The 461373-nt window shown below is 44.3% G+C and carries 382 protein-coding genes, 1 pseudogene and 2 riboswitches (2 of these 385 cut by a window edge); of the genes and pseudogenes, 186 read left to right on the top strand and 197 right to left on the bottom strand.

The window, feature by feature from the left end:
- Window positions 1-834, top strand: the 3' portion of a protein-coding gene (purB, locus tag SIO70_RS20900; protein ID WP_320573981.1) for an adenylosuccinate lyase. 504 nt of this gene lie to the left of the window's left edge; 834 of the gene's 1338 nt are visible here — the last part of the coding sequence; its start codon lies beyond the left edge, outside the window; the stop codon is at window positions 832-834.
- An 82-nt stretch (window positions 835-916) separates the two neighbouring features.
- Here purB and SIO70_RS20895 read toward each other — a convergent pair whose 3' ends face one another.
- Window positions 917-1273 (bottom strand): YraN family protein, encoded by a 357-nt coding sequence (locus SIO70_RS20895; RefSeq protein ID WP_320573978.1) that lies wholly within the window; start codon window positions 1271-1273, stop codon window positions 917-919.
- 85 nt (window positions 1274-1358) lie between these two features.
- On the opposite strand from SIO70_RS20895, the gene manA reads away from it, so the two are divergent.
- Both manA and SIO70_RS20885 read left to right on the top strand, forming a co-directional pair.
- Window positions 1359-2576, top strand: a complete 1218-nt coding sequence (gene manA / locus SIO70_RS20890; protein WP_320573977.1) for a mannose-6-phosphate isomerase, class I — start codon at window positions 1359-1361, stop codon at window positions 2574-2576.
- Window positions 2577-2676: 100 nt separating this feature from the next.
- Window positions 2677-3273, top strand: a complete 597-nt coding sequence (locus tag SIO70_RS20885; RefSeq protein WP_320573975.1) for a SoxR reducing system RseC family protein — start codon at window positions 2677-2679, stop codon at window positions 3271-3273.
- Window positions 3274-3485: 212 nt separating this feature from the next.
- Here SIO70_RS20885 and lepA read toward each other — a convergent pair whose 3' ends face one another.
- Window positions 3486-5276: a translation elongation factor 4 gene (gene lepA / locus SIO70_RS20880; RefSeq protein ID WP_320573973.1), complete on the bottom strand. Its 1791-nt coding sequence runs from the start codon at window positions 5274-5276 to the stop codon at window positions 3486-3488.
- 132 nt (window positions 5277-5408) lie between these two features.
- Between lepA and SIO70_RS20875 the strand changes: the two genes are divergently transcribed.
- From SIO70_RS20875 to SIO70_RS20865, 3 genes are all read left to right on the top strand, one after another.
- Complete coding sequence (locus tag SIO70_RS20875) at window positions 5409-5666, top strand: acyl-CoA-binding protein (protein WP_320573971.1); 258 nt, start codon at window positions 5409-5411, stop codon at window positions 5664-5666.
- A gap of 140 nt (window positions 5667-5806) precedes the next feature.
- Entirely contained in the window at window positions 5807-7039 is a 1233-nt protein-coding gene (gene rocD / locus SIO70_RS20870) for an ornithine--oxo-acid transaminase (RefSeq protein ID WP_320573969.1), read from the top strand.
- A 349-nt stretch (window positions 7040-7388) separates the two neighbouring features.
- Window positions 7389-8033, top strand: a complete 645-nt coding sequence (locus SIO70_RS20865) for a VIT1/CCC1 transporter family protein (protein ID WP_320573967.1) — start codon at window positions 7389-7391, stop codon at window positions 8031-8033.
- A 333-nt stretch (window positions 8034-8366) separates the two neighbouring features.
- On the opposite strand, the gene SIO70_RS20860 is transcribed toward SIO70_RS20865, so the two are convergent.
- Together SIO70_RS20860 and SIO70_RS20855 are read right to left on the bottom strand one after the other, a co-directional pair.
- Complete coding sequence (locus SIO70_RS20860) at window positions 8367-8783, bottom strand: hypothetical protein (RefSeq protein WP_320573965.1); 417 nt, start codon at window positions 8781-8783, stop codon at window positions 8367-8369.
- An 8-nt stretch (window positions 8784-8791) separates the two neighbouring features.
- Complete coding sequence (locus SIO70_RS20855) at window positions 8792-10972, bottom strand: S9 family peptidase (protein WP_320573963.1); 2181 nt, start codon at window positions 10970-10972, stop codon at window positions 8792-8794.
- Between the two features lie 416 nt (window positions 10973-11388).
- Here SIO70_RS20855 and SIO70_RS20850 point away from each other — a divergent pair, with 416 nt between their 5' ends.
- A complete protein-coding gene (locus SIO70_RS20850; RefSeq protein ID WP_320573961.1) occupies window positions 11389-11634 on the top strand; it encodes a hypothetical protein in 246 nt (81 codons plus the stop codon).
- A 103-nt stretch (window positions 11635-11737) separates the two neighbouring features.
- Here SIO70_RS20850 and SIO70_RS20845 read toward each other — a convergent pair whose 3' ends face one another.
- From SIO70_RS20845 to SIO70_RS20835, 3 genes are all read right to left on the bottom strand, one after another.
- Complete coding sequence (locus SIO70_RS20845) at window positions 11738-12631, bottom strand: YihY/virulence factor BrkB family protein (protein WP_320573959.1); 894 nt, start codon at window positions 12629-12631, stop codon at window positions 11738-11740.
- A gap of 312 nt (window positions 12632-12943) precedes the next feature.
- Window positions 12944-13378: a hypothetical protein gene (locus tag SIO70_RS20840; protein ID WP_320573957.1), complete on the bottom strand. Its 435-nt coding sequence runs from the start codon at window positions 13376-13378 to the stop codon at window positions 12944-12946.
- Between the two features lie 66 nt (window positions 13379-13444).
- Window positions 13445-15892: an AsmA family protein gene (locus tag SIO70_RS20835; RefSeq protein WP_320573956.1), complete on the bottom strand. Its 2448-nt coding sequence runs from the start codon at window positions 15890-15892 to the stop codon at window positions 13445-13447.
- 247 nt (window positions 15893-16139) lie between these two features.
- On the opposite strand from SIO70_RS20835, the gene SIO70_RS20830 reads away from it, so the two are divergent.
- The gene (locus tag SIO70_RS20830; RefSeq protein WP_320573954.1) at window positions 16140-17921 is read left to right on the top strand and encodes a glycoside hydrolase family 15 protein; all 1782 of its coding nucleotides are present in this window, start codon (window positions 16140-16142) and stop codon (window positions 17919-17921) included.
- A gap of 486 nt (window positions 17922-18407) precedes the next feature.
- Here the strand turns inward: SIO70_RS20830 and SIO70_RS20825 are convergent, their stop codons facing one another.
- From SIO70_RS20825 to SIO70_RS20815, 3 genes are all read right to left on the bottom strand, one after another.
- Window positions 18408-20582 (bottom strand): bifunctional alpha,alpha-trehalose-phosphate synthase (UDP-forming)/trehalose-phosphatase, encoded by a 2175-nt coding sequence (locus SIO70_RS20825; RefSeq protein ID WP_320573950.1) that lies wholly within the window; start codon window positions 20580-20582, stop codon window positions 18408-18410.
- A 427-nt stretch (window positions 20583-21009) separates the two neighbouring features.
- A complete protein-coding gene (locus tag SIO70_RS20820) occupies window positions 21010-21957 on the bottom strand; it encodes an NADP-dependent oxidoreductase (RefSeq protein WP_320573949.1) in 948 nt (315 codons plus the stop codon).
- A gap of 331 nt (window positions 21958-22288) precedes the next feature.
- A complete protein-coding gene (locus SIO70_RS20815; RefSeq protein WP_320573947.1) occupies window positions 22289-23551 on the bottom strand; it encodes a voltage-gated chloride channel family protein in 1263 nt (420 codons plus the stop codon).
- Window positions 23552-23604: 53 nt separating this feature from the next.
- Window positions 23605-23678, bottom strand: a riboswitch (Fluoride riboswitch).
- Window positions 23679-23842: 164 nt separating this feature from the next.
- Here SIO70_RS20815 and SIO70_RS20810 point away from each other — a divergent pair.
- Window positions 23843-24664, top strand: a complete 822-nt coding sequence (locus SIO70_RS20810) for a phosphatase PAP2 family protein (protein ID WP_320573945.1) — start codon at window positions 23843-23845, stop codon at window positions 24662-24664.
- A 139-nt stretch (window positions 24665-24803) separates the two neighbouring features.
- Here SIO70_RS20810 and SIO70_RS20805 read toward each other — a convergent pair whose 3' ends face one another.
- From SIO70_RS20805 to SIO70_RS20760, 10 genes are all read right to left on the bottom strand, one after another.
- Window positions 24804-24995 (bottom strand): hypothetical protein, encoded by a 192-nt coding sequence (locus SIO70_RS20805; protein WP_320573944.1) that lies wholly within the window; start codon window positions 24993-24995, stop codon window positions 24804-24806.
- Window positions 24996-25098: 103 nt separating this feature from the next.
- Window positions 25099-25299 (bottom strand): hypothetical protein, encoded by a 201-nt coding sequence (locus tag SIO70_RS20800; protein ID WP_320573943.1) that lies wholly within the window; start codon window positions 25297-25299, stop codon window positions 25099-25101.
- Window positions 25296-25622 carry a hypothetical protein gene (locus tag SIO70_RS20795; RefSeq protein WP_320573942.1) on the bottom strand — a complete coding sequence of 109 codons (327 nt, stop codon included), beginning with the start codon at window positions 25620-25622 and terminating at the stop codon, window positions 25296-25298. Before SIO70_RS20795 ends, SIO70_RS20800 begins: the two co-directional genes overlap by 4 nt.
- Complete coding sequence (locus SIO70_RS20790; RefSeq protein WP_320573941.1) at window positions 25601-25921, bottom strand: hypothetical protein; 321 nt, start codon at window positions 25919-25921, stop codon at window positions 25601-25603. Before SIO70_RS20790 ends, SIO70_RS20795 begins: the two co-directional genes overlap by 22 nt.
- Window positions 25918-26064 (bottom strand): hypothetical protein, encoded by a 147-nt coding sequence (locus SIO70_RS20785; RefSeq protein ID WP_320573940.1) that lies wholly within the window; start codon window positions 26062-26064, stop codon window positions 25918-25920. Before SIO70_RS20785 ends, SIO70_RS20790 begins: the two co-directional genes overlap by 4 nt.
- Window positions 26065-26091: 27 nt before the next feature.
- Window positions 26092-26388: a hypothetical protein gene (locus SIO70_RS20780; protein ID WP_320573939.1), complete on the bottom strand. Its 297-nt coding sequence runs from the start codon at window positions 26386-26388 to the stop codon at window positions 26092-26094.
- Between the two features lie 91 nt (window positions 26389-26479).
- The gene (locus SIO70_RS20775) at window positions 26480-27568 is read right to left on the bottom strand and encodes an efflux RND transporter periplasmic adaptor subunit (RefSeq protein ID WP_320573938.1); all 1089 of its coding nucleotides are present in this window, start codon (window positions 27566-27568) and stop codon (window positions 26480-26482) included.
- A gap of 170 nt (window positions 27569-27738) precedes the next feature.
- Window positions 27739-30942, bottom strand: coding sequence for an efflux RND transporter permease subunit (locus tag SIO70_RS20770; protein WP_320573937.1), 3204 nt, complete (start codon window positions 30940-30942; stop codon window positions 27739-27741).
- A gap of 201 nt (window positions 30943-31143) precedes the next feature.
- The gene (locus SIO70_RS20765) at window positions 31144-32550 is read right to left on the bottom strand and encodes a TolC family protein (RefSeq protein WP_320573936.1); all 1407 of its coding nucleotides are present in this window, start codon (window positions 32548-32550) and stop codon (window positions 31144-31146) included.
- A 71-nt stretch (window positions 32551-32621) separates the two neighbouring features.
- The gene (locus SIO70_RS20760; RefSeq protein ID WP_320573935.1) at window positions 32622-32978 is read right to left on the bottom strand and encodes a hypothetical protein; all 357 of its coding nucleotides are present in this window, start codon (window positions 32976-32978) and stop codon (window positions 32622-32624) included.
- 119 nt (window positions 32979-33097) lie between these two features.
- Between SIO70_RS20760 and SIO70_RS20755 the strand changes: the two genes are divergently transcribed.
- From SIO70_RS20755 to SIO70_RS20745, 3 genes are all read left to right on the top strand, one after another.
- Window positions 33098-33793 carry a LytTR family DNA-binding domain-containing protein gene (locus tag SIO70_RS20755; protein WP_320573934.1) on the top strand — a complete coding sequence of 232 codons (696 nt, stop codon included), beginning with the start codon at window positions 33098-33100 and terminating at the stop codon, window positions 33791-33793.
- Between the two features lie 135 nt (window positions 33794-33928).
- The gene (locus SIO70_RS20750; RefSeq protein ID WP_320573933.1) at window positions 33929-34141 is read left to right on the top strand and encodes a hypothetical protein; all 213 of its coding nucleotides are present in this window, start codon (window positions 33929-33931) and stop codon (window positions 34139-34141) included.
- A gap of 95 nt (window positions 34142-34236) precedes the next feature.
- Entirely contained in the window at window positions 34237-36432 is a 2196-nt protein-coding gene (locus SIO70_RS20745; protein WP_320573932.1) for an ATP-binding protein, read from the top strand.
- Window positions 36433-36618: 186 nt separating this feature from the next.
- On the opposite strand, the gene SIO70_RS20740 is transcribed toward SIO70_RS20745, so the two are convergent.
- Window positions 36619-37080 carry an ABC transporter permease gene (locus SIO70_RS20740; RefSeq protein WP_320573931.1) on the bottom strand — a complete coding sequence of 154 codons (462 nt, stop codon included), beginning with the start codon at window positions 37078-37080 and terminating at the stop codon, window positions 36619-36621.
- Window positions 37081-37347: 267 nt separating this feature from the next.
- On the opposite strand from SIO70_RS20740, the gene SIO70_RS20735 reads away from it, so the two are divergent.
- Window positions 37348-37539, top strand: coding sequence for a hypothetical protein (locus SIO70_RS20735; protein ID WP_320573930.1), 192 nt, complete (start codon window positions 37348-37350; stop codon window positions 37537-37539).
- A 117-nt stretch (window positions 37540-37656) separates the two neighbouring features.
- Here the strand turns inward: SIO70_RS20735 and SIO70_RS20730 are convergent, their stop codons facing one another.
- From SIO70_RS20730 to SIO70_RS20715, 4 genes are all read right to left on the bottom strand, one after another.
- Window positions 37657-38136 carry a nucleoside deaminase gene (locus tag SIO70_RS20730; protein WP_083723065.1) on the bottom strand — a complete coding sequence of 160 codons (480 nt, stop codon included), beginning with the start codon at window positions 38134-38136 and terminating at the stop codon, window positions 37657-37659.
- 320 nt (window positions 38137-38456) lie between these two features.
- The gene (gene clpB / locus SIO70_RS20725) at window positions 38457-41069 is read right to left on the bottom strand and encodes an ATP-dependent chaperone ClpB (RefSeq protein ID WP_320573929.1); all 2613 of its coding nucleotides are present in this window, start codon (window positions 41067-41069) and stop codon (window positions 38457-38459) included.
- A gap of 162 nt (window positions 41070-41231) precedes the next feature.
- The gene (locus SIO70_RS20720; protein WP_320573928.1) at window positions 41232-43139 is read right to left on the bottom strand and encodes a DUF3857 and transglutaminase domain-containing protein; all 1908 of its coding nucleotides are present in this window, start codon (window positions 43137-43139) and stop codon (window positions 41232-41234) included.
- A 3-nt stretch (window positions 43140-43142) separates the two neighbouring features.
- A complete protein-coding gene (locus SIO70_RS20715) occupies window positions 43143-45176 on the bottom strand; it encodes a DUF3858 domain-containing protein (protein WP_320573927.1) in 2034 nt (677 codons plus the stop codon).
- A gap of 102 nt (window positions 45177-45278) precedes the next feature.
- Here SIO70_RS20715 and queG point away from each other — a divergent pair, with 102 nt between their 5' ends.
- Together queG and SIO70_RS20705 are read left to right on the top strand one after the other, a co-directional pair.
- The gene (gene queG / locus SIO70_RS20710) at window positions 45279-46205 is read left to right on the top strand and encodes a tRNA epoxyqueuosine(34) reductase QueG (RefSeq protein ID WP_320573926.1); all 927 of its coding nucleotides are present in this window, start codon (window positions 45279-45281) and stop codon (window positions 46203-46205) included.
- A gap of 130 nt (window positions 46206-46335) precedes the next feature.
- Complete coding sequence (locus tag SIO70_RS20705; protein ID WP_320573925.1) at window positions 46336-46881, top strand: alpha/beta hydrolase; 546 nt, start codon at window positions 46336-46338, stop codon at window positions 46879-46881.
- Window positions 46882-47165: 284 nt separating this feature from the next.
- Here SIO70_RS20705 and araA read toward each other — a convergent pair whose 3' ends face one another.
- The 8 genes from araA to SIO70_RS20665 all read right to left on the bottom strand — a co-directional run bounded on the left by araA (window position 47166) and on the right by SIO70_RS20665 (window position 60581).
- Window positions 47166-48671, bottom strand: coding sequence for an L-arabinose isomerase (araA, locus tag SIO70_RS20700; protein ID WP_320573924.1), 1506 nt, complete (start codon window positions 48669-48671; stop codon window positions 47166-47168).
- Window positions 48672-49269: 598 nt separating this feature from the next.
- Window positions 49270-49974 (bottom strand): L-ribulose-5-phosphate 4-epimerase AraD, encoded by a 705-nt coding sequence (araD, locus tag SIO70_RS20695; protein WP_083723058.1) that lies wholly within the window; start codon window positions 49972-49974, stop codon window positions 49270-49272.
- On the bottom strand, window positions 49971-51614 hold the full coding sequence (locus tag SIO70_RS20690) for a ribulokinase (RefSeq protein WP_320573923.1): 1644 nt from the start codon (window positions 51612-51614) through the stop codon (window positions 49971-49973). Before SIO70_RS20690 ends, araD begins: the two co-directional genes overlap by 4 nt.
- Before the next feature lie 144 nt (window positions 51615-51758).
- Window positions 51759-52463, bottom strand: coding sequence for an NUDIX hydrolase (locus tag SIO70_RS20685; RefSeq protein WP_320573922.1), 705 nt, complete (start codon window positions 52461-52463; stop codon window positions 51759-51761).
- Between the two features lie 593 nt (window positions 52464-53056).
- Window positions 53057-53707, bottom strand: a complete 651-nt coding sequence (locus SIO70_RS20680) for an HAD family phosphatase (RefSeq protein ID WP_320573921.1) — start codon at window positions 53705-53707, stop codon at window positions 53057-53059.
- Window positions 53708-53866: 159 nt separating this feature from the next.
- Entirely contained in the window at window positions 53867-55447 is a 1581-nt protein-coding gene (locus SIO70_RS20675) for a DUF5123 domain-containing protein (RefSeq protein WP_320573920.1), read from the bottom strand.
- Window positions 55448-55513: 66 nt separating this feature from the next.
- Window positions 55514-57337, bottom strand: coding sequence for a RagB/SusD family nutrient uptake outer membrane protein (locus SIO70_RS20670; RefSeq protein WP_320573918.1), 1824 nt, complete (start codon window positions 57335-57337; stop codon window positions 55514-55516).
- Between the two features lie 19 nt (window positions 57338-57356).
- Window positions 57357-60581, bottom strand: a complete 3225-nt coding sequence (locus SIO70_RS20665; RefSeq protein ID WP_320573917.1) for a TonB-dependent receptor — start codon at window positions 60579-60581, stop codon at window positions 57357-57359.
- 454 nt (window positions 60582-61035) lie between these two features.
- On the opposite strand from SIO70_RS20665, the gene SIO70_RS20660 reads away from it, so the two are divergent.
- Window positions 61036-61575, top strand: coding sequence for a hypothetical protein (locus SIO70_RS20660; protein ID WP_320573915.1), 540 nt, complete (start codon window positions 61036-61038; stop codon window positions 61573-61575).
- 145 nt (window positions 61576-61720) lie between these two features.
- Here SIO70_RS20660 and SIO70_RS20655 read toward each other — a convergent pair whose 3' ends face one another.
- The gene (locus SIO70_RS20655; RefSeq protein ID WP_320573914.1) at window positions 61721-63418 is read right to left on the bottom strand and encodes a sodium:solute symporter family transporter; all 1698 of its coding nucleotides are present in this window, start codon (window positions 63416-63418) and stop codon (window positions 61721-61723) included.
- A gap of 176 nt (window positions 63419-63594) precedes the next feature.
- Between SIO70_RS20655 and SIO70_RS20650 the strand changes: the two genes are divergently transcribed.
- On the top strand, window positions 63595-64851 hold the full coding sequence (locus tag SIO70_RS20650) for a dicarboxylate/amino acid:cation symporter (protein WP_320573912.1): 1257 nt from the start codon (window positions 63595-63597) through the stop codon (window positions 64849-64851).
- A 412-nt stretch (window positions 64852-65263) separates the two neighbouring features.
- Here SIO70_RS20650 and SIO70_RS20645 read toward each other — a convergent pair whose 3' ends face one another.
- From SIO70_RS20645 to SIO70_RS20635, 3 genes are read right to left on the bottom strand one after another with little or no spacing between them, the layout of a single operon-like run.
- Window positions 65264-66541, bottom strand: coding sequence for a YdcF family protein (locus tag SIO70_RS20645; RefSeq protein WP_320573910.1), 1278 nt, complete (start codon window positions 66539-66541; stop codon window positions 65264-65266).
- A complete protein-coding gene (locus SIO70_RS20640) occupies window positions 66538-67839 on the bottom strand; it encodes an amidohydrolase family protein (RefSeq protein WP_320573908.1) in 1302 nt (433 codons plus the stop codon). The genes SIO70_RS20645 and SIO70_RS20640 overlap by 4 nt, the downstream gene beginning before the upstream one ends.
- A gap of 35 nt (window positions 67840-67874) precedes the next feature.
- A complete protein-coding gene (locus tag SIO70_RS20635; protein ID WP_320573906.1) occupies window positions 67875-69044 on the bottom strand; it encodes a PLP-dependent aspartate aminotransferase family protein in 1170 nt (389 codons plus the stop codon).
- A 140-nt stretch (window positions 69045-69184) separates the two neighbouring features.
- A riboswitch (SAM riboswitch) is annotated at window positions 69185-69298 on the bottom strand.
- A gap of 212 nt (window positions 69299-69510) precedes the next feature.
- Between SIO70_RS20635 and SIO70_RS20630 the strand changes: the two genes are divergently transcribed.
- From SIO70_RS20630 to SIO70_RS20590, 9 genes are all read left to right on the top strand, one after another.
- The gene (locus SIO70_RS20630) at window positions 69511-70119 is read left to right on the top strand and encodes a TetR/AcrR family transcriptional regulator (protein WP_320573905.1); all 609 of its coding nucleotides are present in this window, start codon (window positions 69511-69513) and stop codon (window positions 70117-70119) included.
- A 103-nt stretch (window positions 70120-70222) separates the two neighbouring features.
- Window positions 70223-71584, top strand: coding sequence for a TolC family protein (locus SIO70_RS20625; RefSeq protein ID WP_320573903.1), 1362 nt, complete (start codon window positions 70223-70225; stop codon window positions 71582-71584).
- 22 nt (window positions 71585-71606) lie between these two features.
- Window positions 71607-73001 (top strand): efflux RND transporter periplasmic adaptor subunit, encoded by a 1395-nt coding sequence (locus SIO70_RS20620; RefSeq protein WP_320573902.1) that lies wholly within the window; start codon window positions 71607-71609, stop codon window positions 72999-73001.
- Window positions 73002-73026: 25 nt separating this feature from the next.
- A complete protein-coding gene (locus SIO70_RS20615; protein WP_320573900.1) occupies window positions 73027-76053 on the top strand; it encodes an efflux RND transporter permease subunit in 3027 nt (1008 codons plus the stop codon).
- 206 nt (window positions 76054-76259) lie between these two features.
- Window positions 76260-77414 carry a porin gene (locus SIO70_RS20610; RefSeq protein WP_320573898.1) on the top strand — a complete coding sequence of 385 codons (1155 nt, stop codon included), beginning with the start codon at window positions 76260-76262 and terminating at the stop codon, window positions 77412-77414.
- Between the two features lie 44 nt (window positions 77415-77458).
- Entirely contained in the window at window positions 77459-78889 is a 1431-nt protein-coding gene (locus SIO70_RS20605; RefSeq protein ID WP_320573896.1) for an anion permease, read from the top strand.
- 38 nt (window positions 78890-78927) lie between these two features.
- Window positions 78928-79578 (top strand): succinate dehydrogenase cytochrome b subunit, encoded by a 651-nt coding sequence (locus SIO70_RS20600; RefSeq protein WP_320573894.1) that lies wholly within the window; start codon window positions 78928-78930, stop codon window positions 79576-79578.
- 12 nt (window positions 79579-79590) lie between these two features.
- Complete coding sequence (locus SIO70_RS20595; RefSeq protein ID WP_320573893.1) at window positions 79591-81507, top strand: fumarate reductase/succinate dehydrogenase flavoprotein subunit; 1917 nt, start codon at window positions 79591-79593, stop codon at window positions 81505-81507.
- A gap of 6 nt (window positions 81508-81513) precedes the next feature.
- Window positions 81514-82260, top strand: coding sequence for a succinate dehydrogenase/fumarate reductase iron-sulfur subunit (locus SIO70_RS20590; protein ID WP_320573892.1), 747 nt, complete (start codon window positions 81514-81516; stop codon window positions 82258-82260).
- A 102-nt stretch (window positions 82261-82362) separates the two neighbouring features.
- Here SIO70_RS20590 and SIO70_RS20585 read toward each other — a convergent pair whose 3' ends face one another.
- Window positions 82363-83130: an SGNH/GDSL hydrolase family protein gene (locus tag SIO70_RS20585; RefSeq protein WP_320573891.1), complete on the bottom strand. Its 768-nt coding sequence runs from the start codon at window positions 83128-83130 to the stop codon at window positions 82363-82365.
- Window positions 83131-83262: 132 nt separating this feature from the next.
- Between SIO70_RS20585 and SIO70_RS20580 the strand changes: the two genes are divergently transcribed.
- Window positions 83263-83394 carry a hypothetical protein gene (locus SIO70_RS20580; protein WP_320573889.1) on the top strand — a complete coding sequence of 44 codons (132 nt, stop codon included), beginning with the start codon at window positions 83263-83265 and terminating at the stop codon, window positions 83392-83394.
- Window positions 83395-84406: 1012 nt separating this feature from the next.
- Entirely contained in the window at window positions 84407-85072 is a 666-nt protein-coding gene (locus tag SIO70_RS20575) for a response regulator transcription factor (protein ID WP_320573888.1), read from the top strand.
- Between the two features lie 39 nt (window positions 85073-85111).
- Here SIO70_RS20575 and SIO70_RS20570 read toward each other — a convergent pair whose 3' ends face one another.
- Both SIO70_RS20570 and SIO70_RS20565 read right to left on the bottom strand, forming a co-directional pair.
- Window positions 85112-86281 carry a FecR family protein gene (locus SIO70_RS20570; protein ID WP_320573886.1) on the bottom strand — a complete coding sequence of 390 codons (1170 nt, stop codon included), beginning with the start codon at window positions 86279-86281 and terminating at the stop codon, window positions 85112-85114.
- A 318-nt stretch (window positions 86282-86599) separates the two neighbouring features.
- Window positions 86600-88870, bottom strand: coding sequence for a GH92 family glycosyl hydrolase (locus SIO70_RS20565; RefSeq protein ID WP_320573884.1), 2271 nt, complete (start codon window positions 88868-88870; stop codon window positions 86600-86602).
- 386 nt (window positions 88871-89256) lie between these two features.
- Here SIO70_RS20565 and SIO70_RS20560 point away from each other — a divergent pair, with 386 nt between their 5' ends.
- Genes SIO70_RS20560 through SIO70_RS20550 form a run of 3 tightly spaced genes read left to right on the top strand, consistent with a single transcriptional unit; the run spans window position 89257 to window position 93135 of the window.
- Window positions 89257-92097 carry an OmpA family protein gene (locus SIO70_RS20560; RefSeq protein ID WP_320573882.1) on the top strand — a complete coding sequence of 947 codons (2841 nt, stop codon included), beginning with the start codon at window positions 89257-89259 and terminating at the stop codon, window positions 92095-92097.
- Window position 92098: 1 nt separating this feature from the next.
- On the top strand, window positions 92099-92656 hold the full coding sequence (locus SIO70_RS20555; protein WP_320573880.1) for a T9SS type A sorting domain-containing protein: 558 nt from the start codon (window positions 92099-92101) through the stop codon (window positions 92654-92656).
- Window positions 92657-92679: 23 nt separating this feature from the next.
- Window positions 92680-93135, top strand: coding sequence for a VOC family protein (locus SIO70_RS20550; protein ID WP_320573878.1), 456 nt, complete (start codon window positions 92680-92682; stop codon window positions 93133-93135).
- Window positions 93136-93527: 392 nt separating this feature from the next.
- Here SIO70_RS20550 and SIO70_RS20545 read toward each other — a convergent pair whose 3' ends face one another.
- Window positions 93528-94664, bottom strand: coding sequence for a mechanosensitive ion channel family protein (locus SIO70_RS20545; protein WP_320573876.1), 1137 nt, complete (start codon window positions 94662-94664; stop codon window positions 93528-93530).
- Window positions 94665-94813: 149 nt separating this feature from the next.
- Between SIO70_RS20545 and SIO70_RS20540 the strand changes: the two genes are divergently transcribed.
- The 5 genes from SIO70_RS20540 (at window position 94814) to SIO70_RS20520 (ending at window position 101419) form a co-directional block, all read left to right on the top strand.
- Window positions 94814-96046: a DEAD/DEAH box helicase gene (locus tag SIO70_RS20540; protein WP_320573874.1), complete on the top strand. Its 1233-nt coding sequence runs from the start codon at window positions 94814-94816 to the stop codon at window positions 96044-96046.
- Between the two features lie 195 nt (window positions 96047-96241).
- Window positions 96242-96727, top strand: a complete 486-nt coding sequence (locus SIO70_RS20535) for a response regulator (protein ID WP_320573872.1) — start codon at window positions 96242-96244, stop codon at window positions 96725-96727.
- Between the two features lie 95 nt (window positions 96728-96822).
- A complete protein-coding gene (locus tag SIO70_RS20530) occupies window positions 96823-97995 on the top strand; it encodes a glycosyltransferase family 4 protein (protein WP_320573870.1) in 1173 nt (390 codons plus the stop codon).
- Window positions 97996-99688: 1693 nt separating this feature from the next.
- Entirely contained in the window at window positions 99689-101047 is a 1359-nt protein-coding gene (locus SIO70_RS20525; RefSeq protein ID WP_320573868.1) for a sigma-54 dependent transcriptional regulator, read from the top strand.
- Window positions 101048-101068: 21 nt separating this feature from the next.
- Window positions 101069-101419: an Hpt domain-containing protein gene (locus SIO70_RS20520; protein WP_320573867.1), complete on the top strand. Its 351-nt coding sequence runs from the start codon at window positions 101069-101071 to the stop codon at window positions 101417-101419.
- 67 nt (window positions 101420-101486) lie between these two features.
- Here the strand turns inward: SIO70_RS20520 and SIO70_RS20515 are convergent, their stop codons facing one another.
- The 5 genes from SIO70_RS20515 to SIO70_RS20495 all read right to left on the bottom strand — a co-directional run bounded on the left by SIO70_RS20515 (window position 101487) and on the right by SIO70_RS20495 (window position 104593).
- A complete protein-coding gene (locus SIO70_RS20515; RefSeq protein WP_320573865.1) occupies window positions 101487-101942 on the bottom strand; it encodes a PA2169 family four-helix-bundle protein in 456 nt (151 codons plus the stop codon).
- Window positions 101943-102281: 339 nt separating this feature from the next.
- Entirely contained in the window at window positions 102282-102728 is a 447-nt protein-coding gene (locus SIO70_RS20510; protein WP_320573863.1) for a nuclear transport factor 2 family protein, read from the bottom strand.
- A 32-nt stretch (window positions 102729-102760) separates the two neighbouring features.
- Window positions 102761-103606: an SAM-dependent methyltransferase gene (locus SIO70_RS20505; protein WP_320573861.1), complete on the bottom strand. Its 846-nt coding sequence runs from the start codon at window positions 103604-103606 to the stop codon at window positions 102761-102763.
- Between the two features lie 145 nt (window positions 103607-103751).
- Window positions 103752-104015, bottom strand: coding sequence for a hypothetical protein (locus tag SIO70_RS20500; protein ID WP_320573860.1), 264 nt, complete (start codon window positions 104013-104015; stop codon window positions 103752-103754).
- An 83-nt stretch (window positions 104016-104098) separates the two neighbouring features.
- On the bottom strand, window positions 104099-104593 hold the full coding sequence (locus SIO70_RS20495) for a DUF4251 domain-containing protein (protein WP_320573856.1): 495 nt from the start codon (window positions 104591-104593) through the stop codon (window positions 104099-104101).
- A gap of 162 nt (window positions 104594-104755) precedes the next feature.
- On the opposite strand from SIO70_RS20495, the gene SIO70_RS20490 reads away from it, so the two are divergent.
- Window positions 104756-106099 carry a HAMP domain-containing sensor histidine kinase gene (locus tag SIO70_RS20490; protein WP_320573855.1) on the top strand — a complete coding sequence of 448 codons (1344 nt, stop codon included), beginning with the start codon at window positions 104756-104758 and terminating at the stop codon, window positions 106097-106099.
- 140 nt (window positions 106100-106239) lie between these two features.
- On the opposite strand, the gene SIO70_RS20485 is transcribed toward SIO70_RS20490, so the two are convergent.
- The 4 genes from SIO70_RS20485 to SIO70_RS20470 all read right to left on the bottom strand — a co-directional run bounded on the left by SIO70_RS20485 (window position 106240) and on the right by SIO70_RS20470 (window position 114636).
- A complete protein-coding gene (locus tag SIO70_RS20485) occupies window positions 106240-107619 on the bottom strand; it encodes a SusD/RagB family nutrient-binding outer membrane lipoprotein (protein ID WP_320573854.1) in 1380 nt (459 codons plus the stop codon).
- Between the two features lie 4 nt (window positions 107620-107623).
- Window positions 107624-110764: a SusC/RagA family TonB-linked outer membrane protein gene (locus tag SIO70_RS20480; protein ID WP_320573853.1), complete on the bottom strand. Its 3141-nt coding sequence runs from the start codon at window positions 110762-110764 to the stop codon at window positions 107624-107626.
- Window positions 110765-111007: 243 nt separating this feature from the next.
- Window positions 111008-112486: an OmpA family protein gene (locus SIO70_RS20475; protein WP_320573852.1), complete on the bottom strand. Its 1479-nt coding sequence runs from the start codon at window positions 112484-112486 to the stop codon at window positions 111008-111010.
- Window positions 112483-114636, bottom strand: a complete 2154-nt coding sequence (locus SIO70_RS20470; RefSeq protein ID WP_320573850.1) for an alpha-galactosidase — start codon at window positions 114634-114636, stop codon at window positions 112483-112485. Before SIO70_RS20470 ends, SIO70_RS20475 begins: the two co-directional genes overlap by 4 nt.
- A 418-nt stretch (window positions 114637-115054) precedes the next feature.
- Here SIO70_RS20470 and SIO70_RS20465 point away from each other — a divergent pair, with 418 nt between their 5' ends.
- The 4 genes from SIO70_RS20465 (at window position 115055) to sprA (ending at window position 126808) form a co-directional block, all read left to right on the top strand.
- On the top strand, window positions 115055-115414 hold the full coding sequence (locus SIO70_RS20465) for a helix-turn-helix domain-containing protein (RefSeq protein ID WP_320573848.1): 360 nt from the start codon (window positions 115055-115057) through the stop codon (window positions 115412-115414).
- Between the two features lie 18 nt (window positions 115415-115432).
- The gene (locus SIO70_RS20460; RefSeq protein WP_320573846.1) at window positions 115433-116758 is read left to right on the top strand and encodes a hemolysin family protein; all 1326 of its coding nucleotides are present in this window, start codon (window positions 115433-115435) and stop codon (window positions 116756-116758) included.
- Window positions 116759-116779: 21 nt separating this feature from the next.
- Window positions 116780-119257, top strand: coding sequence for a YfhO family protein (locus SIO70_RS20455; protein WP_320573844.1), 2478 nt, complete (start codon window positions 116780-116782; stop codon window positions 119255-119257).
- A gap of 312 nt (window positions 119258-119569) precedes the next feature.
- Window positions 119570-126808, top strand: coding sequence for a cell surface protein SprA (gene sprA, locus SIO70_RS20450; protein WP_320573843.1), 7239 nt, complete (start codon window positions 119570-119572; stop codon window positions 126806-126808).
- Window positions 126809-127000: 192 nt separating this feature from the next.
- Here sprA and SIO70_RS20445 read toward each other — a convergent pair whose 3' ends face one another.
- Together SIO70_RS20445 and SIO70_RS20440 are read right to left on the bottom strand one after the other, a co-directional pair.
- A complete protein-coding gene (locus SIO70_RS20445; RefSeq protein WP_320573841.1) occupies window positions 127001-128053 on the bottom strand; it encodes a phosphatidylinositol-specific phospholipase C1-like protein in 1053 nt (350 codons plus the stop codon).
- 130 nt (window positions 128054-128183) lie between these two features.
- Window positions 128184-129158: a sugar phosphate isomerase/epimerase gene (locus SIO70_RS20440; protein ID WP_320573839.1), complete on the bottom strand. Its 975-nt coding sequence runs from the start codon at window positions 129156-129158 to the stop codon at window positions 128184-128186.
- A gap of 531 nt (window positions 129159-129689) precedes the next feature.
- Here SIO70_RS20440 and SIO70_RS20435 point away from each other — a divergent pair.
- The gene (locus SIO70_RS20435) at window positions 129690-130316 is read left to right on the top strand and encodes a response regulator transcription factor (RefSeq protein WP_320573837.1); all 627 of its coding nucleotides are present in this window, start codon (window positions 129690-129692) and stop codon (window positions 130314-130316) included.
- 70 nt (window positions 130317-130386) lie between these two features.
- Here SIO70_RS20435 and SIO70_RS20430 read toward each other — a convergent pair whose 3' ends face one another.
- Complete coding sequence (locus SIO70_RS20430; protein WP_320573835.1) at window positions 130387-131157, bottom strand: rhamnogalacturonan acetylesterase; 771 nt, start codon at window positions 131155-131157, stop codon at window positions 130387-130389.
- A 21-nt stretch (window positions 131158-131178) separates the two neighbouring features.
- The gene (locus tag SIO70_RS20425; protein ID WP_320573832.1) at window positions 131179-131934 is read right to left on the bottom strand and encodes a hypothetical protein; all 756 of its coding nucleotides are present in this window, start codon (window positions 131932-131934) and stop codon (window positions 131179-131181) included.
- Window positions 131935-132237: 303 nt separating this feature from the next.
- Here SIO70_RS20425 and cysC point away from each other — a divergent pair, with 303 nt between their 5' ends.
- The 3 genes from cysC to SIO70_RS20410 are packed head-to-tail and all read left to right on the top strand — an operon-like array spanning window position 132238 to window position 134920.
- On the top strand, window positions 132238-132795 hold the full coding sequence (gene cysC / locus SIO70_RS20420; protein ID WP_320573830.1) for an adenylyl-sulfate kinase: 558 nt from the start codon (window positions 132238-132240) through the stop codon (window positions 132793-132795).
- A 6-nt stretch (window positions 132796-132801) separates the two neighbouring features.
- Window positions 132802-133632: a hypothetical protein gene (locus SIO70_RS20415; RefSeq protein ID WP_320573829.1), complete on the top strand. Its 831-nt coding sequence runs from the start codon at window positions 132802-132804 to the stop codon at window positions 133630-133632.
- 28 nt (window positions 133633-133660) lie between these two features.
- The gene (locus tag SIO70_RS20410) at window positions 133661-134920 is read left to right on the top strand and encodes a Na+/H+ antiporter (RefSeq protein ID WP_320573826.1); all 1260 of its coding nucleotides are present in this window, start codon (window positions 133661-133663) and stop codon (window positions 134918-134920) included.
- A 205-nt stretch (window positions 134921-135125) separates the two neighbouring features.
- On the opposite strand, the gene SIO70_RS20405 is transcribed toward SIO70_RS20410, so the two are convergent.
- The 7 genes from SIO70_RS20405 to SIO70_RS20375 all read right to left on the bottom strand — a co-directional run bounded on the left by SIO70_RS20405 (window position 135126) and on the right by SIO70_RS20375 (window position 140691).
- Complete coding sequence (locus SIO70_RS20405) at window positions 135126-135968, bottom strand: glycoside hydrolase (protein WP_320573824.1); 843 nt, start codon at window positions 135966-135968, stop codon at window positions 135126-135128.
- A gap of 289 nt (window positions 135969-136257) precedes the next feature.
- Window positions 136258-137268: an MBL fold metallo-hydrolase gene (locus SIO70_RS20400; RefSeq protein WP_320573822.1), complete on the bottom strand. Its 1011-nt coding sequence runs from the start codon at window positions 137266-137268 to the stop codon at window positions 136258-136260.
- A 28-nt stretch (window positions 137269-137296) separates the two neighbouring features.
- The gene (locus SIO70_RS20395) at window positions 137297-138559 is read right to left on the bottom strand and encodes an RNA polymerase sigma factor (RefSeq protein ID WP_320573820.1); all 1263 of its coding nucleotides are present in this window, start codon (window positions 138557-138559) and stop codon (window positions 137297-137299) included.
- A gap of 149 nt (window positions 138560-138708) precedes the next feature.
- Window positions 138709-139161 carry a hypothetical protein gene (locus SIO70_RS20390; RefSeq protein WP_320573818.1) on the bottom strand — a complete coding sequence of 151 codons (453 nt, stop codon included), beginning with the start codon at window positions 139159-139161 and terminating at the stop codon, window positions 138709-138711.
- A 20-nt stretch (window positions 139162-139181) separates the two neighbouring features.
- Window positions 139182-139538, bottom strand: a complete 357-nt coding sequence (locus SIO70_RS20385) for a YciI family protein (protein ID WP_320573817.1) — start codon at window positions 139536-139538, stop codon at window positions 139182-139184.
- Window positions 139493-139981 carry a hypothetical protein gene (locus tag SIO70_RS20380; RefSeq protein ID WP_320573815.1) on the bottom strand — a complete coding sequence of 163 codons (489 nt, stop codon included), beginning with the start codon at window positions 139979-139981 and terminating at the stop codon, window positions 139493-139495. Before SIO70_RS20380 ends, SIO70_RS20385 begins: the two co-directional genes overlap by 46 nt.
- Complete coding sequence (locus SIO70_RS20375) at window positions 139978-140691, bottom strand: thioredoxin family protein (RefSeq protein WP_320573814.1); 714 nt, start codon at window positions 140689-140691, stop codon at window positions 139978-139980. The genes SIO70_RS20380 and SIO70_RS20375 overlap by 4 nt, the downstream gene beginning before the upstream one ends.
- 71 nt (window positions 140692-140762) lie before the next feature.
- Here SIO70_RS20375 and SIO70_RS20370 point away from each other — a divergent pair, with 71 nt between their 5' ends.
- Window positions 140763-140978 carry a YwbE family protein gene (locus SIO70_RS20370; RefSeq protein WP_072357996.1) on the top strand — a complete coding sequence of 72 codons (216 nt, stop codon included), beginning with the start codon at window positions 140763-140765 and terminating at the stop codon, window positions 140976-140978.
- A gap of 65 nt (window positions 140979-141043) precedes the next feature.
- On the opposite strand, the gene SIO70_RS20365 is transcribed toward SIO70_RS20370, so the two are convergent.
- The 8 genes from SIO70_RS20365 to SIO70_RS20330 form a co-directional block, all read right to left on the bottom strand.
- Window positions 141044-142564: an alpha-L-arabinofuranosidase C-terminal domain-containing protein gene (locus SIO70_RS20365; RefSeq protein WP_320573809.1), complete on the bottom strand. Its 1521-nt coding sequence runs from the start codon at window positions 142562-142564 to the stop codon at window positions 141044-141046.
- Window positions 142565-142596: 32 nt separating this feature from the next.
- Complete coding sequence (locus tag SIO70_RS20360; RefSeq protein ID WP_320573807.1) at window positions 142597-143427, bottom strand: universal stress protein; 831 nt, start codon at window positions 143425-143427, stop codon at window positions 142597-142599.
- Window position 143428: 1 nt separating this feature from the next.
- Window positions 143429-145189, bottom strand: coding sequence for a DNA polymerase III (locus tag SIO70_RS20355; RefSeq protein ID WP_320573805.1), 1761 nt, complete (start codon window positions 145187-145189; stop codon window positions 143429-143431).
- 81 nt (window positions 145190-145270) lie between these two features.
- On the bottom strand, window positions 145271-147184 hold the full coding sequence (locus tag SIO70_RS20350; RefSeq protein WP_320573803.1) for an amylo-alpha-1,6-glucosidase: 1914 nt from the start codon (window positions 147182-147184) through the stop codon (window positions 145271-145273).
- A gap of 153 nt (window positions 147185-147337) precedes the next feature.
- Window positions 147338-148384: a class I fructose-bisphosphate aldolase gene (locus tag SIO70_RS20345; protein WP_320573802.1), complete on the bottom strand. Its 1047-nt coding sequence runs from the start codon at window positions 148382-148384 to the stop codon at window positions 147338-147340.
- Between the two features lie 178 nt (window positions 148385-148562).
- A complete protein-coding gene (locus SIO70_RS20340; RefSeq protein WP_320573800.1) occupies window positions 148563-149840 on the bottom strand; it encodes a TlpA disulfide reductase family protein in 1278 nt (425 codons plus the stop codon).
- A gap of 536 nt (window positions 149841-150376) precedes the next feature.
- Window positions 150377-150850 (bottom strand): molybdopterin-dependent oxidoreductase, encoded by a 474-nt coding sequence (locus tag SIO70_RS20335; RefSeq protein WP_320573798.1) that lies wholly within the window; start codon window positions 150848-150850, stop codon window positions 150377-150379.
- A gap of 79 nt (window positions 150851-150929) precedes the next feature.
- A complete protein-coding gene (locus SIO70_RS20330) occupies window positions 150930-151520 on the bottom strand; it encodes a nucleotidyltransferase family protein (protein ID WP_320573796.1) in 591 nt (196 codons plus the stop codon).
- A gap of 930 nt (window positions 151521-152450) precedes the next feature.
- Between SIO70_RS20330 and SIO70_RS20325 the strand changes: the two genes are divergently transcribed.
- The 3 genes from SIO70_RS20325 to SIO70_RS20315 all read left to right on the top strand — a co-directional run bounded on the left by SIO70_RS20325 (window position 152451) and on the right by SIO70_RS20315 (window position 154044).
- Window positions 152451-152615 carry a hypothetical protein gene (locus SIO70_RS20325; RefSeq protein ID WP_320573794.1) on the top strand — a complete coding sequence of 55 codons (165 nt, stop codon included), beginning with the start codon at window positions 152451-152453 and terminating at the stop codon, window positions 152613-152615.
- 74 nt (window positions 152616-152689) lie between these two features.
- Window positions 152690-153628, top strand: coding sequence for a hypothetical protein (locus tag SIO70_RS20320; RefSeq protein ID WP_320573791.1), 939 nt, complete (start codon window positions 152690-152692; stop codon window positions 153626-153628).
- Complete coding sequence (locus SIO70_RS20315) at window positions 153625-154044, top strand: MauE/DoxX family redox-associated membrane protein (RefSeq protein WP_320573789.1); 420 nt, start codon at window positions 153625-153627, stop codon at window positions 154042-154044. Before SIO70_RS20320 ends, SIO70_RS20315 begins: the two co-directional genes overlap by 4 nt.
- A gap of 2 nt (window positions 154045-154046) precedes the next feature.
- Here SIO70_RS20315 and SIO70_RS20310 read toward each other — a convergent pair whose 3' ends face one another.
- Together SIO70_RS20310 and SIO70_RS20305 are read right to left on the bottom strand one after the other, a co-directional pair.
- Entirely contained in the window at window positions 154047-154403 is a 357-nt protein-coding gene (locus SIO70_RS20310) for a DUF779 domain-containing protein (protein ID WP_320573787.1), read from the bottom strand.
- Window positions 154404-154473: 70 nt separating this feature from the next.
- Entirely contained in the window at window positions 154474-156006 is a 1533-nt protein-coding gene (locus SIO70_RS20305; RefSeq protein WP_320573785.1) for an aldehyde dehydrogenase family protein, read from the bottom strand.
- A 230-nt stretch (window positions 156007-156236) separates the two neighbouring features.
- Here SIO70_RS20305 and SIO70_RS20300 point away from each other — a divergent pair, with 230 nt between their 5' ends.
- A complete protein-coding gene (locus tag SIO70_RS20300; RefSeq protein WP_320573783.1) occupies window positions 156237-157157 on the top strand; it encodes an AraC family transcriptional regulator in 921 nt (306 codons plus the stop codon).
- 27 nt (window positions 157158-157184) lie between these two features.
- Here the strand turns inward: SIO70_RS20300 and SIO70_RS20295 are convergent, their stop codons facing one another.
- Window positions 157185-157946, bottom strand: coding sequence for a hypothetical protein (locus SIO70_RS20295; RefSeq protein WP_320573781.1), 762 nt, complete (start codon window positions 157944-157946; stop codon window positions 157185-157187).
- Between the two features lie 22 nt (window positions 157947-157968).
- Entirely contained in the window at window positions 157969-158262 is a 294-nt protein-coding gene (locus SIO70_RS20290; RefSeq protein ID WP_320573780.1) for a hypothetical protein, read from the bottom strand.
- A 102-nt stretch (window positions 158263-158364) separates the two neighbouring features.
- Between SIO70_RS20290 and bla the strand changes: the two genes are divergently transcribed.
- Window positions 158365-159090 (top strand): subclass B1 metallo-beta-lactamase, encoded by a 726-nt coding sequence (gene bla, locus SIO70_RS20285; RefSeq protein ID WP_320573778.1) that lies wholly within the window; start codon window positions 158365-158367, stop codon window positions 159088-159090.
- Between the two features lie 62 nt (window positions 159091-159152).
- Here bla and SIO70_RS20280 read toward each other — a convergent pair whose 3' ends face one another.
- Entirely contained in the window at window positions 159153-159614 is a 462-nt protein-coding gene (locus SIO70_RS20280) for a YhcH/YjgK/YiaL family protein (RefSeq protein ID WP_320573776.1), read from the bottom strand.
- A gap of 155 nt (window positions 159615-159769) precedes the next feature.
- Between SIO70_RS20280 and SIO70_RS20275 the strand changes: the two genes are divergently transcribed.
- Window positions 159770-162181 (top strand): ABC transporter permease, encoded by a 2412-nt coding sequence (locus SIO70_RS20275; protein ID WP_320573774.1) that lies wholly within the window; start codon window positions 159770-159772, stop codon window positions 162179-162181.
- 94 nt (window positions 162182-162275) lie between these two features.
- On the top strand, window positions 162276-162440 hold the full coding sequence (locus SIO70_RS33460) for a cytochrome P460 family protein (protein ID WP_414017934.1): 165 nt from the start codon (window positions 162276-162278) through the stop codon (window positions 162438-162440).
- 20 nt (window positions 162441-162460) lie between these two features.
- On the opposite strand, the gene SIO70_RS20270 is transcribed toward SIO70_RS33460, so the two are convergent.
- From SIO70_RS20270 to SIO70_RS20260, 3 genes are all read right to left on the bottom strand, one after another.
- The gene (locus SIO70_RS20270) at window positions 162461-163585 is read right to left on the bottom strand and encodes a DUF5009 domain-containing protein (RefSeq protein WP_320573772.1); all 1125 of its coding nucleotides are present in this window, start codon (window positions 163583-163585) and stop codon (window positions 162461-162463) included.
- Between the two features lie 200 nt (window positions 163586-163785).
- Complete coding sequence (locus tag SIO70_RS20265) at window positions 163786-164109, bottom strand: hypothetical protein (protein ID WP_320573770.1); 324 nt, start codon at window positions 164107-164109, stop codon at window positions 163786-163788.
- Window positions 164110-164688: 579 nt separating this feature from the next.
- On the bottom strand, window positions 164689-165453 hold the full coding sequence (locus SIO70_RS20260; RefSeq protein WP_320573768.1) for an SDR family NAD(P)-dependent oxidoreductase: 765 nt from the start codon (window positions 165451-165453) through the stop codon (window positions 164689-164691).
- A 125-nt stretch (window positions 165454-165578) separates the two neighbouring features.
- Between SIO70_RS20260 and SIO70_RS20255 the strand changes: the two genes are divergently transcribed.
- Window positions 165579-165899 carry a helix-turn-helix domain-containing protein gene (locus SIO70_RS20255; protein ID WP_320573766.1) on the top strand — a complete coding sequence of 107 codons (321 nt, stop codon included), beginning with the start codon at window positions 165579-165581 and terminating at the stop codon, window positions 165897-165899.
- Between the two features lie 327 nt (window positions 165900-166226).
- On the opposite strand, the gene SIO70_RS20250 is transcribed toward SIO70_RS20255, so the two are convergent.
- The 10 genes from SIO70_RS20250 to SIO70_RS20205 form a co-directional block, all read right to left on the bottom strand.
- Window positions 166227-166619: a hypothetical protein gene (locus SIO70_RS20250; protein ID WP_320573764.1), complete on the bottom strand. Its 393-nt coding sequence runs from the start codon at window positions 166617-166619 to the stop codon at window positions 166227-166229.
- 105 nt (window positions 166620-166724) lie between these two features.
- Window positions 166725-167135 carry a hypothetical protein gene (locus tag SIO70_RS20245; RefSeq protein ID WP_320573763.1) on the bottom strand — a complete coding sequence of 137 codons (411 nt, stop codon included), beginning with the start codon at window positions 167133-167135 and terminating at the stop codon, window positions 166725-166727.
- A gap of 63 nt (window positions 167136-167198) precedes the next feature.
- Window positions 167199-170942 carry a polymorphic toxin-type HINT domain-containing protein gene (locus SIO70_RS20240; protein WP_320573761.1) on the bottom strand — a complete coding sequence of 1248 codons (3744 nt, stop codon included), beginning with the start codon at window positions 170940-170942 and terminating at the stop codon, window positions 167199-167201.
- A gap of 146 nt (window positions 170943-171088) precedes the next feature.
- Entirely contained in the window at window positions 171089-171454 is a 366-nt protein-coding gene (locus SIO70_RS20235; protein ID WP_320573759.1) for a hypothetical protein, read from the bottom strand.
- Window positions 171455-171456: 2 nt separating this feature from the next.
- Complete coding sequence (locus tag SIO70_RS20230) at window positions 171457-172098, bottom strand: hypothetical protein (protein WP_320573757.1); 642 nt, start codon at window positions 172096-172098, stop codon at window positions 171457-171459.
- A complete protein-coding gene (locus SIO70_RS20225; protein WP_320573755.1) occupies window positions 172061-172954 on the bottom strand; it encodes a hypothetical protein in 894 nt (297 codons plus the stop codon). The genes SIO70_RS20230 and SIO70_RS20225 overlap by 38 nt, the downstream gene beginning before the upstream one ends.
- Window positions 172955-173084: 130 nt before the next feature.
- Window positions 173085-174185 carry a hypothetical protein gene (locus SIO70_RS20220; protein WP_320573754.1) on the bottom strand — a complete coding sequence of 367 codons (1101 nt, stop codon included), beginning with the start codon at window positions 174183-174185 and terminating at the stop codon, window positions 173085-173087.
- Window positions 174186-174523: 338 nt separating this feature from the next.
- Window positions 174524-175087: a hypothetical protein gene (locus SIO70_RS20215; protein ID WP_320573752.1), complete on the bottom strand. Its 564-nt coding sequence runs from the start codon at window positions 175085-175087 to the stop codon at window positions 174524-174526.
- 287 nt (window positions 175088-175374) lie between these two features.
- A complete protein-coding gene (locus tag SIO70_RS20210; protein ID WP_320573750.1) occupies window positions 175375-175698 on the bottom strand; it encodes a LytTR family DNA-binding domain-containing protein in 324 nt (107 codons plus the stop codon).
- A 14-nt stretch (window positions 175699-175712) separates the two neighbouring features.
- Window positions 175713-175994 carry a hypothetical protein gene (locus tag SIO70_RS20205; RefSeq protein ID WP_320573748.1) on the bottom strand — a complete coding sequence of 94 codons (282 nt, stop codon included), beginning with the start codon at window positions 175992-175994 and terminating at the stop codon, window positions 175713-175715.
- Window positions 175995-176096: 102 nt separating this feature from the next.
- Between SIO70_RS20205 and SIO70_RS20200 the strand changes: the two genes are divergently transcribed.
- On the top strand, window positions 176097-176750 hold the full coding sequence (locus tag SIO70_RS20200) for a hypothetical protein (protein WP_320573745.1): 654 nt from the start codon (window positions 176097-176099) through the stop codon (window positions 176748-176750).
- A gap of 7 nt (window positions 176751-176757) precedes the next feature.
- On the opposite strand, the gene SIO70_RS20195 is transcribed toward SIO70_RS20200, so the two are convergent.
- Window positions 176758-177297 (bottom strand): hypothetical protein, encoded by a 540-nt coding sequence (locus SIO70_RS20195; RefSeq protein ID WP_320573744.1) that lies wholly within the window; start codon window positions 177295-177297, stop codon window positions 176758-176760.
- A 465-nt stretch (window positions 177298-177762) separates the two neighbouring features.
- Between SIO70_RS20195 and SIO70_RS20190 the strand changes: the two genes are divergently transcribed.
- The 3 genes and pseudogenes from SIO70_RS20190 (at window position 177763) to SIO70_RS33450 (ending at window position 179967) form a co-directional block, all read left to right on the top strand.
- Window positions 177763-178890 (top strand): Fic family protein, encoded by a 1128-nt coding sequence (locus SIO70_RS20190; RefSeq protein ID WP_320573740.1) that lies wholly within the window; start codon window positions 177763-177765, stop codon window positions 178888-178890.
- Window positions 178891-179485: 595 nt separating this feature from the next.
- Window positions 179486-179605, top strand: a pseudogene (locus SIO70_RS33455) (transposase); the annotation flags it as partial.
- 113 nt (window positions 179606-179718) lie between these two features.
- The gene (locus SIO70_RS33450) at window positions 179719-179967 is read left to right on the top strand and encodes a transposase (RefSeq protein WP_414017868.1); all 249 of its coding nucleotides are present in this window, start codon (window positions 179719-179721) and stop codon (window positions 179965-179967) included.
- A 168-nt stretch (window positions 179968-180135) separates the two neighbouring features.
- Here SIO70_RS33450 and SIO70_RS20185 read toward each other — a convergent pair whose 3' ends face one another.
- From SIO70_RS20185 to SIO70_RS20160, 6 genes are all read right to left on the bottom strand, one after another.
- Entirely contained in the window at window positions 180136-181263 is a 1128-nt protein-coding gene (locus tag SIO70_RS20185) for a TlpA disulfide reductase family protein (RefSeq protein WP_320573738.1), read from the bottom strand.
- 380 nt (window positions 181264-181643) lie between these two features.
- Window positions 181644-182759, bottom strand: a complete 1116-nt coding sequence (locus tag SIO70_RS20180; RefSeq protein WP_320573737.1) for a PepSY-associated TM helix domain-containing protein — start codon at window positions 182757-182759, stop codon at window positions 181644-181646.
- A gap of 17 nt (window positions 182760-182776) precedes the next feature.
- Entirely contained in the window at window positions 182777-184927 is a 2151-nt protein-coding gene (locus SIO70_RS20175; RefSeq protein ID WP_320573735.1) for a TonB-dependent siderophore receptor, read from the bottom strand.
- A 117-nt stretch (window positions 184928-185044) separates the two neighbouring features.
- Window positions 185045-186013 (bottom strand): DJ-1/PfpI family protein, encoded by a 969-nt coding sequence (locus SIO70_RS20170; RefSeq protein ID WP_320573733.1) that lies wholly within the window; start codon window positions 186011-186013, stop codon window positions 185045-185047.
- A 29-nt stretch (window positions 186014-186042) separates the two neighbouring features.
- Window positions 186043-188451, bottom strand: coding sequence for a TonB-dependent receptor (locus SIO70_RS20165; protein WP_320573732.1), 2409 nt, complete (start codon window positions 188449-188451; stop codon window positions 186043-186045).
- 143 nt (window positions 188452-188594) lie between these two features.
- On the bottom strand, window positions 188595-188888 hold the full coding sequence (locus SIO70_RS20160) for a hypothetical protein (RefSeq protein WP_320573730.1): 294 nt from the start codon (window positions 188886-188888) through the stop codon (window positions 188595-188597).
- 277 nt (window positions 188889-189165) lie between these two features.
- Between SIO70_RS20160 and SIO70_RS20155 the strand changes: the two genes are divergently transcribed.
- The 10 genes from SIO70_RS20155 to SIO70_RS20110 all read left to right on the top strand — a co-directional run bounded on the left by SIO70_RS20155 (window position 189166) and on the right by SIO70_RS20110 (window position 198412).
- On the top strand, window positions 189166-189495 hold the full coding sequence (locus tag SIO70_RS20155; RefSeq protein ID WP_320573728.1) for a hypothetical protein: 330 nt from the start codon (window positions 189166-189168) through the stop codon (window positions 189493-189495).
- A 75-nt stretch (window positions 189496-189570) separates the two neighbouring features.
- A complete protein-coding gene (locus SIO70_RS20150) occupies window positions 189571-189855 on the top strand; it encodes a hypothetical protein (RefSeq protein ID WP_320573727.1) in 285 nt (94 codons plus the stop codon).
- Between the two features lie 16 nt (window positions 189856-189871).
- Entirely contained in the window at window positions 189872-190753 is an 882-nt protein-coding gene (locus tag SIO70_RS20145; RefSeq protein ID WP_320573725.1) for a DJ-1/PfpI family protein, read from the top strand.
- A 17-nt stretch (window positions 190754-190770) separates the two neighbouring features.
- Window positions 190771-193146 carry a TonB-dependent receptor gene (locus SIO70_RS20140; RefSeq protein ID WP_320573723.1) on the top strand — a complete coding sequence of 792 codons (2376 nt, stop codon included), beginning with the start codon at window positions 190771-190773 and terminating at the stop codon, window positions 193144-193146.
- Window positions 193147-193198: 52 nt separating this feature from the next.
- Window positions 193199-193834 (top strand): SCO family protein, encoded by a 636-nt coding sequence (locus tag SIO70_RS20135; RefSeq protein WP_320573720.1) that lies wholly within the window; start codon window positions 193199-193201, stop codon window positions 193832-193834.
- 7 nt (window positions 193835-193841) lie between these two features.
- Window positions 193842-194207 carry a hypothetical protein gene (locus tag SIO70_RS20130; RefSeq protein ID WP_320573718.1) on the top strand — a complete coding sequence of 122 codons (366 nt, stop codon included), beginning with the start codon at window positions 193842-193844 and terminating at the stop codon, window positions 194205-194207.
- A gap of 50 nt (window positions 194208-194257) precedes the next feature.
- Window positions 194258-195127 (top strand): helix-turn-helix domain-containing protein, encoded by an 870-nt coding sequence (locus SIO70_RS20125; RefSeq protein WP_320573715.1) that lies wholly within the window; start codon window positions 194258-194260, stop codon window positions 195125-195127.
- A gap of 247 nt (window positions 195128-195374) precedes the next feature.
- Window positions 195375-196862 carry a c-type cytochrome gene (locus SIO70_RS20120; protein ID WP_320573713.1) on the top strand — a complete coding sequence of 496 codons (1488 nt, stop codon included), beginning with the start codon at window positions 195375-195377 and terminating at the stop codon, window positions 196860-196862.
- A gap of 35 nt (window positions 196863-196897) precedes the next feature.
- The gene (locus SIO70_RS20115) at window positions 196898-198238 is read left to right on the top strand and encodes a cytochrome c (protein WP_320573711.1); all 1341 of its coding nucleotides are present in this window, start codon (window positions 196898-196900) and stop codon (window positions 198236-198238) included.
- A 6-nt stretch (window positions 198239-198244) separates the two neighbouring features.
- Entirely contained in the window at window positions 198245-198412 is a 168-nt protein-coding gene (locus tag SIO70_RS20110) for a hypothetical protein (protein ID WP_320573710.1), read from the top strand.
- Window positions 198413-198768: 356 nt separating this feature from the next.
- Here the strand turns inward: SIO70_RS20110 and SIO70_RS20105 are convergent, their stop codons facing one another.
- Window positions 198769-198921, bottom strand: a complete 153-nt coding sequence (locus tag SIO70_RS20105; protein WP_320573708.1) for a hypothetical protein — start codon at window positions 198919-198921, stop codon at window positions 198769-198771.
- Window positions 198922-199015: 94 nt separating this feature from the next.
- Between SIO70_RS20105 and SIO70_RS20100 the strand changes: the two genes are divergently transcribed.
- From SIO70_RS20100 to SIO70_RS20090, 3 genes are all read left to right on the top strand, one after another.
- Window positions 199016-200575 (top strand): Fic family protein, encoded by a 1560-nt coding sequence (locus SIO70_RS20100; RefSeq protein WP_320573706.1) that lies wholly within the window; start codon window positions 199016-199018, stop codon window positions 200573-200575.
- A 787-nt stretch (window positions 200576-201362) separates the two neighbouring features.
- Window positions 201363-201731 carry a hypothetical protein gene (locus SIO70_RS20095; protein WP_320573704.1) on the top strand — a complete coding sequence of 123 codons (369 nt, stop codon included), beginning with the start codon at window positions 201363-201365 and terminating at the stop codon, window positions 201729-201731.
- Window positions 201732-201796: 65 nt separating this feature from the next.
- Window positions 201797-202111, top strand: a complete 315-nt coding sequence (locus SIO70_RS20090) for a hypothetical protein (RefSeq protein WP_320573702.1) — start codon at window positions 201797-201799, stop codon at window positions 202109-202111.
- Between the two features lie 108 nt (window positions 202112-202219).
- On the opposite strand, the gene SIO70_RS20085 is transcribed toward SIO70_RS20090, so the two are convergent.
- Genes SIO70_RS20085 through SIO70_RS20055 form a run of 7 tightly spaced genes read right to left on the bottom strand, consistent with a single transcriptional unit; the run spans window position 202220 to window position 207156 of the window.
- The gene (locus tag SIO70_RS20085) at window positions 202220-202972 is read right to left on the bottom strand and encodes a metallophosphoesterase family protein (RefSeq protein WP_320573700.1); all 753 of its coding nucleotides are present in this window, start codon (window positions 202970-202972) and stop codon (window positions 202220-202222) included.
- Window positions 202973-203031: 59 nt separating this feature from the next.
- Window positions 203032-203805 carry a metallophosphoesterase gene (locus SIO70_RS20080; RefSeq protein WP_320573698.1) on the bottom strand — a complete coding sequence of 258 codons (774 nt, stop codon included), beginning with the start codon at window positions 203803-203805 and terminating at the stop codon, window positions 203032-203034.
- Between the two features lie 16 nt (window positions 203806-203821).
- Window positions 203822-204526 (bottom strand): protein-tyrosine-phosphatase, encoded by a 705-nt coding sequence (locus tag SIO70_RS20075; protein WP_320573696.1) that lies wholly within the window; start codon window positions 204524-204526, stop codon window positions 203822-203824.
- Between the two features lie 28 nt (window positions 204527-204554).
- Window positions 204555-205631, bottom strand: coding sequence for an ACR3 family arsenite efflux transporter (gene arsB / locus SIO70_RS20070; RefSeq protein WP_320573694.1), 1077 nt, complete (start codon window positions 205629-205631; stop codon window positions 204555-204557).
- A 49-nt stretch (window positions 205632-205680) separates the two neighbouring features.
- Window positions 205681-205929: a hypothetical protein gene (locus SIO70_RS20065; RefSeq protein ID WP_320573692.1), complete on the bottom strand. Its 249-nt coding sequence runs from the start codon at window positions 205927-205929 to the stop codon at window positions 205681-205683.
- A gap of 3 nt (window positions 205930-205932) precedes the next feature.
- On the bottom strand, window positions 205933-206772 hold the full coding sequence (locus SIO70_RS20060) for an arsenite methyltransferase (protein WP_320573690.1): 840 nt from the start codon (window positions 206770-206772) through the stop codon (window positions 205933-205935).
- A gap of 54 nt (window positions 206773-206826) precedes the next feature.
- Window positions 206827-207156 carry a metalloregulator ArsR/SmtB family transcription factor gene (locus SIO70_RS20055; RefSeq protein WP_320573688.1) on the bottom strand — a complete coding sequence of 110 codons (330 nt, stop codon included), beginning with the start codon at window positions 207154-207156 and terminating at the stop codon, window positions 206827-206829.
- Between the two features lie 411 nt (window positions 207157-207567).
- Between SIO70_RS20055 and SIO70_RS20050 the strand changes: the two genes are divergently transcribed.
- The 11 genes from SIO70_RS20050 to SIO70_RS20005 all read left to right on the top strand — a co-directional run bounded on the left by SIO70_RS20050 (window position 207568) and on the right by SIO70_RS20005 (window position 232144).
- Window positions 207568-208905 (top strand): sigma-54 dependent transcriptional regulator, encoded by a 1338-nt coding sequence (locus tag SIO70_RS20050; protein WP_320573686.1) that lies wholly within the window; start codon window positions 207568-207570, stop codon window positions 208903-208905.
- A gap of 158 nt (window positions 208906-209063) precedes the next feature.
- Window positions 209064-209414 (top strand): hypothetical protein, encoded by a 351-nt coding sequence (locus tag SIO70_RS20045; RefSeq protein WP_320573684.1) that lies wholly within the window; start codon window positions 209064-209066, stop codon window positions 209412-209414.
- A 91-nt stretch (window positions 209415-209505) separates the two neighbouring features.
- Window positions 209506-209586 (top strand): K(+)-transporting ATPase subunit F, encoded by an 81-nt coding sequence (gene kdpF / locus SIO70_RS33445; protein WP_044219073.1) that lies wholly within the window; start codon window positions 209506-209508, stop codon window positions 209584-209586.
- 1 nt (window position 209587) lies between these two features.
- Window positions 209588-211267, top strand: coding sequence for a potassium-transporting ATPase subunit KdpA (kdpA, locus tag SIO70_RS20040; protein WP_320573682.1), 1680 nt, complete (start codon window positions 209588-209590; stop codon window positions 211265-211267).
- Between the two features lie 12 nt (window positions 211268-211279).
- Window positions 211280-213295 carry a potassium-transporting ATPase subunit KdpB gene (gene kdpB / locus SIO70_RS20035; protein WP_320573680.1) on the top strand — a complete coding sequence of 672 codons (2016 nt, stop codon included), beginning with the start codon at window positions 211280-211282 and terminating at the stop codon, window positions 213293-213295.
- Window positions 213296-213306: 11 nt separating this feature from the next.
- On the top strand, window positions 213307-213861 hold the full coding sequence (kdpC, locus tag SIO70_RS20030; protein ID WP_320573678.1) for a potassium-transporting ATPase subunit KdpC: 555 nt from the start codon (window positions 213307-213309) through the stop codon (window positions 213859-213861).
- An 8-nt stretch (window positions 213862-213869) separates the two neighbouring features.
- On the top strand, window positions 213870-214463 hold the full coding sequence (locus SIO70_RS20025) for an N-acetyltransferase (protein ID WP_320573676.1): 594 nt from the start codon (window positions 213870-213872) through the stop codon (window positions 214461-214463).
- Window positions 214464-214503: 40 nt separating this feature from the next.
- A complete protein-coding gene (locus SIO70_RS20020; RefSeq protein ID WP_320573675.1) occupies window positions 214504-215628 on the top strand; it encodes a sensor protein KdpD in 1125 nt (374 codons plus the stop codon).
- 1 nt (window position 215629) lies between these two features.
- Window positions 215630-217324 (top strand): ATP-binding protein, encoded by a 1695-nt coding sequence (locus SIO70_RS20015; protein ID WP_320573673.1) that lies wholly within the window; start codon window positions 215630-215632, stop codon window positions 217322-217324.
- 833 nt (window positions 217325-218157) lie between these two features.
- Window positions 218158-227295 (top strand): hypothetical protein, encoded by a 9138-nt coding sequence (locus tag SIO70_RS20010; RefSeq protein WP_320573671.1) that lies wholly within the window; start codon window positions 218158-218160, stop codon window positions 227293-227295.
- The gene (locus SIO70_RS20005) at window positions 227204-232144 is read left to right on the top strand and encodes a gliding motility-associated C-terminal domain-containing protein (RefSeq protein ID WP_320582069.1); all 4941 of its coding nucleotides are present in this window, start codon (window positions 227204-227206) and stop codon (window positions 232142-232144) included. Before SIO70_RS20010 ends, SIO70_RS20005 begins: the two co-directional genes overlap by 92 nt.
- Before the next feature lie 854 nt (window positions 232145-232998).
- Here SIO70_RS20005 and SIO70_RS20000 read toward each other — a convergent pair.
- Entirely contained in the window at window positions 232999-233289 is a 291-nt protein-coding gene (locus tag SIO70_RS20000; RefSeq protein ID WP_320573669.1) for a hypothetical protein, read from the bottom strand.
- Window positions 233290-233324: 35 nt separating this feature from the next.
- Window positions 233325-233702, bottom strand: a complete 378-nt coding sequence (locus tag SIO70_RS19995; protein WP_320573667.1) for a hypothetical protein — start codon at window positions 233700-233702, stop codon at window positions 233325-233327.
- A gap of 225 nt (window positions 233703-233927) precedes the next feature.
- Here SIO70_RS19995 and SIO70_RS19990 point away from each other — a divergent pair, with 225 nt between their 5' ends.
- On the top strand, window positions 233928-234584 hold the full coding sequence (locus tag SIO70_RS19990; RefSeq protein ID WP_320573665.1) for an NAD-dependent epimerase/dehydratase family protein: 657 nt from the start codon (window positions 233928-233930) through the stop codon (window positions 234582-234584).
- Between the two features lie 135 nt (window positions 234585-234719).
- Here the strand turns inward: SIO70_RS19990 and SIO70_RS19985 are convergent, their stop codons facing one another.
- Together SIO70_RS19985 and SIO70_RS19980 are read right to left on the bottom strand one after the other, a co-directional pair.
- Entirely contained in the window at window positions 234720-235685 is a 966-nt protein-coding gene (locus SIO70_RS19985) for an acyltransferase domain-containing protein (protein ID WP_320573663.1), read from the bottom strand.
- Window positions 235686-235863: 178 nt separating this feature from the next.
- Complete coding sequence (locus tag SIO70_RS19980) at window positions 235864-236565, bottom strand: SMUG2 DNA glycosylase family protein (protein ID WP_320573661.1); 702 nt, start codon at window positions 236563-236565, stop codon at window positions 235864-235866.
- A 233-nt stretch (window positions 236566-236798) separates the two neighbouring features.
- Between SIO70_RS19980 and SIO70_RS19975 the strand changes: the two genes are divergently transcribed.
- From SIO70_RS19975 to SIO70_RS19965, 3 genes are all read left to right on the top strand, one after another.
- A complete protein-coding gene (locus tag SIO70_RS19975; protein ID WP_320573659.1) occupies window positions 236799-238193 on the top strand; it encodes an MDR family MFS transporter in 1395 nt (464 codons plus the stop codon).
- 353 nt (window positions 238194-238546) lie between these two features.
- Complete coding sequence (locus SIO70_RS19970) at window positions 238547-239176, top strand: HAD family hydrolase (RefSeq protein WP_320573658.1); 630 nt, start codon at window positions 238547-238549, stop codon at window positions 239174-239176.
- A 10-nt stretch (window positions 239177-239186) separates the two neighbouring features.
- A complete protein-coding gene (locus SIO70_RS19965; protein ID WP_320573656.1) occupies window positions 239187-239342 on the top strand; it encodes a hypothetical protein in 156 nt (51 codons plus the stop codon).
- 442 nt (window positions 239343-239784) lie between these two features.
- On the opposite strand, the gene SIO70_RS19960 is transcribed toward SIO70_RS19965, so the two are convergent.
- The 13 genes from SIO70_RS19960 to SIO70_RS19900 all read right to left on the bottom strand — a co-directional run bounded on the left by SIO70_RS19960 (window position 239785) and on the right by SIO70_RS19900 (window position 261206).
- Window positions 239785-241209: a glycoside hydrolase family 30 protein gene (locus tag SIO70_RS19960; protein WP_320573654.1), complete on the bottom strand. Its 1425-nt coding sequence runs from the start codon at window positions 241207-241209 to the stop codon at window positions 239785-239787.
- A gap of 188 nt (window positions 241210-241397) precedes the next feature.
- The gene (locus SIO70_RS19955; RefSeq protein ID WP_320573652.1) at window positions 241398-243740 is read right to left on the bottom strand and encodes a glycoside hydrolase family 3 N-terminal domain-containing protein; all 2343 of its coding nucleotides are present in this window, start codon (window positions 243738-243740) and stop codon (window positions 241398-241400) included.
- A gap of 99 nt (window positions 243741-243839) precedes the next feature.
- Complete coding sequence (locus tag SIO70_RS19950; protein ID WP_320573646.1) at window positions 243840-245309, bottom strand: RagB/SusD family nutrient uptake outer membrane protein; 1470 nt, start codon at window positions 245307-245309, stop codon at window positions 243840-243842.
- 19 nt (window positions 245310-245328) lie between these two features.
- The gene (locus SIO70_RS19945) at window positions 245329-248355 is read right to left on the bottom strand and encodes a TonB-dependent receptor (protein ID WP_320573642.1); all 3027 of its coding nucleotides are present in this window, start codon (window positions 248353-248355) and stop codon (window positions 245329-245331) included.
- Between the two features lie 292 nt (window positions 248356-248647).
- A complete protein-coding gene (locus tag SIO70_RS19940) occupies window positions 248648-250480 on the bottom strand; it encodes a 7TM diverse intracellular signaling domain-containing protein (protein ID WP_320573641.1) in 1833 nt (610 codons plus the stop codon).
- 17 nt (window positions 250481-250497) lie between these two features.
- A complete protein-coding gene (locus SIO70_RS19935) occupies window positions 250498-251115 on the bottom strand; it encodes a DUF4412 domain-containing protein (RefSeq protein WP_320573639.1) in 618 nt (205 codons plus the stop codon).
- Complete coding sequence (locus SIO70_RS19930; RefSeq protein ID WP_320573637.1) at window positions 251105-252181, bottom strand: hypothetical protein; 1077 nt, start codon at window positions 252179-252181, stop codon at window positions 251105-251107. The genes SIO70_RS19935 and SIO70_RS19930 overlap by 11 nt, the downstream gene beginning before the upstream one ends.
- Complete coding sequence (locus SIO70_RS19925) at window positions 252178-256110, bottom strand: PAAR-like protein (RefSeq protein WP_320573636.1); 3933 nt, start codon at window positions 256108-256110, stop codon at window positions 252178-252180. Before SIO70_RS19925 ends, SIO70_RS19930 begins: the two co-directional genes overlap by 4 nt.
- Complete coding sequence (locus tag SIO70_RS19920; protein ID WP_320573634.1) at window positions 256107-256778, bottom strand: hypothetical protein; 672 nt, start codon at window positions 256776-256778, stop codon at window positions 256107-256109. Before SIO70_RS19920 ends, SIO70_RS19925 begins: the two co-directional genes overlap by 4 nt.
- Window positions 256778-257251: a hypothetical protein gene (locus SIO70_RS19915; RefSeq protein ID WP_320573632.1), complete on the bottom strand. Its 474-nt coding sequence runs from the start codon at window positions 257249-257251 to the stop codon at window positions 256778-256780. The genes SIO70_RS19920 and SIO70_RS19915 overlap by 1 nt, the downstream gene beginning before the upstream one ends.
- On the bottom strand, window positions 257251-258648 hold the full coding sequence (locus SIO70_RS19910) for a DUF3289 family protein (protein WP_320573630.1): 1398 nt from the start codon (window positions 258646-258648) through the stop codon (window positions 257251-257253). The genes SIO70_RS19915 and SIO70_RS19910 overlap by 1 nt, the downstream gene beginning before the upstream one ends.
- A 27-nt stretch (window positions 258649-258675) precedes the next feature.
- Entirely contained in the window at window positions 258676-260523 is a 1848-nt protein-coding gene (locus SIO70_RS19905; protein WP_320573628.1) for a type VI secretion system Vgr family protein, read from the bottom strand.
- Window positions 260524-260693: 170 nt separating this feature from the next.
- The gene (locus SIO70_RS19900; RefSeq protein WP_320573626.1) at window positions 260694-261206 is read right to left on the bottom strand and encodes a hypothetical protein; all 513 of its coding nucleotides are present in this window, start codon (window positions 261204-261206) and stop codon (window positions 260694-260696) included.
- A 267-nt stretch (window positions 261207-261473) separates the two neighbouring features.
- Here SIO70_RS19900 and SIO70_RS19895 point away from each other — a divergent pair, with 267 nt between their 5' ends.
- On the top strand, window positions 261474-263864 hold the full coding sequence (locus SIO70_RS19895; RefSeq protein ID WP_320573624.1) for an ABC transporter permease: 2391 nt from the start codon (window positions 261474-261476) through the stop codon (window positions 263862-263864).
- Between the two features lie 269 nt (window positions 263865-264133).
- On the opposite strand, the gene SIO70_RS19890 is transcribed toward SIO70_RS19895, so the two are convergent.
- Complete coding sequence (locus SIO70_RS19890) at window positions 264134-264700, bottom strand: transposase (protein ID WP_320573623.1); 567 nt, start codon at window positions 264698-264700, stop codon at window positions 264134-264136.
- Window positions 264701-264722: 22 nt separating this feature from the next.
- Window positions 264723-265361: an IS110 family transposase gene (locus tag SIO70_RS19885; protein WP_320573620.1), complete on the bottom strand. Its 639-nt coding sequence runs from the start codon at window positions 265359-265361 to the stop codon at window positions 264723-264725.
- Between the two features lie 395 nt (window positions 265362-265756).
- Here SIO70_RS19885 and SIO70_RS19880 point away from each other — a divergent pair, with 395 nt between their 5' ends.
- From SIO70_RS19880 to SIO70_RS19860, 5 genes are all read left to right on the top strand, one after another.
- Window positions 265757-266143, top strand: a complete 387-nt coding sequence (locus tag SIO70_RS19880) for a hypothetical protein (RefSeq protein ID WP_320573618.1) — start codon at window positions 265757-265759, stop codon at window positions 266141-266143.
- Complete coding sequence (locus tag SIO70_RS19875; RefSeq protein ID WP_320573616.1) at window positions 266124-266771, top strand: hypothetical protein; 648 nt, start codon at window positions 266124-266126, stop codon at window positions 266769-266771. Before SIO70_RS19880 ends, SIO70_RS19875 begins: the two co-directional genes overlap by 20 nt.
- Window positions 266761-267627 (top strand): HTTM domain-containing protein, encoded by an 867-nt coding sequence (locus tag SIO70_RS19870; protein WP_320573615.1) that lies wholly within the window; start codon window positions 266761-266763, stop codon window positions 267625-267627. Before SIO70_RS19875 ends, SIO70_RS19870 begins: the two co-directional genes overlap by 11 nt.
- Before the next feature lie 176 nt (window positions 267628-267803).
- Window positions 267804-269030, top strand: coding sequence for an alpha-L-fucosidase (locus SIO70_RS19865; protein WP_320573613.1), 1227 nt, complete (start codon window positions 267804-267806; stop codon window positions 269028-269030).
- Window positions 269031-269321: 291 nt separating this feature from the next.
- Window positions 269322-270656, top strand: a complete 1335-nt coding sequence (locus tag SIO70_RS19860) for an NAD(P)/FAD-dependent oxidoreductase (protein WP_320573611.1) — start codon at window positions 269322-269324, stop codon at window positions 270654-270656.
- A gap of 190 nt (window positions 270657-270846) precedes the next feature.
- Here the strand turns inward: SIO70_RS19860 and SIO70_RS19855 are convergent, their stop codons facing one another.
- A complete protein-coding gene (locus SIO70_RS19855) occupies window positions 270847-271575 on the bottom strand; it encodes a DUF4197 domain-containing protein (protein ID WP_320573609.1) in 729 nt (242 codons plus the stop codon).
- A gap of 585 nt (window positions 271576-272160) precedes the next feature.
- Here SIO70_RS19855 and SIO70_RS19850 point away from each other — a divergent pair.
- The 3 genes from SIO70_RS19850 to SIO70_RS19840 all read left to right on the top strand — a co-directional run bounded on the left by SIO70_RS19850 (window position 272161) and on the right by SIO70_RS19840 (window position 275619).
- Entirely contained in the window at window positions 272161-273357 is a 1197-nt protein-coding gene (locus SIO70_RS19850; RefSeq protein WP_320573607.1) for a multiheme c-type cytochrome, read from the top strand.
- Between the two features lie 362 nt (window positions 273358-273719).
- Window positions 273720-274220 (top strand): SRPBCC domain-containing protein, encoded by a 501-nt coding sequence (locus SIO70_RS19845; protein WP_320573605.1) that lies wholly within the window; start codon window positions 273720-273722, stop codon window positions 274218-274220.
- Complete coding sequence (locus tag SIO70_RS19840; RefSeq protein ID WP_320573603.1) at window positions 274135-275619, top strand: alpha/beta hydrolase; 1485 nt, start codon at window positions 274135-274137, stop codon at window positions 275617-275619. The genes SIO70_RS19845 and SIO70_RS19840 overlap by 86 nt, the downstream gene beginning before the upstream one ends.
- 440 nt (window positions 275620-276059) lie before the next feature.
- Here SIO70_RS19840 and SIO70_RS19835 read toward each other — a convergent pair whose 3' ends face one another.
- Both SIO70_RS19835 and SIO70_RS19830 read right to left on the bottom strand, forming a co-directional pair.
- Entirely contained in the window at window positions 276060-276626 is a 567-nt protein-coding gene (locus SIO70_RS19835; RefSeq protein ID WP_320573601.1) for a hypothetical protein, read from the bottom strand.
- Window positions 276627-276697: 71 nt separating this feature from the next.
- Window positions 276698-278254, bottom strand: a complete 1557-nt coding sequence (locus SIO70_RS19830) for an FAD-dependent oxidoreductase (RefSeq protein ID WP_320573599.1) — start codon at window positions 278252-278254, stop codon at window positions 276698-276700.
- Between the two features lie 186 nt (window positions 278255-278440).
- On the opposite strand from SIO70_RS19830, the gene SIO70_RS19825 reads away from it, so the two are divergent.
- From SIO70_RS19825 to SIO70_RS19795, 7 genes are all read left to right on the top strand, one after another.
- Window positions 278441-280765 (top strand): TonB-dependent receptor, encoded by a 2325-nt coding sequence (locus tag SIO70_RS19825; protein ID WP_320573598.1) that lies wholly within the window; start codon window positions 278441-278443, stop codon window positions 280763-280765.
- A gap of 443 nt (window positions 280766-281208) precedes the next feature.
- Window positions 281209-281619 carry a hypothetical protein gene (locus SIO70_RS19820; protein WP_320573596.1) on the top strand — a complete coding sequence of 137 codons (411 nt, stop codon included), beginning with the start codon at window positions 281209-281211 and terminating at the stop codon, window positions 281617-281619.
- 10 nt (window positions 281620-281629) lie between these two features.
- Window positions 281630-282850, top strand: a complete 1221-nt coding sequence (locus tag SIO70_RS19815) for a hypothetical protein (RefSeq protein ID WP_320573594.1) — start codon at window positions 281630-281632, stop codon at window positions 282848-282850.
- 189 nt (window positions 282851-283039) lie between these two features.
- On the top strand, window positions 283040-283255 hold the full coding sequence (locus tag SIO70_RS19810) for a DUF2892 domain-containing protein (protein ID WP_320573592.1): 216 nt from the start codon (window positions 283040-283042) through the stop codon (window positions 283253-283255).
- 110 nt (window positions 283256-283365) lie between these two features.
- Window positions 283366-283653 (top strand): hypothetical protein, encoded by a 288-nt coding sequence (locus SIO70_RS19805; RefSeq protein ID WP_320573590.1) that lies wholly within the window; start codon window positions 283366-283368, stop codon window positions 283651-283653.
- A gap of 153 nt (window positions 283654-283806) precedes the next feature.
- Entirely contained in the window at window positions 283807-284601 is a 795-nt protein-coding gene (locus SIO70_RS19800) for a DUF1266 domain-containing protein (protein ID WP_320573588.1), read from the top strand.
- Between the two features lie 11 nt (window positions 284602-284612).
- Complete coding sequence (locus SIO70_RS19795) at window positions 284613-284963, top strand: DUF6717 family protein (protein ID WP_320573586.1); 351 nt, start codon at window positions 284613-284615, stop codon at window positions 284961-284963.
- Here the strand turns inward: SIO70_RS19795 and SIO70_RS19790 are convergent.
- On the bottom strand, window positions 284920-285213 hold the full coding sequence (locus tag SIO70_RS19790) for an MFS transporter (protein WP_320573584.1): 294 nt from the start codon (window positions 285211-285213) through the stop codon (window positions 284920-284922). The genes SIO70_RS19795 and SIO70_RS19790 overlap by 44 nt on opposite strands.
- 166 nt (window positions 285214-285379) lie before the next feature.
- Here SIO70_RS19790 and SIO70_RS19785 point away from each other — a divergent pair, with 166 nt between their 5' ends.
- Window positions 285380-286432, top strand: coding sequence for a site-2 protease family protein (locus SIO70_RS19785; protein WP_320573583.1), 1053 nt, complete (start codon window positions 285380-285382; stop codon window positions 286430-286432).
- 93 nt (window positions 286433-286525) lie between these two features.
- Here SIO70_RS19785 and SIO70_RS19780 read toward each other — a convergent pair whose 3' ends face one another.
- The 4 genes from SIO70_RS19780 to adhE form a co-directional block, all read right to left on the bottom strand.
- The gene (locus tag SIO70_RS19780; protein ID WP_320573581.1) at window positions 286526-287392 is read right to left on the bottom strand and encodes a sugar phosphate isomerase/epimerase; all 867 of its coding nucleotides are present in this window, start codon (window positions 287390-287392) and stop codon (window positions 286526-286528) included.
- A 206-nt stretch (window positions 287393-287598) separates the two neighbouring features.
- Window positions 287599-288795, bottom strand: coding sequence for an OFA family MFS transporter (locus SIO70_RS19775; RefSeq protein ID WP_320573579.1), 1197 nt, complete (start codon window positions 288793-288795; stop codon window positions 287599-287601).
- Between the two features lie 12 nt (window positions 288796-288807).
- On the bottom strand, window positions 288808-289827 hold the full coding sequence (locus SIO70_RS19770) for a hypothetical protein (RefSeq protein WP_320573577.1): 1020 nt from the start codon (window positions 289825-289827) through the stop codon (window positions 288808-288810).
- A gap of 60 nt (window positions 289828-289887) precedes the next feature.
- Window positions 289888-292518: a bifunctional acetaldehyde-CoA/alcohol dehydrogenase gene (gene adhE, locus SIO70_RS19765; protein ID WP_320573575.1), complete on the bottom strand. Its 2631-nt coding sequence runs from the start codon at window positions 292516-292518 to the stop codon at window positions 289888-289890.
- Between the two features lie 215 nt (window positions 292519-292733).
- Here adhE and SIO70_RS19760 point away from each other — a divergent pair, with 215 nt between their 5' ends.
- A complete protein-coding gene (locus tag SIO70_RS19760) occupies window positions 292734-293495 on the top strand; it encodes a phosphatase PAP2 family protein (RefSeq protein WP_320573573.1) in 762 nt (253 codons plus the stop codon).
- Between the two features lie 143 nt (window positions 293496-293638).
- Here SIO70_RS19760 and SIO70_RS19755 read toward each other — a convergent pair whose 3' ends face one another.
- Window positions 293639-294811, bottom strand: coding sequence for a macrolide family glycosyltransferase (locus tag SIO70_RS19755; protein ID WP_320573571.1), 1173 nt, complete (start codon window positions 294809-294811; stop codon window positions 293639-293641).
- Between the two features lie 246 nt (window positions 294812-295057).
- Here SIO70_RS19755 and SIO70_RS19750 point away from each other — a divergent pair, with 246 nt between their 5' ends.
- The 8 genes from SIO70_RS19750 to SIO70_RS19715 all read left to right on the top strand — a co-directional run bounded on the left by SIO70_RS19750 (window position 295058) and on the right by SIO70_RS19715 (window position 302769).
- A complete protein-coding gene (locus SIO70_RS19750; protein WP_320573569.1) occupies window positions 295058-296059 on the top strand; it encodes a sensor histidine kinase in 1002 nt (333 codons plus the stop codon).
- Window positions 296056-296811, top strand: coding sequence for a LytTR family DNA-binding domain-containing protein (locus tag SIO70_RS19745; RefSeq protein WP_320573567.1), 756 nt, complete (start codon window positions 296056-296058; stop codon window positions 296809-296811). Before SIO70_RS19750 ends, SIO70_RS19745 begins: the two co-directional genes overlap by 4 nt.
- A 120-nt stretch (window positions 296812-296931) precedes the next feature.
- Window positions 296932-297252 (top strand): DUF2147 domain-containing protein, encoded by a 321-nt coding sequence (locus tag SIO70_RS19740; protein ID WP_320573565.1) that lies wholly within the window; start codon window positions 296932-296934, stop codon window positions 297250-297252.
- 10 nt (window positions 297253-297262) lie between these two features.
- Complete coding sequence (locus SIO70_RS19735) at window positions 297263-298564, top strand: TolC family protein (protein WP_320573563.1); 1302 nt, start codon at window positions 297263-297265, stop codon at window positions 298562-298564.
- Between the two features lie 361 nt (window positions 298565-298925).
- Window positions 298926-300026, top strand: coding sequence for an efflux RND transporter periplasmic adaptor subunit (locus tag SIO70_RS19730; RefSeq protein WP_320573562.1), 1101 nt, complete (start codon window positions 298926-298928; stop codon window positions 300024-300026).
- 1 nt (window position 300027) lies between these two features.
- Entirely contained in the window at window positions 300028-301272 is a 1245-nt protein-coding gene (locus tag SIO70_RS19725) for an ABC transporter permease (RefSeq protein WP_320573560.1), read from the top strand.
- Between the two features lie 10 nt (window positions 301273-301282).
- On the top strand, window positions 301283-301981 hold the full coding sequence (locus SIO70_RS19720) for an ABC transporter ATP-binding protein (protein ID WP_320573558.1): 699 nt from the start codon (window positions 301283-301285) through the stop codon (window positions 301979-301981).
- A complete protein-coding gene (locus SIO70_RS19715) occupies window positions 301978-302769 on the top strand; it encodes a DUF6268 family outer membrane beta-barrel protein (RefSeq protein ID WP_320573556.1) in 792 nt (263 codons plus the stop codon). Before SIO70_RS19720 ends, SIO70_RS19715 begins: the two co-directional genes overlap by 4 nt.
- On the opposite strand, the gene SIO70_RS19710 is transcribed toward SIO70_RS19715, so the two are convergent.
- The gene (locus SIO70_RS19710; RefSeq protein ID WP_320573554.1) at window positions 302766-303656 is read right to left on the bottom strand and encodes an AraC family transcriptional regulator; all 891 of its coding nucleotides are present in this window, start codon (window positions 303654-303656) and stop codon (window positions 302766-302768) included. The genes SIO70_RS19715 and SIO70_RS19710 overlap by 4 nt on opposite strands.
- 9 nt (window positions 303657-303665) lie before the next feature.
- Entirely contained in the window at window positions 303666-304484 is an 819-nt protein-coding gene (locus tag SIO70_RS19705) for an SDR family oxidoreductase (protein WP_320573552.1), read from the bottom strand.
- A gap of 97 nt (window positions 304485-304581) precedes the next feature.
- Here SIO70_RS19705 and SIO70_RS19700 point away from each other — a divergent pair, with 97 nt between their 5' ends.
- From SIO70_RS19700 to SIO70_RS19685, 4 genes are all read left to right on the top strand, one after another.
- Window positions 304582-305673, top strand: coding sequence for an alpha/beta hydrolase (locus SIO70_RS19700; RefSeq protein ID WP_320573549.1), 1092 nt, complete (start codon window positions 304582-304584; stop codon window positions 305671-305673).
- A gap of 215 nt (window positions 305674-305888) precedes the next feature.
- Window positions 305889-306602, top strand: a complete 714-nt coding sequence (locus tag SIO70_RS19695) for an SDR family oxidoreductase (protein WP_320573548.1) — start codon at window positions 305889-305891, stop codon at window positions 306600-306602.
- Window positions 306603-306733: 131 nt separating this feature from the next.
- The gene (locus tag SIO70_RS19690) at window positions 306734-307624 is read left to right on the top strand and encodes a helix-turn-helix transcriptional regulator (RefSeq protein WP_320573546.1); all 891 of its coding nucleotides are present in this window, start codon (window positions 306734-306736) and stop codon (window positions 307622-307624) included.
- A gap of 47 nt (window positions 307625-307671) precedes the next feature.
- Complete coding sequence (locus tag SIO70_RS19685) at window positions 307672-309273, top strand: sigma 54-interacting transcriptional regulator (protein WP_320573544.1); 1602 nt, start codon at window positions 307672-307674, stop codon at window positions 309271-309273.
- Here the strand turns inward: SIO70_RS19685 and SIO70_RS19680 are convergent.
- The 3 genes from SIO70_RS19680 to SIO70_RS19670 form a co-directional block, all read right to left on the bottom strand.
- The gene (locus SIO70_RS19680) at window positions 309259-310191 is read right to left on the bottom strand and encodes a ring-cleaving dioxygenase (protein ID WP_320573542.1); all 933 of its coding nucleotides are present in this window, start codon (window positions 310189-310191) and stop codon (window positions 309259-309261) included. The genes SIO70_RS19685 and SIO70_RS19680 overlap by 15 nt on opposite strands.
- A gap of 192 nt (window positions 310192-310383) precedes the next feature.
- Window positions 310384-310632, bottom strand: coding sequence for a hypothetical protein (locus SIO70_RS19675; protein WP_320573540.1), 249 nt, complete (start codon window positions 310630-310632; stop codon window positions 310384-310386).
- 56 nt (window positions 310633-310688) lie between these two features.
- Window positions 310689-312530 carry a glycoside hydrolase family 2 protein gene (locus tag SIO70_RS19670; protein WP_320573538.1) on the bottom strand — a complete coding sequence of 614 codons (1842 nt, stop codon included), beginning with the start codon at window positions 312528-312530 and terminating at the stop codon, window positions 310689-310691.
- Window positions 312531-312683: 153 nt separating this feature from the next.
- Between SIO70_RS19670 and SIO70_RS19665 the strand changes: the two genes are divergently transcribed.
- From SIO70_RS19665 to SIO70_RS19655, 3 genes are all read left to right on the top strand, one after another.
- On the top strand, window positions 312684-313232 hold the full coding sequence (locus SIO70_RS19665; RefSeq protein WP_320573536.1) for a hypothetical protein: 549 nt from the start codon (window positions 312684-312686) through the stop codon (window positions 313230-313232).
- A gap of 127 nt (window positions 313233-313359) precedes the next feature.
- Window positions 313360-314037 (top strand): response regulator transcription factor, encoded by a 678-nt coding sequence (locus SIO70_RS19660; RefSeq protein WP_320573535.1) that lies wholly within the window; start codon window positions 313360-313362, stop codon window positions 314035-314037.
- Window positions 314034-315302, top strand: coding sequence for a sensor histidine kinase (locus tag SIO70_RS19655; RefSeq protein WP_320573533.1), 1269 nt, complete (start codon window positions 314034-314036; stop codon window positions 315300-315302). Before SIO70_RS19660 ends, SIO70_RS19655 begins: the two co-directional genes overlap by 4 nt.
- Here the strand turns inward: SIO70_RS19655 and SIO70_RS19650 are convergent.
- Window positions 315271-315684 carry an EamA family transporter gene (locus tag SIO70_RS19650; RefSeq protein ID WP_320573531.1) on the bottom strand — a complete coding sequence of 138 codons (414 nt, stop codon included), beginning with the start codon at window positions 315682-315684 and terminating at the stop codon, window positions 315271-315273. The genes SIO70_RS19655 and SIO70_RS19650 overlap by 32 nt on opposite strands.
- Before the next feature lie 203 nt (window positions 315685-315887).
- Between SIO70_RS19650 and SIO70_RS19645 the strand changes: the two genes are divergently transcribed.
- The 9 genes from SIO70_RS19645 (at window position 315888) to SIO70_RS19605 (ending at window position 330376) form a co-directional block, all read left to right on the top strand.
- Window positions 315888-316526: a response regulator transcription factor gene (locus tag SIO70_RS19645; RefSeq protein ID WP_320573529.1), complete on the top strand. Its 639-nt coding sequence runs from the start codon at window positions 315888-315890 to the stop codon at window positions 316524-316526.
- A gap of 409 nt (window positions 316527-316935) precedes the next feature.
- Window positions 316936-320010: a TonB-dependent receptor gene (locus tag SIO70_RS19640; RefSeq protein WP_320573527.1), complete on the top strand. Its 3075-nt coding sequence runs from the start codon at window positions 316936-316938 to the stop codon at window positions 320008-320010.
- Window positions 320011-320033: 23 nt separating this feature from the next.
- Window positions 320034-321560 (top strand): RagB/SusD family nutrient uptake outer membrane protein, encoded by a 1527-nt coding sequence (locus SIO70_RS19635; protein ID WP_320573526.1) that lies wholly within the window; start codon window positions 320034-320036, stop codon window positions 321558-321560.
- A gap of 117 nt (window positions 321561-321677) precedes the next feature.
- Window positions 321678-322241 (top strand): lipocalin family protein, encoded by a 564-nt coding sequence (locus SIO70_RS19630; RefSeq protein ID WP_320573524.1) that lies wholly within the window; start codon window positions 321678-321680, stop codon window positions 322239-322241.
- Between the two features lie 203 nt (window positions 322242-322444).
- Entirely contained in the window at window positions 322445-322993 is a 549-nt protein-coding gene (locus SIO70_RS19625) for an RNA polymerase sigma-70 factor (RefSeq protein WP_320573522.1), read from the top strand.
- A 73-nt stretch (window positions 322994-323066) separates the two neighbouring features.
- A complete protein-coding gene (locus SIO70_RS19620; protein ID WP_320573520.1) occupies window positions 323067-324017 on the top strand; it encodes a FecR family protein in 951 nt (316 codons plus the stop codon).
- Window positions 324018-324236: 219 nt separating this feature from the next.
- The gene (locus tag SIO70_RS19615) at window positions 324237-327536 is read left to right on the top strand and encodes a SusC/RagA family TonB-linked outer membrane protein (RefSeq protein WP_320573518.1); all 3300 of its coding nucleotides are present in this window, start codon (window positions 324237-324239) and stop codon (window positions 327534-327536) included.
- Between the two features lie 15 nt (window positions 327537-327551).
- Window positions 327552-328907 (top strand): RagB/SusD family nutrient uptake outer membrane protein, encoded by a 1356-nt coding sequence (locus SIO70_RS19610; RefSeq protein WP_320573516.1) that lies wholly within the window; start codon window positions 327552-327554, stop codon window positions 328905-328907.
- A gap of 23 nt (window positions 328908-328930) precedes the next feature.
- Window positions 328931-330376 (top strand): TlpA disulfide reductase family protein, encoded by a 1446-nt coding sequence (locus tag SIO70_RS19605; RefSeq protein WP_320573514.1) that lies wholly within the window; start codon window positions 328931-328933, stop codon window positions 330374-330376.
- A gap of 61 nt (window positions 330377-330437) precedes the next feature.
- Here SIO70_RS19605 and SIO70_RS19600 read toward each other — a convergent pair whose 3' ends face one another.
- Complete coding sequence (locus tag SIO70_RS19600) at window positions 330438-331565, bottom strand: hypothetical protein (RefSeq protein ID WP_320573512.1); 1128 nt, start codon at window positions 331563-331565, stop codon at window positions 330438-330440.
- A 111-nt stretch (window positions 331566-331676) separates the two neighbouring features.
- Between SIO70_RS19600 and SIO70_RS19595 the strand changes: the two genes are divergently transcribed.
- Together SIO70_RS19595 and SIO70_RS19590 are read left to right on the top strand one after the other, a co-directional pair.
- Window positions 331677-333080, top strand: coding sequence for a TlpA disulfide reductase family protein (locus SIO70_RS19595; protein WP_320573510.1), 1404 nt, complete (start codon window positions 331677-331679; stop codon window positions 333078-333080).
- Window positions 333081-333213: 133 nt separating this feature from the next.
- Entirely contained in the window at window positions 333214-333897 is a 684-nt protein-coding gene (locus SIO70_RS19590; protein ID WP_320573508.1) for an AraC family transcriptional regulator, read from the top strand.
- Here the strand turns inward: SIO70_RS19590 and SIO70_RS19585 are convergent.
- Window positions 333834-334157 carry a hypothetical protein gene (locus tag SIO70_RS19585; RefSeq protein ID WP_320573506.1) on the bottom strand — a complete coding sequence of 108 codons (324 nt, stop codon included), beginning with the start codon at window positions 334155-334157 and terminating at the stop codon, window positions 333834-333836. The two genes, SIO70_RS19590 and SIO70_RS19585, sit on opposite strands and share 64 nt — an antisense overlap.
- Before the next feature lie 292 nt (window positions 334158-334449).
- On the opposite strand from SIO70_RS19585, the gene SIO70_RS19580 reads away from it, so the two are divergent.
- Window positions 334450-337143, top strand: coding sequence for a glycosyl hydrolase 115 family protein (locus tag SIO70_RS19580; RefSeq protein WP_320573504.1), 2694 nt, complete (start codon window positions 334450-334452; stop codon window positions 337141-337143).
- A gap of 243 nt (window positions 337144-337386) precedes the next feature.
- The gene (locus tag SIO70_RS19575; protein WP_320573502.1) at window positions 337387-338433 is read left to right on the top strand and encodes a glycoside hydrolase family 43 protein; all 1047 of its coding nucleotides are present in this window, start codon (window positions 337387-337389) and stop codon (window positions 338431-338433) included.
- Window positions 338434-338756: 323 nt separating this feature from the next.
- Here SIO70_RS19575 and SIO70_RS19570 read toward each other — a convergent pair whose 3' ends face one another.
- From SIO70_RS19570 to SIO70_RS19560, 3 genes are all read right to left on the bottom strand, one after another.
- Window positions 338757-340307: a RagB/SusD family nutrient uptake outer membrane protein gene (locus SIO70_RS19570; RefSeq protein ID WP_320573500.1), complete on the bottom strand. Its 1551-nt coding sequence runs from the start codon at window positions 340305-340307 to the stop codon at window positions 338757-338759.
- Window positions 340308-340498: 191 nt separating this feature from the next.
- Window positions 340499-343636: a TonB-dependent receptor gene (locus SIO70_RS19565; protein WP_320573498.1), complete on the bottom strand. Its 3138-nt coding sequence runs from the start codon at window positions 343634-343636 to the stop codon at window positions 340499-340501.
- Window positions 343637-343846: 210 nt separating this feature from the next.
- A complete protein-coding gene (locus tag SIO70_RS19560; protein WP_320573496.1) occupies window positions 343847-344707 on the bottom strand; it encodes an SDR family oxidoreductase in 861 nt (286 codons plus the stop codon).
- 140 nt (window positions 344708-344847) lie between these two features.
- Here SIO70_RS19560 and SIO70_RS19555 point away from each other — a divergent pair, with 140 nt between their 5' ends.
- Entirely contained in the window at window positions 344848-345213 is a 366-nt protein-coding gene (locus SIO70_RS19555; RefSeq protein WP_320573494.1) for a helix-turn-helix domain-containing protein, read from the top strand.
- On the opposite strand, the gene SIO70_RS19550 is transcribed toward SIO70_RS19555, so the two are convergent.
- The 8 genes from SIO70_RS19550 to SIO70_RS19515 all read right to left on the bottom strand — a co-directional run bounded on the left by SIO70_RS19550 (window position 345214) and on the right by SIO70_RS19515 (window position 355573).
- On the bottom strand, window positions 345214-345378 hold the full coding sequence (locus tag SIO70_RS19550; RefSeq protein ID WP_320573492.1) for a hypothetical protein: 165 nt from the start codon (window positions 345376-345378) through the stop codon (window positions 345214-345216).
- A gap of 210 nt (window positions 345379-345588) precedes the next feature.
- Window positions 345589-346851 carry an adenosylmethionine--8-amino-7-oxononanoate transaminase gene (bioA, locus tag SIO70_RS19545; RefSeq protein WP_320573490.1) on the bottom strand — a complete coding sequence of 421 codons (1263 nt, stop codon included), beginning with the start codon at window positions 346849-346851 and terminating at the stop codon, window positions 345589-345591.
- Window positions 346852-347004: 153 nt separating this feature from the next.
- Window positions 347005-348219: a hypothetical protein gene (locus SIO70_RS19540; protein ID WP_320573488.1), complete on the bottom strand. Its 1215-nt coding sequence runs from the start codon at window positions 348217-348219 to the stop codon at window positions 347005-347007.
- Window positions 348206-351322 (bottom strand): efflux RND transporter permease subunit, encoded by a 3117-nt coding sequence (locus SIO70_RS19535; RefSeq protein WP_320573486.1) that lies wholly within the window; start codon window positions 351320-351322, stop codon window positions 348206-348208. The genes SIO70_RS19540 and SIO70_RS19535 overlap by 14 nt, the downstream gene beginning before the upstream one ends.
- Window positions 351323-351334: 12 nt before the next feature.
- Window positions 351335-352393 (bottom strand): efflux RND transporter periplasmic adaptor subunit, encoded by a 1059-nt coding sequence (locus SIO70_RS19530; RefSeq protein ID WP_320573484.1) that lies wholly within the window; start codon window positions 352391-352393, stop codon window positions 351335-351337.
- An 8-nt stretch (window positions 352394-352401) separates the two neighbouring features.
- Window positions 352402-353742, bottom strand: a complete 1341-nt coding sequence (locus SIO70_RS19525; protein ID WP_320573482.1) for a TolC family protein — start codon at window positions 353740-353742, stop codon at window positions 352402-352404.
- Between the two features lie 108 nt (window positions 353743-353850).
- Window positions 353851-354603: a LytTR family DNA-binding domain-containing protein gene (locus tag SIO70_RS19520; protein ID WP_320573480.1), complete on the bottom strand. Its 753-nt coding sequence runs from the start codon at window positions 354601-354603 to the stop codon at window positions 353851-353853.
- Window positions 354584-355573: a sensor histidine kinase gene (locus tag SIO70_RS19515; protein ID WP_320573479.1), complete on the bottom strand. Its 990-nt coding sequence runs from the start codon at window positions 355571-355573 to the stop codon at window positions 354584-354586. Before SIO70_RS19515 ends, SIO70_RS19520 begins: the two co-directional genes overlap by 20 nt.
- Before the next feature lie 250 nt (window positions 355574-355823).
- Between SIO70_RS19515 and SIO70_RS19510 the strand changes: the two genes are divergently transcribed.
- The 7 genes from SIO70_RS19510 to SIO70_RS19480 are packed head-to-tail and all read left to right on the top strand — an operon-like array spanning window position 355824 to window position 362411.
- Window positions 355824-356417, top strand: coding sequence for a TetR/AcrR family transcriptional regulator (locus tag SIO70_RS19510; RefSeq protein ID WP_320573478.1), 594 nt, complete (start codon window positions 355824-355826; stop codon window positions 356415-356417).
- Between the two features lie 54 nt (window positions 356418-356471).
- Window positions 356472-357707, top strand: coding sequence for a TolC family protein (locus SIO70_RS19505; RefSeq protein WP_320573477.1), 1236 nt, complete (start codon window positions 356472-356474; stop codon window positions 357705-357707).
- Entirely contained in the window at window positions 357704-358585 is an 882-nt protein-coding gene (locus tag SIO70_RS19500; protein WP_320573476.1) for an HlyD family secretion protein, read from the top strand. Before SIO70_RS19505 ends, SIO70_RS19500 begins: the two co-directional genes overlap by 4 nt.
- 3 nt (window positions 358586-358588) lie before the next feature.
- Entirely contained in the window at window positions 358589-359491 is a 903-nt protein-coding gene (locus SIO70_RS19495; protein ID WP_320573475.1) for an ABC transporter ATP-binding protein, read from the top strand.
- Window positions 359475-360203, top strand: a complete 729-nt coding sequence (locus tag SIO70_RS19490) for an ABC transporter ATP-binding protein (RefSeq protein ID WP_320573473.1) — start codon at window positions 359475-359477, stop codon at window positions 360201-360203. The genes SIO70_RS19495 and SIO70_RS19490 overlap by 17 nt, the downstream gene beginning before the upstream one ends.
- Window position 360204: 1 nt before the next feature.
- Entirely contained in the window at window positions 360205-361296 is a 1092-nt protein-coding gene (locus SIO70_RS19485; RefSeq protein ID WP_320573472.1) for an ABC transporter permease, read from the top strand.
- Window positions 361293-362411, top strand: coding sequence for an ABC transporter permease (locus SIO70_RS19480; RefSeq protein ID WP_320573471.1), 1119 nt, complete (start codon window positions 361293-361295; stop codon window positions 362409-362411). Before SIO70_RS19485 ends, SIO70_RS19480 begins: the two co-directional genes overlap by 4 nt.
- 217 nt (window positions 362412-362628) lie before the next feature.
- On the opposite strand, the gene SIO70_RS19475 is transcribed toward SIO70_RS19480, so the two are convergent.
- The 3 genes from SIO70_RS19475 to SIO70_RS19465 are packed head-to-tail and all read right to left on the bottom strand — an operon-like array spanning window position 362629 to window position 364074.
- Entirely contained in the window at window positions 362629-363108 is a 480-nt protein-coding gene (locus SIO70_RS19475) for a hypothetical protein (protein WP_320573470.1), read from the bottom strand.
- A gap of 1 nt (window position 363109) precedes the next feature.
- Window positions 363110-363682 carry a hypothetical protein gene (locus SIO70_RS19470; RefSeq protein ID WP_320573469.1) on the bottom strand — a complete coding sequence of 191 codons (573 nt, stop codon included), beginning with the start codon at window positions 363680-363682 and terminating at the stop codon, window positions 363110-363112.
- Window positions 363679-364074 carry a hypothetical protein gene (locus tag SIO70_RS19465; protein WP_320573468.1) on the bottom strand — a complete coding sequence of 132 codons (396 nt, stop codon included), beginning with the start codon at window positions 364072-364074 and terminating at the stop codon, window positions 363679-363681. Before SIO70_RS19465 ends, SIO70_RS19470 begins: the two co-directional genes overlap by 4 nt.
- A gap of 253 nt (window positions 364075-364327) precedes the next feature.
- Between SIO70_RS19465 and SIO70_RS19460 the strand changes: the two genes are divergently transcribed.
- Window positions 364328-365404, top strand: a complete 1077-nt coding sequence (locus SIO70_RS19460) for a metallophosphoesterase family protein (protein WP_320573467.1) — start codon at window positions 364328-364330, stop codon at window positions 365402-365404.
- Between the two features lie 182 nt (window positions 365405-365586).
- Here SIO70_RS19460 and SIO70_RS19455 read toward each other — a convergent pair whose 3' ends face one another.
- Complete coding sequence (locus tag SIO70_RS19455; protein WP_320573466.1) at window positions 365587-366984, bottom strand: sialate O-acetylesterase; 1398 nt, start codon at window positions 366982-366984, stop codon at window positions 365587-365589.
- A gap of 41 nt (window positions 366985-367025) precedes the next feature.
- Between SIO70_RS19455 and SIO70_RS19450 the strand changes: the two genes are divergently transcribed.
- The 9 genes from SIO70_RS19450 (at window position 367026) to SIO70_RS19410 (ending at window position 376712) form a co-directional block, all read left to right on the top strand.
- Entirely contained in the window at window positions 367026-367607 is a 582-nt protein-coding gene (locus SIO70_RS19450) for a Crp/Fnr family transcriptional regulator (protein ID WP_320573465.1), read from the top strand.
- Between the two features lie 567 nt (window positions 367608-368174).
- Window positions 368175-369047 (top strand): 4,5-DOPA dioxygenase extradiol, encoded by an 873-nt coding sequence (ygiD, locus tag SIO70_RS19445; protein ID WP_320573464.1) that lies wholly within the window; start codon window positions 368175-368177, stop codon window positions 369045-369047.
- Window positions 369048-369105: 58 nt separating this feature from the next.
- A complete protein-coding gene (locus tag SIO70_RS19440; RefSeq protein WP_320573463.1) occupies window positions 369106-369729 on the top strand; it encodes a hypothetical protein in 624 nt (207 codons plus the stop codon).
- A gap of 598 nt (window positions 369730-370327) precedes the next feature.
- On the top strand, window positions 370328-371347 hold the full coding sequence (locus tag SIO70_RS19435) for a sensor histidine kinase (protein WP_320573462.1): 1020 nt from the start codon (window positions 370328-370330) through the stop codon (window positions 371345-371347).
- Window positions 371344-372072: a LytTR family DNA-binding domain-containing protein gene (locus SIO70_RS19430; RefSeq protein WP_320573460.1), complete on the top strand. Its 729-nt coding sequence runs from the start codon at window positions 371344-371346 to the stop codon at window positions 372070-372072. Before SIO70_RS19435 ends, SIO70_RS19430 begins: the two co-directional genes overlap by 4 nt.
- A 93-nt stretch (window positions 372073-372165) precedes the next feature.
- Complete coding sequence (locus tag SIO70_RS19425) at window positions 372166-373407, top strand: TolC family protein (RefSeq protein ID WP_320573458.1); 1242 nt, start codon at window positions 372166-372168, stop codon at window positions 373405-373407.
- 164 nt (window positions 373408-373571) lie between these two features.
- On the top strand, window positions 373572-374654 hold the full coding sequence (locus SIO70_RS19420) for an efflux RND transporter periplasmic adaptor subunit (protein WP_320573456.1): 1083 nt from the start codon (window positions 373572-373574) through the stop codon (window positions 374652-374654).
- The gene (locus SIO70_RS19415) at window positions 374651-375397 is read left to right on the top strand and encodes an ABC transporter ATP-binding protein (RefSeq protein ID WP_320573454.1); all 747 of its coding nucleotides are present in this window, start codon (window positions 374651-374653) and stop codon (window positions 375395-375397) included. The genes SIO70_RS19420 and SIO70_RS19415 overlap by 4 nt, the downstream gene beginning before the upstream one ends.
- 109 nt (window positions 375398-375506) lie before the next feature.
- Window positions 375507-376712, top strand: coding sequence for an ABC transporter permease (locus SIO70_RS19410; RefSeq protein WP_320573452.1), 1206 nt, complete (start codon window positions 375507-375509; stop codon window positions 376710-376712).
- A 246-nt stretch (window positions 376713-376958) separates the two neighbouring features.
- Here the strand turns inward: SIO70_RS19410 and SIO70_RS19405 are convergent, their stop codons facing one another.
- Window positions 376959-378146 (bottom strand): MFS transporter, encoded by a 1188-nt coding sequence (locus SIO70_RS19405; protein ID WP_320573449.1) that lies wholly within the window; start codon window positions 378144-378146, stop codon window positions 376959-376961.
- Between the two features lie 140 nt (window positions 378147-378286).
- Between SIO70_RS19405 and SIO70_RS19400 the strand changes: the two genes are divergently transcribed.
- From SIO70_RS19400 to SIO70_RS19365, 8 genes are all read left to right on the top strand, one after another.
- Complete coding sequence (locus SIO70_RS19400) at window positions 378287-378742, top strand: hypothetical protein (RefSeq protein ID WP_320573447.1); 456 nt, start codon at window positions 378287-378289, stop codon at window positions 378740-378742.
- 420 nt (window positions 378743-379162) lie between these two features.
- A complete protein-coding gene (locus SIO70_RS19395) occupies window positions 379163-379516 on the top strand; it encodes a DUF6515 family protein (protein ID WP_320573446.1) in 354 nt (117 codons plus the stop codon).
- Window positions 379517-380177: 661 nt separating this feature from the next.
- Complete coding sequence (locus SIO70_RS19390; RefSeq protein WP_320573442.1) at window positions 380178-380735, top strand: thioredoxin family protein; 558 nt, start codon at window positions 380178-380180, stop codon at window positions 380733-380735.
- Window positions 380736-380857: 122 nt separating this feature from the next.
- Window positions 380858-381679 (top strand): pyridoxal kinase, encoded by an 822-nt coding sequence (locus SIO70_RS19385; protein WP_320573440.1) that lies wholly within the window; start codon window positions 380858-380860, stop codon window positions 381677-381679.
- 6 nt (window positions 381680-381685) lie between these two features.
- Entirely contained in the window at window positions 381686-382357 is a 672-nt protein-coding gene (locus SIO70_RS19380; RefSeq protein WP_320573438.1) for a glutamine amidotransferase-related protein, read from the top strand.
- Complete coding sequence (locus SIO70_RS19375; protein WP_320573436.1) at window positions 382338-383051, top strand: YggS family pyridoxal phosphate-dependent enzyme; 714 nt, start codon at window positions 382338-382340, stop codon at window positions 383049-383051. The genes SIO70_RS19380 and SIO70_RS19375 overlap by 20 nt, the downstream gene beginning before the upstream one ends.
- Entirely contained in the window at window positions 383048-383764 is a 717-nt protein-coding gene (locus SIO70_RS19370) for an ATP-binding protein (protein WP_320573434.1), read from the top strand. Before SIO70_RS19375 ends, SIO70_RS19370 begins: the two co-directional genes overlap by 4 nt.
- A 22-nt stretch (window positions 383765-383786) precedes the next feature.
- Entirely contained in the window at window positions 383787-385211 is a 1425-nt protein-coding gene (locus tag SIO70_RS19365; protein ID WP_320573431.1) for a PLP-dependent aminotransferase family protein, read from the top strand.
- 19 nt (window positions 385212-385230) lie between these two features.
- Here the strand turns inward: SIO70_RS19365 and SIO70_RS19360 are convergent, their stop codons facing one another.
- Entirely contained in the window at window positions 385231-385854 is a 624-nt protein-coding gene (locus SIO70_RS19360) for a hypothetical protein (protein WP_320573430.1), read from the bottom strand.
- Between the two features lie 252 nt (window positions 385855-386106).
- Window positions 386107-393258: a gliding motility-associated C-terminal domain-containing protein gene (locus SIO70_RS19355; protein WP_320573428.1), complete on the bottom strand. Its 7152-nt coding sequence runs from the start codon at window positions 393256-393258 to the stop codon at window positions 386107-386109.
- A 357-nt stretch (window positions 393259-393615) separates the two neighbouring features.
- On the opposite strand from SIO70_RS19355, the gene SIO70_RS19350 reads away from it, so the two are divergent.
- The 3 genes from SIO70_RS19350 (at window position 393616) to SIO70_RS19340 (ending at window position 395299) form a co-directional block, all read left to right on the top strand.
- Window positions 393616-394383 (top strand): helix-turn-helix domain-containing protein, encoded by a 768-nt coding sequence (locus SIO70_RS19350; RefSeq protein WP_320573426.1) that lies wholly within the window; start codon window positions 393616-393618, stop codon window positions 394381-394383.
- A gap of 269 nt (window positions 394384-394652) precedes the next feature.
- The gene (locus SIO70_RS19345; protein ID WP_320573424.1) at window positions 394653-395111 is read left to right on the top strand and encodes a hypothetical protein; all 459 of its coding nucleotides are present in this window, start codon (window positions 394653-394655) and stop codon (window positions 395109-395111) included.
- Window positions 395108-395299 carry a hypothetical protein gene (locus SIO70_RS19340; RefSeq protein WP_320573422.1) on the top strand — a complete coding sequence of 64 codons (192 nt, stop codon included), beginning with the start codon at window positions 395108-395110 and terminating at the stop codon, window positions 395297-395299. The genes SIO70_RS19345 and SIO70_RS19340 overlap by 4 nt, the downstream gene beginning before the upstream one ends.
- A gap of 209 nt (window positions 395300-395508) precedes the next feature.
- Here SIO70_RS19340 and SIO70_RS19335 read toward each other — a convergent pair whose 3' ends face one another.
- On the bottom strand, window positions 395509-396423 hold the full coding sequence (locus SIO70_RS19335; RefSeq protein WP_320573420.1) for an AEC family transporter: 915 nt from the start codon (window positions 396421-396423) through the stop codon (window positions 395509-395511).
- 90 nt (window positions 396424-396513) lie between these two features.
- Between SIO70_RS19335 and SIO70_RS19330 the strand changes: the two genes are divergently transcribed.
- The gene (locus SIO70_RS19330) at window positions 396514-397350 is read left to right on the top strand and encodes a helix-turn-helix transcriptional regulator (RefSeq protein WP_320573418.1); all 837 of its coding nucleotides are present in this window, start codon (window positions 396514-396516) and stop codon (window positions 397348-397350) included.
- Between the two features lie 218 nt (window positions 397351-397568).
- Here the strand turns inward: SIO70_RS19330 and SIO70_RS19325 are convergent, their stop codons facing one another.
- The gene (locus tag SIO70_RS19325) at window positions 397569-398402 is read right to left on the bottom strand and encodes a DJ-1/PfpI family protein (protein WP_320573416.1); all 834 of its coding nucleotides are present in this window, start codon (window positions 398400-398402) and stop codon (window positions 397569-397571) included.
- Window positions 398403-398741: 339 nt separating this feature from the next.
- Between SIO70_RS19325 and SIO70_RS19320 the strand changes: the two genes are divergently transcribed.
- The gene (locus tag SIO70_RS19320) at window positions 398742-399164 is read left to right on the top strand and encodes a hypothetical protein (RefSeq protein ID WP_320573415.1); all 423 of its coding nucleotides are present in this window, start codon (window positions 398742-398744) and stop codon (window positions 399162-399164) included.
- A 181-nt stretch (window positions 399165-399345) separates the two neighbouring features.
- Here SIO70_RS19320 and SIO70_RS19315 read toward each other — a convergent pair whose 3' ends face one another.
- On the bottom strand, window positions 399346-401124 hold the full coding sequence (locus tag SIO70_RS19315; protein ID WP_320573413.1) for a cation-translocating P-type ATPase: 1779 nt from the start codon (window positions 401122-401124) through the stop codon (window positions 399346-399348).
- Between the two features lie 70 nt (window positions 401125-401194).
- Between SIO70_RS19315 and SIO70_RS19310 the strand changes: the two genes are divergently transcribed.
- Entirely contained in the window at window positions 401195-402082 is an 888-nt protein-coding gene (locus SIO70_RS19310; RefSeq protein ID WP_320573411.1) for an AraC family transcriptional regulator, read from the top strand.
- On the opposite strand, the gene SIO70_RS19305 is transcribed toward SIO70_RS19310, so the two are convergent.
- Window positions 402053-403603, bottom strand: coding sequence for a S41 family peptidase (locus tag SIO70_RS19305; RefSeq protein WP_320573410.1), 1551 nt, complete (start codon window positions 403601-403603; stop codon window positions 402053-402055). The two genes, SIO70_RS19310 and SIO70_RS19305, sit on opposite strands and share 30 nt — an antisense overlap.
- A gap of 39 nt (window positions 403604-403642) precedes the next feature.
- Between SIO70_RS19305 and SIO70_RS19300 the strand changes: the two genes are divergently transcribed.
- Window positions 403643-403837: a hypothetical protein gene (locus SIO70_RS19300; protein ID WP_320573408.1), complete on the top strand. Its 195-nt coding sequence runs from the start codon at window positions 403643-403645 to the stop codon at window positions 403835-403837.
- The gene (locus SIO70_RS19295) at window positions 403815-404387 is read left to right on the top strand and encodes a C40 family peptidase (RefSeq protein ID WP_320573406.1); all 573 of its coding nucleotides are present in this window, start codon (window positions 403815-403817) and stop codon (window positions 404385-404387) included. The genes SIO70_RS19300 and SIO70_RS19295 overlap by 23 nt, the downstream gene beginning before the upstream one ends.
- Window positions 404388-404398: 11 nt before the next feature.
- Here SIO70_RS19295 and SIO70_RS19290 read toward each other — a convergent pair whose 3' ends face one another.
- From SIO70_RS19290 to SIO70_RS19275, 4 genes are all read right to left on the bottom strand, one after another.
- Window positions 404399-407926 carry a cobaltochelatase subunit CobN gene (locus SIO70_RS19290; RefSeq protein ID WP_320573404.1) on the bottom strand — a complete coding sequence of 1176 codons (3528 nt, stop codon included), beginning with the start codon at window positions 407924-407926 and terminating at the stop codon, window positions 404399-404401.
- Window positions 407923-409962, bottom strand: coding sequence for a TonB-dependent receptor (locus tag SIO70_RS19285; RefSeq protein ID WP_320573402.1), 2040 nt, complete (start codon window positions 409960-409962; stop codon window positions 407923-407925). The genes SIO70_RS19290 and SIO70_RS19285 overlap by 4 nt, the downstream gene beginning before the upstream one ends.
- A 62-nt stretch (window positions 409963-410024) precedes the next feature.
- Window positions 410025-410354: a hypothetical protein gene (locus SIO70_RS19280; protein ID WP_320573400.1), complete on the bottom strand. Its 330-nt coding sequence runs from the start codon at window positions 410352-410354 to the stop codon at window positions 410025-410027.
- Window positions 410355-410397: 43 nt separating this feature from the next.
- Window positions 410398-411042, bottom strand: coding sequence for a DUF1349 domain-containing protein (locus tag SIO70_RS19275; protein WP_320573398.1), 645 nt, complete (start codon window positions 411040-411042; stop codon window positions 410398-410400).
- Window positions 411043-411082: 40 nt separating this feature from the next.
- On the opposite strand from SIO70_RS19275, the gene SIO70_RS19270 reads away from it, so the two are divergent.
- Both SIO70_RS19270 and SIO70_RS19265 read left to right on the top strand, forming a co-directional pair.
- Entirely contained in the window at window positions 411083-411853 is a 771-nt protein-coding gene (locus tag SIO70_RS19270; RefSeq protein WP_320573396.1) for a helix-turn-helix transcriptional regulator, read from the top strand.
- A gap of 14 nt (window positions 411854-411867) precedes the next feature.
- Complete coding sequence (locus SIO70_RS19265; RefSeq protein ID WP_320573394.1) at window positions 411868-412704, top strand: DUF2911 domain-containing protein; 837 nt, start codon at window positions 411868-411870, stop codon at window positions 412702-412704.
- A gap of 39 nt (window positions 412705-412743) precedes the next feature.
- Here SIO70_RS19265 and SIO70_RS19260 read toward each other — a convergent pair whose 3' ends face one another.
- From SIO70_RS19260 to SIO70_RS19240, 5 genes are all read right to left on the bottom strand, one after another.
- Window positions 412744-413151, bottom strand: coding sequence for a response regulator (locus SIO70_RS19260; protein ID WP_320573392.1), 408 nt, complete (start codon window positions 413149-413151; stop codon window positions 412744-412746).
- Window positions 413152-413420: 269 nt separating this feature from the next.
- Window positions 413421-413792: a hypothetical protein gene (locus SIO70_RS19255; protein WP_320573391.1), complete on the bottom strand. Its 372-nt coding sequence runs from the start codon at window positions 413790-413792 to the stop codon at window positions 413421-413423.
- Between the two features lie 52 nt (window positions 413793-413844).
- A complete protein-coding gene (locus SIO70_RS19250) occupies window positions 413845-415407 on the bottom strand; it encodes a hypothetical protein (RefSeq protein WP_320573389.1) in 1563 nt (520 codons plus the stop codon).
- Between the two features lie 59 nt (window positions 415408-415466).
- Window positions 415467-416150, bottom strand: coding sequence for a LytTR family DNA-binding domain-containing protein (locus SIO70_RS19245; protein ID WP_320573387.1), 684 nt, complete (start codon window positions 416148-416150; stop codon window positions 415467-415469).
- On the bottom strand, window positions 416147-417106 hold the full coding sequence (locus SIO70_RS19240) for a sensor histidine kinase (protein ID WP_320573385.1): 960 nt from the start codon (window positions 417104-417106) through the stop codon (window positions 416147-416149). The genes SIO70_RS19245 and SIO70_RS19240 overlap by 4 nt, the downstream gene beginning before the upstream one ends.
- Window positions 417107-417564: 458 nt before the next feature.
- Between SIO70_RS19240 and ilvC the strand changes: the two genes are divergently transcribed.
- The 6 genes from ilvC to SIO70_RS19210 all read left to right on the top strand — a co-directional run bounded on the left by ilvC (window position 417565) and on the right by SIO70_RS19210 (window position 424494).
- On the top strand, window positions 417565-419046 hold the full coding sequence (gene ilvC, locus SIO70_RS19235; protein WP_320573383.1) for a ketol-acid reductoisomerase: 1482 nt from the start codon (window positions 417565-417567) through the stop codon (window positions 419044-419046).
- Window positions 419047-419171: 125 nt separating this feature from the next.
- Window positions 419172-420626, top strand: a complete 1455-nt coding sequence (locus SIO70_RS19230; protein WP_320573382.1) for an ATP-binding cassette domain-containing protein — start codon at window positions 419172-419174, stop codon at window positions 420624-420626.
- A 5-nt stretch (window positions 420627-420631) separates the two neighbouring features.
- Window positions 420632-421285 (top strand): FadR/GntR family transcriptional regulator, encoded by a 654-nt coding sequence (locus SIO70_RS19225; protein WP_320573380.1) that lies wholly within the window; start codon window positions 420632-420634, stop codon window positions 421283-421285.
- 30 nt (window positions 421286-421315) lie between these two features.
- Window positions 421316-422635, top strand: coding sequence for a serine hydrolase (locus SIO70_RS19220; protein ID WP_320573378.1), 1320 nt, complete (start codon window positions 421316-421318; stop codon window positions 422633-422635).
- Window positions 422636-422825: 190 nt separating this feature from the next.
- Window positions 422826-424001 (top strand): MFS transporter, encoded by a 1176-nt coding sequence (locus SIO70_RS19215; protein WP_320573376.1) that lies wholly within the window; start codon window positions 422826-422828, stop codon window positions 423999-424001.
- On the top strand, window positions 423976-424494 hold the full coding sequence (locus SIO70_RS19210) for a GNAT family N-acetyltransferase (protein ID WP_320573374.1): 519 nt from the start codon (window positions 423976-423978) through the stop codon (window positions 424492-424494). The genes SIO70_RS19215 and SIO70_RS19210 overlap by 26 nt, the downstream gene beginning before the upstream one ends.
- Here SIO70_RS19210 and SIO70_RS19205 read toward each other — a convergent pair.
- The 3 genes from SIO70_RS19205 to SIO70_RS19195 all read right to left on the bottom strand — a co-directional run bounded on the left by SIO70_RS19205 (window position 424478) and on the right by SIO70_RS19195 (window position 428282).
- Window positions 424478-425356, bottom strand: a complete 879-nt coding sequence (locus tag SIO70_RS19205) for a LysR family transcriptional regulator (protein ID WP_320573372.1) — start codon at window positions 425354-425356, stop codon at window positions 424478-424480. The two genes, SIO70_RS19210 and SIO70_RS19205, sit on opposite strands and share 17 nt — an antisense overlap.
- Before the next feature lie 225 nt (window positions 425357-425581).
- The gene (locus SIO70_RS19200; protein WP_320573370.1) at window positions 425582-427285 is read right to left on the bottom strand and encodes a ribonucleoside-diphosphate reductase subunit alpha; all 1704 of its coding nucleotides are present in this window, start codon (window positions 427283-427285) and stop codon (window positions 425582-425584) included.
- 22 nt (window positions 427286-427307) lie between these two features.
- A complete protein-coding gene (locus SIO70_RS19195) occupies window positions 427308-428282 on the bottom strand; it encodes a ribonucleotide-diphosphate reductase subunit beta (RefSeq protein ID WP_320573368.1) in 975 nt (324 codons plus the stop codon).
- Window positions 428283-428507: 225 nt separating this feature from the next.
- Here SIO70_RS19195 and SIO70_RS19190 point away from each other — a divergent pair, with 225 nt between their 5' ends.
- Window positions 428508-428684, top strand: a complete 177-nt coding sequence (locus SIO70_RS19190) for a hypothetical protein (RefSeq protein ID WP_320573366.1) — start codon at window positions 428508-428510, stop codon at window positions 428682-428684.
- A gap of 108 nt (window positions 428685-428792) precedes the next feature.
- On the opposite strand, the gene SIO70_RS19185 is transcribed toward SIO70_RS19190, so the two are convergent.
- From SIO70_RS19185 to SIO70_RS19165, 5 genes are all read right to left on the bottom strand, one after another.
- Window positions 428793-429572, bottom strand: coding sequence for a universal stress protein (locus SIO70_RS19185; RefSeq protein WP_320573364.1), 780 nt, complete (start codon window positions 429570-429572; stop codon window positions 428793-428795).
- Window positions 429573-429595: 23 nt separating this feature from the next.
- The gene (locus SIO70_RS19180; RefSeq protein WP_320573362.1) at window positions 429596-430405 is read right to left on the bottom strand and encodes a universal stress protein; all 810 of its coding nucleotides are present in this window, start codon (window positions 430403-430405) and stop codon (window positions 429596-429598) included.
- Between the two features lie 82 nt (window positions 430406-430487).
- Window positions 430488-431486: a response regulator gene (locus SIO70_RS19175; RefSeq protein WP_320573361.1), complete on the bottom strand. Its 999-nt coding sequence runs from the start codon at window positions 431484-431486 to the stop codon at window positions 430488-430490.
- 115 nt (window positions 431487-431601) lie between these two features.
- Window positions 431602-432363, bottom strand: coding sequence for a 3'(2'),5'-bisphosphate nucleotidase CysQ (cysQ, locus tag SIO70_RS19170; protein ID WP_320573359.1), 762 nt, complete (start codon window positions 432361-432363; stop codon window positions 431602-431604).
- 186 nt (window positions 432364-432549) lie between these two features.
- Window positions 432550-432696 carry a hypothetical protein gene (locus tag SIO70_RS19165; protein WP_179091245.1) on the bottom strand — a complete coding sequence of 49 codons (147 nt, stop codon included), beginning with the start codon at window positions 432694-432696 and terminating at the stop codon, window positions 432550-432552.
- Between the two features lie 259 nt (window positions 432697-432955).
- On the opposite strand from SIO70_RS19165, the gene SIO70_RS19160 reads away from it, so the two are divergent.
- Together SIO70_RS19160 and SIO70_RS19155 are read left to right on the top strand one after the other, a co-directional pair.
- Entirely contained in the window at window positions 432956-433315 is a 360-nt protein-coding gene (locus tag SIO70_RS19160) for a MerC domain-containing protein (RefSeq protein WP_320573357.1), read from the top strand.
- A gap of 320 nt (window positions 433316-433635) precedes the next feature.
- Window positions 433636-434541 (top strand): EamA family transporter, encoded by a 906-nt coding sequence (locus SIO70_RS19155; protein ID WP_320573356.1) that lies wholly within the window; start codon window positions 433636-433638, stop codon window positions 434539-434541.
- 145 nt (window positions 434542-434686) lie between these two features.
- Here the strand turns inward: SIO70_RS19155 and SIO70_RS19150 are convergent, their stop codons facing one another.
- On the bottom strand, window positions 434687-434848 hold the full coding sequence (locus SIO70_RS19150; RefSeq protein ID WP_320573355.1) for a hypothetical protein: 162 nt from the start codon (window positions 434846-434848) through the stop codon (window positions 434687-434689).
- 107 nt (window positions 434849-434955) lie between these two features.
- Here SIO70_RS19150 and SIO70_RS19145 point away from each other — a divergent pair, with 107 nt between their 5' ends.
- Together SIO70_RS19145 and SIO70_RS19140 are read left to right on the top strand one after the other, a co-directional pair.
- A complete protein-coding gene (locus SIO70_RS19145; RefSeq protein WP_320573353.1) occupies window positions 434956-435642 on the top strand; it encodes a phosphatase PAP2 family protein in 687 nt (228 codons plus the stop codon).
- Window positions 435643-435644: 2 nt separating this feature from the next.
- A complete protein-coding gene (locus tag SIO70_RS19140; RefSeq protein WP_320573351.1) occupies window positions 435645-436235 on the top strand; it encodes a metal-dependent phosphohydrolase in 591 nt (196 codons plus the stop codon).
- A gap of 85 nt (window positions 436236-436320) precedes the next feature.
- Here the strand turns inward: SIO70_RS19140 and SIO70_RS19135 are convergent, their stop codons facing one another.
- The 4 genes from SIO70_RS19135 to SIO70_RS19120 form a co-directional block, all read right to left on the bottom strand.
- The gene (locus SIO70_RS19135) at window positions 436321-436974 is read right to left on the bottom strand and encodes a BON domain-containing protein (RefSeq protein ID WP_320573349.1); all 654 of its coding nucleotides are present in this window, start codon (window positions 436972-436974) and stop codon (window positions 436321-436323) included.
- A gap of 230 nt (window positions 436975-437204) precedes the next feature.
- The gene (locus SIO70_RS19130; RefSeq protein ID WP_320573347.1) at window positions 437205-437858 is read right to left on the bottom strand and encodes a BON domain-containing protein; all 654 of its coding nucleotides are present in this window, start codon (window positions 437856-437858) and stop codon (window positions 437205-437207) included.
- Between the two features lie 33 nt (window positions 437859-437891).
- The gene (locus SIO70_RS19125) at window positions 437892-438053 is read right to left on the bottom strand and encodes a hypothetical protein (protein WP_320573345.1); all 162 of its coding nucleotides are present in this window, start codon (window positions 438051-438053) and stop codon (window positions 437892-437894) included.
- Between the two features lie 133 nt (window positions 438054-438186).
- Window positions 438187-439182 (bottom strand): zinc-dependent alcohol dehydrogenase family protein, encoded by a 996-nt coding sequence (locus SIO70_RS19120; RefSeq protein ID WP_320573343.1) that lies wholly within the window; start codon window positions 439180-439182, stop codon window positions 438187-438189.
- Window positions 439183-439699: 517 nt separating this feature from the next.
- On the opposite strand from SIO70_RS19120, the gene SIO70_RS19115 reads away from it, so the two are divergent.
- Window positions 439700-440260, top strand: a complete 561-nt coding sequence (locus tag SIO70_RS19115; protein ID WP_320573341.1) for an HdeD family acid-resistance protein — start codon at window positions 439700-439702, stop codon at window positions 440258-440260.
- 69 nt (window positions 440261-440329) lie between these two features.
- Here the strand turns inward: SIO70_RS19115 and ppsA are convergent, their stop codons facing one another.
- The 8 genes from ppsA to SIO70_RS19075 form a co-directional block, all read right to left on the bottom strand.
- The gene (gene ppsA / locus SIO70_RS19110; protein ID WP_320573339.1) at window positions 440330-442693 is read right to left on the bottom strand and encodes a phosphoenolpyruvate synthase; all 2364 of its coding nucleotides are present in this window, start codon (window positions 442691-442693) and stop codon (window positions 440330-440332) included.
- Between the two features lie 7 nt (window positions 442694-442700).
- Entirely contained in the window at window positions 442701-443540 is an 840-nt protein-coding gene (locus SIO70_RS19105) for a universal stress protein (protein ID WP_320573337.1), read from the bottom strand.
- A 10-nt stretch (window positions 443541-443550) separates the two neighbouring features.
- Window positions 443551-444381 (bottom strand): universal stress protein, encoded by an 831-nt coding sequence (locus tag SIO70_RS19100; RefSeq protein ID WP_320573335.1) that lies wholly within the window; start codon window positions 444379-444381, stop codon window positions 443551-443553.
- A 59-nt stretch (window positions 444382-444440) separates the two neighbouring features.
- Entirely contained in the window at window positions 444441-444875 is a 435-nt protein-coding gene (locus SIO70_RS19095; protein ID WP_320573333.1) for an Hsp20/alpha crystallin family protein, read from the bottom strand.
- 142 nt (window positions 444876-445017) lie between these two features.
- Window positions 445018-445971 (bottom strand): 1-phosphofructokinase family hexose kinase, encoded by a 954-nt coding sequence (locus tag SIO70_RS19090; protein WP_320573332.1) that lies wholly within the window; start codon window positions 445969-445971, stop codon window positions 445018-445020.
- Window positions 445972-445981: 10 nt separating this feature from the next.
- Complete coding sequence (locus SIO70_RS19085) at window positions 445982-447409, bottom strand: L,D-transpeptidase family protein (protein ID WP_320573330.1); 1428 nt, start codon at window positions 447407-447409, stop codon at window positions 445982-445984.
- Window positions 447410-447412: 3 nt separating this feature from the next.
- On the bottom strand, window positions 447413-448234 hold the full coding sequence (locus SIO70_RS19080) for a universal stress protein (protein WP_320573329.1): 822 nt from the start codon (window positions 448232-448234) through the stop codon (window positions 447413-447415).
- 203 nt (window positions 448235-448437) lie between these two features.
- Entirely contained in the window at window positions 448438-448605 is a 168-nt protein-coding gene (locus SIO70_RS19075) for a hypothetical protein (protein ID WP_320573327.1), read from the bottom strand.
- On the opposite strand from SIO70_RS19075, the gene SIO70_RS19070 reads away from it, so the two are divergent.
- The 5 genes from SIO70_RS19070 (at window position 448604) to SIO70_RS19050 (ending at window position 453651) form a co-directional block, all read left to right on the top strand.
- Window positions 448604-449254, top strand: coding sequence for a BON domain-containing protein (locus tag SIO70_RS19070; protein ID WP_320573326.1), 651 nt, complete (start codon window positions 448604-448606; stop codon window positions 449252-449254). The two genes, SIO70_RS19075 and SIO70_RS19070, sit on opposite strands and share 2 nt — an antisense overlap.
- A 162-nt stretch (window positions 449255-449416) precedes the next feature.
- Window positions 449417-451453 (top strand): site-2 protease family protein, encoded by a 2037-nt coding sequence (locus SIO70_RS19065; RefSeq protein WP_320573324.1) that lies wholly within the window; start codon window positions 449417-449419, stop codon window positions 451451-451453.
- Between the two features lie 23 nt (window positions 451454-451476).
- The gene (locus SIO70_RS19060; protein ID WP_320573322.1) at window positions 451477-452169 is read left to right on the top strand and encodes a polysaccharide deacetylase family protein; all 693 of its coding nucleotides are present in this window, start codon (window positions 451477-451479) and stop codon (window positions 452167-452169) included.
- A gap of 22 nt (window positions 452170-452191) precedes the next feature.
- Window positions 452192-452596, top strand: a complete 405-nt coding sequence (locus SIO70_RS19055) for a response regulator (protein WP_320573320.1) — start codon at window positions 452192-452194, stop codon at window positions 452594-452596.
- A gap of 11 nt (window positions 452597-452607) precedes the next feature.
- Window positions 452608-453651: a zinc-dependent alcohol dehydrogenase family protein gene (locus SIO70_RS19050; protein ID WP_320573318.1), complete on the top strand. Its 1044-nt coding sequence runs from the start codon at window positions 452608-452610 to the stop codon at window positions 453649-453651.
- Window positions 453652-453778: 127 nt separating this feature from the next.
- On the opposite strand, the gene SIO70_RS19045 is transcribed toward SIO70_RS19050, so the two are convergent.
- The 3 genes from SIO70_RS19045 to SIO70_RS19035 all read right to left on the bottom strand — a co-directional run bounded on the left by SIO70_RS19045 (window position 453779) and on the right by SIO70_RS19035 (window position 455854).
- The gene (locus SIO70_RS19045) at window positions 453779-454825 is read right to left on the bottom strand and encodes a response regulator (RefSeq protein ID WP_320573316.1); all 1047 of its coding nucleotides are present in this window, start codon (window positions 454823-454825) and stop codon (window positions 453779-453781) included.
- A 105-nt stretch (window positions 454826-454930) separates the two neighbouring features.
- Window positions 454931-455371: a hypothetical protein gene (locus tag SIO70_RS19040; protein ID WP_320573314.1), complete on the bottom strand. Its 441-nt coding sequence runs from the start codon at window positions 455369-455371 to the stop codon at window positions 454931-454933.
- 21 nt (window positions 455372-455392) lie between these two features.
- Complete coding sequence (locus SIO70_RS19035) at window positions 455393-455854, bottom strand: pyridoxamine 5'-phosphate oxidase family protein (RefSeq protein WP_320573312.1); 462 nt, start codon at window positions 455852-455854, stop codon at window positions 455393-455395.
- Window positions 455855-456115: 261 nt separating this feature from the next.
- Between SIO70_RS19035 and SIO70_RS19030 the strand changes: the two genes are divergently transcribed.
- The gene (locus SIO70_RS19030; RefSeq protein WP_320573310.1) at window positions 456116-457255 is read left to right on the top strand and encodes a PAS domain-containing sensor histidine kinase; all 1140 of its coding nucleotides are present in this window, start codon (window positions 456116-456118) and stop codon (window positions 457253-457255) included.
- 55 nt (window positions 457256-457310) lie between these two features.
- On the opposite strand, the gene SIO70_RS19025 is transcribed toward SIO70_RS19030, so the two are convergent.
- The 4 genes from SIO70_RS19025 to SIO70_RS19010 form a co-directional block, all read right to left on the bottom strand.
- Window positions 457311-457733 (bottom strand): hypothetical protein, encoded by a 423-nt coding sequence (locus SIO70_RS19025; protein ID WP_320573308.1) that lies wholly within the window; start codon window positions 457731-457733, stop codon window positions 457311-457313.
- A gap of 799 nt (window positions 457734-458532) precedes the next feature.
- Window positions 458533-459372, bottom strand: a complete 840-nt coding sequence (locus SIO70_RS19020; RefSeq protein ID WP_320573306.1) for a hypothetical protein — start codon at window positions 459370-459372, stop codon at window positions 458533-458535.
- 134 nt (window positions 459373-459506) lie between these two features.
- Window positions 459507-460331: a universal stress protein gene (locus SIO70_RS19015; protein ID WP_320573304.1), complete on the bottom strand. Its 825-nt coding sequence runs from the start codon at window positions 460329-460331 to the stop codon at window positions 459507-459509.
- Window positions 460332-460520: 189 nt separating this feature from the next.
- A protein-coding gene (locus tag SIO70_RS19010; protein WP_320573303.1) for a response regulator crosses the window boundary here: on the bottom strand, window positions 460521-461373 show its 3' portion. 212 nt of this gene lie beyond the right edge of the window; only the last 853 of its 1065 coding nucleotides appear in the window; its start codon lies off the right edge, out of view; it ends in the stop codon at window positions 460521-460523.

Genomic DNA, 461373 nt, shown 5'->3' with positions numbered 1-461373 from the left:
CCCGCATCTCCGACCATCCTGGGTAAGGAGATCCTGGTATTCGCTGAAAGACTGGAAGGTCAGGTAAAACTGCTGGGTGATATCCCTTTTGCAGCTAAATTCGGCGGTGCTACCGGCAACTTTAATGCACACCACGTTGCATTCCCTAAGATCAACTGGGGAAAGTTCGGTGACAAGTTCGTGAACAATACCCTGGGCTTACAACGTATGAAGTACACGACCCAGATCGAACATTATGATAACATTGCTGCGCAATTCGATACTTTAAAACGTATCAATACCATCCTCATAGATTTTAGCCGCGATATCTGGCAATATATCTCTATGGATTATTTCAAACAGAAGATCAAGGCGAATGAAGTAGGTTCTTCTGCCATGCCGCACAAAGTAAATCCAATCGATTTCGAAAATGCAGAAGGTAACCTGGGGCTGGCAAATGCACTGTTTGAACACCTGAGTGCAAAACTGCCTATTTCCCGTTTACAACGTGACCTCACTGACTCTACTGTATTGAGAAATGTAGGTGTGCCTTTCAGTCACTCTATCCTCGCATTGAAGTCCCTCGCAAAAGGCATGGATAAGCTTATCCTGAACGAAGCGAAACTGCATGACGATCTGGAAAATAACTGGGCCGTAATAGCTGAAGCCATTCAGACAGTACTGCGCAGGGAAAATTATCCTCAGCCTTACGAAGCACTGAAAGCGCTGACCCGTGGTGGTGAACAGATCACACAGAAGACAATGCATAAATTTATTGATGGGCTGAAAATAAGCGCAAGCCTGAAGAAAGAATTAAAGGCTATCACACCTCACAATTACACCGGCATTTGGTAGCCTGCCACAGGCCAGCCGACCGACCACAAATTACTTTTGCCAAAGGCAAATGTAATTTGTGGTCCTTTTTTACAACCTACTCTCAAAAACAATCCTCAAAATGCACCAACTCATGACTCCCATCTTTCCTGAAAGTAATCGCCACTATATCAAACCTGATCCGCTTCGGTAACTCCCTCATCCTATCCATATACCCATTCGCCACTGCCCTTATATGCCTGATCTTCCTCTCCGTCACATTCTTCTCAGGAAAACCCCAGATATCAGTAGCCAACGTCTTCACCTCCACAAAAACCAAACACTCTCCCTTCCTTACAATCAAATCAATCTCCTTTCGCCCCAATTTCCAATTGGCATGCAAAATGATATAATCCTGTGCTAAAAAATGCGCACTCGCTATTTCCTCGCCTTTTTTACCTAAATCAAGGTAGGTTAACATTGGATTTTGAATATTTTTTAACTTCCTTTGGGGAAATTTTTCAGGTTCACTGTTATTGAAAATAAACAATTATAACGCATAACGTATGAGTGAGAAGAAACTATTCAGACTGGAAGGTAAGGTTCAAAATTATGCATGGGGTGGATTCCATTATATTCCATCACTCCTGGGCATCCCCGAAACAAACAATCCCAGCGCGGAATACTGGATGGGTGCACACCAAAGCGCACCCTCAAAAATTGACATAGATGGTCAGACCACTGCACTCGACCAACTGATCAAAGCCAATCCTACCGCTGCATTAGGCCAGAAAGTATGGGACCGCTTCGGTGAACTGCCTTTCCTGTTCAAGATCCTCGACGTAAAAGACATGTTATCGATCCAGGTGCATCCTACCAAAGTAGAAGCCGAAAAAGGTTTTGCCCGTGAAAACGAAGCAGGCATTCCTTTGAACGCATCGCACCGTAATTATAAAGACGCCAATCACAAGCCTGAAATCATGGTAGCCCTCAGCGAATTCTGGCTGCTCCATGGCTTCCTGCCTGAAGATAAACTGAAGAATGTACTGACTACCATTCCTGAATTTGCTACCCTCGCTCCTGTCTTCGAAAAAGAAGGTTATTATGGGCTGTACAAAACAGTGATGGAAATGCCTCAGGAAGAAGTGAACAAATTCCTTCGTCCGCTGGCCGAAAGAGTATTGCCTGCCTACCAGGCTGGTACCCTGCACAAATCAGATCCTGCTTTCTGGACAGGCCGTGCAATCGCAAATGATCCTCAGGGTCTCGACAGACTCGATAGAGGGATCTTCTCTATTTACTTCTTTAATATTATGGAAGTACATGAAGGCGATGCAGTATTCCAGGATGCCGGTATTCCGCACGCTTACCTCGAAGGCCAGAATGTGGAACTGATGGCAAATTCTGACAATGTGCTGCGTGGTGGACTGACACCTAAACATATTGATGTACCTGAATTGCTGAAACATACCCGTTTCGAAGCAGTACATCCTAAGATCCTGAAGGGAGATGCAGTAAAGGGCGGCCTGGAAAGTATTTATGCCAGTCCAGCTCCTGACTTCGTGGTAAGCCGTATCGGGCTGAAAGCGGGTCAGAAATATGAGCAGCACACCACTTCTACAGAAATCCTGCTCGTGCTGCAGGGCAATGCGACCTTCACAGGTGAAGGTGGTGTGAACCTGCCAGTGGTGAAAGGTCAGTCTGTAGTGGCATTGTATGATACCACTTACCAGATTGAATCTAAAGAGGGAGTGGTTATTTATAAGGCGGGAGTCCCTGCTTAATTTTATTTATTAAGATTAATTTATTGAAAAATCGCTTCTGCCAAAGGTGGAAGCGATTTTTTCGCTTGTTTCCCTATCTTTGCACAAATAAACTGATCAAATGAAGAAGGATACCCGTGAAAATATTATGATCGCTGTGCTGATCTTCCTGGCTATCATCAGCCGTGTCATCACCAACCACCTGCAGTTATGGAACTTTAACGCAATCGGCGCCGCCGCCCTTTTTGGGGGTATGATGATCCGCAATAAACGCCTGGCTTATCTGTTACCAGTCCTTACCCTTTTCCTGAGTGATCTTTTCCTCCAGTTCTTTACCAATGTTCAGACCTTCTATGGCGCTTACATTGGCCAACTGTTCTTTGTATATGGTGCATTCCTGTTGATCACCTGGATCGCTACCCGTATCAAAAAGGCTGATGCACTTACCATTCTGATTGCCAGCATCGGCAGCGGTATGGTGTTCTTTATGATCACCAACCTTGGTACTTTCCTCACGACTAACCTGTATCCGCATACACTCAGTGGCCTCATCGCCTGCTATGCAGCTGGCATTCCTTTTTACAAAGAAGGTGACCTGTTCAGCAGCTTTGCCCTGAATGGTATTCTTGGAAACGTATTCTTTAGTGCAGTACTGTTTGGTGCATTGTCCCTGATCAAACAGATCTCCTACCAACCGAAGAAACAGCAATTAGCTTAAAAGATATTCTTATAAAACATTCATGAAAGAGGTAATTTACCAACAGGCATGAAAACTGTTTTCATAAAAAAGCCGGTAGCGACATTCGTTACCGGCTTTTTTTATGCCTTGCAAATACAGCTTTTCGTTATCAAAAAACCAGCAAATTAAATAGGCTGTGTTGCAACAACACAGCCTACCAATTTTTTTAATACCTATTTTAAGAGACTAACTTAATCATCCAGCTTCAACACCGCCAGGAATGCTTCCTGCGGCACCTCTACGTTTCCGATCTGTCTCATTCTCTTCTTACCTTCTTTCTGTTTCTCCAACAACTTACGCTTACGGGAGATATCACCACCATAACACTTCGCAGTCACATCCTTACGCATCGCACTGATAGTTTCACGCGCCAGGATCTTCGCACCGATCGCCGCCTGAATCGCAATCATAAACTGCTGACGTGGCAGCAATTCTCTCAGCTTTTCACACAACTTACGACCAAAATCCTGTGCACGGCCACGGTGAATCAACGCACTCAGCGCATCCACTTTATCCCCATTCAACAGGATATCCATCTTCGCAATATCAGAATCCCTCATTCCGATTGGCGTATAGTCAAATGATGCATAACCACGGGTCTGGCTCTTCAGCTTATCATAAAAGTCAAACACGATCTCTGTCAGTGGCAGTTCAAAGATCAGCTCCACACGGGATGGCGTCAGATAACTCTGGTTGATGAGCATACCTCTCTTACCCAGGCAGAGGGTCATGATATTACCAATATAATCTGGTTTTGTAATGATCTGTGCACGGATAAAAGGCTCTTCAATCCTTTCAATACGGCTAGGATCAGGCATTTCAGAAGGGTTGTTCACCTGGATCACTTCGTTCCTGGTCGTATGTGCAATAAAGCTTACGTTCGGTACGGTAGTGATCACCGTCTGGTTAAACTCTCTTTCCAGTCTTTCCTGGATGATCTCCATGTGCAGCATACCCAGGAATCCGCATCGGAAACCAAAGCCCAGCGCCTGCGATGTTTCCAGTTCGAAAGTCAGGGAAGCATCATTCAGCTGCAATTTCTCCATACAGTCACGCAGCTCTTCGAAGTCTTCCGTGTTTACCGGGAAAATACCGGCAAATACCATTGGCTTTACTTCCTCGAAACCTTTGATACTTTCCAGGGAAGGGTTTGCCATGCTGGTGATGGTATCACCCACTTTTACCTCTTTGGCGTTCTTGATACCGGTGATGATATAACCCACATCACCTGTTTTTACCTCCTTCTGAGGAGAAAGGCCCAGTTTCAGTACACCTACCTCATCGGCAAAGTATTCCTGGCCGGTATTTACGAAACGGATCTTCTCACCTTTTTTGATGGTTCCGTTATAAATTCTGTAATAAGCGATGATACCACGGAAGGAGTTGAACACGCTATCGAAGATCAGCGCCTGTAACGGTGCTTCCGGATCACCTTTCGGAGCTGGAATACGGGTTACGATGGCCTGCAGAATTTCTTCGATACCGATACCGGACTTACCGGAAGCCAGGAGAATATCTTCTTCCTTACAGCCGATCAGCTCGATGATCTGGTCCTTTACTTCGGGGATCATAGCCCCTTCCATATCTATTTTATTAATAACCGGGATGATTTCCAGGTCGTTTTCCAGTGCCAGGTACAGGTTAGAAATAGTCTGTGCCTGAATACCCTGGGCAGCGTCTACGAGCAACAGAGCGCCTTCACAGGCAGCCAGTGCGCGGGATACTTCGTAAGAGAAGTCCACGTGACCGGGGGTATCAATGAGGTTAAATACATATTGCTGTCCATTGGCCGCATAGTTCATCTGGATGGCATGGCTCTTAATAGTAATACCCTTTTCTCTTTCGAGATCCATATCATCCAGGACCTGCGCCTGCATATCCCTTTCGGAAATGGTCTTGGTATGCTCTAATAGCCTGTCGGCCAATGTACTTTTACCGTGGTCAATGTGCGCAATGATGCAAAAATTCCTGATATTCTTCATATATGCTTATAAAACAAGACGTTTCTTCCGCCCCGCGTCAAGCCGCAAAGGTATTTAAATTTTGCTATTCCTGAATATGTCGGGCCCGGGTATTTCATACTATTTTGGCTATATTTAATACAAACATATATTATGGACCTCAAAACACAATTCGAAACCGCCGTTGCCGACAGCAAAACATTGTCTGAGAAGCCCTCCAATGAGGTATTATTAAAATTATATTCACTATATAAACAGGCAACTGAGGGCGATAATACGGCTGAGCCACCAGCGAACCCTTTTGACTTTGTAGCCAAAGCAAAGTATCAGGCATGGGAGGAATTGAGAGGGAAGACTTCAGATGCCGCCATGGAAGAATACATCCAACTGGTAACACAACTCAAAAATTAATACCCGCATTTTTAACCGGCCACTTTATTGGCCTTTTGCCGGCCGCAGGCCAATGCGCACCGCGAAAAAAGTCGCTTCTGCCAAAGGTAGCAGCGACTTTTTTCGTCAACCCTTCTCTATAAACCGTACTTTTGTAATGTATGTTACAATCATTTAAGATAAGTGAAAAGACCCGGCACTACCTGGACCTGGAAGAACAATATGGCGCGCACAATTACCACCCGCTACCTGTGGTACTGGATCGCGGCGAAGGCGTATTCCTCTACGACGTAGACGGAAAAAGATATTATGATTTCCTCTCCGGCTACTCCGCTGTCAACCAGGGTCATTGCCACCCGGTACTTGTACAGGCACTCATTGACCAGGCGCAAAAACTGACCCTGACATCCCGTGCCTTTCACAACGACCTGCTGGGTGAATATGCTGCATTTATCACCAAATACTTCGGCTATGACAAAGTCCTCCCCATGAACACGGGTGTGGAAGCTGTCGAAACAGCCCTCAAGCTGGCCCGCCGCTGGGGATATGTCGTAAAAGGCATCCCTGAAAACAAAGCAAAGATCATCGTATGTGCCAACAATTTCCACGGCCGTACCCTGAATGTCATTTCATTCAGCACTGATCCCGGTTCCCGCACAGACTTTGGTCCCTTCATGCCCGGTTATGAAGTGATTCCATATAATAACCTGCCTGCTCTTGAAAAAGCCCTGCAGGATAAAAACGTGGCTGGATTCTTATTAGAACCTATCCAGGGAGAAGCGGGTGTAGTAGTACCTGACGAAGGTTACCTTTCCAAAGCCCGCCAGTACTGCGAAGATGCCCAGGTGCTCTTCATTGCCGATGAAATCCAGACCGGCCTTGCCCGAACCGGCAAAATGCTGGCTTGTGATCATGAAAATGTACATCCGGATATACTCATTCTTGGCAAGGCGCTTTCCGGGGGTTTATTGCCTGTAGCTGCCGTACTCGCCAATGATGAGATCATGTTGACTATTAAACCAGGAGAGCATGGTAGTACCTATGGCGGTAACCCACTTGCCTGCAAAGTAGCGATCGCTGCCCTTACCGTGCTCAAAACGGAAAAAATGGCGGAGAATGCCGCTGCCATGGGAGAATTGTTAAGAACGGAACTGGCTGCACTGGCCTCCCCACATATCGGAACCATCAGGGGGAAAGGTCTCCTCAATGCCATTGTCATCAATCACCCAAACCCGGAAGCTGCATGGGATCTGTGCCTGGCACTGAAAGAGAATGGCTTGCTGGCAAAACCAACTCATGGAGATAAGATTCGGTTTGCACCGCCTTTGTTGATTACCGCCGGGCAGGTCAGGGAAAGCGTAGAGATCATAGGTAAGAGCCTGGAAATATTATAGGAGCTGAGAGCATGAGGACAGAAAAGGTTTCCTTCCACCAGGAATATAAAATCAGGCATGCGCTGGAATTTCGTAAGGTCAGGCATATTCCTTGATATCTTATTTCATTAAATCATGCTCCTGAATTTCGTAAGGTCAGGCACATTCCTTGATATCTTATTTCATTAAATCATGCTCCTGAATTTCGTAAGGTCAGGCACATTCCTTGATATCTTATTTCATTAAATCATGCTCCTGAATTTCGTAAGGTCAGGCACATTCCTTGATAACTTATTTTTTAAGTCATGCTCCTGAAATAATACCTTCAGGCATGGTCGCAAACGACTCATCTACAATCTCACAAAACTGCATGTCCGAAAATATTAAAACTATCCGCAGCACTGGTTGGAAAACGGATTTCATCATAGGATTTCCGGAAGGCCTGCTATTACTGTTTTTCACCACCTTCCTGTCACACGACCTGAATATTACTATACAGCGATTCTATACCATCAATACCCTGATCTGGCTCGTAGGCAGTGTGCTGGTAATGATCACTGCTTTTTATGCTAACAAAGGCGATACCCAGCATGACGTTGGCACCCTCTCTGCCGAAGAGCGCCAGAAACTGGAAGACCTGGAAATAGGCCATCACATTATCGCAGACATTGCCAGCGAAATGGAAAAAGATGCAAATGACTGGGAAAATACATTACAGGAAGAACAGGTGCAAGTGACCCATTTTAATCTGGGTCGTGCACTGCTGAGTGCAGTGATTACAGGGATCTTTTTCCTGGTGGGAGGCATTCTGCCCCTGCTCCCTTATCTGAAAAATGAGAATTTCTATCGGGCAGCACAGAACAGTGTTACTTTCTGTTTTGTATTGATGATAGTATTTAGTTTTATAAAGTCCAAAATGACCAGCCAGCCGGCTTTGCCAGTTATCTTACGGAATATCGGCTACACAAGTGCGGTGTATTTTGGCGCATGGATCATGGCCATGATCTTCCGCTAGTCTTTGATTTCAATGGTATCGGTAACGGAAATAATCTACTACGATAGTACCGTTACCGATCACAATATGAATCTATCTTTGAATCGGAAATTTCCTGCCACTCATTTCGGGCCTTCACTGAAGCTTTACCTAAGCATCCTTCTTACCATCCTTCCCATCAGTCGTAAACAACACACTGACAAACACTCTCAATTCCACTTCATCGGAAATTCCCCGCCGCTTGTATCAGATCGTAACCGAATCATCCTTCTTACCCGCCTTCCCATCAGTCGTAAACAACACACTGACAAACACTCTCAATTCCACTTCATCGGAAATTCCCCGCCGCTTGTATCAGATCGTAACCGAATCATCCTTCTTATCCGCCTTCCCATCAGTCGTAAACAACACACTGACAAACGCTCCCAATGCCGCTACAAAAGACAGGAACAATGCAATATGCCTGTCCGGACACACCCCCATCTCACACCTGCTAAACAACAACAGGTTCCTAAACGTCCATGCCGCCAGAAACGCCGCCAAAAATAAATTGAACCTTGGAGGCATCTTCCCCTTTAGCATAAACAATACCCCTATCACCCCCGCAAAGAATACATTCACTTTCCCCGGCTCCCCGAAATTGGAACCATAGGTCCGCAACCCGGTAAAAACCAGTTCCTTGCCCTCCAACACTACTGTGATCCATGGCAGGAATGTGCACACAATGACTACAACGACTGATAACAGTCCAAAGATTTTACTTCTTGACATAAATTAAATTACCTGGCGCCCGGCGCACAATGTTCTTTCAAATAATTAGTATACAAAGTAGATAAATGTCTTCTGGTACCTTCCCCTTCACTGATACCATGCGTACGATTTGGATACGCCATGAACTGGAAGATCTTATCGTATTTGATCAGCTCATTCAGCAGCATCTCCGCATTCTGATAATGTACGTTGTCATCACCTGTACCATGTATATACAACAGGTTACCACGCAGGTTTTTCGCATAGGTGATCGGTGATCCCTTTACAAAATCTTCCCTGTTTTCTTCAGGCAATCCCATGTATCGCTCCTGGTAAATATTATCGTAAGTCAGCTGGTTACCAACTGCCGCAATCGCAATACCTGTTTTATAAATTTCAGGATACTGGAACATGAGGTTCAGTGTCATTGAACCACCACCACTCCAACCCCATACGGCAACACGGGAAGTGTCCATATAACGGTGTTCTTTGAACAATTCCTTCGCTCCCATAGCCTGGTCACGGGCATTCAGCACACCAACCTTACGATAGATTGACTTGCGCCAGGTTCTGCCTTTTGGTTGTGGCGTACCCCTGTTGTCCATAGACACATAGATGTAACCATCTGCCGCCATATCGCCATTGTACAGGTGATTGTATCCAGCACCATATGAATCCAGCGTAGTAGCACCAGCCGGTTCACCATATACATAAAATACAACAGGGTATTTTTTCGTAGAGTCAAAGTTGTTAGGCTTCGCCATCCAACCGGTCATCGTCACCCCATCCTCGGTAGTGACATTGAAGAACTCCTGTTTATTGATACGACGGGAGCTGATAATATCTTTATAGATTGTTTCTCCTTCACCGGTATTGTGTGTAGCTAGTTTCACCACTTCTTCCTGGTTACGATAGTAGTGGTTTGAGAAACTATGTAATGCATATTGTGCATCAGGAGAAATTTCATAAGTATGCATCCCTTCTTCTGACAACGGAGAGATCCTTTCAGGCGCGCTTTTACCATCCATCGATACCTTGTACAGGTACTGCTGGGTAGCATTGTCAGGAGATGCGAGGATGTAAGCCACTTTGTGCGCTTCATCTACTTTCAGCAGGTTGATCACATCGTAATTACCCGGAGTGATCAGTTGCTCTTTCCCTTTCAGGTCTACCTTGTAGAGGTGACGCCAACCGTCTTTTTCACTGACCCATACAAAAGATTGTCCGTTGGCCAACCAATCCCAGCCACTGATATCGCGGTCCCAGCTGGATTTTACATCGATCCAGGCAGAGTCTTTTTCTTTATAGAAAGAGGTGGCTTTGCCGGTAGCAGCGTTAGCGAGAAAAAGAATGCTTTCATTCTGCTTACGGTTTAGCTGTTGCAGGATGAGCTCATTTTTGCCGGGCAACCATTCCATACGGGGAATGTAGTGTTGTTGCGCATCGCCGGGCACCTGCAGCCAGGTGGTCTTTGCGGTGGCAATATCTACTACGCCCACACGACAGGCAGAAGGACTTTCGCCTGCCTTTGGATATTCTACCGGAACGGTATATGAATAAATAGAATCTGTATTATCGATCATAAGGAAGTCCCTGATCCTGGTCGCGTCGATCTGCCAGTAGGCGATTGACTTACTATCAGGACTCCAGCGAAAACCATCGCGGCAGCTGAATTCCTCTTCGTATGCCCAGTCGAAAGTACCGTTTATCAGGCGGCGGGTACCGTCGGTAGTGAGGGCTTTGCGCATGCCGGTAGCAAGATCTTCTACATACAGGTTATGACCACTTACATAAGCAACCTGCTTTGCATCTGGAGAAAGCTTGGCAAACATCAATGAAGATTCAGGCAAACCTGTTCCCACTTTCTTCAGACTATTGTTGCTGAGATCCAGTACATAGTAGTCGCCACGGGTATCGTAGCGCCATACACGCCTGGCATTGGTGTAGACAAGGAGTTTCTTTTCATCAGCAGAGAAGTCAAAATCGCGGATCCTGAGTGGGTAACCGCCCTGGGTTAATAATCGGGCAGGAATTTTTTCTGACTGGGAACCGTCCGAGAGTTTTACCGCAACGATAGAACTGGTAGATGGCTCATAGATATATTGCCCGTCACGGCTCCATTTTGTTGATTGCCCGGGCTGCGCCACTGCTGTGACAGCTGTGAGGCAGGTCAGCACCAGGAATAGATTTGTGAAACGAAATTTGCGCATCTGCTATGTTTGAGGCGGCAAGATAACGATATTCAGATTTATATTGATGCCATCCATACCAGAATCAATGTATTCCTACGGATGACCGGGTAAACACATCGCCATAAAAAAGGGATAATTTTGATAGATGCAAAGCTATTTTCGCCCCCCTTCGAGAGCTAATTTTCACTTGTGGATAACAAATTGTGGAAAAGTTTTATAAAAGTGAAATACAACTAGTTATTAATAAAATTTATATATTTACACAGGCATTCAATATGAATTGATTTTTGCCACTCTATTGGGACATATAATTAAATTCATCCAATGAAAACTTTTTATTATCCTTTGTAAACGGGGATAGTTGTGTAACCCAACATTAAGCAGAAAGAATAAGTCATTAATTATTTTATCATCCTTTGAAAATCTTAAACACTATGATCCAGGTTATCTATTCTTACAAAAACCGTGAATTCCATCAATTGGAAGATACTGTCATGAACCAGCTCGCACAAATGGGAGTAAGACAAATGCATGCATTACTGGAGCCCCTTTCCGACACTTTGGTAAACGAAAGTGGAAGGATTAAGATCAATCTGGACCAGCATCCAAAAATTGAAGTAGAAGGATTTAGTAATCCTGTGAAGGAGCATATTGAAATGGTCCTGAGAGGTGAGGCGTAAGTGTTGCAATTGTAACAAATACAAGGCTTCACATGCTGCACTACCGGGAGGTTAATAGTAGATATACAGCGATTGCACTGAAAAAAACTTAAAGAGCATCTTTTCACCCTTCTACATCCGCAAGTTCGTAAAACGTAGCATTACGCAAAGGCTGAATGGGTCGTTGTTTAAACTCACTCCACGCTTTTGTAAATGCTGCCCCATAGTAGAAGATTATAGAACTGTAAAAGATGAACAGCATCAATAATACAGCTGAAGCTGAGGCGCCGTATAATATTCCTATATTTCCTCCGTACAGCAACCTTCTCAATACAAATTTGCCAATTCCGAACAGTATCCCCGTAAGGAACGCTCCGGAAAAAGCTACTTTCCAGTCAGGCCGCGCATCAGGCAGGTAACGGAACAAAACCGCAAACCAGGTAGTAACAATACAGAGCGATACCAGCTGTCCGAATACTTCGTTGAAGATCAGGTCTGCATTGGGAAAAAGGTCATGGATATAACTGCCCACAAAGGCATGCGCACTCTCTGTCAGTACACTGGCAAGGAGCAGAATACCCGCTGCTCCAATCACAATCAGGGAACGTAACCTCCCCATCAATGACATTACAAATCCCTCCCGCTCAGGCAGGCGGATCTGCCACAACTGGTTGAGGGAACTCCGAATCACTTTCAATAAGGTAGTAGCCACAAACAACAGGAATATAAACAGCAATGTCGCCACCGGCCAGGTCTTACCCAGGTTGCGGAACCCCCTTAGTGTTACGATCACCTGTTCCGCACTATCCGTACCCACCAGCTCGCCCAGCCGCTGAAATAACTGCTTGCCCAAATGTTTCCGATCGAATAACAGACCCATCACCTGCAGGAGAATCAATAAAATGGGAGGTAGCGCAAAACTGGCAAAAAACGCGGTCGCGCCTGCCAGTCTCAGTGGGTCGTTACTTTGTAAAGTCCGGAACGCAGTCCGGAATGTGCTAAAAAAGTCTCTTGACATCGGGAATTATATGGTCAGGTAAAAGCCTTAAAAATCATGCCCTTTATCCCCTCCCATCATTCGTTTATTTGCTTTGTATAAAAAATCATATCTGGTATCACAGACCAATCATCCGCCAGTAAAAAGAAATCTTCTATCACTAACCGACCTACTATGCTCACATTACCATTATAAGGTAATCCTCCATAACCACACCACCTACCATCCTCACATTACCATTTCCAGTATAAAGAAATCCTCCATCACCCGCCCACTATCCATCCTCTAAACCCCACACCTCCCATCTTAAACACATCCTCCTCAACCACCATCCTATTTCTTCATAATAAAATAATCCTGCGAAACCAACACCTTATCCGGTATCACATCCCCTTCATAAGACAACGTATTAAACTGGAAAGCAGAATCACTAAGTGAAGTCACCACACACAACGTACTATCCAGCTTGAAATACTCCGCTGTCATATACTCATAACTCAAAGAATCCAGCTGGTTATTCATATACAAAACAGCCTTACCCGTTGTATAATCTGTCAGCTTGATTTCCAGGTAAGCAGTACTATCTGCATACGTGCTGGTTTCATTACGATAGAAAACAGTATCCCCATTAGTATCCGTGTAATACTGCTTACTTACCGTTTGCGTAATGAACCATTTGCCCGTATATTTGATAGACGTCCTGGTATCATCATTTTTCTTACAGGCTACCATCATAGCCAGCAAAGCGATGGGCAGTAGTTTCCTCATGGATGTTTTAAATAATTAAGGCCGCAAAAATAGTTTATTTTCCCTTCCTTCAAACGCCGGCTATCCTTAATTTGTTACATCCTTATCCTCATCTTTCTTCTTACTCGCCAATTTTATCTTCACTTTGCCATTCCCATCGTCTGTTGCGTGTAGATGCACCACGATTCCCCTGGTTCTCCGTTTAAGTTTTAGTGCCTTGTCATCAATGTCCTCGTCTTTTTTAGGATTGCGCAACGGTACATCGATATAAAGGTCCGTGCCGGATGTCATGCCGTATACCCCTGAAACGTCCATGTAAAGTACACTGGAATTAATTTGCATAGGTGGTACGAGCACCTTGTCTCCCTGTATGGTGAAGTTATTTTTTACATTTTCAAAGGTGATATTGCCCATGTCGCGCTTTCTGAAAGCGATATTGCCGATATCTTCCAGCTGGGACACATGCACCAGTGCTCCCTGCTTCAATTCAAAGCCCAGGGTGCCATACAGGGATTTCGGAGCAACTTTACCATTGTCCAATATATTCCCGGAAAGGTTCGCTTTCGCTGTCAGGATCCCTCTCAGGTTTTTCGAATTTAAGGCCTGCATACCGAAATCATCAAAGGCGTAAAACAACTGATCTATGTGTACGCTGTTAATATCTGTATTGACCTTAAAACGGTTATGGTTACCATCCTGGCGAATGTCTCCACTCAGGCGGATGGATCCCCCGGCGTGAGACAGGGAGATCTGGTTGAGTTTAATATCAGTTTGAGTCAATGAAAGGTCCGCTTTTACCTGTTGAGCAATGAAGCGCTGGTAGATTAACTTATCTACCTGTACATTCAGGTTCACATTACAGGCATTCAGCATCACATCCAGCTGACTGGTGATGCGGGTCATCTTTTTCCGCGCAGCCGCCCTGGTTTGTACCACTTTGTTTCGCTGCGCCAGGAAACCCCGGAATTCATTCAGGTCCACGATAGGACTACGTACTTTCCAGTCGAGCTGCAATTTTTCAGGAGCAGTGAAAAAGAGATTGGTAATATTCAGCACACTGCCCTCCATAAAGAATTTGCTTTTGACAGTTTGCACACTGATATTTTTTAAATAAAGGTCCTGACCTGTAAAGTCCAGTCTGGCATTACAATCAGTGAACTGCAGGTTACGCGGAATGTAGGCAAGAGCCCCGTGTAATACTTCTACACTTCCCTTCAGGAAAGGCTTGATAGTATCGCCGGCTGTGATGCCCCCCCTGTAAAAAAGGTTCGCTTTCGCCGTACCGCTGGTAAAATTGAAAACCCCACCGGCATTGAGATCGGTTAGGGGGAAATTAGCCCGGAAATAACCGGTCAGCGCAGGGTGTTGCAGATTCGAAATATGTACAGTATCTGCTGTCACCGGAATGGTGAAACAACGGGTGTTCAGGTCGTATAAACTGATAATAGAATTATCATCTCCATGCCCATTGCCCGGTATCCAATCATTACTATAACTACCACCAAAACTACATTCCGTTAATTCCAGTCCTTTGGTAGTGACATTGTTATCCTTCGTTTTCCAGATCACCTTCAGCAACGGTGTTCCTTTTTCTTCCAACCCTCCTTTGATCACACATTCTGCATCCAGTGGTTTTTCCATATGAATGCTGTCCAATCTTTCTTTGATATTGGGTGTGAGCATAGTGGAGACATGCGCCAGGGAAAGTTCCTCCGCAATGATATGGATCGTAAAAACCTTATCATCGCCAAATGAAAAATTTGCACCTACATTCAGGTCTTGCTTACCATCTATCCGCAGTATTTGCTGGGGAATATCCAATACCTTTTTCTTTGTATTGAAATGTAATTCCAAATCTGTAGAAAGGTCTTTACCTTTTAAGAAACTTCCCCTGTCTGTATTAAAAGCGAAAGCGTTCACCTTCAGATGCATATCCACATTAGCGGTCCAGCCGGAGTCGTTGGTAAGCATGCTCCCCTTCAGACGGGCAATATCGAAGTCAAAAGATTTCCCTTTAAGCTGATTATCCAGCACGAGTCTTACATTCACTAAATTCAGACGGGTAATGTCTGTATTCGTGCTACTCCCTTTAGTGTTCTTTACCGTTTCGTCTTTTTTCTTTAGTACACTGGCATTGGAGTAACCGGTGCTATCAGTATATAAATAAATCGTTCCTTTTCTAAGGCTGATCTGTTTAATATCAAGTTGTTTTCTCAACAGTGCGAGGGTATTTACCTGTACAAAAAGACGGGACACTTTTACCAGTTCATGATTGTGCTGTGCAAAGAGACTATCCTTCACACTTACGTCATTTAACGAAACTGATACATCAGGGAAACTTTGTACGAGTGAAGGTTCCATATCTCCAATGGTCAGCACTCCCCCGTGGAGGCGATCGTTCAGCTGGTCACTGATTTGCTTTAAAATAAACGCCTTATGCGTATAAATATAAGCTGCAACGGCCAGCCAAAGCAATAGCAACAGACCTATGAGGCCACTGAAAACAATGATGGTTATACGAAGCCATTTGCGCATATATTCTTTAATATACGAAAAAAAATGCCAAACAGACAGCTTCATTGAATTCTCTGCCAGTACGATTCAGGTAATATCCCCGTCTGCCGCGCATTTTCACCTCCTCAATTAATCCGGGAATCCATTGTGAGCAATTCCGTTTCCTCCATTCCTCATTTGTGGAACAGCTTTTGTGTAAAGTATGATCAATCAGTCAAGAAAGATGTATTGAATATTATAATACTAAGCCGGAAAAGGAATAATACTTATGGAAAAACACACCTATCAAACAGGTCTGATCGGTAACTGCGCCTTCCTGGCGCACGTAAACATCAACACCAATATCGACTGGCTTTGTTGGCCTCAGATGGATAGTACCTTCGTGTTCGGAGGCATGCTTGACAAGAAAAAAGGAGGGGAATTCTCGATCCTGCCCGATGGTGAATACAATAGCCGTCAGTATTACCTTGAAAACACCAACATCCTGGTCACTGAAATTACCAATGGCAATGGCAAATACAGGATTACTGACTTTGCACCCCGTTTTCACCAGTACGAAAGGTATTTCAAACCACTGATGCTGATCCGTAAGATCACACCACTGGAAGGTAATCCCCGTATCCGGGTCAAATGTGAACCTGTATGCGATTATGGTGGTCGCAAACTCAAAGCACAACGGGGCAGTAACCACATTGAATTCCTTGGATGCGATGAACATATCCGCCTGACCACCAATATTCCGGTGAGCTATCTTTTTGAAGAGGAGTACTTTGTATTAAATGAAGAAAAATACCTGCTCCTCTCCTATGGTCAGCCACTGGAAGCGCCACTCAACAGTACTGCTGAACGTTTCCTTCGTGAAACAACTGTATACTGGCGTACCTGGATTAAACACTCCAATATCGCCAACTTCTACCAGCCGGCGGTGATCCGTTCCGCGCTGGCACTGAAGATTCACCAATATGAAGATACCGGCGCCATTATCGCCGCCAGTACCACCAGTTTGCCGGAATCTCCGGGCAGCGGCCGTAACTGGGATTACCGTTATTGCTGGCTCAGAGACACCTATTATGTCATCACCGCGCTCAACCATATCGGTCACTTCGAAGAGATGGAAAAATATTTCGGCTATGTGGCAGATATTTCTTTCTCCGGCGATTATCGGTACCAGCCTCTTTATGGGATCACAGGCAAAAAGAACCTGATTGAGCAAATACTTCCCCACCTTGAAGGTTACCAGGGCAATCAGCCTGTAAGGATCGGCAACCAGGCGTATGAGCATATACAGAACGATATTTACGGTCAGGTGCTCATTTCCATGTTGCCTTTGTATACTGACCACCGCTTTATCTTCTCAGAAAGAAAAGATTCTGCCTGGTGGATAGAATACCTGCTGAAAAAGATTGAGCGGACTATTGATGAAAAGGATGCAGGGATATGGGAGTTCCGCAACTTCGCAAACATCCATTGTTATAGTAATCTCTTCCAGTGGGCGGGTTGCTCTGCGGCAGAAAAGATGGCGCGCATCATTGGCAGTAATGATCTTGCCGCACAGGCCACGGCATTGAAGAACAGGGCTGCGGCGCATATAGAGAGTTGTTATGATCCGATTCGTAAAGTATATACAAATGCAACAGGTAGTTTGCACCTGGATGCAAGTACCTTACAGCTGATTATGATGAATTACCTGGATCCGGCTTCGGACAGGGCAAAAGATCACCTGGCGGCGTTGGAGAAAGAGTTGAAAACACCGAATGGATTATTTTACCGGTATTTGCATTCAGATGATTTTGGGAAACCAAAGACAACATTCCTCGTATGTGCGTTCTGGTATGTGGAGGCACTCGCGTGTGTAGGAAGGATAGATGATGCGGTACGGGAGTTTGAAAAGCTGATGCAGTATTCGAATCATTTGTTATTGTTCAGTGAAGATGTAGATGAGACGAATGGTAGTCAGTGGGGGAATTTCCCGCAGGCGTATAGTCATGTAGGATTGATGAATGCTGCATACAGGATAGCGATGAAGTTGGATACGCCGATATTTAAATAGTTTATCTTAAGGTTTACAATAAATGAAAAAGGCTACAGAGTTCTCTCAGTAGCCTTCTTTATTTTGGGAGCAATCTGCTGCCTTCTTTATTCGGAGCAATCTGCAGCCTTCTTTATTCGGACCAAATCTGCAGCCTTCTTTATTCGGACCAAATCTGCAGCCTTCTTTATTCGGACCAAATCTGCAGCCTTCTTTATTCGGAGCAATCTGCTGCCTTCTTTATTCGGACCAAATCTGCAGCCTTCTTTATTCGGACCAATCTGCTGCCTTCCTTATTCGGAGCAAATCTGCTGCCTTCTTTATTCGGAGCAATCTGCTGCCTTCTTTATTCGGAGCAATCTGCTGACTTCTTTATCCGGAGCAACCTGCAGCCTTCTTTATTTTGAAAGCGGAAATGAAGGTTTGGCAGCACCAACCCTTCATTTCCGCTCCGCAAATTACATATTTTGGCGGGCTAATGCCCATAAAAAAATAAACCCTAAATATTTAAACTAGAATCAATGATTTCAAAAATGCTCTCACCTCCCGGTGATTTCTTAAATAAAACCTCGCCGACGACACCTGACTACCTACCTTTATCGTCACTGCATCATGTGACAGTGCCTTAAAGATATCTTCATCCGTATGATCATCACCAATAGCCAATGTAAAATCAAAATGCCTGTTCGCCAACCATGACATAGTAGCCTTGCCCTTATTGATCTCTACATTCTTTACTTCAATCACCTTATCTCCCGGCAATAACTGCAACCCTTTATCTGCTGCAAAATACCGCAGGGTATTCATCAACTCATTCGCACGCAATTCACCCAAACCAGCTTCTGCCTTGCGATAATGCCACACCAGCGAAAAGCTTTTCTCTTCAATGAACGAACCGGGTGTACGATCTGTAAACGTCTCCAGTATCGGCGCGATATCCCCCTTCCATTGATCCGTCAATCCCGGTAATTGCTGCCATTCCTCGCCATATTTCTTCTGAAACGCGCCATGTTCTGCAATGAGATCTAATCTCAGGTGTCCCAGCCATTCTTCCAGCGTTTGGTATTTACGCCCACTCACCATCACCACCTGGTTCATTGGATCAGCTGTCAGTTCTGTCAATAACTGAATGAGGTCCTGATCGGGAGAAGCCAGGTCAATATTCGCCTGGAAACCTACCAGTGTACCATCGTAGTCAAGGAAGATCACTCTTTCCTTCGCTCCTTTATAATCTTTCCTTACATGCACCTGCATTTCCAGGCTCATTCTTCTCGCCAGCATAGACTGCTGTAACTGTTTCACTTCCTGTAATCTTGCCATAAATAATTTTACCCAATGTGAAATATTAAACTTAGATACAATCTGCTGCATCTGTTTCATTCTTCTGCGTTGCTCAACTTCCGGCATGTTCAATGCTTCATGAATCGCCCGTGCAATAGCACCGATATTGTTAGGGTTCACAATGAGTGCATCAATGAGCTCTTTACTGGCGCCTGCCATTTCACTCAGGATCAATACCCCATTGCTATCCTTACGGCTCGCAACATATTCTTTGCTTACAAGATTCATACCATCGCGCATCGGAGTCACCAGGCCTACATCTGAAAAGCTGTACAAAGCCGACAGTGTCTCTACCGGGAAGCTGCGATAAAAATAATTGATCGGATGCCAGTTCAGCGTACGGAAGCGGGCGTTGATACCGCCTGCCAGCATATCGATGGCGTCTCTCAGTTCTTTGTATTGTGCCACCGAATCTCTCGACGGCACTACGATCATATACAGTACAACTTTCTCAATATATTCAGGATACAGTTGCAGGAATAATTCAAATGCCTGCAAGCGTTGTAGAATACCTTTGCTGTAATCCAGTCTGTCAATAGAGAGCACCATGTGTGTACTCTGGAAATTCTCGCGCAGGCTTTCTACTTGTTTGAGTACTTCAGGATCCAGGGATAACAATTCAAATTTGTTGTTGTCAATACCCATGGGGAATGTTTCTGCCACTACTGCACGGTCGTTCACCGTCACAATGTTGGCAGTAGCATTCAATGGAAGCAAACGAGTTACTGCATTAAGAAAATGATGACTGTCATCAAAAGTATGGAAGCCTAAAAGGTCAGCGCCGAGCATCCCTTCAAGTAGTTCTACACGCCATGGAATGAGACGGAATAATTCAAAAGAAGGGAAAGGAATATGCTGGAAATATCCAATGGCTACATCCGGCGCAGCGGCGCGGATCATGCCTGGAAGCAGTAATAACTGGTAGTCGTGAATCCAGATAATATCTCCGGGTTCTGCGACTTCTAAAACAGCGTCCCTGAATTTTGTATTAACCTGATAATAATAATCCCAATATACCTGTTCATAGCGTGCATAGACGGACATATAGTGGAAAACCGGCCACAGTACCTCATTCGAAAATCCTTCATAATAGTTGTTGATTTCTTCCTGGGTCAGGTAAACCGGCATAAGGTTCATGGTTCCCAGTTGCTGTTTGATTTGCCCCTGTGCTGATTCGTTTACCTCCACACCGGGCCATCCAATCCATATGTTGTAGCCTTCTCTGTAAATGGACCCCAGCCCTGTAGCCAAACCGCCTTCACTCGGATTCAACCCATATTCGCCATCTTTCTCAGTGATCTTTACCGGTAGCCTGTTTGATACAATAATGGTTTTACTCATAATACAGTTTTAGTCAAAAAATCAATGCCGATTGAAGTATGGAATTCCACACATCAAAAAACGCACCTGAATAGTACGGAAAAATTGAAACCTGTCACAAATGCCAAATAAATGAAAGCCCCGTGGTTGCTAAGTAGAAGCAAGTATAATGTATGTATGGGGATGTGCCTAGGTGAGGCAAAGGTACGAATAATTATTTAATGGGTTGTGCTGAGTTATGCCATAGGTTCGTTGTAAGTTATGCTTTTACGAAAAATCGCTTCTGCTGAAGACAGAAGCGATTTTTCGCATTGGCTTATCAGGATGACCAAAGATCAACATGATAAGCGACTAAAGAATAGCGAATATTCATTATAGTTATAATTCTAATCATAGTTTTAGTAAACTGTAGCATCAGAATTAAAGTTGAATTTATAATACTTTAGATCTATAATACTATAATCGTTTTTCCCTTACTATTCAGCTTTCTTATCGCAGCCAATGCTGCCGGTGTTTCTTCCAATGTAATTTCCTTCTCAATAGGAATTTTCAACGCCCCATTATCCGCCGCATCTGACAATGTGTCTAACAATGCACGATTCCCCTTCAATTCAAAATTCCCACCCCGCAATCCTTTCTTCTTCAAATCCTCCTCATCCGCTACAAATGCCGTAGTCAATGCTACACCACCTTTCTTCACAAGTGATGTCATCTCTTTAAAAGCATCCGGGGAACTGACCAAATCAATCAATCCATCTACACCATCCGGATATTTACGCCTGATTTCATCTGCTACAGATACTTTTTTATAATTGATTGTTTCTTTTGCCCCCAGCTCTTTCACCTTGCTGGCGCCAGTTTCATCACTTGCTGTAGCAATGATATAAATCCCCTGCATGGCTGCTAGCTGAATTAAAAATAATCCAACACCACCGGTAGCACCTACTACAAGTAGGATCTGTTCATGCTTCAGACCAGATTTTTCTACCATCTGCAACGCGGTCATACCTGCAGTTGGTATAGCTGCCGCCTGTTTCAATGGAATGTTCTTAGGCGCTGGTGCCAGCGCTGCTTTTTCAGGTACCACGACATATTCGGCAAAAGTCCCTTCACCTACAGGTGCATGTAAAAACTGACCATAGATGTGATCACCTACTTTGAAGAGGGTCACACCTTCTCCAACTTCTTCCACAATACCCACCGCATCTACGCCAGGTATCATAGGAAAATGATGCGGCATCTGGCCATCCAGTATACCATCAATCATTTTGGTATCAAAAGGATTGATACCCGCTGCTACTATCCGCACAACCATGCTACCGGGTTTTACGACCGGCCTGGGTTGTTCAGTCAATTCAGGTGTTGCTTTAAATTGGGGAATTGTAATGGCCTTCATATGTTGATTTTAGTATGCTGATTTTAGTATGCTGATTTTAGATAGCAATGTGCAACAAAAACTCTGCCGGGCCAATATCTTATTTCCATTTCTTTGAAACTCATAATCGCTGCACACACTGAAACACTGCCAGACCAATATCCTATTCCCATTTCATTGAAACTCCCAATCGCTGCGCACACTGAAACACTGCCAGACCAATATCCTATTCCCACTTCTTTGATACCCCTAATCGCTGCGCACACTGAAACACTGCCAGACCAATATCCTATTCCCACTTCTTTGATACCCCTAATCGCTGCGCACACTGAAACACTGCCAGACCAATATCCTATTCCCACTTCTTTGATACCCCTAATCGCTGCGCACTGTAAATACCTGCATGCCCACTGAAATAATAAGCTGTAAAACATGCCACTGCAAAATACAATGCATTGTTGGTGCCGAATAACTCTACCCCCATGAGGGTACAGGCAATCGGGGTATTGGTAGCACCTGCAAATACAGCAATAAAACCCAATCCTGCAAAGAGATCTACCGGTGCACCGATCAATACCGCTATAGTATGCCCTAAAGCCGCTCCTATAAAGAACAACGGTGTCACCTCTCCCCCTTTAAATCCCATCGCCAGTGTGACAGCTGTAAATAACAACTTCCACAACCACGCCCAGTTAGACATTTCCATATCTTTAAATGCATTGACTATACTCACTCCACCGGGGTCTTTGCTATTTACGCCCAAACCAGTATAATCTTCTGTGCCCAGTATCCAGCACAAAGCAATGATCATAATCCCACCCGCTACTGGTATCAACCAGGCAGGGCGAATAAACTGATTACTGTATTTTTTGATCTGGTGCATAGCGTTGGAAAAAGCAAAACTGGCAAGGCCAAAGGCAATACCCGCCAAAATCACTTTTGCCAGCAACAAATAATCAAACAGCGTTTCTGCCCTGAATAAGATCTGATAATGTGTATGATGAATGCCCCAGGCACTGCAAACCCAGTCTGCAAATACAGCCGCAATCAGGCAGGGCACCAATGCATCGTATCGGATCACGCCTATTGCCAGCACTTCCAGCGCGAAAACAGTACCTGTCAGCGGTGTACCAAATACCGCCCCAAACCCCGCGGCAATCCCTGTCATCAAAAGAATACGCAGGTCTGCCTGTGATAACCGCATCCATTTGCCCAACAAACCAGCCATGCTACCACCTATCTGTACAGCTGTCCCTTCACGGCCAGCAGAGCCGCCAAATAAATGGGTGAGAATTGTAGTGATCAATACAAGTGGCGCCATCCTGGCTGGTACCCCGCCGCCTGGTTCATGGATTTCATCCATAATGAGGTTATTCCCTTTTTCTGAAGTACCACCGAGCTTATTGTACAGGAAATAGATGCCGATACCCGCTATGGGCAATAAATACAATAACCAGGGATGTTCCAAGCGAAAATGTGTAACATAGTCTAATAGCCAGAGAAATAGGGCTACCAGTGAGCCAACTACCAACGCAACAGGAATAATAATAACCGTCCAGCGAATAAGCTGGTAAGCAATTGTAAATTGTTCTAAAGATTTGTTAAATTTCATCATGTTCCTACAAATATATAAACTGAACTGCCCGCTTGTACCGGCAGAATTATACACTATTTGTAGGCGCCATCAGACCCGAAGAAGACGGGACGGTTCTGTGCAGGAAGACACCATTTCCTGGTTGAGCATGCAAATATACAAAAATTATTCAAACGTTTGTTTAGCAAAACCAGCCACGAACGTGTGATCCATGTGATTAAAATATTTTTTACCTTCAGAATCTCTACAGAATGTTTTTTTTGTTTTGTAGTATAAATTCAACATTACGTTACTACCGCTAATCTGTATTGGATGAAAGTGAATTCTTTATGCCTACAACTGTTATTGCCATTCCTAATAATAACCGGGGCTCAGGCCCAACAAATTACAGTCGACTCGGGGGCTACACAAGTTAAAAAGGATACTTCCTTTTTAAAGCTCTTCAGGGGAACAAAAAAATATCAATGCTCCATCGCCAGCGTAGTTGTACCCGCAGCTATGCTTGGCTATGGAATCGCTACTTTTGAATACGGACCGCTCCGCAACCTCGACCATACTACCAAAAACGAAATCAGGGAGGATAATTCTACTTTTCATACCAAAATAGACGATTGGTTGCGATATACACCGGCACTGAGCGTATACGCGCTGAATGCAATGGGCATCCAGGGCGCACATAATTTCCGGGACCGGACTATCATTCTCGGTATTTCCAGTCTCCTGATGATGGGAACCGTAGGTGGGGTGAAAACCTTATCTCACCGGCAGCGTCCGGATGGAAGTACTTTCAACTCCTTCCCTTCCGGCCATACCGCCACTTCATTTATGGGAGCAGAATTTATGAGACAGGAGTACAAAGATGTCAGTCCATGGTATGGGGTGTATGGATATGCTGTAGCCACTGCCACCGGCGTTCTTCGTATGTATAATAACCGCCACTGGCTCAGCGACGTTGTAGCAGGGGCTGGTCTTGGTATTTTAAGTGCAAAGGCTGCTTATTGGGTGTTTCCGAAAATGGAACAGATTTGGGCTAAGAAAGAGGGGAGAAATAGTATGCATCCTATTGCGATGCCTACTTATAGTCCGGATACGAAATCTATTGGAGTGAGTGTAGTGTTCTTTCCCGGTAGTTAAATGCAATTCGAAGCCAGCACCCCATGAGCCAGTAACTAAATTTCTGCCCAATAGCCAGAAATTTACCTGCCTACACCAGACAAACAATTTAGTCATTTCAAATCCGCAAATAATCCAAAAAACAAAAAGGGAGCCACTGTCAGGCCCCCTTTTTTCTTTTCTCATCAGCGATATCTTTCTGATCATACTCACTCTCATTATATCCTTCCAGCAAGTGGTTCTGATCATCATCATAATCCCTTTTTGTGGTTGTCTTTGCTTTTGGCGCTACTTCCACATTTTCTCTCTTCACTTCTTTAATCTTCCGTTTCAGGTTTGTTGATTTTTTCATAATACACCATTTAGGAAGTATATCACAAAAATGCTGCCTACCTGGTATTCATCTCCTGCTTTTCACCTCCAACCTGTTGATCTTTTCCTTCCTGACACCCATCTCACTTTTCATCCCAACCTGTTGATCTTCTCCTTCCTGACATACATCTCCCTTTTCCCTCCAACCTATTGATCCTTTCCTCTCTGTCACACAACTCCCTTTTCATCTTCAACCTGATGATCTTGTCCTCCCTGTCATACATCTCCCTTTCCATCCCCAACCTGTTGATCTTCTCCTCCCTGCCATACATCTCCCTTTTCATCCCAACCTGTTGATCTTCTCCTCCCTGTCATACATCTCCCTTTTCATCTCCAACCTGTTGATCATCTCCTCCCTTTCATACATCTCCCTTTTCAATCCCAACCTGTTGATCTTCTCCTCCCTTTCATACATCTCCCTTTTCAATCCCAACCTGTTGATCTTCTCCTCCCTGCCATACATCTCCCTTTTCACCTCCAACCTGATGATCTTCTCCTCCCTGTCATACATCTCCCTTTTCATCCCCAACCTGTTGATCTTCTCCTTCCTGCCATACATCTCCCTTTTCACCTCCAACCTGTTGATCATCTCCTCTCTGTCACACATGTACCTTTCATCTCCAACCTGTTGATCTTCTCCTCCCTGTCATACATCTCCCTTTCCATCCCCAACCTGTTGATCTTCTCCTCCCTACCATACATCTCCCTTTTCACCTCCAACCTGATGATCTTCTCCTCCCTGTCATACATCTCCCTTTCCATCCCCAACCTGTTGATCTTCTCCTCCCTGACACCCATCTCCCTTTCCATCCCCAACCTGTTGATCTTCTCCTCCCTGTCATACATCTCCCTTTCCATCCCCAACCTGTTGATCTTCTCCTCCCTGCCATACATCTCCCTTTTCATCCCAACCTGTTGATCTTCTCCTCCCTTTCATACATCTCCCTTTTCAATCCCAACCTGTTGATCTTCTCCTCCCTGTCATACATCTCCCTTTCCATCCCCAACCTGTTGATCTTCTCCTCCCTGACACCCATCTCCCTTTTCATCCCAACCTGTTGATCTTCTCCTCCCTGTCATGCATCTCCCTTTTCATCCCAACCTGTTGATCTTCTCCTCCCTGACAAGCATCTCCTCCTATTCATCCCCAACCTGCTGATCTTCTCCTCCCTGTCATACATCTCCCTTTCCATCCCCAACCTGTTGATCTTCTCCTCCCTGTCATACATCTCCCTTTTCATCCCCAACCTGTTGATCCTTTCCTCTCTGTCACACAACTCCCTTTTCATCTTCAACCTGTTGATCTTCTCCTCCCTGTCATACATCTCCCTTTTCATCTTCAAGCTGCTGATCTTCTCCTCCCTGACAAGCATCTCCTCCTATTCATCCCCAACCTGCTGATTTCTTCCTGCCATACATCTCCTCTTATTCACCCCCTCCTTACTAATATCGCCGATGAGCCCCCTACTCAATACTCGTATTCTCCTTTATATCATCCGTAGCAGGCGCAATCACCTTATCCCCCGCCTGCAAAGAACCAAACACTTCCGTAGAATCATTGTGATGATTCCCCTCCTGCACATCTACCCAATGTGTAATCCCACTCCTCACCGCAACCACATACTTCTTCTCCGTAGAAGTTACGATCGCCGTTGCAGGCACGACCATCGCCTGACGACTCCCACTCACCGGAATCGTAATCTCTGCATACATCCCCGGTTTCAATGTATGATTCGGATTATACACATCCACTTCCACCGCCTCTGAACGGAAACGATCATTTAAAGACCCCGCCTGACGACTGATGCTACCTGTAAACTCCTTGCCTGGCAAAGCATTTACACGGAATGTTACTTTCTGCCCATCAGATAGCTGTGCGCTATAAATTTCTGGTACCTGTACGACCAGACGCAAACGATCTTCCTGCTCCAACATCAGCATAGGCCTGCCATCAATACTGGTCGTAGGCCCCACCAGCGCACCCGGGTGTACATTACGCTCTGTGATCACCCCATCAAAAGGAGCTGTCACCTGCAAATAACTCCTCGTTGCTTCCAGTGCCCTGAAATTCGCCAGCTGACTATTCACTATAGCACTATCCGCCATCATTTTTGCCCCTGACACTTCCAGGTCATGTGGAGATATGGTACCCGGTGTAGCACTTACTGCCATCGTACGTTCATAGTTATCTTTCGATGCAGCATAGTCTGCTTTTGCCTGCAACCATTTCGCCTGTGCCGCATAGTATTGCTGTATCACCTCCGGTGCATCCAGCTCCAGCAGCATCTGCCCTTTTTTCACCACAGATCCTCTATCTACCATTACACTCTTCACAAATCCATTTGCACGCGGATAGATGCTCACTTTCTGATAAGCATCCAGTACAGCAGGCAACTGGATACTGGATGATAACGGCTCTTGTACCACCGTTGAAAAGGTATATTGACTACCGTGATGTTTTTCTTCTTTCTTCTTTTTCGACGAGGCCTCCCGGCAAGCTGCCAGCATGGTGACTGCGGTACATATAATAACGATTCTATGTTGATTATTCATGGTCTGTAGTTTAGTGTTTTGTAATTGTAGTTTGCATGATGTGCCGCTGTAGTTTTAGTTTGCGCGGAGTGCGCTGTAGTTTTAGTTTGCGCGAAATGTTCTTCACTTCCCATTTGCGCTGAATCCCGTTCACGCTAAATCCCCTCACTTCCCATTCGCCCTATCTCCCCCTAACTCTCCTCTATCGCCTCCGGCATCAGCGAAACCGCCTCAAAAGTCGTCCTCCGCTGCATACGTGCATACACCAACGGCAATATGAACAACGCCGCTATCGTCGAAGCAATCAATCCCCCAATCACCGCTCTCCCCAATGGCGCTGTCTGATCTCCTGACTCTCCCATACCTGATGCCATCGGTACCATACCCGCAATCATTGCAAGACTCGTCATCAAAATCGGACGCAAACGAATTCCCGCACTCACAATCCCCGCCTTATACGCATCCCTGTAATCAATCCGCAACTTCTCCGCATTCGTTACAATCAGGATCGCATTCGCCACAGATACACCTGTAGACATAATCATCCCCATATAAGACTGCAAATTCAGCGTAGACCCTGTAAGCAACAACATCAGCAATGCCCCTGCTATTACCGCTGGCACCGTTACCAATACCACAAAGCTCAGTCTGAACGACTGATAATTAGCCGCCAGCAAAAGGAATATCACCATGACCGCCAGCATCAACCCATTCTGCAAACCATTCAATGTATCTGTCAGCAAACTTGAACTACCCTGTACATCCGCTATCAAACCACGTGGCGGAGGTCCCATCTCATCGATTTCATGCTGCACCGCTCTAGTAGCAGCCCCCAGGTCAATGTTGGAAATATTCGCACTCACCGTCAGGTAACGACGGGGACCAGAACGATCATATTCCCCCGGCACTTCGCTCGTACTAAAGCTCGCCACATCACCCAATACTGGTCTCGCCTGCCCGCGTACCAGTGGAATTTCCTGCAGGTCACTGATCGCCTGCATACTATATTCCGGGATCTGCACCTGCACCTGGTAAGTGTAAGCACCTTTCTCATCCAGCCACTGGTTCTTTTCAGAGAACCGGCTACTGGATGTAGACGCTGTTACTGACCGGGCTACCTGGTACACATTCAACCCCATCTGCGCCACTTTGAACCTGTCTACATTGATCTTGATCACAGGATAATGCAGGGGTTGTACTATCTGTACATCCCGCAAAAACGAAATATTCTTCAACCTGTTTGTAAGCATTGTCGCATACTTCTGGATCTGCTGCATATCCTTACCCGCCACTCTTACTTCTATCGGTGTTGAAGCTCCCTGCGCCATAATCTTCTCCGTCATATCAATCGGCTCAAAGGATACCCGCAACTGCGGAAACTTCGCTGCGATCCGTTCACGCAGCGTATCTTTCAGCGCTTCTATGTTTACTTTATAATCCTCATTCAGGTTCACCTGCAACACGGCTTCGTGTGTACCTGCATTAAATACATACAGGTTACTGGAACCATAGCTGGAAGGGATCAGCCCTACATAAGCAGAACTGATTTCCACATTACCATCCGTAACCTGATCAATGATGTTCAGCACCTGGTGTACCTTTTCTTCTGTTCTTTCCAGCCGGGTACCATCCGGCTCTTTGATACGAAGCTGAAATTGCCCAACATTAATATGTGGCATCAGGTCTTTACCTATCACCACATAGGCAGTACCCGCTGCGCCAAAGGCAATTATTAAATACAATCCAATCACCAGTGATGAACGTTTTCCAAGCCCTTCCAACACCCGCATAAACCACGCTTTGAATTTCTCAAAGCCAGTCAGCTTTTCAGGATGCAATTGCTGCTCTTGCATATGATCATTCACTTCATCCACCTCTTCCTTATCCAATGCCAGTCCCGCATGTGCATGCTGGTACCTCTCCGCCTTGAGCCACCAGTTGGAAATAACCGGTACCAATGTCTGCGCGACAAAGAACGAAGCTATCATGGCAAAACCAATGGACAACGACAGTGGCAGGAACATGGCCTTCGGCACACCCGACATGATAAAGGAAGGCGCAAACACGGCAAGGATACACAACAGGATCAGCAGCAATGGAAACGCGATCTCTTCACAAGCCTCATATATCGCCTGCTTCTTGGGCTTGCCCATTTCCAGGTGCTGGTGAATGTTCTCAATCGTCACCGTGGCCTGATCCACGAGTACCCCGATGGCCAGCGCCAATCCCGATAAGGTCATCAGGTTAATGGTTTGTCCGCTGAGATATAAACCAAACACCGCGGATAAAATTGCTATAGGTATCGTGATCACCACTACCATACAACTCCTTAAATCACGCAGAAAGAGCAATACCATCAGACCTGTCAGCACCGCACCCAGTATACCCTCTGTCATCAGGCCTTTCACGGCATTGATCACGGCTACTGACTGGTCAAATTCATAGGTGATTTTTGTATCTTCCGGCAAGAGGTTCTGCATCTCGGGCAACTTTGCCTTCAGTTGTTTTACCACTTCCCAGGTAGACGCATCCGGGGTCTTTACAACCGGCATGTATACGGAACGTTTTCCATTCACCAGTGCATAATCCACCGTTACATCCGCACCATCTGATACCGTCGCAATATCCTTTACAAACACAGTGGAGTTACCATTCGTCGTTACAGGAATATCTCCGAAATCAGTCACCTGCTCTTCCAGTGAGTTGATGGTAGTGAGGAACATTTTATTATTAATACGGATATTCCCGGAAGGGCTCATCGCGTTGTTACGCGCAATGGCCTCCACCACCTGGTCTGCACTCAGGTTGTAACTACGCAGCCGGTCAGGGTTTACATTCACCACTACAGAACGGGCATTCGCACCAAATGGTGGCGAAGCAGACAAACCCGGTACAGTGGCAAACATCGGCCTGATACGGGTGGTCGCCATATCATAAATATCTTTCAGCGAACGTGTAGGAGAACTGAATACCAGTTCACCCACAGGTAGTGAAGACGCATCAAAACGAATCACCTGTGGTGGTGCAGCACCCGGGGGAAAGAAGTTCATAGCACGGCTTACCTGCAGCGCTACCTGTGCCGAAGCCTCTCCCATGTCAGTCCCTTCGTAGAAGGTGAGCTTGATCATGCTGAGACCCTGGATATTTTTACTGCTGATATTTTTAATACCATTCACATACAGAAACTGATCCTGTAAGCGGGTGGCAAAGAAACCTTCCATCTGCTGGGCAGACATACCTCCATATGGTTCTATCACATAGATGGTCGGCTGATTCAGCTTCGGAAAAATATCGATGGGAATATTGATAACTGCCAGTATAGAAAAAAGGAACACGCCCAGTGTCAGTACGACAACCGAGATTGGCTTTTTTAAGGCAGTAGAGACTAATGACATATTTTACATTTTAGATGTAGCCCTCTTAATAGGGAATTAAAAAATCTGGCCTTCTCAGGGCGGAAATAAAAGTTTCGCATTCTCAATACTGATCCAGGAGTTGCTTTCTTCTCACAACGGTATTAAAACCTTCCCTTCTCAATTCGAAATCAAAAGTTCCCACGGTATTAAAACCTTCCCTTTCTCAATTCGAAATAAATTTTATTGCCCCCTCGCCGCTTCCAGCTGCTGTACCAGCACTTGTATCGTATTCGTCGCAAACGCCTCCATAAATAGCGACTGCCATGCATCATGCCGCGTCTGTATCAGGTCATTCTCCGCACGGTTCAACACATACAGCGCATTCGTCACATCAATAATATTCGTCAACCCACCCTTATACAACGCCATTTTCTGAGCCGCCGCCGCCCTTGCTGCATTCAGCTGCGCCGGCATTTCATTCAATTTGTCTACAGCCGTATGAATATTCACCCTGGCCTGGTTCAGCTGATTATCCAGCAGCGCATGCGACGATTCGAGCTGATTGGCCGCTGCCCGGGTACGTAAATATTGCTCTCTCATTTTATCCCTTGTATGAAATATGTCCGCCACATTATAAGTAATACCGATCCCTGCCAGGTAGTTGTAACGATTATACCCAAAACCACTGGCTAGATTCTGGTACTCATCATTGCTGTTAATACTGGATCCCCTGGCCCATCCAGCCGCCAGCACCATCACTTTGGGCATAGCCGTTTTACGGATCACCTGTTCATGTTTTTGATTTTGTGTAAGCAGGGCATTGTAATAAACCAGTGCCGGGTGTGTTTGCTCTACAGTTGCCGTATCGGACTGAGCCAGCAATATCTGTGGCAATCCCTTATCATACAGTGTATCCGGAACTATAGCCGTACTGTCCAAACCTGTCAGAATAGCCAGGTGCATGCGCACCTTATTATACCCATTCTGAAAATCTATATAGTTCAGCCTGGCTTTTGACAGCTCTGCTGCTGCTATAGCACTATCTACTCCCGGTTTCAACCCATGCAGTACAATCGAAGTCACCGCCTTCGACACCGATCTTGTACGTTCTATATTGTCCGCCTGAATACGCATCAGGTTATAATATTCCAGCATAGACAGGTAGTCCTGGATCACAGACACGGTCAGATCGTTTGCCGTGATACCGGCATCCGCACCTGCTACCTGTTGTTGTTGCCTGGCTTCGTCCTTCCGTACTTTGTACAGACCGAAGTTGTAGACCTCCCATTGCAATTGTGCCATACCTACATTGCCGGATACCGCCTGCAAACTGTTGGCATCCCGGATACCACCGGATGTAGAAGGAATAATGCTCATGGGAAAATAAGAACCATATACTCCATTGTCAGTACCCACGGTGGCTTCTTCCACCAGTTTCAGGTTAGGCCACCATTCATGCTTTACATCGGTCGTGTGCGCGGCCGCTGCATTGGAGATCGTATTTTTGACCTTCAGTGAAGGATAATGCTGCAGGGTCATATCAATAGCCTGCTTCAATGGTAAGGTTTGTGCAAAGCAATGCGTGCCTATGCCAGCCAACAGGCATAGCAATACCGCACATCGCCTTACAGGAATGTTCACATACATAACTGCGCGAAATGTTAATGCGCTGCAATAGCGCGTCAATAAGTAATTAAAGGAAATGCGTTATATAAAAATTATGCCATTGGAGGCCCTCGCCAGTCGCTGAGCGAAACGGAAACACTGATGATAGCTGCAGCGAATCCTTTGTAATGGGGATGAATATAAACAAACAGCGGCTTGATCCTGATACTGGAAACCGTCAGGAAAAATTCATTAAAATCAATCAACCCACGGTTGCGTAAATTGAATTTATTGACGGTCGCTGTTCTGTAATGCTCATTCCCGCAAAAGGAATGAAGATGACTGGTAGTGGTATAACTGAGTAACTGCGGCTGATCATGCGGAGACGTGTATGCCCCGGATGTTTCCCCGTATACGAACGGAAGAAATACGCATGATAATATAAGGATGAGCCTTTGCAGCTGTTTCAATTGAGACCTCATTTAGAATATGCAAGATATTTATTACATTTTAATTTTAATAATCCCCCATCAAGTTTTAAGCAAATTATAATATAACCTTTACTATTGAAAGCCCTTATATTTGCCCCATGAATTGCCTTATTGTAGACGACAATAAGCTGGCCCGCACTGCAATGAAACAATTGGCCAGCCACGTTGAACAACTGCATGTACTGGGCGAATGTGCCAGTGCTCTCGAAGCCTATAATGTACTGCAAAAAGAAAAAGTGGACCTGCTCCTCCTCGACATCGAAATGCCGGGCATGAGCGGATTGGAACTAACCCGTAACCTGGGTAAGAAAGGTCCGATCATCATCTTTACCACTGTCAAAAAAGATTATGCCGTAGAAGCATTTGAACTGAACGTTGCAGACTACCTCATCAAACCGGTAACTCCTGCCCGTTTCATCCAGGCTATCGACAAGGCGAAAGAGATCTGTGATAGCACGGTACAGGAAGTACAAAATACAGACAATGAATTTGTGTTTATCCGGGACAATGGGGTGCTGAAAAGGATCCGCATAGATGAGATCCTCTACCTGGAAGCTATGGGCGATTATGTAAAACTACATACCGCTCAGAAGTTTCACGCCATCCATACCACCCTCAAAGCGGTAGAAGAGAAACTGCCTGCCGGCAAATTTATGCGTGTGCATCGCTCCTATATAGTGTCGCTGGACAAAATAGAATCGATTGAAGACGGTACCATTATCATACATAAAAACGCTGTACCCGTGGCAGATGCCTACAGATCAGCACTTAACAGCAAATTAAACCTGTTGTAAAAACCTCCACCGACAGTTTTTCCTTTTTGACCGACGGCTAATGCCTGTTAACCCAAATCGAAATGACAGGTGGTCATCCCGGATGTACCTTTAGGTCATCAAACAAATTGATCACAAATAATAAAAACAACTGTCATGAAAAAGATAACAATGCTGATGGCCGCTGCCATGATGCTGGTAGGTACCGCTACTTTCGCAAACAATACTGTTAAAGCTGCAAAAGCTACAAAGACTACACAGCAGGCTGAAAAACCAGCTACTGAAAAGAAGGCGCACAAAGGTCATAAGAAACATCACCACAAGAAAGCCGCAGGTACAGCAGCTAAGCCAGCTCCAGCTACCAAATAGTTTTTTAGTGGACATCTTTACAATACGATCGCTTCTGCCCAAGGTAGAAGCGATCGTTTGTGGAGAAAAATTGTACCTTGTATCATCAACGATATATGCAGCCTAAACATCTGAAATACTATTTACTTGGCGTGTTTATTTCAGGGATGATCCTGTTTATAGTACTCCAGTTCAATTCCTCGCAGAACATCCGCAAGCTGATCTCAGGAAATGAACAGTTGCTCAATGAACTGAACGTAAAGAATGAGCTGCAAAAACTCCAGACCAGTATAGCCAGAACCGACAGTAAAGTAAGAGGTACCGTTATCTCCCAGGACACATTGAATATTACCGGCATAGAAGCCGACGTAGCCCTTATCAAAGCCGACCTCAACGAAATTAATAAGCTCGTCATCAGCGATAGTACAGAGAAACTGCTGACCCAGCTAAACTACCTGGTAGAAGAAAAAAACCGTTTCAACGTCACCGTACTCGATTCTTTTTATACGCACGGCAAATGGTCTGCTGAACGACTCATCAACGCACAGAAAGGAAAACGCCTTGGCGAAGCCATCGGCGTTATTTTGCATCAGCTGGACAGTACCCGGCAGACAGAAGTAAACCGTACCGTACGACTCATCGATACCAGCGGACAGCGCGCGCAAAACTGGGGCTCGGTCATGATGATCTTTGCCTGCATCAGCAGCCTGCTCGCTTTTTTATATATCACCACACGCATTCATAAACAGGAACAACTCATCGAAGCCCTGGACAAATCACAGCAACAGGAAAAGAAACTGGCTGCTATCAAAGAACAGTTCCTCGCTAATATGAGTCATGAGATCCGAACGCCCATGAATGCCGTACTTGGGTTCACACACCTGCTACAACAGCAACCCCTGAATGAAAAAGGAAAGGAATATGTCGCCGCCATCGCAAATGCCGGCGAAAACCTGTTGGAGATCATCAACGACATTCTCGATATTTCTAAAATAGAATCAGGCATGATGCGGCTGGAACCAGTCTCGTTCAGCCTGCGCGGGGTGTTGCACGGCGTGCAGACCATGTTTCGCCTGAAAGCTGAAGAGAAGAAACTGGCCTTTAATGTAACCATCGACGATAATGTACCTGATATCCTGTACGGCGACGTCGTTCGGCTTACACAGGTATTGGTGAACCTCGCTAACAACGCGATCAAGTTCACCAACCAGGGGCATGTAAATATCATGATCAGCCAACTGGGAGAAAATGAACACACCGTACGTGTACTGTTTGCAGTGAGTGATACCGGTATTGGTATTGCCCCCGATAAACTACCCGCTATCTTTGACCGCTTTAACCAGGCAGAAGCCGATACGACCCGTAAATATGGCGGTACCGGCCTGGGACTGACCATCGTAAAACAACTGGTAGAGCTGCAACATGGCGCCCTCACCGTAGAAAGTGAACCCGGCAAAGGAAGCACCTTTATGGTAGAACTACCTTATGCACACGGAGAATTGCTGCCTGAAAACGGGGAATCCAACAATGAGAATTTCCTCTCTTCTCTACATGCAGATGTAAAACTGCTGGTAGCAGAAGACAATAAAATGAACCAGGACCTGCTGAAACACCTGCTAGGCAACCGGCAGCTGCATTACCAACTGGTCACAAACGGACAGGATGTGCTAAATGCCCTGACTAAAGGACATTATGATATGGTACTGATGGATATCCAGATGCCGGAGATGGATGGGTACACTGCGGCCCGCAAAATCAGGCAGGAACTGCATTCTAACATTCCCATCATTGCCATGACTGCACATGCAATGGCGGGAGAAAGGGAGAAATGCCTGCAGGCAGGGATGAATGAATACCTCTCTAAACCAATCCGGGAAGAAGAATTGTTCAGACTAATCCAGATCTTTACGGGTAAGTTCAGCCCTCCTGAGGTACATACTGCCCTTAATGGCCATTCCCAGCCGCATGACGGGCCTTTGGTTCAATTGCAATATCTTAAGACGCTGAGTAAGGGAGATACGGAATTTGAGCATGCTATGCTGCAACAATTCGTTACACAATTACCGGAAGACCTGGGGGCATTAAAAAAAGCCATTCAGGCAGAAGATGTAGCGGCCATCCGTAGTACGGCGCATAACCTGAAGACAACCATTTCGTTTATCGGGCTGGATGGTATATTATATCCTATTTTGGAACCATTGGAATCACTGGACGCTAACTCCTATCAGCCCGCACTGGTAGCAGAAAAATTTGCCACACTGCGCGAACTGAGTCTGAAGGCGATGGAAGAAACCATGGCTATCCTGTTATAGATGATGATGACTAACCTGATTAAACGGGTTCACAACTGCAACCCGGATTGCCTGCGTATCATGTATCAGCACTGCGATCGCCTGTGTATTTTATTATTCACTCCTCACTGAATATATCGGATTCTAACTATTCACTTCCCAATGAATATACACAGCACAAAAACAGCCTCCAAATTACCCCTTCAATTATTCACTCCTCAATGAATGTATCGGATTCGCAATCGCTGCCCGAATAGCCTGTGTCGATACCGTACAAATGGCAATCACAACCGCCATCAATCCTCCCATCCCAAACATCCACCACTGCATATCTATCCGGTACGTAAAATTCTCCAGCCACTTCCCAAACCCCCAATAAGCCAAAGGGCAGGCAATCACAAATGCCACCAATACCCGTTTGACCAGGTCCTTACACAGCAACCTTACCAGCGAAGGCACTGTTGCCCCCATTACCTTCCTTACCCCAATCTCTTTCATACGTTTTTCGGCCGTATAAGTGGCCAGCCCAAACAATCCCAGGCAACCTACCAATATCGCCAACAGGGAAAATGCGGTGAGTATAGAAGCCATCTGCTCATCTGCCAGGTAAAGGCTTTTTAAATGGCTATCCAGGAAGGTATAATCAATGGAATTTGTAATCATGGTCATACGGAAAATAGCGTGTAACAAGCATCACGAACGACGCCAAAATCACAAACAACTGATATACAAAAGATTGAAAACAGCTACTACACAAAAAGTGTTCAACTTCGGACACCTGTTGTAACCATGCGAACAGGTTAACACCCAATTTTCCTTTTTCAACGACACTTCGACCTCATTCACCGAAACTGAAGGGTAAAGGGGGTGTATCAGGCTTAATTTTACGTCAGAAACTACAAACAAACAATTCAAAATTATTTAAAAACAAAGATCATGAACATCAAGAAAAGTCTTATTGTAGCTGCAGTATTTATGAGTGTTAGCGCTATCACTTTTGCACAGACTCCAGCTGCAAAACCAGCTAAGAAAGAAAAAGCAAAAACTGAAAAAACAGCTGCTGACACTACAAAAGCTCACAAAGCACACAAAGCAGCTGCTACTGCAACTCCTAAAAAAGGTGCATAATTCAGCTAAGACACAAAAGTCTTTCGGGGAGCTGGCCTTAGGGCCAGCTTCTTGCATTTTATAACTATCCTAAGGTTAGATGAATTTGCGGGATGCAAAGAGAATGGGGTTATCTGCCTAATACAATGTCTTATCTCCCTTCGCCTGCCAGTCCTGGAATACTTTAATCGCAGCAGCAGAAGGAAATGCAATAAACGGGATACGCTTGTCTTCGTGGGCTATTCCTATTTCATTGTAAATAAAAGAATCATCGAAATCTATAGCAGCTGCATCTTCTTTAGTGTTCGCAAAATACACGCGTTGCGGGCGGGCCCAGTATATAGCGCCCAGACACATGGGGCAAGGTTCGCAGGAAGTATAAATTTCACAGTCATGCAATTGGAAGGTGCCAAGACGCTCGCAGGCATCACGAATCGCACTTACTTCTGCATGAGCAGTGGGGTCGTTGGTACATAGCACCTTGTTCCAGCCACGTCCTACTATTTCATCACCACGTACTACAATTGCACCAAAGGGACCTCCGTCGCCATGCTCCATGCCTTCGCGGGATAAATTGATCGCAATGGACATGAAGTGTTTTTCTCTTTCTCCTATCATAATGTTATTTTCAATTTAACCAAATTTACTGAAAATAAACCAGCAAAAGTTTTTGCAGTCAGCTCACCCTGCCCGCAAAAACTTTTGAGTGTGCATTTGAATGACCAGGCGCAAAAACCCTTAAGTGCGTGCGTATTATCTACAAGGCGCCAAAACTTTTGAGTGTGCATTTGAATGACCATGCGCAAAAACCACCCTGCCATTCAAACACTGGTACCATTCTATACCAATTCCCACCATAAAAAAACCCGGGCAAAGAATTGCCCGGGTATTCGTAACTGTATATCGTCGTATTTGAATAAACTTATAATCTCTTATACTTAAGCCGTAACCGTCGCCTGATTCCTGATCACCACTACCCCATCAAACACATCCACCAACACTGGCTTACTCTTATCAATATCTCCCGCCAGTATCTTCTTACTCAACAAATTGATAATCTCTTTCTGTATCAATCTCTTCAACGGCCTCGCACCAAACGTAGGGTCATAACCCTGCACCGCCAGGTACTCAAGTGCATAATCAGAGAATTCCAATATCATGCCATTCTGCGCTACCATCTCCTTCAACTGCTGCAACTGTATGTTAATTATTCCCTTAATCTCACTTCTCAACAACGGCTGGAACATAATCACTTCATCCACACGGTTTAAGAACTCCGGCCTGATGGTCTGCTTTAACAAATTCATCACTTCCGCCTTTGTAGCTTCTACCACATCCTCCCTGTTCCGCTCATCGATCTTCTCAAAATTCTCCTGGATAATATGACTACCCATATTGCTCGTCATGATGATAATGGTATTCTTAAAGTTCACCATACGGCCCTTATTATCGGTCAACCGGCCATCATCCAGCACCTGCAACAGGATATTGAATACATCCGGGTGCGCTTTCTCTATTTCATCCAGCAATACTACGGAATATGGCTTACGTCTCACCGCTTCGGTCAACTGACCTCCTTCATCATATCCCACATATCCCGGAGGCGCTCCTACCAGTCTGCTCACCGCATGTTTCTCCTGGTATTCACTCATATCTATCCGCGTCATCATGGTATCATCGTCGAACAGGTATTCTGCCAGTGCCTTTGACAGCTCAGTCTTACCTACCCCGGTTGTACCCAGGAAAATAAAGGAACCGATCGGCTTCTTTGGATCCTGCAACCCTGCACGGCTACGACGAATGGCATCGGATACCGCGATAATCGCTTCTTCCTGTCCTACCACCCTTTTGTGCAGCTCATCTTCCAGTTTCAGTAATTTATCCCTTTCACTCTGCATCATCCGGTGTACCGGAATACCCGTCGCTTTCGCCACATTCTCTGCTATATCTTCTGCATCTACCTCTTCCTTCAGCAAGCGCTTGTGGTCTGTAGACATTTCATTCAGTTCTGCGGTATATTTCGCAATCAGCTCTTCCTGCTCTTTCACTTTACCATAGCGGATCTCTGCCACACGACCATATTCTCCGTTTCTTTCCGCCTGCTCTGCTTCCTGCTTCAGGTTTTCAATCGCAGCCTTTGCATTCTGCAGTTTGTCTACAACCTCTTTCTCTTCCTGCCATTTTGCCTTGAATGTACTCCGCTGCTCGCCCAGTCTGGCGATTTCACCATTCAGTTCCCGCAGTTTGTCTTCATCATTCTCTCTCTTGATCGCTTCTCTCTCAATTTCCAGTTGCCGGATCCTTCTTTCCAGTTCATCCAGCTCTTCCGGCATAGAGTTCATTTCCAGCCTTAATTTCGCCGCACTCTCATCAATCAGGTCAATTGCCTTATCAGGCAGGAAACGGTCTGTAATGTACCTGTGAGACAATTCTACGGCTGCAATGATCGCCTCATCCTTAATCAGTACATGGTGATGGCTTTCGTAACGCTCTTTCAAACCACGCAGAATGGAAATCGCATCCTCTACTCCCGGTTCGTTGACCATTACTTTCTGGAAACGACGTTCCAGGGCCTTATCTTTCTCAAAATATTTCTGGTATTCATTCAGGGTGGTGGCACCTATTGCACGCAGTTCACCACGGGCCAAAGCTGGTTTCAGTATGTTCGCTGCGTCCATCGCACCTTCCATCGCACCGGCACCTACCAGGGTATGGATCTCATCGATAAAGAGGATCAGCTGTCCATCACTCTCAGTTACTTCCTTGATCACCGCTTTCAGCCTTTCTTCGAATTCACCCCTGTATTTGGCACCAGCCATCAGGCTACCCATATCCAGTGCATAGATGATCTTTGACTTCAGGTTGTCTGGCACGTCACCATTGATAATACGGTGTGCCAACCCTTCTACGATCGCAGTTTTACCTACCCCCGGTTCACCCACCAGGATCGGGTTGTTTTTAGACCTGCGTGACAGGATGTGCAGGGTACGCCTGATCTCTTCATCACGACCAATCACAGGATCCAGTTTCCCGGCCTGTGCCAGTTCGTTCAGGTTCTTGGCATATTTCTGCAATGAGTTAAACTGGGTATCAGCAGTCTGTGAATTGACAGTACTCCCTTTTCTCAGTTCAGTAATCGCAGCTTTCAATCCTTTCTCTGTCAGCCCTGCATCTTTCAGCGCCTTAGCGGTGTCATCGCTGCCACCCAGCAGTCCGAGCAACAGGTGCTCTACGCTTACAAACTCGTCTTTGAATTCCTTGATGCTGGAGCCCGCTCTCAACATAGCGTTGTTCGCATCGCGGCTCAATACCTGTCCGGCATCGCCGCTTGCTTTCGCGTATTTATTGATCTGGTCGTCTATTTTAGACGCCAGAAAATTAGTATTGACATTGTTTTTCTTCAACAGGTATTCTATCGCACTATCCTCATCATTAAGCAATGCCTTCAGCAAATGCCCTGTTTCGATGGCCTGCTGCTGGTTGTTAAACGCCAACTGCTGTGCCTTTTGCAGTATTTCCTGCGATTTAATGGTGAAGTTGTTCAAATTCATATCGTTATAATTTCTCCTTTTAGTGTTTCCATGTTTTTCACTTGTAAAAAATATACATCAAAACCTGCTCCAAGTCTGCGAATGCGATATTTTGGCATAAAAAAATGCCCGGGACTGCTCTTTTAACAGCTTCCCGGGCATTCGACTGCTATTATTACAGGTTTATTGCTTCACAAGCACGATTTTCGCCCTGTCTGCCTTGTAAACCACATTATTAAACGCAGCAAAGTTTATCCACTCACTGGCAGGGAAAATTCCCGCCTTGTGGCAGTAACTGCGGATATAGATGACCTGGTTGTCCTTTACCTCTATTTTAGCAGTATACTCCCCAAAGTTACTCTTCAGTATCACAGGCTGCGGTACTGACTCTGAGGTATAGCCTGGCGGAATATTGATCACAACAGTATCTACATTTTTATATGGAGAATAGACATTCACAGGTGAAACCCGGGGCGCTGTTGTTTCGAGTTTTGTACCTGCCTTGCTTAGTAAATTAGGCTCCAGGAACATCCGCTTCCCACTCACCGTTGCATAGTTATGCGCATTGATTTCCATCTCTTCGTCCATCGCAGGCACTGGTCCCGCTATTTCTTTCGCCTCGTATTTATTTACATCATAACTGGGCATCAGGTGATCTTTGCGTAACCACTCCATAATTTTGTCATGAGAAAGGGCGTGATTCATGCCATGCGCATAGTCTTGTTGCAGCGCAGTAGAATGCGTATTGATTTTCACCAGCATATCCCCCGTTTCTGAAACTGTTGCTGAAATACGACGGACTTTCACATTCTGGTCCATGGTATATGCCGGGGTACGTACCAGTTTGCTCCCCTGGTCTGCAATCACCAGCACCGGCCTGTTTGCAGTAAAACTACTCAGGTAACCCGCAGGCAGTGTATTGCTTGTACATTCCAGCCAGGTAGTATCACCATTGCCGGGTACACAGGCGATCATGTGGTTAAACTGGGTAGAGGGGAAATCCTCGACCAGTTCTAAATTCGTATTACCTGCCTGCACCAGCACATAATTGGCCGGTACACCCGCTTCCTTCAGCAGGGCTACCATGTAATTGGACAATGCTTTACAATCGCCGTATCCTTTTGCTGCTACAAAATTGGCGTCAAATGTCTGCCAGCCGCCTATACCCAGTACAATCAGGATATAGCGGGTATGCTGCTGTAAATAGCGGTAAAGGATATCTATTTTCTCCTTCTGCGACTTGCCATCTGTCAGGTCATGCACCGTCTTCTTCACAGGATCAGGCAGTACATCGCGACCCTGGTTGAGGGTGTAAATAAAGTGTCCCAGCTCTTCCCAGCTATTCATATTCCCTTTAAAATCCTGCATTTCAAAGTTGGAAGGCGCCAGCATCACCGTGGTCGTTCTGTCATAAGGTTCCGGAATAAAATCTTCTTCCGGCAGTGCCACCATACCTTTTACTTCCCAGGTATATTGCTGGTTTTCCTTCTCTTTTGCAACTACAGGCTCCCCATTATAATGGTAAGACTTATAGCGTAGTTTATAATCGAAAGGCACGCTTACTGACAGTTTCGCCTGCTCCACTGCATAGTTTTCATCTTCCTGTGGCGTCCAGTCAGGCAGGTAAAAGGCGTGGTTATATTTTACCTCTGTCTCTACCTCTATCGTATAAGGATACACGCTATAACCAAATCGATAGATCTTATAACGGTTATCCGACATCAGCGCCTCATCGCCTACCCCGCTCACATCAGAGATATCACTTTGCCTGATTCTGGATAACTCCACCCCTTCTGCACTTAACAGGCGGCCTTTGATAGACCGCACATCTCTTAGCTTATTATAATACTCGTGGATGCTGGCGAATTTATCGCCTTTGGCATCCAATATAGTCAGCACATAATGCCTGGTCACACGTACTTCACCGGGATTTACCAACCGTACCGTTAGTTCTTCCATGCGCTTTACCACATGGGCATGCTCTTTCAGGTTCGCAGGTATAGCGGAAGCTGGGTATTCCGGGTCCTTAGCCTGCGAAGGTAACAGGTATCCCATGAGTAACAGGGCCAGTCCAATTGATTTATTAAACATGGGTTATACTTTCTTTTTCAGAACAATTTGTTCAGATTGTTTTTTCACAATCACATCGAAGAAATCACGCAGGGTGGAATAATCATCCGGCGTAAAGGTCGCTTTGTTCAGTTTAACCCTGCAGCGGAATTGAACGGTATTTTCATTTTGCTGTATCAGGTACTGGAACTGGCCTTCATCTTCATTCAGTTTCACCATGGTTGATTTTGGCAGCTCTTCTATTACATACCCTTCAGGTACGATCAGGTTCAGCGTATACATTTCATCCACCAGGTACGGCATTTCCACAGGGTAACGACGCTCCAGTGATTTAAACGGATTACTTTTATAGGCTTCTGTCAGCATCGGGTTCAGGTACAACATACCCGCATCGTCCGGGGCCATTTCAAAATCATACTTTACCGATAATGGTATTTCGTAATCATCCAAGTCACTGATCTCTCCATTGGATATGGTAGTTTCCATAGAGAAGCTTTTAGCAATCGGCTTAAAGTACGCATCCTTGCCATTCTTCACGATATCCGCTCTCATTTTGCAGGACTCGTAGTAAGTAGGCTTCTGGGTAAAAGAGCCTTTGATCTTACCACTATCGCCCACCAGCATCACAAAAGTGCTCTTGGCTTCCAGCAGGGTATTCGGATCCAGTGAAATCGGGATGACATCAGGAGACATAATTCTTGCATGCCCGTTGTAGCAGGTATAATCCAGATGGCCAAAGCCCAGGTAAGGCTCGGAAGCATCCAGGAAATACCACTCCTCACCGGTATTCAGCGCCGCAATCGTATAATTGAAACGGCCTACCAGTGGGTACATTTCATAAGTAACACCATTGTCGCGGGTGCTCAATATGAGGGGATGCACGTTCAGACCCGCCCTGCGCAACATAGCTACCAGGAGCAGGTTGATGTCGGCATCATTCCCGTTGTGAGAAGAATAAATGGCTTTTAATGATTTGGACAAATACAGGTCGTCGTGACTGGTGCAGGTAAAATTACTTCTTACATAATTATAAATGCGGCGTGCTTTGGCTGTATCATCGGTAATACCTTTGGTCAGCTCATCTACTTTATCACCCAGGAAACCGTTGTTTTTGTCCAGGCCATCGCCAAAGTATTCAGACTTCTTCAGCTCCTCATACAGTTTAACCCAGGTACCCAATACCGGTTTTACAGGTTGATCCGGATACCTGTAGGCAGAAAGCTGGAACTGGATCATAGATACGTGGTTCCAGATACTGGTGGTGTATTCCTCCTCACGCAGCGCCGGCACATTCTCCGCCTCCCACTTATAGATATTGGTATTGGAGTTGATGGTGTAAAACTGGGTATGACCCGTTTTCCCGCCATAAGAGTTCTCTTCATCATAAGCAATGGTAAAGGACTGATGCCCCTGCGATTTATTTTCCTTAATAGGGATATAACCTGATCGCAGGAAGATGTATTCGTAAAACTCCGGCACTGTTACCTCATACCTGTTATAGATCGTAGGGTAATTGGTGCTCTGGAACTGCCAGGGGTGCAGGCGCATCTTATAAGGAGTCACGATGGTGTAAGCATATTCAATGATACAGCCTTCTTTTACAGCAGGCAGCGTGAACTTTTGCACGACATCGCCTTTTTTGTCAATTTTATCTGTGAAAATGCTTTTGCTGTCCATCTTTGTTTCTACCACCTGTGTCCCTTCCAGGTTATAGGTAGTCGCTTTGATGTCTTTAAGCTTGTTTTCGTCTGTTTCTCCTTTGTAATAATGGATTTTTACAGTGGCGGCATCATAACCGTTTTTGTCCAGGATGCGGATACGGGTGTGACGTTTAAATACCAATACCAGGCCATTGACCCTGTCTGATTCGAAAGAAGCTTCGCCGATATCAGAGATAATCACGGCATGGGCGCCGGTATCCTGCTCAAAACCAGTTTTACTGAAATCTTTCGGATCAACTTTCCCAAATTTAATTTTGTCCTGGGAAAACGCATTCAATGACAATACAATGCCCAGAAACAGGGCAATGGGGAGAACTCCGACTTGTTGTGGTCGCATACTTAAAGTAGCTAAGGTAATAGGATTAATTTACATTAATGAAGATATGTAAAAAGTAGGGTTTCCATAAAAATTTTCATTTTTCTTTAACTTGCAGTCCACATGCAATTGGTAGAAACACATACAGCATTTATAAAAGCGCAGGCAGCAGATCTGGGATTTGATCACTGTGGAATAGCCCGTGCCGTACAGCTGGATGACGATGCCCGAAGACTGGAAACGTGGCTGAACAAGGGTATGCATGGAAATATGAAGTACATGGAGAATCATTTTGACAAGCGGATTGACCCCAGGAAACTGGTGGATAACGCCCGGTCGGTGATTACGTTATTATTAAACTACTACCCTTCGGAACAGCAGGTACCCGATGCCCCCCGGATTTCGAAATATGCTTATGGAAAGGATTACCATGAGGTGATCAAAGCGAAACTGAATACCTTGCTGGCCAGGATGCAGGAGAGCATGGGCGAAGTGAGCGGACGGGGGTTTGTCGATTCGGCACCTGTATTGGAAAGGGCCTGGGCGCAAAAGAGTGGGTTGGGATGGCTTGGTAAAAACGGGAATCTCATCCACAAGCAGGCAGGGTCGTTCTTTTTTATCGCTACGCTCATTACGGATGTGCCATTGGTATATGATAACCCTGTAGGAGATTATTGCGGGTCCTGTACCAAATGCCTGGATGCCTGCCCAACGGGCGCGCTGGTAGCACCGGGCGTGGTAGATGGCAGCAGGTGCATCTCCTATTATACGATAGAGCTAAAGGAATTGCTGATTCCTGAAAAGATGCAGGGGCAGTTTGATAACTGGATGTTTGGGTGTGATACCTGCCAGGATGTATGCCCCTGGAACAGGTTTTCAAAGCCGAACCAAACAGTAGAGTTTACCCCGATACCTGAAATACTGAATTTTTCCACGAAGGATTGGGAGGAACTAACGGAGGAGGAGTTTAGAAGGATTTTTAAACATTCGCCCATGAAACGATCGAAATACGCGGGTATCAGAAGGAATCTGAACTTTTTGGAATTGTAAGGGATTCACCCGGCCACAGGCCCATTGCTCATTTATTTTAACGTTATTTTATCTTTTCTTTTCCGTACATTGTATGACTTGCCAACAAACTTACTCTATCGGGGGTTACTAAAAAGAGTCTTATAGTATTATGGAAGAAGTACAGGTTTTAACTGCTCCGGGATTGTACGGATCGGGGCCGCAACACTGGCAGACAATATGGGAAAACCTGCCGGGTGTAAAGCGAATAGAACAGAACAACTGGGATCAACCCGAACTAAACGACTGGATCAACAGCATAGAAGATGCGGTATCCAAAGCCGGTCCTGATGTAGTGATCGCAGCACATTCCCTGGGATGCCTCGCCCTTGCCCACTGGGCACAGCATACAAAATTGAAGATCCGCGGCGCGCTGCTGGTAGCTCCACCAGATGCAGACCGAACGGGATTTCCGACAGTAGCGAAAAGCTTTGCGCCTACGCCGTTACAGCCATTACCTTTTAGGAGCATTGTGGTTTCGAGTACCAATGATGAATATGCGAGCCTGCAGCGGGCAAAGACCTTTGCGAATGCATGGGGAAGCCGGTTTGTGAATGTGGGGGAAGCAGGGCATATTAATGCGGAGAGTAATTTAGGGGAATGGGAGAATGGGCAGACGTTGGTAGAGGAGTTAGTAAGGAATTGGGAAACGTTGTAAAGAGGGAAGGTTTAAAGGAGAATGGGCAGACGTTGGTGGAGGAGTTAATGAGGAATTGGGAAACGTTGTAAAGAGGGAAAGGGTTAAAGGAGAATGGCAATAGGAAAATAATACATCTGAGAAGGTAACTACTTTAAGAAGATTATCACGCTCATTAGGCCAATGTTTAAATGCAGACGAATACAGGCAAATCCCTAAAACATTCAACTTATTTAAAAAAATGAAAGGCTGGAAGATTCCAGCCTTTGTTATTCCACGTCATCTATGGCGTTATGCCAATTCTTTTATCGCTGACCTTTTAACAGGTAAATAGCTTCATTCCATCTCAGCTCATTCCTGAACTGATACAAATCAGTGCCCTTACCAATCTTCACATACTCGATACCCGCCATGTCGGCAAAGTCCTGCATATGTGCACTACCCAGGTTCTGGCTATAAACAGTATGGTGTGCGCCACCTGCCTGGATCCATGCTGCACAACCTGTACGCATATCTGGCAGTGGTTTCCATAACACTCTTGCTACCGGCAGTTTAGGCAGGTCCTGTACAGGTTTCACTGCTTCCACTTCATTTACCAGCAAACGGAAACGGTTGCCCATATCAATCAAAGATGCATTGATAGCAGGTCCCGCGTCTACATTGAATACCAGTCTTACAGGATCGGCTTTGCCACCGATACCCAGCGGATGGATTTCGCAGCTTGGCTTACCGTCTGCAATAGAGGAACAGATTTCGAGCATATGTGCGCCCAGCACCAGCCTGTTAGCCGGATCGAAATGGTAAGTATAGTCTTCCATGAAGGAGTTACCACCAGGCAGACCACTACCCATTACTTTCGCTGCTCTTACCAGTGCAGAAGTTTTCCAGTCCCCTTCACCGCCAAAACCGTAACCATCTGCCATCAGGCGCTGTACAGCGATACCTGGCAGTTGTTCCATGCCATGGAGGTCCTGGAAAGTATCCGTAAATCCTTTGAAGTTTCCATCTTCCAGGAATGCACGCAGTCCCAGTTCAATCTTAGCAGCGGTACGCAGAGAAGCGTGTTGGGCAGCACCTTTTACGAGGGAAGCACTCAATTTATATTCATCTGCATATTCAGCTACCAGTTTGTCGATGCTGGCGTCGGAAACCTGGTTCACGAAATCCACCACATCGCCGATGCCATAACCATTTACGGAATAACCGAACTGTAACTCAGCTTCCACCTTGTCACCTTCCGTAACCGCTACTTCGCGCATGTTATCGCCGATACGGGCAAATTTTGCCCCCTGCCAGTCGAACCAACCTGCGGCAGCTCTGAGCCAGGTATTCAGTTCGCCGATCACATCAGGATCCTGCCAGTGGCCACATACCACTTTGCGCTCGATGCGCATGCGTGACATCATAAAACCAAACTCTCTGTCACCATGGGCTGACTGGTTCAGGTTCATGAAGTCCATATCGATCTCACCCCATGGAATATCCCTGTTGAACTGGGTATGGAGGTGTAATAAAGGACGTTGTAATATTTTCAGCCCCCTGATCCACATTTTGGCAGGAGAGAATGTATGCATCCAGGCAATTACACCGATACAGTTTTTTGCGGCATTGGCTTCCTGGCAAATGGCATAGATCTCTTCGGGGGTTTTTACAGTAGGCTTGAATACGATCTTAACGGGAATGGCTGGATCGGCGTCCAGGGAGGCAGCGATGGTTTGAGCATGCGCAGCCACCTGTTGCAGGGTTTCTTCTCCATAAAGGTGCTGGCTACCGGTCACGAACCAGGCTTCAAGTTGCTTCAACTGTATCATATGCTATTGAATTTTTTTGTGATTAGTATTTATGGTTGTCCGTTTACGGAAATTGGATGACAGGTTTTGGATTACAGTTTTCGAATTCCTGTTTTCTGATGACGAGTATCGGATTACAGCTATTTCTTTATTGTTTAAAGATTATAGCTTTCGAATTACAGTTATCGAATTTCAGTTACCGGTTACCCTCGTCGAATTCCTGTTTTCTGATGACGAGTATCGGATTACAGCTATCTCTTTATTGTTTAAAGATTGCAGCTTTCGAATTACAGTTATCGAATTTCAGTTACCGGTTACCCTCGTCGAATTCCTGTTTTCTGATGACGAGTATCGGATTACAGCTATCCCTTTACTGTTTAAAGATTGCAGCTTTCGAATTACAGTTATTGGATTTCAGTTACCGGTTACCCTCGTCGAATTCCTGTTTTCTGATGACGAGTATCGGATTACAGCTATCCCTTAACTGTTTAAAGATTATAGCTTTCGAATTACAGTTATCGGATTTCAGTTACCGGTTACCCTCGTCGAATTCCTGTTTTCTGATGACGAGTATCGGATTACAGCTATCTCTTTATTGTTTAAAGATTGCAGCTTTCCGTTACTGTTGTCCGTAATAAGAATCCGGACCATGTTTCCGTTCAAAATGTTTTTTAATCAAAGAGTCCTTCAGGCGGGGGCATGAAGGGCGGATGGTTTCCGTGAGATAAGCCATTCTCGCTACTTCTTCCAGCACAGCAGCGTTGTACACTGCTTTATCAGCTGTTTTCCCCCAGGTAAAAGGGGCATGGTTGCCCACCAGGATCATTTCTATCTCTTCGTAACTAAGGTTACGCTCATTCAAACAGTTCATGATCTGAAACCCGGTCTCATGCTCATAGTTACCCTTGATCATATCATCGTGCATGGGCGGGGCGCAGGGCACATCGCTGGTCAGGTGATCTGCATGGGTGGTGCCATAGATCGGGATATCCCTTTGTGCCTGTGCCCAGGCAGTAGCGTAGGTAGAGTGTGTATGCACAATACCGCCGATGTGGGCCCAGTGTTTGTAAAGCACTGCATGGGTTTTCGTATCCGACGATGGCCGTCCGTTGTTCGTAACATTGTTTGCATCGAAATCGACAATCACCATTTTCTCTGGCGAGAGCAGGTTGTAAGGCACACCGCTGGGTTTGATGGCAAATACACCTGCTTTGTGGTCAGCCACGCTGACATTGCCAAAGGTGAAGAGCACCAACCCTAAAGCGGGGAGTTGCATGTTAGCGTGGTAAGCCTGCTCCTGAAGTTCCTTGTATGGATGGCTCATTTGTATAGTTTTTCTGTGAACGCTCCTATTTCTTTAAACTTCTCATACCTGTTGGCATAATAAGGCACATTTTGTTCCCTTGGGAACCATGTCGTTTCAAAACCTGAAGTCATGGCTGCCTGCGCAGCATCAATATCAGGATGAACACCCGCTACCACAGCGGCAAACATGGCCGCACCCAGTGCACAGGCATTTTCGCTGTTTACGATCCGGATAGGTCTGTTCATCACATCGGCCAGTACCTGCATAGCATAACCTGATTTCTTGGCCACCCCACCCAGTGCAATCACTTCCTGGATAGGAATACCTTCCTGAATAAAGCGGTCCGCAATGGCTTTGGCACCAAAGGCCGCTGCCTCTACGAGTGTTTTGAAAAGTTGCACCGCATCGGTACCCAGGTGTAAACCAGTAATAGTGCTCTTAACAGTATGATTAGCATCAGGTGTACGACGCCCGTTGAACCAGTCCATGGCAATCGGGTCGTTGTCACGCAAGGGGAGTTGTTCTGCTTGTTTTGATAGGTAACCAAGCAATTTACCTTCCACTTCTGCCAGTTTATCTTTTTCTTCCGGCATGAGGTCGTATAATGGTCCCATGATCAGTTTGCGGAGCCATGCAAAGATGTCGCCGTAAGCAGACTGGCCGGCTTCCAAACCAAGCATGTCGGGCACCACGGAGCCATCTACCTGGCCGCAGATGCCTTTTACCAGTTTGTGGCTGGTTTCTTCCAGCGGTGCGATGAGGATATCGCAGGTGCTGGTGCCGATCACCTTACAAAGGGAGTATGGACGGATACCGCCACCTACCGCACCCATGTGGGCATCGAAGGCGCCGGTGCCGATCACAACATCCGCAGGCAGTCCTAATTTTTCCGCCCATTCAGCGGTGATCGTACCTGCAGGTACAGTGGCATCCACTGTATCGGTGTACATCTGATCATATTTATCGAGAACAGGGTTCAGTTTGGTGAGGAAGTCATTTGGCGGCAATCCTTTCCAGGAAGCATGCCACATGGCTTTGTGACCTGCGGCACAACGGCTGCGAAGCAGGGTATCGACACTATTATTGCCGGTGAGTACAGCCGGGATCCAGTCGCAATGCTCTACCCAGGCAGCGGCGGCTGCTTCGATGGCAGGATCTTCGGTTACGACATGGAGAATTTTGGCCCAGAACCATTCGCTGCTGTATATGCCACCGCTGTAAGCAGTATAATCTTTACCATTGCTATGAGAGATGTCATTAATCAGGGCTGCTTCCGAGTTGGCAGTATGATCTTTCCAGAGAACGAACATGGCGTTGGGGTTTTCTTCAAAACCGGGCAACAGGGCCAGGGGCGTACCTTGTTCGTTGACAGGGCCGGGGGTGGATCCGGTGGTATCGACGGCGATGCCTTTCACCCTGGCGGCGGTGCCTGCCGGGCATTGTTTCAGCGCGTCTTTAATACTGTTTTCCAGCCCTTCCAGGTAATCTTTCGGGTGCTGGCGGTATTGCTGGATGGCAGGGTCACAAAAGAGCCCTTTTTTCCAGCGAGGGTAAAAATACACGGCACTACCGGCTTCCTGACCGGTCTGCGTATCTACAACAAGGGAGCGGACTGAGTCGGTGCCGAAGTCGACACCTATAACATATGAATGTTCCATAACGATCGGCCCTTTCCAACAACCTGAGGCGGCGGAAAGTTGTTTTAAATTGAAAAATAAATAATGCCTTTATTGTCAGTTTGACATTTATAAAACGTGGTAAAAAAAGACGATATGAGGGAGACCCATATCTATCATTTTTTATTATTTAAGATTACCCGGATCGGAAACGAAGTTGAGGAAGGCGTGGAATTTGGCGCTGTATTTTCTTTTATCCAGCTTGTAATAGAATGCTCCCCTTTTGGAAGTAGCCCTCTCTTTTTCTTTTTGTTTGATGAGTAAACCCGTGGACAATACTTTACGGCTGAAGTTCCTTTTGTCAAAGCCGGATTCGTATACGGCTTCGAAGAGGATTTGCAGCTGTGGGATGGTAAATTTAGCTGGCAACAGTTCGAACAGCAGCGGGTGGATAGCTGCTTTGTAACGTAAGCGGGCCAGCGCTTCAGATACCATCTGTGCATGGTCGAAAATCAGTTTTGGCGCCTCTTTGAGAGGGAACCATTCTGCCTTGTACTCATCGCTCAGCTGTTGTTTGTACTGATTGATGTCGATCAGGGCATAATAGGCTACAGACAAGGTTCGCTCCATCGGATCGCGGTTAGGGCCGCCATAGGCATTGAGCTGCTCCATGAAGACGCCATCCAGTCCTGTTAGTTTGGTCAGTGTTCGGGTGGCTGCCTCTTCGAGGCCTTCATCCGCCTGCACAAAACCGCCCATCAGGCTCCACTTTCCTTTCTCCGGTTCAAATCCACGCTTGATAAGCAAGAGCTTAAGATCCTGTCCGTCAAAACCGAAAATTATACAGTCTACTGCTATCAGCATCCGGGTTTGCCGGGAATAACGTGTCATACTTTCCTGGTGTTTAATTCTGCTAATATAAAACTCCCCGTTGATATTCCCAGCATTTAGTGATATTGATAGCTATAATATGAATGCAATATAAAAAATTAAATGTCATTTTTACAATTATTTATGCCGGCTTTTTTAATATTTCTTTTTTAGCAGCCCGTAGGGGATTGCGCCCAAACAGAACGCTTTTGCCGTTGGCAAAAGCGTTCTGTTTGGGGAGGAGATTTTATGGAAAAAGAAATTCTGTTTATAGATCTGAGGGGGGATAGTTCCAATTACAACTCTGAAGGGGGTAGTTCCCTATAGCAATGAAGAAGATGACCGCCCTTTACAGTTCTGAAGGGGATGGTTTCCTATAGCCATGAAGAAGATAACCACCCTTTACAACTCAGAAGGTGAAAGTTCCTTACAGCCATGAAGAAGATAACCATCCTTTACAATTCCGAAGGGGGTAGTTCCCTATAGCCATGAAGAAGATAACCACCCTTTACAACTCCGAAGGGGATGGTTTCCTATAGCCATGAAGAAGATGACCATCCTTTACAATTCCGAAGGGGAAAGGTCCCTATAGCCATGAAGAAGATAACCACCCTTTACAATTCCGAAGGTGATAGTTCCCTATAGTCGCTAATAAACCTGATAACATTATTATAGGCTGCAAACTCCTCCTCTGTATGCATCGTAGTAATCACTACTGATTTCATACCTGCATTCTGCGCTGCTTCTACACCTTTGGGTGCATCTTCAAATACAATGCAGTCTTCGGGTTTTACCCCCATCTTTTCAGCCGCCTTCAGGAAGGTTTCCGGATGAGGCTTGCTGTCCACCACATCATCAGCAGTTATAATTGTCTTGAAATAGGATCTTAAGTGCAGATTATCAATTGTAAAATCTACATTGAATGGAATGGCCGCGGTGCCGATACCCATTGGTATGCCCAGTTCATGCGCCTTATCCAGAAATTGCTGTAAACCGGCAATCAGGCTGAGGTGAGGGCGGTAAGCTTCCTGGTAACGGCGCTCTTTTTCAAGAGCCAGTTGATCCATTTGTTCGTTTGTGAATTTGCCTTTGCCAAAGATACGGATCAGGACTTCCTGGTTTTTGCCATACATTTCCTTTTTTACAGCTTCCCGGCTAAGGTTTGCACCAAGGTCGTCGTTAAGGATGTTAAACCAGCCATGTACATGATACTCCATATCATCTATCATAGTGCCGTTCATGTCGAAGATAAATGCCCGTTTCATAGTTCTTGTACTTTGGGGCAAAGGTAGAAAAATAAAAGCGGGGATTTGATGATTGTCCAGAGGACAATCATCAAATCCCCGCGGGGCGGAGGGTAAGGCCAGCCCAAGGCTGGCCTTACCCTCCAACACCCGGTATCCCCCCGGAAATTAAACTTCGATCTACCACCACCGCGGGTCTCCCGCGGAACTCTTCCCTGCAAAACCACTATCCTTAATCGTAAAATTCCCATTCGCCGGATCCTTCCACAGATCTGTCACCGTACCTGCATACACCGTCAATCCCACAATCGCATTTCCACTCACCACATAATCCGATGTATTGAAACTACTACTTACATTAATCAACGTGGCAGCATTCGCCCTGATCCCACGTACACTCGTACTCCCTCCGTTATTCCGCCCCGCACCGATAATACAACTCTTCAGACTGATTCCCGCCGCGATATTATTAGTCGCTGACTGACTATAATCCACCAGGTAAGCCGATCCCCCACCCTGCGGCGCCTCATTAATGGTGCAGTTACTCAATACCACTGAATTGGAATTCTGCTTACTGGTCACCACTTTTTCCAGCTTATATAAAGTACTGTTCTGTATTGTGATATTCTGTACCGCACAAGCCACATTATCACAATTCACCACTCCATAATTCGAAATGCTGTCTACCACACAATTATTCACCACAAAGTCGCCCACCTGTGTACCACCGGCCGCAGAAGTTTGCAACCTTACCACACCACGGAATATTTCTACATGACAATCTTCAAACAGGATCTTACCTATGGTCGCTACATTGCTGGCATTGATCACATACCTGCTGGCATAATCATTACTCCGTAAAGTCAATCCCCTGAATACAACCGAGTCTATCACACTCCCCGCCGTCACATTGAAGTTGTTGGTAAAATATATCAATGGCAACTGTGTATTGAAGCTGTTTTCACTCACGAATGATACGGCTTTGCCCAGTTCCATCGCAATATCGATATTATACGTCTCCCCTCTTTTCAGGATGATAATACTCCCCGCTCCCACTTTCGGCAACGTGTCTTTCAGAATACCAGGCACCCCTGTGATGCCTGTCAGGTCTATCACATTCGGTCCGGTCGCCACACCGGCTTTTGTCGTAAAGGTCAGTATCCCCTTACTCACTTCTTCTTTAAAGATTTCAACTGTATAGGTTGTCAGTGGTTGCAGACTATCTACCTGTAATTTGCCCGCAATACTCTGTTCTTCAGATAATCCAATTGTTCTGGAAACACCGCCACTCGTGAAGACCAGCTTCGTCAGCCCCTGCGTGGATGTCCATAACAGAATGACAGATTTATCGATGAGATTACTATCTGCCAATGGTAGCAACAACTGCTCTCCTGTAATGGAGAAACTTTTACTATACACCCAATTGGATGCACTGGCCGTATCTTTCCCATTTGTTCTTACACGGGCATAATACTTTTTACGTACTTCCAGGTATTGATCGGAGATCCTGATACCAGTGGTATCTGTTGCAAAACTATGCGCCGTGGTGGCAAAAGTAGAATCCTGTGACACCTCCACGGTATAAGTCACTACCGTACCGGAAGTGAACAATGCTGCTTTCCATGTGAGTGTAGCCAGGGTATCTGCCGTGCTGATAGAGATATCGCCCGATGGCATAAATTGCCTGGACAGACTGAGTTCATCTTCTTTTTTCTTGCAGGCCAACAGGCTGATGAACAGAAAAAATATTATATAACGCATATGAGTCATTTTAGTAGCCCTGATTTCATACCAGCTTGCTGTTACTATTCAAAGCATTAACAGAAATTAATACCCCTGATTTTGTACCAGCCTGTAATTACTATTCAAAGCATCTGTAGGAATAGGAAACAGCTCTTTTTTATTCGCCTCAAAATAAATCGCATACCCCTTCCTCGCCCCCGTCAGGTAATCTTCATTCACCGCCATCCGCCAACTCTTAGTCGTATACCCCGATGGCGCAGCAGAAACCCCCAATCCCGGTTCAAACAACACCTGCGATACCGGTCCACCATACAAATCCAGCGTCTTCGTTTCATCCACTGAATTCGTAAGATTATACGTCGCCGCTTTTGCATAGAGGTACAATGGCACATTCGCATACCGCCCCTCCCCATTCATAAACTGGCGCAACTTATCCCTTGTCTCTGTCAGCTTTGTAGCCAGCAGGTTCCAACGGATCAGATCATACTTCCGAATCCCTTCACCCCCGAATTCCAGCAACCTTTCATGTACTACCGCTTCAAAGAATCCCTGTTTATCCGTAGGTATTTCCGGCAATCGGTCCAGGTGCCCTGCATAAGCTCTTTTCTGTACCTGCTGCAAAGCATCCTGCGCCTTTGCAGAAGGTGCTTCATTGATTTCATTGTCTGCCTCCGCATACATCAGCAACACATCAGAGAACCGCAGTATCGGCCAGTTGATAGCCAGGTTCTGCGATGTACCGGTAATGCTCGTCCAGGAACGGCGATACTTACCATCTGTCATCACACCTGCTGTTACCGCTATCTTCTGACTATTTGCATCTATTTCAAACAGGTTGATGGTCACATCCCGGCGACAATCACCAATTGAATCAAACTCATAAAAATACGTCGGCAATACATTGATGCCACCACCACCGCCACCAAAACGGGAAGAGGTATTATGCTTCAGACCATTGTAATATCCCAGCTTACTATCTGTACTGGCATTCCCACCATATGCACCAACTTCAAACATCAGTTCATGCGCATCGTCGGTTCGCGTAGACGTATGCAATGACTTGAAGATATTTTCATACACAGGATTCAGCGCATGCTGTTCCGGATGTGCCATAATATCCGCACATTCATCATAAGCTATCTGGTAAAACTTTTTATAATCATCTCTTCTCGCCATCACATGAGGATTGGTACGCAATGAATAGCCGCCTACAGCCAGCGCAATCCTGGCCCTGATCCCCTTCACCGCACCTTTGGTGAGTCGTAAATTCTGATCTGGTGATTCCGTTCTCCAGGGCACTAATTCTTCTGCCACTGCCAGGTCGTCCAGCAATTGCTGGTAGATGGAATCTTTATCAGTCCGGGGCAGGTACATATCCGTCAGATCTGCGGCGGGCACCAGTTGTGCAGGCAGATCGCCCCAGTTGCGCAACGCTTCAAAGTAAAACTGTGCCCGCAGGGTCAGCGCCTCTCCATACATCTTCTTCATCTGTGATTGCTCTGTTGCAGAACCACCATTATACAAAGGAGACAATGGGATATATTTGATACAAATATTCGCCCGCTCTATCCCCTTGAACAACTGGTTAAAAGGGTTCGGCAAATCACTATTCCCCGCACTGGCACCATAAGTACTGATCCCTCTCCTGTCGTCCGCACTATAGTCACCGGATGTTTTAAAATCGTCCGATGATTGTGGAAACAAACACGAAATACGGTTACCGTATCCATTATCGCCGATCAACATAGCGTATACACCCACTACAGCGGCATTCGTATTGGATACACTGGTAAATACAGCATCCTGCGATATCGTAGACGGGTTCTCGATCGTCAGGTATTTTTTGCACGCACTGAATGCTGTGACAAAAATGATAAGTATGATGAATGAACGTATGTTCGCGTACATAATCAAATCGTTTAATCCATTAAAAAGAAACATTGACACCACCCAGTATGAAACGGCTTCTCGGGTAAGCCGCATAATCCACCCCCGGCGTGAGCGGGTTGCTGCGACGGGTATTGGCCTCCGGATCATAGCCCGTATACTTCGTAAACGTGTACAGGTTATTGACCGTGGCATATACCCTGAAACGGGAGAAGACATGGGTTCTCTTCAGCAATGAAGACGGTAGTGAATACCCGATGGTCAGGTTACTGATCCTGATAAAAGAACCATCTTCTATAGCAAAGGAATGCAGGAAGTAGTTGCCCGCCGGTGCTGACCAGTATTTTGTATCCTTATTCAACGCCTGCAGCTGCTCCGGATCAGTTACCAGTGCACCATTGTCGTCATACCATTTCCACGCATCTTTCATCTCCCGGATCAGGTTGTTATCTTTGTATTGATAGGTAGTAGTGAATTCGATCTTATTCGCATTGTATACCTTGTTGCCATAAGAGAAGTTGACAAAAACACTCACGTCAAATCCCCTCCATGTAAACTGCTGGTTGAAACCACCAAAGAACTTCGGCTGGGCATTTCCCAATACCTGCCTGTCGTTCAGTCCAATGATCCTGGAAGTATCTTTTGATAGCTTCTTCAGTTTGAGGTCACCGGGTTGTACTTCACGACTACCAAGGGCTACCGCGCTGTTATTGGGGACATCTGATTTCAGGGTGTAGTGTTGTGTGCCGGCGTCGTAATTGAAATCTTCGATCTTGTAGTAGCCATCGGTGACATAGCCGTAAAATTGTCCGATGGGCTGTCCTACTTCTACCAGGAAATCGTTCAGGCTATTTACCCAACCGGATTGGGCGTAATAAGATTTCAGGGGGGCGCCGGTAGGATCCGTACCCAGACTCACGATTTTGTTTCTGTTCGCCGCGATGTTGAAAGACACATTGTAACTCATTTTTTTCTTATTGATCACCACCGCTGCAATCTGCAGTTCCACTCCCCTATTTTGCGTCTTCCCTACATTCTGGATCTGGCTGCTATACCCCGTAGTTTGAGGAATCTGTGCAGCCAGCAGGAGGTCGCGGGTATTGTTGTAATAATAATCCACGGAACCACTGATCCGGTTATCCAATATTGCGAAGTCCAGCCCGAGGTTGCGGGATACAGTCGTTTCCCATTTCAGGCGAGGATTGGCTAAAGACAGCGGGGCAGTACCCGGTGTCACAGATTCATCAAAGGCATAGGAGCTGGTGCTGGTACCATACATGGTTTTGAACAGGTCTTCCGAGATGCGGTTATTACCCGCAGTACCCAGTGTAGCGCGTAGCTTCAGGTCAGAAAGCCAATGAATATTCCGCATGAAATTTTCCTGTGTCACCCGCCATGCCAGGGCTAAAGAGGGGAAAGAAGCAAAACCATTTTCATAACTGAACCGGGAAGACCCATCATAGCGCAGGGTGAGTGTAGCCAGGTACCTGTTGTTGTATCCATAATTGGCCCTGCCAAAAAATGAGATCAGCCTGTTTTGTGTCACGCTGGTAGTAGGCGGATCCTGTATTTGCCCGGTAGGCGGCGTGGCCTTTTGAATACCGGCAAATGCCTGTTCAGGTGTAAGATCCACTGGCATCCACTTGACAGTAGTGCTCTGAGAATTCCCTTTCAGCATATAAATTTCCTGACCGGCCAGCAGATCGAGCTGGTGTTTATTATTAAAGTTTTTGTTATAACTAAGCGTATTTGAATTGGTGAGGGTCGTCGTTTCTCCTGTAGCAATGGTGACTACCGGCATATCTGCATTAGAACGCGCTACGGATGTAACATACCCGTTGTAAGTATTGGTACGCGTGCCTGTGCTGGTGAAGCCTACCGTACTCCGGAAGGTCAATCCATCCAGGATCGTAAAGTTCATATACCCGTTTAGGTTAGCATCGTTTCGGTAATCATATTTCAGTTCATTGTGTGCAAGCAACACAGGATTCGTAAGGTTCGTAAGATTCGCATATTCAGGATCGAATACGTCCACCACATCTTCATCACCGGGAGCAATAAACGGTTTGTAGCGTACGGCATTGCGCAGGCGGTTAGTGCCCTGTGAACCCGTATTTGAAGTACCTACGCCATCTACCCGTTGACGGCTGTAACGGGTGGTGATGCCCACCTTCAGGCGTTTGCTGGCAGTATGATCAAAACGGAATGCTGCCATGGTACGGCGATAACCGGATTCCAGCATGATACCCTGTTCGGAAGTATTGTTCAGCGTGAGGTTGAAAGACGAGGTTTTATTACCACCTGTCACCGTGACCACATGTGTATTGTTCGTGGCATTGCGGCCAAAAACTTCATCCTGCCAGTCGGTAGACGGTACCTGTTTGTACAATTCAAGATCCTCCCAGCGACCATACTTATCCCTGAAAGCATTTTTGGTATCATCGTCCGTTTGATAGTTGTACAGTTTATACTGATATTTTACATAGTCATACGGCGATAATACGGGTAGTTCGTTCACAATACTACGTACCCCCATATAGCCATCATAACTTACGCGGGTGGGCATATCTTTACCACCTTTGGTCGTGATGATCACCACCCCATTAGCACCTCTGGCACCATAGATGGCGGTAGACGCAGCATCCTTGAGTACATCGATACTTTGTATTTCCTGTGGTGACAATAAAGAGAGTGCATTTTCAACCTGGATACCATCTACAATGTAGAGGGGAGAATTGTCCTGTGTGATAGAGCCACCGCCCCTGACACGGATCAGGATATCTGCACCGGGTCTGCCTTCGGTCGTCGTGACCTGCACACCAGCCAGGCGGCCTGCCAGTGCTTCGGCGGCGGTATTGGCCGGTACGTCTTTCAGTTCTTTCTGCGCATTCAGGGAAGACGCAGCACCGGTAAAGTTGCCTTTGGATACGGTGCCATAGCCAACTACAACCACTTCATTCATGTTGTTGTTAGCTAGTTGTAATTGTGCCTTTACCGTGTTAGATGGTGAAGCGTTCACTGTGAGTGTCTGGTAGCCTACATAGGTCAGTACCAGGGAAACCGTTTGTCCATTGGGAACTTTGAGGTGAAACTGTCCGTCGGCATCACTCTGGGTACCCGTATTCGTGTTTTTAATACGAATGGAGACGCCCGGCAATTTATCGCCGGATTCTTTGCTGGTAACTGTTCCAGAGATCTGATACGACTGGGCAAACACCTTCATACATCCCAGGAGGATGGTCATGAAGAAAATTAATCCTTTCATAAGTGGAATTCAATGTTTAGAATCTTATAACTATTTCATAGACGTGTTCAACTGGTTGATAGAATTGTCGGAGAATATCGGGTTACTGCTACAAAATGTCCCTCCTTATTATTCATGCTCCTTCAACAATTTTAACGGCTAATTTTCTAACGAACAACTTATTACGCGTGTTTATTTACGCAATCGTTCCCGGAACGTAACCGGCGGGAATATCGCATAGGGGGAATTTAGCCTTTATTGGATAGTCCACTAAGGTATAGCGAGGCTTTATGACCAACATTACATTTTAAGTACACTATAAGTACATTATAACTACACTTGTATATCAATTCGATATTGAGGTGCAGATTAAGTGATGTATTAGTACTCATTTAGTGCTGATTTAGTATAAAAGCTTCACCGTAGTTGCAGGCGTTTAGGTATATTCATTCCTATAACTTAAAAATTGTTTGTTATGGCCATTGTTAAAGACAGTATACTCCTCCAACTCGTCAGAGGTACCCTCGGCGATCAACTCACGATCTACGAACGGAATGGCCAGATCATTATGGCCAAGAAACGCGGTCCGTCGAAGAAAAAACCGACAAAAAAGCAGCTGGAAGCCCGGTATAAGATGCAGGTGGCAGCAGCATATGCAAAGATGATTCTACTGGATCCGGAGCTAAAGGCTTACTATAAGTCCAAAGCAGGAGCCGGACAGAATGCTTATAATATGGCGATAAAGGATGCATTTAAATCACCCGAAGTGCAGCATATCCAATTTGAAGAGAACACTGTAATCGTCACAGCAAAAGATGAATTCAGGGTAGCGGAAGTGGAAGTACGGGTACATGATGCGGCGGGTGCGATGCTGGAAAGAGGCAAGGCTGTTTTAGGCAGGAATGGTGTGGACTGGTATTATAACGCAGCCAGTTTGCCGGCTGGAGGAAAGGTAGTAGCGGTAGCGGAAGATCTGGCGGGAAATGGAACCGTGAGAGAAGTGAGATTAGAATAAAATTGATACGCAACCGCTCTATTACTGGCATAAAAAAAAGGTCGAATGAATTCGACCTTCGTATATCATAGTTCACGTTATTGAATAGCTGTAATCTGCAAAAATTACTGAGGGTTCATACAGCTTGTAGAGACTAAATAAATGTTTACCAGAAGCGGATGTACAGCGCACTGAGTATGAGCAGCGTTATTACAATCATAACGATGGTAGACGGTGCCAGTTTGAACATCGCTTTGTCCAGCTGGAAGGCTTTCGGGTTGATGGCCGGACCTGCCAGGCTCAATATCACCATCACCACCAGGGTAAAGAAGAATGCCCAGCCCATACAGATCTGGAATGGAATCTCATATACCCCCTTGCTGTTCAGGAACGCGGTGTATAACCACGTTTCATGTCCAAACCATTCCGCTGCATAGTTATTGAACACCACGGAAAGTAAAAAGCCGGTTACGATACCTGCTACTGCCGCTGCACCAGTGGTACGCTTCCAGAACATACCTAGCAGGAACATGGCGAATACACCGGGACTGATAAAACCTGTATATTTCTGGATAAAGGTAAAACCACCTGCACCACCAATTCCTAACAGGTCATTCCATGTAAAGGCAATGGCCACCAGCATGGCCACAACGATCGTGATGCGACCTGTCCATACCAGCTTTTTCTCATCGGCTTCTTTATTAATATATTTCTTATAAACATCCAGTGTAAAGATCGTCGAAATACTATTTGCCTTACCCGCCAGTGACGCTACGATAGCAGCTGTCAACGCTGCGAGGGACAAACCTTTCAGACCATTTGGCAGGAAGGTCAGTACAGCAGAATAAGCATTGTCCGCATTGAATTGTCCACCAGGAGCCATTTCGCCCTGCAAGCCACCATTCTTGTACAATACATAAGCGGCGATACCAGGCAACATCACGATCACAGGCATCATCAATTTCAGGAGACCAGCGAAGAGAATACCATTACGGGCGGTCTTCAGATCCGCGCCCAGTGCTCTTTGTGTAATGTATTGGTTACACCCCCAGTAGTTCAGGTTGATGATCCACTGGCCTGCAAAGTAAATAGTGATACCAGGCAATAAGAGATAACGGTTGATGTACTCCTGCGAAGCGCCGGGACCAGGTTTTTTGAGGATCATCTCAAAGTGATCGGGAGAATCTTTCATGAGTGCATTAAAACCAGCCAGTGCATCTTTGCCAAGGCCAAAGTGTTCGCTCACCATAGTCAGTGCCAGCCACGTAGTAGCAAGGCCACCAATGATCAGTACGATCACCTGGATCACATCGGTATAACCGATCACTTTCATACCACCTAATGTGATGACCAGTGCAAAGATAGCCAGGGCCACCATGATGATGTGAAAATGTTCAGCACCTACCAGGTTGTTGATGGCCAGTGCACCGAGGAACAGGATGGACGTGAGGTTGACAAACACATACAGGAATAACCAGAATACAGCCATGATGAGCGCCACCGTTTCATTATAACGGGTTTTGAGAAACTGTGGCATGGTGTAGATCTTGTTCTTCAGGTAAACGGGAATAAACCAGACTGCTACGATAATGAGGGCTACAGCTGCGATCCATTCATAGGCAGAAACGGCGATACCGACAGAGAAGCCATTGCCACTCATACCAATGAATTGTTCAGCTGAAATGTTGGAGGCAATGAGGGAAGCGCCTATGGCCCACCATGTGAGTGATCCTTCTGCCAGGAAGAAATCTTTCGTACTCATAGTGGCCTTCTTTTTCCGGAGGTAAATCCAGTAACCATAAGACGCGACTACCAGGAAGTAGATTACAAATATGATGTAATCAATGTTGGCGAGTTTATTCATATTATGTGGAATGTTACGGTGTCTAGTTTCACAACGGGTACTCCTGCATCGAGGGGCAAGATAGTAATAATTGTCAATTTTACATTTAAAGTATAAAAATATTTTTATCTGGTAAAATTTTAACCTTCGAATGTGCGGATTTTGCCTTCGGGAGTTTTTTTCTATATTACATCCTTATGCGTCAATTAATAAAGAACTATAGTAGCATCCTGCTTTTGCTGGGAGGGATCATTACCGGCAGCATTATGGGTCTCACGCTAGGGCCACGGGTATTGATCCTGAAACCCATCGGTGATATTTTCCTTAACCTGATCTTTATTGCCGTGGTACCGCTGGTGTTCTTTGCTATTTCTGCAGCTATTGCCAATATTGATCCGGGGCAGAAACTGGGTAAGATCATGTCTGCCATGGGACTGGTATTCCTTTCTACTATATTGATAGCTGCATTTCTTACGATTGTGGTGATCTGGCTTTTTCCGCTGGAAGCGGTAGTGACGGTTCCGGGGTCATTGCCGGACCTCAAAGATGCGGGTAACTGGGGAGATCAGATGGTGAGATTACTGACCACAGAGGAGTTCTTTTCCCTCTTATCGAGGAAGAATATGCTGCCGTTGTTAATCTTTGCCGCTATTATGGGCTTTGCGGCCCTGAAAGCCGGGGAGGCAGGTGCACCTTTCAGGAAGTTCCTGCTATCGGCCAATGCCGTGATGAAGAGCTTCCTGGACATTATTATGGTGATGGCGCCACTGGGTTTGGGCGTTTATTTCGCCTGCCAGATTGCGGAGCTGGGTCCGCAATTGTTCGTGACCTATGCCAGTTCTATGAAGATCTATTATGGGTTTGGCATTGTTTACTTCTTCGTGGGGTTTTCCTTTTACGCTTTCCTGGCCGGTGGGTGGAAGGGGATCATTACATTTTGGAAATATAATATAGTGCCTTCCCTGACCGCATTAGGGTCTTGCAGCAGCATTGCGACCATTCCTGCCAACCTGGAAGCGGGGAAGAAAATGAAGGTGCCGGAAAGTATTAATAACGTGGTGATACCATTAGGTGCCACGCTGCATAAGGATGGATCCAGTATTTCTTCGATTGTAAAGATCGGGGTGGTATTTGCGCTGTTTGGAAGGGATTTTTCGGGGGTGGATACGATCCTGCTGGCATTGGGGATTACAGTGATCGTGAGTATTGTGGAAGGAGGCGTCCCCAATGGAGGGTACATCGGGGAGCTCCTTGTAATGTCTGTGTATGGATTTCCGGTGGCGGCTTTGCCAGCGGTAATGATAGTTGGTACGCTGGTGGATCCGCTGGCTACTGTATTAAATGCAACAGGTGATACGGTAGCTGCGATGTTGGTGACCAGGGTGCTGAAGGGGAAGAAGTGGATAACCGAAAAAACGGATGGCGAAGATCTTCCAGCCAGCGGTGGTAAATAACCAGCATCCAAAAGGGCCAGCATTCTATCACGGGTCCAGCAAATCATGAAGATCTTCCTGCCAGCTTTAGTCGCTAACCAGCATCCATATGGGCCAGCATTCTATCACGGGTCCAGCACATCACGAAGATCTTCCTGCCAGCTTTAGTCGCTAACCAGCATCCAAAAGGGCCAGCATTCTATTACGGGTCCAGCACATCATGAAGATCTTCCTGCCAGCTTTAGTCGCTAACCAGCATCCATATGGGCCAGCATTCTATCACGGGTCCAGCACATCATGAAGATCTTCCTGCCAGCTTTAGTCGCTAACCAGCATCCAAAAGGGCCAGCATTCTATCACGGGTCCAGCACATCATGAAGATCTTCCTGCCAGCTTTAGTCGCTAACCAGCATCCAAAAGGGCCAGCATTCTATCACGGGTCCAGCGGATCATTAGGATCCTCCTGCCATGCCTTTTCATCCGGCAGGAACCTGTTCGTCGTATCATCCACTCTCTCCATTTCCTTATAAGGTACATAGCCGATTTCTTTTACAAAACGGGGCGCCATCTTCTCAATCATCAGCGACTGCATGGGATCAGTAATTATAAGCCCCGGTTTGGTAGCCGGCATATTAAACAGGTACATCAACCTTTCCGTATTACGGATATTCGTCGTCGTATGTCTTGCATGTGGTTCTATGATGATGGCACTATCCGGAATACCCAATTTTGTCATCAGGTACTTCTTCATTTCCACTGCCTCACAGAAAGGCGTTTTGTACGGATGTACATGTCCACCGGAAACGACGATGTAAGGTGCGAGTTTGTTATTATAAGCTTCCACAGCCAGTCTGCAGCGATACATTCCTACTGAATCCATGCTCTGTCCTTTCTTTCCGGGACCTGCGCCGGGCACGAGGATCACACTGTACTTGTAGGCATTCCAGTAAATCAAACGGGACCTTTTAAAAGCCGCCGCATTACGACCGGCATACAGTGGTTCGTAACGGGTGGCCTCATCCCTGCCATTTACTTCCAGTGCGGTGAGGGCTGCCTGCAATGACTGGCGATAAAAGGAACCTCCCATTTTGTGCTGTAAACCTGTTTTCACAGCAGGTAAATCAGATGGCTGTATAGAAGCGCTATCGATCGCTGCATAGCGGGGACGTTCACCCTGTAAATACACTTCGTAAATGTGGTTCATACCCTTGGCGATATCTCCCCATACTTTGCGGATATAAGCCGTATCATTTTCTTCATCATATACCGGGTAACGGTTCACTACCTTCAGGCGTTGTACCATTTCCGTCATATAATTGTTAGTATTTACTAACTGTACAAACTCATCTCCTGTTCTGCGGATTTCGTCCGGGGTCCATTCCAACGCTTCGCCCAGGCAGGCCGCATTGGTACAGGTACTGAGTGCCGTTTGTAAACGGGTGGCTCTTTCAGTTGCGATGGTGTTAAATACCGCATCTTTTTGTACGATATCATGCGTATCTCCTTTTCTTTCCAACATATAGAGAAAGTAAAAAGACTTCCTGATTTGTACCTGCTGTGTAGCCGTAAACGTGATGCGTGCCGGAACAGTGGCGCGTGGTTTTGCTACCGGCTTGTGATAATGTTTACTCTTGTGTTGCCCAAAGGTCATTGTGGTGGCCAGTAGCCCTGTGCAAAGGCCAATGGCAAAGATCTTTCTGTTCAATTTCATTTTATTTCCTTTCCATTTTTCCAAATTGCGGTAATGCTCCTGGTGGCTTTGATATCCTCTGCCGGATTGCCATCAAGGATCATAAAATCTGCTTTATTTCCTGGTATTAAAGTTCCTGAATGATGTGCGCCGTTTAGCAATTTTGCCCCATTGGCGGTGGCACAGGTAATAACTTTGAGTGGGGTGAGTCCTGCCTCGGCCATCAGTGCTAATTCTAAGTGTTCTGAAAAGCCCTGTGCACGGGTGGGTTGTGCACCAGAGTCGGTACCCATACAAATGGGGATGCCGGCGCTGTCCAGTTTATGTAAGTTTGTTTTTGCGATATTGAAGGCTCTGATTTTTTTCTCACGGTCCTTGTCGTTCTGCTGGGGCATACGTTTTAATTCATCGTATACACCGGGTTCAAGGGAGTGAATAAAAAAGTCATCATTTATCCAATCAGGCAATTGTGTGCCGTATGCAAAATTGTATTTGTCTAAAGAGAGTGTGGGAATATAATAAGTACCTTTTTCTTTCATCAGGGTAATGAAAGCATTATCTACCACCTGATCACGGATGCTATGTGCCAGCAGGTCGATGCCATCGTTCACTAAGTTGCGGGCATCTTCCAGGTAATAGACATGAGCAGCTACTTTAATGCCATGGGCATGGGCAGAAGTAATAATCGCCTGGTAAATATCAGGCGTCACTTTGGGATTTCCATCCACCCATATCTTTACAAAATCAGGATGTAGGGCCGCCAGTTGTTCCATGGCAGCTGTTGCCGCTTCAGGAGTAAGGGCCCGTTGGATATGTTTTCCAAATGCGCCGGGAGGTACGCCACCGTTAGCCCCAAAGCCATAGCCGGCAGTATAAACGGTAGCGCCGGGTATAGCGCCTTTTTGAGAGGAATCGCGGAATGGCCAGATCAGTGGCTGATCCGTACCCATACTCAATACGGCGCCGATGCCGTAGTGTAAATATTGTTCCAGCTGCCGTTTCACATTCGCGTCCGTATAATTATTGGCGGTAGCTGTATTTCCTTTTATCAGTCCCAGGTGCCCGTGGGCATTGATCAGCAGCGGCATGACCGTTTTGCCGTTCATGTTAATGCGTCTGGCGTTTTTAGGCAGGTGTTTAGTATCCGGAAAAGAAACCACCTTATCTGCCTGGATCACCATATTTGCATGCTGGCGCACTGGCGCGCCGCTGCCGTCTATGAGCGTAATATCTTTCAGTACCGTAAGGGGTCCCTGCTGCGCAAAAATTAGGCAGCTTTGAAATATTGCCCCTATGGTCATCAACAGATAATTCTTCATTCAGTATTGTTTGCAGTATTGCAAACTACGAACTATCAGTTAAATATCGCGACCGTTGCGGACTGAATTTGATGAAAGGCATGAGCGAGGTCGGCCAGAAGGTCTTCCGGTTCTTCCAATCCCACGCTTAAACGGATCAGGCTATCCGCTACCCCGGCGGCTCTGCGCGTTTCGTCAGGGATAGATTTATGGGTCATGGCAGCCGGATGGCATAACAAACTTTTAACACCACCAAGGCTTTCAGCAAGCTTAAAGTATTTGGTGCTGGTCACAAATTGCTGTGCCGCAGCTTCCGTATCTGTTTTTAGGGTAAAACTCACAATGCCTCCGAATCCTTTAGACTGCTTTTTCGCAATATCATGGTGAGGGTGTGATGAAAGGCCGGGATAAAATACCTTATCGACCAATGGGTGCTGCTCCAGGAAGCGTGCAATCTCTTTTGCATTGGCACAATGCTGACGCACACGCAGGTGAACGGTTTCGATACCACGAATTAACAGGAAACTGTCGAATGGTGACAATATTGCACCACAGGCATTCTGGTAAAATTTGATTTCAGCTCCCAATGCAGGTTCTTTGGTGACAACCACACCTGCTATCAGGTCACTGTGTCCACCCAGGTATTTGGTAGCGCTATGGATGACGATATCTGCACCTAACAACAGGGGTTGCTGTAATACCGGGGTACCAAAAGTATTGTCTACGGCAAAGAGGATTTTATGGGCTTTGGCTATTTTCGCGATCGCCCCGATATCCGAGATCTTTAAAGTTGGATTAGTGGGTGTTTCCAGCCAGATCAGCTTTGTAGCGGGTGTGATGGCGTCCAGTACATTTTGTACATCGCTGGTATCTACATAAGTGACTTTGATCCCAAACTTTTTGTACACCTTGTCAAAAAGGCGGAAAGCGCCCCCGTAAATATCGTCTACAGCAATGATTTCAGCTCCTGATTGCAGCAGTTTTAATACAGCGTCGATAGCTGCAAGTCCGCTGCTAAAAGCGATGCCGGTACTGCCGCCTTCCAGGCCGGCCACGATTTTCTCTACCGTTTCGCGTGTAGGATTGTTGGTACGGGCATAGTCATAGCCTTTGTTCACGCCGGGTGCTTCCTGAACGAAGGTAGAGGTCTGATAAATCGGAACCGCGATAGCACCTGTTAACGGATCTACCGGAATGGAATGGAGAAGGTGGGTGATGTTGCTCATCGGTTTGTTTTTTAGTTGATGATGAAATTGATTAAACAGGGTTCCGTGAGAGCTTATCAGAAAGGAGTGGGCATAAAAAAACTCACCTGGATAGTCAGGTGAGTTTAAAAGTATATTGAGTAATATCGATCAAATCTACTGACTTATCTTTCCCGGTTTGATCCGGGATGGATGTAGCACCTTTCCTGTTTGGTGGAACAGGATGGTTGCTAAGGCTTCGCAGGGCCATTTCCCTCTGCCTTTCTTGATAAGGTATCTTAAAGAACTGATGCAAAGATAAAGCGGGAAATTCCAAATTTCCAAGAAAATGAAGCAAAAAAATCTTCTTTCGCCTTCGGCAAAAGAAGATTTCCTTAGCGGAGGGACAGAAAGGGAAAGGAATACAAGAGAAATTACCTGCCTCGGAGAGATTTTATTTGGTTTACTAAACACCGTTCAGTAAGTTTGCATTGTAAATTAAATCATTATGGGGATATCTGACAGGAAAGAAAGAGAAAAACAGGAGATGCGGAAGCTGATTATCAGCGCTGCCATGGAGATGTTTATTAAAGATGGATATGAGAAAACCTCGATCCGCAACATTGCAGAAAAGATTGAGTATTCCCCTGCTACCATCTACCTGTACTACAAGGATAAAGACGAATTGTTTTACGAGATCCAGCGCGAAGCGTTTGATCAGCTGCATGAATACTTCCAGGTGCATGTTGTTTCTGCCGATCCCATGCAGCGACTGCGGGAATTGCTGAAAGCATATATCGAATATGGCATTGCCAACCCGGACCTCTACGATCTCATGTTCATACTTCGCTCTCCTATGAAAGCGGTGCAGGAAGATGATTTCTGGGAAAATTGTAACGGCTCCTTTCAGTTCCTGCTGAATACAGTAGAAGCTGCCAAAGACCACCTCCGTTTCTCTGATCCTGTAAAAGCAGGAATGATCTTTTGGAGTTTAGGACATGGCATTATCGCCCTCTCTATCCGTGACAGGATGAAAGTGACCAGGTTGAATGAAGGAGAGCAGGCATCCCTTGTCCAGTCTGCAATACAAGAGTTTATGCAAATTATTCAGAAATAAATTGTTTGTGTCAACCATCAGGTTGACACAAATAATAATCCACCTTTTTTCATTGACACTTAACGTGTCTTTTTTTATACCACTTTACTAAACAGTGTTCATTATGTCAACACGCATTAAAAAAAGACTTTTGTTCATAGTAGCTATCCTGGGCGCATCATTCCGCCTTTCTGCCCAGGATACGCTGCTTGAACACTACATCCGGGAAGCCTTTACCCGCAACCAGGGCCTACAGCAGCGCAATTTCCAGCTGGACAAATCGCTGTATGCCCTGCAGGAAGCCAAATCACTCTTTTACCCCAGCGTGAGCCTGGAAGGTGATTATACCCGTGCAGCCGGTGGTCGTACCATCGACATTCCACTCGGAGACCTGCTGAACAATGTGTACTCGAGCCTCAACCAGCTCACGGGCAGCAACCAGTTTCCACAGCTGAAAAATCAATCCGTGCTCCTCAATCCCGATAATTTCTACGATGCCAAACTGCACACCACCCTCCCGCTCATCAACACAGAGATCTGGTATGCCAACAAAATCCGCAGCGAAAGTATTTCCCTGCAACAGGCAACAGTAAACGTGTATAAGCGTAAACTGGTGAAGGATCTCAAAACTGCTTACTACCAGTACTACCAAAGCTGCCGTGCTGTTGAAATCTACAACGCTGCCATGCTGCTGGTAGATGAAAATATCAGGGTCAATAAAAGTTTTATTGCAAACGGAGTGACCAATACCACTGCCCTGACACGCTCCCAGGCAGAACAACAAAAAATTATCACCAATATCACCAGTGCTGAAAACCAACGCACCCTATCAAAAGCATATTTCAACTTCCTCCTCAACAAACCCCTGAACGATACTATTCTTCTGGACAGCACCACTTTTGCTACCGCTTCCCTCCTGCCGGTAGCCGATACCAGCACGATTACAAAACGGGAAGAACTGCAACAGCTGGAACAGCAAAAAAAGATCGCAGGTCTGCAATACAAACAATACAACTCCTACCTCGTTCCGAAACTCAGCACCTTCCTGGACCTTGGTTCACAGGGCTTCAACTGGAGTGTAGACAATAAAACCCGCTATTTCTTATGGGGTGTACATCTGCAGTGGGACCTCTTCACCTCCGGTCAGCAAAAGCACAAAGCACAACAGGCAGCCATTGAAATAAAAACCGTCGATGCGGCTTACAACGAAATATATAGTTCGCTGCAACTCGCACTCACCACGGCTTACAATAACTACCATACCGCTGTCGCTAATTATCAGAATGCTCAAACACAACTAGCCCTTTCTGAAAAATATTACCGCGATCAGTTCAAAGTATACAAAGCCGGTCAGCTCCTTTACCTGGAACTGCTGGATGCGCAAAACCAATTAACCAACGCACGCCTGCAGGTAGCTGTTGCTTTTGCAGGGGTACAAACTTCTATGGCCGACATTGAATTGCAGGCCGCCGCTTACCAGTTATAATAACAATATTAAACGTTGATATATGAAAACTATTCACGCCATCTTACTACTCTCTTTTCTCGCTGTCTTCGTTGCTTCCTGTGGAGATAACAAAGCCGCTGAAAACAAAAATACGACTGAAGTGATCCCGGTAAAACTGTTGCCACTAAATGGTCAGCACACAGGTACCGCTACCATAGCCGTGTCCGGACAATTTACTACTGACGATGAAACCATGCTTTCTTTTAAAACCGGTGGTATCATTCAAAGCCTTGCTGTGAAAGAAGGCGATGCGATCAAAACCGGTCAGGTACTGGCTACCCTCAATCCTACTGAGATCAATGCACAGGTTACGCAGGCACAACTGGGTTTTGAAAAAGCACAGCGTGACTACAACCGTGTACTACACTTATACCAGGATAGCGTAGCCACACTGGAACAATTGCAGAATACAAAAACGGCGATGAACATAGCAGAGGAACAGTTTAAATCAGCTGAGTTCAATCGCAGTCATTCACAGATCCGTGCCACCTCTAACGGGTATGTATTACGTAAACTCGCTAACGAAGGTCAACTGGTGCAAGCTGGTACTCCCATCTTCGAAACGAATGGTGCAGCTGCCGGCAACTGGCTGCTGCGGGTAGACCTGAGCAATAAACAATGGGCGGAAATCCAGGCACAGGACAAAGCGACGATTGAAATTGAATCAGTACCAGGAAAGACGTTTGAAGGTACAGTAGTACGTAAAACAGAAGGTCTGAATCAGACCAGTGGTACATTCAAAGCTGATATTCGTTTGAATGGTGCAAAGCCTGCAGCTATTGCCTATGGCATGTTTGGCAAGGCGACGATTGAGCCTGCAGGTGGGAAAGTGAAAAATCAGGCGAATGGTGGTGATGGAAAATCTGAGGCTGGAAGGACTACAGGTGATGGTAGATCAGAAGCAGGAAGGGCTGCTGGTGATGGAAAATCTGAGGCTGGAAGGACTACAGGTGATGGTAGATCAGAAGCAGGAAGGGCTGCTGGTGATGGAAAATCTGAGGCTGGAAGGACTACTGGTGATGGTAGATCAGAAGCTGGAAGGACTGCTGGTGATGGAAAATCTGAAGCAGGAAGGGCTGCTGGAGAAGGTAGGTTACAGGCAGGCAGGACTGCTGGTGATGGTAGGTCTGAAGCCGGCAGGGCTACAGGTGATGGCGCAACAGCAACAAACAATGGCCCATGGGCTATCCCTTACGAAGCCCTGATGGAAGGCGATGGCAGTACTGGTTATGTATTCATCACCAACGATAATAAAACGGCAAAGAAGGTCACCGTGACCATCGGTGGTATGGAAAAAGACCAGGTGATCATTACCAAAGGTCTGGAACAGGCAGGTGCACTCATTATTTCCGGCAGTGCTTATCTCACTGATGGCAGTCCGATCAGTGTAAAATAAGTTTAACCGTTTCAACTATCAGCACATGAAAATTTCAACATATGCGGTAAAGAATTACCAGTTTACCCTGGTCATCTTTATCATGATTATTACACTGGGCATCACGACGATCCTTAATATGCCCCGTTCCGAAGACCCGGAAATGCATGCGCCTACTTACTCTGTGGTAGTCGTGTATCCCGGTACCAGTCCGAAAGATATGGAAGACCTCGTGGTAGATCCACTCGAAAAAGAACTCTATGCACAGGAGAATGTAAAAAGGTTGCGTACCTCTATTGGCGATGGTCTGGCCGTGATCAGGGTAGAATATAAATATAGCAGCGATGTAAATGAAAAGTACCAGGAAGTGCTGCGTGTGGTAAATGGTAAACGCGGAGAACTGCCAGAAAATATACGCATTGAAGTGATGCGGTTCCAACCAAGTGATGTAAATATCCTGCAACTGGGCCTTGTATCTGAAAATGCGTCCATGGACAAACTGCAATATTATGCTGAGAAATTGCAGGATGAACTGGAAAGACTGAAGGAACTGAAAAATGTAGAGATTCATGGTGTACCTGGCAGACAGGTGCGGATTGAATTGCAGATGGAGAAGATTGCACAGATGGGAATTTCTGTGAACAGTGTGATCAGTAGTTTGCAGGGAGAAATGGCGAACATCCCAGGTGGTAGCATTGATGCAGGGAATCGCACTTACAATATCAAGAGTAGCGGTAGCTATAAATCACTGGATGAGATCAGGAATACAGTGATCAATGTAAATAGTAATAAGAATATTTTTCTGCGGGATATTGCGAATGTATATTATGGTTTTAATGATGAAACGTATGCTACCCGCCTGAATGCACATCGCTGTATATTCCTGGTGGCTGCGCAAAAAGAAGGTGAGAATATCAGTAAGACAAAGCAGGTGTATGGCCCGGTGATTGAGCAGTTTAAGAAAAAATTGCCGGCTAATATTGACCTGGTAGAAAATTTTGATCAGGCACAAAATGTAAACAGGCGACTGAGTGGGCTGGGCGAAGACTTTATTATTGCGATCCTGCTGGTGGCGGTGACCCTGTTGCCACTAGGTTTCAGGCCAGCGCTGATTGTGATGATCTCTATTCCGCTGTCTTTGTCTATTGGGATCATATTGCTGAATGTATTTGGTTATAACCTGAACCAGCTGAGTATTGTTGGTTTGGTGGTAGCGTTGGGTTTGCTGGTGGATGATAGTATTGTGGTGGTTGAAAATATTGAGCGATGGATGCTGGAAGGGCATAACAGAATGGAGGCGACACTGAAAGCGACCAAGCAGATTGGACTGGCAGTAATCGGGTGTACGGCAGCATTGATCATTGCCTTTATGCCACTGGTATTTATGCCTGAAGGTTCCGGTGATTTTATCAGGGGTTTACCGCTGGCAGTAATCTTTAGTGTACTGGCCTCCATGCTTGTATCATTGACAATCATTCCTTTCCTGAGTAGCAAATTGTTGAAAGCGCATACCGGTCATCCGGATGGTAATATCTTTATGCGTGGGTTGAAACGCCTGATCCATGGCAGTTACAGTAAATTGCTGGATGGAGCACTGAGGCGCCCTCTATTAACTATCGCAGCGACAGTGATCATTTTTGCCGGTTCTATTTACCTGTTCAAAATAATAGGATTTGGGTTATTCCCCGCTTCAGAAAAGCCACAGTTCCTCATCAATATTACAACACCGGCACAGTCTAACCTGCCCTATACACGGCAGATTGCGCTGGAAGTGGAGAAGGTGTTAAAGAATGAAAAGGATATACAATACTTTTCTACGAATATAGGCAGGGGTAATCCACGGGTGTATTATAATATTATACAGGAGCATGAAAGAAGTGACTATGCACAGATCTTTGTACAGTTGAAACCCGAGACCTCTCCTGAAAAGAAACTGGTATTAATTGATAAACTACGGCAGCTGTGGACACCTTATCCGGGTGCGAAAGTAGAAGTGAAAAACTTTGAGCAGGGACCTGCCTTACCGGCACCGGTAGAGATCAGGTTGTTCGGCGATAACCTGGATTCACTGAGAACGTTAGCGGGTCGTGCAGAAGAAATGTTGCGGAAAACACCGGGTACTATTTATGTAGACAATCCTGTGAAGTTGCTGAAGAGCGATATCCGGGTGGTAATCAATAAAGAGAAGGCGCAGCAGCTGGGTATTCCAAGTCTGAATATAGATCGTACGGTGAGACTGGCAGTAGCAGGTTTGAACCTGGGGCACTATGCAGATAGCAATGATAATGACTACGACATTTTGCTGACGAGGAATAAGGAGGGCAGACCAACGATGGATGTGTTCAACAGTCTGTATGTAAATAACAATGATGGAAAGGCGATTCCTTTGAGCCAGGTGGCAGATTTGAAAATGGAGAACTCTCCGATCAGTATCAGTCACCAGGAGAAGCGAAGAGTGGTATCTGTAACGGCTTTTGTAGATAAGGGAGTATTGGTGGATAAGGTGCTGAATGATGTGATAGCGAAGATGGATGCGATGCAGTTGCCAAAGGGGTATTCTTATGAGATGGGCGGTGAGATAGAATCAAGGAAGGATTCATTTGGGGATTTTACCAGTATTATTATCCTGACGGTGTTTATGTTTATAGCGGTGCTGATATTGGAGTTCAGGACATTCAAGAGCACGTTTGTAGTATTGTCAGTCATCCCATTGGGGGTTGTAGGAGCGGCAGTAGCTTTATGGATGACGGGCAATTCCTTGTCTTTTGTGGCAATCATTGGTATGATTGCGCTGGCGGGGATTGAGGTGAAGAATACAATATTGCTGGTAGACTTTACGAACCAGTTGAGAGAGCAGGGTAAGTCGCTGGATGAGGCCATCCGGGAGGCGGGTGAGATCAGGTTCCTGCCGATAGTGCTGACATCATTGACGGCGATAGGCGGGTTGATACCGATCGCGATCAGTACGAATCCTTTGATAGCGCCGTTGGCGATCGTGTTGATCGGCGGGTTGATTAGTTCGACGTTGTTGTCGAGAGTAGTGACGCCGGTGGTGTATAAACTGATGTACTGATAAACGGCAATTAAGGCGGCAGCGGACAATATAAAAACGGGATGTATCATAGTTTTGATGCATCCCGTTTTTTTTTGCTATAAGAGGAGCTTCCAAACATGACTTTCATTCTGTTTAGATATGATGATGGTTCTATTTTCCTGATTCGTCGCGTCTTAGCTTTAATGCTATTTCCAGAGCGCGTTTTTAACCATAAATCTTTTGTTATGAGAACAGTGAAAATGAAAATTCTGGTGCTACTATTTACGGTGGCATGTGTTGTACCAGCTTTTGCACAACAACAGGATACTGTTAAAGTCAGTAAAGAAAAACCTAAAGAGAAATACCCTCAATTCCTGTTCAAAGGCTTATTGCAGGCACGGTATGTAACGTCACTGACAAACCATGTAGACATAGATGGTTTACATCATACTGATGATGAATACACGAGTAACGATTTTGATTTGAAACGGGTACGTTTACAGGTACAGGTAAAATTGACCAAACGCACAGAGGTGGTTGTACTGGCGAACCTGGCCGACTTTAAATCAGACCCGAAAAACAAAGTGCTGGAAAACGCCTACATGAAATACAGCTTTAGTCCCGGGCTTAACCTGGTCTTTGGACAATTCAGGCCATGGTTTGGTATAGAGGAAACCTACCCGGTTGATGTGATCAAATCCATGGACTATTCCAATCAATACTACGAGTTTGCAAAGAATGGCTGGACCAGTTTCCAGGAAGGGGCAGCTATAATGGGAGATATTAAAATAGGTCAATTAGGCACACAGTATTCCATTGCTATCGTCAACGGGAATGGCAGGAACCAGCCAAAGGACAAAGATAACGGGAAACAGCTGATGTCCAGGCTGGTATTTGACCTGTTTTCAAAGAACGGGGTAAAGCTGGGCTTAAACGGCGGATATGGTAAGGTATTCCGGAAAGATGTACATGCCCTGGGTATTGATTTAACAGGAAACATAAAGTTCAACGAAAAGTGGGGGCTTGATATGCAGGCCGAAGCCAAACAGGGAGTCAATCATGTCATGTATTATTCCCTTAAGGAAGCAGACAGGGCAAGCCACTTAGGCGACTATATGATGCGGGCGGTTTATTTTCTGCCCAACCTGCGATATGATATCAATTATAAAAATCTTAGTTCAATCGAGTGTTCCATCCGGTACGAGTATATGGATGTCAATTACAAACTGAACCCTAATCCAAGACATAGTTTCACGCCAATGATCAGTTTGGGTTTCCTGAAGAACTATGATGCCAGAATACAGCTGGGCCTGATAATGGAAAGATATAATAAGGAAACAGATAATACAACAGAACATAATAGCAATACGCTTATACTCCAGTTGCAAAGCAGGTTTTAGTACTGCAGGTTACCATATCAACAATATTATAAAAACAGTGTATCATGAAAGAAATTAATCTAAAGAACGCTATAATAACCCTGGTAATCGGTGTGGTTATCTGGTTTATTCCCGCCCCTCAGGGAGTTAAACCTGAGGCATGGCATCTTTTCGCAATATTCATATCCACCATATTGGGCATTATATTAAAAGCCGCCCCGATGGGTACGATGTGTATGATCGCTCTTGGCATCACCGCCGTTACACAGGTGCTGGCTCCGGGTGAAGCCGGCAAATCCATTACACTGGCCCTGAAGGGGTTTGGTGATAAAGTGATCTGGCTGATCGGGATTTCCTTTTTTATTGCAAGAGGTTTTATCAAAACCGGGTTAGGTAATCGTATTGCATTCCTTTTTATCAAAGTTTTTGGTAAAAGTTCTCTTGGCCTGGCTTACGGACTGGGGTTGGCTGATCTTTGCCTGGCCCCTGCTATTCCCAGCAATACTGCCAGGGGAGGTGGCATTATCTACCCTATCATGAAATCCATGGCCATGAATTTCGGGTCATTGCCTGATAAACCAGAAACACACAGGAAATTGGGTTCATTCCTGACATTGAACAGTTATTACATGAACCTTATCGCTTCTTCCATGTTTCTTACCGGCACTGCCAGTAATCCCATGTGTCAGAAGTTTGCCGCTGATTTAGGTATCAATATTTCCTGGATGTCCTGGGCGGTTGCCGGCTTTGTTCCTGGCATAGTCGCTTTCATCATGGTGCCCCTGGTGCTGTATAAATTATACCCGCCGGAACTGAAAAGAACACAGGATGCACCTGCCATGGCTACTGAGAAGTTGAAGGAGATGGGGCCTGTGACTAAAAATGAATGGCTGATGTTGGTTGCTTTTTTTGTACTGCTGGCTTTGTGGATTACCGGCGACATGTTCAAAATAGATGCAACCACTACGGCCTTTATAGGGCTTTCACTGCTCTTGCTGACATCTGTACTTACCTGGGAAGATATCAAGGGTGAAAAAGGCGCATGGGACACCATTGTCTGGTTTGCAGTTTTAGTAATGATGGCAAGCTCACTGAACGATTTAGGATTTATCGGATGGTTTAGTGAGTTAGTCAAAACACAGATTGGTGGCTTATCATGGGGCATAGCATTCCCTGTGATCATCGCGGTTTATTTTTTTAGTCATTATATTTTCGCCAGCGCTACCGCACATGTGGCGGCAATGTATGCCGCACTGTTAACGGTAGGTGTTTCCGTTGGCATCCCGCCCATGTTGCTGGCAATGATGCTGGGCTTTTTGGGTTCTATATATGGGGTACTCACTCATTATGGACACGGGCCAGCGCCGGTCTTTTTCGGCAGCGGTTATGTGGACCTTAAATCGTGGTGGCTGCTCGGCCTGGAAATCGGGTTGGTTTTACTAGTCATCTATATGGCCGTTGGAGGCGGATGGATGAAGCTGATTGGTTATTATTAATAGCAGTCAGTCCGGATTACGTCATAAATAGACAGATTTTGAATACTGTAACAAGGAAGATCATCATGTGCCTGACCGGGCTATTCCTTTGCTTTTTTCTGGTCATCCACTTTTTGGGGAATTTGCAGCTTTTTTTACCACCTGAAACAGCACAGCATAACTTTAATGCATACTCGCATTTTCTATCGGGCAACATATTCATTAAGATTGTTTCCTACGGGCTTTACAGCTGTATCATTGCACATGCCGTGGATGCATTGTTCATAACGTATCAAAACAGGAAGTCGGGAGGAGCCTACAAAGCTGACAGACGTGGCAGGGCGAGCAAATGGTATAGCCGGAACATGGGGATACTGGGTTTTGTTATCCTGCTTTTCCTGGTACTGCACTTTCAAAACTTCTGGTACCATTACAAGTTTGGTGCACTTCAGCTGGACAAAGACGGTAATAAAGATCTGTACACACTGGTAATAACAGCATTTCAACAATGGTGGATCGTGATAATATATGTCGTATCGATGGTTGCATTGTTTTATCACCTGGCGCACGGGGTGCACAGCGCCGTGCGTACGTTGGGCATCTATCATCCCAGGTATGTAAAATGGTTACAGCGGGCAGGTGTTGCGTATGCAATAGTGATCTGCGGAGGATTCGCACTAATGCCCCTGTACATTTATTTCACTCATTAAATTCACTATGTTATGAGATTGGATGCAAAAATACCGGAAGGTCCGTTGCAGGACAAGTGGTCAGCGTATAAGAGAACAGCCAAACTTGTAAACCCGGCAAACCGGAAGAAACTGGAAGTCATCGTAATTGGTACAGGGCTTGCCGGAAGCTCCGTGGCTGCTTCCCTGGGAGAGATGGGATACCAGGTTTCATCGTTCTGCTTCCAGGATACGCCAAGAAGAGCCCATTCAGTAGCCGCCCAGGGAGGTGTGAATGCTGCAAAGAACTACAAAAATGATGGTGACAGTATATACAGAATGTTTGCAGATACCCTGAAAGGTGGCGATTTCAGATCCAGGGAAGCCAATGTATACCGGATGGCGGAGTGTTCTGTCAACCTTATTGATCAGGCTGTGGCCCAGGGCGTGCCCTTTGGCAGGGAATACGGTGGCTATCTCAATAACCGGTCTTTCGGAGGAGTACAGGTTAGCCGGACATTCTATTCGAGAGGCCAAACGGGACAACAGCTCCTGCTGGGCGCTTATCAGGCACTGATGCGGCAGGTAGGTAAAGGAACCGTGAAACTATTTGCAAGGCATGAAATGCTGGACGTGGTCCTGGTAGATGGGAAAGCCAGGGGTGTCATCGTCCGTAACCTGGATACGGGAGAGATCGGGCGGCACGCTGCCCATGCAGTAGTATTAGCTACGGGAGGTTATGGAAAGATTTATTTCCTTTCCACGCTCGCCATGGGATGCAATGGTTCGGCTATCTGGCGGGCTCACAAAAAAGGATCGCTTATGGCCAGCCCAAGTTGGATACAAATTCATCCTACCTCACTTCCGCAATCAGGCGACTATCAGTCCAAGCTGACATTAATGTCCGAATCTTTACGTAATGACGGACGTATATGGGTACCGCTGAAGGCGAACGATCCACGAAAGCCCAATGACATCCCGGAAGAAGAAAGGGATTATTACCTGGAAAGAAGATATCCTGCTTTTGGCAACCTGGCGCCAAGGGACATCTCCTCACGTGCTGCAAAAGAACGGATAGATGCAGGCTTCGGTATAGGACCTTTGAAAAATGCCGTGTACCTGGATTTTGCCAGGTCCATCCGGGAACAGGGACAGGAAAAGATCCGTGAGAAATACGGTAATCTCTTTGAGATGTACCTCAAAATTACGGGATATGATGCCTATAAAGAACCGATGATGATTTCTCCATCCGCTCATTTTTCTATGGGAGGGCTTTGGGTAGATTATGAGTTGATGACGACCATACCGGGACTTTTTGCCCTGGGGGAAGCAAATTTTGCTGATCATGGGGCCAATCGGTTAGGGGCTAATTCCCTTTTACAGGCTTCGGTTGACGGTTATTTCATTGCACCTTATACGATAGCTAATTACCTGGCAGATGAAGTCAAAACAGGTAAGATCAGTACGCAACACCCAGCCTTCCAGGAGGCGGAAGACCAGGTACGCAATCAAATCCGGCAATTGACCGGCATCAAAGGGAATCGCACAGTGGATGATTATCACAGGACCCTGGGTAAGATATTATATGAATATTGTGGCCTGGTACGTACTGAGCAGGGACTTCAACTGGCCATTGAACAAATTGGTGCATTACGACAGGATTTTTATAAGAACGTCAGCGTGCCGGGTAGCGGGGACCAGATGAACAGCGAGCTGGAAAAAGCGGGTCGTGTGGCAGATTACCTGGAACTGGGTGAACTGATGTGTTATGATGCGCTTACCCGCAACGAATCGTGTGGGGCACATTTCAGGGAAGAATACCAGACAGCAGATGGAGAAGCTATGCGCAATGATGCAGCATTCCAGTTTATCTCAGCCTGGGAATGGAATGGGAAAAATGCTGCCCCCATCCTTCATAAAGAGCCCTTGATTTTTGAAACCATTAAACCAACTGTACGCAGTTACAAATAAACAGAGATGAAACTACATCTTAAGATATGGAGACAAAAAGACACTGATTCCGAAGGGAAATTAGTTGACTATACCGTAGACAATATCAATCCACATATGTCCTTCCTGGAAATGTTGGACCACCTGAATGAAACCCTGATCCTGACAGGCGGAGACCCTGTGGAATTTGATCATGATTGTCGTGAAGGGATCTGCGGACAATGCGGCGTGATGATCAACGGCATTGCGCACGGCCCGGTGAAAAATATCACCACCTGCCAGTTGCATATGCGTGAATTTAAAGACGGGGAAAATATTCTTATCGAACCTTTCCGTACAGCAGCCTTCCCGGTAAGAAAGGACCTGAAAGTAGACAGGAGGGCTTTTGATCGTATTATATCTTCCGGGGGATTTGTTTCGGTGAATACCGGGCAGGCACCGGAGGCTAATACAACACGTGTGACTCATCAGGTAGCTGAAGCTGCCTTTGACGCTGCCACCTGCATTGGTTGCGGTGCCTGTGTAGCCACATGTAAGAACGGAAGCGCCGTTCTTTTTACAGCTGCCAAGATCGCACAGTTATCAATCCTGCCGCAAGGGCAGGAAGAACGTGCTGCACGTGTGGTCAATATGATACAACAGATGGATGAGGAAGGTTTCGGGCATTGTTCGAATACGGAAGCCTGCCAGGTTGAATGTCCGCAAGGTATTTCAGTGCTTCATATTGCACGTATGAATTACGAATACAACAGGGCCAGGTTATTGAAAAAATAGATGGTACGTTTAAAATATAAAAGGCACTGGCTTTCGCAAGTGCCTTTTATATTTAGGTAATTCGGATGGAGATAAGCGATTCACAGAAGTTTTGATACATTCTCATTTAACGGTATTTAACCAGCTACCTGCCATCAGCTCTGCACCTGCCAGGCTGGGGTGCACGCCATCTCCTGTCCAGTAGCTCCCGGGCGCAGATTGCTGTGCCTTATCAAATATATCCTGGTAAGGAATAAAGATGGCATTATACTTCCCTGCTATCTCCTTTGCAGCTGCACGATAATCATTAAAAGCCGGGAACCATTTATCATCTACAGCCTTCACATGGTTCACAGCGAAAGGCTCCCCGATAATCAGCTGTACATCCGGTAATTTTTGTTTAGTACGGTCCAGGAGGGCAGTAAAATCATCCTTATAGGTTTTAATGGTACCGGTATAGTTACCGGTCAGGGTATGCCAATAGTCATTCACCCCAATGAGAATGCTGAGTACATCCGGCTGCAGGTTGAGGCAGTCGTTATCCCAGCGTTCTGCCAGTTGGTATACTTTATTCCCACTGATGCCCCTGTTATAGATTTTCAGGTTCCGGTCAGGGAATTGTTTCAACAAAGCGGCGGCGGCGAGGAAAGCGTACCCGGTGCCGAGTGCACCGCCATGATTTGCTTCATTTTGATCTCTTTTACGGCCGGCGTCGGTGATAGAATCGCCCTGGAACAGGATGACAGCGTCCTTTTTCAGGGTGATTTTTTTGGCGCTTTCACTATGTGCATGGGCGAATGAGATTTCAGGAAGAGCAGCGGCGGCCAGGGTTCCAAGCGATAGGTTGCGAAGAAACTTTCTCCGGGCTGAGTGAGTAGTGGATTGTTCCATGGAATTATTTAAGTTAATAGTATATACATTGCTGTTAGAAGGGTCTGAAGACCTGCGGAATAAAACTAATGAATTATTTAATCAAAAGGAAACGGGTGGTGGGAATGGTAAAATGGAAGTGGGAATGAAAGTATGGCGGAGGGAAGGCAGGAGGCGGTAATGGGGAGGGCAAATGGCGGGAAAGGGATGGCTGGCAGAAGAATATACAGGCAGCGACTAGCGGGAAAGGGATGGCTGGCAGAAGAATATACAGGCAGTGACTAGCGGGAAAGGGATGGCTGGCAAAAGAATATACAGGCAGTGACTAGCGGGAAAGGGATGGCTGGCAAAAGAATATACAGGCAGTGACTGGCGGAAAAGGGATTGTGCGCAGAAGAAAAATACAGGTCATGACTGCCTGAAAAACGAAATGCCGCCCAGGAATAGGCGGCAATTTAGTTATCTATCCTATGAAAACCTGTGTATTAATAAGGTACCTGGCGCTGTTCTATATATTTACCGTGGGGTTACACAGTTCCTATGCAGAGCCTGGTATAGAGGGATACACAGCTTGTAGCCTTGGGTTCCCAAATCTATCGCAATTGCCCTGGTACCCAATACGCATACCAAGGCTTAGCGAGAGTCTGGCTTTATTATGGATATGGCTCTCTATCAATTTTGAGCTATACTCTTCCTGTTTCACTTGTATATCGTTCCAAAAAATTAAATCAATGTAATAAGACATAAATTTTATACCTTATTGATGTTAATTTTTACACTGAATATATCTAGTTTTAAATGCTTTATGCATTTGTTACTGTAAAGATGTAAAATTGTTGTCGTCAAAACTACATTTATTGGCATGCTTTTTTATAAAATGAGTAAGGACACACATATTTCTAGGTACTAACACTTATTTTAAGCATCGACCACAGCTGAAAAGGCAAAAGGGGCGGTTATTTGACGCATATTTACGTGCAGGTCAGCAGTTGGAATCCATACCTATCTTCTTGAAAAACCCCACTAGGAAAAAGACATTATTATTAGACTAAAAAAACATGAGTATGGTCATTAGCACATTACCTGCAACTTTGGAGAAAGGAACCAACTATTATCCATCGCTTTCACCAATCAGAGAGGGAAAATTTATTCAATCTAACAGTGGCATTTATCAGTCCTATTAAACCACGTCAGCAGGAGATATGCGTTCTTGATGAGAACCAGCGAACTAAAAAAGGCCCCTATGCAGCGAAAACAGGCCTAACGAGAACGTATAAACCAGCTCAAATTAAATTGAATGACAGCACCAATCTATAAAATTTTACTCTTGGAGGAAGACACTGCTTTAATCCGGAAAATCCAGCAGCTGCTAACCCTACACAACTACGATCTGATCACCAGTACAACCCCTGAAGAAGGGATGTACATGAGCCGTCAGTTTAAACCGGACCTCATTTTATGTGGCGTAAAACTGAGAGGTGGCAGTGGTTACCACTTCCTTATGGAATTGCGAAACGACCCCACACTACAGCATTTACCCATTATACTGATCAGTGGCAAAGAAAGTAAGGAAGATATGCGGATGGGAATGAATCTCGGTGCAGATGATTTTCTGACCAAGCCTTTTAAGAGCAAAGAACTGCTCATGAGCATTAAATCGAGGATCACAAGGTTTACGGTTTTCAACCTGCAACATCGGGAGAAAAAGCATACCACAATTGTGTCTATGCCTGTAGTTGCCCCGGAGATACACAGCAAACTGAGTAAAACAGAACTACGCATTATGCAGATGATTGCGGAAGGATTGAGCACTAAAGAAATTGCACAGGCACTCAACATTAGTATCAAGACTGTTGAGAACCACAGGCACAACATTTCAAAAAAGCTAAACCTGACAGGGCATAATTCCCTGATCAAGTACGCCATCCGGAATTTGCAGCAGCAGTACCGGATATTAAGTTAGCTTTTATTTTATCGAAATCTATAATTGTCTGAATAACAATTATTTCTTCAATTTCAGGTGCAATATGTCATTGTCGTAGTAGTGATCTACATCTCCAATGATCTGTAGTGTTTCGAGGAAGTAATCAAGGGTCTGAAGTTTTTCCAGTCCACCGGTAAATTTCTTGCCAGCGAGGGAAGGGTCGTCGAACACTACTTTTACGCCATACCACCGCTCTATTACAGTAGCGATGTGTTCCAAAGAGGTGTTGTGGAAGACATAGAGACCACGCATCCAAGCCAGTACTTCGTCAGCGTCAAAGTTGTCCACGCTGTATTTGTTACTGGTATTGTATGCTACCTGCTGGCCGGGTTTCAGGGTTACTTCCTCGTTGCCGGATTTAGTCAGCACCTTACCTGTTACCAGGGAGGTAGTGGTTACGTCTTTGTTGTATGCGTTCACATTGAACGTGGTACCGAGTACGGTAATATCTGTGTGGGCAGTGTGTACAATAAAAGGCTGTCCGTCTTTCTTTGCAACATTGAAGTAGCCCTCGCCTTCCAGGTATACTTCCCTTTTATCGCCGTTGAAAGCGAAGGGGAAGCGGAGTTTGGAGGTGGCATTCAGCCATACTTCTGTACCGTCAGAAAGGGCGAGTTTATAATCCATTTTGGGGGGAACGGTCAGTGTATTGAACCCTTCTCCCATATTTCCACTGGCTGTATATTGTAATTGTTTGGCGCCGGCACTCAGCTGAACGTCACCGGCAGTTATTTGCTGACGGGCCTGGTTGTACGGCAGGGCTACTGTGCTACCGTTGGCAAGTTGTAATTGCAAACCGGGAACGGTGCCTACGGGGTTGTTGGCAGTAGCGAGTGGCAGAGGGGTATCTTTTTGCCAGATACCGGAACGCCAAACGGCGCTGATGGCAAGGGCTACGAGGGCCGTGATGACAGCGGCCATCAGGAGCGTACGGTTCATGTGAACCTTTTTGCCCGGTACGGTGAGCTGGCTTTTTACATTTTTCCAGGCAGCATTTTCATCGATCTGATACCAGAAGGCTTCTTCCCCGGGGGTGATGTAGCTATGTTTCAGGGCACGCCACATAAGGGCGATCTCTTCGTGGCTGTCGATAAGACCTGCGACCCAGGCATCGTCTGCTTCGCTGATGGTACCGTTTCGTTTTTCCAAAAGGAGCTGGTAAATGTGCTCGTGATTCTCGATCATCATAAATAATTCCTTGTTAAATAAGACGGTGGCTTCTGCACGTGAATTTCTATTGCAATCTATTGCATCGAAGTTAGGACCATCTGTTTGATAATTAAGTTAATTACCAGTTAATGATTTGAGATAACAAGTTGTTTTTCTTACGCTTATTATTTTATACGCTATATTATTTTCGCAAATTTGAGTAGTATTTTATCAATTTCATAACCTTCGGCCAGGATTTGAATGCGGGGTCTGATTTTTAGCCGCAGGCAGGCAGCAAAAACAAAAAGCCGCTTTTGCCCGACGGACAAAAGCGGCTTTTTGATCAGTTATAAAAAATCAGAATTTAGAATCCGGGCGATTTTCTGGTGCCTTACCAAAATTATAGTTTGGCTGAGGGCCCATTTTGATTTTCAGCACCCCTCCTTTCACCATATCCGCATGACGGATATAACTGTTCTTATACGGCTTACCATTCAGCGTAGCGCTCTGGATATAGATATTCGTCCCGCTATTGTTCACCGTCTCCACCGTAAAGGTTTTTCCACCGGCTAATTTCAGCACTGCCTTATCAAACAGCGGGCTACCCAGTACATAAATTCCTTTTGCAGGGTTTACAGGGTAGAAACCTAATGAAGACATTACATACCAGGAAGACATGGCACCACAATCCTCGTTACCCGCCAGCCCTTCGGGCGTAGTGGTATAGAATTCATTGACCACCTGTCTTACCTTTTCTGCCGTCTTCCACTGGTTACCGGCATAAGCGTAGAGGTAAGTGACGTGATGGCTTGGTTCGTTGCCATGTGCATACATCCCGATCAGACCAGAGATATCACTACTTGCCTTGTCACCCATATCACCTGAAGCGGTGAACAGGCTATCAAGTTTTTTTGTGAACGGCTCATCGCCACCCAGCAGGGCAATCAGGCCTTCCGGATCCTGTGGTACCAGCCAGGTATACTGCCAGCTATTGCCCTCGGTAAAATCTCCGAATTCATGGATAGAATTAAAAGGGTCAAAAGGCGTTTTCCAGCTACCATCATCCATTCTTGGTCGCACAAAACGTATGGAAGGATCGAAGTAGTTCTTGTAATAAGTTGCCCGTTTAGAGAAATATTCAAAGTCTTCGGTACGACCCAGTTTCTTTGCCATGGCTGCTATACACCAGTCGTCGATTGCGTATTCCATCGCTTTGGACACGGACTCCTTTTCATGTTCGGAAGAGATATAGCCTTTCGCTTTGATATCCTTCATGCCATAATCATCTCTTGTAGCAGAAGCTTTCATGGCTTCAAAAGCTTCGTTTGGATCAAAACCGGTATATCCTTTCAGGTATGCATCAGCAATAAAAGGTACTGCATGGTATCCCAACATACAATCCGTTTCATTGCCCATCAGTGGCCAGATCGGCAGTTTGCCCTGTTGTTTGTAAATAGCCAGCATAGAATTTACAAACCCGCTTACACGCTCAGGTTGCAACAGGGTGTACATCGGCATATCTGAACGGTAAATATCCCAGAGAGAAAATACGGTGTAGTTGTTGAAACCCGGGTTCGCATACTCCTGCTTATCTGTACCACGGTATGCACCATTATGGTCATTGAACAATGACGGTGCGATCATGGTATGATATAAGGAAGTATAGAATATCGTTTTTGCAGAATCATTCCTGGTAGTCAGACTTACTTTTGACAGCTCCTTATTCCATTTTTCATTTGCTGTCTTTGTCACGGCAGCAAAGTCCCATCCCGGAATTTCTGCATCGATATTCTTTAGGGCATTCTCACTGCTAACAGGGGAAATACCCACTTTCAGGAGTACCGTGGCAGGGGCTTTTTGAAAGGAGATCACCCCTTTCACTTCTTTGCCCCTGGCAGTAGTGCCTGATTGCAGCACATCGGCATTATACACAGTAAAGTCCTTCATTGGAACATTACTTTTGATGGCGAACCACAGGCGCTGGTCTACCGCCCATCCTTTAGAATAGCGATACCCCATCAGGGTATATTCATCCTTTTGGGTGATGTAAGTTTCTACGGGAGCATCCCAACCGATCCCTTCTTTCAGGTCTACAATAATATGACCTTCATCGTTCTGCGGGAAGGTATACTTATGAAAGCCTACTCTTTCAGAAGCGGTGAGTTCCACCTTAATTTTGTAATCTTCCAGCGTTACGGCATAATAACCTGGTTTTGCCGTTTCGTGTGCGTGGGTGTAGTGCGAGCCATAGCCGCTGGTTGGATCATCCTGTGTACCACGGTTCGTACGTACCTTGCCGGTATAGGGCATAATCAGTACGTCGCCCAGGTCACCGATACCGGTACCACTCAGGTGTGTCTGCGAAAAACCGATCATGACACTGTCAGAGTAATGATACCCGGAGCACCAGTCCCACCCTTTGGTAATATTGGTAGGCCCTACCTGCACCGCACCAAAAGGCACGTTTGCACCTACAAATACGTGGCCGTGGCCGCCCGATCCGATGTAAGGATCTACATAATCTACTGGTTTGTAAACCTTAGTGCCTGTAACAACTGTCTTTTTAGACTGACCGTTTAATTGAATGCCGGAAGCGAGCAACGCCGCTGCCAGCATTGGGTAATGCATGAGTCCCAATTTCATATCTCGAAATCCTTTAGAACACCCAATATACGGTGCCAGCAGCAAAAAGTAAAGCCTGGTGAAAATGACATTAGTCAGGGGTAATATGTCACAATGAAATGCAGGAAGCATTTGATATTCAGCGTTTTTGTTAGTGCTACTTACTATTCCAATAAATTTAATATTCAGCTCTAATCCTTGACCATCAAACAATACCGTACCTGAATTCGGCCATTTTTGCATATCCTGATGGCAAAAGCATGCAAAAAAGACACTTTCTCCGAAAATTCTAAATTATTAACACTATCTTTACTATATTTAAGTTATTATATAATAATATATTTTAACTTGATATTATTTATATTTATAGCGCAGGCCAAATATCCTATGAGATGAAAGCAATTTTACTCATTTTACTTCTTCCTTTTTTAGTGTGTGTAAGCAGTGTAAGTGCTCAAACTACCAATACAGGCATTACCGGTTTACAAGGTATGAATTATCAGGCGGTTTTGAGAAAGACCAGTACCCAGGGCGTAGCTGCGAACCTGCCGGTGATGGTTAAGTTCTCTTTTTCTGCTGAATATAACAGTGCCCCTGTATATGAAGAAGTAAATTCTTTAGTAAGTTCCCAACAGGGTATTATTTCTGCTGTAATTGGTAAAGGCACCGTGATCACCGGGTCATGGAGTGCCATTCCATGGAGCAGTGGTTATGTATGGCTGCAGGCTTATGCAGATATGACCTCATCCGGTAATTATGAAGCGATTGGCAGCCCTGTACAGATGTTTGCCGTACCCTATGCATTGTATGCGGCCAACGGTGGATCCAGTTCCGGCGGAACCGGCACCGGTACTGGCATTAGCTGGAAAGGTACACTGACCGCGGCACCGCTGACTGCTGTTACCGGCGACGCTTACTATAACAGTGTTGACAGGAAATCTTATATCTACGATAGTACAGGGGTATGGCAGATTATGACCCAGGATGGTACTTCTGTGACCTGGCTGGGCGCTTTCACCACCGAACCTACCGGACCTGTTTCCAACCAGGCCTACTACGATATGACGCTCAAAAAGTCGTTTATCTATGATGGTACTGCTTGGCAGATCATGGCACAGGATGGTGTGGATGGTACGACGCTCGTTTGGCTCGGTACCCTGACTGCTACACCGGCGACTGCTTCGCTCAACCAGGCTTATTACAACTCTACAGATAGAAAATCTTATATCTACGATGGTACAGCGTGGCAGGTGCTTGCCGAAGATGGTGTGCAGGGAATAGGCATTTCCTGGCTGGGATCTTTTGCAACCGCACCCACCTCCCCTACATTGAACCAGGCTTATTATAATACCACTGATCGTGCATCTTATATTTATGATGGCACAACCTGGCAGGTACTGGCAGAAGGTGGTACAGGCTGGACGATGAAAACGCTGGATTATGAAACCACTGGTCTGTTAGGTCTCGCGACAACTGCCAGCACAGATACATTGAAAGCGACTAAAAAGGTTTGGCTCACGACAGGTAATACGGGTACGAATTCGAACACTGATTTTATAGGTACACTGGATACAGCGGCTTTTGCCATCAAAACAAATGGTAATGGTACGCAACAGGAAAGAATACACTTCACCAATACTTCCAGGGTGTTTGTGAATGGTAGTGCGGATACTGCTTCTTCCCAGGGGCAGGCCGTATTCACGGTATTCGGGGGTGGTGCGCCATTGGCACTGAATGCAAGCGAACCTAGTACAGATCACGCGATCAATGGTTATAACTCTAACAGTACTGCGGCGATCTATGGCCGTAACTATAGTAATGGTTATGGTATACAGGGGGTATCCTCTGCAGGCGCCGGTGTATATGGCTGGTCAAACAGTAAGGGTTCTCTTCCTATTAAAGGTGAAAACTATTCCAATACAGGGGGGTATGGGATCTTTGGTTCCACGCGATCTCCCTTTATATATACATCCAGCGGTGCGTATGGTGCAGGTATGATTGGTTGGGCACAGAGTACTAATGGGGTAGGTTTGCTGGGGATAGGTAACAACATTGATTATACGAATACTTCATTATTGCAGGGTCCTACATCCGGTGCAGGTGTACTTGGTAACGGTAATAACTACGGTGTGGTAGGTATTGGTGGTATCTCCAATACTACAGCAGGTGTAGGTGTAGCAGGTGGTGGTAACAATATGTCCGTCATTGCACCATCTTCAGGTGGTACAGGTGTATCCGGGGTGGGTTATATCGGTGTGAGTGGTTATGGCAAGAGTTCCACCAATTCCGGTGGTGATGCCGGTCGCTGGGGTGGGTATTTCGAAAGTCGCTATGGTAGTTCAGTGATCGGGAATATTTATTTAGCTGGTCAGGCCACTGCCGGCACATTTGTAGGGTATGCCACTACAGGTAGTAAATCTACCATTATCAAGGACGAAACCGGAACGCCACGTTTACTGTATTGTACAGAAGCGCCGGAAATTCTGTTCCAGGACTATGGAGCTGGTGAACTGAAAGATGGTAAAGCGCATATTGATCTTGACAAACTGCTTACGCAACATATTCGTGTAGATGAGAAACATCCGCTGAAAGTATTTATCCAGCTGGAAGGTGATTGTAACGGTGTATATGTAACCAATAAAACACCGAATGGTTTTGATGTAAAAGAGTTACAAAACGGGAAATCAAATGTGGCGTTCACCTGGCAGATTGTAGCCAGCAGGGCAGATGAAGTAATTGCGACAGGCGCTACACTGAACTACTCTGATCAGCGTTTTGCAGTAGGTCCGGGTCCGATGTTGTCTACAGAAGAAGTGAGACCTGTGATAGATTCTACAGCAGGTGAAACTAAAAAAGCGACCTTAAAAACAGAAGAAGAAGTTATCGTAAATAAAGCATTTTCAAACCTCCAGTTTGCGAGTGCGAAAGCAGATATTGCTAAAGGTTCATTGTCATCAATGGACAACCTGGCCACCCTGCTGAAAACTCATCCTGAATGGTACGTAACATTGAGCGGCCATACAGATAATGAAGGTACCCCAGCATTTAATCAAACCCTTTCAGAAAAAAGAAGCGAAGCGGTAAAGACCTACCTGACCTCAAAAGGAGTGAGTGGAGATCATATCACGACTATCGGTTACGGACAAACTAAACCCCTTAGCACAGAAAATACCCAGGTTGCCAAAGAAAAGAACCGACGCGTAGAGATCGCAATTTATTCAGAAAGACCTTAAAATGATAAATCTGAGAAAAACCATATTTACAGGACTACTTGTTGCTGCCATGATGATGGTTGCAGGCTTGTCGTATGGGCAGACTGATGCTACAGAAAGTTACACGGCCAAGCAGTATACCATTGGTACTGCCGGAACATACCTTTTGATGGAGGGTATGTTTTATATCGCCTACAATATTGGTGAACCCATCATATTTGCAGATAGCAGTCTGAACCATGTCCTTTGGTTTGGCTTTGAGCAGCCTTTGGGAGATACCATTGCTTATAAGAAAGATGATATGACGGTATACCCCAATCCCGCATATGCCAGTACAGCGACGGTGAAGTATGTGCTGAGTGATGGTAGCGACAGTTCAAGGATCACCCAGATCGATATCAGGATTGTGAACCTGTCGGGGCAGCTGATGTTTACGGATTCGCAGGCGGTTAAAAAGGGTGAAAGTTTATTTCAATACCAGTTTGACGTAGATAAATACAATCCTGGGGTATATGTGATCACGTTGTTTATGAATACTGGTATTAAAGCCAGCCGAAAATTTGTACGGGTGAGAATTTAGAGAATATGCCTTATCTTAAAGGTATGAAAAAGATAATTCCACTATGCCTGCTGGCAATTGTTATGATGACCCGTATACACGCCATTGCCCAACAAAAAAGCCCGATACTGAACCATATCGCCGTATATGTATACGATCTTGAAAAAACCACTGCATTCTATAGGGATGTACTCCGGATAGATACGATTCCAGAACCTTTTCATGATGGCAAACATTCCTGGTTCAGGATAGGCGGGCATAGCCAGCTGCACCTGATCAGGGGGGCGGCAGCTGTGACGACGCATGATAAAAACGGCCATCTTTGTTTTAGTGTGCCTTCTATGGCAGATTTTATTGACAGACTACATGCGAATAAGGTGCCGTTTGAGAGTTGGCAGGGGGTGAAGGATGTGGCGAATAAGAGAGTGGATGGGGTGCAGCAGGTTTATTTTAAAGATCCAGAGGGGAATTGGATTGAGGTGAATGACGATAAGTATTGAGGGATGGAGGTAATATTTTGATAAATGGGGATATAGCATGAGGCATGAACCGGATGGGTTGATGCCCCATGACAGATTATTTAAGACTGTGAAGGAAGGTTAAATGGATTGATTTTCCATGACAGATATTGTTTAAGCCTGTGAAGGAAGGTTAAATGGATTGATTTTCCATGACAGATATTGTTTAAGCCTGTGAAGGAAGGTTGAATGGATTGATTTTCCATGACAGATATTGTTTAAGCCTGTGGAGGCAGGTTGAATGGATTGATTTTCCATGACAGATATTGTTTAAGCCTGTGAAGGCAGGTTGAATGGATTGATTTTCCATGACAGATATTGTTTAAGCCTGTGAAGGAAGGTTGAATGGATTGATTTTCCATGACAGATATTGTTTAAGACCGTGAAGGCAGGTTGAATGGATTGATGCCGGCATCATTTGCCTGGTTTGGATCATTGGTTTTATTTGCACTTTCTTCCAGCACTGCACGTGTCTTCGGCAAACAATAAGGATGATTGTCCCTTAAAAAAACCAGCATCTTTTCCCTGACATCACAACGGAGATCAAAAGCCTTCCCTGAACTGTTAGCACTCACCAGGAAGCGGATTTCCACCACACGTTCTCTAATATCAGTCACCTGTACAGCTTTCACTCTTCTATCCCACAGTGGATGGGTTTTGAGTATGCGGTCCAGTTCCTCGCGCATGGCGTCGAAAGGCGCAGTATGATCCAGGTATAAAAACGCAGTACCCAAAATGGCAGAGCCGGTACGGGTCCAGTTCTGAAACGGCTTTTCAATAAAATAATTGATAGGCAGGATTAATTTACGCAGGTCCCAGATACCGAGTACCACATAGGTAAGGGTGATCTCTTCTACCCTACCCCATTCACCTTCCACGACGAGCACATCGTCTATACGGATAGGTTGGGTAAAGGCGATCTGCATACCGGCGAGAAAATTGGACAGGGACCGCTGCGCTGCAAAACCAATAATAATACCACTGACACCCACACCGGTCAGTAAACCGGCGCCGATCTTGCGGAGGCTATCAAAACTGAGTAGAACGGCACAGAGAGTGAGAACTAGTATGGTACTGATAGCGAACTTACGCACGAACTGTAGCTGGGTCCGCAATTTACGTTCCCGGAGGTTATCTTCCTTGCTCAGGTCGTAGGAGTGGTACATATAGTCTTCAAAAACCTTGACAAGGCCTGCCAGGGCAAAGCCAAAGGAAAGGATAAGGCCGATTTCAGCGGTTTTAGAGAGAAAATTCATAGGCTTCCGGGAAAGTTCCATGAATGGAAGCACTATATTGAAAACCAATAATGGAAGTAGATAATTGACAGCCAGGCCCAGGTGTTTCAATATGGATGTGATCAGGGAATAACTGGTATTATTCTTAGTAGTAAGGCGTAGAATAAATGCTATTAAATATTTGATTATCAACCCAGTAATGAGTGCCGAGGCCCCTAGCAAAATATTCCATAAAAATATCGGCATGTTTAGGTGGTTCTGTAAATCTTCAAGCATGGTCACGTATTTTACAATGAAAAGCCTAATTTCCCGCAAAGAACATACCGGGATGGGCAGTATTTGGTTCTTATTAAGAGTATCGCACCTAAGGTGGCCGTTTTTTGTTATCTTTAGTTAATATTTAATTATTTTAAACAGTACGCGCTTTGTATTTTGATGAATTTGACCTGGATGACAGGGTACTAGACGGGATTGACGCAATGGGTTATACCACAGCAACGCCTGTACAGGAAAAAGTTATCCCCCCCATAATTGCTGGTAAGGATATTCTGGCCTGTGCACAAACAGGCACGGGTAAAACTGCCGCTTTCCTGCTTCCCATTATTCACCGGCTCCTTACCGAGCATCACGATAACCATAAGATCAATTCCCTGATCATTGTACCTACACGTGAACTGGCGGTGCAGATTGCACAGACGCTGGAGGGGATGTCTTACTTTACCAATATCAGCTCTATTGCTGTATATGGAGGTAGTAATGGCGCTTTGTTCTCTGCCGAAAAGAAAGCATTGACCTCAGGGGTGGATATGGTGATCTGCACGCCCGGGCGTATGATTGCGCACCTGAACATGGGGTATGTGAAACTGGACCAGGTAAAATACCTGGTATTAGATGAAGCCGACCGTATGCTGGATATGGGTTTTAATGATGATATCATTAAAATAACATCTTTCCTGCCAAAGGTGAGACAAAACCTGTTGTTTTCTGCGACCATGCCGGAGAAGATCCGGAAACTGGCCATGAAGATCCTGCATCAGCCGGAGGAGATCAATATTGCGATTTCCAAGCCACCGGAGAAGATCGTACAGGAGGCTTTTGTGGTGTATGAAGAACAAAAACCTGCTTTGATAAAGGCTTTGCTGAAGGCAAAGGAATTTGATAATATAATTATCTTCTGTTCCCGCAAGCAGAATGTGAAGCAACTCACTTACGAGTTGCAGAAGGCGAAGTTTACAGTGGAGCAGATACATTCTGACCTTGAGCAGGATAAGCGAGAGCAGGTGCTGATGGATTTTAAGAGTAAGAAACTGAAAATACTGGTAGCGACAGATATATTGAGCAGAGGAATTGATATTGAGGATATCAACCTTGTGATCAATTATGATGTGCCAAATGATGCGGAGGATTATATACATAGAATTGGACGTACGGCAAGAGCAGCCACAGAGGGCACGGCTTATACGATCATAAGTGAAAAGGAGCAGCGGAAATTTGCGCGAATTGAAGAGGTATTGGGGAAATCGGTAACGAAGACCCAGGTGCCGGAGGAATTAGGCCCTGTGCCGGAATATACGGCCAAACCAGGTAGTGGTGGAAAGAAGCGCCCTGGCGGGTATAAGTTTAGGAATAATAAGAGTAATTATAGTAATAAGAAGTAAGCATCCGGCTAAAAATATATTGGGAGGCCCTGGTCGTTTGACCAGGGCCTCCTTTTTTTCCATTTTTTGGAAAATCTTCTAAAAAAGAGACCATTTCCAACCCATGCCAATTTAAAAACCCACCATGGTGGCTGATTTGGCACGTTACATTTTTCTGGCCTCTAATTGGTTTCTACAATATCAAACGACAACAAAATGGCAACAAAAACAGACAGCAAAATATACGTCGTAGATGATGATCCATTTTATCTGGCAACTTACGATAAACACCTGAAAGCGCAGGGCTACAATAATATCTCCTGCTTCCTGTCAGGCAAAGACTTCCTGGAACAGCTGACTGATGAGCCGGATATCGTAATACTGGATCATGACCTGGGAGATATGACTGGTCTGGATGTACTGAAAGAGATCAAACGTTTTAACACAAATATCTTTGTCATTTTCGCCAGTGCAAGACAGCAGCCCGACATTGCGACTGCCTCACTCAAGAACGGTGCTTTTGACTACATTATAAAGGATGACAATGTGCTGGAACATATAACATCAACACTCAGCAAGCTGTTTGTTGTACAGGACTACCTGAAGAAGAAAAAACGCAATAACCGCTTCTTCTTTTTCTTCAGCCTGATCGTCGCTACACTAATGATTGTAAGCTTTGTACACGACATGTTAAGACATTAAACCATGTTTTATTTAAAAACCAAACCTACGATTGCTTACACCTTAGTCCTTTTATCCCTATACCTGTTAAAACGCATTTTTAAATTACGCAACCCATGAAAAAGATAATAGCCGTTCATTTATCAAACGACAGAAGTGGAAACACTCTGATCTTTCGTGAATCGCTGGAAACCTTAGCAGACAAGGGTATGGACATTCATTTAATTACGAATGGCAACGCGCATACACCAGGATACCTGACCGATTTATCGAACATACAGTATCACTACATAAATTATATAGAACGGGGGAACAAAACGCGTTTATTCTTCAGCTACCTGCTGGCGCAGATGAGTATTTTCTTCAAGGTACTTTGGTTAAGTAAAAAAGGCGATAAGGTATACATTAATACTTTACAACCTTTTGGTGCGGCATGGGCCAGCAGGCTGAAGGGAGCGCATATCACCTATCACATTCACGAAACGGCTATACAGCCTGTGGCATTCAGGAGGCCGATGCTGAAAAGTGCACAGTTACTCGCACACCAGATCGTATATGCTTCCAGGTTTGTACAGTCACAATTTGAGTTCAGGAAGGCAGAAAAGAGAGTGATTCATAGTTGTCTGCCCAGTTCATTTGTACAGGAAGCGGTATTACATGCAAAACATGGTGCCCGCAAGACCATCCTGATGGTGGCTTCACTGGAAGAAGAGAGCGGTGTGGAAGAACTGATGGAACTGGCTAAGGCTATGCCCAAAACAAGGTTTGAACTGATTATCAAAGCGACATATAAAGAAATTGCAGATCATTTTAAAGGTATGACCGTACCGAACAATATTATGATCTACGATACACAGCTGGATATGCATCCCTTCTATCAACGCGCGGCAGTAGTACTGAACCTGTCTCATGCGGGGCATTACCAGGAGACTTTTGATATCAGTATTCTGCAGGCAATGAGTTATGGCCGTCCGGTGATTGTACCGCTGGCGGGTGGTGCGAACGAACTGGTAGCGCATGGTTGGAATGGTTACCGCATCAGCGGACATTATGTAGAGCAGGTACGCAAGCATGTAGAACAGTTATTGCATAATAAACCGTTGTACGCAGATATGAGTTGTGCGGCGCAGCTGGTGGCTAGCCAGTTCAAGCCTACACATTTTAAGCAGCAGCTAGAGGATGTATTTATGGAAGGGACCTGCTATACACCCACAAAGAAACAAGAGGTAGCTGAGGTACTGCTTTATCCTGCGGCTTTGCAGGAATACCTTAATACAGCGTTGAATTAAAGAATTTTTGTTGCGTGTATCAGTACCGGGGCCCTGGGTGAAGGATGAGGGGGACTAGAAAAGGAAACGGGGCCCGCGGATACTGGATTATACTAAAGATATTTTGTTCGAGTATGTGGAACTTCACATCCCGGCCCCAGTGGTAAAGAAAAAGATGGATAAATATTGGATGGGGCCAGGAGATGGAAGTGGGGATTGAAAGAGATTTGCTTTGGGGGTTTCATTTTTTAGGGGAACAGAGGATTTAGAGGGTAATTTTTGAGATTTTGGAGGGAGTGGAATGGCAGTGAAGGAGGGTTGAGAAGGGATTGAGAGGGGATAGTGAAGAGAGTTTGTGGGTGAAGATGGAATGTGAAAGAATTGGAGGAAAGTGAAGAGAGTTTGTGGGTGAGGATGAAACGTGAAAGAGATAGAGGATAGTGAAGAGCGTTTGTGAAGTGAGAATGGAATGTGAAAGAGAGATGGAGGATAGTGAAGAGCGTTTGTGAAGTGAGAATGGAATGTGAAAGAGATGGTGGATAGTGAAGAGAGTTTGTGGGTGAAGATGGAATGTGAAAGAGATGGAGGAAAGTGAAGAGAGTTTGTGGGTGAGGATGAAACGTGAAAGAGATAGAGGAAAGTGAAGAGAGTTTGTGAAGTGAGAATGGAATGTGAAGGAGATGGTGGATAGTGAAGAGGGTTTGTGAAGTGAGAATGGAATGTGAAAGAGATGGTGGAAAGTGAAGAGAGTTTGTGGGTGAGGATGAAACGTGAAAGAGATAGAGGATAGTGAAGAGGGTTTGTGAAGTGAGAATGGAATGTGAAAGAGAGATGGAGGAAAGTGAAGAGAGTTTGTGAAGTGAGAATGGAATGTGAAGGAGATGGAGGATAGTGAAGAGGGTTTGTGAAGTGAGAATGGAATGTGAAAGAGAGATGGAGGATAGTGAAGAGGGTTTGTGAAGTGAGAATGGAACGTGAAAGAGATGGTGGAAAGTGAAGAGAGTTTGTGGGTGAGGATGGAACGTGAAAGAGATGGAGGATAGTGAAGAGCGTTTGTGAAGTGAGGATGGAACGTGAAAGAGATGGAGGATAGTGAAGAGCGTCTGTGAAGTGAGAATGGAACGTGAAAGAGATAATGCCAGTGTTTTTGAATCAGTGAACAATGAAACGTGCAGATCGAACAAGTGTGGAAGATCATAACCTATGCTAACAAACGAGCTTGTCATTTTTAGAAGCTTATAGAAACTAGTGAACTTATGTGAGAGTGCGTCATCCCGGCCCCTGTGCAAATGCAGGAAGGAGGAACAGGAAAGGGGGCCAGGGCATGATTCAAAAGAAATTTAGAAGATTTTAAAAATTAATAAGAAGCAAAGGAATTTAATGAATTCATGGATTCAAGAAAATTCATGGAGATCTAAGAAATTCATGGATTCATGGAGATTTAAGGAATTCATGGAGATTTAAGGAAATTAAAAAAATAAAACAACTTATACAATTAACTAATAACCGTGCTTTTTTCATAACCGATTCATCCAGGCCCCACGTGACTTAGATTATGTACGACGGAGTGGGGCAACGGATGGGTCAATTTCACACCACCAATACCATATCAGGATAACCTTTTTTACACCCTCAAAATAAAAATGACTATTCTGATCCCTAACTGAATCGATCATGATTGGAAAATTTCCTAATTTAACGGAAAATTCCATGAATGCTCGATTTTAAGATTTTTATAGTTGAAGACGACAAATGGTATGGTAACCTGTTACAACACTACCTCAGTCAAAACCCCGATTACGAAGCAACCCTAATCGGCTCAGGTAAGGAATGCCTGGCCCAATTGCACCGAAAACCTGATCTGATCACTATCGACTTTGGGCTTCCCGACATGAACGGCGAAGAGCTATACCGTAAGATAAAGCAGGCTCAACCAAACGTTCCGGTCATCATCATCAGCGCCCAGGAAAAGATCACGACAGCTGTAGACCTCCTGAAGATGGGTGCAGAAGATTATCTCGTCAAGGATGAAAACACCCAGCAATTACTCTGGAAAGCCATCATCCGCCTCCGGGAAAATCAATCCTTAAAGAATGAGATCACACAGTTAAAAGCGGAATTAAAAACCCGGTACGACTACTCCACCTCCATCGTGGGCAAAAGTCCTGCCCTACAGGCTGTATTCCGACTGATCGATAAGGCCGCTGGCTCTATGATCAACGTATCTATCACCGGCGAAACCGGTACGGGTAAAGAACTGGTCGCCAAAGCTGTCCATTACAATTCTGCCCGTAGCGGACATCCGTACGTAGCTGTGAACATGGCCGCCATTCCAAGGGAATTGGTAGAAAGTGAATTGTTCGGTTACGAGAAAGGTGCTTTTACAGGGGCACAGAACCGTAAAATCGGCCGTTTTGAAGAAGCGAATGGTGGTACCTTATTCCTGGACGAAATCGGGGAAATGGACCTGAATATCCAAAGTAAACTACTCAGAGTACTCCAGGAAAAAGAACTGATCCGACTGGGAGGTAACAGTAAAATCAAACTGGACTTCCGCCTCGTTGTGGCTACCCACAAAAACCTGGCTGATGAAGTAAAAAAAGGGAACTTCAGGGAAGATCTCTACTATCGTATCGTAGGTCTGCCCATCGCACTTCCACCCCTCAGGGACAGGAAAGACGACCTTTTACTGCTTACCCAGTTCTTCCTTTCTAATTACTGTAAGGAAAATAGAATTCCTGAACTCAAGGTTTCCCCCTCTTCCCGGGAAAAACTCCTCTCCTACAATTATCCTGGTAATATCCGTGAATTGAAATCTGTGATAGAACTGGCAGCCGTAATGTCGGAAAACAACATGATTGAGCCGGATGACATCACCTTCCTCTCCGGCAATAACCATGATGTAGATACTGTACTGAATACGGAATTAACGCTCAGGGAGTATACCAGGCTGATTATCCGGAACTATCTGAAACGGTACAACGATAATGTACTACTGGTAGCAGAGAAACTGGACATTGGCAAATCAACTATTTACAAAATGTTACAGACCGGCGAGATAGAAGGCGCCTGAGTTTAACAACCTACAATCAATATGGGCGCGAATCATGCACTATATTCTTATAACTATCTGTACAAAATATCGGATAATCAAGCGTTCATCCATAAGATGATCTCCCTGTTCATCAACTCAGTGGCAGAATATACGGGTGACCTGCAACAGTTGCAGGTGACAAAGGTATTGCATGACCTGAAAAGGACTGTACATAAGTTAAAGCCCAGTGTGCTGAGTATGGAGGTAGCGGGGGCTAAAGAAATTATATCAAAACTGGAAGAAGCAGAAAAATGGAATGAGGAAGTTGACAAGTTAGTGGAACAGCTGAAAGAGATCTTTCAGCAGATAAAACCCATGATGGAAGAAGATCTTGAGCAACTAAAGATATAAAAAAGGCGTCCTCCCATTCGGGAAGACGCCAGGCAAAAAATAGACTAATTAAAAAGCCTTATCAATATTATTTGGTAGCATCTCTCAGCTCTTTGATTTTATCATGAGAGCGTCTTAAGGTCTGCTTTTGCTCACTCACCATTTCTCTCAGGTAAGCAGGCAACTCTTCCTCTTCTAATGCACTATCATAAGCTTTCTGCGCTGCATCTTCTCCTCTTTCACAATTCGCCAGTACTGTATGACGGTCATGACCGGTAAATACAGCCTTGATATCCATCCATGCACGGTAAATTTTACCACTGGTAGTTGTGGATGTTTCCATATCACCACCTAATGCATTTACTTCTGTACCTAAAGCCAGTCTGATTTCATGGCTCTCGCTGATCATGGAGGAGAACAATGCTTTCAGGTCATTATCTTCCTGTTTCAGTTCTTGTAACGCTTTTTCATAACCGTCAATCCGGTCATTGTTGATTTGTACCAGATCATTCAGGATCTCTATGGTTTCCAATGTAGCTTGCATAAAATACTTTTTATTGGTTAACAGATATGACCGTTACCGGTCGTTCTATTTTCTAATACCATAGAAAAACTATGCCATGATGCGGAAATTGCTATAAATAAGGGTTTGATGGTCAGGCCATAAAAGCCGAAGGCAACAAGGGCAGGAAGCTAATCATCAGTTTGGGTAAATAAGCCGACGTGCTCAGGAATTCGATCAGTCAGATTAACTTAAAAAACTTTTGAAAATAATGATCAATCCGGTCCTGAATGATTCGGTTATGTTTCTGAAATTCTAACAAATAAAATGTTATTTTCTTCCATCACTCCTGGTCTGCCAATTAATTAAACACAACACTTTTTATTGATTTGCTACCGGCTGCTTCACCGCCTGTCTCGCCAATAACTTCCATTGACTTCCCTCCTTCGCCCACACCAGCAATACATGCAAATGTACATTGCCCGGCTTGCCATTATCATTTGTAGCGGCCGCCAGGTTATGTCTTACTATCGCGGTATTCCCACTAACTACAATTGTCTGATCACTCAGTTCTATCGATAAAAAGTCTGAATGTCCACTTACTATATTATCTACAAACGTAGCCTTATCCTCTATCTTCCCACCAGAATGTCCGTAAGTCAGCTTTGCATCAACCAGTTTCTCTAACGTGGCTTTGTCCGCGTCTACCATCGCCTTCCGCAATAACTCTACCTGCGCAGCTACCGCTTTTTCCTCTTTAGATTGGGCAAATGAAATCATAGTCATACTACAAAAAATGACCAGGAAACAATACAATTTAGTTTTCATAAAACGTCATTATGGTTATGTGATATAATATACTATTTTCTTACGGCAAATGCTACACGATAAAACTCATACCCTTTTTCTGTCCTTGCCGGCATGTATTGACGACGGTATTCTACCGCACTATTATCTTCCAGTAATTCTAATTCAAACTGCTGTAAATATTTCCGCAAAATACCTGGTTTCCAGCCAAATGTCCATTGCTCTTCCAGCCGTGCTACATCATAGAGCAACTTCTCTCCTCCATAATAGGTATGGGGTTCCCGCAATACTTTTTCATCTACATAGGTAAAGATTACAAAGGAGCCTACGGGAAACTTTTCTATAAACCGAAATGTAGCAGCAATGGCTTCTTCCTGCAGGTAATTCGTCACTCCTTCCCATATAAATACCGTTGGCAGGGAAGCGTTGAGTGACAGGTCATCCAATCCTTTTTCATTGAAATCAAGCTGCAGGTATTGTACATGGGGGGTGAGGGTCCCCAACTTCTCTTTTTTTACAGCCGATGTATTCGGATGGTCTATTTCTATCACGGGCAGCAGGCGCAGAAAATCCAGGCGCAATGCCCTCGTATCGAAACCGGCACCCAAAATGACCACTTGTTGTATCCCCTGGTTCACAGCTTGTTGCACCAGTTCATCGATATACCTGGTTCGGGCTATGCCAGAGGAATACGCACCGGGGATCCTTTTTTGAATAATACGCTGGATCATCCGGCGGATAGGAGGAATTACGGATAATCGGGTGGCTATCTGAAAAACACGGTCAAGGAAGTTGATGGCATAAGGATCGTAGACCAGTTTATCATGTGGTCGCTGGGTTTCAAGCGCCCGGAACAAAGCCATATACTGGGCGGTCCGACTGGCGGAGAGTTTTTTCATAACGGCGTTGAATGTTGTGCTTTGATCTAAAGATATAAAAAAACGCAGAAAGGGTTACGGAATGTAACCCTTTCTGCGCTTTAATACTTTTAAAAGTCAGCTTAGTTAAGCAGGAACTTCTTCTTTACTTAATCTTTAAGTTAAATTAATTCAGCATATGCTCTGCTTCCACAAATGCTTCGAAGGCCTCAAACGTCCACGCCTGATAATCTTCTAAGCTTATACCTAATCGCTCATCGCGCTGTATTTCTTTATCATCCCTGGAATCCCAATAACCATTTGCGAGTGATTGAACATTATCAGTCGTTTCAACTGACACTTCATTATACTCTTCGGGATAGCTTCTGTAGTTTCCCATGGCCAGCTCCTGAATGGAATGCTTTACACCTTCTTTGTTATTCTTAGACATGGTATCTGTTTTTGGTTCACAGAACGAAAAACAACAACCATTCCGCTATGCCGGAATCCAGGGTATCTTAAGATAATTTTAACTTATTTTTTAGATTTTCTTGCATCCACTATGCCATTAAATGTAATAGGCTGGCGGTTGTTGCCAATTACCTGCAGTGAAGAATATCCTGATGAAGTGACATTGAGTATTAGCTGACTGGCTTCCTGTGTATCCTTTGGTTTGATCACAATGGTCCATCCTCCTTTTTTCTTTTCTGTCACCTTATAATCAAATTTAGTAGAGGTAAATTGTATGCCTCCCCTGGAAGGATCCATCGGTGCTGTATATGCACGGCCAAAATACGGCAGATAACTGATCACAGAGTCTTTCGTTACTGTCAGGTCATACTGGCCATTCAACTGTCTGTCCGGCGAAGGGCCGGCAGGTATTGAAGACTGAGCAATAAATACATATGACTGGTTATTAATCAGGTTGGTGATGGCAGCTTTCTTTTCGTCGCTTTTGGATTGTGCTGAAGTGAGGCCGGGCAGGGATATAGCCAGAGACACAAGGCCGGCTATTATAATATTTTTCATAAAATGTTATTTATTTCAATAGCTGCGAATATCATTCCATAAATAAATTGTGAGTAGAAAATCATACTATCACATTTTCGTGTTATAACATATTAACTTTGCATCCCCGACCTTTGTAGCCACTACTGAGGGACGATCAACTAAACTAATAAAGACTCACACTTGCGAAATGTATTGGCTCGACTTAGCAACTTATGGGAGAAGCTAGTGGGAGACCCGGCAGCGTTTTCGCTGGAGAACCGTGCTTTCAACTCCATCAGTGTCATTACCCTGGCACTCTTAACAGTACTATTACCATTCAATATGTGGCTGGGACTGACCGCGGTATGGATTATTGTACTGGTTTTACTGTTTTTACAGGTTTTCTTCTTTTGGTTGTCCCGGTTTAAGGGGCTTTACAGTGTAAGCATGCTGGCCTATGTGATTGTTAGTTATATCACATTGACGGCTACTTATTACCTGAACTCCGGCAGTCATGGGCCCGCACTCCTGTTGTTTTTCCTCACATTTAACCTCCTGATTGCATTCAGTCCCCGTAACCGGCACTGGATATGGGCATCCCTGCATTTGCTGATACCCATTGCCCTACTCACCAAAGAATACCTGCAACCCAGCTGGATCGCGGATATTTATCAGAGTGCGCAGAACAGGTTTATTGACCTGGCTTCCAGCTACTTTGTGACCCTGACCTGCACCTTCCTGATCACTAATTACCTGCGGAACAATTATAACAGGGAGAAGAAGAAGGCGGAAGACAGGGCGGATAAAATCGATATTCAGAATGTCAACCTGGAACAACTGAACCAGAAAAAGGATAAGCTCTTCTCTATCATCGCACATGACCTGCAAAGTCCCTTAAATTCGATTATTACGACCCTGCACCTCATTGCAGAATACGAATTGTCACAGGATGAACGTAAAATGCTGGGCGATGAACTGCTGACCATGACCAAGAATACCTCCAATATGCTGACAAACCTGCTTACATGGAGTAAAATGCAAATGGATGGTCGTGGGGTACGGTTATCACCAGTACATGTATACGAAGTGGTGCAACGGGTATTGGCTATTCAACAGATCCTGGCAGATAAAAAATCAGTGACGCTGACTTCCAAAATTGATCCTGCCGTGTATGTAACGGCAGATAATAATATGCTGGAACTGATTATCCGGAACCTGGTGAATAATGCGATTAAGTTTACGCCTAATAACGGCCAGGTGAAGATCAGCCTGTTGGTAAAAGATGGTATTTGCCAGCTGATGGTGGCGGATAATGGCATCGGTATTGAAAGTTCACATAAGGAGGAGATCTTTTCTTTGAAGACGCAGTCTACTTTTGGAACGAATAATGAGAAAGGGATTGGGCTTGGATTGGTGCTTTGTAAGGAGCTGCAGTCCTTACAGCATGGGGAGCTTTGGTTTGAAAGTTTGCCGGGGAAAGGAACGACTTTTTATGCGACGATACCTGTGGCGGATCCGGCGGCAGATGGGAGGATAACGGCGTAAAGGGGAAGAGGTGTAAGGGAAAGGATGCGTAAAGGAAACATCCGGCTAAAAAGACATTTCCATACAGAAAACATATTCGAAAATGAAAATTGTCAAAATAAGAACAGCGGAGCAACCACCCCGCTGTTCTTCACTAAAAATCACTTATCCCACCAGAGTTCATCCGCCAGCGAACTCACTGCCGGCACATTCGCTGCATTCCTACTGGTTTCTGATGCAGGATAACTCACCCTCCTGATAAATGTGGTTAAGAGCGCATTCGCCGGTAAATTGAAATTCTTATATTGATAATCATATCTCCGTGCATCTGTCCAGCATTCAGGCTGCAGGAACATCGCCACGTATTTCTCTTTAAACAACAACTCCTTTGAATAAGCAGGTAATTGAGACAGGTAGTACGCCTTGTCTGTAGCAGACACGCCCACCTTATCCATATTCGCACCTATACCATCCAGATACGCCTGATACGACTTTGCAGGATCGGTATTAAAATAGGCTTCTGCTGCTATAAACCGGGCCTCTGCATACGTCAGCAATAATAGAGGCGCCCCTGATTTAGAATAGTACCCATTTACTGACAGGTAGCACTGCCCTTTGTCCGTACCGGAGCCTACACGCCCTGCACCATTAACAGTCCCCCTGTAATCACCATATTTAGTTGTATCTGTGATCAATGGCAATCGGGGATCGAATATCCCATATGTAGTGCCATTCAGGGCATTGATAAAAGTCGCACTCAGCCACCCATCGAGATTGCCACTGGCATTATTGACGGCTACGCCGTTCCATAGACTAAGACTTTCAAACCGGGTGATGGCGGCATCATCACTATTGCTGGTATAGCCGCTATCAAGTGCTGAGAGGATGGCTGCAGGATCGTATTCAGCCTGTTTGCTCAGGCGGTTTAGTAACCGCGCTTTGAGTGTATAGGCAGTCTTGATCCAACCTGCTACCGAACCACTATGCACCAGGTCGTTTTCTGCATCGAGGGTAATCAGCGGATCTGCCTGTTTGAGGGAGGCAATCCCTTTTTCTATCAATAATAAACAACTGTCGTAAATCGCCTCTCCTTTGTCGTAAGCAGGTGTGAGATAAGTAGCTCCCTGCCATGCCTGTGAGTAAGGAGCGTCTCCCCAGAGACCTGTGAGCATGCCCATGTTGTAAGCTTCCAGTATCTGGCCTACCCCCATGTGCTGCCAGGCATTCTTCTCTACGGCAAGCGCTTCCATCTGGCGTACATCCTCTATCGTGAGGTAGATGTTTTTCCAGGTAGTACTGGCATCAATATCATCATACACATCCGTACTACTACTGGCATTGGGAGAGGCCAGCTGCTGTACATAATAAGACGTGATATTACCTACATTGAATACGTTTACACCGGTCTGGTAAGTGACTTCTGACAATAACCCATTGATGGGTGGGTTCGTGGTTTGATTTGGGTTCGTCTGGTTCACATCCAGGTAGCCTTTGGAACAACCTGCTATGGCGGCCAGCAGGATAATATATATGCGTTTCATGACTTTAAAATTGAAGGTTTACACTAAACAGGAAACTACGGGTAGCAGGATAAGTAAACCCTGCAAAGCTATCAGCACCATTACTACTGGCAGAGGCGGAGCTGGTTTCAGGATCGAAACCCGTATACTTTGTATGCAACCAGAGGTTATTCCCTGTGAATGACACTGTCGCACCCGAAATGGTATGGGTAGGTTTTAGCCAGCCAGCAGGCAATGTGTACGATAACCCTGCGGATCGTAACCGTAACCACGAAGCATTTTCAATGAACTTTTCACTGGCCCCACGATAGTAATTACGATAATAACCGGCCCCATAATCCACCCCATCAGGCCCCGTACTCTGACCTAAATAAACGGCTTTTGAATTCTGTGTTCCATCTGCCAGCACATCATCAAATACAATCGTCTGGTTCCTGTTCTCCGTGATCTTTGATTCCCCAAAGGCAGCGAGGAAGTTGGATAGCTGGTTGTATTTATAGGCACCCTGACGAACATCGAGTAACAATGAAAGTGTAAAATTCTTATACCTGAAAGTCTGTAGTGTGCTCCCCATCCATTTTGGCAAAGTACTACCCAGGTACCGCTGATTAGTGACATCATCCAACACGGGGAAACCATTCGCACCAATGAGCAATGGGAGGTCTTTGCGCAGGGTCACACCATCATCATCATCTTTAGCATAATACCGTTTGTAACTACGACCATACAGCGCACCATAGGCCATACCGGGTACCAGCTTGCTGGTAACGGTTGAACTGAGGTAACCATACTGACTCGAAATTACGATCTCTTTCAACTCTGCGCCCTGTTGCTCATTCAGTTTGATCACCCTGTTCCTATTCGTAGAAAAATTGATCTTAAAATCCCAGCTAAAGTCTTTCTTACGTACTGGCATAGCCGTTACTATTACTTCCAAACCCTTGTTATTAATCTCGCCCGCATTTACATAAGCCTGATCATAACCGGTAGCATTTGATACATACACAGGCACCAGCAGGTCTTTGCTCTTTTGCTGATAAGCATTTACTTCCAATCCCAGGCGATTATCGAGAAAACGCAGTTCCGTACCGACTTCGCTGGTATTCGTAAATTCAGGACGAAGATTGGTATTGCCCAATGTTCTGCTTTGATAAAAAGGTACAGTAGTTCCAATAGGATCACCTGTCTCAAAACCATTGGTAATCGCATATGCATCACCATCTTTGCCTATCTGTGCATAGGAAATTTTCAGTTTTCCATAACTCCACCAATCAGGTAATGGGAACATATCAGAGAAAATATAGCTAAGGCTGGCACTTGGATAAAAGTAACTTCTGTTCTCGCGGGATAAGGTCGATGTCAGGTCATTACGACCGGTGAGTTCCAGGAAGAGCAGGTTCTTCCAACCCAGGGTGAGGTCTCCAAAATAGCCGTAGTTGCGGTAGTCGAGGATATAAGAATCTCCTTTCACTCGCTTGGCATTGCCTAATAAAAAAAGATCCGGCACCACCAGTGTATCTCCTTCCACACTACTTCTGCGTACCCGTTGGTCGCGAAGATCGTGACCGAGTTTAAAGTCAACAGAGAATTTCTCTTTGAAGGTCTTAGTGAAATTCGCCATGATGGTAGAAGTGAGGTTACGACTGCGCAGGTTGTATTCATCAATGAAACCGTATTCGTTGTCATCGAGGTTAGGTGCTTCATCTACCACGCCCAGTGGCCCGGGAGCGGTATGCGTACGGCCATCGGTGTAGAAGTCATTTCCAAAGCGATAAGAGAAATTCAACCAGTCAACCGGCTTATAGGTGATGTAGGCACTTGCGATCGCCCTGTTTACATTATCCCTGAATTTATTGGTAGAGAGTGTGTAAATGGGATTGTTCGTACCGCTGCTGTAAGTTTGTTGGGTACCATCTTCTTTCTTATAATCTTTCATATTCCACCGGGGCGCCCAGTAGATGATCTGTTCGCCATAGCGATCGGAGTTGACCCTATTACCACCGGAGTTGATATAATTGAGAGACGCTCCGGCGGTGACCTTGTTACTGATCTTAAAGGTAGCATTCAGGCGGGCGTTGTAACTGGTATAGTCACTAAATGGGATCACACCATTCTGTTTGAAATAGGAGACCGATCCCATGACCTGCGCCGCCTCTGTACCGCCGCCTACGCTCACCGTATGCCGGGTTTGCATGCCGGTTCGGAAAGCCTGTTTATAATTATTAAAGAGCGAAGCCGGATGGGTAGGATCTTCCTGCCTGGCTTCGGCCACGGTGGGGCCCCAGGTGGGCCAGAAGCTGGTAGCGTCGTATACGCCAAGGTAGCCCTGCGTGTAGGTAGATTGCACTTCAGGGATCTTATTCACCTGGTCAAAGCCATACATGCCATTGTAAGATACCCGGACCTTACCGGCTTTTGCTGATTTGGTAGTAATGATGATCGCACCATTTGCTGCGCGGATGCCATAGAGGGCAGTAGCCGCACCACCACGAAGTACAGATATGTTGTCAATATCATCGGGGTTGATGTCGGAAGCACGGTTACTCATACCACGCGTTTCTGCACCACCGGTGGTGTAGGTGCTGTTGTCTATTTCCACCCCGTCGATGATAAAGAGGGGTTGGTTGTTTCTATCACCAGCGAGGGAGTTGATACCCCGAATGATGATACGGGCACTCTGGCCGGGGCCGCCGCCGGTACTGGTAATCTGTACGCCCGCTACTTTACCTTGCAGCGCATTGACTACATTCGGTTGGTGGTTTACATTCAGGTCTGCATTGTCTACCTGCTGGATCGTGTAGCCAAGTGCGCGTTTTTCTTTTTTGACACCGAAGGCGGTGACAACTACTTCACCCAGGTCTTTCTGAGAGGGCAGCATGACAACATCGACGGCAGACTGAGCACCGACCGGGATTTCCTGTGTGGAGTAGCCTACGTAGCTAAAAATAAGTGTGGCGTTGTTGTTTTTCAGGGTAATGGAGTAAGAGCCGGAAGCATCAGTGTAGGCGTGATTTTGGGTGCTCTTTTCGATGATGACGACTCTTTCCAGGGGTTGTTTATTATCTCCGGCAGTGACGGTACCGTGTACGGATTTTCCTTGCTGCGCAAGGGAAATCGAGGTGATACTTAGCAATGATGCAAGCATCAACCATGACAATAATTGCATAAGTTGAGTTTTAGGTGAACAAAGTGACTGTACAGATTATTGAGTTAGACAAATCTTCCTTTGAGTGATTGATTCTGGTTTCTCTGTTTTAAATGTAGGAAAATATATTGTACAAACAAACGCTGCTACCTTCGGCAGCAGCGTTTGTTTGTGGGCAGGGCCTGCGGCCTGCAATAAGGCGGGAAGCCTTTGTACCGGGAAGGTTTGCCCCGAAAAGTTTTTTATTATGAATGTTGTGCTATTTTAATCTGTGGTATGGAAAATAATTATTTCCACTCTCCGGTTTTTCCTTCTTCCTTCTAATGTCTTATTATCCGCCACCGGCTGGGTTTCGCCCGCCCCGCTAATCTGGCGGATGTCATCTCCTACGCCGTACTGCTGCATATAAGAAGCTACGGCATTTGCTCTACGTAATGATAAAGTATAATTATAATCGTCATTACCTGCATTATCTGTATGCCCTGTCACCTGCAATTGCACACTTCCATCCGTAGGTATTTTTTTCATCAAACTATCAAGTGCTGCATGCAATGCCGGATTGAGTTCACTACTATTAAATTTGAACAATATATCTGGTATTACCAGTGTATCAGGTGGGGGGACCGGCTTCTTCACTACCAACACCGGCGGCGCTACATGACACAAGATCATTTCTACCCGATTATTATCTGCCTCAGTTGTATCATATCGCGGATTGCGCTTCCCCTCTCCCCTTATCTGAAAATCATCAAAACTATAGCCTTCATTATATACAAGATAAGTAGCTACGGCCTTTGCCTTATCATAGGAAATAATTTTATTGTACTCCTCCGATGCTGCCTGCCATGCATGGCCGACCAACTGGATCCGCATAGTCGTATCCCCTTTATAATTCTTCAATGCTTCGTTGATAGGCTGGCGATACCGTTCATTAATCGTGGTATGATCCTGGTTAAATAAATCATCTTTCAATATCAATGTATCACATCCCTCATGACTCCCATTGAGTGTATGCAGGACAGGTCTGCCCGGGGTCAAAGCTTCCGGGATAGAATGCCTGTGATGTTCTGCATATAAAGCAGCCCGGGTAGCAGCGGTGTCTTCGCATAACGGCAATTGCTCATTGACAGGTGTAATGCTGATACTATCTATTAATACCTGTGCATTGGTATAACCGGAAAATCCATTTTTACGAACAGGTGCTTTGAAATTCCCTACTACCAGGTGGGTTGCATTACTGGTAGCGACATAGGTCTTCTCCAATATATACCAGGGCATTTTGGTATGCCACAGTTTTTTTTGCTGATCCGCTTCATTCAGTTCTACGCTGACAGGTTGTGACAAACAACCTGTATTCTCATTAAAGATAAAAGCCGTATCAAACCGAAGTCCGATACGCAACGGATAATTTTCCGTATTCATATACACCCTGATCTTATACGCCTGTCCCTTTTGCAACGCACACAGCAACCGGGTTTGTATATACACCCTTGCATCCGGATTCTCCACCGGCCCTTCCTGCAACAGGGATACATAGTGCTGCCCCTGCAAAGCGGCGCCATTACAGAGATACTTCATCTTGATCATCTCTGGTGCAACAGCCATCCACCCGCAGGGAGCGCAGGGCGCTATGTATTCCGTGCAGATATTTACTTCTTCAAAACTCGCATTCGGCACTATATTCTGTGCCCTAAGCAGGTTTGTACAGTAACAGAATAATATAATCAGTAAGCTTATTTTCATTCAGCCACAATTTCCAATACTTTGCTGGATAACGGCTCATTCCCGGATACATTGATACCCGCTTTCATGAGATAATCGCCCGAAAATATCTTATTGTTTTCATATAAATGAGATTCTTCGCCGGGCTTCAGGTTGATTTCCGTCACCCTGTATTGCCTGTGTGGATCCAATCCCTGCAATTTTACAGGTGCAAAGTTTTCACCAAAACGGGTATGCAGGTTATAAGCGAATAAGACTGATTTTGATTGCGCAGCATCCACATACATCAACACGGCCCTATTCTCCTTATAGGGAGAGATCAAACGATACAGATCGCCATGCGCCAGTACCGGCTGCAAACGTTTATAGTTTGCCACGGCCTGCTGACTAAATGTCCATTCATCTCCCGTGAATTTATCCAGGTTAATATCATAGCCCAGTCTGCCCATCATCGCCACATCTGTACGGAACTTCAGGGATTGCTTACCCCATGAGGTAACGTGGTCGGCTACAGTAAATGAGGGGAAGAAATAAGAATAACCCCACTGTATAAATACCCTTTCAAACGGATCTGTATTATCACTTGCCCAGAACTCTGTAAAGTAAGGCAACGCTCCATAATCAACCCTTCCACCACCACCGGAGCACAGCATGATCGCTAAGTGCGGATACTTGCTACGGATACGTTTCAGCACCTGGTACAAACTGCGGGTATATTCAATATATAGTCCTCCCTGGTTGTCTTTCAAATAAGGAGAATACGCATTTGTGATCATACGGTTACAATCCCACTTGATGTAGGCAATACCCGGGTTGGCAGTCATCATGTTGTCAACGATGCCATATACAAAATCCTGTACTTTAGGATTTACCAGGTCCAATACCAACTGGTTACGGAAGTAATCTTCACTTCTGTTAGGCAGCTTAAGTATCCAGTCAGGATGCTGGTGATACAGATCGCTGGCAGGATTCACCATTTCTGGTTCCAGCCAGATACCAAATTTCACCTTTTTCTCTTCCGCAGTTTTTACCAGGTAACCCAGTCCATGCGGCAGTTTAGCCTTCATTTCCTGCCAGTCGCCCAGGCCTGCATTATCCGCATTACGAGGGTACTTATTACCAAACCACCCGTCATCCAACAAAAACAGATCAGCCCCTAATTTATTGGCATCGTCAAACAAAGCAGAGAGCTTTTCTTCATTGAAATCAAAACCAGTCGCCTCCCAGTTGTTCAGCAATACGGTACGTGGTTTATCGCCATCAATTACACCATACCTGGCACCCCAGCGATGGAAGTTGTGAGTGATAGCAGCACGGCCATTATCGCTATAGGAAAATATAAATGCAGGCGTTTCAAAATTCTGGTCAGGTTGTAGCTTATATTGAGAAGCATAGGTGTTCATACCTGAAATAACCCGAAGCATATTCAACTCATCGACTTCAAAAGCAAAGCGGAAATTGCCCGTCCATGCCAGCGTACCTGCCATTACAGCGCCATGCGTTTCAGTAGAAGGTTCATCTAAAGAAACAAAATAGAAAGGCATCTGGTACATATCTGCACGGGTACCCAGTTTGGAATCAAGGATCTTGATACCACTGGTCAGTTCGTTTTCATCCATCTTCATTTCTTCGGCCCAGTCACCATGGAAGTTGGTAAGGTAGTATTTATGTGCATTGAAGTGCAGGATGCTGGATGCGAAATTTGCCAGGACAACGGCCCCTTTTTCCTTATGACTGATCTCTGTCCATACCTTAAAGATGTCTTCTTTAGCATAGGTATTGACATGTAGTAATACGGTAAACGGATATTTCGGATCACGCAGGGTGATGGTGGTCGCAGTTATATTGTCATCTGTTTTTACCGTGTTATGGTCAATGTACAAAAGTTCCAGCGAAGGGTTGCCATCCGCATGGGTGACCTGTATAGCAGGTTCAAACAGGTTGTTTGTGCCAGCGGGTGTATAAGCCTCCCAACGCTCTACAGGACGAAGCTGTTCTCCGCCATCTGCGAGTTTGGGACCAAAGTATTTCTGTAATAATCTTCCTTTGCCATCTACTTCAAAATCCAGTTGTAAATGACTGGTACTGGTAGAGAATCGTTCCTGCGCCAGCAAATGCGTGACGGGTAAGCAGCAAAATAGCGTAAAGGCAATAGCGACCTGTTTAATCATAACGTAAAATGGTTAATTAGCGGGTTAAGCTATTACTTTTTTTCAAATTTTACTAACCATTTATCAGTGAGCAGGCCGGCAGCGGTATTCCCTGTAGCATTGAGCAGGGTAGCGGCATTTTGCGAAAAAGAAGGGTGCAAAGTTGCTTTCATATTGGTAATGCGGGCATTAAACCTACTCCTGGCCATCTGGACCTTGGAGGGCGTTGCTGATAACGGAAGCAGGTCTATTCAAGGGTTATATTTCCTAAAATACGGATTTCCTACTATAGATGTAGGCTGTTTGGGATAAATTGGCCTGTGACTTGTACAAAACCATGGAATCACAGCCTCTTTCATAATAGTTTTTTCCTTTAACTGTTAAACATTAACTTTGGGGGTACTGATATTTTTATAGAGTACTGACAAAAATGTAAGTAATGAGAAAAGAAAGCTCTACTAATACATTGAACAGGAATAAAATCAGCAACAACTGCGGCATGGCGTATACGCTGGATGTAATAGGCGGCCGATGGAAACCGACTATCCTGTGGAGCCTGCTCAATGGCAAGCTGCGGTATAGTGAACTGAAAAAATCTATTCCCGATGTATCTGAAAGAATCCTGGTCCTGCAGTTGAGAGAACTGGAAAAAGACGGACTAATCAATCGACTGGTTTATGCCGAAGTGCCGCCAAGAGTAGAATACGAGCTCACTAAAGACGGTGCCTCACTCCAACCTATGTTACAGATCATATCTGAATGGGGGGATGTGCATAGACCTCACAAAACAAAAGTTTAAAAATTAAGACACGCAATAATGAGCTTAGAAATATTTTTTACCATCTTTTTGGTGCTGCTGAACGGGTTTTTCGTTGCTGCAGAATTTGCTATCGTAAAGGTCCGATCCTCGCAGATAGAAGTAAACTCAGGTCGCAATAAAACAGTATCCAAGATAGCCAAAGACATGCTGAATAACCTTGACGGCTATCTGGCAGCTACCCAGTTAGGTATTACCCTCGCTTCTCTGGGCCTTGGCTGGGTTGGTGAAAAGGTGATGACTGAAATGATCATCAATCTCTTTACTTCGCTGGGTCTGAAACCAGATGTAGGTATCGCTCAAAAAGTAGCCATCGGCTGTGCATTCCTCGCTATCACCATTCTACATATCGTATTTGGCGAGCTGGCTCCCAAATCTCTCGCTATCCGCAAACCAGTGCCGACTACTTTTACAGTGGCAGTGCCGCTGAAATTGTTCTATGTCATTTTCCGTCCTTTCATCTGGATCCTGAATGGCCTGGCCAATGTGATCCTCCGTATCATTGGTATCACCCCCGTTCATGAAAATGAAGACATACACACGGAAGAGGAACTCCGTGTGATCATTGCTGAAAGCCACCAGGGCGGTGTGATTGAAGAAACAGAGAAAGCCCTGATTCAAAACGTATTTAACCTGGGCGACCGCCATGTATCTACCCTCATGACCCCACGAAATGAGGTGATCTGGCTGGATATCCAGGATAGCCCGGAAATAAACAAGGCTAAGATCCTGAAACATAAACATACCATGTACCCGCTGGCTAACGGCGACCTGGATCACACTACCGGCTTTGTTTACAGCAAAGACCTGCTCAGCGATAATTTCAACGCTGCCATCAATAACCTGTCCGCCCTGAGCCGCAAACTGCTGGTGGTGACGGTTCACAACCGTACTTACCAGCTACTGGAACTCTATAAAAGAGAGCGCATTTACCAGGCCATGGTCGTTGACGAATTTGGTTCTATCAAAGGTCTCGTCACCATCAACGACATCGTAGATGCACTGGTAGGTGATATCTCTGAAACAAATGAATTTGAATACGAAGTGATCCGCCATGAAGATGGCAGTATGCTGGTAGACGGACAGCTGCCATTCGTGGAATTCCTGGAACTAATCGGTCTAGATGCCGACCAGCAAAGAGTGAATGTAACTAACTTTGTAACCCTGGGTGGTTTTATCCTCGACAAACTGGGTAAAATACCTCAGAGTGGCGATAGCCTGAAATGGAAAAACCTGAAAATGGAAGTGGTGAAGATGGACCAGCACCGTATTGCCAAGGTGCATATCTGCAATATTGAAAACGATTCTAAAGAGGAAGAGGAATAACATACAACTTAATATACTGCTATGAAAACCAGTTGGTTCAAGTCCCTGTTACCGCACCTGGCAGCCATCCTGGGTTTGCTGATCCTTGCGATTTTGTATTGCAAACCCGTATTAGAAGATAAGGTTATCAGTCAGAGTGATAATGTGCAGTGGCAGGCGATGGCCAAAGAAGCCATGGATTATAAAAAAGAGCATGGCATTCCTCCATTATGGACCACCAGTATGTTTGGCGGTATGCCGACCTTCCAGCTGGCCATGGAATCTCCTTACCACATTGATAGTGCAATTCCTGCTATCCTCACACTGGGATTGCCCAAGCCGATCAATGTATTGTTTCTCTCCGCACTTTGTTTTTATTTGCTTTGCATAGTTTTAGGTACGCGCTCATGGATCGGTTTTGCCGGTGCAGTGGCGTATACCTATGCCAGCTATTCGCCTATTATCATCGTCACGGGCCATGATACCAAGATGATCGCACTGGCTTATCTGCCGGCGGTCATTGCAGGCCTGGTGCTCATTACCCGGCGTAGTTACCTGGCGGGTACGGGCATCATGGCACTCTCCCTCTCCTACCTGATTGCCGCCAATCACCTGCAGATGACGTATTATTTCTTCCTGATACTGGCCATCCTGGGTATTGCCTATGCCGTCTATTCTATCAGGGAAAAAGCGTTTAAACACCTTATTACAGGTAGTTTACTGGTTTTGCTTGCGGTTGGACTGGCACTGGCTTCCAATGCCGTGAGCCTATGGACAACGTATCAATATTCCAAAGAAAGTACCCGTGGTGGCAAGTCGCCATTGAGCCCACTGCCGGGTGAAACTGCCGAACAACAAAATGGGAAGGATTATGCTTTTCAATGGAGTTATGGCAAGTTTGAAACGTTCACGCTCATTGCCCCTGATATATACGGAGGTAGTTCAAGTGGTAAACTAGGCACGAATTCTACTACCTATAAAACATTAACCGAAATCGGTGTACCTGCTGACAATGCAGAAAAACTGGTAAGCAGCTGGAACCTGTATTGGGGAGATCAGTCTTTACTAGGTACCTCAGGTCCTGTGTACCTGGGTGTCATTGTGTGCCTGCTTGCACTGCTTGGGTTGTTCATCATTCGTTCATGGCACAAATGGTGGCTGATCGGCATTTCTGTGCTGGGTATTATGCTGGCATGGGGTAGCAACTTTGCTGCTTTCAATTATTTTATGTTCGATCATTTTCCGCTTTATGATAAGTTCCGCGCACCTTCGCAGGCATTGATCATCCCGCAGTTATCATTTGCGATATTAGCCGTGATGGCATTGCAGGAACTGATCAGCGGTGAAATCAAAAAAGAGGAGCTACTGAAGAAACTGAAATGGTCTGGCTATATCATGGGGGGCTTACTGGTGTTGTTACTGCTGGCATCTACCAGTATGCGGTATACCAATGCAACCGGCGACAACGCCAACCCGCATAGCGATGATCAGTTCCATGCCCAGCTGGTACAAATGACACAGGGCCGGACCGATATTGCAGACAAACTGATGGCTGCTACAAGGGCAGACAGGGCGGATCTGTACAGAAGTGATGTATTTCGTTCTATCTTTTTTGCAGCACTGGCATTTGGCCTCCTGTGGTTCTTTATCAAGGGGAAACTACAGGCGCGTTACCTGACTATTGGTATCACTTTACTCATCATGATCGATCTGCTGCAGGTAGACAGGCGCTATCTGAACGAAGATAGTTTCATGGATGCCGGCTCTTATAGTATGCCATTTCAGGCCTCTCCTGCCGATCAGCAGATACTGCAGGACAAGGATCCGTACTACCGCGTTTTTAACCTGACCCGCAACCCGTTCCAGGACGCCATGACCTCTTATTATCATAAGAGCATAGGCGGTTACCATGCGGCAAAGCTGCAGCTGTACCAGGACCTGATTGAAAGACAGATCAGTCAGAACAACATGCAGGTACTGAACATGCTAAATACAAAGTACATCATCACCAACGGCGTGGAAGGTCCTGCCGTACATCAGAATCCGGATGCGCTGGGCAATGCCTGGTTTGTAAAAGCCATTCAGTGGGTACCGGATGCAGATGCGGAAATGAATGCACTCACCACCTTCCATCCAAAAGATACCGTGGTGATAGACCAGCAATATAAACCACTGGTGAAAGCTGATTTCCAGTTTGATTCCAGTGCCGTCATTGCTTTACTGTTTAATCACCAGGATACCATTGCGTATACATCGAAGGCGGCAACACCACAGTTTGCCGTATTTTCTGAGATCTATTACCGCCAGGGATGGAAAGCTTATATCGATGGAAAAGAAGCGCCTTATACCAGGGTAAACTATGCTTTGAGAGGCATGTCTGTTCCGGCAGGCGACCATACCATCACATTCATTTTTGCACCTGAAGCATATTATGCAGGTGTAAAATTATCCCTCGCCAGTTATATTATTATGTTGCTTTTATTGGCAGGAAGTCTTGCATTGTACCTCCGTAAGAAATAAATTTCAAAGTCCGCCTTCAATAAATTCTGAAGGCGGACTTTTCCTTTTCATCTATACATTTTAGCTGTTCGTAGTAAAAAAACGCAATTCCTGTTTTACAAAAGCAAATTCCCCTATCTTGTGCGAAATATAGGGCTGTCTTGCCCCTTCAGCTATCAACTTTACCATTTCATCTATACAATTCTCCTATCTGTAGCCAACAAACAATAGTACTGTAAAAATGCTCGTTTGATGCGAAGCCGCTTTTCGTATAGTCAGACTATACAGGCTACTATTTTTGGTATTTACGAATTGCTGCTATAGAAAGAACGCGTGAAGAAATCCCTTAGAAAACGTTTTAAAAAACACTATGCTGCCTTAACTGTATTTAGCATAGTGGCCTTTTTCATGGTTGATTCTGCAGCAAGGGGAGCCAGGGGCGTGAGTTACTATCCAATTGGCTCTTCTACGAATCATGCTGCATATGATTCCATGATACCTGTGAAAGATACTGTGGATACGTTAAAGTATCCTATCAGGGACAGGCACTCTCCGGAGCTCGTAGAGCCTGTGCAGAATGCTATTGACCTGAAAGACCCTAAAGGTATCAAAAGGGACGTGGAATACGATCCTGCTACAAAAGAGTATATTATCTCCGAAAAGATCGGTGATAAATATTACAGGAATCCTACGTCTATGAGTTTCCAGGATTTCTACAACACGCAGTCCCGTAAGAGCGAGAATGATTACTTCATGAAACGCGCTTCCACTCTGGGAAACCTGAACAGGAGCAATCCACTTGAACTTAAAAAATCCAATAAACTTTTTGATAGATTATTCGGTGGCAGTAAAGTAGATATCAAGCCACAGGGTTACCTTGAAATATCAATGGGCTATGCAGGCCAGTATACCAACAACCCTGTATTGACCGAGTCTGCACGCCGCAGTGGCGGGTTTGATATGAATATGAATATCAACCTGAATGTGACGGGCAAAATCGGTGATAAACTAAAGATCATCACCAACTATAACACCCAGTCTACTTATGATTTCGAAAATCAGATCAAACTCGAATACACCGGTTATGACGATGAGATCATAAAAAAGATTGAAGCAGGTAATGTAAGCTTTGCGCTTCCCACGACACTGATCAGTGGGATGCAATCTTTGTTTGGAGTAAAGACGCAGTTACAGTTCGGCCGCCTGACTATGACCAGCGTGCTTTCCAGCCAGAAGTCACAGAAGCAGACACTGACCCTGAAAGGAGGGAATCAGACTACCAGCTACAGCCTCAAATCTGATGCGTACGATGAAAATAAAAACTTCCTGCTGGCACAATTCTTCCGCGATACCTTCAACTATGCCATGGGTAACCTGCCCAGTATCCGTTCGCTCTCCAACATTACACGTATCGAGGTATGGGTAACGAATAAGACAGGAACGACCACGAACACCCGTAACGTAGTAGGTCTGATGGACCTTGCTGAATACAGTCCTTACAATACTAATGCCGTACACGTTGTAAGCAGCGGCAAACTGCCTTACAACGGGATCAACGACCTGTATAGCAAACTCTCTGCAGACGATGCCGCGCGGCTACCCAGCACCGTCATTTCCCAACTCCAATCGTACGGTCTCTCTGCCGTACAGGATTATGAGAAAACCTATGCACGCAAACTGGATAGTACGGAATATACCCTGAATAAGAAACTCGGTTACATCTCACTGAATACAGCACTTTCGGCGGACCAGGTGCTTGCTGTCGCATATGAATATAGTTACAACGGTCGTACCTACAAGGTCGGCGACTTTGCACAGGATGTACCTCCAGATGCGAGTAACAATAACAATAGCCGCATCCTCTTCCTGAAAATGCTGAAAGCTACTGCTGCACGTCCGATACTGCCTATCTGGGACCTGATGATGAAAAACATCTATTCCACCGGTGGTTATCAGCTGAGCAGTACCGACTTCACTGCCGATGTATATTACAATGACCCCGGCAATGATACCCGCGCAGCCAGTCCCAGGCGCTATCTGCCGGATGCTGTCGGTACTTACAGCGGTGCACCTATCATTACCATTCTCAACCTCGATAACCTGAATACGAACAATGATCCGCAACCGGATGGTGTGTATGATTTTGTGAGCGGGTATACTGTAGACGTATCTAATGGTAAACTCATCTTCCCCGTACTGGAACCTTTTGGTAAAGACCTTGCCAAAGCATTTGGCGGTGATGCTGCTTTGGAAAAACAATACCTCTATACCAAACTGTATGATACTACCAAAGCGGCCGCACAACAGTATTCTTCACTCAACAGGTACCTCATTAAAGGGAGCTACAAAGCAGGTAGTTCGTCAGAGGTATCATTGAACGCCTACAACATTCCTTCTGGTTCTGTAACCGTCACTGCCGGTGGTAAAACACTGACAGAGAATATTGACTATACAGTTGATTATAACCTGGGTAAGGTTAAGATCATCAATGATGGGATCCTCAGTTCCGGTACTACCATCAACGTCTCTTTTGAGAATAGCGGTCTCTATGGGCAGCAGGTACGGAACTATGTGGGTACCCGTTTTGACTATGCGGTGAATGAAAAACTGAACCTGGGTTCTACCATCGTGCATATGAGTGAACGCCCGTATACGACCAAGGTGAGTTACGGCGAAGATCCGATCAACAACACGGTTGTAGGGCTGGATGGTAACTATAATTCAGAATGGAAAGGACTGACCCGGCTGTTAAATAAACTACCGAATTATAGCACCAGGTCACCCTCCGCTGTGAGCCTCACGGGCGAAGTAGCCCGCTTATTCCCCGGGCATAGTAAACTGATCAATGCATTTGGTTCCAATGAAGGACAGGTATACATTGATGACTTTGAAGGTACAGAAAGTAACTATGACCTGAAGACGCCGAGTAGCAGCTGGGCGCTGGCTTCTACACCGGCTGGTGCTACAGATAGTTCAGGTAATATCATGTTCCCGGAAGCGACATTGAGTGATTCTGTTGATTATGGAAAGAACAGGGCTTTGCTCTCCTGGTACATCATCGAACCTACCCTGCAGGTAAACAGTACTTCCGATCTGCCAGCAGGTATTACCAAAGATGACCAATCTGATCCACGTACACGTATCGTATACCAGAAGGAGATCTTCCCGAACCTGTCTACGGATTATACGGCCACACAACTCACCACCCTTGACCTGGCGTATTATCCCAATGATCGTGGTCCATACAACTTCGAAGCCAGCCGTACGGAGGTGAATACAGATGGTACGCTGAATAATCCAAAGAAACACTGGGGTGGTATCATGCGTGCGTTAGACAATACAGACTTTGAGACGTCCAACATACAGTATATCGAATTCTGGGTACAGGATCCATTTATAAAGAACACCACCAGTACCGGTGGGGACCTGTATTTCAATCTCGGTGCCGTTTCTGAGGATATTCTGAAAGACTCCTACAAGTTTTTTGAGAACGGGATGAAGGCACCCAGTACTACGATCAACTATGATTCCACTGCCTGGGGCCATACACCGAACTATACCACACAGCTGACGAGGGCGTTTGACAATGATGCAGACGTAAGGGAATACCAGGACGTAGGTTACGATGGTTTGCGTTCTGCGGATGAAGTATCTTACCGTACGCACTTCCTGAACCAGCTGCGTACCAACTTTGGCGTTAGTGCAGAGGTATATACCCAGGCGCTTGGTGACCCGAGTAATGACAACTACCATCACTACAGGGGTGATGATTATGACAAGGCGAAATATGGCATCCTGGCCCGTTATAAACGCTATGCCATGTCAGACGGGAACTCTCCTGCTACTACCAATGGCTCCTCCTACTCTACTGCGGCGACTAATATTCCGGAGTCAGAAGATCTGAACTTTGATAATACCATGAATGAAACGGAGTCCTATTTCCAGTACCGGGTGCATTTAAGTCCAAACATGACGATCGGACAGAATTACATCGTAGATAAGGTAGATGCCTCCGTCACCTATACCAATGGCAGCACCGGCACTGAAACCTGGTACCAGTTCAAGATCCCGATCGAACAGTATAGCGCGGCGATCGGTGGTATTGCAGATTTTAAGTCCATCCAGTTTATGCGTATGTTCCTCACGAATTTCTCTGATTCTGTCGTACTGCGCTTTGGTAAACTGCAACTGGTCAGGAACCAGTGGCGCCAGTATAGCTACGAATTACAGACAGGCTCCGGCGACCTGGTAGCTACAGATGGTAATACGACCTTCAATACAACGTCTGTCAATATCGAAGAAAACGCTTCCCGTACGCCTATCAACTATGTACTGCCACCGGGATTGTCACGCGAGTCGACGCTCAGTACCAGCAATACCACCCTGCTGATGAATGAGCAATCCCTTTCCTTACAGCTGTCCAAACTGCAGGATGGTAAGTCAAGGGCGGTATACAAAACATTGGGCATGGACCTGCGCAGGTATAAAAAACTGCAGATGTTCATACACGAAGAAGCGGTAGAAGACGACAACAGTTTAAAAGATAAAGACCTGCAGGCGGTGATCCGCATTGGTAGTGACTATACGGAGAACTTCTATGAATACCGTATTCCACTGACCAAAACTGCCTTTGGCGCCACCTCACAAACGGCTGTCTGGCCTACGGCGAACAATATGGACATCACGCTATCGGACTTCAGCAACCTGAAACAAACCCGTAACAATGCAGGTGCTTCTACAGCTACGCTGTATGAGAAGACACTGGCAAACGGGAATGTGATCGGGGTAATCGGTAACCCGAACCTGGGAGATGTGGAAGGGATGATGGTGGCTATTTACAACCCGCTGGATGATGGGCTGACGAAGAATGCAGAAGTTTGGTTTGATGAATTGCGATTGACCGGGCTGGATGAAAAAGGAGGATATGCCGCTACGGGCAGATTGAATATGCAGCTCGCCGACCTGGGCCAACTGGCCGTAACCAGTACCATGCACACCGCAGGATATGGGGCCGTGAACCAGAGCGTGAATGAACGGTACCAGGATAACCTCATCTCCTACGATGCATCATTAAGCCTGGATATGGGTAAGTTGTTGCCTAAGAGAACAAGATTGGCGATTCCCCTCTATGTAGGGCAATCTAAAACCAGCAGCATGCCGGAATGGGATCCGTTTGACCTGGACATCAAATTGAAGGAAAAGCTGAAATTAGCGGCTAATAAACACGAAAGAGACTCTATCAAGGCACAGGCACAAGACGCAACGACGACCAGCAGTTTCAATGTGACCAATGTGCGCAAGCTGAGTGACGGTAAAAAGAAACTGCGACCCTGGAGCCTGGAGAACTTTGATTTCACCTATGCATATACGGGCACTAAAATGCATAGTCCTACAACTGAGAACTATGAGCTAACTAAAAACAGGGGTGTATTAGGCTATAACTTTACGGGCACCAACAAATTCTGGGAGCCGTTTAAGAAAACGATCAAAAGTAAATCGCCGTGGATGAAGTTGTTCAAAGACATCAACCTGAATCCCCTGCCATCAATGATCAGCTTCCGGGCGGACCTGACGAGACAGTTCAGTGCTACACGGCTCAGGAACGTAGGGAGTAATTATAAACTGGCCGAGACGTACAACAAGTACTTTACCTTTGATCGTTATTATGGTTTGAAGTGGGACCTGGCACGTAGTCTGAGCTTAGACCTGACGGCGACGAACAATGCACGTATCGATGAGCCAACCGGAAGACTGAACTCCTCTGCCAAGCGGGATACGGTATGGAACAACCTGCTGAAACTGGGCCGTAATACCAACTACTTCCAGACATTCAATGCTACGTATACCCTGCCACTGTCAAAGATCCCGGTCATGAGCTGGACGAACTTTGCTGTGCAATATACGGCGCAGTACAAGTGGACAGCGGCTTCCCTTTCAAACAGGATACAGGGTAACACCATAGAAAATACACAGGTGGTCGCGGTGCTGGCGGAGTTTAAATTCACGGAGCTGTATAATAAATCAAAGTTCCTGAAGGCCATCACGGCCACGAAGCAGCCGGTGAATCCGAATGCGAAACCAGCGGCGAAAGGCAAAAATCAGCCTGCGAAGAAGGAAGAAAAGCTACCGGAAATATCTCCGCTGGTGAAGTCAATATTGCGCCCGATCCTATCCCTCAGGCGTGTGAACATCAACTACTCTGAGAACAACTATACGAGTCTGCCAGGATGGATGGACAGTACACAGGCATTGGGTATGAACTGGCGGAGTATGGAGCCGGGACTGGCATTTGTATTCGGTTATCAGCCGGATAAAAAATGGCTGGATAAAAAGGCAGCGAAGGGATTATTTTCTGCCGATACCCTGTTCAATAACCAGGTTGTACAGCAGTTCTCACAGAACCTGCAGATACAGGCGCAGTTGGAACCGGTACCGAATCTGCGGATAGATTTGTCGCTGACCAAGACATTTACCAAGAACCACTCTGAAACATTTAAAGACAGGTATGGCGGAGGGAATTACGAGCACCTGGATGCATACGAGACAGGAGGGTTCCAGGTCACTTCTATTATGCTGAAGACATTGTTCATGAAGGGAGGACTGGCGAGGAGCTTTGCGAATTTCAGAAAATACAGAACGACATTGTCAAAGAGATATTGGTCTAAAAACCCTTATGCGCACGATGGTTCTACGCCTACCTATGATACGAGCGATGCTTCTTATATGTATGGATATGGCAAGTATGAGCAGAATGTACTGATATCCTCTTTCATTGCGGCTTATACAGGGCAGGATCCGAATAAGGTGGGATTGATTGCGACGGATGGATTGGATAAGATCAGGAGTAATCCTTTCAGGAATATTATTCCATTGCCGAACTGGCGGATTACGTATGATGGGTTAGCGAAACTAGCGCCGTTCAGTAATTTTGTACAGACGCTGACACTGAATCACTCTTATGTGAGCAATTTGAGTATGAACTCCTACAATTCATCTTCCAGTTATATGGATAAGAACTCGTTGGGGAATCCGAGTTTTATAGATACGGTGTCGGGGAACTATGTGCCTTATTATACAGTGCCGAATGTGACGATGATAGAACAGTTATCGCCGTTATTAGGGGTGGATATGACGTTGAAGAACAATATGAATGTGCATGTGGATTATAAGCGGACGAGGTCATTGAGTTTGAGTTTGACGGATTATCAGCTGGTGGAGGCGCGTACGGCGGAAATCACGTTGGGTGGTGGGTATCGGGTGAAGGGGGTGACGTTGCCGTTTGTGGTGGGGAAGAATGGGTCGCATAAGCTGGATAATGATTTGAATATGCGGCTGGATTTGAGTTATAGGGATGAGAAGTCGGTGAATAACCAGTTGGATGGGGGGATTTCGACGCCTACGTCGGGGCAGAAGGTGATTAGTATAGCGCCGAGTATAGATTATGTGTTGAATAAGAGGATGAATTTGAAGTTTTATTATACGAGGAAGCAGACGATACCGGTGTTGTCGACGTCGAGTCCGACGGTGACGACGACGGGTGGGTTGACGTTGAGGTTTGTGCTTGGGCAGTAAGAAATGGGGCGGGAAAATGGGGCGAAAAACGGGCTTTCGCCGAAGGCAAAAGCCCGTTTTTCGCTGGGGCGTTTTATCGGCAGGCTTTCGCTCGCCGATAAAACGCTGGTAAAGCGGATACGCCCGCCGGTAAACGACTGATAAACCCCTGATAAAGGACGGATACGCCAACCGATAAAACGCCCATAAAAACTATCTGATATCTTTCCGGCTATACTCGTTATTACCAAAGTTTACGATATACTCAGATGGAAATAAAGTACTTTTTTGATAGTAATCCGTTGTAATAATCTGGGCACCTGATTCACAGGCAGCTTTGTACCTGGTGTAATCATTTGTTCTTGCCTCTTTTGTATCGGCATCTGCTCTTGTGCGAACAATGTATCCTTTTGCGACCATCTGTTTAATGAGTGCCTGGTCTTTGATTGCATCGTTGATGATCATAATCGCCGCTTCGGGTTTTCCGGCAGGTGCATTTACAAATAGCACCCGTCCTTTCAGTGAAGGATGTCCCTGCATATAATCGGACATTTTTGGATCCTTCTCATCGAGGATAAAAATAAACTTCCCTTTTGCCTGTCCTACGGTAGGCCAATGTCCTTTCAGCACCGCAGCTTCCAGGGTTTTGTCCCTGCCACGGATATCATCAGGTGTGATCAGTTTATCTTTTCCTAAATAATCGATAATTTCTTTGTCGAGGCGGTCGTATACTGCGGGAGTAAATGGCTCTGGTTTGGTGAATTCCGGACGTTTGGAGATCTCATCTTTCGCATTCATAGTAATAAATACAGGAGAATGATCCGGATGCGCATTGGACCAGTTCTTCAATTGTTCCAGCGCTATTTTGAAGGTTGGACAATTGCTGTTCACATCCACATCCTGCATATGAAACACTTTAAAACCTGGCTCCTTCATCACATCAGTGTTATATACTGGTTTCAGGCCTAACTGCTCCAATACAAAGGGGTGCACGTATTTACCGCCTGCACTATCCGCATATACGTCCAGCTCAAGGCCTCTGAGACCGAGGTCCAGCTGCTGTTCCAGTGAAATGTGGGTGTATTCCAGTCCTTTGGCGCCCTCGCCGGCATGCTGGCGGATGACTTCCATTACTTTTGGATCAATAGCGATCTTATAACTGTTGTGGGATCCGATGCTCTGGACTTTGTTCAACGGTAATTTATCCTCCCCGGGAAATGCGAATGCTGTAAGGCCCAGCATTAAGGCAATCATGGCTACTTTCATCTGTCAGGTTAATTGATTATTCTACAGACAAAGGTTTAATTTATTTTTGAGGGGGTATATTAAGAAACTATTACCAGATAACACATTTGTGTTAGTAAAGGAAAGGCAGGGCCTCCCCTTTATCATATCATTATCGTACTAAAAGATTTGACTTTACATAGTCATAGCTCTTTTTGATACTTACAAAAGGATCGATAGTGATCTGATCCTGTTCTACGAATGCATATTTTACCCCTGCTTCACTGGCATTGGCAAAGATCTTTTTGAAATCTACCGCACCTGTTCCCACTTCAGCAAATTTGATTTCACCCATCAGGTCTTTCAACCCCTTCTCATCTTCACCAGGACCGGTTATTTTGCCCGCAGCTGACTTGTCGATATCTTTTACATGCCACATGGCGAACCGGCCGGGATTCGCCTTAAAAAGGGCTACGGGGTCTATGCCGGATTTCTCCGCCCAGAAGATGTCAAGTTCCAGTACCACCAGTGCAGGATCGGTTTCTTTGAGCAGGATATCGTAACCGGTTCCTTTTACATCGGGGAGTTGTTTGAATTCCCAGAAGTGGTTATGGTAGCCGACTTTGAGGCCGGATTTCTTAGCCAGTTCACCGGCTTTGTTCAACTGGGAAGCCATGAACTGAAAATCTGCTCCTGTCAGTCTGGCGATCAGGTTCATGGGTGGTACGGGTACTACCAGGTACTGCTGGCCAAGGGTAGCGGCGATTTCCAGCTGGGCCTTCAGGGCGTCGTCTTTGCCATTACCCCTGGTGAGGAAGTCATTCAACTGGTAGTGTCCGCTGTGGGTAGTGAGTTTGTTCTCGGTGAGCAATGCTTTCAGGGCTTTAGGATCCAGCCCCCAGAACTTAACCGGTTCTTTTGGCCCGGTATAGCCATAATAGGTTTCAACATGGTTGTAGCCGGTTGTAGCCACTTTCTGCATAGTATCCTTTACATCTTTGGTCAGCTGATCCCGCAGGGTGTACAACTGAATACCGATCTTAGTTACAGTATTTGCGCGACTTCTGCTGAAGATGTCCGACGGGTTCAACATAAGTCCGGCGGCGATCAGGCCGGCTTGTTGCATAAAAATTCTCCGAGAGCTCATGATGATGTTTTAGTTTTTTAACGTGGCATAAGAATAGTATCCATTGTAGTGCTTATTTCTGAAGCACAGAAAAATGAATGTACAAAATATTAACCAAAAGGAGAAATAGTAAGGGGGCTTTTACCGTCCGAGGCCAGACAGAAAAGCCCCCTTGTTCGTACGTAGGATAGGGATATAGGATAGGTAATAGTCTTTTTGAGCAACTTACGCCGCTCAATCACTTATATTGTTCATTGTTTAAAATAAAATAGCTGATTAGAAAAAAGAAAGCACGCCTCTTGCGTGGCTGGTTCGCTCTTCTTTGTACCTGATGAAGTGAGGGTTTTGTTGATAAAAGGATTGCCCCGGCTTATAGCTGTTTAAAAATTTGCACACACAAACTACACTAAATCACATGAAACAAAATTATATATCTTAATATATCCAATTGTTAGTAAGAGTTGTAATCTCTTGTAGAATTTTTACTACAAAAAAAGGCAGTAAGGTTTTGATCTTTAAGCGTTACCCCGTATATTTACCTAATATCACTATATGCCTAACATTTTAGTTGTAGACGATCAGGAGGTTGTACGATATGGAACAACTCTCATTTTGCAAAAATCCATCGAAGATGTTCATGTGAGTGAAGCAGGGAGTTTTGAAGAAACGTTGAAAATCTTGTCCTCAAAACCTTTTGACCTTGTTATTCTCGACATCGACATGCCTGGTGGTAATAATCATCAGATGCTGGATGTTATCCGCTTAAGGCATCCTGAGATTAAGATACTCATCTTTAGCAGTTATGACGAACAGATTTTCGGCTGGCGCTATCTCGAAGCTGGTGCTGATGGTTTCCTCTCCAAAAAAATGGGTATAGAAGAAATCAAAAATGCCACAAAGAGTCTGCTCAGAGATGAAAAATACCTTAGCCCTGCACTGAAGCAAACCCTCCTTAATAATATTACCAGGAAGAAAAATAACATCAACCCGCTGGACCGGCTCTCTAACCGGGAAAGCAATATTATGCAGCTGCTCATTAAGGGATTGAGTGTGGCGGACATTGCGGAGAAACTGAGCCTGCAGGTATCTACTGTCAGTACGTATAAGAAAAGGATTTGTGAAAAACTCCAGGTATCAAATATCGTGGAGATGATTGAGAAAGTGCAGTTGTATTCTTAATATAAAAGTTAGCCCCGCCGGCAAATTTCCCGGCAGGGCAGGAAGAGTATTTTAGAAAAGAACAGGAAGATCATTTTAGATATTTGTTCAGGCTCAACTTGTTTACTCCTTTTATTCCGGTTATCACTTCAGCTGCATTCAGCTTCGCCCCCACTTCTATCGTATGCGTATGATCTTTGGTACCGAAATAAGTACCCGCTACTTTTGTCTCACCTTCCTTGTCGTATACATCTGCAATCAATGTATTCAGATCGATGAAAGCAACCCCTTCTTTCTCTGCCACCTGCTTTGCCCATAAGCCATAATCATTATTATTGCGTGCAACTTTTCCATCCTTCCATACATTGCGTGGGATGGGTGAGCACACTACCGGAACAGCACCTTTTGCCTTTGCTTCTCTGATCATCTGCGTCAGGTACCAGCCGTAACTATGCACCACTTCCTGTTGCTTTGTAATAGGATTATAGATCTCCTTTTGTTCATCCCCAATACCTTTGATCGTACCCCTGGCCCGGGCCGTATCATCTAATGGCGCACCATCATTATGACCAAACTGCATGATGACATAATCACCAGGTTGTATTTTTGCCAATACAGAATCCCAGAGCCCCTTCGTTCTGTAAGTACGGCTGCTGGTACCTCCCAGGGCACGATTGACCACCTTAATTTTTGTGGTATCAAAATAGTCGGCGATAAAATGCCCCCATCCCCACAGGTCGCCGTCTCCCTTGTCTTTCCCGTTTTTAACAGTACTATCTCCTATCAGGTACAAGGTGGGCTTATGCGGCGCGGCGCTCATTAAAAAAGCAGCGGTGATAACAGTTAACAACAGTTTGTACATTATTGATAAATTTTAAAATCACTAATTACTTGTCTGGACCAGGTAGATTCCATATTTCCCATCATGTTCATCTGTGAGTTTGCGCCAGTCTTTATTTGCATCGCCAATAATTTTGCCTGTACCATCTATGCTGCCATCGGCTGTCTTACATACTAATTCAGCCTTACCATCGCCATCCAGGTCATACACCAGCAGCTGTGTATAGGCAGCACCTGATCCGATATTTTTACCCAGGTCTATTCGCCAGAGAAATTTCCCATTCAGTGTATAGGCATCTACCAGTTGATTATCTGTCAGTCCTGTCTGTGGTGGATTCCTTGCATTGGCGGGCTCCCATTTCAATATAATCTCATAACGGCCATCGCCATCCAGGTCACCAACCGTCTCATCGTTGGCACTATACTTACCGGCAGGGCGCAGTAAAGGTATATTGAGATACTGCTGCACAGGCATATGTGCTTTTAACAAAAATTTATCACTTCCCGGGTACTCACGGCCATTGATCACAGGCACAACGGTCCATTTACTATCCGTAGTAGTATCTGCCAAAGGCGCTGTAAAACAGGTTGCCTTACGTAAAGGCTGACTGTTCAGTAACTGATGATCCCGATAAATATTGAAGGCCACCTGTACGGGGTCTGTGGCTAACAGGCGCCAGCTGAGGAATACGCTATCCCGCTGATGACGTACTACCACTATTCCCCTGTCCAGGTACTCCATGTTTCTTTGCCCAAAAACCGTGGAACATAGGCATAACAATACAATTAACTTATTCATCAAAGTAAAAAATTACCGGAGGTGGTGGTGGTAAATCGGGCATAAATGTATAAAAAAAGTATCACTGACACGATACCATAAACCATTTCAAATCACCGTTTGTCGATACTTTTTAAAAATCTATCGTATTCGGGAATGATTTATGAAGAATTTTACTAATTTACATTACCATATCAAACATAGCTGAAGGATATTGATTGCGAACTATCATCTATCTGTCCCCTACCATCTGCTATTTACCCACCATGTAACCTGTTATTCCATTATCTGCGGCTTATTGTCAACCTGTAAATTCAATATGCGATGATTATTCAATTATGCGGACTTTCCGGAGCAGGAAAAACTACAATTGCCACCAGTGTTAAAAGGAAGGCGATGGCGTATGGCACGCCCGTCGAAATCATTGACGGAGACAACTACCGGGAATTCTTATGCAAAGACCTGGGCTTTTCCAAAGCAGACCGTTGCGAAAATATACGCAGACTGGGGTTTGTGGCCAGCCGCCTTTCCGGGCACGGCATTATCTGCATTATCAGTGCGATCAATCCATACCACGCCATGCGCGAGGAACTGACTAGCGCCTATGAACAAGTGAAAACGGTGTTCGTGGATTGCCCGGTGACAGAACTTGTACAGCGGGATACCAAGGGACTTTATAAACGGGCTATGCTACCGGATAACCATCCTGATAAACTGCGTAACCTGACCGGCGTAAACGATCCTTTCGAAGTACCTCTATCGCCAGACCTGCACTTAAAGACCAACGAAAAAACAGTAACGGCCTGCACCAATGAGCTGTTCAATTTTATCCAGGCATCTATTCAAACACAAACCAGACGTTACCAGGCAGTAACAGCATAAACAACTATGAACAATAAAGTTTTAGTGATTACCGGTATGCACCGGTCAGGTACTTCATTGATTACCCATTGGCTGTACAAGTGTGGCCTGCACCTGGGTGAGCAGTTTTTAGGCGCCGGCATTGGTAATACAGACGGGCATTTTGAGGATATTGATTTTGTAGAAGCACACAGGCACATCCTGCTGGAGCAATTTGGATCAGGGGACGGAACTATCGACACACCTGTTTGTTCTATCAGTGAGGAGCAGCTGGATTCATTACGTACACTGATGCAGAAAAAACAACAGGCACAACCACAATGGGGCTGGAAAGATCCCCGTACCTGCCTGTTCCTGCGTACTTACAGGGAATTGCTACCCGGGGCAAAATACCTTGTCATACTCAGGGATTACCGGAGTGTGGTGAGCTCACTCATTAGCCGGCACCATAAAAGTACAGATCTGAAATATGCTGCTATAGGCGGCATTCGGCAACTCATCTGGAAATATTACAGGAGCGATATCCGCAAAAAGAAATTGCTGCAAAAGTATAGTGAATACTATCTGAAAACATGGATTCTCTATAACAGGGAAATACAACAGCATTTACTGATACAACCAGCAGGCACCTACCTGGTCGTAGATCATTCCCGTTTATCCGGTACCAGTCAGGAAATTTTTGATTACCTCACCAGGCAATGGCAACTAGACTTAACCTACCATGATTTCGCTAAGGTGTACAAGGAAAAACTACTGAGTGAAGTATGGGATGTGGCGGCGTATGTTAAAGATAAAAGTCTGCTGGACGAAGCCGAAGCATTGCAGGCTAAGTTATTATTACATAGCTTATTAAAATAATTTGTTATTTTGCGCGCATTTGCGCCAAATGGAAAATTACAGCATCGTCATGCTTATACTGGGTGTCATGATGGCACTCTCGGCATTTGCAGATAAACTCAGGAAACCCTACCCGGTATTACTCGTTAGTGCTGGTATTGCACTGGGCTTTGTACCCGGCATGCCACAGATCACGATCAGTCCGGAGATCGTATTCCTGATATTCCTCCCTCCTATGCTGTATGATGCAGCATGTAATATCAATGTACAGGAATTTAGAAATAATGGTAAGACCATCAATACGCTGGCCTTTACGGTGGTATTCATCACTACCGGGGGAATAGCCTTATTGGCGCATTTTCTTATGGGCATGCCATGGCCGTTAGCCTTCGTGTTGGGAGCCGTTTTATCTGCCACAGATGCGGTGGCAGCTACGGGTATCACGAAGGGATTGGGCCTCACTCACAAGACACTCACCATCCTCGAGGGAGAAAGCCTCATCAATGATGCCTCCGGTCTGATCGCTTACCGTTTTGCAGTAGCGGCAGTAGCAGGTAGTTCATTTATCTGGTACAAAGCTGGCGGGCAATTTATATTGCTCATTGCTGGTGGGGTGCTGCTGGGAGCTGTTGCAGGAAAGTTGTTACAATTCATCTTACATCATACCAGGCAGAATGGTATAGTAGCTATCAGCTTTACATTACTATTTCCTTTTGTAACGTATTCACTGGCGGAAGACCTGCATGTATCAGGCGTGATCGCGGTGGTGGTATTAGGGGTATTAACGGCCAGGCTCACCAGTATGTATTTTCCTGCTGCTACAAAAGCGCAATCGAAAGCCTTCTGGGATATTATCGTTTTCATCCTGAACGGGCTTGTATTTATTCTTATCGGGCTGGAATTTCCATACGTTATTCATAATGTAAAGAGTATACAGATCCTGCCATTGATCGGTTATAGTTTCCTGATTGTATTCGTGACTATTGCCATCCGGGTAGTACGCATCTTTCTGGAGAGTCACAGGCACTACCTCACTTTCCGTAAAACCGGTACGGACAGGCATAAAAAAGCATTACTGGACTGGAAGACATGTTTGATTGTAGGATGGTCTGGCATGCGTGGTATTGTATCGCTGGCCACGGCACTGGCCCTGCCGGAGAAACTGGATAGCGGAGTGCCTTTTCCACAAAGGGATACTATTATTTTTATTGCGGTAATGGTCGTCGTTATTTCTCTTGTTATGCAGGGGCTGACACTACCGTTGCTGGTAAAATGGTTGAAACTTAGGCCTGATGGGCGTAGGCATTGATTGCTGCAAGCATCATTGAAACTTAAGCCTGATAGGCGTAAGCATTGATTGCTGGAAGAATCATTGAAACTTAAGCCTGATAGGCGTAAGCATTGATTGCTGCAAGAATCATTGAAACTTAGGCCTGATGGGCGTAGGCATTGATTGCTGCAAGCATCATTGAACCAGCTGAAAAGTAAAATGTACAGGTCACAGGTAGCGTAAATTAATAAGTACGTGTTCTGCCTATATAAATATTCTTCGCATACAGGTACGTATCTGCCGTAGGCCCGGGTGTTCCACTGGATCCTTCCATTTGCATGTTAATGATCACATACAATGGTTTGCCTACAAAATTGGCATTGTGTACCGCTTTCCAAACACCGTCTATATAGTAGTGAATGTCTACATTAGTATCACTTACCTTCGTGATCCATGCCCGGTAAGTATGCCAGCTACCTGGTGAAGACACTGTGGTCAAAGTACTGGATACATCGGAGGATGTTCTGAAAGTGTTCTGCCAGTTGGTAGCGCTTCCTTTGAACTCCATAATATCGCTTTCAGGAGGCCAGCTGTTCACACCAGTGAGCCAGAAAGCCGGCCAGGAGCCGGTGACAGTAGGTACCTGAAAATCACATTTTACTTCCCAGTTGGGAAACTGGTCATTGACCAGCACATGTTCTTTTGTATTGACTGCACCTGAATGATAATGAATGGCCAGATAAGGACTGGAGGAGCTGGTGCCCTCGTCCCAGGTGATCTTTGCCGCTTTGATAGTGAGCACACCGTTGTTCAGGTAAATGTGGTTGTGATCTGTACTGCTTCCATACATACGTGCAGTACCGTTATGATCGGAACCCCATGGATAAAGGTAGTTCCATGCAGCTTCAAAAGCAGTGTAATCGGCAAATGAATTGCCATCTAATACTGTTTCCCATGTTTCGGCAGCTTCGGCAGCAGCAATGGTTTTTGCGCTGACGGCGGCAGGGACTTTCTCCTGCCATTGCTTACCACAGGAAATTAAAAAAGGGATGCTTATAGCTAGCAGTACTACAGTTATGATTTTCATAGAGTGGAAAGGTTTATGGATGAACAAAATGCTCCTGTGACCTGTACCACTCAATGATACGCCATTTTCCCGTGGGGAAATAGCAGTATTATAACTCTGATTACTTAAATATGAACCTTATTTATACTTACAGGAACAATATAACACAGGTACTAAATTAAGTGCAGTTTATTAATTCTTAGATTCTAAATGAATCCAGTGGTTCATCAGACAAATCAATAGTACACAGGTGCTAAATTAAGCGCAGCTTATCAATACTTAGTTTCCAAATAAATTCAATCACCTCTTATCAGGCCAGGTGCCAAGCTTCGCCAATGCGGAGCGGCTTGATCCGCTTTTCCAATCCATGTTCCGTAGCCACCTGTTTAAAAACTTTCAGCGGCATATCCAGTGGTTCATCAGACAAATCAAAAGTACCAAAGTGCATAGGAATGGCATACCCTGCATTCAGCTCTTCCATAGCCTTAATAGCCAGTGCGGGGGACTGATGTACCGGATGCATGAACCACTCCGGCTCAAACGCACCAATACCCAGCAAAGCATAATCAAATCCACCAAACACTTCTTTCAATTGCTGGTAATGGGTATCATACCCACTGTCGCCACCGAAATAAATACGACGCTGTGCAGACTCTATTACAAACCCACCCCATAAGCGGCGGTTGGTGTCAAAAGCGCCGCGCTTGCCCCAGTGACGTGCAGGCACATACGTGATTTTCACATCTTCTGTCAGGTATTGCTGGTACCAACCGGCTTCCTGGATCAGTTCTGAACCTGTGAACTCTTTTAATAAAGGTTCCATTCCCAACCCCGTGAGATAAGTTGCTTTGGGGTTGTTCCTTGCTAACCGTTGCAATGTAGGTTTATCACAATGATCACGATGATCATGAGAGAGCAGGATATAATCCAGTTTGGTTAATAGAATCGGGTTCACAGGAAATGGAGACACTCTTTTCACTGCGAGGATATCGCCAAATACAGGATCGGTCAGCAGGCGAACACCGCCTATGCGAATAAAGAATGTACAATGGCCCATCCATGCAATCACATCATCATCTCCATTCCGCCAGGCAGCATCTGTCAATACTTCGGGCTTCCAGCGGAGTTTTTCCTTCTCCGCTTTGAAAGGGTTTTCTTTCATCTTCCAGCGGAGTACTTCTATGAATGACGGGGAGTATGGATGCTGCAGATTAACATAACGTCCACGTGCATCAACCGGAGTTCCTTTCCAGTCTTCATCTTTAATAATCGTTTCCAATGCAGCATTGTTCACGTAACCATCTGCCATGATTGCTTCCATAAATCTTAAATATGCCTAAAGATAATGTCTACAAATTTAACTTTAACAACATCTTCCTGATATAATTTGCTTCTGCCGAAGATCTTGTCTGGTCAAGGGTTTTTGAAAAGTATACGGCGGCCTGAGCATGATTATTTTCCTGCAGATAGAGTTTGCCCAGTGTGGCATTCAGCAGGTAATAACTGTTCATAAATGGGGAGCGTTGCAAGTTGTGTAACAGGCTAAATGCATTGTTCACCTCGCCGGCATAATATAGTGCAATTGCATAGTTTAATTCTACAAATGGATTTGGTAATAACTGCTTATACAATTTTGCGATCGTTCGCCAGTCAGTCGTTGCAAATGATGTAGCAGTACTGTGCAGCCAGGCAATGTATGCTTCTATATGATATGAAGAAAGCGGGGGTTCTTTCGATTGTTTTAAGTTTCCTTTCGATTGCTTAAAGTAATAGTCTCCCAATTTTATCAGGTCCTGGTTCCACAATGAACGATCCTGTTGTTCAAGGTCCAGCAACTCTCCATTTTCATCAAAACGGGCCTTAAACCGGGCGGCATTCAACAACATGAGGGCATATAAGGCAAGGGTGTCGATATTGCCCATTTGGCTATCTAAAATCGCTTTATTAAGGATCAGGGCTTCTTCACATAGGTCTTCTCTTAAAAGTTCTTTTCCTTCTGCAGAAGTGTGGCCTTCGTTAAAAATGAGGTAAATGATTTTGTGTACGATGGGTAAACGCTGCTGCATGGCCTGAGGCGCCGGGGGAACCAGGAGAATCTTTTCTTCTTTGATCTTTTTCCTGGCCCTCAGTAGCAATTTATCTACCCCATCGATGGTCATTCCCAGCAGATTGGCAATAGTAGCTACTTTGAAGTTGATCACATACTTCAGGGTGATCACGACCTGTACTTTAGGTGCCAGGTCGGGATGAGCGCAGGCAAATAGTAAACGAAGCTGTTCATCGTCCGGGAAATCAGCAGTGAAGGTGATGGCTGGGGATACCAATTCCGGAGCAGGTTCCGGCGCCTGGTGAAGGCGAAGGAATTTTTTATCCGCTTTTAGTTTGTTCAAAGCTTTATTTCTGCATACGGTGAATATCCAGGCGGCGGGGTTATCCGGCAGCTGCGTTTCCCAGTGGGATAATGCTGCTGCAAAGGCATCCTGAACAAGGTCTTCTGCTGTTTCCAGGTCTATGTCTTTTGAGAAGCGCAACAGGGAAGCGACCATTTTGCCAAAGTGTTGTTTGTATAAATGGTCTACTACCTGTTGCACGTTTTTATGTGGTTCAGCCATTGGGGGAATTATATGGATCAACCATTCGGGAATGATGCGATTCTGCCATTCGGGAATGATGCGATTCTGCCATTAGGGAATGATGCAGTACTGCCATTCGGGGAATAATGATGCAGTAGAACTATTCGGGAATGATGCAATTCAACCATTCAGGGAATGATGCGATTCAACCATTCGGGAATGATCCATTTCAACCATTCGGGAATGATCCATTTCAACCATTCAGGAATGATGCAATTCAACCATTCAGGAATGATGCAATTCAACCATTCAGGAATGATGCGATTCAACCATTCGGGAATGATGCAATTTAACCATTCAGGAATGATGCGATTCAACCATTCGGGAATGATGCAATTTAACCATTCAGGAATGATACAATTCAACCATTCAGGAATGATGCGATTCAACCATTCGGGAATGATGCGATTCAACCATTCAGGAATGATACAATTCAACCATTCGGGAATGATGCGATTCAACCATTCGGGAATGATCCATTTCAACCATTCGGGAATGATACAATTCAACCATTCAGGAATGATGCAATTCAACCATTCGAAAATGATCCAATTCAACCATTCAGGAATGATCCAATTCAACCATTCAGGAATGATACAATTCAACCATTCGGGAAATCTGTCACCATAATAGGTCTTACTTCAATTTCCAGCTCTCCCCGCTGTACGAATGGACAGGTTTGCGCCAGCGCTGCTGCCTGTTCCAGATTTTCTGCATTGATCAGGATGTAACCGCTTACGCCTTCCTTCGCTTCAATAAATGGGCCGTCGGATACAATCGTATCTTTCGTAACATACCGGCCTTCGGTCCATAAAGGTTCACCTCCTACATAATTGCCTGTGGCAGCGAGTCCTTCCACCCATGCTGTCATTTCTTTGATGCAATAGTCCCTGTCTTTGTCTGTATTTTCTTTTAACTTTTGCAGGTCTTCCCTGATGAGGAGCATGAATTTTTCCATAAGTGAACAGTACTTTTAAATATAAGATAACAAAGGGAAACTATACACATTGCGATCAGGCCCCAGCGAAGCCAGGTGGCCACTGTAAACGAAATACCGATACCGGTACCAACGGCGATCCAGGCGGCCAGGCAAAGGGGGCACTTGGGTATTAATACGAGGAGGATACCTGGCAGGAGCATACGAGCCGGGCGACAGTTACATCTCATACGTGATAGCACCCTACCGGAATGGCAGTCCTTCTTCATGAATGACGATCCACCAGTGGCCTGGAAAATCCATCTTATGAGTGACGAAATACTGTTGGTATCACGCTTCTCCTTCATAAATGACTCCCCACCACTGGCCTCCCAATTACCCCTCATGAGTGACGAAATACTATTGGTATCACGCTTCTCCTTCATAAATGACTCCCCACCACTGGCCTCCCAATTACCCCTCATGAGTGACAACATTTATGTTCACACACAACCTCATACTTATCGTGATGACGCACCCAATCCTGCAACCCATTCTCCTCATTCCTGCCCTTGGGCATAAGATCCAGTATCACATAAGTCCCCAGCAGTTCCTCATTGCCCCTGGCATAAGAAGAATACGTATGAAAGATCTGCCCGCTTTCATCCTTATAAAATACACTGATCCCAGGCAACTCCTCACCACCAAATTTACTATTCTCATAATTGTAATATACAGTATCCTCCTTTTTAAATGATACATGATAATCAAAATTGAAGTTGTTCTGTCCGGAAGACACCCAGCGGAAATTCCAGCCCATACGCTTTCTGAAAGCTTCAATAGCCTCTATGGGCGCTCTTGAAATAGCGGCAAAAGAAACATCGTGATTGTTCAGGTGTAATAAGGCCCCCGGTACATGGTCCGCCATAAAGGAACATCCAACACAGCCTTCTTTCCACTCCGGTCCCATCATAAAATGCTGCACCAGGAGCTGGCTACGGCCTTCAAACAGGTCTGAGAGGGTCATTTTGCCGTTGGGGCCGTCGAATACATAGTTTGTGTCTACTTTCTCCCAGGGCAGTGCCTGGCGCTCTTTTGCCAGCTGGTCGCGGAGGTGGGTATATTCTTTTTCTTTGACCAGGAAGGCTTTGCGGGCTTCGACCCATTCAGCATGCGATACGATACGATTTTCCATATTGTGTGGGTTTTATTTCTTTAATGACACAGGGAAATGGAAAATCCGGACAAAGGATTTAATTTTATTTTATGAAATCAGAAGGACAATATAGAAAAGACATTTATCCGGGGTTGGAAGTGGGGATCATTCTCAAAAAAGACCAGCGGAGTGGGAAAATCACCTATGGGATAGTGCAGGATTTGCTGACGTCGGCGGCATTTCATTCCAGGGGGATAAAGGTGAGGCTGGAAGATGGGCAGGTAGGAAGAGTGCAGGTGTTGGACACAGATCCGGATTTAGATTAAAGATCACGCCCCACTTTTGTTTTCGGCAAAAGTGGGGCGTGATCGCGTATCAGCCTGCGGCCGGCTTACATTTTTACCTGTAAAAAGGAAATACTGTGTGCAGGAGCTGTGTAATTCGCCCCTTTCATATTAGTTTCTTTATGAGAAACCACATCCTTAACAAATGTATTCTCCAATTCTATCCCCGGCGCATTCAATACATACACCTTCCAGTTCCCGTTCTTATTTAATGCGATATCAATATCCTGTTTAGGATCTCTGTTCACTACTGTAATCGTCAATATATCCTCATTTACAGTAGCAGCCACATCGAGCGCAGGAATCCCATCATTTACCGGTCCATCCACCTTCACGCCCACACTCTTTCCGCCACACAATCGCCTGTACAACATCATCGGATAATAAACCGTTTGCACAAATACCCTTGTCTTATCCGTCATAACCGGCGCCAGCACATTCACCGTCTGCGCCCACGTAGCCATTCCAATCACATCTGCATGCCTGTGAAAAATATTAAAGAACGTAGCCACACCCAGCGCATGGTTCCAATTGTACTTCACCTCCAATCCATAATCCCCCGTTCCTCCATTCTCCCATATCCCCCACTCATCCAGCGCAATCTTCACCGGCTTCTGCCTGCTGGGAAAACGATACCACTTATTAAAGTTCTCTACCTTTTCAGGCGCAATCTCTCTTATCAGCTGCGCCGTTTCCACAATTCTCTTTTCCATCGAAGCGATCGAAGAGAACAAGGTAGCTGGTTTGCCCGGTTGTGAACCTGCATACAGGTGCAGGGAGATATAATCACATACCGGATGCATTTCCTGCAGGACCTTCCTGTTCCACTCATCATTATCCCCCACCAGTACCAGGCTGATCTCAGGGTCCTGCAATTTCATCAGCTTTGCAAAATACCAGGCCTTTTTGATATAGTCGTCAGGGTTTTGTAACAACCCCGCATCCTCTCTGGCCGCTTCTTCATTTCCAAGCCCCCAATATTTAACCTTATAGGGTGCTGCATGTCCATTCGTTTTACGTAGTGTGGCAAAGTAACTGTTGCCAGTGGCATTACAATACTCTACCCAGTCTGACGCCTCCTCTGCTGTACCGGTATTCATATTCACCGTGAGGAATGGCGCTGCGCCTATCTCAGCGCTATATTGCATAAATTCGTCCGTACCAAAATGATTACTGTCTTCCCCACCCCAGATCAGGTTCCGTCTTACAGGCCGTTTATCTACAGGACCAATTCCATCTTTCCAGTGATAGATCTTTGTGACCGTACCACCGGGATAGCGCATCAGCGGGGCTTTGAGTGGCTTCACTTTTTCCAGTACATCTTTGCGAAAAGTATTCGTAGCTTCATCAAAGATACCTCCATAAATAGCCCTGCCCAGGTGCTCTATAAACTGTCCGTATATTTCCGGGCAAACGATGCCCCTGACCTCATTCACATCCACGCTTATACTGGCTTTCTCCCTGGCAAAAAAGCCCTTCACAGTTGCCGGTATCATTAACCCAGCCATCACACCACTCCCGGATTTGAGAAAGCCCCTACGGGAAAAACGGTTCACATTATTATTCATTTCACTAAAATAATAATGCTTTCTGTATTTTCTTAATGATGCGTAATAAATAACGGGAACGCCAGCCGTTGAATCAGCTTATCCGCCTTACTTTCCTGGAAGAAACGGGAAAGGATACTGCGGCCATAAGCGCCCATTACTACTAAGGTGTTCTTTTTAGGCGCCAGGTAATGGAATAATTCTTCGCCGGGTTTGCCATTTACGATGACAAACTCTGTATAGCTATAATGCCTGCTCAACCAGTCGGATACCTGTATCTGTTCATTCTCTTCTATGGCCTGGCCGCTGTTTACTTCGAGCACGGTAGCTTTTACTTCGTCCAGCTCAGGCAACAGGTAAACCAGTTGTTTCATGGCAAAGAAGGACGCTTCGCTGCCATCATAGCAGAACACAATTTCTTCGATCGGTGTAGGTTTGTAAGGTGTGATCAGCACAGGACATTCTGCGCCGGCCAGCAGTATTTTCAGCATATTGTCGGGCAGGCCTTCTCTGGACTGATCGGTGCTGAATAAACTGTCCGTCAGGATCAGGTCTACAAAGCGGCTTTCTGACAATACTTCTTTTAAAGTAACCCGTTGATTTGAATACATGGTGGCGTTGATCCCTTTCTTGCGGCAGGTTTCCTTGAACAGGCCTATCTGCTGTTCCATTCTGTCATGGGTGCGTTCCGGCAGGTCTTCAGCCAGTATGGATTCTACATAACTAAATCCGTACATCTGTTTCAGGGCAGAAGTCGTTTCACTTATCTTATCACACAGGAATACCCCCACCAGCCTGGCTCTGGTAATACCTGACAAATAGCAGCCAAAAGCAATGGTGTTTGCCATATTAGGGCCGTTCAGCACCAATAAAATCGTTTTCATATCACACGTGTTTTATATTTGTGAGCGATAATGCATTTTCGCGGGCAGTCTTAAATTCTTCGATTGCCTCCCAATGCATGGTATTCAGAATATTTTCGCATTTGCACCAGCCTCTCCTGGCCAGTGTAACCCCCAGCTGCATATAGTCTACTTGTCGCATAATAGCGGCACAACTGCCAATAGCCAGGTATACTTTTTTCTCCACTGCTCTCCTCACCCATTCATCCCGCAGGTCCATCCGGCAGGGTTGTGCATTTATTTCGAGTGCCGTGTTGGTAGCAGCCGCTTTTTCAAACAGCAGTTCCCAGTTTACTACAGAAGGTTTCTTCTTGCCAATGATCCTGTTAGATGGATTGCCGATGCAGTGGATAAATGGATGTTCACAGGCGTTGAGCAGGCGCTGGGTGATTTCCTTTTCGGTATCTTTCAGCACGATACCGGTTACCCAGTCAAATTGCTGTAGCAGGGAATCGGGCAGCGCAGGTGTGCCATCCTGTAAGATTTCTACCGTGAGCCCTTTTTTCAGGAAAGAGAATCCTATCTGTTCGTTAATGCGGTCTATATTGCTGATCCATGCAGCTAATCCTTTCTTGTCCTGCGTATCGCCGTGTGCAGCCGCTACAATGTATTCATAATGCGGAAAGGCATTCATGACGTAATGAGCCGTCGTAGCAATACTGTCATGCAGGTGTTCATCCACATGCATGCGCAGGTCGCCTTTGACCTGGTGGTGTGCCAGCAGGTGTGGCAACATATGCCGTGCTGCGCGACGGATCTCCTTGCCGCTTTCCCGCAGTTCAGCAGGAATAAAGGCAATGTCGAGGGCCTGGTAAATACTTTCTTCGCTGGCACCGGCTACATAGTTGCACATGGTGTCAAACAGGCCTTCCGGAGAAAGGATAAAGCCTTTTTGTTCGGCCAGATCGCTCAGGTGGAGCAGGTGCTCACGACTACCTGTATAATACAGCCAGCTTGCCCCAAAGGCGGTAGCACCGGCCATCCTGATGTCTAGTTGCGTATGATTGTAGAGTACTACACTGATCCTGTTTCTGCCATGGAGCACGACATTTTCAACGTGTGGCAACTGCAGGATCTGTGTAGTAACATGTTCGCGATCGGGTTCTTCCACCTGCAATACCATGTCCAGGTCACCAATGGTTTCGCAACCACGGCGCAGGCTACCGGCTATTTCTGCATGTGCAACGCCCTTGACGAGGCGGAGAACACGCAGGATCTCATGACCCTGCAGCATGGCATCCCAAAGCAGTAAACGGTTGGTAGAGGTTTTATGTAATTTGAAACTACGTTTGAGCAGATCGAGTTTGACAGGACTGATTTCGCCTACATCGTCCAGCCTGCCATATTGGAGGGCGGTGATGAGTTGATCCCTGTTCTGGATCCCGCAGGTTTCATGTAGTAATTTTACAGTAGATGGACCAAAACCCTTTATTTCCAGGAGGTCCAGCAGTTCGAAGGGAACTTTATTTTTAAAACGCTGATAGTGTTGGATACAACCAGCGTCGAGGAATTCCATGATTTCGTTTCGGATCACGTCTGTCAGACCGGTCAGTTCCCAGAGGCGGGATCTGAATACTTCAATATCTACAGGTAGGCGGCGCAGGCAGGTGGCAGCACGGTCATAAGCCAGGACCCGATCGTAGTGGTCTTTACCCATGTACCTGTAACAGGCAGCTATGTGGTGGAAGATATCCGCAATAGCGACATTATTTGGTGGCGATGGCTGATAAACATCGGTGTACATAACAAGGAAGGTTTATACACAAAGGTTCGCATATAAACGCCGGTGGGCAATGAGTATGGTCAAAGGGGAAAATGATAGTTGTCAGGTGCCCGAAATAAGCCTTTCAAACCGGATAAATTCTGCCACGCTCCATGCCTGAGCCACCGCACCTCCCGCTACATGGGGGGCATCTCCATTATACACTTCGGGAATAGAATACAGGCAACATTCTTCCAGTGCACTTTCTACATGGCTAAATAATTCCTTCAATTCCTCCTTACCTGCCTCCCCTGCTGTTTTTAATAAAGCGGCGGCATAGTGCCCCAGTAACCATGGCCATACAGTTCCCTGGTGATATGCATGGTCACGTTCCAGCTGACTACCGCCATAATGCCCGATGTAATTTGGATCTTGTGGAGATAAGGTACGTAATCCTCTTGGGGTTAACAGCTCTTGTTTTACAATAGCTACTACAGCCTTTTGTTGTACCTCGTCTAAAGGTGAATAAGGCAGTGCAACGGCAAAGATCTGATTGGGTCGTATGGACCAGTCCCGAATATTTTCATGTACCACATCTGCTAAATATTGGTGGCTGTCATCCCAGAAGCATTTTACAAAACCGGTGGCGATCAAAGCAGGGAATTCCCTCCATTCCTCTACAAAAACATGATCTCCTGCATCGCGGGCTGCATTGACACAAAAGCAAATGGCATTGTACCACAGTGCATTTACTTCTACCGGTTTTCCGGGTCTTTGTGTAATGGGGGTATCATTGATCACGGCATCCATCCATGTCAGTGCTTTGCCAGGATAAGCCGCGCTGATCAAACCATCGGGGTCCATATGAATATTGAATGCAGTGCCATACCTGTAATGATACAGGATATCTTTTAGCAGATCGCCATAAATGTTCCAAACAGCAGCAGTACCTATTTCGTGAATGGCATATTGCTGCAAGGCCCATACAAACCACATAGAGGCATCGACAGTGGCATACTTGCTCTCATCTCTCAGATTGCCCGTATTGGGCAATAATCCGTCTTTTAAGAGCACGCGGAGTAGAGACATGATACTAGTAAAGGCGCCAGCATTTCCGGCTAAAAAAGTCAGTCCTGGCAGCGAAATACAGGTATCTCTTCCCCAGCTGCCAAACCAGTAGTAACCGGCTTTGATGCTTAAACCACCTGAAGTATGAATGACAAACCGGGAGGCAGCTTTTAGCAGGTATTCTCTGGTAGTTTGGGGTACGGGCTTTGGTGCTCTGCATACCAGTTGCTGACGCTCCGTGATCGCACCTGAAAAAATCACGGAATTACCGGGATGTAGGGTGACTTCAAAATACCCGGGACCATAGAGGTCTTCCTGGTATTCATATCCTCTTTCCCGTTCTATAGGATATTCTACATTGTAGTACCAGTAACCGGCTTCTTTGAATACCGCATCTCCGGTCATCTGCAAAAAGAGCGATGAATACTGGGGATATAGCTGCATACTGATACCGTCATTTATATAGTGCACGGTCTTATCTGCGTGTTCATCCGCCCTGCGTACCCAGTGCATGTTTCTGAAAGCTAATAAAGGATGTAAGCGCAAAACAAGAGGGGCGTTGGCTTTCGTGAGTGTATAACGGATCGTTAAACTGCCTTCATCATCTATTTGTAATTCTTTACTTATCGTATTCTCTCCACATTCAAATGTCCAGCAAGGGATGGGTAGGGCTGTAAATGAGGCCATGTATTGTGCCCCATCCGGGGCATAGACGTTGGGGTATTTATGAATGCCGAGGTCGTAGGTGTGATCACCATCAATAACGGTTTCGTCCAGACTGGCGAGCAGCACATGATGGTCTTCGTCAATCTGGGGTTGCAGGGCTACTACCAGGCCGTGGTATTTGCGGGTGTTACAACCTGCGATTGTACCAGCTGCATAGTTTCCTTTTGCGGCAACTGCGAGAAATTCTTTGCTGTTGGAAAAAGCCAGGTCTTTTAGTTGTGAACGGTCATAAATTGTGCGCATGGATTCCGTTTTGTAATAATGATCTTTGATACGTTTTTTTGTACGCAGAAATCAGGCAATCGTGATTGTATTATCAATTGTCAATTACCGGATATCCTGAAATCAGGCAATCGTGATAATATTGTCAATTCTCCATTTCCGGACACCCTGAAATCAGGCAATTGTAATACTCTTATCCAGGTACACTTCCTGTACATTCCGAATCAGTTCCACTCCTTCTGCAAAAGGCCGCTGAAAAGCTTTCCGTCCCATAATAAGGCCAGTACCTCCAGCCCGTTTATTGATAACTGCTGTCTTAATCGCTTCTGCTATATCGGACTCACCTGCAGATCCACCACCAGAGTTAATAAGCCCGATCTTACCCATATAACAGTTAGCCACCTGGAAACGACACAGATCTATCGGATGCGCGGTTGTCAGCGCCTCATACATTGCATCATTGAATACACCAAACTTCAAATCCCTGAATCCAAAATTAGTATCCGGCAATTTTTGTTTAATAATATCCGCCTGTATGGTCACCCCAATGTGGTTCGCCTGACCTGTTAAATCCGCAGCGGTATGATAATCTCTTTCCGGGGTTTTAAAGGCCGCATTCCGGGTATAACACCAAAGAATAGTAGCCATCCCCAATGCATGAGCCTCCTCAAAAGCAGCTGCGATTTCCTCGAGCTGCCGGTCGCTTTGTTCAGAACCAAAGTAAATGGTAGCGCCCACGGCAGCAGCCCCCATATTCCACGCTTCGCGTACGCTGCCAAAAAGCACCTGGTCATATTTGGTAGGGTAGGTCAACAGCTCATTATGATTCAGCTTTACGATATAAGGGATCTTGTGGGCATACTTGCGTGCATGCAGGGCCAGTGCCCCGATGGTAGAAGCAACCGCATTACACTCCGCTTCAATCGCGAGCCGCACAATATTCTCCGGATCAAAGTAAATTGGGTTCTTATAAAATGAATAAGCGGCCGTATGCTCTATGCCCTGATCTACCGGCAGGATACTCACATACCCGGTATTGGCCAGTCGTCCATGCCCATAAATACGCGCCAGGTTATTCAGCACCGGGGCAGGCCTGTTACTTTCAATGAAGATCTGCTGCCAGTTGCCGGGGTGGACAATATCCTGTGCGGTGATCTTTCCGCAAATGTGTTCCAGTAAGGAGGCGGCATCATCGCCCAGATAATTGGAAATAGTTAACATGGTGTTGCTTATTTATAATTGTCCAAATCGCACAATTACCATGCCCACGGGGGTAAAAACTGTAAGATGTACAATTGCGCCGATACAATGGTCACCATTTATCAATATTAACAAAAATAAAAAGACCGTCCCAAAACTGAGACGGTCTCCCTTTACAATCAAACTACTTATTCAAATCTTATAGTACGCTTTGCATTCCCTTTTCAGCCATACCAATCATCTGTACGATTTCTTCAGCTTCCACATCATCATCTTCATCCAGGTCGCTCAGTGAGAACCGGATGTTCCCCTTACCGTCGATGATAAATTTAGAAGGCAGACCGTTCACTTCAAACAATTTAGCTACGCGGCTGTCGGTAGTACTTCTCAGGTCCATCAGGGCTCTGAAAGGATAGTTGTTTTCCATCATGTACTTAGCTGCTTCAGAAGTCGCCTTTTTAGGATCTCTTTCTGTTTCGAAGCTATGAACGAACAGGAATACAACGCTGGTATCGTGTCTGAACTTGTTGAATACTTTCTGCATTACAGGGAAAGATTTCTTACAAGGTGTACACCAGGTGGACCAGAAGTCCAGCATCACCACTTTACCTTTGAAGCTGTTCAACGAAACCTCACGACCTTTAACGTCGGTGAGTACGAAATCAGGAGCAGGTCTTTCCATCAGTTTGGAAGCGATAGACTCCTTCATACGGCGTTTAGCCACACCGCTGGTAGAATCTACGAACATGGCATAGTCACCTTCGTCACCATACATTTCCAGGTAGATTTCCTTCGCTTCGTCTCTCAGTGCAACCGTGCTGGAAGATTTCAGCATTGCATGCTTGATGAGTTCAAAAGCTTCTGCTTTCTTACCCATACCGGACAGTGCCATGATGTATGGTTCCTGTACACGGGTGAAAGAACTGGGATCGTGCTGCTCATACAGTGGTTTCAAAAGCTCGAGCGCTTCTCTGTATGCACCTTTTTTGTTCAGCACTTTAGCTTTTGCAATTGTATAATTGGTATAGTTTGCAATAAAATCAGGAGTAAACGCCTGTGAATCACCCTGTTTCTGGATGAATTCCATGGTGTCCATGTTAGGTTTTAACAATGCCAGTGCATCAACGAACAGACCTGCATCAGCCAGCTTTACAGCAGCGCCGGTAGTTGCTGCGTTTTTGTAGCCTTTAGAGGTCATGGATTTAATCATCTCCTTCACTTTCACTGGTTGTTGTGCTTCTGCCATGCTCATAGCAATAGAATACCTGGCCTGGTCATACAACGCTGTGTTCAAACCGGTATCGCTATTTGGATAGTCAGCACGTACCTTGTTAAAAGCGGAAATCTTTTTTGATAAATAGGTTTCTTCCAGTACACCACTGCTCAATTTTTCGCCAATCGGATTGTTCAACAGAGACTGCGCATTTACCTGCAAAAACGCAGCACCAAGAAGGCCCATCAGGAATAAAACTTTCATCTTCATGAGTTTTTATCTGTTTAAATTAACATTCAACTTTTCAGGCAATAAATTGCCCGGCCCCTTTTAACGAGGCTATCGTTAGTTAATCAGTAAACGTGTTTGTTATTATATATTAACAGGGGTAGATCGCCTCCTGTTACTTTTCCATCAGTCTGCACATTTCGTTCGATCGGAAAAGCGACGCAAAGTTACAACCTCTTCCATTCAAAACAAGCAAAATAATACTACTTCTTGTCATCAAAATCATTGCTAACAAAGTTTATATCCATTAAATTTTAATCCAAATAGTTACTTTTCAATATATTATATTATTTGCATTAGCAACCACTTATATTAGAAATTAACAAATATTAACAGTTTTTTAGTTATTCGATTTAGCATATATGAGAGGATAGTATCAGCGTAGGGAATAATAGTATCTAAACGGCCTGTCTATTTGGGGTGGACGGCGAAAACGGGGATATTGGGCTGGTAAGTGATTGGAAATCCAGTATTTATTAGGAGAAAATGGGGATTGGGGATGCGCAAGGCCACTATTTAGCAACGCCTACATTTAATGTCGTTACCCTGTAGCAACTTCTCGCAGGTTTCTTTTCGCCGGGTACAACAATGCGCCAGGGCCCTCTGTCTGCCGGCAGGGGTTGACCATCGCTTTCATCCGCCAGTATTACGACCTTATCAGTGAAGGCTGCATCCAGTTCAGCAAGAGAAAATACCACCGCATATCCGTCTGCGCATGTCACCAATAAATATTTAGAAAGGTTTTCGCCCCGTAGCTGGGCACCGGTGGTTACACCTGCCTGGGTTAAGATCTCTGCTATAGCTACGCCTTTGTAAGTATGGTCCTTGCCGTCTTTGTCTTTGGCAGTGACGGTGGTCCTGTTCATCTTTGCAAGATCCTCTTTTGTCAGGGTTAGTTTTTTGGTGACTTCACCAGTGACCTGGATTGTTTGTGCTTTTAATTGTTGGAAGAAAAAAAATGCAAAGAGGAAACAAATGGTTCTCATATTAATCTACCGTTTTAGTAATAGCTGGTCGTTGGCCACGGATCGGTATTCAAACTTCCAAAAGCAAATGAAACCTTATCTACCGTTTTAATAATTGCTGATAATCTTCCGCAGTATCAATATCCAATGCTCCCAAAGGAAAAGATACAATCGCAATATCTCCCGTTGACTGCCGCAATATCTCCCGTATCCCATCCTGACCATGCAGCTCCTTCAATGCAGGAAAATAATAACTCCCAAACAACACTGGAGTACCAATTGTATTTTCATAGGTCGCCCCTACAATCCCTTTTCCAGTCACTTTCTGGTGTTGAATTAACTGCCTGAGCAAACTGGCATTTACAAACGGCTGATCACAAACCATAATAATAATACTTGCAAGTTCCGGATGCAACAATTGCAATTCTCTCACACCAATACCAATGGAACTACTTATTCCTTCTTCCCAATGATCATTTTCCACCACCTCAATGGGAAGCTCACGCAATGCCTCTCCCACAAGATCCGCATTGGCCCCGGTCACCACCATCACAGGCGCATCTACCGCTGCTATAGCCTCCTCACCCATTTGCCGGATCAGGGTCCTGCCCTGGTAGCGCAATAGTTGCTTTGGCTGTCCCAGGCGGGAAGAATTTCCAGCTCCGAGTATCAATACACCATAACTATTCATGACTTAAATATTTTTTAAGTATCAGGGGTAAGGACGCTCACAATTTAAGGAAAAAAAATAGGAGACCATAATTGCATTATAAGGGTTACAGCCTGCTGGCAAGCTGAAGGCTGATAGTCCAAATGCTGCGTATGATCTCCTAGTAAGTTTATGAAAAAAGCAGTGTACCATGGTAAGTGCACAGTACATGCCAACTAAGGTAATTAATTAATTTTCAGTGATTTATCTAGTGCTCTGTCTGCTCAATAATTCCAGATTTGGGAAATTCTGTGTAAATAATGGAACGGGTTTTCGGCTCATCCGCCCGTTCAGTCTGTTGAATAGCTGATTTCGTCTATTAGTTTATTAAATATAACGTGTTTCAGGGAAAACATTTTTGTTTTAAATAAAAAATAATACTCACAAAATATTGTTACTCTCAAAAAACTTTCCTAGATTGAGTACTCTATAAAATCATTGTGAGCCCAGTTATCAGAGAAGCCCGGTAAGTTTTTATACTAAAGCCATTTCTCCAGAAATGTCAAGCAGAAAAGCACACTATTCCAGTATTTAACTCTTTTATATAATCGTTAATCACTAAAAACGCTGTAATTTTTCATACTCAAACACTCATCAAATGTCAAGCAGAAAAGCACACTATTCCAGTATTTAACTCTTTTATATAATCGTTAATCACTAAAAACGCTGTAATTTTTCATACTCAAACACTCATCAAATGTCAACCAGAAAAGCACACTATTCCAGTATTTAACTCTTTTATATAATCGTCAATCACCCAAACCCTGTAATATTCATACTAAAACCCTCATCAAATGTCAACCAGAAAAGAACGCAATTCCAATATTGTTTAACTCTTTTATATAATCGTCAATCACCCAAACCCTGTAATTTTTCATTTCTCATACCAATTAAAAACCCAAATCAAAAACGATGAAAAAGTTAGCGTTTCTTCTGTTAGTGCTTGCTGCAGGCACCACCATCGCTGTTGCCGTAAAGGCCGGCCAGTCTAAAAGAGCAGCATACTGCCATTGTGAACCCGACCTGACCTGTAATTCTACCGGTGCATGGGGTATCAAAACTCAGATCTGCCCCTGATCTACGTTTCACACTCAATTAGGCTCTTTGTTAAGAGGGTGTGAGCAACACCCTCTTACTACCTGTTTTATTTTATGAAAAGAAATCTTTGGATACTATCCGCACTCTTTTGCAGTGCATTTATCATTATGTATATACTCGTCCGTGGTGCTGAACCCGATAGGATTGTTGCAGGTGTAAGCAGGATCTACGATCATTATCAGCTGGAAACGATTGATACCATTGCGTTTCCTGGGAGGGTAAGTATTATGCGGGCTACAGGCAATGACATCTACGGGTATGTATATAGCCAGAAATCCGTTTTCAGGTATAATACGGTACGTCATCAGCTGGATACGTTTTTTAACGATGCAGTAAAGCCATTACCTATTGTTACGCGAATTGAAATTTCGGAAGATGGGAAAACGTTTTATTTGTTTGATGAAACACAGGAACATATTACCCGCTATCAACCGGCAAACAAACTTACCGACAGTACAGGCACAGCTGCTTTCCTGACACGAAAAGGAACTCAGCTACATTTTAAGGATAGCACTATCCGGGAATTCACGCACTTTGAAGATGGTGGTTTATCTGCCGATGGCTTCTTTGTGAATGATGCCCGGTACCAGTTTTATGTTTCATTTTATAATAGTGAGATTATAAAGTATGATGTTTCAAAAGGTGTTTCACAATCTTTCCAGACCATCGATCAATCACCACCCATCAATATCGCGGTGCCCACCGGTAATATTTATTCCCGCTCTCCAAAAGCGATTATCATCAATTCTACGGCTACTGCTGATGCAGATCATTTGTATGTACTCTCTTATGTGCTCTCCCAGGATGCCATCAAAAGTGGTTACAGGGGGCCTGCGGTAGATGTTTACAATATTTCTGACGGCAGGTATACAGGCAGCTTCCGCCTGCCGGGATTCCAGAATAAACCAGTGTTGCAGATGGCTAAATGTGGCGATACCCTCATCGCTGCTTATGAGAGATCAATCTTACGATTTAAATTGTCTGAAAGATGAAAAAAGAATACATTGTCACCACCATCGTAAGCTTACTAGGCTTACTATTTATGTACGCTGCTGTTGTAAAAGCAATGGACTACGGCCTCTTTTTAGCCGATATGAGCAAGTCTCCCCTCCTGGTAAAATACGACAAACAATTATTAGGTCCGGGGGTATTAGGAGTTGAGTTTTTGATTGTAGCCTTACTGAGTTTTGCTGCTACGCGCCAATCAGGGTTATTTCTCTCTTTCTTCACCATGTTATTGTTCACTTTGTACCTGAGTACGCTGTATTTTTTTTATACCAATATCCCCTGCTCCTGTGGAGGAATATTAGGCAAAATGTCTTACCCGACTCACATCGCATTCAATGCCGGATTCACCCTGCTGGCAGCCACCGGCGTATTGCTGTATAAAACGAACAATGCAAAATGAAATCAGTTAGCCAATGCCTTTATTTCCTGCTCTGTAAACACCCTTGACCGTATATGAAACCGCACACCCAAAGGTATCTCCAGCGAAAAACTACTTCCCCTGCCTGCAATAACATCCAATGTGAGCTGGGTATGTTTCCAATATTCAAACTGATCAGCACCCATATAAAAATTACAGCCGGCAACGTTCCCCAATAATATATCTGACTGTCCCACCTTAAACTCTCCCTCCGGAAAGCACATAGGCTGAGACCCGTCACAACACCCACCACTCTGATGAAACATCAGCGGCCCATGCTGTTGCCTAAGCTTCTCTATCAGTTCTATTGCGGCCGGTGTGGCCAGAATTCTTGCTATCATTATAAAATCAGATAAAAGATGAAGGGCTGCTCCCATCCGGGCAGCAGCCCCCAGTCCACATGATCCCTATTTAAAAAAATCCTAGTTTTTGCTTGCTATAAGAGATGAGCATATTTTTGGTCTGACGATAGTGATTCAGCATCATCTTATGCGTTTCACGACCAAAACCAGATTTCTTGTATCCACCAAATGGTGCATGCGCCGGGTAAGCATGGTAACAATTCACCCAAACACGGCCTGCCTGTATTGCTCTTGGCACCTGGTACAGCTCATGCGCATCGCGGGTCCATACACCGGCACCTAATCCGTATAATGAATCATTGGCAATCGCAATCGCTTCCTCCGTTGTTTTGAAAGTAGTGATGCAACTTACCGGTCCAAAGATCTCTTCCTGGAATACGCGCATCTTATTATTTCCTTTCAGCAAAGTAGGCTGAATGTAATAGCCGTTTTCCAGCCCACCGTTCTGTTTATATGCGTCTCCACCTGCCAGCACTTCCGCGCCTTCCTGTTTGCCGATATCCAGGTAGCTCAGGATCTTCTGATACTGGTCTTCACTGGCCTGGGCACCCATCATCACGGTCGGATCCAGCGGGTTCCCCATCTTAATCGCCTTGGTACGTTCTACTACTTTCTTTATAAAAGCATCGTAAATATGTTCATGCACCAGGATACGGCTGGGGCAGGTACATACTTCGCCCTGGTTCAGCGCAAACATGACCGCACCTTCCACAGCTTTGTCCAGGAATTCATCATCTGCATCCATCACGCTTTCAAAGAAGATGTTCGGACTCTTGCCCCCCAGTTCCATCGTTACCGGAATCAGGTTTTCTGATGCATACTGCATGATCAGACGACCCGTGGTGGTTTCTCCTGTAAAGGCCACCTTGTTAATCTTTGGAGAGGAAGCCAGTGGTTTACCTGCTTCTACCCCAAAACCGGTTACCACATTCAACACTCCTTTTGGCAGTACATGGCCGACTAATTCCATCAGGACCATGATACCGGTGGGTGTCTGTTCCGCTGGTTTTACCACTACACAACAACCTGCAGCCAATGCGGGGGCTATTTTCCAGGCAGCCATCAGCAGCGGGAAATTCCAGGGGATAATTTGTCCGACTACACCGATTGGTTCGTGCAGGTTGATACTGACCGTAGTTTCATCATGTTCACTGAGCGAGCCTTCTTCACTCCTGATCACCCCCGCAAAGTACCTGAAGTGGTCTACCACCAGTGGCAGGTCAGCAGCTTTGGTTTCGCGGATAGGTTTACCATTGTCAATGGTTTCTACGGTAGCAAGGTAGTCGAGATTATCTTCGACAATCTGGGCGATCTTAAGTAATAAATTACTGCGATACGCTGCGGCTGTTCTGCCCCAGGTTTCGAATGCTTTATGTGCGGCGTCGATAGCTTTGTCAATATCCTGGGCATTGCCACGGGCCGCCTGGGTAAAGGGTTTGCCATCTATCGGAGAGATATTATCAAAGTATTCTCCGCTCGAGGGTGCAACCCATTCTCCATTGATAAAATGATCGTATTTCGATTTAAAAGCAGGGCGTTCCGCCACGTTTGGTGTGGGAGCCACGGCGACTGTGTTGCTCATACGGTGGAATTTATTTCGTGAATTAATATTGCTAATATCAGGCATATGGGATTGACAGGGGGAGATTTTTGTACTTATTTATAGCACGATTGTACTTTATTAAAAAGGATACTAAAAAGAATATTAAAAAGACTAACTATCGGAGTAAACCAATCCGGCAAAAGCTTTAACATATTCTTCCAGAAAAAATAGCTTACCTTACTTATAGTACTAACAAAAATGATTTTATCATGCAGGTTAAAAATCATTTAAACCACGTTGCACTTTCCTCGTCGCGCGAGCTCCATACTTTGGTAGAAAACAGAAGGATCTTTAATCTTAAAAATTGTGAGCTAAACATTTTCGAAAGTTATGAGCAGGCTCAACATGTGCCCCTCACCTTCCACGACCTCGTTATTACCTCTATGGTGCGCGGTCACAAAGTGATGCACCTGATGGACCGTCCCTCGTTTCACTACCTTCCGGGCGAAACCGTGATCGTACCGCCCAACGAAACCATGATCATCGACTTTCCTGAAGCGAGCCTGGACAATCCTACTCAATGCATTGCACTCGCTGTAGCCGACGCATACCTCAGGGACACCATTGAATATCTTCACTCTTATTACAATATAGGAGACGATAAAACCAACTGGCAACTCACTTTTAATAAATACCACTTCGAAAACGATGACGATATCACAGCGCTGATCAATAAACTCATTAACGTATGCAGTAGTGGTGACAAGGCCAAAAACATTTACGCAGACCTGTACCTGAAAGAATTGCTGATCCGGTTGATTCAAAGTCAGCACCTGGAACAATCGCATGCGTCGCTTCACAGTTCGAATAATCAGAACAGGATGCAATATGTACTTCATTATATACAGGAACACCTTACAGAAAAAATCGCCGTTGATGCCCTGAGTCGTAAAGCTTACCTGAGCAGAAATCTCTTTTTTAAATGGTTCCGGGAACAATTTGGTATTACGCCATTGGAATATATAACCAGGGAAAGAGTGAAACTGGCAAAACAACTACTGTCGCAGCCCTCGCAAAATGTAAATACTGTCAGTAAACAATGTGGATTCAGTGATGTAAATTATTTCGTAAGGGTGTTCAAACAGTTGGAAGGTATTACCCCAAAAGCGTATCAATCCTGTATTATCTGACCAGTTACTCAAACAAAATTATCCGGCTCAAAAAGCCATTTCTGCTCCTACGGGGAAAACTGCTGCCAGTTGGGCAAACATAGCCTTTACTTTAGTATCTGTCAACTGCCGGCTAATATCCGCCAGTCGGGGTATATTCAACCCATTGTCTTTTAATACCTGGTTAATTTCCTGTAAGCTCCACCCCTTCTCTCCTGAACACTTACCTGTAATCTCCAACGCCAGCGTATGTTGCAATAACCGGCATACAATATCACTGATCATCTCCGTCTCATAAATATTCAATGAGTCAGGATCCAACCCATTATACAAAGCAAATATCCGGATAGCATCATCAATATTCACTTCCTGCAGCTCATACGGAATGGTTTCCTTTATACGCTCCCGCGAGGTAACGATCACCGTCCATTTATGCTCCGCCAGGTAAGCCAGTAGTGAAGGATCTGCAGGTGCATTGTCCATACACAACAACTTATCGCCACCCATATTCACCAGCTTCAGCAACACATCGTGAACACTGGTCAACTGCCAGGTATCCATCAGTACTTTGAAATCATTTTCCAGCCACAGTGCATGCTGATAATACGGCTGCCCCATCAGGTTGAGCCGACGGATAGCCGAATTAAAAAACTGCTTCAGTAAAGCCGTTTTCCCGATACCCGCCAAACCACTGATACAGACCACCCGGTTCGAAATACCCGCAAAAGTATTGATCGCATCCAGGTCAGTCCTCCTTCCTTCGAATAAATTTTCAGTAGGGGCAGTGGTTATAAGAGAAGGTATCGACATCTTGTGCTGTTAGATAAGAAAATTAGATTTTGCCATCCTGCGGCAACACAATTCCATTGTGCGACATCCGCATCAGGCCAGAGAGTTGTTGAATTAATGCAGGCTGCGCTGTTAACAAGGCGACCAATTCCTGTTCTGCACCTTCCTGTACGGTCTGGTCAGTCGGAGATTTTCGAAGCGCGGCTATAATCGTTGCAGAAAGTCTGCTACTAATCCATCTTGACAAAGGAGTTTCTATTGCGCCACCTACTTTCAGATTAGCACTAAGGGCATTGACAGCACCGGCAGCAAGTTCTGAGATAGCTTGTTTATCCATGACAAATGAATTATTGATACTACAGGTGTTAAAAGTAGACTATCTATTATCATGAACGAGTTAATGAGAAGTTAACATGTAAATAAACTACATTTACAGTACATGAAAAGATCATTCCACCTACTACTCTACTGTATTTTTCCGTGTTATGTGTTCGCCCAAAAAGGGCTTCAGATCCAACACCTCAGCGGCCACCTGTACACCTATGTTACCTGGCATGAAAACGACGGTGCACAGTACCCGGCTACCGGTATGTACCTGCTAACCGGCAAAGGTGCCGTCATTATTGATACACCCTGGGATACGACCCGGATAAGGCCGCTCAGCGACAGCATTCTTCGCAGGCATCACCTGCCTGTATTAATGGTGATTGCCACCCATCATCACGGGGATCGTGCAGGTGGTTTTGATGTGTACAAAAGGATGGGGATTAAGACCTACTCTACTCAGTTAACCTACGATCTTTGCAGGGAATATAAAGAACCAAAGGCTGCCTATACTTTCAAAAAGGATACGACCTTCCATATCGGGGGGTATACATTCCAGACCTTTTACCCCGGAGAAGGGCACACTAAAGATAATATCGTCATCTGGTTTGGGCAGGACAAAGTACTTTATGGCGGTTGCTTTGTAAAAAGCCTGGAAGCAAAAGATGCGGGTTATACAGGAGAAGCGAACCTGGCGGCATGGCCGGCGAGTATTGAGCGGGTAAAAAAGGCATTTCCAGGTGCCCGGTATGTAATTCCCGGGCACCTGGGTGGCACGAGTCCGGCAGCTTTAGACCATACCAGTGAGCTGGCAAAGCTGCCAGGTTCAATCAAACCGTAAAAAAGCCTGATTGGATAAAACTGATAAGCTGACCAGGCGCCTTGTTAAATCAAACCTATCAGCTATCGGGCATCCACACTAATTTTTATCACTACCTTCTTCACCGCTACCGGCTGGTCAATCTTTATATTCGGCATATGCAGGTCGGTGGGGAAGAATATAGCAAACATGCCCTCTTTCAATACAGAAAAGAACATCGGTTTTTCTGCAAACAACATATAATCCGCCTCCGGATCATACGCCTTTGAAGGCTGATGACGCTGCATAAAATCATGGCCTACCAGCTCCTCCCCTTTTACTATGTATTGAATATCGATATACTTTCTATGCGATTCCATCTGTTCCCCCGCTGCATCCACCGTGTCATATTCATTCACTATCGCAAAAATGTCTTTCCCTTCTATCTCGTACTTCCCTTTTTCTACTTTACTGAAATCAGTGGAGAGTAAATATTCAAACGCACGGGCGAACTTTGGCCCTAAAAACGCATACCTTGAGTATTGTGCTAGTGTATCCAGTATCATAATTTAAATTTCGGGTGGGAAGATAATCAAAACCGTACATCATTCGTACCAAAAGCGGACACTTACGACCGAATTTTAATTACAAAGTATTGATTTACAGCATACATTAATTTTGGCATTTTCTTAGTACGCCACCATGACAAATAAAGATCTGCATGCTTAAGAATTATTTAAAGATCGCCCTCCGGAACCTATGGAAGCATAAAGGCTTTTCTGCCATCACCATTTTTGGCCTGGCTATCGGACTCGCTACCTGTCTGCTCATCACCCTCTTCGTAACGGATGAACTGAGCTATGATAAATTCAATGCAAAGGCAGACCGGATCTATCGACTGGATGCGGACTTCCTGATCAATGGCACTATCTTTCATGAAAGAAATACGCCTGCAGCATTTGGACCTTCCCTGAAAAGGGATTTTCCACAGATCGAAGAATTTGTGCGGTTTGACAACCAGGGTAAGGCACTGGTTAAAAAAGCAGAGGGCGAAGAAACGGCCATCGAGGAAAATACCAGCTTTGCAGATCCGGGCGTTTTTAAGATCTTTTCCCTGCCATTCATCGTGGGCGATCCGGCTACAGCCCTCTCTCAGCCCAATACGCTCGTTATCTCCGAGCGGATGGCACGCAAGTACTTCCAAAGTACCGATGTACTGGGAAAGACCCTTAAAATGGATAATACGACCTTTTATACTATTACCGGGGTGATCCGGAATACCCCTACCCAGTCTCATCTTCATTTCGATATGATCCGTTCTATGGGTCACCGGACAGATGATATGATGGACAAATGGCTCAGCAATAGTTATACGACCTATATACTGGCAAAACCGGGGGTGTCTGCATCCCGGGTACAACAGATCATCAATGAAGGCACTAAGCGATATATGGAGCCAGGTCTTATGAGTTACCTCGGGGAAAATTTCGCCCAGCTGGAAAAACATGGTGGTTACTTCCGTTACAATGCCATTGCGCTGAAAGATATTCACCTCCGCTCTACGAATAATGACGAAGCGGAACCAGGCGGTAACATCACCTATGTGTACATCTTTATCATTACGGGTGTATTGATTTTACTCATCGCCTGTGTGAACTTTATGAACCTGAGTACGGCCCGTTCTGCAGGCAGGGCACGTGAAGTTGGGGTACGCAAGGTATTAGGTTCTGAGAAACGTCACCTGGTTTTCCAGTTTATCAGCGAGTCTGTCTTAACAGCGTTTTTTGCTTTGTTGATAGCCGTGATCATCGCCGCGTCTTTATTACCTTATCTCAATAATCTTTCTGATAAATCCATCACGCTACACTGGACCTATCTCACCTGGATATTGCCGGGGCTTATTGTCACCTGCCTGGTGGTGGGATTACTGGCGGGGAGTTATCCTGCTTTCGTCCTCTCTTCTTTTGAACCTGTGAAAGTGTTGAAAGGCAAGTACTCCAAAGGGATGAAAGGTAGCTGGCTGCGTAATGGCCTGGTGGTATTTCAGTTTACCGCCACCATATTAATGCTGGTAGGTACACTGGTTATTTTCAAACAATTGCAGTTTATCCGCAACAGCAATACCGGTTATAACAGGGAGCAGGTGCTGGTATTACAGAATATCGGCGCACTCTGGAACCATGCAAAGAGTTTTCAGCAGGAGGTAAAACAGGTTCCGGGGGTGGTGAATGCAACCATTACCAGCTCACTGCCTACATCTGAATACAGAAATACCAATTCTTATTCCAAAACGCCGATGGCGGGGGATGGCAAGTTAATGGCGCTGGTGGAGTGGATGGTGGATGCTGATTATATTCCGACCATGGATATGCAGGTAGTAGGTGGAAGAAATTTCTCACCACAGATGCCGAGTGATACCAATGCGGTGTTGCTGAATGAAACGGCAGCGAAGGTATTGGGATATGAAGATCTCAAAGACCGGTATTTGTATAATGGAGGTCAATTCCATGTGATCGGCATAGTAAAGGATTTCAATGCTGGTACTATGAAGAGCAAAATTCCGCCATTGATTTTCAGATTGGGTGAGTATCGTCAATATATGGCAGTACGTATTAAGAGTAATGACCTTACCGGAGTGGTAGCACAGATCAAAGAAAAATACCAGCACCAGCAGGATATGTCAGGGCAACCATTCAGGTATACCTTTATGGATGATGACTTTGATCACATGTATAAAGCGGAAGAGCGTACCGGCCAGGTATTCACCATCTTTGCGGTACTGGCAATCATTATTGCGGCCATGGGCGTATTTGGTTTAGTGACTTATGCGGCGGAACAGCGGTCTAAGGAAATTGGTATCCGCAAGGTATTGGGAGCTAGTATTTCAGGTATTGTGGCCCTGTTGTCAAAAGAGTTTTTAAGGTTGGTGATTGTGGCGATACTGATTGCAACACCGCTTTCTTATGTGCTGATGAACCGCTGGTTGCAGGACTTCTCATACCGTACAAATATTGGCTGGACGGTGTTTGTGATAGCCGCGCTGGTGGCGATTGGGATTACTTTGCTGACGATTAGTTTCAGGGTGATAAAGGCGGCACTGGCCAACCCGGTGCATAGTTTGAAGGCGGAATAAAATATTGCAGGATGATTGCAATGGGAGTTTTTCTGCATCCACTTTATAATTTTTAAGATTCAATAAAGTCTATACCAACCCCTGATCTGTCCGGATCAGGGGTTTCGTTTTTACATTAGGCCGGGGATGGGCCAGGTGGAAAGGTGCCGATCTGAAACCCTATGGCAGGAATGCGACGTTTTCAAATGAGTGCACGAATTGTCACCGGCCACAGGAAAATAAGGATGATGTATTCACTTCACCGAAGGTTATATTTTAAGTATCGCTCCAGGGACCAGTTTAGATCTTAAGCCGGAGATGGACCTTTTCCATTCTACCCACTATCCAGATCACCATAAAGGCGATGGCAATACTTCTTACAATCCCACCTGGTCCATTACTTAAGAATGCAGGAAATTGAAAATGTACCAATAACATCAGTGAATATAACAGGTATGGAATGAGATAACAGGTCAATGTACTGGTCCCTGCAGGTTTGATAAATGAAAACCAGTGCATCTTACCTTTCAGATCTACTACCCAGATCATGATGGCGAATACAACCGTGCTGATACCTGCACATATCAATACCCATGAAGGTGTAGACCTGATTTTTGAAATTCCTTCTGTATAAGGTCGTACGATCAAACCAATCGCTATAGCAGCTACACCTATTCCTATTAACAGGGCAATTGATTTTTTAGGGATGCTGGAAATGACCACACCGGCCATGATCAATGTAATAGAAGACGCGTCTCCTATTACAGGAATATCCACTAATAACACCCCACTATGCTTTGCAAAATTGATCCCTGAAAAAACGGCCAACAATATTATTAATGCAGGAAATTTCCCCTTCACCAATAAAAAAACTGTTGCACTCACCAGGTAAGCCCAGCCTATAATACCTAGTATTCCCCACCAGGATGGCCGCATCCATTGACCGCCGTCCCCTTTGTACAAGGCAGCCATGGCTATGAGTAATACAATTCCTGATCCCTGCAAGAGGTATTGTTTCTTCTTATAATCCAACCAGATCAAAAAGAATCCAACCGTGATCAATATCTCCCATATTGCATACGGCAGGATGGCCGCGTCGCTATTATAACTTTCCAGGTTCACATGAAAAAATCCCATTACGATCAGTGCCAGTGAGCGGGTTAAAATATGTGTTTCTGTTTTGATAAATGACTCCTGCTTTGCAATTCGTTTGCCAATGGCAAATGGGATGGACAACCCGACAATAAATAAAAAGGCAGGGAATACGGTATCGGCAAACCCCATTCCATCATCTGCTGCTTTGGTATGTTCTATCCAGGCAGGGATGTTAGATACTCCACTGACATCGTTGACGAAGATCATGGCCAGCATGGTGATGGCGCGGAAGGCATCGATAGATAAGAGACGTTGAGACAAGTTTTTCATAATCGAACATTACATAACAAAATAGTAAATTTTATTTAATTTTTCCCCTCCCAACATTTAATGTGCTATGGACCATTTAATCTGTTATGCCCCATAAAACAAAAGGTTGCTTCCAGAACCACCTGGAAGCAACCTTGGACTTTAGACGTTATCATACACTTCAACATCCTCATGTCCTGCTACTAACTCTTTGTACGGGGTTAGGATACAATCTGTTCGTCAGCAGGCAGGTGTAGGAATTTCATCTCTACTATCGCTCCGTTGGTTCCTTTGCGGTATCCATTGATGTAACCCCATTCAAGGAGTTCTCTCATATAACGGAAATACGTTCTCCGGGAACCAAGATTAGTTTCATCCATCATTTCATATGACTTGATGTGGAGAACGGGGTTGTCATGCTGTTCATGCCATTTCAACAAAAGGTTGAGGTACAATATTACATGATGAGGTTTGATGTTTTTGTCTGCCATTCGTAGTTTCCAGAAGGCAGGAAGTTGTATGTATAAATTAAAGTAAGTGTTCATGGAAGATGCGATACATCGTTAATAAATGGATTACTAACAATACGAGGCGATTGCATCTTCGGGTCTTCGGTATACTCGGCCACGGCTGCATATGCAATCGGTCGTCACCAAGTATGGAATGACTAATGGGTTAAACATAGGCTTTTTTCGAAAGGTTAATAATGATTGAAATAACGGTATTTTACTGCAATGGGAAGTACAGTGTGCATAGCCGCCCAACTAAAAATCAGTCTACTTCGTCCTACATTATTTTCCTACGGAGCGAGATAAAAGTTTATCCTTTGAGGAAAGTATTAAAAACCAACAACATCCCCAGCCTTTTAAACAGGAACCTAAGGTTATTATTCCAGTAAATAAATATTCCTTTTTACCAATTCTCAAATATTATTCATGTCATATTTTTTCAAAAATGCTGATTCTGCAAGGAATTGAGATCAGTTAAAGGATGTGCAGTTGCGGAAGTGCTACAACATGCTGAGAAATTTACACCTGAATCCGTGCCTGTAGATGTGGCTATCCAGCACGTTACCAGGTATGGCTGAGGAATATACATTTCAAGTCATTGACATCCGAAAAAAGCTACTGAACTTTCAATATTTTTTTACTGATTTTATCAGCCATATTCAACACGCTACTTTTCGGTAAAAGTCTATTGAATAATTTAAGCATAGGAACATTCGGGTCAGGTGAGTATTCTGTTTTACCTTTGTTAATTGCGTTAATCGTTTTGTTTGCAAAATCCTGAACATTCACACCTCTTGACGTAAATCCTAATTGTTTAGGCATTTCAGTTTCAACCTGGGACGGAAGAATTTCAACAACTTTGAAATTTGTACCTTCCAGTTGTTGTCTTATCATTTTTGTAAATATGCTAAAACCTGATTTAGACGTAGAATACAAACCTAAAACAGGAAAAGGGAAAATCGCAATAGAAGAAGTAATATTTACAATTACGTTGCTTACTGACTTGTTTGCCTGACCTACAAATTGTTGCGTAACAGCAATAGCACCAGACAAGTTTGTATTTATCTTTTCAAAAATCTGAGCAGATGATAAGGCCGATTTTGTAATATCCCATTGCTCAACGACACCTGCGTTATTGAACAAAACATCTAAAACAATTCCGTCTGCTTTTATTCTTTTAAAAAGTTCATCAATTTCGTTGGCGACAGAAACATCAGCTACATAGTATGACACATTCGTATTTGCAGCAACAACCTTTTTCAGTTTATCCTCATTCCTTCCGCAAATGATAATTCTGTTGTCGTTTGACAACTTGTTAGTAAGTGCTTCGCCAATTCCCGACCCACCGCCAGTAATTAAAATTGTTCTTCCTTTCAACATAATTTTCCGTTTTGAATTGTAAATGTAAACCCAATAGTATACTTTTGCAAGCAGTTACAATAAAGTATACTAATAACTAAAAAGTTACTGTTATTAGAAATCAGGTAAATAAAACGAAAATAAACATGGAAAAATGTGTGAACAATGTTGAATCATTGCAATTCATCTTGCAGGTTTTGGGTGGAAAATGGAAATTGCACATTCTTTCCATACTGTATTTTGGTAAAAAGCGGTTTAAGGAATTGGAACGGGAAATAGCCGGTATTTCGGCTAAAATGCTCATCAAAGAATTGAAAGATTTAGAAGCCGCAGGAATTGTAAACCGACAAACATTTAATACTGTTCCAATAACAGTTGAATATAGTTTGACACCAGGCGGGTTAACAATGAAACCCCTGCTTGAACAAATGAACGAATGGGCAATAAAATTTCAACAGACAAAATAAAAAAGTAACTACTAATATCGTGTTGGCAATAAGTGGATGGGGAGTGTAAATTTTCATGTGTTAATGGTCTATGGTCTATGGTGGTGAATTAACTCAATAGGCACCCAAACGATGGAAGACCCTGCTGCCGGGACATTCCGCCTTCCACATCCGGCTGGGTTTCAAACAATGGGAAGGAGTTTACACAAAAAAAAATTACGCTCCCCTTTTAATAATGCTATATCCTAAAACACCTAATTGGGTTAATCAGAATCAATAAGAAGAGGTTGCATCATATATTTAGACGCAACCTCTTCTTATTGGTATGATACTACATTCTTAAAACATTCACAGTATACTCCAATAATTCAAATCTGGAAATTCCTGGATATCTTTATCACTAATTGTCTTCATTTTCTCCATAAATTCAACAGCTTCATGTAGTAGTTTTTTAAGTTCTCCAAAATCAGTTCTGGCTGTCTTTTTGAAAAAAGTTTTACGCCCTTCAAAATTAACTGGCTCATAGATCCTAATTACAAACACATTATTCTCATTAAACAGATCATCTTTGTCTCCATACCAGGCAATAGTGAGGAAAAACTCATATTGTCTAAAAAGAAAATCCAAACCTCCAATCTCACTATCTAACAGAAAATCCTGAGATTCGAGAGATTGATTTTCATCTAAAACAAATGGAGAAATAAACTTTGCATCATAGACCTCAACCCCAAAATATTTCATAAAATTCATTTTATTTATTTTCCTTACTGCAATAAATGGGCGAAACCCAGGATGCTCAGCTAGTATAAAAAACAGAAGAACTTTTTAATAGCCTATATTCTTATTTTAATCGCACAAATGGCTGTCATCCCAGTTTGCATCACGTGGGTATCCTGGAAGCGTGGATATTTCATCATCAGACATTTTTTTTATACTTTCAATAAAATCTATTCCTTCTTTCATCAACAACTTAAGCTCTTTTAAATCAGATTTAGAATTCTTATTAAAAAAAGTTTTTCCTAAAGTTCTTGGCCCTTCAATGACTCTTATAACAAAAACGTTTTTCTCATGTAATATATCTTCCTTATCACCATACCATGTAGTTGTAAGATCAAAGCAATAACCCCTAAATTCATATCTAAGAGTTCCTACATCTGACCCTAGAAAAAACCATTGGTCCTCCAATGGTTCATTTTCTTCTAATGGAAAAGGAGTAAAACAATAAGCACCATGTACTTCAATACCAAAATATTCCATAATTCAAACTTATTTAATTCTCATCCCACTCAATATTAATCAATCGAATATGGGATGAAGTATTCAATTTTTTATTTTTTTCAAATATTTTCTATAATCAACATCTGTAATTGGATGACCATGAACACTCCCATCACTCGCCAACTCAACTCTCAAATATTGAGTTTCTTTTCCTTCCGAAGCCCCAATTACTTTTCCAGCATCATAAATAAAATATTTCACACCTTTGCCTATAGGCACTTCAAGACCTTCACTTATAGCAGTCATTTCCAGCGTCCTCACCTCTTCCTTTACGGCACTCTTGTAAATCGCCTCATTATCTTTAGTCCACTTAATAACATCTTTCCAAGACATTTTGCTCAATAATTTATTTTTAAAACTCCATAGTATATGTTTACCATATTGTTCACTGATCCATACTGGGGCACAATTATTATGCACAAGTACTTTTTCGGAACTTACATAATAATTATGATTTGATTCTACTTCAAAGTTAAATACATTAATATAAGATGTGTCAATATTCCTGACACCGATAATTCTCTTAATATGCCCATTTGCATCATATAAAGAATCTCCAATTTTTAACTCTCCTGCTTTTGTCCATAAGCCATTCGCAAAATACGGATGGGTTAGCGTAGAAATAATGTCTGATCCATCTAAACTGATTTGAACTAATTTATTTATTGCATGCTTAAAAATATTAGATACCCTCTGTAACTCAACTTTATTCTTATAGTTCCCAGACGAGTCAATTTTTAAAACACTACATGAATATACTGAATCTCCAACTTCAATGTTTTCTATATTTTTAAATCCATCCTTGGTTAAAACCTGCGTATTCCCAGTGAAACAGAACCCCTCCTTTTGCATCATCCGCAAAAATCCTACTGCATTTTTACCTAACTTACCCACAATTCCTCTCACATACCTGCCCAACTCATCCATTTCACTATTTGGATCAATATCCTCAGGACCAGGATTTAATAACCCTGCAACAAATGTTCCCGTCTGTGCAATCAGGATTTGATTTTGCGGTTGGGAAACTGTTATTACTATAGTCTGATACGCTCTACCTCCCAGCATTATTATTTCAGGCGCCACCACTATAAGGACAACACCTCCCATTGCAACCATTGTATTAAACCCATTTTGACCAGCATAGGCAGCAGCACCATTTGAAGGCAGAACAATACCTTTAGGAAGAGGATGCCTAATAGCATCTGAAGCCATGTAGTAAAACTTATTTTGGGGATCGTAATAAGCAACTTCCATCCCATCCTGATCAATCCCTTCAATAGGTCTATTACTGGCAAATTGATATGGAGTTAATTCCGGATATTTTGGACTCAATGGATCCACACTTAAGAATTTACCTAATGAGGGATTGTAAATCCTCATACCATAATCCTGCAAACCAAACTCAATATCGTTTTCTTTTCCATTGAAACCATATCTATAACTATTATCATCATAATGCCTGTCTGGCTGCATCATTCCAAATGGATAATAATCCTGAGCACTATTCACGATTGCCTTATTGTCTACAGAAAGGTTATCCGTTATAGTAGCCAAAACATTCCCTAAATGATTCGCTAATTCAAAATGCTTATTACCTGATAAATCCCAAATACTACTTTCATTTCCACTTGAAACGAGCATATCCGGCTCCCAAACACCTAATCTATTACTTCCATATAAATGCTGCTCTTTCCAATAAATATTACCATCTCCATCCTTATTTCCATACACAGCTAAAACATTCCCTATCGCATCCCGAACATACCATGTCTTTTCTGTTATGCCATTATGTGTATATCCTTTATAAACTCTATTTCCCAGGGCATCATAACGGTATTCCATAGCGCTTCCATCTGTCTTAATAATACTCTTAATTTTACCATAAACCGTCCATTCTATATTACTAATCCCAGCCTGCACATCTGCGGTTAAGTTGCCAATGTTGTCATACTGATAATTATTATCATTCTGTGATTTCAAATCTTCAGTATATTCTCCAGAGCTTACTGCATCTTTCACCTGCAAAAGCTTGTTATTGACCAAATTCCCAGAGTTATCCTTTGAATACCCATAAGTAAGATTGTCCATTGCAACTGCCTTTCCTCCAGCTCCACTTCCATTTCGCAAGTATGTCAGAATATTTCCATTCCCATCATATGTTACATCTTCTTTGAATGCACTACCTGCAGTGCTGGCACTCCAGTCATTTGCGCCTAAACTAAGTGCATGTTGCCTCATGCCTTTAAGTCTATTTAATTGGTCATAGCGGTATGAATACCCAACTGTATTATTAAATTGACTAAGTGCTACTGTGCTGCGGCTTATATTACCATTATAAAGATCACTTCCTACCTCTGATGTTGAGTTTGCAGTCCAGCTTAAAGGCAATGCTTTAGTATTATCAATTGGTTTGTAATCTCCCTTATAATAATCCAAAGAATACCCATATACATCCGGCCCAATTACAGAACGTGATGTACCCTGTTTACCATCCTGACCAAAATCGTAATCTGGCGATAAATATTGTCCATTCGCAGCCTTTGGCCATTTTTGAAGTGTATAGATATAATCATTACCCTGCACTAACGGATCATTCCCAAGTTCTTCCCTTGCTAATAAACCATGTAAATAATAATGATAAGTAGCATCTGTTTTGGGATTTTCAATATCCCATCCATCAGAAGAAAAAGAGTTTATCCCTGTTGTTGCCTTTACAACCCTATTATCAGCATCATATTGATAACCATACCAGAACTTGTCTGTTTTATTATCCAGATATTGGTATCGTAGCTTATTAACCTTTGATGTGGCAAAATCATACTGATATTCTATTTGCTTAATTTCAAGCCCCTTGATTTGTTGCCAAATCGTTCCTGCATTCCCCAATTGATCATAACTATAATAAGTAACCTCTTCTACATCATCAGTTTGATTTTCCCGATACGTTAATGCCGCTACTCGCTTACGTAGGTTGTTTTGATTATACGTAAACCCATTATCTAAATATGGAACATCAAAATAGCTATGAGTAATTTGTGAATTTGTTCCTCTATTTTGGAAAGTAATTAAATTATCATCACTAATATATCTATCAGTTGCAGCCAGGCTAGCTCCTGATTTTTCTCCTACTTCCACTACCCTATTTTGTCCATCAAAAAGTGTATATGTAAATTTATTGAAAGTGGCCTGCTGTGCATTTTGTGTAACCACTAAATTACCTTTTCTATCATACCAGGATTTACTAACCCCTCCATCTGGGGTATTCTGCACACTTATAGAATTCAATGACTGAAATGCATAAGAACTTGCCATTCCATGACTCGGATACACCGCGCTATACTGCGATTCCGTAGTCCCTCCATCTATCGTCCCTGCCGAGCCTTCCGCCGGTACATTAAACCTACCCCTATAAATCAACGACTCACTCAGCGCATCATAATAATCCGATGCAAGCGACATACAAGCCTCCGCCGCATTTGCAGCTATCTCAGCTGTGGTAAGTTCACGATTATAATACCTGATCTGTTTCAGATATGCAAGATTCTCCGGGTAAACACCATTCGAAAGCTCCCATCCACATGTCCCATTCGGTGCATCTGCACCCGCAGCCGGGCAAAGCTTCCCATTTACATACACAGACAGATTATCCTGATTCAGGCTCGATCCCTGGAATACAAGATGCGTCCATGACCTCAATGGCAATACTGCCTGCATATCCACAACCGTATGCGTAGACTTCGAGATATCAATCTGCCCGGTAGTAGCTGATATTGCATAAACATCCAAATAAATATCTTTTAAATACAGGCCCGGCAAGACTACCAGGCCTTACTCATACTTACTCTATGTTAACCCTAATAACTCTTAATATCTTTTAAATACAGGCCCGGCAAGACTACCAGACCCTTTTCATACCTACATTTTCCGATCCCTCAAGCTGTATCCATAAAATCTTCTTCAAAAAAAATCCGCTCATTCTCCCTCATACTTGCAAGAAACCCTTCCCGGTACCGCCCACCTAAGTCAGTGAAGGCAGCATTGATCACTTTATCTACAAATCGCTTACACCCTACCATATCATATATATCCATCAAAGACACCTGGTATTCCTCATTCTCCCTGATCCAATTTCTCAAATGCACCACTCTTGCATACGTGACCTGGTAAGGTTCCCAACAGCCCGCCAGTTCAATGGCCCTATCTATGGAATAATCATCCGCCTGCGCTGTAAATGCCTGCCCACAAATTTCCAATACCCGCGACCCATCCAATTGATTATTTATTTTTACTAAGAACATGATTACTTCCGTTTATCTGTTGACAAATTGCTATAAACAACCAGGTTAAACATTTCGCGCATACGACTACGAATGCGATTTCCATATATTGCTTCCAGCTCATCACTATTCAGGTTCGTCGTAATATGCGTGATCATTTTCCTGGAAATAAAATAGTTGTACCGTGACAATAAGATCTCTGCGATGACATTGGTATTATTTCCATAGTAATTCCCTGTGGGTTCCGATCCGAGGTCGTCAAAGCAATGCACGAGTGGCTGAGAAGAGTATGACCAAAACGCGCCCCTGGTGTATGGTTCAATACCCTCATATCCCTTCGTGTTAAAATCAAATACCACGTCGCTGCACGCACGAAAAACAGGTTTTTCCGCCGAAGCGCAAAAATTGCTCATGATCTTCAGGATAGATGTTTTACCACACCCTACCGGACCAACGAGAAGTATGCCTTTGTCCAGGTTGATCCCTTCCGATTCCGCCACTCTCTTATCTTTCAGGAAATAAGATAATAACCTGTTGATCACTGGTTTATCAACATCATCGATTACAAAATCGCGGCCGAAAAGATCTTTCCCTGTTTTGGACACATGCTGCTGCATGAAATGATAATCATAGGGGCTCGCTATATAATTTGTTTTTGTCGACATGCAACTTTCCTGGTTTTTCATTCCTGGTTATTCTGATACTCTCGATCCATTTCGAGGCGAGCGATTTCCAATTCGCTATCGGAAGCGAGCCTAACCGCCAGTTAATCGCATCGTAATGGTAGAAAAATTTGCGGGCTTCCTGGGCCGTTTGACCTTTTTGCGCAAACCAATGCGTGGCCGCTTCCATTGTTGGAATTTCTTTTTCATGAATAATTAATTGGGGGGATGGGAGTGCCTGTTTACACTCATTTCCCCTGTTTATTTGTTTATTATTAAAATTGTGTAGCAAATTTGCTACTGAGACGGTACCATTTTTGGGCCCTGCATCAGTAGCATATTTACTACCGATATCAGTGGCATATTTGCTATCCGTACCAGTAGCATTATTGCTACCTGCATCAGTAGCATATCTACTACCATCAGTAGCATATTTGCTACCACCCGATCGGCTCCCGGTATAAGAAATGATACTGATGTGGCAGGGAACATATATTTTCCCGGAGGGACGATAGATGATATATCCACATTCATGCAACCATTTCAGGGCATGCGTATACGTCTTGGTAGATCCTATTCCACTGGTCGCCATCACCTGCTCGCGAAATACCGGGAAAATATCCCGGAAACGATGTTTGTTCCAGGCCATAAAGAGCGACAAATACAAACTGATATGATGTGCTTTTAACCGGCGCTCATTCTTTAACCTTGCATAGAAAGCATTCATATGGCGTATGTAGTTGATCTCACCTGCTTCCGCCGTAATATCCTGTTCCGGGGGCATTATATTCAACTGCTTTTCAGCCAGCACACCTATTTTGAAATGATGAAATTCATCGGAAGGTAAATTTGAAATCATAGCGAATTTTTGTTTTGTTGATGATGCAAATGAAGTTCAATAAACGATGCCAGACTAGTGACAGGGGTGACAAACAGGCTTGCGACTAATTGATTGTAAAAGTGTTATTAAATAAAAAAAGTGCGCGCTTTTAATCAGCATTGATACGTTTACTCGTATGAAACAGGTCAAGTAGTAATTGCTTTACCGTTTCTATACTGGCTGCAGAATAATCATACATTTTTCTCCGAAGACTATCTGCTGAAATAGCCGGTTGATTATTCGTAGCAAAATACCTGGCAAAAAACTCCGCCACTTCGCTTTTATTGTTATTCAGGATCAATCCATGTTCGATCATTAGCCGTAACAGGAAGGCCAATTCATTGACAGACAGATCTACTTTCACTTTAAAATTGTGCCACCGGGCCACCTCTTGTGAGGGCATTGTTTCATCGATCTTGATTTTATATTCCAGGAATTCACTTTCATGCATTAGCCAGTCACTGATCTGGTCTTTTAGTGATAGTTGATCAATATTGTATGCATAACCGTACTGTTCCTGCTGCTGGTTATTCATTTTCAACAACCATTTTGTTTGTGTAAGTTGTTGATGAGTTGTCGGATGCGAATTGATCTCTACTGATAACAACTGTAGTTTATATTTCAGGTACATGCTATCATTAAAATTCATATAAAGCAACAGGGCGTCTACATCTTCGGGGAGACTGTCTGGCTGTAGGTTTCGCAGGCATTTGCTCAACTCCCTGGTATAATAAAGCTGCCGGAAAGTGACATGATCCGATCGCAGGGTTTCTTTAATAGAAGAGTGTACAATATTCATTACATCAGTGCCTGGCAGTATCCGGTTCAGGAGCAGGGTTTCCCTGGCTAATTCCTCGCGGGCTGTGAGCAGGTGAAGCCGGGAAATGTTATAACTAAGATCCAGGTAGGCCAGATAGTTCTCTTCAAGGTATAACAACAGATCATACAAGGTGAAGGAAAGCTGCACTAGCTGATGGTCTGATTGCTCTGTGGTAAACAATTCAGGAGGAAACTGGTTCGTAATGGTTGCCAACAGGAATAAAAGTTTGTTTTGATATAGCTGGATGCGTTGTTTCAATCCGTTATCATCTGCATAAAGAGTATGCTGCCATTCGGCGATAATCCTGTTTTTTTCTTCATGCAGGATGGCAGGAAAATCCGCTTGACCAGTGGCGTTCACCAGGTGTTCGAAGGTAGATAATTGATTCATGTGAGTATTGAATTTGATCATAGGGCAAAGTACCGGGGCATCACTGCAACGAGCAGGGGTATCACAAGTGACACCATGACGTGAAAACCAATACAGTACTGGATAGTATCACAAGAGACACTACGATATTTACAAAAAAAAGTTGCTCCCGAATAATCGGGAGCAACATGGGATTAAGAAAAAAAGCAGAAGCTTTTTAAAAACAGCCAGGTATTCTAAAGAGGACATTGGATTGTCTGAAGGAGCAATTGGATTTTTAAAATGCAATTGCGGTTTTAAAATGTAATTGACGGTTTAAAATGCAATTGGCCGCTTAACATCCAATAGCCTCATTAAGATTACAGCACTATTTCCTTCACCGTTTCATTCCCAGGCAGATCCTTTGCACTCACGGTGATCATACTACCCTGCACCGCATCATTCAACACGGTAGCGGTGTATAACCAGTCCAGCCCATTCTCCAACAGTATAGCATCTCCCTGTTCGAGCAATACACCCGCTGCATTGGTGATTTTCACTCTCACACCGGCTACTTTGAAATCATCGGTAGCCCTAACGGTGATGGTAGTACCAATAGCACCGGTATAACCGGCTGTGGTGACATCATTGATCTCAGGGGCTTTGAAAGCATCCCGTAAGGCCACGTTATAGGCAGATTGGTCATTTTTTGCCGCTGCCTGGTATTGTGCTTTCAGATCAGGGTTCTGCATCACCGCTTTTGCATAGATAGTACCCTGTTTAAATCTCTGCTGCACTTTGAGTTGATCTTCCGTAGGATCTACAGAACTTGCCTTGCGGTGTTTGCCTATCAGGACAGTACCGGATCTTTTGGTGGTAATGGTAAGTTCTTTCCCTACGGTTCCGGAAGCGGATTTCCAGATCATTGCTGCTGATTTTGCCATGATATTTGTTTTAAGGGGTGAAAAAGATGGGATACAGTGGGATAAAAGGTGCCTCTCTTTTATCCCCGGCACGGCCTGTATTCCTGGAGCAATGATCGGGAAGAAATGGGTGCGAAATAAGAAAATCTGTTGGGGAATCGAAAAGTGGGGATTGAGGAATCGAAAAGAGGGTGATGAGGGTGGGGATGAATACTTTAAAAGCCTTCACTACGTTCACGAAAGGTTTTTAGCCAATCTATCACAAACAACCTCGCCATCGTCCTCCTCACAAAATTGCCATGAACCAATCAAAACACGACCTTCACCCGCTCAAAAAACTTCTCCGCATACGCCTTCGTCAAAGCCACCTCCTTATCCAAAATAAAAATCGACTCCACCGTAAACCCACTAATATGGCCCATCCCCACCAAACAAGATCTGTTGACCCTACAAAAATGTGCCTCAGGCAATATCCCTTCCAGTTCCCCCAGCGTGCTATTCACCAGGTAATGACTACCAGTGGTAACGATCTTAGAACATCCTCCACATGCCTCCACCAGCACAATACCCTGACTATCCACTCTCGTGAAAAGCCCATTTGATTGTTTAACAAAAAGAAAATCATCCATCATCTAAAAAAAGGATTTTACTTTCCACCTTCCATATACCTCCAAAACCGATACGCTAGCCACTCTGGCCGCTGATCGCGATAATAACCGCAAAATTCCCCCAGCGTCAATTTATAGGTCAAAGGTTTATCCAGCGAAACTTTCGCCTTATTCAATAATCTGTAAGCAGTAGATAATGATTCATCTATCATCCACATGAGCGCCTTTGCTCTTATCAACTCATGAAATAAATATGCATACTCGCCATTGACAGTAAATTTCTCAAAACTGTCAATTTCGTCCCGTTTTTCATTGCTCAATACGCTGAAATTTATTTTGTTTATAATTGTTTTGGGTAAAACAAATATAGAAATAATGCCGCTCCCATGGCCATTTTGGACTACTCAAAATTTAAATTAATTATGCCGGCAAAGAGTAAATTATTGTTGCATCTTCATAATAAAAAGTTCCAAAAGAAAATCCCCAAAAGAACACTGAATCCAGAATTTACAACCGCCATCCGTGCAGCAAAACTGATCAGGGTTTGCGCTGCTTTGATGAAGCCAGATCGCAGTCGTTTTCACCGGCTCGCGAAGTTTATACTACATCATGTCATTCATGCAGACACCTTCCACAAAACAGGCGAGCGGCAAATACTCATTGAAAATTTAAAGGTTTTTGAGGGATATGAGTTCGACCCGGATCACCAGGTATCGAATTACATTCCTGCCGGAATAATAACAGGCATTGAGAATAAGATCACGCTCACAATTCCATGTGCCGGGATCAGGTGGCCGGTGCATACTGCTTATTGTAAAATTATATTGTTGGGTGTGGGAATAGATCTTGCATCTTATACCTCCACTTCAGTATGCGGAAGCACAGCGTGGTTCGCGAGGAGCGATCTGCAGGCAGGACCTGTTTATATTGAAATAAACAATGATCAACCGTTATTTGTAGCTATAGGGGTAGCCTATACGAACGACAAAGCATCCGCTATTACTTGTCAGGCAGTAAAAATAATTGGCGTTAATATCGGGAACAAAGAAAGAATTTTACGCCCTGAGAATAAGTAATACTTTTCTATTCCAATCTCACCACCCTCACCGTCTCATTCCCTGGCAGATCGACCGCCACTACTATCACCTTCCCCCCTGCTGGTAATTCTTTCCCCTTATAATACCAATCCACACCATTTCGCCCTAATACCGCATTGCCACGTTCCAGTATACTACCTGACGCATCTTCTATGCGAATTTCCACTGCTGCTACCCTAAATTCATCTTTTGCCGTCACGACCACCGTTGTGTCTTCGAACTGTATCTGCTGCACTTCGGGAGACTTATATGCATCTTTTACTGCCATATTATAAGCATTCTGACCAGGACCCGCCAGTGACTTATAATAAGCCTTTAGCGCAGGATCCTGCAAGATCAATTTTGCATAAGCCGCAGCTACTTTCATTTTATACCGGGCTTCCAGCTGTTTGGTTGTCGGCTTATTCTTTGACGGGCCACGTTTTTTTGCCATTATAATCTGGCCATTCCGTTCGTAAATCGTGATCTGATCGCCGAGGGTACCTCTGACAAGTTGAAGGAGTATGTTGTCTTTTACAAGTGCCATAACAAACAATTTTGGGGGTAATAAGAACAATGTTAAAACCTTCGGCGGAATTATAGTGTAACTATATTACTAAATGAGTACTAATACTACACTTAATGAGCACCTCAATATCGAATGGATATAGAAATGTACTTTTAATGTACTTATGGTGTACTAATAGAAGTATAGCTATACTATAGCCATGAAGCAAATAGTCTATAATTACATAGAGCTAGTATAGTTCCTGCCACGTGGGTGATGGCTTCATCGCTATAATGGGGAGATTGGAATTTCACCAATTCAAAAATTGCAGGTAAGCGGCAGTAGCCACTCTGCTTCTTCCCGTATTTTCAAATACGGTTCCGAAACAAACATATCGCACGATAGACCTTGCGTAGATTACGCCCTACATTCTACGCAAAAAATGCGTAGAATATTTCTTCGTGCGAAGAATATTAGCTATATTTGACGCAAATCTTGCGTAGAATGAGTTACATCTACCTATATCAATTGAAAGATTGGCCCCATTTCCAATGGGATAAGGAGGCAATAACCGAAATACTTGCGGATGTACGCTTCAGGCAAGGCAGGCTATTAGGTAGTATGGAGAGTTTAGGCTTTAATTTACAGGACGAGGCCACGTTAGAAACACTCACCCTCGATGTAATCAAATCCAGTGAGATTGAAGGCGAAATCTTAAACCATGACCAGGTTCGCTCTTCAATCGCCCGTCGATTAGGCATCGAAGTCGCTGGATTGATCCCTGCTGACAGAAATGTAGAAGGCATTGTCGAAATGATGCTGGATGCTACACAACGACATGCCAAACCATTGACTACCGATCGTCTATTCGGTTGGCAGGCATCCATGTTCCCCACTGGCTTTAGTGGTATGTATAAAATTGTAGTCGGCACCTGGCGTAACAATGCCAAAGATGATCCAATGCAGGTAGTCTCCGGTGGAATGGGCAGGGAAAAAGTCCATTTTCAGGCCCCGGATGCAGATAAGCTGGATGCAGAAATGAATCAATTCATTAACTGGTTCAATAGCGAAAATACAATAGACCCTATAATAAAGGCAGCTATTGCACATTTATGGTTTGTCACCATCCATCCCTTTGACGATGGAAACGGTCGTATAGCCCGTGCAATAACCGATATGCAACTGGCTAGGGCTGATGAAACCTCCCGCCGGTTCTACAGCATGTCAGCCCAAATCAGAACTGAAAGAAGCGCTTATTACGACATATTGGAACGTACTCAAAAAGGCTCAACAGATATCACAGAATGGATAATATGGTTCATTACCTGCCTAAGCCGTGCATTGAATGCTACCGAGCATACATTGTCAACTGTCATTAAAAAGGCAAAATTCTGGAACCATCCAGTAACCAAAGACTTGAATGATCGACAAAAACTAATGCTCAACAAACTGTTAGATGGCTTTGATGGCAAGTTTACATCTTCCAAATGGGGGAAGATCGCCAAGTGCTCTCATGATACCGCCATTCGCGATATACAAAACTTAATAGATCGAAATATCCTGTTAAATGATGGATCTGGGGGAAGAAGTACAGGATATTTACTTAATGAGAATTTTTACGAGGAAAAATGATCCTGCTCTACTGAGTTAACATAAAGTTGTATGTATAATATGGATATATGAATATATGATAATTGTGGGTACTGTTTTTTTCTGTGCCTTAACTCTGTATTAACCTATTTGAATTGAAAAATTATTTTCCTTCGCTTAACAATTCGACCAATTCTGTACAAAATGTAACCCTTCCATGAAGTTAATCGCATTAATACCGATTGCTTTCTTATTGCTTCCTAGTTGTGTGAAAGGGCAAGACAGCATAAGCAACCAAACTAAGTTTATTAAACATATAGAAACATCAACCTTAAACTATGAAAGAAAAATCATTCGTTGTTTCGATAAAATGCTAATCAGGTTTAGCAAAGAAGAGAACTATAGTTAACTGAAAATATTCATAATTATATTTAGAACAGGAAGGCAGAATTACAAAGCCTGCTGATCCAATATGCAGCATTCACAAAGAATTTTCAGCGCTTAGGCAAACAGGTTTTCTAGAACTCATTTCATAAATGCTTTTAGATTTTTTTAAGATCTTTATAGCATGTCAAAAAGCGAAAATTTAACTGATGATCAATGGTCTTTAATAAGGCATCATATTCCAGTATAACCGATACGAGAGGATGGCAAAGGTTGCCCACGTATACATAGTGACAGGGAGGTTATCAATGGGATCCTCTGGATACTTAGAACCGGAGCCTCATGGATTGATCTGCCGGGACGTTTTCCATCTTCTTCTACCTGCTTCAGGCGCTTCAGCCATTGGAGTAAGAATGGCATATTTCGAAAGATCCTCGAAACGCTGGCACAGGATCTTGAATTACAAGGAGGAATCAACTTATCAGAATGTTTCATAGATGGCACCTTTGCGGTGGCAAAAAAAGGGGCCCAGGAGTTGGAAAGACCAAGCGCGGCAAGGGTACGAAACTCATGGTTATTACTGACGCTAATGGTCTTCCGCTCGCCGTGCACACGACTTCTGCTAGCCCACATGAAGTCACCCTTGTCGAAGCTACCATCGATGAAACTCTTACCGTGGGACGACCATCATCGCATTTACTTTTATTCCCCCCCCTTCCTACGAGCTCCATCTAATCTTGGACGACCCACACCACTGAGAATATCTCCGAAAAGGCTGATGGTAGTGCTATCAATGATTTTAAGGTTACTGATGCTTAAGCCTTTCAATCGGCTGTCCCTTTGGACCAATATTAGGAAAATAGATGAATTGCAATATTGATATAAGTAAAATTACTGGTATCGTTAATTATTATGGATAGCATCTAATGTTTTCTTCAAATTCTCAAAACTGGCTGTAGGGTTATTAGCGCTTTTGTAAATAATGTCTCCGGTAGTATCGATCAGGTACATCTCAGGATAAACATTAACTTGATAAAGCTGGATAATATCTTCCTGGTTAACAATATGAATCCAGTCCATTTGTTGTTCTTTAATTAATTGGCGGACTTTCTCTGGCTTTGACTGGCTCGCCACCGATATTATTTCCAGTTGTTCTTTAGAATACTGCACTCTTATTTCTCTCAATAAAGGAATCTCTTCTATACATGGTTTGCACCAGGTGCCCCAGAAAACAAGTAATACATGCTTCCTGGCATAGATATTTTTCAATATAACCGGATTATTGTCGATGTCTTTCGTCGTGAATGATAAGGCTTTTTTCTTCTCTTCTAAAACGGCTCTATTCATTAAAAAATTTTTAATGGCAATACCTTCCTCACAATTTCTGAATTTTGCTGGAAAAGTGCTCGAAAACCGCTGTAAAAGCAATCCTGGGGATAGAACTCCAATGGAATACTTTTCAAACGAAATAAAGGAGTAATAGGAATTAGGATGGCTACAGATGTAATCCAGTCGTTTGGATTCCATCGCAATTTTTGCTGCTTTAAGTTTATTAAAGTTAAGGCTATCCCCTGAAATCAATTTTGGGGTAATTGAATCATACATTCGCAGATAATTATTTCTAGTATCTTTTATGTATTCAATCATGGCAGAACTTTCCTGGTCAAAATTCTGCGCATTCTTTAATGTATAATTATTGAAGGGAGCAGCTTCGTTGATAGGCCCTGAGATTGTCACTATAGCAGGTTTATCTGTAGTGACAATTGAAATACCTGGTTTAGCTTTTCCGGAGCCATAATCTATAAAAAGCTGTGCATATAAAGTATTATAGCTATGAGAGAAGGTTACCTGATTATTATTATAAGAGGGGGTAATTGGTAAATACGCCCTTCGGCTAAATTCATAGTAGTAGCAAGAAAAATTCTTGGCGACGGTACTATCCGGCACTACTAAAGTTAGTTTGAATTTTTTTTGCCCATAAAGTAAACATGGGCAAATAATTACGATAAGAAAAGAAATGATAAACCTCATGTGCTATTCTTTAATAGAAATTAGTAATCGATTAATAATATCAATATCCAGGGTCGCATCAAATTTTCTTGCCCATAACTTATCAGCTTGAATTAAGTTTTCAAAATCTTCCATTCTAAAGGTTTTAGGATGGCTTTGGCTTTTATTGAAAATAATGTATTCTAACACGACCTCCATATGTAGAGGGCGCCTTTATTTAAGACGCCCTCCAATCCTAAAAACATTATTTGTGGTTAACAATCAAATCAAATGATAAACTGCTAATTTGAGTGTCTTTTTAACCACCTTAAATATTAATATTTTTTGGATGCAATGAATTCCTAAATTGCCAGGTTCATTACTATCCAATTCTACACCTGGTTGAACAGGTATGTTGAAAATCAATGTATAATCTTCTTACCATTCCATCTTCGCCTCCAATACAAATAAAAACCCGTGAGTGAAAGTATGCCAGGTGTCAAACCGATAATCACATATATCCACCGTAAAAGAAGACTATCAAAATCTCCTACATGCAACCGTTTGAGCATCCAGTATAAACGGTCAGGAAAAGACTTTTCTTCAATCCGATCAATAAGTTTGAGCTGATTTGTATAATTGTCAAAATAAAGATCACTTCCTTTACCTTTATAAAGCAAATTTGTAGTAGATGAAAAAACACCACTGACTACAATATCCCTTTCTCTTTCAGCCGAAATCATTATTGAAACAGGTGTAAATCCAGCTACATTTCTTGCATTCTCCAAAATTTGATCAAGGTTTCCTTTAATCAAAAAGGTTTTAGGCTGATATGGAACTATTTCCCATTCAGCTGGTAGGAAGAGTGACTTATTCATCCAAAAACCGGTAAAAAATAAGATAAAATTGGCTACCAGGCACCATACTCCTATTATCCTATGAAGTGATGATAAAAAGGATGTTTTGTTCCCGAATTTAAACTTTGCCCGGAACGTGACCACCTTGATTATCTGTTTCCTGTAAATGACAATACCTGTAAAGAGACTAATGATAAATAATAGTGCAATAATAGCTGCCATTAGTCGTCCAGGTTTATCGATCTGGAAACAATAGTGAGCGGAGTAAAGCCATCTGAAGAAAGATGTTTTCCCGGAACGGAAATTTCCCTCCCTGATAATTTCACCGGTATAAGGGTTAATAAATACACTATATAAATAGTTATCAGTAGGTCCCTGCTGATATAGATAAAGCATAAACTCATAGCAGTCTGACGGATTTTCAGGGAATTTTCGGACCATCATCCTGCGTATATGTGGGTGTTCAAAGATGACCTTCCTATATAGCGAATCTAAGGGAATTCGTTCAGCAGCTGCAGGTACATCTATCTGATGCAGATCCTTGCACCATGATTGCTCAATCTCCTTTTGGAAAACCAACATACTACCGGAAACCCCCAGGAAAAGATAAAGCAGCCCCAGGATAAGACCTAGCCAGCTATGCAATTTAAATGATAGTTTTGTGAACTGCTTTATCTTCATACTTAATTTTGAGCTGATTAAAAGTGCATTTTTACAGATATTATGCATTGACGCAATGCTCCAGGGCTTATAAAACCCCGCCCGCCATAGTAGTACTTAGTATTTAATAAGTTATCTGCTGTAAATGCCCAGGTAAATCGGTTATGCTCATAGCTAACCGTACCGTTGAATAGCGTATACTCATCCGTATAGAATTGTCCGGCTGATTTGCTGTTAATTATCAGATCGCGTCCTACATAAAAGCCGCCCAACCCAGCTGAAAAACCACTAACTGCTCCTCTTAAAAAACGATAATTCACATACCAGTTGGCAGACCATTCCGGACCGGAGTTAACAGGTCTTAAGCCCTGCGTATTAGCATCTGCCAAAGTTAGTTTGCTATTATTATAAGCGGAACCTGCATGGATGAACAATCCAGGAAAAGGCTGTGCTGACAGATCGGCTTCCAGCCCCCGGCTATATTGTTTACCATCCTGGATATAAAGGGTATTGTCATTAGGGCTGGTACGTAAAACATTCGACACGTTAATATCATAATAACTGAATGTTGCATTCAGTTTCCGGTTGCCAGTAGAAATTTTCACGCCACCTTCCAGCTGATTACCATATTGAGGCTTAAAATTCATTACAGTACCATTTGATTGAGATGTTGGTGCAACGTTTTGAAAGCCATTCATGTAATTGATGAATACAGTAATCGTTCGTGGTATCAACTGCCAGGTTATCCCCAATTTTGGGGAGAATGCTGTCTGATTGTATTTTCCTGAAACGGCACCTGTATTCTGGTCTAATGTGCCAAGGTTATTTAAATGATCTACTCTGGCACTTAGTGTAATGGATAGCGCCTCTATTGGATTTAAAACATCGGATAAATATGCTGAATAAATGTTTTGTTCTGATTTTGTCCTGTAAGGAGTAGAACCATTCAGTAAGTTTAATAGATATTGCTCTGTCAACTTTGCACCAGTGTTACCAGGATTAGCGATGGATACTGTATCAAAATTCCTGCCCAGGCTACTATAATCCGCCAAATAGATATAATGATAATAATCTATCCCCGCCACCAAACGGTTACGCCAGTTTGCTATTCTGAAATCTCCGGTAAAATTCTGCTGGACTTGCTGACTGATCATATTTTCCGGGTTATAGTATAACATTTTCCGGGCTACTGCTGCATTGTTTTGGACCAGCGTATTGGTCTGGTAGGTGCCATTAGATGTTCCATATACACTGACCAGATTCGTTTCAGACCTCCACCTGTTTGACAGGGTGTAAATTGCCCTGGCATACAGATTAAGTCCGGTTGTTCTCCACAGCAGGCTATTATCTGTATAGGATTTTTTGTAATCCAGGTGTAAATTGCCAGCACTTTGGGTGTTTGTCAATACGCCATTCACTAAAGGATTGGCCGGAGTAAGCAATGTACTGTTGGTAGATGTACGTCTTTCAAATTCTGCTTCCAGCTCAAGTTGCAATTTCTGAGTTACTTTATAAGAAAAGCCAGGGGCCAGAAAAATATTCCTGTACAATCCATCATCCTGGAAGCTTTCTTTATAGGTATATGCACCCATCAAACGAAACAATGCATAATGGCTGGAATCCAGGAAGGTGTTTATATCGATTGTTCCTCTTTGGAAATTGTTGTTCCCTCCTGCGAGTTCAATATTGGTAAAGGTGGCATCTTCGGGTTTGTAGGAAATGCTGTTGACAATACCACCAAACACTACATTCGCACTACCAAACAAAGTGCCTGCCGGACCTTTTATAACATCTAACTGTTTTATATTGATAGTTTCACTGTTGTAAGCAAGAAATGCATTTAATCCATTTCTAAAGTTAGGTCTTGTTCTAAATCCCCTGATAGTAATGTTAGGAGCTATACCGGCCCAGCTTGGCGTTATGCCGGCTACATTATTAAGCATTGAAGATTGAGTATAGTTATTTCGGTTTGCGATCAATCTTCCATTCACTGAACTGACAACCTGTGGGTTTTCATAGTCCTTTATAGGGAGTCTTGCGGCCTGAAAACTTGAAGAATCAGTGACGTTAATGGTCTTCGTCCTGATCGTAATTGTGTCTAAGTCCTTTTTACCATATTCCTGCGCTATTGCGCTGATAGGGAACAAGGCAAGTGTCATCATTACAATTCCTGTAATTTCCTTCTTCATATTGTTTTAATAATCATTATTTTCATATCAACTGATAGCGCACCTTTTTTAACAGATTGCTGATGGAATTTTTCGCATCATCATATGCAGTGTCAGCTGCACATGATGATGAAATTGCTATTTATATAACCCGGCATATGCAGCAGGATCCTTCATAAATCCATCTTTACACCCCTTGCTACAAAATCCATATATCTTTCCATTATAATGAACTGTATCCACTACCCCAGTCGTTATTGGCATTCCACAAAACGGGTCTTTATTATTATCAAATTTAATATTCTCATATGTAGTGACCGGATGCAATACCTTTTCCATTCCCATATCATACATAGTACGCATCGCGTTTACGATGGTAGTATCTGTATTATAATCACTTCCTCCTTTATAAATGGGTTGTGGATCATACTCCAGGTCAAGCATAATTGCTTTCGTATAATTCTCTCCTCTGATCTCGTTGATTAGCGCAAGGCCCATATCCATTCCAGCAGTGATACCTGCACTGGTCCAGTACTTACCACTTCTTACATATCTTTTTTGCTGCACCTTTGCGCCGAATTCCGCTGCAAGGATCTTCTTTCCCCACCAGTGTGTTGTTGCCTCTTTACCCTTTAATACGCCTGTAGCGCCCAGTATCCATGCACCTGTGCAGACACTTGTGGTATAGACGGATGATGAGTCTATCGCCCTGATCCAGTTAAGCAGGTTAGTGTCCTTTGTCAATTCGTAGGTCTCTTTAAAACCGCCAGGAATGACAAGAATATCCAAATGCTTTACTTCATCAATGGAAGTGTCTACCTGTACTTTCATGCCTCTGCCATCTGCAACCAGGCCCTTGTGTAACCCTACAAAAAAGACATTTGTTCCCATTAACTCTCCCAATACATTATAAGGCCCCATGGCATCCAGGGTTGAATATCCATCGTATAATAAAATACCTACCGTCTTGATATCAACTTTGGGTGCAGGAAACATTTCCGCCAGTTGCTCGTCATGACCTTTCGCCTTAACATCTGTAGCTTCTTTTTTATTCTTACAGGACACAATAGTGGTAACTATTGCAAATGCCAACATAATTTTCTTCATTGTTTTTTTATTCAAAATGAAAAATAGTTTTAAAATCTTGCGCTTAAAGTCACACCATAAGTTCTTGGGCCTGACATGATCACATTTCTACCAAAACTATTATCACCGTTACCGTATAAAAGATATCGCTCATTGCTCAGGTTTTGTCCCCAAAAGAATAACCCATAGTTGTCATAGTTTAATCCAACCCTGGTGTTTAGCAAAGTATACGTAGGTTGTTTGATCGTGTTTTGCATGTCAGAATAATAAGTGCCTATATTACGTACATCCCCATGGATCACTGCTCTCATTTTTTTGGTAAGCCCAAATTCATACTGTGCTGCCAGGTAAATTGTATGGCTGGGTGTGTTGGACAAACTATTCCCTGCTATAGGTGTTTTTGTCTCTATCCCTGTAGCATAATCTACCCTGACCAAATCAAAATCTTCATATTTGGTTTTATTCAATCCTACACTGCCATCCAGCTGTAAACCATTCACCGGTATAGCAGAAATTTCCAGTTCCAGCCCCATCGACCGGGAATTACCAACATTTTCCAAAGCGTAGGTAAATGGTGCAACGATGTTACTCATCTGCATATCTTTCCATTTTATCAGGAATGCAGATGCTGCAATGCTAACTTTATTTTGTGCAAGGTTTGTCTTATACCCAATTTCAAAGTTGTCTGAATATTCAGGATCAAAAGTCTGCTTAGCATTAGTACTTGTCGTAAAACGTTGCGCGTTTATACCACCTGCACGAAACCCCCGATTGTAGCTAGCATACACATTCGAATGGCTATTCACCGCATAGCTAAGTACAAATTTTGGTGAAAATGCAGAATAAGTCCCTTTGGCAGTAGTATCTGGTACATAGTTGGTCACTTCGCCATTCATGAGGATGGCATCTCCAAAACCGTTGAAAGTAGATTGCCTGTTTTCGTAATCATAACGCAGACCAACCGTCGCCTTTAGTTTATCTGTCAGCTGATAGCTCACTTCTCCAAAGCCAGCCAGTCCGTAGTTTTTGCCATCATTCCTGGCGATAATATATGATCCATCCGGGTAACCATATGTGGCTGCATCAGCCGCAGATAACTCATACACGTTATCCCCGCCATGACTTTTTTGTGAAAATCCATATATACCTGCAGTATATTGCAACTTTGTATCGCTGTTCGAATTAATACGTACTTCTTCACTATACACCACCTGCGGAGGCAATAATTCGCCCGGCTTTTTGTCATAAAAGGAACTATAATATCCCGGGAAATAAATATCCTTATATCCCATACGGATGTTTTGGTAGGCAGAAATAGAAGTAATGGTAAATGAGCTTGCCGAATATTTAACAACAAGAGAGTTATTGAATATATTTCTTTGGTCTTGCCCAATTCTGCCAAGATTAAGTTTGTTAGGATCAGCAAATCCGACTGAATCATTAAATTGGGAAACCATATAAGTAGAATTATTACTCCAGTCTCTTTGTCCCTTTATATTCAATGTAAACATTAACCGGCTTGTAGGCAGCCATTTTAAAAACAGATTGCCATAAATATTTTTGACATCCCCTAATCTTTTTCCATTTATACTGCCATCTGTAGCCCCAGTGCCAGTGGTATCATTCACATAAAATCCATTTTTTGATTGATACAATCCTGTAAATCCAAAAAACAATTTGTCTTTTACAATAGGCGTTTTTATACCTGCACTAAAACGTTGCAATGCCAGGTTGCCTGCACCAGCTTCTACAAATCCAGTTGCATTATTTGTAGGTTTCTTTGTAATAATATTTACCACGCCTCCCATTGCATTTCTGCCAAATAAGGTTCCCTGGGGCCCTCTTAATACTTCTATACGCTCTACATCTGTTAAGGCCGCACCATTAGCCAAAATATCAAGGTTATTTACATCATCTATATAGGTAGAAACAGCAGGATTCTCACTGAAAGCCTGAATTCCTCTGATAGATTGTATCTGTTGGTAAGCCACACCTAGCTCCTGGTAAGCATAATTGGGTACTATAGCTGCCAGGTCTCCTAACCCCCACACACGGTTGTCTTCGATCTTTTTGGCTGAAAGTGAGGTGATAGAAGTGGCGACTTTGATGATATCTTCTTCCCGCTTGTTAGCCGTTACAACAGCCTCACTTAATTGCCGGTTCTGTTCCGTCAAGGTAATATGCAATTCTGTTACCTGACCAGCCACTACCTTTGCACCAATAATCTTTGTTGCAAACCCAATAGCACTAACGCTTAATTGATATGTTCCAGGTAAGATACCGGCAAACTTAAAATCACCAGCCCGATCAGATGAAGTAGACTTGCCAGCATTTAAAATTGTAATAGTAGCACCATCAATGCCATTGTTGTTGACAGCTGAAACTGTCCCTTTAATAGACTGCCCCTGTACATTCGTGAATAAAAAAATCCCTGATAAAATGTATAAAACCTCTTTCATTGTTGTTGTATTAAAGGCAAGCCAATCATGATGCTGATTCATCGTCAGCAGGATGGATGGAATGCATAAAGGATTATCCCGCTGTAATTAAAACAGGACAAGTATTGGATTAAGTTAAACGATTGAATAAATGACTGAAGACTTTAGGCAGCAATGGGAGGTTTCAACAATCTTTTATCAATTAAACGCAGATGTAGGGAAATCTTACCTGGCACAAACTGGTTAATATCTATAGGCTCAGAGGAAATTGCTGCAGGTAGCAGGGGGATATTCACATGACAAACAAACATTTCATTTTTGCCCCAGGCATCAGCAAGCGCTTCCTCCTGTTGCTGTTCATTTTGCATCTGCTTTCTTAAATAACAATGACCATTACAATGCATCATTGGTTTGTCCTTATTGATACAAAATTGTTCAACAATCGCCCTTTGATTCATGTAGAACCGTAAAAGTAAAATACTCTTACTAAAGGTTGATATAAAAATAGCAACCATTGTCAGATAGAGGATAATATATTTTAAGCAATGGTTCATGAACAGATACGCTGGCAATTGATCTGCAAAACTAATATATTTTACGAATCAAATCACATAAGGGCATATTATAAAATATTAAATGAACCCTTATATTTCCATTATAAAGGCTATTTTTGCAAAAAATCGCGTATTGGGAATATTAAAACAAATAGTAGTACTTCTATTAATGACGGTCGTAATGACCCAGTCATTAAATAAGGCACTCATTGTGTTTGACTATTATACCAATACAGCCACATTTGCTGAAAATTGCGAAAACAAGGCCCGGCCATCCATGCACTGTAACGGTAAGTGCCAGATGATGAAGAAGCTGAAACAGGAAGAAAACAAGGAAAACAAAGCGCCGGAAAAAAGAAGCGAAAACAGTAGTGAGCTTGTCGTTTCAACCTTTCCCTCCATTCAGCTAAATAACCCGGCCTTCATCATTATATCAGATAAATATTTTTTCGATAATGATATCACCATTGTTGAAATGCCCCGTTCTCACTTCCATCCTCCCTCCTGTTAGTTGATATATACTTCACTGAAATGCCATGTAATTTATTTACATGAGCTTGTCTTTTGCATCACCTAACGATAGATTATGAAAAATTTGTTCAATGCGGTTTTTACCCGCATCAGGCCCAGCTATTTATACCCGGAATTCAGACAGCTTTTCCGCCTGGCAGCCGCAGTTTCACTTTTATATTGCGTCTACAATTACGGAAAATTATTGGTCTCTGAACAAGGTAGTCTTTGGGCTGCTATTGTCATGTTAGCAGTGGTATTGGCGCTGGTAATCAGAATATATTTCAGAATCATGGTTATAAAATACTATGAGAAATATGTACATATCAAACTGTTTGAGAATGTACAGGACCACATCTAACTTTTAATAATCTATAATGAGACAACTTTTTGTATTTATCTCCCTGATCTGGGGGACAGGAGCTGTTTTTGCACAAAATATCCCCGCAGAAAAACCTGTTATAAAAGTGGCCGTATTAGCTTACGATGGAATGGAATTACAGGACTTTGCCGGACCTGCTGATGTTTTTATTAAGGCTGGGAGTGTGACCAGGGGCCAGTACCAGGTGTATACAGTCGCATTTAAACCAGGAATGGTATTTACAGATGGTCATATAGGTATACAACCCGATTATCAGATAAGCAATATGCCCAAACCAGATGTGCTGGTGATTCCAGGAGCAGGTATGAAAGTAATCGATTCTCTCCGGGAAGATAGTGCCATGTGCTCATTTATCAGGCAATACAAAGATAGCGTGGCAGTAACAATGTCTGTATGCACTGGAGCTTACCTGCTGGGAGCAGCCGGTATTCTGGATCATCATAAAGCTACTACCCATTTCTTCGTGGCAGACGATTTCGGTGAAACATTTCCTAACCTTACTTTAGTAAAAGAGGTCAGGTATGTAGATGAAGGAAATATTATTACTACTTCAGGGGTCACCTCCGGAATTGATGGTGCACTTCATCTGGTAGAACGTTATAGTGGCGATAGAATGAGCAGTATGGTGGCCAGAGGTATGCAATATTACCCACATCGCGAAGAAGCATGGCCTTTACCTGGTGCAGGTATGAAATTTCAAAGGGATGCCCATCCCATGAATATGAACAATCTTGATACTTCTGCATCAGATGTGGTTTGTAGAATGCCGATGGTGGATAAAAAAATAAATACTGAATACAAAGGTAAAACATATTACTTCTGCTCAGAAACATGTAAAAAAAACTTCTTAAAAAATCCAGGGAAGTATATAAAATAAAGACGAACGGCACAAACATGAAATACATTCAATTTTTAATTCTCTTTTTATTCACAATACCAGCACTGGGTCAATCGATCCAGGGATCAATCACCACCAATACTGGTGATCCGCTCTCCCATATTGTAATCAGTCTTGAAGGAACTTCCTACAGAGCAGTGACCGATGAAGAAGGAACTTTTATCATCAATAAAATACAAACCGGCACTTATACACTGATGGCTACGGGTGCCGGATATACTGCCACCAAACAAAATATAATCATCAGCCAGGGAAAAAATTTAGTTTTAACTCTCGAGCTAAACAGATCTACCAGACAGCTAAATGAAGTCACTATTGGTACTCACCTGGTACGCGCCAAAGATAAAGCTAGCTCTTTCAGTGCCAGACTGCCACTTCGTTACCTGGAAAATCCACAGGTGATTACCACCATTTCCAACCAGCTTATTCGTGAACAGGGCCTTACCGATCTGAACAGCATTATTACAAGGAATGCACCCGGTGTCAGCAAAGGATGGGCATCTGTATCGTCCTACTACATTAGCAGAGGCTTTAATACCAGAAATTATATCCGCAATGGCGTAGCAGGATATGTGACCGGTGATATGGATATGGCCAATGTAGAACAGTTATCTGTTATCAAAGGACCTTCAGGTGCACTCTTTGGTAGCTCTCTGGTATCATTTGGCGGTGTGCTGAACAGAATTACCAAAAAACCTTTTGACAGCACAATGGTAGAAGTCGGTTTTCAGGGAGGTAGCTATGACCTCAATAGATTTACCGCAGATATCAATACCCCGCTCAATAAAGACAAAACAGCACTGATGCGTGTGAATACAGCCTATCATTACGAAGGGAGTTTTCAGGATGCTGGCTTCCTTCGTGGTATTTTTGTAGCTCCCAGTCTGACCTATAAAGCAAGTGACAGACTTACATTCTTCCTGGATGCAGAAATATATTCCCGTGAAAGTACCTCTATGCCTCAGTTCATTCCCACAGGACCAAAACAAACCGGTTCCACACAAACCTGGGCAGCTACACCTGAAGCACTGCCATTGGAATATAAACGGTCTTACAGCAATAATGGCATTACTTTAAAAGACCCGAATATTAGTTTTTATGGCCAGATTAATTATAAGATTTCCAGCCAATGGACCTCTCAAACTAATCTGATCAGTACCCGTGCAGAGAATACCGGCAACTATCTTACTTTTAGTTTACCAAAAGGAGATAGCCTGCTAATTAGAAATGTCTCCCAATACCTGACCAGTACTTACATCATTCGCCAGGTGCAGCAAAACTTTATTGGAGATTTTAAAATCGGGCAATTGCGCAATCGCCTGGTGGCAGGACTTGAATTCTACCAGAATACATCCAACTTCTCCTCCAATGCACTCAATGGAAGAAGTGGACGCGTATCATTTGATACACTTAACCTCCACGGCAGTATGCCATCATACAATGCAATTAACGCCACAGCAATCAATACCAAACTCAATAATTACACACCCACATACTCATCCAGTTCGATTTATACCTATGCAGCCTACGCCTCAGATGTGCTCAATATTACCGACCGCCTGAATGTGATGATTAGTTTGCGTGTAGATCGATATGACAATAAGGGGACTACCAATACCGCCACTGTGGCTATTTCCGGGAATTATGAACAAACATCATTTTCCCCGAAATTTGGATTTGTATATGAAATCCTGAAAGATCATCTGTCCGTATTTGGCAACTATACCAATGGATTTCAGAACGTAGCACCAGTCACACAACCTGATGGTACCGTGTCAACGTTTAAGCCCCAGTACGCAAACCAACTGGAAGGTGGTATTAAGGCCGATCTGGCAAAAGATATTTTAAGTGCTACTGTCAGCTACTATGATATAAAGGTAAACAATACAGTAAGAACCGATCCGGCTAATCCCACTTATAGCATACAGGAAGGTTCTCAGTACAGCAAAGGTGTCGAAATCGATTTGCAGGCAAAACCGGTGAAAGGATTATTTCTCAATGCAGGCTTCGCTTACAATGATAGTAATATGACATCGGCAGACAGTACTATCAAAGGACTACGCCCTGTTAGTTCCGGTCCTGATAAAATGGTGAACTTCTATGCCAGCTATCAGCTACCAATCGGATTAGGAATCGGAGCCGGCGGTAATTATGCATCCCGCAATCTGATTATTAATAATACAATCAATGGCCAGTTTTACCTCAATAGTTACACAATCATCAATGCATCTTTGTTCTACAATCATGCACGATACAGATTTGCTATTATTGCAGATAATATTGGCAACAAGGCCTACTATACAGGTGGGTCCGGCACCTTTACTCCCGGAATGCTGCGCAGAATTTCTGCCAGTATAGCAGTGCGATTTTAAAGGATGAAAGGTATGCTGCTAAAAAAAGCAGCATACCTTTAAATTAACATGTATGAAAACGCAGATACTGACAGCGTTACTACTTATTATCACAGCAGGACTCATCTCCTGCCATACCCAACCTGGCAAACTACCCATGCTGGGAGATGCTGATTACAGAACAAATCCTGTCACAGGAATAACCGATACGATCTATCCGGTTATTACAAACTTTACACTTACTGATCAGGATAGTAACCAGGTTACCAACAATACCTTTGCAGACAAAATTTATGTTGCAGATTTTATCTTCCTGTCATGCCCTACTATCTGCCCGACTATGACAAAGGAAATGCTAAAAGTATATCACGCCTTTGATGATAACAGAAACGTCAACTTCCTCTCACATACTATCGACCCCGAATACGATACCATACCCCGCCTGAAAGCTTATAGCACATCCCTTGGTGTGCAAACTGAACGATGGCACTTTGTTACAGCCCCTGCAGATACTATTTATAAACTGGCAGCATCCTATTATGCCACTGTATACCCTGATAGCACAATACCTGGAGGCTTTACCCACAGCGGCGGTTTTTTGTTAATTGACCAAAACAGGCATATCCGGGGAGTATATGATGGCACTGATAGTACCGAAACCGGACGACTCATCCGGGATATCCATATATTGTTAAAAGAAAAAACATAAATATTATTTGAAAAGGCTTGCAGCCATATTACTTATCTTCTCTCTGTTCATTCAGACAACTGCCAATGTTTGGCTGGTAGGACTGTTTTATCTGGAACGGGACTACATCGCAGCTAATTATTGCATTAACAGGTTTGACAGGATGCCAATTTGTAAAGGTGCCTGCTTCCTTGAAAAACAACTGGAAAAAGAACAGGAAAGAGAAAAAAGAACAGTCGAACTGAAACAGGCTCCAGTCACACTTTGGGTGCATGATATTGAGATAACAGCACAATCATGCCCTGTTGCCATTATTTTAAATGAATTTCCCGATATCACTACAGCGCTGTTAAGCGGTATCAAATACCCTATTCTTCGCCCACCCATCAGTTAGTTTCAACTGAACTAACCTTTTTATTCACCAGTAAGTACTAATAATAAACTATGAGGGAGGCAATCCCGGTTTACTCATTATCTACTTTTGGCCCGGATACAAACGATTTCCGGATAGACGTACTTCCTTATCTCTTACTACACTATCCTTTTCTGGAGCACCTGCACAGGCTATCTTATTACATGCTAATTTATGTATGGGATGCTGCGGGGTGGGTGACTATTGATAATGAAAAAATCCATGCAGAAGGGCCAAAAGTAATTTTTGCAAAACCGAACAGTATCTGTTGCTTAGATTTAAATAACAGGGCAACCGGCTTTATGGTGTGCTTTACAGAGCATTTCTTTTCATTACGGTATAATAATAATGTGTTGCACAGGTTCGCATTCATGACACAACATGTATCCATTGCAACAAGGATCAGTCATGAACAGTCAGGTAAATGGGATCATCTTTTGATGCAGATACAAAACGAATTCGAAAATATATTTGAAGGAAAACATGACCTGTTAAGATCCTATTTAAATATACTCTTACACGAATTAGACAGATCAATATTTAAACTGCCTGTAAAGGAAGAAAAAAACATAAAGCACATAAAAATCATCCGGTTCGAACAACTGGTTGAGGACAACTATGCGCATCATCGTCATCCATCCTTTTATGCAGACCAGTTACACATTACAACCAATTACCTGAATAAGCTCTGCCATGAATTTTATCACACTACCAGCGGTAGTATAATCAGATCCAGAATTGTAAAAGAAGCTGGCAGACTATTGCATCACACGGCTCAGTCTGTAGCTGAAATAGCCTACGAGCTGGGCTTTGAAAGTGCATCTTATTTCATCACCTTTTATAAAAAAGAAACCGGTATCACACCGGAAAATTTCAGAAAATCAAAAACACTCAAATCATGAATAACAATAATCAAAAAGCAATAGGATATATCTATTTCATCAACCGTGTAGCGCTGTTACTCTTTATATGTCTTTTAGTTTGCTTTTTTATCAGAGCCATGATCATGAAAAAGCAGAGTAACGAATTTGAAAACGTTAGTGTTGAAAATGAAAATGTAAAGTATTCAATATCTATACACTCGTCCCTTTAATCAGAACTGGACATGTAATGATATTACGAACTTTGTGAAATAAATATCAGATTAGTATGGATTTCCCATTATTTCATCTCGATTGGCTAAACGATCGTTTTTTGATAGCCATGATTGCCATCATTCATGTGCTTATTAATCATGGCCTCGCTGTCGGTTTCATTCCATTAGTGACATGGTTGGAACAGAAGGGCGTAAAAAATAGTGATACCGGAGAAATTACAGATGCAAACTGGGATAAAATGGTGTACAAAATGATGAAAGTTGGCTTCATCATTACTACCACCCTGGGCGCTATGACCGGCGTTGGCATCTGGTTCTCTGTAGCACTGGTTAGTCCTGCATCTATAGGTAGTCTCATCAGGGTTTTCTACTGGGCATGGTTCACCGAATGGCTGGTGTTTGTAACAGAAGTAATATTGATTGTTATTTATTTCCTCACCTGGAATAATGCAAATAAATCATTGACTTCCAAACTCAGGCACATCAGATTTGGCTGGTTCTTATCTATATTTTCCTGGATAACCATGGCAATTATTGTATCCATTCTCAGCTTTATGATGGATCCCGGTAACTGGAAAACGCATCATAGCCTGCTTAATGGTTTTACAAACCCGATTTATCTGCCACAGTTAATGTTCCGTACACCTACAGCTATGCTGATCGGTGGGGTATTTGGCCTCATGCTGATCACCCTGTTTACAACAACCGGAACAGACATGAGGAAAAAAGCTGTGCGGTCAGCATCTGCCTGGATACTTTGTTGGGCCCCCTTTTCACTCGCCGGCGCTATTAATTATTATAGGGTGATGCCTACTGCCATGAAGGCAAATATGAGTACGGCCATTGGCACTATTGACTTTTCACAATACTATAACCTGTTGCAATATGTGATACTCGTTGCAATAGTAGTGGTATTGCTGCTGGCATTACTGGGATTACTAAAATCAGGGTGGATGAGGTTTCCGGTAGCACTGGTTGCCTGCATCATCTCCTTTGGATTTCTTGGCATTTTTGAACGTGTCAGAGAGTTCATCCGGAAACCATACGTCATTGGAGGCTATATGTATAGCAATCTGCTTAAAGAAGAAGACTATCCGTTGTATAAAAAAGACGGTATCCTCAAATATGCAACCTATACCAGTACACCGGAAGTAACAGCTGATAATAAAATTGAAGCAGGCCGTAATGTTTTCATGCTCTCTTGCAGCCGCTGCCATACCACACAGGGCGTCAATTCTATTACTTATGTATTTGAGCGGATGTATGGATTCGGCAAACCATTGAGCGAAAACGCAATGGAAGCTTATATTCCAACTATGCACAATGCACGTACCTATATGCCACCTTTCCCTGGTAATAAACAGGAGCTGAAAGCACTTGTAGCATATATCAAATATGTGCAGGAAACAAAAGAAGTATTGGAAGGAGCACAAACAGAAGGAGTAACCGTTAATAAGCTCAATGATATGGAAGCTGCCAGGACTGTTATGGAAAAACAACAGGAAGAAAAAACGCAGGAGAAAAAACTTGCAGACCAATAGTTAAACAAATTATTTCATTAAAATCAAACGCAGGCATGCTTTACTTTTTGCAGGCAACCACTCCTGTACCAAGAGATATACCATTGGATTTGCCATTGCCGGAATGGCTATTGGTAGTACTACTTGTCATTTCATTTCTGGCACATATTGTATTTGTGAATCTCATGCTGGGAGGATCCATCCTGACACTATGGGCTGAAATAAAAGGTCTAAAGGATAAAGACTATGATAGTCTGGCAAACGAAATTGCAAAAACAATCACCGTCAATAAAAGTCTGGCCGTAGTACTGGGCGTAGCCCCATTATTAAGTATCAATACACTTTACAGCATTTACTTTTATTCTGCCAATGCACTTACCGGATTGATGTGGATATCTATTATCCCATTGGTCACTATCGCATTTCTGCTGACTTACCTGCATAAATACACATGGAAAAGTCTCGCACAGAATAAAGCTTTGCATCTTTCAATTATCGCTGCCGCAGTAGCTATATTCCTGTTTATCCCGTTAATATTCCTGGTAAACATCAACCTGATGCTATTTCCTGAAAAGTGGGGAACAATCAAAGGTTTTATGAGTGCCCTGTTATTACCGAATGTGTTTCCGCGCTACCTTCATTTCATCTGCGCCTCATTGGGTGTAACTGGATTATTCCTATTCTGGTACACAGGAAGAAAGAACTATCCGTTTGAAAGTTTCTATACGAAGCTATCCAGATACGAAATCAAGAAAAAGGCTTATTCACTGACATTGGCGGCCTCCGCTTTCCAGTTCTTAATAGGCCCGCTGGTGTTGATGACATTACCCTCAAAAGGAATAGGCTGGAATCTTATAGCTATCATCCTGACAGGCGCTGCTATTGCTATTCCTGCAATGATCTGGATATGGAAGGCAATTACAGGACCAGCAGAAAAAATTGACAGGCATTTTGGCAAAGTAGTGGTCGCCCTGGGTACAACTGTACTGTTTATGGGAAGTGGCCGGCACGTATACCGTGCTAATGCACTTGCGCCTCACAAACAACTGATGGCCGCCAAAACTGCGGAGTTTGAAAAACTATCTGCCGAAGCCCGGGCCAATCCACAGGAAGAAGAAGAAACGCTGGAAATAGACTCATCACTTGGCGATGTAGCCAAAGGCGCTGCACTATTTAAAGGCAATTGCAGTGCCTGCCATCAGAAAGATGCTAAACTTGTAGGCCCACCTATGCTGGAGATGGTAAGTATTTATCATGATCAGCCCGAAAAGCTGAAAGCATGGATCAAAAATCCTGGTAAAAAACGACCCGATTTTCCACAGATGCCAGCCTTTGGAGACAAATTTTCAGAAGACGATCTGAACGAATTATCGAAATTTATCTTATCAATTAAATAATTCTTTATGACCACGCCAGTTTTTGTAATAGCTTCAATACTGTTGCTGGGAGCGATAGTACGCCAGCTGATCATCATTTACACAAAAATCCTCTTATTACAGAAAGATGCAGCAATTTCAAAGGTAAAACTGAAAGAAGAAAAAGAATATCTCTTTATTAAAGGATTGTATTAGTCAATCATTTTACGGATGAAAAAATTGCCGCTGTTAATTATTTAGCAGCGGCATTTGTATGTTTAATAACTATCTTTATCGCCAGCGAAAATAAAATAATCACCCTATAGTAACCATCAATACCTGTAGCGTGATACCTGTCATTGTACTGATATAAAGTATAGTCTGACCTGCCAAATCCATATAATGATGAAAGTAGCTTCTTAAACCTCTTTGGAAGCAACCTTATACTTATTTTTCCAATAATACTTATTCCCCCCATCGTTCAACTCAAGATCATTATACAACAAAGGCCCCTGCAAACACAGAGAACTTCACCACACCAACAACCGGCTAACAACCCGCCTGTATTCATCTCATCTACTTTTAGCCATATTGCCGCCATCCACCTTTGCCTGGCTAATTCCACTCATCACAGTCCCTGCCACAGCCAGGTATCCCGCAATCTGTGTCACCAACGCAGGCACTGCAACCGGCAGCCCTGCAATCGTCCCACTAATCGCCAACAACAATAATCACTTTTCCAAAAAACGCCCGTTTCGTAATCACTTTTCCAAAAAAATAATCATTTTTCCGTAATTTGGTCAAAATAAACGTCTTCAAATGGATAGTAATAACGGCTTTTCGATAATTATAAGTTCATTTCACGGTAGAATTGCACCTGAGGAAGGATTACTGGTAGGATATGGAGCACTTATTCAATTTTATAAACTGGAAGTACCAATTCCTGATCGACTGGCGTTAATTAGTCACAAGCGCATAAAATATGAAATAGAAAACTGGCTGATTTTATCTGCCCGTCACAAACCCGAAGATACGCTTTCAGCACATCTAACCTTTGCATTTAAATATGAAGGAATCGACCTGGCTATCTTTAAAAAATTATTTGAGAAGTTAGGACCCAATGAAATAGTCTCCCTTGTTTCTAAAGAACCCACAAGTCAATATAGTAGAAGGATATGGTTTTTATACGAGTGGTTAATGGATAACCGGTTACCCCTGGATGATTTATCAATAAGTAACTACATAGACTTACTTGATGAAAAACTTCAGTATGGCTCCTTACCTAAGCAATCGAAAAGACATCGTGTCCGCAACAATCTTCCTGGAGTAAGAGATTTTTGCCCGCTGGTTAGAAAGACGCCAGCTTTAGAAAAATTCATTCAACAAGACTTATCCTCCAAAATAAAAACAATAATCGGGAAGATCCATCCAGACGTAATGGCCAGAACGGCTGCATTTCTTTTATTAAAAGATTCAAAAGCATCCTACGCCATTGAAGGAGAAACACCTCCCCAAAACCGTGCACAACGATGGGGCCGTGCGATTGGTCAGGCAGGACAAAGGCCTATTTCCAAAGAGGAATTGATCCGGTTACAACAAATAGTAATAGACAATCCAAGATTTACTAAAATGGGTTGGAGAGAGCAACATGGCTTTATCGGAGAGCATGATAGAAGACATGGTACACCCATCCCTGATCATATTTCTGCAAAATGGGAGGATATCCCATCCCTTATGAATGGTTTAATAGAGACAGATCAAAAACTGGAAACAGACCCTAATTTCGATGCTGTTATTGCTGCTGCGGTCATCTCCTTCGGGTTCGTATTTATACATCCATTTGTAGATGGCAATGGGCGAATTCATCGTTATCTGATTCATCATTTACTTTTACATAAAAACTATGTAGGTAAAGGTTTCATTTTCCCAATTTCCGCTATCATTTTAGAAAGGCTTGATGAATACCGCCGGGCATTGGAAAGCTTCTCCCAACAACGAATAGATTTAGTGGAATGGAAACCAACCCAGGATAATAACGTAACAGTGTTAAACGATACCACTGATCTGTATCGCTACTTTGACGCTACCAAACAGGCTGAATTTCTTTACAGCTGCGTGCAGGAAACCATCGAGCATACCATTCCGGAGGAAGTAACCTACCTGGAAAAATATGATCTCATGAAACAATACCTTGATAACTATTTTGAAATGCCTGACAAAACAGTCGCGTTACTTGTTCGCTTTTTAGAGCAGGGCAATGGCAAGCTTTCCGAAAGAGCCAAATCAAAGGAGTTTAAGGAATTGAGCGAAGAAGAAGTCGATGAAATCCAAAATAAATATGTAGAGGTATTTATGGGAGACAGGGAATCAGAGAATTAACATTGTCAATATTTAACGGCAATGCCTGAAAAAACACACAAAGATCAACGCTGTCGCAAACCACCGATAACCTGTACCTATGTACTTTAATAACACAATACCTTCATAGCTGAGTGTTGAACCTATAACATCTATACCGTTCGTTCATAAGCGTTTTGAAACAGTAAAATTCTTAGTAAGAAGCAGCTTTTGTATATTTGGATGTTTTTGTACTAAAAGCCTCAAATACCCGATGAAAAAGAAAGCTACAATGGGAATTCCTTAAAAAGATTGAATTCATTGGCAAAAACAATAGAATACAACTCAATCTTGCGTATTTTTAACCTTAATTTAGTATATGTCCGCAATTTGTTATTGGTGCAGTGTTTCAGGAACTGGTGTACTTTCAAATCCTTCAGGACAAAAAGATCATCCATTCGGTTGTTGTTATAACTGCCATGTGCTCGCCTGTGGTTACCATGCAATCAGAGATAATGCAGCGAAAGAATTTATCTGCTTTGATTGCGATAAAAACAATCTGTGTAAGATTTTACCTCTTCCAAATGGGGGAAGATCGCCAGGTGCTGTCATGATACCGCCATTCGCGATATACAAAACTTAATAGATCGAAATATCCTGATAAATGATGGATCAGGGGGAAGAAGTACAGGATATTTACTTAATGAGAATTTTTACGAGGAAAAATGATCCTGCTCTCCTAAGTTAACACTGATCATAACCATTGGCTGTATTTCACGAATAAATCCAGGAGAAGGTCAGCTGTTTAAACAAATGAATAAACTACATTATGAATTTTGATTTTAATAATTGCTCCTGGCATGATTCTATAATAAAGAATATCTTCATTGATAGAAGTGATCCAGGAAATGTTGATACAGTTGAAATGACTATTGACTGGTATGATGAACCTGCATCAAAAATTATATTTAAGGATGTATATTTATTTAAGGCCACTTTAAACTTCGGCATTATTGCAGATGAAACCATTTTAAACGCCGGTATAGCTATCCAGGAAGATCCTGATCTTATCAATTTCTATCAAAAAGCAAAAGGAGTTTTAGCCAGCAAAAAAATAAATTGTTACATAATCGAAACGAATTCTACTGGAGGTACCATAAAAATTCTTGCTGAAACTGTAGAAAAAATACTGTTATAATTTAAAAGAATGGAAGCGGCTAAACTGCAGCCTGGTTTCATGTAGCATTACATATTTTTAATATTATGAAAACAACCCTCAAATTACCCAATAACTTCCTTTTATTTTCCAATGAACCCATCATATCCAGATTTAACTATAAAATTGATTATGAAATAGAAAAGCTGATAAAAGGCCGGCATGAATATGCCCTTTACCTTGCACCCCATTTCGTAGGGATAGTATGGTTCGACGACACCCTTGGCTATTGGGTAGCTGAAGTATTTCTTCATCATAATGATTACCACGGCTCCTACCTCGCTGAAACACTGGTAGAACTGGCAGATGAGATAAACGCTGATTACAGGGATTATGAGCCAAGAACATTTCATAATCATTGAGCAAGCTGTCGCCGCCCTATCCCTCCCCCGTTGCATTCTATGGTTCAAGCAAATAAAAACACCTGTTAATAAAAAAAGTCGGACCTGGTACCGACCTCTTTTTGATGCCTATTTAGCCAACCTTAGCTTTTCTGCAAATTCGTCCGGCAGTGGGCTATCAACAACAGCCTGCGCGGCTGCGTCAATATCATAGTCAAAGCGTATAAATTGTACCTGGATAGATTCAGGATACAGCACACTACTATTCTCATGGATATCCAGCAACACATAACAACCTCTTGGGTCACCATCTTTCGGCTTACCTACGGAACCAATGTTTATAGCGTGCTTATAATGAGTAAGGCCTTCTTTAGCTTCTACAGGTACAACCCGGTGATATGGCTTATGGCTATGACCAAAACAAAGAATATCTGCCCCTGCATCGTTTAACTGTCCGGCAATGGCTTCCTCTTCCATGTCCTCCAATAAATATTCATTCACGCTTTTAGGGCTACCGTGTACCATCAGCAAAACCATTTCCCTGTTTTTCAACTGAAACTCCAGGCGTAAATGAGCTGGCAGGGTTTTCAGGAACTCCTTGCCACTATCGCTTACTATTTCGTAAGCGTAATTCTTTCCCAGATCTTTAATCGTCATTCCTTCTTCCATGTACGACTTACTTACTTTCAGATCATGGTTGCCTGCAATGGTGGCAATGTTACGGGAGCGGATGGCGTCTATAACTTCATTAGGCCAGATGTTGTATCCTACAAGATCGCCTAAGCAATAAATGGCATCCGGCTTTTTCTTGTCTACGCTCTCGAAAAAAGCTGTTAAAGCAGGAAGATTGGCGTGAATGTCACTAAACAGCGCAATAGTCATAAAGGGGCTTTTTTTGACGAAAGCCCCTATTCATATGAGGGGCTTTCGATAATAATGAGTTATACACCTTTCCGTAAACTTTCCGCATAGGCATTCGGTAGCGGGCTATCTTCTACAGCTTTGGCCGCTTTCTCTACATCATATTCAAAACGCACAAACTCCACTTGTACGGCCTCTTTATTAAAAATGCTGCTGTCTTCGTTGATGTGTAGTAATACATAGCCGCCGCGTTGGTCACCGTCTTTCGGCTTACCAACGGAGCCAATGTTAATAGCGTGTCTGTAGTGCTGGTTTTCCTCCGGTACAGCTGGTAAAATGCGGTGGTAAGGTTTATGCGTATGCCCAAAACACATAATGTCTGCATCGGCATCCACCATGATACGCAACATGCTTTTTTCGTCCCTGTCTTCAAACAGGTATTCGTTTATTTTACGGGGGCTACCATGTACCAGCAGCAGATTCAGCTTATCATTGTTTAACTGGAACTCTACTCTAATATGAGCAGGCAGGGTACGCAGATACCTCCGTTCATCCTCTTTTACTATTTCGTTGGTGTAAGAGATAGAAACACTGCCGTTGGCCTTTTCATCATCTGTTTTGTAAGCACAGCCGCAATCGTTGCTTGTTCTGCCAATGCCAAAATCATAGTTCCCGGCAATGGTGGGAATACCACGCTTGCGTATTTCATTTATCACTTCATTAGGCCAGATATTATACCCAACCAAATCACCTAAGCAATAAATGGCGTCTGGCTTTTTGGTTTCAACGTCTTTAAAAAATGCCTCTAATGCAGGCAGGTTGGCGTGTATATCACTGAATAATGCAATCTTCATAATTTTTATATAGAGGTTAGTTTTTCTTCAATTGAGCGAAAACGTATAATACCTCCGTTGCAATTTGCAGGCATCTTTCCTTATAAACAGCATCCTGTTGTGGCGTACCATCGGCAGCCTTTGGATCGTCATAAGGCACAGCAATTCTGCCGTCAGCACCTGTCACAAATGGGCAGGATTCATCAGCATGGGAACACGTCATTATTGCTGCAAAATTGGAAGTCGGGTTGGGCGCATCCATATACCTTTTTGAAAAGGAAGTAATAGCAGGTATGTTTTCACCGTACATTGATTCAAAGACCGTGTTTTTACCGGGCTTTACTGGTTCTATCTTAAAGCCGGCATCCGTTAAAGCCTTCACTGCATTCATATTAAATGCAGTAACCTCTGTGCCGCCGGAAAAACAGTTTACACCATCTATACCATAATAAGCAGTTGCAGCAGCAGCCCATAATTGAGCGGTGTGGCTTCTGCGGGAATTATGTGTACAAATGAACACCAGGTTTGCCTCTTTGCCAGCACTTAACTTACGTTTTGCGTATTCCGCGATGCTATCTAACGCTTCTTTTCTGTCAGCGGGAATACTCGCTATCCCTTTCTCTGCGACTTTGATATACTCGATAATAGCCGGATAGAGTTGCATTGTTTTTTCTTTAGATAATGTAAAAGAAGACAATAAGGCAAATGTAAAAACGCCTAAGAAGATTACTGTTAATTTCATTGATGTAACTGGTTTGATAGTATGATTATCAAGCTACCTGGTTATTCAGATAATATTTCTTTCTCAACCAGAAAGCAACATTCACTAATGCAATCAGTGCAGGCACTTCCACTAAGGGGCCGATCACCCCTGCAAATGCCTGCCCGCTATTGATGCCAAATACACCAATGGCTACGGCAATAGCCAGCTCAAAATTGTTGCCGGTGGCAGTAAAAGCAATGGAAGTATTCTTTGCATAGTCTGCCCCCAGCGCTTTGCCTGTAAAGAAACTCAACAGGAACATAACGACAAAGTAGATCACCAATGGTATAGCAATACGTACCACATCCATAGGGATCTGCACTATTAACTGACCTTTCAGACTGAACATGACTACTATCGTAAACAGTAATGCGATCAGGGTAATAGGCGAAATAAAAGGAATAAACTTTGTAGTCAGCCACTCTTCTCCTTTAATCTTTATCAAAGTATAGCGGCTTATTACACCTGCTGCAAATGGAATCCCTAAATAGATAGCTACGCTTTTAGCAATTTCACCGATGGTAATATTTACAGCTAACCCTTTCATGCCAAATAACGGCGGCAGTACAGTAATAAATACATAGGCATATACGCTGTATAGTAATACCTGGAAGATGCTGTTTAAAGCTACCAGGCCGGCAGCGTATTCCCGGTTACCTTCTGCCAGCTCATTCCAAACAATCACCATTGCAATACAACGGGCAAGTCCGATCAGGATTAAACCGATCATATATTCGGGATAGCCATGCAGGAATACAATAGCCAGTACAAACATCAGGATAGGCCCTACAATCCAGTTCAGGAATAAGGAGGCTCCTAATACTTTGGTGTTATTAAATACTTCTCCCATTTTCTCATACCTGACTTTTGCCAGTGGTGGGTACATCATCAGGATTAAACCTATTGCCAATGGTATATTAGTAGTACCACTGGACATTTGATTGATGGAAGCAGGGACGGATGGTACAAAATAACCCAAACCTACACCCACGGCCATAGCCAGGAAAATCCATAGGGTTAAATACCTGTCTAGGAAACTCAATCTTTTGCGTTCATGTGCCGGGGCACAATTATTTGCACTCATGCTGTTCGTTGTTATGTCTATATACAAAATCCGTTTTACTGCAATGTTATCAAAGCGCGTTCAGCATTGCAGTGTTGATCTCTGCTGCAATGGTGTTAAACTCTTTTTCCAGCTCTGCATCGTCCTGCACCTCTATGGGATTTTTATAACCCATTTGCGTAGTATAAAATGAACCCGGTAAATCAGCACAACCGCTCTCGTTAGTATTACAGGCCTTAAACAGGTAATACTTTGCAGGCAGTGTGGCTTTATAAAGTAATGCCTGGAAGCTGATCACTAAATACTCGTAGCATTGCATGGATTAACAACAGCCGGGAGGACAACAAGCTGCTTCTTTTGGTTTTTCAGCATAGACAGTAACACTGTAAATGCCCGTATTGCTGTTTTTGAATTGTGCAATTTCTTCTGCTGATAAGTAGCCAGAAAGAATATCATCAGGTATAATGATCGCTTTCTCTTTTTGTAGGGTAATGTTGGTAAATCCGTTTGTAGTAATCAACTCCATGTACACCTGCTTTTGGATAGCACCAGATACACAGCCTGCATACATTTCTGCTGCCTGCTGGATAGCGGGAGGTAAATTGCCTTCCAGTACAATGTCTGATATGCTGAAATGACCACCAGGTTTCAGTACGCGGAAGATCTCTTTAAATACACCGTCTTTGTTGGGAACAAGGTTTAATACGCAGTTACTTACCACTACATCAGCCACGTTTGCTGTAACCGGCATTTTCTCAATATCTCCCTGCCTGAACTCCACGTTATTGAATCCCCTAACTTCTGCATTGGTACGGGCCTTGTCAATCATAGCAGGTGTAAAGTCAATCCCTATCACCTTGCCGGTTTCTCCCGTTTCATGGCGTGCTATAAAGCAGTCATTGCCTGCACCACTACCCAGGTCTATTACAGTGTCGCCTTTTTTGATCTGTGCGTACTGCGTAGGCAGACCGCAACCTAATCCTAAATCGGCATCAGCATTATAACCTTCCAAAGTGGTGTAATCATCACTCATAATGTTGTATACTTCGGTGGAGCATCCGCCAGCACCGCAGCAGGATGCCTGGTTATCCGCTTTATCCTGTAAGGCTATTTCACTGTATTTCTGCCTTACCATGTCTTTAATTTCCTGATCGTTTGCCATAACATTTCATTTATTGTATAATTGCAATATTGCGATCAATTAGAACAAAAAAAATCAACAGCACTCTTTGATTTCTGCCACCTCTTTAAAAAAGCAGTTGAACACTTCTTTACACTGCTTCCACACCTTCGGATTAATGCAATAACAGACACTTACACCTTCTATTGAACCCTGAATGATACCAGCGTTTTTTAATTCCTTCAAGTGTTGTGAAGTGGTTGCCTGGGCAAGCCCCAGTTCTTCTACCAGATCACCACAAACACAGGCATTTTTCCTGACCAGGTATTGCAGAATAGCAATACGTGCAGGATGTGCAATTGCTTTAGCCAGATTGGCTATGTCATTTTGCTGCTTTGTGAATAAATCTGACTTTGTTGCTCCCATATATATTGCAATATTACGATAATAGGTTAATCTGGCAAATTTTTTTCTCAAATTCCTGTATTATGGTGAATTTTTTCCATCATTGATGAGAACCAATTGAACAATTATCTGAAACGCTATTTTATTAAAATTTCATTTCACCGGCGCCCTATTTGGCAACCATGTCCCAAATAACAAACAATAAAAACTGCTATTCTATTCGTTGCAAATAAAATTCGAACCCAATCCGGTCAGGATAATAGCAGTTTGCTGTGAAAAACACGCCTGCCAGAACCAGTACGCACGCAAAATGCTTTTCATACTAATAAATGAATATGCGTTGAACTCGCTTGTACTTCCAATAATCTATAATTACATGGACAAGTCTATTACTAACAAGGAAACCTTAATTTTGCCCTACAAATAAACTATATGACAGGAACTGTGCTCATAATCGACGATGAAGAGAAGTTACGCAGCCTGATGAAACGCATCATCACACTGGAAGGTTACAACGTCCTGGAAACCGGTAATATCAAATCAGCGCAAAAGTTACTCGATAAAGAAGAAGTTGATGTCGTGCTCTGCGATGTAAAACTACCCGACGGCAGTGGCGTAGACTACGTGAAGACCATCAAAGAAAAATATCCTTCTGTAGAAGTCATCCTCCTCACCGCCTATGGCAACATCCCCGACGGCGTGCAGGCTATTAAAAACGGGGCTTTCGACTACCTTACCAAAGGAGATGACAATAACCGTATCATCCCTTTGCTGAACCGCGCTCATGAAAAAGTGCTGCTGCAAAAACGGATCGAAAAACTGGAAAAACAGGTAGGACAGAAATATAGCTTTGAAAGTATCCTTGGCAATTCCCGCCCCATCTCCGAAGCCATCGCCCAGGCCAGCAAAGTAGCACCTGCCGATACAACTGTATTATTATTAGGTGAAACCGGCACGGGTAAAGAAGTCTTTGCCCAGGCTATCCATAATAATAGCAGGCGCGCCGGCAAACCGTTTGTTGCCCTGAACTGTAGCGCCTTCAGCCGGGAACTGCTGGAAAGTGAACTGTTCGGTTATAAAGCCGGGGCTTTTACCAATGCCACCCGCGACAAAAAAGGCCTGATTGAAGAAGCTAATAACGGCACCATCTTCCTCGACGAACTTGGTGAAATGCCACTGGATCTCCAGGCTAAACTACTCCGCGTATTGGAAACCGGGGAGTTTATAAAAGTAGGCGATACCAAACCTACCAAAGTAAATGTGCGCATCATTGCCGCAACGAACCGGGATCTGAAGACAGAAGCCGAAAAAGGGCTTTTCAGGGAAGATCTCTATTATAGGCTGAATGTATTCGCGATTACCCTGCCTCCGCTAAGAGAAAGGAAAAAAGACATTCCCGTACTGGCGGAATATTTTATTTTGCTCGCTGCCAATCGCAATAACCGAAAGCCCCTGACCATGGCGCCGGCATTTGTAGAAAAACTGCAATTGCATGAATGGAAAGGGAATATACGGGAGCTGAAAAATGTGTTGGAACGGGCGGTCATACTTGCCGAGGGTGATGAACTCATGGTAGAGCATTTACCTTTTGACCTGCAGATAGCAGATAAGTCATCAAATATACTGTCTGCATTTGACCTGGCAAGTGTAGAAAAGTTACATATCATTAAGGTATTACATCATACTAAAAACAATAAAACAGAAGCAGCAAAGCTATTAAATATAGGACTTGCTACCCTGTACAGGAAGATAGAAGAGTATAAACTCTAGCCGGCCGCAGGCCCCTCCAAAATGATAAAACCCTCTCATTTTGAGAGGGTTTTATCATTTCAGCCATTTACCATTTCTATTGTAAATCAACCAATTAAAAGAGAATAACCACCCCGGCACACCAATTGGCTTCACTCCCCATATAAAAATCATTTTTTATGAACCAATATGAAGCCGCTGCCGAAATCGCAGATGAAATCCCTTCCATCCAAAAAGAAATAGTCAAAGCCCCCGTATTCGGCTCTGCCTATCTCTGTATCAAAGTATTGGCTAATTATACCCTGAAAATGATCCAGGACCATGAAATCAGAGAAGTACAACACACCATGTTCCTGGCCGAAAAAATCTACAACAAAGGTAATCAGCTGGTAAAAACAGCCATCGAAAACGTATTCATCTACAGCTTCAGCGCCATGAAAATGGTTTGCTCCCGCCAGGAATGGCAGGAAATACAAAGCAAGATGCCCGTTAACATCTTCTCTGCTTATATCCAACAACTACACGCTTAAACATATGCTCACATTCATCTACCTGCTCATCTTAGCAGCCTGTTTTTACATCTTTTATAAATCTATTGACTTTTTCGAAAACATCTAAGCTATGATGACATTACTCCTGATCATATCCATCCTCGTATTCATCTACCTGGTGTATGTGCTCTTAAAACCTGAAAAATTCTAAAATGAACAGCGAAATGACAGGCGTCTTAGCCACTTTTTTAATCACCTTACTGATTGCTTTCCCCCTCGGAAAGTACATAGCCAGCGTATTCAGCGGGGCGCCGACCTTTACCGACTTTCTCCATCCTTTTGAAAGATTCCTCTACCGCATCTGCGGCATCGATCCAAATAAGGAAATGAACTGGAAACAGCACATGGTGGCTTTATTAACCATCAACCTGGTCTGGCTCATCTATGCCTTCTTCGTACTCCTGTTCCAGTCTCACCTTCCCCTCAACCCGGATGGTAATGCGAACATGACACCCGATCTGGCCTTTAATACCAGTATCAGTTTTCTCGTCAACTGTAACCTGCAGCACTATTCCGGCGAATCCGGATTGACTTACCTGACACAGCTCATCGTCATCACCTTCCTGCAATTTGTATCTGCAGCAACCGGTGTGGCAGCGGTAGCGGTGCTTTTTAAGGCGTTTGCGGGCAAAACGACTGAGAAGCTGGGTAACTTCTTCGTTTTCTTTATTAAGACGATCACGCGCCTGTTATTGCCGTTAGCCGTGATTATGGCGATCATCCTCGCCTTTAGCGGTACGCCTGCTTCCCTCGATGGTAAGGATACCATTACCACCCTGCAGGGTGATACGGTACAGGTATCCCGTGGACCAGCTGCCGGCATGATCGCGATCAAACATTTAGGTACTAACGGTGGTGGCTGGTTCGGCACTAACTCTGCCCACCCGCTGGAAAACCCCAGTTATTTCACCAATATGGTGGAAGCCATCGCGCAGTGTATACTTCCAATGGCATTGGTGTTTGCCTTTGGATTCTTCATCAATCGCCGGAAACTCGGTTATGCCATCTTCGGTGTCATGACTATTGGTATGCTCACCCTGATGATCCCCAATATGCTTTCCGAACTGGGTGGTAATCCTGCCCTTGCAAAAATCGGGTTGCATGATCACAGTGCTATGGAAGGCAAGGAAGTCCGCTTCGGCGTAGCAGCTTCTGCTTACTGGCAGGTAATGACGACCATCATCTCTACCGGTTCGGTGAACTCTATGCACGATAGTTCTATGCCGCTTTCCGGCGCCATGCAACTACTCGGTATGATGATCAACTGCTTTTATGGCGGTAAAGGTGTGGGCCTGCTCAACTACTTTATCTTCCTCATCATCGCCGTGTTTATATCCGGTCTCATGGTAGGCAGAACCCCTGAATTCATGGGGCGTAAGGTAGAAGCAAAGGAAATGAAGATCGCTGCGATCATCGCCCTCTTCCATCCATTTCTAGTACTCGTGAGTACTGCTATCGCGGCTTACTATCCACAGGCAGGATGGTTGAATAATCCCGGTCACCATGGTTTTTCAGAGATGTTGTATGAATATACTTCTGCCTCTGCCAACAATGGTTCCGGTTTTGAAGGCCTGGGTGACAATAATATCTTCTGGAATATCAGCACGGGTATGGTGATGTTGTTAGGTCGTTTCCTGCCCATCATTGGTCCGGTGGCGATCGCAGGTATCCTGGCTGGCAAGAAATACACGCCTGAATCAGCCGGTACGTTGCAAACGGATACGGCCACTTTCGGTATCATGACGTATGCTGTGATTATGATCGTAGCTGCACTGGCCTTCTTCCCGGCATTGACACTGGGACCTATTGCCGAATTCTTTCAACTTTATTAAATCGTATCTGTCATGTCTAATTATAAATTTGCCGGCGCACTGAAACAGGCTTTCGTGAAGCTGTCTCCAAAGATCATGTTCCGCAACCCGGTCATGTTCACCGTTGAGATAGGTACTGCTATTATGCTGGCTGTGACCTTATATACCTACTTTACCGGCGATCGCTCACAGGGGGCGCCCGGATATAATCTTACGGTCTTTATCATCCTGTTTTTAACCTTACTCTTTGCCAACTTTGCAGAGGCCATCGCCGAAGCAAGGGGAAAAGCGCAGGCGGAAAGTCTGCGTAAAACAAGAGAAGAAACCCCTGCCAAAAAAATACTGGCAGTCGGTGAAATCTTTATGGACGAAGTGAAAATAGTTCCTTCTTCCCAACTGCGAAAAGGCGATATCTTTATTTGTGAAGCCGGAGACATGATTCCTATGGATGGTGAGATCATTCAGGGCCTCGCCACCATAGATGAATCTGCCATCACAGGTGAATCTGCCCCGGTCATCCGCGAATCAGGCGGAGATAAAAGCTCTGTAACCGGTGGTACCAAAGTGCTGAGTGATAAAATTAAAGTGAAGGTGACGACAGATCCCGGGGAAAGTTTCCTGGACAAAATGATCGCCCTTGTTGAAGGCGCCAGCCGGCAGAAAACGCCGAATGAGATTGCCCTTACGATCCTGCTGGCTAGCTTTACACTGGTGTTCATTATTGTATGTGTGACACTGAAACCTTTTGGTGACTTCTCACATACACCGATCACCATTGCTGCATTTGTCTCTCTCTTTGTGTGCCTGATACCTACTACTATCGGTGGCTTACTAAGTGCTATTGGTATAGCAGGTATGGACCGCGCCCTGAGGGCGAATGTGATCACGAAGAGTGGTAAAGCCGTGGAAACCGCTGGTGACCTGGATACCCTCCTGCTCGATAAAACAGGGACTATCACTATCGGTAACAGGAAAGCGACTCATTTCTGGCCTGCTTTTGCTGTCGGTAAAAAAGAGTTCTTCGAAGCATGTGTATTGGCTTCTTTAGCAGATGAAACACCTGAAGGTAAATCGATCATTGAATTAGCTGCGGAGAAAGGTATCAAATCCAGCAGTTTACACGCAGACGGTGCTACTTTTATTCCTTTTACGGCCGAGACACGGTGTAGTGGTGTGAATGTAGGTCACCTGCGTATTCGTAAAGGCGCGTATGATTCAATTCGCAGGCTTGCAAATTCATTTCCTGCTGAAACAGAAGAGAAAGTAAAAGAGATCTCTTCCAATGGTGGTACGCCACTGGTGGTGAGTCAGAATGAACAGGTAATGGGTGTGATCGAATTGCAGGATATTATCAAACCCGGTATCCGTGAGCGTTTTGAACGGTTGCGCCGGATGGGTGTAAAGACGGTGATGGTGACAGGCGACAACCCACTGACGGCTAAATTCATTGCAGAGAAAGCAGGTGTAGACGACTTCATTGCCGAAGCAAAACCTGAAGATAAAATGATTTACATCCGTCGTGAACAGGAAGGTGGTAAGCTCGTAGCGATGATGGGTGATGGTACAAACGATGCGCCTGCACTGGCGCAGGCGGATGTAGGTGTGGCGATGAACAGTGGCACACAGGCGGCAAAAGAAGCGGGGAACATGGTGGACCTGGACAACGACCCAACCAAACTCATTGAGATCGTAGAGATCGGCAAACAGCTGCTCATGACCCGTGGTACATTGACTACGTTCTCTATTGCCAACGACGTGGCTAAGTATTTCGCCATAGTGCCGGCGCTGTTCGTGACAGCTATACCCGCATTACAGGGCCTGAATATTATGCACCTGAAAAGTCCGGAGAGTGCGATCCTCTCTGCTGTGATCTTCAATGCGCTTATCATACCTGCATTGATACCACTGGCACTGAAAGGGGTTGCTTATAAGCCAATTGGGGCGAGTGCCTTGTTACGCAGAAACCTGTTTATATATGGTCTGGGTGGTGTGATCATCCCCTTTATCGGTATCAAACTGATAGACCTGTTCTTATCCATCTTTATGTAAAATTTGCAATCATGAAAAAGTATCTTTTGCCTTCTATAAAACTGACGTTGATTTTAATCCTGTTGCTTGGGGTGGCCTATCCCCTGCTGATAGCTGGTGTGGCACACTTTGCGATGGGCCAGGGTAAAGGCCGCACGGTTATGGTGAATGGGAAAGTAGTAGGCTATGAAAATGTAGGCCAGAAATTTACGGAGGATAAATATTTCCAGGGTCGTCCTTCTGCCGTAGATTACAATGCAGCAGGCTCCGGTGGTTCAAACAAAGCAGCGAGCAATCCTGATTATATCAAAACGGTACAGGAGCGTATAGATACCTTTCTGGCACATAATCCCGGTACTGCAATAGCAGACATTCCAAGTGAATTAGTCACTGCTTCCGGGAGTGGTCTGGATCCTGACATCTCTCCCGCTGCGGCGGACATACAGGTGATCAGGATTGCTGCAACCCGTCATATCGACGTCAGAGTATTGCACCAGTTAATCGCCAATCATACAGATAAATCGTGGTTAGGCCCGGATAAAATTAATGTCTTAAAACTCAATATCGCGCTGGACGCGTTAAAATAATTTGCACAATGGAACACGACCGGATAATCGTCAGAAAGGCGACGCTTTCTGACATTCAGTATGCCGCTATAATTACGGATGAAATGGAAGCTTCGGCAAAAGCCAGGGGGACCGGGATAGGAAAGAGACCCGTATCTGCCATTATTGACAAGATCAGGCAGGGGAAAGCGGTGATAGCGGTGACGGCTGATAAAGTTTGGGTAGGATTTTCTTATATTGAAATATGGGGGCATGGGGAGTATGTGTCTAATTCTGGTTTGATAGTGAACCCTGCCTTTCGTAATATGGGGGTTGCTTCAAGGATTAAGAAAAGGATCTTCCGGTTATCGGGGGAACTGTATCCTGCAGCAAAGGTATTCAGTATTACGAGTGGTTTGACGATAATGAAAATGAATACCAAACTGGGATTTGAACCTGTTACATTTAGTGAGATCACGAAAGATGAGAATTTCTGGGCAGGGTGTAAGGGTTGTGTCAATTATGACATTTTACAGCAAAAGGATTTTAAACATTGTATATGTACGGCGATGTTATATACGCCGGAAGAACATGCGGGATCGCGGGCAGGCGTGCGTGCAGGGGAACAGGTGGTGGTTCAATAAAAATTTCTTTTCAGGATAACACAAAACAGTCTTTCCTTTCATGACTGAAAAAGAAAATAATGTCCAACATTTCCTCGACCTGATCCGTCAGTCCAGAAGAGGAAAATTTAAAGTCTACATCGGCATGAGTGCCGGTGTAGGCAAAACCTATCGTATGCTTACAGAGGCAAGGACCCTGCTGCGGAACGGTGTCAACATCCAGATCGCATACATCGAAACCCATAACAGGCCGGAAACCCACTCCTTACTGGAGGGGTTACCTGTCATACCCCGGCGCCAGCTATTTTACAAAGGCAAGATGCTGGACGAACTCGATATGCAGGCAGTACTGAACCTGCATCCGGAAATAGTGGTGATCGATGAACTGGCCCACTCCAACATAGAAGGTAGTAAGAACGAAAAACGCTGGCAGGATGTGATGGAGATACTGGATGCGGGTATCAATGTGATCAGCGCGGTGAATATCCAGCATATAGAAAGTCTGCAGGCTTCAGTAAAGAATATTACGGGCATCGATGTATCGGAGCGGATTCCTGACAGCGTTCTGATGCAGGCAGATGAAGTCGTCAACATTGACCTCACCGCCGATGAGCTCATCACCCGTTTACAGGAAGGGAAGATTTATACACCGGATAAGATTGCGGTAGCCATGAAGAACTTCTTCCAGCCGGAAAAGATCTTACAACTCCGTGAGCTGGCATTGAAAGAGGTAGCTTCGCAGGTGGAGCATAAAATAGAAACGGCGCTGCCCCGGACAGCACACCTGCGCAGTGAGCGGTTTCTGGCCTGCATCAGCAGCAATCATGCTATAGCCCGCAAGGTGATCCGCAAAACGGCCCGACTGGCGGCGTACTACCATAGCCGGTTTTATGTATTGTATGTACAAACGCCAAAGGAGAATATGGACAGGATCGAGCTGGCCTCCCAGCGCCACCTGATCAACAATTTCAAACTGGCGATGGAACTGGGAGGAGAAGTACTGAAAGTAAAAAGTAGTAATATTGCCAAAACGATCATGGTTACAGCCGAAGAAAAGAACATTACCACTATTTGTATGGGCAAACCTCATTTGAATGTATTGGGGATGGTGTTGAATACGGCAGTATTTTCCCAGTTGCTGGGGAAGTTGTCAGAATCGGATATTGATGTTATAATTCTGTCTTAAGATGCGCCTGAAAACGAAATTAAGTATAGGCATTGGGTTTTTATTTACGGCCATCCTGGTATCCGGATTGCTGGGTATCTTCTCTATCAACCTGATGAAGAAGGATGCACATCTTGTATTGAAAGATAACTACGAAACGCTGGTGTATAGTAATAATATGTTGCAGACCCTCGAGCAGTTTCGTACAAACCCTGCCAGTATTCAAGCCTTTGAGCAGAACCTGGCCAAACAGGAATCGAACATCACAGAACCCGGTGAAGGCGCAGCTACAGGCGCAGTAAGGGCGCTTTTTGAGCAGTTGAAAAAATCGCCATCAAATGACTCACTGCAACAATTATTAAGAGAGAAAATATACCTGATCAATACCGCCAATCAACAGGCTATCTTTACGAAGAACAATACTGCGATGTCAAATGCAAAGCGGTTTAGTAACTGGCTGGTACTTATCTTTTCTTTACTTTCATTGGTTGCATTTACACTGGCGGTGAACTTCCCGGGTATTATCAGTGAGCCTATCAATGCATTGTCAGAAGGGATCAAATCTATTGTGAATAAAGACTATTCCCGCAGGATACACCTGAATCAGCATGATGAATTCGGAGAGCTGGCACAGGCATTCAATACGATGGCGGAAAAGCTGAATGAATATGAACATAGTAATCTCGCTAAAATTAAATTTGAGAAATCCCGTATTGATACCATCATTAACCAGATGAATGATGGCATTATCGGGATTGATGATACCCGGCATATTCTATTTGCAAATCGTGTAGCAGAGAAGTTGTTAGGGTTGAAAGAGATGGAGATAGCTGGTAAATATGCACCGGATGTGGCGTTGCAGAATGACCTGATGCGTAGTTTATTGCAGGAGAATAATAAGGAGAAGGAATTGAAGATCTTTGCGGATAACAAAGAGAGTTATTTTCATCTTGATGTGATCAATGTAGATAATAATGAGCGGGTGATCGGGCAGGTGATAGTGTTAAGGAATATCACGCCATTTCATGAGTTGAATGAGGCAAAGACGAACTTTATCGCGACCATTTCCCATGAGTTAAAGACACCTATTGCCAGTATAAAAATGAGTGCGCAGTTATTGGCGGATCATCGGGTGGGTTCGGTAAATAAAGAGCAGGATGAGTTGATCCGGAGTATTACAGATGATTCAGACAGGTTGTTAAAGATCACCAGTGAGTTGCTGAATATGAGCCAGGTAGAAACGGGGCATATACAATTGAAGATAGCGCCAGTGAGTCCGGGGATTATTATTGAAAATGCGACGAGTACCGTAAGTTTTTTAGCACAGCAGAAGAATATCAGGGTACGGGTGGAAGAGGCGGCTACTCCATGTAAGATGCTGACGGATCCGGAGAAGACGGCCTGGGTGTTGACGAATTTTTTGACGAATGCGGTGAAGTATTCACCGGAGGATGATGAAATTGTGTTGACTACTGCGATTCATCATAATAATATTTCTTTTACGGTGGAGGATCATGGGAGGGGGATAGATGAGAAGTATCTGCCGAAGATATTTGACAGGTATTTTAAGGTGCCTGGTACGCCAGAGAAAGCAGGGACTGGGCTGGGGTTGTCGATATCGAGAGAGTTTATAGAGGCACAGGGTGGGAAGATCTGGGTGGATAGCAGGCTGGGAGAAGGAGCGACGTTTGGGTTTAGTTTGCCGGTGGTGGTGTAAGAGCTTTCATAATAAAAAAACTGGATATATCAAAAAAAATAAATGAACCTCCTTAGAACCGCATACATGGAAACCGGGCTCCATCAGGTATCCGAGTGAAAAGAGCGTGTATCTTACTTTTGATACACGCTCTTTCTTTATTTAAGGAGCTTGAGTTCTAAAAAGTATGTTGTTTTGTTCTGTCACATAATTAAAACGTTAGCCATTTGTACTTGGTTTAACTTACCAAATTACCGCAAGAATAAATGTCCAGGACCTAACGTACAAGCATAAATAATCAGCCCATAATTATAATTACGCGTAAGCATAGTAGTTAACCCTTTATTTGTTCTACGCTTAGATTTTCATCTTTACATTCCTGCTCTATTACTTATAGTTTACGACTTCAGACATTACTTATAAAAGAAGCATCATGCTGCATATTAAGCACAATCTATTTGACAGCTTATATACCATTCACAGGGCGATTGTAGCATCTATATTAAAACAATATTAAAATTTCTGTTTGCAATCTGGGTTAAAAAGCTTGCATTATCCATTATAATATGTTTTAATAACTATCAATCAATTGATTTAAAAATTCAAATATTAAATTTAGATAAAAGTTAAATGAATCTTAAATTAAAATTTAAATATATCTATATTTGCACTCATACCTTCGACTGAACCAACATTAAATAACATGATATATGCCTTATTCCCTTCAAGGAAGTATTAGAGATCTTTTTTGGAATTGGATCTCATAGCTCTCTTGTCGTAGCACAAAATTCCATCTTATAACAGTACAACTGCCTAGAACAATGATAAGATCAACTATTTTCATAATTAGTTGTATGTGCCTTCTATTGGGTACAGCGAGGGGCCAAACCTGGTATCTTAATATGCCGGATACGGTTTGTATGTCTACTAATAATAGCACTGCTGACCAGCTCAAGTTTACCAGCATGAATGTGCAGCTGGCAAGCGGTAATGCTTCTAAAGCCAACTGGACAATTACGACACCCAATGGCACCAATGCAGATTATAACATCCTGTATTCTGAAAGAACATCCTCCATTAAGGATACCCTCCTGAACCAAACGAACCTGCTGACATTGCAGTTCCTCGTACCCGGTAAGTATACCTTTAAAGTTGCGATGACCTATGCGACCACAAGTGGTGGTAAAACTGTTTACTCTACGGTTACTAAAACACAAAGTATTGTTGTCGTTAATTGTACCATCTCGACCTGTAGTGGTGGTGATGCTGAAATGCCTGGTTTCACAGAAAACTTCGGTACAATGCCTGCGAATACTACCCGTATGGCCTACTCCCCCAGTTCTGCTATCACTTATACATATCAACCAACTGGTGAATTGGCAGATAATTATTATGCTATTTCTAATACAACTCACCTGAGAAATAACTTCGCCACATCTGGAGATCACACTGGTACAGCTCGGGGAGCCATGTTGGTGGCTAATTCCAGTTATACGAAATCTATATTTTTCCAGAAACAGGTAGATGGACTTTGCCGCGGTTCGGTGTATAATTTTAGTGCCTGGTTCATAAATACGGATAGCTCCTATGTAATGACTACTGACTGTAAAAGTGGTTTTATATATGCGGGAGTGACTTTCCAAATCCTGAATGCGGCCAATACAAGTCAGGTATTAGCCAGCTTCAAAACTTATGCTGTTTCTCCCAACCTGGCGAAACCAACCTGGGAAAGATTTGGAGGATCATTCACTGTACCTTCCGGTGTGAGTAGTGTAATTGTTCAAATCGTCAACAACTTCCCCGGTGGTTGTGGTAATGATATCGCGGTGGATGATATTCAACTTTCGTATTGTAGTCCGATTATTAATGCCTCCGTCTCCGGAGCGGCGAGCAACCTGAAAGAAGTATTGTGTGAGGGCGTTCCTATGACCCTCGTTTCTTCATATACACCTACCAGCTATTTTACCAGCCCTGCTTACCAGTGGGAAATGTCTGACGATGGTGGTATAACCTGGTTCAATGTGCCTTATGGTACTGCTAACAAAGACACGTTAGTTATTCAAAGTGGTGAATTGAAAGGTACGAAAGACGTGGCGGCAGATTACCTGTTCCGTGTCCGCATCTTTGAAGCAGGAAGTTCTTCGGCCACTTGTGCCGCCCCGTCAACATCGGTCAAGATCACGATACTGCCGATGCCAGTGCTCAACGTAACCAAATCACAGGTCTGTGTTGGAGGCACCGTTGACCTCCAGGCATCCGGTGGATATGACTACTTTAAATGGAGTGATACCAGCTACATCGGTCCTGATCGACAGATCACTGTGTTAAGTGATACAACCATCAAAGTATTTGGTTATGTCACTTATGGTATTGATGGAGGTAAAACGTGCGTGGATTCAAATAGTACTTCTATTAAAAAAGATGATAAGCCAATTGTGGAGATCGCCGCGTCTGACACTTCGCTGTGTCTCGGTAGCAGGGTAACCCTGAGAATAGCTGATGCACTCGATCCTGCCGGTAATCCTAATAAGAGTATCAGATGGTACAGAGGTACCAGTGTGGCTACAGGTCAGCTGCTGACTGATTATAATGATCAGACAGCCATGCTCAACTATACGACTGAGACACTTGCGGATACGTCGTTCTTTGTGGTCGTCGTAAATAATACGTGTACGGTTACTTCGGCACCGTTTAAACTAAAAATAACGCAGGTACCAGCGCCTCCCGCTGGTACGCATGTCACGCATTGTGTGGAAGATGGTACGAGCGATAACAACTCTTTCACTATGACCCGTTCTGCGATTGCCGGAACCAGGGGTACATGGACCGTAACCGGTATCACCGGTCCGGGTCTGTCTGGCGACACCAGTTCTACCATCGATTTCTCTAATTATGTGACTTTCACTACCAGCAGAAACAGTCCAACTTCAGTGATTACACTGAACAATCCGGGTATCACTGTTTACCTGCAGTGGACAGTGACTGCTACCGACAATACTGATTGTGTGGGCTATGCTTATGATACCCTCACACTGACCACTGGTGCTACCAGAGCTTATGCTGGTCCTGATACCACGCTTTGTGCTACTAATAACGTATTCACCATGCAGGCAAACGAACCAAACGTAGCCCTGACAGGTGATTTTGCAGAAACCGGTACATGGTCTCTCCTTGGCGCTTCTACTGGTGTAACCATCGATGATATTCACGCTTATAATACTACCTTAAGTATTACGAGCGGTTCTTATCAGGATATACAGCTGGCATGGACGATCAATAATGCATCTAACTGTGGTAACAATACTGATACCGTAGTGCTGCATTATACGCCGCTGCCAACCATGATACTTAAACCAGATACCGTTTGCAACACGCAGGGGTACTTCACGATGGATACTGTAGCTACTTCAGGTACGCCAACTTACTATAGCGTAACCGGTACTATGCCTGGTTTCACTGCGGTACCTGAAACGCAGATCTCTTACTGGCCAATCACTTTGGCTATTCCAACAGGTGTAGCAAATGGTGTTTATACATTTACGGTTAACTTCAGAAGTAATAATGGTGGTTGTACCAACTCAACCACTATCGATGTAAATGTTGAAACACCGCCAACCGCTCCAACCAGTGTAACTGTAAGTGCACCTTCTATCTGTACAAGTGGTTCTGCTACCCTGACAGTTGTAGGCGGCACCCTGGGTACTAACGCCAATGGTACTACCGCAGGCCAATATGTATGGTATGCAGGTGGTTGTGGTTCCGGTACTTCAATCGGTACTGGTTCTTCTATCACTGTGAGCGTGTCTGCAACGACTACATATTATGTAAGGGTAGAAAGTAATGGTAAATGTGGTACTACCGCCTGTGCAAGCGGTACTGTCACTGTTTATACTGCACCGACTACTTCCAATGCCGGTCCTGCACAGACACATTGTAATGATTCCCTGTTCACCATGGCGGCTAACTCCGCTTCGGTAGGTGCAGGTGAATGGACTTACACTGGTACTGCAACTATTACAAATACTTCCAGTCCCACTACTACAGTATTCGTACCTGCAGGTAAGACTGCAACGCTGACCTGGACTATTACCAACGGCGCCTGTACCACTTCTTCTACTGTATTACTGACTAACTATATGCAACCGGTAACAGCGAATGCTGGTCCGGATTCTATTATGCAGTGTGCGAACAGCACATTCACCATGCAGGCTACGGCAGCTTCTCCTGCTACCGCAACCGGTACCTGGTCCACCTTCACAGGTAGCAAAGCCACCATCACTACAGGCATGTTCAACAATCCTGCAGCTACGGTGACCCTGGCAGCTGGTGATACCGCTACACTGATATGGACAGTGACCAACGGTACCTGTTCTTCTACCGATTATGTAAAACTGATCAACTACGCTACTCCTTCTACTGCCAATGCAGGCCCTGATACTGTGAAGCAGTGTGCGACTCCTTCCTTTACCATGGCGGCGACTACGCCAACCATCGGTACTGGTATGTGGTCTGTAAAGAGTGGTACTGCTACTATCGGTACTGCTGATAGCAGCAACGTAAATGCTGTGATCACCGTAGCGACTGGTTCTACTGCTACCCTGTACTGGACCGTGACGAATGGTACCTGTTCTTCTAAAGACAGTATTGTATTAGTGAACTACGCTATGCCAACTACTGCCAATGCAGGTCCGGATTCCATTGTACAGTGTAATAATGCTTCTTTCACCATGCTGGCTACAGCAGCAGCTCCGGCTACAGCAGTAGGTACATGGTCTGCATTTACAGGCAGCAAGGCCACCATCACTACAGGCATGTTCAACAATCCTGCAGCTACGGTGACCCTGGCAGCCGGCGATACTGCTACTTTAATATGGACTGTCACAAATGGTGTTTGTTCCAGCACTGATTATGTCTTCCTGAAGAACTACCAGGCGCCTTCTACAGCGCAGGCAGGCCCGGATTCCATCAAGCAGTGTGCGAACGGTACCTTTACGATGTCAGCTACTGCAGCTAGCGTAGGTGTTGGCACCTGGACTGTATCCAAAGCTACTGCTACTATCACTAATCCAAACAGTACGACCGCTACGATCACAGTTCCAGTTGGCGACAGCGTAATGGCTTACTGGACAATCGTGAATGGTACATGTTCTACCGTGGATAGCATAAAACTGGTGAACTATGTGAAACCAACAGATGCAGATGCAGGTCCTGACCAGCACCAGTGTAACACTGCGACCTTCACCATGGCAGCCAATGCACCATCTGTATCTACAGCTTCCGGTACATGGTCTAAGCCAGCCGGTTCTACCGCAACGATCGCAAGTATCAACAGCCCAACCACGACTGTGACCATCCCTGTGGGTGACAGCAGCATGTTGTTCTGGACGATTACAAATGGTGTATGTGCGGATGTAGACACCGTATGGATTGTAAATAATAATCCTCCTGCTAATGCAGATGCGGGTGTAGACACTATCAAACATTGTAACGACGATGCCTTTACAATGACAGCAAATATACCTTCTGTCGCTGGTGCTACCGGTTACTGGAGTGCTGTATCTCCTGCTTCTTATACTATCTCAGCTGCACAGCTGAATGATCCGAACACGACCTTCACGGTAACTGCCGGTCAGACTGTGGTACTGAAATGGACGATTACTAATATCGGTTGTACATCTTCAGACAATATCGTTCTGATCAACTATGTACAGCCAACCGCAACTTCAGCAGGTACTGCACAGACTCATTGTTCTGACAGTCTGTTTACGCTTGCGGGTTCTACACCAATGACCGGTGCAACCGGTTACTGGTATGTACGCAGTGGTATTGCCACTGTGACTACACCAACCAGCGCTACTTCAACTGTTATTGTTCCAGCTGGTCAGACCGCCTTATTACGTTGGGTAATTACCAACGGTGTCTGCGCTGACTCTGCATCAGTAACAATTACCAACTATATGCAACCGGTAGCAGCGAACGCCGGTCCGGATTCTATTATGCAGTGTGCGAACAGCACATTCACCATGCAGGCTACGGCAGCTTCTCCTGCTACCGCAACCGGTACCTGGTCCACCTTCACAGGCAGCAAAGCCACCATCACTACAGGCATGTTCAACAATCCTGCAGCTACGGTGACCTTAGCAGCTGGTGATACCGCTACCTTGATATGGACAGTGACCAACGGTACCTGTTCTTCTACCGATTATGTAAAACTGATCAACTACGCTACACCGACTACTGCCAATGCAGGCCCGGATACTGTGAAGCAGTGTGCGACTCCTTCCTTTACCATGGCGGCGACTACGCCAACCATCGGTACTGGTATGTGGTCTGTAAAGAGCGGTACTGCTACTATCGGTACTGCTGATAGCAGCAACGTAAATGCTGTGATCACGGTAGCGACTGGTTCTACTGCCACCCTGTACTGGACCGTGACGAATGGTACCTGTTCTTCTAAAGACAGTATTGTATTAGTGAACTACGCTATGCCAACTACTGCCAATGCAGGTCCGGATTCCATTGTACAGTGTAATAACGCTTCTTTCACCATGCTGGCTACAGCAGCAGCTCCTGCTACAGCAGTAGGTACATGGTCAGCATTTACAGGCAGCAAGGCCACCATCACTACAGGCATGTTTAACAATCCTGCAGCTACGGTGACCCTGGCAGCCGGCGATACTGCTACTTTAATATGGACTGTCACAAATGGTGTTTGTTCCAGCACTGATTATGTTTTCCTGAAGAACTACCAGGCGCCTTCTACAGCGCAGGCAGGCCCGGATTCCATCAAGCAGTGTGCGAACGGTACCTTTACGATGTCAGCTACTGCGGCTAGCGTAGGTGTTGGCACCTGGACTGTATCCAGTGCAACTGCTACTATCACTAATCCAAACAGTACAACCGCTACGATCACAGTTCCTGTAGGCGACAGCGTAATGGCTTACTGGACAATCGTGAATGGTACATGTTCTACCGTGGATAGCATAAAACTGGTCAACTATGTGAAACCAGCTGATGCAGATGCAGGTCCTGATCAACACCAGTGTAACACTGCGACCTTCACCATGGCGGCCAATGCACCATCTGTATCTACAGCTTCCGGTACATGGTCTAAGCCAGCCGGTTCTACCGCAACGATCGCAAGTATCAACAGCCCAACCACGACTGTGACCATCCCTGTGGGTGACAGCAGCATGTTGTTCTGGACGATTACAAATGGTGTATGTGCGGATGTAGACACCGTATGGATCGTAAATAACCTGTCACCCACCGCTGCGAATGCCGGTCCGGACACTATTAAGCAGTGTAACAACGCTACTTTTACAATGTCCGCGAACTCACCGTCAGTATCTGGAGCATGGGGTACCTGGACAGTGGTTTCTCCATCTACTTATACCATTTCTGCTGCTCAGCTGAACGACCCGACTGCTACCTTCAGCGTAACTGCCGGTCAGACTGTGGTACTGAAATGGACGATTACTAATATCGGTTGTACATCTTCAGACAATATCGTTCTGATCAACTATGTACAGCCAACCGCAACTTCAGCAGGTATTGCACAGACTCATTGTTCTGACAGTCTGTTTACGCTTGCGGGTTCTACACCAATGACCGGTGCAACCGGTTACTGGTATGTACGCAGTGGTACTGCCACGGTGACTACACCAACCAGCGCTACTTCAACTGTTATTGTTCCAGCTGGTCAGACCGCCTTATTACGTTGGGTAATTACCAACGGTGTCTGCGCTGACTCTGCATCAGTAACAATTACCAACTATATGCAACCGGTAGCAGCGAACGCCGGTCCGGATTCTATTATGCAGTGTGCGAACAGCACATTCACCATGCAGGCTACGGCAGCTTCTCCTGCTACCGCAACCGGTACCTGGTCCACCTTCACAGGTAGCAAAGCCACCATCACTACAGGCATGTTCAACAATCCTGCAGCTACGGTGACCCTGGCAGCTGGTGATACTGCTACATTGATATGGACGGTGACCAACGGTCTTTGTTCTTCTATCGACTACGTAAAACTGATCAATTACGCTACACCATCAACTGCGAATGCCGGTCCTGACACTATTAAACAGTGTATGACTCCTGCCTTCACCATGTCAGCAACAACCCCAACCATCGGTACGGGTAAGTGGTCTGTGAAGAGCGGTACCCCTGTCATTGCAGCTGCCGATAGCAGCAATGTAAATGCTGTGATCACCGTAGCGAACAATACCACTGCGATCCTGTACTGGACAGTGACCAACGGTATATGTTCTAATAAAGACAGTATTGTATTAATTAACTACCAGAGCCCAGATCCTGCTAATGCCGGTCCGGATTCAATCGTACAGTGTAACAACGCTTCCTTCACCATGCAGGCTACAGCAGCAGCTCCGGCTACAGCAGTAGGTACATGGTCAGCATTTACAGGCAGCAAAGCCACCATCACTACAGGCATGTTCAACAATCCTGCAGCTACGGTGACCCTGGCAGCCGGCGATACTGCTACTTTAATATGGACTGTCACAAATGGTGTTTGTTCCAGCACTGATTATGTTTTCCTGAAGAACTACCAGGCGCCTTCTACAGCGCAGGCAGGCCCGGATTCCATCAAGCAGTGTGCAAACGGTACCTTTACGATGTCAGCTACTGCGGCTAGCGTAGGTGTTGGCACCTGGACTGTATCCAAAGCTACTGCTACTATCATCAATCCAAACAGCACAACCGCTACGATCACAGTTCCAGTTGGCGACAGCGTAATGGCTTACTGGACAATCGTGAATGGTACATGTTCTACCGTGGATAGCATAAAACTGGTGAACTATGTGAAACCAGCTGATGCAGATGCAGGTCCTGACCAGCACCAGTGTAACACTGCGACCTTCACCATGGCGGCCAATGCACCATCTGTATCTACAGCTTCCGGTATATGGTCTAAGCCAGCCGGTTCTACCGCAACGATCGCAAGTATCAATAGCCCAACCACGACTGTGACCATCCCTGTGGGTGACAGCAGCATGTTGTTCTGGACGATTACAAATGGTGTATGTGCGGATGTAGACACCGTATGGATTGTAAATAATAATCCTCCTGCTAATGCAGATGCGGGTGTAGACACTATCAAACATTGTAACGACGATGCCTTTACAATGACAGCAAATATACCTTCTGTCGCTGGTGCTACCGGTTACTGGAGTGCTGTATCTCCTGCTTCTTATACTATCTCAGCTGCACAGCTGAATGATCCGAACACGACCTTCACGGTAACTGCCGGTTCTACGGTAGTACTGAGCTGGACCATCACCAACCTGGGTTGTACCACTTCTGACAACATTGTGCTGATCAATTACGAACAGCCAACTGCAGTAAGTGCGGGTACTAACCAGACCAAGTGTGCGGGTTCTGCCTTTGTACTGGCCGGTTCTACACCAAACGTAACAGGTGCTATCGGTACATGGTATGTTCGCAGCGGTATCGCTACTATCGCTACCGGCGAAGAGCACCTGCCAGCTGCTAATATAACGCTGCCAAATGATGCCTCTGCTGAATTACACTGGGTTGTAACAAATGGTGTGTGCGCTGATTCAGCGGCTGTGATACTGACTAACTACCTGACTCCTGTTAAAGCTGATGCAGGTACGGACTTGGTGAAACATTGTTCTGACAGTGCTTTCGTGATGAGTGCAAACGTACCTGATGTAACAGGTGCTATCGGAGAATGGACATTCGTAGGTACTACTACCGCGGTAGCAAGTGATCCGAACGATCCGAATGCTACCATCTTTGTTCCTGCAGGCGATAGCGTACTCGCTATCTGGTCAATCGGTAACGGTACATGTTCTACCAGCGACAGTGAAACTGGTGAACTATATGTCACCAACCGCTGCCGCCGTACCAGCAGATATGCAACAGTGTATGACCACTACCTTCCCTGTAACGGCGAATGCTCCGGATGTTCCGGGTGCCATCGGTTATTGGACGGTAGTGAAGGGTAATGCTACCTTCCCGGCTGCTGACCTTAATAATAACAGTACTACTTTCACTGTACCAAATGGTGATAGTGCATACATCTCCTGGACACTGACCAACGGTATCTGTTACAGTGCCGATACAATTAAACTGTACAACTATCAGCAGCCAGCGCAGGCAGATGCCGGTGCTGACTCCCTGGTACAGTGTAATAACACTACATTCACTATGGCAGCGACCGCACCAAACCTGGCAACAGCAGTAGGTAAATGGTCTCTGTACCCAGGTAGTGCCGCAAGCTTTAACGCGACCGACTCTACTAATATCAATGCCGTATTCACCCTGCCTGCAGGCGATACCGCAACCGCAATCTGGACAGTGACCAACGGTGTCTGCTCCAGCTACGATATGATCCTGTTGAAGAATTACGAAGCGCCAGCCCAGGCAGACGCGGGTCCTGATTCTCTGAAACATTGTAACGATGCCGTATTCACCATGAGTGCAACTGCACCATCACTGACTACCGCTACCGGTACATGGACCGTATCTACACCAATTGCTACTATCACGAATGCAAACAGCATTACCGCTACTATCAACGTACCTGCGGGTGACAGTGTAATGGCTTACTGGACAATCACAAATGGTAATTGTTCTACAGTAGACAGCATTAAACTGGTAAACTATCAGCAACCAACAGCAGCTGCTGCAGGTACCGATACCCACCAGTGTGCGACCAGCACCTTCACCCTGGCAGCTAATACACCTGATGTAGCCGGTGCCGTAGGAACCTGGACATTACCAACCGGTTCTACTGCTACTATCGCTACAGCGGATGTGCACAATCCAAATGCTGCCATCAGCGTACCGGAAGGTGATAGCGTAATTGCTACCTGGACCATCTCCAACGGTGTATGTACTTCCAGCAGCACAGTGAAACTGGTAAATGATAAGATGCCGGATGTGGCAAATGCCGGTTCTGCACAGACGCATTGTTCTGACAGTGCCTTCGTCATGACTGCCAACACTGCTACCATTGGTACCGGTACCTGGTCATTCTACACAGGTTCTGCCGCTACGATCGCAACGGCTGATCTGAATAATCCGACAGCTAAGATATTTGTACCAGCAGGTGATACTGCCACTGCAATCTGGACAATTACTAACAATTCCTGCGCAACCAGCAGCACTGTCTTCCTGAAGAACGACATGATGCCGGAAGCTGCAAATGCCGGAGCTAACCAGACTCATTGTAATGACTCTGCCTTTATAATGACTGCTACGCCAGGCGCCATCGCTACTTCTAAAGGTACATGGACTGTAATCAGTGGTACTGCAACCATCGCAGCTGCTGATCTGAACAATCCGACTGCCAAAGTAATAGTGCTGGTAAATACAACGGCTGTTCTCCAATGGACCCTGAGCAATGGTACATGTACTGGTTCACCAGCTACTGTAACACTGACTAACCTGGGACCAGTAATGGGCAATACGATCTCCGCTGATCAGACAGTGTGTGCTTCTGAAACACCTGCTCAGCTGAAAGGAACGACTACCCTGAGTGGTGGCGACGGTACCTTCACTTATCAGTGGCAGATCAGCACGACCAGTGCAACCACCGGGTTCTCTAACGTGACTACAGGTACAGGCGGTACTTCTGCTTCCTATACCCCAGGTACACTTACCGCTGATACCGTATGGTTCAGACGAATTGTGACCTCCGGCGCTTGTAGCACCACCATCAGCAATGTGGTGAAGATCAGAAGGATCACTACACCTCCGGTAGTAGTATCTGTACCAGCTGCTATCACTACTGATTGTGTACTGGGTAAAGATTACACTACGCTGTTCGGTACACCAGTGTTCAGCCACCAGCCTTTCACTAACGAGGCGCTGACTGTGACTTACACTGATAATACGCAGACACCGGATGCTTGTACGACTATCATCAGACGTACCTGGACAGCCGTAGACCGTTGTGGTCTCACAACTTCAGCCCAGCAGACCATCACTGTGACCGATACCAAAGCTCCTGTGTTCACTTCCACAGCACCTGCTGATGTGACCGTAGAGTGTGATCAGGTGCCAGCTGCTGTAAACCTCACAGCAAACGATGCTTGTTTAGGTACCCTGACCATCGCGCCAATTGAAACAAGAATAGACATCGCAGGTCAGTGTACCAGCAATTACTACCTGATCCGTAAATGGGTAGCGGTTGATAATTGTGGTAACGCCAGCGATACCCTGAAACAGACCATCACGGTAAGAGACCAGACTGGCCCTGTGTTCACCATAACTGTTCCTGCTAACGTTACTGTAGATTGTGATAAGGTACCAACAGCTGCCACGCTGACGGCTACTGACAACTGTACACCTGGTACTATCACTGTAACTCCAGTGGATACCAGGCAGTCAATCTCTGGCAGCACATGCAGCAACACTTACCAGATCACACGTACCTGGACTGCAACCGATAATTGTGGTAACAGCACTGTTCTGAAACAGATCATCACCGTTCAGGATACGACCAGACCAGCGTTCTCAATGACCCTGGTGTCTGATACGACTGTGAATTGTGATGCTGTACCTGCATTGCCAACGATCACAGCTACTGACAACTGTTCTGCAAGTGTGAAAGTATCTGTATCCCAGACGAAGGTGTTCCTGAGCACTACATGCTCTAACAACTACCGCCTGACCCGTACCTGGACCGCTTCTGATGATTGTGGTAACACTGCCACCATGAAACAGGTGATCACCGTTCAGGATACTACTAAACCAACATTCACCATCACACCGCCAGGCGATACTACAGTAAGTTGTAGTGCAGTGCCAACACCGCCAGGCAACCTGTCAGCTACTGACAACTGTAGTGCAACCAGCAATGTGAAGATCAGCTACTCCCAGACCCGTCAGTCTATCACCGGTGCTTGTGCAAGCAACTACCAGCTGATCAGGACATGGGTAGCGAAAGATGAATGTGGTAATACCAACACTGTTCGTCAGGTAATCACAGTTGTAGATACCACCAAACCAGTGATCGATCCGGCTCCGGCTGCTGTTACTGTCACTTGTGGAGGTACCATACCAGCTGCTGCTACCCTGTACGCAACTGATAACTGCGATGGCAACTTCCCTAAGAAAGCAACCATGACCACCGATCCATATACTGTGGATGCTTGTAACGGTTACACCATCACCAGAAGATGGAATGTATCTGATGCATGTGGTAATGCCGCGATCGAAAGAGTACAGATCATTACTGTAGAAGCATGTCCTAAACCACAACTGGACGCTACACTGCCAGTGAACTGTTCTGACAATACGAAGTTTGCATTGCAACTGCTGACCAAAGTAAACAAACCAACATTTACACTGCAGAGCGTATATCCTGCAGGTACCGTAACCACACCGAAGAGTCAGACCAGCAATGTGTTCGACCTGAATGGTGCAACACAGGCTACTTTCATCGTAACTGATGGCGTAACCGGTTGCGTATCTGATCCGGTAACTTACACCCTGCAATATGTACAGAAACCAACTGTCAACCTGGGTAACGATACTGCGATCTGCGAAGGTAACTCAGTCACCCTGGATGCCGGTGCAGCAAATGCAAGCGCAGGCTACACGATCAAGTGGAATACTGGAGCGACTACCCAACAGATCACCGTATCTGCTGCCGGTACTTACTACGCAACTGTAACCAACAATGGTTGTTCCGCTACAGACTCTGTGAAGGTAACGGTGAATAAACCACCAACAGTCGAAATCCGCGATACCACTATCTGTGATGGTATGACAGTAAAACTGAATGCCTATGTACAGGGTGCTTCTTACACATGGAGCACTGGTGATACCGGACCATCTATCACGGTAAGTACCGCAGGTACTTATACTGTAGATGTATCACTGAAGGGTTGTACTGTAACCGACCAGGCAACTGTAACAGTGGCTACTGCACCAAACGTGACCCTGACACCTGATACGTCTGTATGTCCTGATCAGACAGTGATCTTACAGGTTGAGCCAGATGGCGGCAGTGTGAAATGGTCTGATGGATCGCTGACAAACTCTATCATCGTATCTAAGCCTGGTGACTACTGGGTGACTGTAACGAAGAATAGTTGTGTAGTGACCGATACTGTGACCGTTACCAACAAGGCAAACATCAGCTTAGACCTCGGTCCTGACAAGGATATCTGTGCCGGTGGCCTGGTAGTTCTGGATGCGACTAACGCGAGTGCGATCTCTTACCTCTGGAATGATGGTACGACCGATCCGATCAAGGAAGTAAGCACACCGGGTATCTACACTGTAACAGTACTTGACAAATATTGTAATCTGACTTCTTCAGATAGTGTAAAAGTAACAGTGGCTGGTCTCGGAGATATTTCTCTGGGCAATGATACCACTATCTGTATCGGTCAGACCCTGACCCTGAGTGTAGATGCCGGCACCGGCAACAGCATCAGATGGCAGGATGGCGCTACAACGGCAACGTATGTAGTGACAGCGACCGGGTACTATAAAGTGACTGTTTACAATGATTGTGGCTCTGTGACCGACGACATCACAGTTAATTACAAACAATGTGAAGATACTCCAACCTTCCCGAATGCGTTCACACCGAACGGCGATGGTAAAAACGATACTTTCAAACCGCACATAACCGGCCCGATGTACGACTATAATCTAAGCATTTATAATCGTTGGGGGGAATTGATCTTCCAGAGTAAAGAGGCATCGAAAGGATGGGATGGTCGTTATAAAGATGTCTTAGTAGATGAAGGAACTTATGTTTGGTTATTAACCTATCAGAAGAGTGCGGGTGGGACTAAACTACTGAGCAAGGGTGTGGTCAATGTTATAAAATAAAATTCTTAGTCATCAAACCGCAGACACTCCTGGATTTCCAGGGAGTCTTTTTCTAAAGCATAGGGGATACCCCCGATCTTTTCAGATTGGGGGCATTTTAAGGACTGAATAAATGCTGAAAAATTAAATGCTAACGGTTTGAAAAAAGCATTAAAAAATGTAAAGAGGGACTAGGGCCAGGAAATATTACATAGTTATAATCACCTGGAGCCTATCCTTTTATCTAGGCCAAAGATCCCCCCTGATCTGTCCAGATCCGGGGCATATTTTGACATTTTATGATTACTACATATGTAGCATCTTGCGAAGACTAGTGTGCAATTAAATTACTTGTAAGGTTTTCATCAGTTAACTGGGTTGTTGATTAGAGGAATGAATATTAATGGATAAAAAAGGCATCTTGCTTTTGCTCGGCCTGACGGCCGAGCAAAAAGTAATTACCATGTGAGGCATAATTACTTAAACAGGGTGAATGAGTTTATACAACTATTTGAAAATAATTGGGGGTTCCTGCCTAAAACGTCAATGCATAAAGCTTAAATTAGAAATAAAAAGAACAATTGAAGAGATAATTATCAACAAATAATAGTTGCAATTTTAATCATTAGACATTAGGGACAAAAAATCAGGGATAATTTTCGATATATTAAGTGAGTTGGGGTAGATTCTAAAATTCGATGAACTTATGTTCTTTTGCCCTTTGAAAATTGGATGAGCTCTTAACAGCAGTTAGTCTTTTAATTTGGATTAAGGCGATACATGGTAAAATAGTTCAAATAGAAAATTATATGTAAGGAAAGAGTTGGGTCGTTTCCGGCCCAACCGTTTAATTATGAGCTTAATGTAGCTTATTCTTACAATCTGGCATATACCCGCACGATGGGTCTTGGTCTTACGACTACGACTCTCGCTGGCGGTGGTGGTGGTGGCGGCACTGGTCTAACCACAACGACTCTCGCTGGCGGTGGCGGTGGTGGCACTGGTCTAACCACAACGACTCTCACCTGCGGTGGTGGAGGCACTGGTCTTGCTACTACGACAACCCTGTGAATGGGTCTGACTACTACTACCTGTGCCTTAGCACCAATTCCTGCCAGTGTGCTGAGGCATAAACTAACAATGGAACAAATGAAGATTTTATTCATAAAATCAGGTTTATTTTTTTTTGAAGAACGTCATTTTAGCTTTTACTATTCTTATACTTCTCTTTCATCTCTTCCCTCCTCTCCTTCTTAAACTCCTGAAACTTCTTATACTGCTCATCTGTCAATATTGGCTTCAGCGCCGCATTCCTCTCCTGATCAGCCGCTTTCAGTTTCTGTAGTTTTGCCAGTTTGCCGCCGCCTTCCTGCTTAATACCACCCAGTTTTGTTAAAAACTGCTCATTGATATCATACACCTTTTTATACTGGTCATCATTCAGGGTAAGCTCCACCTGCATGGTATCTGTAATCGCTTTAGCCGCCTGATCTTTCCTGCTAACATCCTGTGCGAATGTGCTTTGACAAAGTCCAAAAAACAGGGCAAATAAGGCAATTAATCCAATTTTGTTTTTCATGGTTTTAGATTTAGAGCAAATAGACAGAAATTTAGGTAATCGGTTCCTGATTTCCTGGGTGAAGCGGACAAATTGAACGGTGAAGTATCGTACATTTAGAAACCTTACTAAAAGAAGGAATAATTAATGAATAAGCGAAGGATGATTAATGCAGGGCGGCACTTTCAAGTAGCGAGGTATAAACAAACTGGTAGCATATCATACTATAATAGTAAAACAGTCATTATGAAAGTAATCGTCACCGGTACGACCGGAATGGTAGGCGAAGGGGTACTGGAAGAATGCCTCCGCAACCCGCTGGTCACTGAAGTCGTATCCTTTGCCAGAAAGCCCTTTGGCAAATCACATCCGAAGCTGAAAGAAGTCATCCATGGTGACTTTTTTAATATTCATCCGGTAGCTGAAGAGTTGAAAGGGTATGATGCCTGTTTCTTTTGTCTGGGGGTAACTTCGCTTGGGAAAGGAGAGGAAGAATATACGAGAGCGACCTATACGCTCACCATGCATGTTGCGGAGGTGCTGAGTGGGCAAAATCCGGCCATGACATTTTGTTATGTATCTGGTGGTGGTACGGATAGTACGGAAAAAGGCCGGTTAATGTGGGCACGGGTGAAGGGGAAGACAGAAAATGATTTGATGAAATTGCCTTTCAGGCAGGTGTTTGCATTTCGCCCTGGTTTTTTAAGGGCGGATAAGGGAGCAAGGCATGTGCTGAAAGGATATAAATATGTGGATTGGATTTATCCGATAGGTAGAATGTTATTAAAGAATGGGTTTTGTACGCTGGCGGAGCTGGGCAAAGCGATGATTGCAATAACAGAAAAGGGGTATTTTAAGAAAACAATTGAAGTCAGAGATATTGTGGCGCTGGCGGAGGCGTAAAAGAAAGTGGGTGGAATTTCTTTGTAAAAGCAATGCAGGGAGGATTTCTTTTCCCAAAAGAATATAGATCGGATTTCATTTAACAAAGAAGTTCATCATACTTACTTTAAAGCACCCGGTTTTATCTCATCAATTTCAATGCGAATACGCCTGCCTTTTTTGCAACAATGCCTGCAGATGTTTAATCTCCTGTCCGAACGGACTCATGATCACCTGTTTCACAGAAGAAGAAGTGGGAGACAGTGCTTTTGTCAGCAGGTTATTGCAACTACCTGACGGACTACAATCAATATAAAAGCAAGGCCCGGCGTTTTCCAGTCTTTCAATAGCAGCGCTAAAGGCAATCGGCTCGCGTACCACATCCCAGAAGTACTCTGCACCTACCTGGTACACAGGAGCAGATTGAATACCTGAAATAAAAGTAGCTTCCGGCGCGCCATAGCGCAATTGCTGCATAATGCGGATGAACGGAGCCCTGGCAGGTTCCATCAGCGGACTGTGAAATGGAAAGCGCACTGGTAACTGGCTGTAAGATAACTCATGGCTGTCCAGCCAGAGGCGTACTGCCAGCAAAGTACGGTCATCGGCAGATAGCGTAAAATGTCCCTTATGGTCTACAGCGGCCAGTGTGGTGTTTTCATACAACAGCGGTTCCTGTTCGTAAATGGCAGGATCTGCTAAAATGGATATCAATCCACCTTTGTTACACAACCGTTCAATAATCCGCGCCTGGTCGATCATAGCTGTAAGCATTTCGGCTGGCGAAACCATGCCGCTCACAGCAGCAGCCACCATCTCCCCTACGCTGCTACCCAGTACATAATCAGGTTTTACCAGTAGCTCTTCCTGCAATAACCGGGCGAGCGCGTATTGGACCATAAAAAGAGCGGGGTTAGTATACCGGATGTCATCGAAAATCCCTTCTGGATTGAAACGCCTGCCGTAAAGATACTCCACTACCGAAGTACCGGTGTGATTGCGGACCTCCTTGTCCAAATGCAGGATGGTATTTCTAAAAAATACGTTGCTGTGGTATAACATCGCGCCCATATTATAATATTGGCTACCATGGCCGGCGAACATGAATACAAAGTCAGGCATAGTGGGGTTAGTTTTTGGGTCAAACAATAATACTTTAAGGTATAGGTTTTATTGGGAAAAAGCAAATCGAAGTTTTATTTCAAAAAGCCTATTTAAACTTCGGGAAAAGTGCTTTTTAGCGACAAGAAGATGGCCTGCGGCCAGTTAATGCAGGTACACAATATATTTCTGCCTTCGGTTAGTGAGCATTTTCTTCAAAGCGTTCCAGGTACTTATCAATAAATTCCTGTTTCCTTTTCGCCCTATACTGCATTACAAACCGTGGATGCTCCAAGGGGACTATTTTCTTAAAGAACCCTTCTTTCTCATTTAATTTGATTAAAAACTGGCTATTCTTTCCCGTTCCTAAACAATAACACACATTTCTATCCACGCCAAATTCCAATTGTTTCTTAATATTCTCTACCATAAAAGGATACACCGCCTTTGTCAGTTCCACACTGTCATAGTAGTTATAATTGATTTCTGTTCCATCCTCTTTTACGGCCGTAAATCCCAAAGGGGATACGGAGGCAAAATAGAAATCATGATAAAATTGCTCCGGCCCACCATATGCAGCAATTACATCATAAATGAACACAGATGAGGGTTCGTGTGTTTGTATACCGGAAATGGATATACCGCAAACCGACTGCAACCGTTTCGTATCTGTAAATGGAATGCCTGTAGATCCGGAGCCTAAGCGACCTGGGTTAATGCCCATAATAATCTGCCTGGGGTGTTGGTCTCCATAAAACCGGTGGTAAAATTGTTTCATGATATCCATGACCTGCGGCTGTTCACGAAATGGATTCATAATACGGATGCCCTTGGGTAGCTTACCGGTATATTGTAAGTGGGTATTAAAATCGATGACGTGATCGGCGAAAGTCTTTTTCATGATACGAAAATAAGCAATAAGCGGAAGTTGGTATAAAAATCGATGATGGAGTATGTGGTCGTTCTTTTTATGAACCGAAAAGAGCTAACACCTGTAAATTGTCAGGGAAATCGATCACCTGATCTGTGAAGTGCCTTATCATAAAACGAAAAAATTCAATACCTGTCAATGAGTATTAAACCGTCTACCGGCCCATTTTCGCAAAAAGAAAATAATTAATAATTTAGTTGTACATGAAGCAACGTTTTGGGATTCTGTTCCCCCTGATACTGGGCACCTTTATGGCGGGAATAGACAGTAGTATAGTGAATGTTTCCCTCCCCACAATGAGCACACAATTTGGGGTTGGGCTGGATGCAATTGAATGGGTGATCGTAGCCTACATGCTGGGGTTCTGTGTGTTTATGCCCCTCACCAGCTGGCTCAAAGAACAGATCGGTTTTTATGCATTGTACCTGATCAGTTTGTCCATCTTCACCTTCGGCTCCTTATTATGTGCGATCTCCAACAGTCTGCCGGAACTAATCGCGGCCAGGGCGATACAGTCATTCGGCGGCGGTGCAATTACGCCTACTGCCATGGCTATATTGACCTTGGTCTTTCCTGCAGAAGAAAGAGGTAAAGTCATGGGCTGGTGGTCGCTGGGTAGTATTGCCGGACCGGCCATAGGACCAACTTTAGGAGGAACATTGACCAACCTTTACGGCTGGCCCTCGATATTTTATATCAACTTGCCGATTGGAATTTTGACCATCGGTATCGCAGCATATAGTTTACGGTTCTTAAAGACGAATGTTCGCCAGCCTGCGCGATTTGATGCCAGTGGGTTCGGTGTTTTTACTGTCTTTATAGTGTTGTTCCAGTATGCTATCGCTGTGCTGCCGGATAAAGGGTTTACATCGCTGGGGGTATGGATACCTTTTATTGTCAGTATTATCGCAATTGTTGTATTTATCCGGCGTAGTTTGCCGAATCCGCAGGCGCTCTTCAACCTGCATATTTTCAGGCATAGGATCTATACTTATTGTATCTTAATTACCAGCGTACGATCGGTTGCTATTTATGGTGGTTTATTTCTCATGCCCTTTTTATTTCAGGGACAATTGGGATTTTCTGAAATTGCATCAGGGTTATTAATTTTACCTTTCTCAGCGGTGATGGCACTGGTCACACCTATTGCAGGATCGCTGTATGATAAAACTGGACCAAGAAGATTGATAGTAACAGGGCTTTTATTAGTTGCTATATCTATGATACAGCTTTCGCAATTAAATACGCCTGCTTTATTTCCTATCATTGCTGCCATGGTGGTGAGAGGGCTTGGTATTGGTTTGCTCGTTTCGACTATTACCTCCGCTGCTATGAGTGCGGTTCTTCCGGAAGAAGTCACGCAGGCATCTTCTATGTTTTCGTTATTACAGCAATTAAGTGGTACTATTGGTATTGCATTTAGTGGGTTGCTACAGCAATACATTATGCGCTATTATACAGATGGAAAAGGATATACGGAAGTTGTGGCGCATCATTATGGCATACAGGATACGTTCTTTATTGCAGCTGTATTGGTAGTGGTGACCGTGCCAATTGCTATGAAGTTACCACATTTTGTGAAACGGCCGGTTAAGTAAATCAATTTCTCAGCTGGCAAATTCGAACAGGTAGAGAAGAGTTATAAATCACATCCTCGCACATTCTCATAGAGGAATTTTATAAATTACATCCTCGCACATTCTCATAGAAGAATTTCATAAATCACATACGCACACATTCCCATAGAGGAATTTCATAAATTACATCTGCGCACATTGTCATAGACGAATTTCTTAAATCACCTCGCCGCACATTCTCATAGAGGAATTTCATAAATTACATCTGCGCACATTCTCATAGAGGAATTTCATAAATCACCTCGCCGCACATTCACATAGAGGAATTTCATAAATTACATCTGCGCACATTTTTATATCTTAATTTCAAAACCATGCATCACTCGGCAAAAATTACGACACTATTCCTGGACATTGGCGGGGTTTTATTAAGCAACGGTTGGGACCGTGCTGCCCGTAAAGAGGCAGCCAGGATCTTTAATCTGGATATTGTAGAACTGGAAGAACGCCACCACCTTACCTTCGATACTTACGAAGAAGGCAAGCTCACGCTGGATGAATACCTTACAAGAATTGTCTTCTACGAACACAGGGAGTTTACAAGGAATGATTTTAAAGAGTTCATGTACAGCCGTACGACTCCTTATCCTGAAATGATAGACCTGATCTGTCAGTTAAAGGAACATTATAAACTGAAGATCGCGATTGTCAACAATGAAGGAAGAGAACTGAACGAATACCGCATACGGACGTTCGGCATTGATAAATTTGTAGATTTTTTTATTTCTTCCTGCTTTGTGCATTTCCGCAAGCCTGATGCGGATATCTGGCGAATGGCTCTGGATATTGCGCTTGTAAAACCACAGGAGGTATTATACCTTGAGGACCGTGCTATGTTTATTCATGTTGCTGAAGGGCTGGGAATCAATGGGCTTTTGCATGAGAACTATACAAAGACAGTTGAAAAACTGAAGGAATGGGGGCTTGAACTTCCTCCTCAATAAACAATATCTCATGGCGAAAGGCAAGTGGGATATTAATGGAATAAGGGCTGCTCCTCCCAAAAAGAACCTCCCGGCAAAAGGCAAATGGGATATTATTGGAATAAGGGCTGCTCCTCCCAAAAAAAGAACCTCCCGGCAAAAGGCAAGTGGGGTATTAATGGAATAAGGGCTGCTCCTCCCAAAAAGAACCTCCCGGCAAAAGGCAAGTGGGATATTATTGGAATAAGGGCTGCTCCTCCCAAAAAAAGAACCTCCCGGCAAAAGGCAAGTGGGATATTATTGGAATAAGGGCTGCTGCTCCCCAAAAAGAACTTCCCGGCAAAAGGCAAGTGGGATATTAATGGAATAAGGCCTGCTCCTCCCAAAAAAGAACCTCCCGGCAAAAGGCAAGCGGGATATTATTGGAATAAGGGCTGCTCCTTCCCAAAAAAGAGCCTCCCGACGACCGGAAGGCTAAAGGGGGTGCAAATCAAGGTAATAGAAGATTATTTAAGTAGTTGTATTACAAATATATGTTGGCCCGCATATATATAATATACCACGAACTGTGTAATTTTATCGGGAAGCATACCTGTTCAGAAATGCTTCCCGATAATACTACTTCAATACTACTTCCACACCAAAGTCACTACTGCTCCTGCCTTTAGCTCATATTTATACACCCGTTCCCCGTCCTGCACAGAAAAAACCTTTGTCTCCTCCCCGCCATTCAGCGCTACCAACACCCGGCTACCATCTTTATTTAAAAACGCCACATTTTCCACCACCCCAGGATGGGATGAATAGATCCTTCTCGCCCCTGGCCGCACAAACTTGCTGAAATGCGCCAGCGCATAGTACTCTACATTCTTTGTCACCGTTCCGCTGTCTGACCGGACCGTTACCACCCCTCTGCAGGTCATACACCCCTTGTTCACCTTCTCTCCTGGCAGCGCAGGCTGATTGGTCGTAGGACCATTATTTTCATCCAGCGCCATATTCCAGAGTAATACGTTCTTTGACCAGTTATTGACGGTGCCTATCAGTAGATTGCCCACCATATATTTCAGGTTGCCACCAAAATCAGGCGCCCAGCTCCCACCGGAACATTCTGTGAAATATAACCCTTTGTCAGGGTGCGCGGCATGTACCAGGCTCATGGCACCTACGGCACCTTCATAACAATGGAAAGCTGCACCAGTTACGTACTTACCCGCAACCGAATCGTCTAATATGGAAATCGGGTATTCCGGGCTATTCCAGTTATGATCGAATAAAAGTATTTCTGTGTGGATACCCTTTTGTTGTAATACAGGTCCTAAATGATCCTTAATAAAGGTTAACTGTTCTGGCGCCGTCATCTTCATGGTAGGATAGGCCGCTTCATACTGCGGCTCATTCTGGACACTCAGACTGGTTGCTTTGATACCTTCAGCACCTAAGGCCTGGATATATTTTGCAAAATAGGAGGCATATGCTGCATAAGCATCCGGTTTTAAGGAACCACCTTCCAGCTTGTCACTGGTTTTCATCCATCCCGGTGCACTCCAGGGAGTCACCATGATGTGGATATCAGGGTTAATTGCCACCACCTCTTTCAGCACAGGAATTAAAGCACCCGTATCTTTTGCTATGCTAAAATGCGTCAGACTATCATCCCGCTCGCCCGCAGGCATATCATCATAGCTATAAGGTGAAAGAGAGAAGTCAGATGCGCCTATCGACAACCGGATATAATTTATCCCGATCCCTTTCTCTGCATCAAACAGTTCATCCAGCAGTGCTTTGCGCTTAGGTGCTGTCATGTATTGCTGCATTACATAAGCCGATGATCCCGTCATAGCCGCACCAAATCCTTCGATCTCCTGGTACTGCTGACTAGTGTCGATCTTTAAATTTAATAATGCGGTGTCCTTTTCAGATTTGAGAAAAGCCTGCTCCTGAAATAGCTGTTTTTCGTCTCTTGTAGTGAGGAAAACACGTGCATTCTCTTTTTTCTGGGTACAGCCGCCCAGTACCGATGCTAAGCATCCGGCATACAACCATAACTTCATGATAGGAAAATTGAGAAATGGGGGCCGTACCGGCCCCCACATGAATTATAATTTAGCCTGTTGGCAAATCCACCACATTGATTATAACTTAACCCGTTGGCAAATCCACCACACTGATTAAACCTTAACCTGCTGGCAAATACACCACATTGATTAAACCTTAACCCGTTGGCAAATTCCCCACTGCTTTATAACCTAAACTTCGCGGTCAGCTTCGCCACATGCACTTCAAAATCACCCGGCTCCAATACCGGCTTGCCATCCACACCTGCAAAAGCCAACTGCTCTACCGGAATATCAAATGTTACCGTCTTACTTTCTCCTGCCTGCAGCAAAATCTTCTCAAATCCACGCAGTCTCTTCACATCAGGCGAAATCAATGTCGCTAACAAATCTGATGTATACACCTCTACTGCTTCCTTACCAGCTTTACTACCTGTATTCTTTACATCTACTGTTACGCGCAGCACACGGTTCGCCACCTCAGCTTTAAGGTTGCTGTATTCAAAAGTCGTATAGCTCAACCCTGTACCAAATGCATACTGCGGATTGTAATCGGCTTCATAATTATACACCCCTTCTGCCTTTGTCTGCTCTTCTGACGGCTTATGAATATACCCTATCAGCGCATTTGGATAACGTGGATACGTATACGGTAATTTACCGGATGGATTCACATCACCATACAACACATCTGCTATTGCATCGCCACCAAAATTGCCGGGCAGGTAACCCAGCACCACACTTTTCACTCCCTGCTCAAACTTGCTGATGATACGCGGACGACCTTCTGTCAGCACCAATACCACTGGTTTACCAGTCGCAATCAGTTGCTGTGCCAGTTTAGTCTGGTCATCACCCATGTACAGGTCATTCAGGTCGCCAGGTTTTTCTGCATATGAGTTTTCACCCAGACACAATACTATCACATCTGCCTGTTGCGCAGCAGCTACTGCATCTGCCAGCCGATCAGGTGCTTCTTCATACCACTTACCATCTGCCTTATAGCTCACACCCGGGATGTAAGTTACATTCTCTGCACCTGCTTTCTTTTTCAGGGCTGCCAGGATGGTATTATACTGAGCCGTAAACTGGGGTACCTTTTCTCCCTGCCAGCTATAGCTCCACGCACCATCCAGTGTACGCATATCATTTGCGTTCGGGCCAGTGACCAGTATTTTAGCTCCCTTTGTTAAGGGCAATACATTCCCTTCATTCTTCAGCAATGTAATCGCTTCTGCTGCTGCATCATAAGATGCTTTTTCAAACTCTTTGCTACCAAATAAAGGATAGTCTTTGTAGTTAGTAACCGGTTTCTCAAAGAGGCCCAGTTCAAATTTCACACGCAGTATTCTACGCACTGCATCATCCACTCTTGCCTGTGATACCTTTCCCTCTTTCACCAATGCCACCAGTCCATCGCAGAATGGTTCATAGTTATAAGGAATCATGGACATATCAATACCAGCATTGATGGCCAGCATGATCGCCTCTTTATCGCTACCTGCTATATGATCACGACGGTACAGGTTTTCAATATCTGCCCAGTCAGTCACCGCCAGTCCTTTAAAGCCCAGTTCTTCTTTCAGTAATTTTGTAAGAATTTCGTAGTTCGCATGTACAGGGATACCGTTAATCTGACCAGAGTTGATCATAATGGTATGTGCCCCTGCTTCTACCCCGGCTTTGAAAGCCGGCAGGTGGTATTCATACAGCTGTTGTTTGCTGATGTTCGCAGGTGTACGGTCCTTGCCGGATACAGGTGCCTGGTAACCTAAGAAGTGCTTGATACTTGCAGCTACATGGGTTGGATCGTTCACATTATTCTTCTCCCCTTCATAGCCTTTCACGATTTCATGTCCCATCTGTGCACCAAGGTAAGGGTCTTCACCGAATGACTCCCATATACGGGGAAAACGGGGATCTCCACCTAAATCCAGCACCGGGGAAAATACCCACGGGGTATTACTGGCCCTTGTTTCGTATGCCGTGATCTCAGCACCTTTGCGTACCAGTGTCCTGTTGCGGGTAGCTGCCTGTGCAATCTGCTGCGGGAACAGGGTGGCGCCTGCTGTATAGGTCGCACCATGAATCGCGTCAATGCCAAAGATCACGGGTATCTGCAGGGCATTGCCCTTCATCGATACCTGCTGAATATAGCTGACTACCTCCCACCATCTTTGCGGGGTCAGGGCTTTATTATTTGCAGTGTTCAGTACGGAACCGATCTTGTACTTCACCAGTGCTTTCTGTATCTCTGCCGTATCGAACACCAGCGGGTCAAAGCTTGCAAAACGGTTAGGTCCTTTCCCAACTACGTCCAGCGTAATCTGTGCCATCTGACCTACCTTCTCTTCGAGTGACATTTTTGCCAGCAAGGCTTCTACCCTTGCATTTATTGTCGCGGAATCATAAGCTACCACTTTGGCCGGTGGCGCTGTTTTTGTTTTTTTCTGCGCGTGCACCTTCGTGAGCGGGCATATCATGCCTCCCACCAATGCAACTGTCAGCAGACGTTTTCCAAAATCCATGTTGTTGTGTGTTTAGAGTCGCTATGGTATATATTTCTCAGCGGGAATTGAGCATATTCCCGCTGAGAAGATAGCCCCCTTTTACAGGTTAAACAATGATTAATATCCTGTGTTCTGGGTTAAATTCTTATTCAACAACCTGTCCTGCTCCGGTATTGGGAACAAATACTGATGCTTGTCAGTATTCACCCCATAATTGATGGTGGTACCGGATTCATCTTTCTGACTGTTCATCAGGGTTACCACATTCACATACCCGTTTTTCTCTGCACGCATCAGGTCATTCCAGCGGGTACCTTCGTTCACCAGTTCCAGTCTTCTTTCATTCAGGATGGCAGTTGCCAGGTCTGCTTTTGTAGTCGCAGTCGTATTGTCCAGGCCTGCACGGGTACGGATCTGGTTCAGCAGGGTGATAGCTGTGGCTGTATTGCCTAACTCATTATTTGCTTCTGCAGCCAATAAGATAATATCCCCCAATCTTAATAAGGTAATATTATCAGTACTATTCCAGCCACTTGGATCAGGCCATTTGTTCATAAACGGAATTGCTTCGGTATATTCCCAGGCCGCTGCCGGACTGTTAAAACTCGCATTCGCTATCTGCCAGTTGAACGTGGATGTGTAACGTGCGCCAGCAGTATCGCCAGCGGCTTTGAATGCCTGAATCAGATCATAAGAACCGATGTTACGTTTTGCCCACTGATCAGATGCTACGTATGCAAACATCTCCACACCCCAAAAGCTATACGTACTACCTGAATACTGAATCTCCAGGATGGCTTCGCTGTTGTTCTTATTCGCAGCACCCCATAAGTTGGCAAAGTTACCTACTAATGCATAGGTACCGCTGCTGATCACTTTATTCGCATAGACGAGACAGTTAGTATAGTCACCCATCTGTGCATAAGTCTTTGCCAGCATGGCATCGGCAGCACCCTGGGTCGCACGGCCATACTCACCATTGTAAGGAGACGTATTTAATGTACTATCTGCATACACCAGGTCTGTGATGATCTGTGCATATACTTCGGTGCTGGTAGCACGGGAAGGATAATAGTCGCCACCGTTATCTTCTGTAGTGATCAGTGGTACATCGCCCCACTCGGTCACTAACCAGTAGTAGTTCATGGCACGCAGAAAACGGGCTTCACCCAGGATCTGCGCTTTGCGGGTAGTACCGGCCCATTCGTCGGAATTCAGGCCGGGTACTGCATCCAGCACAGCATTCACTGCACGGATATTGTTGTATAGTTCCTGCCAGTCACGCTGGATATTGGTATTTGTCGCCACATAGGTAAACATCTCCAATGGTTGCTCCGCCGAAGTGTTATCACCGTTTACGTAGCAGTTGTCAGAACGACCATCTGTATTCATCAGGTTATCGTACTGGAAGAAGTTACCATTAGCCATGGTGCGGTAAGCACCCGTCAATCCTTCTTCCGCATCCGTAGCAGAGGCATAGAAACTACCAGTGCTCAGGTCAGATTCAGGTTTTTTATCGAGAAAGCTCTTTTTGCAGGCAGCAAATGCCATGGCGAAAGAAAGCGTATATAAGAGTTGTTTTTTCATGTTTCCAGGATTAAAGCGGTTAGAACTGTACATTCAGGCCCAGGGTATAGGTCTTTGCTGCAGGGTACGTACCATTGTCTACACCCAGTGTCATCAGACTCGCGCTGGAACCGGCATTGGTCGCCTGGTTGTTGGTACCTGTACCAAAACCATTGATCTCAGGATAATATCCTTTGTAGTTGGTGATGGTGAACAGGTTCTGAGCGGTGGCATATATGCGCACGCCTGCCACACCGATACGTTTCAGCAGAGATGCGTCCAGATTGTAAGCCAGGGTAGCGCTACGCAGGCGGAAGAAGGAACCGTCTTCCACATAGTTGCTGGAAATCTGGCTTTGCAGTAATGCGGCCGCTGTCGCATTGGTGGTACCGTTGTCTTTTGCACGAGGAATGTCGGTTACATCGCCCGCCTGTTTCCAGCGACGAAGTACGGAAGCGCTTTCGTTCGTATAGCCGGTCAGGTTTTCGATTTCCATACGGGTTTCATTGTACACTTTGTTGCCATGTACACCGTCGAACAATACATCCAGTGAGAAGTGCTTATAGTGGAAATTAGAATTGATGCCGTATGTGTACTTTGGCAATGCATTGCCCAGGTCCATCATGTTGGCACTGTATACCATGTTGCCCGTTTGCGGATCTACGCCCATGGCTTTGTAACCCCAGAAGGTACCGAGGGAATAACCATTCTTGATCAGACCTGTGTAAATAGGTTGTTTACTACCGCCTACGCTTACACCGCCAGTCTGGTAAGAGGTGGTAGAATCCATACCGGTGATCTTGTTATTGTTGAAAGAGATATTCGCGCTCACATCCCAACCCCAGTCTTTCTTGTCAACGACGATCGCATTCGCACTCAGCTCTATCCCTTTATTGATGTCGTGACCAGGCAGGTTTACAGCGGTGGTAGCACCACCTGTGGTGAGTGGCAGCTGCTGGGTAAAGATCATATCATCCACTTTCTTGTAGTAATAATCTGCAGAGAAGGTGATCTTTGATTGCAGGAAGCTTGCATCAAAACCGATGTTCGTTTGCTTAGCAGTTTCCCAACGCAGGTTAGGGTTGCCAATCTGGCTGCTGGGGCTTACACCCGGACTAGCCGCACCGGAGCTCCAGGAATAAGCAGAACCGGCACTCAGCAAACTGTATGTTGGATACAGCATGGTATATGGAGGCAGGTTACCAGTAGAACCATAACCAGCACGGATCTTCAGGTTCTGTACGAAGGTCACGTTCTCCATAAATTTCTCCTGGCTCACTTTCCAACCTACAGATACCGCAGGGAATGTACCCCACCTGTTATTGGTACCTACACGGCTGGAACCATCTGCACGCAGTGTGGCGGTGAACAGGTAGCGATCTGCATAAGAATACATCAGGCGACCGAAATAAGAATTCGTAGTCCAGTTGTATCTGCCTGTGCTGATAGAATAATTTGTACTTGCACCATTCAGCGTAGTGACGGTACCGGAAGCAAACCCAGTTCCATACTGGCTGCTGGTAGCAATCTTTTCTTCCAGTGCGGAAGTACCGACTACTACGTTCAGGGCGTGTTTGCCAATATGTTTGTCATAAGTCAGGGTATTATCCCAGCTGTAGCGGAACACTTCGGACGTGTTCTCACGACCGGCACCGGTGAGGGAGATACCATACAGACTGGTGTAAGGATTCAGGAACCAGTCGTAGCGGGAGTTTTCCATAATGGCGTTGAACTGGCTACGGTATTTGATATTGAATGGCAGCGTAATTTCGGTGTACACATTGCCCAGCAGGTTGTTGGCAATGGTCTTGTTTTCAGACTGCCAGATATCGGACAATGGGTTATCGCCGGAGTAGAAGTTGCTGTAACCATACACGCCGGGGTATGGAGAGCCCGCAGGCATCTTAATAGGAATATATTCAGGTGTTACGAGGGCGGCAATCACCGCACCACCGTTCTGGGTAGAAGCGTTTTGTGGAGTGGAGCGCTGGTAAGAGCGGTTGTAACTCACGTTACCGCCTATGCGCAGCCATTCTTTTGGTTTCTGATCCAGGCTCAGTTTTACAGAATAACGGTTAAAGTTGGAACCCACCATGATACCATCCTGGTTCAGGTAACCAACGTTGAAATAGTAAGTACCCTTGTCAGAACCGCCGGACATACCTACGTTAGCGCCAGTTTGCATGGCCTTGCGGTAGATGATGTCCTGCCAGTTGTTGTTAGTAGAGTCCAGGTTGTAATAAGAAGGCAGACTTGGCGCAGTACCATGAATGTCTGTCATGAGGTCTACCCACTGGGTGTTGTTGAGCACCGGCAATTTCTTTACGATCTGCTGCATACCGGTGTACACATTAGCATCCACTTTCGTAGTGCCCTTGGTACCCTGTTTGGTCGTGATCATCACCACACCGTTAGTAGAACCAGCCGCACCATAGATACCGGCAGCGGAAGCGTCTTTTAGTACGGTGATGGACTCGATGGTGTTCGGGTCGATGGTTTTGATGTCGCTGGCCAGTACCCCATCTACTACATAGAGGGGTTCACCGCCATTGGGACTACCTATACCACGTACTCTTACAGAGAGGTCTCCACCTGGCTGACCGGAAGGCACAGAAACCTGTACGCCCGGAGCTTTGCCGGTAATGGCTTCTACCGCGCTCACGATCGGGCGGCTGGAGATGTCCTTGGTGGATACGGAGGTAATAGCAGATGTAACATCCTGTTTCTTCTGGGTACCGTAGCCGATCACGACTACCTCGCCCAGGTCAGTTCTACCATCTGTCATGGTGATGTTAATTGCGGAACGGCCGTTTACCGCGATCTCCTGGGAAGCATAGCCTACATAAGAAATTTCTAACGTGGCGGTGCCGGGAGCGGACAGGTTGTAAGAACCATCGCCCTGGCTGGTGGTTCCCTGAGTGGTGCCCTTGACCCTGATGGTGACCCCAGGCAAGGCATTTCCTTTACTGTCTTTGATTTGTCCCCTGATGTTGCTGTTTTCCTGTGCGAACAATTGGCAGCATAACATTACCAGGAAGGTTGTCAGGAATGTTACCCATTTTTTCATAATGTGTGTGTTACGTCAGTTTGAATTTGTGGAAAAGGATACGACTGTACCTGTTGGCTTCATAACGTTTTATGACGATAAAGTTAAGGGTATTTATAGGTACCAATCAAAATTATTTTATCATAAATAGCTGAATTTAAATCAGTTATAAAATATTTGATACGCTTCAGTACCGTTGGCTAATACACTATGAAAGGCTTGATAATGATACATTACATGACAATTTTCCCTATATCTGGTGGGAAACCACTGATACGGTTTAATACCATTTAAAAATAATTTGTTGATGCGGTCAACCATCTTCCTTATCGTCCAAAACCAGTAAACTCCACCCCTGTCCATTGGCATTTTTGAGGGCTTTTTTTCTTTCTTCCATCATTTTGGTGATGCGGGAAGCGTAGGACCAGCAGGTACTTTGGCGGATTTCGAGGATTTCGGACAGTTTATGGGAAGAGATCTTTCCTTTGCTACTGTAAACTAAAAAGGTGAGATAGAAGGCTTTATTAATAGGAATACGGATATTCTGGTAAATGGTGTACGCGGTAGCGGATTCCTCGTAGCTGCATTTGGTACAACGACGGCTAAAAGGCTGGTGCCCGGGATAGAAATTATCATTCCCGCACTTGCGGCAATGGTAGGGACCAGTCCATTTCAGGTCTGCCAGGAATTGGAGGCAGCTATCCTTGTCAGGGTAGATCTTACTAAATTCTTCAAAATCAAGGGATGTAGAGAGGGCGCGGGCACGGCTCACCTCTTCCACGTTAGTTTGCAGTTGTTTGTTGTGTTGTTCCAACAGGGCGTTCATGCGGGAGATCTCTGCCGCCTGTTCGGAGATCTCTTTGGTTCTTGCTTTGACCTGGGCTTCCAGTTCCTTGTTCAGGTTATCTTTTAAACGGGCGTTTTCCGTCATCTGGCGGATCATTTGTCGGTGGGCTTTGTCTCGTTTGCGTTTTAACAGGCGAACTTTATCCCCTACGGCGAAGCTGAGGAAAAACATTTCCAATATAAAACAGCAACTCAGGCTATAATAGCTAATGGCCCCAAAATTCAGCCAGGTGTACCCCAGCATGATGAAGAACTTGAGCATAAAGCCTACAAAGAGAAAAGCATATCCCAATACAAAGAAACGGGCCGGCCGGTAGCCTTTGGACCAAACATGGATACCTGTATAGAATGCGACCGCCAGGGGTATTAGTTCTATGAATTTATAATTGAACCAGTAAGGATTGATGAACAGGCAGCCCAGGAAATAGAGGCACCTCAACCCAATGACCACGTTTATAAGGCGGTACAAAAACGGCTGCCGGACCTTTAAGTGTAATAGGCTACTGGTAAACAGCAGGGCAAAAATGCTCATGGTGAGCAATGGCCAGGCGAACGCCTGTTGGTTCCAGATGGGCCAGTTGGGCCAGAGCCACTGGTAGGCAATACCATCCGTACAAAGCTCGTACAGGGCTACGCTCATTACATATAATACATAATATAGATATTGGCGCTGGCGCATGGCAATGAACATGATCAGGTTGTAAAAGCTGAAAATGAGGATCATGCCATAGAAAATGCCGAAAGTGAGGTATTCGGAGAGGGCGTAACTAACAAACCGGTCGATAGAGCGGAGTACAATAATAATATCTGCCGTTTGGGAGGATTGGATCCGGAAATAATAAACGGCGCTGTCCTGCCGGAAGTTGTCCAGGGGGATTTCGAAGTTCTTATGCCGGAACCATCGATGGGAAAAAGGGTATTGGGCACCTAATTGTACTTTTTTAAAAGCCCCGGTGGTATCAGGCAGGTAAGCGGTGATATCGTCGATGGTCTGGTCGAAGAATTCGAGTAAGTAATATTTATCAGCTTCCCGGTTATGGCCGATGCAGATACGATACCAACAAACGGCGCCCAGTTGCCGGTTCTGGGGCGTACTTTCCAGGCTGGCGCGGAATTGCGCCTGCATGGCAGGCTGAGTCACATCGTGGATATCCAGATTGCCTTGCGGGTCGTTCAGAAATTCGATCTGGGCATAGGTAAATATGTGTTCATTCAACGAGCTGTCGATATGCACCACCTGCTGCCCTGTCGCAATATTGGTCAGTAGCAGCAATGCCCCCCATAAAAGCCAATTACGCATAGAGCGCAAAAGTACGTTTATTTCATTTTTGCCGTAGGCCCTTCGATGGTGAAAATCTGATCGTTTAGTTTTTTGGGCGTAATGGCTGTGGCTGTTGAGGTAAATTTGTAGTATTTACTGTCGACCGTGATTTTCAGCGGTACGCTTTTGCTGGCATTAGCATATGTATTCCAATTGGCGTAGGCATGCTTTTTATAAGCGGCAGCGTTCATGGGGAATTTTTTGCTATAGGCGTAGCGGGAGATGCTGGTTTTGGATGTAATGATAACCACATCACAAGGGTAACCGAGCACGGTATCGGCGTTATTGAGGTGTTCAATGCGGATTACGCTGTCGGCATTTTCAGCACCGTCGTAGTAAAAGAGGGTGTCGGATTTAGGGAATTTGTTGTATAACCGGTTGGCTTTGTCATCGTAAACCTGGTAGTTCATGAACGAGCCATTGCTGGTATTTTTATATTTCCCTTCTTTGATAAAGTAGTCCAGCTCGTCCCCAACCAGTTTTTCCATCATTTCGCCGGCGATCATTTTGCCGTCGAATTTGTTTTGGTAGCGGATTTCGCCTTCAAAGTTCTGGGCCATAATTTTCCCGGCCAGGAAGCAACAAAGCAGCAATAAGATCATTCTATTCCCCATACAGATTCTTTAAGGCGGCTAAATTATAAAACTTTTGCTGTGCCAGGTAATCTATAATATCCTTATCCCTCGCCTCCAGGTTAAAGATCAATTCTGTGGCTGGCCAGCCACCGCTGCTACCGTACTTTTCCTTTAAAGGAATAAAAACATTATCTACATAAGCCGCGATCTTTCGCTTCTCATCCTGGTTAAAATCGCTTTTATCCTCATATAGTTTGAATACATAGTCGTACAATGCGCTGATCATTCTATGCTCATTCCCATCCGTATGATCCGCAACCCATTTCAACAATCCCTCCCTGATCACCAGCTGATTATTACAATCTTTCCTAAAAATAATAGTCGCTACTTTTGCCAGCCCATCATCATCTGCTCTCAGGTATTCATTCATCACCAGGTCATTTATTTTCTGATCTTTTGTATACCCATAAGAAGTGACCAGTACTTTTAAAAAGGAGGTATCTTCATTCAGGAGTATAGCAAGATCCGCCTTGCTATCATTGAAAAAATACTTATTTCTTGAAATCAGTTTCTGCGTATACTTTGTATCGATCTTAAAATGATCATCATCCACAAATGTACCCAGTGATGAAATTAATGGGATATGCGAAATGAAGCTGAACTCTTTTGACGCGACCACATCATCTGTCATCATGGGGAATGGGTTCTCTATATATCCACCTTCATAGAGCATGGTGAATTTCTCATGTTCCTTAGTCCGGCAATTGCCGCCTGCACTAAAATTTTCTGCAAAGAGTTCGTGCAGTTTCTTTTGAAACACATCCTTTGCAGGGGTTACATATCCCTTTGTTTTCAGAATCTCTGCAATCACCGGTAGGGCAATATTCATATCTTTTTCAGCATATTGATATGTACCACCCCCTTCATCGTTCAGGTTCTTCTGTAACTCGCTCTGCTTTTTTAATTCCGGATTATTCATAATCACTTCCTTTTCATTACTAACTGTCGTATCTGCAGTCTGCTGTTCAGTGGCCTCTTTGGGCTTCGCCTGTTGCTGACAACTAATACAACCGATTATTCCTAAGATGATAATTAAGTTTCTCATTCAGAAAATTTTAATCCTATATGAAAGTGGTCCTGGTGCACATCTGCATAGTCTCCACTTGAGTGTTTAATACCAGCTTTGTACGTGTAGTTATTTATATAATTCCACTTCGTGGCAAGTTCTAATAAAAATTCCAGCTTGGCAACAAAATCTGCAGTAGTTGGAAATGCCTGCGCTGCCTGCGACCACAGTACCTGGCCTGCGGTATTGGGACTACCCGGATAACGGATATCTACGTCAACCCCTACCCTGTGGGAACTATGCCCGATGTTCCGCGCATCATTCGCCGAAATATCGTTATAGTAAAGTGTGTCGGCATATCCCTTCACTGGCAGACAGAAGAAAAAGCCCAGTAAATGCGCCGCCATTTCAGGAGAAGCATAGTTATCACCGCCTTTATCTCTTGTACCGAAACGGCCCCAGTTCGGACCTGTTTCTGGGAATGGCAGTAAGCGGATATCGACCTTGTTCCCCCTGAAGGTACTCTTCATTTCTTCTGAGTTGATGTACTTTGTGTACACCGGCTTTTTATCTACAATCACCTCATACCTGTATTGTTTCGAAGCCAGGTTTTTATACTCATAAGTGACGGTAAAATTATCGACATCAATCTTATACCTGTTACAATCTTTTTCCGGCACCGTTTCCCCATACTTACATTCATTCACTTTGAATACTTCAGCTGTATTCTTAAACGCTTCTTTCTTTACGCCATAGGCAGTTTTACCACCCGGCAGTGACTGGTCCGCACCTACGATCACACTGATAACGTCTTCATTCTTTTGTTTATTGGCTACATGTGGGATCTTATATATTTTCCAGAAGGCCATAGAGGCCAGCAGGGAGATCTTTGCATCAGTCCGGAGCAGTTCAGGGGTGGTTTCGATATCGCCACCTTCCTTTTTAGTATAAATATTTGCTGCTTTATAGTTGCCTCTTCCGGTCAGTTGCAGTGGCCCCATACCCCGAAATTTCCAACCATCTCCTTCCTCCGTATTACCTAATTCAATCCCTTTATCAGTCGTTGGTCCGTAGGCATAATTGGCTACTTTCTTTTCGCCTTCTTCATCCAGGCCATTTACATTCTCTTCTGTCTGACGGCCCAGTTCTTTTGCCTTTTTCTTTCCTTCTGCAGTCCTGAAAGCTTTGAACCGGCTCAGTCGTACATACCAGTAGTTGAAGTTTTCATCCTCCGTAATATCCAGCCCGGGGCCTGACTCCCCTCTTACCTGCGCAAAGAAGTGGGCTTTATTCCAGCAGGTATCCATACCCAGTTCCTTCATGTACTTTGTATAGTTTGCCGCAATCGCCGTGAGGTCATCCGCTTTTGCCTGGGGAAAGATCTTCTTCAACTGATCTGCTGTTACCTTATCTGCACAATTCGGACATCCTGTAGTAGTGGGTGCAGTCTGTGCCGGTTCGTTCTTTAATACCGCCGGTGCATTCTTATCTGCCAGCTGGCTCCATTCACCGGCATGGGCATCAGACATTTTCAGGTGCTGGAAGAAATAGACCTGGTTGGGAAAATGCTGTCCATCGTCCGTCACTTCTTTGGGATACATGAAGGTCTTAGCCTCAGCTGATTTAATAACCAGGTAGAATGCACTATACCCGTCATTCCTTGCTTTGCTGGCATGCTTCAGTTCATTGGTATCCAGCTGTAATGTGACAAGTTCAGTATTATCCGGTTTTATCTTCTTTTCAACCTTCATTTTCTCATCGGGCAATTTATACCGGTTGTCCCAGAATTCGATGGTCAGTTCCTTGCCAGCGAGGTTACGTGTCTGTATCTTAATATCAATTTTCTCACCGTATTGATAGACCCTGTAAGCCAGGTTGCCACCGGATTCAAAGTACTTCACATCCACGACTTCGGGGCGCTTGCTGATGTAGACATACTTACCCGTTTCACTTCCCCGCATGTTACTTTCTTTGGCAGGGAAAATATATTCCTTCCCGTTGCAGGTCACCTTCTTCACACCGTCAAACTGTAGTCCTGATTGGGTAGGCAGCATCACGAAAAACACATCGTACTCATCGCCTTCAAACCATAACTCACTCAGCTTGCTCTTCAGGTCATTAGTATTGACATCGATACTCAGTACTCCATTAGCATCAAATCTGCCTTTTTTAGGCCCGGCAATGTAATTGGGTGCTGAATGCTTATTTGCTTCCAGGATGTGTAATTCAACCTCCTCATTGGCCGCATTTGCACTCTTAATGATCATTTTGAGTGCCTCATTCCAACCAGCCTTTGCTTTGTAGTTTCCTTCTTTATCACCAAAATACCAGGCGTCTATTTTTGCAAAATCTGCATTTACTTCCAGTGTCTTTGTGGATGCACCCAATGTAGCCGTCACAGATGATTTACCTTTTTGTGCCGCGTATACACCCGAAATCTTATCGCCTTTGCCTAATGCCGGCGACCAGGTAAATGGTCCATCTTTCGATGCATCATAAGGCATCCTGGTAGTAGCGACTACATTGTATTTCTTACCGACTATCCAGTTCTTCGTATTGTTTTCTTCTTTGATGTCTGTGATGGTATTCAGTGCAACTTCGAACCGCCAATCGTCTGCCTGATCGCTGGCAGCGGGTGCATTCTTCTTCGCATTCCAGGCATCTGCGACAGACACGTAGGCTTCAACCACGTAATTACCAGGGTTGGTAAAATACTGATTACCATCAAGGGTGATGGACTTGCCTGTACCTACATCCCGTCCGTTCAGCTGCCACTTAATCTGGCCGACTTCAAAATCTTCGGGCTGCGTGGTGTAGGTCATCTTACTCACCTGGAAGGTCATGGTGGTACGTGGCCTGATCACGGTTGTATTCTGATTGTTGGTAACGGCTACAACCCCGTTCGCTTCAGATTTCATTTCCTTTGTTACTACCTGCTCGCCCATCTTTGCGGTGACGATATAGGTAGCGGCAGAGTTATCAACCTTGAACGTGACCTTGTCTGCACCAGAGGCAATGACATTCCCTGCCATATCGGTGACCTGCATAGATACCAGTTGCTTTTCTTCGGCAGTAGGTGGATCTATTTCGTAGACAGCACTGACGGTTACATTCATCCCTCTTCGTACACGGTACTGGTCTTTGACAAAATGGCCCAGTAATCCATCCATGCTGAATTCATTTTTCAGCTTGTTTACAGCAACTGTAACGTCGATGGAGCAGGTCGGATCGCCTTTGGCATCGGCGCCATAGGCCATTACCCTGTAACTACCTACGGCATCAAAGTTCATTTTAAAATCGGGGCCGATGGTTTCAAAAACGAGAGTACCTGTCTCAGAAAAGCCGAATCCTTTGAACACTTTCCAGCTCACCTTCGCCTTGTCCGCATTACCGGGATTGAAATATTCCTTTACCTTGAAAGTGACGTCTTCGTCTACACGGGTTACCAGTTCCGGTACTTTCTTCCCGCTCTGCACAGCTGTTCCGGCAGCAGCCACTTTCCCTTCGATAGATTTAACCTTAGGGATCTGCAATTTATTGTCAGGCGGTGCTGCCATGGGGTTCAGGGCGGCCATGGTAGAGACTTCCACATTATCGAAGTGGGCACTGGTAACCTGTGCCACCTGACCGTGGTTGATGATGGTGATGCAGGGATTGCCACTCACGGCGCAGGTAGCCTTGCTATCTTCCGTGAGGATCTTACCACCATTGGTGAGGGTGATCTTATTATAGAAACTATCCCATTTTGTGATGTTTACATTGCAGGCACTGTTCACCTTGTTACAGCGACCGAAAGTCTTTGCTTCCAGTGGCTGGCCAATATCTTTCGTACTGGCAATAGGTTTAGCATCTCCGCTGCCGTCGTTGATATAGTCACGATCATTGGAAGATATTTTCAACTTGTCGGGGGAAGCACCATAATCGCATTTGCAGGTAGCTCCCTGTACTACAAAGTGTTTTTCACTCATACTACAGTTGCTTTAATTGGATTACAAACAGCCGTGAGTTGGGTACGGCGAGGGGTCCCATCCTGCTCAAAGGTCCATGCAGCATGGATGGTATCTATCATTTTAGTCAGTTTATTGATGGTAAACCGGATGTCGTGTTCATAGGGCACCGGTTCTTTAAAGGGCACTAGCTGGTAGGAAGTTCGTTTGCCACCCATGGCCACGTTACACCAGCAGGTGAGGAATAGGTCCTGTTGCATCGCGTGCAGTACTGCGCCTTCATCCCGCAGGGCGCAGCCTGTGGCTATGATATATTCGATCGCTTCAGGGCCGGTAAAGTAATCCAGTAAATATGGTTCCTTTTCTTGCCATTTCTTCTTTATTTCAGCATGGTTAAAAACCCGGGTGATACTACCGTCGGAGGCTACACCCACCTGTAATGGATAGAGTACCTGACCGCATTGTGCAGCCAGGTCTGCAGCGAGGTAATCGGAAGAAGCTTCTCCATTTACAGTCACTTCTCCCCTCTCAAATTGAAAGAAAATACCGGGATCATCTTCCACCTTCATACGGCTTACGGTCATGGTGAATGTAAGTACAGAAGGGTATTGTATTTTTACGGTATACTCTACCGGGGTCAGGATTTCCACACGGGGCGATCTCTTGCCAAATAAGTTAAAGATGCCCATTACTGTGTACATTTATTTTCCAGCGTATCGGTTTTACCGTTCACTTCCATCGTCCACACCCCATGAAGGGAATCTGTACCACAGCGTTCAAAACGGTATTCTCCCTTGTAGTCTTCCAACTCCTGGTTGATATCGTTGTGATTATCCCAGTAGTCTTCTTTGCCTTTCATATAGCTTTTCGTGTTCTTAGACAAACGGTAGAACTGTATGAAATAACGGATGTAATGTGCTTCCACATCGGTTTTGTTCACTGCACTATCACAATATGTAAGAATAATTTGTTTGAGGCTGTCTGTAGAATTGGGCGCATTCTCAATGAGTGCGTAGCGGTAATAACCGGGGCCATACTGCCCGTTCACTTCCACTTCTGCTTTATGATCCAGCTTGTCCAGGTATATCACATGAACGCCTGTAGATGTCGATGTACAGGCAAATAGTACAGCACTTAGTAGTGGTAAGAAAGTATACTTCATTATCGCTTATTTTTCCTTTCCTGCGCACCCTCGTTTATATTGCCGGAAAATTCTTTGGTGAATTGCATTTTTGTTAAGAATGGTTTGTAACCCCTGAGGTGTTGTAACAGGAACCATGCCCGGAAGCCGGCGCCCCAGGAGTAGAACTTTTCCATATCAGGAAGATCGAGACCAAAGTGGTCCCAAAGCTGCACTTCGTAGCGGGCTTTGTAAGTATCGCCGGTTTGTTTGAAGCTCAATAAGGTCACTTTGTAACTCCACACGTCATTGACTGCAATGGTCAGGCCTTTTACCAGGTTGTAGTCCCTGCTGTAAGGGTACGATGGGTGACCGTATGGATGGGAGGTTTTATAGCCGCTTTCAGCACCTGTATACACTTTCTTATCTTCCATGGTGATCAGTTCCCCGCCGGCCTTTTTGATGCGCTCAGCCATTTCATCTTCTATACCTGTACAAAAGCGTTGGGTAGAAGGATTGGCCTGAGCAGCAGCGGTGAGTTTGGCATTTTCGTATACACCTCCTTCATTCTTCTGGAACTTATTGATCATGGCCTTGATATTGTCGTTCAGATCACCCCTGGCCATGGTTTCCACCATAATTCTGAAGTCGAGGAACAAATCATCGTCGTTACTGGAAGCGTTGGACAACTTCATCAGGTAACCGGTATCGAGGATCTGCTGTTGATTGTAGATGGCGCTGTATGTGCTGCCGCTGGCGGCGTTGGCGAACTTCGCGTCCTTTTGTGGGTCAAAGCCATCGTTCACATAGGAGTTTTTGTAGGCATCTACTTCTCCTTTCGTATATACCGGGCGTTTAGCTATTCCTTTTCCGAAGGCCATATCGTTGGCGATATCAGTACCGTCTTCATTCAGGCCGGGGGTGCGGTATACATCTACCACCAGTGGCAGGTAGATGATTTTGGTAGTGGCGACCACCTTTGCATCCGGTTTGCGGAAAAAGGCATAGACACTTACTTCCTTATCGACAGTATTACCGTCTACAGTGATAGATTTATAGGCGATACCTTTTTCTGCCCGGGTAGTACCGGTTTTGAAAGGGGTAATGGTTTTGCCGCCATCGAATGAAAAAGCCCAGCTTACCAGCCGTAGCTGGTTGTCAGGAACCTGTTCACTAAAAGAGGTGGCTTTGAATTCGTAGGTATTCCCATTGACAACGCTTTTGGGACCTTCTACTTTCAGTACTTTGATGGTCGTGCCGGCGTTTAGTTGAACAGGGTCATTTTTGTGAAAGGAAACGCCGTCCTGTTTACCGTGAATGTTGATCCGTTTGCCGGATTGCAGGGCAGTTTCACCTGCACTGTTCCAGCGGACTTTTTCACCATTTTCAGTATAGTTTTTGGCGACAATGACGAGGCTTCCCGTACTGTTATCTCCCATGGTTTTTCAATTAAAGATGAGGGGTCTTTAGAATAGTTTGGATTTCTCTGCGCTTTTGATTGCGACTGACTTACCAGAGTTGATGGTCATCTCTTCTTTAGAGCTGTCCACTTTTACCTGTTCTGCGGTTTTCTCAATGCTTTTTGCCTGCACGTCCATATTTTCTGAGGCGATCTTTGTAATGTTGGTTGCGCTCAGTTTATAGTCATTAACAGAGTATTGGGTCATACTATCGCCGGCGTTGTGCATGATGTTCATGCCTGCGCTGGCGGTCAGGTCGTATCCTGCGCTGTTGGTCAGGTAGGTACCGGCAGTCACGTCCACGCTTTCTACAGCGATGATGTTGATGTTCCGGGCCTGTATTTTGATATTTTGTAAGGCTGAGATAGAGATGTTCTGGCCGTTGGTATCCATCACGATGGTGTTGCCACCTTTGTCGTTGATGGTGATGAATTCCTGGCCGGCGGTATCATCGAGGCGGATGGTGTGACCGCTGCGGGTTCTGATGGCTTTCAAATTATTGTCAGCATCCCCATAATCAGCTTTGCCGCCACCGTTATAGAGGGTACCGGTTACGTAGGGAGCTTCGGGGTTACCACCTTCGAAATCCACCCATACTTCTTCGCCTGTTTCCGGCAGGAAATAGAAGCCTTTGTCACCGCCGCCGTGTGGCTGAATGAGGCGGATCCAGGGGGTCATACCATTTTGCCAGTTGAAGCGTACGCGTACACGGCCCAGGCCTTTGGGGTCGAAGTTTTCCACGACGGTGGCACTTTGTGCTTCGCAGTAAGGAATGTTTTCGATGTCCATGGGAGGGGCGGCACTGGCGGCAGGGATGCCTTCGAAGAGGTTATAGTATTCTCCGTTGCCATCACAGAAATGTTCTAATGAAGTGATCAGGAATTCACCATGATCGGCGGTAGAGAAGATATTTTCCTGGATGCTGATGGTATCACCAAGTCTTAAGGCAGTGCTTTTACTACGGCCATTGATGCGCACCATTTGGGCCTTTTGCGCCTGTTGCTGACGCTTACCGGTATTTTCCAGTTCTTCTTTTGCGTTGCTGCTGAAAGCGTGAGGTACCTTGTAAGTAAAAGCGCGGTTGTAGAGTTTATCGCTCACGCTTTTTGCATTTTGCGTGTAGTTATCTACGTTACCAGCGGAAATGGAATTGGTGTTGAAATCCACGTCGGAATAGTTGCGGTATTCCTGTGCTTTCAGGGCCTGATTATTTGGCACGGTTCTGAGTGAGATGGTGAAATCAACGAGATTTACCTGGTGATACAGGGTTACTTTTTGCGGGGTATTTTTCCCGAATATGATGCGTTGTCCATTATAAAAAAACCATTCGCCATAGCGCTGTGATAAGCGGGTGAGGAACTGGTAACCGGTTTCTTTATACTGCACAATATATTTGAGCTGGGTCGTATGCGTCGGGTTGACTTCAGGAGAGCCGGGAAAGGCGCTGCTGGTCTTCAATACGGTGTTGACGATATTGGCGAGGTTCTGTGTTTCGAAGGACTGCATATGAGGATTGCCATCGAGCAGTATGGTAGGACTGGATGCGTATACGGTGCAATGACCGTTGATCGCGTTGCTTTCCTTACCAAAAGTGACAGCGGTGACGATACCATTAAAAGACAAGGGAGTACCATTGCCGGTTGCTTCCATGCTTTCGACAGTCATGCGTACTTCTTTACCTAAAAAGGATTGTCCGGACGAGACAGGATCTTTGCCTAATTTTAGTAGCCAGTCGTAGCCAATTTTGATTTCCAGTGCGTGATGCCCTGTCATGGACTGTTTCAGGTGAAGGGAATGAAATTGCCTGAATTGTTCATCTCCTATTGATACAGAAGTTTGGGTATATAAAGCCATTCTCTCAATAATTGATATGGTAATGCGGTTAACGAAATAGGTTAATTACTTACAAACAACCCGAAATTATAAAAAAAATTTGAATCTGTTGTTTAAACAGGCATATTTTTAATTATTAATGATTAATTAATAATTATATCATTTATTTAGATATAGTGAGTAAGGCTAATTTAATATACCGTGACTAATTCGTAAAAAGCGGCGATATCATTGATGGCATCAAGGATTTCGGAGTACTCACGATTTGCATTCAACCAGTATACACGGTAGCCATCGGGGCTGCATAGGAACAGTTCATCTTTCGCCTGTAAGAAGGCTTCATCTGTATCGGGGAAATAGTTTTTAAACTGATAATTGTCCGTACCAGCTACTACAGTTAGTAAGCCCTGGGTCATATCAGCGCTCTCTCCTATTTTCACCAGGTCCTGGTATTCGCAACCTGCCATGATGATGACGAGGTAGCTGTTGCCTCCCGAGACGACTAACTGGTAGGGAAATTCGTACGCGATGGCAGCTGGTGCAGGATTTACACAGACGAAGGTGGCGGGTCTGTTTGAAAAGGCAGTGAGTAGCAGGTCAGTTACCATGCGTTCCTTCCATAATCTGACGAGTGGGGTGGCTGAGCACATAGGTAATTCTACACAAACACCGGTATTTCCGATTTTTCTGATAATTATTTCCATGTTACAGGGCGTTGAATCGAAGATAAGGAGGAGGAGAACACAGAATGGTTAACGCGGTGTTAATACGCTCATAGCTCCAGTCTGGCAGTGCATACAAAAGGTGGGGTTTTGACGTGCTCTCTGGGTATCGGCGTTTTTTCCGGGGCAGACCGGACCCGGACACCAGTGTACCAAAAGCGGACAAGTACCAGTTTATAATTAACTGAAAATGAGTACATATCTTTCTGGCAGGATTTTTCCTCCCCAGCAATCATTTAACCCGACACTATGCACAGGAACTACATAAAAATGGCTACCAGGTACCTGTTTAAAAACAAGGTACATTCCTTTATCAATATTGCCGGATTATCTGTTGGGATGACGGTGGCGATGCTCATTGGATTATGGATCAGGGATGAGTTTACATATGACCGGTTTCCGGAGCATTATGACCAGATAGCACAGGTATACAAGAGCCAGGTATTTAATGGGGAGGAAAAGACCACCAGGGCGATTAGTATTCCCTTGCCAGCTGCACTGAAGGAGCATTATGGCTACTATTTTAAGCGTATGGCATTGAGTTCCTGGAACTGGGGGCATATACTGGCAGTGGGTGAAAAGAAGCTGTTGCAGAACGGGAATTTTATGGAAGCGTCAGCGCCGGAGATGTTTAGTTTGAAAATGCTACGGGGCGATCGGAAAGGGCTGGCAGATCCGAATGGGTTGATGTTGTCACAGACGGTGGCGAAAGCGTTGTTTGGGGATGCAGATCCGATTGGGCAATTGGTAAAACTGGATAATGAACAGAGTTTTAAAGTGACGGGGGTGTATAAAGATTTTCCATACAACAGTAATTTTAATGGTATTTCATTTATAGCGCCATGGGCATATTATGTCAATAATCCTGCATTGGTAAAACCCAGGTCGATAAATGACTGGGGGGATAATTCGTTTCAATTATACGTGCAGCTGGCGGATCATGCGGATATGAATATGGTGAATGCAAAAATCGGGGATGTGGCCAGGAAAGAGGCAGATGCATTTACAAAACAATATGTACCTAAGATATTGTTGCATCCTATGAGCAAGTGGCACCTGTATTCAAAATTTAAGAATGGTGTGGCGACGGGTGATCGTTTGCAGTATGTATGGTTGTTTGGCATCATCGGGCTATTTGTATTGTTGCTGGCGTGTATAAACTTTATGAACCTGAGTACAGCGAGGAGTGAGAAGCGGGCGAAGGAAGTGGGTATTCGTAAATCAATTGGTTCGATGCGGCATCAGCTGGTGGCACAGTTTTTTACAGAGTCGTTGTTTGTAACGGTGATTGCTTATATACTGGCGATTATACTTGTGTTGACCTTATTGCCGGCGTTCAATGAAGTGGCAGATAAGAAAATTGTGCTGCCATGGACGAATCCTTTGTTTTGGGTGGCGGGGCTTACATTTACATTGGTGACAGGGTTGATAGCGGGTAGTTATCCGGCGTTTTATTTATCTTCCTTTCAGCCGGTGAAGGTGTTGAAAGGTGTGTACAAGGCGGGCAGGCTGGCTGCTATGCCGAGGAAGATACTGGTGGTGTTGCAGTTTAGTGTATCCGTTACGTTAATCATTGGAACGATCGTGGTGTTTAAACAGATTCAGTTTGCACGGAACCGGCCAGTGGGATATGACAGAGAAGGGCTGGTAACATTGCCGACGATAACGGATGCGATTGCGAATCATTTTGAGGCGTTCAGGCATGAGCTGATGGCATCCGGAAAGATCGAAGAAGTAGCGTTTTCTACCAGTGCCACAACCACCGTCAACAATAATACGAGTTCTATTCGCTGGACGGGGAAAGACCCCAATATGGCGGTAGATTTTGCAAATATCGGGGTGACTTTTGGCTATGGAAAGGCAGTGGGCTGGCAGTTTACAGCAGGGCGTAATTTTGATGCCGGTATGCTGACAGATTCTGATGGAATGGTGATCAATCAGCGTGCGGTGGAATATATGAGTCTGAAAGATCCTGTGGGGCAATTTATAACATGGGGGGATCATCAATTTAAGATAATAGGAGTAGTACATGATATGGTGATGGCAAATCCTTATGAGCCGGTGGCGCCTACAATATTTTATATCCGGGACCAGTTCAGGGATAATTATGTCAATATACGGATAAACCCGAAGAGTAGTCCGGTAGAGGCAGTGGCGGTGATAGAGGAAGTGTGCAGGAAGTATGATCCGGATAGTCCTGTGAATTACAGATTTGCGAATATGGAGTATGCGGATAAGTTTAAGGATGAGATGCGGGTTGGAAAACTGGCTGGGATCTTTGCATTGCTGGCGATATTTATTTCCTGCCTGGGATTGTTTGGGATGGCTTCGTTTATGGCGGAGCAGCGTACGAAGGAGTTAGGGATACGCAAGATACTTGGGGCCTCTATATTTAATTTATGGGGGATGTTGTCGAGGGAGTTTATTATACTGGTAGCGATTTCATTTTTGATAGCGATGCCACTGGCACATGTGGGGATGCAGGCGTGGCTGGCAAGGTATAGTTATCGCACAGATATGCCTTGGTGGGCATTTGTAGCAGCAGGTGGAGGCGCGTTGCTGATAACGGTATTAACGGTGAGTTTTCAGGGGATCAGGGCGGCTACGATGAATCCGGTGAGGAGTTTGAAAACGGAGTAATGATTTTATTAAAGGTTGTTTATAGGGTATTGCGGCAATTTCACGAAGCTGTTTGCAGGACCCGGCCAGGAGGCCGTATCATTGATAAGATACGGCCTCTTTTCATTGAAAATAGTTAGTCTGTGTCATAATTTTGATATGACTCTATATGCTTAAAATTTTCATTTCGTGCTTATAGCAACAATCGTTTGTACTTAGAGTCTTAAATCAGTTTTCTTTACAGGCTTAAAAAGCACCAATAAGAGGTCGATTTTTGTAACTTAGTAATCTTATTGAGATGGGGGTAATGCCTCAAGCTCGCGCAGGCGCCTGAGATAATTATTTATCTGCGCCTGCTTTCTTTTTTTAAGCCACTCCTGATTATCCGGTTCCATATATGGCACTCTATTTTTGAGTATAAAATAAGTGGCAATGAGGATTTTGTGTGCAATGGCGATAAGAGCACGTTTTTTACCTCTTCGCACACTTAAAGAGTAATATCTTCTTTTCAGATAAGATTCCTTTGTATGTACAGCGGCCCAGGCCGCCTCCACCAGTGCTGTTTTAAGAGAACTGTTGCCATGATTGATACGTTCACTTTTCTTTTTTCCGGCACTTTCATTATTACCCGGACATAAGCCACACCAACTGGCTAAATGATGCTGATTTGGGAAGGCATGCATATCTGTACCTATTTCGGCTAAGATGGCTGTAGCTGTTTGTTTTTGTACTCCGGGAATAGTCTGAAGTAATTTTACTTCTTCTTCCCATTTTCTTAAGTACTGATCAATACGGTTATCTACCTGACAAAGCAGTTCATTTAGCTGTAAGATAGCAGCTTTAGACAGGTTGAGCATAAAACGGTGATGCTCATTAAGATTACCTTCTAAAGCAAATAAGTTCTTGCTTCTTGATTTTGAGCCTACCTTTGGCCAGATTGGCCAATATCATGGGATCCTGTTCTCCATCAATAATAGCAGAGATCATTGACCAGCCGCTTATGCCGAACACATCACTGACAACGCTGCTCAATTTGATATTGGCAGTCTCTAAAATGTTCTGTAATCGGTTATATTCACTGGAGCGTTGGCCTATTACTTTACGTTTGTATCGGTACAATTCCCGTAATTCACGAGTGTATTGGGGTGGAATAAAACTTCCTTTTAGTAGCCCGCTTAGCAATAATTTTGCAATCCAGGCACTGTCATTACGATCAGTCTTATGACCCGGCACATATTTAATATGCCGGGCATTGACCAAAATAAGTTCAAAGTGAGGTTCTAGTATATTAAAAACAGGCTTCCAGTAAACACCCGTGCTCTCCATTGCGACATGTGTAATGCCCGATTCTTCCAACCAGGCTACCAGGTCCTTAAGTGAACTTGTGAAGGTGCTAAAAGTGCGGGTTTGTTCCTGCAAATTATCACCCCTGATGGTAGCTACTACATTCTCCTGGTGAACATCGAGGCCACAGCCACGACTCACAACCTGTTCAAAACTGATATGTGATTGTTCCATGGTAGTACTTTTGTCGAAGGTACCACCATTTTCATAGTCGTTTGTGAATTCGGTTCATGAGGGTTTTCTTTGAAAATGGTTTTCATTCTCAGTTGGAGAATTACTTCTTTTATAAATGTTTTTCCTGAAAATGGTTTTCATCCCCGATGGTGAATAACCTCTTTCATGAATGTTTTTTCTGAAAATGGTTTTCATCCCCGATGGTGAATAACCTCTTTCATGAATGTTTTTATTCGGGTAGCTAATGGAGACAGGTAGTCCATTATTCCGGGGAGGTTCGTTTATTTTTGATACGCTTTCGTATTTATTCCTGGCATTTTGCGTATAAATACTTGATTGCTATATAATTGAAAACCCCTAACTTGCCTTCAAATTAATCCCAAAAATTTCATCGTATGAAAAAGCTTCTATTGCTTTCATTGTGCGCCCCTGCGCTCCTGCTTTTCTCTTTCTCATTCCAGCAGGTACCGGGCGTAAAGCGCGTGAGCACGCACCTTTACACTGTTTCCAAAGTCGCTACAAAGCGAGTATCTGTAGCAGATCAGGAAGAAATCAAACGAGTAGTAGCACAACATTATGGCATCAAGGATTTCGGTCGTGGTGCAATCACCATTGGATCTGACAATCCGCTGAACAGGAAGATGGGTGGTATCCTGGACAATTCAATTTACAAAGATTGGGTATCTACCAAATTCATTTTCTGGAAGCAGATCAAGACTCTGCCGGAAGAAGTGATCAAAGCAAACGAGATCATGAACCGTTATGCACCAGCCATCAAGTAACTGGCTAAAACGATGGCTGGCACACAATCAGCCAGCCATCGTACTATTTCGCAGGCGGAGTTTGTATGGCTGGATGGCAGCACATCTTCTCTTTATCATCATCATCAATAGTGTGAGTGCTTACAAGGCGTATCATGAGTTTCATCATACGCCGGAGGAGTCTTATGCGGTGGGCAAACTAACGCCATTCCTGGAGGCAAAGGCCATACGTTATTACGGTCGCTTTACCGGGGCAGAAACCGGGTATGGTTTTTTTGGCATTAATGTACGGTCTAATGGAATGCTGATCGGGGAATGTGGTGGTACGCCTATTACAGCAGATTTCAGATCGTACGAGACATCGTTGCGGTTCTTTTCAATGGCCAATGCATTGACGGATGATTTTATTAAGCCGGATGCACATGATAGTTTACCCGGAGGATTGCTGGGAGAATATAATAACCTTGTCTTTAAAAATATTGCCGTCACTTTGTTTCAGCAGCATGGCTGTGTGGATAGTACCGTAATTTTAAGTTACAATGTATTGCAGTTCCCTACCCTGCAGGCCGTGCGTGCAGGTACCCCAAAGGAATACCAGCTGACGAAATTAGTGACGGGAACCTATAGTCTGACTCCACATGCACAATAAGACCTATCCCGGATGGTTGTTCTTTTTCCGGGTAAATATGGCGGGTTTTGCTTTGTTACATTTTCTGGCGATACAGCCGGATTTTGATATGTTGTATTCATTCAGGGGGTATATATATCCTGATATAATGGATACAGCTACGGATCATTTTAGTCCTACCCTTATCACCCTGCAGCATTATGTGGGCATACAATATGAGACATTATTATGGATATGCAGGATTGCGTATCCATTGGCATTAGTGAGCCTGATCCTTGGGTTTTGTACGAGGGTGAGTGCGGTGTTATCGTTGTTTTTACAATTGTTGTTATTGAAGTCTATTCATTTGTATGAGTATGGGGTAGATGGCTATACTACTTTCGCGTTGTTCTACTGTTGTATATTTCCCGTGGGTTATATTTATTCGGTGGATAACCGGTTGCGAAAATTCATCATTGCACCTGTGCATGAGCATTGGTTAATTTTATTAAAAGCGCACTTATGTATTGCTTATTTCTTTTCGGGATTTGATAAGGTGATTGGGGTGACATGGAGGAATGGGGAAGCGTTGTGGAAGACCTTGCATAGTCATAATTATTATAGTTTGTTTAGCCTGGATTTTTTAGTGAATACGCCGTTTTTCCTGATAGCAGGATGGGGTACGATAATATTGGAGATGGGGTATTGTATTGGGATGAATGTACGGGTAACGAGGATGTGGTGGTTGGGGGCGATTGTTTGCCTGCATTTGTTTATTGCGTTGTTTATGGGGTTGTTTTTCTTTTCTGCGATGATGATATTGTTGAACTTGTGTGCGTATTATACGCCTTATATAGATCCGGAGCGGGTGAGGAAGAGGGTGCAACAACAACCGTAAATACGCCAACGGCGTATGATAGTATTTTTATAGACCAGATATATAATGGCTTGCCTGATTAGAAATATGGGATTTTCCAAAAGATAAAAATCTTATCTTTTGGAAAATCCCACTTTATGTTAGCCAGATTTACTTTTTTTCTACTGTTTATCTCAAATTGTTGTATTGCGCAAAAAATGGAATGGTGGACCCATGCCCGGTTTGGGATGTTCATCCATTTTGGCTTATATGCTGAAGCTGCCAGGCATGAATGGGTCAAAAACTACGAGCGGCTCACAAATGAGGAGTACCAGGTTTATTTTGATCAGTTCAACCCCGATTTATTTAACCCTAAAGAATGGGCCAGACAGGCCAAAGCAGCAGGTATGAAATACGCTGTGCTCACTACCAAGCACCACGAAGGATTCTGTCTCTTTGATTCAAAGTACACCGATTATAAATCTACTAATACCCCTATCCGCCGGGACCTTGTCAAAGAATTTGTAGCCGCTTTCCGGGCAGAAGGGCTTAAAATAGGGTTTTACTATTCCCTGCTGGATTGGCATCATCCTGATTTTACCATTGACAACCACCATCCTCAGCGGCCCGCTAATGATACAGCGTATGCCCGGCTGAACAAAGGCCGGGATATGGAGAAATACCGGCAGTATATGCGCAACCAGATAACAGAGCTCCTGACCCAATATGGGAAAATAGATATACTCTGGCTGGACTTCTCCTACCCGGGCACGCATGGAAAGGGTAAGGATGAATGGGGGTCACTGGCCTTGCTTAAAATGATCAGGAAACTACAGCCCAATATTATTGTAGATAACCGGCTTGATCTGGGAGGAGTGCCTGATGGGGCTGACTTTGCTACCCCGGAACAGGTGAAACCGGAAGAACTTAAAAGTGATTATGATGGGTTGCCTTTTGAAACCTGCCAGACGTTTTCTGGTTCATGGGGGTATTACAGGGATGAAGATACCTGGAAGACGAATGTACAGCTGCTTACATTATTGATTACTTCTGTAAGTAAGAGTGGGAACCTGATTCTGAATGTAGGGCCTACGGGTAGAGGAGTATTTGATTATAGAGCGACACGGGCGCTGGATTCTATCGGGCAATGGATGCATTTTAATGACCGGGCTATTTATAATTGTCAGCAGGCGCCGGCGGATTATCAGGCGCCTGAGCATAGTTTGCTAACGTATAATCCTTCTTCAAGGAGGCTTTATATTCATTTGATGGAATATGCGGGTGGGAAATTAGTGTTAAAAGGATATAAGGGAAGGGTAAAATACGCACAGTTTCTGCATGATGCTTCGGAGATAAAGAGGGTGGAAAATGGGGAGGACCTGGTATTGACGCTGCCGGAGAAGAAGCCGCCGTTTACGGTGCCGGTGATAGAATTGATGTTGTAAATAGGGATATGGATATGAGGGGGATTCACTTTACTAATAAGGGATACATGTGCCGGGATTCATCTTTGGGGATTCATTTTACTAATATGAAATATACGTGCCGGGATTCACTTTAGGGGAGCTAATCTCGTTTTCTTTACCAATAATAGAATTGATGCTATAAACCCGATAATATAAACAATAATAGGGAATTCTACAAGGACGGCTATTAGTTGAATGGTACTATCTTTGGTATCAAATTGTGCCCGGCAGTTTGCCATATCATTGATTCACAGTCTAAAATTCAATAGCGTGGTCTTATTAAGTCAAACGAAAATAGCAACAACAGGTAAGAAAAGAGTAGTGATCATAGGAGGAGGATTTGGGGGGATGGAATTAGCAAAGTCCCTTGCCGGAACAGACTTGCAGGTAGTGCTGATAGACAAACATAACTTTCACACCTTCCAACCTTTGTTGTATCAGGTAGCTACTACCAACCTGGAAGCGCCTTCTATTGTAGCGCCTTACCGCAAAATCTTCAAACAACAATCGAATTTCTTTTTCCGCATGGCGGAGGCGAAGAAAATTGATACCGCTGATCAGACGGTAGAGACATCTATCGGATTGATCCGGTATGATTACCTCGTGATTGCAACGGGTGCTACCACGAATTTTTATGGGAATGAAGAGATTGCAGCCAGGGCGATTAGTATTAAGAGCCTGGAGGATGCGTTGTTGTTGAGGAATACGATTATCAGCAATTTTGAGAAGGCATTGCAGGTAGAGGATGAAATGCAGTTGAATAGTCTGATGGATTTTGTGATTGTAGGTGGTGGTCCTACGGGGGTTGAAATAGCCGGGGCGCTGAGTGAGTTAAAAAGACATGTGTTTCCGAAGGATTATAGGGAATTGGATTTTGTGAAGATGGACATACATCTGATTCAGAGTGGCGGGGAAATATTGAAGGGGATGTCGCCGGCGGCATCGAGAGAGTCGCTGAAGATGTTGAATGATTTAGGGGTGCGGGTGTGGTTGAACAGAAGGGTGATTTCTTATGATGGGTTTGCGGTGAAATTGAGTACGGGAGAGCAGTTGTGTACGAGGACGTTGGTATGGGCTGCGGGTGTGTCTGGTTTGCCGGTGGAAGGATTGTCGGAGGAGTGTATGCAGGATTCGAGGGTAAAGGTGGATGAATATAATAAGGTAGTGGGATATGATAATGTGTTTGCGATAGGAGATATAGCGGCGATGGTGACGGAGGAGATGCCACATGGGTATCCGATGCTGGCGCAGCCGGCGATACAGCAGGGGAAGTTATTAGGGAGAAATATTATGAGATGGGAGGCTGGAAAGGAGCCGAAGCCATTTAAGTATAATGATATGGGGACCATGGCGACGATTGGGAAGAACCATGCGGTCGCGGATTTGATGGTGTTTAAGAAGCAGATCAGGACGCAGGGGTTTAGGGCATGGTTGATATGGATGTTTGTGCATCTGATGTCGTTGGTTGGGTTTAGGAATAGGGTTGTGGTGTTGATTAATTGGGTGTGGAAGTATTTTACAAATGATGCGGGGTTTGGAACGATTATAGGGAAGCCAAAAGAAAATATCCCGGTGGAGAGAGTGACGGAGAAAGTGCTTGTATAATGGGCAAAAATATTTATTAGCAGATAAAAATCCCTTTTACCTGAGGTAAAAGGGATTTTTATTGCAGCTGCTTATTTTCGGGTGCTTTTATTGCGGGTGCTTTTATTGCGGATACGCTACTAACGGCTATTGTTGTAAGTAGCGTTTTTTTTATTTCTCCGGCGCTAGTTGGAAAATAAAACCTTAAAGTCTATTTATTGCCAGTCTGGGCCAATGTACTGCCAAAGACAGTCTTCAGCAGATCTGTTACGCGGGCAGCAGGATCTTGCCTGATCTTTGCTTCTTCAGCAGCGACTTCGATGTAGATACCGGAAATTGCCTTTTCGGTTACGTAAGCAGAAAGATCGGTATTAACGGGGGTGCTGGAGAATTTGTTGTAAAGAGAGAATACATCACTCCAATACTTGGTCGCATCCACTTTCTTCAATGCTGCTTCAATGACGGGTTTGAAAGCATTGGTCAGTTCAGCGGTGGTTTTTTGTTTAAAATATTCAGTCGCTGAGTTATTGCCGCCTCTCAGAATCCCGATAGCATCTGTAATACTCATTTGTTTGATGGCATTTACGAAGATGGGAGTAGCGGATTTCGCTGCTTCTTCAGCACCTCTGTTCATAGAGAGGATCGCTTTGTCTACTACGTTACCCATGCCCAGGTTACGTAAGGTAGATTCAACTTTCTGCGCCTCTGGCGGCATCAGGATTTTCAAGGCAGCATTTGCAAAGAAGCCGTTTACGGCAGACAGGCGGTTTGCGCTGTTCTGGGTGCCGATGGTCAGGGCTTCTTTCAGACCGGCGGCGATCTGTGTAGACGTTGGCTGACCGGCTACAGAAGTAGGTAGATTTTGTAAAATCTGCTGTGAGGTTTCACAGCTGGTAGAAAAACATAGAATGCCCAGGCATAAAAGAATAAGATGCTTCATAGTACAGTATTAATTTACTCGAACGGGGGCAAAGATATAAAAAACCAGGCGTGGCAGGTTACGTATATTTATAGGGGGAGCAGTATTTTAGGTTTTAAGGGATTGGTGGTAGGGGCATTTTAACTGGGATGGGGATATGAGGGGTAATTTTAGCGTTTGTGGGGTTGATGGTAGGTTACCTTCCCTTATGCGACATGTCGTAGATTATTTTAGCGTTTGTGGGATTGATGGGGAGTTACCTTCCCTTTTGGGATATGGGATAGATTATTTTAGCGTTTGTGGGATTGATGGTGAGTTACCTTCCCTTTTGGGATATGGGATAGATTATTTAGCGTTTGTGGGATTGATGGGGAGTTACCTTCCCTTTTGGGATATGGGATAGATTATTTTAGCGTTTGTGGGATTGATGGTGAGTTACCTTCCCTTTTGGGATATGGGATAGATTATTTAGCGTTTGTGGGATTGATGGTGAGTTATCTTACCTTTTGGGATTATGGGGAGATCATTTTAGCTTTTACAAGATAGCTGGTAGGTCATTTTACCTTTTATCTGATTTGGGGTAAATCATTTTAGCTTTCATATGATATGCGTTACATCATCTTATCTTCTATCGTTGCATTGATTGTATTGGGCAGTGTCATGTGCACGACCACTCAACCAGTTTCAAAGACCACCATTGTAGAACTACCCGGCGGCAAAGCATTTGCCGGCGCAGCAGCCTGCCAGTCCTGTCATCAGGATATTTATAAAGATACCAGGCATACAGCCCATTTTCTTACCTCTTCCCTACCCGATGCGGAACATATTAAGGGAAGTTTTGCCTATGGTAAAAATAAGTTCGCCTACAATGAAGACATGGAGGTGGTGATGAGCCGGGTGGCCAAAAAGTTTTACCAGACGGGGTATGTGAATGGTATGCCTACGCAGAAGGAAGCATTTGGTATCGTGATCGGCTCCGGCCGTATGGGGCAGACTTACCTTTATTGGTCCGGTAATCATTTGTTCCAGTTACCCATTTCTTACTTCACGCCTATTCATGACTGGGCCAATAGCCCGGGATATTCCATCAGTTATATTCGTTTTAACCGCCCTGTGACGGCTAATTGCATTGAATGCCATGGCACTTATGCGGAGGCGCAAATTCTTCCTGACAATAGTACTGTTTATGATAAACAAAAGATCCTCTATGGCATAGACTGTGAACGTTGTCATGGACCGGGGGCTGCGCATGTGTCTTACCATGCAGCGCATCCCGCGGATACGGTTCCACAGTATATTGTCAACACTGCCCGGTTAGACCGACAGTTACGATTGGATGCCTGTGCGCTTTGTCATTCCGGGATCAGGAATATGATTCAACCGGCTTTTTCTTACCAGGTGGGGCAGCACTTGAACGAGTATTCTACAGAAAATCCTTCTAATGGTCAATTGGATGTACATGGTAACCAGTATGGGCTGCTTACGGATAGCAAGTGTTTTAAACAGTCACAGATGGATTGCAGTTCCTGTCACAATGTACATAAGGATGAAGCGAAAAATCCAAGGTTATTTTCGGATAGGTGCATGAATTGTCATGCCAAAAAGGATACCTGTACTTTTCGGCCTGAAAATGGATTGGTATTGTCTAATAATTGTATTGACTGCCATATGCCAGCGATGGCATCGGCAAAGATCACTTTTAAGATGGATCAGCATAAGGAAGCGATTCCTGATCTGGTTCGGACTCATCGGGTGGGGATTTATCCGGTGGAGACGAAGGCATTTGTAGATAAGCTGCATTGAGTGAGTTTCATGGTATGAAGATCACCTACCGTGAGTGAGTTTCGGACTCATCGGGTGGGGATTTATCCGGTGGAAACGAAGGCATTTGTAGATAAGCTGTATTGAGTGAGTTTCATGGTATGAAGATCACCTACCGTGAGTGAGTTTCGGCTAATCGGGTGGGGATTTATCCGGTGGAAACGAAGGCATTTGTAGATAAGCTGCATTGAGTGAGTTTCATGGTATGAAGATCACCTACCGTGAGTGAGTTTCGGCTAATCGGGTAGGGATTTACCGGGCAGGGATAAAACCTTTGCAGATTACCTCCATTGACTGAGTTCAGCCTCATCGCATAGTGATCTATCCTCCTAAACTGCATTGATATGACTGAAAGAAAAGAAGCCGTAGTACCACATGATGGCCGGGAGATCATCCTTTCCCGCCTTGTGAGAGCCCCAAGAGAGATCGTATTTCAGGCATGGACCAGTCCTGAGAAATTAGCTGATTGGTGGGGGCCGAAAGGGTTTAAAATTACTATTGAATCATTCAATATGGAAACTGCAGGGGAATGGAAATTTGTATTGCATAGTCCCGATGGTGTGGATTATCCCAACAGGGTGGTGTTTATTGAAGTGGTGGAACCGGAGCGGATCGCATTTTCTCAAAGCAGTGATACGGATAATGATCCGGACCAGTTTAATACAACTGTCTCTTTCGAAGATCAGGGAGATTGTACCTGTATTGATATGCGGCTGATTTTTAAGACGAATGAAGCAAGGGATCATGTGATCCGATCGTATGATGGTATTGAAGCTGCGCAGCAATCACTGGATAAACTGGAAGAGATATTATTCAGGACTATTGCAGATCGACTGCATGTTTAATCCGGAATATTACAGCATCGTTTGCATACCCTATTCAGGACTATTGCAGATCGTCTGCATGTTTAATCCGGAATATTACAGCATCGTTTGTATACCCTATTCAAGACTATTGCAGATCGTCTGCATGTTTAATCCGGAATATTACAGCATCGTTTGCATACCCTATTCAGGACTATTGCAGATCGTCTGCATGTTTAATCCGGAATATTACAGCATCGTTTGTATACCCTATTCAAGACTATTGCAGATCGTCTGCATGTTTAATCCGGAATATTACAGCATCGTTTGTATACCCTATTCAGGACTATTGCAAATCGTCTGCATGTTTAATCCGGAATATTACAGCATCGTTTGTATACCCTATTCAGGACTATTGCAGATCGTCTGCATGTTTAATCCGGAATATTACAGTATCGTTTGCATACCCTATTCAGGACTATTGCAGATCGTCTGCATGTTTAATCCGGAATATTACAGCATTGTTTGTATAATTTTTTCAAACTTTTCCCGAATAATGGCTAACTTATATGCCATGTCACGCATTTACCTCTTCCTTTGCCTCCTGCTCCCCTGCCTCACTCACGCGCAGGATACACCAATCGTTATGCATCTCTGGCCCAATGGTGCACCCGGTTATGAAAACCGGAAGAACGAGCCCGAAATAGCCAAAGACTACTATGTAAAGAATATTCATAATCCCAGCATCACCGTCTACCTCCCTCCAAAGGGAAAAGCGACAGGTGCCGCAGTGGTCATTTGCCCAGGTGGTGGATTCCGGTTATTGGTTTATAATTCTGAAGGCGTCAATCCTGCGAAATACCTGAATGATTTAGGCATTACTGCTATTATTCTCAAATACCGGTTATTCAGGGAGGATTCTACTTATTCATTGGAAAAAGAAGTAAGACAAGACGCTTATCGCGCCATGCGGTTAGTGCGTAGTCATGCGAAAGATTGGGGTATAGACACCGCCCGTGTGGGTATGTGGGGCTTTAGCGCAGGTGGGGAAGTTGTGACACAGGTAGCTTATGCGCCGGGATATGGTGATCAAAAAGCCAAAGATACTGTGGACAGATTAAATGGGAAACCGGATTTTCAGATCTTAGTTTATCCCGGTCCACTGGGGATTCCGCTATCAGTTCCGAAGGATGCGCCGAAGGCTTTTTTGGTAGTAGCAAATAATGACGCTTGCTGTTCAGCTCCAATAGTGACCTTATTAAGCGCCTACAGGGACGCCAGGGTCCCTGTAGAAGCGCACATTTTCGCCAATGGAGATCATGCCTTCAATATGGGATACAAAACGGATCTGCTCTCCTTAAAGGCATGGCCATCCCTGTTGACGAACTGGATGATCGATAGTCATATCATACCTGCTCAAGGCTCAAAACAAATGCAGTAGACTCAATCATCAAAGATGACTGATTATTGGCACCTACTCCGGGCTCAAAACAGCTACAGTAGACCAATTATCAAAGGTAACTGATCATTACACCTGATCTGACCTCAAAACACCCGCAGTAGACTCATCATCAAATGTAACTGATCATTGGCACCTACTCCGGCCTCAAACACCCACAGTAGACTCATCATCAAATGTAACTGATCATTGGCACCTACTCTGGCCTCAAAACACCCACAGTAGACCAAATCATCAAATGTAACTGATCATTGGCACCTGATCTGACCTCAAAACACCCACAGTAGACCCAATCATCAAATGTAACTGATCATTGCACCTACTCCGGCCTCAAACACCCACAGTAGACCCAATCATCAAATGTAACTGATCATTGGCACCTACTCCGGCATCAAAACACCACTAGATAACCCAATCATCAATTACTCCTGCTCTACCAACTGCTCATGCCTCACTACCACCGCTGTAGACTGATCATCAAAAGTGAGCAATGCAAAATGCCGGTTATTCCTGGTAATATTATCCATCAACTGACTGGGTTTTATTGGCCGCTGATACACCTCTTCCCCACCGGTCAATACCGCAGGTAACAATACCGGCGATTTCCGCTCAGGGTCAAAGAGCCGGGCTATTTCTGCCCTTACAGCCGGATCATTCTCATCTTCCATATGCTCAATCCTATCTGCAATTCTTTCTATAAAATCCACATCATAGCGACGTTTACCCTTTGTGTAGATACAATAATATGTTTCTGAATGATCTGTACTGAAAGGAATAGGCGCGTACTTCGGTGTTTTTTTGATCGTTACATTTTGCATAACGGCCGCCATAATGAATGAGCAAACTGCCACCCCTATACCCAGGTACATAACCGGTAAATAAGAAGGATGCTGTTGCGCCATCGCATAGCTGTAGTAAGTTCCAAAAAGAGAAAATACAAACAACACAGCAGGCACAGCCACCCACATATTTATTCCACTCTTTTTCATAACTATTGTATTTAAAGTGATACAATGATTTTTATTTAACAGACAAGGCCGGTCAATTGTTGCGCTAATTGCTAACTATGCTCCTGCGCCTCCACCTTAGACAGATCATGGGCAATATCCAGGTGCTCCAGATCACGATCCGCAGGTGTATGCAGACACTTACCCGTTGCATCAAACCTCGCTCCGTGACAGGGACAATCCCACGACTTCTCTGCTGTATTCCAGCCCACCTCACACTTCATGTGGGTACATACCGGGTTCACTGCATGCAACATCCCCCCTTCATCTTTGTACAACGCTACACGATGCCCATCATAATTCACCACCCGCGCCTCTCCCGGTGCCAGTTCAGCCAGTTCCGTGAGCTTGTGTGCAGGGAATAGCTTTCCAAAAAAGAGTTTTACCACATCAGCATTGTGCGTGACAAAGTTTGTAAAACCGGCAACTGGTTTGATGCGGTTCGGATTAAACAGCTTTTCCGTAGCACGATGTTTTCCCAGGATGATATTCCGGATCACCATTGCCGCTACCCCACTGTACACCATTCCATTGCCGCCAAAACCAGTAGCCACATATACATTATCCGGTTGCCCCGGCATGTTGCCGATATAAGGCAATCCATCTGCAGGTTCATAATACTGGGAAGACCATTTGTAGTCTACCGACTTTACTTTGAAATGCTCACGTACAAACGCTTCCAGGTTACGGAAACATTGTTCCGTGTTTTCATGATGGCCTGTCTGATGATCTTCCCCACCGGCGATCAGGTATTTCTTACCATCTACTACCTGTGTTCTGAAATAGTGATAAGGCTCATGCATATCATAAATCAATGCATCCGGATAGTTATTGTCTGCGAGTCTTACAGCCAGCGCATAACTACGATAGGGTATACAACGCAGGTGAACAAGATTAATACCCGGTGGTATATGTGTCGCATACACGATATTCATTCCTGTAAATTCACCGAGGGTTGTGTCTACTTCAATATGTTTGGTATTTTGAATTTCAATCACTTTGCAATCCTGCACGATCACCCCACCTGCATGCTCAAATGCACGGGCAAGGCCATAGATGTAAGCTAACGGGTTAAATCTGGCCTGATCGGTAAATTTATATGCTTTGGTAAATTGAAAACTGACAGGCAGATTATCCTGCAGAGTAATATTGATACCTTCTTCGCGGGCAGCTTTCGCAATTATATCCAGTGCTTCAGTCTGCTTTTCATCCTGCGCAAATAAATACGCATCTGTATAATCAAAGCCACAGTCTATACTGAAGCGCTCGATGTTTTGCTGTATCAGACTGATGGCAGCCCCTACCGATTCCCTGACCAGCCCGGCGTCTTCTTTGCTGAAATTCTTTGAGATCTGATCGTACGAAGTATCCAGAACTGTATTCAGATGCGCAGTCGTACCACCAGTGGTACCAAAGCCAATGTTATTTGCTTCCAGCAGCAAACATCGCTTACCTGCTTCCTGCAATAAAAGAGCGGTTGTAAGTCCGGTGATACCACCGCCTACTATGACCACATCATACGTCGCGTTATGATCAGCCATCAATGTAGGTTGAAAGGGATCAATGTTCCCCTGCCATAAACTAATAGTGGATGCATCTCTTTGTATCATAGCTTCCAGATTTGATTCCTGTAACAAGTACCATAATTTATGCCGGATACTATTTCCGGCTTGCGTAAATGATTTTCCCGATATGATTACCACCATGCTCAACTATATATGAATTTTACGCCGCCTTGCATTAGCGGGGACTATGCAAGGCTCACTACCACACTCAAACAAATACTTGTAATAATCATGTTTAAGCGTCGATTGGGAATGTTGATGATGGGAATGCTCCTTATGGTGACCTCTTTCCATTTTTCATTTGCACAAAACAAAAACCAGGGAGCCATCAAAGGAAAAGTAACCACCTCGGATGGTAAACCGGCAGAATTCGTAAACGTAACTATCAAGGGTACTTCAAAAGGTGCTACCGTCGGCAAAGACGGACGTTATTCAATATCCGGCATCAATGCGGGTAACTACACACTGGTAGCCAGTTTTATTGGTCTGAACACACAGACGAAAGAAGTGACAGTGACCGCAGGTAATACTGTGGATATCGACTTTGAACTGAAGGAAAACAACCAACAGCTGAATGAGGTGATCATTTCTACCAACAAATCTCAAAGTGGTAAAATCGAAAGTGACGATGTTGCCAAGATGAGTCTTAAGAACCTCGAAAACCCGCAGGTATACAGCGTTGTATCCAGCGAGTTAATGAAGGATCAGATGACCGTGAGCGTTGCCGGCGCACTGGCAAATGTACCTGGCGCAGTCGTGACGACTGACCCTGCAGGTGGTACCAGCATCACCCTGCGTGGTTTTACAGCGGAACCGGCTGCACGTAATGGTGTGCAGTTCATTGCCGCAGGGCGTACTTCGGTAGACCCTGTAAACGTAGAACGCTTCGAAGTGCTGAAAGGCCCTTCTGCTACCTTGTTTGGTAACGTGGTGTCCTCTTATGGTGGTGCCGTAAACATGGTCACCAAGAAACCATTTGACGTTGCTAAAACTGAGATCAGCTATACTTCCGGCAGCTGGGGCCTGAGCCGCCTGACGGCTGATGTAAACGCGCCGCTGAATAAAGAAAAAACCGCTTTGCTCCGTGTAAACGCTGCCGTTAATAAGCAGCAGAGCTTCCAGGAGACGGGGCATAAGAATACTTATACTGTTACCCCAGGTCTGACTTACAAGGCAAGCGACAAACTAACCCTGAACATGGATGTGGAAGCATATCATGAGGAACTGACAAAGACGCCTTACCTTCGATTCAATGTACTGGGTGTAAAGAATGTAAAAGATATTCCTTTAGGATATAAAGAGACCCTGTATGGCGATGGTATTGATGCTACTGCCAACACTTTCCGTACTTACTTTCAGGCGACTTACAAGATCAATGACCACTGGACTTCTACCACCAACGTATCTATGAACAATGAGAAAGTATTGAAGAGCTACCAGTTCTATCCTACTTTCCTGGATGCAACGCACATTGAAAGGGGCATTGCTTTGTATGGTCCGATCACCACCGTTACGACTGATTTCCAGCATAATCTGAAAGGTGATTTTTATACTGGTTCTATCAGGCACCGCGTACTCTGGGGGGTGGATTATTACCATTATAAGTCTGACTTCTCTTATGCATATGGTACCATTGATACCATCGATATTACCAACTACAGCAAGGCGAGCCTGGCACAGGCAGAAAAAGCTATACAGGCAGGATTTGCGGGTGTGTATAACAGCGAGACTGAGACCATTGCGACCTATGGTTCTGACCTGATCAACATTACTGAAAAACTGATGGCGATGCTGAGTCTTCGTGTAGACAGGTATGAGCTGAAAGGTACTGATGGGTATAAGCAGACTTCCCTGACACCGAAGTTTGGATTGATATACCAGGTAGTGAAAGACAAGGTTTCATTGTTTGGTAACTACATGAGTGGTTTTACCAATAATGGTCCTTACTTACAACCGGATGGGAAAGTGCTGACACTGAAGCCTGAATATGCTTACCAGTGGGAAGGTGGTATGAAAGTAAGCACGCTGGATAATAAGTTGATTGGTACAGTTAGTTATTATGATATTCGTATCAGGGATGCAGTACGTTACGACGGTAGCAGTTATGCTTATCAGGATGGTAATCAGCAGAGCAGTGGTGTGGAGTTTGACCTGACGGCCAGTCCACTGAAAGGATTGAGCATTACAGCGGGTTATGTATATAATGAGAACAAGTACATCAGGGCGACTTCGAATGAAGGGATGCAGGTGACTGGTAATCCAAAGCATGTGGCGAACTTCTGGGCGAGTTATAAGTTCCAGCCAGGTACAGCGCTGAACCACTTTGGTTTGGGCTTTGGTGGAAATTATGCAGATCAGAGTTTTTATGATGCAGATAATACGATTATTATTCCTTCTTATGTGTTGGCAAATGCTTCCCTCTTTTATGAGGCAGCACAGTGGAGATTTGGGATAGCGGCGAATAATATTGGAAATAAGAAATACTGGGCCCATTCATTTACTGCAAATCCGCAGCCGCTGCGGCAGTTACTGGCGAATGCCACATTTAGGTTCTAATTTTAAAAAGGAGGTCTATCATAAATAAATGAAATTCCTGAGAATCGCATAAAATGGAATCTGGTCCGTCAGGTATCCGAATCAAAAAAGAGGTGTATCTACCTTTTGATATACCTCTTTTTTAACAAGGCCTTTTGGTCGGCCAGAGAATAAGTACTGGTAATACATCGTTGGATAATCTTCCCTTTCTACCCCATCGGATACGATCAGTGATCAGTTAATCATATTTTATAAAAGGAACCAGCCAGCTCAGATCTGGGTTATAAATAGAGATAGGTACTTTTTTGTCCCGGGCATTAAATATTAAGTAAATATAATAAATTATTTATTTTTACAAAAAACGTACGAATGCTTATTTTGCATAGAGCTATTTCAACCAATTTTCAGTTCAAACCCCAGAATATTGCTTGCCAAACCTGTAGCTAAAACCAAAAAACCGAGACATGTCTATCACGCCACTAAAAAAGGTCTTTGCTGATACCACCGGCAAGACGAATCATTATGATGAGTATAAAATAGATCGCACTGACAGCCCTATTGTTATGAATTTATTTCCCGGTACCACCGGGCAATCTGCTGTATCCGATGTGATCATTGACTCCACCAAACAAGTGAGTAATATTCAGGGTGCCATCACCAATTTCAAAATCGGTACCGGCAATTCCCTCGTGAACAAGTTCCTGGAAGTATATACCATCATTACAGACGTATCTACTGTTACGAACCTGACCAGCCTTGACTTTTCACTCACCGGTGGCACTGCGCCCTACAGGTACTATATGGAAAGAACAGTGCAGGAACAGGGTGATTCTGCCGCTTACAAAATCACTATTTTCTTCACTGATTTCTCTTAACCGCTCCCTCATGAAACGAATTTTATTTATTGTCGGCATACTGGCCATACTATGCCTGGACGTAAAGGCCCAGCTGAATATTGACACGACCATCACGCTGGATGTACTGAAATCGCCGGTATCGCCGGCTTTTAACATGCTGGGTATCTCAACCAGTGCGATTGAACGGCCTTCGGACCTGAATAGTTTCAGGCTTTCTGTGCAGAATGCGACCAACAACCTCACGGCCATTCCCAATAGCTATGCGTTCGAAATAGCTCCCTTTTTATGGGGGGCAAAGAAGTATACCCTGAAGGATTTTGACAGCAGCAAACATGCCTTCCTGCAATCCTTTACTATCTCTGCGGGCTTTACGCATATGGGACCGGAGGGACAGGAAGATGTGGATAGTCTGAAGACAACAAAGGTCGCCATCGGGATAAAATTTGCCATTATCAGACCAAAATGGTCCGCGAATACCCGAAAGGCGTATATGGACCTGATTAAGGCCCAGGAAGACCTGCTAAAGGCATATGAGTTGCCCAATATGTATACCGATTCACTGGAAATCCTTAAAGGTTTAAGGGCGGCGCTGGGCGCTAATACCACCCTGCCGAATAATATTAAGCAGGACAGCATTGCCAGGCTGAAAAGGGACCTGCAGCGCATGCACAACCTCGTGGATTCCATCCAGCAGGAAGGTCTTCCCTCATCCGAACCTTTTCGGCGGGCCAAGGCCATCGCGGCGGCTTTCCCTACTGAACGCAAGGGTGTATTCCTGGATTTCACTACCGGTATGGTGGCCGACTTCCCCGATAATCGCTTCGACAATAGCCTGATCAACAAAGCCGGTGCATGGCTCACGGGTGGTTATGAAAACGGGAACAAAGGCATTACCTCCATGTTTATTGCCCGCTACCTGTATCACCCTGAAGTGATCTTTGCAGATCCTGACGGCAAGATCAGTGCAGATCATGCTTCTACATTCGATGTGGGTGCGCGTTTCCTGCTCAGTACATTGAACGATAAATTTACCCTGAGCGGGGAAGGATTGTACCGCAGTGTGATTGGCAATACCGTACTGGATCCCTCATGGAGACTCGTGTTGAGCACAGAATACGAGATTGCGAAGAACAGAAAAGTGACCTTCTCATTTGGCAGGAACTTTGACGGGGCGATCAGTAAGGGTGGTAATTTAATCGCAGCGATCAATTTCATAGCAGGCTTCGGAGGTGAAAGGAAGGTGAAATAAGGTTGTTTTTTTATTTTTTTGTATATTGCAAACAGAGAGACAACGTTCAGGTATTACGATTCCACGATTAATATTCTATAGAAAACTTCCATTGGTAGTATCCACCATGATCAGTACTATTAATGACGAATATCACCATTCCACGACTTTATTTCTTTTACCTTTAAACTGATTTAAAAATTAAACGCTATGAAAAAAAATGTCGGTACAGTTGATGGATTGATCCGCGTAATTCTAGCCATCATCACCATCTTCCTGTTTTACAACAAGATACTTACAGACAGCCTTTTCATGATCATAGCAGTGATTCTTCTGCTGACCAGCCTAACCGGCTTTTGCCCTTTGTACTCGCTGCTGGGGATTAAAACAAAACATGAGGCTCCTAAAGAGCCTGCCCGGGGTTAATGTACTTGTCATAACAACAATACCGAAGCTGCTATCTTTATAGATGGCAGCTTCTTCTTTTTGGGGGATAATGGTAAAAATGCCGGAGCGCGGCTTACCAGCAGGGAGCCATGGTGCATGAAGGTATTCACGCAGTGCCTGCCGACCTGCCCGGGGCCAGGAAGGCCGCATGGTTCCACGAAGGCGGCGATGTTTGGTTGCAACAAACAGCTGATGCCAGAAGGAGCAGCAATTTTAGTTTATTAATTTACCTGGATGGCACGAATTTTATTGCCCCGTTCATGCCCATTGAGTGTTACAGTAGATGGTTGCAGGATGGCAGCTTTGGCGGCCCATCTGCCGAAGACGTAAATAGGTTTAATGGTTCACAGCAGATTTGTACCTGGCGTACATTTTAGGCGGGCACCAGATTGCCTGCAGCTGGTTAAAAAAACAATGCTTTTTGGTGGGAGCAAAAATTATTTCCTATCTTGCCTTTAAATAATAGGGACATGAAATAAATGTTTGAGAATTGTTAGCACCCAATTTTCCCAATTAATTTTCGGATTATCATGAAAACTATCCTGACCTGGCTCATCATAGGCGCTGCCGTGGGTTATTTCGTATATACGAGGGTTTTACCTTTATTTTCATCTAAAAAAAAGAGAAAACCTTTTACCCCCATACACCGTGATGAGAACAGCACCCTTACAAACAGCCAGTACAAGAAAATAGCACTGGGGGCCATCTACAGCGAGATGACACATGCATATATCAATACCCTGGCTACAGGATTGGATAAATCTTATGTAAACGGTACCCTGCTGCAAAGCTACTGGAAACTAAAAACCGCCAGTGATGCCAGGGCAAAACTGGTTTACCTGCGGGACAAGGGATATCGCTATTATCTGCCGGCAATTTACAGGGCTTTGATGGCCAAAACGGCGGAGGAACAGGAAGATATTATAGATCAAAGTTTTCAGGAAGAAGAAGATAAGGGAAAAGTGTATTCCCAACTACATAACCTGATAGATACTATGCCTGAATTGCTGCAGGACGGTATCCTACAGGATGAACAGGATATTTTGAAATACGGTATGATCGGCTGGGATTGTGGCCGGCTCGTCTTCCTCACAAGACTCTGCCTCGAAGCCCGCATTATCAACGAATCAGAAGCCTGGGCCTTCATTGACGCCGCCAGTGAACTGGCCCACATCACCTATACTGATTGGGAATCCTATGCTAAAAGTTATATTCTCGGCCGCGCCATGTGGGGTGGTATTCACTCCGGCAACCGGGACGTAGCTGCAATTGCCAGATATTTACTGGAGAGGGACGAAAGCCCCTGGCTCCAACTGCCCTGGTAAATAGAAACAAGATGAAAAAGACATTCAGATTTTACAAAACCGAAAAAGGCAGCTGGTATATAGACCTGCCGGAATGGACAGACGGTATTGAAGCCCTGCAAATGGTAGAAGGCGCCGATACGATGCTCGACACTGTAAGCAATCAATCCGATGAAGTTTACCTGGAACTGAGCGACGAACCTTTTGAAGGTGCAGACGTACTCCACCTTACAGAGAACCTCCAGGACAGTATCACAGGCGGTATCTATATGATGCCTTTCTACAAGGGTACTGAAATCAATCACCCCATGTGGTTATGTGGTGTGACAGCGTTTGTATTTAAGGGATTGCCTCCGCTGATCTATGTGGGGTATCCTGTCTGACAGACCTGGTATAATATTTAAATAACGCGACGCATACGGCACCGGCAATGCTCTGCATTGTCACCGTATGCTTAGCTCCCAACTGGTGCGCGATCGTGCCTGTGAGTAAATTCCCGATTGGCAGCATCCCCTCAAACGCCATCACATAATAACTGATCACCCGGCTGCGCATACGATCCTCTACATGCGTTTGCACATAAGTATTCGTAACGGCAATCTGCGCCATCATCCCCCCTCCTGCCACCGCCACAAAAAACAACGCTACCGGCAGACTCCATGACTTGACAATGTAGAATTATTCGAAAAGATCCTGCCGGATATTTTTATAGATGGTAATGACCGTCATCATATAAACCATCCATCATCATAGGCTACCCGTCCCCTAAAAGATAGTTTTGTATCAAATAAAACGCCATATGAGAAACGCCGTCAAACTCTTCCGCATTAAGGGTATCCCGGTGGGGGTACACTGGATCTTTCTGCTGGTCAGCTGTTGGATACTATTTATCCCGATCATTTCACGAGGCGACTCACAGCGCATAGGATGGACTGCCCTGGGCATATTGTCTATTTTCGGTTGTGTCATGCTGCACGAACTGGGCCACACCCTGGCGAGTATTCATGCAGGCATACCTGTCAAAAATATCCGTCTGCTGCCTACCGGTGGCATTCCTACAATTGCTATGCAGCCTGAAAAAAGAGGTCACCTGTTACTGATCACCTTTGCAGGTCCTGCTGTAAATCTTTTCATCGCCCTGCTGTTGCTGCCTTTCCTGGATGATTATACACCATTCTGGGATACACATCAGCTGGTATTCAATATCACACCTAACAACTACCTGGTATTCTTACATAATATCAACGTAATGCTCGTGGTGTTTAACCTGCTTCCCGCCTTTCCGATGGACATGGAAAGACTCCTTTCTCCACAGGCGTCCCTGATGGGAACCCGCATACTGGGTTTGCTGTTCTTTGTGGGTGGCACCGTGCTGCTGAACCGCTGGCTGGTCTTCTTCGGACTGTACCTGTTGCTGATGGGTGCTACTGAAAAAAGACTGGTGCTGAAACCACGTGTAAAAAATGTGTGTCTGGGAGATATTGTAAATAAAGACTTCAAAACTGTGAATGCTTCCGTTACCATGGAAGAAGCCAATGCTTATCTGCTGGGTGACCATCACCGCTCTTATGTGGTACTGAACAACCAGTCTCCTATTGGGGTCATTGATAGCCAGGTCATCCACTTTAGTCAGGCGCCTGGCTACTACAGACGGAAAGTCTATACTATGATGGACAAAGGCGCGAAACTGATGAATGGTAATATGACTATTTTTGATTGCTGGGATGAGTTGCCGGACGAACACCTGGTACAGGTACCGGTGGTGCAGGATGGCCGGTTGCTGGGGGTTGTGAGCAGGGAAACCGTCAAAGAATATTTAACGGATAAAGAGAATGCTGTTAGTTTTGGCTAATGAAAAGAGCTTGTACCAATAATTGATACAAGCTCTTTTTATGCTGTCATATACTTCTCAGGAGGTTCATTTATTGATGACACCTCCTGTTTTTTATGCAAATAATACTGTACGCAGGTATTTTGAACTTTCTGTGATGCTCTCGTAAGGATCGATGGAGAAATTCTCCTGTTCTACGATATAATATTTAATACCAGCCGTTTTTGCTTTTGCAAAGATGGTTTTGAAATTAATACTTCCTTTACCAACTTCGGTGTTCAGTTCAGGGTTGGCCTTATCCATATCTTTCACATGTACCATGGTAAAGCGGCCAGGGTATTTGTTGATCCAGGCAACAGGATCCTGACCCGAACGCACTACCCAGTAAATATCCATTTCGAAATGCACCAGTGCAGGGTTGGTACCCTTCAGCAGTTCTTCGTACAGCATTACGCCATCCACGGTATTGAATTCGAAATCGTGGTTATGGTACGCCATTTTCAGGCCGTGTTTCTTTGCTTTATCAGCCAGTTTATTCAGTTCAGCAACTACATTTTTGATATCAGCAGCTGTTTTGCGCTTCTTTTCATCGATGTAAGCCATGGTCAGGTATTCCTGTCCCAGTATTTTGGCAGCCTCAATAGAAGCGTCCTGATCTGCTTCGGTGTCCAGGGCGTAGTGTCCGCTTGGGCTGGTGAGGCCATGCTTAGTGAGCAGGGCTTTGAATTCCTGGGCGCTGAGTCCCCAGAAGCCATTCTTTTTGCTATAGCCGTAGGTTTCTACTTGTTTGTAGCCGGCGGCAGCTACTTTTGCGATCACGCCTTTTACATCTTTGGGTAGTTCTTCGCGGAGGGAATAGAGCTGCAATCCTGCTTTTGCATTGATCTTACCAGCAGCCAGTAAACGGTTCGACGAGAGCCCAAACGCCAGTCCGGCGCCGAGCAGGCCTGCCTGGGTAAGGAAAGTTCTTCTTGTGGTCATACTTATATTAAGTTTTAATTTGTTTCCGGGACAAACAAAATAAGGCGGAAATGTGGATTTTGCAAACAATGCTGCGAGAGAGGAAATTAAAAGACTGGGTGGGTGAAGCTGGCGCTGATGTGATCAAAAAGAAAATAGTGGGAATATAAAAGCGATACATAACCGGCATTTATTATCCCACTAAATACTAACGTTATTGCAAAAAATCAACTAGTCTTATTTAATAACCGCTTCAGCAGTATGGAAAATACCAGCGCAATCACCAGCAGCACGCTAAAGCAATATAATGTTCCATTGTAACTGGTACTTGCACTTCTTGCGATTGCGGCGAACAGCGGACCCGCCATACCGGCAGCAGCCCATGCAGTAAGCATATACCCTACTATCGCACCCAGTTCCTTTGTACCAAACAGGTCACTGATATAGGCAGTGGTGGTGGAGAAACCTGCACCATAGCAGGAAACGATCAAAAATATCAACAGCTGGAATAACAGTGCATTGTGCACCCCAGGCAATAACAGGAATGCCGCAATTTCAATACAGAGGAAGGTAATATAGGTATTGGGTCTTCCCAGGAAGTCAGACGCTGCAGACCAGCCAATACGGCCACCGCCATTGAAGATCCCCATGAACCCAACCATTGCGGCTGCAGCTGCTGTGGTCAAACCGGCAGATTCCTGCGCCATTGGAGAAGCTGCGGAAATGATGGCGATACCACAACTGATATTGAGGAAGAACATGATCCACAGGTACCAGAATTTCTTAGTACGGATAGCTTCCTTCGCTGTCAGCCCTGTAATTTCCTTTGTTTTTGCTGGTCCGCCATAACCTTCAGGAGGCGGTGCAATGTAAGAAGACGCAGCCAGGATTACTACAAAGTAGCTACCACCCATGATAAAGAAGGTAGTGGGAATACTGGTATGTCCGATCAGGTATACAATGAGCGGGCTACTGATCAATGCGGCAAAACCAAATCCCATAATCGCCAGACCGGTGGCCAGCCCTTTCTTGTCAGGGAACCATTTTACCAGTGAGGTAATAGGTGTGATATAGCCCAGGCCCAGACCGATACCACCAACAACGCCATAAGACAGGTACAGCCCCCACAGTGAGTGCGCATATACTGCCAATCCTGAACCTGCTATGCCTACACCGAAGAAAAGCGCCGCAAGTCGCCCGGATTTTTTCGGGCCTAGCTTTTCAACATAACTGCCCAGGAAGGCAGCTGACATACCAAGGAAAAAAATAGCCAGGCTGAATGTAAACTGTGTCTCTTTCAGTCCCCATCCCAGTTGTGCTATTAACGGTTTTGTGTACACACTCCAGGCGTACACAGAGCCAATGGAGAGATGGATCCCAACTGCGGAGGCTGCAATGAGCCACCTGTTCTTAAGTTTGTTCATGGTTGTGATGAATTATGCATAGATTTTCAACTGTTCAGCAATCAGTGCTCCCATATTCCGGCAGCTGCTAAATCCATCGTGGTGATGGAAAGTGGCCAGTTCCCCGGCCAGCTGGTCTACCTTCTTTTGTGGAGAGATCTGATCGTCTTTCATACAGGCCAGCAGATCATCCAGTCTGTAACGCACCAGGCGGATACGGTTATTGATTAAGCTCCGTTCTTCCTCCTGGTACTGCCGCATGGTCCGGTTGTCCATATGTTTGATACCAAGGCTTACAAGTTGATTGTTATCCTTAAAGAAATGAGGAAGGTAAAATTGTCTTCTGCCTTCATAGGATTGCTGGTCAAAGTCGATAGCACGGATCCGGTATTGGTTTCCTTCTATATCAGGTGTGATATGTACTACATAGTTATAGGCACGCATATCCCCCAGCAAGCGGATAAAACAGCGTTCGTTGAACTTCACGAATTCCTTGCAGATCCTGATCTGGTTGAATTTAGAGGTGTTCAGGCGATTTTTAATAAATACATCTCCAGGCAGCCCTGAGATGTGTTCTTCTATCAGTGTCTCACCATCTGTGAGATAGGCGATCCTGTTAGGTGATAATATATGTTCGAGTTCCAGACCATACACACGGGAGGCATCAGATACTTTTACATAGAAGTAATCATAGTTATCGTTCAGCGTATTCATGATGCGTACCCGGAAAGGTTTGGAATTACCAAAGGTGCAGTAGTCGATCTGGGATACCTGTAAGTGCTCAGTAAAAGCAGTATCGCCAGAGGTATTCATAATGGCATAGATGAGGGTGAGCGCAGGGAATAAGGTTTCCATATGCGCCGGATCGTAATAAACGGTTTCCCACAGCGTGTCTTTGCCATCCTTGTCCAGCAGTGGAATGCTCACATGAAAACGGAGCAGGTCACTGTAGTTCACTAATACTTTCAGGTCACGGTTATATTTACGCAGATAATCCATCAGGGGCTTCCTGACGGGATAAACCAGTTTCTTGCGGGATTGAACGTCCATCATACAATTAAGAATAAAAATGTAGCTGGCCGTGTCAGCAGCCAGCTACAGATGTATAGCAGATTAAGCTCCCATCGGTGCTTTGATCTTCGCATTGGTAGGCTCAACTTTCTGAGCACCTTCATACACCTTGATATAGATCTTTTTCATTTCACTGATCAGTGGGTAGCGGGGGTTAGCCGGTGTACACTGGTCATCAAATGCCTGTTCAGACATCGTATCAAGTGTTGCATAGAACTTGCTTTCTGACACACCGAATTCTTTGATGCTCTTAGGAATACCTACCTGAGCTTTCAGTTTTTCGATGGCTTCACACAGCAGTTCTACTTTTTCCGCATCGTTCTTACCGCCCAGTTGCAGGTAGTCCGCGATACGGGCATAGCGCCAGCGTGCATTTGGATATTTGTACTGAGGGAAGGCAGCCTGTTTGCGTGGGTTCTCAACAGCATTGAAGCGGATCACTTCAGTGATGAGCATACCGTTCGCAACACCGTGTGGCACGTGGTGGGTAGCACCCAGTTTGTGTGCCAGTGAGTGGCAGATACCGAGGAAAGCATTGGCGAATGCCATACCAGCGATGGTAGAAGCGTGTGCCATTTTTTCTCTTGCTTTCACATTGGTCTTACCTTCGTTGTAAGCAGCAGGCAGATATTTGAAGATGAGGCGGATGGCTTCGAGTGCCAGACCGTTGGTGAATTCACTGGCCAGCACGGATACATAAGATTCCAGTGCGTGGGTGAGTGCATCGATACCGGAAGCAGATGTCAGGCTCTTAGGCATGTTCATCATCAGTTCGGCATCAACGATCGCCATATCAGGAGTCAGTTCGTAGTCAGCCAAAGGATACTTGATACCTGTATTTTCGTCAGTGATCACCGCGAAAGGAGTCACTTCAGAACCAGTACCGGCAGAGGTAGGAATTGCGACGAAGCTGGCTTTGATACCCATTTTAGGGAAGTGATAAACGCGTTTGCGGATATCCATAAAACGCATGGCCAGGTCTTCGAATTTTTCTTCAGGATGTTCGTAGAGTACCCACATGATCTTAGCAGCATCCATTGGTGAACCACCACCTAAAGCGATAACAGCATCAGGTTGGAAGCTGGCCATTTCTGCAGCACCTTTTCTTGCACAGATAAGTGTTGGATCAGGTTCAACATCGAAGAATACAGTGTGAGCAATACCCAGTTCGTCCAGGATCTTGGTTACCTTTTCAGCATAACCCAGGCTATAGAGTACTTTATCAGTTACGAGGAATACTCTTTTCTTACCTTCGTCTTTCAGTTCCCTGAGGGCAACTGGCAGACAGCCATATTTGAAATATACTTTTTCAGGTACTTTGAACCAAAGCATGTTTTCTCTTCTTGCAGCTACGCTCTTAATGTTTAGTAAATGCTTAACACCAACGTTTTCGGAGACAGAGTTACCGCCCCATGAACCACAACCCAGGGTGAGGGATGGAGACAGTTTGAAGTTGAAGATATCACCAATTGCACCCTGAGAAGAAGGCATGTTGATGATGGTACGGCCAGTCTTCATGGCAGCGCCGAACCTGTTTACCCTGTCCTGAGAAATGGTAGGATCGGTATACAGCACGGAGGTGTGACCGAAACCTCCCAGTTTAACGAGGCGGGTAGCCTTGTTCAGGGCTTCATCGAAGTCTTTCGCTTTGTACATGGCCAGTACGGTAGACAGCTTTTCATGGCTGAATGGTTCGTCCAGTTCAACAGAAGTCACTTCCCCGATCAGGATCTTGGTGTCTTCAGGAACGGTGATACCAGCCAGGGCAGCGATCTTTACAGCAGCCTGACCTACGATATTGGCATTCAGCACGCCATTGATCAGGAGCAGTGCACCTACTTTGCTTGTTTCAGCTTTGCTGAGGATGTAAGCACCACGGTCGATGAATTCTCTTTTTACTTCTTCATACACTTTTTCAACAACGATCACGCTCTGTTCGGATGCGCAGATCATACCATTGTCAAAAGTTTTGGAGAGCAGGATGGAATTCACGGCCATCTTAAGGTGTGCAGTTTCGTCAATGATAGCGGGCGTATTACCGGCGCCTACACCGATGGCAGGTTTACCGGAAGAATAAGCGGCTTTGACCATACCGGGACCTCCGGTAGCCAGGATAAGATCAGCTTCTGCCATCACCATCTGGGATGATTCAACGGATGGTTCTTCGATCCAACCGATGATATCTTTTGGCGCTCCGGCTTTAACGGCTGCATCCAGTATGATCCTTGCCGCTGCTATTGTGGAATTTTTAGCTCTTGGGTGTGGTGAGAAAATAATGCCATTGCGGGTCTTGAGTGCAATCAGTGCTTTAAAGATAGCGGTGGAAGTTGGGTTCGTAGTAGGAACTACAGCCGCAATCACACCGATTGGCTCAGCGATTTTGGTGATGCCAAAGGCTTCATCCGTTTCGATGATGCCGCATGTCTTTTCATCTTTGTACTGATTATAGATATACTCAGATGCAAAATGGTTCTTTATCACTTTATCTTCCACCAGGCCCATGCCGGTCTCTTCCACCGCCATTTTAGCGAGGGTGATACGGGCATTATTAGCCGCTATGGCAGACTGGCGAAAGATCTCATCAACCTGTTCCTGGGTGAAAGTGGAAAACTGGGTTTGAGCCTTCCGTATCCTTTCAATCTTGTCGATTAAATTTTTTGAATTAGGTTCCATGTTAGAGGAGTTGATATTGATAAATAATTCCACTACAAAGGTGGGTAGAAGGGGAATTATAACCGATGACGGGGTTGGCATAAGTCATTGATACAAATCAGTGACGATGAGCAGGAAGACCCTGATTCAGAAAAAACAGTTTTTCTACAGAATTATTTTACTATTTTGTACTCAGACTTATATACCTGATGAAATTTTACGGCCTACAACTGTTAATGCTACTAGTAGCAGCGGAGAGCTCGTATGGACAGACCATAGCTCCTGCTAAAGAAGATACTGTTCAACCTGTACTGTCTTTGGAGCATCCAAATGCACATTATAAGGTGAATCCCGGACCTATCCTCGCCTCTGCAATTATGATCGGCTATGGTGCCGCTACCTTCCATGTACGACCTTTACATGATCTGGACCTGTCAACCAGGCATGAGATCAGGGAGGACAATTCCCGCTTTCATACTACTATTGACAACTATTTACAGTATTCGCCCATATTTGGGGTGTATGCCCTGAATGCCATGGGGATTCATGGAGCGCATAGCTTTAAGGACAGGACGATTATACTGGGAATGTCATCTTTGTTGGTATGTGGTACGGTGACAGGGTTAAAAACATTGACCCACAGGGAAAGGCCTGATGGTAGTGCGGCGAACTCCTTTCCTTCCGGACATACGGCGACGGCTTTTATGAGTGCGGAGTTTATGCGGATGGAGTATAAGGATGTGAGCCCGTGGATAGTGGTGGGAGGCTATATGGCGGCAACAGCAACGGGGGTGTTGAGGATGTATAATAACCGGCACTGGTTGAGTGATGTAGTGGCGGGCGCTGGTGTGGGTATATTGAGTACCCAGGCGGCTTACTGGTTGTATCCGAAGATAGAGAAGGGGTTGTCAGGGAAAGGGAATACCAGCACCATGGTGATGCCTACCTATGATGCTGGTACGAAATCAGCGGGGATTAGCCTTGTGTATATACATTGATGTTAGGAACTGCGGTTAATTATGTAAGCTGCTGTGCATGGCGCAAGCAGGAATTGGTCTTTTTTGTATATCATTGATATAAATGTATTCGTTGAAGTAAGCTACTGAACATAACACGAACAGGACTTAGGATTTTATTTATATCATTGATGGATGCTATTGTGCACTGAATATATGTATTCATTGATGTAAGCTACTGCCTTTGGATAACCACCTGCTGCTTTAAAAGAGTCACTGATCTTTTGCATATTGACTGCATATGAAGGATCGCGAAGCACCTTTTCGACAGCATCCTGCAGTATAGCAGGTGTGAGTGTGGTATGATCCAGTGAAATGGTAGCGCCCAATGCAGCGGTTCTCCCGGCGAGATCGGGTTGATCTGCGCCGAGAGGAATGGCTACAAAGGGAACATTGTTGTACAGCAGATCACTAATACTATTCATGCCGGCGTGGGTAATGGCTACGTCGGTATGTTGCAGAATGGCCAGCTGTGGGATATAATGACGAACAATAAAATTGTCCGGAATTTTAAACCTGGATAAATCAACATTATAAGCAGCCATAACGACCATAACATCTTTGCCTGCGAATGCGTCAAAAAAGATCTGGTAAAGGTCGTGGTTGAAATTGCTGAATACGGTGCCGAGAGAAATGTAAATGACTTTCCTGTCTTTTAATAGTTTAAAAGGAAAGTCGGTTTGCTCTTTCCGGTCAAATACAGGAGGGCCTACAAAGCGGTAGGTGTCGCCAGACAATTGATCTTCCGGTACAAAATAGCGTGAAGAATAAACAAGGTTTAAACCACCCAGATTAATCAATGTAGCAACAAATTTCCCGGGTAAGTTTACATTATATTTTGTCTTTATTTCCTCACGCATTACAGCGTATTCCGGTGGTGTAGGAAACGCTTCAGCATGTTCCAGAAAATCGTTCAATCCTAAAAAGATACCTAATGAAGAAATCGCAGGTATTTTCAGCAATTGTTTGAATACTTCTGTGAATGGAAATGGGGTGGAATGAATGATGTAATCGAAATGTATATTGCTTGTTTTTAGTAAGATATCATCAATAATGTTCGTTGCCTCTCTCATGATCTGTAACATGGGATCTTCTTCCCCTTCAACTTCCGGTTTAAATAAATCCAGGTCTACCAGGTATCGTTGATACATAGCACCGGTGGCTTCAATTTTCTGCCTGAATGGTTCGGTGGCGAAGTAGATCACTTCATTCCCGTTTTTAATCAACTCGGTGACGAGGCCAATAGTAGGGTTCACGTGGCCGTGAGAAGGAACACTCAGGAATAATACTTTTGACATGTAGTGTTGTTTTGTAAGAATGTAGACGGGGTTGTTGAAAATATATTTTAAAAAATGAGAAAATAATTTGTAAAGGTGTTGAAGAAGCGGGAGCAGCAATGAGGAATTGAAAGGAATTTGGGGGGTGGCAGCTGAATAGTTGCATTTGAAAGCTTGCAGCTGAATGTCTGCCCGTTTCGGGCATTAAATTGCCCTTTTGAACCTGATAATTGTCCTAAACCTGTGATACTATTGTATCTTTAACCCGTGAAAAAACATGATGGCTACTTTGGCATGCTTATCTCTGCATGCATCGCTATATTAGCAACATTTCCAAGAATGCTCCGCATGGAGCAGTTTTCATTGTGGGCCATAGCCCATATTTTCCTTCATTCCTTTTTATTTGGATTGATTTGCTGGTTCCTGCATAACTGGTTTATCCGGGAAACCCTGCACCGGAAAAAGGAAGATAAAATCATAGTGGCGCTAACATCCATTGCAATGGTAGCATTATTGATCTATCCTTACAATTACCTGATGTCTTTCCTATACGACGTGTCCGAAGGCATATTGGAAATTCCACTGGCAAGGAAACAATACATGATGCTCCTGAGAGGAGTGGTAACAAGCGGACTATTCTATTTTATCCAACATCATAAAATGGTGGTGTTTCAGAAACAGGAAAGTCAGCTTGAAATAGAAAGACTGAAACAGGCACAGTTAGAAGTAAGTTTGAATTCTCTGAAAGAACAGTTAAGTCCTCATTTTCTATTTAATACCCTTAATACCCTTAGCACCCTCACCTCTGAAAAGCATGTCAAGGACTTTGTGAATGAATTATCCAATATCTACAGGCATGTATTACAACATAAGCAAAAGGACACTGTTACACTGACACAGGAACTGAATTTCATTCACTCTTATGTGTACATATTAAAAAGCAGGTTTGAGGATGCGATCAATATTGATATTGACATTGCAGAAGCTGATCAGGGATTGCGTATCCCGGCACTAAGCCTGCAACTGCTCATAGAGAATGCAGTGAAGCATAATATGGCTACCAGCTATAAACCACTTAACATAAAATTATTCAGAGAGGGTGATTACCTGGTGGTGCGCAATAACCTGCAACCTAAGAACAGCGTAAGCTATTCAACAGGGACAGGATTACATAATATCCGCCTACGCTACCAGTTATTGTTTAATAAAGAGATTGTCATAGAAAAGACTGCCAGTCACTTCACCGTAAAATTACCATTAGTAGCATGAATGTACTGATAATAGAAGATGAGCCAAGAGCGGCTAAAGAGCTGAAAAATATGATTCAGCAGATAGATGATACGATTCAGGTGGCAGGGATATTGGAATCGGTAGAGCAGGCAAAGGAATGGTTTGCAAATAATGCCCAGCCAGACCTGATCCTTTCTGATATACAGCTGGCAGATGGGTTGAGTTTTGAGATTTACAACCAGGTGCATGTTACCAGTGCGATGATCTTTTGTACCGCATTTGATGAATATCTTATGCATGCATTTGAGACGAATGCGGTAAGCTATTTGCTCAAACCTATTACTATTGAGAAGCTGGAAAAGGCATTGGAGAAATATGAGAGTATGAAGGCGTCATTTGCTGAGCCATTTCCGAATAATTTGCAATCATTGCTGCAGGTGATAAAGCCCGCACATAAGACAGCGCTGCTGGTGAATGAAAAGGAAAAGATTATACCTGTGCAGGTAAAGGATATCGCTTGTATTTATTTGGATAATACGATTTTACAGATCATTACCCTGCAAAATAAAAAATACTTCATTACAGCGACTATGGATGAAACGGAGCGGTTATTGGATCCGTCGGTTTTTTATCGGGCGAACAGGCAGTATCTTATTAATAAAGCGGCTATTGCAAATGCAGAGCGGTATTTTGCAAGGAAATTGGTAGTGAAATTAATAGTGCCTACAGGGGAACAGATTGTAATTAGTAAGGCGAAATCGGGGGATTTTTTGCAATGGCTGGAAAGTTAGTTCCGGTCATGAAACCTGCACCGCCCGCTTTACCCCCTTATCTGCCCGCTTTACCCAGTTAGCCCCCTCCTCCCCCATCTAATTTTGCCAGCTTTGCCTTGTCAAATCAAACAAAGCAAAATGAAAACACTGGCTTTTTTACTTTTACTAATCACCACATCCTTTACTCCGGATACCATCCTTGGTAAATGGACCAATGCCGACAAATCCAAAGAACTGACTTTGGTGAAAAATGGCAATGGATACACAGGCATTTCTGAAGGAAAAGAAATCCTTCAAAACCTCGTCTACGCCAATGGCACCTACACCGGTAAAGTATTCCTCCCAAAACGGCACCAAACCTTCCCCTGCACCATCACACTAAAAGGAGATGACACCATGGAAATCACGGTCAAAGCAGGCTTTATGAGCCAGACCAAAGTTTGGACACGCATAAAATAACAACTCGCATATGAAAATGATTCTCACCGGTATACTCGGCTGCTTTTGTGCACTACCGGTGTCTGCACAGCTCAGCTTCTCATCCGTACAGGACATCTGGAAATATGCCGATGCACACAATATACAGATCACATCGGCCAACGCCAGCGACAAGGAAGCTACCCTGAATATCAGACAAGCAAAGGGCGCCCTGCTACCAACAGTCAGTGCCAACGGCAATTATACAGACAATATCAAATTACAATCGACTTTGATCCCAGCGCATTTATTTGACCAGACCGCACCAGATGGTACTTTTTACGAAGCCACCTTTGGCAAGCGCTACAACTACAATGCAGCCGCCAATGTACAGCTGGACCTGATCAATACCAAAAACTGGTTTGCTATCAAAACCGCGAAACTGGATAAGGAAATTGCCAGCCTCAACATACAGAAAATCAAACGCGATCTGTATGAACAGCTGGCCAATATCTACTACTCCTACCTGCTGGCAAATGAAGCGGAGAAATTAACCTTATTTAACGCTGCCACCATGGATACCGTATTTTCTTCCGTACAGCATAAATACAATGATGGATCTGTGAGTGAAGTTACGATGAACAATGCAGCAATCAACAAAGAAAAGGCGGCAAAAAACCTCCTCACTGCTACTCAAAACAAACTGCTTCAGCTCAATAATCTCCAGCAAATGCTGAATACAGGTGAAAGTATCGGGATCTCTGAACAAAATGCAACTCCTTATATTCCGCAGCCATTCGGTACTGATCCGGATGTAACTATTGCCTACGAGGAATTATTGAAATCCAGGGCACAATGGCAATCTTCAAAAGCAGCTTACGTACCCACGCTATCGGCAGTGTATCAGTACAACAGGTTGATCTCCACGGACCACTTCATGCAGTTCAGTAATAGCAACGACCTGCCGAGTCAATACTGGGGATTGCGCTTGTCTGTACCGATCTTTTCCGGGAATAGCCGCCATTACAACGTACAAAAAGCAAAGATTGATATGGAGCTGAAACAACAGCAATACCAATCTGCAGGATTACAGTCACAACTGACCAATCAAAACATTCTGATCTCTTACAATACCGCATTTAAAGATATGGAAAAGGCAAAAGGGATCCTGGCTATGTACCGTAGTAATGATATACATGCTACACAGCTACTGAACGAGGGGGCTATTTCTATTGATGATCGCCTGAAGTATTATTCAGATATGATTACCAATCAGCAGGAATACCTGCAAAGTATGAGCGATTATTTTATTCAATCTTATCGCCTTCAGATCAGGACTATTAATATCTACTAGGTGAGCGATTATTTTATTCAATCTTATCGCCCTTCAGATCAGGACAATTAATATCTACCAGGTGAGCGATCTCTTTATTTAATCTTATCGCCCTTCAGATCAGGACAATTAATATCTACCAGGTGAGCGATCTCTTTATTTAATCTTATCGCCCTTCAGATCAGGACTATTAATATCTACCAGGTGAGCGATCTCTTTATTCAATCTTATCGCCCTTCAGATCAGGACTATTAATATCTACCAGGTGAGCGATCTCTTTATTTAATCTTATCGCCCTTCAGATCAGGACTATTAATATCTACCAGGTGAGCGATCTCTTTATTTAATCTTATCGCCCTTCAGGACTTTAAACATCTACATCATGAAACACATATTCATCATATCATTCGCAGGCATCACACTACTTTCTTCCTGCAAATCAAAAAACAGCGGCACCGCCGCCCCTATATACGCTCCTATTACCGAAGCTGTATTTGCACCAGGTCACATTGAAGCCGGTGGACAATTTACCCTCACTGCACTCAATGATGGGTATATCACAGATGTACCCGTAACTGAAGGTGACACCGTCACCATTGGACAAATCATTTTCAAACAGGATAATACAACTGCTGCCATCGCTCAAAGATCCGCCACAGAGAACCTCAATATTGCCCGCCAGAACGCCTCCGACAACTCTGCCGTATTAGCACAACTGCAACAACAACTAAACACCGCCACTGAAAAACTGGCAAATGACCTCACACAAAGAGACCGTAATGCCAGGTTATTCGCTACCCGCAGCGTATCCAAAGTAGACTATGACAATGCAGAACTGGCTTACCAATCCTCTCTGCATAGCGTAGAACAGCTCAAACAAAACATCGCTGCAACTAAACTCTCTTTGCAACAAACCCTCATCAATTCCCGCAAAGACCAGGAAACTGCAATAGCAAACACCTCCTATTACAACATCAAATCTCCCGGCAACTATACAGTATATACCCTCCTCAAAAGAAAAGGCGACATGGTACGTAAAGGTGACGCACTGGCTATTTTAGGCAATGCAGGTGGCATGCTCATCTCTCTATCTATTGATGAAGGCAGCATTGCCAAAATCAAACCGGGCCAAACGGTACTGACCGAACTCAATACTGAAAAAGGCAAAACCTATACCGGTCATGTAAGTAAGATCTATCCCAGCTTTGACGACCAGTCACAAGCCTATACCATAGAAGCAACTTTTGACACCTTACCAGCTGGTTTGATGAATGGTACCTTATTGCAGTCAAATATCATTGTCGCTCACAAAGACAAAGCACTGCTGGTACCTGCTACCTGCGTAAGCCCGGATGGCAGGGCGCTTATCAAACATGGTAAGAAAACAGATACTATCCAGCTAAAAACAGGCATCTTGTCTACCGATTATGTAGAAGTTCTAGGTGGTATCAATGCAGACGATCAACTCATTAAAGCATATTAACATGAATGCAGGCATCAACACCAGGATTGCTTACACTTATATGGTAAGCAAAGTAAAATCAACGCTTGTCGCTGCTTTGGGAGTCACTTTCGGAATTGGTATGTTCATCTTTATGAACTCCCTGATCACAGGCACCAATGAATATTCAGAAAAAACAATGCTGAGTGCAACGCCACATATCAGGTTGTACAATGATAACAAAATCAGTAATACCAATATGCTCAACCGTTACCTTGGCACTAATACCATCAATCTGATTTCCAATCCTCAGCTGGTACCACAGGATAATAGGATCATGAATCCAGATGTTGTTGCGACCGAACTCAATAAGCGAAAAGAAGTCATTGCTCTTAGTAAACAGGTTACTGCCAATATCATCTATAGCAAAGGAAATGTACAGGAAAACGGGACCATCTTTGGCGTCAACATCGCAGAACAGGATAAAATGTTCGACATCACGTCCAATATGATCGCGGGTAAAACACAATCTGTTGCTGATAATCCCAACAATATCATCATCGGGATAGGTCTGTCTCAAAAGCTTAACCTGAAAATGGGAGACTATGTCAGGATCACAACCAGTACGGGGCTGGCGAAAACACTACAGGTTTCCGGCATTTTCAAAACCACTATCAAAAACGTGGATGAAACAAAAACGTATGTGAGTCTGCCGGTAGTACAGCAACTACTGCAAAAAGACAGAGCTTATATTACTGATATTTATGTGAATGTTAAAAACTATTCAAAGGCTACTGAAACAGGCAACAGTATGGCACAACAAACCGGGTACACGTCCGAATCCTGGCAGCAGAGTAACGAGCAATCATTAGCAGGTAAGAAGATCAGGGATATCATTGCCAACTCTGTCATCTTTACTATTCTACTGGTGGCGGGCTTTGGGATTTACAATATTCTGAACATGGTGATCTATGAAAAAATCAAGGAGATTGCGATACTCAAAGCCACCGGGTTTCAGGGGAGGGATGTGATTAGCATCTTTATACAACAGGCATTGTTGATTGGATTGGTAGGTTCTGTGATGGGATTGATCGTAGGGTGGGGTATATCATACCTGTTATCCAAATTCTACTTAGGGTTGGGGAATGTGACATATCTGCCTATGACCTTCCTGCCTAAACATTATATACAGGGAGCGATTTTCGGGATACTGACTTCCTTCTTTGCTGGTTACATCCCAGCACGCAAGGCATCAAAAGTTGATCCTGTTTCCATTATCAGAAGTTAAAATTATTGAGATGAGTATCGCATTGAAAGCTGACAAAATCAGCAAATACTTTTATACACCAGAAAAATTCAAAGTCTTGTCCGATGTAAGTTTTGAAGTACAAAAAGGCGAGTTTGTATCAGTGATCGGCAAGTCTGGTTCTGGCAAATCTACCATGCTCTACATCCTATCCACCATGGATACCGACTATACCGGCAACCTGGTGTTGAATGATCAACAGATCACAGGTAGTTCGGTCAACATGCTGGCGGCTTTCAGGAATGAGCACCTGGGCTTTGTATTCCAGTTCCACTACCTGTTACCAGATTTCACCTGTCTGCAAAATGTAATGATCCCTGCATTGCGGCTAAGGAAACTCTCCCCGGCAGAAATTGAACACAATGCATATGAAAAGCTGAAAACGCTTGGACTGGCAGATCAGGCACTGAAAACTGCTTCCCGCATATCAGGTGGTCAGCAGCAGCGTGTGGCAATCGCTCGTGCCCTGATCAATGAACCAGCTATCATTATGGGAGATGAGCCAACCGGTAACCTGGATAGCCGGAATACAGCGGTGGTGTTCGACATCTTCAAACAGTTGGCAGCAGAACATAATAAGACAATTATTACCGTAACGCACGATAATGACTTTGCTGCCAAAAGCGATCGGATTATCGAAATGAAAGACGGAGTTATCATTAGTCATGACCGTAAACCAGAAGAGCTATGAGGTATATCATAATTGCATTTGTATTACTGTCAGGTAGTACTTTGTACGCACAGGGTATTAGTTATACCTATGATAGTGGGGATTACAGCGCGCAAACATTTAGTGCCAATGCGCGTTTCCCATTGTATAAAAGCTTATTTGGGAATGTCATGTATCGCCACCTGACTTTGGAGGATTATACGTTACAGTCAATTGCTGCGCAGCTCTTTTACAACATCAGGTTCTCTGAGAAAAAATCGCTGGTACTGATTGGCACAGGAGGCTTATACTATGAGGGATGGCGATATGGTGCAGGGTTTCGTTACCTGTACAAGCATTCTGAAAAATTGAAGACAGGTATTGGGTTGATGTATAATAAGCAGTTCTTCGGCAATCAGGTCATTCCTTTTTGGGATGTAAAATATGAGCCAACGGCTAAATGGACTATATCAGGGTTATTCCCGATCAAACCGAAAATAATGTACCACTTTAATAAAACTGTCAGCGCTGGTTTTGAGATCAATGGCGAAGCCAGTAGCTACCGGATGTCTACAACCTATTTACGGAATAACCAGTGGACGGGGTTGTGCAGGTTTGAATGGGGCTTTACAAAAAACCTGTTGCTGAGTGCAGGTCTTGGCAGGAACTTCATCAACAGGTACCAGTTTTACGACAATAATACAAAGAATGGCTGGACGATTATCACTATTCCATTAGGTGAAAAAGCACAACCAATTTACGAGCGGACATCGAAAGGTCTTAGTGCGACTATTGGTATTTCTTTACGTGTGAACAGGGATATTCCTTAAGCATGCTCCCCAACCGACCTAAAACCCGAAGGCGCCTGCCCCGTATGTTTTTTAAAAAAATGACTAAAGTGGGCAGGGTCTTCAAAACCCAGGCTATACCCAATTTCCGCCACATTCCACTCCGAATGCTTTAATAAAATAGTCGCCTCTGTCACCAATCTTTCTGCAATTAAACTGGACGTAGACTTCCCTGTAGTCGTTCTCAACGCCCGATTCAACGAATTCACATGCACCCCTAACTGCGCCGCAAAGTCCGCCGGAGACTTCAACTCAAACTGCTGACTCAGGTGCTCGATCGGAAACTGCCTGTCCAGCAATTCATTAAATACCCCCGTAATGCGAACGCTGGCATCCGTTTGCAAATGACGCTTTGCCACTGGCTCCATCCGCATTGCATAATGAAGAATATCAATAATACAATTCCGGATCAGGTCATCCTTATAAGCATAATCTGAATTAAACTCCTGCGCCATTCTTTCAAATAGCTGCGCTATCGCTGCTGCCTGCATAGCATCCAACTCATATACAGGATGCGCTCCCGGGGCAAACAATGGTAGCTCTTTGATATTCCTTCTGAAATATTCCGCCAGGTACGCTGCTTTAAAAATGAAATATTGCCCGATGGCCGGGCCATCGGGCATATCTACGGTGTAAGGTACATCCGGACTGAATATAGCCAGCGCATCCCCATTCACTTCCAGCGATTGATCACCATAGTGCAACAAGGTACGCCCCCGCATAAAACTCACTTTGTAAAAGTCCCTGCGCCGGTATGGCTGAGGATCCATACGGAGACAATCGTCATACCGGAGCAGGTTAAATACTAAAGGCTGGCTATTGATAGCTCTGTTTATATAGAAATCTTCTATCGATTCAGGCTTTTTCATACACCGAATTTACACATTCTTTGGCACCCAATGTTCCTGCATATAATCATGATACCCCTCCTCGCCTGACATCCTCACCTGCATGAACGCTTTGGCATCTTCACCTGCCAGGTACCTTAAACGGGAAGTACCATCGGTAGCAGCCTCATAAATCACTTCAGCCACTTGTGTAGCGGTTGTTCTCTCCATAGTTTTGCTACCCCACAGGTTCAGAAAACCCTGTACAAAAGCATCATAATCAGTTATTCCCGGATTCCCGGTAAAATTAGCCGCTGTATCAAACCCGGTAGCAATGGCACCCGGTTCTACCAGTTTTACTTTGATATTGAGTGCAGCCAGTTCGTACGCCAGTGACTCAGAGAATCCTTCTACGGCAAACTTACTCGCATGATACATGCTTACAATCGGATAGGTAATACGACCGCCTATACTGGATACATTAATAACAGTACCGGCTTTATTCGCCCTGAAGTGTGGCAGGATCGCCTGGGTCAGGTTCATCACACCAAACACGTTTACATCGAACTGCTGTTTGATTTGTGCATCTGTCGCCAGTTCAAACGGACCGAATAACCCATACCCCGCATTATTAAGTAGCACATCGATCTTTCCAAATCTTTTAATACCTTCAGCAATCACGGGCTGCATGCTTTCTTTTTCCTGTACATCCAGCCTGGTGACAAATACATTATTTAATGTCGTTAATGCTGTTTCTTTTTCCGGCGAACGCATAGTAGCGATGACGTTCCAACCCCTGGCAGCAAAATATTGTGCAGCCGCTTTTCCAATACCGGCAGATGCCCCGGTGATCAATATTGTCTTGTTCATGATTTGTTTATTTTTTGATAACAAGACAAAATTAGCCCGGAATACAGGGCCGGAATTGTCTCCATGAAACCAATACTTGTATAAATCAAACAGCGCTATGAATAAAACCTTTTGGACCTTATTATTACTGTTATGTCAATTATCGGTTTATGCCCAGCCAGACAGCCTCAAACCCGGACTGAACCGCGCTAAACAATACCTGGCCGACTTTGGAAAGATCGTTAGTCCCAATGGTATCCAGGAAAACTACACGGCCCAAATTGGTGGCATCAACCAATGGATCTACACCCGGGGGCAGGACAAAGACAATCCCGTGATTCTTTTCATCCATGGAGGGCCGGCTTCTCCTATTTCCCCTGTGATGTGGATGTACCAGCGGCCACTGGAAGAGTACTTTACCATGGTCACCTACGACCAGCGCGGTGCGGGAAGGACATTCCTGAATATCCCCCCGGATTCAATCGCGAATACCATTCACATTGAGAATTATGTAAATGATGCCATCGCCATCGCCGAAATGGTCATCCAACGCTATCATAAAAAGAAAGTTATTCTCATGGGGCATAGCTGGGGAACAATTGTGGGCATGAAAGCTGCACTGAAAAGGCCGGATTTGTTTTATGCTTATATCGGCATCGGGCAGGTCCTCAATACCCGGGAAAATGAGCACTTTAGTTATGCATATGCAGTTGCTACTGCACAACAGCATCATAACGACACGGCATTAAATGAGTTAAAAAGTATTGCACCTTATCCCGGTGATCAGCCTATTACAAGAGAGAAGATCATTATTGCGAGAAAATGGGCGCAATATTATGGTGGGCTGAGTGCCTACAGGCAGCACTCCCGGTATTTTTTTGCCGGCCCGTTTATCTCGCCGGAATATAGTTTTGATGATGTAGATGCTATTGACAATGGGAACCTGTTTACACTGGGTAAAATCCTGCCTGAGTTTTTGGAGGTGGATCTGAAAGGGGTGAAATCATTCCCTATTCCCGTGTTTATGTTTATGGGCAGACATGATTATACCACGCCAAATGAACCGACGGAAGCCTGGTTAAAAGCTGTAAAAGCGCCGATCAAAAAGGGGATCTGGTTTGAAAACGCTTCTCATTTGGTCATGTTTGAAGAACCGGGAAAGTTGCTATTCAGTCTGGTGAATGAGGTGCGGCCTTTGGCTACTAAATAATTTTAGGATAAGATTCATGTTTGCAATGATTATGAAGTTAATCTTAGGATAAAATCCTGGTTCGCTGTGGTTATGGAATTAACATCAGGATAAATTCCTTACTCGCAGTGACTACGGAATTAACTTTAGACCCACTTTGCCTGAAATAACATTTTGGCTACACCTTTTACATTTTTGGCTACTATTCTCAGCGCTGTACCCCTGATCTTTGTAGCATGATAAAAGATAAAGTAATCGCCATCACCGGCGCCAGCAGTGGCATAGGCGAAGCCACTGCCCTGCTGCTGGCCGCCCAGGGGGCTAAAGTTGTACTTGGCGCCCGCAGAATTGACAGGTTAGCTGAAGTTGCTGCTAAAACAGGGGGAATTTACATGTCACTGGATGTTAAAAAGAGAGGAGATCTGGCTGATTTCGTGCAATTTGCCCTGGATCACTACGGTAAGTTAGATGTCCTGATCAATAACGCCGGAATCGGGCCTATTTCGCCCTTAGACGAGCTTCGGGTGGAAGATTGGGATGATATGATCGATGTCAACTTCAGGGGGGTGCTTTATGGCATTGCCGCCGCCCTGCCGGTATTTAGAAGACAAAATTCCGGGCATTTCATCAATACTATCTCTACCGCTGGTTTGCAAATTGTGCCTACCATGGCAGTTTATGCAGCTACTAAAAATGCGGTGCGTACTGTAGCAGATGCTCTCAGGCAGGAAGCCGGCCCTACCATCAGGGTGACCAGTGTCTCTCCGGGGTATATTAAAACAAACTTTTCAGATTCCATGACCAATCTGGATATCAAGGAGGCCACCAGGGCGCGGGCGGAACAGATTGCCATCTCCCCGGATGCTATTGCACGGGCTATTGCGTTTGCTATTGACCAGCCTGCAGATGTAGATGTGAATGATATTGTGATCAGGCCTACTGCCCAGTAACATTGCGTTTGCTAGTGACCAGCACACAGATATAGAAATAAACAATATCCTGATCTGCCCAATAACATCGGGTGGCCAGCCCTGCAAATGCTGCCACTCCCTCTACGCAATAAAATCCGTAGCTTCAATACATGGAACCACTCCAATTCACCAGTATTTCAGCCTTGCTGCGCCGCCTGGACCTTCCAGCGCCGCAGCATCCCCTGATCGCACTGGTCCCAACAGGCAATATCAAAGTACACCCCAACGATGTAGGCAAAAGGGTGGTCACTAACTTATATAAGATCTCTTTCAAAATCGACTTCAAAGGAAAGATCCCCTATGGCCAAGGCTATTACGACTTTGAAGAAGGCGGATTATCATTCACCTCCCCGAATCAAATGTCCGCACCTGCCCGCGACATCTCCGATTATGAAGGATACACACTATTCTTCCACCCTGATTTCTTACTCAACTATCCCTTATCGAAATCCATACATCAATATGGCTTCTTTTCTTACGCAGTTGCTGAAGCCCTCTATCTGTCCGACAAAGAAAAGAAACTCATCTCCGCCATCTTCGACGCCATGCTACTGGAACTAGAAAATAATATCGACCATTTCAGTCACGACGTGATGATTTCCCAATTAGAATTATTATTGAATTATAGTAATCGTTTTTATAACCGACAGTTCATTACCCGCAAAACCCTCTATAATGACCTTATATGTCAAATGAACACGTATATTTCCACCTCTTTTAATACGTCTTCTCACCTCCCCACCGTACAGGAAGTTGCAGATCACCTGCAAGTCTCCCCCCGTTACTTAAGCGATATGCTCAAATCCCTTACTGGTATGAGTACACAACAACACATCCATCACCAGCTCATTGAAAAAGCCAAAGAAATTCTCACCTCCACAAACGCCACTATTGCCGAAATTGCCTATCAGTTAGGCTTCGAACATCCGCAATCCTTTAACAAATTATTCCGACAAAAAACAAATACCTCCCCTCTCGCCTATCGAAAATCAGGCTATTAAATCTGCGATTGATTTACTACTTTCGTTGTAGAACACAACTTTCGATTATGGATTGGAAACAACCTATCATCGTCTCGCATCATCAACTGCTGGAGCAAATTTCCCTCAGGGAAAAAGAGAAGTCAACTTTACTCTTTCTCAGTAACAGGATTGCTGCTGCTCAAAAACGGGATGAACTGTGGACCGTGATCACTGATCAATTGCTTTCACTATTTGGCGGGAAATACTATACACTGTGCCTGATCAATGAAGATGGTAAGACACATTCACCTTTCCTCCACACAAATGAAGGCACTATTAAAAAAAGAGTGGATGAAAGTCCCATTATGCACAAAGCACACGACATCGAAGATGGCATCTTCAATATCGCGCTGAATGCTGATGAACCTATTATATATGATGTCAAAAAACTAATCCGCAATAAGAATGTGCCGCCATACATCATTCACTGGCACAATTCAGGTATCCGCGAAATGATGGTCACAAAAATCAGTAATGCCAATCAACCAAAAGGCTTGCTGTACCTGTACGCGGACGAATACGGCGCTTTTTCGCCCAACCAGTTTGACCTGCTCACTGGCATTGCAGATATGCTGGGCCTGGGTATCAGCAATATCCTGGCGAATGAAAAAATAGCCAGTCAGCAAATAGAAATTGAACAACTAAAAGGTGGCAGACACTACTTAAACCAGGGCAACAGCCCTGCTCAACTGATCGGTTCTTCGCCGGAAATTCAAAAGATATATAAATTGATTTCCCTTGTCGCTACGGCTGACAGTACGGTTATCATTACCGGCGAAACGGGTACAGGCAAGGAACTGGTAGCCACTGCCATTCATCAGGCATCCCCCCGCGCCCAACAGGAAATGATCCGGGTTAACTGCGCCGCCATTCCCGCTACCCTCATCGAAAGTGAACTATTTGGTCATGAAAAAGGGAGCTTTACCGGGGCAATGGATAAGCGGATCGGGAAGTTTGAACAGGCAGATAACAGTACCATCTTTTTAGACGAAATAGGCGAACTTTCGCTGGAACTACAGTCAAAACTGCTCAGGGTATTACAGGAGAGAGAAATAGAGCGGATAGGTGGCAAAGGCAGCATTCGTGTGAATGTGCGCATCATTGCCGCTACTAACAAAAACCTGGAAAAAGAAGTTCAGGCCGGCCGGTTCAGAAGTGATTTATTTTACCGGCTGAATGTGTTCCCGGTATCTTTACCACCTTTGCGGCAGCGGAAGGAAGACATTCCCATGCTGGTAACACACTTCATCAATCGCTACGCCCAGGAAACCCGTAAGAAAGTCACAAACATCAGCCAGAAGGCGCTCAATAGCCTGCTGAATTATACCTGGCCGGGGAATATCAGGGAACTGGAACATCTTATTGAAAGAGCAGTATTGCTCTGCACCGGCACCACCATCAGCCAGGTTAACCTGCCGGTAAATCAACCTGCCATCCGGGAAGATAACTTTGAAATCATTCCGCTGGCAGCCATGGAACGGGAGTACATCCTCAAGGTCTTAAAGATCTGCAAAGGCAAGGTCTCCGGTCCCAATGGTGCTGCAATCATGCTGGGTTTACCCCCCACCACACTGATATCAAAAATGCAGAAATTAAATATTAAAAAAGAGCTATTACTTGTAAGCTGACAAATCAATACTGATCGGTGCCAACTGGGACTCCAGCGTAGTACGCTGCGGTTCCAGCCATTCCGGCAACATCAGTTGCTCTCCCAGGTGCGCAGGCGCCTCATCCACACTAAAGCCTGGCAATGCCGTCGCTACTTCAAACAATACCCCACCCGGTTCTCTGAAATAGATGGACTGAAAATACTTACGATCCAATATAGGTGTAGCATTCATACCAATACCCGTGATCTTTTGGCGAATGCTGGTTTGCGCCCCGCTATCAGGTGTCGAAAAGGCAATGTGATGCACGGTACCACTGCCAGATAAACCTTTCAGGCTATCAGGCATGCATACCAGGTCTACATAATTACCCGGTTTATCATTCGCCGCAAAACGGAAACGATTGCCCTTTTCTGCGATCAGTACGTGATCTAACTGGGTGGTCAAAAGGCCCGCTGTACGCTCATACCCTTCTTCCCATATTTCTACACTGTAAAAACCCCGGATCGAATGCGCATCCCCCTTCCTATCATCCTTATCATTAAAGATCAGTTCCAGCCCTAAACCATCTGTATCTTCGAGGTATACAGCCAGTTCTCCTTCAAAACGCGCTACCGGTGGCTTGTGTGCTATACCAAAGCGTTTCAGCCTTTCCAGCCAGTAATTCAGACTCGCCAGGGGTACGGAGAAAGCAGTGGTATTCAACATCCCTTTGCCCTGACGACCCTGCTTCAATCCTTCGTACGGGAAGAAAGTCATGATACTACCAGGAGCACCTGCTTCATCTCCATAATATAAATGGTATACACTGTTTGCGTCAAAATTTACTGTCTTCTTTACCAGTCTTAAGCCCAGTATGCCTGCATAAAATTCGAGGTTCTTCTGCGAACTGCCGGCAATAGCGGTTACATGGTGAATGCCTGTTACAAGATTCTTCATGGGGTGTAATTTAAATCTCACAAAACGCAATAATAATTAAATCGATAAATTATACAACAAAACCGATAAAAAATAAAGGAGGCCATATCTGAGAAAGATACAGCCTCCTTTAATTCGGGTACTTAAAGAAGATAAGTCCTTTAAGCAATTCGGAGAAGGTTTATTTATTTTTAAAACACGCTCCTTCCCATATCAACAAGTCGAAAAATCTGAAGAAAAATTACCATTCACCGCCTGCAACTGATCTACCCGGATTTCAGTCTGGTCCTCCAACCTGAGCCAGTGTTTACCCTCCTTTTCATACACACTTTCGATGATACCCCCAGCTCTTGTAGGTCCGTGATCGTCGTACAATATGGATGCTTTTTCTTTTTTCTCAAAGAGCTCCATAATGAGCGGGTAGAATGATTCTCCTGGTAAGATTAATTTGCCTGGTTCCACGGTATTTATTTTACTTAAAGATAAAACTATTTCAGGTGATACCGTTTATGAATAACCTATTTTACCTTTACCTGGTACAATTTACGATTCTCCTCGCTCAACTGCTGCACAGGGAATTTATCCACCTTTCTGTCATACGTCATAAAACCGTTTACTTCACCCTCTACATCCGTAGTTTGTGTATACACGGCTGCAGACAGCCCCAATGGAATCAGCGCTGCTAATCTATCCGTAAAGGTTTTATATTTCTTAAACATCTCTTCGCTGTTTTTGAAAGACTGATACCCCCAGTTCTTATTCCCCTGCCAGTTATGACCTTCCAACGGTAAACCCAATCCACCAAACTCACCTAATACCAGGATCTGTTTTTTACCAAATACATCCGGTCTCGGCATAGCAGGATGTGGATAGTTGTGCAGGTCAATGATATGCCCCGTTTCGTAGAAGTTACCACCACTTGCACTGTTTACAAGCCTGGATGGATCTTTTTGCATAGTCCATGCGGTGATCTCTACTGTTTTGAACTGCCCCCATGCTTCGTTGAATGGTGTCCAGACTACAATACAAGGGAAATTGTACGCAGCATCCATTATAGCATTCCATTCTTTGCGATAGTAGCCTTCTGATTCTGGCGTACGATTTTTGTCTGTACCACGGTCTAATATTCCCGGCCTGTTCTCCCAGCCATTACCCAGGTCACCGCTTGGCATATCCTGCCAGAGCAGCATCCCTTTCTGATCACAATATGCGTAGTAAGTAGCAGGTTCCAGTTTGATGTGCTTCCTGATCATGTTAAAGCCCATCTTCTGTAGCTGATCAATATCGTACACCATCGCTTCGTGTGTAGGCGCGGTGTACAAACCGTCAGGCCACCATCCCTGGTCCAGCGGACCGTATTGAAATACAAACTCATTGTTCAGCATCATACGCTGAATCCCGTTCTGATCCGGTGCCATAGATATTTTGCGCATGGCAAAATAACTCTTCACTGCATCCACAGGTTTGTTTTTACGTATAAGCGTTACCTTCAGGTCATATAAGAAGGGATGGGTGACAGACCATAGTTTTTCATGCTGCAAAGTCAGCACAGCTGTCGCAGATGGCGCTACTTCCTGCATAGCGATCACATTGCCGCCATCCAGTACTTCTACCTTTACCTGGTCGCCAGCCTGCGCACCTGCTACATTCGTGCTGACGCTGATGGTATGATGATCGATATCAGGCGTGTTCTTTGTAGATGTGATATAGGTTTTAGGCACTGCTTCCAGCCAAACCGTCTGCCAGATACCGGTTACAGGGGTATACCAGATACCTTCAGGGTGCTTTACCTGTTTACCACGAGGCTGAGGACCGTCATCTGTCGGATCCCATACGCGCACGGTGATCTCCTGTTTCGCACCACTCTTAAGGAATGGGGTGATGTTGATAGAGAAAGGATCGAAGCCCCCTTCGTGTTTGCCGGCACTTTTGCCGTTTACGAAGACTTCAGTCTGCCAGTCAACCGCGCCGAATTGCAGCAGGATTTCTTTGCCTTTCATGGCGGCAGGAATACTGATGTTTGTATTGTACCATAAAAGACTATCCTTGCCGACGGTGCGGCCTACGCCGGACAATGCCGATTCTACGGCGAATGGAACAAGGATACTGCCTTCGTATTTTGCGGGTTTATCCTGCGTAGCAGGCGTGATGGCATAGCTCCATAAGCCGTTCAGGTTTTTCCAGTTATTATCGCGCACCAGCTGTGGACGTGGATATTCCGGCAAAGGGGCATTTGGATCTACTTTTTCCGCCCATGGCGTAACGATCCTGTCCCTGATTAAATGCCAGTTGTTTTGCTGTGCTTGAACAGCGTAACTCATGCAACCTAACATGAGTAAGGAGTAAGTGAACTTTTTCATAAAAATCGTGATCTGAGTATAACGTGCATGAAATAAATGAGGTCAAAAGGTATAAAATATTATGCAAAGGTGTACATGTTCGAAAAATCCTATTTTTTCGCACTTTAGTCCTTAACAGTCTGCGGGCTTGTTCCGACCTTTGCATCATGGAAAATGGTAGACGAAGACGTAGACATCTTTGATTGTACAGTACCCTGGCACCTGAAAAAAGAAATGCAAAGGGTACAGTCTAAAGAAATAGATGCGATACCTTACCTAACTGAATCGTATAAAAAACAACCTATGAATCACGAATCAATTATCTGGAACTACATTCGTTCCAACCATGTACTCAGTATTACCAGCTTTCATAATGGAGATGTCTGGGCGGCCAATCTATTCTACGCATGCGATTATGAGCAGAAAAGGTTACTGTTTATGACTTCTGAGATCAATACAAAACATGGTGCATTGATGTTGGCAAACAGTCATGTAGTGGGTACTATCTGTGATCAGACCGTTGACGTAGCACAGTTAAAAGGGCTGCAATATGCGGGTGTAGCGACCATAATACACACACCGGAAGCCCTGGATGTATATATGCAACAGTTTCCGATGGCGAAACAGCACCAGGAAACACTGTGGATGATTACCTTTACAGCTTTGAAACTGACGGACAACTCCGCTGGTTTTGGCACAAAATACACCTGGAACATTGAATAGCGACCGGCCGGATTGTTAGCTATTTCCCTTCCGGCACCAGCGAACACGACGATGCATAAACGCACGTCTCTACAGAATTTCTACAGTTTTCTTCTCTATTTTCACCCCCAGGTCTAAACCACCACATATGAAAGTATTGATTATTGAAGATGAGAAGAATCTTTCAGACAGCATCTGCCAATACCTGGCTGATGAGAATTTTTTATGTGAGGTAGCAGATACTTTCGATACCGCCCTGGAAAAGATATCCCTGTATGACTATATGTGCATCATTCTTGACATTAACTTACCCGGGGGTAGCGGGCTCGGGTTACTGAAAGAACTAAAAAAGAATAATAAGAACGACGGCGTACTGATTATTTCCGCCCGGAATTCCCTGGATGATAAAGTATTTGGTCTCAAGGCCGGGGCAGACGATTACCTGTCTAAGCCATTTCACCTGCCTGAATTATCAGCCCGTGTAGCAGCCATCATCCGGCGCAAATCTTTCAATGGGAATAATATTATAACATTCGAAGAGCTGCAATTAAACCTTGGAGAAAAAACGGCCATTGTCAATAAACAAATCATTGACCTTACGCGAAAAGAATACGATTTGCTGTTATACTTTATCAGTAACAAAAATAAGGTGATCAGCAAGAATGCCATAGCAGAACATATATGCGGAGACGAAATGGACCTCTCTGGCAGTTATGACTTTCTCTATAGCCACATCAAGAACCTGCGCAAAAAGCTGGTGCAATCTGGTTGTCCCGATTACATCAGGTCTGTGTATGGTATGGGCTATAAATTGTCCCTGTCATGAAATTACTGACCCGGTATAACTATATTAACCTGCTATCCACCATTGCGATCTTCGTGCTTTCCGGTGTCGCATTTTTCTTCGCCCTCCACCTGACCTTATTAAAGCAGATGGATGAAGACCTGCGGATCGAACAGCGGGAAATTACTAATTATGTGGCACTCCATGATATGCTTTTTACTCCCGTGGAAGTGAAAGACCAGGAGACCATCATAGAAAAGACGAAAAGGCCTTATGAGAAAGAAAAATTCAAAACCGTCGAACTGGATCATCATGAGGATTACCGGCAGTTATCTTTTTCTATCCAGGCTGGCGGCGAATGGTATAATGTAATAGTGAGGAAGTCGCTGGAAGCGACCGAGCACATCACCAGAACTGTTTTCGCTATCACTTTTTGTACCATCTTACTCGTCCTGTTTTTGACGGTCGTTATTAATAGTACCATCCTCAGAAAACTATGGCAGCCATTCTATACCTCCCTTGATCTGTTACAACGATTCAAAGTCAATAACCGGGAGCCCTTGGGATTGCCTGCCAGTAACATCGACGAATTTACGTTTATGAACAGTATCCTGGAGCGTACTACTGCCAAAGCCATACAGGATTATGAAAGATTAAAGGAATTTACTGAAAATGCCTCCCATGAATTACAGACACCCCTCGCTATCATCCGGTCCAAACTGGAAATGATGATGCAGGGTGAGAACCTGACGGAATACCAGTTTAACGCCCTGCAAAGTGCCTCAGAGGCGCTCGACAGACTGGCCCGCATGAACCAGTCCCTCCTGTTGCTCACCAAAATAGAAAACGAGCAATTTGACAATAAATCTTTTGTAGACCTGGCACAGATCATACAACAAAAGGCTGCGCAGTTTGTAGAGATCTGGCAGGATAAATCACTGAATATCTCACTGGACGTAAAGGCCGTGCAGTTACACGCTAATAAGGAGCTGATTGAATTGCTGCTAAATAACCTGTTCAGCAACGCGACCCGGCATAATTATGAAAACGGGTATATTCTGATCACGTTAAGTCAACGGCGGCTTTGTATTAAAAATACCGGTCATCCTGCGCCATTGAACCGTAAGCACCTGTTCCAGCGATTCTACAACCCTTCCAACAATAGTACCAGTAATGGACTTGGACTGGCGGTGATTCACCAGATCTGTACGGCCAACGGGTTCAAAGTAGATTATGATTATAAAGACGACCTACATATATTCATTGTTACCTTTATTAACGAATCAACACAAACGTACCTGCCATAATCAGCAAGGCGCCGGTAATAGTTTTATAATCCAGACTTTCTTTGAGAAAAATAGCGGAGAGTGCAATGGCAATTGCGACGCTTAACTTGTCTATAGGGGCCACTTTGGAAACCGGGCCGGTGGAGAGGGCTTTAAAATAAAAGATCCAGGAGAGACCTGTGGCCATGCCACTCAGGGTTAAAAACAATAGGTGCTTGCGGGTCAGGGCCTGCAGGTCCTTCACTTCGCCACGAGCAAACACAATCCCCCAGGCAATGATCAGGATCACTACAGTACGGATAGCCGTAGCCACGTTGCTGCTGATGCCCTGTAACCCAAACTTGGCCAGCACAGCCGTCAATCCTGCAAAAAGTGCAGAAAGTAATGCATAATATCTCCACATAAACTAGTAGTTAGGAATGGCTGTATGCCTGATCAGGTGATAAACTCCTATACTGCAAACGATGGCAAAAATGATCAGCGCAAATATAATATAACGAATACAGGTACTATTCATAAAATAAAAGTATAGGCCAATTCTGGAGAAAATCTGATATTTGCCGCCATAACCAGGACCTAAAAAGAAAACCCTCAATTATTACACCAATGATTCAACAGTCAATGTCCCCAAGGTTCAAAATAGGGGTAATCGAAGAAGATACGAATTACCGCCATGAACTGGTCCTCAACATTTCACGTCATACAGACCTTTCCGTATGTTTACACACCGCTACCACAACAGCTGCACAAAGCTTTTTAATGCTACAACCACACCTTGTATTATTGGGTATGCCACCGGGCACACAACAGCGAATAGAAGATATCCCGGTGCTGAAGTCGTTGCAACCAGCTATGCTGCTAGTCGTGATGACGATGGATGAAGATCCGCAGGTGATACAGCAGGCATTTGACAAAGGAGCGGATGGATACATCTTAAAGACGGACCTCTTCCACAATATCACCCGCAAACTGGTGCATATGCTGGAATATGATCAGCCTGTGGTGAGTCACCAGCTGTTTCGGTATATGCTCTATCGCAACAAAGGAGAAAAGCATGTACCACAAACAAACCTGACTAAGAAGGAAAAAGAAATCACGGATCTTGTCCTGGAAGGGTTGCCTTATAAAACGATCGCGGCAAAACTAAATTTAAGTCTGAATACTATACAGTACCACATGAAAAACATATTCTACAAACTAGGTATAAAAACCAAATCAGAACTCTTTAAAATGTTCTACCAATAACTGATTTTCTTGTCTAAACGACACTAAAATATTTTTAAATGGGTAATTCCAAATTACCCAGGGATTCTTATTTTAAAAAACATTATCCTACCATAACTGTAGATGACCATTTTGATAATGCTACTAAAATCGTGTTTTTATACAACTGGCCGGGGCTACGGGTTGCATGAATAATTAAAATACCAGTGCAGAACCCTGGGCCTCCCCAACTGGTAGCTCATCCCCCAAACCCCACCTCCACAAAAAGGTGGGGTTTTTGTTTTAAAAAAAATATATCTACATTGTAGAAGTGTCAAAAATACATCTATTATTCCATGTAATAACGCGCAATCAATAAACCCTGACTAACCCTCAGGGGGATGGAGGATATTCAACTGTAACCAATTCATCATTTAAATTAAATTCCCTTATGACAAACAGCCAACTGCGCCTGACAAGGCGCAAAACGCCTATTCTATTACTGCTGTTGCTCTTCCCTTTTCTGGCCAGTGCCCAAAAAAAAATTACCGGCCAGATCACTGACGGCGAAACAAAAAACCCGGTTTTTAAGGCGGCCATTATGATCAAAGGCACTCAAAAAGGTACTTACAGTGACGAAAAAGGCCAGTATTCCATCGACGCACCTGCAGGCAGTACCCTGCTCTTTACCTCTATGGAATACGACAATGCAGAAGTGACTGTAGGCGCCGACAATACCATCAATATCACCCTCAAACCCAAAGTATCAGGGCTCAATGAAGTCGTGGTCATTGGTTATGGTACCGTAAAAAGAAAAGACCTGACCGGCGCCATCGCCTCCCTCAAAGCAGCGGATCTTAAAACCGAAGGTGTGAGCAACGTAGGTCGCTCACTACAGGGCAGGCTCCCCGGTGTGACGGTGGAATCTGCAGGCGGTGATCCAGGTTCCGGTACCCGCATCCTCATCAGGGGTGTCGGTACGCTCAACAATGCTGATCCCCTCTACCTCGTAGACGGTGTGCAGGTGGCTAATATCAACAACATTGCCCCCGGTGATATCGAAAGTATGGACGTACTCAAAGATGCCTCGGCCGCCGCGATCTACGGTTCCCGCGCTGCCAACGGCGTTGTGCTGGTGACCACCAAAAACGGGAAAGCCGGTAAACCCGTCTTTAATTTCAGAACCAACGTCGGCTATCAGAAGCTGGCTAAAAAATACGAGGTGCTGAACGCTGAAGAATGGGCGACCGTGAGCAATGCAGCACACGACGCCGGCAATGGCGGAGCAGGCCTTCCCCGGCTCGATATAGCCGCTAATCCCTCTACGCTGGGTGCTGGTACTGACTGGCAGGATGCCATCTACAGAACGGCCCCTATTCAGCAATATTACCTGGGCATATCCGGTGGCTCTGACTACTCCCGCTACAGCGTATCAGGCGAGTACACCGACCAGGCAGGTATTGTAGACGTAACCGGGTACAAACGGTACGGTATCCGCGCCAAAACGGAATCGACCAAAGGCATTATCAAATTTGGCCAGACCTTCCTCGCCACCCGCGAAAAATGGATCCGCATGAGCGATGGCTGGGGAGGACAGGGTGGTAACGCCGTAGGCTCTGCCATGAAGATGATCCCTACTTATAAGATCTACGACACCTCCGCCATCGGTGGTTATAGCGGCGCTTCAGGTTCCGTGGTAAATATTCCTAACCCGGTCGCCCTGCTGCACCTCGAAGATGTGAGCTATGAACTCGTCTCCTTCCTCGCTAATGCCTATGCTGAAGTGGCTTTACGCCCTTATCTGAAGTATAGATTCAACATGGGTTATACCACTTCATTTGGCCAAACCGACGACTACGTGCGCCGTCATGAAGTAGGTAACCTCTTCATCCAGCAGACAAACGACATGAGCCGTGAAAAGGAAAGAAACCAGATGGTACTGCTGGAAAACACTTTAAATTTCAATAAAGATTTCGGCAAGCACTCCATCCAGGCATTGGTAGGTTACAGCTATCAAAAAACCAATTACAATTATAACCTGATGGCGAAAACGAATTTGCCTGATGGTATCAAAGAACTCGATGCTGCTTCCGGTACCGCTTCCGTGGGGGGTAACAGTGTAGAAAGCATACTGCTCTCTACGTTAGGCCGTGTTATTTATGCATACGATAACCGCTACCTGCTGACCGCGAGTTTCCGCCGCGATGGTTCTTCCCGCTTCGGTGCCTCCAACCGCTTTGGTAACTTCCCTTCTGTAGCTGTAGGCTGGAATATCAATAATGAACACTTCTGGCATGTAGATCCAAAAATCGTCTCTTCCCTCAAACTGAGAGGTAGCTACGGTATTCTGGGTAACCAGGAAATAGGTGATTATCAATATAGCGCGGCCATTGCGTCGAATATCAACTACGTGATCGGCGACGCCCAACAGAAATGGTTTGGTGCTATCCAGACAGCCTACTCCTCTCCTAATATCAAATGGGAAAACACGGCTACTACCAACGTAGGTGTGGATGTGAGTTTCCTGAAAGGCGCCCTGAATGCCAGCGTAGATTACTTCTTTAAGAAAACAACCGACGTATTGCTGAATGTACCGATCCCGGGTTCCGCTGGTTCTTCCACCAACCCTGTAGTAAATGCAGGTACCATCCAGAACAAGGGGATTGAACTTGGGTTGAACTATTCCAATCATATCGGGGAGTTCAATTATACCGTGTTTGGTACGATCTCTTCTGTGAAGAACAAAGTGATCGAACTGGGTACCGGCACCCAACAGATCTTTGGCGGCCAGCCCACCCATCATGGCGCTTCCTCTACACTGACAGAAGCTGGTGGCGAAGTGACGGGCTTTTACCTGATCAAAACACTGGGCATCTTCCAGTCGCAGGACGAGATCAATGCCTATAAAGATAAAAATGGTAAACTGATACAACCCTATGCTGCTCCAGGCGACATCAAATTCCTGGATGCCAATGGCGACGGTATTATCAGCAGTGCCGACCGTGTACACATGGGCAGTCCGTTCCCTGATTTTGAATACGGTGTAGGTCTGAACCTCTCCGCATTTCACTTTGACCTGAACATTTACATGCAGGGAGTATCAGGCAATAAAATTTACAATGGTGTAAGACAGGATATGGAAGGCATGAACCTGGAATACAACTATGCAAAAACAACGCTGCAGGCATGGACACCAGAACACCATACCAATATGCCAAGAGCGGTGATAGACGATCCTAACCTGAACGCGCAAACCTCTTCCCGCTTCCTGGAGAGTGGTACCTATTTCAGGATGAAGACCCTGCAACTGGGATATACCATCCCTGAGAGTCTGAATGCCAGGCTACACACAACTTCAGTCAGGGCATACCTCAGTGCAGACAATCTATTTACCCTCACACGCTATAGTGGTTTCAATGCGGACATTGGTCGTTCCGGCAGCATCCTTGACAGGGGCGTAGATTATGGTCACGTGGCGTATCCGCTGGCCCGCGTATTCTCTGCCGGTATCCAATTATCCTTCTAATTCATCTAAACAACGACACCATTATGAAAAAGCTATTATATATACTTCTTGCAGCCGTGCTACTGGCCAGCTGTTCGAAGAGCTCACTGGAACTAACGAATCCAAATCAAACGACCACCGAAACTTACTGGAAAACGGAGGACGATGTGAAAAGCGCACTGGCCGCTACCTATGCCCTGTTCAGGAATGTAGACGGAGGTTTCTGGGGGGTAAGAGGCGTTGAACTCTCCAATGGCAGGGGCGACGACTTCTTTATCAGGAATGATGTAAGTTACCTGTACCAGTTGTCTACTTTCACCAATACGCCTGACAATTCGGCATCGACCAATGTATGGAATGTAGCCTACCGTGCCATCTTCCGTGCTAACCAGATACTCGCAAATATCGATAATGTAAGCGGCCTCACAGACGATGCAAAGAAAGCCTACATTGCAGAAGCAAAGTTCCTGAGGGGTTTGAATGAATATATCTTAGTCATCAACTATGGCGATGTGCCACTTCGTACTACGATACCTGCATCTACAGCAGAATATTTCGTAGCAAAATCTCCAGCCGCAGATGTATGGGCGCAGGTGATCAAAGATTTTACTGAAGCCGCAGCAGACCTGCCTTTATCCTACGACGCCAGCAATACAGGCCGTGCTACCAAAGGGGCGGCACTGGGTTTCCTTGGCAAATCGTATGTGTATACAAAAGACTGGGCCAATGCAGAGAGCACATTGAAACAACTAACCACGGCGCCTTATACGTACCAGTTGATGCCGAACTATGGCGACAACTTTATTGCTGCCCATGATAATAATGTAGAATCATTATTTGAAATCCAACTGGCAGATGTAGGTGGTACCAATCCATGGGCCGGGGAAAATTCCAATGAGAGCCTGGGTGTAACTACTGCACAGGAGTTTGCGCCTTCCGAGGCGAGTGGCTGGTTTGAAGTAGCGCCAACCGATAAACTCTTCAACGAGTTTCAGAATGAAAAGACCACAGCAGGGGATTTTGATCCAAGAATGTATGCTACCTTATTCTGGGATTATCCGGGAGCTACATTTTATCAGAAGCCATTTTCTGCCTATACATTGCCCTTTGGCTTCAAGTCTTATTATAAAAAATACCAGAACTATAACCAGACAAATGAATTGTCGGGTAGCAGTGGTGCATCGAATTACACATCGGATATCAATGAAAAGGCGCTGCGCTATGCAGATGTATTACTCCTGTTATCAGAAAGTGTGACCATGCAGGGCAGACCGGAAGATGCATATGCTTATATCACACAAGTGCGCAGCCGTGCAACTTTGCCGGCACTGACCACTGGTTTGGATCAAACAGCCATGATGAAAGAAATAAGACATCAGCGGTTCCTTGAGTTTGCAAGAGAGGGACAGCGGTTTTATGATTTACAACGCTGGGGGTTATTGAAAGATGAGATAGCGAATAGTGATAAGGTGGGTAAGATCTACTTCGTGACACCCAAGCATGATTTCTTCCCGATACCACAGGATGAGGTGAACTCAAATCCGGAGATGGTACAGAATTCGAACTGGTAATAAACATCTAACTGATCATATTAAAAACGCCCGCTGTAGACAGCGGGCGTTTTTAATTCCCATCAACATTCACAGGCACCAATTTTGATTTACATACTATACTCAATTCACTCTATTATGTCAAAACCTCAGAAATTCCCCATCGCTCTTTTGGCGGGCGCAGGTGTCGCCGCCGGTCTGATCCTTTATAAATCCATGACAAGTGTGTCCATTCCCCCCGGTGCGAAGGCAGTCAGCCCTTTTGATGTGGAAAGATACCTGGGTAAATGGTACGAAATAGCCCGGCTCGACTATAAATTCGAAAAGAACCTGAAAAATGTAACTGCCACTTACAGCCTGAATGAAAATGGCAGCATCCGGGTGGACAATAAGGGTTATAACTATCTGCAGGAAGAATGGAAGGAAAGTGTGGGTAAGGCCAGATTTGTAGGTAGTCCGGAAGAGGGCAGGCTAAAAGTCTCTTTCTTTGGGCCCTTTTATGCGGGTTACAATGTGATTGCCCTGGACGATGAGTACCGGTATGCACTGGTGGCAGGCGATAATCTGAATTACCTCTGGATACTGTCGAGAGAAACGACAATTCCGGATGATATTAAAGAAAATTACATAAAGAAAGCCAATATGATCGGCTTCGATACCAGCGAATTACTATGGACAGACCATAGTGAAGCTATAGCATAATAATATTACCATATCGTCACTAAAAGGGCACCTCAATATCGATGGGATATTGAGGTGCCCTTTTAGTGCCCTTATAGTGATGTTTTAGTGTTATATTCGCATACTATCTTCACTATAATTAACCAGTAAAATAATTATTACCCTACCATTTTAGTAGATTGTATTACTTTTGCCAATATTTTTATTATTTTCAACTCATGGCTATGCAAAATTTCAGTGACAATGAGCTGCTCACCTCCATGGTAACAGGGGATGAAGCTGCTTTTACTGAAATTTACCACCGCTACTGGCAGCGACTCCTTGCCATTGCCTGGAAGCATACCCATGACGAATCTTCTGCCAAGGAGATTGTACAGGAAGTGCTGATCAACCTATGGGACAGGAGGGCTTCCCTGGAAATCGGCCAGCTCTCCAACTACCTGGCTACAGCTATCAAGTTTTCCGTATTTAAGCATTACCACCAGCAACAACGCAGGAAAACCATCCTCCACAGCATTTTCCGTACTACCCACAGTGCGGACGATGAAAAGATCTATGCCCGTCTGCTGGACGACTATATCAATGGGATTGTTGAGAAACTGCCCGAAAAATGCAGGCAGGTGTACAAACTGAGCCGGCTGGAAGGGAAAACCAACCAGCAGATCGCCAGTGTTATGAATATCTCCGAAAAGACAGCAGAAGCACACCTCACCAAAGCCCTGCGTACCATTCGCCTCAATCTGCGGCATATCAACATGCTGTTTTTCCTCTAAAAATATTTTTTTGAACTGACTAAGGGTAAAGGGGCAGGTTATAGTACTTAGTATTATAACGCCTTGAAATTGTATGGACAGAAATCGCCTGGACCTCCTGATTCAGAAATACATAGATCGTACAGCTACGCCTGCCGAACAGGTGGAGCTCAATAACTGGTACAGGGATTTTACAGAAGAAGAAGATCCATTTCCCATGACGGATGCGCAGGAAACTGCCGCCGGGCAGGAGATGCGCGCCTACCTCACGGCCCGTATACAAAGAAAAAAACGGCCATTCGTAGCCCTATATGCCTCGATGGCAGCAGCATGCCTGTTGGGCGTTATTTTTTATTTCAACTGGCCTAAAACGCCTGAAAACAATAATCTCGTAGCCGATATTCCCGCTGCAGCCAGCGAAAACCGGTTCATCTATCTGCCAGACAGCAGTAAGGTATTATTGCACCCGGGCAGCAAAATGGATTACCAGTTCAATGGTAATAACCGCGAAGTAACACTGGAAGGTGAGGCTTACTTTGATATCGCCTCCCGCCCTGCACAACCCTTCATCATTCATACCGGCCGGGTATCTACTACCGTATTAGGTACCTCTCTCAATATAAAAACCTGGAACAGGGATAGTGTGACCGTTTCTGTACTCACAGGAAAAGTACAGGTCACCGACGCTTTCCAGCAGAAAACCATCCTGACTCCCAACCAACAGGTGGTTTATAATCAGCACACCAACAACATTCAGCAGGTAAAAATCATTCCGGCCACTGTCATCGCCTGGGCTAAATCTGATATGCAATTCCAGGATATGCCGTACGCACAGCTGGCAGAAAGACTGGACAGAAGGTATGATGTAAATATTGTATTCAAAAATCCGGCACTACAACATTGTCCTATTACAGGTCGGTTTTCAGGGACAGAATCATTGAGCGAGGTATTGGATATCCTCTCACAAACAATGGGTACAACTTATTCAATAAACGGCCGTACGGTAGAACTGGACGGGGCCGCATGTTTTAATCAGATCAACTAAAATCAAAAATTAAAAAATGTCAAAAGCCAACCAAAATTAGCAAAAACGTAAACACACAAAAAAAACTCCTCCGGCCCTGAGAAAGCGATGAGGAGTTTTACGTAAAAATTATTGATTCATTTAAACGTCTTCAAATTTATGCCAAAAGTTCAGCTTTTGCAAGCGGGAATCGTGCACCCATTGCCAAAAGAAAAAACGCAACCAATTTTATTGTTTATCATGAGAGTCACTGTGTGTGTATGCTTGTCATTAGTCATGTGTTTGAACCTGTTTGCAGCTATTGATGCATCAGGTCAAAGTATCAGGGAAGCAATGGTTAATTACGAGGTTCATGATGCGGACCTGAAGGCTTCCCTGGAGAAATTGCAGGAGCAATCAGGCTTCAGCATTTTCTACTCTTCCACATTACTGAATAAGGATAAAAAAGTAACGGTCAATAGCGGTACCCGTTCTGTAGCACAGGTACTGGACCTGATCCTGAAAGGTACCAACCTCGTCTATGTAGACAAGGGTACAAAGATCATTCTGCAGGAAAGGAAACCCGTAGTATCACCTGCGGGAGATACTGCGGCACCCAGGATCTATGGTATGGTAAGGGATGAAACAGGGGAACCTATTCCCGGGGTAACAGTTCGTGTGAAAAATACAAATAAATATACGGCTGCAGATCAAAATGGTCACTTTTCTATTGAAGGAGATCCTGCCACATCAATACTGATCTTAAGTATTGTAGGTTATACCACACAGGAAGTGGCTGCCAAAGGTACACGTATACCACCGATCACCATGGTACGCAGCTTCAGTGCCCTGAATGAAGTACAGGTACTGGGTTATAGCTCTACCACCAAAAGGAATAACACCGGTGCGGTAAGTTCTGTAAAAGCGAACGAAATTGCAGTACAGAATGTTTCCAATCCTCTCACTGCCCTGCAGGGCCACGTAGCAGGTATGGAAATCACACAGGACAATGGATTGCCAGGTGGTGGCGTACGTGTACGCATCCGTGGTAATGCCAGCATCCTGAGTGGCTACCTCCCATTATATGTAATAGATGGTGTTCCGTTTACCTTATTCAATGGTAGTACCCCTGCTTCCGATGCGTTGAACAGCTACGGCATCAGTGGTGCCAGCGGTAGCCTCAGCCCGTTCAGCATGATCGCTCCTGAAGATATTGAGCGGATCGACGTACTGAAAGACGCAGATGCAACAGCTATTTACGGTTCTAAAGGCGCCAACGGCGTGGTACTGATCACCACCAAAAAAGGTAGTCATGGCAATACTAAAGTCAGTGCAAACGTGAGCCATGGATATGGTGAAGTAAGCCGCTTTATACCTATGATGAATACGGAAGAATACCTGGACATGCGTAAAGAAGCCTTTACCAATGCAGGTACAACACCGGGTACGACCGACTACGACCTGACCAAATGGGATCAGACAGCTTTTACAAACTGGCAGAAATGGGCGATGGGCGGTAAAGCAAAAACTACCAGCGCCATGGCATCTATATCAGGTGGTAGCGCTCAGAATACTTTCCTTTACTCTACTTCTTATCGTAAAGAAGGCACCGTATTCCCGGGCGAGAACAATACCATCACTTTCTCCAACAGGTTCAATGCCAGCCATAGCAGCAAAGACAACAGGTTCAATCTCTCTCTTTCCGCCAATTATACCTACATGAAGAGCGACCTGCCTAAAGTAGACCTGTCCAGCATGTACAACCTGGCGCCGAACTACAATCCTTATAATGCAGATGGTACTTTCAACTGGGACCTTGGTGTAGGTAAAAACCCTGCTGCCCTGTTGTTACAAAAGTATACCGGTCAGACGTATAACATGATCACGGACCTGAACCTGCGTTACAATATCATTAAAGATCTGGCCATCAAAGCAAATCTTGGTTTCTCCCAGACCAACCTGGAACAGCAGAATATACAGCCTAACCGTTCGGTGAATTCCACTGCCCTCACCGACAACCAGCTGATGGATTCCAAAGGCAAAAATGATAACTGGGTGGTGGAACCATTCCTGGAATACAACAAATCTTTCGGAGATGCACACCTGCAACTGATTGGAGGTACGACCTTCCAGCAGACAAAAGCCACCAGTACTACACTGAGAGGTTCCGGTTACAGCAGCGAAGCATTGCTGCATGCTATTAGCGCAGCCAGCACTGTGATCGTATATAGCAGCAATTACTCCCTGTATAAATATGCCGCTGGTTTTGGTCGTTTCAATTTCAATTATAAAGAGAAATACTACCTGGATGGTACCTTCAGAAGAGATGGTTCTTCCCGCTTTGGTGCCAACAACCAGTTTGGTTCCTTTGGTGCATTGGGTGCTGCCTGGATCTTCTCACAGGAAGATTTCATGAAGGATATAAAACCGATCAGCTTTGGTAAACTGCGTGCCAGCTACGGTATAACAGGCAACGACCAGATCGCGAACTATATGTATACACCGCTGTATTCCTCCGCGTCTACTACGTATTCCTACATGGGTACCAGTGCCCTGGTCGCCAATGGTGTAGCTAATCCTAACCTGAAATGGGAGACCAGCAAAAAGCTGGACATCGCACTGGAACTGGGCTTCCTGAAAGATCGTATCCTGCTGAAAGCAGATTACTACCAGAACAGGACTTCAGACATGCTCGCCTATATTACTACCCCAATGCAGATTGGTACTAACTCATATGCCGGCAACCTGCCTGCTACCATTCAGAACAAAGGATGGGAGTTTGAGCTGAATACCACCAATATTGCTACAAAAGACTTTTCATGGACCACTACGCTGAACATGACCGTCAATCAGAATAAACTGCTGAAATTTGACAATATCGCCACCTCCAGCTATGCTACTACCTACACGGTTGGTAAATCTATTGATGCGCCGAACCTGTACCACTTTACAGGTGTAAACGCTACGACAGGTGCACCGGTACTGGAAGATGTAAACAAAGATGGTTCCATTGGTTCGGCAGACAGGCATGTAGGTAAAGTAGGTATACCATACTATGGTGGTCTGACCAATTCTATCTCTTACAAAGGATTTACACTGGACTTCACCTTCCAGTTCAATCACAGGTACTTCTACCTGAACAATACACTGAATAATTACTTCTATCCATTTGGATATGATATGACTAACCAGACTACGGCAGTTTTAAACCGCTGGCATAGTGCAGGTGATGTAAGCAATTTCCCTGGGGCCAGCAAGAGCTATTCTTCCAACTACTATTACTATGCGACCTCCGATGCAAACTGGGGTGACGCCTCTTATATTAAGTTCAAAACTTTGAGCCTGACTTACAACCTGCCAAGAACCTGGTTAAACAAGGCCAGAATTGCCAATGCATCTATCTATGCAAGAGGTCAGAACCTGTATACATGGGCAAAACAAAAGTATACACTGGATCCTGAAACGACCTTGCCAGGTACAGGCGCCGGACTGGGTACTGGTCAGTACATTGCCGTACCACAACTGCGTACAATGACTGTAGGCTTGAATTTATCATTATAAAAAAGCAGAGAGATAATGAAGAAACTATCATATATATTACTCGCATTGGGGCTTACCGCCACTTCATGCAAGAAGTTTGTAACAATCGACAATGCACCGAATTCACTGTCTGCGTCAGACACATATGCGTCTGACGGAACAGCTACCAGCGCCGTAGTAGCCATGTACTCTTACTGGGCTACCACTTATTGTCTACAGTACTATACCTGGACTGCAGAGTTACTGGGTGATGATATTCAATATCGCTATTACAGTTCTACTCCTGCTATGGCTGAATTCCAGAATGGGAATGTAACAACGACCAACAGCAATGTCCGTAACTACCAGTGGTATTATCCTTACTATGTAATTGCTGAAGCCAACAATGCGATTGAAGGGCTGACTAAATCTTCGACGCTGACTACTTCGGTAAAGAACCAGTTATTAGGGGAAAGTTACTTCATGCGTGCATTTCATTTCTTTTACCTGAACAATTTCTTTGGCGGCGTGCCATTGTCACTCGATCCGGTTGCACTGAACAATGCCAACCTGCCAAGATCGACCAAAGCAGAAGTGTATACACAGATCATCAGTGATCTGAAAGCAGCCGAAGAGTTACTGCCTGGTACTTATACCGGTACCCTGCATGTACGGGTGAACAAGTATGCGGCAGAAGCTTTGCTGGCAAGGGTATACCTTTATCAGAAAGATTACACCAACGCTGTGGCGTATGCAACAAAAGTAATCGGCGCTACGGATGTAACCTATGCTCTTGCTGACCTGAGTACAACGTTCAAAACCAGCAGTGCAGAAACCATTTTACAGTTTGCTACTTACTATGGTTATAGCAGCTTTAGCTACAGGGCTTCTTCTGCTACCACGATTCCGAACTATTACCTCTATGATTCATTTTTAAGCGAATTTGAAGCAGGAGATAACAGGAAAACAACATGGACAGATAGTCTTGTAAGCGGAGGGGTTACCTATCGTCGTGTCAATAAATACAAACTGGGTACTGCCACAGCAGGTGATGAATACAATGTGGTGCTGCGTCTGGCTGAGCAATACCTGATCCGTGCAGAAGCCAGTGCACAACTGAATGACATTGCCACAGCACAGGCGGACCTGGATAAGATCCGTAACCGTGCAGGCCTGGCGAATACCACTGCTGCTACAAAAGATGATCTGCTCACTGCCATTGCACAGGAGCGTAAAATAGAATTGTTTGGTGAATTTGGACACCGCTGGTTCGACCTGGTACGTACCGGTCAGGCAGATGCGGTATTGAGTCAGGAGAAATCTACCTGGTTATCCAGGGATACCCTGATGCCAATTCCTTACCAGGAAATTCTGACTAATCAGCAACTGTCCCAGAACCCGGGTTACGAATGATCCATTTGCTAAAAAGTATTTACATGAAAAAGATGACCTCATTGTGTGTTATCGCTGCTATGTGCTGTGCCTCCTTAAAGGCACAGCGCATAGATAGCCTGTATAAGGTTTATGATAAGCTGGCCACTTCCACAGATGAAAAAGACAAAGCGTACCTGACTGCTGAGTTGTACAAACATCTGCAAAGTAAAAAGGAAGAGGATTGGCAGCTGGCAGCAAACACATTCTACCGTCTTAATAAAAAAGACGTAGTGGATTCCATAAAGATTGCTGAAAAGAAAAAGTTTCCCGCGGGTATTGCCGTAAGACAGGACCAGATTGCTCTTATCTATGATGAGAAAGACCCGGCGAAGAAAGAGGCAATGTATTACCAGCTGATCAGGCGCTTCCCTCCTGCTAAGTTTGGGCCGGACAGGATTGCGTATGATTATGTAAGAAATGCGATTGGCAGTGATTATGCTAATATCGATAGTGTAGCCAAAGCTGTTAAATTTGCCAACATGGTAGAGACTTCTGCCTGGAAAGGTGAGGGCTGGGCTGGTATTGGTAATATACTGGCCAGAAAAGGGCATCTTAAAGAGGCGGAAATGTTGCTAAAAAAAGCGGTGGACACTTCCTATTCATTCAAAATTGCTAAGGTGCAGGACAATGCAGCGAAATTTGCAGGTGTTGGATACCGGTCTTATAACGCCAGCCTGTCAAAGATGCTGTATAATGATAAAAACTATGAAGAAGCGCTGAAGTATGCAGAGAATGCGTATAAGGTGTACAAGGAAGATGGCGAGGTAAATGGAGGGGTGTTAGACACTTATTCCAAAACACTGATTGCACTGGGTCGTGATAAAGAAGCTTTTGAAAAGATCGATGAAGCAGTGAAAGCTGGTCAGGCGACCAATGATATGAAAACGGAGCTGAAATCCCTTTATACAAAAGTAAAAGGAACGGAAGGCTACGATGCATACCTGCAGGAAGTGAACCGTCAGCTGGTGGCAAAGATCAAGAAAGAGCTGAGCAGGCAGATGATCAATACCCCAGCACCTGACTTTACTTTGACGGACCTGGATGGGAAGAATGTGACATTGAGTGAGCTGAAAGGAAAGATTGTGGTACTTGATTTCTGGGCTACGTGGTGCGGACCCTGTAAAGCGTCTTTCCCGGTGATGAAACAGGCGGTACAGCGGTATGAAAAAGAAAACGATGTAAAGTTTCTCTTTATTCATACATGGGAAAGGGATGATAAGGCGGTAGCTGATACAAAGAAGTTTATTGCGGATAACAATTATCCTTTTGAAGTGCTGATGGATTTAAATGAGCATAAGGCTGCCACAGCGTATAAAGTGAATAGCATACCGGCTAAGTTTGTGATTGATAAGGCAGGGAATATCCGCTTTAAGTTCTCAGGGTTCTCTGGTGGTGCGGATGCAGCGTTGGAGGAAATATCTGCGATGATATCTTTGATACGCGGTTAAAGCATTGTCGTTTGGCACAAATCCCACTTTCTATACAAACAGAAAGTGGGATTTGTTTTTTTTACTTAGTTGTGAAGTAAGTCTCTTTTAAATATTTATAGATCATCGCCTCCTGTTTGTCGGTACTGTCCCCTTCCTGTAAGTAGCGTTTGTAGTATTTTTTTGCAGCAGTCTGGTTCTTCATATTCACGTCATACATTCTACCTATACTGTATAAGTGCATGGGCTCACGACTCAGGTAGTAGGCGGTATCCATGTTGGCGATGGCCGGTTTATACAATTTTAATCCTTCATTGTTAGATGCCATTGCAGCATAATAGTCTGGCAAACTTTTAGAGCGCGCCAGGTCTATGCAGGTATTTAGCAGTTGATTACTCTGTTCATACTTTTTGAGTTGGGTGCAGGCGAGGGCTGCATAATACATAACCTGTTCAGAAGGACTTTTATGGTTCTCCATGTAGGTGTTGATATCTATGCAGAACTGGTAATCTTTCAGCATAAAACCGGCTGCAGTAACATAGCTCATAGCGCCCTGCAGGACCACCTCATGCTGCATCAGGTATTTGCCAAGGGAGATGCAGTTCCTGTAATTTTTTAAATAGTAGTTACACCTGACAGCCGTGCCTATAATAAAAGACTGGGTAGAATCTTTTTGCAGGTAGACATTGAGAATGGAATCGGCGGAGGTATACATTTCCTGTCCGATGCGTTCTTCGGCGAGGCGGTTGACGGTTTTAGGATCAGCGGGATTGAGTTTGTAGGCTTTTAACAGCAAATCAAAGCCTTCTTCGGCCTCATCGTTGTTTAAGAGGGCAAAGCTCAGTTGCCGGATAGCGACCGGATTATGAGGCCGTAAAGCGGCAATACAGCGAAGGTGTGGGATTGCCAGCACAGTGGCGTGCTGGTTGAGGCAGATATTGGCAATGTATTGATGTGCAGATACGTTTGTACTATCCAGGTCCAATACTTTTCCATAGGTGCTGACAGCCTCACTATTATTTCCCGCCTGGTAGTAGGTGTACGCCAGTAGCGACTGTTGTTTAATATTATTTGTGTCCAGGTGGGCCTGCAGGTAGGTGATGGCACGTGGGTAGTCCTGCTCCTGCAGGTATTCCATTACAGAATCGGCTTGTTGGGCCAGCAGCCTGCTGGTTGGCAAAAATATCAGCAGCAGAAGGGTCCTGATCATATTAACTAATTTATTAGTTTCAAAACTATGAATTTAGTTTTACATAAAGAAATGTTATTTTTAAAGGTGCCGGGGTCAGCCAACAGGATTAAACCCTACATTCATTATAATATGAAAAAACTACCCTCATTGTGCGTTTTAACCTTCCTGTTTTTTGGTGCCAGGGCACAGCACATGGATAGCATGTACCAGGTGTACGCAAAACTGGTTTCCTCCTCCCGGGAAAGTGACAAGGCCGAACTAAAGACGCGACTGGAGAATGATATAAAGAGTGAAAATGAGACGAACTGGATGATCGCGTGGTTCGTGTATTTCCAGATGAGAAATACAGCGAAGGCAGATTCAATCCTACAGGCAGGCAAACAGAAATGGCCTGGCGGACAGCTGGAGAAACAGGAGCAATTTAACTTTGTCAATGATGAAAAAGATCCTTTTAAGAAGGATACGATGTATCACCTCTTTCTTAAACGCTATCCCCCCACTTTAAAAGGTGCAACTGCGGCTTACGACGATATGAGGGGACAACTGGCCGTCGCCTATCTGAAATCGGGTTACGTCGCTAAAGCCATTTCGTATACCGACAGTGTAAAAACAGTGAAGGTACAGCACTGGATGGCCAGGGAGCTATTTTTTAAAGACCATTGTAAAGAGGCTGCTGTCCTCATGGACAAATCAGTAGATAGTACCAGGGAATACCAGATGGCTGCTATAATCTTCCATGAAAACGTGGAATATACAAAGGCACTCAGATGCATAGAGATCGCCTATAAAGACAATCATACACAGCCAATCACCTATACGATCTACTTTAGTACGCTCAAACACCTTGGTAAAGATCAGCAAGCGATGGATATAGCTGCCGAAGCGACAAAGACGGGGCTGGCAGATAACAAAATGAAAGCGGAGCTTAAAGAACTGTATGAAAAACTAAAAGGCAAGGAAGGTTATGATGCCTATGCCGCTGAACTGAATAAAGCATTCCGGTTGCAGCTGACTGCACATCTGCGAACAACTCAGATCAATGAACCTGCACCTGATTTTACATTGAAGAACCTGGAAGGCAAACAAATCACCCTGAGTGAACTAAAAGGGAAAGTAGTGGTGATCGACTTCTGGGCTACCTGGTGCGGCCCCTGTGTAAGCTCCTTCCCTGCTATGAAAGCAGCCATGTTACGGTTTGAAAAAGATGAGGATGTAAAATTCCTTTTTGTGGATACATGGGAGAGAGAAGAGGATCCTTCAGAGAAAGTAAAGAAATTCCTCACAGAAAACCACTATCCATTTGATGTGCCATTGGATATAAAATCATATAAAGCAGCAGGTGCATTTGATATTCAGAGTATTCCTGCAAAATTTGTGATTGACAAAACGGGGAATATCCGTTTCCGTTTTTCAGGATATAGTGGTAGTGATTATACAACTACAGAAGAGGTATCAGCAATGGTGACGATGTTAAAAGAAGGGAATGACCAATTGCCAGTAAATACATCTGTTCAAACTACCACAAAACCCTGAGTTGGCGATTGCTCCGGGCTCAGGTGGTTAGAAAAGGTAGCATTTTTTAACACTAAAATTTTTCATAATTTCCAGACACAAATCAAACTTTAAGCTATAAAACAGATCAAAGGATATTACTAAATTCTGTCGATTGAAGCGAATCACACATTTTGAAGGGTTGTATGGAGAGTCGGGTCCCAGACCTGATGGGGAATACCTGTTTTCTGAATTGCTGGAAACACGCAGTGAAAATTTTGATTGGAAGATCAAGCCACACATTCATACAAATCTCTACCAGGTCTTTCTGATAGAGACACGTAAGACTGAGTTTTTAGGGAACAATGAACCAACATGGCTGACAGGCCCTTCTATTTTATTAATTCCTTCTTTGGTTATCCATGGATTTAATTATCATGCCACTACAAAAGGGCGTATTCTGACTATTTCCGATAAACTGGGCAGTGGTATCTTTCCTAAAGTAAATAGCATAGCACCTATGCTGGAAAGTCTGCAGATACTAACGCATTACGCACCGCCCTACACTTTCCGATATGTGGTAAAACTGGTGGAAGAATTACATGAAGAACTATTCAGCACCCGGCATGAAAAGCAGCAGATGCTGACGGCGATGTTACAGCAGCTCTTTCTTGTTTTGTATCGCTTGTGGAGGCAGAATAGTGTTGTGATGCAGGAACCGGATAGTATCTCTCTCTCCTACTTTCGTAAGTTACAGAAGCGGTTCAGTGAAGCGGGTTCAAAGTATAGCATTGATCAGTATGCAAGAGAACTGGGCATCACGCCTGTGCACCTGAACAGGGTCTGCAACATTTTGTAAGAGCTGGAAACCAGCGCCTGTGGGAAGTTCGACCACTTAATGGCGTTTGACTTGTTGTAGCTCAATTGAACGGTGGCTAACTGAGCTGAGGTCAGTGTGGCCTTGAAAGCGTCGGCGAGACAGATGATTTTGTTGATGCCTGTTTCGGCGTCACAGCTGGTGACATCAATAGGGTCCGGATTGGTGTCGTCTATGCTGGTAGTAGTAGAGTCCGAGGAGGAGGAGCTATCGGAACCGGAATCTTTGCCGCACGATATCATGATCGAGGTGAAGGCAAAGGCAAGACAAAGGTGTTTGATTGTTACTTTCATATGGCGATAGTTTGTATCAGACGATTTGTAATAACGACCCTGTGTAAATATGAAAGTTTAATAAAAGAGATGGAATGTTTGGTTTGTATCCGAAATAGTGAGGAAAATATACGCTGGGCAAAAGGCGTTTTAACAACCTTTGAGAAATTAATCACATACCTAAAAAGGAAAATAATACGCCCCATATCTATGGAGCGTTGGAAAATTTTGGTATATTGGTTTTTATTATTTAGTTCTTGTTATGAAAAACTGTATTCCACTGTTAATCCTCCTGTGCCATGTAACCATTACGCATGCGCAGGTTCATGCGCGGCAGATAATAACCACACGTGCCTCGCAACATACGTTTGCATTACCGGAAGTTATTTATGTTGATCAGCAGGATGACTGGCTGGTGAATAAGGCTGCGGAGTTGCTGCGGGCGGATATGCTTGCGGTGACGGGGAGGGCGCCGGAGATTGTGCATCGGTTGGATGGGCGGCCGTATATATTGATTGGGATAGTTGGAAGAGGATTGGGGAAGGATAGTGTGGGGTGGGGAGATGGTTTGGATACAGTAAGGGTGAGAGGGAAATGGAAAGGGGTTCGGAGAGATGAGGTTGCAGCTTTGGATACTGCGGGGTTAGGTGGGAAGTCGGAAGCGATTCAGAAAGATGTGTTTTCTGGTTTGGATACTACGGGATTGGGTGGGAAGTCGGAAACAATTCAGAGAAATGTGTTTTCGGGTTTGGATACTGCGGGGTTGGGTGGGAAGTCGGAAACAATTCAGAGAGATATGTTTTCTGGTTTGGATACTACGGGGTTGAATGGAAAATGGGAGGCGTTTCGAATTACAGTCTCTCCAGGGAAGGTAATTATATTGGGCAGTGATAAGCGGGGCGCGGCCTATGGTGCACTGGAACTATCTAAGCAATTGGGAGTGTCGCCATGGTATTGGTGGGCGGATGTACCTATAAAAAAGAAGGAAAAAGTATTTGTGCAGGAAGGACGTTATGATTTCGGACCTCCTTCGGTGCAATACAGGGGGATATTTATAAATGATGAGGCGCCTGCATTTTCCGGATGGACGCATGAGAAATTTGGCGGGTTTAATCATCATGTTTATGAAAAGATATTTGAGTTACTATTACGATTAAGAGGAAATTATTTATGGCCGGCGATGTGGGGAAATGCGTTTAATGATGATGATCGATTGAATCCCGTATTGGCAGATAAATGGGGAATAGTGATGGGCACAAGCCATCATGAGCCAATGTTGCGTGCACAAGCGGAATGGAAGCGGTATGGGCGGGGGGCCTGGGATTATGTGGCAAATGACAGTGTGTTGAGGGCCTTTTGGAGGGAAGGGATTGTCGCAATGGCAAAGCATGAAAGTATAGTGACGATAGGGATGCGGGGAGATGGAGATTTGCCCATGAGCAGTGAAACAGCGACGGATTTATTAGAAAGGATTGTGCGGGATCAGCGATCCATTATTAGTGAGGTGACGGGCAAGCCGGCAGCGGAGACGCCACAGTTGTGGGCGTTGTATAAGGAAGTGCAGGATTATTATGATAGAGGAATGCGGGTACCAGATGATGTGACATTGTTGTTGTGTGATGATAATTGGGGGAATATCAGGAGGTTTCCTGATCCTTTGATGCCGAAGCGGAAGGGAGGATATGGGGTGTATTATCATTTTGACTATGTGGGGGATCCGAGGAATTACAAATGGGTGAATACAAATAACCTGGCAAGGGTGTGGGAACAGTTGCATTTGGCGAAGATGTATGGAGTGGATAAGATATGGATAGTGAATGTGGGTGATTTGAAGCCGATGGAGTTGCCGATAGCGTTTTTTATGGATTATGCATGGAGGGCAGAACCGGGGGATACTTTACCAGATTATTATAAACAGTTTGCGGAGGAAAATTTTGGGGAAGGATCGGATGAGTGGATGGCGGAAGGGAATGCCAGTGGAGGAATGGAAGAAGGGAACAGAACAAGTGCTGACTCTTCCAAACACTCCGGATTTTCATTCATGAATTCAGCCAGAAATATAGGCGATTACCTTCGGCAATATAGTGAAATGGCCGCCAGGCGGAAACCGGAATTGCTGGATGAGTCTAGTTATACATTAAAGCAATATAAAGAGATTGTAGGCGAATGGGAAGAGCTGGTTAAAAAAGTGCGTTTACAGCCTTATTCAGATGCCTATTTTGAACTGGTACAGTTTCCTGTAGAGGCGATGTACAATTTGCACAGATTATATTATGCGGTGGCTTTGTATAAGAGCAACCGTGTGCAGAATAAGGCATGGGCGGATAGTGCGCGGAAATATTATATGCGGGATTCATTATTGACAGTGGTATATCATCAGGTAGCCGGTGGAAAATGGAATCATATGATGGACCAGACGCATATTGGATATACAGGCTGGCAACAACCGCCTGTAAATAAAATGCCGGATTTGACGGGGCCATATACCCCCCCGGTAGTGCCTAAGATATATAAACAGATTTCAGCAACAGGTTATGTGTCGAAATATGGAGATTGGGTGCATATAAAGGGTATTGGAAAATTTGGAGATGGGATTACCAGTTTTGCTAATAGTGGTACATTTAGTGATAGCATCATTTATCATAGTGCGGGTGCAGTAGCAAGATATGAGTTTGAAGCTTCGGGGAATACAAATATTTATCTTAACTTCTCTCCTACTTTGAATTTCACGCATGGGGATGGGCTATGGTTTGGGGTTTCTATTGATGGTGCGAAGGAATTGGCAACGACTATTAATGCCCATGATGATAATAAGGAGCTATGGAGTAAATGGGTATCTGATAATGTTATTCAAGTAAAACTCTCCTATTCATTAAAACCAGGAAAGCATGAAATTGTGTATTCCCAGTATTCACCCGGGATTGTTTTACAAAGTATTGAATTTGAAAAACACTAACTTATGACCCGGATATAAACTGGTAGATTCCCAGTATTCACCAATATTCTTTTACAAAAATGGAATTTGAAAAACACTAACTTATAACCCGGATATAAACTGGTAGATTCCCAGTATTCACCAATATTCTTTTACAAAAATGGAATTTGAAAAACACTAACTTATGACCCGGATATAAACTGGTAGATTCCCAGTATTCACCAATATTCTTTTACAAAAATGGAATTTAAAAAACACTAACTTATGACCCGGATATTAATTGTTTGTTTATGTTCATGGTTGTTTTGTTTTTACGCATCCCTGCAAGGAATAGCACAACCACTGGTAAAGCATATTTATACAGCAGACCCTTCTGCCCACGTATTTAATGGCCGATTTTACATTTACCCTTCGCACGATACAGCAACAGGTGTACCCGAGGACGACTTAGGTAGTCATTTTGATATGAAAGATTACCATGTGCTATCATTAGATCATATAGGTGGTAAAGTAACAGATCATGGAGTCGCCTTAAGTTTAAAAGACGTTCCCTGGGCAAACAAACAATTATGGGCACCAGATGCAGCATATGCAAACCACACTTATTATTTATACTTCCCGGCAAAGGATAGTGCAGGAATCTTCCATATCGGAGTAGCCACCAGCAGTAAACCCGAAGGCCCGTTTAAAGCTTTGCCAAAACCAATTGTGGGGAGTTATAGTATAGACCCTTGTGTGTTTAAAGATGAGAATGGGAGTTTCTATATGTACTTCGGAGGAATATGGGGTGGACAATTGCAAAAATGGGATCATAACAAATATGATGGCGCTGCCGGGAATCGCAATGTAGATGATGTAGCGGCATTACCTAGAATCGCAAAACTGAAAAAGGATATGACTGGTTTTGATGGACCGGTAAAAGAGGTAGTCATTTTGGATGAACATGGACAGCCATTTCACGAAAAGGAAAATGACAAACGATTCTTTGAAGCTTCCTGGGTTCATAAATACAAAGGGAAGTATTATTTTTCTTATTCAACAGGTGATACACATAACTTGTGTTATGCGATTGGCGATTCTCCTTATGGACCATTCAATTACAAAGGCATCATCATGACACCTGTAACGGGATGGACTACGCATCATTCTATTGTTGAAAAAGATGGGAAATGGTATTTGTTTTATCATGACGTAGAGTTATCTGGTAAGACTTATTTGAGAAATGTAAAGGTGACGGAGCTGCATTATAAGGCGGATGGAAGTATTGAGACGATACATCCCGAAACGATACAACATCAGGCAGGTCATTGATCAATACTCATACAAACTTACCTGCTGGATTTCCTAATTATGCGAAGGAATACGTATATGCAGGATCCCTTCCATTGGGTTTTATATAGAAAAGAGGTTAATATGGTCCAAATTATTTACCCCTCCCCCTTTTATCAGCAAAGCCTAGTCTTTGCTGATAAAAGGAAGAAAGGAACATCATAATCACCAAAGAACCTTTCTCTTTAATAACCTGAATTTGTAAAGGAAGAAAGATCATCATTATCACCAAAGAACCTTTCTCTTTAATAACCGGAATTTGTAAAGGCAGACAGGTCATCATTATCACCAAAGAACCTTTCTCTTTAATAACCGGAATTTTGTGCGGCAATCCCCCCATCTGCCAACGCAGGATTATTATCAATTTCTGATTGAGGAATAGGTAATAACTCATCCCGATTCTTTCTGAAATAACTAATAGGATCAGTCGTGAAATACCCCATTTTCCGCCACCTTAAGATATCGCGGTTACGCACCTCTTCATCTCCCAATTCAACCGTTCTTTCATGCATTATTGCTTTTGTCACCTGATCCTTTGATCCGGTTGGAAATTGGGCAGTAGGATAATGTGGCATTGCTACAGAAGGACGATCTCTAACCATGTTCAGGTAGCTGACAGCTCCCGCTATATCACCGGTTTCGTTCGCACACTCTGCCAGCATAAGCAACACATCTGCATAGCGGATGATACGCTGGTTATTGCCACCGGGGTGATAAGAAGCCGTGGACAGACTCTGCTTGTAAATGAGCATAAACTTGCGCCAGCTGATCTTTTTCGTCACGCCATTTACAGTAGAAGAGTTCCCATTTTGCATCGCATCTGTCAGTACATCTGCGTCATTGTTAAAGGGATCACCCGTTTCATACACCGTCCATTTATAGCGTGGGTCTGTTTTAGCGGCACCAGAAGCAGTGTTTTCAAATTCGTTCAAAAATTTATTAGATGGAATTAAATTACGCCATGCCAGCGGACAATATTCCTGGTTGCGGATGGTAGATTGTGCATTACCTGCGCCATCACCAGTACCACCCCAGTCAAAGGAATTATCACCTTTGTCTACAAAGACAGCTTCCCAGATAGATTCGGCATTGAACTCAGTCTCTTCCAGGAAATTGTCATTAAAGTTGTCTACAAGGCGATAAAGATTGGAACTAACTATCTGTGACAATGCTGTCTTGGCAGATGTGTAGTCGCCTTTCTGCATGTATACTCTGCCCAGCATAGCATAGGCCGCGCCAGATGATACCCGCCCCAGATCAGCGGCTGCATAAGTTGCGCTGAGTGTTCCGGCGGCATCTGTGAGGTCCTGGATGATCTGGTCATAGATAGCAGTTTCTGCTGCGCGGGGTTGGAACTGGTTGGATTCAGTTACGACCTGTGTGTACATAGGAACTGGTCCCCACAGGGTCACTAATTCAAAATAGGCCCATGCCCGGAAGAACTTCGCCTGGGCTACACACTGGTCACGAACGGCGTCATTATCGGTGACAAGAGGTGCACTGCCAATAACTGTATTGGAACGATGGATGATGATATATAATCCCTGCCATACAGAACTTATCACGGAATTATCTGCCGTAGTAGCGCCGTTCAGGATCTGACCGCGGGGTACTTCCAACTGACCACCACCGGACGAGACGTCGTCGCTGCGGAGGTCATGAACGAAAAACCATTCACGGGCAATGAGGGTGCTGGCGTGGAAGGTGGAGTAAATAGCGTTGGTGCCACTTAGCAATTCTGTGCTGTTTTTGAAATAGTTATCAAGGGTAGCATACCCTGGATTTGTTTTGTCAAGGTCTTTGGTACAGCCTAGTCCACCAAGAAGCAAACAGGCGATGAATATGTACTTATACATGTTTTCAGTTTTTGTATATGATTTAAATCCTACTTGTAAAATCAACCGAAAGGAGGCTGGACAAATGATATAATTCCTTTTCCAGATCTTTCAGTTGCGGCTCCTGATTAAAATCCTGCTTTTAACATCAACTGACTGCAACCACCAGCAGGATACTACCATAGCCAGCGCCAGCGGTAAGAAAGCAGTTATTAAAAACCTACCTGCAAACCCAACTGGAATGAACGCGCTGCAGGGTACTGCCCATAATCAATACCATTGGTGAGCGTAGTATTTTTAGACCCTATTTCAGGATCCCATCCTTTATATTTTGTAAAAGTGAGCAGGTTCTGAGAAGACACATACACCCTAAAACTGCTGATATACCGAATAGCACCATTACGCAGTGTATACCCAATCATCAGATTCTTCAACCTCAGGTAAGAACCATCTTCAATCCAGCGGTTAGATACCCGCAGATTCGAATTCGGATCCCCACTTATAGCACGTGGAATATCAGTATTCGTATGCTCCGGCGTCCAGGCATTCAACACCTCTGTACCCGCACCAAATAAACGAGCCATACCTTCACGCAACACCCGGGTTCCATTGTAGATTTTATTGCCCTGCACCCCCTGGAAGAAAACAGAAAGATCGAACTGGTGCCAGTTCGCATTATAATTCAGGGAGTAAGAATATTTAGGAATATAAGAACCCAGGAAGGTACGATCTGCAGATGTGATTGCCCCATCCCCATTTAAATCTTTGAACCGGATGTCACCAGGCGCTGTGCTCTTGGCAGGGTCTGTACCCGAAAGCTGCTCAGGCCCTTTATCTACTTCGGTCTGGTTCTGAAAAATGCCATCGGTGACATAACCATAGAATGACTGAATCGGCTGTCCAGCCACCGTACGAGTCATGTTGCCATTCCCGAAGTCGGCGTCGGAGCCTGCATCAATGGTAGCATTCGGCGTGTTCAGACTAAGGATCTTATTCCTGATAAAACCAATATTGCCATTTACATTCCACCTGAAAACACCTTTCGTTTTGTTATAGCCCAGTGCAAGGTCTACCCCTGTATTTTTCATACTGGCGGCATTGAGCTGTGACCCCGCGCCACCATAACCAAAGCTGGGAGGTGTGGGAATCGTGAGGATCAGGTTGTCTGTCAAACGGCGATACCATTCTGCAGTGAAGGTGATGGTATTATCAAAGAGCCCAAGGTCCAACCCCACATTGACCTGCTTGGTCTTTTCCCATTCCAGGTCAGCACTTGCCAACTGGTTATAATAAGATGCATTGCCCACAGTAACGGTATTACCAAATGGATAGGTAGCACCATTAGCCTGCACGATAGCCTGCCAGGGATATTCATTGGCCAATATAGAGTTTTGCAAAGCCGGAAAAATACCGATAGCATTCAGACCTGTAACGCCCCAACCACCCCGTAGTTTTAATTCGGAAACTGCGGTAACAGGTTTCATAAACCTTTCCTGGTCTATACGCCAACCGGCGGAGAAAGAAGGGAAGCTCTGAAATTTCTTTCCAGGCGCCCATACGGATAAACCATCCCGGCGAATAGCAGCACTCAGTAAATACTTTTCACCGAACTCGTAATTCAGACGGCCGATGTAGGATTGTATGAGTGTGGCTGTGGTGGTAGAATAGGCGGATACGTTCGTTGCACCTACCAGTGTCTCGATGTCATTTGTACTCTGGTTCCCTGTCTGGGATTCCCCATAGTTACTGGCAGGCTGTCTTTCAAATACAGCGATGGCATTGACATGGTGCCTGCCAAAATGTTTATCTAAAGTCAGTTGTTCTGTGTAGAGTAAGGTTGTTCTGTTGGCCCGCTGATCATTGATGGACGCAACAGTGGAATTCCGGCCTTTGTCATTATAGATGGGAGTAAATTGATGCTGAAACTGGCCGGCGTAGTCTGCACCAAATACAGAGCGGAAACTGAGCCAGGGGGTAAAGTTGACCTGTGCATAAACAGTACCTAAGAGTTTGAAAAGTTTACGGTGCGCATCGCCCAGCAGTAGCGCGTCTTCTACAGGGTTGGTGGGGTCAGCTCCATCCACACTGTTTTCTGCATTCCGGAAACCACCTTGCGTGGTGGGATCGTACACTGGCAGATATGGCAAAGCGCGAATTACGTTTGCAAGGCGGGTTCGGTTGCCGGAGGTGTTGTCATACCGTTGATTGGAATACGCGACAAGCAGGTTCTCTCCTACCTTAAAGATACGACTGATGTTGTGTTCTGAATTGATACGGAAGTTGCCACGCTCATAGTTGACACCCTGCGCAATCCCGTCCTGCTTGAAGTAACCGCTGGACATGTAAAAAGTAGATTTGTCATTCCCGCCGCTTACTGAAAGGTTGGACTGGGTGATTAAGCCACTTTTGAAATAGGCATCCTGCCAGTCAGTATTGGTCTGCGCATACGTCTGGGAAGTGCCGTCGTAAATAGGTGAATTCCAGTTCGCATCTTCAAGACGTGGTGGTTTGGAAATGCCGGCGGCACCATTCAGGGCACGTTCATATTGTAGATACTGCTGGGTATTGAGCAGGTCGATCTTTTTCCAGGCAGTTTGTACACCTGTGTAGGTATCGAGTCTTACTTCTGCTTTGTTGCCGCGGTTACCTTTTTTAGTAGTAATAATAACGACCCCATTGGTAGCGCGGGAACCATAGATAGCTGCAGCACTGGCGTCTTTCAGCACTTCGACAGAGAGGACGTCTTTGCTGTCAAAGCTGGTGAGGTTGGAAGTCGGAAATCCATCGATCACGTACAAGGGATCCGAGGCATAACTAATGGAGCTGATACCCCTGATCCGAACAATGGGGTCTGTACCAGGAGCACCATTATTAGTGACAGTCACACCCGGTACACGCCCCTGCAAGGCCTGCTGTACACTGGCTACGGGCAACTCATTGAGGGTCTTGCCATTGACGGAAGCGACAGAACCCGTGAGGGAACTTTTCTTTTGCGTACCATAACCGATCACGACCATCTGATCCAGATTCTGGACGTTTGGGGCGAGGGTAATGTTGTATTGGACACCAGGTTTGACGGTGATTTCCAGGGTATTATAACCGATAAAGGTGTATACCAGGGTTTCGCCATTGGCGGCAGAGATGCTGTAAGAGCCGTCGGGCGCGGTGACGGTACCACGGTGGGTGTTTTTGATGGCGATAGAAACACCGGCTAGGGGGTTTTTAGCATCATCCGAGACTTTCCCTTTGATGGTTTGCTGGGCTCGGGTGGTGAGCGGTAACAGAATAAGGAGGAAGAGGGGAACACATAGGATCCTCTTCAATGCCAGGGGCAATGTGTGTTGCTTCATAACGTTGGGAGTTTAGTAAAATAAAATGAAGATGGGACAACGGATCGGACCAACCAGGGTTTTACTTCCGGCTACAATTTTTCTAACGGGAATTGTCACATCAGGTACGACGTGATGTAATTTAGGGATTTTTTGGGGTTAAATGTCGTTTAGACACTATGATATTTTAAAAATCCCGACAGGCCAGGCCAGTCGGGATTTTTCAGGTTATTATTTCACATAATGCGCTTTCAGATACTGCTTTATCGGGGTAGGCTTCCTACCCAGTAGTTTCTCCAGGTCCCCTGTCACCACTTCAAAATCACCTTGCTTAATCGCTGCTGCAAAACCAGTACTAATCATAATACCTATTTCCGGCACACCAATCTCCTTCATGTGCTTTTCAAAAGCAACCGGATCTACATCGGTATAACTTATGTGTTTACCAGACACTTCTGACAGCATGACAGCTACATCTGCAAATGAATACAACTGATCGCCTGTGAGTTGATAAGTCTTGTTTTCATGACCTTTGTTCGTAATCACCACAGCCGCAGCATCGGCCAGGTCTGGCCGGTATACATAAGGTACTTTACCAGCTCCTGCCGGGTAGTGAATACCTGTATTCATTGCCTGGTCGCCGATGTAGAAAGGAATCACCTCTGCGTACAGGGTATTACGCAGGAAAGTATAAGCAATACCACTTGCCCTGATATAATCTTCCGTCTGGAAGTGAGATTCCATCAGTACTTTCAGCGGACTGGTAGCTGCATCTTTCATGGTTACACCGGTGTAAACGATTTGTTTTACACCTGCTCTTTTTGCGGCGTCTACAACATTGGTATGCTCTTTTAGTCTTTCCAGTGACAAGCCGGAAATGAGGAGCACTTTATCAATACCTTTCATTGCATTATCCAGGGATGCGATATCATTATAATCTCCAATTCGGATATTGAGTCCGAGTTTTTTCAGCTGTTCAGCTTTCTGTTCGCTTCTTACAAATGCGACAATTTGATTGGCAGGTACTCTCTTTAACATGCTATTGATGATAGCCGATCCAAGATTTCCGGCTGCTCCGGTTATTAGAATCATAATCCCGTTATTTAAATTATTTATCAAAATTAGCGGAAGTCAATTACAAATCGTGACCCATTACTTTATGGTAACTAGTTACTTATTTGTAACTAGTTGGTAATGTTCCTATTTTTGTCTGAAAATAATAAAGATTGAAAATGAATCTTGCACATGCTGTAACGTCTACGCTGACACCGGAATGTCAGATGATGATTGTTGGGATTAGGGATACGCAGGAATTGTTGAGTGGAAAATGGAAGACGGAGATTATAGGAGCGTTGTATTATGGGGGGAAAATGCGGTTTATGGATTTGAAACGACACTTGTCAGGAATAGCCCCCAAGGTGTTATCGAAAGAGTTGAAAGATCTGGAAATGAATCACCTGATCAGCAGAACTGTGCTGGATACAATGCCGATTACGGTGGAGTACGAACTGACAGAACAAGGGAAGAGTCTGAAAATTGTAATTGAAGCCATGGCGAAATGGGGCATCAATTACAGGAAACAGCTGTTTGAAAAGTAGTTATTTCTTCCTTGGTCTGAAAGCCAGGGTGAAGACTAAAGAGAGAACGAGAGCCACGGTGATGACAGGAGGGATCTTAGCCCAGGTAAGCGGAGGATCGGCGATCCATCTGTAAATGATACCGACGAAGATGCAAAAAATGAAGGTGGTGATAAAGGATCTCATGCTGTAAAAATAGAAAAAAAAGCGATGTTCATAAAACTTTATGCCTGTGTCAACCAGTCTAAAAACTGCGATACTTTCTCCCGGCTTATTGTAATTGTTTCTGGCACGGGTATCGACAATGTTACGGACAACTTCCTTGATAATAACCTGATGCATCCAGCACCGATTTTTTATGAATAAGGTATTACCTGGGGGTATCAAGAGAAACTCTTAGCCGTTTGCATAAATATGACTGATCCAGTCGCGCATGATCCAGATCAGTTTACGCAATTCATCATCTGTAATAATATAAGCAGGCATTACATACATGACTTTACCAATAGGTCTCAGCCATGCCCCATTTGCCATAGCGTAGTCGCGAAAGCCGGCCATCATGCTGTCTTCTTTCAGTTCAATCGCACCAATGGCTCCTACTATTCTTTTATCAGCAATTGCAGGTGATTCAATTTTCTCAAATTCATTGCGGATAACTGCATTTATCGCTGCAATGCGTTCTAAATAATGGTCTTTTTCAATAATCTCTATGCTTTTTAAAGCCACGGTAGTCGCCAGCGGGTTCCCCATAAATGTAGGCCCATGCATCAGTGCCTTATCATAAGAATCACCTAAAAACCCATTAAAAATACGGGTAGTTGCCAATGTAGCTGCATGTCCCATATACCCTGCTGTCAGCGCTTTTCCTATGATCATAATATCAGGGGTAATACCAGCATGATCTGCTGCGAATAGTTTGCCTGTACGGCCAAAACCGGTAGCGACTTCATCCAGCACTAAGAGTATATTATATTGATCGCATAACGCTCTCGCAGCTTTCAAATATAAAGGAGAGTAAATTCTAAATCCACCGGCACACTGTACAATAGGTTCAAGTATAAAACAGGCAATTTCAGGTGCATGTATTTTCAAAAGATCTTCCAGTTTCGAAGCTTCTTGTTGAATAGTTGCTGCATCTGCATCAAACCCACCTGCAGGTGTATCTAAAAAATATCCCCTGTGCAATACATCCACAAATGCATTAGAGAAATCAGAATCATCCCCCACTTCCATCGCCTTAAATGTATCGCCATGATAGCCGTTCTTCAGCGAGATGATTTTATGTTTCCCTACATGCCCCGTATTTTTCCAATACTGCAATGCCATTTTCAAGGCCACTTCCACACCAACAGAACCGCTATCAGAATAAAACACATGATTTAATCCCGCGGGTGTAATCTCCACCAACTTATCTGCCAATGCCAATGCAGGCGGATGCGACAACCCACCCAGCATGACATGCGAAAAACTATTGATCTGTTCTATCAGTGCATTATTAATGTCAGGATGATTATACCCATGGATCACCGCCCACCACGAAGAAATTCCATCCGTCAATCTGCGTCCATCTTCCAGTATCATCGCCGTGCCTTTTCCCGCCACCATTACGGGCACCTGCCCCAGATCCTTCATCTGCCTGTAAGGATACCATAATTTCATGGGCACAAATGTAATGTTTTATAAGTTTCCGGAATATGTATGAAATTTTATTTCATTGATTCATTCTCTCACACACAAATAAAAAAACGGAGCCCGGTATGACTACCGGGCTCATTGCTTAAACCTACAACTGCGTTACACATTTTGTAACTATCAAAAAGGTATTAATGATAAATTCAAATTAATATAGGGCGTCGTATCTACTTTGCCATCAAGGAAATAACGACTCGACTTCTCCCACCGACCATACTGTCTGTACATCACCGGCGTCCATAAACCTGCACTCACTCCTGCCAGCAATAACTTACCCAGTTTGTATTCCAATCCCGGCCCTGTCTTCAGATCCAGTGTGCTGAAATTCGCATTTCGCGGTATATTAGGTGAGCTATAATTGAAGAAGGATACAGAGGAGGATAAGATCGTACCGAAACTCGCCCAGCAATTTTTACTCAGGGTCTTCCGCAATGTCAATTGCTGTGGGATCGTGATATTCAGATCAACCCCATTGGGTAATCGCTTCTGATAAACAAGCAACGGAATGACCGGTGCAATGTTAGTTGGATCAATGATCAATTGTAAACCTACCATCAATGTCGTCTGCGCCGTTTGTTTCAGCAATACCATTCCATTCCCCATCACCGCATACTTATTAATACCGCCACCATCACCTGTTAAAAGGACCACACTGGCAGATGAAATAAACATACGCCCAAACAGGGAGTCTACTCTGCGATAGGTGGTGGTCAGGCCTACAGTATTTTTGGATAATGAAGATTCCGTAATATCCAGGCCCTTTATATCAGAAAGCTGATAATTAGTATGCGCATAGAGGATTGTTGCCGTCACCATACCACTCTTCCCCCAATTCTTCACCGGTAGATTTAGCAGTGCTTCTGTACGTTGCTGCCCAAAATCTCCACTCAATATGTTCTTCCCTTTTAAGTTTCCTTCCATTTGCCCCCTGCTGATGAACGTCGTAGAGATCATTGCAGGGCGCATGCCAGGACTTTTAAGCAGGAGATCTACGATATAGGCCTTTTTCAATTGGACCTTCGCAAGTGAATCCTGTACTTTTGCAAAGCGCGTGAGTGTGTCCTGCGATCTTGCAATGCGTGCAAGCGAGTCCTGAACTTTTGCAGCGCGTGCAGATGAGTCCTGTGCCTTTGCAATGCGTGCGGATGAGTCCTGCGCACTTGCAATGCGTACACGCGAGTCCTGAACTTTTGCATTTCGTGCCAGCGAGTCCTGCGCATTTGCAATGCGTACACGCGAGTCCTGAACTTTTGCATTTCGTGCCAGCGAGTCCTGCGCACTTGCTCCTATCGGGAACACCAGTGCACAGAACAATGTACTACTAATGAGCTTCATGGTACGCGGGTTGTTTTTTCTTTTGTAAACGCATTTTCAGTTTATCAATGATCAGGTACATCGCTGGTACTACAAACAACGTCAGGATCATAGAACTGGTCAAACCACCAATAATCACCCACGCCATTCCGTTCTTGACCTCAGAACCCGCTCCCGTGGCCATCGCAATCGGCAACATACCAAGAATCATAGCCAGTGTCGTCATCAGGATCGGGCGCAGACGCTCCTCTCCCGCTTCTACCAGCGCATCTTCTACTTTAGCACCCTTCTCTTTTAAATGATTGGTAAAGTCCACGATCAGGATCGCATTCTTTGACACAAGACCTAACAACATAATCATACCAATAATAGAGAAGATATTCAGCGTCTCCATACTCAGGGCCAGTGCCAGCAGTGCGCCGATCAATGCCACCGGAATTGAGAACAATACTACAAATGGATAGATCACACTTTCATACAGCGCCACCATGATCAGGTATACCAGCAGGATCGCTGTGATCAATGCCAGTCCCAGGCTACCAAAAGCATCTCCCTGGTTCTTTACATCACCAAGGTATTCTATTGACACACCTTCGGGCAATTTTACGCTGGCTACTTTTTCTTTGATCTCTGTAGCCACCGTACCTGTTGGTCTGCCAGCCACGTTTGCATTCACCGTGATAGAATTGAGCCGGTCGCTGCGTTCCAGTACGCTTTCACCTATTCCTTCTATTACTTCGGCAAACTGACTCAGCACAAATGTTTGCCCATCATTATTCGTAAATGAAAGATTTCTTACATTATTGATATCTGATCTGTTAAAGCGATCCAGGCTTACAAGAATATCGTATTCATTGCCTGATTGCTTGAATTTGCTCTTATCGTTTCCACTGAATGCATTCTGCAATGCACCCCCAACCTGGCTGGCATTGAGCCCTAACAACGTCATTTTCTCTCTATCCAGTTTCACCTCTATCTGTGGCTTCGGATCTTTTACTGAGAGCTGTACGAACTGTGTACCCGGCACACCCGCTGTAATCTTCATGTATTGCTCCGCCACACTCCGCACGTCTTTCAGGTTCACCCCTTTCACTGCAATCTGGATAGGGGCTGTGCTGGCATTGCCAGTGATAGAAGTCGGTGATGCCGTTACTTTCGCACCAGGTACGCTGGCAGTCAACTCACGCTGTATCATGATACCGAATTCCTCCGCTGTCATGTTTCGTTTCTTTGCATCTACAAGCGTCACTGTCAGCTCCGCCTTGTTACTGTTATTACCTGTCCCGGCCACACCACCTGTCAGGAAACCGATACTGGAAAAAACCTTGTCTACTTCCGGTCTGGCCAGTATGTGTTTCTCCACTTGTTGGGTCAGCATATTTGTCTGGTAAATAGACGCATCCGGAGCCAATTCCAGGTTGATCATCAGCTCGCCCTGGTCTCCTGAAGGAATAAAAGCAGCGCCCACAAATCCATTGACAACCAGCATTATAGAACCTATAATCAGAACGATCACACCGGATAACAAGTACCGTTTTTTATGCAGTGCAACCTTCAATAATTTACCATAATTCTCTTTCACCACATCAATGATATGTTCGAATCCCAGGTTGAGTCTACCCCACCAGGTATCTTTAGTAAGGTGTTCCAATCTGCCGAAACGGCTTGCTAACATAGGCGTTACCGTGAAGGATACGAACAGGCTCATTAACGTAGATATCACCACTACTAATGAAAACTCTCTTAAGATCATACCGATGATCCCACCGGACATAGCCAGTGGCAGGAACACCACCACATCCACCAGTGTGATCGCCATGGCTGTAAAGCCAATTTCATTACGACCATCCAGGGCTGCCTGTTTTCGGTCCGTTCCTGCTTCCAGGTGACGGTAAATGTTTTCCAGCACCACAATGGAGTCATCCACCAGGATACCTACCACCAGCGAAAGCGCCATCAGCGTCATCAGGTTCAGCGAGAAGCCCAGCAGGTACATGGCGATAAATGTAGGGATCATGGAAGATGGCAATGCCACCATCACAAACATAGAACTACGGAAGCTATGCAGGAAAGCCAGCATCACAACCCCTACAATGATCACTGCCAGCACCAGGTCTTCCATTACAGCATCCGCAGAGCGAAGGGTGTAGGTAGACTGGTCTGAGGATATCGTGAATTTTACTTTGCTGTCTTTATACTGTTGTTCAAGATTGGTAAATGCTTTCTTTACATCACGGCTTACATTCACTGCATTCGCATCTGATTGCTTCACGATCTGTATACCAATAGAAGGTAGCCCATTGATGTGATTGATAGCCGTCGCTTTGGCTGTAGCATCCACTACTTCAGCTACATCTTTTAAATATACGCTGCCGCCACCCGGACGTTGTACCACGATCAGCTCACGGATCTGTGACACTGAAGTCACGTTCGCATCGTACTGGATGGTCACCTGCTGGTCCCGTGTCTCGATACTACCTGCAGGGAATGACTGGTTCGCATTGTTCACAGCATCCGTCACCTGTGTGATGGTGATACCGTAGGCATTGAGTTTACCCTGATCTACGTTTACCTGTATCTCACGTTCATCACCACCGATGATGTTTACCTGCCCTACACCGGATACGTTCTGTAAGATGGGGCGCAGTTGCTTATCGACTAAGTCATACAATGCGCGGGGAGCGAGTGTAGAAGTAACACCGGCCTTCACCACAGGGGCTTCTTCCAGGTTTACTTTATTTACCAAAGGTTTATCGATATCCTTTGGCAGGTCATTCTGTGCCTGATCTGCTTTACGCTGGATATCTGCTTCTGCCCGGTCAATGTTGGTACCACTCTTGAAGGTAATGACTACCTGTGATACCCCTTCCTGTGATTTGGAGGTGATCTTGTCCAACCCTTCTACCGAAGCAAAGGCATCTTCCAGTTTCTTTGTCACGGATGTTTCCACTTCAGAAGCGGAAGCACCTGCATAGACTGTGCTCACTGTAACAGTCGGCACTTCCATCTTGGGCAGCAGGTTATAATTCAGGCTATGATAACATTCCAGTCCGAAAAGTATCAGCACCGTAAATATTACAAGTATTAATAGAGGCCGTTTTACGGCAATTTCTGCTATTGACATGAGGGCGCTTTTTTATTTTGACACACTGACTGGAGTACCATCTTTCAGGTTGATCTGACCGGAAGTAACGACAGAGTCACCTGCCTGCAAACCACTGATCACCTGCATCAAACCGCCCATTTCAGTACCGGTCCGGATGAGCTGCTGATGTACTACATTATTCTTCACTACATATACAGAAGCGTTCTTCACGCTCTCTGTCAGGGCTTCTCTCGGGATCACCAGTAATTGTTCCTGTGTCTTCTTAGAAAAGTCAGCATATACGAATGTACCGGAGCGGAGAATGGACTGTGTGGTATTGTCCGTCATAATTTCCACCAGGTAGTTGTGTGTCTGATCGGCCTGCGGGCTGATAAAACTTATAGTACCAAAGAATTCCTTACCGGGATACACATCAGAGGTGATCTTAACTTTCTGCCCGTTTGTTACTTTGTAAACTTCTGCTTCTGTCAGGTTCACCTGTACTTTTGCTTTGTTCAGGTTCACGATAGTAGCGATCTCCGTACCTGCATTTACAAATACCCCCTGTTCTACCGGTTTAGCGCTGATGATACCACTGGTAGGCGCTTTGATCACGGCATCCGCGAGTTTCTTCCGCACCTGGTCTACCTGGTTCAGGGCAGTCTGGTAGTTGTTTTTGATTTCATTTAACTTCTCCTGTGTGGCGGCTTTGCCTTTCAGAAGTTCGGTGTAGGTATCGAGGTCATTACGGAGCTTGGCGGCATCTGTTTCTGCTTTTTGCAGTTCCAGCTGTGCCTGTCGTGTATCCGTAATAGCGAGTACCTGTTCCTGTTTTACCTGATCACCCAGTTCAAAGCGCACCTGTGTAAGGGTACCGCCACTCATGGCTACGGCCTTTGCTTCTTTGAACGGTGCAATGTTACCGGTCTTTATGATATTGATTTCGAGCAACTGTTCCCTGGCTACGGCTACCTTTACCGGTATCTGTACCAGGGTCACAGGCGCCTGCTTATTTTTTTCGTTCAGCTTTTTCTTATTGACAGCCAGTTTGTAAACGATCAATCCGATGATCAGGATAACGACTAAACTTACGATGTACTTCGTTTTCATATTGCTATTTATAGAGCCAGGTAAAAAGTCTTGAGTGATCCACCCGCTTTTTCGAGATCGATACGGGCAAGGAAGAAATTATATATGGAGCTCAGGTAATTGTTCTGTGCTTCTTTCAGTGAGTTCTGGGCATTGAGCCAATCGGTCATGTCCGTGGTACCTTTCTGGTATTGCAGATTGGTAGTGGTGAACACAGATTGCGCCAGTTCTATATTGCGCCGGTTATTGTCCATATTGCCCTGCTCCTGCATTACTTTGGTGCGGGCGTTCTGGTATTCCAGTGCGTATTTACCTTCGTCTATTTTTAATTGTTCGATTGCATTCAGGTGTTTGTACTTTGCCTGTGCCGATTGCGCATTGCGCTTGTAGAAATCGAGAATAGGAATACTGAGTTTGATACCTATGGCGGAGTAAGTAGCCAGTGATTTGAAAGACTCATTCAGGTTATCGCCATAACCAATTGCACCATAACGGGCATATGCGGTGAGTCTTGGATAGATCCCATTGCGAAGGCGCTGCTCATCAATGGCCAGCATTTTCTCATTGACCTGTGAGATACGGAAATCCAGGCGGTTCGCAGCTGAAAAGGTATTCGCATCGGGCGCAGCGATAGCCAGGCTATTAAAGGCTTTGGCAGCTTCCGTACTGTCTACCGTGATGGTATCAGTGAGCGGAAATCCCATTTCATATTTGAGCTGGTTGTAGGATAAAGTAAGGTTACTTTCTGCAACATGTATTTTAGATACGGTATTGTTGTAGTCAACCGTTACTTTGTCCAGTTCCTTCTGCAATACAGTACCTTTGTTTACCTGCAGACTGGTGATGTCCATCTGTTCGTGGTAGGTATCCAGGTTGGTATGCAGGAGAGACAACTGTTCCCTATACACGAAAATCTGAGCAAAGGCATTGCTGATATTGTATATAATGGTCTCGTTATTCTGCTGCACATTCAGGTCGGCAGATTCCCTGTTATATTTATTCGCCTTGAGCCCGGTGAGCAGCGACTGATCGAAAATGGTTTGATCGAGTTGTGCTACAGGATTGGTATTGAATTTTTTGGTAAATGCAACACGAAGATCATGGTCGCCGAATATACCGGCAGGAATTACGGTTTCCTGTACTTTCAGGTTGTCGTCGATAGAGCCGGAGATACTGACACTGGGCAGGTAAGCAGCCAGTGCTTCGCGGGCTTTGGCATCTGCAGCTTTTTTATCATTGGCATACACAACATTGCTACGGTGGTTTTTCAAACCGTATTCAATGCAGCTCTTAAGTGTCCAGTTGTTCTGGGCATAAGAGGCGCCACTGATCAGTAATAACACTGCAATAAGTAGTTTTTTCTTTCTCATATAAGTATGCAATGAGACAAAACTACCGACTACAATTGCGTCATTTATTTAAATATGAATGAAAAGCGCAAATAGGGAAATGAAGTGAGCAAAAAGGGAAATGAAGTGTCACTGTTCTACCCAGCGTAAAAAGTCCTGCGCCTTCAGGCGGCTCACGATAATCTTTTCCGGGGTTTTACAGATCGTCTTGATTATCAATCTCCGGTTAAAGTAATGTTCGATATCTGTGATACTTTCCCTGTGTATTATAAATTGGCGGTTGGCCCGGAAGAAGTCATTGCGGTTCAGCATGTTCTCCAGTTGGTCGATAGTGTACTGGATCGTGTAATCCTGATCGTTGCGGGTATGGAGGGTTACAACGCCATTGGCAGCATGTATATAGGCAAGATCGGCTACCTTGACGGGCACCATTTTCTCCCGGTAATGTACGAGGATGGTATTGCGGTAGGCGTTTTCCATCTGGGTCATAGCCTTTGTCAGGCTTTGCTGGTAGGTATTGTAATGGTCTCTGATACGATGAAATTTCTTCAGACTTCTTTCTACCAGGGCTTCTTCCAGTGGTTTTAGCAGATAGTCTATACTATTGGATTCAAAAGCCTGGATAGCGTATTGATCAAAGGCGGTGCAGAAAATGATTGGCGCATTCACCGGTACTTCCCGATAGATTTCAAAACAGAGTCCATCTCCCAGTTGAATATCAGAGAATATCAGGTCAGGTGCAGGGTTTTCCCTGAACCAACTGATGGCAGCCACTACAGAGGGTAACACCTGCAGCACGCGGATTTCGCTGTCGATACTGGTAAGGATGTCCTGTAATTCTCTGGCTGTTTTACGCTCGTCTTCAATGATAATAACGTTCATGGCTAATGACTGGTAAATGTACAGTAAAACTTTCGTCGGTGTTGTCGACGGTAATTTGCTTATCGAACAATAACAGGAAGCGATCGTTGATATTCTGCAAACCTAATTTAGTACTCTCCACGGGGTATTTTTTCGGCTGGCGGATATTTTTGACGGTGACTGTTTCATTTTCAATAAAGATCTCTATCAGCAAAGGTGTTTCCGGGGAGAGCGCATTGTGCTTAATGGCATTTTCGATTAAGAGCTGAATGGATAAAGGAGGTATCAGGTAATTGTGATACTGCTCCGGAATATTGATCTGTACTTTCAGATCGCCTTCGAAACGCTGGTAGAGAATGTATAAATAAGAGTCGATAAAGTTCAGTTCATCAGCGAGCTTGGTGATCTGGTGTTCATTGATGTTCAGCAGGTAACGATATACATGGGATAGCTGTACAACAAAGTCTTTGGTACCCTTATCATGAGCGATGTGCTTGAGCGTACTGAGAGAATTGAACAGGAAATGAGGACTGATCTGTTGTTGTAAGGACAGCAACTGTGCACGGAGGTGTGCCTGTTTAAGGTGCTCATTTTCAAGTTGTGCTTTTTGCAGCATAATGTTGGCAGCCAGCGAGCTCCATACGATGTGACAAAACATACTGACAAAAAATGCACTGATGATGATGCGTAGAAAATCGGCATAGGTATGATGAAATACCATGTCCTGAAATAAAAACCTGCTTGGAATTATAATTACTGAAAGGTAATTCAGAGAAAATGCCACCAGCATGGCGGCTGCTATGCGGACAATAGGACGGAGTTGTTTACTGACTCCTTTGGGCTCGTGTAACCTGAGATACCCATGTACCATCCAGCAGGCAAATATAGTAACGGTAATCATGGAAAAGTACTCCAGGAACGTCCGGAGATTGAGGAAGCTAAAATCCTTTAGTCGCATCAGGATTGTTCCGCCGGCGAGGATGAAAATCATGATGAAACACCATTTTAACTGGTATGAGTGTGACATCTGCAAATGTACACACAAAATAAAATCATGGGGAAATTAAGGGGTTAAAATGCGCATAATGGGACTTGAAATGGACAGGGAGGAGATATGAAATGGACAAAGCCTGCCGAAGCTGAAGAAAATCAAATAACCTGCTCTATTCTGTAAAATTCCTCCCCTTTATAACTTTAATCATTTGTTTAAATCAATATTTTAACTTTACCTTTGTACAATTATGGAAGAGAAGAGCATTTCAACGGAAGAAAAGATCAAAGCCGCCGCCAGGACTATTTTTACCAAAAAAGGGTATGCCGCTACCAAGACCCGGGACATCGCAGAAGAGGCCGGGATGAACCTGGCCCTGTTGAATTATTACTTCCGTAGTAAGGAGAAGCTGTTTTCAATTGTGATGGCTGAAAACCTGAAAAAGCTGTTTGGCATACTGGCGCCGACGCTGAATGATAAAAGTAAATCGCTGGATGAGAAGATCACTAATATCGCCACCAGCTATATCAATATGCTTTTTCTGAATCCGGACCTGCCTTTATTTGTGCTGAGTGAATTGAGGCAAAACCCTGTCTGGCTGCGGGAGACGCTGAATGTAGATGCCTATGTAATCGGGTCCCACTTTATGCAGCAGTTACAGGAGAAAAAGAAAGATATCAATCCCATACATTTTCTGATGTCGTTTTTGGGCATGCTGATCTTTCCGTTTGCCGCCCGGCCCATCTTGCAGGGAACCGCAGCGGTCACCGACGAACAGTATGATCAGCTCATGGAGGAACGTAAGAAGCTGATTCCTATCTGGCTGAAATGCATGCTTGAATAAGCTGCATTTTTTTTGCCCACGCCTTAATCATTTGATTAAATAATATGTTTAAATATGAAATACTACGTCCTGCTTCTACTTTTTTCGTTGTCTGCCAGGGGGCAACTCACCTTGCCGGAATGCCACCGGCTGGCGGAACAGCATTATCCGCTGACGAAAAGATATGACCTGATCAGCAAATCGGCAGCGTACACGATTGACAACCTGAAAAAGGGATACCTGCCGCAGTTATCTATGAATGCACAGGCCACTTACCAATCTGCGGTGACGCAGATACCGATCAGCATACCGGGAGTGAACATCCCGGTTATGAATAAGGACCAGTATAAGGCCACGGCGCAACTGGACCAGGTGATCTATGATGGGGGTGAAATTGCGAAACACCAGGAGCTGCAAAAGAGTAATGAGGTCGTGTCACGGCAACAGTTGCAGGCAGATCTGTATGCGCTCAAAGACAGAATTAACCAGCTGTATTTTGGGATTCTGCTGGCAGATGAACAGCTGAAACAAAATGACCTGATGCTGGCAGATCTGCAACTGGGGTTGAAGAAAACGCAGGCAGCGCTGGATAATGGGACAGCTTTTCGGAGTAATGCAGACCTGATCAATGCAGAAATTCTGGCTACCCGGCAACATAATATTGAAATTGCCAGTAGTCGAGAGGCTTATGCCAAAATGCTTTCTTTGTTTATTGGCGCCCCGGTAACCTCGTTGGAGAAACCAGCCGCTCTATCTCTCTCCGATAGCATTCATCGCCCGGAATTATTATCCTTTGATGCGCAACAGAGATCTTTGCGGCTACAGGATCAGTTATTGACCGTAAGTACCCGGCCCAAGGTCGGCTTCTATATTCAGGGGGGATATGGCCGGCCGGGATTGAATATGCTGGACAATAGTTTCAAGGCATACTATCTCGGAGGTATTCGCCTGAGCTGGTCTCCTTCTACCTTTTACACCCTGAAGAAAAAGAGAGCGCAGATCGTAGTGAACCAGCAGGAAATAGCCGTACAAAAAGAAACCTTCTTATTTAACACAGCTATGACTGTACAACAGGAATCTGCTGCTGTGAACAAATACCAGCAATTAATGACCTCCGACGATGCAATTATCAAATTGCGTGCACAGGTCAAAACTGCTGCCATCGCCCAATTGGAGAATGGCGTGATCACCGGCAATGACTTTCTGAAAGAAGTAAATGACGAAAATCTGGCCAGGCAAAATAAGTCCATGCATGAAATGCAATGGCTACTCTCCCAATATAATCAACAAACTACTACAGGTAATCTATGAAAAAGCATCTAATCATACTCATACTCGTCGCCGCTACCCTCTCTGCTTGTAATAATAAAGAAGCGGCATACGACGCATCCGGAACTTTCGAAGCTGTGGAAACGATTGTCTCTGCAGAGGCATCCGGCAATATCAAATCACTGGATGTTGAAGAGGGACAAGTGCTGAAAGCCGGTCAGGTAGTGGGTTATATCGACAGCATTCAACTCATACTGAAAAAGAAACAATTACAGGCACAGATCAGTGCAGTACTGAGCGGCCGTCCGGATATCGCTGCACAAACGGCCGCTTTGCAGGAACAACTGAGACAGGCAGAAAGGGAAAGAGATCGTACAGAGAATTTACTCAAAGCAGATGCTGCGACCCGCAAACAACTGGATGATGCAGTTTCACAGGTAGCAATTGTGAAAAAACAGATCGCCGCTACACAGTCTTCTCTCGGTATTACGACGACCAACCTCAAAGATCAGGCAGCCCCTTTACAGGCACAGATCCAACAGATAGATGATCAGCTGGATAAATGCAGACTAACGAATCCTATTGACGGCACTGTCCTTACCAAGTATGCAGAAGCAGGCGAAGTAACAAGTCCCGGCAAAGCCGTGTACAAAATTGCTGCTTTGAATACCATCATCTTAAGAGCCTACCTGACGGGCAATCAGCTGTCGCTTGTAAAACCTGGCCAACAGGTGAAAGTATTGGTGGATAACATGAAGGACCAAACAGGCACCATCGAATGGATCAGTAATAAAGCGGAGTTCACCCCTAAGACGATTCAGACAAAAGATGAAAGAGCCAACCTCGTATATGCGATCAAAGTGCGCGTGAATAATGACGGATATCTGAAAATAGGGATGTACGGTGAGATAAAATTATAACTTATGGATGCTGTAATCGTCAACCACCTGCGTAAGGTGTACCAGGATAAAACGGCCGTGGATGATGTGTGCTTCGCTGTACAGAAAGGTGAGCTATTTGGCCTGATCGGCCCTGATGGCGCGGGCAAGACGAGTATCTTCCGGGTATTGACCACCTTGTTACTACCAGATGGCGGGAGTGCTACGGTAGATGGTTTTGATGTGGTGCGCGATTATAAAGCGATCCGCAAACGGGCGGGATATATGCCCGGGAAGTTTTCGCTGTACCAGGACCTGACCGTGGAAGAGAACCTGAATTTCTTCGCAACGGTGTTTAATACCACCATAGCCGAAAATTATGATTTGATAAAAGACATCTATGTTCAGATTGAGCCTTTCAAAAAAAGGCGGGCAGGAAAACTATCCGGTGGAATGAAACAAAAGCTGGCATTGTGTTGTGCGCTCATCCACCGGCCATCGGTGCTGTTTTTAGATGAACCGACAACGGGTGTCGATCCCGTATCAAGAAAAGAATTCTGGGAGATGTTGCGGCAATTGAAAAAACAGGACATCACCATCATTGTGTCTACACCTTATATGGATGAAGCAGATCTATGTGATAGAATTGCCTTGATACAGGATGGAAAGATATTGTCTATTGATACACCATCAGACATCGTGCAGGCATTTGCCGACAAATTATATGCAGTGAAAGCGGACCAGATGCACCGGTTGCTCAAAGCCCTGCAGGCATCTTCGCTTGTGAAAGACAGTTATGCATTTGGAGAATATGCGCATGTAACTTTTGAAGGCGATCTGCAACAGGAGCTAACTGCACAGGACTTTACAGGAATAGAGATAAAACCTACGCCAGTAACTATTGAAGACTGTTTTATTAAACTATTGAAAGATGATCAAAACAGATAAACTAACCAAGCGCTTCGGCGATTTCATTGCAACAAATGAAATCACTTTTGAAGTAGCCAAAGGCGAGATCTTCGGATTCCTGGGCGCCAATGGTGCAGGCAAAACAACCGCTATGCGCATGCTCTGCGGACTATCCATACCAAGTTCCGGCAGTGCGACCATCGCGGGTTTTGATGTCTACAAACAAACGGAACAGATCAAAAAGAACATCGGGTACATGAGTCAGAAGTTTTCCTTATATGAAGACCTCACCGTAACTGAGAATATCCGCTTCTTTGGTGGTATTTATGGTTTGAGCAATCAACAACTTAAAACCAAGAGTCAGCAACTGATCCATGACTTAGACCTTGAAAAAGAAGCGAAGAAACTAGTGGGTTCCCTCCCACTCGGCTGGAAACAAAAACTCTCTTTTTCTATAGCTGTATTGCACGAACCGAAGATCGTATTCCTGGATGAACCTACTGGCGGTGTGGATCCTATTACCCGCAGGCAATTCTGGAACCTGATTTATGATGCGGCAGACAGCGGCGTAACAGTATTCGTGACCACCCACTACATGGACGAAGCAGAGTATTGTAACCGTATTTCTATTATGGTGGATGGTCGTATTAAAGCCTTGGATACGCCACATAATCTGAAGAATACATACCATGCTTCCAGCATGGATGAAGTCTTTTACGCACTGGCCCGCAGTGCAAAACGCAGCGAATGATATGAAACAGTTGTATACTTTTATCAGGAAAGAATTTGCTCATGTACTGAGAGACAGGAAAACCCTTCTGATCCTATTTGGCTTACCGATCGTACAGATCCTGATCTTTGGCTTTGCCCTGACGAATGAAGTCCGGAATGCGAAGATTGTAATCTATGATCAGGCACAGGATGTAGCTTCGCAACAACTGATCAGTAAAATTGAAGCCAGCCGGTATTTTGATATTGCCTATGCGGTGATGGATCATGCAGGAATTGAAGCGGCGTTCAAAAAAGGCGATATCAGACTGGCAGTGATCTTCCCACAGGGATTTAATAATGACCTGTTGCATACACACCATGCACAGATCCAGATCATTGCTGATGGGGCTGACCCGAATACAGCCACTACGCTGACCAGTTATATTACTTCGATCATACAGGATTATATGGCGGCACAGGAGCCTTTCCAGATAAGTCCCCAGATCAGGTATTTGTATAATCCGCAATTGAAAGGTGCGCCGAACTTTGTACCGGGGGTCATGTCCCTCGTACTGATGCTGGTATGTGTGATGATGACGGCGGTGTCCATTGTGCGCGAGAAGGAAACAGGTACGATGGAGGTACTGCTGGTATCGCCTTTTAGTCCGCTGATGGTCATTATATCCAAGGCCATTCCGTACCTGCTGCTTTCATTGATCAACGTTACCACTATTTTACTCCTCAGCACCTTTGTGTTGAAACTACCCATCAATGGGAGTATCCCACTATTATTTGCAGAAAGCACCTTATTTATTATTACCTGTCTGACGCTGGGGATCTTCATCTCAGTAAAAACAAGTTCGCAGCAGGTAGCGATGCTGATATCACTGATGGGTATGATGCTGCCTACGATCCTCTTTAGCGGGTTTATGTTCCCCGTAGAGAACATGCCACTCCCCTTGCAGCTGATCAGCAATATCGTGCCTTCTAAGTGGTATTATAATATCGTGAAAGCGATTATGATCAAGGGGCTGGGATTCTCTGCCGTGTGGAAAGAAACAATGATACTGGCAGGTATTACAGTAGTTTTATTATTCGTGAGTTTTAAAAGTTTCAAAATCAGGTTATCATGAGAACGATCCGGTTTTTATTACAAAAGGAATTCAGGCAGATCTTTCGTAACCGTTCTATCCTTGTGATGGTGCTGGTGATGCCGGTGATGCAGTTGTTTATCCTGCCGCTGGCCGCGAATTATGAGGTAAAGAATATTAATCTGGCGATCATTGACAATGACCATTCTTCTTATTCGCAGAAACTGATCAGCAAAATCACGGCTTCAGGATATTTCAGATTAACGGGGTATGTGTTTTCTTATAAAGAAGCCCTGCATTTAATTGAGGAGGATAAAGCAGATCTGTTGCTGGAGATACCGCATAACTTTGAGAAAAATCTGGTCAGGGAGAACAGTGAGCAGTTGTTTGTAGCAGTCAACGCCATCAATGGCACCAAAGCCAGTCTGGGCAGCGTATACCTGAATAGTGTGATCAGGGATGAAAATAATGACATCCGGCTACAACTGGTAGCACCAGCTCGTTTTCAGTCACAGCCCATGGTGGAAATTGCTTCGTCTAACTGGTTCAATCCTCACCTGGATTATCATTTATTTATGGTGCCAGGTATACTGGCAATACTGGTCACAATGATTGGTGGTTTCCTCACAGCATTGAATATAGTAAAGGAAAAAGAAGTAGGTACGATAGAGCAGATCAATGTAACCCCTATTAAGAAACATCATTTCATACTGGGAAAGCTGATTCCATTCTGGGTATTGGGCAATGTCGTATTCACACTGGGTTTGATTGTAGCAAGAGTAGCATATGGAATTGTGCCATTGGGGAATATCTTCTTACTCTATGGTTTTATATGGGTATACCTATTGGCAGTATTAGGTTTTGGCCTGCTGGTATCAACGTATTGTGACACGCAGCAGCAGGCGATGTTCATTATGTTCTTCTTTGTAATGATCTTTATTTTGATGGGTGGTTTGTTTACTTCTATTGATAGTATGCCTGACTGGGCACAGGTAGTGACAAAGTTTAACCCGGTGAGTTACCTGATAGAAGTGATGCGTATGATCGTATTGAAAGGCAGTGGTATCCGGGATGTACTACCTAAACTGGGAGTAATATTGATTTTTGCTTTTATATTGAATACGTGGGCGGTATTGAATTATAGAAAGACGAATTAAAAGGATCCGAAAAGCGTGGAGCCGTGATACCGGGGAAAGTGTTGCATTAGGCGGGCTATTATTTTATAATACCCGGCTTCCTGCTGGCAGGAATACATTGCCCTCGAAATAAGCGGGATAAGGTGGGGGGCCGTTAGGGTATAACAGCCCCGTTATAAAGCCAGATAGGAGCAAAATTGCTTTCATCCTTAACATATACAGTTACGAATTTCCACAATTAACCATTATCACTTGTCACCGTAATTTTTCCCTTGCCGGAAATGGTGAATGCTTTATGTACTTCCGTCTTTTTATTTTCCGTGCCATAATAATACTGAACCACCTGGACGGTTGTGTCATTTACCACCTGGTAATTACCCCGGGAATACATACTATCCCTATCACTACCCCTGTTATCGCAAATGATCTGGCTATCAGTGAGGATACTGGTAGTGGTATCAATAATATACATTTTGTATGTACCAATATGGTGGTGTACAAACACCGCACAATACTTTCCTGATTTACGTACTTCCAACCCGGTAAAATTCATACCAGGAGCGGTCGTATCTTCTTTCAGATAATCATGTACCTGGCTATTGGATAGGGGTAACTTTGCAGCGACACTATCCCGGAAGGCGGCACTGGTGTCGTGAGGTCCAAATGGTTTACAGGCAGCTAACAGTAATAATAAAGGGTAAAATTGACGAGGTTTCATGTTATTGGTTATTATGTGTCTCAGTGATTTTTCCTGTACCTGAAATGGTAAATGTAGTACGCACTAACTGTTCGGGTTGTTTACTTTTCTCCGGAGGAAAATCTTTTTCAACAACCTCTATGGTGGAATCATTGACGAATTCATAATCACAGCTACTACCGCCATAACCTCCGTCTGCATCAGAATTATAACCAATAATAGAATGATCTAACAGGGTATAAGAAGCGCTGTCCAGTGTATACAATTTATACGACCCATATTCAAAGTTAATGATCATTAAGTACATGTTTCCCAATCGCCGCAGTTCATGACCTTTCAGTGGTCTGTAAGGTCCGGTGGTATCATCCTTCAGATAAAAGGATCGCTGCTTATTGGTGATTTCCATCTGTTGTGCCACACTATCCCTGAAATTATCAAATACCCTGTTGCCTGCCTCGAAATCATCATGGCCCCGGGGCATTGTTACAGTGTCGGTATTGACCGTATCTTTTACTACATCATCTTTCACCTGTGGCCCCTGTGAATGGCAGCCTGCCAGCAAAATTAGTAAAGGAAAAAAACTACTTAGTTTCATAGGTTTATTTCTAATCTTTTTAATTCTGCCAGTACAGCATCCCGCTGCTCCCATTTATAAAATGCTTCCTTTTTGATGTAAGCGAAATTCAACGCATACGCGGGAGAGTTTTCATCGGAGGTCACTAATCCAAATCCAAATATCTCTTCCCCTGGCCAAATAGGCTCCTCTGTTAACTTACAAACAAACGGCATCGGTACTTTTGTAAATTGAATCGCCTTTTCTGCCAATGGGTGGGTTAGCAGGCAACTTTTGTGAAATACTTTATCATTAAAAAAATCCAGTGGTTCCTTCCTGTTACTCACAAATGGAGGGAACAAATAAGCCTCTGCAGCAATAATCACCTTGCCACAGATCGGACATTTGGATTTGCCTTCGAGAAATATCGCCATCAGAATTCATTTACAGTGATCACTTCCGCCTGGAAGGGGAATACTTTTTCAACCAATACATCATGCAATGCCGGATCCCGGCCAATACAACAATCAGCCAGCACTGTGAAACGATAATCCTTACCTGCCGCTTAATAACAGCATTTTGGATGTCCATTACTAACAGCGCGTTCATGGTGTCTTAGATTTTTCGAACCTAAATTTATAATATTTCCTTAAACCTACCCGGTAGATTATTAATTATCTTTGTGACATGAAATATAGCACACCAGTTCAGAAGAGAGATCAGCCAGACGATTCGTATAAATTTCAGCCTTTGCCAGCCCCAACAGGGCCTTTCCCATACCATCTTGATATAGCGCAGGTGATTCCGGACATCAATACACAGAAAATGACTTTTCACCTGGCGGGTGATACAGGCAGTATCAGAAGCATTGATTTTCAGCGGAAAGTGATTACGGCCATGCAGGCGCAATTTGAACAGGACAATCCTCCACAATTTTTATTTCACCTGGGCGATGTGGTATATAACCATGGTGAAGCCAGTCAATATTACAGGCAATTCTTTGGTCCGTTTCAAAACTATCCGGCACCCATATTTGCTATAGCAGGTAACCATGACAGTGATGTGAATCCGGCGGCACCACCTTATCATAGCCTGGAGCCTTTTGTGCAAGTGTTTTGTGATACGGCACCCAATACAGTACCATTCAGCAATGGTATAGCGCGGAAAAGCATGATCCAGCCAAATGTATACTGGACACTCAAAACGCCTTTGGCGAACATCATCGGCATGCATAGCAATGTGCCAAAATTCGGTATTGTTACGCCTGAACAACAGGAATGGCTGAAAGCTGAACTACGTAATGCAGATGCAGAGCGCCCGGGCAAAGCCCTTGTACTTTGTATTCACCATGCACCTTATTCTGCAGATATTAATCACGGATCCAGTATTCCTATGATCACTTTGCTGGAAGAGATCTTTGAAGAGACAGGTGTGCGCCCGGATATCGTGTTTAGCGGACACGTACATAATTACCAGCGATTGGTAAAAAAATATAATAGCGGGCGTTCTGTTTGCTTTGTGGTAGCCGGTGGTGGCGGGTATGATGAATTACATCCGATAGCAGAATTGTCCGATACAAGGTTTACGAATAAGCTGCCCCTTTTTGAAGGTGTTACCCTGGAGAATTATTGCGATCATCAGCATGGGTTTCTACGGTTTAGTATTGAAAAAACAGGCGCGCAGCTGGTGATGAAAGGAAATTATTATTCAGTAGCGGATGATGGAACTGTTACAATGGAAGATCAGTTTGAAATAATAAGTTGAATCAATAATAAACCTTTTTAATATTACTTAATGGATTACCTCCAGCAGGTAATCCGAATTAAAATAGGCCCGTCTCAAAACTTCGAGACGGGCCCTTTTATTCGGGTACCAGATGGAGAGAATTTTCGTACATGCAATTCTCATGGCCTTCCTGTTACTTATGATACATCCCTATTTTATTGCTAAAATTTATTCCTGAAAGGCGAAGCCGGTAATCCCTCCTGGTTGTACAAATTTACCACCGGTACATTACTCCATCCATACCGCACCAATGTAGGATGGGGTACGTGCTCACTCGTCAGCGTTATCTTATTCCCATGAATAACTGCCTCCGCAGGGAAATAGCCCTCTCCATTGCTGATCTCAAAACCCGTCAGCTTTCCTCCCTTCGCCACTAATCCTTTCCCTACATGAGAAAAACTAACTGTTATCTCATCTTTCCCCTGGCTGGATTTCTCAAACACAGGTCCGCTATACTCCCCTTTTACACCATATACCAGGCCACCTGCTGCAATGGCTAGCCGCTCTCCGACAGGTTGTTTATGAGGGGGATGAATATCGGCGGAGTCTCCGCAGTCAGTGGTCACTATCAAAGCTGTTTTATTGACATTTTTAACCACCAAAAACTGCGCTTCTCTGATCTCAGGCCTCATACCCTTATGCGGGGCAATCTGGACGATTAAAAAAGGTAATTCGGGCTGTTTAAATTCCGTCCTCCAATTCCTGATCATCGTCGTTAAAATTTCCGGGTATTGCTCCGCGCGGTCACTATTTGACTCCCCCTGGTACCAGGCCACTCCTTTGATGGCATAAGGCAGCAATGGGTAGATCATTCCATTAAACAAACCTCCCATGCATTGTCCCTGTGGTTTCCATCCGGCACCGGAGATGGTTTTTGCATAATTTTCAACCATTTCTTTCAGTTTCGGATTGGCTTCCAGCGCGGCCACACTGGTCCAGTCTTCTGCCGGCGTACCGCCAAAGGCAGAGAAAATGATCCCTACCGGCACCTGCATTTTTGCATAGAGGTTCTTTGCAAAGAAATATCCTACAGCCGTGAAGTCGCTCACTGTCTGCGGACTACATACCGTCCAGTGATTATTGACATCCGAAATCGTTTCTTTCGAATATTTCAGGGGTACATAATACTCCCTGATCAGGGGATAATTAGCGGCATCCCGCTCCTGCTCCCAGTTATAGATCGGCTGCTGTGGCGGGCGTGGACCCAGCTGGCGTTCCATATTGGACTGGCCGCTGCACAGCCATACTTCACCGACCAGCACATCCTGGATGTGAACAGTATCCACACCACTGTAAATCGTCATTTCCTGACCTGATGAAACATAAGGCAATGGCTGCAAACTCACCATCCATTTGCCCTGAATCGTCATTGCGGAAACGGACTGACCATTGAACCGTACCGTAACCAGTGCCCCATCATCAGCTGTGCCCCATACAGGAACAACGACTCCTTTTTGCAGCACCATATGATCGGTGAACAGGCTTACGGGTTTTAAGGTAGCATAGGTATTTGAAAAACAGGCTACAAACACCAGTGGAATTATTAAAGACCTAAACATTGTAAATTCATTTAGACTGGGAATTTATATAATTTGCGATCATGTACGAAGTATTTCTCAGCAAAGTCAATGAAAAAGTGCCCCTCACCCCGCAGGAAGAAGCAGAAATAGTATCACATCTGACCCTTAAAACCCTGCGGAAACGCCAGATTTTCCTGCAGGAAGGAGACATTTGCCGCTATATTGCCCTGGTCGAAAAAGGTACGCTCAGGACTTATGTGACGGATCTGGAAGGCCATGAGCACATTACGGCTTTTGCGCTGGAAGGATGGTCACTGGGAGATCTGTGTAGTTTTCTCAGGGAAGAACCTGCTACCCAGAATATTGAGGCGCTGGAAGACTGTGAATTATGCCTTATCAGCCGCCCTGCTCACGAAGAATTGCTACTGAAAATGCCTAAGTATGAGACCTATAACCGTATACTCATCACCGAAGCGTATATCGCCCTGCAAAAAAGGACCCGGGATATGATCAGTCTTTCGCCGGATGAGCAGTACAAGGCCTTTGTAAATGTATACCCGAATATCGTACAACGGGTACCGCAACATATGATCGCTTCTTACCTGGGATTGACCCCCGAAACCCTCAGCCGCATCAAAAGTCGCATTTCCCAGCATAAATGATTTTTAGCATTCCTGGTGGCTATTCACTTTCTGCATCAAAAGCCGTATTTCCCAGCATAAATGATTTTTAGCATTCCTGGTGGCTATTCACCTACTGCATCAAAAGCCGCATTTCCCAGCATATATGATTTTTAGCATTCCTGGTGGCTATTCACTTTCTGCATCAAAAGCCGTATTTCCCAGCATAAATGATTTTTAGCATTCCTGGTGGCTATTCACCTACTGCATCAAAAGCCGCATTTCCCAGCATATATGATTTTTAGCATCCCTGGTGGCTATTCACCTACTGCATCAAAAGCCGCATTTCCCAGCATATATGATTTTTAGCATCCCTGGTGGCTATTCACTTTCTGCATCAAAAGCCGTATTTCCCAGCATAAATGATTTTTAGCATTCCTGGTGGCTATTCACCTACTGCATCAAAAGCCGCATTTCCCAGCATATATGATTTTTAGCATCCCTGGTGGCTATTCACTTTCTGCATCAAAAGCCGTATTTCCCAGCATAAGTAATTTCTTGATCCAAATCATTGGGACCAACCTCCTTCATGTGGTACTTTTGTATAACATGAAACGTAATCAATTCATTAAATCGATATTAACAGGAGTATTTGGTATGACAACGCTATCAGCATTCAGAAACTTCACAGATTCATTACAGGAAGACGACCACCTGATGCCCATTTTATTCATCGGACACGGTTCTCCTATGAACGGTATTGAAGACACTGAGTTTAGCAGAAGATGGACACAGATGGGTAAAGAAATCCCAACTCCCAAAGCCGTATTGGTGATCTCCGCCCACTGGTATACCCAGGGTACGAAGATCACTGCCATGGAGCATCCTAAAACCATCCACGATTTTGGCGGGTTCCCGAAGGAACTCTTCGCCGTGCAATATCCGGCTCCCGGTAGTCCGGACCTCGCCAGAGAAACGGCTTTCCTGATTCACGCCTCCCTCGATCACGACTGGGGACTGGATCATGGTACCTGGACGGTGGTCAGACATATGTATCCCAAGGCAAACATCCCGGTGCTGCAATTGAGTATAGACTATTCCAAAGGACCGCAATATCATTACGACCTGGCGAAAGAACTCTATGCCCTGCGCAGGAAAGGTGTGCTGATCATCGGCAGTGGTAACCTGGTGCACAACCTGAGAATGGTGGCATGGGATCGCCTGGATGATAAAGAATATGGGTATGACTGGGCACTGGATATCAATAACCAGTTCAAACACCTCATTAGCAGCCGTGAACACAAGTCGCTGATCAACTATACACAACTGGGCAAAGGTGCTTTACTGGCAATTCCGACACCGGATCACTACCTCCCGTTGATGTATACACTGGGGCTGCAATCTAATAAGGATAATATCAGCTTCTTTAACGATAAAGCGGTAGGTGGCTCTCTCACCATGACTTCCGTAAAATTCGGATAATATGCCTTTGTATTACTATCTGATTGCCCTTTTGCCATTTTTAAAACAAGTGAACAGCATGGAATATTTGATTCATGAGCCGACAGTAAAGACAGAAAAGAAGAAAGCGTTAATTCTCATGCATGGTGTGGGGAGTAATGAAAAGGACCTGTTTAGCCTGGTAGATTATTTACCAAAGGATTATTATGTGATTTGTCCGCAGGGGCATTTTGCAATGGGCGGTGGCAGATATGCATGGTATAATGTAGACTTCTCTACAGGTAAGCCCGTGTATAATGTACAGCAGGAAAAGGAAAGCAGGGAACTGATCAGGCAATTTGTAGAAGAGATGAAGGCGAAGTACCATTTGGATGAAGTGTATTTAGGTGGGTTTAGCCAGGGTGGTATTATGAGTTATACGGTAGGATTGAGTGATCCAAAGCTGGTAAAGGGGATTATTATTTTAAGTAGCAGGATACTGGAAGAAGTAAAGCCCTTTTTGGTGAAACAGGCACCTGAATTGCGGGTGTTTGTATCGCATGGTACGGCAGATGGCACGCTGGGAATTCATTATGCAAGAGAGGCGAAGGAGTTTTTGGAGGGGATGCAGGTGAAACTGAGCTATCATGAGTATGGATTGGGGCACCAGATCAATCAGCAGGTGCTGGAGGATTTGAATAAGTGGCTGGCAGCACAGCCATAAGTCGGCAAGGAATTATAGGATTTGAATAAGCGATTGTCAGCACAGCTATAAGTCGACAGGGAATTATAGGATTTGAATAAGTGGCTGGCAGCACAGCCATAAGTCGGCAAGGAATTATAGGATTGAATAAGCGATTGTCAGCACAGCCATAAGTCGGCAAGGAATTATAGGATTGAATAAGCGATTGTCAGCACAGCTATAAGTCGGCAAGGAATTATAGGATTTGAATAAGCGATTGTCAGCACAGCTATAAGTCGGCAAGGAATTATAGGATTTGAATAAGCGATTGTCAGCACAGCCATAAGTCGGCAAGGAATTATAGGATTTGAATAAGTGGCTGGCAGCACAGCCATAAGTCGGCAAGGAATTATAGGATTGAATAAGCGATTGTCAGCACAGCCATAAGTCGGCAAGGAATTATAGGATTGAATAAGCGATTTTCAGCACAGCCATAAGTCGACAGCGAATTATAGATCTGCATACCTACCGTTATCAAAAATGAATCCCTCCCGGGTAGATCTGCAGGTTTCCCGGTATTTGAACGACTATTTGCATTTCTGGATTTTTTTTTGTCACTTAGAGAGATAGAACGCTCAAAGTGACCATTCAGAAAATATTCCTCTCCGCCCATTTCATGGTGCTGCTAGGGTTGGTAGTCTTCACCTTCCTGCCCTTTTATACCCTTTCACATACATTTCCCATCGAGGTCTGGCTCAAACAGTTTTCTTTGTTTCTCTATTGGACAGGCGCCTATTTCCTGGTAATTAAAGTCTTGCTACCGAAATTATTATACCGGAATAAAGGCACCTTGTTTGCTTTAGTACTATTGGCCGTACTCTTCGGGGTCTCTATATTAAATAACCGGATCGATAATGCCATCCGCTTTACTGAAGTCGTAGAAAAGAACCTTCCCGCCAGCAACGCCGGTAATACCTCTCCTACAGGCGATATGGGGGCTGTGCTGATGACAATACTGGTCTGCGGCATTGGGGTGATCATCGTTATTACCCAAAAGATCCAGCAGGACCAGCTCCAAAAGATCGGTAGCGAGCTTGCCTTTCTGAAAACACAGATTAACCCGCATTTCTTCTTTAATGTTTTACACACTATTTACGGGCTAACAGGCCAGGATACCGCGAAGGCGAAAGATTCTATCTATACACTTTCTCATATGATGCGGTATGTCTTGTACAATAGTGAAAATACAACACTGGAAAAAGAGCTGGAATTTGTAGAAAGTTATAATAAGCTGATGCGCCTGCGGGTGCCCCCTGATGTACAGATCATCTTTGAAAAACCCGCTTTTATTGAGGATGTGCCCATAGCACCTATGATCATTCTCCCTTTTATAGAGAATGCTTATAAGCATGGAATCAGTAGTATATACCCCAGCTTTATCTATATGAGCGTCACCCATACCCACAATCAAATAGCAATAGAAATCCGCAATTCCTCGTTCGGTTCCGGAGGGGGTGAACTGGAAGAAAGCAACGGTATCGGACTAACCAATACACGCCGCCGCCTCAACCTGCTATATCCGGGTCGGCATACCCTGATTGTAGACGATAATAAAGCAAACAAAGAATTCAGCATACACTTAAAACTGGCCATCGCATGATACTTAACTGCATCGCGGTAGATGATGAACCCATAGCATTGGATATGATTACGCAATATATTGCCATGACACCTTCATTGCAACTGGCGGCCAAATGCAACAGCGCAGTAGAAGCCATGAAAGTATTGCATTCACAACCAGACATTCAATTGATCTTCCTCGACATCCGCATGGCAGACCTTAGTGGTATGGACATGGCAAAGATCATTGCACAATCAGAGCAGCGGCGGAATACCCGCGTGATCTTTACAACCGCCTTTGATAAATATGCTTTGGAGAGTTACAAAGTAGCCGCACTGGATTATCTCGTAAAGCCATTTAGTTATACCGATTTTTCAAGAGCGGTAACAAAAGCCCTGGAGTATTTTGGAATGGGAGTAGCTGCCCCTGTCGTTGTAAGTGAAAAACAGCATATCTATTTCAAAGTGGAATACCAGCTGGTAAAAGTACTACTGGATGACATTCTGTACATTGAAGGATTAAAAGACTATGTAAAAGTATACCTCGATAATGAAGACAAACAACTTATGACCCTGACCAGTCTGAAAGCACTGGAAGACAAGCTCCCTCCTACCCGGTTCCTGCGCCTTCACCGGTCATATATCATTAACCTTGACAAAGTGCGGGCTACTACCAAAACTTCGGTGCAAATTCACCAATTGACCATCCCTATTACAGAACAATATAAGGTGGTATTCCAGGATTTTCTGAGTAAGTGGGTATAGCCCCCATCTATTTTTAATCCCTTCCTATCGGTTTCCGACCTTGTCGTATCGAACCTGCTTTTTTAGACCATCGCTCCTTACTTTCTTTGGGGCATGATCAGAAATGCTATCCTTATATTTTGTTTACTTGTCGGGCTGCGCACCACAGCACAGGTCAGATGGGATCTGGCTACCTGTATTGCATTTGCCAAAAAGAACAATATACAGGTCAATACCCAGCGCTACAATCAGCAAACAGCACAGCAGAACTATTACCTGTCTAAATCGGCCCAATTACCCAGTTTGTCCGGCTCTGCTACACAGTATTTTCAAAAGCACCTCAATATTGGATCTTATACTTTGAATACGGCACTCACCCTTTATGAAGGTGGCTACCTGCAAAAAGACATACAGCAGAAACAACTCTCCCTCGAGGCAGCAAATCAAAATGTACTGGCTACGGAGAATGATATCACGCTAAATATAATTCAATACTACCTCACTATATTATTGGATAAGGAAACCGCAGTATACCAGCAAAATGTAGTGAATACCTCAAAGGCACAGCTGCAACAAGGAGAGCAAAAGCTTGCTGTGGGAAGCGTGGCGCGAAAAGATGTCACCCAACTCAGATCGCAGTTAGCTAATGATGAATACAGCCTGATCTCTGCGGAGAATACCATCAAACAGGACCTGTTGTCACTAAAACAATTGTTACAATTACCCACCGAAGTGCAGTTTGAAATTGCTACACCAGATACGATCATTTCGAAAAGTGAAGTTCCTTCACTGGCAGCGGTACAGGAGTATGCATTAAATAACCGTCCGGAAGTAAAAGAAAACCAGTTACAAATTCAGGTGGCGCAGTTGGGACTTGCTAAAGCGAAGGCGGGTTATTATCCTACGCTGAGTGTGAGCGGCACAATTGGGAGTAGTTATTTCAATGATATTTCCGGGTTGGGAAATGGCTTTTATAAGCAGGCAGGCATTTCATTATCAGTTCCCATCTTTTCTAAAAGGCAAAACAAGACCAATATAGAAAATGCAAAGATCAATATTGGTCAGGCAAAGATCAATCTGAATGATACAAAGACGACACTGGCCGCTAATATTGAAAAATACTACCTGAATGCGATCAATGCACAGAGCCAGTTTTCAGCAGCAGAACAGGCTTTCAAATACAATGAAGAGGTGTATAATATCGCAAACCAGGAACTGGCATTAGGCGTGTCTAATATGGTAGAATACCTGCAGCAAAAAGAATTGTATATACAGGCACTGCAACAGTTTATACAGGCAAAATACAATGCCGCACTGACGATAAAAATTTACGAATTCTATTATAATCAACAATGAAATACAACGCTGTATTGACGATAAGAATTTACAAATTCTATTATAATCAAAAACGAAATACAACAATGCACTGACGATAAGAATTTACAAATTCTATTATAATCAAAAACGAAATACAACGCTATATTGGCAATCAAAATTTACGAATTCTATTATAATCAAAAATGAAAAAGACCCTTACAATAGCATCCCTCCTTATTGCAGCAATTGCCTGTACGGCATTGCTCATCAGCCGTAAAAAACCGCGTATCGTGCTCCCGGTAGAACAGGCAACTTATGGCAGCATCTCCCAGTCTGTTACCGCTACCGGCACCATCGCACCACTGGATACAGTATCTGTAGGCACACAGGTTTCGGGTATTATCAGCATGATCAATGCAGATTTTAATTCTGTAGTACACAAAGGTCAGTTACTCGCGCAACTGGATAAATCATTACTCCAGGCTACAGTAGATCAGAATATGGCAGCGTTGGCCACACAGCAAAGTACACTGGCTTATAATAAAAGTAATTTCCATAGACAGGAGATCCTGTACAATACCGGTTCTATCAGCAAGGCAGATTACGACATCGCATTAAACAATTACAATGCAGCAATAGCGGGCGTTGCCAATGCAGAAGCCACATTACGGTCAGCACAAAAGAACCTTTCTTATGGAGATATCCTGGCACCTATTGACGGCGTGGTGCTTAGCAGGAATGTGAGCATTGGTCAGACGGTAGCGTCCTCATTTACAACACCTACGTTATTTGTATTGGCAAAAGACATTAAGCAAATGCAGGTGCAGGCAGATGTAGACGAGGCAGACATCGGAGATATTCAAAAGGGAGAACGGGTGTCGTTTACAGTAGATGCTTATGTAGATGAGGTATTTAAAGGAACTATTTCAGATGTAAGGCTACAACCAAAGGTAAGTGCCAATGTGGTGACTTATACGACGATCATTTATGCACCTAATGATGAATTGAAATTGAAACCGGGCATGACAGCGAATATTACGATTTATACTAAAGAAGTACCGCGTGCTTTATTAATAAGCTCTAAAGCGTTGAACTACTATCCCGATTCGCTCACGACTACCCAATACAAAATAAAACCACAGGTACATAAAGACAAGTGCCGCTACGTATGGATCAAGCGAGGTGATTCCCTGATCGAAACGATGGTTCAGACGGGGCTGGATGATAATACACATGTACAGGTTATGGCAGGTATCAGTCCAAAAGATTCAATTATTACGAAATGAAAACAATATTAAATCTTCAGGAGATAAAACGTGAATTCCAGATGGGCACAGAAATAGTGAGAGCGTTAAAAGGCGTGTCATTCACTGTACAGGAAGGAGAATTCGTGACCATCATGGGGAGTAGCGGTTCTGGCAAAACAACGTTATTGAATACATTGGGTTGCCTTGACAAACCCAGTTCGGGTGATTATTTACTGGATGAAGTAAACATTGCTTCACTCAATCGGAATGAACTGGCCAGACTCAGAAATGAAAAGATAGGGTTTGTATTTCAGGCATATAATCTGCTGCCACGTACATCTGCATTGGAGAATGTAGAGTTGCCCTTGTTTTATAATAAAAAGATCACTCCTACGGAAAGAAAAGAAAGAGCGATTGCGGCATTGGAGGCCGTAAAACTAGGCAACCGGCTACATCATATGCCCAGCGAACTATCCGGCGGGCAACAGCAGCGGGTAGCGATAGCAAGGGCATTGGTAAATGAACCGGTAATGATATTGGCGGATGAAGCGACAGGGAACCTGGATTCAAGGACTTCTTATGAGATCATGTCATTGATGCAGGAATTGAACCAGGTGCAGAAGAAGACAATTGTATTTGTGACACATGAGCCGGATATAGCGGGGTTTAGTAGCAGAACGATTGTTTTAAAAGATGGGAAAGTGATGAAGGATACGGCAAATTCATTGGTACAAAATGCAAGGGCAGTGCTGGCGGCATTGCCAGTAAGTGAAGACTATTAACAGCTTTCAGGTAAAATCCTCAATCGCATTTTCCTGTAACTAAAGATGATTAGCATTTCAGAGTTCTCATTCGCTTTACCCGTAACCGAAAACTATTAAATCTTCCAACATGCTCAAACTCGCTCTCAAAGCGCTACAGCGCAATAAGCTCCGCTCCCTCCTCACTATGCTCGGCGTCATCATCGGCGTAGCAGCCGTGATCACCATCGGGGCCCTCGGCGAAGCTTCCAAAATCAACATCCATCAATCTCTATCATCCCTCGGCTCTCACCTTATCATCATCCTTCCCAACAGCTCCGATGCCGGCGGTGCCCGTCTACAGGGGGCTAACATCGCTACCCTTACCATCAAAGACATCGAAACCATCCAACAGGAAGCCACCCTCATCACCGGTATCTCTCCCGATGTCCAATCCCGGGGCCAGGCCATCAATGGCTCTCTCAACTGGCCCACAACAGTTGAAGGTGTAAATGAACAATTCCTCGCTATTAAAAATATGCGTATCAAAGATGGTATTCCTTTTTCAGAAAGGGATGTGCGTACCTATGCAAAGGTGTGTCTTCTTGGTCAGACGGTCGTAGACAACATCTTTCCCAAAGGCACAAACCCCATCGGCAAAACCATCCGCTTTAACAAGATCCCATTTAAAGTAATTGGGATCATTGCTAAAAAAGGTCAGAACACCTTCGGCCAGGATCAGGATGATATGATCATTGCACCATATACCACCGTGCAAAAGAGGATCACTGCTACGAATTATTTTGGCAGTATCTTCGCCTCTGCCAAATCAGAAGCCCTTTCCTTTCCTGCTTCTGCCGAGTTATCAAATATTCTCCGCTCCGCACACCGTCTTGGCAGAAATACAGAGAATGACTTCGTGATCAAAACACAGGCTGAATTGATTCAAACTGTCGGCAATGTCACCGGGTTATTAACTATCTTACTGACAGCTATCGCAGGCATATCGCTGCTCATAGGCGGTATAGGCATTATGAACATCATGTACGTCTCCGTCACCGAACGTACCCGTGAAATAGGCCTGCGCATGAGCATCGGTGCCAGGGGAATTGACATCCTTCAGCAGTTCTTAATGGAGGCGGTACTCATCAGTCTCGCAGGTGGCATCATTGGTATCTTAATAGGAGAAGGACTATCTTTATTAGTGGTCCACATATTAGGCTGGCCACCTGTTGTCAGTCAGACATCCATTTTATTATCTTTTACGGTTTGCTCTTTCATAGGCATCTTCTTCGGCTACTACCCTGCTCAAAAGGCATCCCGCTTAGACCCTATCGAAGCACTCCGGTATGAATAAGTGAAAGCCCGGCATTATACCGGGCTTTCACTTATATTCTGCCATCTATTACCTGGCATCTATTTTCTTACTGAAATAATACTTTGCAACACCACCAACGTCATTACTAATATCAGCCACACATAAAAAGAAAAATTCACAACCTTCCCTTCTCCCAAAAACAAAAAGGCCATAATAATCCCATAAACCGGCCCCAGGTTAAAACTCAGGTTGACTGTAAATGCAGGAATCCACATCCTGAATAGCCTAAATAGCCATCCCCGTTGTTCCACTGGCATCCATCTTCACGGGCGGATTTTGCATCCTGATCAACCGGATCGCAAAACCTACTCCTATCACCGCCATACAAGCCCCTACCACCACCGGATACGTAAATCCATATCCCATTACAATCGGCAACCCACCCAGGAACGCACCCAGGGAATTCCCGATATTAAAGGCTGCCTGTATCAGCGCGGCACCCAGCATTTCTGAGTCGCCAGAAGTATTGATCATCAATATCTGTATCGGCGCAGCAATCATCATAGACAATGCCCCCGTCAGGAAAGTCAGGACTAATGATATGAACTGGTTCCCGGAAAAGTAATGGATCGCCAGCAAGTTAACAGCCATACACAACAAGAGACCGGCACAGGTATATACAGGCTGAAAACGATCAGCCAGTTTACCACCGATCAGGTTACCTACAATCATCCCAAAACCGGCCAATACCATGATCCAGGATACACTATCAGGTGAGAAACGGGATACTTCCGTCATCAACGGAGAAATATAACTGATCCAGGCAAACATGCCGCCGGTGCCTACAGCAGTGATTGCAATCACCAACCATGCCTGTGGGTTCTTTACTATTTCCATTTCCCTTTTTGGATCGGCGTTTTCATTTGCCGGCAAGGCAGGTAACCACAATTTGATAGCTACCAGTGTGATCAAACCAATCACTGCCACCAGTCCAAATGTATACCTCCACAGCAGGTGGTGGCCTATCCATGTACCGATCGGCACCATCACGAGGTTGGCAATCGTCAGTCCGGAGAACATCACCGCAATCGCCTGGGCCTGCTTACCTTTATCTGCCAGTCTGCTGGCTACTACTGAACCTACACCAAAGAAAGCCCCATGTGGTAAACCCGCAAAAAACCGGGCCATGAGTAGTGTGAAAGGGCTGGGTGAGAATGCAGATAAAGCATTGAACACAGTGAAAATCAACATTAACGAAAGTAAAATCTTCTTAGGAGGGTGCTTTACACTTAGCATAACCAGCAAGGGTGCTCCTACAACAACGCCCAGTGCATAGGCTGAGATGAGGTGGCCAGCTTCAGGGATTGTGATGTGCAGGTCACTGGCAATATCCTGCAAAAGCCCCATCATTACAAATTCAGTTGTTCCAATTCCTAAACCGCCCAGCAGTAAGGGCAATAAACTCTTTTTCATATGGTTGGCGACGCAATAAAAGACGATCAGGGTGCAAAATTAGGAGTTTTTTTGTCTTGAGGGTATATATTTTATTTATAGGTATATTGCGTGATTATACGAATTCGTTTACTAACTATTCCTTTGAAAAAATCAATCTAATGTCTTTCAACTACGATACAGAAGCAAAAAAGCTGGCACCGATTTTTGACTTTATCATAGATGCTATTGAAAAGTATCCTCCTGAAGGCTGGACTCCTCAGAACATTAGCCAGACACTAAAATTCAACCGGGAAATGAAAGAGGATATCCTACAACCGGCTGCTGAATTCAGGAATGAAAAGAGTTTAAAGATCACGAAACGGAATATTCTGAATATGTTTCAGGAGGGTACAGGGAAATATGTCGAGTATTTTTGGGAGCAGGTGGAAAAGAATGGGATGTCGGAAGAGGTGGTGAGAGTTCATCCAATTGAGAGTATTTTGAAGAAAGGGAAGATATCGAATGCGGCAGAGTTGGAGATTGCGCAGGGGTATTTGAAGGGAGGAAAGGTGGATGCGGTGTTGAGTGAATATATAGAGAAATTTGAACAAAAGAAGAAGGGACGGAAAGCTTAGGCTTTCGTCCACTTGATACTAAGCCACATCACAAGTATAATTAGCAGGCAATCACTTAGGAGCCACCTCTTGCAGCTCCCAGTGAAATACCCTTGTATATTAATGTACCCATTAATACTGATTAAAAAATAGATAACCCCAACAAATACTACAACAATAGTATACGTTCATGCTAACAGAATATTCATCTTCTAAATTGTAACATCATGACACGAACAAACAAATGTCTTTCTCAGCAGGATCGATCTTTAAATGTAGCACCCACCAATCATATATCCATACTACTAATGTGTCATTATTTGAATATCTACTAATCCGGGGATGTTCAGGATGCATTAACACTATTTAACTATGCATTTTAAATCATCTGGCACGATACTGGCCTTATAACAATAGTTACTCACCAAAAAAGTTAAGGTTATGAAAGCGAAAATTGTTTTAATGCTGATGATCCTTTTTACCGGTGTTACAATGCAGGTATCTGCGCAATACCGTCACAGAGAAAAAGTAGTGGTAGTAAAGAACGTGCCCGGACATCCAAGAGTAGTGGCTTATCATGGAGTTAATTATCATTATACAGGTGGCAGGTATTACCGCCCCGTAAATGGAGGATATCAAAGATTAGCTGCACCGCCTGCAGGCCTCGCAGTAGATTTTGTACCGAGAGGTTATAAAGTGCGTGTACACAGAGGCGTTAGGTATTATCACAGAGGGAATGTATACTACAGAGAAGTAAGACCTCACTCTTACGTTGTGACCGAGAGACCTTGGTGAAAAATAACCGGCCGTCTGAGAAGGGGCCGGTTATTTTATTAGTACCTGGCATTATCTTTCCAGTATTATCTTTCCAGTATTATCTTTCCAGCATTACCTTTCCAGCATTACCTTTCCAGCATTACCTTTCCAGCATTACCTTTCCAGCATTACCTTTCCAGCATTTCCTTTCCAGCATTTCCTTCCCAACATTTCCTTCCCAACATTTCCTTCCCAACATTTCCTTCCTAACATTACCTTCCTAACATTACCTTTCCAACATTACCTTTCCAACATTTCCTTCCCAACATTACCTTCCTAACATTACCTTCCTAACATTACCTTCCTAACATTACCTTCCTAACATTACCTTCCTAACATTACCTTCCTAACATTACCTTCCTAACATTACCTTCCTAACATTACCTTCCTAACATTACCTTCCTAACATTACCTTCCTAACATTACCTTCCCAACATTTCCTTCCCAACAAATCCCTCCCCCCCCTACGGCACCACCTCTCCTTCTACCTGTATATGCATTTCCATCATCACCTAATCCATCACTCAGAACACCTATAAGCCGACATTTTAATACTCACACCACTTTCCCCGCTTACCCACAACACATGCACCTATACCCACCGCCTATAAGAGCATGAATTAATTACTATATTTGTATCATGACATTCAAAGATTATTGTGATCAATTTGAGACGATACTCAATAAAAAAGCCGAGGAGCAACCAGCACCATACGACAATCCTCACTACCTGAATTACACAAAACTAAACTGGACCAGAATGAACCGGTGGTTGAAAACCGGCAAACTCACAGATGCATTCAAAACTGCTATTCAAAATATAAACACATACCAGCACTGGATCATCATCACCGAACCATGGTGTGGCGATGCCGCACATAGCGTACCCTTCCTCGAAATGGCCAGTCATCTAAACCCACTCATAAAAGTCACTTATGAGTTAAGAGACAGCGAGCCCTTCAGAATAAATCAATACCTAACGAATAATGGAAAATCTATTCCAAAACTGATCATCCGCAATGCAGATGGATATGATCTTGCCACCTGGGGTCCCAGGCCAAAAGATTGCCAGGAAATGTATAAACGCCTCACAGCCGAAAAGGCTGACTTTGACACGGTTAAAATGGAGATTCAAAAGTGGTATAATGCGAATAAAGGACAGGATCTGCAAGAGGAAATGACGGAACTTCTAAAGTAAAGTTTTAAGATTTAAAAGCATTCGCTCTCTAAAAATTTACATCTTTTAACCCCCCCCCTGGACTATCCACTTTTATCACTTTTGGCCTACCTGCCTAATCCAGCATCTCCTTACATTTGCGTATGCCAAAAAACATCATCAGTATCCAAAGCCAGGTAGCCTCCGGCTACGTAGGCAATAACATTGCAGGGTTTGCCATCCAGCTCCATGGCATCGACCTTACCTTACTGCCTACCGTATTCTTATCCGCCCACACCGGTCACCCGGTGATCTTTGGCGAAGCCATCTCCCCTGCCTTACTATCCGACCTGGTAAAAGGCATCGGCGCCATCAACATCCCTGCTGACGCAGACTATCTCATCAGCGGCTTCTGTAACCTGCCCGAAAATATCGACATCATCGCCAATACCGCCCTCCAATACCCACACCTTAAATTCGTCTACGACCCTGTCTTCGGCGACTTCCACTCTGGCGGTCTCTATTTCGAAAAAGAAATCGCAACCTACTCCGTCAATCAACTATTACCACTCGCTCATACCCTCACTCCCAATCATTGGGAACTGGAATTTATTCTACAACAATCTTTCAAAACAATCAGCGAACTAAAAACCGCCATTCAGCAACACGACATCCTCAGAGATAAAACAATCGTTCTAACCAGTGCAAATCTGACCGATACGCCGCCGGATGTCATGGAAGTGATATTAATCCGGAAAGGAGAAACAACTCGCTTCTACGGGCCTAAAATCGCCCTGGAGACCACTGGCACCGGCGACCTGTTCACTGCCATCATTACCTCCCAGCTCACACTCGGAAAAAACATCGAACAAGCTATCCGCATTGCCATGGACTTCATCTATCACACACTCATTTACGTTCAGTCAGTCAATGAAAAAGAACTGAGTGCAGCTTCCCTCATGAAGCACCTGGACCTGCTAAAATAACAGACTATGCACATACACTTTATCATTCACGAGGCCTACGAAGCGCCTGGTGCATACCTCCTTTGGGCCAACGCGAGGGAGTACGATGTCACTTTCACGCACATCTACAAAGGACAATTGCCACTTGATCAGGCCAGTAATATCGACCTCCTCATCGTGATGGGAGGCCCGCAAAGCCCGTATACCCTGCCCACCGCAAAGGAAGAAATTCACCTGATACAGCAATGTATCAAGGCCAACAAAGCCGTGGTAGGCGCCTGTCTCGGTGCGCAACTCATCGGCGAAGCCCTTGGCGCCCGTTACGATCATAGTCCGCATAAAGAGATCGGCGTACTCCCTATCGAACTCACCAATGCCGGTATCAAAAGCGATATGATCGGTCACTTCGGTGCCATCCTCGATGTAGGTCACTGGCACTATGATATGCCCGGCCTGACAGATCAATGTAAAATACTGGCCAAAAGCAAAGCCTGTCCCCGCCAGATCATTGAATACTCACCACTGGTCTACGGCTTTCAATGCCACATGGAATTCACCCCCGAAGTAATGGACCTCCTCATTGCCAACAGTAACGAAGACGACATCCAAAACCCGGACGCTGACTTCTCTGATATGAACGACAAACTTTTCACCTTTTGCGACAAACTCATTGCAGCCTATGCAGGAAATAACAAATAACATCCAAACCGTTCACCAAAGGATCAGGAACGCCTGCCAAACCGCAGGCCGTGATGAAAAAGAGGTACGCCTACTCCTCGCTACCAAAACAGTCCCCCCGGAAAAAATCCGCATCGCCATTGAAGCCGGCGAAACCCTGATCGGTGAAAATAAAGTCCAGGAGTTCCGCAACAAGCACGATGCCCTGAAAGACCTGCGCATCGAACGCCATTTTATCGGACATTTGCAAACCAATAAGATCAAAGATGTCCTAAAATATGTAAGTTGCATCCAATCGCTGGACCGGTTGTCCATCGCACAGGAACTGGACAAACGCCTGCAAAGCGAAGGCCGCAGCCTCGACGTCTTCATACAGGTCAATACCTCTTATGAAGAAAGCAAATTCGGGGTGTCACCCGAAGATGTCGATGCTTTCATCAAAGCCATCCAAAAATTGGATACATTACATATCAAAGGCTTAATGACAATCGGTCTGCTGGATGTGGAAGTTGAAAAAATGCGCCCCTCTTTACGGTTATTAAGAACTATTAAAGAACGCATGGGCATGAATGACCTGCTACTTTCCATGGGTATGTCACAAGACCTGGAACCCGCCATTGCCGAAGGATCCAACATCGTACGTGTAGGTACCTCCATTTTCGGCAATCGCTTCTCAGGCAAGGAAATCTGGAATGAAAACGAAATTATATCATGAGCGTATACGACCTTACCATACAGGAAACGGTAAATGTTGATTTTGATGAGATCTTCTTTACACCTGAAAACAAAACGGCCCTGGCCCAGGTGATCAAAGAATACAAATACCTCGATGAGCTGAAAAAATACGGCTTACAGATCGACAATAAGATCCTCCTGCACGGGCAGTCCGGCTGCGGTAAAACCACGACTGCCAAAGCGATCGCCACTGCCCTGAAAAAGAAGATCACCATCGTAAACCTGAGTAACCTCGTATCGGCCCGTATCGGTGAGACTTCGAAAAATCTGAAGTCATTATTCGATCTTTCTGCCAGGCAAAAGTCTGTGCTCTTCCTCGATGAGTTTGACCTGATGGGTAAAACCCGTGACAATAATGAAGACAACGATGTAGGCGAGATGCGCCGGCTCGTGAACTCCCTCATCCAGGAAATAGATTACCTGCCTGCTGAGAGTCTGCTGATCTGCGCCACCAATCACTACGAAATGATCGATCCAGCCATCCTGCGCAGGTTTCAGTTAAAGATCAAATATGAATTACCTTCCGACAAAGACCTGGATGGTTACTATGATAAAATGCTGGCACCATTTCCCGCTCACCTGCAGGACCTGGAACGCAGATACGGTATCTCATACGCAGAAGTAAAGGACTACATTCATACCACCATGAAGAAACGCATCATCGCAGAACTGGAAACACACGAAAATCAATGATCATCGCAGAGGTAAAACCACCATGCTACGTCCCTGGAAATTAGAAATACAACTGGATCCGCAATCCGAAAAAGCGATCTATTTACAAATCGCTGATATCATCATTCAGGATATCCAGACCGGCCGGTTAAAAGCAGGCGATGCCCTGCCCAGTAGCCGCCAGCTGGCAGCAGATCTCAGCGTAAACAGGAATACCGTTGTCGATGCACTGAATGTGCTGATCAATGAAGGCTGGATCGAAGCAAAACCCCGCAAAGGCGCTTTCGTGGCCGATGTATTGCCCTCTCTCCAAACACGCAAACAGACCATTCACACTCCTGAAAACAAAGGCCATATCCATCTCTATTTTGATGACGGTTTCCCGGATAGCAAGATTGCCCCCGTGACAGAACTGGCCAGGGCCTACAGAAAAATATTCAATCAGAAAGCCCGGTGGCAGTTGATGGGCTATAACAATGAACTGGGAGATGAATCTTTTCGAAAAGTGGTCGCCCAGATGCTAAACCACCAACGCGGCATGCAGGTCACTGCAAGTGATATCTGCATCACAAGAGGAAGCCAGATGGCCACCTACCTCGCCGCACATTGCCTGCTATCTCCCGGTGACCAGGTAATTGTAGAAAGTCCCGGGTACCGCCCTGCCTGGAAAGCACTGGAAAATGCCGGCGCACAGCTGATCCCCATCGCCGTCGATAAGGAAGGCATTGTTATTGACGATATCATCTCCTGTCTGCAATCACACCAAAAGATCAAGGCGATTTACATCACGCCGCATCACCAATATCCTACCACCGTCACATTAAGTCTGCAACGCCGGCAAGCGCTGATACGGCTATCCAATGAATATGGTTGTACGATTGTGGAAGATGATTATGATAATGAATTCCACTTTGGATACCGCCCGGTATTACCACTGGCGAGTTTTGCGGAATTGAAGCATTACGCCTACATCGGCACCATGAGTAAGGTGGTGGCTCCTGCATTGCGTATCGGTTACCTCGTGTCAAACGATCGTGCAGTTATGAAAAAGGTAGCGGCCCTTCGCAAAATAATTGATGTACAGGGAGATGCCATGATGGAACAGGCTGTATTAGAACTGATCAATGATGGCACGATTAAAAAACATATCCGCAAGGCCACCCTCTTTTATAAGAACAAAAGAGATAAGACCCTGCAACTGCTGGAAAAATACCTGAAAGGAAAAGCAGATTATGAAGTACCCGAAGGCGGACTCGCATTCTGGATTGTGCCAAAACAAACCATCAACTGGCCAAAGGTTGCCACTGAACTTTTGGCGAAAGGTATTAAGATCAATACCCCTGATAACTATAGTGATGATGCTACCCTCAATGGATTCAGATTCGGATATGGCGCGCTTTCAGAAGTACAGCTGGAAGAAGGTATTAAGGCATTGTCAGCGTATATGCCCGGTATGAATAGATCATAGCATCCATTTGCTATGTACATCAGGGTTTGCGGATTGGACGAATATTCAGTGCCGCTCCCTGATAGGGCCCTTCCGGAGAATATACAATCACTGCAATACAGTTTTTTGCAGGATTCGTTTCAAATGCAATGCCATGTCCTGCATCCCATACTGTGCATTCTCCACCGTCTCCAGTATAAGTAGTCGTTTTCCTTAACTGGTACTTTGCATTTAATTCATCTATCGAAGATCCTACATGCAAACCATCTTCTGTTTTAAACGCAGGCGATGTCACCCTGATCTGTTTTACTTTGGCAATCGGATTGTTTCCATCCGGGTTACGGGCAGACAATATAGAAGTGGCATATGCACCTTTGTAATATATGGCGACTGCCTTCTGCATAGCCGCATCCCCATCATCTGGTTTTCCCAGCAATTTGATTACTGAGTCCATATTATCATTAATATGGGTATTCCCTATTGCTTTGCCCGGTACAATGAGGTAAGCTTCATTGGGTGCAACCGGGTCTGTAGAAGTTACGGGCACTGCTACAGGTGCTGGCGCAGCAGGGGCTGCTAAGGTGGAATCTTTTTCGGAAACGGCGCCAGGTTTTGAATTACATGCTGCCAGTATTAACAAGGCTAAAATGAGGTTCGTTTTCATACCTACCACCACATCAATTATTATTCCGGATTAAAAATGAGGATGTATCCTAAGTAACAGGAAGGCCATGAGAATTGCATGTACGAGGATGCTGTGACCCGAATAAAACATTCATGACTAAGGTAATTCACCAACGGGAATGAAAACCATTTACAAAGAAAAGGGGCCGTCACGATGACGCCCCCTTTTCTTATCCGAATACCTGACAGAAGTAGATAATGCTCAGTGCATTTATTACCCCCTCATTCTATTTTATTTAATGACTGTCACATTTCCTTTCAGTGTCAACTTCTCTCCACCACTTGCTTTTCTATAATTCACTATCCATAGATAAGTACCTTCCTCCACCAACATTCCTTTAAATCGTCCATCCCACCCGGTACCGGCATCTTTGGCGCTATAGATCAGCACACCCCAGCGATTGAACACACTCAGCTCATAATCGATCATGGTGCCGCTCACGCCCGGTTTGAAGTAGTCGTTATTTCCATCTCCATTTGGTGTAAATGCATTCACCGTCACAGGTTGCTCATTACAAGTCTTGTAATTGACTGTAATACCTTCCGTTATTGAACCACATTCATTATAAATAGTCGCTGTATAATAACCGGTCTTTGTTACCACATACCAGGAAGTGGTTGAGCCATCCTGCCACTTAATACTATTACCTGTACCCGTGCTTACTTTTAGTGTCAGTGCCTCACCTTCGCAAATGGTTGTATCATTACCAAGTCTGAATGTACCTATACCCGCTACCGTTACATTGATACTATCAGAAGATGTCAGGTTACAGTATTTGTCCAGCACCGTCACGATATATTTACCAGGTGTGTTTACTTCCCTGATCGGATCGGTCGTACCATCATTCCACAGGTAAGAGATGACATTCTCATTTGTTGCATTCAGTATCACAGAACCTCCTGCACAAATATCCTTATCTACGCCCAGATCCAGTCCTACATCTCCCTTGTTGGTCACGCTCACTGTATCTGTCACCACACAACTATTCTTTGTTACTGTCACCCAGTAATCACCAGGTCTCGATACGCTGATGGTATTTGTGAGTGATCCATCTGACCATACCGCAGTACCTCCGTCCGGTTCTACTTCCAATGTTACGCTCTGACCAGCACATACCGCAGTATCTGCAGTCAATGTGATAGCTGGCGGCGTGGCTACATTCACGGTTGCATCATCTGTCACGGTACAGCCGTTCAGGGATACTTCCACATTATATGTACCAGTGGTATTGACTGTAATAGAAGGGCCGGTATCACCGGTGCTCCATGCGTAGGTAGCACCCTGTATATAAGCGTTCAGTTTTACGGAGCTGCCTTCACAGATAGTAGTATCACGGATCGTTACGGTAGGCGGATTATTGATAGTTACTTTGATAGAATCTGTTGCCGCACAACCACTGTTGGTCACTGTTGCATAGTAAGTACCACCTGCAGCCACCGTGATCTGTTGTGTAGTGACCCCTGTACTCCATACGATACCGTATCCGTTGCTGGCATTGTCTGCACCTGCATCCAGGGTAATTGTATTCCCTGTACAGATCGCAGTATCATTCCCCAGGTTCACTGTCGGCTTTTCTACATAACGCAGGTTGTAAGTCACCGGATCAGAAACACACCCCGTTACGCCGTCTGTTACCACAAACGTAGCCATTGTAGCACCATTCAGGTCGAACACATTGCTGGTTTGCGTGAGTGGCGCAGTAACTGCGCTGGCCGGAGTTACACTTTGCAGCGTGAATTTAGGTTTGTTGACCTTATTCAACAGCAGCAGTGCAAATTTCGAATTGTCAGAACAGTTCACAGGCATGGTCGTATCCAGCTGTGGTTTCGGACATGGGGTGACGGTGATCACCTGCACTTTTTCGATCGCTGCATTCCCACATGCATCGGTTACATTCCATCTTCTCGTGATGGTATAACCATTACATACATCCACTGTATAAGGATCTGTGGTCATGGTAGCGCGCTTAGGGAAGTTCGCATCGCAATTATCAGTTGCATACAGGGTAGCTTCTGCAGGGATGGTACCTCCACAGGATACGATGGCATCCGCAGGAGCTGTACCAATCACCGGCCTGGTAGTATCCTGTACCGTGATCGTTTGTTTCCATGTATTAGTATTACCACATTCATCTTTCGCAATCCATGTTCTGATCAGCTGGTAGTTGCTCGCGCAGGCACCGCTGATGGTTGCTTTGGATTGAGAATAGCTGATCTTCACGGTACTACAATTATCTATAGCCACTACATTGGATGGTGTAGCTGGTACAGCATCACAGTTCACCGTTGTATCACCCGGAGGCGCTACGGTAAATACTGGTCTGGTGGTATCCTGTACGGTGATCACCTGTTTCATTGTAGCTGTGTTACCACAACCATCTGTCGCTGTCCAGGTACGTGTCAGGCGATAATTGCCGGCACAGGTAGTGCTCAGGAATACTTTGGTCTGGTTCACGGATACTGTCACATTCGCCGTACAATTATCAGTTGCAGTTACGGTTGAAACAGCAGGCACCTGGTCACAATTCACAGTAGTATCTCTCAGCATGACAGAGAAGACTGGTTTCGTTGTATCTACCACTGTGATGATCTGTTTCAGGGCGGAAATATTACCACAGGCATCTATCGCCGTCCATGTACGGGTGATCTGGTAGGTATTGGTACAGGAGCTGCCAGAAATATTCTGCCGGGTATCTACAGGCGTTACCGTAATGGTCCCTGCCGTACAATTGTCTGTAGCGGTCATGGTTGCTGCGGCAGGCAGCTTGTCACAATCCACCGTAATATTCGCCGGTGCGGTACCATCGAACACAGGGCCGGTGGTATCCTTCACGGTGATAGTTTGTTTCAGGGTATCGCCTGGATTACCACAATTATCTACCGCTACCCATTTACGGATCAGGTAATAATTATTTGTACACTGACCAGCCATGTCTACCCTTTGCTCAATTGGCGCTACAGTAAATGTACCGGAGCAGAGATCATTTGCAGTCAGGGAGACTGTTGCCGGAATGTTATCACAGCTGACCGTCACATTTGCAGGGGCGGTCGTTGTGAACACCGGTCCGGTTGTATCCTTCACAGTAATTGTTTGCTGTGCGGTAGCAGTCAGCCCACAACGATCTACCGCTGTCCAGGTACGCATAATGATTGTGGTACAGACATCTGGTGTAGTCGTATTATCTGTGTAGGTAACGGTCAGTGGTTCATTTGTATAGGGTGCATGACTGAACACCGGTGTGCCAAAGAGCGTGGTGTAGTCATTGCCCGGCATACAGCTGGCATTGGTAGATGCCGGCACGGATACTACTACCGGTGGTGTAGAGATGCGTTGCAGTTTTACGACATTACTGATAGAGCTACCACTACAACCAGAGGTCACTACCCTTCTGAACCAGATGGTATCGGCAGAGAGGGCAGCAGGTGTATAAGCAGCTGTAGTGCCACCGGTACCTGTAGTCACGTTGTAGAAACCGGTGGTCGCATTCGTAGTGCTCATCTGCCACTGGTAAGCGTAGGTACCATCGCCACCGCTTACGGTGGTAGTACCCGTGAGGGTAGCCGGTGTTTCGGATGCACACAGCACCTGGTTGGCAGAGATGGCATTACCCAATACCCCACCAATATTGCTTAAGGTAACAGTTGCAGGATTACCTGTACAGGAGCCATTGGTCAGGACCCACTGTAAGGTAGCGGTCGTATTTACTAATACAATAACACTGGCAGTTGGGTTGTGCAGGTCAGCAGCGGCAATAGTAGCCGTACCACTGAGTACAGACCAGGTACCCTGGTAAACAGATGTCGCAGCCGCCATGTGGAAGAGCGAATCGTTACAATGGGTCTGGGCAGCGCCGGCATTGGCATCTTCAGGCATAGCATAGTTGCGCAGGAAGGTGCTGTCAGCGCTTGTACACAAGCCATTCGTTGCATTCCAGATCACAGTCGCCGTATCGCCTGCTGGCAGTGTGATGGTCGCGGTTGGACTGGTGGCATCGCTCACTGTAGCCGCAGTACCTGGCAGGAAACTCCAGTTACCGGTACCTGTTGCTGACATGACGAACGATGTATTATTACATTGACTGATGGTGTCTACACCTTTATTAATTGTACCCGGCAATGCATAGTTGGCAATGGTTACATCATCTGAAGTAACACATGCACCATTGGTAATGGTCCATGTCAGGGTGACCGTATTACCCGGTTTAATATATACCGTAGTCGTGTTACTGGTGGTATCGGTAATTCTTGCAGTACCGCTGGCTACAGTCCATGCACCCGTTGCGGTAGCGATGGATGGAGCATTGGCATTCATCACAAAAACAGAGTCACTACAATGACTTGCATCAGCACCCGCATCGGCATCAGCTGGTTTGTCATACACGGTGACGATACCGCTTGCGCAGTTAGAACCTGCACAGGTAGCTGTACCTTCTGCTCTTACATAATAAGTAGTAGTCGCAGTAACCGGTACTGTGATGGTAGTGCCGGTACCTATTGCGGTACCTGTACCACAACCGCCTGCATACCATACCCAACTGGCTGCGTCTGTACCATCTGCATTCTTCGCCAGACTACCGCCTTCTACTTTCAGCGTAGTGGTACCGCTTTGGCAGATGATCGGGGAACCTACGGTTACGCCTGTAGGGTCTACAGAACCAGATTGAACATTTACAGTAAAAGGAATGGTGTTTGTACAACCCAGACTATCATTGCTGATGGTCAGCTGGAAAGTATATGTACCTGCCGGCGTCGTTGTCGGTATGCTTACCGCAACCGGCCATGCAGTGATTGCCGTAGTCGGTACTGCCGTAAACCCAATCATCGTACTGGTGATCGCATAATAGGTGGGACCACCGGTGATCGCCGAAGGGTTCAGATCAAACGTACCTGAAGCTGCACAGGTAGTAACAGGACTCACAGTCGCTGTTGGTATATCTTTATAATGTAAGGTGATTGTATCATAGGTAATACCACATGCTGCCTTGTTCGAAATGCTCCATTGTAATACTACGTCCTGGTAATTACCTGCAGGTATTGTGACAGTCGTATTATAAGCATTCGTATCAGCGATGGTAGCTGTACCGGACAATATGGTCCAGGTTCCCGTTTCTTCGAATTCTTCTGTGAGGTCTACATTCGGCTCATTGGCCGCCATTGTAAATACATTGGCAGTACCACACTGTGTCATGGCGCTATCTACATAAGCACGTGTTCCTTCAGACATCCAGGTAAGGGTATCATAAGCATAACCGATACATGCAGCATTGCTGCTGGCCGTCACTTTCCATTGCAGGTATACAGTGGTACCAACATTGGTCAGTGTTACAGTCGCTTTCGGGTTCTTCTTATTCATGCTCACGTAATCATCAAAATTGATATCGCCGGTTGCCCCTGAAATACCGGGGCCTTCGATACCGATGATCTGCCAGGCGCCTGTAGTACCTGTTAACTGCGTGCGGTTCATCGTGAAGGTACCCGTTGAATTGTTGGAAACACAAGCAAACTGACTTGTACCGGCATCAGGTACAGGGATCTCAGTGAGATGCAGGTAGAACGGCGCCGACGTAACCTCACAACTACTCTGCACAACCCTTACAGAGAACACGCTATCTGCTATGGTTTCTGTATTGTAGACCATAGAAGTCTGACCTGTAAAGTCGGAAAGCAGCTGACCGGAACCTGGTACACCTTTGTACCAGAAAATAGAATCTGCGGTAGTACCCAGGATCTCATTCACAGATAATGTGACTCTGCTACCCACACACAATGTAGTGGCAGAAGCTCCGATCTCCACGATTGGTTCATCATCTACTTTGATAGACGCGCTGTTTGAGTCCACACAGGTCTTGCCACCGTCTACCCCATAATATACATAACCATATACGGTGATAGAAGTATCGCGTACCAATGTAATAGAACGGGTCGGACCTACATAAGTCGTATCGCTCCATTTAAATTCATCAAAGCCACCTGATGCCTGCAGGTCGACAGTAGCACCCGCACATACCTGGCTCTTGGTGAGCGTCAGTTGCGGCATAGGCAGGATGGTGAGTTTCACAGATGAAGATGGCGCGGCACAGGTTTCGGAAGAAGAACCATTTTCGAAGATGCGCACACGGAAGTAGTAATCAGCGGCAACATCTTTAGTGCCGGTGAGTTCGCCCTCAGCGATGACAAGTGTATCATTGGTAGCGGTACCATATGGTACGTCGAACCAGGTGACACCACCATCGTCAGACATTTCCCATTGGTACTCAGCATTTGAAAAATAAGTTGCAGGGGTATAAGAAGAAGTCAGGATAGTAGGTGCACCTTCACACAATACTTCTCTCAGGCTCTCGGAATTACCTTCGATGGATGCAGTGATGACAGGGCTACAATAGGTAAATTCAATATCGTCGATGGCGATGTTATTGCCACAACCACCGGGATAGCTATTCTTAATGCGTACAATCACATCGGTCACACTGGTAGGTACAGTAAACGTACCGCCATATCGCTGCCATTGTCTGCCAGCAAGATTCATAGATACGGCATAAGTTTTAAACTCTCCTAATACCTGGCTGGTATTGGCCGCATTCAGGATCTGGAAGGTGACACCGGCATATTTATAATCCGGACAGTTCTTGGTAAGGGTAATGGAACTATCTACATTGATGAGCCATGCACTGAAATTGTATACAGCACCTCTACAAAGACCCGTCACTTCTTTGGAGAAGAAGGTACGTGTATCCCCATCGGCATTGGCAACCAGCATACCACCTCGGTTACTACCCGTATGATCGGATGTGGTGATCCAGTCTGCCGCCCAATGCGTAGTGTTGGAAATAGCGTAGCCGTTTGTAGCCATACCGATTGTAGAAGAACCATCGTAGGTATACGTGATCGCAGTTGACGGAGAATATTCTTTCTTACCGGCATTACTGGCAAGCGTGCCAAAGTCTTCAGAGAAACCTGGCATAGTCGCGTTGCCACCATTACAGGTGGGCATAGTACAGTCTATAGCCACCAGTGTATCACTTTTTGTGTACACGGTACCATTGCTGTAGGTCATACTTGCCGTAAAGATATAGGTACCAGCGTTGAGAAACTGGAGCGTGAGCGCGTTCGATGTGAGCTGATTAGTCTTGATCGTAGACGTGCTTGACGAGTACAGGATCGAATAGTCAACATCGGTGCCGCCGGGTGTTTGGATGGTCCAGACAGTACTGCCGGTTTGTCCGCTCGCAAGGTAAGCAGTGATACTCGTAAACTTAGCCTGATCGGATGTCCCATTGTTGGTAGACATGCAGACAGTATCAGGAATATTCATGTAAATAGTTTGTGCGCTGACAATTTCAGAGAACACACACAGACAAGCAAATAAAAGCAAAAACCTTTTCATCTTCAATTAATTAAGTGAAACACAACAATGCCAGCCGCATTAGTTAATTTGGGATAAGGCGTCCGGGATGATATAATCCGGGAAGATGAAAAAGTCCTTGTTCCTTCGAAAACAAGGAAAGGTGTATTTTTTAATCATAGGCAGGGAATGCTGGATAATCGTTCAAATTTAACAGGAAATCATTGTATTTAATAATTTTTATATGTTATATTTTAAGCATTCATAGGCTAAAAGCCAGTAACTGCCTCATCTATACATAATTAGGGAGGTGTATTTTTCTAATGTTAGTTGAATGTTGCAAAAATAGGTTTGGCTGTTTGACATTCTTTGATTTTAGTAGTTTTGCAAAAATGGTTTATGGCTACTTCTTTCAAAGCAGTTCATTATCAAGTGAATAATGAAGCGCCTGTGCGCCGGGATTTTTATAGAATATGGCTGATCTTACAAAAGGGGGTATTACAGCAGGAAAATGGAATTGAAAAGGTCCAACAACCTGCGTTGATATTTTTACCTCCTTCGGTGGCTTGTAGTTTTGAGCCGGCAGGGAGACAGCGCAACGGGTATTGGTGCATATTTACAAAGGAGTTGATGGATGATCATACCCAGCGATTGTTTCAAACAACTACTCAAATTTTTTATCCTGAAGACCAGGTATTAAAGAAAATTCGTTTTTACTTCGATCAATTAGTACAGGCGTATCATTCAGATGATGTGCATAGATTTTTCAGTGCGTGTAAACTGATTGGATTACTCATGTATGAGGCCAGTTTATTGCAGGTACAAAATGCTGCTGACAGACTGAAAACCCGGTTTATAAATCTGCTTGAAAAACAATATCCTGTTGTTGCCCCTGGCACGCCTGTGAGGTTGAGAAAACCTGCAGATTTTGCGGGGGAATTAGGCGTGCATGTGAATCATTTGAATGCAGTCATACAGCAAACGACGGGCAAAACCACCGGGCAAATAATAGCGGAGCGGATGGTAAGTGAAAGCGTGGCATTGTTGCGATATTCTGATTGGTCGGTAGGAGATATTGCGTATAGTCTTGGTTTTGAATATGCTAATCATTTTACAGCCTTCTTTAAAAAGCATACAGGAGATACACCCGGGGCAATGAGGAAATAAGATTTCTTTGTTTTGGGTAGCTACACCGGGAAAGGTGCAGCTATGGCTGTTTTTGCTTCCTCAGAAAGCAAATGAGAGAAATTTTGGGAGCGTGATTGTAGAAAGATTTTTTTCAGGTATTTTTTCGTAAATTAATATTCTTATGATCGTAGAAGGATATACGAAATCCTTTTTGATCGTGTTAACCGCATATAGATAATCCCCTTCTTTTTAGAGCAATTCCCGAAGTTTTTGGGTTTTAAATCTCAACAAAAATTAAATATTTTTGAATGGAAGTCGTATACGTAGATACCTCGGTATTTGGAGGTATGTTCGACAAAGAATTCTCTGAGTTCAGTATTCAATTATTGAACATATTCAAGAGGGGGAGATTAAAAATGATGATCTCTGATCTTGTGATAGAAGAGCTAAAGGAAGCAAGGAAAGAAGTAATGATGCAACCCGAACAGGTTCCTTACAAGTTCATGATATCTACAAGGCATTCTCCTAAAGCAAAAATGCTGGCAGAAATGTATATCGCAGCAGGGGCTTTAACGATTAAAAGTAAAGGAGATGCGCTCCATGTTGCTACAGCGACTTTGCAGGGAGCCGATGTTTTAGCAAGCTGGAATTTCAGGCACATGGTCAACACCGGAAAGATTGAACTCTTTAATAAAATAAACAAAGAAATGGGGTACCGGTCTATTCAAATAAAGACACCCCGTGACATTTTAAATCCATCATTATGAAATATAAGTACATGACAGAAAAAAATAGCCCATTTATGGCAAAATTAAGGCAAATACGCTTGCGCCATGCTATTGAAATGGAAGCAGATCCGGAAGCATTTGACAAAAAGCTGAGGGAAACCAGTAAGCGCTTTTTTGAGTCGCTGGGTATCACAGATTATGAAAAATATTATGTTGATAATGAGTAATGATCTCAACCTGTTTATAAGGGGATGTATCATAAGTTGCCGGAAGATTCTGAGAATTGCATGTACGAAAATTCTCTCCATCAGTACCCGAATAAAATGAGGCTGTCTCGAAGTTTTGAGACAGCCCCATTCTTTTGTGAACTAAGTTTTTTCTTCTTAAAAAACCCTATAAACTCAATCCTACCAGCAGGTTAGAATTCGATTACAAATCAACCGTATACATACTGCAGGATATTCGCCCACATAAACGTCGACATGAGACCCAGTAGTATCCCTATCCCAATAATGAGGTTGACCAGCCGGAAATTAAGGTTAAACTGCTCCGCTACCACGCTGGCCGTAATGAACGTAGGCATACTCGCTTCAAAAATGCTGATCTTCGCCACATTACCCCATACCCCTGTAATAATGGCCGCCGCCAGTACCAGCAAAGGTGCTATCAGCAACTTATACAACAACACCATTGACAACTGTCCCCGCTGTTTTTCCCAACCATTAAACCGCAACTGCATCCCAATAGAGAACAAGGCCAGCGGCGCCACCGTAGCCGCCAGTTTTCCAAACAATGGTTCTACCGCCGCCAGGTTCACAAAATGCGGTAATGTCAGCGCTGTAATACAACCTATAAAAGGTGGAAATGTAAACAGTTTCTTCAGGATCATTTTGGCCTCTATCGCTGTTCCTGACTTACGATCTCCCTTTATAGCCGTAATAATCCCAACTGTAGACAATAGTATAAACAACACCTGGTCGCAGATAATAGCGATGCTCAGGTACTGCTCTCCAAAATAAGCGATGATCAGCGGAAACCCGATAAAAGACGTATTACTATACCCACTGGCCAGTTCCAGCGTGCTCCTGGACCGCTGCCCATATCGCTTATGCTTCGAATATAACGCTGTAAATAAATGACTCCCCGCCCACACAATCACCGTCGAGGCCAACGGAAACAACATGGACAGCGACCACTGTATAGTAGGAATATATTTTAGCGAGACTGCGGGCAATGCGAGGTACAGTAACCAGGTATTGATTCCTTTATGGGCGTCTGCAGGTAATAATTTAGCCCTTTGCATCAACATGCCTGCCAGCATGCAGACAGCGATTAATATAAAATTATCCATTCTACTTTAACAAAAGTTGTCCTGCAAAATTGGCAAACCCTACCCTGGATTAACTTGCAAAAAAGCGCCAATAATTTGTAATTTTAAGCCATGAAGAAACTTCGGCAGTTTGACGCTTTAGTGATCGAGGCGTTTGTCAAGGAACAATTTCACCAACCCTCCCATTCTCAGAACTATTATGAGATTGTATACATCTTTACTGGCAGTGGCAGGCATTACCTGAATAACAACGTCGTGGATTACCGGGCCAATGACTGGTTCCTCATCTCTCCTGAAGACACCCATTACCTGGAAATAAAGCGAAAAACGCATTTTGGGGTCATAAAATTCACAGATAGTTATTTTAGTGAAAGGCGTTCGCTCATGCCAAATGCACTCCTTAAATTCCAGCCTGAAATGATGATGCGGAACAAGGCATTTAAGGAAATGCGTTTAAACATGGATAACCTTTCCCGAATCAATTTACTCAGAACCATCAAAACCCTCATCGATTCCAAAGACAGCAAAGAAGTGCTCTCCTCCCCTTTCATCTTCTACCAGGTGCTCTCACTCTTCGCCCTCTTCCAGCAACAATGGGGAGACCTGAATACACCCTATAGCTGGAACAATGACAAACAGGCTTTGATATCCTTCATTCACCAACACATCTATGAACCAGAAAAGATCCAGGTAAAACAACTGTCCCAAACCTTCAACATCTCTCAAAACTACTTCGGCAAGTACTTTAAAAACAACTATGGCATCTCTTTCAGAGAATACATTGACAACTACCGGATAAAACTCATTGAAGGCCGCGTTGCAGCCGGTCTTACCCTCCGGCAAATCGCCGACGAATTTGGCTTTACCGACGAAAGTCACCTCTCCAATTATTTCAAAAAAAGAACTGCCACCACCTTTCGCACCTATAAAAAGGACCATTCATCTTAATGCGTATCCTTTTACTACTTCCGAAATGAATCATTTCAATGAAATGTAATATGCGTTGAAGGTCGATTGACGCCCTGGCTTCGTTGTAGCTATAGTGCCAAAAGGGTACCAAAAGAGCACTATAAGGTCACCTCATTATCCCGGGGATATTGAGGTGACCTTATAGTGACCTTATAGTGTCGATATAGTGTCGGTATTATAACGAAGCTATACTATAGCTACGACCCTGGTACATACCTTCCCGGATGCTTCAGAAAGGCTTTTTTGCAGGTTTCAGAACAGAAATAATACCTCTTCCCCTTGTACTCAGCATATACATTTTTATCTATTGCTATCATCCCGCATATTACATCCGCATCCCCTTTCAGGTTCATACCCGTAGGGGCCTGTGGCCAGGCTTCTTCCCTATGCGGGGTATACTGCATGCCCCTTGCCACCATGCCTGCAATGCGGTCTCCGCTATAGCGCTCTACCAGGTGCAGGGCACCATCTATTCCGGAAGTCACTCCAGCAGTGGTCAGGATATTCCCTTCATCTACATAGCGGACGTCTCTGACCAAGGTGATGCCAGGGAATGCCTTTGCAAAATCATCCGCCACAAAGAAGTGGGTCGTGGCTTCCTGATGATCCAGCAAGCCAGCCGCCGCGAGCAAATAAGCACCGGTACATACAGACATCACTATAGAAACACTGTCCTGGTATTGCCTGAGCAGCGATAGCATTGCACTATCCTTTCTAAGCGAATCAATCGTGACCATCGATGCACCGGGAATCACCAGGACATCCGTCTTTGGCATCCGCCGGATGGGGTAATCTGCTTGTATACCCACATGCCCTTCTGTATACACCGGTTCCTGTTTCATTGATACGGTATATAACTGGTAGGCTCCACCTGTTATTTCCCCTGCTTTTGTAAATACATCTGCCGGGCCTGCAAAGTCCTGTAGTTCCACTCCCGGGTATAACAATACCGCCACTTTTACAACCGGCGTTTGCGCATATAGCGCTACCGCTCCCATTAAAAAGGAGACGATTAAAAAAATCATTTTCATGATTAAAAATTAAGAATTATTCGTAAACGTTAGGAGACCGCCAACAGGCATGCCGAGGGAGGGAACCCCGACAATGTAAAAAACCGGTAAAAGCCGGTCAGTAGCACATAGACCGTAATGAGCATAATTAGCATCCTCCGCAAGGTATAAATAAAATAGCCAGCTTTTGATTATTTAACTACAATTGTCTAAATTGTTGAACTGATAACCCGCCTATACCACGTTTTATGCTATGAATGACAAAGATCACTCAAAGGGGAAATTTTGAACATGAATTATCAATGCGGGAAGTATTAATCTCACAGTTGAAAAAGACCGTCGATAAAAATTACAATTAAAATGGATTACTCTAAAAGCCACATTATTGAAGAGATCAACAAACTGATTCCTGATCACAACTTTAAACAAGAACAAATTATTACTTCAGGGAAAAACTATTTTGGCTGGGTAAAAGAGCGAATCGTATGGGATACCCAGGTGATCATTAATGCCGTGAAATGTAACGAACTGGCATTGCCTGACGTAGAGAAGAAAATCAGGTTCCAGCTGGAACAGGAATTCAGGTCTATTATCAAGGTCGAGCCTATATTTTATGATTACTCCAACCTGGAACTGATGGAAGGGGTCGTAAATGGCGTAGTGGCACATTATGGTACACATACAGCAGTGGCCGATATAATGCAGGATGATTCCTGTAAGGATGGCAGCAAACAGGCGGGGTGCATTGTGCTGACCGCAGTAAGGCTACCCAGGATTGCTTAGTTCCGGGCAGCTAAGAAATCAGACAGTAACTGCTTCTGTTCTGTCCTTAAACAGGGCAGCGCTGAAGCAGGTTTGATATTTTTGGTTAAAACTATTTACCATTTGGTTGAAATTCCTATCCGTCAAGTTTAATCAGGACGTTCCACATTACAATATTAGCACAGGCGATCAATATACCTCTTTACCCTTTTCTAAATAACCGGGCAGCATTCAGAATAAAAATCAATTCAGAACCTACATGGATCATTGCGGCTGTCATGGGACTCAAATACCCCAGGAAAGCCAGTACAATGCCGATAGCATCTACAATGATGGTGCCCCAGAAATTAAACTGAATCACATTCATGCATTTCCTGGCAATCGTAATAGCGGTCGCTACTTTTCGTAAGTCATTGTTCGTGAGCACCATGTCTGCACTTTCGAAAGCCACATGGGAACTGGTACCCATGGCAATGCCTACATTGGCTTCCATAAGGGCTGGCGCATCGTTGATACCATCGCCGACCATAATTACTTTGTGGCCACGGGATTTCAGACTGGAAATGTACCCTAATTTATCTGCAGGCAGCAGGTTGCCAATGGCTTCGTCCACGCGCAGACTTTTACCGGTACCCGCCACACTGGCAGCATTATCGCCGGACAATAAAATGGTTCTTAAGTGATGATCATGCAGGTCTGAAATGGCCTCGCGCGCTTCGGAACGAATCACGTCGATGATTCGGGCGCCACCTAAAATATGTTGATCATTACTGATTAAAACAGTTGATTCACCGTTTTGACGGGCTGTATCCAACCATTGTTGTGCAACGTGTAAGTCGATATTGTTTTCAGCAAAAAGACCTGCATTCCCGATCAGGTACCTGGTATTTTGCCGGGAAAATTCTAGCCCTTTTCCAGGGAGGTAATTATAGGTATCATAGTCAACCGGCAGGATAGCTTCCTTCTTTGCAGCATCCATGATAGCCCCGGCCAATGGGTGATCGGAATGCTGCTCGCCAGTGGAAAGCAAGGTCAGAAGCATGTTCCGGCCAATGCCGTCAAAGCTTGTAATGTCTGTAACTACAGCTTGATTCAATGTTAATGTGCCTGTCTTGTCTAAGATTACGGTATCTGCCTGCGCCAGTTGTTCTAAATAAACGCCCCCTTTTATGACTACACCTTCGCGGGCCGCACGACCAATGCCTGCTAAGATTGCGAGTGGCGTACCAGCTGCCACACCACAGGCACCGGTCACTACAAGCGCGGAGATGGTAGCATTTATATTATGCGTAATGAGGTAGGTGATCACCGCACCCCCGAGGGCAAAATACACGAGTCTTGCAGCCAGTTTATCAGCCGTTTTTTCGATGGGGGACTGCGTGGTCCGGATTGATTCCATCACGCCTATAATCCGGCCAAAAACGGTATCTTTCCCTACACTGGTTGCAATGATCTCCAGTACGCCATCCTGGTTGATGGTGCCTGCCAATACTTCGCTATTGAGGCTTTTTTCTACCGGCAACGATTCTCCTGTAATAGCGGCCTGGTTTACAAAGCTGTTCCCTTTGAGCACAATACCATCCACCGGGATATGTGACCCGGGTTTTACAACAACCGTATCCCCGGGTTGCAGGTCCTTAGCGGTTTGTGGCATCAATGCAGCCAACCCCGTTAATGCATCGCGGCCACGATCTACGATCAGGTGTTCCAGTAATTCGGCAATGAGAACAAATAGCGTAATAACCAACCCTGTTGTATACTGCCCTACCAGCAACGTGGCCATTACGGCTATCGACATCGAGAGTTCCATGGTCATATGACGCTCCCTGATAGCGTCAAAAGCCTCTTTAAACATAGGATAACCACAAATCAGGGTGGCTGCAACAGGGATAATGATGTACGGCAAAAAACCGGACAGGGATAGTCCCAGCGCCAGGGCGGCGCCTGCTATCCGGATCAGATCGGATAAATGATATTTCATGGTTCAAAAGTACCCTGGGGCTTTTTCCTAAAACAGGTAAAAAACGAGGATATTTCCGTAATTTTCCTGCATGATTAAAAGTGACTTTGCCCTGGCCATTAAGGAGTATTTTGCAGATCATACCCCTATGCACAGGCATGACTGTTTTGAGATCATCTTTATAAGGGATGGTCGAGGTATGCATTTAATCAATGATAATCAGTTCCCTTATGGCAAGGGTGACCTGTTCCTCCTCAACCCTGCAGACAAACACGCGTTTCTTGCCGCCAGCAGGTCTTCTTTCGTAATTATCGATTTTACGGCAGCGTTATTCGGACGCAATTCTCCTATCGGATACGACAAACCGGAACTGAGTCATTACTTCCGCCAGCTGGAATATATTTTTCAACACGCCGGACATTTTAAAGGGTTCATCGGGTTAAATGAAGCTGACAGGGAATTTTCCGGTGCACTCATCCAAAGGATTGTGACAGAATGGGAGCAAAATGGCATTTTCAGGGAAGTCGTGCTCCAAAATCTTGTTTTTTTACTGTTAAATATCATCGCACGCTATGCCCAACAACCTGTAACAAGTGAAATCCCTGTACAGGTAGAATCGGCCGGCTATGAAATGACCCAGTTTATTCAACATAATATATATGACAACGAGAAGATCAGCCTGAATGGCATAGCTGCCCATTTCAATCTTTCGAAAGATTACATCGGTGCCTATTTTAATAAAAAGACAGGCAAAACCATCCGGCAGTTTATACTGGATTATAAACTGGAACTGGCCAAGAGCCGCCTTAGGTATAGCAGCCTGTCTATTTCCCAGATTGCAGAGGAATTAGGCTTTACAGACGAAAGTCATTTAAATAAATTGTTTAAACGACAGGAAGGCCTGACAGCGGGACAGTTCAGGAAGACATCCCTGAGCAATGGTTTAAGATCAAATACCTCCATCATTGATCAGTTTTAAAACATACTCCATCTGCGTATCCCTGTTTTGCATAAAACCTTCAAACGCAGGCCATACCGTATAATCAGGAATTATCCCCCTACCCTCCGGCTGGTCAGGTTTCACCACCGCATCCTGCTCTACATGTACTATTGAAAACTTCGATTTGATCTTTGAATTCGGCAATTCATATACCAGCGACATGTGTCCATTGTGGTAATAATACCCACCTGTCGTCTCTACCCCAACTACCGTTACATTCCTTGCATATGCTTTCACCAGCGATGCCATGTGCGAACCCGCAGAAGCAACATTTTCATCAATCAGCATATACAATTTGCCTTTATATCCGGGACTTTTTGGATGATAAACAGGGTTGTATTTGGGATTCTGCATATTTCGCCCATTTATTAAAACAGGAAAATAATCCTTTAAAAATTTCTTGCCCTCTACCTTTTCCACCGAATCCATTTTATGCGAGGTAGAAGTGCCCCAGAAGTATTGCTCATATGGAATACCGTCTCCCAAAATGCTATAGGCTACTGCATTCTCTTTGAAATTTGAATCCGTCAGGTACATTACAGGTTGCTCGAAGGTAGGATCGCTACCACCGGGATTGCCACGCAGATCAATGATGAGATTGGGCACATTATTTTGCGCCAGCAACCGGAAAACACTATCGAGGTATTTTACATAACCGGGGAAGCGGGGATCCATATCATCATCCGCCATATTGAATATGCGGAAATTGAACAGACCCGTATTCGGATTGACCATTTTAAAACTATAAGAAGGCTGTACCCGCCAGTCGGTAATACTATCTACCGGTGCGCTATAGCGTTTTGGAAACATCGCATTCCGTTCATCGTTTGTGATGGCAGCAGCAGTGATGGTTTGGGACTGATTACTTCCCGGCGCACGGTAAGCTATTTTAAAGCTATCATTGACACCATATTCATAGAGGTACCTGATACCATAACTTCTATCTACGCTATTGGATTGTTTTTGAGTGATATTAAAGCCATCTGTAGTGCAGTACTTGTAGAAGGATTGCATCAGTTGTTGCGCAGGAACACCGTTAATGCTCAATATTTCAGCGCCTACAGGAATTTGTTCACCGCTGTTATTGAAGACTATTTTCCCTTCTATGTATTTCAATGCATAAGGGAAGAAGGCTTTCTGGCGGTTTAAATATTCCACCAGTGCTGACCCGGGTTCGGTATAGTTGTGACAACTACCTTCAAAATCTGTGAGTTGCAGGATAATATGGAAGAATTCCAGTGTTGTCATGGGCTTTTTTACTTCCTTAAATGCCCATTTATAAATGCTGTCTATCTGCTTTTGGGACCGATACCGGTAAAGGCCTGAATTAGCCGCTTTACGGATGTTAAGAAAAGTGGTCAGGTCAGATTTCATTTCCCCGGGTTTCAGGGTCTTATTGTAGCTCTGAAGGCTATCCTTCCTTATAAGTTGTGCGCTTACCCCCTGGTGGAATAACAGGAGCAATAACAGTACATTTTTCATAGCTGCAAATGTAGGCATGATTTTTTTACCTGAATCATTGAAACAAAACGATGTGAAATGATACAGCAAGATCCCAAAAAGAAACAGGACGAGCCAATAGTAAAACCCGATCCGGAAACCACGGGAGGCCATCCTGAGGAGCATATGGACGGACCGATCTCTACGCTTGTACGCAAAGTGGGAGAAGAAATGGCGTCACATAACGATTTGCCTGATAACGGGGAGGAAGATGAGGAAGATGATAAAAAATAAGTATATTTACAGCAGTGGCATACAGATGATAATCTCCGTATGCCCTGCCGTTATACTTATGTTGAATACCTTATTGCTATCCTTAGTTTTTGCCTGTAATGATGTACCCATAGAACGGGGCATTGATTCTACGCTCATCGTAGCACCTGTAGATACTACTACCCTGACGAACAAGGTTCTCCGCTTTGCCAAAACGCTGAAAGGCACCCCTTATAAATATGGTTCGACCGATCCCGGCGTAGGTGTTGATTGCTCCGGATTTATTACGTATGTGTTTAATCATTTCAGGATCGATGTACCCCGAAGCAGTGTGGGATTTACCAATGAAGGCAGGCCTGTTGCACTGTCAGAGGCGCAACCTGGAGATCTGATCTTATTTACAGGCACTGATAGTACAGTTCGTACTGTTGGGCATATGGGAATTATTACGCAGGTAGGTGACAGTGTTGTGTTTATTCATTCTACGTCAGGGAAGGCGTATGGTGTTACGGAGACTACACTTGATAAGTATTATATGGGACGGTTTGTAAAGGTCATCAGATATCTATAGAAAAAGCCGGGTCATAACCCCGGCTTTTCTGACTGAAACTGTAACTGTGTAGCTGGTGCTTTCTGCTCGCTCTTCTGCTGAATTTTATTGAAATCATCCAGGTCTTTCTGATTGGTGATCTGTCCTTTTACAAACGCTGACAAAGCTTCATTACCACATACATTTTCATTGCATGACAGACCGGTTTCCCGCATGGTCTGGATATATTCTGTTACGAGATTTTTAGTCACCGACTGATCCGGGTGCCAATAGTCTTTCCGCACTACTTCCAGCATACGGGAGATCATCACCTGGTAAGCATATAAATTATGCCCTTCAGCAAATTGTTTTTTGCGCCGGGTATTGATGTAGGTATTGTATAACTGCTGCCAGTTATTTTCATCAATCGCTTCGGGTACGGTGACCTGCCAGCCCCATACGTTCGCAACCACTTTATTGATCATTCTGCCACCGGCGTAGCCTTCCTGCAGCATTTTGTCTATCCATCGGGGATTCAGGTACCGGCTTTGCAATTCCTGGCCGATGTAGGTATCCAGTGATTCCTGTACACCTTTTCCTTTTGTTAGATTAGAAATAACTACGGCAGGAGATTTACCATCGATCGCCCTTATAGCCATCGCAGCACCTCCAAGGTATTGGAACAGGTCATCATTATCCAGTGCGCCATAGAGATTGGAGGAGCGACTGTGCACTACGACCTGTGTGCCGGAGAGCGTGCTTTTCATCAGTTGCATACTGAGGTTTTGTGGTAAGCTGCTATCGATCGCCTCTGCTTTATCACCCCAGAAATGCTGGCCGTATAAGTGGCTCATCCTGTTAAAGTATACATCAGATACCTGTGTTTCATCATTCCAGGTACCTGAGGATTGGATCACATCATCGAGGCCGGTGCCGTAGGCGCCACTGGGTACGGAGAACATTCTGACAGCGGCGAGCCTGGCAGCGAGGGAGTCGTCGATACCGCCGGCTTTTAGTTTTTGTTGGGTAGCTAAAATATGCCTGCGCACATAGTTATCCGGTTCATCTGCTTCTTTCACAAGAGAGACGGCTTTGTCTAAAAGTTCCATCAAATTAGGGAACATATCCCTGTATAAACCAGATGGAATAATGACGACATCTACTCTTGGACGGTTTAACTGCGAAAGCTTTACACCGCTTACCCGCCCAAAGCTATCGTAAGTAGGTTCTACCCCCATGAGCCGTAATATCTGTGATTCAATCACGCCTTCATGCCGGATCGTCTCTGTAGACCAAAGATTGAATGTGACCTTTTCAGGAAAAGTATCACAGCGGGCAATGAGTTCTTCGGCCAGATCACTGCCGGCTTTGTATACATCTTTAGAGGGTAGTTTAGCCGGATCGAAAGCATAAAAGTTCTTCCCTGTAGGCAGAGATGCAGGATTACGAATAGGATCATTTCCCTGCCCTGCGGGGATGTATTTTCCATTGAGGGCATCCATGAGTGCATTCATTTCAGCAGGACCACTGGCAATGACATTGCGGTTGGTATCAGGCGGCGAGACACCGAAAGTATGGAGACCAAAGGGTGTTTGTTTTTCGCCTGTTTCCTGTACGAAATGTTCAAGCGATTGAATGCCTTTATTAAATTCTTTTGTAAGGGAAAGTTGGACACAGCGTGCTTTGATGGCCCCTAGTTTTGCATTTGCCAATACCTCGCTCTTTTCTTTTGCAGCCATGTATTCATTGATCAGCGCACCTAATTCTTTCATCTGCGGGTTTAACCCTGCACTATCAAATGGTGGTGTCATATGATCGATCACGATGGCCATCCCTCTTCTTTTTGCCTGTAATCCTTCACCTACATCATCTACGATGTAGGGATAAATGTTCACCATGTTATTGATCAGTGCTTCGGGGGCATCATCATCATTCAAACCTGTTTCCTTCCCACTCAGCCACTCGTGCGTACCATGTGTACCCAGGTGAATGAGCGCGTCTGCATGGTATTTATGTTTCAGGTACAAATAAAACGCGATATACTGATGATGTGGTGGCAATGTAATATCATGATACATGGTATTTACATCCTGATCCCAGCCACGGGCAGGTTGTGGGAGGAGCATAATATTGCCATATTGCACAGCAGGTAGTACAAAGTAAGCTTTGCCCTGCGCATCGCGCCATGTCATTATTTTCGAAAATGCAGGTGCCCCCCATTTGGCAATCACCTGTTTCTGGAAAGATACGCTTAGGGTGGCAAACCACTGCTGGTATTCTTCCATGGAAACTAATACAGGATGACCATATTTCACGAGACGATCTATTTCGGCAGGTGCCCAGGTACCGATGTTCCGTCCCTGTTTCATTACGTCTTTGAATACAGACAAGCTATCACTACCTAAATTATATCCTTCCTGCTGCATTCTATGGAGAATCGTTTCCATACTGGCAGGTAATACATTCAGGTAACTGGCGCCTACATTATCTTTACCCGGAGGGTTGGAATAATATACGATTGCAATATGTTTGTCTTTGTTAGGTTGGTTTTGCAGGTTGATCAAGGCAGTCATCCTGTCTACGAGGCGTTTTACACGATCCGGAATGACGGTTTTTTCTACGATGCCATTCCTTAACTCCTGGCTACTGGTAACCGTAGGTTGTATTTGTCCTGTCAGTTCAGGTCTGCTCAGGTACATCCCTCTTGCAAAGATACTGAGACCCGTCTTTGAATGTGCCCATTCTTCATAACTGCCATCTAACTGAATAATACTGATAACAGGGATCTTCATTTTTGCAAACTGTTCCTGTAATGCTTCTGTAGATGATCCTGTTAAGGTAGATGCTGTAATGAGCAGGTTGAGATCAGCACCGAATTGCTTTAAAGCATTTACCATCGGGAAACCAAAGAAAGGCATAACATTGTACCCTGCCAGTTCCAGCGCTTCCACATGTTTATCTATGTATCCATGTTGCCCTGTCAGGAACTCGTAACGAAAACTATAGAGGCCGATCCAGGGCTGGCCGGGTTTGTAATGTTTGTAGGTATTTTTATAAATTTCAACACTACTACATACTGAATCGGTGGTAAGATTATAGATCGCATTCTCCGGGTAGCGGATCACGTCTTTGTAATCTAAGTTGGTTTTGAAGTCTTTGTTCAGGCAGAAGCGTACCATGTTTTTAAGGTTCTCCAGGCTCGCCTGCGCAAAGTAGCTCAATACCTTCTGGTTGAAGATGACACCATCCTTTTTATAGCTTTCCTCATCGGGGGTGGTGCCCAGTACGTAAACTTTCGCGCCATGTGAGACTGCCTTTATTATTTGTGGGCGTACCTGTTCGAATACCGAAGAGGCATGGATATATACAAATATGAGATCAGACTGCCCCAGCCATACCGCCTGTGCACTATCATAAGAAGCTGTGGAGAATACATGCATATTGCAGTCATTCGCCAATAACTCCTTTACCCTGGCACCTGTCTGACTAAAATTGTCAGACAGGACCAGGCTTACTTTTACCTGGGCGGATATAATTGTGGTAAATAACATTGCCCATAACAGGATCACTGATTTCTTCATAAATTATAAGATACGCCTACATTAAATGAGCGGCGGGGTGCATAATAATAACTGGTGGCAGAGCCATAGTAGCCGTAATACAACTTATCAAACAGGTTCAAAACATTGGCATATACATTGAATTTTGCGATCTGTTTTGCGACCCTTATATCAAATACAGTGGTAGCTGCCAGCTCTCTTGCTTTGGTATTTTCCAGATCACCATAACTTTTATCGGCATACCTTACCCAAACACTTGCATCAAAGAGTTTGGCTTTTGAAAATGCGATACCGCCATCCAATCGATGATGCGGGTTGCCGTCCATTTCATTGCCTTCGTAGGCGGTATTGGATTCGTACCTGAGGATCTTTGAGTTATTGTAGAAATAACTCAGTATCGTGGTGAGATAAGGTGCCACTTTGTAACGTACAGATGCCTCTATACCTGAGAGCCGGACTGCACCGATATTAATGTATTGACGTACAGCCCATGAACCCGGATCAAAGTATGAGGGCACCTTTGAAGCATCTATGAGCACCGCATCCAGGAAGTCTTTATAGCGGGATGTGTAAGCGGTAGCAGCTACTTCCAGCACCTGACCGATGGTATAATCAGCACCTGCTTCTACAGAATACACCATCCGCTCAGGTTTCAGATCCGGATTTCCTAAGCGGAAAGTACTACCCAGCAGTGACGAATTGTACATGTAATACATACTGGGCGCCTTGAAGCCCATGGCATATACAGCCCTGAGCCGGAACTGGTCATTGATACGATATACTACACCTGCTTTGGGAGACAATACTGACGAAGAAGCATTGCTGTAATGAATAGCCGTCGGTGTACCACTTTGGTTATCGTAAAATTTACCATTGTTATTGTGCCAGTTATCCCAGCGCAAGCCTACATTGAAATTCAGGGAATTGCCTACAGACAGATCATCATTTATAAATAAGGAATAGAAATTCTGATTGCCGGAATAGTTTTGATTGCCTTTGCCGTAATAATATTTTTCTGATGACAATTTATTTAATCTTATATCTCCGCCAATAGTCAGGTCATTTACGCCTATTTTACGGCTGATCTTCCCAATAAAACCCATTACATCAACAGGTACATTAGTTGTATAATAGTTAGTGCTAAAGGCCCCTTTTTCCGTATTGTAATTCAGGGCATCCGTATTCATTTTCTCATGATTATAATAAGCGGAAGCGCTATAGTCGAACCAGTTATTTTTTCCTGTATACCGCAGGAGGAAATTGGCTACATTGTTTTTCTCCTTATATAATATGGATGTACCGGAAGCGGGGTTTTCAGTGTGCAGGTCTACGATACCTTCCAGTTTGGATCGTTCATTCAGCTGATACACGACCTTTACATTTGCATTTAATAATTCCATGACTGGCTTTTGGTAATAGCTTTTCCATAGGCTATCTGCCATGTATTGGTAACCACCTGTTTTCTTATACTCTATAAATGCAATAATGCCAAAGCCGTTGTTAAAGAGCTTACCGGCTTTCACATTAGTGATTAAAGTATTCATAGATCCATAGCGTACATCTGCGCCGAACGTGGTTTGTTTGCGGGGATTTTCAGTCACCAAATTAATCGTACCCCCCATAGAACTGGAACCGTAAATAGAAGACCCGGGACCGCGTACAACCTCAATTCTTGCAATACTGTTGGACGCAATGCTGTTCCATAAGGAAACCCCACCGGTGTAAGTATCATTTAATGGAATGCCATCTTTCAGGATCAGTGTACGCCCTGCGGAGCCAGTACCTCTCAGGGTTACAGTGGTGTGAGAACCAGTAGTGGTCAATCCCCTGTTTCGATCTACTGCAACGCCGGGTATGTATCTTAATGCCTCATCAATGGTTTGTATCTGTTTCATCTCAGGATCACTGCTCTTGATGATAGAGACGCTGGATGAGATCTTTCGCAGCTCTACCGGCATGGCGGATGCCGTGACGGTTACTTCATTTAATGGTGTCTGCGCGTGAGTTTGGAGCACGCAAAATAACAGCAATAATATGCCGGGTATAGTCCACTTCATTGTAATATTTTGAAAAAATAAGCCCTGCGCGAACGGGTGTTCACGTCATAAAAAAAAAACAGTCAGGCTATTGCAGGCGGGCCGCGAAGTGGGTAGTGAAGGGAGGTGAGGGAAATAAAGCCTGCTGTATATGCAACATACTGCTGTACGACAGGCTGTAAAGGAGGGAAATAAGTGGGCAGACCCGGTACCTCCACATCTCTGGTGAGGTGAAAGTCGCAAATGGCGCAATGATGACCGGGCTGCTGAAAAGAAATTATCTGCAATTGTCGCCCCTCCCCCTGCGGTTCGGCATGGTGGTGGAACATCTTTACACTGTGTACTACTGCCAGTAAGGCAAGCAGGCACCAGGCAAGACATCTTTTGAAGATGATATTTCTCTTATCAGACACGCGGCAAAGATATAAGATCATCCCCAATAAATGCAACAATGTTTTATTTTTTATTCAACCACTCTAATCGACGCTGGTCAGGTAAATGCTTTACGGTAAAGTTATCGAACTTTGCTTCGAAACCCTGTCCATCAGGAGAAGCAGCCATCAGACCTACCATTACAGGGCGATTGTCCTGCAAAGGACAGTTGCGGGTCATGACATAATTCACATCGTCAAAAGAGTAAAAGATCTCTACTGCATCCAGTCTTCTTACGGCTTTGATCCAGATGAACGGCGGCACCTTTTCCAGGGTGGTTACAGACCAGTCGCTGGTTTTGTGGGTCACAACGGTGCTTACATTGAACTTACCATCTACAAACTCCACTCCTGTCTTGATATAGTTTTCCTGGTCTGTTCTGATCATCAGGCCCATCTGATCGAAACGTGCTTTATAATTGCCGGTGAGTTTTACCTTTACTTCAAATTCCCCGCCGTAGTTAGCATAATAAAAAGGAGCGTCGTCTACCGTAAAGCCATAGTGGGAAATACGCCAGTAATCTGTTTGCGGGGTCACGAACATAGTCAATGCCTTATCCTTAATATCCCATCTGGCGGGTTCGTTATACCACTGCATTTTCTCAAGGGTCTGTGCAGATAGGCTCTGCATGGCGATGAGGGAAGCTACGGTCCAGAGAATCTTTTTCATACCTGTTGAATTATTATTTTTGCAAATGTAAATGCTGGTTATGCAACGTGCAATGGTTAATAATAACCAAAATATACTGAATGATACGCTGTTGACGCAATCCTTTTCGCAACAGGATTCTCCGCTGGCCCAGTGCCAGTTGGTCGCGAAGATGTATGCGGGTATCGAAAATGCGGTGGCGGTACTGAGTGACCTGAAGGCTAACAGGAGTTATATCTATTCCGGTGGCGTGGGGGCCGCATTGGGACTGGACATTGGATCGGAGGTCGACTCTATCTGGGAAGAAGATTTATTTAGCCGGATACGGCCGGATGACCTGGAAGCAAAACATGCGATGGAACTTCAATTCTTCCATATGCTGAAGGACCTGCCGAATCATGAACGATACGATTACTATGTAAACAGTATTCTTCATATGCGGAATGCCCAGGAGGAATATGTACCAGTGCAACACCGTATGTTCTATATCAGGAGTGCGGATAATGGCAGTGTGTGGATGGCGCTGTGCCTGTACAATTTTCCTCCGCAGCAGGTGGAAAGTGATAATTATTTCGGGCGGATCGTGAATTCAAGAACGGGAAAAATCATGTTGCCAGACAGGCAACAGGTCAATGATATTCTCTCAGAAAGAGAAAAAGATGTACTGCGTATGATCAGGACTGGCAGTAGCAGTAAGGAGATTGCAACGCGGTTTTCTATTAGTGTGTATACGGTGAACAGGCACCGGCAGAATATTCTGCAAAAGCTGCATGTGAACAACTCCATGGCAGCTTTAAGGATTGCTGACGCTATTCATCTGTTAGAGAATTAGCCTACATTTGCCCAATGAAAACTATAATTACCACCCTTATATCCCTTTCACTATCAACCGGGATATATGCGCAAACCTTGAAAGTACCAGCTGCCAGCAGCGAGACCAGCATCACACAAAAAGTAGGTATTCACGATGTAACATTAAAGTACAACCGTCCAAACATGAATGGTCGTAAGATCTTTGGTGGCCTGGTACCTTACGGTTCCGTATGGAGACTGGGTGCGAACGGTATTCCTGCTATTACCTTTGAAGATGCGGTAAGCATAGAAGGTCACAAGATCGAAGCAGGAACTTATGGCCTGTTCGCTATTCCTGAAAAGGATAAATGGACGATCATCATCAGCAAAAAATCCAATCAGTGGGGTTCCTATTCCTACAGCAAAGAGGACGATCTGTTGCGTTTTGATGTAAAGCCATCAACCCTGCCTTATGCAGTAGAAACTTACACCATGGCTTTCGAAAATGTAAAGCCCGCTGCTGCTGTATTGAGCATTTCATGGGATCATACACAGGTGCAACTGCACATGACGGTCGATCAGAAAGCTGAGATCATGGCAAGCATTGATTCTGCTATGGCGACAGAAAAGAAGCCTTACATGCAGGCAGCACAATATTATTACGACAATAATATCGATGCTAAAAAAGCGCTGGAATGGATCAATGAAATGGACAAGGCACAGCCAAACGTATTTTATATTAAATACTGGAAAGCGAAGATACAGTTGAAAGCTGGTGATAAAGCCGGTGCAATTGCTTCTTCCAAAGAGAGTATAGAGCTGGCAAAGAAAGAAAATATACAGGAGTATATCAACCTCAACAACGAGTTTCTGAAGCAGGCAATTAAATAAAAAATAATAGCGGGGTGCCCCGCTATTATTTTTTATAACCTAAGCCGCCCGCTCACAAGTATCAATAATATCCGCTGCAATCTGGTTCAGGTCATGCAGATTTTGCGGCTTTACGATATACCTGAATGCTCCGGCGTTCAAACATTGTGTTCTAAAGTGATGAGAATTGGACGTACTCCAAACTATTTTGGGAATGCTGATGAGCCTGTGGATTTCTCCAATCCGCTCCAGCACCTGTAGGCCATTGATGCCCGGCATGTTGTAATCCAATACTATTAAACAAGGTGTGTCATCCTCCCTGGAAGATAAATAATGTAAAACCTCAGACCCGTTATTGAATAATTTAATACAAATAGCTGGCGCTATTTTATGAATGGCTTCAGAAAGTAGTGTCTGGTCTTCAATATCATCATCTACCAGTAAAATGGTAATCTGGTCTTTGCACATAAGTGTAAATCACCCGGCTATTGGGGCGCCGCAAAATTAGTAATTTTTATTAATTTCAAGTAATGAATGATATAAGAGATTTCTCTACAATTTTTGATACCTGAAATGCTGTTGTAGAGACCGGCGAACCTATCCAGTAAGAGATTCCCCGATTAGCTGCGCCCGCTACCTACCCCCTGTTGCAAATTTGAAATGCACGATTTGGGTATCTTCAAAGATACCTCCTCCTGCCTCTTTGAAGATATTTCCATCCCTGCAGGATACGCATTTTAGTCGGCTGTAAGCGTATACACCTTGGAGTAAGTGCGGGTCCTGTCCTTATTATACCAGATAGAAAACGCAATAAATTCGCAATTTTCGCCCAGGAATCTTCCTCTCATATCGAAACCGGGGAACTGGCAAACAATTGCCCGTTTGTCAGAAACTGAAAATGTTCCGATATCATTTGTATCAAATTCCTCTCCATCATACCTGGACTGGTCTACAATCTTAGTAGTGAGGACTACTTCATTCTTTTCTTCTGTAAAACGTAAAGTGGTTTTGTAGATATAGCCGTCAAAATTTCCGCCGGCCACCCAGTCAATGTCTGCATCAATAGGGCCGTCATACGCCTTGTCAAATACGATCTTTTCAATACTCATAGGATAGTAAAATATGGGACCGTAAATTATAAAAAAATATCAAATATCCAATTTATAGCTTTAATTCATCACCTTTAGGATCTCTGTTAGTATTTGCCATCTTTAATATTCTCCTCATTCTCATAAAAGACACGCCTGACATATAACCGATGTTCAGCTGTAATCTAAACCCGCTATAGCGCTCCAATCCGCCGATGTAAGGACTGTACTTCGGCGTCCAGATGTATTTGGCAGAAAAGTCGTACGTGAGGCGTTTTCCCACGCGGGTGAACATTCCAAACCCACCTTCCAGTGCAAATTTCTGCTGGGAGTAGTCCGTAGAGCCGATACCGCTGGCCTCACTGCCCTTTACTTTGATCAGGGTGGTATTCACGGCCCCTACCCCGAATAGCAGGTAGGGTTTCGGCTCAGCTGCCAGCATGGACCTGAAGTAATTCCGCTTTGCCATCAGCAGCCCGGTTTCTATATCGTCTATCTCTTCGGAAGCAGCGATTTCTTCGTCCAGCTGGTGAATCTTAATCCATTGCCGCTGCTTGTACCCCTCACTGTAAATGCCTTTCAGGCCCCACTTCAGGTAAGTGAAGTTAGACAGGATCATTCCCATTGAAGAATTGATGGCAATACTGTTGGTACCTGTTATGGACATAAACCGTTCCGTCCTGTTGAGGGTCAATTCATTCCCGATGCGGTGCCGGTCGGTGATAAAGTTCTCAGTAGCAAAGCCAAAGAAGAACTTCCGTTCAGTGATACTGACCCTTGTTTTCATATCTTCCCCGCTTCTGAAACCATCCGGGATGAGGGTAACACCCAGGGGTATACTGAAAACGGTATTCCCCTGATAATGATCCAGCAATTCGTCTGACAGCTCCTTTTTAATGTGTTTATACATTTTTTCGTAGCGTTCCAGCCTTTCCACTTCCCATTCATAATCGTTTTCACCATTCATCTTCCGCTTTTGGATATAGTACATGGTATCCGTTGGTATTTCGCCGGTGCCCAGGGTATAATGGGTCTTTTTCCGTTCCCTGTTCACCTTATGCATTGGGAACATCACATCGCCCACATAGGTCGATACAATAGACATACTGGGTTGCATGAACATCATGCCCGGCCAGGTCGTAAAGTAATCCGGTACGATAGACATGGCAGGAACCATAGTAACACCGACAGCGGCGCCTTCCAGGCCCATGTTGACCATACGGATACCTTTGATCTGGCTCAATTTGATGGTATCGTATTCATGCATCGGGATCTTGTTGGGCAGGCGGATGGGAAGTGGGATAGGCAATGGAATGGGTGGTACAGGGATAAATGGAGACCGTTTTAAAAATATAAGGGCACTATCCGTCACTCCCATCAGGTTGGATTCGACAAAATAAGTATGTTTTCTTAAGTCGGTGCGGGTAAGCGGTTGTTCCATCTTCAGTTTCTTGTCGGACCAGAACCACAACCTGATAAAATTACCCATTTTAACCGTGTCAGTTTTTCCTGTCTTTTCATTCAGAATAAGCAGTACTTTTTGCGTACGCCCGGTTGGCATAGGGGGACCGGGAGGCTGTGACCAGACAGACAAAGGAATAAAAGCAAGTAGCGTGACAGGCAATAAATACTTCATCTGACAAATCTATATTCCTATATAGCCGGCAGAAAATAATAAGGGAAAACCATGCTATTTTATTGGAGAATCGTCATCACACTACTTCGATAAGTATCGCCTACCGGCAGCTTTTTCCCTGCCACCGTGACGTAACGGCTGGTAATTGCGCTCACCCTGGGGCGAGGTACGATGTAAGATCTGTGTATGCGCATGAACTGATGCCCCGGCAAGCGGCTCATCATCTCTTTCAGCGACATCATCGACAATAAGGGATGTGTGGCCGATGTGGTATAGATCTTAACGTAGTTGTTTAACCCTTCGATATAAAGGATGTCTTTCAGCTGCACATTCCTCGTTTCATAGTCGGCCCTGATAGTCAGTGAGTGCGCCATTTCCTGCAAATCTTTCTGCATACCGGCTTTCAGGATCGCCTGTTCAAAACGCTCTTCCGAAAAGGGTTTCAACAGGTAGTCAACCGCCGCTACGTTAAATCCTTCTAATGCATACTCCGGATGCGCGGTTGTGAAGATCACCATAGGTCGCTGTGGCAACGATCTGTAAAAAGAAAAACCATTTACATCCGCCATTTCTATATCCAGCAGGATCAGGTCTACATGATTGCTGGCCAGGTATTGATATGCCTGCTCCGGATTGGTAAATTGTCGTTTCAGCCTGATCCCGTTTAGTTTTTTGCTGAATAGAGATAGAATTTCGTGGGCGATCGGCTCGTCGTCGATAGTAATAGCATCTAAAGGTCTCATAAATTTACACTGAGTTGAACGATGAATTGATGCGTTTGCTGGCTGATGGTCAACGTGTATTGATCGGGATAAATTAAATCCAGTCTGCGTTTTACATTTTTGATACCAACACCGTCATTCGAAGCGGTTTTTACAATTGTATTTGTTGCAGAAAAATGAAGTGTATCTGTGGTTGTGATTATTTGTATCAGCATTTGTGTGTCCCTGCTGGAAGAGATACCATGTTTGAAACTATTCTCGATAAATGGTATTAAGATAAATGGTGCAATCTGTTTTGTGCCTACCTCACCGGTGATGCGCAGTGATACCTGGTTATTCAAACCAAGCCTGAGCTGTTGCATCTGGCAGTAGTTGCTGATATGGTCCAGTTCTTTGGCAAGCGATACTTTGTCTGCATTACTTTCGTATAATACATACCGCATCATGTTTGCCAGTTTCAGAATATACGCAGGTGTTTTTTCTGATTGCTGTATAGATAACCCATAAATGCCATTCAGCGTATTGAAGAAAAAATGTGGCTGCATTTGTTGTTTCAGGGCGGACAATTCAAAGGCCGTCTTTTCTTCTGACAACTGTTTCCATTCATAACGTTTGCGGGCGATGTACGATAACATGAAAGCTGCTGCCAGCAAGACTAACTGAGGTACCGGAAAGTGAAGCTGATCTAAAAAGCGAACCCCTGAAAAAAGGTAGTTGAGTATTGCCGGAACATAAATCACGCATACTGCATAGGCGATCAATACCAGGAAATAAAATGCCCTTTTCCCGTAATACAAAAAGGGAATAAAGACATAAAAATTCAGGAAATAGCCGCCTGCCGCCATCACATTGTCCAGCATCACGGAATAGTACAATTCCCGCGCAGTGATGGTCAGGAAATGCTTAGGCGGATATGGTACGAATATGGTCAGGAGTATGATGACAACTATCAGTATTGCATGAAAGGTATTTTTCATAGGGGGAAATTATAACGAAGGAAATATTCAACCTATACCCCCTGTCAGAAATCCTGAAATTCAGAGATGAAACCCCCTTTTTCGTAGACAAAAAATTGTTAAAGTTGGTTATCAATCGTTAAATTTGCTCCCCTCACCCGTTCACTGTTGTTTTTACCCGCCTTTTTATTCCCCCACTATATGAGAAACAGGAACTATTTAAAACATCAGAAAGGCCGGGAAAACTGGTTACGCCTTACTGGATGGTGGCAAATCGGGTTCGTGGTACCGTCCTCATTCGAAAATCAGGCAGAAAAGGTAGCCTGATTAAATAATATCTAAAAAATTCCGGGTCTCTTTGAAATAATTCCCGAAATATAAAATGGGTATTGACAATAATAAAAATCCTGATAACTTTGTCATCAGATGACACGACATCGGACTTAACATTTAGACTTTAATTAATACTTTAAGAAGCAATGGCAAATTATTTTAATTCTTTACCCCTCAGGGAGCAACTGAACCAATTAGGTGTATGCGAGTTCATGGACATCGCTGAATTTGCTGACGGCGTAGCTGCCCTCAAGGGTAAGAAGGTAGTTATCGTTGGAGCAGGTGCTCAGGGTTTAAATCAGGGTCTGAACCTCAGAGATAGTGGTCTGGACATTTCCTACGCACTGCGTCAGGAAGCAATCGACAACAAGAGAGATTCCTGGAAAAATGCAACTGACAACAACTTCAAGGTTGGCACATTCGAAGAACTGATTCCAGGTGCAGATGTGGTAGTGAACCTCACTCCCGACAAGCAACACACTGCTGTGGTAACTAAGATAATGCCTTTGATGAAAAAGAATTCTACCCTGCTGTACTCTCACGGGTTCAACATTGTAGAAGAAGGTATGCAAATCCGTAAAGACATCACTGTTATAATGGTGGCACCTAAATGCCCGGGTTCTGAAGTAAGAGCAGAGTACCTGAGAGGCTTTGGTGTACCTACCCTGATCGCTGTTCACCCGGAGAACGATCCTGAAGGTAAAGGCCTGGAGCAGGCGAAAGCTTATTGCGTAGGTACAGGTGGCCACAGAGCTGGTGTACTGCGTTCCAGCTTTGTAGCTGAAGTAAAGTCTGACCTGATGGGTGAGCAAACCATCCTGTGTGGTCTGCTGCAAACCGGTTCTATCCTGTCTTTCGACAAAATGCTGGAGAAAGGTATCGATCCTGGTTACGCTTCCAAATTAGTTCAATACGGTGTAGAAGTAGTGACTGAAGCCCTGAAACACGGTGGTGTAAGTGGTATGATGGACCGTTTGAGCAACCCTGCGAAAATAGCTGCTTTCAAAATTTCTGAAGAACTGAAGACCATCATGCGTCCGCTGTTCCAGAAACACCAGGATGACATCATGAGCGGTGAATTCAGCAGCACAATGATGAAAGACTGGGCGAATGGTGATGCGAACCTGCTGAAATGGAGAGCTGAAACCGGTGAAACCGCTTTCGAAAAGACACCTGCCGGCGACATGAAGATCGGCGAACAGGAATACTTTGACAACTACACCCTGATGGTAGCATTCATCAGAGCAGGTGTGGAACTGGCTTTCGAAACAATGGTAGAAGCTGGTATCAAAGCTGAATCTGCATACTACGAGTCTCTGCACGAAACACCACTGATTGCAAATACTATTGCACGTAAGAAACTGTTCGAAATGAACCGTGTGATTTCTGACACTGCTGAATATGGCTGCTACCTGTTTGATCAGGCTTGTAAACCATTGCTGGCTGGTTTCATGAAGACTGTTGATACTGACCTGGTGGGTAAAAACTTCAACGAAGGTAAAACCGGTTCCGTTGATAACGCTGAACTGGTACACGTCAACGCAATCCTGCGCGACCATCCGGTGGAAGTAGTAGGAAGAAAACTGCGTAAAGCGATGACAGCTATGAAGTCTATTAAGACTGCCTAAAATATATTAAAGAGCGTGTATCTTACTTTTGATACACGCTCTTTACATTCGAATCCATGTATGCGATTCCCGGGAGTTTCATTTATAGATGATACATCCTGCCTCTTCTTCTCAGAAATTGGAATATGATGTCAGAGTCCGTTGTTAAAGTTTTAAATCTGAATGTAAGGTTTAAAGACAAGATCGTATTAGATAATTTAAACTGGAATATAGTTCGTGGACAAAACTGGGTGCTGAACGGAATAAGCGGGAGCGGAAAAACCACCCTCGCCCAACTGATAGAAACACCTAAAGGTATCGACGGCAACATCGAATATAACTTTGATAAAAACAGCCCACTTCCTCAGCAGGTACTCTACGTTTCCAACTGGTACCACTTTAAGAACTTAGAAGGCGACGCGAATTTTTACTACCAACAGCGCTATAATCGTAAACAGGCGAGAGAAACCCTTACCGTACTTGGAGATTTTAAAGTCTTTGGAAAAGAAAAGAACCTCGATTTAGCCGATGCCGATACGATTATAGATGCACTCGGATATAGAGGACTGCTGGACTCTCAGCTGATAGAACTCTCCAGCGGGGAGCACAAAAAGCTGCAATTGATCAAGGCCCTCTGGCTCAAGCCACAACTGCTAATCCTGGACCAGCCTTACGCCGGTCTGGATGTAGCTTCAAGAAAGAATTTAAACACCCTCCTGGAAGAATTTGCCCAGGTGGGATCTCAATACATTCTGATCACCAACGACTCCGGCGTACCCAATAATGTGCATCAGTATGCGCAGATCATTGATGGTAAACTGGTATCCTCTTCTACCAATGAGCATTCCAGCGAGATATTGCACGAACTGGAACCACTGCCTGAATTCCTCACGGAAAAGCCAGTATATCATGCAGCACAGGTAGTGAAGATGGTCGATATGAATATTCACTATGGTGAAAAGCAGGTACTGAATAATATTAACTGGGAAGTGAACGCCGGTGAAAAGTGGTTATTGCAGGGACACAATGGTTCCGGTAAATCAACTTTACTCAGCCTGGTCTGTGCAGATCATCCACAGTCATATGTAGATGGCCTCTACCTCTTTGGTAAACAACGTGGAAGTGGTGAAAGTATCTGGGACATCAAGGAAAAGATCGGTTTAATCAGTCCGGAACTGCACTGGTATTTTGATCCCGGTGCAACAGTATTCACCAGTATAGCATCCGGTTTTTATGATTCTATCGGGTTGTTCAAACAGCTTCCTTACTCGCAGACTGTGAAGGTAAGAGAACTGATTGCGTTCCTGAACCTGAAGGATGTACAGCATGAACTGCTCAACACCCTGCCATTGGGCAAACAACGCCTGGCACTGCTGGCGAGAGCGATCATCAAGAATCCTGAATTGTTAATTCTGGATGAACCGTGTCAGGGACTGGACAATGACCAGACACAATACTTCAATAAGTTTGTCGACAGATTGTGCGCAAACGGGACAACATTAATTTATGTAGGCCATTACGAATCGGCCCTTCCATCCTGCCTGGAAAAAAGGATTTTACTGGATAATGGACATGTGGTAAAAATAGAAACGATTCAATAGCTGACATGACTAAAATACATAGGAAAACACTTGCGGAAGAAGTTGCGGATCGCATCAACGACCTGATAGTCAATGGTACATATCAGGTAGGCGAAAAGCTGCCGAACGAAACGGATATGATGGCTTCTTTTGGGGTGGGTCGGTCGACAATCAGGGAAGCTATAAAGTTGCTTGCTAACATTGGCATACTCGATGTACGCCATGGTGTCGGTTCATTTGTAAATGAGATGGTGAGCTCCCGCGAGCCCATCGATGTTCGCCTGAGCAAGGCAGATACTAAACACATAGATGAAGTACGCGCCTGGCTGGAAATCAAGATGGCGGAGAAAGCGGCTATGAACCGTACGGAAGCGGATATCCGCAACATGGCGGAAGTGCTGCAGCGCAGGGATCACTTTGGCAAAACCGGGCAGATAGAGCAGAGTATTGATGAAGACCTGGCTTTTCATAGCTGTATGGCCCATGCCACCTGCAACCCCGTGCTGGAAGACCTGTACAAGGCGACAGCCAAACATGTAAAAAGATACCTGCTAGACACCATGAGAGATACTTCTATCATGACCTTGACACAGGATCTGCATGTAGAATTATTAGACGCTATTACCCGCCAGGATTGCGAACAGGCCATTGCCTGTATCAAAGAAATACTGGAATATTGAATATAACGTACATTTACCCCCAAAAAACCTATGAAAAAAGCCATATTTTCATTGGGGGTGGCTATGATACTGACTATTCCAACCTATGCACAACCCTTCACACAATTATTCCGGCAGGCGATAGAGTCGGGCATGTTCTCAGGACAGGCGGTGATTCTGAAAGATGGGGCTGTTTTTTACGGCAAGCAAAACGGCTTTTCTGAGAACTCTACCAAAAGACCATTGACTGCCAATACCCTGTACAATACAAATTATCTTACCAAGCAATTTACTGAAGAAATTATCCGGCAACTGATCAGCGAGGGAAAACTGGATGAACTGGCATCTGTAGACCATTTCGTAAACATTTTTCCGCCTGAGACGGGCAAGGCGATCACAGTCGCTCAATTGCTGACCATGCGATCCGGATTAGGTGATTATGAGCATAGTCCGGATTATGCGAAGATCAGGAAGACGGATTTTAAGCTCAACGACCTGTTGCAGATCATTTCCTGGCAACCGTTATTATTTAATCCGGGTACGGGCGAGGCTTATTCCAATTCCGCTTATGTGGTGCTGGGGGCGGTGATAGAAAAAATAACCGGACAGTCTTATGGCGATGCGGTGCGTACACGCATCGGGGCGCCACTGGGCATGACTTCGATCGCTTATACCAGGGCCGAGAAACTGGCGGCCACTAATCGTGCGTATGGCCAGATCGTGCATCCTGATGGGACCAAAACCAATGTGGACGATATTGAAAACGGGCATCCGGATGAGGGCGTGTATGCCACGCTGGATGATATGCTGAAATTTGTAGAGGCTAAGCGGAAACAGTTGCTTCCCTCCCATTATAGTTATCCCCTCACGATGCATATGACAGGCAGGTTGCCTACATGGACATCGGCGATCGGGTACACAGAAGATGGGTATAGTTATGTGATACTGTGTAATATGGGCGAGTCAGCTGATAGGTTGGCGCCACGGGTGATTTCAGTGATGAAGGACGGAACGTATCAACCATTTACACCGCCTACGCAGCTGACGCTGTACAAATGGATCACGGGGAATGGAATGCCTTATGTAGAGCAAAATGTGCGTTCACTTTGTGAACAGGAGGGCAGAAAATTTGATGCTGATTTTTTAAATGCCAATGGGGATATTTTTATGCAGAGCAAGCAAACGGGGTTTGGAATTGCGTTGTTTAAACTGAATGTAAAGCTATTTCCAACTTCGGCCATTGCATATGAATATTTAGGCAATGCGTATACGCAGATAGGTGATAAAGTGAATGCTGAGATCAATTATAAAAAAGTAATGGAGCTGGATCCGAAGAATGGACGAGTGAAGGATATTCTGAGTGTTAAATAGTATCTATAATGGGGCGCCTCCATACATGGGGGCGGCCCCTTTTTATTTGGGGACCTTTTCGTACATGCAATACGCATGGCCCTCCTGTTACTTATGTTGCATCCCCATTTTCAAATCGGCATATTCGATGGTTTGGATTGAAAAATACCGTTTTGCCGATCCAGGAAACTTCAGACCTTTGTAGCCGTTTATGGAACAGCTTATCGAAAATTCAAAGCCATCCTATACCGTATTGTTACTATCAGGCTTGTCACAGATCCTTTTGTGGGGCGGGTCTTACTTTCTTTTATCCGTATTATCCGGACCGATAATGCAGGAAACGGGCTGGTCGTACCAGCAGGTATACGGGTGTTTATCTTTATCGCTGTTGATTTCGGGCTTGCTATTGCCGGCTATCGGGAAGATGATCCAGCAATACGATCAGAACTTCATCCTGCATTATACGGGGATTATAATGGGCATAGGGCTTATTATAATTGGTTATGCTCAAAGCTATTTGCTGTTTGTACTGGGTTGGATCGTGATTGGTGTAGGCATGGGCATGGGGCTGTACGATGCCCTCTTTGCTTCGCTGGGAAAGCTATATGGCAGCAAGGCGAAAAAGGTGATTGTATGGGTTACACTGATAGCCAGTCTGGCGCCTTCTATATCATGGCCCTTTACTTCGTTTTTACTCCATGAATTGGGCTGGCGGCATACCTGTTTCACACTTGCAGGGATCTTAATGTTGGGGATCTATCCTATTCATAAATACATATTCCGGCCCACCATCATAAAGGAAACGATCACCCAACGGCACAGTGTTTCTTTCCGTTCAAGGATCTTTTACCTCCTTCTTGCCAACTTTACCATCGGCGCTATTATTACCACCGGTGTAGTGATACACCTTATCGACATACTTAGCGCCAAAAAAATTGAGATGTCTGCTATATTGATGATCGTGGCCTTTCTCGGTCCCAGTCAATCCGCTGCCCGTACCCTGGAACTCATGATCGCCAACCGTAGCGCCGTCGAAATGGCGTTCATTTCTACCTTCGCTATGCTACTCGGTATCGGCCTCCTCTTCTTTCACCCCAGCCTTGCTACAATAGGAATAATTATCTTTGGGGTTGGAAACGGCATGCGATCTGTGCTGAGGGGCACTTTACCTTTAGCTATTTTTGGTCCTGAACATTACCCGCTGGTTATAGGCCGGCTGGCCCGTATGCCGCTCATCGCGCAGGCGGCAGCGCCTTTTATAGGTGGGTTTATGATCCAGCAATTCGGCACTACTATTTACCTGTGTTCACTGTGTGCACTATTATTAATCAATCTCGTATTAATCTGGAATATAAGATCATATGAACTACAACTTCAGAAAAGCTAGCCTGGAAGAACAATCGGCCATCTGGGACATCCTGGCGCAGGCCATTCAACGAAGAAAAGAAGATGGCAGCAGGCAATGGCAGGATGGCTATCCGAATCCGGCTGTAGTAAAAGAAGACATCGAAAAGGGGCATGGCTATGTGTTGACTGAAGGCGATGAAATTCTTGGCTATGTAGCCATTCTTGTCAACGACGAACCGGCTTATGCTGCCATAGAAGGCAAATGGCTCACTGATGGCGATTTCGTGGTATACCATCGTGTAGCAATCTCTGAAAAACACCTGGGAAAAGGGCTGTCCAAAATCATGCTCAAATACATAGATGAATGGGCCTTGCAGCAGGGCATTACCAGCGTAAGGGCAGATACGAACTTCGACAACCCAAAGATGATGGGCGCTTTCGAAAAAAGCGGATATGTATATTGCGGCGAAGTATTTTTCAGGGGTTCAGCCCGCAAAGCATATGAGAAAGTATTAACTAATCCTCATGCTTAAGACCGATCAGGATTTTTTTGAATTCTTTTATAGCCCTGGTTTCATAGGCTTCCTTCAGTGAGATAATATTTGTATTGCGCACCAGTGTTTTTTCATCAATCGGGATCGTCACCAGGTCCTCGTCTATCACACTCGTTTGTACGACGATGCTGTACCACTTACCTGTTTTGACGAGGTCTAATACAGTGGGAATATCATTGACTTCAATGGAAAATTTCGGGTCCAGACCATACCTGGTAAAAGTCTTACTGATAATATGACTACTGCTGTATCCCCTTGTCGCTATGACCAGGGGTAGCTGGCAGATCTCCTGCAGGGAAAGGATCTTCTTTTTCGCAATCTTTGATTGTTTGTTGGCCACCACGACCATAGGGCTGCTAAACAACTCCTGGTAAGCAAAATGGGGTACATCTATCCCTTCGTGAAAGGCGAGGCTGAAATCCAGTTCGAACTGGTCTAACCGGTCGAACAATCCCAGTGAAGAGTCGTATACTACCTTCAGGTTGATCTGAGGGAAGGTAGCGGCAAACTGTATGAGTGCTTTTGTGAAAAAGTTCTTCAGACTATACGCCACACCTACCGTGACCGTACCGACCTGCAGGTTATTCAGGTCCCTGATCATTTGCAGCCCGTCTTCCGCTTTTTTCACTGCCTGCTTGGCGTAATCTGTAAACAGGGTGCCCGCTTCCGTCAACGTGATCTGTCTGCCGATACGGTTGAAGAGCGGGGTATTCAGTTCCATTTCCAGTTGTTTGATCTGTTGCGACAGGGTGCTCTGACTGATGTGCAGCTGTTGTGCTGCTTCAGTAAAGCTAAGAAGCTCCTGTGCTTTCAGAAAATATTTAAGCTGTCTATGTTCCATCCTGGTAGCAAGTTACAATTAAGTTACACGCAACGATTGACAATGATCAGGATCATTATTACACATAATTTTCGTAATACGCAATTGCATGTAAATGTTAACCCACTGGATCTTATCAGCCTTTCTATACCTGCGGCCTTCGTAAACTTTTACCAATGTTTCACTGTGTCATGAAATTCATATTCAAAAAAAAGGGCCGCATCGCTGCGGCCCTTTTCAATTTCATTATCCTTCACAACTCTTACAAGTCACCAGGTTCGTTACCAACTCTTTGGAAACGCTCTGGCTGCGTTGATAATAGAGTGTTTTCACACCCAGTTCCCACGCTTGTATCAGTAACCTGTTCACCTCTTTTACAGGCAGATTGGAAGGTATATTCAGGTTCAGACTTTGAGACTGATCCACATATTGCTGACGGATAGATGCCTGCTGAATAATTTCCAGCTGACTGATTTCCTTGAATGTTTTGAAAACTTCTTTTTCTTCAGCGGTCAGTTGTTCCAGGTGCTGTACGCTACCATGGTTCATCATGATACTACGCCATGTTTCTTCATTGTCAATACCTCTTTCGGCCAGTAAAGCTTTCAGGTATTTATTTTTACGCATGAAGTTACCTTTTGACAGACCTGCTTTGAAATAGTTGCTGCTGAATGGCTCGATGCCAGGAGATGTCTGACCCAGGATGGCGCTGGAAGAAGTGGTTGGAGCAATCGCCAGCAGTGTGGTATTTCTCTTGCCATAACCTTTCAGCAATTCTGGTTCACCATAGATCCATGCCAGTTCTTTACTTGCTTTCTCTGCTTTGGTCTGGATATCTTTGAAGATAGAAGATGTCAGTTGTTTAGCACGTAAACCTTCGAATGGAATCATGTTCTTCTGCAGGTAAGAGTGCCAACCCAATACGCCAAGACCCAGTGCACGGTGTCTTTTTGCAAAACGGTTAGCAGGCTCCAGGAAGTGGTTACCTTCGGTCTTTACGATGAACTCCTGCAATACTGCATCGAGGAAGAATACCGCCAGTTTCACAGCGTTGGTATCTTTCCATTCGTCGTACAGTTCCAGGTTCATGGAAGACAGACAACAGATGAAGGATTCATCTTCTGTAGAAGGCAGCATGATTTCGGAACACAGGTTGCTCGCGTGGATGGTCAGGTTCTGGTCTTTGTACACCTGAGGTTTGTTCCTGTTTACATTGTCCGTGAAGAAAATGTATGGCAGACCTTTCTGCTGACGGCTTTCCAGGACTTTCGCCCAGATCTGCCTTTTCTCCATATCGCCATCGATCATGTCTTTCATCCAGTAGTCAGGCACACAAACACCATTGAACAGGTTCTGGATGGGATGTCCGATATCTTTGATAGAGAGGAATTCTTCGATGTCACCATGATCGATGTCCATATAGGCAGCAAATGCACCCCGTCTTACACCACCCTGGCTGATGGTATCCATCGCAGTGTCAAACAGGCGCATAAAGCTTACAGCACCACTGGATTTACCATTGTCAGTGACCGCACTACCACGCTCACGCAGGGAACCGAAGTAAGCAGAAGTACCGCCACCCAGTTTGGTCTGCATGATCACTTCACCCAGTTTGTGGGTGATACCTTCAATATTGTCAGGAATGTGTACGTTGAAACAGGAAATAGGCAGGCCTCTTTCTGTTCCCATATTAGCCCAGATCGGGGAGCTTAAGCTCATCCAACCCCTTTCGATCATTTCTTTGAATACATCTTTCAGCTCTGGTTTGTACAGGCGTTGTGCTGCAGCTGAACAAATTCTTTCGATGGCACCTTCTACGGTTTCACCTTTCAGTAAGTAGCCTCTGTTCAGGATCTGTTCACTCTCTTCATTTTTCCACCACAGACGGTTGCTATCCTGCTCATTGGTTACAGCAGTTTCGGGGGAGGCTGTTTCAAATAAAGTCATCATTATCAATTATAGCGTCAAAAAGTTAAAACAAATCGTGTGCTGAGATACTCTTATCAAATTTAGTATACTCTACAGGGCGTTTCGCAAAGAAGTCATCCAGGCTGTTAGAATAGATCTCTTCTTCAAACCACAACATTTTACCACTCTCCTCTGAAGATACGTTAAAAACAGGAGCGATACCGATCTGTTGTAAGCTATCATCTGCTCTCTTCTTCATGAAGTTGATCAGGTCCACTTTCTTAATTACCTCAATTTCGCCTTCGTTGAAGATCCAGTCGAGCATGCGGCTTTCAGTTTCGATAGACAATTTTACAATATCCACTACCTGCTTTATAGCTTCCGGCGTGAAAATATCAGGATATTCTTCTTTCACCTTGCTAATCAGGTAAATACCGGCATTTGCGTGAATCTGTTCATCTACGGAAGTCCATGCGATGATATTGCTTACATTTTTCATCAGTCCTCTGAATCGGGTAAATGACAGCACGATCGCAAACTGGGAGAACAGGCTCACGTTTTCGATCAGTAAACTGAACAGGATCAGGGAGATAGTATATTCTTTCTTATCGTTTGATTTCGCATTTTCCAGTGCTGTGCTCAGGTAGCTGATACGTTCCTGGATAATAGGTACTTTCATCAGTTCAGTGAATTCATCGTTGTACCCCAGTACTTCCAGCAGACGGCTGTAAGCCTCGGAGTGACGGAATTCACATTCTGCAAAGGTAGAGCCCAGACCATTCATTTCCGGCTTTGGGAAATGCTGGTACAGGTTGCCCCAGAATGATTTTACAGCTACTTCCACCTGTGCAATGGAAAGCAGACTATTCTTTATAGCGCTTTGTTCTGGTATAGATAGGTGGGCATGAAAGTCCTGAATATCAGCTGTAAAATCCACTTCTGAATGCACCCAAAAAGATTTGTTAATCGCATCAGTATACTGGAGGACCTCCGGATACTCAAATGGTTTGTACTGAACCCTCTTGTCAAATAATCCCATGTCTGATTTTCTTTAAACTTTTAAACAAATGATAAAATAAATATATCTATCACGTCAGGAGGCAAATGTCCCGATTAAATTAAAGAGAGGTGAAAAAAGAAATCAACATATGGGGATAATCAGTTTTTGGAATGATCGTTCTCCCTGCCAGGGCTGATCCAGACCAGATTTATTATAACATTAAAATTATTTAATATGTTTTACCGCCTAATAATTTATAACCCTATGCGCAACCTATTATTCTTGTTTGTGGCAAGCCTGTTGTTCGTGGCTTGTAAAAAGGACAATCAGACAACAGTAGATCCAACACTTACCGGGTACAAAGATGGACACCGGTTAAAACTGGTGAGTAAAACCCCGGAGAGATCAGATTTGCTTTCACTGGTAAGTAGGGCACGTTGATAGTGTATAATTTGCTGGTGGATGATAGTAAGCAGATAAGTAATCAGTTTCAGTTTACGATTCAATAAAAATAAAAAGGGCAGTGCTCAGGACTGCCCTTTTTATTTTCTATTTATTATGGGCTATAAACAGTGGCCACTGGTGCTCCCTCACCAATATATCCGCCATACTGGGTCTGAATAACATGGACAATGCATTCCGCTGATACGCCCCTAATATAACGAGAGATTCCATAGCCTGCTCTCTCAGGTAATGAGCGATCTCCACCTCAGGCTGCCCTTTCAATGAAACAAAATGAGCCTGCGGCGCATGCATCCCGATTAACTCTTTCACCATGCCTTCATACGGCAATTCATGTGCCTGCGGTGCCGCCTGTACTGTCACCACATTCAATGGCAAGGCATTATACACCGGCAAAATATAAGAAAACATCTTAAATGCAAAAATCGAAACAGGAGAACCATCATACAACCAGCAGATCTTCCGTACATCCGTAAAATGCCTGGGTAACAATAATACCGGGCACTTGGCATTCGCCAGAATATCTTTTACAAAAGGTGTAGGCGATTCTTCTGTAAAGGGATTCATTGTCTCACTTGCATCTATCAGCAGCATATCTGCATACCTGCTTTCTTTCAAAATACTATGGGTAACCGCCTCACTCCCCCTGCGTACATTGTAATGAATACCTGCATGCTGACACGCGTGTTCGAACTGCGCACTTCCATCCACGCTTCGCCTGCCGCCGCCACCGGCATAGGCATATTCCATCTTTTTCGCAAAAACACCTGTAATGGTCGCATTATGCTGCAACCCCATTCTTATTGCATATTGCAGGGTACTGTCACTAAACCTGGACCCGTCGAAAACAGCCACTATTTTTTTCATAACCGTGAAATTTAAATAACGCTTTATTTATGCGCAATAAATACAGGATACCTGTACTCTGAAATATAACTGGTGCAAAAACTTCTCTTAAACAGATTAGACAAACCCGATCTTCCAAAAGCCCCTGTTACCAGCATAGGCCTGGATATATCATCCAAAAACATACTCATCTCCTGCAGTTCTAACTGCTGAAAAGTAAGATTATTGTAATGCCGGCCAGCCAGCTCCTTGATATAATCTTCATCCGGCATCTCCGGCTGATGCTTATGTGTAGCATATACCAATGTGGTACTGCAATCACAGAGATCACTAAAGAGGTAAGAAAACATTTTGATAGCGAATACCGATGACCGGGTACCATCATACGCAAGTATGACATTCTCCGGATAGTCGAACTTTTCCGGCGCCACAATGACGGGACATTCAGTATCATGCAACACATCGCGCAGGTATTCGCTGGGTACTTCCAGCCGTAGATTCTCATAAAATTTCTGGCTACCCAGTATCATGAGATCTGCAAACCTGCTCTCCTTCTGTAGTTTCGAAATGGCATACGGCGAATGATCTTTGTGTACACGGAATTCAATGTTATTCCTGACACACTCATCTTCGAACCGCTGAATATTTTCATCTACCGCTTCTTCATCAATTTCAATCTGCAATGGAACATATAGACCTCCGCCTCCAAATACATACCCAAGTCCCGAAAAATCAAGTTCAGGCAGGAAGGCGCCAACCAATAGGATCTTTTCACTTTCATTCAATCTTTTAGCCAATCCAATTGCTCCATTAGAATAATGGGTACCATCAAAGGCAACGATTACTTTTCTCATGGCGTTGAATTAAGAAATAAATAATTGGGGAACGCCTTCAATTTCATTAAAACAGACTGCAATAAATATGACCGTCATCAATCTAATAAATGACTCTGCTTAGTTTATCTACGTCCAGAATATAAATGACTCCTTTCTTAATATCAATCAACTGCTCATCCCTGAAGTCTGACAAGGTACGGGCAAAGGATTCTTTCGCCACGCCGGCCAGTGCCGCCAGGTTACTTCTGCTAATGCGGATGCCTTCGTTGTTGTATTTCTTATTGACGGCAAGTAGTGTGTCCGCCGTCTTTTTCCTTAGTGAATCATAGGCCACTTTTAATAACTGTCCTTCTTTATCATCTACATTCTGGGCGAGGATCTTTATAAGCTGATTCTGGGCATAGTTGTTTTCAGTAACCATGCGGTCAAAGTCGGCATTCGGTATCACAGCCAGTTCTACATCGTCTACAGCTTCAGCGCTTTCGTGGTAGCTGGTTTTATTAATAATAGCCACATGTCCAAGAAAACCTTCATTATAAAGTGCAGTGATCAGTTCACGGCCATCTTCACATACCTTGAAAGTTTTAACTTTTCCTTTTAAGATATAGAACAGACAGGAAGGATGATTACCCTCCTGGTAAATGAGTTGTTTGTTTTTATAATAACGGATATTCCGGTTTCGGATCAGGTCCTGCAAAGGATCGTCCAGCAGGAGATTCCCCTTTTTTACTGCAGATTTTTTGAGTCTGCATTCTATCGAGTTTAACAGTTCCGATGATTCAAAGGGCTTGGTAATATAATCATCTGCACCAAGGTCCATGCCTCTCCGAACCTCTGCCCGGTCGGACCTCGACGTTAGAAAAATAAATGGAATACTACTGGTTTCCTTATTATTGTTCAATACCTGGAGGACGACAAACCCATCTAAAATGGGTAAAGTCAGGTCACAAATAATAAGGTCAGGATGTTTTTCTTCAGCAAGCAATATCCCCTCTTTACCGTCAACTGCCTCTAGTACCGTATAATTTGCAAGCCCAAGTATTTCAACAATTTCCTCCCGTACAGCAGTGTTATCTTCGATAACAAGAATAGTAGACATACAGCTGTGGATTTTTTTGAGTTCACTCAAAACTACGCACAATCGCAGACCTATTAGTTGATGGCTGTCAACCAACAAGGAAACAACTATCTATGATAAATATCAGTTAATATCATTAATATGACAGAAAATAGGGGTTGGTGAGTTCGGGCTTGTTATAAGTGAGTTCTTCTCTGACAGTGGTATGATATACGCCCCGGTTTGATGCGTTTAAGATAGCGTGTGCTGCAGCAGTGTCCCATTCCATAGTCGGGAAAAGCCGTGGGTACAGATCAGCTTTGTCTTCGAGCAGGAGCATGAATTTAAGAGAACTGCCCATGGAGGTAAGTGTAACGTTGGAGAATTGAGAAATGAATTGTTTTGTTTCGTCTGATAGATGAGAACGGGAAGCGATGATGGTGATAGAAGGTTTAATTAATAGCTCCTGTAAAGTACGCCTGGATTTTAAAGGAGGAATTGCGCGATCATTTTTATATACCCCCGTTTCCTCACTTCCATAATAAAGATCTCCCAATACAGGGGCATAAACCACGCCTCCCACAGGTCTATTATGATGCATCAATGCTATATTGACGGTGAATTCTCCATTTTTACTGATAAACTCCTTAGTACCATCCAGCGGGTCTATCAACCAGTAATATTCCCATGCAGATCTTGTTTGAAAATCCTGGTGTTTGCCTTCCTCAGATAAAACAGGGAGATCCGTCTGTGCTAATATTTGGGAGATAATGGTGTGAGCAGCTTTGTCAGCAGCCGTAACGGGAGATTCGTCTGCTTTTTTTTCAGTATCGAAATTATCCGAATGGTATATATCTAAAATAGCCTTTCCTGCCTCAATAGCAGCCTTATTTGCGATTTCTAATAATTGCCTCATCATGCGGCAAAGATAGAAAAGAGTGGGTAGAGAAATCCACCCACCGTAACCTTTGGAACAAAATGCTGTATGAACTTCAAATCGAAGCATTTAGCACCTAAAAGTAACCAGCATTTCGCTCCTGAAACGATAATGACCATCACATCTTCACGGGTAATCAGTCAATCATTACCGCTATTGAAATCATTTTTATTCCAGCACGTCCAGGCATTGCATGGTTTTGTATCCGGCAGCAACCTTTCTACCTTTCACTGTTTTAGTTAATAAGAAATTGACCGTGTTTCCAATTATTGTCAGACATGCAATAAAGGAGATTGCTTTGATGTACTTTTTCATGATGTACAGGTTTACAATATGAAGTTACCACGGGTATAGATGGCGGGAAATGATGGCAGGCAAGCAGTAGATTGATTAGGATCAGTCATGTATTTAGTTGATTTACAGCGAAATAAAAATATTTGCAACAATGTTTAATATTCATTGCTATATTTGCAACGCCGATGCAATAGACATAACGTTTATTTAAATCCAGACCTGCATCCAATGATGTTGCAGGCGGCAGGCGTACAAAATGCCTGAAAAAATGTGACTGCTTATGAATAAAGGATGGGATGCTATCGGAATTGGAGCATCATTAGCCTGTACCATACATTGTGTGGTATTACCTTTGATATTTACAACACTGACTTTGTGCGGCGTTGAGGTTATTGAGAACAAACTGCTGGAAGTACTGACGATTGTCTTATCCATGTGTGCAGGAAGCTGGGCTTTGATCAGTGGGTATCGCAAACACCACCACCGGTTGTCGCTGGTATTGTACTTCATTATTGGCTTACTATTGCTGATAGCAGGTAATTTTATGCATGGACAGTTTGCCGGGATCCTGTGTAAATTAGCCGGCGCTGTATTAATCATTACCGCCCATGTCAGGAATATTCATTTCTGCAAACATTAATAGATGATTGCTGGCAGGGGTCGATTAAGTTATCTATAAACTGTAATTGCCCCTGCAGCCTGTAATTTGTAACAATAGGCTGCCTGACTAAATTCAAAATGATACACTACTTTGTAACTTGTAATTTGCAATTCTGATTTTCAACTCCTACCTTTGCACCCTATTCTACTAATAAGTCCAACATGAAATTTGCATTCAGAACAGCCGTCTTAAGACACCAGATGTAACTACCCGGTTACATTGTTCTGATCTATTCAATATCTGCACTCTCTTTTATTCTCTTATCTGATTCCGCAAGGGATTACCTATTGCCGTTTTTCATGAAACTGAAAGAAATCTCAGCATTCTTATGCATTTACATTATCTGGGGTACCACCTTCTTAGGCATTTCCTATGCACTCAAAGGGTTTCCACCATTTATCCTATTAGGACTACGATTCACTACCGCAGGGGTTCTGCTTTTATCCTGGCTGATATATAAGGGTGAAAAGCCAGCTGGCTTCGAAACCTGGAAACAAAACAGCATTTCCGGCATCTTAATCCTCACCATGGGTATCGGTAGTCTGACCTATGCGGAACAATACATCACCTCCACAGAAGCAGCGATTGTAGCTGCACTGGAACCCTTCTGGTTTATGCTCATCGACAAAAAAAGCTGGAAATTCTACTTTGCGAATAAGATATCCGTCCTTGGAATTATCATTGGTTTTGCAGGACTCCTGATCTTTTTCAGAGATAGTCTGGCAGTGCAGGCAGGCATGGATCATGGCAGAACAGTAGGTTTTATGGTCATGATCTTTGGAACGATTGTATGGGTATTGGGTGCATTTCATTCCAAAAAACCGACCAAAGCCTCACTACTGATGAACGTTTCACAACAACTGTTTATCGGTGGCGTAATTAGCTTAATCATCGCCACAGTACAGGGAGAATGGCACGTTATTCAATGGGGAGCGATTCCATTGGCATCCTGGAGTGCGCTGGTATACCTCATTTTCTTTGGTTCGATATTGGCCCATTTGTCTTTTATCTGGTTGTTATCCATCAAGCCTCCTGCTATGGTAAGCACACACACGTTTATAAACCCTATCGTAGCGGTACTGGCGGGCACCCTGATTGCAGGCGAAGCCCTCTCTTTCGGTCAGGCTATTGGCATAACCGTTATTGTAATAGGGGTGGCGATGAATAACCTGACACAATTCAAATTGGACCCGTCAGCCGCCTAAATTTAACCGGCATGCCTTAAGTATGTTGCAGTAAGCAGATACCGGCAATTGGTGCTATGCCGGACCTAATGCCCAGTTACAGGAACCATTACCGGGTACTGTAACTGGATGTTTTTTTGGGAGTATTTCATAATTACTACTGGCATTAGCTGACCTGCCGGGATGATGGATGCAGGCCCCTAATCCGCTGTAAGTTGATAAACTTTAACAATTCTATATCAACCGGCTGAAATCCATTTCCCAGTACCTGCAGCGCCACACTCACCGCAAAAATAGCTACCATGCTTACTTTTGCACCTATTTTCATACATTTCACAGGCACAAGCTACATGGTGATTTTGTAGAAGTGTTGGAAGCCCAATCCAGAATTTCTACCAAATTGGGTTTCAATTTTGTACTTCAACTAAGTAGCATATGAAAAAGTGGTTCCTATTTTATTTTTGTACCTGCTTTATCTCATTATTATATGGCCAGACAAGGGATAGCATCATTGTTCGTCCTTATCCTGCATTTACAGTCCGGCAGCTCAGTCTACCATTAACATTAGCTGTTTTAGGCATCTCTGCCAACGGCAATGGCAACGAGGGATTCAAAAAGGAAGTAGTAGAGGAAAGGAATGAAATGATGCCAAAGTTCCATACCAGTATAGACAATTACCTTCAGTTTGCACCGCTGGCCATCGCTTATGGGCTGGATGCTGCGGGAATAAAATCAAAAACAGACCTGCTGAACCGATCGGCTATCCTTGTGAAAGGCGAGCTGCTCATGCTGGGATCTGTCTATGTACTGAAAAAATACACACATCAGCTTCGCCCGGATGGATCGACTTATAACTCCTTCCCTTCCGGACATACAGCACAGGCATTTGCCGCTGCCACCCTGCTCAGTGAAGAATATAAAGACCGGTTTCACTGGATGCCTTATGCTGCCTATGGATTAGCCAGTAGCGTAGGCATGCTTAGAATGGCGAATAACCGCCATTACATTTCTGATGTATTGCTGGGTGCCGGTATCGGGATTCTTTCTATGAAGGTGGCTTATTGGACCCATCAATATAAATGGGGAAAGCGCACTCAGGCTACTAACCTTGAAAATCCGTAATAATGTCATACGCATCATTGTTGGTGAAAATAGAGTCCCACGTACGTAATCTATTTGCCATCCATATGCAGCCCTACCTGGTTTACCACAATCTATCCCATACAGAGAATGTGGTAAGGTATACTGCTAAATTGTCGGAATTCTACAACCTGAAACCACATTGTCATTTCATTATTATGGCAGCTGCATGGTTTCATGATACAGGGCATCTATTCGGAGAGATAGAAGGTCACGAAGCCCGTAGTGCGGCACTCATGGAACAATACCTGGGGGATACAATCTCTGAAATTTACAGAAGCGATATTCGTCAATGCATCATGGCTACCAAAATGCCGGTGCATCCTGGCAATGTACTGGAAATGATAATCTGTGATGCAGACACCTGGCACCTTGGCACTACAGATTTTTTCGGGGAGGACCATAAAGTATGGCAGGAAGTCGAAGCAAGAAAAGGAAAAATATTTGATAATAAACCTGCTTTAAGTCTCAGGTTTATAGAGCAGCATATGTTTTTCACTTCTTATTGTATCCAACATTTGTCTGAAGGAAAAAGAGAAAATGTAAAGCGGCTACATGAATCAATACATGGATAATACCGAATCATCACAACCCCATATACAAAAAAACGCGGACAAAAGAATCTGTCCGCGATTTCATGCTGGTAAGGGTTGCTAATTATTAAGAGACGATCAACTCATCCTGTATTGCCAGCACACCAGGAGTGGACCATACAGCTCTTTCAACATCGGACCGTTCGCTCCAGGAACGAACTTTCCCTTTCAACACAACAGTTCTGTCTTTCGTTTCTATTTTAATATTATTTGCTTCAATGTTAGCATCTCTGGTCAAAGCCTTCCTGATATTATCTTTCAGGATATAAACGGATGGACCTGGAGTAATACGCAGCTTATTTATGACACTACGCACCCCCTGGAGGTTTTTCACGGCATTGAAGGCGGCATCCCGTTGATATTGCCATTCCAGTTCCCCTTCCAGGGTAATGACGCCATTATCTACCTGTAACCGGACCCTTTCTTCCGGAACAAAGTTTGTCCATTTCAGTGCATCCAGTGCTACCTGTGCAAGAGATGCATCGGTTTTATGATCTATAGTGCCAGGGAACACTACCTCCAGTTCCACTGCTACTGCTTTTACATCTTTTACTCTTTTCACAGCATCCTCTGCCGCATTTTTTTTGCTATAACTATCCACTGTCCCACTTAAAGTAACGATACCACTTTTTACAGCCACTCCAATTTCTGCTGCTTTTAGTATAGGATCCCATTGCAGTTCATCCTGCACATCTTCCTGAATTTGCAAATCGCTTTTCATGATAATGATTTTTGGGTGAATGAATAACTTTATGATTAACTGGTTATTCTAAATTACCTCATATGCGATCCATAAACATTAATATTCGTCAATTCAAATATTAACATCGGGCATCGATAACCACTAAGATTTTCTTATGATCGTAAAAATTTGCTGACTGATTTGATTTGTATACCGAATGAAAAAGCAGGCAGAAAATTCTGCCCGCATACCAAGTCTAAAAAACCAAATTATAATTCTAATTCAAGCTCATCTTTAATGACAGATACACCTGGTGTGGACCAGACAGCCTGCTCAACCTCTTCTTTTTCCCGCCAGGAACGCACTTTACCTTTAAGTATAATTGTCTTTCCCTCTGTTATAAAGTCAATATTATCCGCTTCAATATTAGCCATTCGTTGCAAGGCTTTTTTGATATTAGTTTTCACCAGGGTAGTGGATGGTAGTGGAGTAAGGCGAACCAGGTTAGTGACGCCCCTGACTCCCTGCAGGTCTTTGACGGCATCCAAAGCAGCATCGCGCTGGTATTGCCACTGCACTTCGCCTTCCAGGGTGATATATCCATTTTCTACTTCCAGGTGAATATGATCTTTAGGTACAAGACTGCTCCAGGACAGTGCATCAACTGCCGCTTTTGCAATATCTGCATCAGAATGCCTGTTACTGCTCGGGTATACAACTTCTATATCCATCGCTACGGCTTTGACATCTTTGATTCTTTTTACGGCATGTTCTGCAGCTATTTTTTTGCTGAGACTGTCCACCGTACCACTCAATGTTACAACGCCATTCCTGACAGCTACACCTATTTCAGCAGCCTCCAGTGAAGGCACCCATAGGAGTTCATCCTGCACATCCTGTTGCAATAAAAAATCACTTTTCATAATTTTTCATTTTTAGAGTGAATAAATATTTGTTCAAAGCGCTTCCACTCCCTCCCGGTTATGGCATTCTTTCTTTTTCCTTATATCGGAGAGTATTTTTTTACCTTTTTCTGTCTTTGCAAGGAAGGCGCCCAAAGCGGCACCGGCAAAGACTACAGAAACAATAACAGAAAAGGCTTTTTGATAATTTTTCATATTTGGGGAGTTTAGGTGAATAATATTAAAGGTAACAGAAATGAAAAATTACAACATTGACATCTCTCAATTTATTTATTGACTTTCGTACATATACAGGGTGGAATATACTTCGGATAAATCCCATTTTCATTTATAATACAAGCACTGCAGCACCATTGATTTTTCCAGACCTGAGGTCACTCAGCGCTTCATTCGCTTCTTCCAGTTTATACAGCTGTACGGTAGTTTTAACAGGCACCTGTGGTGCTACCTGCAATAACAATTCTCCATCCTGCCGGGTTAAATTCGCGACGGATTGAATCGCTCTTTCTTCCCAAAGGTGACTATATGGGAAAGATGGTATATTACTCATATGTATGCCTCCGCAAATCAACTGTCCCCCCTTATCCAGGTTCAGCAAAGCTAAAGGGATCAATGCTCCGTCTGTTGCAAATATAATGGCAGCATCCAGCTGAACGGGGGCTTTACCGGTGGAATCACCCGCCCATTTTGCACCATTATCCAGTGCAAACATTTGTGAAAGGATATCACCAGGTTTAGTAAATGCGTAGATATTTTTCTTTTTAAATACTGCAATTTGTGTAAGAATATGAGCCGCTGCCCCAAAACCATAAATGCCAATATTCTCCGCATTGTCACGGATCATATTCCATGCGCGGAAGCCTATAAACCCTGCACAGAGTAAAGGCGCACCAGACCCATTCGCATACATAGCCGGCATGTGGAAACAATATTGCTCATAGGCCACTGTATACTCAGCATAACCTCCATTCATTGTATATCCGGTAAACATTGCATGTATACATAAATTCTCCTGGTGTCGTTTACAATACCTGCATTCATTACAGGTATACGCCAGCCATGGTACACCGACAATGTCTCCAACAGCAAATGACCTTACACTTTTCCCCACCTGGATTACCATACCTATAATCTCATGACCAGGTATAAGAGGTAATTTCGGATGTGCCAGCTCCCCATCCACTATATGCAGATCAGTCCTACATATACCGCAGGCGATCACTTTTAAAAGCACCTGACTATCTCCCGGAACGGGCATGTCCATCACTGTGGGAACCAGTGGAGTGCCCACCCTCCGGAGCACCATAGCCTTCATCTGATTCATACCTGTAATTTTGAAATCATTATCCATAAATAAGCAGGCAGAATATTCTGCCTGCATGTTCAAGTTTAAAAAAAACCATACTTATATGTCTACTTCAATAAGGATTATTAAAAATTAAGCAGGTGGATTAATCCACCCGCATTCATATCATCTTATATACCAGATTGCTGTTATCGACTGCATACTTCACATCTTCATGAAGTATTACGATAGCAAATTAATAAAGAGCGCCTTCAAAAACATTAACACTCGTCAATCATACAATTTTAATGTATGACCAAACTCAATAAATCATGACCGCCAATATCATTTTATTTTTTTCAACGCTGTTATAATTTAATAACAATAAATACACCCTGGCCATGACATACCTGAATCACGAAATATCCGGACCGGACTACTTATCCGCAGGTGCTGACCCAAGGGGTTGATTGCTGGCTGAACCTGCCGGTCAGGAACACCTTTATATGCGTTGTTAGGTGTAAACAGATCTTCATAACTATTAAAAACCATTACCATGAATCATTCATTATCACACACACAGCGTCGCTTCAGGCGTTATTGGGGGCTTTCATTTACTATCGGCATTCTTTTTATGCTTGCAGGAGCAGGGATGATCTTATTACCTTTCAAGGCATATTATATCCTAAGCGTGATTTTCAGTATCACATTTATCATTAATGGAATTACAGAAATCACAATGGGAATTCTGGTAGAAGAATTTCTTGAGAGCCGGAGCTGGCGGATTGCAGGGGGTGTCACAGACCTATTCATTGGAGTCATCATTTACCCGGAACTATCCATTCATGGTCTTGCTTACCTGCTGGCCATCTCCCTGATATTTCGGTCCATCATGATGATGGGATTGTCATTCAGTTTGAGATTATATAACGGAGTTAGCTGGATGTGGCTATTTATGATAAGTATTTTATCACTTATCTTTTCCTTTTTGGTGATATGGGATCCTAATATAATGGAATTTAGTATCGCTACGTTCACAGGAATGGCATTTTGGGGGATTGGATTGTTCATGCTTATGTTTTCTTTCCGGCTGAAAAGAATAGAAATTCCCGGATAAAAAAAAGCTGCTTCAATGATAAGGTTGAAACAGCTTTTTAAAAAATTGAGTGAAATGGAAATTATGACATCACAACATTTGTTCCGGAATACAAGCCTGATTAATTTGTTCGATTCCTTTCAAAATGGCATCCGGCATATATGAAATGCTGGTGATACCATTCTTTACCAGGAAAAGAGCAATTTCGGGGAAGTCGCTGGCAGCCTGACCACAAAAGCCAACAGGTACAATTTTTTCATGCGCTTTCCGGATAGTTTCACCGATCATTTTAAGCACAGCCGGATCTTTTTCATTGAACAGGTCAGCTATCAGGGTGGCATCTCTGTCTATTCCCAATACAAGTTGGGTAAGGTCATTGGACCCTATGGAGAAACCATCGAATATAGCGGCCAGTTTTTCAGCCATAATTACATTGGACGGTATTTCTATCATCACATATACTTCAAGCCCGTTTTGACCCCTCTTAAGGCCTAACTCAGCCATATATTCCAGTACCCTCTCCCCTTCTTCTACCGTACGGCAGAATGGGATCATCACTTTCACATTCGTAAAGCCCATTTCATCTCTTACTTTTTTGATGGCAGCACATTCAAGTTTGAAGCCATCTTTATATAGATCATGACAATACCTGGATGCGCCCCTGAATCCGAGCATAGGATTAGGTTCTACCGGCTCAAACTGTTTTCCGCCTAACAGTGCAGCATATTCATTTGTTTTAAAATCACTCATGCGTACGATGACCTGCTTGGGGTAAAAGGCTGCTGCAATCGTGGCAATACCCTGTGACAGGCGATCTATAAAATAAGAAGTTTTATCCGGATAGGCGGCAGTGAGTTGTTCGATCTTTTCGCGGGCTGCCTGGTCTTTCAATTCATTATACTTTACCAGTGCCATAGGATGTACTCCTATAAAGGATGCAATAATAAATTCCATCCGCAGCAATCCTACACCGGCATTTGGATAAAAGGACAACCTGAAAGCCTGGGCCGGGTCGCTGATAATAAGCATAGGTAATACAGTTTCAGGAATGGTAATACTCTCCAGGTCCTGTTTCTCTTCATGGAATGGCAGGATACCCTCATAAACAAATCCCGTATCTCCTTCGCAACAGGATACAGTGATGTCCTGCCCATCCCGGATAATAGTGGTGACATCTTTACATCCTACAATGGCCGCGATGCCAGTTTCGCGGGCTACGATGGCAGCATGACTGGTGCGCCCGCCGGTGTTGGTGAGCAGTGCGCCGGCTTTCTTAAAAACGGGGTCCCAGTCAGGGCTGGTGGTATTGGTGACTACGATATCGCCAGTTTTTATCTGCCACGCATCGGCAGGTGAAGATAATAAACGGGCTTTCCCGGCTACCACTTTATTGCCAATGGCAAGTCCCTGGGCCAGGATATTTCCTTTCTTTTCCAGGTGCCAGGCAGATAAATATCTTTTCTTTTGGCGGGAATGGACGGTTTCCGGACGTGCCTGTACAATGTACAGCTTACCATCAATACCATCTTTTGCCCATTCTATATCCATTGGCCGGCCGTAATGTTCTTCTATTTTGATGGCCCAGTCGGCCAGTTGTGATATTTCTTTGTCAGTGAGCACCATTTCCTGCTGTCTGGCTGTAGACACCGGTATATTTTCCAGTGCCCCGCCATTTTCTGCAAAACAAAGCATCTTATCTTTGCTCCCTATATTCTTCCGGATAATGGCGCGCGTGGGTTTGAACACAAAGTACTCATCGGGTACCACAGTACCCTGTACAATGTTTTCACCCAATCCCCAGATACCACTTATTAATACGATATCCCTGAACCCAGAATCAGGCTCCAGCGTAAAGCAGACACCGGATGCAGCCAGATCAGACCTGACCATGAGTTGTACGCCCACAGACAATGCCACCTTTTCATGTTTAAAACCATTATCTTCCCGATATTTGATAGCTCTGTCTGTATACAGGGAAGCATAACACTTTATAATTGCTTTGATAAGGTCATCTTCACCCCTGATATTTAAAAATGATTCATGCTGCCCCGCGAAACTTGCATTGGGAAGATCTTCAGCAGTAGCACTGCTTCTCACCGCCACCGCTTTACTCTCATTTCCGCATAGATGGCGGTATGCACCCAGAATGTCAATGACTACCTCCTCCGGCAGGTTAGCCCTGAGGATCATTTTTCTTGCCGCCTCACCTTTTTCTGCCAGGTTGGTCCAACCCTTCCGGTCCAACTCCATCATCAGCTGCTGCAGGGGTTCCCACAAATTATTATAATCGAGAAAGGACCAGAATGCAAAAGCGTTGGTAGCAAAACCATCCGGTACGTTAATACCTTCCTGGCGAAATGCATTGTATAACTCCCCGAGTGAGGCATTTTTACCTCCCACCTCCGGTACATCCTTTAACCCTATACCTGAAAAATGCATAATAAAGCTTTCCATCTCTTTGCTATTTATTGTGAGCGATAAAAAGTGGCCATTGATGTTCCTTAACCAATAGATCTGCCATACTTGCTTTGAAAAGCATGGATAATGCATTTCGCTGGTAAGCGCCTAAAATTAACAGGGATTCTTTATCCTGTTTTCGGAGGAACAGGGGGATTTCCAAATCCGGCTGGCCTGTAAGAGATATAAAACCGGCATGTGGGGCATGCAGGGATACCAGTTCTTTAATCAGCAATTTGTCTGCCTCTATTCCTTCCTCGCCAGGCATCTTTGCTGAAAGCACATCCAAAGGCAGTTCACTCAGAACAGGTAGAATATAATTAAACATTTTGAACGCATATATCGAAACAGGTGACCCATCATGCAACCAGTATACTCTCCTGATATCTGTAAAATGCCTGGGCAATAATAAAACCGGGCACCTGGTACCTGCCAGAATTTCCCTTACAAAGTGAGTAGGAGATTCTTCTGTATACCTGGTCATAGATTCGCTGGCATCAATGAGCAACAGATCTGCATAACGGCTCTCCTTTAGCAGATCGCGTACTGCCAGTTGTTTATCCCGGTGCACCATGTAGGCGATCCCTGCATCTTTACAGGCATTTTCAAACCGGTCTACAGCCGCATCCCGCTCATGCCGGTCTTCTGCTACAAGATGTTTAACACTATCCAGGGCATATTCTTTTTCACTGTACAACTGGTAGATGCCACGGCTTGAATACGTCATATCTTCCAGGAAAACACCTGTGATCATGGCATTGTGTTGAATGCCCATTTTCACAGCATATTTCAGGGTGCTGTCTGAGAACTTTAAGCCATCAAAAACAGCCAGTATCTTTTTCATAACCAACAATTCAATTGTGAGCAATAAACACTGCCTGACTAATCACTTTAATAACCGGGTTAGCATGACTGGGACTAAAGAAATTTGAAATCATACTCCGTCCGTAAGCGCCCATTACTACGATGGATTTATTCCTGTCAAGCAATAATTCCACGAGTCCCATTTTTACATTTCCTTCTGAAGAGAGAAAGTCGAGGTAATTGTAATGAGCATGCATCCATTCCCTGAATTTATAGCGTTCTTCAGGACTTACTTCTTCAGGGTTCACGCTCACTACCACAGTTTTGAGTTCTTTGAGTTGGGGGAAGAGGTAGGTAAATTGTTTAATAGCATGAATAGAAGATGGCTTACCATCGTAAGTGAATACGATTTCCCCGACGCCGTTAAAACTTTCCGGTATGAGCATAACAGGGCATTCAGCATTGCTCATGACATCTTTCACAAAATCGGTGGGTGTACCTTCGTTATTCGCGCTGAAGGTAGTAGTGACATCCAGGAGCAACAGATCGGCATACCTGCTTTCCAGGATTATTTCAGCCAGGGGATTGCCACGATCCCGGTGCACGGCACAATCAATGCCTTTAGTTTCGCAGGCAGTTTTGAAGCGTTGAATATTTGTATCACAGGTATGTTGCTTCAGCGACAAAGTTTCTTCTGTCACATTGAGCCCGGCATTGACAGCAGCAGTTCTTATCATACTCTCTGTACGCATTTCTAATTCATCGTTTTCAAGAAAAACAGCAAGAAGCTTCGATTGGGCCAGTCCACAGATATACCCTGCAAATTCCAGGTTTTCAAGATGCAGGTTAAGCGCATCTGTTACATACAAAATCTTTTTCATAACAATGAGGATTTCGGATAAAGATGTCAGCCCTGTGAAGGGCTGACACCATGAATACATTACTGAATCGCTACATGTTGTACACCATTAGCTTTCCTTGCCTCTTCAGTCTTTGGCAGGTATAATTTTAATATACCATCTTTGTATTTTGCTTCCACTTTATCTTTGACTACACTGGCAGGCAGTCTGAAGCTCCGGGAAAAACTGCTGTAATTATACTCCTGCCTGGCTGGAGTTTCTTCAGATTCTTCTTTTTCAGCACTGATAGTCAGCACATCATTATCAATATCGATCCTAAAATCGTCCTTATCCATACCAGGAGCAGCCACAGTCAGCTTAAACTGATCTTTTTCCTCTGCAATATTTACTGCCGGAACAGTAGCGGTAAATGTTCTGCCGCCGCCATTAAAATCAAAGAAATCCTTCCAGGGTTTAAAATAATCATCGAATACGGATGGCAGGATGGAAGTTGCCTTAGTTAATTCTTTAGACATAGTTACCTCCTTATTTTTAAAAATTGTGAAGAATATTGGGATTATTATAGTTTCTAAATTTTCAGGGTCGTTTACGATATGAAATTACATCTTGTCTGGCACTGGAAACAATGATCCGAAGTACGAAAAATAGTGATTTCCATCACCATGCAGCCATGGTCACCGTAGCATTGTTCAATACCTGCTGAAATAATTTCTCTACATCTTCCGGCTGGCACAAAGCCGTTCCGGGGTGCAGTGTGGCTGCCGTTCCGCAGGCAATGCCATACCGTACAGCGCCTAAAAATCCCGCACCTTTTGAAAGTTTATATACAATACCTGCAAGCATTGCATCGCCAGCCCCTACGGTACTCACTGATTTCACGAGCGGAGCAGGAATCATGACCTGCTCATCTTTTGTAACCAGTATAGCACCGGCAGCACCCAATGATACCACTACAGCCGCGCTCTGGCCTCTGTTAATGATTTGCCTGGAAGCCATATACACATCCTGTTCTGTAAGGCGAGAATTGCCTATTAACAATCCCAGTTCGTTGAGATTGGGTTTGATAAGATATACGCCTTCTTTCAGCGCACTTACCAGCGCCTCACCTGATATATCTACTATTAATTTTGCTCTCCTTTTTTTAACTATGCCGGCAATCTCTCCCATTACTTCAGGCGGCATGCCGGGAGGCAAACTACCGCTTACCACGATAAAATCATCTGCTGCACATTTACCTATTATTTCAAGACAGGGCTGCCATTCTTTTTCACTGACAGTGGGTCCTGGCATACCGAAGCGGTATTGCTGATTAGTAGACACATCCATTACCACGAGGTTCTCCCTTGTTTTGCCACTGATGGTAACATTGATAGCATCCAGGTGTTCCTTTTCGATCAAAGAAGAAAAAAAACGGCCGGTATACCCACCGGAAAGATAAACGGCGGTAGCATGGCCACCCAGGTTCCTGATAGCCCTCGCAATATTTACGCCTCCCCCACCCGGCTCAAATACAGGCGGTGAACAGGCCAGTTTCTTTTCAGGTACCAGGTGGTTAATAGTGGTACTTTTGTCAATTGCCGGATTAAAAGTGAAGGTGATGATACGATTCATAACACTGGGTTTAAAGTTTTATTTTATTGTATACGTCGTCATAAAAACAGACTTTCCCTTTTCCATCTGGCCAGGCTACTTCATATAGAATAAATAGTGGAATTTTATGTTTCAGGGGGAAGATCAGCTGTCCGCTGTCAGTAGCTAATTCACATACCCTGGTGGCAGCATTGGCAAGGAACGGATGTAATGCCGGTTCCAGCATTTCTGCCAGGGAATCTACATCTTCTACCCGGATACACCCATGACTGAAATACCGGCTGTTGAACATGAAGTAGCTTTTATTGGGCGTATCATGCAGATAGGTGCTGTAAGGGCTAAAAAAATTGAGTTTGATGATGCCCAGCGCATTGTCACATCCAAACAGCTGCCGTAATGTGTATGGAAAATTCCTGCTGTTCAGCTGCTGCCATTTGATGGTGGACGGATCTAATACCCTGCCGGCTTTGTCCAGCACCTGGTAATTACCGTAGTCCAGGTAGTCAAGTGGTGCAGATTGAATAGCAGGTAATAATTCATTTGCGGCGATGCTATGCGGTACATTCCAATATGGGAATAATATTACCTCATGTATGCTGCTGGCCATTGGTGTGGTAGGCGTAGCGGGTTTGCCCACAATACATCGCGTGTAGAACAGGACTGAATCTTTAGATAAATAAATAAGATTTGCCGCCGGAATATTAACGATGATCACAGGCTGTTCCTCTTGAATACAATCCAGCCACCGAAACGTATTTAAAGCATGCTTTAGTTCGTACAACCGCTTTTCTATAGGTATATTCAATTCCTCCAGTATACCAGGACGGATTGTACCATCTTCCAGCATTTCAAACATTCCTTGTGCTAACCTTAGTTTATTCCTGAGGGTATCTTCGTGAATGGTATAGTCAAGGGTATCTGTAATACCCAGTTGAAATAATCTTTCGATAAGGGGGTGATTGGTGGTATCAAGCTTATCACTGATGACTGGGGGGAATTTATTAATTTTACGATTTTCCAGTACGGCAATCTTTTTTTTCAGCTCTCTATACATCGTACTGTGCGGCTCCAACATTTCTGGTAGTGTCGCAAACCGGTCTTCTGCAATAGCAGTCAATAGACTGTCCCGGATATTCAAACAGGAGGGATAATAGTTAATTCCATTATAAGGCACGCGCACTTCCTGGCCACCATACACGATATCAGAAAAATAACTAATTGCAGCATTTGTCAATTCTTTTTCAATACTGGCCGTATCTACATTTTTCATCCCGGCAGTAAGCTGCTGCACCGTATTATAAGCATAGTCTTTTTCATTTAGGCCTGACAGCGAAGCCTGTGAGAAAAAGTAGCAAAGCCTGCGCAGGTTTACGGTATCCGTTAGCCAGCCTATATGCTGGCTACTGGCGGTCAATATGCCAAATGATAAAAATAATATAGTCAAAAAACCGTATTTCATATCCTATTTATTATGCGCGATAAAAACAGGATAACTGTTTTTATAAATTTCACTGGTACAAAAACTTCTCTTAAAAATTTCAGAAAATCCTGAACGGCCAAATGCACCTGTTACAAGAATCGGGTTTGGAATATCTTCCAGCCAGGTATGGAAATAATCCAATTTATGCAGCTCCAGCTCCTGAAGCGTAAGATCAGGGTAATGCCGGGCTGCCAATTCTTTAATATAATCTTCATCAGGCAGGGCATTATGGTGTTTTTGGGTAGCATATACCAACGTGTTATTCCCCTTACTTAGGTCGGGGAATAAATAGGCAAACATCTTAATTGCAAAAACAGATGACCTGGAGCCGTCATAAGCCAGAATTACATGATCGGGATAATTAAATTCTTCTGGAGCGACTATTACCGGGCATTCTGAATCATGAAGGATATCCCGGAAAAACTCATCTGCCAAATCCCCCTGAAGATTTTCATAAAAGGGCTGACTCCCAATAACCATCAGATCCGCGAACCTACTTTCCTTCTCCAGCTTTTGTATTGAATAGGGAGATAGGTCTTTATGTACGCGAAATTCTATACTATTCCTGGTACAGTCATCCTCAAACCTTTCAATCAATTCATCCACTTTACCTTCATCGATTTCAACCTGGGATGGTACATATATGCCCTCTCCGCCTAAAATATAGTTAGGTGGTATGAAACGTAATCCAGGTAAAAATACTCCGATCAGTAGTATCTTTTCACTTTCATCTATCTTCTTTACCAATTCATATGCTCCATTTGAATAATGAGTACCATCAAAGGCAAGAACAACTTTTCTCATGGCTTTTGAATTAACAGGGGATAATTAGGGGAACAACATAAAATTCGCAAGAACCCACCCCAATAAAAATGATACTGATCATACCGAATTTTGACATTTATGGAGGAGATAGTTGAAAGGTCAACGAAAAAAGTGACAAAAATCATTGATTTCAATAGGGTTAAGGAACTACCTTTCAGCTCGAATACAAATATATTCCACGGTTACGATTGCAGATTCTTTAATTTGTTACGATCCTTCAATGCAGGCAACATTGTGCTTTTTTCATAACCGATAAAATGAACAGTGAAAGAAAGGTAGTAACCGTAATTGCTATCTTTCTTCACAATCACTATCAAATCCCAATTATTTACCTCAAAAATTTTAATCATGAAGACAGATTATGAATTACAACAGGATGTGCAGGATGAACTGATGTGGGATCCTATACTCAACGCACCTGAAATAGGCGTTATTGTAAAGGATGGTGTGGTGACGCTGACAGGGATCGTTGATAATTTCAGCAAAAAAATAGCAGCAGAAAGTGCAGCCAAAAGAGTGAAAGAAGTAATAGCAGTAGCTGTAAATATTGACATTATTTTGCCGGGAAAACATCTCAGAACAGACGCCGAAATAGCAAAAGCTGCGTTCAATGCGCTGAAATGGTCCAATATCATTCCAGACGAAAAATTGATGCTACAGGTAGAAAACGGATATATATCTGTGGAAGGAGAAGTGGAATGGCAATATCAGAAAGATTCCGTAACGAGTGCGATAAAAGATCTTCAGGGAATAAAAGGGATTACAAACCTTATTCACGTAAAACCCAGACCAGGCAGCAAAATTATTAATAACAATATACGGAAAGCCCTGCAGCGGATCGCCAACCTGGAAGCAGACAAAATAAATGTAATGACTACAGGCAGCGATATCAAACTGACGGGTAATGTACATTCATGGCTTGAAAGGGCGGAGGTAGAAAGAGCAGTGTGGTCAACACCGGGTGTTACAGCTGTTCATGATGAACTTACTATTTCATAAATCCTTGTACCCGTGATAAGAAGACCCTGATCAAGCGCCCAATACATCTACAGGCCAGTCCGACACCGTCTCACGGACTGGCCATTTTTTCCAACAATGGGCTTTAATGATCCGGGCAATGCACGAATTCGATTCCTTAACAATGAGGATAAAAAGTTCCGTATGAAAAATTCACTTAAAATATTTCTCATCAGAGGAATTCCGATTGAATTACATTGGACATTTCTGTTATTGATATGCTGGGTATTACTCATGCATGTAGTAGCCAGGGAATCCGCCAGCATAGTATTACTGACGATCGGCGAAATCTTGGCTGTATTTGTATGTGTATTATTGCATGAACTGGGACATACCTTTGCTGCTTTTCACTACAACATCCCTATCAAAAAGATCCAGTTGCTTCCCTTTGGTGGCATCACAATTTTTTCCGGCCAGCCAGGAAATCCGCGTCAGGAAATAATAGTGAGCATGGCAGGACCTTTGGTTAATATCACAATTGCAACCTTATTGATACCATTTCTGCCAGCGGGCACACCTTTCTGGAAATTGGGCACGATTATAACAAGTATTCATAGCGCCAACTTTCCCCATTTCCTGTATAACATCAATATTACGCTGGCAATTATCAACCTGCTTCCCGCATTGCCCCTTGACGGGGGCAAAATGTTAAAAGGATTACTGGGACTTCGCTTTACGCCTTATACAGCGTTCAGAACTTCGCATTTCATAAGCAGGGTTATCAGCCTGATTATGACAATCGCCGGATTACTGACCGGGAACCTGCTACTCATTCTATATGGTTGTTTCTTACTATTATTCTCAGGCATTGAAAAAGATAACTACCTGATCTCATTTCTCCTAAAGGACGAAAGTGTAAATGATGTTATATCCAGGGATTTTAAAACCATAAACGTAAGGGCAACCCCGGAAGAGATCCTTCATACCCTTGGCACGGGCAATGACCGGTACTATGTTCTGACCGACAATGGAAAAATCATCGGCATACTGGACAAAGAAACATTATTATACAAGCTACTGATCAACAGCAAAGAAATAGCCCTGCAGGATCTCGTCATACCTGATCTGTCTGCTGTGAAGGCGGACAGTAAATTAATTGAAATCTGGAATCAGCTACCATCCAAAGCGGATCTGATATTGCCGGTTACTACTTCCAACAATAAATTGATCGGGGTGGTCAGCAGGGATAACATCCTCAGTTCGGTACTTAACCATGCCACGGAAAAACATAAAAAGCCATATGCGCTTGCCTGGACATTTCCATTGCTGCTTTCACTGTTTTCAGTACAGCAAAATGGTCGTTCCGATACTACAGGTTACTATCAGCATGCCATGAGATTATTGCATGACACGCCTACCCTGGCCTGGAAGTATATCCCTACCGCTCCCCTGCCGGGTGCAATACTTCCTTACAAAAGGATTGTTGCATTCTATGGCAACCTGTACTCTGCGAAGATGGGAATATTGGGAGAATTACCGCCGGATAAAATGAAAGCTCAGTTACTCGCTGAAGCAAAAAAATGGGAGCTTGCAGATCCGCTGTTTCGCGTACAACCAGCCCTGCATTACATTGCGATTACAGCACAAAGAAACCCAGGGAAATATAAAAAGTACCGTCTACGGATGCCTGGACAACAAATAGACAGTATTATAAAAATGGCGAGAGAGATAAATGCCATCACCATACTGGATGTGCAGGTAGGCCATAGCTCCCTGCAGGAAGAGCTGGTTACACTGGAAAAATACCTGCAGCTTCCGGATGTTCACCTGGGAATAGATCCTGAATATTCCATGAAGAACAATGCCGTACCCTGTTCAGAAATTGGCTCCTTCGACGCAGCAGATATAAATTTCGCCTGCGATTACCTGAAAACACTCGTACTGAAATACCATCTCCCACCTAAAATACTGGTTATACACCGGTTCACACAAGGTATGATTACCAATTACAGGGAAATACATACCTGTGAACAGGTACAGATAGTCATCAATATGGATGGATTTGGTTTTCCTGCAAAGAAGAAGGATTCCTATAAATATTTCGTAGCGAAAGAACCAGTTCAGTATACAGGTTTTAAGCTGTTTTACAAAAATGATATTACACCCGTCCGGAAGACCATCATGCAGCCGGAGGAAATCCTCAGGTTATATCCAACACCTGTTTACATTCAATATCAATAAACATGGGTTACACGATATTATATATGCTATTATCATACTGCCTGCAATACCAGCAGGTACCTATCCTTTGTTATCATAATATCAATAATACTGATAGTGGTAAAGAAGACCTTTTACATATCAGTGAAAAGCATTTTCAGCAGCAGATGCAATTCCTGTATAATAATGGATATACTGCCATTACACCCGACGAATTATATGCCCACACGAACGGAGGCGCTCCCCTGCCGTCAAAACCAATCATGATCACCTTTGACGACAGCCATGAAACACATTACAGTGTGGCGGTACCGGTATTGAACAAATTTCATTTCAGGGGCGTATTTTTCATTATGACCGTCTGCCTGAATAAAACCGGATGGCTAACCACCAACGAGGTCAGGAAGATGGCGGAGCAGGGGCATATTATCGCCTGTCATACATGGGATCATACTAACCTGGCATTACATCCCTCCTATAGTGTAAAGGAGCAAATGTTAAAACCCAAAGCATATTTAGAAAAAATATCAGGCACATCTGTCTGCTATTTTGCCTTCCCATATGGCGCGTGGAATGAACAGGCTATTAAAGACCTGAAACAAGCTGATTATATCGGCGCCTTCCAGCTGGACAATCATCAGCAATCAACAGATCCCAACTTCACTGTCAGGCGTATTATGGTATCCGGTAAATGGACTACAGACCAATTGAAAGAAACAATAGATAAAGCATTTTAATCTTCCTTAAAAATATACCACAATGGAAAAAGAAGCCAACAAAGTTGTTTTCCTGATCGATGATGATTCAGACGACCAGGAAATTCTGAGAGCTGCTATTCACCAGATAAATCCCGGTATTATGATGGAGGTATTTGAAAATGGAAGAGATTTCATGAACCGTGTAGATATGGATAACTGTCCGGACAAACCATCACTCATCATTCTTGATTACAATATGCCTTTTTATTCGGGTGCTGAGGTATTAAAAAAGCTGAATGAAAGTCATCTTTTGACAGGAATACCTAAAATCATTTGGAGCACCGCCACAGACTATACCACACGGAACGAATGCATCAGCAATGGTGCAACTAACTATTACGAGAAACCTTATAATTACTCAGAATATTTCCAGCTAGCTTCCAATATGCTGGGATATATCATATAAAAAATTATGTCATGAAAGCACTCGTTTACAAGGGCCCCGGCCAGGTAGCCCTTGAGGAAAAAGAAAAACCTGGATTGATTGCATCAACAGATGCTATAGTGAAGGTAATAAAGACAACCATCTGCGGTACAGATCTCCATATATTGAAAGGAGATGTCAAGGAAGTCGCATATGGTACCATACTTGGACATGAAGGGATAGGAATTGTGGAAGAAACAGGGAGCAATGTCAGCAATTTCAAAAAAGGGGACCATGTATTGATCTCCTGTATTACATCCTGTGGCAAGTGTGAATATTGCCGGAAAAGTATGTATTCCCATTGTCAGAATGGCGGCTGGATATTGGGACACCTGATAGATGGGACACAGGCAGAATATGTGAGAATACCTTACGCTGATACAAGCCTGTACCATATCCCCGAAAGCACAAATGAAGAATCCCTGGTCATGTTGAGTGATATCCTGCCTACGGGTTACGAATGCGGGGTACTGAACGGGCAGGTACAACCAGGTACAACTGTGGCAATAGTGGGTGCAGGCCCAATAGGTCTGGCAGCACTTACCACAGCGCAGTTCTTTTCTCCCGCCGCTATCATTATGATTGACCCGGATAGCAACCGGCTGGAGGTAGCTAAAAAGATGGGCGCTACCCATGCGATTAACAATAGCCAGGAAAATGCAGTTGACGCTATTATGGCCCTTACTGAATATGAAGGGGTGGATACAGCCATGGAAGCTGTGGGCATTCCAGCTACATTTGAATTGTGCACACAAATCATACGGCCCGGCGGAAAAATTGCCAATATAGGGGTACATGGTAAGTCCGTATCCCTGGCACTGGAAAATTTATGGTCAAAGAATATCACTATTACGACCCGGCTGGTAGATACCTATACCACGCCAATGCTATTAAAAATAGTTACGAGCAGGAAAATGGATCCGGGGATATTTATAACACACCGGTTTAAATTTTCTGAAATAGAAACTGCATATACCACATTCGGCAATGCTGCAAAAGAAAATGCGCTGAAAGTCATTATTAGCAATGAATTTTAAAAGGGGTGGCATTTTGTTACAATGGTAGGTATTCCCTGATGTATGCTATTAAAACATTTGTATCCTGGGCTTTTTCCTGGAAATGGTCTTCATTCCCCGTTGGTGAATTCCCTCTTTCACGAATGTTTTAATTACATAACTGGTTTAGTTTACTTATATCCAGTAAATAGATCACTCCATGCCTGATATCTATAAGGTGTTCATCCCGGAAATCGGCCAGTGTACGGGCAAAGGATTCTTTTGCCACTCCGGCGATTGCAGCCAGGTTTCCCCTGCTGAATTTTATTCCTACATTACTATCACCTGCCACACTGTACTTATTAAAAACAGAAAGTAAGGTGTCTGCAGCCCTTTTCCTCAATGAATCGTAAGCCACTCTTAAGAGCTGGACCTCTTTTTCCTCAATAGTATGTGCCAACATTTTGATGATCTGTTCCTGGGCATGCTTATTAAGCGAGGTCATCTCTTCGAAGTCACTAATTGGAATAACTGAGAGCATTACCTGGTCTATTGCATGCGCCGAATCGCTGTACCGGGTTTTGTCAAGTATGGGAACAAAGCCGAGGAAATCTCCTTCCCTAAATAGTCCGGTTATAAACTCTTTGCCATCATCATCCACCCTGATGGTTTTTACAAACCCTTTTAAAATAAAATAAAGACAGGAAGGATGGGTCCCTTCCTGGTAAATAATCTGTTTGCTTTTAAAAGTTTTGATATTGCGGTCTTTGATGAGGCCTTTAAAAGGGTCTTCTATCATACTTTCGGTCATTACCCGGGGATCGTTTATAACATGAGGTCTGGTGTAGGCTGATTTCTTCAGCTGGCATTCAATGGCACTTAACAACTCCGACGGATTGAAAGGTTTGGTAATATAATCATCAGCTCCCAAGTCCATGCCTTTTCGAATTTCTGCCCTCTCTGCCCTTGCTGTCAGAAAAATAAAAGGCACGCTGCATGCGGTATCGTTCCTGGATAACATTTGCAGGACTACATATCCATCCAGGATAGGCAATGATAAGTCACAAACAATAAGGTCCGGATGTTGGGTCTCAGCAAGCAATAATCCCTGCCTTCCATCGGCAGCTTCTATAACACTATAATCTGCCATTTCAAGTATCTCGGTGATATTTTCTCTTATAGCCTGATTATCTTCAATGACAAGTATTTTAGCCATAGGGGAATGGAGTTACACAGGTTAAAATGTGGTTAATTGATCAAAAAGGATAGATTAATTTACTAAAAATCAGGCATATATACAAAAAAATAATTAGCAGGATTTTTAATTTTGCTTTCCCCTGTTTAAAAGTAACATTACAGCGACCGCCAGGATAACTGTACAGGGAAATGATGATCCTGCTCCTAAGGGGGCCAGCACTAACAAATAAACGATACCAGCGATCATTGCAATTTTTCTATTATACACAATACCTATACCAATAGCTAGCTGAACGACCATTAACAATATTATATAAAATGTAATATGATTTAAAAATACCTCAGCAACCAGGTATTCATACACAGGCAGGGCTGCCAGTAATTCATAAACATTGTATATATCCGGTTTAAAAATAGCCTGCCATGCATTCACCAGCGCAGCAAACAGGAATAAAAATCCAACAATGATCCTACCGGCTCTCTTATACCAGATACTAATTAATAAAATTAATAATGCCCCGGCATTAGAAACCAGGTATGCCAATGAAAACAAGTTACCTCTCATAATAATGAAGTTAAAATTCCATCAATCTCCCTGCTCAAATCTGCCTGTCATTTCTTCAATTGAGATCCGGTAAACGACTGGGCGGATATTAGCATTAAAATGGCCGTTTTCTTCCTCTCTCACGATTGCCGGACTATGAAGTACCTTTTCTGCTTCGGTAAATTGTAATAACCTGCTCATAAGGTACTTTATTGAATAAAACCTTTCTTTTTCATCAAGTATTTCCTGGTACTGACCCCAAATGATAACGCTCTGCCAGTTGGTAACGCTATTAATCACATCCACCTCAAAACAAACCTGTGGGTTATTACGCATCATATTAATTTTCATCCCTTCTGCAGAATGGGCAATGATGGCCTTTCCATTGTAAGCATAACATACAGGAACCACAAAAATCCTTGAATTGCTGCTGCAACCTATACGCCCCATCATGTTCTGCTGCAGGATGGTTTGCATTTGCTGATCTGATAATTTACCTATCATATACCTGTGTTTATTATCATAAGTTAAGCTGATTCTTTGCGAATAACATTAACATTGGTCATAGGAAGAAATGATAATATTTCATCATCCGGATGAAAATCATAAAAAAAATTCTACTTTAGCGGCAAAGAGAGGATTTGCGCGAATCGCTCGTCTTTAACACATATAAAAGATTGTATTTCAATTAACAAGAAATCATTCGTAATATCTATTGCTTTTTTTCCTCCAAGACAAGCCAGTGTAAAAAAATACCTCACATTTATGAATGTATTTAGTTCTACTCCGGAATTAGATTTGAATGCACTATTCTATCATGCATCTGTTGGGATCCTGGTAACAGATGAAGATGGTTATATTATAAAGGCCAATCCATTTTTATTGAAAATGTTCGGATATGAAAGCCACCAACTGGAGAATCAGAAGATCGAAATTCTCATTCCCCAAAGGTATCATGCCAGCCATACTACCAAACGAAACCATTATATCAAAAACCCTGACCACAGGCAGATGGGGCATGGTGCAGAGTTTGAGGCAATAAAGAAAAACGGGGAAATCTTCTCTGTTGAAGTAAGTCTCAGTCCATATCAGCAGCATGAGAAAAAATATATAACTGCCTTTGTAAACGATATCACCCTGCGCAAAAAAGCAGAGGCAGAATTGCTGGAGGTGAAAGCAAAAGATCTGATTATGGAAGTTAATCTCTCGCGGGAAATACAGCAAAATGAGCTAAAGACCAGGTTTGTCTCGATGGCCTCGCATGAATTCCGGATTCCCCTTAGTGCAATTCTCTCATCATCTTATCTTATAACGCAATATGGACAAAGAGGTAATTTTGATCAACAGGAAAAACATATTAATAAAATTAAAAATGCCGTCAGTTTGTTAACCGGTATCCTGAACAACTTCCTCTCCATTGAAAAAATAGAAGAAGGAAAAATTACGCCCACCATCAAAGAAGTAGCTATTGAAGATTACCTATCTAATATCTGCGAAGAGATCAACCCACTTACCAGCTCCGAACAGCAGATCCTTTACACACATTCAGGAGATGTTATCATATATACTGATCCGGTGCTTCTTAGGCATATTATCACCAATTTGTTGTCAAACGCAGTCAAATTTTCACCTAAGAAAAAGAATGTCTTTATGCAAAGCCAGTGTACAGACGCCGGATTTGAAATTAAGGTGATCGATCAGGGTATAGGTATTCCTGCAGCATCCCAGGCGAATATATTTGACCGTTTTTTCAGAGCATCCAATTCTGGCAACATTCAGGGAACAGGATTGGGGCTAAGTATAATAGCCAGTTATGTAAAATTGTTAAAAGGAACAATTTCTTTTGAAAGTGAAGAAGGAAAAGGAACTACGTTTATTATTAGGTTTGATCGTTTTCAGGAATAATTACCTAAACGCTTAGGACGATCCCGCTACACTCCTCCCTTTAAATTTAAATATGCTATTGCGCAGCACAATTGTCAATTATCCGCTCCTGGCCATAGGATTGTTTAAATATTGACAATAGACAAACCAGTGTCAGGAATGAGCTATATTTACCAGCATTTATACTAACAACTACAATTCTCGTATCCCGCAGTTCCGGAAACAGGTAGGTAAACTGCTTAATAGCATACATAGAATCTGCCCTGCCATCATAAGCAAACACCAACTGTTCAATTCCTGTAAAATTTGCAGGCATTAATACAATGGGGCACTCAGTGGCAAATAAAGTTTCTTCAACCAGACCGGTGGGAATAGTTACATGTATCGCAGAAAAAGCAGTGGCGGGATCAAGCAAAATTAAATCTGCATACCTGCTTTCCAATAAAATTTCCATTAAAGGATCACCTCCATCAACTTGTACGGCACACTGGATGCCCATACTGCCAAATATATTTTTAAGTCGATGACTATTTTTTATAGCAATCGCCCGTCGATACCGCACTGTTTTGTTCAAGTACAATGGCTGTAACTTTAGATCGTGCCAACTTACATATATATCCAACAAACTCCATTGGGGCTGAAAATAATATGATTGGATCACTAACATAAATTATCTTTTTCATAAATCAGGATTTACACACAAAAGCGCCGGCCGTAGCAGGAATACTATTGACCAGCGCCGTAAAAAACACCTAATGAATATGTCTAAACAAAAGTAAATTAAAAAATAAATTCATTCATGAAATGACATTTATCGGTATTATTATCGTTATTAACCGCTGAAAGCAGGCAGAAGATTCTGCCCGCATTACTTTCCTACAAACTGTTACCTTTTGATCAAATAATAATAGATAATGTTATACGGTGATAATAATTCAGGTAAAAGCCTGGAGGAATAATCCTCCCGCCTGCTTGCATTGAATTTGGACCAGCTTGCTGCGTTCATGTAGTAATAAAAATGTTTTACAAATCTACACTATCAACTTTCAATAAAGGTCCATTTTAGCTGGATAAAAAATATTAAGAAGAGTCATAGAAAATATTAACTTTTATCATGTACCAGAAAAACTGACAATTCAATCTTGTGAATGCATCTCTGTTTCCCCGATGCCATAGACAAAAACAGTGATGTCTATGCCAGATTATCGCCACAACCAGGTCGAACCCTTTCTAGCGAAAAAATATTGAGTGACATCTCAACTGCTTTATCCAGGTGGATATCTATCAGATCATAAATTTCATTTATTATGAGCGATAAACATCGGCCATTGCTCTTCCTTTGTCAAAACATCAGCCATACTAGTCCTGAAAAACATTGAAAAAGCGTTTCGCTGATAAGCACCTAGTATAATTAATAATTCCGGTTCCTGTTTCCTGATAAATAAAGGAATTTCCAACTCTGGTTGCCCATATAACGTAATGAACTCTGCGTGGGGCACATGAAGTTGTATTAATTCTCTCACCATTGGACTAAAAGTGATCAACTTCCTGTCTTCAGCAACCTGTACTGCTAATACTTTAAATGGCAGGATACTCAATAAAGGGAATATATAGCAAAACATCTTGAAAGCATAAATGGATACAGGCGATGAATCATAAAGCCAATAAATGCTTTTTATATCAATAAATTTTTTGGGGACTAATAATATGGGGCAATTTGCTCTTGAAAGGATTTCCCTGACAAACCGTGTAGGCGAATCTTCCCAAAACAGATTCATGGTTTCACTGGCATCTATAATAAGTAAATCAGCATATTTGCTTTCTTTTAAAAGGTCAGAAACAGCTGTCAGTTTATCACGATACACCAGGTATTTTACGCCCGCATGCAAACAGGCCGTTTCAAATTTTTCTACAGTAATTTCACGTAATAACTTATCCTTACGCAGCAATTCCCAGCCACCTTCTGTTGTAGGCTGTTCCTCACTATATGACCGGAATATACCCTGACCGGTGTAAATAAAATCTTCAATAAAGATCCCTGTAACAGCCATATCATGCTGCACACCTAACTTTACTGCATATTGCAGGGTACTTTCCGAAAATTTCAGTCCGTTAAAAATGGCTAATAACTTTTTCATAACTTTTGATTTATAAACGCATCATTAATAATTTATGCCGTAGGCACAATATTGCCTTCATAAATCAATATCGTTAAATAAGCCTCGTTTTTCATTGATATCACGCATAAATAAGAATGATATGACCAGGTTCTTTATTGCTTGACTATTAGCAATGGCCACTCTGTATTTACCAACAGCTGCCCAGCCATTCCATTATTGATTTCGGATACTACATCCAAGGGCCTGCTGGCCCATGACAACAACAAATTCCGGCCAAAATGCCCGCGCAAATAAGAAAATAATTTCGAAGAGGAATGACCTATAAAATTCCGAAAAGTAACATCTGATGCATGATCTATGTAAAGTTCCTCAATGAAATGACAACAGGGTAAATTATTGCCAGCTGGGAAAGCCCCATATATCAATACCTCAAGAGGCAGCCTATGGAAAAAAGGCAATAAATATCCCAGCATTTTAAGCGCCTGCAAGCAACCTGGCGATCCATCATATAACCAGGAGACACCTTCAATTACGTGTAATTTTCCGGGCACAAGCAATACCGGACATTCTGCCCGGTAAAAAAGATTCTTTAGGTAATGAGGAGTTAAGCTTTCTTTGTTACGGGAAAATTCACAACTACCTGCAATTATTAGAAGATCTGCATATCTGCTTTCGGACAAAAGTTCATGTATCGCAACGTCACTGTCACGGTGCACTTTAAAATGGATGCCGGCAGTTGTACAGGCCTTTTCAAATCGGCTCAAAGCCGATGCCCGATCATCAGAATCGTTTACAAAAACTTTCCCGCAAAAATTATTCTGAGAATGGTCCGCTGATATTTGAGGGATTTTATTATTAAGATCTTCCAGATAAATTCCACTGATCATGCAGTTATTAATAAGGGCAATACTTATAACCTTTTGTAATAAAATATCTGAAAAATTGAAGCCATCAAAGACAGCTATTATTTTGTTCATTTAGCCACTTTTTAAAATGAGAGATGATCATTTTAACAGATCTCACACCTGAAAATCATATCAAGCACGCACCAAATAAACTAATCTATTTGCAGGTACTAATACCCAGTACAATATTGAAATATTCAAATTTGATAGAAAATTTATAAAGGCAAAATGATATTCATCATAACTATTATAATTTAATGTTCATTTACACATCTTGGTGATCTTACCCATATCAAGGATATAAATGGTGCCGCTCCGGATATCAATTAGATGCTCATCCCTGAATTCTGCTAAAGTTCTGGCCAACGATTCCTTGGCTACCCCTGCAAGTGCAGCGAGATTACTCCGGGAAAATTTTATACCTGCATCAACCTGGCCTGATTGAATATTTTTATTAAAAACTGTAAGTAATGCATCTGCCGTTTTCTTACGCAGCGAATCATAAGCCGATTTAAGTAAATGTTGTTCCTTTTCTTCAATATCGTGTGCAAGTAACTTAATAATTTGATTCCTGAAATTATTATCCACCCCAAGTAGTTCCTGAAAATCATCGTATGGAATTATAGCAAGTTGCACCTCTCCAATCGTCTCTGCATTGTCTGTATATCGCTGTTGATATAATAAAGCCGTAAACCCTAAAAAATCTCCCTCAACACATAGTTCTGTTATTAACTCTTTCCCGTCCTCATCAAAAACATATATTTTTACCATTCCTTTCAGGATATAATAAAAACAGGAGGGATAATTTCCTTCGCGATAAATAACCTGTTTCTTTTTAAAAAACTTTACGTTACGGTCTTTGACAAATTCCTGTAACGTAACTTCGCTTCTATCCGTAGAATTGCCGATTATCAGCATCATTTTTTTCATATCGCCTATTTGCGGCAATCTTCTGCTCGTGACTTTTCGTAACCGACATTCAATCGAACTAAGCAAATCCGAAGGATTAAATGGCTTCGTGATACAATCGTCTGCCCCAAGATCCATTGCCATCCGGATACCTGCCCGATCGGTCCTTGAGGTGAGAAAAATAAATGGAATTCTGCAACAGGCC

The sequence above is a fragment of the Chitinophaga sancti genome (assembly GCF_034087045.1).
GTDB classification, from domain to species: domain Bacteria; phylum Bacteroidota; class Bacteroidia; order Chitinophagales; family Chitinophagaceae; genus Chitinophaga; species Chitinophaga sancti_B.
Note: the sequence above shows the minus strand (reverse complement) of the source record. Positions and strands in the feature narration are given on the sequence as shown.

Bases quoted from the DNA above. Each gene is read 5' to 3' on its own strand.
- SIO70_RS19795 (WP_320573586.1), top strand. From the start codon at position 284,613: ATGAAAAAGACATTCAGATTTTACAAAACCGAAAAAGGCAGCTGGTAT.
- SIO70_RS19920 (WP_320573634.1), bottom strand. From the start codon at position 256,778: ATGGGCATCTTTAACTTATTTGGCAAGAGATCGCCCCGTGTGGAAATC.
- SIO70_RS19600 (WP_320573512.1), bottom strand. From the start codon at position 331,565: ATGATCAGGACCCTTCTGCTGCTGATATTTTTGCCAACCAGCAGGCTG.
- SIO70_RS20685 (WP_320573922.1), bottom strand. From the start codon at position 52,463: ATGACACGTTATTCCCGGCAAACCCGGATGCTGATAGCAGTAGACTGT.
- SIO70_RS20430 (WP_320573835.1), bottom strand. From the start codon at position 131,157: ATGTACAAACTGTTGTTAACTGTTATCACCGCTGCTTTTTTAATGAGC.
- SIO70_RS19585 (WP_320573506.1), bottom strand. From the start codon at position 334,157: ATGATATCGTGCGGCAAAGATTCCGGTTCCGATAGCTCCTCCTCCTCG.
- SIO70_RS19660 (WP_320573535.1), top strand. From the start codon at position 313,360: ATGAAAGTATTGATTATTGAAGATGAGAAGAATCTTTCAGACAGCATC.
- SIO70_RS19365 (WP_320573431.1), top strand. From the start codon at position 383,787: ATGCTACGTCCCTGGAAATTAGAAATACAACTGGATCCGCAATCCGAA.
- SIO70_RS19875 (WP_320573616.1), top strand. From the start codon at position 266,124: ATGCACCAGCCATCAAGTAACTGGCTAAAACGATGGCTGGCACACAAT.
- SIO70_RS19895 (WP_320573624.1), top strand. From the start codon at position 261,474: ATGCACAGGAACTACATAAAAATGGCTACCAGGTACCTGTTTAAAAAC.
- SIO70_RS19080 (WP_320573329.1), bottom strand. From the start codon at position 448,234: ATGAGAAAAGTTGTTCTTGCCTTTGATGGTACTCATTATTCAAATGGA.
- manA (WP_320573977.1), top strand. From the start codon at position 1,359: ATGAGTGAGAAGAAACTATTCAGACTGGAAGGTAAGGTTCAAAATTAT.
- SIO70_RS20575 (WP_320573888.1), top strand. From the start codon at position 84,407: ATGACAGCACCAATCTATAAAATTTTACTCTTGGAGGAAGACACTGCT.
- SIO70_RS20160 (WP_320573730.1), bottom strand. From the start codon at position 188,888: ATGAATCAAAGGGCGATTGTTGAACAATTTTGTATCAATAAGGACAAA.
- SIO70_RS20520 (WP_320573867.1), top strand. From the start codon at position 101,069: ATGGGCGCGAATCATGCACTATATTCTTATAACTATCTGTACAAAATA.
- SIO70_RS19215 (WP_320573376.1), top strand. From the start codon at position 422,826: ATGGAACAGCTTATCGAAAATTCAAAGCCATCCTATACCGTATTGTTA.
- SIO70_RS20045 (WP_320573684.1), top strand. From the start codon at position 209,064: ATGAACCAATATGAAGCCGCTGCCGAAATCGCAGATGAAATCCCTTCC.
- SIO70_RS20155 (WP_320573728.1), top strand. From the start codon at position 189,166: ATGACCCAGTCATTAAATAAGGCACTCATTGTGTTTGACTATTATACC.
- ppsA (WP_320573339.1), bottom strand. From the start codon at position 442,693: ATGGAAAGCTTTATTATGCATTTTTCAGGTATAGGGTTAAAGGATGTA.
- SIO70_RS19105 (WP_320573337.1), bottom strand. From the start codon at position 443,540: ATGAAAAAGATACTGGCTGTTTTTGATGGCTTAAAGTTCTCAGACAGC.
- SIO70_RS20505 (WP_320573861.1), bottom strand. From the start codon at position 103,606: ATGAAAAAACTCTCCGCCAGTCGGACCGCCCAGTATATGGCTTTGTTC.
- SIO70_RS20625 (WP_320573903.1), top strand. From the start codon at position 70,223: ATGTCAACACGCATTAAAAAAAGACTTTTGTTCATAGTAGCTATCCTG.
- SIO70_RS20830 (WP_320573954.1), top strand. From the start codon at position 16,140: ATGGAAAAACACACCTATCAAACAGGTCTGATCGGTAACTGCGCCTTC.
- SIO70_RS20515 (WP_320573865.1), bottom strand. From the start codon at position 101,942: ATGCAAGCTACATTGGAAACCATAGAGATCCTGAATGATCTGGTACAA.
- SIO70_RS20455 (WP_320573844.1), top strand. From the start codon at position 116,780: ATGAAAACCAGTTGGTTCAAGTCCCTGTTACCGCACCTGGCAGCCATC.
- SIO70_RS20095 (WP_320573704.1), top strand. From the start codon at position 201,363: ATGAATTTTGATTTTAATAATTGCTCCTGGCATGATTCTATAATAAAG.
- SIO70_RS20895 (WP_320573978.1), bottom strand. From the start codon at position 1,273: ATGTTAACCTACCTTGATTTAGGTAAAAAAGGCGAGGAAATAGCGAGT.
- SIO70_RS20260 (WP_320573768.1), bottom strand. From the start codon at position 165,453: ATGTTGAAAGGAAGAACAATTTTAATTACTGGCGGTGGGTCGGGAATT.
- SIO70_RS19225 (WP_320573380.1), top strand. From the start codon at position 420,632: ATGACTAAAATACATAGGAAAACACTTGCGGAAGAAGTTGCGGATCGC.
- SIO70_RS20385 (WP_320573817.1), bottom strand. From the start codon at position 139,538: ATGGAAAAATTCATGCTCCTCATCAGGGAAGACCTGCAAAAGTTAAAA.
- SIO70_RS20330 (WP_320573796.1), bottom strand. From the start codon at position 151,520: ATGAATAGTTATGGTGTATTGATACTCGGAGCTGGAAATTCTTCCCGC.
- SIO70_RS19255 (WP_320573391.1), bottom strand. From the start codon at position 413,792: ATGAGTATTGAAAAGATCGTATTTGACAAGGCGTATGACGGCCCTATT.
- SIO70_RS19950 (WP_320573646.1), bottom strand. From the start codon at position 245,309: ATGAAAAAACAACTCTTATATACGCTTTCTTTCGCCATGGCATTTGCT.
- SIO70_RS20860 (WP_320573965.1), bottom strand. From the start codon at position 8,783: ATGTCAAGAAGTAAAATCTTTGGACTGTTATCAGTCGTTGTAGTCATT.
- SIO70_RS20230 (WP_320573757.1), bottom strand. From the start codon at position 172,098: ATGTCGACAAAAACAAATTATATAGCGAGCCCCTATGATTATCATTTC.
- SIO70_RS19720 (WP_320573558.1), top strand. From the start codon at position 301,283: ATGAGTATCGCATTGAAAGCTGACAAAATCAGCAAATACTTTTATACA.
- araD (WP_083723058.1), bottom strand. From the start codon at position 49,974: ATGAGCCATCCATACAAGGAACTTCAGGAGCAGGCTTACCACGCTAAC.
- SIO70_RS19870 (WP_320573615.1), top strand. From the start codon at position 266,761: ATGCACAATAAGACCTATCCCGGATGGTTGTTCTTTTTCCGGGTAAAT.
- SIO70_RS19260 (WP_320573392.1), bottom strand. From the start codon at position 413,151: ATGTGCAAAGACCAGATTACCATTTTACTGGTAGATGATGATATTGAA.
- SIO70_RS19320 (WP_320573415.1), top strand. From the start codon at position 398,742: ATGGATTACTCTAAAAGCCACATTATTGAAGAGATCAACAAACTGATT.
- SIO70_RS20190 (WP_320573740.1), top strand. From the start codon at position 177,763: ATGAGTTACATCTACCTATATCAATTGAAAGATTGGCCCCATTTCCAA.
- SIO70_RS20085 (WP_320573700.1), bottom strand. From the start codon at position 202,972: ATGACTATTGCGCTGTTTAGTGACATTCACGCCAATCTTCCTGCTTTA.
- SIO70_RS20410 (WP_320573826.1), top strand. From the start codon at position 133,661: ATGGAAAATTACAGCATCGTCATGCTTATACTGGGTGTCATGATGGCA.
- SIO70_RS20005 (WP_320582069.1), top strand. From the start codon at position 227,204: ATGCAACAGTGTATGACCACTACCTTCCCTGTAACGGCGAATGCTCCG.
- SIO70_RS19175 (WP_320573361.1), bottom strand. From the start codon at position 431,486: ATGTCTACTATTCTTGTTATCGAAGATAACACTGCTGTACGGGAGGAA.
- lepA (WP_320573973.1), bottom strand. From the start codon at position 5,276: ATGAAGAATATCAGGAATTTTTGCATCATTGCGCACATTGACCACGGT.
- SIO70_RS19315 (WP_320573413.1), bottom strand. From the start codon at position 401,124: ATGAAATATCATTTATCCGATCTGATCCGGATAGCAGGCGCCGCCCTG.
- SIO70_RS19350 (WP_320573426.1), top strand. From the start codon at position 393,616: ATGGCTACTTCTTTCAAAGCAGTTCATTATCAAGTGAATAATGAAGCG.
- SIO70_RS19975 (WP_320573659.1), top strand. From the start codon at position 236,799: ATGAAGCAACGTTTTGGGATTCTGTTCCCCCTGATACTGGGCACCTTT.
- SIO70_RS19515 (WP_320573479.1), bottom strand. From the start codon at position 355,573: ATGATTTTCATCCTCGCCGGCGGAACAATCCTGATGCGACTAAAGGAT.
- SIO70_RS19850 (WP_320573607.1), top strand. From the start codon at position 272,161: ATGCGTTACATCATCTTATCTTCTATCGTTGCATTGATTGTATTGGGC.
- SIO70_RS19335 (WP_320573420.1), bottom strand. From the start codon at position 396,423: ATGGATAATTTTATATTAATCGCTGTCTGCATGCTGGCAGGCATGTTG.
- SIO70_RS20150 (WP_320573727.1), top strand. From the start codon at position 189,571: ATGAAAAATTTGTTCAATGCGGTTTTTACCCGCATCAGGCCCAGCTAT.
- SIO70_RS19645 (WP_320573529.1), top strand. From the start codon at position 315,888: ATGATTCAACAGTCAATGTCCCCAAGGTTCAAAATAGGGGTAATCGAA.
- SIO70_RS19635 (WP_320573526.1), top strand. From the start codon at position 320,034: ATGAAAAAGCTATTATATATACTTCTTGCAGCCGTGCTACTGGCCAGC.
- bioA (WP_320573490.1), bottom strand. From the start codon at position 346,851: ATGAAATTATGGTATCCTTACAGGCAGATGAAGGATCTGGGGCAGGTG.
- SIO70_RS19915 (WP_320573632.1), bottom strand. From the start codon at position 257,251: ATGAAGTATACTTTCTTACCACTACTAAGTGCTGTACTATTTGCCTGT.
- SIO70_RS20360 (WP_320573807.1), bottom strand. From the start codon at position 143,427: ATGAAAACGATTTTATTGGTGCTGAACGGCCCTAATATGGCAAACACC.
- SIO70_RS19745 (WP_320573567.1), top strand. From the start codon at position 296,056: ATGAATGTACTGATAATAGAAGATGAGCCAAGAGCGGCTAAAGAGCTG.
- SIO70_RS20680 (WP_320573921.1), bottom strand. From the start codon at position 53,707: ATGAAACGGGCATTTATCTTCGACATGAACGGCACTATGATAGATGAT.
- SIO70_RS19470 (WP_320573469.1), bottom strand. From the start codon at position 363,682: ATGAAACTAAGTAGTTTTTTTCCTTTACTAATTTTGCTGGCAGGCTGC.
- SIO70_RS19100 (WP_320573335.1), bottom strand. From the start codon at position 444,381: ATGAAAAAGATTTTGTATGTAACAGATGCGCTTAACCTGCATCTTGAA.
- SIO70_RS19820 (WP_320573596.1), top strand. From the start codon at position 281,209: ATGTCTATCACGCCACTAAAAAAGGTCTTTGCTGATACCACCGGCAAG.
- SIO70_RS19775 (WP_320573579.1), bottom strand. From the start codon at position 288,795: ATGAACAAACTTAAGAACAGGTGGCTCATTGCAGCCTCCGCAGTTGGG.
- SIO70_RS20180 (WP_320573737.1), bottom strand. From the start codon at position 182,759: ATGAAGATAAAGCAGTTCACAAAACTATCATTTAAATTGCATAGCTGG.
- SIO70_RS19890 (WP_320573623.1), bottom strand. From the start codon at position 264,700: ATGCTCAACCTGTCTAAAGCTGCTATCTTACAGCTAAATGAACTGCTT.
- SIO70_RS20840 (WP_320573957.1), bottom strand. From the start codon at position 13,378: ATGAGGAAACTACTGCCCATCGCTTTGCTGGCTATGATGGTAGCCTGT.
- SIO70_RS19900 (WP_320573626.1), bottom strand. From the start codon at position 261,206: ATGGAAATAATTATCAGAAAAATCGGAAATACCGGTGTTTGTGTAGAA.
- SIO70_RS19855 (WP_320573609.1), bottom strand. From the start codon at position 271,575: ATGAAGCATCTTATTCTTTTATGCCTGGGCATTCTATGTTTTTCTACC.
- SIO70_RS20435 (WP_320573837.1), top strand. From the start codon at position 129,690: ATGCCTAACATTTTAGTTGTAGACGATCAGGAGGTTGTACGATATGGA.
- SIO70_RS19530 (WP_320573484.1), bottom strand. From the start codon at position 352,393: ATGAAAACGAAGTACATCGTAAGTTTAGTCGTTATCCTGATCATCGGA.
- rocD (WP_320573969.1), top strand. From the start codon at position 5,807: ATGTTACAATCATTTAAGATAAGTGAAAAGACCCGGCACTACCTGGAC.
- SIO70_RS20810 (WP_320573945.1), top strand. From the start codon at position 23,843: ATGAAAGTGAATTCTTTATGCCTACAACTGTTATTGCCATTCCTAATA.
- SIO70_RS19810 (WP_320573592.1), top strand. From the start codon at position 283,040: ATGAAAAAAAATGTCGGTACAGTTGATGGATTGATCCGCGTAATTCTA.
- SIO70_RS20635 (WP_320573906.1), bottom strand. From the start codon at position 69,044: ATGAGCAACATCACCCACCTTCTCCATTCCATTCCGGTAGATCCGTTA.
- SIO70_RS20480 (WP_320573853.1), bottom strand. From the start codon at position 110,764: ATGCAATTATTGTCATGGTTGATGCTTGCATCATTGCTAAGTATCACC.
- SIO70_RS19495 (WP_320573475.1), top strand. From the start codon at position 358,589: ATGGATGCTGTAATCGTCAACCACCTGCGTAAGGTGTACCAGGATAAA.
- SIO70_RS20080 (WP_320573698.1), bottom strand. From the start codon at position 203,805: ATGAAGATTGCATTATTCAGTGATATACACGCCAACCTGCCTGCATTA.
- SIO70_RS20780 (WP_320573939.1), bottom strand. From the start codon at position 26,388: ATGCTTGTCAGGGAGGAGAAGATCAGCAGCTTGAAGATGAAAAGGGAG.
- SIO70_RS20025 (WP_320573676.1), top strand. From the start codon at position 213,870: ATGGAACACGACCGGATAATCGTCAGAAAGGCGACGCTTTCTGACATT.
- SIO70_RS19735 (WP_320573563.1), top strand. From the start codon at position 297,263: ATGAAAATGATTCTCACCGGTATACTCGGCTGCTTTTGTGCACTACCG.
- SIO70_RS20055 (WP_320573688.1), bottom strand. From the start codon at position 207,156: ATGGGAGCAACAAAGTCAGATTTATTCACAAAGCAGCAAAATGACATA.
- SIO70_RS19770 (WP_320573577.1), bottom strand. From the start codon at position 289,827: ATGATGGACGTTCAATCCCGCAAGAAACTGGTTTATCCCGTCAGGAAG.
- SIO70_RS20715 (WP_320573927.1), bottom strand. From the start codon at position 45,176: ATGCGACCACAACAAGTCGGAGTTCTCCCCATTGCCCTGTTTCTGGGC.
- SIO70_RS19380 (WP_320573438.1), top strand. From the start codon at position 381,686: ATGCACATACACTTTATCATTCACGAGGCCTACGAAGCGCCTGGTGCA.
- SIO70_RS19825 (WP_320573598.1), top strand. From the start codon at position 278,441: ATGTTTAAGCGTCGATTGGGAATGTTGATGATGGGAATGCTCCTTATG.
- SIO70_RS19305 (WP_320573410.1), bottom strand. From the start codon at position 403,603: ATGCCTACATTTGCAGCTATGAAAAATGTACTGTTATTGCTCCTGTTA.
- SIO70_RS19475 (WP_320573470.1), bottom strand. From the start codon at position 363,108: ATGAAACCTCGTCAATTTTACCCTTTATTATTACTGTTAGCTGCCTGT.
- SIO70_RS19480 (WP_320573471.1), top strand. From the start codon at position 361,293: ATGAGAACGATCCGGTTTTTATTACAAAAGGAATTCAGGCAGATCTTT.
- SIO70_RS20175 (WP_320573735.1), bottom strand. From the start codon at position 184,927: ATGAAGAAGGAAATTACAGGAATTGTAATGATGACACTTGCCTTGTTC.
- SIO70_RS19620 (WP_320573520.1), top strand. From the start codon at position 323,067: ATGGACAGAAATCGCCTGGACCTCCTGATTCAGAAATACATAGATCGT.
- SIO70_RS20380 (WP_320573815.1), bottom strand. From the start codon at position 139,981: ATGAGGGGTAATTGGGAGGCCAGTGGTGGGGAGTCATTTATGAAGGAG.
- SIO70_RS19705 (WP_320573552.1), bottom strand. From the start codon at position 304,484: ATGAACAAGACAATATTGATCACCGGGGCATCTGCCGGTATTGGAAAA.
- SIO70_RS20100 (WP_320573706.1), top strand. From the start codon at position 199,016: ATGGATAGTAATAACGGCTTTTCGATAATTATAAGTTCATTTCACGGT.
- SIO70_RS19220 (WP_320573378.1), top strand. From the start codon at position 421,316: ATGAAAAAAGCCATATTTTCATTGGGGGTGGCTATGATACTGACTATT.
- SIO70_RS20690 (WP_320573923.1), bottom strand. From the start codon at position 51,614: ATGGAACATTCATATGTTATAGGTGTCGACTTCGGCACCGACTCAGTC.
- SIO70_RS19980 (WP_320573661.1), bottom strand. From the start codon at position 236,565: ATGAAAAAGACTTTCGCCGATCACGTCATCGATTTTAATACCCACTTA.
- SIO70_RS20640 (WP_320573908.1), bottom strand. From the start codon at position 67,839: ATGAAGAATTATCTGTTGATGACCATAGGGGCAATATTTCAAAGCTGC.
- SIO70_RS20275 (WP_320573774.1), top strand. From the start codon at position 159,770: ATGCTTAAGAATTATTTAAAGATCGCCCTCCGGAACCTATGGAAGCAT.
- SIO70_RS20325 (WP_320573794.1), top strand. From the start codon at position 152,451: ATGAAAAAGTTAGCGTTTCTTCTGTTAGTGCTTGCTGCAGGCACCACC.
- SIO70_RS19145 (WP_320573353.1), top strand. From the start codon at position 434,956: ATGAAAAAGTGGTTCCTATTTTATTTTTGTACCTGCTTTATCTCATTA.
- SIO70_RS20605 (WP_320573896.1), top strand. From the start codon at position 77,459: ATGAAAGAAATTAATCTAAAGAACGCTATAATAACCCTGGTAATCGGT.
- SIO70_RS20245 (WP_320573763.1), bottom strand. From the start codon at position 167,135: ATGGAATATTTTGGTATTGAAGTACATGGTGCTTATTGTTTTACTCCT.
- SIO70_RS19595 (WP_320573510.1), top strand. From the start codon at position 331,677: ATGAAAAAACTACCCTCATTGTGCGTTTTAACCTTCCTGTTTTTTGGT.
- SIO70_RS20345 (WP_320573802.1), bottom strand. From the start codon at position 148,384: ATGTTAACTATTTCCAATTATCTGGGCGATGATGCCGCCTCCTTACTG.
- SIO70_RS19150 (WP_320573355.1), bottom strand. From the start codon at position 434,848: ATGAAAATAGGTGCAAAAGTAAGCATGGTAGCTATTTTTGCGGTGAGT.
- SIO70_RS19275 (WP_320573398.1), bottom strand. From the start codon at position 411,042: ATGAAAAAGATTCTCTGGACCGTAGCTTCCCTCATCGCCATGCAGAGC.
- SIO70_RS19290 (WP_320573404.1), bottom strand. From the start codon at position 407,926: ATGAAGAAATCAGTGATCCTGTTATGGGCAATGTTATTTACCACAATT.
- SIO70_RS19730 (WP_320573562.1), top strand. From the start codon at position 298,926: ATGAAACACATATTCATCATATCATTCGCAGGCATCACACTACTTTCT.
- SIO70_RS20745 (WP_320573932.1), top strand. From the start codon at position 34,237: ATGCAGCCTAAACATCTGAAATACTATTTACTTGGCGTGTTTATTTCA.
- SIO70_RS20090 (WP_320573702.1), top strand. From the start codon at position 201,797: ATGAAAACAACCCTCAAATTACCCAATAACTTCCTTTTATTTTCCAAT.
- SIO70_RS19395 (WP_320573446.1), top strand. From the start codon at position 379,163: ATGAAAGCGAAAATTGTTTTAATGCTGATGATCCTTTTTACCGGTGTT.
- SIO70_RS19045 (WP_320573316.1), bottom strand. From the start codon at position 454,825: ATGGCTAAAATACTTGTCATTGAAGATAATCAGGCTATAAGAGAAAAT.
- SIO70_RS19605 (WP_320573514.1), top strand. From the start codon at position 328,931: ATGAAAAAGATGACCTCATTGTGTGTTATCGCTGCTATGTGCTGTGCC.
- SIO70_RS19755 (WP_320573571.1), bottom strand. From the start codon at position 294,811: ATGTCAAAAGTATTATTCCTGAGTGTTCCTTCTCACGGCCACGTGAAC.
- SIO70_RS19560 (WP_320573496.1), bottom strand. From the start codon at position 344,707: ATGATTCTAATAACCGGAGCAGCCGGAAATCTTGGATCGGCTATCATC.
- SIO70_RS20590 (WP_320573892.1), top strand. From the start codon at position 81,514: ATGAAACTACATCTTAAGATATGGAGACAAAAAGACACTGATTCCGAA.
- SIO70_RS19565 (WP_320573498.1), bottom strand. From the start codon at position 343,636: ATGAAGCAACACACATTGCCCCTGGCATTGAAGAGGATCCTATGTGTT.
- araA (WP_320573924.1), bottom strand. From the start codon at position 48,671: ATGATACAGTTGAAGCAACTTGAAGCCTGGTTCGTGACCGGTAGCCAG.
- SIO70_RS20465 (WP_320573848.1), top strand. From the start codon at position 115,055: ATGAGAAAAGAAAGCTCTACTAATACATTGAACAGGAATAAAATCAGC.
- SIO70_RS19295 (WP_320573406.1), top strand. From the start codon at position 403,815: ATGAGGAAGATGATAAAAAATAAGTATATTTACAGCAGTGGCATACAG.
- SIO70_RS20670 (WP_320573918.1), bottom strand. From the start codon at position 57,337: ATGTACGCGAACATACGTTCATTCATCATACTTATCATTTTTGTCACA.
- SIO70_RS19040 (WP_320573314.1), bottom strand. From the start codon at position 455,371: ATGAGAGGTAACTTGTTTTCATTGGCATACCTGGTTTCTAATGCCGGG.
- SIO70_RS19060 (WP_320573322.1), top strand. From the start codon at position 451,477: ATGCTATTATCATACTGCCTGCAATACCAGCAGGTACCTATCCTTTGT.
- SIO70_RS19020 (WP_320573306.1), bottom strand. From the start codon at position 459,372: ATGAAAAAGTTATTAGCCATTTTTAACGGACTGAAATTTTCGGAAAGT.
- SIO70_RS19630 (WP_320573524.1), top strand. From the start codon at position 321,678: ATGTCAAAACCTCAGAAATTCCCCATCGCTCTTTTGGCGGGCGCAGGT.
- SIO70_RS19115 (WP_320573341.1), top strand. From the start codon at position 439,700: ATGAATCATTCATTATCACACACACAGCGTCGCTTCAGGCGTTATTGG.
- SIO70_RS20295 (WP_320573781.1), bottom strand. From the start codon at position 157,946: ATGTCGATACCTTCTCTTATAACCACTGCCCCTACTGAAAATTTATTC.
- SIO70_RS19835 (WP_320573601.1), bottom strand. From the start codon at position 276,626: ATGAAAAAGAGTGGAATAAATATGTGGGTGGCTGTGCCTGCTGTGTTG.
- SIO70_RS20705 (WP_320573925.1), top strand. From the start codon at position 46,336: ATGGAAGAAGTACAGGTTTTAACTGCTCCGGGATTGTACGGATCGGGG.
- SIO70_RS19285 (WP_320573402.1), bottom strand. From the start codon at position 409,962: ATGAAGTGGACTATACCCGGCATATTATTGCTGTTATTTTGCGTGCTC.
- SIO70_RS19990 (WP_320573665.1), top strand. From the start codon at position 233,928: ATGAAAGTAATCGTCACCGGTACGACCGGAATGGTAGGCGAAGGGGTA.
- SIO70_RS20825 (WP_320573950.1), bottom strand. From the start codon at position 20,582: ATGAGTAAAACCATTATTGTATCAAACAGGCTACCGGTAAAGATCACT.
- SIO70_RS20645 (WP_320573910.1), bottom strand. From the start codon at position 66,541: ATGAAATTGAACAGAAAGATCTTTGCCATTGGCCTTTGCACAGGGCTA.
- SIO70_RS20170 (WP_320573733.1), bottom strand. From the start codon at position 186,013: ATGAAGAAAATTATGTTGGCATTTGCAATAGTTACCACTATTGTGTCC.
- SIO70_RS19840 (WP_320573603.1), top strand. From the start codon at position 274,135: ATGATGGTATTGAAGCTGCGCAGCAATCACTGGATAAACTGGAAGAGA.
- SIO70_RS20110 (WP_320573710.1), top strand. From the start codon at position 198,245: ATGACCACGCCAGTTTTTGTAATAGCTTCAATACTGTTGCTGGGAGCG.
- SIO70_RS20290 (WP_320573780.1), bottom strand. From the start codon at position 158,262: ATGGATAAACAAGCTATCTCAGAACTTGCTGCCGGTGCTGTCAATGCC.
- SIO70_RS19670 (WP_320573538.1), bottom strand. From the start codon at position 312,530: ATGAAAAAGTTCACTTACTCCTTACTCATGTTAGGTTGCATGAGTTAC.
- SIO70_RS20525 (WP_320573868.1), top strand. From the start codon at position 99,689: ATGCTCGATTTTAAGATTTTTATAGTTGAAGACGACAAATGGTATGGT.
- SIO70_RS19580 (WP_320573504.1), top strand. From the start codon at position 334,450: ATGAAAAACTGTATTCCACTGTTAATCCTCCTGTGCCATGTAACCATT.
- SIO70_RS20820 (WP_320573949.1), bottom strand. From the start codon at position 21,957: ATGAAGGCCATTACAATTCCCCAATTTAAAGCAACACCTGAATTGACT.
- SIO70_RS19450 (WP_320573465.1), top strand. From the start codon at position 367,026: ATGTACGAAGTATTTCTCAGCAAAGTCAATGAAAAAGTGCCCCTCACC.
- SIO70_RS20200 (WP_320573745.1), top strand. From the start codon at position 176,097: ATGCCGGCAAAGAGTAAATTATTGTTGCATCTTCATAATAAAAAGTTC.
- SIO70_RS19485 (WP_320573472.1), top strand. From the start codon at position 360,205: ATGAAACAGTTGTATACTTTTATCAGGAAAGAATTTGCTCATGTACTG.
- SIO70_RS19505 (WP_320573477.1), top strand. From the start codon at position 356,472: ATGAAATACTACGTCCTGCTTCTACTTTTTTCGTTGTCTGCCAGGGGG.
- SIO70_RS20665 (WP_320573917.1), bottom strand. From the start codon at position 60,581: ATGAAAGGATTAATTTTCTTCATGACCATCCTCCTGGGATGTATGAAG.
- SIO70_RS19190 (WP_320573366.1), top strand. From the start codon at position 428,508: ATGCGCAACCTATTATTCTTGTTTGTGGCAAGCCTGTTGTTCGTGGCT.
- cysC (WP_320573830.1), top strand. From the start codon at position 132,238: ATGATTATTCAATTATGCGGACTTTCCGGAGCAGGAAAAACTACAATT.
- SIO70_RS20440 (WP_320573839.1), bottom strand. From the start codon at position 129,158: ATGAGCTCTCGGAGAATTTTTATGCAACAAGCCGGCCTGATCGCCGCC.
- SIO70_RS20320 (WP_320573791.1), top strand. From the start codon at position 152,690: ATGAAAAGAAATCTTTGGATACTATCCGCACTCTTTTGCAGTGCATTT.
- SIO70_RS20675 (WP_320573920.1), bottom strand. From the start codon at position 55,447: ATGCGTTATATAATATTTTTTCTGTTCATCAGCCTGTTGGCCTGCAAG.
- SIO70_RS19265 (WP_320573394.1), top strand. From the start codon at position 411,868: ATGAAAACTATAATTACCACCCTTATATCCCTTTCACTATCAACCGGG.
- SIO70_RS19940 (WP_320573641.1), bottom strand. From the start codon at position 250,480: ATGCGTAATTGGCTTTTATGGGGGGCATTGCTGCTACTGACCAATATT.
- SIO70_RS19245 (WP_320573387.1), bottom strand. From the start codon at position 416,150: ATGAGACCTTTAGATGCTATTACTATCGACGACGAGCCGATCGCCCAC.
- SIO70_RS19830 (WP_320573599.1), bottom strand. From the start codon at position 278,254: ATGATACAAAGAGATGCATCCACTATTAGTTTATGGCAGGGGAACATT.
- SIO70_RS19780 (WP_320573581.1), bottom strand. From the start codon at position 287,392: ATGACCACAAGAAGAACTTTCCTTACCCAGGCAGGCCTGCTCGGCGCC.
- SIO70_RS20775 (WP_320573938.1), bottom strand. From the start codon at position 27,568: ATGAATAATCAACATAGAATCGTTATTATATGTACCGCAGTCACCATG.
- SIO70_RS20475 (WP_320573852.1), bottom strand. From the start codon at position 112,486: ATGAAAATAAGCTTACTGATTATATTATTCTGTTACTGTACAAACCTG.
- SIO70_RS20750 (WP_320573933.1), top strand. From the start codon at position 33,929: ATGAAAAAGATAACAATGCTGATGGCCGCTGCCATGATGCTGGTAGGT.
- SIO70_RS20620 (WP_320573902.1), top strand. From the start codon at position 71,607: ATGAAAACTATTCACGCCATCTTACTACTCTCTTTTCTCGCTGTCTTC.
- SIO70_RS19690 (WP_320573546.1), top strand. From the start codon at position 306,734: ATGGAACCACTCCAATTCACCAGTATTTCAGCCTTGCTGCGCCGCCTG.
- SIO70_RS20795 (WP_320573942.1), bottom strand. From the start codon at position 25,622: ATGTGTGACAGAGAGGAGATGATCAACAGGTTGGAGGTGAAAAGGGAG.
- SIO70_RS19510 (WP_320573478.1), top strand. From the start codon at position 355,824: ATGGAAGAGAAGAGCATTTCAACGGAAGAAAAGATCAAAGCCGCCGCC.
- SIO70_RS20115 (WP_320573711.1), top strand. From the start codon at position 196,898: ATGCTTTACTTTTTGCAGGCAACCACTCCTGTACCAAGAGATATACCA.
- SIO70_RS19865 (WP_320573613.1), top strand. From the start codon at position 267,804: ATGGAATGGTGGACCCATGCCCGGTTTGGGATGTTCATCCATTTTGGC.
- SIO70_RS19815 (WP_320573594.1), top strand. From the start codon at position 281,630: ATGAAACGAATTTTATTTATTGTCGGCATACTGGCCATACTATGCCTG.
- SIO70_RS19465 (WP_320573468.1), bottom strand. From the start codon at position 364,074: ATGGCGATATTTCTCGAAGGCAAATCCAAATGTCCGATCTGTGGCAAG.
- SIO70_RS20350 (WP_320573803.1), bottom strand. From the start codon at position 147,184: ATGCGCACAATTTATGACCGTTCACAACTAAAAGACCTGGCTTTTTCC.
- SIO70_RS19210 (WP_320573374.1), top strand. From the start codon at position 423,976: ATGAACTACAACTTCAGAAAAGCTAGCCTGGAAGAACAATCGGCCATC.
- SIO70_RS19930 (WP_320573637.1), bottom strand. From the start codon at position 252,181: ATGAGAAACTTAATTATCATCTTAGGAATAATCGGTTGTATTAGTTGT.
- SIO70_RS19160 (WP_320573357.1), top strand. From the start codon at position 432,956: ATGAATAAAGGATGGGATGCTATCGGAATTGGAGCATCATTAGCCTGT.
- SIO70_RS19325 (WP_320573416.1), bottom strand. From the start codon at position 398,402: ATGAAAATGATTTTTTTAATCGTCTCCTTTTTAATGGGAGCGGTAGCG.
- SIO70_RS19085 (WP_320573330.1), bottom strand. From the start codon at position 447,409: ATGAAATACGGTTTTTTGACTATATTATTTTTATCATTTGGCATATTG.
- SIO70_RS20835 (WP_320573956.1), bottom strand. From the start codon at position 15,892: ATGCGCAAATGGCTTCGTATAACCATCATTGTTTTCAGTGGCCTCATA.
- SIO70_RS20185 (WP_320573738.1), bottom strand. From the start codon at position 181,263: ATGAGGTTTATCATTTCTTTTCTTATCGTAATTATTTGCCCATGTTTA.
- SIO70_RS20405 (WP_320573824.1), bottom strand. From the start codon at position 135,968: ATGAAAATCATAACTGTAGTACTGCTAGCTATAAGCATCCCTTTTTTA.
- SIO70_RS19805 (WP_320573590.1), top strand. From the start codon at position 283,366: ATGGTGCATGAAGGTATTCACGCAGTGCCTGCCGACCTGCCCGGGGCC.
- SIO70_RS20815 (WP_320573947.1), bottom strand. From the start codon at position 23,551: ATGATGAAATTTAACAAATCTTTAGAACAATTTACAATTGCTTACCAG.
- SIO70_RS20585 (WP_320573891.1), bottom strand. From the start codon at position 83,130: ATGGAACAATCCACTACTCACTCAGCCCGGAGAAAGTTTCTTCGCAAC.
- SIO70_RS20250 (WP_320573764.1), bottom strand. From the start codon at position 166,619: ATGAAATATTTTGGGGTTGAGGTCTATGATGCAAAGTTTATTTCTCCA.
- SIO70_RS20000 (WP_320573669.1), bottom strand. From the start codon at position 233,289: ATGAATAAAATCTTCATTTGTTCCATTGTTAGTTTATGCCTCAGCACA.
- SIO70_RS19925 (WP_320573636.1), bottom strand. From the start codon at position 256,110: ATGAGTGAAAAACACTTTGTAGTACAGGGAGCTACCTGCAAATGCGAT.
- SIO70_RS19425 (WP_320573458.1), top strand. From the start codon at position 372,166: ATGATCAGAAATGCTATCCTTATATTTTGTTTACTTGTCGGGCTGCGC.
- SIO70_RS20220 (WP_320573754.1), bottom strand. From the start codon at position 174,185: ATGAATCAATTATCTACCTTCGAACACCTGGTGAACGCCACTGGTCAA.
- SIO70_RS19340 (WP_320573422.1), top strand. From the start codon at position 395,108: ATGAAATATAAGTACATGACAGAAAAAAATAGCCCATTTATGGCAAAA.
- SIO70_RS19300 (WP_320573408.1), top strand. From the start codon at position 403,643: ATGATACAGCAAGATCCCAAAAAGAAACAGGACGAGCCAATAGTAAAA.
- SIO70_RS19640 (WP_320573527.1), top strand. From the start codon at position 316,936: ATGACAAACAGCCAACTGCGCCTGACAAGGCGCAAAACGCCTATTCTA.
- SIO70_RS19430 (WP_320573460.1), top strand. From the start codon at position 371,344: ATGATACTTAACTGCATCGCGGTAGATGATGAACCCATAGCATTGGAT.
- SIO70_RS20790 (WP_320573941.1), bottom strand. From the start codon at position 25,921: ATGAAAAGGGAGATGTATGGCAGGGAGGAGAAGATCAACAGGTTGGGG.
- SIO70_RS20310 (WP_320573787.1), bottom strand. From the start codon at position 154,403: ATGATAGCAAGAATTCTGGCCACACCGGCCGCAATAGAACTGATAGAG.
- SIO70_RS19155 (WP_320573356.1), top strand. From the start codon at position 433,636: ATGAAACTGAAAGAAATCTCAGCATTCTTATGCATTTACATTATCTGG.
- cysQ (WP_320573359.1), bottom strand. From the start codon at position 432,363: ATGATGAGGCAATTATTAGAAATCGCAAATAAGGCTGCTATTGAGGCA.
- SIO70_RS33450 (WP_414017868.1), top strand. From the start codon at position 179,719: ATGTTTCATAGATGGCACCTTTGCGGTGGCAAAAAAAGGGGCCCAGGA.
- SIO70_RS19960 (WP_320573654.1), bottom strand. From the start codon at position 241,209: ATGAAGTTATGGTTGTATGCCGGATGCTTAGCATCGGTACTGGGCGGC.
- SIO70_RS19065 (WP_320573324.1), top strand. From the start codon at position 449,417: ATGAAAAATTCACTTAAAATATTTCTCATCAGAGGAATTCCGATTGAA.
- SIO70_RS19180 (WP_320573362.1), bottom strand. From the start codon at position 430,405: ATGAGAAAAGTAATCGTTGCCTTTGATGGTACCCATTATTCTAATGGA.
- SIO70_RS19995 (WP_320573667.1), bottom strand. From the start codon at position 233,702: ATGAAAAACAAAATTGGATTAATTGCCTTATTTGCCCTGTTTTTTGGA.
- SIO70_RS19165 (WP_179091245.1), bottom strand. From the start codon at position 432,696: ATGAAAAAGTACATCAAAGCAATCTCCTTTATTGCATGTCTGACAATA.
- SIO70_RS19725 (WP_320573560.1), top strand. From the start codon at position 300,028: ATGAATGCAGGCATCAACACCAGGATTGCTTACACTTATATGGTAAGC.
- SIO70_RS20215 (WP_320573752.1), bottom strand. From the start codon at position 175,087: ATGGCAAAATCAGCAGCAATGATCTGGAAATCCGCTTCCGGAACCGTA.
- SIO70_RS19880 (WP_320573618.1), top strand. From the start codon at position 265,757: ATGAAAAAGCTTCTATTGCTTTCATTGTGCGCCCCTGCGCTCCTGCTT.
- SIO70_RS19955 (WP_320573652.1), bottom strand. From the start codon at position 243,740: ATGGATTTTGGAAAACGTCTGCTGACAGTTGCATTGGTGGGAGGCATG.
- clpB (WP_320573929.1), bottom strand. From the start codon at position 41,069: ATGAATTTGAACAACTTCACCATTAAATCGCAGGAAATACTGCAAAAG.
- SIO70_RS20335 (WP_320573798.1), bottom strand. From the start codon at position 150,850: ATGAGAACCATTTGTTTCCTCTTTGCATTTTTTTTCTTCCAACAATTA.
- SIO70_RS20375 (WP_320573814.1), bottom strand. From the start codon at position 140,691: ATGGAAAATCGTATCGTATCGCATGCTGAATGGGTCGAAGCCCGCAAA.
- SIO70_RS20530 (WP_320573870.1), top strand. From the start codon at position 96,823: ATGAAAAAGATAATAGCCGTTCATTTATCAAACGACAGAAGTGGAAAC.
- SIO70_RS20735 (WP_320573930.1), top strand. From the start codon at position 37,348: ATGAACATCAAGAAAAGTCTTATTGTAGCTGCAGTATTTATGAGTGTT.
- kdpB (WP_320573680.1), top strand. From the start codon at position 211,280: ATGTCTAATTATAAATTTGCCGGCGCACTGAAACAGGCTTTCGTGAAG.
- SIO70_RS20135 (WP_320573720.1), top strand. From the start codon at position 193,199: ATGAAAACGCAGATACTGACAGCGTTACTACTTATTATCACAGCAGGA.
- SIO70_RS20785 (WP_320573940.1), bottom strand. From the start codon at position 26,064: ATGAAAAGGGAGATGGGTGTCAGGGAGGAGAAGATCAACAGGTTGGGG.
- SIO70_RS20770 (WP_320573937.1), bottom strand. From the start codon at position 30,942: ATGTCATTAGTCTCTACTGCCTTAAAAAAGCCAATCTCGGTTGTCGTA.
- SIO70_RS20270 (WP_320573772.1), bottom strand. From the start codon at position 163,585: ATGAAAAACTTGTCTCAACGTCTCTTATCTATCGATGCCTTCCGCGCC.
- SIO70_RS19610 (WP_320573516.1), top strand. From the start codon at position 327,552: ATGAAGAAACTATCATATATATTACTCGCATTGGGGCTTACCGCCACT.
- SIO70_RS20195 (WP_320573744.1), bottom strand. From the start codon at position 177,297: ATGGCACTTGTAAAAGACAACATACTCCTTCAACTTGTCAGAGGTACC.
- SIO70_RS20075 (WP_320573696.1), bottom strand. From the start codon at position 204,526: ATGAAATTAACAGTAATCTTCTTAGGCGTTTTTACATTTGCCTTATTG.
- SIO70_RS20280 (WP_320573776.1), bottom strand. From the start codon at position 159,614: ATGATACTGGATACACTAGCACAATACTCAAGGTATGCGTTTTTAGGG.
- SIO70_RS19460 (WP_320573467.1), top strand. From the start codon at position 364,328: ATGAAATATAGCACACCAGTTCAGAAGAGAGATCAGCCAGACGATTCG.
- SIO70_RS20615 (WP_320573900.1), top strand. From the start codon at position 73,027: ATGAAAATTTCAACATATGCGGTAAAGAATTACCAGTTTACCCTGGTC.
- bla (WP_320573778.1), top strand. From the start codon at position 158,365: ATGAAAAGATCATTCCACCTACTACTCTACTGTATTTTTCCGTGTTAT.
- SIO70_RS20470 (WP_320573850.1), bottom strand. From the start codon at position 114,636: ATGATTAAACAGGTCGCTATTGCCTTTACGCTATTTTGCTGCTTACCC.
- SIO70_RS19270 (WP_320573396.1), top strand. From the start codon at position 411,083: ATGCAACGTGCAATGGTTAATAATAACCAAAATATACTGAATGATACG.
- SIO70_RS20650 (WP_320573912.1), top strand. From the start codon at position 63,595: ATGCGTCAATTAATAAAGAACTATAGTAGCATCCTGCTTTTGCTGGGA.
- SIO70_RS19490 (WP_320573473.1), top strand. From the start codon at position 359,475: ATGATCAAAACAGATAAACTAACCAAGCGCTTCGGCGATTTCATTGCA.
- SIO70_RS20140 (WP_320573723.1), top strand. From the start codon at position 190,771: ATGAAATACATTCAATTTTTAATTCTCTTTTTATTCACAATACCAGCA.
- SIO70_RS20050 (WP_320573686.1), top strand. From the start codon at position 207,568: ATGACAGGAACTGTGCTCATAATCGACGATGAAGAGAAGTTACGCAGC.
- SIO70_RS20235 (WP_320573759.1), bottom strand. From the start codon at position 171,454: ATGTTCTTAGTAAAAATAAATAATCAATTGGATGGGTCGCGGGTATTG.
- SIO70_RS19845 (WP_320573605.1), top strand. From the start codon at position 273,720: ATGACTGAAAGAAAAGAAGCCGTAGTACCACATGATGGCCGGGAGATC.
- SIO70_RS20535 (WP_320573872.1), top strand. From the start codon at position 96,242: ATGGCAACAAAAACAGACAGCAAAATATACGTCGTAGATGATGATCCA.
- SIO70_RS20655 (WP_320573914.1), bottom strand. From the start codon at position 63,418: ATGAATAAACTCGCCAACATTGATTACATCATATTTGTAATCTACTTC.
- SIO70_RS20580 (WP_320573889.1), top strand. From the start codon at position 83,263: ATGGCGGAGGGAAGGCAGGAGGCGGTAATGGGGAGGGCAAATGGCGGG.
- SIO70_RS19090 (WP_320573332.1), bottom strand. From the start codon at position 445,971: ATGAATCGTATCATCACCTTCACTTTTAATCCGGCAATTGACAAAAGT.
- SIO70_RS19200 (WP_320573370.1), bottom strand. From the start codon at position 427,285: ATGATGACTTTATTTGAAACAGCCTCCCCCGAAACTGCTGTAACCAAT.
- SIO70_RS20315 (WP_320573789.1), top strand. From the start codon at position 153,625: ATGAAAAAAGAATACATTGTCACCACCATCGTAAGCTTACTAGGCTTA.
- SIO70_RS19700 (WP_320573549.1), top strand. From the start codon at position 304,582: ATGAATAAAACCTTTTGGACCTTATTATTACTGTTATGTCAATTATCG.
- SIO70_RS20730 (WP_083723065.1), bottom strand. From the start codon at position 38,136: ATGATAGGAGAAAGAGAAAAACACTTCATGTCCATTGCGATCAATTTA.
- ilvC (WP_320573383.1), top strand. From the start codon at position 417,565: ATGGCAAATTATTTTAATTCTTTACCCCTCAGGGAGCAACTGAACCAA.
- SIO70_RS19195 (WP_320573368.1), bottom strand. From the start codon at position 428,282: ATGGGATTATTTGACAAGAGGGTTCAGTACAAACCATTTGAGTATCCG.
- SIO70_RS19420 (WP_320573456.1), top strand. From the start codon at position 373,572: ATGAAAAAGACCCTTACAATAGCATCCCTCCTTATTGCAGCAATTGCC.
- SIO70_RS19540 (WP_320573488.1), bottom strand. From the start codon at position 348,219: ATGAAGCTCATTAGTAGTACATTGTTCTGTGCACTGGTGTTCCCGATA.
- SIO70_RS20165 (WP_320573732.1), bottom strand. From the start codon at position 188,451: ATGAAAGAGGTTTTATACATTTTATCAGGGATTTTTTTATTCACGAAT.
- kdpC (WP_320573678.1), top strand. From the start codon at position 213,307: ATGAAAAAGTATCTTTTGCCTTCTATAAAACTGACGTTGATTTTAATC.
- SIO70_RS20395 (WP_320573820.1), bottom strand. From the start codon at position 138,559: ATGGCTGAACCACATAAAAACGTGCAACAGGTAGTAGACCATTTATAC.
- SIO70_RS20885 (WP_320573975.1), top strand. From the start codon at position 2,677: ATGAAGAAGGATACCCGTGAAAATATTATGATCGCTGTGCTGATCTTC.
- arsB (WP_320573694.1), bottom strand. From the start codon at position 205,631: ATGAGTGCAAATAATTGTGCCCCGGCACATGAACGCAAAAGATTGAGT.
- SIO70_RS20265 (WP_320573770.1), bottom strand. From the start codon at position 164,109: ATGAACACTTACTTTAATTTATACATACAACTTCCTGCCTTCTGGAAA.
- ygiD (WP_320573464.1), top strand. From the start codon at position 368,175: ATGAAACGTAATCAATTCATTAAATCGATATTAACAGGAGTATTTGGT.
- SIO70_RS19125 (WP_320573345.1), bottom strand. From the start codon at position 438,053: ATGAAAAATTATCAAAAAGCCTTTTCTGTTATTGTTTCTGTAGTCTTT.
- SIO70_RS20485 (WP_320573854.1), bottom strand. From the start codon at position 107,619: ATGAAACGCATATATATTATCCTGCTGGCCGCCATAGCAGGTTGTTCC.
- SIO70_RS19390 (WP_320573442.1), top strand. From the start codon at position 380,178: ATGACATTCAAAGATTATTGTGATCAATTTGAGACGATACTCAATAAA.
- SIO70_RS19740 (WP_320573565.1), top strand. From the start codon at position 296,932: ATGAAAACACTGGCTTTTTTACTTTTACTAATCACCACATCCTTTACT.
- SIO70_RS19910 (WP_320573630.1), bottom strand. From the start codon at position 258,648: ATGGGAGATAACAGTACGGGAAGCCTCGTCATTGTCGCCAAAAACTAT.
- SIO70_RS19945 (WP_320573642.1), bottom strand. From the start codon at position 248,355: ATGAAAAAATGGGTAACATTCCTGACAACCTTCCTGGTAATGTTATGC.
- SIO70_RS20355 (WP_320573805.1), bottom strand. From the start codon at position 145,189: ATGTACACCGATGTTTATCAGCCATCGCCACCAAATAATGTCGCTATT.
- adhE (WP_320573575.1), bottom strand. From the start codon at position 292,518: ATGGAACCTAATTCAAAAAATTTAATCGACAAGATTGAAAGGATACGG.
- SIO70_RS19760 (WP_320573573.1), top strand. From the start codon at position 292,734: ATGCTACTAGTAGCAGCGGAGAGCTCGTATGGACAGACCATAGCTCCT.
- SIO70_RS19500 (WP_320573476.1), top strand. From the start codon at position 357,704: ATGAAAAAGCATCTAATCATACTCATACTCGTCGCCGCTACCCTCTCT.
- SIO70_RS20060 (WP_320573690.1), bottom strand. From the start codon at position 206,772: ATGGCAAACGATCAGGAAATTAAAGACATGGTAAGGCAGAAATACAGT.
- SIO70_RS20555 (WP_320573880.1), top strand. From the start codon at position 92,099: ATGATAAATCTGAGAAAAACCATATTTACAGGACTACTTGTTGCTGCC.
- SIO70_RS20500 (WP_320573860.1), bottom strand. From the start codon at position 104,015: ATGTCTAAGAATAACAAAGAAGGTGTAAAGCATTCCATTCAGGAGCTG.
- SIO70_RS20460 (WP_320573846.1), top strand. From the start codon at position 115,433: ATGAGCTTAGAAATATTTTTTACCATCTTTTTGGTGCTGCTGAACGGG.
- SIO70_RS19520 (WP_320573480.1), bottom strand. From the start codon at position 354,603: ATGAACGTTATTATCATTGAAGACGAGCGTAAAACAGCCAGAGAATTA.
- SIO70_RS19715 (WP_320573556.1), top strand. From the start codon at position 301,978: ATGAGGTATATCATAATTGCATTTGTATTACTGTCAGGTAGTACTTTG.
- SIO70_RS19310 (WP_320573411.1), top strand. From the start codon at position 401,195: ATGATTAAAAGTGACTTTGCCCTGGCCATTAAGGAGTATTTTGCAGAT.
- SIO70_RS19070 (WP_320573326.1), top strand. From the start codon at position 448,604: ATGAAGACAGATTATGAATTACAACAGGATGTGCAGGATGAACTGATG.
- SIO70_RS19400 (WP_320573447.1), top strand. From the start codon at position 378,287: ATGTCTTTCAACTACGATACAGAAGCAAAAAAGCTGGCACCGATTTTT.
- kdpA (WP_320573682.1), top strand. From the start codon at position 209,588: ATGAACAGCGAAATGACAGGCGTCTTAGCCACTTTTTTAATCACCTTA.
- SIO70_RS19550 (WP_320573492.1), bottom strand. From the start codon at position 345,378: ATGAGATCCTTTATCACCACCTTCATTTTTTGCATCTTCGTCGGTATC.
- SIO70_RS20145 (WP_320573725.1), top strand. From the start codon at position 189,872: ATGAGACAACTTTTTGTATTTATCTCCCTGATCTGGGGGACAGGAGCT.
- SIO70_RS20560 (WP_320573882.1), top strand. From the start codon at position 89,257: ATGAAAGCAATTTTACTCATTTTACTTCTTCCTTTTTTAGTGTGTGTA.
- SIO70_RS20120 (WP_320573713.1), top strand. From the start codon at position 195,375: ATGGATTTCCCATTATTTCATCTCGATTGGCTAAACGATCGTTTTTTG.
- SIO70_RS19055 (WP_320573320.1), top strand. From the start codon at position 452,192: ATGGAAAAAGAAGCCAACAAAGTTGTTTTCCTGATCGATGATGATTCA.
- SIO70_RS19710 (WP_320573554.1), bottom strand. From the start codon at position 303,656: ATGAAAAAGCCTGAATCGATAGAAGATTTCTATATAAACAGAGCTATC.
- SIO70_RS20865 (WP_320573967.1), top strand. From the start codon at position 7,389: ATGTCCGAAAATATTAAAACTATCCGCAGCACTGGTTGGAAAACGGAT.
- SIO70_RS20065 (WP_320573692.1), bottom strand. From the start codon at position 205,929: ATGCAATGCTACGAGTATTTAGTGATCAGCTTCCAGGCATTACTTTAT.
- SIO70_RS20740 (WP_320573931.1), bottom strand. From the start codon at position 37,080: ATGACCATGATTACAAATTCCATTGATTATACCTTCCTGGATAGCCAT.
- SIO70_RS20570 (WP_320573886.1), bottom strand. From the start codon at position 86,281: ATGATGATCGAGAATCACGAGCACATTTACCAGCTCCTTTTGGAAAAA.
- SIO70_RS19120 (WP_320573343.1), bottom strand. From the start codon at position 439,182: ATGAATCAGATGAAGGCTATGGTGCTCCGGAGGGTGGGCACTCCACTG.
- SIO70_RS19970 (WP_320573658.1), top strand. From the start codon at position 238,547: ATGCATCACTCGGCAAAAATTACGACACTATTCCTGGACATTGGCGGG.
- SIO70_RS20255 (WP_320573766.1), top strand. From the start codon at position 165,579: ATGGAAAAATGTGTGAACAATGTTGAATCATTGCAATTCATCTTGCAG.
- SIO70_RS19685 (WP_320573544.1), top strand. From the start codon at position 307,672: ATGGATTGGAAACAACCTATCATCGTCTCGCATCATCAACTGCTGGAG.
- SIO70_RS19025 (WP_320573308.1), bottom strand. From the start codon at position 457,733: ATGGGCATCCAGTGTGCCGTACAAGTTGATGGAGGTGATCCTTTAATG.
- SIO70_RS19885 (WP_320573620.1), bottom strand. From the start codon at position 265,361: ATGGAACAATCACATATCAGTTTTGAACAGGTTGTGAGTCGTGGCTGT.
- SIO70_RS19440 (WP_320573463.1), top strand. From the start codon at position 369,106: ATGGAATATTTGATTCATGAGCCGACAGTAAAGACAGAAAAGAAGAAA.
- SIO70_RS20630 (WP_320573905.1), top strand. From the start codon at position 69,511: ATGGGGATATCTGACAGGAAAGAAAGAGAAAAACAGGAGATGCGGAAG.
- SIO70_RS20765 (WP_320573936.1), bottom strand. From the start codon at position 32,550: ATGTATGTGAACATTCCTGTAAGGCGATGTGCGGTATTGCTATGCCTG.
- SIO70_RS20225 (WP_320573755.1), bottom strand. From the start codon at position 172,954: ATGATTTCAAATTTACCTTCCGATGAATTTCATCATTTCAAAATAGGT.
- SIO70_RS20720 (WP_320573928.1), bottom strand. From the start codon at position 43,139: ATGTTTAATAAATCAATTGGACTGGCCCTGTTACTCATGGGATACCTG.
- SIO70_RS19330 (WP_320573418.1), top strand. From the start codon at position 396,514: ATGAAGAAACTTCGGCAGTTTGACGCTTTAGTGATCGAGGCGTTTGTC.
- SIO70_RS20300 (WP_320573783.1), top strand. From the start codon at position 156,237: ATGCAGGTTAAAAATCATTTAAACCACGTTGCACTTTCCTCGTCGCGC.
- SIO70_RS19185 (WP_320573364.1), bottom strand. From the start codon at position 429,572: ATGAAAAAAATAGTGGCTGTTTTCGACGGGTCCAGGTTTAGTGACAGT.
- SIO70_RS19455 (WP_320573466.1), bottom strand. From the start codon at position 366,984: ATGTTTAGGTCTTTAATAATTCCACTGGTGTTTGTAGCCTGTTTTTCA.
- SIO70_RS19555 (WP_320573494.1), top strand. From the start codon at position 344,848: ATGAATCTTGCACATGCTGTAACGTCTACGCTGACACCGGAATGTCAG.
- SIO70_RS20125 (WP_320573715.1), top strand. From the start codon at position 194,258: ATGAGGGAGGCAATCCCGGTTTACTCATTATCTACTTTTGGCCCGGAT.
- SIO70_RS19360 (WP_320573430.1), bottom strand. From the start codon at position 385,854: ATGAAAACGAACCTCATTTTAGCCTTGTTAATACTGGCAGCATGTAAT.
- SIO70_RS19050 (WP_320573318.1), top strand. From the start codon at position 452,608: ATGAAAGCACTCGTTTACAAGGGCCCCGGCCAGGTAGCCCTTGAGGAA.
- queG (WP_320573926.1), top strand. From the start codon at position 45,279: ATGCAATTGGTAGAAACACATACAGCATTTATAAAAGCGCAGGCAGCA.
- SIO70_RS20845 (WP_320573959.1), bottom strand. From the start codon at position 12,631: ATGTCAAGAGACTTTTTTAGCACATTCCGGACTGCGTTCCGGACTTTA.
- SIO70_RS19905 (WP_320573628.1), bottom strand. From the start codon at position 260,523: ATGGCTTTATATACCCAAACTTCTGTATCAATAGGAGATGAACAATTC.
- SIO70_RS20850 (WP_320573961.1), top strand. From the start codon at position 11,389: ATGATCCAGGTTATCTATTCTTACAAAAACCGTGAATTCCATCAATTG.
- SIO70_RS19250 (WP_320573389.1), bottom strand. From the start codon at position 415,407: ATGAAGTATTTATTGCCTGTCACGCTACTTGCTTTTATTCCTTTGTCT.
- SIO70_RS20550 (WP_320573878.1), top strand. From the start codon at position 92,680: ATGAAAAAGATAATTCCACTATGCCTGCTGGCAATTGTTATGATGACC.
- SIO70_RS20660 (WP_320573915.1), top strand. From the start codon at position 61,036: ATGGCCATTGTTAAAGACAGTATACTCCTCCAACTCGTCAGAGGTACC.
- SIO70_RS19355 (WP_320573428.1), bottom strand. From the start codon at position 393,258: ATGAAAAGGTTTTTGCTTTTATTTGCTTGTCTGTGTGTGTTCTCTGAA.
- SIO70_RS19130 (WP_320573347.1), bottom strand. From the start codon at position 437,858: ATGAAAAGTGATTTTTTATTGCAACAGGATGTGCAGGATGAACTCCTA.
- kdpF (WP_044219073.1), top strand. From the start codon at position 209,506: ATGATGACATTACTCCTGATCATATCCATCCTCGTATTCATCTACCTG.
- SIO70_RS19800 (WP_320573588.1), top strand. From the start codon at position 283,807: ATGAAAACTATCCTGACCTGGCTCATCATAGGCGCTGCCGTGGGTTAT.
- SIO70_RS19655 (WP_320573533.1), top strand. From the start codon at position 314,034: ATGAAATTACTGACCCGGTATAACTATATTAACCTGCTATCCACCATT.
- SIO70_RS19650 (WP_320573531.1), bottom strand. From the start codon at position 315,684: ATGTGGAGATATTATGCATTACTTTCTGCACTTTTTGCAGGATTGACG.
- SIO70_RS19385 (WP_320573440.1), top strand. From the start codon at position 380,858: ATGCCAAAAAACATCATCAGTATCCAAAGCCAGGTAGCCTCCGGCTAC.
- SIO70_RS19410 (WP_320573452.1), top strand. From the start codon at position 375,507: ATGCTCAAACTCGCTCTCAAAGCGCTACAGCGCAATAAGCTCCGCTCC.
- SIO70_RS19405 (WP_320573449.1), bottom strand. From the start codon at position 378,146: ATGAAAAAGAGTTTATTGCCCTTACTGCTGGGCGGTTTAGGAATTGGA.
- SIO70_RS19935 (WP_320573639.1), bottom strand. From the start codon at position 251,115: ATGGGGAATAGAATGATCTTATTGCTGCTTTGTTGCTTCCTGGCCGGG.
- SIO70_RS20495 (WP_320573856.1), bottom strand. From the start codon at position 104,593: ATGAAAAATATTATAATAGCCGGCCTTGTGTCTCTGGCTATATCCCTG.
- SIO70_RS19965 (WP_320573656.1), top strand. From the start codon at position 239,187: ATGGCGAAAGGCAAGTGGGATATTAATGGAATAAGGGCTGCTCCTCCC.
- SIO70_RS19570 (WP_320573500.1), bottom strand. From the start codon at position 340,307: ATGTATAAGTACATATTCATCGCCTGTTTGCTTCTTGGTGGACTAGGC.
- SIO70_RS19240 (WP_320573385.1), bottom strand. From the start codon at position 417,106: ATGAAAAATACCTTTCATGCAATACTGATAGTTGTCATCATACTCCTG.
- SIO70_RS19625 (WP_320573522.1), top strand. From the start codon at position 322,445: ATGCAAAATTTCAGTGACAATGAGCTGCTCACCTCCATGGTAACAGGG.
- SIO70_RS20415 (WP_320573829.1), top strand. From the start codon at position 132,802: ATGAACAATAAAGTTTTAGTGATTACCGGTATGCACCGGTCAGGTACT.
- SIO70_RS20510 (WP_320573863.1), bottom strand. From the start codon at position 102,728: ATGAAAACTAAATTGTATTGTTTCCTGGTCATTTTTTGTAGTATGACT.
- SIO70_RS20425 (WP_320573832.1), bottom strand. From the start codon at position 131,934: ATGAATAAGTTAATTGTATTGTTATGCCTATGTTCCACGGTTTTTGGG.
- SIO70_RS20610 (WP_320573898.1), top strand. From the start codon at position 76,260: ATGAGAACAGTGAAAATGAAAATTCTGGTGCTACTATTTACGGTGGCA.
- SIO70_RS19370 (WP_320573434.1), top strand. From the start codon at position 383,048: ATGAGCGTATACGACCTTACCATACAGGAAACGGTAAATGTTGATTTT.
- SIO70_RS20305 (WP_320573785.1), bottom strand. From the start codon at position 156,006: ATGAGCAACACAGTCGCCGTGGCTCCCACACCAAACGTGGCGGAACGC.
- SIO70_RS19140 (WP_320573351.1), top strand. From the start codon at position 435,645: ATGTCATACGCATCATTGTTGGTGAAAATAGAGTCCCACGTACGTAAT.
- SIO70_RS20340 (WP_320573800.1), bottom strand. From the start codon at position 149,840: ATGAAAGTTTTATTCCTGATGGGCCTTCTTGGTGCTGCGTTTTTGCAG.
- SIO70_RS19030 (WP_320573310.1), top strand. From the start codon at position 456,116: ATGAATGTATTTAGTTCTACTCCGGAATTAGATTTGAATGCACTATTC.
- SIO70_RS19135 (WP_320573349.1), bottom strand. From the start codon at position 436,974: ATGAAAAGCGATTTGCAAATTCAGGAAGATGTGCAGGATGAACTGCAA.
- SIO70_RS19985 (WP_320573663.1), bottom strand. From the start codon at position 235,685: ATGCCTGACTTTGTATTCATGTTCGCCGGCCATGGTAGCCAATATTAT.
- SIO70_RS19075 (WP_320573327.1), bottom strand. From the start codon at position 448,605: ATGATTAAAATTTTTGAGGTAAATAATTGGGATTTGATAGTGATTGTG.
- SIO70_RS20805 (WP_320573944.1), bottom strand. From the start codon at position 24,995: ATGAAAAAATCAACAAACCTGAAACGGAAGATTAAAGAAGTGAAGAGA.
- SIO70_RS20010 (WP_320573671.1), top strand. From the start codon at position 218,158: ATGTGCCTTCTATTGGGTACAGCGAGGGGCCAAACCTGGTATCTTAAT.
- SIO70_RS19525 (WP_320573482.1), bottom strand. From the start codon at position 353,742: ATGAGAAAGAAAAAACTACTTATTGCAGTGTTATTACTGATCAGTGGC.
- SIO70_RS20545 (WP_320573876.1), bottom strand. From the start codon at position 94,664: ATGCTTGAAGATTTACAGAACCACCTAAACATGCCGATATTTTTATGG.
- SIO70_RS20020 (WP_320573675.1), top strand. From the start codon at position 214,504: ATGACTGAAAAAGAAAATAATGTCCAACATTTCCTCGACCTGATCCGT.
- SIO70_RS19015 (WP_320573304.1), bottom strand. From the start codon at position 460,331: ATGAACAAAATAATAGCTGTCTTTGATGGCTTCAATTTTTCAGATATT.
- SIO70_RS19345 (WP_320573424.1), top strand. From the start codon at position 394,653: ATGGAAGTCGTATACGTAGATACCTCGGTATTTGGAGGTATGTTCGAC.
- SIO70_RS20800 (WP_320573943.1), bottom strand. From the start codon at position 25,299: ATGAAAAGGGAGATGTATGGCAGGGAGGAGAAGATCAACAGGTTGGGG.
- SIO70_RS19035 (WP_320573312.1), bottom strand. From the start codon at position 455,854: ATGATAGGTAAATTATCAGATCAGCAAATGCAAACCATCCTGCAGCAG.
- SIO70_RS19695 (WP_320573548.1), top strand. From the start codon at position 305,889: ATGATAAAAGATAAAGTAATCGCCATCACCGGCGCCAGCAGTGGCATA.
- SIO70_RS20365 (WP_320573809.1), bottom strand. From the start codon at position 142,564: ATGAATAATAATGTGAACCGTTTTTCCCGTAGGGGCTTTCTCAAATCC.
- SIO70_RS20445 (WP_320573841.1), bottom strand. From the start codon at position 128,053: ATGAAAGTAGCCATGATTGCCTTAATGCTGGGCCTTACAGCATTCGCA.
- SIO70_RS20565 (WP_320573884.1), bottom strand. From the start codon at position 88,870: ATGCATTACCCAATGCTGGCAGCGGCGTTGCTCGCTTCCGGCATTCAA.
- SIO70_RS20370 (WP_072357996.1), top strand. From the start codon at position 140,763: ATGAAATCAGAAGGACAATATAGAAAAGACATTTATCCGGGGTTGGAA.
- SIO70_RS19615 (WP_320573518.1), top strand. From the start codon at position 324,237: ATGAGAGTCACTGTGTGTGTATGCTTGTCATTAGTCATGTGTTTGAAC.
- SIO70_RS19205 (WP_320573372.1), bottom strand. From the start codon at position 425,356: ATGGAACATAGACAGCTTAAATATTTTCTGAAAGCACAGGAGCTTCTT.
- SIO70_RS20400 (WP_320573822.1), bottom strand. From the start codon at position 137,268: ATGGAAGCAATCATGGCAGATGGTTACGTGAACAATGCTGCATTGGAA.
- SIO70_RS20015 (WP_320573673.1), top strand. From the start codon at position 215,630: ATGCGCCTGAAAACGAAATTAAGTATAGGCATTGGGTTTTTATTTACG.
- SIO70_RS20855 (WP_320573963.1), bottom strand. From the start codon at position 10,972: ATGCGCAAATTTCGTTTCACAAATCTATTCCTGGTGCTGACCTGCCTC.
- SIO70_RS19230 (WP_320573382.1), top strand. From the start codon at position 419,172: ATGATGTCAGAGTCCGTTGTTAAAGTTTTAAATCTGAATGTAAGGTTT.
- SIO70_RS19575 (WP_320573502.1), top strand. From the start codon at position 337,387: ATGACCCGGATATTAATTGTTTGTTTATGTTCATGGTTGTTTTGTTTT.
- SIO70_RS19665 (WP_320573536.1), top strand. From the start codon at position 312,684: ATGGTAGACGAAGACGTAGACATCTTTGATTGTACAGTACCCTGGCAC.
- SIO70_RS20210 (WP_320573750.1), bottom strand. From the start codon at position 175,698: ATGATGGATGATTTTCTTTTTGTTAAACAATCAAATGGGCTTTTCACG.
- SIO70_RS20755 (WP_320573934.1), top strand. From the start codon at position 33,098: ATGAATTGCCTTATTGTAGACGACAATAAGCTGGCCCGCACTGCAATG.
- SIO70_RS19535 (WP_320573486.1), bottom strand. From the start codon at position 351,322: ATGTCAATAGCAGAAATTGCCGTAAAACGGCCTCTATTAATACTTGTA.
- SIO70_RS19375 (WP_320573436.1), top strand. From the start codon at position 382,338: ATGCAGGAAATAACAAATAACATCCAAACCGTTCACCAAAGGATCAGG.
- SIO70_RS19785 (WP_320573583.1), top strand. From the start codon at position 285,380: ATGAGAAACGCCGTCAAACTCTTCCGCATTAAGGGTATCCCGGTGGGG.
- SIO70_RS19415 (WP_320573454.1), top strand. From the start codon at position 374,651: ATGAAAACAATATTAAATCTTCAGGAGATAAAACGTGAATTCCAGATG.
- SIO70_RS19095 (WP_320573333.1), bottom strand. From the start codon at position 444,875: ATGTCTAAAGAATTAACTAAGGCAACTTCCATCCTGCCATCCGTATTC.
- SIO70_RS20595 (WP_320573893.1), top strand. From the start codon at position 79,591: ATGAGATTGGATGCAAAAATACCGGAAGGTCCGTTGCAGGACAAGTGG.
- SIO70_RS20875 (WP_320573971.1), top strand. From the start codon at position 5,409: ATGGACCTCAAAACACAATTCGAAACCGCCGTTGCCGACAGCAAAACA.
- SIO70_RS19680 (WP_320573542.1), bottom strand. From the start codon at position 310,191: ATGAAGAATCTTGTAACAGGCATTCACCATGTAACCGCTATTGCCGGC.